Source organism: Streptomyces sp. NRRL F-5135 (genome assembly GCF_000719775.1).
In the GTDB taxonomy this organism is placed as follows: Bacteria; Actinomycetota; Actinomycetes; order Streptomycetales; family Streptomycetaceae; genus Streptomyces; species Streptomyces hebeiensis.
This window is the reverse complement of record NZ_JOHR01000001.1, coordinates 513324-865122: the sequence shown is the minus strand read 5'-3', so window position 1 is coordinate 865122 and position 351799 is coordinate 513324. Positions and strand designations below refer to the sequence as shown.

The window sequence follows — 351799 nt, the reverse complement described above, 5'->3', positions numbered from 1 at the left end:
CGCCCCGCTCGCCGCCCCTGCCCCCGCCCCCGCCGGGTACGGAGGACCCTGTGCGAGGCTGGGCCGGGTCCGGGCAGGTGCCCGGGCACGAGTGAGGTGGAAGTTCTGTGCTCAAGGGGCGGTGGCGTACCTCCGGGGGAGCCCTGTTGCGGGTGATCACCGTCTGGGCGGTGTCCTCCCTGACGATGCTGGCACTCGCCGGGATCCTGCCGGACTTCCGGCTCCAGTCCGGCCCCGAGGACAGCATCACCGACACCGCCCTGACCGCGGCCTGGGGCGCGGGGGCGTTCGGTCTGCTCAGCGCGCTGGTCTGGCCGCTGCTCGTCCGGGCGCTGCTGCTGGTCCCCGCGCTGGTCCTCGGACTCCTGGTGTTCTTCCTCAACGGCTCGCTCCTGCTGGTCGCGCTCCGGCTGATACCCGCCGGCGGGGGCTCGGCCAACCCCGAGACCGCGGTGGTCGTCGCCGCCGTGATGTCGGCGGTCGCCTCCGCGACCTCCACCGCGCTCGCGGTCGGCGACGACAACGCGTACGGCCGCAGGTTCTCCCGCCTCGCCGGCCGGCGGCGCGGGAACGGCCGGGGCGGCCGCCGGGACGGTACGCCCGGCACCGTCTTCCTCCAGCTCGACGGCGTGGGCCACGACGTCCTGCTGGCGGCCGTCCGCGACGGCGTGATGCCCCATGTCGCCGCCTGGCTCGGTGAACACCCCACCCACCGGCTCACCCCCTGGCGCACCGACTGGTCGAGCCAGACCGGTGCCAGCCAGCTCGGCATCCTGCACGGTTCCAGCCACGACGTCCCCGCCTTCCGCTGGTACGAGAAGGACACCGGCCGGATCATGGTCAGCAACCGGCCCGGCAGCGCCGCCGAACTCCAGCGCCGGGCCGTCGAACGCACCGGTGACGGCGGCCTCCTCACGCTCGACGGCGCCAGCCGCGGCAACCTCTTCAGCGGCGGCGCCGACCAGCTCGCGCTGGTGCTGTCGATGGCCGCCCGGCGCGGGCGGGCCAACCGCTCCCGCGCCGGTTACTTCGCCTACTTCTCCGATCCCGCCAACGCCGTCCGTACGGTCGTCTCCTTCGTCGCCGACGTCGGACGCGAGATCGGCCAGTCCGTGCGGGCGCGGCTGCGCGGCGACCGGCCGCGGGTGGGGCGCGGCGGGCTCTACCCGTTCATCCGGGCCTTCGCGACCGTCGTGGAGCGCGATGTCGTGGTCGCCGCCGTCCTCGGCGACATGCTGGCCGGCCGTACCACCGTCTACGCCGACCTCGTCGCGTATGACGAGGTCGCCCACCACTCGGGGCCGCACAGCGGGGACGCCGCGCAGGTCCTCGCGCGCCTCGACCGCTCGGTCGGGCTGATCGCGCGGGTCGCGGAACTCGCTCCCCGCGGGTACCGGATCGTGCTGCTCTCCGACCACGGCCAGAGCCCCGGCGAGACCTTCGAGAGCGCCTACGGGCTCACGCTCAGGGACCTGGTCAGGGCGGGCTGCGGGCTGCCCGTACCGCGCCGGGCCGGGCGCACCAAGAGCGGTGCCGAAGCGCGCGACGCCGCCCGGCACGCGGTCCTCGGCGCGCTGCACCGGCCCGAGTCGGAGGGGCCCGGCGAGCGGCCCGCGCCGGGCTCGGACCCGATCGTGCTCGCCTCGGGGAACCTCGGCCTGGTCTCGTTCCCCGACGTGCCTGGCCGGATGAGCCGGGAGCGGATCGACCGGCGGTACCCCGCGCTGCTGCGGACCCTCGCCGACCACCCGGGGATCGGATTCCTGCTGGTGGCCAGTGAGGAGCACGGTTCCGTGGTGCTCGGCCCCGGCGGCTCGGAGGTCCCGGTCGCGCTGCTGGAGGACGGCGGTCCGCTGGCCGGGATGGGGCCGGGCGCGGCCGACGCCGTACGGCGCGCGGACGCGTTCCCGCATGTCGCGGACATCATGGTCAACTCGATGTACGACCCGGAGACGGGGGAGGTGCACGCCTTCGAGGAGCAGATCGGTTCGCACGGCGGACTGGGCGGCGCCCAGTCCCACCCGTTCCTGCTGTCCCCGCTGGTGCTCTCCGCGCCGGCCCCGGACGGTGGCGAACTCGTCGGCGCCGAGCGGGTGCACGGGGTGCTCAGGCGCTGGCTGAGGGAGGGCAGCGGGCCGCAGGTGCCGGTGCGGAACGGGGCACGTGAGGGCGAACGACCGCCCACGTATGCCGCCGACGGGGTCTCACCAGGGGCGTGTCCCGCCGGGAACGAGGCGGAGTCGTCCTGACGCGCGCCCCTGGCGTGCGCGTCCCTCGTGCGAGCGATTTCCGGCGGTAGCAGGACGAAACGCCGTTCCTCATGGGCAGAGGTGGCTTGTCCAGGAGGTCGTGCCCATGCGCCGTGTCGCACCTGTCGTCCCCCGCCCCGACGTGGTACGTGCTGCCGCCGAGCGCCGGACCCTGATCGTGGCGCTGGTGCTGGCCGCGTTCCTCGCCATGACGCTCGCCTCCCTCCTGTCCTCCGTGGCGTCGGCGCAGGAGGCGGAGCCTCCGCCGCCCGCCTCGGCGCCCCGGGATCCGGCCGGCGAGGGACAGCAGCAGGACCCGGCCGAGAGCGAGCAGACCGCTCCCGCCAGGACCGAGCGATCCTGTGTGACGCGGGTGCGACTCGTGTGCCGACACCGGCCGTACGGACCGGACCGGGCTCGGCGGGCCGGACGGTGCGCGCCGTCCGGGGCCCCGGTCGTGCCGGGGCCCACGCGCTGTGTGGTGCTGCGCTGCTGACAGTCGGGGCATCGAGTGCGTTTCGCACTGAAGTGCCCTTCCTGCCACAGCAGTTGATCAGCACCGGCTCACCGACTCACCGTGAGGAACACAGCCATGCCCATCGACACGTTCGCCGCACTCAACGCCATGCTGCGCGCCGAGGTCGCCCGCGCCGACTTGGCGGAGACCCGTCGCCGGTCCTCCGCCGTCGCGAACCGGGACGTGGAGGCCGTCGTCGGCGTCGAAGGACCGACCGCCGAGACGGAACCGAACCGGGGCGGGACAACCCAGTAGCCGAGGGCCGGCCGGTTCCGTACGGTCCGGTCGGCCTCACGACCGACGGCTCCGCGCCGTCCGCCCTCATCCGCTCCCGACCGACGGGGGGCGGCGGAGAGCGCATGCGTACAGGCCGCCGCCCGCCGTGGGACGGGCGGCGGCCGGCACACGGCCGACCGGGCGTCCGGGCGAGCGGCGGGTGACCGGCCCGACCGCCTCGTCGCGGCAGGGGCCGAGCGCCCCGCGGCGGCGGTTCGCTCCCCGCCCCCTCAAAGCCCCCTCAAACGTCGTCGGACCGGGACTCCTGAGGTACGGGACGGGCCCTCTCCGTGCTCTCCCGTTCGATCAGGCGGGGGAGCGGCACCTGCACGGTACGGGCCGGGCCGCCGTCCAGGAGCGCGGCCAGTTCCCCCGCCGCGAGCCGGCCGAAGGCGATCGTGTCGCGGGACAGCGCCGTCAGCCAGGGGCGTACCAGTCGGCACAGCGCCGAGTCCTCCCAGGAGACGACCGAGACGTCCCCCGGCACCGCTCTGCCCAGGCCCGCCGCGACCGCCGCTCCGGCGGCGGCCATCACGTCGTTGTCGTAGATCAGCGCGGTCGGCGGGGCGCCCCGGTCCAGCAGCCGGCGGGTCACGGCCGCGCCTTCGGTGTCGGAGTAGTCCGTGGTGAACGAGTGGACGTCCGACAGACCGCGCCGGCCGGCCTCGACGCGCAACGACCGGATCCGCCGCTCGGTGTGGGCGAGCGACGGCAGGCCGGCGACGTGCGCGATGCGCCGGTGCCCCAGCGCGTACAGCCGGTCGACGATCACGGCCATGCCGCCCGCGTCGTCGGCCCGTACCTGGGACAGGCCCGCTCCCGTACGTCCCCTCTCATCCGTCAGCGCGCCGATGACCACGGCGGGCAGCCCCAACTCGTCCAGCAGGGCGGGGCGGGGGTCGTCGGTCCTCGGATCCACCACCAGCACCCCGTCCACCCGGTGCTCCGCCCACCACCGCCGGTAGACCGCGCACTCGGCGGTCACGTCCTCCACCACCTGGAAGAGCAGGCCGAGTCCACGGTCTGACAGGATCTCCTGGATGCCGGAGATCAGTTGGAGAAAGAACGAGTCGACGCCGAGGGTCGCCGCGGGCCGCGCGAGCACCAGCCCGACGGTGGCCGCTCCCTCGCCCGACAGGGCGCGCGCGGCGGTGCTCGGTCGCCAGCCCAGTTGTTCGGCGACCCGGCGGACCCGGGCGCGGGTCACCTCGGAGACCCCCGGCCGGTCGTTGAGCGCGAAGGACACGGCGCTCTCGGAGACCCCGGCGCGCTGGGCGATGTCCTTCATGGTCGGACGGCGCGCGCGACCGCGCCGGGCCGCCGCGGTGTCCTTGGCCGACGGCCCGTTGGCTGTCACCTGTGCCCCTTTTCTCCGCTGTCCTTCTCGGCCGACCCCCATCGGCGTCCCCGGGCTTTCCCGCCGTACCGGACAAGCCTTGCACATCGGGCACTAAAGCGCTTGAGTGCCACCATCCTAAAGCGCATTAGTGGGTGCCTGCAAGAAAGGCAAAATATGGCGGCTGGCCTGGTCTGATATCGGACAGTGATGACTTTGTCGTCAGTATGTGTTGACTTCCGCCCGGGGGCACTGCGAATCTCTGCTGGAAATTGGGCAACAGCCGGTGCAGCGCCGCTCCGGCTGGCCGTTTCGCACGCCTGGTCCGAGCAAAGGAGCCGTTCACCGTGCGCATCTCCCGAAGAGCAGTCGCCCTCGCCGCTGTTCTCGCCACCGTCCTGCCGCTCAGCGCCTGTGGGGGAGGCTCCGACGACGGGTCCTCCGAGGCCTCCGACGCTGTCAAGGGCAAGATCACCTTCCAGACCTGGAACCTTCAGGCGAACTTCAAGGACTACTTCAACGGAGTCATCAAGGACTTCGAGAAGGAGTACCCGGGTACGGAGGTGCAGTGGATCGACCGGCCGGCCGAGGGATACGCCGACAAGCTCAGCGCGGACGCCGCCGGTGGCACGCTGCCCGACGTCGTGAACGTCTCGCCCGACCTGGTCACCCCGCTGGCGAAGGCCGGGCTGGCCATGGACCTCGACAAGGACGAGACGGCCGCCGCGTACGGCAAGGAGTACCTGCCGGGCGCCTGGCGGAGCCACCAGATACCGGGTCTGCAGGGCACCTACGCCTTCCCCTGGTACCTGAACACCGGCCCGATGTTCTACAACAAGCGTCTCTTCGAGGAGGCCGGGCTCAACCCCGAGAAGCCGCCGACGACCTACGACGAGGTCTTCGAGAGCGGCCTGCGGCTGGCCGAGCAGAGCAACGGCAAGATCGCCACCCTGGCGCAGGTGCCCACCATCGAGGACTTCGGCCGCTACGGCGCCTCGCTGATGAACAAGGACGGCACGGGCTTCACCTTCAACGACGCCAAGGGCGTCGAGATGCTCACCCGCTACAAGGAGCTGTTCGACAAGAAGGCGCTGGACTCGCAGGCGCTGACCGCGACTCCCGAGAGCTCCGGGACCAAGTTCCTGACCGAGTCCGTGGCCATGAACCCGGGCAGCGCCCTCGACCTGGAGAAGTTCAAGAAGGAGGCCCCGCGCCTCTACAAGAACATCGGCATCACCGACCAGGTCACCAGCACCGGCAAGGTCAACATGTACGTCATGGGCGTGATGGTGAACGCCCGGACGAAGCAGAAGGCGACGTCCGTGGCGTTCGCCCACTTCGTGACCGACAAGACCCGGCAGATGTCCTTCGCCAAGCAGGTCGCGATCTTCCCGAGCACCAAGGGGAGCCTGGACGACCCGTACTTCACCAAGGAGGACGGCACCGACGAGACGCGCGTGCGGATCGCCGCGGCCAAGTCGCTGGACTCCGCGGTCAATTACACGCCGGTGCTGTTCAGTGAGCAGATGAAGACCGAGCTGCGCAACCAGGTCGCCAAGGCGCTCCAGGGCAAGGTGAGCCCGCAGGAGGCGCTCGACCGCGCCGTCGAGGCCTGCGACAAGCTGCTCAAGCAGAGCTGACCCCCGGGGCCGGGCCCGAGCCGGCGCCCCTCCCGGCGACGTTCGTCCCGTCGCGACGGGCGCCCGCCGCCCGTCGCGGCCCGGAGCGTGGGCCGGAGTCAGAGCCACAGCCAAGAGTCGAGCGAAAGCGACGATGAAAAGCACCACCGCCCCTCGGGCGACCTCCTCCGACCCCGCCGTGGCGGGGCCCGCGCCCCGGAGCTCCGGCTTCGGACGGCGCGGGCCCCGTCACGGGCCCGCCGATCGCGCCGGCGGCGGGATCAGACGGCAACTACCCACCAGCCCCTGGCTGTTCGCGGCACCGGGACTGCTGATCGTGGGCGCGTTCAGCCTGTACCCGTTCCTCAGTACGCTGATCAACTCCTTCACCGACCGGCGGACCCTGGTCGCCGGCGAGTTCGTCGGGCTCGCCAACTTCGCGGAACTGCTCGACGACGAGATGTTCTGGATCGGGCTGCGCAACAGCACGCTGTACGTCGTCGGGGTCGTACCGGCCCTGGTCCTCCTGCCGCTGCTGCTGGCCCTGCTCGTCCAGCGGCAGATCCCCGGCATCACCTTCTTCCGCTCCGCGTTCTACACCCCGGTCGTCGCCTCGATCGTCGTGGTCGGACTGATCTGGGTGTGGATGCTGGACGACCGGGGACTCGTCAACTCCCTGCTTGAAATCGTCGGCGTGGGGAAGATCGGCTTCCTCAGCGACCAGTGGCTGCTGCTGATGAGCGCCATGGCCGTCACGGTCTGGAAGGGCCTCGGCTACTACATGATCATTTATCTGGCCGCGCTCGCCAACGTCCCGCGCGAGCTGCACGAGGCCGCCGCCGTGGACGGCGCGGGGGCCGTGCGCCGGTTCGTCACCGTCACCATGCCGGCCGTCCGCTCCACCATGGTCCTCGTCGGCGCGCTCTCCTCGGTCGCCGCCTTCAAGGTCTTCTCCGAGGTCTACCTGATGGCCGGCCCGACCGGCGGCCCGGCGGGGGAGGACACCACGCTCGTGATGCTCGTCCAGCGCGTGGGCACCGGACTGTCCGGCCGGGTCGGGTACGCCTCCGCCATCTCGGTCGTGGTCTTCGTCGTCACGGTCGCCCTGATGCTCCTGGTGCTCCGCGCCGACCGCAAGGAGGACGCGTGAGTGCCCCGAAAGCCCCCCACCGGCCGGACCCGACAGCCGCGTCCGGCTCCGCGAGCACGGACCGCGCCGTGACCGCCACCGGCGGCCGGTCCTTCCGTACGGCGGGTGTGTCCCGCGGGACCGGAGGGCCGCGCACCGCCGGAGGGCCGCGCACCGCCTTCACCGACGGCGAGGGCCGGCGCATCGGGCTCGGACAACTCGTCCTGCGCTACGCCCTGCTCGTCGCCGTCCTCGCCCTGATGGTCGGTCCGTTCCTGTGGCAGCTGTCCACTTCGCTCAAGGGCCCCACCGAGAACATCTTCAGCTCCCCGCCCTCCTTCCTCCCGAGCGACCCCACGCTCGCCAACTACGGAAGGGTCGCGGAGACCATCCCCGTGTGGGAGTACGCGTTCAACTCCCTCAAGGTCGCCTGTGCCAACGTTGTCACCAACTGTGTCGGCGCCGCGCTGGCCGGTTACGCGCTGGCCAGGCTGCGCTACCGGGGCCGCAAGGCGGCGACCCTCGCGTTCATCCTGGCCATGCTGGTACCGGTGGAGGGCATCATCATCGCCCAGTTCACCACCATGCGGGAGCTGGGCCTGAACAACACCCTGCTCGGCGTACTGCTGCCCGGGTCGATCGGCGCGCTGAACGTGCTGCTGATGCGCAACGCCTTCCTGGGGCTTCCGGCGGAGGTCGAGGAGGCGGCGTACGTGGACGGGGCGAACGCCTGGCAGCGCTTCCTGCGCATCGCGCTGCCCGGCGTCAAGGGCACCCTCGCCGTCGTGGCCATCTTCGCCTTCATGGGCGCCTGGGACGACTTCCTCTGGCCGCTGATCGTCCTGAGCGACCCGCAGAACTACACCCTGACCATCGGACTCAACTACCTGCACGGCACGTTCGCCAACGACGAACGGCTGGTCGCGGCCGGCACGATCATCGCCGTGCTGCCGCTCATCGTGCTCTTCGCCTGCCTCCAGCGCTACTTCTTCCGGGGCGTCGGCGAAGGCGCCGTCAAGGGCTGACCCGCGAGCCGGGCGGGACGGACCGCCGACTCCCCACAGAACCAGGACAGGACGACATCGCCCGTATGAGCTCTCCCGTGCCGCGCTTCGGCGTCAACTACACGCCCAGCCAGGGCTGGTTCCACCACTGGCTGGACTTCGACCTCGACGCCGTACGCGCCGACCTCGACTCGGTCGCGGCCCTGGGCCTCGACCACATCCGGGTCTTCCCGCTCTGGCCCCTCTTCCAGCCCAACCGCACCCTGATCCGCCCGCGCGCGGTCGACCAGCTCGTCCAGCTCGCCGACGCCGCGGCGGAACGCGGCCTGGACGTCCAGGTCGACGGACTCCAGGGCCATCTGTCGAGCTTCGACTTCCTGCCCGCCTGGACCCGGACCTGGCACCGGCGCAACATCTTCACGGACAACGATGTCGTCGACGCGCAGGCGGTCTACCTGCGCACGCTCGCCACGGCCCTCGCCGACCGGCCCAACTTCCTCGGGATGACCCTCGGCAACGAGGCCAACCAGTTCTCCGGGCCACCGCACCCCGACCCCGACCCCGTCACCCCCGAGCAGGCCGCCGGCTGGCTCCGGCGGCTGCTGGCCGCCTGCGAGGAGGGCGCGCCGGGCCGGCTCCACCTGCACGCCGCGTACGACGCCGCCTGGTACCAGGACGACCACGCCTTCACCCCCGCGCACGCGGCCCGCATCGGAGCGGTCACCGCCGTGCACTCCTGGGTGTTCAACGGCACCGCCCAGCGCCACGGCCGTACCGGCGTCGCCACCGAGCACCACGCCGCGTACCTGATCGAGCTGTCGAAGGCGTGGGCCGCGGAGCCGGACCGGCCGGTCTGGCTCCAGGAGGTCGGCGCCCCCGCACCGCTGATCCCGCCCGAGCACGCCGCGGAGTTCACCGAGGCGACCGTCGCGAACGCGCTGGACTGCCGCGACGTGTGGGGGGTGACCTGGTGGTGCTCCCACGACGTCTCCCGGGACCTCGCGGACTTCCCCGAACTGGAGTACGGTCTCGGCCTGTTGGCCAACGACCGGCGGATCAAGCCCGCGGGGGAGGCCCTCGCGCGGATCGTCCGGGACCGGCGCGGCCGGGCGTACGATCCGGCGCCCCGGACGACCGCCCTCGCCGTCGACACGGGCGACACGGGCGAGGGCACCGGGGACGGCGACACGGCGCCGGCCCGCTCGGTCTGCGCGCCGGGCGGTGCCTTCTTCGAGGCGTTCGCCCGGCTCACCGAGGACGGTGTCCGGCCCGCCGCCGTCCTCGCGAGCCGTGCCGAGGACAGGGCGCACCTGGCGGCTCGCGGTATCACCGAGGTCGTCCACCCGGAGGAGGTGCTGGGCGCCTGAGGCGGGGGCGGCGACCGCCACCGCACGCCCCGCCCCCACCACGCCCGTCCTCTCTCACACCTCACGCCCCGGCCGCGCCACGACGCGACCCGAGGTCCGCCACAAGCCCGCACCACCACCGCCGCCGCCGGCACCACCGCGCGGCCCGTACCACCACGCGACCCGAACCGCCCGACGAGCCGCAACCCACGCGATCCAGGAGCAGCCCCTCATGCACGACGACCGCCGCCTGATCGAAGGCCGCCTCAAGCGGGTCCTCGACGAACGCATCCGGCCCGCCGTATACCCCGAGGCCGTCCCCCTCGACATCGCCGTCTGGACCGCGCCGGGGGAGCCCGTACCCGTCGCGGAGGGCCTCGCGGGCCCCACCCGGCCGATCGCCGTCGGGGACCGGTGGGGCGCCCCCTGGGGGACCAGCTGGTTCCGGGTGTCCGGCACCGTCCCCGAGACGTGGGCGGGCCGGACCGTGGAAGCGATCCTCGACCTCGGCTTCGACGAGAACATGCCCGGATTCCAGTGCGAGGGCCTCGTCTACCGGCCCGACGGCTCGCCGGTCAAGGGACTCAACCCGCGTAACCAGTGGGTACGGATCGCGGCGCCCGCCGAGGGCGGCGAGGAGGTGCTGCTGCACGTCGAGGCGGCGTCCAACCCGGTCATCCTCGACTACCACCCCTTCCTGCCGACGAAGCTGGGGGACAAGGAGACGGCCGGCGCCGAGCCGCAGTACACGCTGGCCCGGATGGACCTCGCGGTCTTCGACGAGAACGTCTGGCAGCTCGTCCAGGACCTGGAGGTGCTCGGCGAGCTGATGGCGGAGCTGCCCGTCGAGGGCGCCCGCCGCTGGGAGATCCTGCGGGCCGTCGGCCGTGCGCTGGACGCCGTGGACCTCCAGGACGTGCCCGGTACGGCGGCCGCCGCCCGGGAACGGCTCGCCGGCGTACTGGCCAGTCCCGCGCCGCCCACCGCGCACCGGATCAGCGCGGTCGGCCACGCGCACATCGACTCCGCCTGGCTGTGGCCGCTGCGCGAGACGGTGCGCAAGGTCGCCCGCACGGCGGCGAACATGACCGCTCTGCTGGACGACGAGCCCGAGTTCGTCTACGCCATGTCGCAGGCGCAGCAGTACGCCTGGATCAAGGAGCACCGCCCCGAGGTCTACGCGAAGGTCAAGAAGGCCGTCGCGGAGGGCCGGTTCGTCCCGGCCGGCGGCATGTGGGTGGAGTCCGACACCAACATGCCCGGGTCCGAGGCCATGGCCCGCCAGTTCGTCCACGGCAAGCGCTTCTTCCTGGACGAGTTCGGCATCGAGAACGACGAGGCGTGGCTGCCCGACACCTTCGGCTTCGCCGCCGGACTCCCGCAGATCATCAAGGCCGCCGGGTCCAAGTGGCTGCTCACCCAGAAGATCTCCTGGTCGGCCGTCAACACCTTCCCGCACCACACCTTCACCTGGGAGGGCATCGACGGCACGCGCATCTTCACCCACTTCCCGCCCGTCGACACCTACAACTGCTCCATGACCGGCGAGCAGATCGCGCACGCCGCACGGAACTTCAAGGAGAAGGGCCGCGCCCGGCACTCGCTCGCGCCGACGGGCTGGGGCGACGGAGGCGGCGGCACGACCCGCGAGATGATCGCCAAGGCCGCCCGGATGCGCAGCCTGGAGGGGTCCGCCACCGTCGAGTGGGAGGCCCCCGCGGCGTTCTTCGCCAAGGCCGAGGCGGAGTACCCCGATCCGCCGGTGTGGGTCGGCGAGCTGTACCTGGAGCTGCACAGGGCCACGCTCACCAGCCAGGCCAGGACCAAGCAGGGCAACCGGCGCAGCGAGCACCTGCTGCGGGAGGCCGAGCTGTGGGCCGCCACCGCCGCCGTACGGACCGGCTTCCCCTATCCGTACGAGCAGCTCGACCGGATCTGGAAGACGGTCCTGCTGCACCAGTTCCATGACATCCTGCCCGGTTCGTCCATCGCCTGGGTCCACCGCGAGGCCGAGAAGACCTACGCCGGCGTCGCTGCCGAACTGGGCGCGATCATCGACGGCGCCCAGCGCGCGCTGGCCGGGGACGCCTCCGCGGGGACCACCCTGCTGTTCAACTCCGCGCCGCACACCCGGGCCGGGGTACCCGCCGGGGGCGCGGCACCCGTCATCGGCGGTGGCAGCGCCCAGCTGCTGCCGCGCGAGGGCGGCGGCTACCTCCTCAGCAACGGACTGCTGGAGGTGGAGATCGACGGCCGCGGCCTGGTGGTGTCGGTGTACGACGTCAGCGCCGAGCGCGAGACCGTCCCGCCGGGCGAGGCGGCCAACCTGCTCCAGATCCACCCCGACTTCCCGAACCAGTGGGACGCCTGGGACGTGGACGAGTTCTACCGGAACACCGTCACCGACCTCACGGACCTGGACGAACTGACGCCCATCGGCGGCAAGGGCACCGACTGCGCGGGCGTACGCGTCGTGCGCGGTTTCGGCTCCTCCAAGGTCACCCAGACGGTGACGCTCTCGCCGGGCACCAAGCGGCTCGACATCGAGACCGAGGTGGACTGGCACGAGACGGAGAAATTCCTGAAGGCCGCCTTCCCGCTGGACGTGCACGCCGAGCGGTACGCCTCCGAGACCCAGTTCGGCCATGTGCACCGGGCCACGCACACCAACACCAGCTGGGACGCGGCCAAGTTCGAGGCGTGCAACCACCGGTTCATCCACCTGGAGGAGCCGGGCTGGGGCGTCGCACTGGTCAACGACTCGACGTACGGACACGACGTGACCCGTACCGTCCGGGCCGCCGACGCGGGCACCACCACCACGGTCCGGCTCTCCCTCCTGCGCGCCCCCCGCTTCCCCGACCCGGAGACCGACCAGGGCGTGCACCGCTTCCGGTACGCGCTCGTGCCGGGCGCGGGGATCGGGGACGCCGTCAGGGAGGGCTACCGGATCAATCTGCCGGAGCGCCGGGTCGCCGGGCAGGCGGCGGTGGCACCGCTGGTGACCGTCGACAACGACGCCGTCGTGGTCAGCGCGGTCAAACTCGCCGACGACGGCAGCGGCGACCTGGTCGTCCGCCTCTACGAGTCGAACGGCGGGCGGGCCAGGGTCCGGATCGGGCTGGGGCTGGAGGCCGACGCGGTCGCCAGGACCGACCTGCTGGAGCGTCCGCTGGCGGACGCGGAGCGGCCGGAACTCACGGACGGCGGGATCCAGCTGGCGCTGCGCCCGTTCGAACTGGTCACCCTGCGGCTCGCGCGGAGCTGACCGGGCATCGGCGAGCCTCCGGCCCACCGCTCACGGTGCACGCCGACCCGCTCACGCTCACCCGCTCACCCGCCGCGCGATCCGCGTGCGCGGCGGGTGAGCGCCGGGGCGCGCGCCCCGGCCCCCTGGGGTGAGGTCCCTCTTCCGGTCGACGGACGCTCCTCAGGAGTGTTCCGGCGACCGGCTCGGAGCTCAGGGTCTTGGACCGGGTGTGGCCCATGGGTCCGACACCGTCCCCGCGGTCGTCCGCCGCCCGTCACTCCTCGACGAGCATCCCGGCCCGCAGCTGCGTGATGATGCGGTTCAGCAGCCGCGAGACGTGCATCTGCGACACGCCCAGCCGCGCGCCGATCTGGGACTGTGTCATCTCCTGGCCGAACCGCATCCGCACGATGTCGCGTTCGCGCTCGTCGAGCTGGGCCAGCAGCGGGGCCAGCGCGTGCAGGTTCTCGACCTTCTCGATCGCGGGGTCCGCGTCGCCCAGCACGTCGGCGAACGTCCGTCCGCCACCGTGCGGGTCGTCCTCGCCGGCCGGCATGTCGAGCGAGCCGGCCGTGTAGCCGTTGGTCGCGACCAGGCCCTCCACGACCTCCTCCTCGCTGATCCCGAGCAGCTCCGAGAGCTCCTTGACCGTCGGCTCCCGGTCCAGGTGGGTGGCCAGCCGTTCCTTGGCCTTGGCCAGCTCCACCCGCAGTTCCTGGAGGCGGCGCGGGACATGGACGGCCCAGGTGGTGTCCCGGAAGAAGCGCTTGATCTCGCCGACGATGTACGGGACCGCGAAGGAGGTGAACTCCACCTCGCGGGACAGGTCGAACCGGTCGATCGCCTTGATCAGGCCGATGGTGCCGACCTGGAGGATGTCCTCCATGTCACCACCGCCCCGGTTGCGGAACCGGCTCGCGGCGAACCGGACCAGCGACTGGTTCATCTCGATGAGCGTGTTGCGCGCGTACTGGTACTCGTGCGTGCCCTCTTCCAGCACCGCCAGCCGGTCGAAGAAGAGCTTGGAGAGTTCCCGCGCGTCCTTCGGCGCGACGCTGCCCGGATCCTCGATGTACGGCAGCTCGTCCGACGGTGACGGTGACGCCGGCCACGGCGCGTCGGCCGGCACGTCGGTGTTCGCCGCCACGCCGGAAGCCAGGACGTCCTCCGCCCGCTCCGTCCCAGCGGCCCCAGCAGCATGGACAGTTCCGGTCGTCATGACATCACCTTTCAGTGCGGCGGATCCTTGACGGGGCTGCGCCTGCCCCTGATGCGCGCCGTCATGTCCCCTCCGCACCAACTATTTTTTCGGCTGAAAAAGTCGCCATGGGGAAACGTTTCGGACGGACACCTCTCGCCGCCACGCCGACGGCCACCGGGCGGAGGGTGTGAACGGGGCGTTCAGCACGGCGGAACCGCGGGGGCGGGCCGGGAGACGTAGGGTCGGGCCGTGTCATCGCCCGTTCGACGGAAGGAGTCCCGGCCATGGCCACCGGAGCGCTGTCCCAGCAGGAGACCGAGGACCGGCTGCGGGAGCTGCCCGGCTGGTCCGTGACGGACGGCCGGCTCGCTCGGACGTACCGCCTCGGCACGCACTTCGCGGCGACCGCCCTCGTCGTCCATGTCGCCCGGATCCAGGACGAGTCGAACCACCACTCGGAACTGACGCTGGGGTACAACACCGTGGCAGTCGCCGTGCGGACGCACGACGCGGGCGGCGCCCTGACCGAGAAGGACTTCGCTCTCGCGCGCCGCGTAGAGGAGATCGCTCCGTCCCACGGCGCAAGCTGACCGGTCGCGGCGGGCCGCGCTCGCGCCTGCGCGCACGCCCCGCCACACGACGAAAGCGGCGCGAGCCCTCGTCGGCGCACGCCGCTTTCGTCGTCCCGTACGGGACTCAGCGAGCGCCGGCGGTGAAGTCCGTCGGGTCGGGGCCCAGGCGCTTGCCCTCGTCCAGCGCGGCGAGCGCCGCCAGGTCGTCCGCGTCCAGCTCGAAGTCGAACACGTCGATGTTCTCCCGGATCCGGGACGGGGTCACGGACTTGGGGATCACCACGTTGCCCAGCTGGAGGTGCCAGCGCAGCACCGCCTGCGCCGGGGTCCTGCCGTGCTTCCGCGCGATCGCGACCACCGTCGGGACCTCCAGCAGCCCCTTGCCCTGGCCCAGCGGGGACCACGCCTCGGTGAGGATGGAGCGCTCCGCGTGGAAGGCGCGCGACTCGGCCTGCTGGAGCTGCGGGTGCAGCTCGATCTGGTTGAGCACCGGGACCACCGCGGCCTCGTCGGCCAGCCGGTCAAGGTGCTCCGGGAGGAAGTTCGACACGCCGATGGCCTTGGCCCGGCCGTCCGAGTAGATCTTCTCGAACGCCTTGTACGTGTCCACGTACCTGCCGACGGAGGGCATCGGCCAGTGGATCAGGTACAGGTCCACGTAATCGAGACCGAGCCTGTCCAGCGAGGCGTCGAAGGCGCGCAGCGTGGAGTCGTACCCCTGATCGCTGTTCTGCAGCTTCGTGGTGACGAACAGTTCCTCGCGGGCTATCCCGGAGGCGGCGAGGGCCCTGCCCGTGCCCTCCTCGTTGCCGTAGACCGCCGCGGTGTCGATGCTGCGGTATCCGGCCTCCAGCGCGGTGGCGACCGCCGGTGTCGCCTCGTCGTCCGGCACCTGCCAGACGCCGAAGCCGAGCTGGGGAATCTTCACGCCGTTGTTGAGGGTGAGTGCGGGCACCTGGCTCACGAGCTGTCGGTCCTTACGTCGTAGGGGGTGTCTCCTGGGGCAACGATCACAAGGTCCACCGGATTCCCGCGGCGGGCGTCCGGCCTCTTGCCCCCGGTCCCTGCCCGGCCGAGGCCCCGCCCATTCACCGGTAGAGCGCCTCGACCTCCCGCGCGTACGCGGCCTCTATCGCCTTCCGCTTGAGCTTCAGCGACGGTGTCAGCAACCCCTGTTCCTCGCTGAACGGGTGCGCCAGGATGCGGAAGGTACGGATCGACTCCGCCTGGGACACCGAGGTGTTGGCGGCCACCACCGCACGGCGGATCTCCGTCTCCAGGTCCGTGTCCCGCACCAGCGCGGCGGGTTCGAGCGGCGGCCGGCCCTGGATGGACAGCCAGTGATCGACGCCTTCCTTGTCCAGCGTGACCAGGGCGGCGACGTACGGCCGGTCGTCGCCGACCACGAGGCACTGCGCGACCAGGGGATGCGCCCGTACCCGCTCCTCCAGCCAGGCGGGCGACAGGCTCTTGCCGCCCGAGGTGACCAGGATCTCCTTCTTCCGCCCGGTGATGGTGAGATAGCCGTCATCGTCGAGCGCGCCCAGGTCCCCGGTCGCCAGCCAGCCGTCGCGCAGGGTCCGGTCGGTGGCCTCCTTGTCGGTCAGATAGCCCGCGAAGACGTGGCCGCCGCGCAGCCAGACCTCGCCGTCCTCGGCGATCCGCACCGATCCGCCCGGTATGGGCAGGCCGACCGTGCCGAAGCGGGTACGCCCCGGAGGGTTCGCGGTCGCCGCCGCGCTGGACTCCGTGAGCCCGTACCCCTCGTAGATGGTGATGCCCGCGCCGGCGAAGAAGAGGCCGAGCCGCCGGTCCATCGCGGAACCGCCCGACATGGCGTGCCGCACCCGCCCGCCCATCGCCGCACGCACCTTGGCGTACACCGCCTTCTCGAAGAACTGGTGCTGTACGCGCAGCGCGGCGGAGGGCCCCGGGCCGAGGCCGAAGGCCCGCCGCTCCCTGGCCTCCGCGTAGCGCACCGCCACCTCCACGGCCTTGTCGAACGGAGCGGCCTTCCCCTCCGACTCCGCCCTGCGGCGGGCCGCGTGGTAGACCTTCTCGAAGATGTACGGCACCGCCAGGACGAAGGACGGCGCGAACGCGGCCAGATCCGGCAGCAGGGCGCTCGCCTTGAGGACCGGCTGATGGCCCAGCTTCACCCGGCCGCGTACCGCCGCTATCTCGATCATGCGCCCGAAGACGTGCGAGAGGGGCAGGAACAGCAGGGTCGAGGCCTCGTCGCCCGGGCGGGAGTGGAAGACCGGTTCCCAGCGGCCCAGGACGGTGTCCGCCTCGAACATGAAGTTGGCGTGGGTGAGGACGCAGCCCTTGGGCCGGCCGGTGGTGCCCGAGGTGTAGATGACCGTGGCCGTCGAGTCCGGGGTCACCGCCATCCGGTGCCGGTGCACGACGTCGTCGTCCACGGCCTCACCCGCGGCGAACAGCTCCGCCACCGCGCCCCCGTCCAGCTGCCAGAGCCGCTTGAGGCGGGGCAGCCGGTCGATCACCGAGGCGACGGTCATCGCGTGGTCCTCGTGCTCGACCACACAGGCGGACACCTCCGCGTCGTGCAGCATCCAGTGGACCTGCTCGGCGGAGGACGTGGGGTAGACCGGGACGGGCAGGGCGCCGACGGCCCAGAGCGCGAAGTCGAAGAGCGTCCACTCGTAGCGGGTACGGGACATGATCGCGACCCGGTCGCCGAACCGTACGCCCTGTGCGAGCAGCCCCTTGGCCAGGGCCAGCACCTCGTCACGGAACTCCGCCGCGCTCATGTCCCGCCACCGGCCCGTCGCGTCCTTGACGCCGAGCGCGGCCCGTTCCGGATCCTCCAGAGCGTGCTCGAACACGATGTCCGCGAGCCCACCGACATGGGGGGCGGCCGGCAAAGGGGGGACGGTGATCTCGCGCAATGGCATGGCTCCTCGTGGCGCTCCGTACGGCGCCGGTGACGGTACCCCACCCTCCGGAGCCTGGACAGAGCCCGCAGGGAGCCGGTTACCAGCGGTATTCGCACAGGTCGACGACCCGAAACGGGCCGGGAGAACGAGGGTTGGGCCACTTCGCGGGCCCGCGACGGGTGCGGCGGCCCGGAATCTCCACCGAATCCGTACGGAGGAGTCACGTCCGCTCTACCGCGCAGGGGGCTTGGTCCGTACCTGATGAGTTGCTGACGGGCTCTCACCTGCGAACTTTCCGCCGGAAGCGGCGCCGGGCGGTTCGAGGGACGGCCGACGGCGCGAGCGTACCGAACGTCGGGTCCCGGAAGGGGGCTGCCGGCGAGCCGCCACGGCTCGGCCCCGACCGGGCACGCGTCGGGCGGCGAACGGGCAGCGGCCCGGACGGGCGTCACGAGGCGGCCGGACGGCGGCCGGGGCGTGCGACACAAGGGCGCCGCGCGTGGGCCGTCGAGGGCCTCAGCCCTCGACGGCCGGGCGGCGCAGCCGGTCACCGGCCGCCAGGATCGCCGCGGCCAGCGCGTCCGCCGCCTCCTGGGCGGCCCCGCCCTCGCGCCCCGTACTCCTGGCGCCGTGCAGGAGGACGAAGTCCACCTCGCCCAGTTCCGGCAGCCCCGCCCGGGCCGGGACCGGGACCAGCCCCGGCGGTATCAGCCCGCGCGTGTGCGCCATCACCCCGAGCCCCGCCCTGGCCGCCGCGATCAGCGCGCTCAGGCTCGCGCTCGTACAGGCGACGCGCCAACGCCGGCCGTGCGCCTCCAGCACCGTCAGGGCGCGGGCCCGGGTGATCCCCGGTGGTGGATACACGATCAGCGGGACCGGACGGTCGGGGTCCAGCCGCAGCCGGGGGGCGCCGATCCAGGTCAGGGCGGACCGCCAGACCAGCTCGCCGTGCGTGTCGCCGCCGGGGCGCTTGGCCAGCACCAGATCGAGGAGGCCGGCGGCGAGCTGTTCGTGCAGCGTGCCGGAGAGCTCGACGGTCAGCTCCAGGTCCACCTCGGGATGGTCGCGCCGGAACGACTCCAGGATCTCGGGGAGCCGGGTGAGGACGAAGTCCTCCGACGCCCCGAACCGCAGCCGGCCGCGCGGCCGGCCGCCGGTGAAGAAGGCCGCCGCCCGTTCGTGCGCGGCCAGGATCGTCGAGGCGAATCCGAGCATCGCCTCGCCGTCCTCGGTCAGCTCCACGCTGTGGGTGTCACGGCTGAACAACGGCCGGCCCGTCGCGTCCTCCAGCCGCCGCACGTGCTGGCTCACCGTCGACTGGCGCACCCCCAGCCGGCGGGCGGCCCGCGTGAAGCTCAGGGTCTGGGCCACGGCCAGGAAGGTACGCAGCTGTGCGGGATCGTACATACCGCCACGCGGATCACCGGGCATGTCACCAGGCTACGGGGTCATCGCGAAGCGTGATGACAGTCAGAGCGGTATGCGGGATTCCCGATCGGCCCGAACGGGTGGAGCATGGGGAGGCACGATCTGTACCGACCGCACGTAGTAGTGGAGCACATGAACCGCCGCCGTTCCCTTCGCCCGCCCTCCTGGTTGCCCCTCGACCCGTACCTCCTGGCGCTGATCGGAACGGTGGCCCTCGCCGCGCTGCTCCCGGTCTCCGGTACGCCCGCCACCGTGGCGGGCGGCGCGTCGACCGGCGCGGTGGCGCTGTTGTTCTTCCTCTACGGGGCCAGGCTGTCGACGCGCGAGGTGCTCGACGGGCTGCGCCACTGGCGGCTGCACGTGACCGTCCTGGCCGGTACGTTCGTGCTCTTCCCGCTGCTCGGGCTGGCCGCGCGGGGCCTCGTGCCGTTCGTGCTGACACCCCCGCTGTACAGCGGGCTCCTCTTCCTGTGCCTGGTGCCCTCCACGGTCCAGTCGTCCATAGCCTTCACGTCCATGGCCCGGGGCAACGTGGCCGCCGCGATCTGCGCCGGATCGTTCTCCAGCCTCGTCGGGATCGTGGCCACCCCACTGCTCGTGGCGCTGCTGATGGGCGGCGGCACGGGCGGCTTCTCGGCGGACTCGCTCCTCAAGATCGTGGCGCAGCTGCTGCTGCCGTTCCTGGCGGGGCAGGCGCTGCGCCGCTGGGTCGCGGGCTTCCTGACCCGGCACAAGAAGGTGCTCGGCCTGGTCGACCGGGGCTCGGTGCTGCTGGTCGTCTACACCGCCTTCAGCCAGGGCATGGTCGAGGGCATCTGGCACCAGGTGACCCCGGCCAGGCTGGGCGCGCTGCTGGGTGTCGAGGCCGTGCTGCTGGCCGCGATGCTGGCGGCGAGCTGGTACGGCGCCAAGGCGCTGGGGTTCGGCCGGGCGGACCGGGTGGCGATCCAGTTCGCGGGCTCGAAGAAGAGCCTGGCGGCGGGGCTGCCGATGGCGAGCGTCCTGTTCGGGGCGCAGGCGAGCCTGGCCGTCCTGCCGCTGATGCTGTTCCACCAGATGCAGCTGATGGTGTGCGCGGTGATCGCCAAGCGCCGGGCCCGGGATCCGCTGCCGGAGCCGGACGCGAGCCCCGTCGTGGCACGTTCCGCCGCCCGGCCACCGGAGGACCGGGCCGCCATGGCGGACGGACGCGCCGGCCGCTGACGTCCCCGGCGGTCCGTGGCTGCCGACGGCTCGGCGACGCCGGCCCTTCGGGGCGCCCGGGCGTCCGCGCCCCAACGGGTCGCCTCCCGGGCGAGACGGGGTGCCTGATACGTCCGGGCCGGGCACGTCCGCCGGCGAGTGAGCCGAAGGGGCGCGCCGCTGTCGAAAGGGAGGCTGTGCTTGATACGCGGCTCCGCCGCGTGGGCGGAGGTTTGTGAGGCAGTGTCGATGTGCGGCTCCGCCGCGTGGGCAAACCGAGCACGGTCGACCGTCGACAGGGCCCGCGGCCGGAGGCCGCTGATGGATACAGCAAGCGCCCCCGGAGGCGAACCGAGCCCCAAAAAAAGGGGGGGCCGAGCGTCACACCTGGCTGTGCAAGGCGATCCGCTCCTCGCCCGCGTACACGTTCATCGACGCGCCGCGCAGGAAGCCGACCAGCGTCAGCCCCGTCTCCGCCGCGAGGTCGACGGCGAGGGACGACGGCGCGGACACCGCCGCGAGCACGGGTATGCCCGCCATCACCGCCTTCTGGGCCAGCTCGAACGACGCGCGCCCGGAGACCAGCAGGATCGCCCGGGACAACGGCAGCAGGTCCTGGCGCAGTGCGCGGCCGACGAGCTTGTCGACCGCGTTGTGCCGGCCGACGTCCTCCCGGATGTCCAGCAGCTCTCCGGCCTCGGAGAACAGCGCCGCCGCGTGCAGCCCACCGGTCCGGTCGAAGACCTGCTGGGCCGCCCGCAGCCGGTCGGGGAGGGCCGAGAGCAGCGTGGGCTCGACGCGGACCGGGGGAGTGTCCGCGATCGGGAACCGGGCCGTGGTCCGCACGGCATCCAGGCTGGCCTTGCCGCACAGCCCGCACGACGACGTCGTGTAGACGTTCCGCTCCAGTGTGATGTCCGGTACCGGCACGCCGGGGGTGAGCTGCACGTCCACCACGTTGTACGTGTTCGATCCGTCGTCCTGGGCCCCGGCGCAGTACACGACGGACCGGACCTCGGAGGCCGAGCCGATCACGCCCTCGCTGACGAGGAACCCGGTGGCGAGGGCGAAATCGTCTCCCGGGGTGCGCATCGTGATGGCGAGGGGTTTGCCGTTCAGCCGGATCTCCAGCGGTTCTTCGGCCACCAGGGTGTCGGGCCTGCTGCTGACGGCTCCGTTCCTGATGCGGATGGTGCGGCGGCGCTCGGTGACCCGTCCCATGGTGATCAGCCCTTGTTGCAGAGGTTGCGAGGTTACGAGGTTGCAGAGGTTGCGAGTTGCAGGGGTTGCGGAGTTGAGAGATTACGGAGTTGCCGGTGTCACCGGATCGTTCGCGCGGTGACGTGATCTCTCACGATCTCATTGTCCCGGACACAAAGCCTTGTGCATACAGTATGCGGATACGCCTGCAGGTGACAGGGCCACGCGATCCGAGCCCCCGGTAACGGCGCCGCCACTCCCGGTGGATCACGGCGTCCCAGTCCTGGCGCATGGCCGGTGAACTGCGTGGAAGACCTTCCCAAGCGCGCTGAGGGTTCCTAGAGTTCGCGACCATGACCCCACCAATCGCACCCGCAGGCTGGAGCCGCTGGCTGGTGCCGCCCGCCGCGCTGTCGGTGCACCTGTCGATCGGCCAGGCGTACGCCTGGAGCGTGTTCAAGCCATCGCTCGAATCCGCCCTCGGTCTCTCCGGCACCGAGAGCGCCCTGCCCTTCCAACTCGGCATCGTGATGCTCGGCCTGTCCGCCGCCTTCGGCGGCACGCTCGTCGAGCGCAACGGCCCGCGCTGGGCCATGACCGTCGCCCTGTGCTGCTTCTCCTCCGGCTTCCTGCTCGCCGCGCTCGGCGCCGCCACCCGTCAGTACTGGCTGATCGTCCTCGGCTATGGATTCGTCGGCGGCATCGGTCTCGGCATCGGTTACATCTCGCCGGTCTCCACGCTGATCAAGTGGTTCCCCGACCGGCCGGGCATGGCCACCGGCATCGCCATCATGGGCTTCGGCGGCGGCGCGCTCATCGCCTCGCCGTGGTCCGCGCAGATGCTCGACACGTACGGCAACGACAGCGACGGCATCGCCCTCGCCTTCCTGACGCACGGGCTGGTCTACGCGGCCTTCATGACGCTCGGCGTGCTGCTCGTCCGCGTACCGCCGCCGGGGTACGGGCGGTCGAAGGCCGCCGACCCCGCCGCCACGGGCCGGGCCGCGGACGCCGCGTCCGTGGCCACACCCCAGGTCTCGGCCCGCTCGGCCATCCGCACCCCGCAGTTCTGGTTCCTGTGGCTCGTCCTGTGCATGAACGTCACCGCGGGTATCGGGATCCTGGAGAAGGCCGCCCCGATGATCAGCGACTTCTTCGCCACGAGCGACACCCCCGTCACGGTCTCGGCCGCGGCCGGTTTCGTGGCGCTGCTCTCCGCCGCCAACATGGCGGGGCGCATCGGCTGGTCGTCCACCTCCGACCTGATCGGCCGCAAGAACATCTACCGCGTCTACCTGGGCGTCGGCGCAGTGATGTATCTGCTGATCGCCTTGTTCGGGGACGCCTCCAAGCCGCTCTTCGTGATCTGCGCGCTGGTGATCCTCTCCTTCTACGGGGGCGGCTTCGCCACCATTCCCGCCTACCTCAAAGACCTCTTCGGCACCTACCAGGTCGGCGCGATCCACGGTCGGCTGCTCACCGCCTGGTCCACCGCCGGTGTGCTGGGCCCGCTCATCGTCAACTGGGTGGCGGACAGCCAGGAGGAGGCCGGCCGGAGCGGAGCCGGTCTCTACGGGCTCTCGTTCACGATCATGATCGGCCTGCTGGTCGTCGGTTTCGTCGCCAACGAACTGGTCCGGCCCGTCCATGCCCGCCACCATGTCCCCGCGACGGACATCGCAGCCGCGACCGCGACGGCGACCGCAGCCGCGACCGCATCCGCCCCCGCCGCCACATCCACCTCCGCCTCCGGCACAACCCCCGCACCGAAGGAGGCCGCCGATGGCCGGTAGCCCGTCTCCGAGCAGTTCGTCCCCCGGCGGCACCGCGCCCGAGGCCCCAGCGCGGCCCGGTGCGCCCGAAGCGTCACGCCGTACCGGTCTGATCGTTTTCGCGTGGCTCTGGGTGGGGATCCCGCTGGCGTACGGGGTCTACGAGCTGGTGCTCAAGGCCGCCCAGTTGTTCACCGGTTGACGATCATGATGTGGTGGAGTCTCCAACCGGAGGGGTTGAATCCTGTCGGATCCCCTGCACGGTTACTCATGAGTCCTTGACAACACTTGAGGATTCCTGACGACCGACAACAAAGGGGGTCCCGGGCATGACGGGCACTCGTATCGCCGCGCTCGGGCACTATCAGCCCGCCAAGGTGCTCACCAACGACGATCTCGCGGTCATGGTGGACACCAACGACGAGTGGATCAGCAGCAGGGTCGGCATCAAGACCCGGCATGTCTCGGGCCCCGACGAGCCCGTGGACGAGCTGGCCGCCCACGCGGCGGCCAAGGCGCTCGCCTCGGCCGGGCTCACCCCGGCGGACATCGACCTCGTCCTGGTCGCCACCTCCACCGCGACCGACCGGTCACCGAACACGGCCGCCCGGGTCGCCGCGCGGCTGTCGATGGAGTCGCCGGCGGTGATGGACCTCAACGTCGTGTGCGCGGGGTTCACCCACGCGCTCGCCACCGCCGACCACGCGATACGCGCGGGCTCGGCGGCCCGGGCCCTGGTCATCGGCGCGGACAGCATGTCCGCCGTCGCAGACTGGACCGACCGTACGTCCTGCGTCCTGGTCGGCGACGGCGCGGGCGCGGCGGTCGTCGTGGCGGCCGGGGAGGGCGAGGGGCCGGGGATCAGTCCCGTGCTCTGGGGATCCGTTCCCCAGATGGGGCGCGCGGTGCGGATCGAGGGCACCCCGCCGCGGTTCGCGCAGGAGGGGCAGACGGTCTACCGCTGGGCCACCACCCAGCTGCCGCCGATCGCACGCCAGGTCTGCGAGCGGGCCGGCGTCGCCCCCGAAGATCTGGCGGCGGTCGTGCTGCACCAGGCCAATCTGCGGATCATCGAGCCCGTCGCCCAGAAGATCGGCGCCGTCAACGCGGTGATCGCCCGCGACGTGGTGGAGTCCGGCAACACGTCCGCGGCCTCGATACCGATGGCCCTGTCCAAGCTGGTGGCCAGGGGAGAGGTCGAGTCGGGGGCCCCGGCCCTGCTGTTCGGCTTCGGAGGGAACCTCTCCTACGCGGGACAGGTCGTGCGCTGCCCCTGACCGGCCGCGCGTCCCCCGGGCGCCGGACCGTGCCGCACCGTGCGTGCCACGCCGCACCGTGCGTGCCACGCCGCACCGTGCGTGCCACGCCGCACCGTGCGTGCCACGCCGCACCGTGCGTGCCACGCACGTGCCGGTCCGCGGTGCCCGGGGAACCGTCTCCGCCTGATCCCCGTCTTCCCAAGACCGTCAGGAAGGCAACGGTTCTCGGTAGACTGTAGACGATAGCCAATCGCTGGTGCGGGTCGCGCGACGCGGCCCCGCACCGGTCTTTCGACACCGTCGTCAGGAGGGGGACCGCGCATGCTGTCCGCGAAGTTGGCGCAGGGAGCCGTGCCCAAGCTCGAACGGCCGGGGCCGCTGCGTGAGCGTGTGTACGAGGCCCTGCTCGAACTGATCACGACCCGCGCCCTCCAGCCGGGGCAGCACCTGGTCGAGAGCGAACTGGCGGGCCACCTCGGCGTTTCCCGGCAGCCGGTGCGCGAGGCGCTCCAGCGCCTGAACACGGAGGGCTGGGTCGATCTGCGCCCGGCCCAGGGCGCGTTCGTCCATGAACCGACCGAGGAGGAGGCGGACCAACTGCTCTCGGTCCGTACCCTCCTGGAGGCCGAGGCGGCCCGGCTGGCCGCCGCGACCTCCGGCTCCGCCGGGATCCGCGAGCTGGAGGCGCTGTGCGCCGTGGGCGAGCAGGCCGTGGCGGACGACGACGTGGATCTCGCGGTCGCCACGAACGCGGCCTTCCATGCCAAGGTCATGGAACTGGCGGGCAATGTCGTCCTGGCGGAGCTGGCCGGGCAGGTGGACCGCCGGGTGCGCTGGTACTACACGCCGGTCGCACGGCAGCGGGGCAAGCAGTCATGGATCGAGCACCGTGATCTGATCGACGCGATCTCGGCCCGGGACGAAGCGCGCGCGACGGAGGTCATGAGGGCGCACACGGAACACACGCGTACGACGTACCACCAGCGCGAGCGCGGCTGACCGCGCCCCTCGGCCGCTCACCTCCTCGGCGGCCGGCGGCCGGCGCCCGCGACTCGTACCCCGTGGGCGTCAGCCCCGCCTCACGTCCTTGACGAACACCATCCCGTCGATCCCGGCCAGGTGGGCCGGGTCGAGTGGGGCGTAGCCGTACCAAGGGGAAACGCGGGGCGCGGGCAGTGTGTCACCGAGGGCGGTGGCCAGCCGGGAGGAGTCGACGACGTAGCGGTCCTCCGGGAGCGCGTACAGGAGGCCTTCGATGGTGTCCGGCGGCGGGGTGTCCACCCCCTGGTGCCGGATCGTGCCGAGGGCCGTGGCCACGAAGGCGTACTCCTCGCCGAGCCGGGCACTCACCAGCGCACCGGCGCTCCACCACTCCACCGGCCCCTGCCACATCCGCATCGTGCTCTTCTCCCGCTGGAGATGGCTGTTGTGGGCGTGGACCAGTGCCGGGCCCCGTTCGGCGACGGCGAGGAGGTTGTGGGCCATCATCACGTCCCGCAGCGCGCACAGCCGCGTCATGCGGGCGGGGGACGCGTCGGCCATCCAGAAGTGGTAGCGCAGCAGTCCGGTGGCGGTGCGCCCGTACAGACGTGCCCGGTCCCAGGCGTCCCGCGAGGCCGCCGTGATCAGGTGCGGGGTCTGCGCGTCCAGCAGTGCCACCAGGTCGTCGGCGAACAGCCGCAGCTCCCTGGCCTCGGCCGACTGCCCCACGGACCGGGCCGGGTCCGTCATGGCCGCGGGATCGGTCCACCGGTCGTCGGCGCCGAGCAGGCGGTCGAGCGTTTCCGCGGTGCAGGGCAGCAGGTCCGCGTCCACCAGGGCCGAGAGGTGGTCGTGGAGTGCGGTGAGCGCCCGCCGGGGGCTCGCGGCGTGGGTGATCTCCAGCGGGCCGTCGAAGCCGGCGAAGCGGACCCGCTCGGACGCGGGCCGGCCTTCGTTGTAAGCGCGCATCCAGCGCACGAGTTCGCGGTTGGCCGCGGACGCGCCCCACCCGTGACTGAACCCGCGCTCCATGACCTCGTCGAGGGTGCCCGTGCCCGAGGTGACGTAGTCGTCCACGACCAGGCCCATCAGGCAGTCGCTCTCGATCGCGATCGTCCGGCGGCCCTCCTGCTCGACAAGCTGCCGGAAAAGCTCGTTGCGCAGGTCGAGCAGAGTGTCCTCGCCGTGAGTGGGCTCCCCCAGGGCGAGCAGCCGCGGCCGGGCCGGGAGCAGCCTCGTGACGGCGGCCGCCTCGACGGCACGGGCGGTTTCCTTGATGTCGGCGTCCATGCCTTCAACGGTATCGTTGAAGTTTCGGTTGAAACTTTCTCGCGATATCGGCAGGACCATGGGGCGAAACCTTCAAAACAGTGAGCGTGGCGAGCGGCTCAGGCCGGTTGATCTGGCACGCGTGCACGGTCTGTCCACGCAGGCGGTCAGGAACTACGAGGAGGCGGGCATCCTTCCGGCCGCGCGTCGCACCCCCCACGGCTACCGCGCCTATACCTCGCTGCACGCGCGGGCCCTGCGCGCGTTCCTCGCCCTGGTGCCCGGCCACGGCCGTCCGACGGCGACGTCGATCATGCGGGCGGTGAACGAGGGGGCGGCCGAGGAGGCGTTCCGCCTCATCGACGAGAGCCACGCCCAGCTCCTGGACGACCGCCGGACCCTCCAGGCCGTGGAGAGCGCCCTGCGTGACCTGGAGCCCACCGCGGCGTCCGCGCCCGGCCCGGGGGCCGGGCAGGTCACGGTGCGCGAGCCGGGCGCGGGGTCCGGGGCCGGTGGCACGTTCATCGGGCCGCTCGCGGACGAGCTCGGCGTCCGGCCCGCGACGCTGCGCACATGGGAGCGCGCCGGACTGGTCCGCCCGCGCCGCGACCCGCTGACCGGGTACCGCGTCTACGACGAGGCCGACGTACGGGACGCCCGGCTGGCCCACCAGCTCAGGCGGGGCGGCTACCCGCTGGAGCGGATCGCCCCGCTGATCGCCCAGGTGCGGGCGGCCGGCGGGCTGAAGCCGCTGGAGGCCGCACTGCGCGACTGGCACGGCCGGCTGTCCACGCGCGGGCGGGCGATGCTGACCGGGGCCGCCGAGCTGGAGGCGTACCTCCGCGAGCGCGGATGAGACGCCCCGGGCGAGGCAGCGGTCGCCGGCCGACGAGAGCGCGCCGTCGATGAGAACACCGGCCGGCGAGAACACCGGTCGGCGCGAACACCGGCCGACGAGACTCAGGAGTCGCCGACGGTTCCGCCGACGGCCGTCCCCGGGCGGCTCCACCGACCTTTGTCCTCGGTGTGGAGAAAGTTGGGACTGATTCGCGCGCAACTTCTTCCCCCTGCGGGCAAGCGCTGCTACGTTCCCTCAAAAGCCCGATAATCACAGCCGAGAGGCGGGGAGGGGCGCGTGAGACGTATGACCGCACGGCCCGCGAACGCGCACCAGGCGCGACTGCTCCGACTGTTGCGCGACGGTGGCCCCAATTCCCGTGCGCAACTCGGCGACCAGGTCGACCTCTCCCGCTCCAAGCTCGCCGTCGAGGTGGACCGGCTGCTGGAGACCGGTCTGGTGGTCGCCGACGGACTCGCCGCCTCGCGCGGAGGCCGCCGCTCCCACAACATCCGGCTCGCGCCGGGCATGCGCTTCCTCGGCGTCGACATCGGCGCCACCTCCATCGACGTGGCCGTGACCAACGCGGAGCTGGAGGTGCTGGGACATCTCACTCACCCCATGGACGTCCGGGAGGGGCCGGTCGCGGTCTTCGAGCAGGTGCTCGTCATGGCCGCCAAGCTCAAGGTCTCCGGTCTCGCCGAGGAGTTCGACGGGGCGGGGATAGGCGTCCCGGGCCCGGTGCGCTTCCCCGAAGGCGTCCCGGTCGCGCCGCCGATCATGCCGGGCTGGGACGGCTTCCCCGTGCGGGAGGCGCTCAGCCAGGAACTCGGCTGCCCGGTCATGGTCGACAACGATGTGAACCTGATGGCGATGGGGGAGCAGCACGCGGGCGTGGCCCGCTCCGTGGACGACTTCCTCTGCGTCAAGATCGGCACCGGCATCGGCTGCGGGATCGTGGTCGGCGGCGATGTCTACCGGGGGACGACCGGCAGCGCCGGAGACATCGGCCACATCCAGGCCGTACCCGAAGGCCGGGCCTGCGCCTGTGGCAACAAGGGCTGCCTGGAGGCGTACTTCAGCGGGGCCGCGCTCGCCCGGGACGCCGAGGAGGCGGCCCGTAGCGGAGCCTCGCCCGAGCTGGCCGCCCGGCTGGAGACGTCGGGCCGGCTGACCGCCGTGGACGTCGCCGCCGCGGCGGCGGCCGGTGACGCCACCGCCCTCGACCTGATCCGCGCCGGCGGAAACCACGTCGGACAGGTCATCGCCGGGCTCGTCAGCTTCTTCAACCCGGGTCTCGTGGTGATCGGCGGTGGCGTGACCGGCCTCGGACACACGCTGCTCGCCAGCATCCGCACCCAGGTCTACAAGCAGTCCCTGCCGCTGGCCACCGGCAACCTCCCCATCGTCCTGGGCGAGTTGGGACCGGTCGCCGGGGTCACCGGCGCCGCCCGGCTCATCAGCGACCACCTGTTCTCGCCGGTCTGACCCCGGCGCGCACCACCCGGCGGTCCGGCGTAAACCGCCGGCAGCCCGGCCGCACCACACGCACAACGCGCACCACCCCGCACAACGCACCACCCCGCACAACGCGCTCCGAACCGGAGCGTGACCGCACCATCAGTCCGGTCAGTATCAGACGCACCATCCGATCGTCCGTACAGAGCCGCACTTCTCACACCGCGCCACCCACACCGCGTCACCCACGACGCACGACTCGCAAACACAACACAGAACACGCCACACCAACAACACACGACACACAACAGCACCGCATTCGTAGCCGCAGCCAGTACCTCTGCCCGTGCCCGTACACCGCGCGTCCGCATCCGCCGCGCGCCCGTACGGCGTACGACACACCACTCCGCACCTGGCTCCGCCCTGCCCTGCCCGCGTTCAGCCCTGCCCGCGGGGCAGGCCGTATCCGCCGAGGAGACAACACGTCATGGCACCAGCATCAGCACCGGCACCACCCCAGACCCCGCTGCTCACCATGTCCGGCATCACCAAGACCTTCCCGGGCGTGCGCGCCCTCGACGGCGTCGACCTGGAGGTCCAGGCGGGCGAGGTGCACTGCCTGCTGGGCCAGAACGGCGCGGGCAAGTCCACCCTCATCAAGGTGCTCGCCGGGGCCCACCAGCCCGACGACGGTGTCATCACCTGGCAGGGCGAGGCGATCACACTCAAGTCGCCCATCGCCGCGATGCGGCACGGCATCGCCACCATCTACCAGGAACTCGACCTGGTCGAGGGCCTGTCGGTGGCCGAGAACATCTTCCTCGGCCACGAACCCACCTCCGCCGGCTTCGTGGTCAAGGGCCGGGAGGCCAGGGCCCGGGCGACCGACCTGCTGGCCCGCCTCGGCCACCCGGAGATCCAGGCGCACCGCCCCGTCGGATCGCTCTCCGCCGCCCAGCAGCAGATCGTGTCGATGGCACGGGCCCTGTCCCACGACGTGCGGCTCATCGTGATGGACGAGCCGTCCGCGGCGCTCGACCCCGACGAGGTCGACAACCTCTTCCGTACCGTCGCCACCCTCACCGCCGACGGGGTGGCGGTCATCTACATCTCCCACCGGCTGGAGGAGATCCGCCGCATCGGCGACCGGGTCACGGTCATCAAGGACGGCCGCACGGTGGCCGTCGGGCTGCCGGCCGACCGGACCCCGACCCATGAGGTCGTCGCGCTGATGACCGGGCGCAACGTCGAGTACGTCTTCCCCGAGCGGCCGGCACCCGCCACCGCGGCGGCCCGGCCCGAGCCGGTCCTCCGGGTCGAAGGGCTCGCCAGGGAGGGTGAGTTCGAGCCGGTGGACCTGGAACTGCGTCCGGGCGAGATCGTCGGGCTGGCGGGGCTGGTCGGTTCCGGACGGTCCGAGATCCTGGAGACGATCTACGGCGCGCGCAAGCCCACCGCGGGCCGCGTCCTGGTCGACGGAGTGGCGCTGCGCCCCGGCAGCGTACGGTCCGCCGTCCGCGCGGGGCTGGGCCTCGCCCCCGAGGAGCGCAAGGCCCAGGGCCTGCTGATGCTCGAATCGGTCACCCGCAACGTGTCGGTGTCGACCCTCTCGCGCTTCTCCCGGGCCGGCTGGCTCGACCACGGCGCCGAGCGGTCCGCCGCCCACAGGGCCATCCGGGAGCTGTCCCTGCGGCCCGACAACCCCGACGCCCGGATCCGTACCCTCTCCGGCGGCAACCAGCAGAAGGCGGTCCTCGCCCGCTGGCTGCTGCGCGGCTGCCGGGTGCTGCTGCTGGACGAACCGACCCGCGGCGTCGACGTCGGCGCCCGCGCGGAGCTGTACGCCGTGATCCGCAGGCTGGCCGACGACGGACTGGCCGTCCTGCTCGTCTCCAGCGAGGTACCCGAAGTCCTGGGCCTCGCCGACCGGGTGCTGGTGCTCAGGGAGGGCCGGGTGGTCCACCGGGCACCGGCCCAGGAGCTCGACGAGCACCGTGTCCTCGACCTTGTGATGGAAGGGAGCCCGACGCGATGACACCGCCTGCCTCCGAGGCGCAACAGGGCGGGACCGGCGCCGCAGCCGCGTCCGGTCCGCCCACGCCGAACACAACGGAAACACCGAACACACCGAACGCGACGAACGCAGCGAACACAACGAACATGACAAAGACTTCGAGCACACCGAACGCATCGACCGCGTCCCCCGCGTCCGGGGGCAGGCCCGGCCTCGGGCTGCGCCTCGACGTCCGTAACCTCTCGCTCCTCGGCGTGCTTCTCGCCCTCGTGATCGTCGGCGGTTTCACCCGGCCCGAGCAGTTCCTGTCGACCAGCAACCTCCAACTGGTCCTCACCCAGGCGTCCGTGATCGGTGTGGTCACGGTGGGCATGACCTTCGTGATCACCAGCGGGGGCATCGACCTGTCGGTGGGCGCGATTCTCGCGCTCGCCTCGGTCTGGGCCACGACGGTGGCCACCCAGGAGTACGGGTTCGGCGGCATCCTCTTCACCGCGGTGGCCGTGGGGCTGGCCTGCGGCCTGGTGAACGGACTGCTCATCGCCTACGGCGGGATGGTGCCGTTCATCGCCACGCTCGCGATGCTCGCCTCGGCCCGGGGGCTCGCTCTCCAGATCACCGAGGGCAAGACCCAGATCGTGACCGTCCAGTCGGTCCTCGACCTCGGCGTCCCCGACTCCTACGTCCTGGGTATCCCGCCGCTCGTCCTGGTCTTCGCCGCCGTCACCGTCATCGGCTGGCTGGTGCTGAACCGTACGACCTTCGGCCGGCGCACCGTCGCCGTCGGCGGCAACGCGGAGGCCGCGCGCCTCGCCGGGATCGACGTCCGCAGGCAGCGGCTGTACCTGTACCTGCTCTCCGGGCTCTGCTGCGGCATCGCCGCGTTCCTGCTGATCATCCTGGCCGGCTCGGGACAGAACACCAACGGAAACCTCTACGAGCTGGACGCCATCGCCGCGGCGATCATCGGCGGCACGCTGCTCACCGGCGGCCGCGGCACGATCGTCGGCTCCGTCCTCGGTGTCCTCGTCTTCACCACGATCACCAACATCTTCGCCCTCAACAACCTGCAGAGCGATGTCCAGCAGATCGCCAAGGGGGCGATCATCGTCGCCGCCGTCCTGATCCAGCGCCGCACCCTACGGGGCGGCGAGTCGTAACCGAGTCCCGCCCGCCCCCCACCACACCTCTCACCCGTACCCGGCCTACCGCGAAGGGTTCCATCCCATGCCAGAAACGAGCCGCAGAGGACTGCTCTTCGGCACCGCCGCCGTCTCGGCGGGTGCCTTCCTCACCGCCTGCACCAGCAACGAGCCCGCGAAGAAGGAACCGGCGGCCGACAGCCGGCCGGCCGCCGACGACAAGCCGGGCAAGCACGTCACCATCGGCTTCGCGGGTCCGCAGGCCGACCACGGATGGCTCAACGCCATCAACGAGCAGGCCAGGTCGCGCGCGGAGACCTACTCCGACGTGACGCTGGACGCCACCGAGGGCTCCAACGACACGGCCGCGCAGATCGGTCAGGTCGAAACCCTGATCAACAAGAAGGTCGACGTCCTGGTGATCCTGCCGGCCGACGGCAAGGCACTCACCCAGGTCGGGCTCAAGGCCATGCGGGCCGGCATCCCGGTGATCAACCTGGACCGGGTCTTCGCCGATCCCCAGGCCTATCGCTGCTGGGTGGGCGGCGACAACTACGGCATGGGCCTCAACGCCGGCAAGTACATCGGCGAGAAGCTCAAGGACAAGCCGAACGCCAAGGTCGTCGAGCTCTCGGGCCCCGACAGCCTGGAGCTGACCCAGCAGCGCACGAAGGGCTTCGACGACGCCCTGAAGAACTACCCGAACATCCGGAAGGTCGCGCGCCAGGCCGCCGACTTCACCGTCGAGTCGGGCCAGGCCAAGATGGCCCAGCTGCTGCAGGCCCAGTCCTCCTTCGACGCCCTGTGGAACCACGACGACGACCAGGGCGTCGGTGCGCTGCGCGCCGTCCAGCAGGCGGGCCGCGAGGGCTTCCTGATGGTCGGCGGGGCGGGCGCGAAGTCCGCGATGGACGCGATCAAGGCCGACAACAGCGTGCTCAAGGCCACCGTTCTCTACCCGCCGACCATGGCCGCGTCCGCCATCGACCTGGCCCGCGCGCTGGGCCAGTCGAAGGGCATCAGCGGCATGTCGGAGCTGGAGATCCCGGCCTCGGTCACGCTCTTCTCCGCCGTGGTCGACAAGCAGAACGTCGACCAGTACCTGCCCACCGGGTTCAACTGACCGTCGGCACCGCCCCCGGCCCGCGACGAGGCGGCCGGGGGCCGCGCCACCCCACCGGTCGGTTCACAAGACGAGGAGTACTCCGTATGACCCCCAGCGAAGCGTCGGAGACGGCAGCGGGCGCCCCACCGGCACCGCCGTCCGCACTCGGTGTCGGCATGGTCGGATACGCGTTCATGGGCGCCGCCCACTCCCAGGGATGGCGCACCGTTGGTCACGTGTTCGATCTGCCGGTACGGCCCACGCTGGCCGCGATCTGCGGGCGGGACACGACGGCCGTCCGGGCGGCGGCCGACCGGCACGGCTGGGCCGCGGCCGAGACCGACTGGCGGGCGCTCATCGCGCGCGACGACGTCCAGATCGTGGACATCTGCACACCGGGGGACAGCCACGCGGAGATCGCCGTCGCCGCGCTGGCGGCGGGCAAACACGTGCTGTGCGAGAAACCCCTCGCCAACTCGGTGGCCGAGGCGGAGGAGATGGTGCGGGCCGCCGAGGAGGCCGCCGGACGCGGCCAGGTCGCGATGGTCGGCTTCAACTACCGCAGGGTGCCGGCCATCTCCTACGCCAGGAAGCTGATCGAATCGGGCCGGCTCGGTGAGCTGCGGCACGTCCGGGTCACCTACCTTCAGGACTGGCTGGTCGACCCGGAGGCTCCGCTCACCTGGCGGCTCCGCAAGGAGCACGCCGGATCGGGGGCGCTGGGCGACCTGGGCGCGCACATCGTGGACCTCGCGCAGTTCCTGGCGGGGGAGCCACTGGTGGGCGTCTCGGCGCTCGTCGATACCTTCGTCAAGGAGCGGCCGCTGCCGGGCGGCGCGGCGGCGGGCCTCTCGGCGGGCACGCGGGCCGACGGCGGCCGAGGGGCGGTGACCGTGGACGACGCGGCGGTGTTCACCGGCCGTCTCGCGTCGGGCGCGCTGGCCACCTTCGAGGCCACCCGGATGGCCGCCGGGCGCAAGAACGCGCTGCGCCTGGAGATCAACGGGGAACGTGGTTCGCTCGCCTTCGACCTGGAACGGCTGAACGAGCTGTCGTTCCACGACCACACCGAGCCCGCGCCCTCCTCGGGCTTCCGCCGCATCCTGGTGACCGAGCCGGAACACCCCTACCTGGAGGCGTGGTGGCCGGCGGGGCACGCCCTCGGGTACGAGCACACCTTCGTCCACCAGGCCCGTGATCTGGTCGAGGCCATCGCGACCGGAACCGGCCCGCTGCCGTCGTTCGCCGACGGGCTCCAGGTCCAGCGCGTGCTGGCCGCGGTGGAGGACAGCGCCGCGAAGAACGCCGTCTACACGCCCGTACCGCAGCCCGCGGACTGAACAGGGCGTACCACCCGCGGCGCACCGCCGCGCCGGTCTGTCGCCGCACCACCCTGTCGCCGTACCGCCGTATCAAGGAGGCACGAATGCCCCGCCCGTTCACACTGTTCACCGGCCAGTGGGCCGATCTGCCCCTGGAGGAGGTGTGCCGGCTCGCCCGTGACTTCGGTTACGACGGCCTGGAACTCGCCTGCTGGGGGGACCATTTCGAGGTCGACAAGGCGCTCGCCGACCCCGGTTACCTGGCGGGCCGCCACGAACTGCTCGACAAGTACGGACTGAAGTGCTGGGCCATCTCCAACCACCTGGTGGGCCAGGCCGTCTGCGACCACCCCATCGACGAGCGGCACCAGAACATCCTGCCCGCCCGGATCTGGGGCGACGGGGAGCCCGAGGGCGTGCGGCAGCGCGCCGCCGCCGAGATCAAGGACACCGCGCGGGCCGCGGCGGCCTTCGGCGTCGACACCGTCATCGGCTTCACCGGATCCTCGATCTGGCACCTGGTGGCGATGTTCCCGCCCGTCCCGCCCGGCATGATCGAGCGGGGGTACGAGGACTTCGCCGAGCGGTGGAACCCGATCCTGGACGTCTTCGACGCCGAGGGGGTCCGCTTCGCCCACGAGGTCCACCCCAGCGAGATCGCGTACGACTACTGGACCACGCACCGCGCCCTGGAGGCGGTCGGTCACCGGCCCGCGTTCGGGCTGAACTTCGACCCCAGCCACTTCGTGTGGCAGGACCTGGACCCGCTCGGCTTCCTCTACGACTTCAAGGACCGGATCTACCACGTCGACTGCAAGGAGGCCCGCAAGCGCCTGGACGGCCGCAACGGCCGTCTCGGCTCGCACCTGCCCTGGGGCGACCCGCGGCGCGGCTGGGACTTCGTCTCCGCGGGGCACGGGAACGTGCCGTGGGAGGACGTGTTCCGGATGCTCCGGTCGATCGGGTACGAGGGGCCGGTCTCCGTGGAGTGGGAGGACGCGGGGATGGACCGGCTCGCGGGCGCGCCGGAGGCACTGGCGCATTTGAAGCGGTTCGACTTCGAGCCGCCGCAGAGTTCGTTCGACGCGGCTTTCGGTTCGTAGTGTCGTAGCCGGCGGCGTCCGCCCGCGGCGGCGCGCTCCTCCTCTCTCGCGGTTTCCCGCCATTCCCGCGGTTTCTCACCGTTCTCGCGGTTTCCGGGGTTTTCTGTGAGGGAAAGGTGTCCGCCGCGGGCGCTTCCGGCGTCCCCTTTGTCTTTCCGCTGGGGAAAGTTCAACTTCACCCCTGCGCAAGGTCTTTTCGTGCAGGACGAACACAGCTACCGTCCCTGATGTGTACAGGACATAGGTGGTCCCCGATGTGACGGCGCACGTCGGTGACGAAGCCACCTCCGCCCCGCCCGGTACAGGACGAGCACCGGGGCCGGGGAACGGAGGCGGGCACGGCGGGTGACCGCCGCGCCCGTAACGGCATCCGCGCGTACGTACAGCCCCATTGTGGAGGATCCGTGCACCGTAAACGCACCCGAGCCAGAACCCTCCTCGCGCTCCTGACGGGCGCCATGCTCGCGGCAGCGAGCCTCAGCGCCGTGCCCGCCACAGCCGCCGATTCCGGCGCGGCGGCCGTCGCCCACGACCCCGGGCACGACGACCCCGGCCATGACGATCCCGCCGCCGCCGAGGACTTCCAGCAGGTGACCCTCGCCAAGGGCGCCGACGAGACCGGTGAGCCCATGTCGCTCGCCGTGCTCCCGGACCGCAGTGTGCTGCACACCTCGCGGGACGGCACACTCCGGATCACCGACGCCGGCGGCGACACCACGATCGCCGGCAAGCTGGACGTCTACAGCCATGACGAGGAAGGGCTCCAGGGCGTCGGTGTCGACCCCGGGTTCGCCGAGAACCGCGCCATCTACCTCTACTACGCGCCCAAGCTCGACACACCCGCCGGCGACGCCCCCGAGAACGGCACGGCCGCCGACTTCGCCCCCTTCGACGGCATCAACCGCCTCTCGCGCTTCACGCTCAACGAGGACGGCACGCTGAACGCGGCGAGCGAGAAGAAGGTCCTCGACGTCGCCGCGTCGCGCGGCACCTGCTGCCACGTCGGCGGCGACATCGACTTCGACGCGGACGGCAACCTGTACCTGTCGACCGGTGACGACACCAACCCGTTCGCCTCCGACGGCTACACCCCGATCGACGAACGGACCGACCGCAACCCCGCGTTCGACGCCCAGCGCAGCGCCGGCAACACCAACGACCTGCGCGGCAAGCTCCTGCGGATCAAGGTCGCGGAGGACGGTTCGTACACCATCCCGGAGGGCAACCTCTTCGCTCCGGGCACGGAGAAGACCCGGCCCGAGATCTACGCGATGGGTTTCCGCAACCCGTTCCGCATCTCGGTCGACGAGAAGACCGGCATCGTGTACGTCGGTGACTACGGGCCCGACGCGGGCGCCGCGTCGCCGACCCGCGGGCCGTCCGGAACGGTCGAGTTCGCGCGGGTCACCGAGGCGGGCAACTTCGGCTGGCCGTACTGCGTCGGCAACAACGAGCCGTTCATCGACTACGACTTCGCGACCAAGCAGTCCGGCGAGGCCTTCGACTGCTCGGCTCCCAAGAACACCTCCCGGAACAACACCGGCCTGACCGACCTCCCGGCCGCGAAGCCCGCGTGGATCCCCTACGACGGCGGCAGCGTGCCCGAGTTCGGCACCGGCTCGGAGTCCCCGATGGCCGGGCCCGTCTACCGCTACGACGCGGACCTCGACTCGCCGGTGAAGTTCCCCGAGGCCTACGACGGCGACTTCTTCGCCGGGGAGTTCGGCCGCAAGTGGATCAAGCGGATCGAGCAGGGCGAGGACGGAACGGTCGAGAAGATCAACCCGTTCCCGTGGACTGGCACCCAGATCATGGACATGGACTTCGGCCCCGACGGCGCGCTCTACGTCCTGGACTACGGCCTCTCCTGGTTCGGCGGCGACGAGTTCTCCGCGCTCTACCGCATCGAGAACGCCACCGGCGGCAAGTCACCGATCGCCGAGGCCACCGCGAGCAAGACCTCCGGCAAGGCTCCGCTGAAGGTGGCCTTCTCCTCCGCCGGCACCCAGGACCCGGACGGCGACGAGCTGTCGTACCAGTGGGACTTCGGCGACGGCTCCACCTCCACCGGGGCCAACCCCACGCACACGTACAAGAAGAACGGCACCTACAGCGCACGGCTCACGGTCACCGACCCCACCGAACGCACCGGCACGGCGTCCGTCCGGGTGGTCGTCGGCAACACCGCGCCCACGGTGACACTGGAGCTCCCCGCCGACGGAACCCTGTTCGACTTCGGTGACACACTGCCCTTCAAAGTGAAGGTCAGCGACCCCGAGGACGGCACGATCGACTGCTCCAAGGTGACGGTCCGCTACGTCCTCGGCCATGACAACCACGGCCACCCGATCACCTCGGCGAACGGCTGCGAGGGCACCATCACCGCCCCCGCGGACGCCGAGCACGACCCCAACGCCAACATCTTCGGTGTGATCGACGCCGAGTACACCGACGGCGGGGGCGGCGGCCAGGCCGCGCTCACCAGCCACGACCAGGCGCAGCTCCAGCCCCGCCACCGGCAGGCCGAGCACTTCACCGGGTCCTCCGGCGTCAATGTGATCGAGAAGGAGGCCGCCAACGGCGGCAAGACCGTCGGTGACATCGACAACGGCGACTGGATCTCCTTCAAGCCGTACAACCTGACCGGTTCGAAGACGCTCACGGCCCGGGTCTCGTCCGGCGGCTCCGGCGGCTTCCTGGAGGTACGGACCGGCTCCGCCAAGGGCACCCTGCTGGGTTCGGCGCCGATCCCGGTCACCGGCGGCTGGGAGACCTTCCAGGACGTGGACGTGCCTCTGCGGTCCGTGCCGAAGAAGACCACCGAGCTGTTCCTGGTCTTCAAGGGCGGCTCCGGAGCGCTGTTCGACCTGGACGACTTCGAGATATCGACGAAGGCCCCCGGCAAGACCGAGAAGCGGGTCCTGGTCTTCTCCAAGACCGCGGGATTCCGCCACGACTCGATCTCCGCGGGCGTCGCCGCCCTGAAGGAGCTGGGCAAGACCACGGGGATCACCGTCGACGCCACGGAGACGGCGGCCCAGTTCACCACCAACAACCTGGCCCGCTACGACGCGGTGGTCTTCCTCTCCACCACCGGTGACGTCCTCGACGCGGAGCAGCAGAAGGCGTTCGAGAACTACGTCGCCACCGGCGGCGGCTACATGGGGGTGCACGCGGCGGCCGACACCGAGTACGACTGGGCCTTCTACGGCGGGCTCGTCGGCGCGTACTTCGACTCCCACCCGGCGATCCAGCAGGCCACCGTGCGGGTCGAGGACAAGGACCACCCGTCGACCGCCCACCTGGACGACGAGTGGCAGCGCACCGACGAGTGGTACAACTACCGCACCAACCCGCGCGAGAAGGCCCGTGTCCTCGCCACCCTGGACGAGACCACCTACCAGGGCGGCACCATGAAGGGCGACCACCCGATCGCCTGGTGCCAGACCTACGGGGGCGGCCGGTCGTTCTACACCGGCGGCGGCCACACGAAGGAATCGTACGAGGACGCGGCCTTCCGCCGGCACCTGCTGGGCGGGCTGCGCTACGCGGCCGGCCAGGTGAAGGCCGACTGCGAGCCGCGGACCGGCTACCGGGACATCTTCAACGGCAAGACGCTGGAGGGCTGGAAGCAGGCCGGACCGGGCAAGTTCAACGTCGTGGACGGCGAACTGCGCTCCGAGGGCGGGATGGGACTCCTCTGGTACCAGGCCAAGGAACTGAAGTCCTACTCGCTCAAGCTCGACTGGAAGATGGAGGGCGACGACAACTCGGGCGTGTTCGTGGGCTTCCCGGCCTCCGACGACCCGTGGTCGGCGGTGAACAAGGGGTACGAGGTACAGATCGACGCGACCGACGCCCCGGACCGTACGACGGGCGCCGTCTACGGCTTCAAGTCCGCCGACGTGAAGGCCAGGGACCGGGTGCTCCGGCCGCCCGGGCAGTGGAACGCGTACGAGATCAAGGTCCAGGGCGAGCGGCTCCAGGTCTTCCTCAACGGTGTGAAGATCAATGACTTCACCAACACGGACCCGGCGCGCAGCCTGAAGGACGGCTACATCGGCCTCCAGAACCACGGGGCCGACGACCAGGTGTCCTTCCGTGACATCCAGCTCAAGGAACTGCCCTCCTCCTAGAACCGGCCGCCCGCCAGGACCCTTCGGGGCCCGGGCGGGCGGCCCGTCGGACGGGCGGCGGGCGGGGGAGGCGCCGAACCCCTCGCCCGCCGTCCACCTCAGCCCCTTTCCCGACCGGCCGGCCCTCGGCCACCGCCCGATGCCCGGCCACCACTCGGCAATACGCACCGCCCGGCAATACGCACTACTCCGCATTCCGTACCACCCCGCAAGGAGGCACCCCGTGACGACGGCCAGTACAGAATCGACGGCAGCACGCACCGGAGTCTGGTTCGTCGGAGCGCGTGGCTCCGTCGCCACCACCGCCGTCGCGGGCTGCGCGGCGATCACCGCGGGTCTGCACCCCCCGACGGGCATGGTCACCGAGACCGCGCCCTTCGCCGAGTCCGGCCTGCCGGGCCTGGCCTCGCTCGTCTTCGGCGGCCATGACACGGCGAGCTGTCCGCTGCCGAAACGGGCCGAGGAGCTGACGGCCGCGGGCGTGCTGCCGCACGGCCTGTCCTCCGCCGTACGCGCCGAACTCGCCGCCGCCGACCGGGAGATCAGACCGGGCGGACCGCAGGCGGGGGACACGCGCGACGACGAGGAGATCATCGCCGCGTTCGCCGCCGACCTCGCCGACTTCGGCCGCCGCACCGGCGTCGCACGGACCGTCGTCGTCAACGTCTCCTCCACGGAACCCGCCCCGTCGCCGGACGACCCCCGGCTGCCCGCCAGCGCGCTGTACGCGACGGCGGCCGTGCGGGCGGGCTGCCCGTACGTCAACTTCACCCCGTCGACCGGCATCCGGACCCCCGGACTGCCGGCCGCCGCCGAGGCCGGCGGGCTTCCCCACGCCGGCCGCGACGGCAAGACCGGCCAGACGCTGCTCCGTTCCGTGCTCGCCCCCATGTTCGTCCAGCGCGCCCTGACGGTACGGGCCTGGTCGGGCACGAACCTGCTGGGCGGCGGGGACGGGGCGGCGCTGGCCGACCCGGCCGCGGCTGCGGCCAAGAACGCGGGCAAGGAACGCGTCCTCGCCGACACGCTGGGGACGGCCCCCGAGGGCGAGGTGCACATCGACGACGTACCGGCGCTCGGCGACTGGAAGACGGCGTGGGACCACATCGCCTTCGACGGGTTCCTGGGCTCCCGGATGGTGCTCCAGACGATCTGGCAGGGCTGTGACTCGGCGCTCGCCGCGCCGCTGGTGCTCGATCTCGTCCGGCTGGTGGCGCGGGCGCACGAGGCCGGGCTGAGCGGGCCGCTGCCCGAGCTGGGCTTCTACTTCAAGGACCCGGACGGGGGCCCGGCCGCGCTGGCCGCGCAGTTCGAGGCGCTGCTGGGCTTCGCGGAGCGGCTGAAGGCGGCCCGGTGAGCCCGCGCGGACGGGGCCGGCTGCGGGCCTGGGCGGAGCTGCTGCGGGTGTCCGCGCTGTTCACCGTCCCGGGGGACGCCCTGGCGGGCGCCTCGGCCCTGGGCGTACGGCCGCACCGCGGCACCGCGCTGGCCGTGGGCGCGTCGCTGTGCCTGTACGAGGCCGGCATGGCCCTCAACGACTGGGCGGACCGGGACGAGGACGCCGTCGACCGCCCCCACCGGCCGATCCCCTCGGGCCGTGTCTCCGCCCCGGCCGCCCTGGCGGCCGCGGGCGCCCTGACGGCGGCCGGGCTCGCCCTGGCCGCCCGCGCCGGCCGGGTCCCGCTCGCGGTGGGCACGGCGCTGGCGGCGACGGTGTGGGCGTACGACCTGAAGCTCAAGCACACGGCGGCGGGCCCGGCGGCGATGGGGGCGGCGCGGGCGCTGGACCTCCTGCTGGGCGCGACGGCGACCGCCGCGCCGGCGGGCGGGCACACCGCCACGCCGGGGGCCGGGCGTCCGGCGCCCCGGCCGGGCGGCGCGGCCACCGAGCGCGGGACCCGGCCCTCCGGGAGCCGCCCCCGGCCGGGACCGACCGGTGCGACCGGCACGGGGCGGGGCCCCCGTGGAGCCGGGAGCGCGGTGCCCGCGCCGCCCGGCCCGCGTGGGCGCGGCGCGCGGCTCTCCCCGGACGTACGGTCCCCCGGAGCCTGGGCGGGCGCACGGGCGGCACTGCCGTCCGCGGCCCTCCTCGGCGCGCACACGGTGGCGGTCACCACCGTCTCCCGTCACGAGACCCAGGGCGGCTCGACGAAAGCCCCGCTGGCCGCACTCGCGGCGACAGCCGCCCTGGCCCTTTTCACGGCGCGGCCCGGCACGCCGCCGGCGCCCCGGACCACGGGGCCCTCGCCGGACAGGACCCCGGCGCCCTCGCCGTACGGGCCCCCGGCGTCGCGAAGTCCCGCACCGGCGGGGCCGGGGACCGCTGGTTCCGGCGGCTCCGGTTCCGGCGGCCGGGTCGGACCCGGCCGGTTCGCCGTCGGCCGTACGGCCTCCCACCGCGCCCTCACCGCGGGCCTCGCCGCCTCCTACCTCGCCACCGCCGCACCACCCCTCCTGCACGCCGTCCTCAATCCCTCCCCGCCGCTCACCCAGCGCGCCGTCGGGCGCGGGATCCGGGCCATGATCCCGTTCCAGGCCGCCCTCGCCGCGCGGGGCGGGGTGGCCGGGGCGGCCGTGGGCGTCATGGGGCTCGTTCCCCTCGCCCGTACCGTCGCACGGAAAGTGAGCCCCACATGAGTCTGCGATTCGGCTACGGCACCAACGGGCTCACCGACCTGCGGCTGGACGACGCGCTCGCGCTGCTCGCCGACCTCGGCTACGACGGGGTCGGGCTCACGCTCGACCACATGCACCTCGACCCCATGACACCGGGCCTCGCCGGCCGCACCCGGCGGGTCGCTCGCACCCTGGAGCGGCTGGGGCTGGCGGTCACCGTCGAGACGGGCGCGCGCTACGTGCTCGACCCGCGCCGCAAGCACGGACCGTCCCTGCTCGACCCCGATCCGGCCGGCCGTGCCGCGCGCGGCGAACTGCTCGTCACCGCGGTCGAGGTCGCCGCCGACCTCGGCGCGCACGCCGTGCACTGCTTCAGCGGCGTCACCCCGGACGGCACCGACCCGGACACCGCCTGGAAACGCCTCGAAGAAGCCATCGCACCCGCCCTGGAGGCCGCCCGGGCCGCGGGCGTGCCGCTCGCCGTGGAACCGGAGCCCGGCCACCTCGTCGGACGCCTCGCCGACTTCCATACGCTCAGGCACCGCCTCGGCGACCCCGACGGTCTCGGTCTCACGCTGGACCTCGGCCACTGCCAGTGCCTGGAACCCGCCTCACCCGCCGACTGCGTGCGGGAAGCCGCGCCCTGGCTCCGCCACGTCCAGATCGAGGACATGCGCCGCGGCGTCCACGAGCACCTGCCCTTCGGGGAGGGCGAGATGGACTTCCCGCCCCTGCTCGACGCGCTCGACGCGACCGGCTACCAGGGCCTGACGGTGGTCGAACTGCCCCGCCACTCCCACGCCGGGCCGGAACTCGCCCGTACCTCACTGGACTTCCTCCGGGCCGCCCGCGCGAAAGGGGTACGCGCATGACACCCGCCCCCGACCAGCCGCTGCCCGGCCTCGACCCGGCCGCCCGCGCCTGGCTCGACACCGCCCTGGCCGAGGCGGACCGGGCCGCCGAAGCCGCCGAGGACACCGGAACACCGGGCCCCGCCGAAGCGGTGGGAACCGCCGCGCCCACCGGGAGCGGGACCGCGAGCGACAACGTTGCCCCCGCCCCCTGGGAGCTTCGCTTCGCCGCCGCCGGCCGCCACGCGGGCCGTACGCACGCCGACGCCGTACGCACGCTCCTGCTGCAGCGGGCCCGCGCGCCGCTCGCCACCCTCACCCGGCTCTACCGGCACGGCACCGCGGCCGAACGCCGCGCCGTCCTGCTCGCCCTGCCCGACCGCGTCGCGGGCCCCGGCGCCCTGCCGCTCGTCGAGGACGCCCTGCGCACCAACGACACCAGCCTGGTCGCCGCCGCGGTCGGCCCGTACGCCGCCGCCCACCTCGACCCCCACGCCTGGCGGCACGCCGTCCTCAAGTGCCTCTTCACGGGCGTCCCCCTCGACGCCGTCCACGACCTGGAGCGCCGCGCCCACAAGGACACCGAACTGGCCCGTATGCTCGCCGACTTCGCGGCCGAGCGCACCGCCGCCGGCCGCCCCGTGCCCGCCGACCTGACCCGCGCGCTGAACCTGACCGGCGAGGAGTCCTGATGCGCATCTTCGACCCCCACATCCACATGACCTCCCGTACCACGGACGACTACCGGGCGATGTACGCCGCCGGCGTCCGCGCGCTGGTCGAACCGTCCTTCTGGCTCGGCCAGCCCCGCACCTCACCCGCCAGCTTCCACGACTACTTCGACGCGCTGCTCGGCTGGGAGCCGTTCCGCGCCGCCCAGTACGGCATCGCCCACCACTGCACCCTCGCCCTCAACCCGAAGGAGGCCAACGACCCGCGCTGCGTCCCCGTCCTGGACGACCTGCCCCGCTATCTCGTCAAGGACTCCGTCGTCGCCGTCGGCGAGATCGGCTACGACTCCATGACCCCGGCCGAGGACCACGCGCTGGCCGCCCAGTTGCAGCTCGCCGCCGACCACGGCCTGCCCGCGCTCGTCCACACCCCGCACCGCGACAAGCTCGCCGGACTTCGCCGCACCATCGACGTCGTACGCGAATCCGCCCTCGACCCCGAGCACGTCCTGCTGGACCACCTCAACGAGACCACCGTCAAGGAGGCGGCCGGCAGCGGCGGCTGGCTCGGCTTCTCCATCTACCCCGACACCAAGATGGACGAGGACCGGATGGTGGCCGTCCTCAAGGCCCACGGCACCGACAAGGTCCTGGTGAACTCGGCCGCCGACTGGGGCAGGAGCGACCCCCTGAAGACGCGCAAGGTGGGGGACGCCATGCTCGCCGCCGGGTTCGGCGAGGACGACGTCGACAAGGTGCTCTGGCGCAACCCCGTCGCCTTCTACGGCCTGAGCGGCAGACTCCAGCTCGACGTCCCGCCACCGGCGGACCTGCACGAGGGCAACTCCATCCTGCGCGGCGGGGAGTGAGCGCCCGATGCGCTTCCGCCACCCCGACGGCTCCACCGTCCACCTCTCCTACTGCACCAACGTCCACCCCGCCGAGACGCTCGACGGCGTCCTCGCCCAGCTCCGCGACCACTGCGAGCCGGTGCGCAGACGCCTGGGCCGGGACCGGCTCGGCATCGGCCTGTGGCTCGCCAGGGGCGCCGCACGGACCCTCGCGGCCGACCCGGCCGCGCTGCGCGGCCTGCGCGCCGAACTGGACCGGCGCGGCCTGGAGGTCGTCACCCTCAACGGCTTCCCGTACGAGGGATTCGGCGCCGAAGAGGTCAAGTACCGTGTGTACAAGCCGGACTGGGCCGACCCCGAACGGCTCTCCCACACCGTCGACCTGGCCCGGCTGCTGGCCGCGCTGCTGCCCGACGACGTCACCGAGGGCTCCGTCTCCACCCTTCCGCTCGCCTGGCGCACCGCGTACGACACCGCCGCCGCGCGCGCCGCGCACACCGCGCTGACCGTCCTCGCCGAACGACTCGAAGCCCTGGAGGAGCTGACCGGCAAGACCGTACGGATCGCCCTGGAACCGGAACCCGGCTGCACCGTCGAGACCACCGCCGACGCCATCCGCCCGCTCACCGGCGTCGGCAGCGACCGGATCGGCATCTGCGTCGACACCTGCCACCTCGCCACCTCCTTCGAGGACCCGGGGACCGCCTTCGACGCCCTGGACGCCGCCCGCGTCACCATCCCCAAGGCCCAGCTCTCCGCCGCCCTGCACGCGCAGTCGCCGCACCTGCCCGAGGTACGGGCCGCGCTCGGCGCGTTCGCCGAACCCCGCTTCCTGCACCAGACCCGCACCCTCACCCCCGACGGCCTGCTCGGCACCGACGACCTGGACGAAGCCCTCGGCGGCGACGCCCTGCCCGACACCGCCCCCTGGCGCGCCCACTTCCACGTCCCGCTGCACGCCCCGCCCGCCCCGCCGCTCACCTCCACCCTCCCCGTGCTCCAGGACGCCCTCGCCCGGCTCGTCGGCGGCCCCGCCCCGCGCACCCGGCACCTGGAGGTCGAGACGTACACCTGGCAGGCCCTCCCGCCGGAGCTGCGCCCCCGCTCGCGCGGCCGGCTCGCCGACGGGATCGCCGCCGAACTCACCCTGGCCCGCGACCTGCTGGTCGACCTCGGCCTGAAGGAGCTGCCGTGACGGACGCACCCCAGTCCACCCCCCGGGCCGCCGACCGGCCCGCCGACCAGGCCGCGCCCGGGTCCGCCACCCGGCCCACCCCCCTCCTCGTGCTCGACGTCGTCGGCCTCACCCCCCGGCTCCTCGAACACATGCCGCACCTGAAACGGCTGGCGCGGGCCGGCTCCCAGGCCCCGCTCACCACCGTCCTGCCCGCCGTGACGTGCAGCGCGCAGTCCACCTTCCTCACCGGCACCCTCCCGGCCGAGCACGGCATCGTCGGCAACGGGTGGTATTTCCGCGAGCTGGGCGACGTCCTCCTGTGGCGCCAGCACAACGGCCTGGTCGCCGGCGACAAGCTCTGGGACGCCGCCCGCCGCGCCCACCCCGGCTACACGGTCGCCAACATCTGCTGGTGGTACGCCATGGGCGCCGACACCGACTACACCGTCACCCCCCGGCCGGTCTACTACGCGGACGGCCGCAAGGAACCGGACTGCTACACCCGCCCGCCCGCGCTGCACGACGAACTGACCGAGAAGCTCGGTACGTTCCCCCTCTTCCACTTCTGGGGGCCGGGCGCCGACATCGTCTCCTCCCGCTGGATCGTGGACGCCACCCGCCACATCATCCGCACCCGCACGCCCGACCTGGCGCTGTGCTACCTCCCGCACCTCGACTACGACCTCCAGCGCTACGGCCCCGACGACCCCCGCGCGCACCGCGCGGCGGCCGAACTCGACACGGTCATGGCCCCGCTGCTCGACGAGGCCGCGGCCGAGGGCCGGACCGTGGTCGCCCTGTCCGAGTACGGCATCACCCGGGTGTCCCGGTCGGTCGACATCAACCGCGCCCTGCGCCGCGCCGGACTGCTGGAGGTCCACACCCAGGACGGCATGGAGTACCTGGACCCCATGGCCTCCCGGGCGTTCGCCGTCGCGGACCACCAGCTCGCCCACGTCTACGTCCGCCGTCCCGAGGACCTCGACGCCACCCGCGCCGCCCTCGCGGACCTGCCCGGCATCGACGAACTCCTGGACGACGAGGGCAAGAAGCGACACGGACTCGACCACCCGCGGTCGGGTGAACTGGTGGCCGTCGCCGAACCGGACGCCTGGTTCACGTACTACTACTGGCTCGACGACGACCGGGCGCCCGACTTCGCCCAGCTGGTCGAGATCCACCGCAAACCCGGCTACGACCCGGTCGAGCTGTTCATGGACCCGCTCGATCCGTACGTCCGCCTCAAGGCGGCCAAGGCGATCGCCCGCAAGAAGCTCGGCATGCGCTACCGGCTCGCGGTCGTGCCCCTCGACCCGTCACCTATTCGCGGCAGCCACGGCCGCCTTCCGCCGAGCGACGACGAAGGTCCGCTCATCCTGTGCTCCATCCCCCGAGCCGTCGGTGGCCGCGTCGCGGCCACCGATGTGAAGTCCCTGCTCCTCCAGCTTGCCGCACGGCACTGACAACCGGCCCCGTGCCGTGACCGGCTCCGTACCGCGACCGGCACCGGCCGCCGGGTCGGCCCGGTCACACCCTCGACAAGGAGTTCCCTCATGAGCCGCAAGAAGCCCGCAGACGCCGAACTCGCCCACAAGCTCAGCAGACGGGGCATGCTCGGCGTCGCCGCCGGTGCCACCGCCGCCGCCGTCCTCGGTGCCTCGGCCGCCCAGGCCGCCGCCCTCGACAAGACGCCCGCCCCCGATCTCGGCCACGGCCACGGCGGACACGGCAAGGGGGCGCCCGTCCTGCCGCCCGGCCGCCTCGGCATCCAGCTCTACTCGCTGCGCGACAAGGTTTCCACGATCGGCTTCGCCAAGGTCTTCGACGAACTGGAGCGCTTCGGCTACGACGAGATCGAGTTCGCCGGCTACACCCAGGGCACCGCGGGCGCCATCACCCTGCCCCAGCTCAAGCGGCTCGCCAGGGACCACGGACTGAAGCCCATCGGCAGTCATGTCAACTACTACGACAACAACAATCCCAACGCCTACAGCTTCGCCCAGAACCTGGAGAAGGTCCTGGACGACGCCCAGACCCTCGGCCTGGAGCACATAGGGACCGCCGCGGGCCCGTTCCGTTACGGCTCCACCGTCGACGCCTGGAAGCGGGCCGCCGAGGACTTCAACACCTACGGCGCGGCGGCCAGGCGGCGCGGGATGAAGTTCTACCAGCACAACCACGCGGAGGAGTTCTCCTTCGCCACGGACGATCCGAACGTCCGGCTCTACGACGTGCTGCTCGCCGAGACCGACCCCGACCTGGTCTACCTGGAGATGGACATCTACTGGGCGCACGCCGCCAAGTTCCGTTTCAGCAAGACCCCGGAGGGCAGGCCCGCGCCGCTGGACCCGCTGCGCTACGTCCTGAAGCAGCCGCACCGCTACCCGCTCTTCCACGTCAAGGACGGCATCGAGGACACCACCACTCGCGACGGCTACCGGATGGTGGACGTCGGTGACGGCGACATCGACTACCGGCGCTTCATGTCGGCGGTGAACAAGACGCACGGCGGCCGGCGCGGCCACCACTGGCAGGTGGAGCACGACCAGCCCGTGGACTCCATGGCCTTCGCCCGCAAGTCGTCCGCGCACCTGCACTCGCTGCGCGAACGCCGCTGACCCGCGGCCGGGCCGGCCGGGTCCCACCAGGTCCCGGCCGCGTGACGACGGCCCTCCGCACGGCTCGACAGGAGCCGTGCGGAGGGCCGTCCGTCCGTCGCGGACCGGGCCGCGGCCCCACCGGGACGCGTGCCCGCCGTCAGGTCAGGCCATCTCCCGTCCTATCGGATGCGGATTGGGTTCGACCCGGCCGGCCCGCGGCCGCCCGGGCGCCCGCAGGAACAGCGCCAGCACGGCCGACGCGATGCCCACGCTGCCGGCGAGGATGAACGCCCCCTCGTAGTCCCACGCGGCCACCACGACGGCTCCCATGCCCGAGCCGACCAGCCCGGAGATGAGCTTGGAGCTGTAGACCACGCCGTAGTTCGAGGCGTTGTGGTTCTCCCCGAAGTAGTCCGCCGTCATCGCCGCGAACAGCGGGAAGATCGCGCCGCCGCCGAACCCGGAGACCATCGAGCAGAGCAGGAAGAACGGCATGCTGCCGAGGGATCCCGAGGCCAGTACGCCGTACTGCGCCAGGCCCAGGACCCCACAGACGAAGACCAGGGTGTTGCGGCGGCCGTACCGGTCGGAGATCCAGCCGATGACACCGCGTCCGGTGCCGTTGACGATCGCCTTGAGGGACATCGCCGTTGCCACGATCCCGCCCGCGAAGCCCATGTCCTTGCCGAAGGGCACCTGGAAGGCGATCCCGAAGATGTTGATCCCCGCCGTGCACAGCAGGCAGAACCACATCATCCACAGCACCGGCGTGCGCACGGCCTCCCTCGGTGTGTACTGCTTGACCGCCGGCGGGTTCTTCTCCAGCGCCCGCCGCACCCGGGGGTCGTCCGACTTCTTCAGCGGGTCGGCGTGGACCGGCCACCAGTGCTTCGGCGGGTCCTTGAAGAACCAGCCGGCGACGGCGACGACCACGCAGCAGATCACGCCGACCGACACCAGCACGCCCTGGTAGTTGCTGAGGTCCATGTACGAGGTGAAGAGGAAGACGAACGGCACCGAGCCATAGGCGAAACCGCCGTTGACCAGGCCGGTCTTGCCTCCCTTCCGCTCCGGGTACCACTTGCCGACCATGTTCACGCACGTCGCGTAGATCAGGCCGGCGCCGATGCCGCTGAACATCCCGTAGCCGAGGTACGCCACGATCACATGCGGCGCGTAGGCGAGGGAGAGGTAGCCGAGGAAGGTGCCGAGAGCACCCAGGAACATCGCGTGCCGTGCCGGTAACCGGCCGCTCTCGCGGAGCTGGCCGGCCGGGAAGCCGACAGCCGCCTGGAAGAAGATCCAGACGCCCATCAGCCAGAATATGTGCCCGCTGCTCCAGAGATGGGCCTCGTGCAGAGTGTCCTCCGCCGAGGTGAACGCGTACTCCGACGAACTGATGCCGAGCATCCCCATCCAGGGGAAGAGCACCATCGTCCATCGCGGCCGCCCCATGATGTCCCGGTCGGTCTCGCCGATCCGGTACACGCGGCCGTTGCGGTCCGTCACCTCCTTGACGGGGACGGAAGTGGGGAGTTCGGTGGTTGTCATGTGGGTTCCCTTGCGTCGAAAGAGCTGGCCAGCGCCCCCTGTCCAATACCTTTCGGTGTCGCTCGGGTGTCATCAGGTCATGCGCCTCCTCCTCCCCGGGCCGCCCGCCTCCGCGTGACGGCCCGTCGTGCTCCCGCGCCGGCCCGTCACAGCAGGCCCGCCGCCCGCGCCCACGCGTACTTCGCCCCGAGGGCGGCCACCGGCTTCTCGGTGGTGTACGGGTAGGCCACCACCCCGCGTTCGAACAGGTACCGGCAGGCCTCCTCGACCTCCACGTCGCCCGCCAGCGAGGCGACCACCGGCTTGGTGACGCCCCGCTCCCGGAACTCCGCGACGACCCGCGCCGTCAGCTCGGCGAACACCATGGGCGGAGTGACGATCGTGTGCCAGTAGCCCAGCACCAGCGCGTGCACGCGCGGGTCCTCCAGGCCCAGCCGGATCGTCGCCTCGTACGTGGCCGGGGGCTCGCCGCCGGTGATGTCCACCGGATTGCCCGCCGCCCCGAAGGGCGGGATGAACGCCCGGAACGCCCGGTCCAGGTCCGGCGGGATCTCCATCAGCCGCAGCCCGTTGTCCACCACGGCGTCCGAGAGCAGCACGCCCGAGCCGCCGGCGCCCGTGATGATGACTACGTTGTCACCCTGCGGCGTGGGAAGGACGGGCAGTGCCCGCGCGTACTCCAGCATCTCGTTCAGCCCCGGCGCCCGGATCACCCCCGCCTGCCGCAGCACGTCGTCGTACACCGCGTCGTCCCCGGCCAGCGCCCCGGTGTGCGATCCCGCGGCCTTCGCGCCGGCCGCCGTACGCCCGGCCTTGAGGACCACCACCGGTTTCTTGGGCACGGTCTCCCGCGCCGCCGCCACGAAGGCCCGGCCGTCCTTGAGGTCCTCCAGGTGCATGGCGATGCACTCGGTGTGCGGGTCCTCGCCGAACCAGGTCAGCAGGTCGTCCTCGTCCAGGTCCGACTTGTTGCCGAGCCCCACGATGGCCGACACCCCGGTCCCGGTGGTGCGCGCGAAGCCGAGGATCGCCATGCCGATGCCGCCGGACTGCGAGGTCAGCGCCACCCCGCCCTTGACGTCGTACGGCGTGCAGAAGGTGGCGCACAGGTCCTGCCAGGTGGAGTAGTAGCCGTAGATGTTCGGCCCCAGCAGCCGTACGCCGTACTCCTCGGCGATGGCCACGATCTCCGCCTGGAGCTCGTGCTCGCCCGTCTCCGCGAAGCCCGAGGGGATCAGCACCGCGTTGGGGATGCCCTTGCGGCCGACCTCGTCCAGCGCCGCCGCGACGAACTTCGCGGGGATCGCGAAGACCGCCACATCGGGTTCGCCGGGCACGTCCATCACGCTCTTGTACGCCTTGCGGCCGAGGATGTCATCGGCTTTCGGGTTCACCGGGTGGATCTCGCCCGGAAATCCACCGTCGATCAGGTTCCGCATGACCGAATTGCCGATCTTGCCCTGCTCGTTGGAGGCACCGATCACGGTGACCGAGCGGGGGCGCATCAGCCTGCGCATCGACGCGAGGATCTCCTCGCGCCCGTAACGCCGCCGTGCGGCGGGCTGCTCGTCGGTCAGCAGGATCCGTACGTCCGCGGCCATCACGCCGCTCTCGGAGGCGAACACCGGATTGAGGTCGACCTCCACGATCTCGGGGAAGTCCGCGGCCAGCCGGGAGACCGTGACCACCAACTCCGCCAGCGCGTCCCGGTCGACGCCCGCCGAACCGCGTACACCGCGCAGGACGTCCGCGGCCCGGATCCCGTCGAGCATCGACAGCGCGTCGTCCCGCGTCGTCGGGGCGAGACGGAAGGTGACGTCCTTGAGGACCTCCACCAGCACCCCGCCGAGGCCGAACGCCACGATCTTGCCGAAGGTCGGGTCGGTGACGGTGCCGACCAGCACCTCCGTGCCGGCGGGCACCATCTGCTGGATCTGCACGCCCAGGATCCGTGCCTCGGGGTCGTACGCGCGGGCGTTGGTGACGATGGCGCTGAACGCGGAGCGCACCTCGGCGGCCGAGTTCAGCCCGATCCGCACACCGCCGGCGTCCGTCTTGTGCAGGATCTGCGGGGAGACGATCTTCATCGCCACGGGGAAGCCGATCCGGTCGGCCAGTGCCACGGCCTCGTCGGCGCACTCGGCCAGTCCCTCGGCGGGGGTGGGGATGGCGTACGCGTCGGCCACGGCCTTGCCCTCGGGGCCGGTCAGTGCCGTGCGCCCCTCGGCGAGTGCGGTGTCCAGGACGGCGCGTACCGTCCGCCGCCGCTCGTCGGCGGCCGTCTCGGCGGCCGCTCCGCCGGTCGTTCCGTCGGTCGTCGCGTTGTGGGTGGTGCTGACGCTGGTGCTGTTCACCGCTAGATGACTCCGTTCGTCTTGAGCAGGCTCAGTTCCGTCTCGTCCAGGCCGAGTTCGCCGGCGTACACCTCGTGGTTGTGCTCGCCGAGCAGGGGCGAGGTGACGACGTCCACGGGGGAGTCGGAGAGCTTGAGCGGGCTGCCGACCGTGGTGAACGAGCCGCGCTCGGGGTGCGGGACCTCGACCACCATCTCGTTGGCCGCCAGCGAGGCGTCCTCGATGATCTCCTTGGTGGAGAGGATCGGGCCGCACGGGATGTTGTGCGCGTTCAGCTTCTCCAGCACCTCCCACTTGGGGAGGGTGGCCGACCACTCCTCGATGAGCTGGAACATCTTGCCGAGCTTGGGCAGCCGGGCCTCCGGCGTCGCCCACTCCGGGTCCTCCGCCAGTTCGGGCCGGCCGATCAGCTCGGTGACCGGCCGCCAGCCGACCGGCTGCACGATCACGTACACGTAGTCGTTGGGGCCGCCGGGCGCGCACTTGACCGCCCAGCCGGGCTGCCCGCCACCGCTCGCGTTGCCGCTGCGCGGCACCTCGTCGCCGAAGTCCTCGTTCGGGTACTCGGCCAGCCGGCCGTGCGCCAGGCGCTGCTGATCCCGCAGCTTCACCCGGCAGAGGTTGAGCACCGCGTGCTGCATCGCCACATTGACGCGCTGGCCCCGGCCGGTGTGTTCGCGCTGGTAGAGCGCGGCGAGAATGCCGGCGACGGCGTGGATGCCGGTGCCCGAGTCGCCGATCTGCGCGCCGGTCGCCAGCGGCGGGCCGTCCTCGAAGCCGGTCGTGGCCATGGAGCCGCCCATGGCCTGGGCGACGACCTCGTACGCCTTGAAGTTGGTGTACGGGCCCTCTCCGAAGCCCTTGATGGAGGCGTAAACGATCTGCGGGTTGATCTCCCGGATGCGCTCCCAGGTGAAACCCATCCGGTCCACGGCCCCGGGGCCGAAGTTCTCGACCATCACGTCCGAGCGCCGGATCAGCTCCGTGAGGAGTTCCTTGCCGCGCTCCGTCTTGGTGTTGAGGGTGATGCTCCGCTTGTTGCAGTTGAGCATCGTGAAGTACAGCGAGTCGACGTCGGGCAGGTCCCGCAGCTGTTTGCGGGTGATGTCGCCGGACGGTGCCTCCAGTTTCACCACGTCCGCGCCCAGCCAGCCGAGCAGCTGGGTCGCCGAGGGGCCGGACTGGACATGGGTCATGTCCAGGACGCGTATGCCCGTCAGGGCCTTCGGCGCGTCGCTCGCGCGCGGGGTCTCAAGAGCCTGGGTCATCGAAGGGCCCCCTTACTTGTACATGGTCTGGTTCATGGTTCCGGGCGCGTACGCGTCGGGGTCGACCCACACGTTGATCAGCGACGGCAGCCCGGACTCCCGGGCGCGCCGCAGCGCGGGCGCGATCTCGGCCGGGTCGCGCACCTCCTCGCCGTAACCGCCCAGCATCTGGGCGAACTTGTCGTAGTGGACATCGCCGAGGGTGTTGCCGACGCGCTCGCGCTCCTCGCCGTACTTGGCCTTCTGGCCGTACCTGATCTGGTTCATCGAGGAGTTGTTGCCGACGATCCCGACGAACGGCAGGTTGTAGCGGACCAGCGTCTCGAAGTCCCAGCCCGTCAGGGAGAAGGCGCCGTCGCCGAAGAGGGCCACGACCTCCTTCTCCGGCCGGGCCTGCTTGGCGGCGAGGACGAAGGGGATGCCCACGCCGAGGGTGCCGAGCGGGCCCGGGTCCATCCAGTGGCCGGGCGACTTGGGCTGGACGACCTGGCCGGAGAAGGTGACGATGTCGCCGCCGTCGCCGATGTAGACCGAGTCCTCGGTGAGGAAGTCGTTGATCTCGCTGACCAGCCGGTACGGGTGGATGGGCGAGGCGTCCGAGCGCAGCTGCGGCAGCCGCTTCTCCACCGCCGCCTGCTCGACCGCGCGCAGTTCGTCCAGCCACGCCTTGCGCCCCGCCGAGCCGCCGTTCACGTTCCCGCTCGCGGCCTGGGTGACCTGCGACAGGATCAGGCCCGCGTCGCCGACGACGCCGAGGTCGATGTCCCGGTTCTTGCCGACCGTACGGTAGTCGAGGTCGATCTGGACGACCGTCGCGTCCGGCGAGAGCCGCTTGCCGTAGCCCATCCGGAAGTCGAAGGGCGTGCCGACGATGACGATGAGATCGGCGTTGGAGAAGGCGTAGCGCCGGGACAGCTGGAAGTGGTGCGGGTCGCCGGGCGGCAGGGTGCCGCGCCCCGCGCCGTTCATGTACGCCGGGACGTTGAGCGTCCGTACGAGCTCGATCGCGGCGTCCGTGCCCCGGGTCGTCCAGACCTGGCTGCCGAGCAGGATGGCCGGCTTCTCGGCCCGTACCAGCAGGTCGGCCAGTCGCTGTACGGCCTCGGGGTCACCGGCGGCGCGGGTCGAGGCGCGGTAGCGGCCGGTCTGGGGGACGCGGGCCTTGGCGGCCGGCACCTTCGCGTCCAGTACGTCGCGCGGAATCTCCAGGAACGACGGCCCGGGAGCGCCGTGGTAGCACTCGCGGAAGGCCATCGACACCATGTCGGCGGCGCGCGCGGTGTCCGGCACGGTCGCTGCGAACTTGGTGATGGGCGTCATCATGTCGACGTGCGGCAGGTCCTGGAGGGAGCCCATCTTGTGCTGCGTGAGGGCGCCCTGACCGCCGATGAGCACCATGGGGGACTCGGCGCGGAAGGCGTTGGCGACGCCGGTGACGGCGTCGGTCGTGCCCGGTCCGGCGGTGACCACGGCGCAGCCGGGCTTGCCGGTGATCCGGGCGTAGCCGTCGGCGGCGTGGGCGGCGACCTGCTCATGGCGTACGTCTATGACGTCGATGCCCTCGTCCACGCAGCCGTCGTAGATGTCGATGATGTGGCCGCCGCAGAGGGTGTAGATGACCTCGACGCCTTCGGCCTTGAGGGCCTTGGCGACCAGATGCCCACCGGAGACGAGGTCCTGGCCGGCGTCCGAGGTGTCAGGCGTGTCGGGCATGAGGAAGTCACTGTCCCTTCGTAGGGGAGGGACGGGCGCGGGCGCACGCCCTCCCGGTACCGTGCATCGCACATTGCATACAGTCGACGAATACTGTATGAAGCTTGTTATCTCGCATCCAGTGGACGGTGTCCAGGGGGCGTGCGGCACTTTCCGTCAAAAGGGAGCCGGCATGGATCTGTTCGAGCACCAGGCAAGGGAGCTCTTCGCGGAGCACGGCATCGCGGTACCGGACGCCGAGGTGGTGCGCCGGCCGGCCGACGCCAGGGGCGCCGCCGAACGGCTCGGCGGACGCGTGGTCGTGAAGGCGCAGGTGAGGACCGGGGGCCGGGGCAAGGCGGGCGGGGTGAGGCTCGCGGCCGACCCGGTGGCGGCCGAACTGACCGCACGCCAGATCCTCGGCATGGACATCAAGGGGCATCGGGTGCGGGCGGTGATGCTCGCCCGGCCCGTGGACATTGAGGCCGAGTTCTACGTGAGTTACGTCCTCGACCGGGCGGCCGGGACCTTCCTCGCCATCGCCTCGGCAGAGGGCGGCATGGAGATCGAGGAGGTCGCGGCCACGCGTCCGGAGGCGGTGGCGCGGATCCCCGTCGACCCGGCGGAGGGAGTCACCGAGGCCAAGGCGGCCGAGATCGCGGCGGCGGCCGGGCTGCCGCCCGCCGTCGTACCCGTACTGCGCGCGCTGTGGCGGGTGTTGGTGCGGGAGGACGCGCTGCTGGTCGAGGTGAACCCGTTGGTTCGCACAACGAACGGGCTGATTGTCGCCCTCGACGGCAAAGTCACCCTTGACGGCAACGCCCGTTTCCGGCATGAGCGGTGGGCCGGTGGAGAGGGGGAGGCCGGCGGCGAGCGCCAGGGGGGCGGTGAGGGCGGCGTCGACCCGGACATGGACCCGCTGGAGGCCGCGGCGGCGGCCAAGCGCCTCAACTACGTCAAGCTGGACGGCGAGGTCGGTGTCATCGGCAACGGCGCGGGCCTGGTGATGTCCACCCTCGACGTCGTGGCCGGCTGCGGCGCCCGGCCCGCCAACTTCCTCGACATCGGGGGCGGCGCGTCGGCCCAGGTGATGGCCGACGGGCTGGGCGTCATCCTCTCCGACCCGGCCGTCCGGTCGGTCTTCGTCAATGTCTTCGGCGGGATCACCGCGTGCGACGCCGTGGCCGACGGCATCGTCCGGGCGCTGGAGTCCGTGACGCTGACCAGGCCGCTGGTCGTACGCCTGGACGGGAACAACGCGGCGCGCGGCCGGGCGATCCTCGCGGAGCGCGCGCATCCGCTCGTCGAGCAGGCGGACACGATGGACGGCGCGGCGCGGCGGGCGGCGGCGCTCGCACACGCGGGCTGACCGGGCGTGACGAGACCGGCCGGCGCGAAAACGACCGTGACGCGACCGGGCGAGGCGAGACGAGACCTGCCGAGACGAAGGGATAAGAGATCGTGGCCATCTTCCTGACCAAGGAGAGCAAGATCCTCGTCCAGGGCCTGACCGGCGCCGAGGGCATGAAGCACACCCGGCGGATGCTCGCCGCCGGCACGGACGTCGTCGGCGGTGTCAACCCGCGCAAGGCGGGCCGCGACGTCGACTTCGACCAGCGGACCGTCCCCGTCTTCGGCTCCGTACGGGCGGGCATCGAGGCGACCGGGGCGGACGTCACCGTCGTCTTCGTGCCGCCGCCGTTCGCCAAGGCGGCGGTGATCGAGGCGGTGGACGCGGGGATCGGCCTGGCGGTCGTCATCACCGAGGGCATCCCCGTCCACGACGCCGTCGCCTTCCACGCGTACGCCAAGAAGCGCGACACCCGGATCATCGGCCCCAATTGCCCCGGCCTGATCAGTCCGGGCCAGTCGAACGCGGGCATCATCCCGGCGGACATCGCCGCCAAGCCCGGCCGGATCGGGCTCGTGTCCAAGTCGGGCACGCTCACCTACCAACTCATGTACGAGCTGCGGGAGACCCGCTTCTCCACGGCGGTCGGCATCGGCGGCGACCCCGTCGTCGGCACCACCCACATCGACTGCCTCGCCGCCTTCGAGGCGGACCCCGACACCGGACTGATCGTGTTGATCGGGGAGATCGGCGGCGACGCGGAGGAACGGGCGGCCGCCTATGTGGCCGAACACGTCACCAAGCCGGTCGTCGGTTACGTGGCCGGGTTCACGGCGCCCGAGGGGAAGACCATGGGGCACGCGGGCGCGATCGTCTCCGGCTCCTCCGGCACCGCGGAGGCCAAGAAGAAGGCCCTGGAGGCGGCCGGGGTACGGGTCGGCTCGACGCCCTCGGAGACCGCGCGGCTGGTGCTCGACCGCCTGGGGAAGGCGGGCGGCACGGCGTGACACCCCTCGATCGCCACGTACCGTGTTCATCTAGGAGCAATGTGTGCGCGCCCGCCCCTGCCTGGGCCCCGTCGTGCCGCCCATGGCCGCTGACCACCGGATATGCGGGAGAAGAGCACTCCGATCCCCTGGTATCGTTGTGTCTGTCGCCGCGATCGCAGCACCGCGGTTCGACCACTCGTCCGGGTGGCGGAATGGCAGACGCGCTAGCTTGAGGTGCTAGTGCCCTTTATCGGGCGTGGGGGTTCAAGTCCCCCCTCGGACACCAGATCAATCGGTGGCCAAGGTCATTTCACAGAAATGCCCAGGTCGACTTCGCGATGACTCCCAGTTCGGATCGGTCCGGGCTGGGAGTTTTTCTTGTTTCGAGGTCTTGCCGGGTGCGGGTCGTGGGATTCCCGTGAAAGGGCGATCGGCCGAGGTCCGGCCCCGCGCACGGGCGACTCGGCTGTGGTCGTACCGGGACATTCTTCGCGTGGGGCGGCGGGCAGGAATGGTGGTGACCACGGCTCTGACGGTGGACACCCGCAGAGCCATCGAGCCAGGCAAGGAGTGTTCATGATGCGTACGAACCGGAGGATCGCCGTCGCCCTCGCCGCCACTGTGCTGGCGGGCGCAGCCGGTGCGGGAGCCGCGCAGGCCTCACCGGCGACGAGGGGGAACGCGGTCCCCTCCGCCTGCCGTCCGGCCAACCACACCGCGGAGATCACCGAGGCGCCCGGCAGCGCGGGGCACCGTCACTACCGCGTCACCCTGACCGCGCCGCGCGGCTACGAGCCGTGCGAGCTGGCCGGTTCGCCCACCGACGTACGGTTCTCCGCCCACGGCTCGGACAGCGGAATCACCGCCGGCCGCTACGGCAACCAGACGACCGTGGTGACCTTCGGCCCGGGCCACCCGGTGCACTTCGACATCCAGGTCCCGAGCAGCCGCCGGGGCATCCCCGCGGACGAGGCGTCGTTCACGCTCCGGGCTCCGGACGGGCAGATTCCCGGTACGTCGTTCGCCGAGGGCAGCCTCAAGGTGGCCACCGGCACCCTCGTCGGCCCGGTCAGGCGGGGCGCCTGACCCTCTTCGCGCTCCGGTGGCGTTCCAGTGGTGTTCCGGCGGCGGTGTCTTCGCCGGAACACCACCGGCCGTGCGCGGCGGTCAGTACTGGTTGCAGTACGCGCCCTTGCGCATGGACTCGAAGTTGGCCTTGTAGCTGTCGTACACCGCCGCATTGTCGATCTTCAGCAGGGTCTCGTCGTTCGCCCGGAGGTTGGGGAACGTGTAGTTGTGGCTCCCGGTGAAGACGAGCTTGCGTTTCGTTCCTCCGAGGTAAGTTCCCTCGATCAGCATGTACTTGGAGTGGATCCCGATCGCCTGCGCGGCTCCGTCGGAGTCGACGAAGGTCCCCGCGCACCTGCTGAGCGTCGTGATCTTTCCCGTGAGGGCGGACTGCACCTTGGTGCCGATGTTGCCCGACTCACCGTTGTGGACGACGTCCACCCGGCAGCCGGCCTTCTTCAGCTCCACCAGTTTGTCGGCCACCTGGACCCGGGTGAAGGCGTACATCCCGATCCGGATCTGGGTGGCGCCGTCGGCGCAGTCCACGTTCTTCAGCAGGGAGACGACCGTGTCCGTGCCCGGGTTCGTGTCGTACGTTCCCGAGGTCTCCTTGCGGGGGAAGAAGTACGTCTTGTACGGGCCGCTCTGTTGCGTCAGGTAGTAGTTGTCGGTGCCGGAGCCGGCGGAGCCCCTGTCCCTCAGGTCGCCCCAGTAGGCGCGGTAGGCCGCGTACAGGCCCGATCCGGCGTCCGGGACGGTGACGGCGTTGTTGTAGTAGCGCTTGCGCTGCGTGGTGGTGAGGTTGGCCGAGGTCTGGAAAACGACCTTCTCGGTGGCGCCGGCCTTCGAGAAGAGGAAGAACTTGTTGTGGTTGATGGATCCCGTGTGGGTGCCGTGGAGCGTGCGACCGGCGACGCAGCCACGGGACGCCGGACAGGCCAGCACCCACGAGTCGGCCGACAGGTCCGTTCCGAGCGCCGCCTTGAGTACGCCGTACTGCGTGCCGTCGTTGCTGAGTGCGTCGCCGTCGACGATGACCTTGACCTTGACACCCCGGTCCTTGGCGGCCGTCAGCGCGGTGGCCACGGAGCTGTCCGTGAACAGATAGACGGATCCGTTGATCTCGGAGGCGGCCGGGGCCCGGTCGATCAGGGACCGCAGCTCGTCGCGGACCGCGTCCCGCTCCGCCACCGTCCCGACCGGATTGTTGAACGTCGCCTTCAGCTCCACGGTGTCGTCGGCGGCGACCGCCGGACTGGGTGCCGCCAGCACCGAGGTGCCCATCGCGGCGGCCAGCACCACCGGTGCGATACGTCTGATTCTCATGTGTCGCCTCCCCCGTTCCTTCACATGAGTGGACAAGCACCATACGCGAAGTTTCGGCCGAATCCCAGGAGTTGGGGCGTGGCATGCCGTCACCGGCCGGAGCCGCTCACGGACACGCGTGAGCCGCTCCGGCCGATGACGGCCTGGGGGTGCCGTGCGTGGAACAGTCAGCGGGACTGGTCGAAGAGCCAGTCGACGACGACGTCGTTCTCGTACGTCTGCGCCCACGCGAGGTGCGGGTTCACCGGCGTGGTCCCCGTCGAGTAGCTCGTGAACAGCACATGGCTGCCCGCCCGGCGGGCCTCCTTCAGCAGCGCGCGGGACTTCGCCTCGAACTCGGCCTTCGGCAGGTCGTTTGCCCACTCCCCGCGGGTGACCCGGCCGCCGGCGCTCTCCAGCGCGTTCATCAGGCCCCAGGTGCCGGGCTTGCCGAACCGGCCCTCCCGGTAGGGCACGACCGGGTCGTCCATGGAGTGGTCGGCCCAGAGCGGGATGTGGGTGATCTTCTCCATCGTGGCGGTGTCGCCCCAGCCGGCGGTGGCCACGGCCGCGGCGAACCGGTCGGGCCGCTTCGGCAACAGGCCGAAGATTCCCCGCGCGCCCGACGACAGGCCGACGAGGTAGAGCCGTCGCTCGTCGATGGGGTGCCCGCCGGCGAAGGCGTCGACGAGTTCGGCCAGCGCGCCCTGGACCCGCGCGTCGGTCCAGTCGGTGGCGTCGGGGCCGTCCATGGGGCGGGGCAGCGGGACCTGCGGGGCCAGTACGAACGACGGGTGGGCACGCTGGCGTTCCGGCGTGGCGAACGTGACGGCGATGCGGTTGCCGGTGAGCTGGGTCATGTTGTTGTCCGCGACCTCGCCGCCGCCGTGCAGGGTGACGACGAGCGGATACCGGGTGCTCGCCGCGGGGCGCTCCACGAATCCCCGGGGCCGGTGCAGGCGGAAGTCCAGTTCGAAGCCCGTCGAGTCGGTGAACGACCCCGCGACGAAGTCGTCGACCACGGGGGTGATGACACCGTCGTTCCGGACCGCGAACGGGGACGCGGCGAGTACGGTGGCGCCGCCCGGGGCCCGCACGTCGGCCACCTGCCGGACCGCGTAGGCACGATCGAGGGGGAACGGGTCGCTCCCGGCGGCAGGGGAGTTGGTGTCGGCCGGGTCGAGCTCGATGATCAGGAAGTTCCCGGGGCGCCCCGAGCCGGCCCGTTCGTCCACCTCGGCCGCGGTGTGCGGATAGACACGGGTCACCGTGCGGGGCGCGGTCCGCCCGCTCACGGTGGCGGTGACCTGGAAGGCGGACGGCGGGATCACACCGCCGCGCGGGTCGATGCGGTGCGCGTACCGGAGTGCCACCGCCACCACCCGCCAGTTGTCCCTCGGGGTCACCCGCGTGACGAGGTCGGCCCGCAGGACGGGCGAGAGTCCGGCCGTCCCCGGCCCTCCCGGTGCGGCCTCGGTGGTCGCCGCGGCGGGTGTGGGCACGGCGGTCGCGGTGGCGGCGCCCGCCGCGACGGTGAGCAGTGTGCGTCTCGTGACGCCGGTCATCGAGCCTCCTCGGGACGTTCGGTCGGGTCGGTACGCGAACGGGACGCGCGGACGCGCCCTGCGGGCGAAGGGAACTCGTCCTCGCGCCGGGCCGGAGGCAGGGGGCTTCTTCCCGTACCGACGCGTCAGGAGAGAGTTTCCGCGCGTCGCCACGGGGCGTCCAGCGGCCGGTCGACCATCTGTCCATGCGGTATCGGCATCAATGCCGGCCGGATGCGAGGTGCCGTACCGCCGTCGTGGCTTCGCGAGCTCGTCGACCTGGGCGCGGCGCCCGGGGCCCGGGGACGAGCCCGGGACTCACGCCTCCTGGCGCGTCAGTTCGCGTGGCGCCGGGTCCGTCGGGCGGGGCCTGGTGCGGTGGAGCCATCCGACGTCACGGGCGAACGACCAGGTCAACAGGGCCAGTGCCAGTACGACCGCCGCCAGGGACAGAAGGTGGGGGAGGAGGTGCGAGGACGCCACGAGGAGCAGGATCCCCTGGAGCGCCGCCACCGTCTTACGGGCCGTGCTCGGCGGCAGCGGGGCGTTCAGCCACGGCTGGAAGCGCGCCGCCGCCACGAAGGCGTACCGCATCGCGCCGATCAGCAGCACCCACGCGCCCAACGAAAGGGAGACATGGACACTGAGGACCAGGATGAGGAAGGCGTCCACCTCCATGTCGAAGCGCGCGCCGAGCGGGGACGACGTGCCCGTACGGCGGGCCACCTGGCCGTCGACGGCGTCCAGGACCAGGGCCACCGAAGTGAGGCCGACCAGCAGGGCGACCGGTACCGGATGCGCGAAGGAGTCCGCCACCAGCGCGGTCACACCGCCGACGAGTGTGGCCCGGGCCAGGGTGACGCAGTTGGCCGGTCCGAACGGCCGCTGCCACGAACGGGACAGGGCGCGCGTGAGCATGGCCCACGTACCGAGCGCGAACGCCAGGCCGGTCAGCCAGCCCGCCGTTCCCAGGTCGACCGCCGTACCGAGCAGGGCCAGCAGCACTACTTGCGCGCCCGCTCCCGCGGCTGTCTCGTGACGCAACAGCCTGATGTCGTAAGTGTGGTTCAGGGCCACAGTGCACCTTCCGCCCGTGTGGCAGAGTCGTTGACCGCCGCGTACCGTGTGCGCGGCTCCGTGCCCATCAGAACGTGAACCGTCGCCGGAATGTTCAGCGCGGTTTTCCGAACCCCTCGCTCAGGAGGACGCCCATGACGCGTTCCGCCCGCGCCTTTTGGCTCCGCGCCCCCGGCCACGGTGAGATACGGGACACCCCGTTGCCGGCCCCCGGCGACGGCGAGGTGCTCGTGCGCACACTCTTCTCCGGGGTGAGCCGCGGCACCGAGACGCTCGTCTTCCGCGGTGGTGTGCCCGAGAGCCAGTACGCCGCGATGCGGGCGCCGTTCCAGGACGGTGAGTTCCCGGGCCCCGTCAAGTACGGCTACCTCAACGTCGGCCGGGTCGAGGAAGGCCCGGCGCGACTGCTCGGCCGTACGGTGTTCTGCCTCTACCCGCACCAGACCCGGTACGTCGTCCCGGCCGACGCCGTCACCCCCGTACCGGACGACGTCCCCGCCGCCCGGGCCGTGCTCGCCGGGACGGTGGAGACCGCGGTGAACGCGCTGTGGGACGCGGCCCCGCTGGTCGGCGACCGGATCGCCGTCGTCGGCGCCGGCATGGTCGGCTGCTCGGTCGCCGCGCTGCTCGGCCGGTTTCCCGGCGTCCGTGTCCAGCTGGTCGACCCGGAGCCGGCGCGCGCGGAGGTGGCGGCGGCCCTCGGGGTCGGATTCGCCCACCCGGAGGAGGCCGCGGGCGAGTGCGACCTGGTGGTGCACGCCAGCGCCACCGAGGCGGGGCTGGCACGCTCCCTGGAACTCCTCGCGCCCGAGGGGACCGTCCTGGAACTGAGCTGGTACGGCGACCGGCGGATCAGCCTGCCGCTCGGGGAGGCCTTCCACTCCCGCCGGCTGGTCGTCCGCAGCAGCCAGGTCGGCGCGGTCTCCCCGGCCAGGCGCTCCCGCCGCACCTACGCCGACCGGCTCGCGCTCGCCCTCGAACTCCTCGCGGACCCCGCCCTCGACGCCTTGATCAGCGGCGAATGCGCCTTCGAGGAACTGCCCCGGACACTGCCCGCGATCGCGGCCGGCGCTCCGCCGGGTCTGTGCCACCGGGTGCGCTACGACTCCGGCGAGGCGTAGGACGCATCCGGGGCCCGGGTCCCGGGGCCCGGGTCGACCACCGATCGGATCCGGCCTGAACAACGAGGCCGGAGCGGACGTACTACACGGCATGCCTGCCCCGGCGCGGGGCCGCCACGCCGGAGCGGGCACACCTGTCGTACGTGCCGTACCTGGAGGGTCGTCCGTTGTTCAGCATCACCGTCCGCGATCACCTCATGGTTGCCCACAGCTTCCGCGGCGAGGTCTTCGGACCCGCACAGCGCCTGCACGGAGCGACGTTCCTCGTGGACGCCACCTTCCGCCGCCCCGAACTGGACGACGACAACATCGTGGTCGACATCGGCCTCGCCACCCGTGAGCTGGGGGAGGTGGTCGGCGCGCTCAACTACCGCAATCTCGACGACGAGCCCGACTTCGCCGGGCGCAACACCAGTACGGAGTTCCTGGCCCGGGTCATCGCGGACCGCCTCGCCGAGCGGGTGAGCGCCGGGGCGCTGGGCGAGGGGGCGCGGGGGCTGGCCGGCATCACGGTCACGCTGCACGAATCGCATGTCGCCTGGGCGAGTTACGAGCGCACGCTGTGAACGGCCGCCCGCCGACGGGGGACGGCGTCGCCGACCACGGTCCCGCGGACCGTGACCCCGCGGACCCGGACCCGGCCCACAGCTCCGAACCCGCCGAGGGGGCCGAGCCCGCCCACGGGCCCGAGCCCGCCCACCGCGCCGGATCCGCCCACCGCGCCGACCCCCTTGCGCCCCCGCCCCGCTCCGTACGCGTCGTGATGCCCGGTGACGTCGCCGACCCCACCGCGCCGAGCGGCGGCAACACCTACGACCGCCGGATCTGCCAGGAGCTGCCCGGCATCGGCTGGCAGGTCCACGAACACCTCGTGACCGGCGGCTGGCCCGATCCCGGGGCCGCCGCCCGCGCCGAACTCACGCGGCTGCTGGCCGAGTCGGCGGACGGCAGCGTCGTCCTCCTCGACGGACTCGTCGCCTGCGGCGTGCCCGAGATCGTCGTGCCCGAGGCGGAACGGCTGCGCCTGGCGGTCCTCGTGCACCTCCCGCTCGCGGACGAGACGGGCCTGCCCGCCGCCCGCGCGGCGGACCTGGACGACCGCGAGCGCCGGACGCTCCGTGCCGTGCCGTCGGTCATCGCGACCAGCTCCTGGGCGGCCCGCAGGCTGGTGTCCCACCACGGCCTCGCCCCCGGCACGGTCCGCGTGGCCGCCCCGGGCGCCGATCCCGCCCCGCCGGCGCCCGGCACCGACGGCGCCTCCCGGCTGCTGTGCGTGGCGACGGTGAGCCCGCGCAAGGGGCAGCGGCGGCTGGTGCGGGCGCTGGCGGAGGCGACGGAGACCGGGGAAGCCGCCGGGACACACTGGAGTTGTGTGTGCGCCGGCGGGCTGACCCGGCATCCCGACTACGTCACCGGGCTGCGTGAACTCATCTCCGCGCACGGCCTCGACGACCGGGTGCACCTCGCCGGTCCGCTGGCCGGGGCCGACCTGGAGGCGTCCTATGCCGCCGCGGACCTGCTCGTACTCGCCTCGTACGCCGAGACGTACGGCATGGCCGTGACAGAGGCGCTCGCCCGGGGAATCCCCGTCCTGGCCACGGACGTGGGCGGGGTCTCCGAAGCGCTCGGGCGCGCTCCGGACGGCACCGTACCGGGCCTGCTCGTCCCTCCGGACGACCCGTCGGCGCTCGCGGCGGCGCTGCGCCGCTGGTTCACCGAGCCGGCCCTGCGGCAACGGCTGAAGGCCGCCGCGCGTGGCCGCCGCGCCGCACTGGACGGGTGGGAGGCGACAACGCGCGCGCTGGCCGGCGCGCTGGAACAGCTGCACCACGGACCTCGGAGGGCCGCATGAACAACACCGTCGACACACCGGGGCCCGGCGTGCCGGGGCCCAACGCGCCGGGACCGGACACTCCGTCAGGGGCCGACAGTTCACGGGAGCCGGACGCGCCGCTCACGTCGAACACACCGAACGCGCCGGACACACCCGGGTCCGAGGCGTCTCACACCGACACCCCGCACACCGAGGCGCCCGGCTACTCACCTCAGTGGCTGGAACTGCGCGAAGGCGCCGACGCCGCCGCCCGTGCCCCCGGCCTCCTGCGACCGCTGCGCGCCTTTCTGGCGGACCGGCCGCCCAAGGACCTCGGCCTGGTCATCAGCGATCTCGGGTGCGGCACCGGTTCGATGACCCGCTGGCTCGCACCCCGGCTGGACGGTCCGCAGCACTGGATCCTGTACGACCACGATCCCCGTCTCCTCGACCGGGCCGCCGCGCTCGCGCCGCCCACCGCCGCCGACGGCGGCCGTGTCACGGTCTCGACGGAACAGGGCGACATCGGCCGGCTGACCGTGGACCGCCTGGCCGGTACCTCGCTGGTGACGGGCTCGGCACTGCTGGACGTGCTCACCGCCGACGAGGTGGAGGCGCTTGTCGACGCCTGCACCGGCGCCGGATGCCCGGTGCTGCTCGCGCTCTCCGTGGTGGGACGGGTGGAATTCACCCCGGCCGACCCACTGGACGCCGAACTCACCGACGCCTTCAACGCCCACCAGCGCAGGCACCGGGACGGCCGGCGGCTCCTCGGCCCCGATGCCGTCACCGCCGCGACCGAAGCCTTCGAGCGCCGGGGTGCCACGGTGCACACCCAGGCCAGCCCCTGGCGGCTGGACCCGTCCCGGGGCGCGGAGGAGTCCGTACTGACGGAGTGGTGGCTACGGGGCTGGGTCGAGGCGGCCCGCGAACAGCGGCCGGACCTCGCGCCGCGTGCCGAGACCTACCTGCGGCGACGCCTGAACGCCTGCGCGGAGGGCGAGTTGAGCGTGGTGGTGCACCACGTGGACCTGCTGGCGCTGCCGGGGCCGACGGAGCAGGCGTCATGACCGGGCGTACTCCGACGGCCCTCCCGGACGCCCCCGGGCCGACCGTTCCGGCACTGCCCCGCCCCGTTGTCGTGCGGCCCGCGGGCACGGTTGTGTTCCTCGACGCGGGGCGCTCCGCCATGGCCCCCGGTCCGGGGCCGGACGCGTCGGCGCACCGGGACACGACGCCGCGTGAGGACACACCGTCGGACGGGGTCCCGGCTCCGCGCCGGGAACGGGCGGGGCACCCGGAGCCCGCTCCGCGCCGGAAGCGGACAACGCGCCGTCCCACCGGCAAGACCCTCGGCACGCTCGCCGGCGTCGGCATCCTCGCCGTCCTGATCTGGCGGCTCGGTTCCGGTCCCCTCCTGGCGGGGCTGCGCGGCATCGACGGCGTGACCCTGCTGGCCACGCTCGGCCTCGGCCTGTTCACCACCGTGCTCAGCGCCTGGCGCTGGCGGCTGGTGGCGCGTGGCCTGGGGATCCGGCTGCCGCTGGGGCCCGCCGTCGCCGACTACTACCGGGCCCTCTTCCTGAACGCGGCGTTGCCCGGGGGCATCCTCGGTGACGTACACCGCGCGGTGCGGCACGGTCGCGAGACCGGCGATCTCGGCCGAGGCGTCCGCGCGGTCGTCCTCGAACGGACCGCCGGCCAACTGGTCCTCGTCCTGGCAGGGGTGGGCGTGCTGCTCGTCCAGCCGGTACCGGCCCTGACGTCGGCCGCTCACCGCCTCGCCCGGGCGGCGACCGGGTCGGCCCCCACCGCCACCTCCTTCCTGATCGCCCTGCTCCTTATCGCCGTGGCCGTGCCGGCCGGGGTTCTCCTGCGGCGGCGTGGCACGACGGGCGGCCGGGGTGCCGGCCGCCCGTCCTCGCCCCGGCGTCGCGCGCTGGGCGCGGCCCTCGCCGAGGCCCGCCGCGGCCTGCTCGCGCGCCGGACCTGGCCGGGAGTGGTGCTCTGCTCCGTCGCCGTGCTGGCCGGATATCTCGCCACGTTCCTGCTCGCCGCCCGCGCCGCGGGCTCAACCGCGCCGGCCGGCCGGCTGCTGCCCCTGATGGTGCTGGCCCTGCTCGCCATGGCGTTGCCCCTGAACGTCGCGGGCTGGGGTCCCAGGGAAGGCGTCACCGCGTGGGCCTTCGGCACCGCGGGCCTGGGCGCCGCCCAGGGGCTGACCGTCGCCGTGGTCTACGGCGTGCTCGCCTTCGTCGCCGCCCTGCCCGGCCTCGGCGTGCTCATCGCCCAGTGGATCGCCCGCCCGGCCCGCACGCAGGTCCAGCTCGAAGAGCGTGTCCTCGCCGAGGGCGACGCGTCGCACCGGGGGTCGCAGCGCGTCACGCAGCACCGGGGTGCCGTCGAAGCGCAGCCCGGGCACACCGTCGCCGATCAGGAGGGGCGCCACGGTGACGTAGAGCCGGTCCAGCGCTCCCTCGTGGAGGAAGCGCGACACGGTGACACCGCCGCCCTCGACCAGCAGCCGGCCCAGACCGCGCCGCTCGAGGGTCCGTACCAGACGCCGGGGGGCGAACGCGCCACCGTCCGGCAGGACCAGCATCTCGACCCCGTCGCCATACGGAACGGTCACGGCCTCCCCGCTGTCGCGGCCGGAGCCGGAGCCGGAGCGGTGGCGGGACTCGCGTCCTCGGTCGCTGTCGGCGCCCACCACCCACACGGTAGGTGCTGAGCCATCGGTGAACACCCGGCTTCGCGACGGCACCCGGCCGTGCGGATCGACGACGACGCGCACCGGATTGGGCCCCGCGCAGGCGCGTACGGTCAGTTGGGGATCGTCGGCGGCGGCGGTGCCGGCCCCGACGAGCACCGCGTCCGCCAGTGCGCGCAGGCGGTGCAGATGACAGCGGTCCTCCTCCCCGGTGACATAGTCGGCGTCGCCCGTACGGGTGGCGATGAAGCCGTCCAGACTCTGTCCGAGCTGCGCGAACGCCAGGCGCGGACCGGCCAGGCAGAGCGGCAGGTACAGGGCGGCGAGCCGGTCCGCCGCGTCGGCGGCCCCGTCCGCCCACCGCGGGACGCCGTCCGCGTCCCGCACCAGCCCCGCGGCCGTGGCGTCCGCCTCGGACCGGATGGAGCGCAGCCGCTCCCAGGCCGCGTCCGTGTCGATCACGGTACCGATCACCGCGTACCCCCGCCCGCGCGCGGCGCCCCACTCGTATGGCGATCCCCACCCGTACGGCGGTCCGCCTCGCCGCGGCCGTCCCCGTCCTCCCCGGCGAGGAGGGAGAAATAATCACCGAAAGACTCGACGAGTCCGGCCAGCAATTCCTTGCCCTTGGCGGCGGACCCGAGTGACGGGCGGCCTATGACACCGGACTCGGTGTAGGCGGGCATGCCGAGCGTGAGGAGGTGCTTGCGTTCGTCGGCCAGGAAATCGGAGTTCTCATATCCGGGCCGGACGAGTTCCGGCTGGGCATGCAGCAGGATGGCGGTCTCCACTTCCCCCGCGTGCATATCGCTCTGCGACGAGGTCTGTACGCCCGCCCGGTCCCTGGCGTCCGCCCAGTCCGCCGAGCCGGGGAAAAGCGCCATGCGTATGTCGACCCCGGCGGATTCCTGGACCACGTTCCGCAGGACGTAATTACCGCCGTGGCCATTGACCAGAATCAGCGCGCGGACACCGGACCGGCGCAGCGAGTCGGCGATGTCCCGCACGACCGCGTAGAGCGTCGGGGCCGAGATGCTGACCGTCCCCGGCCAGGCGGCGTGTTCGTGCGAGCACGAGACGGTCACCGGTGGCAGCAGCCGCACCGGATACGCCGCCGCGATCTCCCGGGCGATCGCGCAGGCGACGACCGTATCGGTCACCAGCGGGAGAAACGCCCCGTGTTGCTCGAAACTGCCGATGGGCAGGACGGCGACCGGGGCCGCGCCCGCCCGCACGTCCTCCGTGGTCTCCGTCGGCCACGGACCGGCCGCCGGGCCGGCGGCCCGCGCCGCCCCGGCCGTTGCCGCCGGTCCGTGCCGTCCCGTTCCCGAACCGCTCATGTTCTTCCGGCCTTTCCTCTGCCTTCGCGCCCGCGCCCGCGCGCACGTCCGAGAGCAGGTTACGCGCCGGCCGTTCAAACCGCCGGTCGAATGTGATGAATCGAGCAACTCCCGGATTCCCGCACGCCATCGGGGGTTTGCCGGATAGCATCTGCGCATGACAGAAAGCAACGGCGTGTTCGTCGGAAGTGATGGCCCGTCGCGGGGCGGAGCTGATGCCCCGTCATATGTCGAACGGGTGGTGGATGTCCGGTTGTCCACCGCATACGGTGAATTTCTCGCCGTGGGCTACCTGGACCACGAGCGCGGGGACGAACAAATAGCCCTGGTATACGGTGACGTGGCGGAAGAGGGAGTGCTCGCCCGCCTGCATTCCGAGTGCCTGACAGGAGATTCTTTCGGTTCCCGCCATTGCGAGTGCGGCGACCAACTGGCCGCGGCGCTGGACGCCATCGTGTCCGAGGGCAGCGGCATCCTCCTCTACCTCCGGGGCCACGAGGGCCGCGGCATCGGCCTGCTGGCCAAGCTCCGGGCGATGAAGCTCCAGTCGGAAGGCATGGACACGGTCGAGGCCAACCTCGCCCTCGGACTCCCCGCCGACGCCCGGGACTACCGGGTCGCCGCGGAGATCCTGCGCGACCTCGGGGTGCGCTCCGTCCGCCTGCTGTCGAACAACCCGCGCAAGAGCGAGGCGCTCCAGCGCCATGGCATCAAGCTCGCCGAACAGGTCCCGCTGCTGATCCCGCCCTGCGAGGAGAACATCTCCTACCTGCGTACCAAACGGGAGCGCATGGACCACGTCCTGCCGCACCTCGACGGCCTGACGCACATGGACGGCATGACGCACCTGAACGTCATGGCCGATTCATCCTGAGACGCCGTTCCCGTGCCGGCTCACCCGCGTCTCAGGCCGCGGCTGTCGCATCACTCGGTGTCCTGGCCGCGGTCAGCGCTCCGTCGGCCGCCTCCTCGGGCAGGAATCGGCTGGCCTTGCCGTTCCAGGTCACGACGAGCTCGTCCCGTGCGCGCGTGGCTGCGACGAACACCAGGGAGCGCGAGCGCCGCAGCTCTCGTTCGTAGCGTTGTGGATCCGTGCGGCGGAAGACCTCGATGCGCTGGTGGGGGAGCTGCCCCTCGCTGACGCCGGTGAGGAAGACGCGCTGGAACTCAAGCCCCTTGAAACGGTACATGGTGCCGATGCGCACCCCCTCGGGGCTGCGGGGGCCTTCCTTGCCCAGTTCCGAGGAGGGGATCGCGAAGGGTTCTCGCGCGAGGGTCAGGGCCATACGAGTGGCGGCGGCGCCGTCGGGCACGCTGATGGCCATGGCCGAGTACGGCGTGCCGAAGCGGTCATGGCGCTCCTTGACGAGAGCGGCGACCGTGCGCATCTCGGTCTCGGGATCGGGCGCACGGTAGTACTGCGGCTCGAGCCCGGAGAGCACGGACCGGTAGCCGTCCAACGTGTCGGTGTCGTCGTCGAGATCGTCGAACGTCACACCGGTGATGAGCCCCTGGGCGCTGCCGAGGATCTCACGCGTGGTGCGGTAGTTGAGGGTGAGGCGCCGAGAAGCACGGCCGGGGGTCTTGATGCCGAGGCGGCCGAGGACCACCTGGTGCGCGTAGATCCGCTGGTGGGCGTCGCCGACGAGGAAGATGTCGTTCGGGCCGGGGCGGACCATCGCCCGGAGCATCCGCCAGTGGGAGGCCGACAGGTCCTGTGCCTCGTCCACGACGATGTGCTGGTAGCGGGGGCGCAGCCACATGCCGCTGCCCGCCTCGCGGTGGACGAGATCGACTCCGCCGTGCTCGGCCTTGTAACGGGCCTGGGCGTCGGCACGGCTCATGCGTTCTTCCTCGAGGCGCGCGGCCCGGTCCGCGATCTGCGCGTACGTGACCCGTCGCGGCGGTCCGGCAAGCCTGGCCAGGAACGCCTCCACCGCCTGCCATACACGAATGCGCTGGGCTCGCTGGAGCGTGCCGCGGCCTTTTCGTTCCGCGCGGAGGTACTGACCGGCGGTGCCGCAGCCCTGGGCGAGGATGACGTGCTTCCACTCGGAGTCGAGGAACTCCGCGTCGAACTCGTACTCTCCTCGCTCGGTGCACACAGCGTGCCAGAGATTGAGTGCCGTGTCGTCGTCGAGGGGACGGCCGAGGTCGACGCCGGGCTGCTGTTCGACCACTTCGCGGGCCAGCCGGTCGACGGATTTCACGTCGACGCGCCGCAGCAGCTCGGCGCCGCCGAGCTGCTCCAGGCGGTCGCTCAGGTCGGCGGCGAGATTGGTGTTGTACGTGGTGAGCAGAACCGGCCGGGTGTGGCCGGGCGGGAGCCGCTCGACGAGGTGACGGACGCGGTGCAGGGCCACCACCGTCTTGCCCGTGCCGGGCCCGCCGGTGACTTTGGCCGAGCCCTTGAAGTCAGCGACGGCCAGGCGCTGTTGCTCGGGGTGGAGGAAGAGGCGCCAGGCGTCGAAGCCCTCACCGAGGGCGTCGAGGACGGCGGCGTCCTCGGTGGAGACGTGGGAGACCGGCCGGCGGGCGGCCCGCGCCAGGTCCCGGGTGTCGACGTCGTCGTCGGCCCGCCACTGGCTGGTGATGTGCCGCCGTACGTCCTCGGTCTCCATGCCGTCGTGCAGGGCGAGCAGGACGTCCCTGGTCAGTTCGGGGATGTTCTGCCCCGTGACCGCGTGGAGCTGGCCGGCGTCCGTGATCCGGCGGACCGGGGGGAGCAGAGACGCGATCACGCCGAGGCCGAGCAGTGTCGCGTCGTCGTACCGCTGGAAGAGAGGCCGGCGAAGGTCGCGGGGAGCCTTGGCGGGGCCGTCCTCCGCGGGGACGGCCGCCGGATCCTCCGACGGGACCGGTGGACGGTCGGGCAGGGCCACGACGTTGGCACTGACCTCGGACTGATCGACCAGCTCGACACCGCCGGAGACACGGTTGACCTCCACCGTGAGGCGGGCCAGCGCCCCGTACGCGTGCGGGCCCTCGCGCACGGCGAGAACGGTGAAGCGGTTCACCTCCGTTTCCAGCAGCAGCGCCATGCGGCGGCCGTCGACTGCCGCGGTGCACAGACGCCCGTTGTCTCCCGCCGTGCGCAGCTCGGTCACGCGCAGAGCGCCGTTGGTGCGATCGGCGCGGAGCCTGCGCACGAAGTCCCCCACCGCGTCCTTGACGGCCCTGCCCATGCGCTTGATGTCCTGAGCGGCCTGCGGGGACACCGAGACCTGTGCGCCGACCGTTGTGCTCATCGTCTGTCGCCCCCCGTGTTCAGCAGTTCCGCGAGTTCGTCGGGTGCCCAGGAATCAGCGGCGCGTACCTGCCAGCCGGCCCGCCGGCACTGCTCGACGAAGGCGATGTCCTGGGCGTCCTCGCCGAGCACCACGCCGATCTTCGCGTCCGGCCAGGCCAGTTCGATGGGCCGGGGGACGCCTTCGGCGTCGTATCCGGCCTTCGCCGCCGGCACGCCGCCGCGCGCCGCGAGCTTGTGCGCGAGGTCCTCGACCCCGGGGTCGCCCACGTAGGCGAGCTGTTCGAAGACGGCCTGCCAGGCGCGTTCCAGCTCCGTCGGGGACGCGCCCGCTCCCCTCACCTCCGGACCGGCGGCGACCTCCGGGCGGTGCGCGGCGAGGGCCCCGGACGCACCATTCGCGTCGGCACGGAGCGTGGACAGCACCCCGCCGGTCGCACTGCCCGCGGCGGCCAGCAGACCCGCGTCGAAGGCGTCGAGAGCCGAGCGGGCGAGCTGGAGACCGTCGGCCCGGCCGGTGCCGGTCGGGTCGAGGAACTGAATCAGGTTTCCCCAGCACAGCCAGGACTTCCAGCGACGGCGGTGGACCGGCCGGTCCTCGCTCACCGCGTCCTCGCGGTCGTCGAGCACGGCCAGGGCGCTCCAGCGCGCGCTGCCCGGACCGTGCGTCTGGTCCACGGCGACCACGAGCGGCAGCCCGGCGGTGTCACGGGTGCTGATCAGCGTCAGCCCCGTCCCCGTGGGCCGGGGGAGCGCAGCGTCGTTCAGCGCGGCCTCGACCCACGGCACCACGTCGGCGCGACCGGCCTTCACGTGCTTCGTGTGCGGGTTTCCCGTCAGCAGTCCGCCCACGGTGTACTGGGCCACCTCGCGCCAGCCGGCCAGGTCGGGCACGCGCAGGAAACTCAGCAACGAGGGGATGGCGCCTGCGAAGGCCATCGCGTCCAGGTCACGGGGATCGCGGCCTTTCGCCTGCCACTGACGGCGGACCTTCTCGCCGGGCGTGACAGGGCCGCCCGGCACCTGACCGCCGGGGGCGGCGCCGGCCGCGACCGCGTACGGCGGCCACGCCGCGTCGGAGGCCGGCCCGGCGATGACTCCCGCCAGCGGTTCGGCGGGCACGTCCGGACGGTCCCCGCCGGGTGCCGCCCCGCCCGCCAGGCTCTTCTCCCAGGCGATGACGTCGTCCCAGGTGATCTGCCACACCAGAGTGCCGTCGGCGCGCAGCCGGGCCCGCTTCGCGGCGTCCGAGGCGATCCGGTTGGTGTGCGACGACGCGTGCCAGCGGTACCCGTCGAGGTACACGGCCACCGGCAGCGGCGGGGCACCCACACTCGTGGTGTCGCCCGCCACCGTCCGGAACAGCAGATCGGGACGGGTGCCCTGCTCGGGCAGGTACTTCTGCGCGACGAGCTCCCACCGCGTGACGCCGCCGTCACCGCGACGCAGGGTGAACTGCTTGCCGGGCCGGCCGGTCGGCGTCTCCTCGTGGTCGAACGAAGCGTGCTGCGCGGGGTCGGCGAGCCACCGGTCGAAGGCGTCGAGGAAGCGGCGCTCCAGATCGCTCTCGGCCTGGTCCGCGAAACGCACGGGCGTGCCCGCCACCTGCCCGCGGACGTCCCAGCGTTCGTGGCCGTCCTGACCGAGCAGCGCGTCGAGCATCCACAGCGCTTCCTGGCGGTCCAGCAGGTGGTAGTCGCGCTGAGGGGCGTAGCCCAGCAGGCAGAGGTGGCAGGCGCGGCGCGGTCCCGACGCGCAGGCGCAGGTGCGCAAAGCGGCCTGGGCCTCGGCGAGTACGGCCCGGAACTCCTCGCCCTTCTTCTTCCCCGTGTCCTCCTTGTCCGCCAGCCGCCGCAGATAGCCGGTGCCACCCGCGAGGGCGTCGTACAGCACCAGATAGTGGCGGGTCAGGCCGGTCTCCCGGTCCGGTTCAGTGCTGGTCGTGGAGCGGATGTGGGCGGGGTCGCCGCCGTACCGCGCGGCGAGGCCGAGATGGAGGGCGGCCGAGAAGGACGCCAGGCGCTCGTCGACCTGGAGGGTGGCGGCGGGCAGCAGGATCCGCAGCGCCTCGGTCCGGTGTTCCGTGGCGGTGACGACCTGCCGGTCGTCGGGCTGCCGCGGCCGCTCGCGCCGCCGGGTGGGGCACCACGGCCGGTGGTGATGCAGTTCGGGCCGACGCCCCAGGGAGGATTCGGTGAGGGACTCCTGCGCCGGCCCGTTGCCCGGCTCCCGGTCGGTCGCCCCGCCGCAGAACGGGCACACCGTGAACGAGGTGACCGCCACCGCCTGCCCGGCGAACGCCGTGTCGGCCTGCCGGCCGAACTTGGCGGGGCCGAGGTTGAAGCGCCTGATCACGGCCTCCCGCACATGCTCCACACCGAAGGTCTCCCGGGTGTGCCGCCAGGTGCTCTCGATGGCGGCGGGATCGATGTCCACGGCGGTGGCAACGGTGTAGTGGCCCATGTGCCGGCTGTCCCGGTCGTCCACGATCCGCGCGTCGGCGCGCTTGTCGCGAGAGGTCACCTTGCGCGGGACGATCACGGTGCGCAGCGCGGACCGACCGCCGATACCGGGACCCTGGCAGCGGGGGCAGGGCGACGTGTCCGACTCCGCGTCGGTGGTGCGCACATGCCCGCACTCCTGGCAGACCCGCCAGGTCCGCAGCGCCGCCGGGACGCCGTCGGCGCCGCGCTCGGAGCGGGCGCCGAGGTCGAAGCCGTCGATCTCGTGCCGGTAGCCCTTGACGTAGTAGGAGTTCCCGGGGGCGAACTCGGTGAGCGCCTGCTCGGCCTGCCGGTCGTATGTGCGCAGCTCGGTGTGGTAACGCACCCTGGCGGGCGCCGAGTCCGTCTTCCCCCTCCTGGGCGGCTCCTTGCGTGTGAGGGACGCCTCCAGCCGCACTCCGTCCTCGACCAGGCTGTAGTTGGGGAGCAGCCCGTTCTCGACGAGGAACGCCTGGGCGCCGGTCTGGCTCAGCTCACCGAGCCGCCGGCTCACACCGGCCGCCTCGCGCTCCAGGACCCGCTTGTCGCGCGCCTGGTCCTCGATCTCCTCCCGCAGCGCGTCGGCCGCCTCGGTGATCATGCTGCGGCGGTCCAGCAGCTCGGACCGTTCGGCCTCCCACGCCTTCTCCGCCCGGATGAGCCGCTCGTCGAGCACGGACGCGGCATACCTGCGCAGCGCCTTCCTCGCGTCCCGCGAGACACCGGAGTCGGGGACACCCGGAACATCGGGGAAGAGCCGCAGGAACCCGTCCACCAGGTCCGTACGGCCGCGGACCGCGGCGCCGAAGGTCTTCAGCCAGCCGGTGCGCCCGAACAGCGCGGTCACCCGGTCGGGCAGCGGGAGTACCCCCTCCAGCCGTCCCCGGGCCGCCAGGTCGACCAGGTGCGCCGTGTACTGCCGGCGCAGCAGCTCGACGGCGGACAGGAAGCTGCCGGGGGGCAGGACGGGCCCCGCGATCAGGTCGCGGGGCTCGGCCAGATGGTAGAGCGCGCGCGGACTGGTGTCGGCGATGGTCACCATGAACGCGTTGCCCGTGGTGCGCCCGGCCCGGCCGACCCGCTGCACGTAACCGGCCGTCGACGGTGGCACCGAGGCGAGGACGACAGCCTCCAGCTCCCCGATGTCGATGCCCAGTTCGAGCGTGGGCGTGCAGGACAGCACATTGGCGTCCGTGTGGTCGCCCCGCCGGAAGCTCTTCTCCAGGGCCTCGCGCTCCTTGCGCTTGAGCACACCCGTGTGCTCGGCCGCGATGACGCTGTACGTACCGCCCTCCCGGTACAGGCGGCGGTAGTAGTCGTAGCGGTGGTCCCGGCCGGCGCGCCCGTCGGCCGTCCTGGACGGCACGGTGAGCGTGCCGTCGCACCGCTTGAGCGGGCACGGCAGACCCACCCACACCTCCACCCGGTCCGGGTGGACGGTCTGGGTCCAGCCGCACACGGGGCAGGTCACGGCCGCCGCCGACGTCTCCTCGTCGGCCAGTGCCCGGACTCGCACATGGCCCGGCAGCAGGCCGTACACTCCGTGCTCCCGCGGCCCGTCGCCGGTGCGCCGGTGGGCGAGCGCGCCGATGTCAGGATCGGCCAGCCGCGGCACCAGCTCGGCCAGGTACGCCGCGGACGCCGCGTGGTCGAGACCGAGACACCGATGCGTCCAGTCCGCGTACCAACTGTCCTTGGAATCGGCACGGTCGAAGTCCGTACGCCCCGAACGGGCCCCGACCAGAAGGAACGCCGGGGCCTCGGTGTGCCGGCCGAAGGCGGGCATACCCTCGGGCCGGGCGGCCCCCAGGGTGTACCTGCTGCGGCCCTCGTCGTCCATGTAACGGTCCAGCCAGCGGTGCTGGACGCCGCCGCCCTGCCGCAGGTGTTCCAGCAGGCCGCGCAGATACCCGGCGAACCGCCGGTGCCGCTCCGGCCCGGAGGCGGGCGGCGGCTGCGGCAGCCCCGCCGCGGCCAGATCCGCGGGGGAGGTCAGCAACTGCCCGCGCGCCGCCCGCTCGTACAGCGCCGCGGCCGTCTCGACCGCGCCGTCCGGGTTCTCGATCCACGCCTCGGCCGACACTGTACGGGTCAGCTCCAGGGTGCGGCCCAGCCGCGAGTGCAGACCGAACTCCAGCACCGTGTTCAACGCCAGCCGCTCCCCGACCAGCGCCCACGTGGGCTGGGTGACGCGTTTGCCCCCGCTCAGCAGCCGGGCCACCCGGTCCACGTCGCGCAGGTCGGGCGGCACCACGGAGGCCAGCAGCCCGGCCTCGCGTACGGCGGCGCTCGCGGCCATCGAGGCGATCAGCTCGTTGAGCGGAACGCCGCTCTCGCGGTACTCCGCCTTCTCGGCGGTCAGCCGGGCCAGCTCGGAGTGGACCAGCGACCGCAGGGAGAACTTCCAGGCCCGGCTCGCCACGAAGCCCGCCCGGTGCGCGGCGTCCTGCACCGAGTCGTTGAACATGAGCGTGCGCCTGCGGTCCTTGCCGTGGGCGTCACGCCTGGGCAGCTCGCCCCCGGTGAACAACTGGGTGACGACCACGGACGCCAGCGGGGCCACGCCCGCGCCGAGGAAGCTCACGCCCTGCGATTGCCCGCACGCCGGACAACGGTCGTCCTGCGTGTACGCGTCCGCCTCCGCGTTGTCGTACCACGCCTTGACGTACACGCCGTTCTCCGGAGCGGGCGCCACCCCGCCGCCCGCGAGCAGCACCTCGCGCGGGTCCAGCCGGCGCAGCCGCTCACCGTCCGACTCCAGGACGAGCACGGTCGCCTCATGGCCCACGGAGCGGCGTCCCCGCCGCTCCCGCTGGCGCAGGATCGCCCGTGCCTGCTCGGCCGCCTCGGCCGGAGTGGCGGAGATGAACGCCCGGACCCGCGCCTTGGACGCCCCGCCCGCCACGCTGCGGCGGTAGATCTCGTCCGGTGCGGTCACCAGCGAGGTGGGATTGCGCTCGGGGCAGATCGCCGTCCAGCCCGAGCGTCCGCAATGCCGGCAGTACACGGACGGCAGCCGCCCGGCCCCGCCCACGGACCTGCGGCGTTCCTCCTGGGCGGCGATCACCGCGCTGTCCCGCGCGGGCCCGCCGGGCCGGGCGACCTGCTCCCCCTCCGGCCACGAGAACACCGGCCGGGGCGCCACGAACCGCAGCACCCGCGACATGGCCCGCAGCCACATGTGTGTCTCGACCAGGAGCAACGGCCGCTCGGAGCCCGCCGGCGCGTCCGGGGCCCTGGCCTCCGAGATCAGGGCGACGAACCGGGCGAGCGCGTCGGCGGCCGTCGCCGGGTCCCGGGCGGCCCCTTCGCGCCAGGCGGGCACCTCGGCGAACGCGCGGAGCACCTCGTCGGCGGTGAGCGGCCTGTCCCGGTCCGAGGCGAGCAGGGCCCGGGTGAGCGGATGAGCCAGCAGCCTGCGGCCGAGACGGGCCCGGTCGGAGGCGTCGCAGCCGAGGACGGCCCGGGCCACGGCGTCGATGGTGGCCCGGGAGGGGAAACGGGAGGGGTCGGGCAGGGCGGCCAGCGCCTCGGGGGAGGGGCAGGGCAGGGTGGGGTCGACGGGGGCGAGGAAGGCGTCGAGGTCCATCCGGTCCTCGCCGATCACCGCGTCGTCCGGGAACCGCACCCCGAAGACCCGCGAGGCCACGTCGAGCATGGTCCGTGCTGCCGCGGTGTCGGTACCGGAGCCCGTCGTTCCTTGGGCGCGGGCACCCGCGTCGGCCCGTTCTTCCGCCTCCGCTTTCGTCCTCGGGGTGTCCGGCCCGGAGCTGCCTGTCGGTTGCGTCTCCGGCTCCCGGGCGGGCGCCGAGCCCAGCGTGGCCGACGTGGCGACGGGACAGATGGATCCCAGCGGGCGCCCCTCCTCGGCGGCGCCGACGACGGCGGCCAGGCGGCGCAGCAGCATCGCCACGTCCGTCCCCTGCGCGCCGTCATATGTGTGGAACTCGTCGATGACGACATACGCGAGCTCCGCGTCCTGCCACAGCGGAGCGTCGTGCTGCCGCTGGAGCAGCAGGTCCAGCATCTTGTAGTTGGTGATCAGGATGTCCGGCGGATTGCGCCGAATCTCCGCGCGGTCCACCATCACCCGCCCGTACGGCGACGCGGCCCGCCGCGCGCTCGCCTCCCCGATGTAGAGGCCGGCGGTCACCTCGCGCAGCCGCTCGTCCTCCAGTAGCGCCCCGAGACGGTCCGCCTGGTCCCCCGCGAGCGCGTTCATCGGATAGAGCAGCACGGCCTTGACGCCATGCCGCCCGGCCGCCTTCTGCCTGCGGCAGTGATCCAGGACGGGCACGAGGAACGATTCCGTCTTGCCCGAGCCCGTGCCCGTGGTCACCAGCGTCGGAGCCGGAACATGCCCGTCCTTCGACGTCAACCGCCCGAACGCCGCCGCCTGGTGCGCGTACGGCCACCAGCCCTCACGGAACCAGTCCAGATGCCGCTGCCACCCGTCGGCGGCCGGCCGGAACGGCCGCCTGACACGGAGATACGGCCCCCGGAAGAGCCCGTCCTCGGAATCGGTGAGGAAGTCCGTCAACGCGTCCTGGGTGTCCGGCTCCGCCAGCGCGAACGTCGTCGTCAGATACTCGACGGTCGTCTCGCGCAGGGCCTGCGCGGCCAAGGTGGGCCTCATGACGCGTTTCTCCCCCCGGGTGGTGCGGTGTCGGCGACGTCACGGCTGCTCTCCGTGATCGCTTCGAATCCTAACCCCGGGGTCGGACAACTCAGCCGGGCGGCAGAACGCCCCGCTTCACGGCGGTGAGGAAGGGGGCCCAGGCGGCGGGCGAGAAGAGGAAGACGGGGCCGTCGGGGGACTTGCTGTCACGGACGGGGACGAGGGCGGGTATGCCGGCGGCGATCTCGATGCAATTCCCATCGCCACCATCGCTGTAGCTCGACTTGCGCCAGGTGAGCGTGTGGGTGTTGCTCATCGTTGGTACTCCTCCAGGACGCCCTCGATGAACTGCACTGACTCGGGCGGCGACAGTGCCAAGTCTCGCACCTGATCGTAGGCCAGACGGTACTTTTCCATGTCTTCCGCCTCTTCGATCAGCTGCCCTGACGCGTTGCCCTCCAGGTAAGCAACCGAGCTGCCGTCTGCTTGCCACAGAAGAGAGAGCGAGCCTCCTCGGAGGGAGTGCAGCCCGGCCCTCAACGGGAGCACCTGGAGAGTAATCCTTGGCAGGGCGGCGGAGAAGAGGAGATGGGCCAACTGCTCCTCCCAGGTTTCCGGCTCGGCGACGGGGCACCGCAGTACGGACTCATCAAGGATCACGCGAATGCTCGGCGGGGGCTTGCGTTGAAGCACCTCCTGACGCCCCAGACGGGCGGTCACCTGCTCCTCCAGCGCTTCCTCTTCGTGCAACGTCGGTGACATTGACAGGACCGCCCTCGCGTACCCCTCTGTCTGCAAGAGGCCAGGCATCACCAGCATGTACTTCTGCATGACGGTCGCGGTGGACTCGCGACGTACGAAAGCTCGGTATTGATCTTTGAAGACTTCCATCCGCGCCAGTTTCCACAGACGGACGAGTAAATCGCCGGAGCTGTAGTACCGGTCCAGGTCTTCCATGACGGGGCGCTTGGAGATGCGGTTCCCGGTCTCCAAGCGGTACAGGTAGCTCTTGTCGTACCGCGTCTCCTCCGCCAACTGGCCGAGCGACTTACCGGCCTTGTCGCGCAAGAAGCGCAACGTGCTGCCGAGAGCGGCCCGCGCGGAGTCCTCGTCCTCGATCTGATCTTCGTTCATCGGCTGGTCCCTGGATGTGCTGTGTATGTCCTGTCGGCGGGCAACGGCCCGGCTCTGGCGTGCCCTGTTTCCGCTCGGTGAGGGTGTGAGTACATCACGTCACCAAGGAACGGAGTATGCGAATGACGGACGGTCAACCCATCGAGTGCGATCCCGAAGCCTTACGCCAGGCTCTCGCCGATGCGCTGAGGAATGTTGATGTCACGTTGCCCTCGCTGAGTGTCGAGTACGCCCCGGCGTGGGTCGGGGTCAACGTGGCGCCCCTGATCGACCTGGGCCGGTGCAACCTCGAAACCGCCCGCAAGCTCATCGCGGCGATGCGAGCGGAGGCCGGGCGGTGAGCGACGGTGTCGAGCCGGTGCACGACTACCCGGCGGATCTCGTCACGGCCGTTGTCCGGCCGTATGTGATGACGCCCGAAGAGTGGGCGGAGGCGATGCTGTGTTCGTCACGCCAGGAAAGTCTGCTGCTTCGCGTTCTCGTCGGCTTGCGAAGGCTGCCGGATGAATGACGAAGAGCAGGGCGTGCAGGACGTGGTGCAGGCTGCGGAAGGCGACGAAGAGGCGGTCGCGGCGGGCCGCGAGCTGCCTGGGCGGCTCGGTGACCGGTTGCCACAGTACCGGCAGTTGAGCGACCGGCTGCGCGAGATCAACCACCGGAGCCGCTATGGCCGTGTCTGACGCGGCAGGGCCCGGTTGGCTGAGGCCACCGCGCGGTACGGAGTCCGTCCCGCGAGGCACGGTCGTCCGGGATCTTGCTACCGGCCGCGTGGGCGTCCTCCAGGACGTCACGCTCTACACGGACATAAGGCAGCAGCAGGGGGCCACGCGCCCCCGCTTGCTGGCGTTCATCCGGCCCGTCGGCGGAGGCTGTGAGTGGACCACAGCCCCTGACCATGTTCGTCCCGTCGGCGACACCGAAGGATGACGGAAGCCGCGCGCCTACTCCGTCGGCTCCACCTTCCCCGGCTCCCAGCCTACCGCGCGCATCCGCCGCGTGAACTCGGCGTGCGCGGCACGCATTTCCGCCTCGCGGTCGGCGCGGCGGACGGGGCCGGTGTAGCCGTCGGGCACCTTCGCGGCCTCGGGGAAGTCCTCATGCGCGCTCAGTTGCGCCCATGCGTCCTTGGGCTGTCCGTAGCCGTGCACTTGGTGTGCCTTGGCGATCCGGCGGCCGGCCGCGTCGAACCACATGTTCTCCTCGTACTGCTGGAGCACGGGGAAGCGAGACCGGTACATGGCGATCAGCTCATCAGCGCCGATGCCGAGCCAGACCGCGACCAGGGCGTCCAGCTCAACCAGCGCCGCCCTGCGGGCCCGCTCGGCTCGCAGGGGCGTGTCCGCCGACCACTGCGGGCCCAGCTTTTCGGTCAGTGGCACGAGGCCGGGCCATTCGGCGGCCCAGGAGTCCGCGAGCCAGTCGGATGTGTAGAGCTCGGCCCAGAGCGGGGCGTAGGCGTTGGTCTGGCAGTTGAGACGGAGAGTGCGCAGGAGGAGGGTGTCGGTGAGGGGGTGGCCGGGTATCGGGGCGGGCATTACCTTCGCTTCGCCGATACGCAGGTCGCTCCTGCCAGTGGCCCTGAGCAAGTAGTCCAGAGGGAGGGAGGCCCAAAAACCCGCCACCACTGCGGTTTCTCGCATGCTGGAAAGAGCCATGCTATTGACTGCATCGATGTGGGCAGGGCCCGGCGGCACGAGGCAAGCGAACAGGCTGCGCTCGGTGTTCGACGCGATCTGGCGGCGCCAAGCGACCCTGAAGAAGCGAGAGTACGGTCGAGTTGCCCACTCGCCAAGCAGTACCTCCTGCTCGGCCTTATCGGACGTCACGGCCTCCAACTCGGCGATGACATCGGGGTCGGTCTTTAGATCACGGAGTAGATCGTGGTCGCACCATGACTTCTTCCCTGTTGCGGCGCTGTATTTTGCTGGTGAACAGGTCTTCGCTCGGCGGTAGTTGGTGCGCGGCACCTCGTCCTCCGCCAGTTCTAGATGGTTCCAATGCTCAAGGTGAACTGATGTCCGCGCGCCATCGATCGGCCGCTTTGCGAAGGGTGTGGCAATCCCGAAAAACGGCCCCTGGAGAATGACATCATGCCAATTCTCTGCGGGTCCGGAATCCCAGGTGAAGTAGCCCGCAGTGCGATCGTTCTTTTCATCAAAGCCACGGGCGATACGAGGTCCCAGAGAATCGAGTCGACGGGGCCAGGAAGCGAGGGACGCGATCGCGGATTCTTCGGCAATGGTGACAGGGAAGAGCAACTTGGTCTGCTCTACGGGGGGTGGCTTTTCCTCGCTGGTCAAGTCGCGCCAAGCCGAGAGTGTCTTCTGTTCCACGGTGAGGGCGCGGTCCCGATGGGGACGCAAGTCCCAGGTGCCGTCCTTCTTAATGCCCGGGAGTGGCCCCTCGCCACTGTGTCGGAGCGAACGCACCAGAACCTGAGGGTGGAGCAACCAGCTCATGTGTAGGAAGCGGATATCCCGGGTGCCGCCGTAGATATGCACGCTAAAATGTGTGCTGTGGTCGACGGGTTTGGCGAATAGGTACAACTCATTGACGAAGTCCGCGTGTAGCCTCAAATGTCGGTACGCGGCCTTCCTCAGTACTCCTTCCTTCGTTCCCGTGAGGTGTGTCGACGGATGAATCAACCCCGCGACGCCACGCTTGCCCACCGCCCGCCACGACAGCAGCATGAACGCCCGGTACAGGTCCGGCTGCGTACCCACCAGCAACGGATACGCGTCGACGGACGACAAGAAGCCGGACACCGCCGCAGACCCGGCGAGTTCACCAAGGAAGGCCGACCGGGCGTCGGACCGCGTCAGGACTTCTGCCTTGCGCTCCGCCCATTCCTCGTTGCTGGGCTTGTCCGCCAGCTCGAACCACGGCTCGAACTCGGCGAGAACCTCACCCTCCTTCCACTCCTGCTTGACCCACGGCGGATTCCCCACCATCAGGTCGAACCCGCCGTCCTCGAAGACGTGCGCGAACTCCAACTCCCAGTGGAAGAACCCCCGATCCCTGGCGATCTGGACCGCGACCCTCCCGTACCACGGGAACCGGTCACCGAGGTTGAGGGACTCCTCCCAGGCCGTGGCCTTGATCATCTGCTGGTCCAGGGCCTCTTCGAGCCGGTCCAGCTCATCGAGGTCCTCGACATCCTCCACCTCGAAGAACGTCACCTGGCCCTTCCCCGAGTCGACGTTCACCCGGCCGACGACGGCCTCCGCGAACTCGATCCAGTCGTCCAGGTTCTTCAGCGCGGTGAGCCGGCGCTTGTCGAAGCCCTTCTTGAGCTTCGTCAGGTCGGTGCCGTCATCCCAGAAGTACACGTCGGCCGTGCCGTCCAGCAGGCCGATTTCATCCAGCGGCCAGAACCACAGCGCGCACCAGGCGTCCATCAGCTGCTTCAGCCGCCAGTACGGGCTGCCGTCGGACGTCAGCGCCGCGACCACCGCGTCCCGGTCCATGACCTTGCCGTCCCCGGTGGTCCTGCGCTTGGCCATCGTCTCGTTGTCCGCGCCCCAGACATCGACCGTCCGCGCGATTTCCTGCTCCGACAGCCGCAGTCGCCTGACGACCAGCTTCCACAGGTACTCGACGCGCTGGGCGAGGGCCATCAGGCGGCCGACCTGCGCCTCGCGCTCGTCGTCCTCGCGCTTGTTCTCGGAGCGTGTGACCCGTCGTACGGCTTTCATTCCGCGCTTTTCGCGCCGGCTGCCCCCGGAACCGGCCCCGTCCCCGGAACCGACCCCGCTCCCGCCGGTAAGGCTCAGCTTGCCCTGCTGCCAGAAGTTCAGGCCCAGGTCGAACGCGACCTGCCCGCTCTCCTCCGCCTCCTCCTCGACCTGGACATCGACCCTGGGCGCGGACTCCACCGACGCCGCCGCCCCGAGCTCCACCACGGTCGCCGCGACCGCCCCGCGAGCCCCGCCGTCGGTCTTCTTGCCCTTGCCCTTGCCCGCGCTCTTCGGCGCCCGCCGGATCGACGCGCGCCACGCCTTCATCGCCTCGATGAGTGCCGGATCGAGCCAGTCGGCCTCCGCGCCCGCGACCACGGCCTTCGGAGGGGCGTCAGCCGGAGAGCCGGCGCCCTTCCTCGGCTTGCGCAGCGAGACCTCCTCCGCGACCGAGCCCCAGCCGAGCGCGGGCAGCAGGAACTGGTGCACAGCCTGACCCGGAAGGGCCCGTCCCAGGGGGACCGCCTCCGGGGCCCGCTGGTCCTTGGTGCGCAGCCAGCCGCCCTCGTGCAGCGCGTTGCCCGGGTAGACCTTCCGCGACGCCCCGATCAGCGAGTTGCCCCGGTGCAGGTGGAGCCCGTACCACGGAGCCTTCATCCCCCGGTACATGGTGTTGAGCCACAGGGAGACCTCGGCCAGCTCCACGGCTGTGCTGTTGAGGTCGACTCCGTACGCGTTGTGCAGGGCGATGTACGCCTTGACCTTCTGCTCCTCCCGCGTTTTTCGCTCGGTGTCGATCTCCTCGCCCGTGTCGCGCTGGGCGAGCCGCAGGTACAGCTCGGCTAGCTGGTTGATCGCCTCGTTGAGGAACGCGCCGGAGCCGAGCGCGGGTTCGCAGATCCGCCAGGTCAGGACGTCGGCGGCGGTGACCTCGGCGTCATCGGGCGCCCGGGGATCGATGGCCCCGTCCGGGTGGAGCCGGAAGCGGAGCGCCTGCTCGACGGTCGCGCGGGTGAGGGACTCGGGGGTGTAGTACGAGGCGCTGGTCTGGCGGTCGCGGCCGGCGAGCCGGTAGACGTAGGAGCCCACGGGGTGGACGCGCGAGATGAGTTCGCCGGACTCGCGGTCGGGCCTGTCCTTGACGAAGACGCCCCGGCTTCCCCCGTCGGGGTAACGGCCGGAGGCGACCTGCCCGCCCGTGATGAGCCAGGAACCGTTCGTGGGGTCGCCGCCCTTGGCGACCTCGTACAGCGGTTCGTCGGCGATGAAGCCGGTGTACGACATGAGGCCCTCGTACACGGCGCCGAGCTGGTTGATGCCCAGCTGGGCGTACGAGATGAAGCCGCCCCGGCCGTTCCTGCCCTTGCCCTCGACGACGGTGAGGTGGCGCAGCACCTGGTGCAGGACATGGTTGCGCAGCCGCAGGTCGAGCGTTCGTGGCGCGGAGGCGAGGCCCGGATCGCCGCCCGGGGTGTCGCAGTCGCGGATGCGGCCGACGAGTTCTATGGAGTCGGGTTTGAAGAGCCGGGAGCGGAGGGCTTCGATACGGACGCGGACGTGGCCGTCGTCGGCCGGCGCGGGGGCGTCCTCGTCGGTGACCGTGGTCGCCGCGTCGCGGGTGGAGACGGTGTCGGCGACCGGGTGACCGGTGTAGACCTTCTCGAAGAGCAGCGCCAGGGAGTCGTTGAAGTGGTGGCCGGTGCGGGCGTGGGACCCGGTGAGCCGTTCGCCGGCCACGAGTTCGCGCAGCCGGGCGACGCTGTACCCGGCGACGTACTCGTCGCTCTTCATCGGCAGGATGTCCAGGCCGGGCCGCGCCTCCGCGTACAGCAGGAAGAGGATGCGGTAGAGGTAGCGCAGTGACTCGTCGGTGAGGACCTTGGGCAGGTCGTTCTCCTTGACGACGCCGGGCAGCAGCCGGCCGATGTCGGCGGGGTCGACGCCCTGTTCACGCAGACGGGTCAGGACCTCGTTGGCGATCAGATGGACCGACTTCTTCAGCCCCTCGCGCAGTTCGCCCGTGACCCCGACGGAGTGGTCGCGGGACTCGGTGAGGAAGCGTGCGACCTCGTCCTCGGAGCCGTCGTCACGGGGGCGCAGCGACCCGGCGGCGAACAGCGCGGCGATGACGTCGAGTTCACCGGCGGTGGTTCCCTTGGCGCCCTTGCGGGGCAGGGCCACGTCGAGGCTGACGGCGAGGTACCGGCCACGGGGGAATCCCTCACGGTCGGCGAGGATCATGACGCCGCCGAAGAGGAGCAGGGCGTAGCGCGGCGGGTTGTCGGCGTTGAACAGCCAGGACGCGAGATCGCCGACCGTCTCCAGCCGCTTGCCCGAGGCGACCCGGACGGGCGCGGGCAGGCGGCCCGCGCCGTCGGCCGCGAGGGCCGCGTCCACCGTGGTCGCGAAACCGCCGGTGAGGACGACGATCTGGTCCTCGGCGTGGGCGACGGGCACGGCGTACAGCCCGCCGGTGGCGCCGCGCACGGTCAGGACCCCGGGGGAGGGAGTGTAACCGAGGGCACGCAGCAGGCAGGTGTGCCAGGTGTGCAGGGTGGTACGCCACCGGCCCTCGGTTCCGCCGTCCTCGGCCCAGATCTCCGGGCCCGGCACGGGCTTTTGCACGGCAGGTGCCTTCGCGCCGTCGCTACCCAGCGCCTTCAGGGCGCGTTCGGCGGCCTCCTGGGCGGCGACCGCGTACGTGTCGACCGTTCCGTTGAAACGTCCGGCCGTGTCGAGGAGCGTCGCGCGGGCGTTCAGGTACGGGCCGGACAGGTCGCGCAGGCCCTGCCGGGGGGTGGCCTCGCCCTGGCGTTCCTTGGCGGACCACTCCTTGAGCAGCCCGCCCCGGAGCTGTTTGGGCAGGATCTCGTCGAGATAGAAGGCGGGGAAGTACTCGCGCTCGTTCGTGAGGGAGTCGAAGGTCACGCCACTGTCTCCTGCATTTCTCGTCCGATTCCCGTGTGCCGCGCCTGCCTCGCGCGCCCCGTCCGATGGTCCGGTCTCACGCCCCGGGCTCCAGTACCGCCAGGACACGCACCATCGGAGCGCCGACGGTCTTCAGCCGCCGGGCCAGGTCGGCGAGCCGCCGGGCGTTCTCGTCCACCGCGTCCTTGCCGCCGGCCCGCATACCGGGCAGGGTCTCGTGCTTCCACCGTTCGACCCGCTCCTCGACCGCGGTGAGCGGGGCGTTGAGTTCCGCCTCGTTCTCCTCCCTCAGCCGGTCGAGTTCGCGCAGGGCGGCGTCGACGGCCGACGGGACGAGGGTCTGGAGGGCCGAGACGTCGCCGCCGCGGCCTTCGTCCGTCATGCCGGGCCCGACCCCGAGCTCGGCCAGCAGGTCGCGGGTCAGCCGCCGGACCCGGGGGACGCCGCCGGGGCCGAGGCGGTCGACGGCCAGCCAGGCCACGATGGTCGGCCGGCCTTCTGCGTTGGACCACACACCCTGGACGAGGAAGACCGGGTCCGGGACGTTGTCGCCGTCCACCTGGAGCACGGGGGCGTTCTGGCGGCCGAGCTGCACCAGTACCTTGTCGGTGATCCACTCCACGACCGGGTGCAGTTCCCCGACGTAGTGGGCGTCGGGCCAGAGCGAACCGGAGTCGGCGTCCTCACGGGCCCGGCGCAGCGCGTCGGCGCCGTCGGTGCGGCTGAACGTCAGGTTCAGCCGCCGGTCGATGCCCTGTTCACGGCGGTACGAGGCGGGCAGGACGGCGAGGCGGGCCTTGAGGTCGGCGGGGGTGTCGAAGCTCAGGTCGGTGCCGTCGACCACGGTGTCGAGGCGGAAGGACTCCAGGTCCCGCAGCTCCCGGAGGGCCGTCAGCACGTATTCCCGGGTGGAGGAGAACAGCCGGAGTTCGTCCGCGAGGAGCGGCGGGGGCGGCAGGGCCGGGTCCTCGGCCGGCCCCGGTGCCACCGCCTCGGGCTCGGGCGCCTCGTCGAGGAACGCGAGAAGATCCAGGCCGTCGTCCGCGCCGTCGCCGTCGGCCCCGGTGCGGTCCGGTCCGCCGGGCCCGGGGCCGGCCGCTCCGAAACCGTACGTGCCGAACTCGCCCATCAGGGCCTGTTCGACGGGCACTTCGGCGGTTCCTCCGGCGGCCGGCGAGGCGGGCACGGTCTCCAGAGCGCGTACCGCCTCCTCCGGAGGTGTGCCGGTGAGGAGTGCCTTCATCAGGCGCTCCTCCTCCTGGTCCGCGTCGTGGCTGACGGTCGTGGCCTCCACCGTGCCGAGAATCTCGTGGACCACCGATTCGCGCTCCAGAACGCGCTGGGCGACGTCCGTGTCGTCCATCGCTCCCTCGGCCGCGGACGTGAGGATCAACGCACGGAACTCAGGCGGGTTCCGCTGCCCGTACCGGTCGATACGGCCGTTGCGCTGCTCGACGCGGATGAGGCTCCACGGCAGGTCCCAGTGGATCAGGTGATGGCACTGGCGGTGCAGGTTCACGCCCTCCGACGCGCCGTCGCCGGTCAGCAGCAGCCGTACCGAACCGCCACGGCGCGCGAACTCGTCCACGTAGTCCATCTGCACGGTGTCCGAGACGTCGCTGTGCAGCACCTTCACGGCGTCTTCGGCGGCGTCGGACGTCCGCCAGCCGAGCAGCGGCGGGAGGACGACGGCCAGCCAGTTGAGCGTCTCGCGGCGTTCGGAGAACACCACGGCCCGGGTGTCCTTGCCCGCGCCGACGCCGATCCGCTCCAGCTCGGCGACCAGCCCGGCCAGCTTGGACGCGGCGCCGGGGCCGTGAGCGGCGACGGCTCGCTCGAGCCGGGCGGCCAGACCCGCGAGACGCAGCAGCGAGGCGGTCTCGGGGGAGACCGTCCCGGGCGTCGTCGCGGCGGCCGGGAGCGCCGCGCCGGGGTGAGTCGTGCGAGGGAGCGCCGGGGCAGGACTCGCCGTGCCGGGGGTCGCCGGAGCCGCCGCCGGCGCCGGGAAGGCGTCGGTGTACTCGGCGATGTCCTGCGGCAGCGCGTGGCCCCGCTTCCTCAGACGCTGGCGCACCGTCGCGTACAGCGCCCGGTGCGAGGAGAGGAACGACTTCAGCAGCACGTACGGGAAGAGCCGGTCGTCGCCGACCGACGCGGCGGGCCTGACACCTCCCGCATCGCCGGGGCGGCGCAGCCAGAAGGAGGCGAACTCCTCGAAGACCCTCTCCTCCAGCTCCGTGGCCGCGCAGGGCAGCGGATAGGAGTCGCCACGCGGCGCCCACTCCCCGTGCAGCGCCCCGGCCACCTCACGGCTCGTCTTCGTGCGGCGGATGCACAGGGGCTCCAGCTCCTCGGCGCGCGGACGGTCCATGTCCTTGATCGCCGTCGGGTCGAGCAGGCTCACCAGACCCGCGAAGGAACGCATCTTCCCGTTGTGCGGTGTGGCACTGGCGAGGATCAGCGCGTCCGTACGCTCCGCGAGCAGGTTGGCCAGTGCGCGCCGGTCGCTGCTCTCGCCGATGAGGCTGTGCGACTCGTCGATGACGACGGCGTCCCAGCGCACCCCGTCCAGCCACGCCTTGTAGCGCTTCGGATTCTTGATCGTGTCCATCGAGACGATCACGCGCTTGTAGTACGTGAACGGGTTGCGGCCCACCGGGATGTTCCGCTCGATCCGGGAGATGCCGATGCTGTCGAGGCGGACCAGCGGAAGCGAGAACCGGGTCCACAGCTCGTGCTGGAACTGCTCCAGCACCGGAGCGGGAGTGACCACGAGGATCCGCTCCCCACGGCCTCGCCTGATCAGCTCGCCGAGGAGTATGCCGATCTCCAGGGTCTTGCCCAGTCCCACCACGTCACCGATCAGCAGCCGGGGCCGCAGCGGGTTGGCCAGGGCCTTCTCCGCCGGGCGCAGCTGGTAGTCCATGCGGTCCAGCAGGAAGCCGTCGGTGAGCGCGAGACCCCGCTCGGCCTGGGGCAGCGGGGTCTTGCGCAGGACCGCTTCCAGGAACAGCCGGCCCTGGCGGAACTCGTGGGAGGTGTCGGGCACCAGCCGGGTGTGCTCCGGGCTCAGCACCGTGTACTGGTCGAGGGAGGTGAGGAAACACGCCTCCTGGTCGCGGACCAGCTCGGAGACGCCGGTCGCCTCGATGATGTAGTCGTCGCTGTCCCCGACCCGTGCGCAGTTCCGTACCAGCCACTCCTCGTCGCGCACCTCGATCTGGGTCCCCGGGGCCAGACCGAGCTGCCGATCCGCGGTGGCGGTGCGGGTGCCTGCGGGCTCGGGCATGGGATCGGAGCCTTTCGTCATGGGGTGAGCCCGGACGGGTCTGAGCGAGTCGTTCATCTTAGACATGTGGGGCCCTCCGGCTCACATCCGGTCTCGGCGGGCATACGCCCTGCGCAGCGCCTCGGCGGCCTTCAACGCCGCCGTGGGGGCGGCGGGCGTCGGCGGGGTCCCCCCGGGGACCTCCTGGGGCTCGGCGGCTCCGACCGCCGGCGGCCTGGGGGGCGCGGCCGCGGCGGCGGGTGGGGCCGGAGGGGACGGGGCGGGCGGCGACGGGGCGGGCGGAGGCGGCGCGGCGGGCAGGGGCGACGGGTCCGGCGGAGGTGTCCCGGCGCCGAGAAGCTCCTCGAACAGGTCGTCGTCCTCGTCACCGGTCCCGTCGTCGGCCGACGCGTGGTCCGCACGGGCCCGCCAGGGGCTGTCGGGCGCCGCACCGGCGTTCACGGCCGCCTGGGCCCTCTGGCGCACCTCGGCGTTGGCATGATCCTCCGCGGCCTCGGGCGGAAGCGCCGGGGTCAGTCCCGAGGCGGCGACGGCCGCGCGCAACTGTCCCTCCGCCTGCTCCTCGGTCAGCCCGTTCGCGACGAGGAGTTCCTCCAGGCCCCGCTGGACGTCGTCGAGCGACGGACGCTGCCGCTCATGGTGCGTGATGATCCGGGCCAGCAGCGGCCGGAACTCGGCGTCGACGCCGGCCCAGGACGGCGAGCCCATCATCGGGCCGCGGCTGAACGGCGGCCGGCCGGCCGAGGCGAAGAACAGCGTGGCGCCCAGCGAGTAGACATCGCCGGGTTCCTTGACCCGCTTGAAGTCCAGGGCTTGTTCGTACGGCATGTAGTTGGCGGTGCCGAAGCCGATCCCGGTCTTGGTCAACGCCTCGTGCGAGCCGCGCTCGGCCGCCACGACGAGCCCGAAGTCCAGGACCACGGGCCCCGAGGGGCCGAGGACGACGTTCAACGGCTTCAGGTCGCGGTGCAGCAGGCCTGCCCCGTGGATGGACCGCAGCGCGTCGACCAGGGCCAGGCCGAGAGCGGCGAAGGGACCGACGGAGAAGGTGCCGCACCCCTGCACCATCGTGGACAGATCGGGACCCGGAATGTAGTCGACCGCGAACCAGGGCCGTGCCGCCCTGGGGTCCGCGCCGAGAAGCGAGGGCACCCGGTCACCGACGACAGCCTGCACCGCGCTGATCTCCCGGGCGAACCGGGCGCGCTTCTGGTCCTCGCCCATGGTGTCGTCCCGAGAGAGGAAATCGGGCCTGATGACCTTGACCGCGGCCAGACCGCTCTCCCGCGCCTCGCCGCGTTCGGTGAGGAAGTACGCCACCTCCATCTCCGGGGTGAGGCCCTCCAACGGCAGGCGGCGTGCCAGGTACACCTTGCCCATGCCGCCCTTGCCCAACACCGCGAGCAGTTCGAACGGACCGAGTACCGGGGGGTCGTCCACCGCGTCCAACGGATCCATCGGCGCCTCGTACCCCCCGAACCTCGAGCCGGCGCTGACTCCGGCACAGACTTCTGTCAGCGCGATCAGTCTACGGACCTACGCACCGTGGTCGGTCGGTTGCGGTCCCCGGGCGGGTCCTGACACGATCTCCCGGTGCGGGAGGGGATGTTGGGCACGAATTCTGGAGGACGGGTGCGAGCCTGGGTGGTGCGTGCGGGCCGTGACGGGGAACGCGAACAGGCGGCTCTCGAAGAGGGACTGGTCATCACGGGCTGGCAGGAGGTGGGCGACCTCGGCGGCGCTGCCGACCGGGAGACGATCAGGACCCGGTTGCAGGCCGTCTATCCGCACGAGAGCGACCGGGTCGTCGCGAACTGGACCGGGCAACTGCTGCGGTTCCGACAGGAGATGGCGATCGGCGATCTCGTGGTGCTGCCGCTGCGCACCTCGCGGATCGCCATCGGCCGGATCACCGGTGGCTATGAGTTCCGTGAGGTGCGGGAGGATCGCGAGTCCGGACTCCGGCACGTCCGCCCGGTCGAGTGGCTCGTCCAGGACCTCGAGCGGACAGCGTTCCGGCAGGACTTGCTGGACAGCATGGGCTCCTTGCTCACCGTCTTCGAACTGAGCCGCTTCGAGGCCGCCGAGCGGGTGGCCGCCGCCGCCCGAACCCGCGTGGACCCCGGCCGTCCGGACGCTGGTCCGTCCGCTGTCGGGCCCGTCAACCCCGACACGCTCGCGGAAGAGGTGGCCCGCCGCTCCGCCGCCGATCCGCTGCGGCTCACCATCCGCGACTTCCTGGCGGTCTGGGACGCGGTCAGGCGTCTGCCGGCGACGGTCGACCAGATCCAACGGGACCTCGCCAGGCTGGGGCTGGTGACTAGCCCGCCGTTCACGGAGGGGGTCATCGACACCACGATCGCCGTGTTGCCGGACGGGGACGAACCCGACGACCAGGGCGCCAGCACGCTGACACGGTCGGGGGTCCAGGTGGTCGGCGATCCCGATCCCGCCCCGGTCACCTACCGGGTCAGCAATCTGGGGGCCGCCAACCGGCGGCCCGTGTCCGTACGCGTGGGCGACACCCTGCGGTCCGCGATGACCAAGATGATCCTGCACAGTTACTCCCAACTGGCCGTCCTCGACGAGGACGGCCGGCTGCGCGGGGTCGTCAGCTGGGAGTCGATCGGCCGGGCCCGGTTGGCCGACCCCGCGGCGGAACTCGCCTCCGCCACGGCGACGGCGCGCGAGGCGGACGGCAACGACGACCTCCTTCAGTGGATCGACGAGATCCACCAGACCGGCTATGTCTTCGTACGTGATCAGGACCTGAAGGTCACCGGTCTGATCACCGCCGCCGACCTCACCGTGCAGTTCGGTACCCGGGTACGCCCGTTCGTCCTGATCGAAGAGATCGAGCAACGGCTGCGCCGCACCGCGGACGTTCATTTCACGCTTGCGGAGCTGCGTGCCGCCGCTCCGCCCCGGCAACGTAACAACGGTTCCGTCCAGTCGGCGGCCGACCTCTCCTTCGGCGCCTACAAGCACCTGCTGAAGGAACCGGCGGACTGGGCGCGCCTGCGCTGGGACGTGGACCACGAACTTTTCCTGGACTGGCTGGAGCAGTGCCGGAACTTCCGCAACGATCTGATGCACTTCAGCCCCGACGAGCTGACCGGCGAACAACTCGCCCCCGTGGAAGGGCTGCTGGCGCTGCTCCGGTCCCTCGATCCGCGCGCTTGACACGGCAGCGGCGCGGGCAGCGAACGGGCCCGGTCGTCGCACCTCGCACAGGAGGCGGGCCGGCCGGGCAGTCGCTACTGGCCGGCCAGGCCCGTCTGGGCCACCCCGCGCACGATCTGCCGCTGGAACAGCGTGAACACCACCAGCAGCGGCAGCCCCGCGATCACCACGGACGCCATCATCTGCTCGTACCGCAGCCCGTACGACGTCTGGACGTTGACCAGCCCGACCGGCAGTGTCATCCCGTTCGGGTCGGTCGTGACCAGGAACGGCCACAGGAAGTTGTTCCACGTCGAGATGAAGGTGAAGATCGCCACAGCGGCGAGCACCGGGCGCGACAGCGGCATCACGATCGTCCAGAAGACCCGCCAGCGCCCCGCGCCGTCGACGAACGCCGCCTCCTCCAGCTCGCGCGGCACCCCGTCGAAGAACTTCACCAGGATGAACACCATCGCGGGCACGGCCACCTGCGGCAGGATCACACCCCAGTACGTGTCGACCAGCCCCAGTCGCACCATCTGCGCGAACAGCGGGGCCATCAGCACCTGCGGCGGCACCATGATCCCGGCCAGGACCACCCCGTACAGGACCCTGCGCCCGCGGAACTCGGTGCGGGCGAAGCCGTACGCCGCCATCGAGCACAGCACCACGGTCAGCAGTGTCGTCATCACCGAGATGTACGCGGTGTTGAACATCCACCGGCCCAGGTCGCCCGACTCCCACACCTGCTGGTAGGCGTGGAAGGTGATCCTCGAACCGATCCAGCGCAACGGTGTCCTCGTCGCCTCGCCCTCCGGTTTGAGGGAGGTGGCCAGCGCCCAGGCCAGCGGCGCCACCCACACCGCGGCGAGCAGCAGCGCCAGGGCCAGCAGGGCGAAGCGGCCGGCGGTCCAGCGGGGCGCGCGGCCCTCGTCCTCCCTCGCCCGCGTGACGGTTCTCCTGCGGAAGCCGACGGCACTCACGCGGTCTCCTCACCACTTCGGCGGGACAGCCGCAGCTGCACCAGCGAGACGAGCACGATCAGGGCGAAGAAGAGGTACGAGACGGCCGACGCGTACCCGACGCGGTAGCCGGTGAACCCCGCCTGGAACACGTACTGGAGGATCGGCCGGGTCGAGTCGTCCGGTCCGCCGCCGGTCAGGATGTACACCTGGTCGAAGATCTTCAGCGAGGCCAGGACCTGCAACACGACCACCACCCCCGTCGTGCGCCTGAGCAGGGGCAGCGTGATGTGCCACAGCCGGTGCGCCGGGCCCGCGCCGTCCAGTTCGGCGGCCTCGTACACGTACGGGGGGATGGCCTGGAGCGCGGCCAGGTACAGCAGGAAGTTGAAGCCGACCGTCCACCACACGGTGGCCAGGACGATCGACAGCATGGCGTACCGCTCGTCGGTGAGCCAGCCGATGCCCGGGCGCAGTCCGAAGGACGCCAGCACCTGGTCGGCGAAGCCGAAGTCCGACGGGTAGATCACCCAGAGGAAGAGCAGCCCGATCACACCGGACGGCAGCAGGAAGGGCGCGAACCACGACAGCCGCCACAGCCACCGCACGACCCGCACATGGTGTGCGAGCAGCGCGAAGACCAGCCCGACGAGGACCAGTGGAACGGTGGACAGGACCGTGAACCACACGGTGTTCCACAGCGACGACCAGACCTCCGGGTCCCCCAGCGCCTCCGCGTAGTTGTCGAGCCCGACGAACTCCCCGCCCGCTCCCGTGATGTTGTCGCTGCGCAGGCTCATGGCGAGGCCCGACAGCAGCGGCCATATCAGGAAGAGCGCGTAGACGAGGAGGAAGGGCGCGACGAACATCAGCCCGTGATCGGTCCACCGGTGGCGCACTCCGGCCGGCCCCGCCCCGTTCGCCCGCGTCGAGCCGGGCCCCCCGCCCGCCGTCCGGGCGCCGCCGGAGCGGTCCGCCCGTACCGCGTCCCCTGGTGTGCCCACCGGCGTCATACGGCATCACCTCCCGTGCCACCGAGCGGGGCCGGCGTGTCCAGCAGCTCCCGCAGCCGCGCCTTCGCCTCGCGCAGCGCGTCACGGGGCGTACGGGAACCGGTCAGCACCCCGGAGAACACCGACCCCAGCCGGATCCACAGCACGGACGCGGAGCCCGCGAACCACGCCGGCTGGTCGAGTACGACGTCGTCGATGACGGAGCGGTACGCGGACTGCGGTGTGAGCCGCAGATACGCCGGGTTCCGCAGCGTCGGCAGGTACGCGGGCACGTGCCCGCCCTTCGCCCATTCGACCGAGTGCCTGACCATCCAGGCGACGAAAACGTGGGCGGCCTCGTTGTTCGCGCCCGTCGGTCCCGAGCCCCGTCCCTGCTGGTGGGGGAGGACGAAGGTGTGGCAGTCGGCCTGGGCGGTGGGGCGCCCGAAGAGGGCCGGGACACGCGTCATGGAGAACGGCAGCCCGGAGGTGGTGAACGTGGTCACCTCCCACTCGCCGTTGAGGAAGAAGGCGGTCTTGCCGGCGTTGAACACACCGACCGTCCCCGGGTAGTCGGTACGGCGGACCAGCAGCCCCTCGGCGGAGAGCATCGCCATGTAGTCGAGCACCTTCAGCGCCTTGGCGTCGTCCAGAGTGAGCCGTTTGCCGTCGGCGGACAGGACCGTGCCGCCCGTCTGGGAGTAGAAAGTGGCGAACAGACGCCAAGGGCCCGCCGAGTCGGGGCCCAGGGTCTCGGTCGTCAGGGCGGGGGTTCCGGTGACCTTCTTCGCGGCCCGGAGCGCCGCCGTGAAGTCGTCGGCGCCGTGGATGGGGCGCAGCGTTCCGCCGCCGCCCGAGCCGCCGCCCGGGCCGGCGTCGTCGAGCAGCCCGGCCTTTTCACAGATCTCGGTGTTGTAGTAGAGGACCATGGGATGGGTGTCCAGCGGGATCGCGTAGCGCCGCCCGCCGACCTCCCCGCGCCGCCAGATGTCCTCGGGGAACTGGGCGGCGGCGACCCCGTGGTCCGCCAGCAGGTCCAGGTCGAACGGGTCGAGCAGGCGCCCGGGTGCGAAACCCGGGAGCCGCGCCAGGTGCAGCACGGCGACCTCGGGTGCCCGCCCGCCGGCCCCGGCCATGCCGAGCTTGGTGTAGTACGGGCTGCCCCACTGGAGCTGGGTCGCCTCCAGGTCGACGGACGGGTGTTCGGCACGGAAGGCATCGACCAAGGACGCCATGTTGACGCCGTCGCCACCGCCGAAGAGGTGCCAGTAGCGCAGCCGGGTCTTCCCGGCGGCGGCACCGGAGGGCGCGGCACAGCCGGCCGTACCGAGGAGGCCGAGGGCCGCCCCGCCCGCCATGGCCGCTCCGCCCAGTCCCGCGAGCGCGCTTCGCCGGCTCAGGGAAGGTTCTCCCACGGTCGCTCACCCCCTGTTCCGTTGCCCGTGCCATCGTTCGGCATTTCGAATGACGTACGTAACCGCGAACGGTGAACGCATGGGACCGTAGAGTCGAAGCGCTTGCGCGTCAATGATTCGCGCACACACTCGATGAAGTCGAACCCCGGTCGGTGGCAGGCGGCTTCACCCGCACGAGCGAAGCTGGGATCACCGGGCGCGGTGGGGAAAGCCCGCGCGCGGCGCGGTGGGGAAAGCTCGCGCATGGCGCGGTAGGGAAAGCCCGCGCGCGGTAAGCATCCTCCGTGGTTCTGACGGACGGCCGACCTCGGGAGTGACGACGAGTCATGTTGAGAAGAACGTTTCTGCGCGTGGGAACCGGCGGGGCGGCCTCGCTGGGCGGGCTGCGCGCCGTACCCGCGTCGGCGGTGCCCCTCGGGGCAGGCCCGCTGCCGTCGGTCAACGATCCGCAGTACAAATCGCCTGTCGCGGACGTGAAGGCGATCCCACGTTTCGTCAATCCGCTGCCGAGGCCGCCGAGGATCGACCTGCTGGAGGGCGGCGGGGCGCGCGTGGTCATGGCGCAGACCACTCAGGACATCATCGGCGCCGGCCTCGGACTGAGGACACCGGTATGGGGCTACGGGCCGGCCGACGGGCCCGGCGACGGACCCGCGCGCCGGGGCGGCGCGCCGCGCACCGGGACGCGCGTCACGTATCCCGGCCCGACGGTCGTGGCGCGCGCCGACCGGCCCGTACGGCTGGACTGGGCCAACGAACTGCCGTTCCGTCACCTGCTGCCGGTGGACACGGCCATCCACTGGGCCTACCACGGCACCCGTTACACCATCGAGAAGCAGGGCGTACCGACCGTGACGCACCTGCACGGCGGGCACAGCGAACCGGCCGGCGACGGACATCCGGACTCCTGGTACGCGCCCGCCGGGGCCAGAGGACAGCGCTTCACCGGGCCGGAGTGCGAGTACGAGAACACCCAGGAGGCCGCCACCCTCTGGTACCACGACCACGCGATGGGCCTCACCCGGGTCAATGTCTACGCGGGGCTGGCCGGGTTCTACCTGCTCCGGGACGACCGGGAACTGGCGCTGATCGAGGACAACCGGCTCCCCGGCGGCCCCTACGAGCGCGAAGTGATCATCCAGGACCGGATGTTCTACCCGGACGGCCGCCTGGCCTACCCGGACGCCCCGGGCGCGTCGCCGCACGTCCCGGGTGTCTGGGCGGACGAAGGCTCCGAGTACTTCGGCCGGGTCATCGTCGTCAACGGCAAGGCGTGGCCGTACTTCTCGGTGGAGCCGCGCCAGTACCGGCTGCGGCTGCTCAACGGCTCGAACGCGCGTTTCTACCGGCTGTCGGTCGGGGGCAAGTGGCCGTTCCCCGTCACGCAGATCGGCACGGACGGCGGCTTCCTGCACCGGCCCCACCGGCTCGATACATCGCTCGTGATCGCGCCCGCCGAGCGGGTGGATCTGGTCGTCGACTTCAGGGACGTCGCTGGAAAAACGTTCACTCTCACCAATGACGCCCCGTCGCCGTACCCGAACGGAACCCCTGTCACCTCGCCCACCGACTCCGTGCTCCAGATCCGGGTGGACAGGAAGTACAAGAGGGACACACCCGAACCGCGTCTGCCGCGCGCCCTGCGCGAAGCCCCCTTCAAGGTGGGCCGGCCGAAGACCCGTACGCGCCGGCTGCTGCTGTTCAAGACCACGGACCACGCGGGCCGGAAGATGCCCATGCTCGGCACGGTGGAGAAGGGAAAGCTGGCATGGCTGGACCCGGTGACGGAGAAGCCGAGGCTGAACAGCACGGAGGTCTGGGAGTTCTACAACACCACCGCGGACACGCACGCCGTCCATCTCCACCTGGTGCAGTTCCAGGTCGTGGACCGTGCGCCGTTCACGGCGACCCAGGACAGGACCACCGGCGCGCTGACGAACATCGCGGTCGGCAAGTCCGTGCCGCCGGGAGCCGGCGAGCTGGGCCCGAAGGACACGGTGCAGGCACCGCCGGGCCAGGTCACCCGGGTGAAGGCGTTCTTCGACAAGCGCGGCGTGTACGTCTGGCACTGCCACATGCTGGAGCACGAGGACCACGAGATGATGCGCAACTACGAGGTCACCTGACCCGGTGCCCCGGGGGAGCGGAGCCCGCCTCAGGTGCCGGCGGGCTCCGTTTCCCCGGGGAACCACGCGACCATCTCGTGGTAGGTGTCCGGTGACCGGCCCGTGGCGGAGAGCCAGTCCGTCTCGCCCTGACGCCACTCGTACGCGCGGTGGCGGGCACCGATCTCCTCCACCAACTCCGCCGCCAGGCGCGAGGCTTCGTACAGATCCTGGTCGGGGGACTGGGAACTGGCCGCGACGATCAGGCCCCGTACCTCGGCGGAGTGGCCGTACCGGAAGGCACCGGTGCCCAGGAGGTGCGGATCGGTGTGCACCGACAGGCCGTTGTTCCCGCCCAGGCGCCGGTGTGCGGCGGCCTTCGCGGCGGCGTTCGGGAGGAACCGGCGTGCCCGCTCCCCGACCGTGAGGGCACCGAGCACCGCGTCGGCGGGGGCGGCGCCCGCGTCCGCCGTCGGGTCGAGGATCACGAACCCCATGGCCGGGCGCGGATAAGGGCCGCGCGGCGCCTTGCCCGGCGCCGCGGTGTGATTCCGCAGGACGCTCTCCGCCCTGCGCCGGCCCAACGCGCACAACAGCTCGGTGAGTTCCGCGTCGCTGAGCATGTAGGCGTACGGGTTGCGGTGCACCGCCGCCCGTACGGGCGGCAGGTCGGCCAAGTCGGGCACTTCTGTCTCCCCCGAGTTCCTCTCCTGGACATGGGCCGCGCCGGTCGCGAACGGTGACGCCGCGATCGCCTTCGGTGGCGCGACATGCCGCACCGTAACCGCTGGGACGACAGTCCGCCAGGCCCCCCGATCTTCGGGCCGTACCCACGGCGGGCGCAAAAGGTTCTGACCAGCGATTTTACCCTCGACTGGGGACAGGTATCGGCCGGATGGCCGGTTTTTGCTGTTGAAGTCGTTCGTGGCCCTCTCGTAAGTTCCTGTCTCGCTTCGCCGGCAGGTCTAGACCTATAGGGCGCCTGCCTGTCGACGTATCCATTCGGCGACGGCTTCTCTCCCCGCGCCGCGTCGCGCGGAACAGAGGCGAGGGAAGCCAAGGGGGAAATGATTGTGGTCGCGCAAGTGGTTTCAGAAGTCGCACAGAAGTTCGCCGACGACGGGTTCGCAGCCGTCGGCGCGCTCATCGCTCCCGGCGATCTCGCGATCTACCGGGACATCTACGAGCGTTTCCTGAGCGGGGACATCGAGGCGGGCGACAAGAGGTCCGACCTCGGGTCGCACGTGCCGCGCAAAGAGGGAACGCGGGAGAACATCACGCAGATCATGTGGCCGTCGGCCCTTCACCCGCCTTTGCGGGAACTGCCTCTGCACGACCGTGCGTTGGCCGTCGCCCGGGAACTGATCGGTCCCGACGCGGAACTCGACTTCGACATGATGATCCACAAGGATCCGCACACCGGCGTCCCCACCCCGTGGCACCAGGACGCCGCGTACTGGGTCGACATGCCCGACAAGCGCGCCGTCTCGATCTGGATCGCGCTCGACGACGCGGACGTCGACAACGGGTGCATGTGGTACGTCCGGGGCTCCCACCGGCAGCCTCTCAGGCCGCACCGCCCCACGAGCGACGGCAGGAACATCCAGTGCGACTGCTCCGAGGAGGAGCCGGGCGCCACACCCGTACCCGTGCGCGCGGGCGAGGCCGTGGCGCATTCGGGCACCACCCTGCACTACTCGCGCGGTAACACCACCGACGGCACCCGCCGGGCGTACATCCTCAACTACCGTCCCGCCGCCATGATCCGGCACGAGCGGGCGCAGGGCGCCGACCACGGGCTCAACGAGAACGTACGTCAGGTCCGCAATTCGGACGCGGCCGAGAACTGAGCCGTCCGCGGGCGAGGGCGTGGCGCGACGGCGGTGCCGTCCGCCGACGGCGGCCGGGACGGGCCTCCGCGACACGTCCCGGGGACGGCCGCGGCACCAGGCCGTGCTCGAACACGGCCACACCGCCACCGCGGCCGGCCCGCCCCCGCTCAACCCACCCCACAGCGACACCCCCGCCCGGCGGCCTTCCGCAGCCGGACGGCGGTGCCCGCTGCCCAGGTACCGGACGGCCGGAAAGGGAAGCCGTGAACACCATCGTTTTGACGGGTGCGGTGATGACCCACCCCAGAAGAATCGCCGCAGCCGAGGCCATCGCCGCGAAGGACCCGAAGGGCCGCGTCCGCGTGGTCACCGACCCGGATCCGTCCGGCCCGCCCACCGCACTGCGCACCGCCAACCCCTCCTGGAGCTGCGTCGGGGACGACTCCACGCACCACCTGGTCTTCCAGGACGACGTCCTGATCGCCGACGGGTTCTTCCCCTACGCGGAGAAGGCGGCCGCCGCCTTCCCCGGGGAGGCCGTCGCCTTCTACGAGGGATGGGAAGGAAGGAACAGCGGTGTGGTGCGCCTGGCCGCGCTCACCGGAGCGTCCTGGGCCCGCGCTCTCGACGAACACGTCCCGTCGCTGGCCCTGATGCTTCCCGCCGAAGCGGCTCGCGGATACGAGCGGTTCGCCGCGGAACACGGAAACGGCTGGCCGTACGACGTCGTCGTCCAGCGCTTTCTGAAGGCGTCCGGCATTCCCGTGCGGCTCGCCGTGCCCAGTACCGTCGACCACGACGACGTCCCGAGCCTCGCGGGCAACAGCACGCACGGATGGCGTCGCGCCACCTTCTTCTCCGACCGCGCCGAGGACACGTTCTCCGACGACTGCGTCTCGTTCCCGGTCGTGCCCTACTACCAGTACGGCGAGGCCAAGTGCGCCGTACGCCACGGCGACCGCTGGGAACACCTGGACACCGACCGCTACCTGAAACGCGTCGGCATGGCCGCGCCGTGCGACGCCGGTCTCGTGGCGGCGGCCGACGACGGACTGCCCGAACCGGTGCGCCGGCACGTGTGGCTCACGGCCTTCGCCACAGGAATGGTCGTCCGGGGCCTGACGACGCGGGACCCGGATCCGGCGGTGGCCGACGCGGTGATGGACGCCCTGGGACCGGGCGGCCTGTGCGAGGAATACACCGGGGCCGAGCTCGTGGAGATGATGCCACGGATCAGGGCCCTGGCCCTGGCCGCCTTCGCCGCGGGCGGCGACGCCCGACGGGACCCCGCCGCGGTCCCGGGCCCGCCCGACGGCGCCGGGATCGCGGTGACCGGTGGCGACCCCGCCTTCGCCGCGCAGCTCGCGCGCCTGCTCACCGACGCGGGCCACCCCGCCACCCACCACCCGCGGCTGGAGCGGAACCGTGCCCCCCACCGTGTCCCGCACACGGTGGTCCACCTCGGCCGGCCGTACGACGACGGCTACCGCGTCTCCGAGATGCTCGCCGACGCCGAGAAGGCCGGTGTCGAACGACTGGTCTACGCCGGCTCGGCGGAGATCTATCGGGGCGCGGACCAGGACGAATGCGCGGAGGAGACCCTCTTCGCGCCCCCGCGCCACGCCGAGGCGCGCGCCTGGTGGGACGAGGAGGAGGAGTGCCGGAGCTGGGGCGCCGCCACGGGCACTCCGGTGCAGGTGCTGCGCTTCGCCGAGATCGTCGGGCCGCACGCCCCCACGCGCGGAGTGCTCGCCACCTGGATGCTCCGGGCGTGGACACGCCGCACCGCACTGGTCGTCGCGGGGCGCCACCACCAGATCGTCGACTACCGCGACATGGCCGACGCCCTCGCCGCGGTTCTCGCCGCCCCCGCGCGGCCGGCGGTCTACAACGTGGCGTCCGCACGCTTCGAGGAGGCCGAGTTCGCCGAGCTGGCCGCCGAGACGGCGCGCCGGACCCCGTACGAGCAGGCCCCCGTCACCGGCGCGCCGCACACCCCGCTGATGTCCACCGGCCTGATCACGGCCGAGACCGGCTGGCGGCCCTCCGCCCAGGTGCGCAACGGCGCTCGTGCGCAGGCCCAGTGGCTGGCCTGCGACACCCACGACGTCGTCGGCGCCGCACGGTCGGACAGCGATGCCTGAGAAGCAGAGCACGCTGCCCCCGCCGGCCGCCGCGGAGCCGGGCATCTTCTCCCGGCCGTACGTGGCCGCCACCACGACGTTCGCCGTGGTGATGTTCCTGACCGGCTTCGCCGCCCTGGCCGTGGTGCCCACCCTGCCGACCGCTGCCCGGGACCTGGACGGGGTGCCTCTCTTCCCCGTGGTCGCCGGCTCCTTCGTGGCGGCCAGCCTGCTCGGTGGCGTACTCGGCGGCCACTGGGCGGACCGGGCCGGGGCACGGCGTCCGCTGGCCCTCGGCATGATCCTGTCGGTCCTGACCCTGCTGGTGTCGGCGTCCAGTGTGTCGGTGTGGCAACTCGCGATCGGCCGGTTCGTGGACGGCATGGCCGCCGGGATGGTCTCCGTGTCGGTGATCACGGCCATCGGGCAGTCCTATCCGGACCGGCTGCGGCCCCGGATGCTGGCCCTGATGAGCGCCACCTGGGTCGTCCCTTCCCTCGTCGGCCCGCCGCTGGCCGGTGTCGTCTCCGAACAGTGGTCCTGGCGTGTGGTCTTCTACGGCCTGGCCGCGCTGACCACCCTGCCCGCCCTCGCCCTCGTGGCCGTCCTGCGCAGGGCGGCCCACGAGGCCCCCGGACACTCCGACATGCCGCCCGAGGAGGAACGGGCGGCCCGCCCGCCGCTGTTCGCGGCGGCGATGCTCAGCCTCGGAGCGGCGCTCGGGCAGTACGGGGTGTCGGGCCGGGACGCGCGCCATCTGCTGTTCGCCGTCGCCGGGATCGTCCTGCTGGTCGTGTTCGCCCCGCGGCTGCTGCCGGCGGGCACCTGGCGCAGCGCGCGCGGTCTGCCCACCACGGTGCTGCTGCGCGGCCTGACCTCGGGCACGTACTTCACCGTCGAGGCCCTGGTCCCGCTGATGCTGATCACCGAGCGGAACGTCGCCGCCGTGACGGTCGGTGCCTCGTTCACCGCCGCCGCCGTGCTGTGGGCGGGCGCCTCCTGGCTCCAGGGCAAGGCACTCCAGAACGTCGCCCGGCACCGCATCATCACCGTCGGCGCGCTGATCATGGCAGCGTCCGTGGCCCTCGCGGTCGCCGGCTGCCTCGACGGTGTGTCCCCGCTCGTCGCGGTCGCGGCCATGCCGCTGGCCGCCATCGGCATGGGCATGCTCGACCCCTGTGTCACCGTGCTGTCCCTCACGCACAGCGCCCCGGGCCGGCAGGGCCACACCACCAGCGCCCTCCAGACCAATATGAACCTGGGGCAGGTCGTCGTCCTCGCGCTGGCCTCCGCCGTCCTCAACGCCTGGCCGGCCGCACCCTCCGGCACGCTCGACGGCTACGCGACCGCCTTCGCGCTCCTGCTCGCGCCGCCTCTCCTGGTCGCCGTTCTGGCCGGGCGCGCGCGGGCCGTGTGAGCCTCACCGCACCGGCGTCGCCACCCCACCGTCACCATCTTCCCGCAGCACCTCCCACCGAAGGGGGACATTCGTGCGCAGCCAGCTTGTCATCGTAGGACTCGGGTACGTGGGTCTGCCGCTCGCCGTCGAAGCCGGCGCGGCCGGCATGCGCGTCACCGGCCTGGACCGCGACGCCACCACCGTCGACCGGCTCAACTCCGGCCTGTCGCACGTGGACGACATAGACGACGCCACCGTCGCCGCCCTGTGCTCCCGGGGTTTCACCGCGACGACCGACGAGAGCGTCGTCGCGGACGCGGACACCGTCGTGATCTGCGTACCCACCCCGCTCTCCCCGCACGGAGGACCCGACCTGGCCATGGTCGAGAGCGCCTGCGAGGCGATCGGCCGTCACCTGCGGCCCGGAACCCTCGTGGTCCTGGAGTCGACCACCTATCCGGGGACGACCGACGAGGTGGTGCGGCCGCTCCTGGAGAAGTCGGGCCTGACCGCCGGCCTCGACTTCCACCTGGCGTTCTCCCCGGAGCGCGTCGACCCCGGCAACAAGACCTACGGGATCCGCAACACGCCCAAGGTGGTCGGCGGACTCACCCCCGCCTGCACCGCCGCGGCCTCCGCCTTCTACCGGCAGGTCGTCGACCAGGTGGTACAGGCCGCGGGCACCCGCGAGGCCGAGATGGCCAAACTGATCGAGAACACCTACCGGCACGTCAACATCGCACTGGTCAACGAGATGGCCGTCTTCTCCCACGAACTCGGCATCGACCTGTGGGACGCCATCTCGTGCGCCGCCACCAAGCCGTTCGGCTACCAGGCGTTCCGGCCCGGTCCCGGAGTCGGCGGGCACTGCATCCCGATCGACCCCAACTACCTGGCCCACAAGGTCCGTACCCTCGGCTACCCCTTCCGGATGGTGGAGCTGGCCCAGGAGATCAACACCCGGATGCCCCGCTATGTCGTCGAGCGCGCGCAGCAGCTCCTGGACCGGGCCGGGATGACGCTCCGGGGGGCCCGCGTTCTGCTGCTCGGCGTGACCTACAAGGCGGACATCTCCGACCAGCGGGAGACCTCCGCCCGCGACGTCGTCAGACGGCTGCGCGCGCTGGGCGCCTCCGTCTCGTACCACGACCCCTACGTACCCGCTTGGGACGTCGAGGGCGAGCCCGTGGCGACCGCCGACCCGGACCTGTGCACCGCGCTGGGCCGGGCGGACCTCGCGATTCTCCTCCAGCAGCACAAGGTGTTCGACATCGACCTGATCGAAAGGCACGCCCCGCTGCTCCTCGACACCCGCGGCACCGCTCGGCCCCAGCCCCACGTCGAGCTCCTGTAGCCGACACCGTCGACGCAACACCCCGCCTCACCTTCAACGCGCCGCCCGCCGGGGCCGACGGGCGGCGCGACGACCTGACGTCCCTCGACCGGCCGGGGCACACACGCCCCCGTAACTTCAGGAGCTCGAACATGTGCGGTATCGCCGGATGGGTCGACTTCGCACGCCCCATCGACCACGACGTCGCGCGGGCCATGACCGCCACAATGGCCCGCCGCGGCCCGGACGCCGACGGACTCTGGACCGGCGACCACGTGGCCCTGGGGCACCGCCGCCTGTCCGTCATCGACATCGAGGGCGGCTGCCAGCCCATGGTGGCCGAGGAACGCCCCGGCGCCCGCGCCGCACTCACCTACAGCGGCGAGACGTACAACTTCCAGGAGCTGCGCGCCCAGCTCACCTCCCTGGGACACCACTTCGCCACCCGCAGCGACACGGAGGTCGTCCTCCGCGCCTATCTGCAATGGGGCGCCGGCTTCGCCACCCGCCTGGAAGGCATCTACGCGTTCGCGATCTGGGACATGGACCGGGAGGAACTCCTCCTCGTCCGGGACCGCATGGGCGTCAAGCCCCTCTATTACGCGGAGACCTCCCGCGGGGTCCTCTTCGGATCGGAACCCAAGGCGATCCTGGCCCACCCCGCCTTCGAACCGGTCCTCGACGCCGAGGGACTGCGAGACATCCTGTCCGTCGCCAAGGTCCCCGGAAACGCCGTCTTCCGCGGGATGCGCGAGGTCCCCGCGGGCTGCGCCGTACGGGTCGGCCGGGCGGGCGTCAGCGAGCACCGCTACTGGCAGCTCGAGGCCGGCGAACACACCGACTCCCTGGACACCACGATCCGTACCGTCCGGGACCTGCTGGAGCACATCGTCGAACAGCAGATGGTCTCGGACGTGCCGCTGTGCACACTCCTGTCCGGCGGCCTCGACTCCAGCTCCCTGACCGCGCTGGCGGCCCACGCCACCCGCGAGAAGGGCCTCGGCCGGATCCGCTCGTGCTCCGTCAGCGACCCCGACCTGGACGGTACGGCGGGTGAGGGGGCCAACGAGGACCACGTCTACGCCCGGCTGCTCGCGGAACACGTCGGCTCCGACCACAGCGAACTTCCGCTCAGGGCACCGGATCTGCTCGACCCCGCGCTGCGGGACTCCGTCCTCCGGGCGTACGACCTGCCGATCGCCAAGGGGGACGAACACGCCTCACTGCACCTGCTCTTCAGCATCGTGCGGCAGCACTCGACCGTCGCGCTGTCCGGGGAGTGCGGCGACGAGGTGTTCGGCGGATACCGGTGGCAGCGTGACCCTGACGCGGTGTTCTCCACCACGTTCCCCTGGGTCCACGAGGGCCGGGCCAACTACCGGGGCAACGAGGTCGTCTTCACCCCCGACCTGCTCGCCAAGCTCGACCTGGCCGCCTACGAGCAGGACTGCCACAGCACGGCCGTCGCGGAGATCGCCGCCCACCGGGCCCTCGACGACCCGGCCGAGGCCCGCTACCGCGAGGTCACCTACCTCGCTCTGACCCGCCACGCGCAGGTCCTCTTCGACCGCAAGGACCGGATGAGCATGGCCTGCGGCCTGGAGGTCAGGGTCCCCTTCGCCGACCACCGCCTGGTCGAGTACACCTTCAACGTCCCCTGGGCCATGAAGAGCTTCGACGGCCGGGAGAAGAGCCTGCTCCGCGCCGCGATGCGGGACCTGCTCCCCGAGGCCGTGGCCCAGCGCGTCAAGACCCCGTACCCGTCCATCAGGGCCGAGGCGTACAACCGGACGCTCCGCGAACGGCTGGCGCTGCTGGTCCGCGGGTCGTCGAGCCCGCTCGACCCGTTCTTCGCGCCCGCCCTCAAGGCGGCGGTGCGCACGGAGGGCCCGGCGGCCCTGGAACGGGGGATGAGTCGGGCGGCCCTGGAGACGACCCTGCAACTCGACGCGTGGTTGCGCGCGTACGACGTGGACATCGTGCTCTGAGAGTACGCCGGTGGCCGGGGCACGGACCGTACCCCCGCCACCGGCGTACGGTCCGCTCCCCGCGCGGGGCCCCGCCGACCGGACCCCGGTCAGCGGGCCGTTACGGCGTCCGCGTCGTTCGAGTCGGTCGCGTCCGCCGCACCGTCCGCGTTCTTCGTGTCGCGTGTGTCCACCGCCCGGAGGGCGAGGAAGCTCGAAGCCGCGACGAAGACCAGGGGTACGACAAGCGCGCCACGCAGCCCGTACTCCTCGCCGAGGAAGCCGAGCACCGGCGGTCCGACGAGGAACGCGACATAGCCGACGGTCGCGACCAGGGAGACCCGGGCGGCGGAGTCCGGACCGGAGTCGCCCGCCGCGGACAACGCGACAGGGAACCCGAGAGACGCGCCGAGGCCCCAGAAAACGACCGCCGCCGCGGCCACGACCTGGTTGTCGACGAACGCCACCAGCGCCAGACCGACGGCACCGAACACCGCGCTCCCGGCGAGCACCTTGGCGCGCCCGACCCGCTCGATGATCCTCCCGCCCACGAACCTGCCGACGGTCATCGACGCGGCGAAGGCGGCGTACACCGTCGAGCCCAGCGCGGGATCGAACCCGTGCCCGTCGACCATGACGAGCGGCAGCCAGTCGTTCGCGGTGCCCTCGGCGAGCGCCATCGCCAGCACGATCACGCCGATGAGCAGCAGACGCGAGTCCTTCCACAGCGCCGGGCCGCTCCGCGCGACCTCGCCCCGGCGCTCCCGCCGGGGAACACGTCCGGTGCCGTCAGGTATGGCGCGCATGGCGAGCAGGAAGAGGAAGAGGGTCAGGACACCGATGATCACGAGGTGCCAGACCACGGAGAATTCCGTCGCGGTGAAGACGATGCCCGCCACGGCGCCCACGACCGTACCGAGGCTGAAATAGCCGTGGAGGGCCGGCAGGAAGGGCCGTCCGATCGCCTTCTCGACGTCGGCGCCCTCGACGTTCATCGCGATCTCGCCTCCGCCCATGCCCGCGCCGAAGAGGAACAGCCCCGCCGCGACGAGCAGCTTGAGCGAGAGGGCGCCACCCAGCCCGATGGTGGGCAGGCTGGTGATCAACGCCAACGTGCCGACGGCGATGACGGGCCGCGCGCCGAACCGCGCGACGAGCGCGCCGGAACAGAGAATGCCGAGCATCGACCCCACCGAGAGCCCGAACAGGACCAGGCCCATCTCCGCGGTGGACGCCTCCAGCAGATTGCGGACCGCGGGTGTGCGAGTCACCCAGGAGGCGATTCCCACACCGGGGATGAAGAACAACGCGTAGAGCGCCAGACGGCGCCGCGCGATCGTGGTGGCCACGGAACTCCTTGCACAGCCGTCGGTGATGTACAGACGTACACACTTTTGTACAAGCGTACACACTCATGGATCTGTGAGAAGGTCGTCGCAGGCACGTGGACGCGTGCCCGTGGGAGGAAAGACCGATGGCTGGGCGCAGGCAGGTCGCGAACGATCCGGACCGCAAGGACCGCATCGTCGCCGCCGCTCTGGAGGTCATCGTCGACCACGGCGTGCACAAGACGACCCACCGGCTCATCGCCGAGCGGGCCGACGTCCCGCTCGGCTCGCTGACGTACTACTTCGACGGCCTGGCCGCGATCCTCGAAGCGGCGTTCCGGCGGCTCTCGTCAACCATGTCGGTCCACTACCGGCAGGTCCTGAGCGCCGCCACGACCCGGGCCGAGGCGTGCGAGGCGGTCGCGGAACTGATCTGCGGCACCGGCTACGCCACGCCGAGGGAGATGACCGCGCTGTTCGAGATGTACGCGTACGGCAACCACGACGACGCCGTACGCGCGCTCGGACGGGACTGGCTGCTCGTCAGCCGCGAGAGCCTCGCCGTGCACTTCTCCGAGGCCACCTGCCGCGCGCTCGACGCCCTCATCGAGGGCTGGCCCATGCACCGCAACTTCGAGGGCGCGCCGCTGGACCGCGAACTCGTGCTGGCGACGGTGCGCGCGGTGGTGGACCGCCTTGAGGGGGAGGAGTGACGGGGAGAGCCGGGGGTGCGGGGGCTCAGGACGCGGCCCGCGCCGGGCCGCGGTGTGCGGCCCGGCGCGGTCTGTGCGGTCGGGTGGGTTACGGGACCGGCGGGAACGGGACGAAGGACAGGCCCGCCGTGACCGAGGACGGTGTGAAGCAGGCTGCTCCGGCGAACGACGCCGTGTAGCTGGACGCCGTCACGATGGTGCCGGGAACGGTGACGGTGGGCGGGGCGAGGGTCGCCACGCCGCTGGCGTCGGTGACGGCCGTGCCGATCAGGATCGGCCCGCTCACCGCGTTGGCGGTGAAGGTCACCGTCATGCCCGGGATCGGTGCGTTGGTCGCGGCGTTCCTCAGCGTCGCGTTCATGGTCTGGATGACGAAGGTGCCATTGAGCCGCAGCCGGACCTGCCGGGGTGCGGCCGTCAGAGTGGTGGCCACGGTCGTCGCGTTGATGACCACGGAACCCGTCGACTCCTTGAAGCACGGCGCTCCGTTGTAGTGGGCGGTGATGGTGCCGGAGGACAGGCTGGTGGAGCTGAAGCAGGCCTGGCCGGCGGCGTTGAGCGCGACCGTCGCGTTCAGCCCGCCGGGGCCGGTGAACGTCACCGTGCCGGTGGGCGTGCCCGAACCGGGCGCGTTGGTGCTGACCGCGGCACAGACCGTCACCGTCTGGCCGCAGTTCGACGGGTTCGGTGTCGCCGTGACCGTCACGGTGGTCGCCGCCGGGTTGACCGTGACGGCGGCCGTGCCGGTGGAGGCGGTGAAGCACGGCGCGCCGTTGTAGACGGCGGTGATGGTGCCGGTGGCCAGCGACGTCGTGGTGAAGCATGCCTGACCACTCGCGTTCAGGGCCACCGTCTGGTTGAGCCCGCCTGGACCGGTGAACGTCACCGTTCCCGTCGGCGTGCCCGAACCGGGTGCGTTGGTGGTCACCAACGCGCACACCGTCACCGGCTGCCCGCACACCGACGGGTTCGGCACGAGCGTGACCGCGGTGGTGGTGGCGGCGGGGTTGACCGTGACGGCGACGGTACCGGACGAGCCGGCGAAGCAGGGGCCCTCGCCGTTGTACGTGGCGGTGATCGTGCCGGTGGCCAGGGAGGTCGAGGTGATGCAGGCCTGGCCGGCGGCGTTCAGCGGCACCGTCTGGTTGAGCCCGCCTGGACCGGTGAACGTCACCGTTCCCGTCGGCGTGCCCGAACCGGGCGCGTTGGTGGTGACCTTGGCGCAGACCGTCACCGACTGACCGCAGACGGACGTGCCCGGGGTCGCCGTGACGGTCGTCGTGGTCGCCGCCTCGTTCACGGTGACGGCGACGGAGCCGCTGGAGCCGCCGGCGCAGCCGCTGCCGTTGTACGTGGCGGTGACGGTGCCGGTGGCCAGCGACGTCGTGGTGAAGCATGCCTGACCACTCGCGTTCAGGGCCACCGTCTGGTTGAGCCCGCCGGGACCCGTGAACGTCACCGTCCCGGTCGGGGTGCCCGAACCCGGTGGGGCGAGGGTGACCGTCGCGCAGAGTGTGACCGACTGGCCGCACACCGATGTCGACGGTGTCGCCGTCACCGTCGTGGTGCTGGCGGCCGGATTGACCGTCAGGGAGGCCGCGCCGGTGGACGGCAGGAAGCAACTGGCGCCGTTGTAGACGGCCGTGACGGTGCCGGTGATCAGCGAGGTGCTGGTGAAGCATGCCTGCCCGCCGGCGTTCAGCGGCACCGTCACGTTCAGCCCGCCGGGCGCGGTGAAGGTGACGGAGCCGGTCGGCGTGCCGGAGCCCGGCGCGTTGGCGGTGACGGTTGCGCAGAGCGTGACCGACTGGCCGCAGACGGACGGGTTCGGCGTGGCCGTCACGGTCGTGGTGGTGGCGGCCGGATTGACGACGAGGGTGGCGGAGCCCGAGGAGGCCGCGAAGCAGGGGCCCTCACCGTTGTACGTGGCCGTGATCGTGCCGGAGGTGAGGGACGTGCTGCTCAGACAGGCCTGGCCGGCGGCGTCGAGCGGCACCGTCACGTTCAGGCCGCCGGGGCCGGTGAACGTCACCGTGCCGGTGGGCGTGCCCGAACCGGGCGCGTTCGTCGTCACCTTCGCGCACGCCGTCACCGACTGACCGCACACTGACGGATTCGGCGTCGCCGTCACCGTCGTGGTGGTCGCCGCCTCGTTCACCGTGGCGGTGGCCGTGCCGCTCGATGTGGTGAAGCAGGCTGCGCCGTTGTACGTGGCGGTGATGGTGCCGGTGGCCAGCGACGTCGTGGTGAAGCACGCCAGGCCGGCGGCGTTCAGCGGCACCGTCTGGTTGAGCCCGCCGGGTCCGGTGAAGGTGACGGTGCCGGTCGGGGTGCCCGAACCGGGCGCGTTGGTGGTGACCTTGGCGCATACCGTCACCGTCTGCCCGCACACCGACGGGTTCGGCGTGAGCGAGACCGTGGTGCTGGTCGAGGCCGGGTTGACCGTGACGGAGGCGGTACCGCTCGACGCGGTGAAGCAGGGCGCGCCGTTGTACGTGGCGGTGACCGTGCCGGTGGCCGGCGACGTCGTGGTGAAGCACGCCTGACCACTCGCGTTCAGTGGCACCGTCTGGTTCAGCCCGCCGGGGCCGGTGAACGTCACCGTGCCGGTGGGCGTGCCCGAACCGGGCGCGTTCGTCGTCACCTTCGCGCACACCGTCACCGTCTGCCCGCACACCGACGGGTTCGGCGTGAGCGAGACCGTGGTGCTGGTCGAGGCCGGGTTGACCGTGACCGTGACGGTGTCGCTGGACGCGGCGAAGCACGGGCCCTCGCCGTTGTAGACGGCGGTGACGGTGCCCGAGGCCAGGGTGGTGGTGGTCAGGCAGGCCTTGCCGTTCGGATCCAGGGCCACCGTCTGGTTGAGGCCGCCGGGGCCGGTGAACGTCACCGTGCCCGTGGGCGTCCCCGAACCGGGCGCGTTGGTGGTCACCGTCGCGCACAGCGTCACCGTCTGACCGCACACCGACGGGTCGGGGGTCGCGGTGATCACCGTGGTCGTCGACGCCTCGTTCACCGTCACGTCGACCGTGCCGGTGGAGGGCGCGGCGCAGTCGTCGCCGTCGTAGGTGGCCGTGACGGTGCCGGAGAGCGTGGCGGGGGCGGTGAAGCAGGCCTCGCCGGTGGCGTCCAGGGTGACCGTCTGGTTCAGCCCGCCCGGGCCGGTGAAGGTCACCGTCCCCGTCGGCGTCCCCGAGCCGGGCGGGTCGATGGTGACGGTCGCGCAGAATGTGACCGTCTGGCCGCACACCGCCGGGTCCGGGATCGCGGTCACGGTCGTGGTGGTCGCCGCCTGGTTGACCGTGACGTCGGCGGTGCCGGTGGACGGGTTGGCGCAGGAGCTGCCGTTGTAGGTGGCCGCGATCGTGCCGGTCTCCAGCGAGGTGGTGGTCAGGCAGGCCTCGCCGGTGGCGTCCAGGGTGACCGTCTGGTTGAGCCCGCCGGGACCGGTGAAGGTGACGGTGCCGGTCGGGGTGCCCGAGCCGGGTGGGTCGACGGTGACGCTCGCGCACACCGTCACCGGCTCACCGCAGACCGAGGGGTCGGGCACTGCCGTCACCGTGGTGGTGGTGTCGGCGGGGCCGACCGTGACGGCGACGGTGCCGGAGGAGCCGGCGAAGCAGGGGCCCTCGCCGTTGTAGACGGCGGTGACGGTGCCGGTGGCCGACGAGGTCGTCGTGAGGCAGGCCTGGCCTGCGGTGTTCAGGGCCACCGTCTGGTTGAGGCCGCCGGGACCGGTGAAGGTGACGGTGCCGGTCGGGGTGCCCGAGCCGGGCGGGTCGGTCGTCACCGTGGCGCACAGGCTCACCGTCTGGCCGCAGACGGACGGGTCGGGGGAGGCGGTGACCACCGTGGTCGTCGACGCCTCGTTCACCGTCACGTCTGCCGTGCCGGTGGACGGGTTGAAGCACGCCGCGCCGTTGTAGACGGCGGTGACCGTCCCGGTGGTAAGCGTGGTGGTGGTCACGCACGCCTGTCCGGCGGGGCCCAGCACGGCGGTCTGGCTGAAACCGCCCGGGGCCGTGAACGTGACCGTGCCCGTCGGAACGCCGGAACCGGGGGCGTCGGTGGTGACCGTCGCGCAGAAGGTGACCGCCTGGCCGCACACCGACGGGTCCGGGGTGACGGCGATGGTGGTCGTGGTGTCCGCCGGGTTGACTGTCACGTCCGTGCTGCCGGTCGAACTCAGTGCGCAGCTGTCGCCGTTGTAGGTGGCCGTGATCGTGCCGGCGGCGAGCGCGGTGGTCGTGAGACACGCCTCGCCGGTGGCGTCCAGGGTGACCGTCTGGTTCAGCCCGCCGGGGCCGGTGAAGGTCACCGTCCCTGTCGGCGTACCTGAGCCGGGCGGGTCGATGGTGACCGTCGCGCAGACCGTCACCAGCTCGCCGCAGACCGACGGATCGGGGGTGGCGGTGACCGAGGTGGTGGTCGCGGCCTGGCCGACCGTGACCGCGACCGCTTCGGCGGAGCCCGCGAAGCACGGGCCCTCGCCGTTGTAGACGGCGGAGACCTCCCCGGTGACCAGCGTGGTGGTGGTGACACAGGCCTGGCCACCGGCGTCGAGGGGGACGGTGTGGTTGAGACCGCCGTCGGCCGTGAAGGTCACCGTGCCCGTCGGTGTACCCGAACCCGGTGGCTGGGTGGTGACCGTCGCGCAGATGGTGACGCTCTGTCCGCACACGGACGGGTCGGGGTTGACCGTGACGTCGATGTCCGTCAGTGCCTCGTTCACCGTCACGTCGACCGTGCCGGTGGACGGCGCGGCACAGGAGTCGCCGTTGTACGTGGCGGTGACCGTGCCGGTGGCCAGCGAGCCGGTCGTCACGCAGACCTGGCCGGCGGGGTCCAGCACGGCGGTCTGGCCGAAGCCGCCGGGCCCGGTGAAGGTCACCGTGCCCGTGGGGACGCCGCCGCCGGGCGGCTCGATGGCGACCGTCGCACAAAGGGTGACCGGCTGGCCACAGACCGACGAGTCGGGGCTTGCCGTCACCACTGTCGTCGTGTCCGCCTGGTTGACCGTGACGTCGACGGTGCCCGTGGAGCTCGCGGCGCAGTCGTCGCCGCTGTAGGTGACCGTGACAGTGCCGGTGCTCAGCACCGCCGTCGTCACGCAGGCATCGCCGCTGCCGTCGAGCACGGCGGTCTGGTTCAGCCCGCCGGGACCGGTGAAGGTGACGGTGCCGGTCGGGGTGCCCGTGCCGGGCGGGTCGATGGTGACGGTTGCGCAGAGGGTGACGGTCTCGCCGCAGACCGAGGGGTTCGGGCCGGCCGTCACGACGGTGGTGGTGTCCGCGGCGTTCACGACCTGGTTCACGAGGCCGGACGACGACGGGTCGAAGGTGCTGTCGCCGCTGTAGGCGGCGATCGCCTGGTGGGTGCCGACGCTCAGGTCGTCGATGGTGACCTGGGCCTGGCCGGCGGCGTCCAGGGTGCCGACGAGCGTGGGCCCGTCGTCGCTGATGATGACGCTGACGGTGCCGGTCGGGGTGGTGGTCTCCGGCGGTACCGGGGAGACCTGGACGGTGAAGGTGACCGACTCCCCGCAGACCGAGGGATTGGGAGACGATGTCAGCGTGGTGATGGAACTGGCCAAGGTGCAGCCTCCGTTGGGAGTGTACGGGGCCAGAGCGACCCGACGCCCTTTCGGATGACGGGGGAAATGGCACGCCGGAATGAATGGAGCTGTGTCGGCGCATTACTCGCCCGGCCGCACAAGTGGGCGCCGGGGATTCACTTGCAGTGCCTCCCAGTAGGTGCCCTGGGCCCGTTCATCCGCCAGACGGGTGCACGTAACGGCACCCGTACGGCGGAGCGCTCAAAGGGGGCCGGGGGCGTAATTCAGATATTATCCGCTACCCACACCCCATAGGCCGTCGGCCCCGCTCACGGAAAGGGCGCCGGCGGTTCGGCGATTACTGGTTGACCACGATGACGGTGCCGCCGCCGCGCCGACGCGCGGCCTCGGCCTCCTGGCGGGTGGGGTAGTCGCGCATGACGCCGTTCGGCAGGACCAGCCGGTAGATGGTCGCTCGCCCGCGGGCACGTGCACCGCAGTTGCATCCCATGGGAACTCCTCCTCCGTACTCCGTCGCACTTCGTTCAGTCGAGCCAGGCGGACGCCAGGCCCGCCAGGTAGGACAGCGTCAGGACCATGGCGACCGCCCGGAAGGCGGTGGTGTCGCCGGCCAGGAAGGCGAGCGGCACGACCGATGCGGCGGCCCAGATCCCCGTGCACCAACCGCAGGTGACCAGATAGGCGGGACCGGATTCCTCCCCGAAGCGATCGGCCACCCACGTGCGCAACCCGGCAGCCAGTACGTCCTTGGTTATAAATCTGGTGATACGACAAATCGCGCCGAGGGACAAAAGAAACACCACCGGGTCCATGCAATTCATCGTAAGACGAGCCCTATTCTCGCGGTAGGCCCCTTGCGCGAGCATTTCCATGACAGGAATACGCAAGGAAATCATGTGCTGTTGTGGTGCTTGTGGGGCGGCGCTCCTCTCAGGGTCCTTTCCCCGGCCCTCCGGGCCGAGAGGGAGCGGGAGGCCATGGGCGCCCCGGCAGACGGGCGTCGGCGGACGTGGCCGCCCGGGACGTATCAGACGCACCGGCGGGCGCGAGGGTGTTGACTCGCTCACCATCCGTGACGGAGCATCACCTATGCCTCGCGGACCGGCGATGTCGCCGGAGCCCGGGGCGTCGAGACGCCGTAGTGCAGTCGAACGGGGGCCGTCGTGCCAGGGGGCTATCTCACGGTGGACGAACTGACCGCCCGGGCCACGACGCTGGCCGCCGCTCATCCCGGCCGGGCCGTCCTGCGGTCGATCGGGACGTCGAGGGCCGGCGAGCCGATACGGGTGCTCTCCGTGGGGCACGGCAGCCGGGACGTGCTCGTCGTCGCGGGGCCGCACGCCAATGAACCGATCGGCGGGGTCACCGCGTTGCGGCTGGCCCACTACCTGGTCCGGGCCGGCCGCCCGGGCGGGCCGTCGGCGAGGGTGCCGTACGGGCCCTGGATCTCCGACACCACCTGGCACTTCGTCCTCTGCCTCGACCCCGACGGGGCCCGCCGCAACGAGCGGTGGCTCAAGGGCCCGATGACCTTCGTCCACCACTACCGCCACTTCTTCCGCCCCGGTTTCGCCCGGCAGCCGGAGTGGCTGCCCACCGAACCGGCCGCGGCGCCCATGCCCGAGACCCGGGCCCTGCTCCGGCTCCAGGACGAGCTGCGGCCGTACCTCCAGTGCTCCCTGCACGGGGTGGACGTCGGCGGCAGCTTCGTCCAGCTGACCCGGGAGCTTCCCGGGCTCGCCGATCATCTGAACCGGTCCGCGGCCGAGTTCCGGATTCCCGTCGAACGCGGGCCCTACGACGCGTTCTTCTGGCCGAGCCCCGGTCCGGGCGTCTACGACATGCCGCGGCCCCAGGAGGCCGATCAGTTCCTTTCCCTGCCCGCGGCCACCGCGACGTCCACGTGGTTGCGTCCGCACCGCTACGGCACCCTCACCGCCGTGGTCGAGGCGCCGATGTGGGCCGCCGAGGAGGTCGGCGACACGGCGCCCCACCCGGACCCGCACGGCGCCCTGGAGGGCATCAGCCGCCGACTGCGCGAGGACGCCCGGCTGCTGGCCGGGCTCCTGGAACGCGTGCGTCCGGCCCTCACCGCCGCCACGGCGCCGCTGCTCGCACCGGTCGAGGAGTATCTGGCCGTGTGCCCCGGCCTGGCGGACGAGTGGGCTCCCGAAGGCCCTCTCGGCGGGACGGGCGGCCCGGAGGACGGTGGCCTGCCGTTGAACCGGGCGCGGATCATGGCCCTGCGGATCGCCGCACAGCGGCTCGTCGTCCGTACGGCGGGCCTGCTGGGGCAGATGTTCGCCGTTGCGTACGGGGCTTCGTCCGCACCGGCCGCCGACGGCCCGGCCGCCCCGGAGCCGGAGGACGTACGGACCACCCTCGACCGCTTCCTCACCCGGCGCTGCGCCGCCTTCGAGGTGGACTGCGGGGCGCGCTGGATACCCGTGCACGACCAGGTCGAGCACCAGTTCAGGACGGTCCTCGCCGTGGCCGAACTCGCCGCCCGCTCCAGTGAGCCGAAAGCCGTACGAACATGAGGTCCGCCTCCGCCTCCGCCTCCGTCGGCTCCGCGGCGGCCGCCGGCGCCGCGACTCGCGCGCACGCGACGACGCCTTCTACGCCCAAACTCGTCGATGCGCAGTGGAACGGCCGAAATAGTCGCTATCCAGGCTCGCCCGGTCCGCCGCGGAGTACCCTCACCACGGTGACCCGAGCACCGCTCACCTGCGCGATCCGATGACAGCCGAGAAGACGATGCGTGAAGACCAAGCCCGTGAACGGGGAGGTAGGCCGGTGCACCGCCCGGAGTCCGAAGGCACCCTCCCGCTGCTGGAGCGCGAGCCCGAACTCGCCGCGGCGGCACACGCCGTGGACGAGCTCTGCGGGGAATCGCGTACCGGGGGACTGCTCGTCTACCGGGGTGCCGCCGGACTCGGCAAGACGGCGCTGCTCTCCGAGGTGCGCCGGCTGGCGGACGGCCGCTGCGCCGTGTGGTCCGCGCGGGGCGGCGAGACCGTCACCCCCGTACCGTTCCACGTCGTACGGCAGTTACTGCTGCCTGCCTTCTCGACCGCGGGACCGGCCGGGGAGCCCCTGGACGCGCGGGACCTGCTCGGCGGCCGGTACGAGATCGCGGGCCCCGCGCTCGGCATAGCGCCGCCCGGTGAGCAGCACGCCGACCCGCAGGGCGTCCGGGACGCGCTGGACGAGCTGGTCCTACGTCTGGCCGAGGTGCACGGGCCGTTCGTCCTCGTCGTCGACGACGCGCAGTGGGCCGACCTGGAGACCCTCGCCTGGCTCGCCTCCTTCGCGCAGCGCCCGCCCGGCGCGCAGCCCGTGCTGGTCGTCGTCGCGTACCGCACGGAAGAGGCCGTAGGGGAGGCCGTACGGCATCTGCACACGCTCGGGATGGCGGCCAAACTGCTGGTCAGCCTGCGTGCCCTGACCGCCGACGCCACCGCCGGGCTCACCCGGGCCGCCCTCGGCGAGGAGGCGGACGACCCGTTCTGCCGCGAGGTGTGGGCGGTGACCGGCGGCAACGCGTACGAGACGGTCGAACTGCTCGCCAAGGTGCGGGACGCCGGGCTCGCCCCGGTCGAGGAGTCCGCCGGCCGGCTGCGGGCGCTGGGCGCCTCGGCGCGCGGCCAGGGACTCATCGCCCGGCTGGAGGAACTGGGCACGGCGACCACCCGGTTCGCCTGGGCCGCCGCGATCCTGGGCACGGACATCTCGCTCGACCTCGCGGTCTCGCTGGCGGGGATGAGCCATGAGGAGGCCGACGAGTGCGCGGAGCGGCTGCGGGCCGCGCGCATTCTCGTCGGCACGGACCCGCTCGAATTCGTCCATCCGCTGATCGCGGGGGCCATCTACCGCGCCATTCCCTCCGGTGTCCGCACCGCGATGCACGGCCTGGCCGCCTGGGCGGTGACCCGCAGCGGCCGGGGCGCGGCGGCCGCCGCACCGCACCTGCTCGAAGTGCATCCGGACGGCGACGCGGAACTGGTCGAGCAGCTGCGCGAGGCCGCCGCCGAGCACCTCGCCGTCGGGGCGCCCGACGCCGCGCGGCGCTGCCTCGAACGCGCCCTGACCGAACCGCCGTTGGATCATGTCCGCCCCCTCGTGCAGTACGAACTGGGCTGCGCCACCCTGCTCACCTCGCCCGCCACCACCGTCGCCCATCTGCGGGCGGCGCTGCACACCGAGCACCTGGACGACTCGCTCCGCGTGGACGTCGTCTTCCGGCTCTCCCAGGCCCTCATCCACAACAACCAGGCCGGGGACGCCGCGCACGTGGTCGCCACCGAAGCGGCCCGCGCCGAGCCCGGACCCGACCGGATGCGGCTCCAGGCCGCGCACTTCCTGTGGGAGGGAGTGCAGGCGGTCGAGGAGGACGGGCCGGGGCGTTCGCGCAGGCTGGCCCGTACGGCGGAGGGGATCACCGGGCGCGACAACACCGAGCGCGTCCTGCTGATGCTGCGCGCCTTCGACGGCACGGCCCGGGGCGAGAACGCCGAGGAGGTCGTCCAGATCGCGGACCGCGCGCTGGTGGACGGCGGTCTTCCGGCCGGCATCGGCTGGACCGACGCCGCGTGGGGCTTCGAACCACCGGCCCTGCTGGGCCTCTCGTACGCCTTCGCCGACCGGCTCGACCGCGCGGAGAGCCTGTTCACGGAGGCGCTGCGGGCGTTCGAGATCTCCGGCTGGAGCGGCGGCCACCTCGCCTTCGCGCACGCGCTCGTCGGATACGTGCACCGCAGGCGCGGCCGGCTCGCGGACGCCGAGACGTATCTGCGCGAGAGCCTGCGGCTGGCCGACCGGGTGGGCGACGGGCTGCCCATGCACTGGGACGCCGCCTGCATGCTCATCGACACCCTGCTCGCGCGCGGCCGGGTCGACGAGGCGCACGAGGCCGCCGAACGCTACGCGTTCACCACGCCCTACTCGTCCTCGATCGTCATCCCCGACGCGCCCTCCGTGCGCGGCCGGCTGCTGCTCGCGCTCGGCCGCAAGCGGGAGGCCGTGGCCGAACTCGAAGCGGCCGGACGGGCGTTGACGTCCCGGGGCCGGCACAGCGTCGTCATGGCCCCCTGGGCGTGCGACCTGGCACGGGCCCTCGCGGACGAGGACCCGGACCGGGCCGCCCAGCTCGCCTCGTACGCCCGCGACCGCGCCGAGCGCTTCGGCACGCACACGGCCATCGGTATCGCCCTGTGCTGCGCGGCGTCCCTGAAGGAGGACCGCGAGTCGCGGATCGAACTGCTGGGACAGGCGGTGGCGCACCTGGAGTCCTCGCCGTGCGCGTACGAACGCGCCGCCGCGCGGGTCGAGTACGGGATCGCGGCCGGCTTCCCGGCGGAGCTGTCCTGCGGGCTGGAACTGGCGGAGAGCTGCGGCGCGGACGGGCTGGTGCGGCGGGCGAGGACGGCGCTGGAGGCCCGGCACGCGCAGCGCTGACCGGGCGGGGGCCCGTGGAGGTGCGGGGCGCTGACCGGGCGGGGCGCCCGGCACGCGTGGCTCAGGCGCGCGCGAGCAGTTCCAGCGTGTCGACGACCCGGTTCGAGAAGCCCCACTCGTTGTCGTACCAGGCCACCACCTTGACGTGCCTGCCGTCGACGCGGGTCAGGGCCGAGTCGAAGATCGACGACGCCGGGTGGCCGGTGATGTCGCTGGAGACCAGCGGCTCGTCGGCGTATTCGAGGATGCCCTTGAGCTCGCCGTCCGCGGCGGCGCGGTAGGCCGCGAGCACCTCGTCGCGCGTGACCTCGCGGGAGACCGTCGTGTTCAGCTCCACGATCGAACCGACCGGGACCGGCACGCGGATCGAGTCGCCCGACAGCTTGCCGTCGAGGTTGGGCAGCACCAGGCCGATGGCCTTGGCGGCTCCGGTGGTGGTGGGCACGATGTTCACCCCGGCGGCGCGGGCACGGCGGGGATCGCGGTGGGGACCGTCCTGGAGGTTCTGTTCCTGGGTGTAGGCGTGCACCGTCGTCATGAAGCCGTGCTCGATGCCCGCCAGGTCGTCCAGGACGGATGCCAGGGGGGCCAGCGCGTTCGTGGTGCACGAGGCGTTCGAGACGATCACGTGCTCGGCGGGGTCGTAGGTGTCCGTGTTGACGCCGTAGGCCAGTGTGACGTCGGCTCCGTCGGAAGGAGCGCTCACCAGGACCCGGCCGGCGCCCGCGCGGAGGTGCGCCCGGGCGGCGGTGGCCGCGGTGAAGCGGCCGGTGGACTCGAGCACGATGTCGACGCCGAGCTCCGCCCACGGCAGGTCGGCGGGCTCGCGTTCGGCGAGCACCTTGACGCGGCGGCCGTCGACCACGAGTTCGGCTCCGTCGACCTCGACGGAGCGGCCGAAGCGGCCGAGCGCGCTGTCGTACTTGAGCAGGTGCGCGAGGTCGGCGGGGGCGGTGAGGTCGTTGACGGCGACCACGTCGAGGTCGCTGTCGCGCTCGGTCAGGGCGCGGAGGGTGTTGCGTCCGATGCGGCCGAATCCGTTGATGGCGACGCGGGTCATGGCGGCTCTGCCTTCCAGATCGTGGGTCTGCGCCGGGCGTGTGTCGATGCCCTGCTCATGCGCTGGTCATGAACGCACTGGTGAGGAATGCGCTGGTCACGCGGCACGATCGTGGAGCCGGGGGTGCTGAGGGCGGCTCCACTCGTTCCGCCTCTCCAGCGTCGCCATCCGGATCCCGGACGGGCAGTGGCCTGAACGCCACGACGCGCAAGGATCCCGCCAGGCTGCCGCGCCGCCCCATGGGCAGGGGGGAGGGCCGCCGGGCTCAGGGCGAGAAGGTGTGTCGGTACTCCGTGGGGGAGATGCCGAGAATGCGGTGGAAGTGCAGACGCAGATTCGCACCGGTGCCGAGCCCCACCCGGGCGGCGATCCGCTCCACCCCCAGATCGGTGCGTTCGAGCAGTTCGCGCGCCAGGTCCACGCGCGCCCGGAGCACCCACTGCATCGGCGTGTAGCCGGTGTCCTCCACGAACCTCCGAGAGAAGGTGCGGGCCGACACCCGCGCGTTGCGGGCCAGGGTCTCCAGGGTCAGTGGTTCGGAGAGGTGCGCCAGGGCCCACTCACGCGTGCTCGCGAACAGGTCGCCGAGCGGCTCCGGCACGCTCCGGGGCACGTACTGCGCCTGCCCTCCGCTGCGATAGGGCGCCGCCACCAGCCGCCTCGCCACATGGTTGGAGAGTCCCACTCCGTGGTCGCGCCGCAGCAGGTGCAGGCACAGGTCGATGCCGGACGCCGCGCCCGCCGACGTCAGCACGTCGCCCTCGTCCGCGAACAGCACGTTCTCGTCCACCAGCACGAGCGGATGCCTTTCGGCCAGAGCCTTCGTGTAGTGCCAGTGGGTCGTCGCCCGTTTGCCGTCGAGCAGGCCCGTGGCCGCCAGTGCGAACGCCCCCGTCGAGATGGCCGCGAGCCGGGTCCCCCGCGCGTGGGCGGCCAGGAGGGCGCCGACGACCGAGGCCGGCGGCTCCGTCGTCGCCGGCTCCCGATAGCCGGGGATGAAGACGGTGTCCGCGTGCTCCAAGCCTTCGAGGCCCTCGGCCACGTGATACGAGAGGCCGTCGCCGCCGGTCACCGGTCCGGGCGCGGGGCCGCACACGCGTACCTCGTACGGCATGCTCGGCCGGTTGGAGAAGACCTGCGCCGGGATGCCGACGTCGAGCGGCTTCGCGCCTTCGAGCACGAGTACGGCTACGCGATGGTTCTCGTGACCCAATGGGCCTCCTCCGACTTTCCTCCCGCGGTCGCACGGCCGCACGGGCCCGCGGTTCCGGTCATGACCGTGCGCCCGCGACCGTGCGCGCATGACCGTGATGACGTCTACCGCAAGCATCCTGCCACGGCCCGACGACACGGATCCCGTCCTCCGGGCGGACGGCGCCGCTCGGACGGCACGTTCTAGACTCGGGCTCGTCCGGGTGGCAGGGCAGGCCCCGGCCGCCCCCGTACCGCCCAGCCCCTCGCGACAGGAATCCGGATCCCCTTGTCCCACGAAACCGACCGCTCCGATCTGCGGGCCGACTGTGGACGCTGCGCCGGGCTGTGCTGCGTCGCGCTGGCCTTCTCGGCCTCGGCCGACTTCCCGGTCGACAAGGCCGCCGGCGACGCCTGCGGCCACCTGGCCGCGGACTTCCGGTGCGGTGTCCACCCGGAGCTGCGGGAGCGCGGCTACCGGGGATGCACCGTGTACGACTGCTTCGGCGCGGGCCAGAAGGTCTCGCGCGTCACCTTCGAAGGAGCGGACTGGCGGCGTGATCCGGCCGCCGCCCGGCGGATGTTCGCCGTGCTGCCGGTGATGCGGCAGCTGCACGAGGTGCTGTGGTACCTCACCGAGGCCCTCACGCTGGAGCCCGCGCGTCCCCTGTACGGCGAGCTGCGCCGCGAGCTGGAGGAGACCGAGCGCCTGACGCGCACCACCGACGCCGAAGCTCTGCTGGCCCTGGACCCGGCCGCCCGGCGGGCCGCCGTCAATCCGCTGTTGCTTCGCACGAGCGAGCTGGTGCGGGCGCAGGTCCGGGGCAGGAAGAAGAACCACAGGGGGGCCGACCTGTTCGGGGCCCGGCTGAGGGGCGCGGACCTCAGGGGCGCCGATCTGCGCGGGGCGTATCTGATCGCCGCCGACCTGCGGGGCGCCGACCTGCGGCTGGCCGACCTGATCGGGGCGGACCTCAGGGACGCCGATCTGCGGGGCGCCGACCTGACGGGCAGCATCTTCCTCACCCAGTCCCAGACCAACGCGGCCAGGGGCGATGCCGCCACCCGGCTGCCGGACCCGCTCAGCCGCCCGGGCCACTGGCGGGCGCCCGACGGCCCCGCCACCGTCGCCGTACGAGGAAGAGGGAGGCCGCCGCGGCACAGGCCGCGCCGGTGAGGGCGGCGGGCACCGGGACGCCGGACAGCGCGCCGTCGCCGCCCTCGTCGCCCTCGTCCCCGGAGGCGAGGGCGTGCGTCGGCGGGGAGGCGGACGCGGTACCGGGGGGCGAGCCGGGCGTCGAGGACGCCGGGGGAGCGGTACGCACCGCCTGCGCGACCGGCCCCGGCTCCGGGCCCGCCTTCGCCGGCCGCGGCGGGAGCGGGGGCGGCGGGGGCTGGAGCGAGCCGACCGGCGCCACCTTGCCGTCGGCCTTGAAGCCCCAGTCCAGCAGCTCCCTCGCCTCCTCGTACACCGCGCCCGACCAGCCCGACTGCGGGTTCATCACCGAGACCACCAGCGTGCGCTCACCGTGCCGGGCGGCCGCGATCAGGGTGTAGCCGGCGCTGGAGGTGTACCCGTTCTTGACGCCGATCAGGCCGGGATACGGTTCGATGCCGTCCTCGCCGCTCAGCAGCCGGTTCGTGTTGTGGATGCCGTACATGTAACCGTCGCCGGGGAACAGCGCGTCGCGGGTGGAGCTGTACCGGACGAACGCGGGAGAGGCCAGACCCGTACGCCCGAACACCGCCAGGTCGAACGCCGAGGACACCTGCCCGGGCGCGTCGTAGCCGTCCGGCGAGACGACGTGCGTGTCCAGCGCCCCCAGGAGCTTCGCCTTCTCCCGCATCTGGGCGACGGTGGCGTCGACGCCACCGTTCATCGCGGCGAGTGCCCGCACCGCGTCGTTGCCGGAGCTGAGGAACACGCCGCGCCACAGGTCCGCCACCTCGTACTCCAGCCCGGGGGCGATACCGACCGTGCTGCTGTTGGGGCCGATGTCGTCCAGCTCGGCGTCGGTCACGGTGTGCCGGCCGTGTTCCGGCAGCCGGGGCAGGGCGGTGAGGGCGAACAGGGTCTTGAGCGTGCTGGCGGGAGGCAGTTCGAGATGGGCGTTGTGCGCGGCCAGCACGTCACCCGTACGGGCGTCGGCGACCAGCCAGGACAGGGCGGACAGCCGCGGCGGCCGGGGCGCGCCCCGCGCGGGCCGCACATGGGTGCCGGGACGGTGGAGCAGCCTGCGGTCGACGAGGGTCCCCCGGGCCACCGAAGGAGAGGCGGCCGGGGCCCCCGGGCCGGCGGACGTCGGGGCGCCGGGGGAGGGCCGCGCCCCGAGTGGGAGCGGGACCCCCGAGGTGCGGGAGACGGCGGTGCCGTGCGGGCCCGCCGAGCCGGGGAAGACGAAGAAGCTCGCGCCGCGCGTGGCCGGATCGGTACGGGGATCCGCGGCGGCCGGCGCGGACGCGGGCAGGAGGACGAGCAGGCCGGTGGCGAGGAACACCGCCGTCGCGAGGAGCGCGGAGGGCGCGGAGCGCGTGGTGCGGGCGGAGGGCCTGCTACGGACGAGGCGCCCGCTACGGACGAGGTGTGCGGTGCGGACGGAGCGCGCGGTGCGGACGAGGCGCGCGGGGCACGGACGCGGCACGGATCTGAAGCACATTCAGCCACCGTAGGAACGGTCCGCGCCGCGCGCACCGCCGCCTGAGCCGTCCGGACGTATACGCCACCCGCCCCGGCGCGCCGGGTTGAGCGGGCGGCGGTCGAGCCCTCCGCGTACGGTGCGTGACCGCGGTGACTCCGCACCCGAACGGGTGATGGAAGGTGCTGGGCGCGTCATCGACCACGTGGTGGGCCAGGGGGCGGTGTCGTGAGCGGGTACGTGGGGCGGGCGCGTCCCGTCAGAGAGGCGCGGTCTTCGGAGCCGCTCCCGGAGCCGCCGTCAGGCCCGCGTCGTGGCCGAGCGCGTCGAGCAGCTTGAGCCGGTCGGCGGCCGCGGTACCGGGCGCGGCGGAGTACGCGGTGATCCTGAGGTCGCACCCCGGTACGGTCAGCGTGTCGCACTCCAGGGTCAGGGAGCCGGCCTCCGGGTGCCGGACGGTCCTGACGGTGGTGTCGTGGAGGCCGGTGATACGGGAGTTCCACAGCACCGCGAACCGGCCGCTGACCCGGCGCAGTTCCCCGATCAGGAAGCGGAGCCGGACGTCGGTGGGGTAATGGACCGTCGCCGCCCGGAGGTCGGCGACCAGCGCCGCCTCGAAGCGGGCCTCCTGCTCCGGGGTGTACGTGATCCGGCCGGGCACGCCGGTGAAGTGGCGCCAGGCGGCGTTCCGGTCCCGCCCGGGGGCCGCGGCCGGGTCGCCGAGGAGCGCCGCCCAGAGCGGGTTCCAGGTGATCAGGTTCCAGGCCGCGTCGTGCACTCCGAGCGGGGTGCCCGGCAGCCTGCCGAGCAGCCGCCGCACGCTGGCGGGGACGCGGTCCGGCACGCGCCCGGTGCCGGGCGGTGACTGCCCGGCGAGCAGGAAAAGGTGTCCGCGCTCGTCGTCGGACAGGCACAGGGCGCGCGCCAGCGCGGTGAGGACCTGGACGGACGGGGAGGTCGCCCGGCCTTCCTCCAGCCTGGCCAGGTAGTCCTCGGACAGGCCGGTCAGCCGGGCCAGCTCCGCGAGCCGCAGCCCGGTCCCGGAACCGGTCTCGGACCCGGACCCGGAACCGGTCTCGGACCCGGACCCGGAACCGGCTTTGGACCCGGACCCGGGAACGGCGCCGGGCCGCGGGTGCGGCTCGGCCCGGGGAAGCCCGGCCTCGGCCGGTGTCATCCGCTCACGCCAGCGGTGCAGGGCGATGCCCAGCTCTCCGTGTCGGGTCATGCAGTCAGTATCGGGTCGGTCGCCGGGACCTGCCTGATACCGCTCGGTACCTTCCGGATGTCCCCCTCCGGCACCAGCCCGTAACCCGCGCCCCATACCCGAACCCGGCCCGGGACAAAAGGCGTTGCGAGTACGCGCCAACCTTTCCCAACCTGCCATGATGCCGACTACGGTTGATCCTGAAAGATTGAACCGGGGGACAGCCGGGGGGAGCTGGGCATGCTGGATCCGTTGTCGGTGGCGGCGATCACCGCTGTGGTGGGTGCCGTCGGCGCGGGGATGGGCAACGAGGCCGGGAAATGGGCCTGGGAATCCCTCGGCGGCCTGTGCCGGCGCGCGCTGGGACGGGAGGTGACCGCGCCCACGAGCGGGGCCGAGGTGGCGGCCGTGGCGGAGCAGATCCATCAGGCGCTCAGGACCGACCCGGCGCTCGCCCGGGCCTGGGAGGACTTCGCCCGGGCCGCTCCCGGCCCCGCGTCCGTCGGTACCGCCCGGGCGGTACCGACCCTGCCGCCCTCCATACGTTTCTTCACCGACCGTGAGGGCCCGATGAGGGTTCTTCGGCGGGAGGCCGGCCGCAAGGCCGACGGCCGGCCACGGGTCGCGCTGGTCCATGGCCCCGAGGGCATCGGGACGAGCGAGCTGGCCGTCCACTGGGGCTGCCGGGAAGCCGCCCGTTATCCGGGCGGGCAGCTGTACGCGGACCTGCGCGGTGCCTCGTCCGGCACCGCCGTCGGCTCGGCCGAGGTGCTGCGGAGCCTGCTCCGGCAGCTGGGCATGGACCAGGAGGAGATTCCGCCGGGCGCGGCGGACCGGCGGGAGGCGTTCCGCCGTTGCCTGGCCGGCCGACGGGCTCTCGTCGTCCTCGACCACGCCTACTCGGCCGCGCAGGTCAGACCGCTGCTGACCTCGGCTCCCGAGGTGTTCACCGTGGTGGTCGCCCGCCACCTCCTGCCGGGACTGGACGCCGTGCCGGTCCCCGTCGGCCCGCTGTCCGAAAGCGATGCCCGGCGGTTGCTGACCACGCTTGTGGGCAAGGAGACCCTGGCCGGGGCCAGGGCCGTACTGCCCCGGGTCCTGGAGCGGTGCGGAGGCTCGCCGTTCGCGCTGCGGGCGGCCGTGCCCGACCTGTCCGACCCGCACCGGCTGGAGGAGGTACCGACCGTGCCAGAGAGTGGTCCCCCGACCGGGAGCGGCCCCGTTCGCGCCGCGGCCGAGCGCGCGTACCGCACGCTGGAGCCGACCGCCGCCAGGGTGTACCGGCTGATGGCGCAGCGCGAGTGGCCGGCCTTCGCCGCCCCGGTCGTCGCGCACACCGTGGGCATGTCGGAGGGCGAGGCGGCCCGGCACCTCGGTGAGCTGGCCGACCGGCAGCTGCTGGAGCCGGTGGAGGCGGACCCGGCCACGGACCCGGTGACGACCGGCCCGGACGGCAAGGACGGGGAGCAGGCCCGTTACCGCTACCGGCCCTCGATACGTGGTCATGCCGTGGAGGCGGCCTTCCACGAGGACGGCATCGCGGGCTGCTCGGCGGCCGTGGCGGGATCGGTGCGGTGGTATCTGGACTTCGCCGTTCGGGCCCGGCTCGCCGCCCTGCCGGGCTCCTGGGGGCTCGGGCCCCGCTTCGAGGCATCGGCGCGCGACGCGTCCCCGTACGGATCGGAGGGCGAGGCGCTGACAGCGCTGCGGGCCGAGCGCGGCAACCTGATCGAAGCGGTCCACGCGGCGGAGGAGTTCGGCGACGCCGACTCCGTCTACCAGCTGTGCCAGGCGCTCTGGCCGCTCCAGCTCAAGGCGGGGCACCACGACGAGCTGCTGCCCGCCCTCCGGGCGGGCGTGCGCGTGGCCGAGGCGCGGCACCCGGGCAGCCGCATGGCCGGCCGGATGCACTCGCTGCTGGGCCTGGACCTGATGGAGCTGCGGCGGTACGAGGAGGCGGAGGCGGAGCTGTCCGCCGCCGCCGAGGCCGAGAAGGACGCCGGGCACGCGCGCGGCCATGCCTCCGCCGTCGAGTCCCTGGGGCTCCTGCGGCTGCGGCAGTGGCGCTTCCGGGAGGCGTACGGCTGCTTCGACGAGGCGTCCGGGATTCTCGCCGGAATCGGGCCGGGCGACGAGGGGGAGCGGGACCTGCCGCGCGCTCATGCCCTGCTGGAGCGGCACCGCGGCCGGGCGCTGCGCGGCCTGGGCCGGTTCACCGAGGCCCGCGAGCGGCTGGAGAACGCGCTGCGGTACTTCTGCGGCTGCGGTGACGCCTACAACGCGGCCCGGAGCCTCACCGATCTCGCCGAGGTCGCTCTGGACGCGGGGGACGCGAGCGGCGCCCTGCCGCTGATCGACCGGGCGACGGAGATGCTGGACGAGGAGAAGGCGGCATACCACCTCATTCATCTGAGGTCGCTGCGCGCGCGGTGCGTGAACTCGCTGGACTGACCCGGAACGAGGCCGCCCGGCCGCCGCCCGACGCGGGCCCGGACTCGGGCGCGGCTCACGGAACGTCGGTCGGTGTCGCCGGGGTGATGGGGGTGACAGAGACCCGATGCGCGCACGCGCCGTCGGCCCTCGTGCCGTCGGCCGTCGTTTCGGTCTCCGTTCCTGTGCCGGTCCCGGTCCATACGGTCATCCCGTTCGAGGCCAGGTCCCGAAGGCTCTTGCCCGCCGCCAGCCAGGCGTAGAGGGCCGAGGCGAACAGGGCGGGATCCGCGGACCGGGGAACCTCGGCCCCGGGAGCGCCGTCGAGAAGGACCAACGGGCCGCCCCGGGCCCGGGCGACGCAGCGGCCGTCATCGGTGACGAAGGCCGCCAGGCCGCACTCCGGCATCCGGTCCAGCACCTCGGCCGTCCACCGGCCCGGGCCGCCGAACCGTACGTCGTCAGCCGCTCCGTAGCGGTAGATCACATCCGCCAGGGCGAGCACGCCCGGGTCCAGGGTGTCCTCGTGCACGGCCAGGTGCGCCTCGCCCTCGCCCGGCGGTGGCGACACCGGGTCAGCGTACCGGCTCACCTCGATCTCGCCGGCTCCCGGCAGCCGCGTCGTCACCCGCGTCGGAGCGGTCCGTTCCACGCGCTCGTACGCGGGGAGCGGCAGCGGATCCAGCAGCGCGGGCTCCGGCGGCTCGGGGATGCCGATCAGTTCGTAGAAGTGCCGTCGCAGCAGCGCCGCCGCTCGGCCCGGGACCGAGGAGACGAGTTCGGCGGGACCCCGTGGCGGCCCCGATCCGTCCAGCACGCTCTCCAGTTGGGTCCTGAGCGGCACATGGGGCACGAGACGCGGCGCCTGCCGCACGAACGAGGCCACGGGGGAGCCGGCGTCGAGCAGGCCGGCCGAGGGCGCGCCCATCAGGACGGGGATGCCGAGCGCCGCCGCGTAGTAACTGACCGATCCGGCGTCCCCGATGACCACATCCGCCGCGATCAGCGCCTGGCGCCAGCTCGTCACCGGATCGACCAGCGTGAGACCACCGCGCCGCGCCCGGTCCAGCCAGGCACGGATCTGGCCGGGGCCGTGGCCGTACCAGATGTTGGGGTGCAGGACGGCCGCCGAGCGGTACTCGTCCGCGGGCAGTTCGGACGTCAGTCGCGGCAGCAGGGACGGCAGCACGTCCGCGCCGCCGCCGTCCCCGAACAGGGACGAGGGGTTCCAGGTCGAGTTCAGGAGGACGAGACGCTGGCCGGGGCGCAGGTCCAGGGCCCGGCGGAAGCGTTCGCGGTGGCGGCGGGCGGCCTCCATCCGGTCGAAGCACGGATCGCCCGCGAGTACGGCGGTGTGCGCCGCGTCGGGACACGCGGCACGCAGCCGGTCGAGCTGTTCGGGATGGGAGAGGACCATCGCGTCGGCGACGGGGGAGCCGTCCACGAGCAGCCACTCGGGGGAGAGCCCGAAGACGGGCGGCGCGGCATCGGGACGCGCATCGGGACCGGGACGCGCACCGGGATCAGGGCCGGCCTCGGTCTCGGTCTCGGGCGAGAGGCGCCCGGTGTCCGGTGTCCGGTGTCCGGTGTCGCCAGCCTCTTATTGTAGCCAACACCGTGCGAGAGAACGGTCAACCTCCCCTGTATCCGGTGGAGTTCGCCGCCGAGGCTCGCGGAGATCGCCAGGTCCACCGGGAGCCCGAGTGCCTGCTCCCACGGCAGTACCGGAAGGCCGGTCTCCGCCAGCAGTTCCCGCACCCCCGCCTGGAACGGTGACGAACCCGTGCAGGTGGCCAGCGCCTGTATCCGGAAGTCGTCCCGGAACAGCGGCAGGACGTCCAGCAGCCGGGTCGCGGAAGTGACGTTGTGTACGACGAAGAGCACGCGCTTGCAGCGTCCCCGGGTCGTCCACCGTGTCGAGTCGGCCCCCACCGGCACCCGTATCCAGCCGGTCCCTCCCTCGCTCAACCGCTCTCTCCCCGTGTCGCCATCGGCTCGTCGTCACGTCACCGCTCCGGGTGCCCGGACACGATAGCCGTGTCACCGCACCCACCGCGCTCGCCGGGTACGAGGCCGCCGCGGCAATCACTGCGGGTGCCGATTCGAAAGCACAGCGTGCAAACGCGCGAGTCTATGCCCGATGGTGTGGCCTGCGCGCGAGGTTCCGGGAATATGCCGATGTGGCGATCCGATCGGACTAAGCTCTCGCGAAGTGCGCAGAGTTGATACGTAATCAGGCACTTGTTCCCATGTGTCTCGATCGTTTGTATATGACCGATCAGCATTGACCGCCAGAAGGCTTACATGGTTCGTGACGAAATCCCCCCGAAAGATCAAGAGTCCGCAGTTGCCCGCGTGTTGGTCATCCCCGTCCTCCTGACGGCGGCCGTCACGGTCGGCACCGCGTCCCTGGTCACCGAATCCGCCCGGATACCTCTGATCTGCTACGGCGTGGCCGCCACTGTCGTCGTCGCCTGGTACGCCCGGGCGCTGCACCGGCGCGCCGCGGCCGCACGCGCGGTCCACGAGGGCTACGCGCGCCGGATCGCCCGACTGGAACGGCGCCTGACCGAACAGGACGAGGCGACGGTCCGGCTCGGCAAGGAGCTGATGCCGGTCGCGGTCCACCGGCTGCGCCAGGGCGAATCACCGGCCGAGGTGATGCGCGCCGTCGTGGACGGTGACGAGCGGTACCGCGGACTGCCCGACGCCCAGCGCTCCCTGCTGCTGTCCGTCCTGGACCTCGCCGACGACGAGGACGCCATGCGCGAGTCCGCGCAGCGCGCCTTCGTCAACATCGCCCGGCGCGTGCAGGCGATCGTCCACCAGCAGGCCAGCGAACTGCGGGCGATGGAGGAGGCGCACGGCCGTAACCCCGAGGTCTTCGACGACCTGCTGCGCATCGACCACGGTACGGCGCTCATCGGCCGCCTCGCCGACAGCATCACCGTACTCGGCAAGGCGCGTCCCAGCCGCCAATGGCCCAAGCCCGTACCGCTGTTCAGCGTGTTGCGCGGGGCGATGTCCCGGATCCTGGAGTACCAGCGCGTCGACCTGCACTCGATCGCCAAGGTCGCCGTCGTCGGCACGGCGGTCGAACCGCTCATCCACGCCTGCGCCGAACTCCTCGACAACGCCACCCGCTACTCACCGCCGCAGACCCGGGTCCACGTCACCGCCGTCGAGGTGCAGACGGGCATCGCCATCGAGATCGAGGACGGCGGTGTCAGCCTCAGCGAGGAGGCGCGGCGCCGGGCCGAGCGGATGCTCGCCCAGGCCCAGCTCGGACTCGGCCTCAAGGACCTCGGCGACACGCCCAGGCTCGGCATGGCCGTGGTCGGCCGGCTCTGCCAGATGCACAACCTCCAGGTCTCCCTGCGGCAGTCGGCGTACGGCGGAGTCCGGGCCGTCCTCATCGTGCCGCACGACATCATCACCACCGGGCCCGCGCCGGGCATCGCCCACGGCATCGGCGCCGCCGCCCTGCCCCGGGCCGCCGACGACCTGCCCACCAAGGACGTGCTGCGCCCCGCCAACCGGAAGCCCCGGCCGGTCACCGGCCCGCGGCGCACGGTGCCGCTCCCGGCCGGAATGGACGATGACGTACCAGTGGTGACGGAGTGGACCGAGAATGGCCTGCCCCAGCGCCGCAGCCGTGGCCGTGCCCCGCTCGGCTCCCACAACCTGGGTGCCGCGCGCTACGGAGCGGGCTCCTCGTCCTCCGAATGGCAGGGAGGCTCCTCGGACGTCGGCCACCGCGGCGACACCCGCGGCCCCACCGCGGCGGGCGGGCCGGCCGCCGGCTCCGTCAACGGTCACGCGTCGGCCGGTCCGGACCGGCTGAACGGTAACGAGACCGGCCGAGTACGGGGCCCGGACCACGGCGACGGCACGGCCGCAGGGACCACCGGGCCCGTACCCCCCGGGGCCGGGTCCATGACAGGGGCCGGGTTCCAGGCGCCGGACGGCAGACCGGGCCCCGGCATCTGGCTCGAAGCGTTCACCAAGGCGGTCAACGGCACCCCCCACGAGCCGTCCACCGGTACACCGTCCACCGGTACGGGGGAGGTCGCGGGGCAGCCCGGTGACCAAGGCGATTCCGATGACACGTGGGGCAAGGGAGATCTGAAGTGATCCAGCAGCGGGCGAACTTGGACTGGATGCTGAAGGAACTGGCCGACGGAGTGCCACAGATCCAGCAGATCGTGGTGCTCTCGGCGGACGGACTCCGGATCGCCCGGCACGGTGGCGACCCGGACGTCGCCGACCGGCTCGCCGCGGCCTGCGCCGGGCTGCAGAGCCTGGCCGCCGCCGTCGCCGTCGAGATCCCGCACAGCGACGGACGGATGCGGATGGTCGTCATCGAGATCGACGGCGGCTTCTTCTATCTGATGGAGGCCGGGACCGGCGCGTATCTCGCCGTCCTCACCGACGACACGGTGGACGCCGGCCTGGTCGGCGCCCGGATGCGGGACATGGTCGTCCGGATCGGTGCCCACCTGACGAGTCCGCCCCGCCACGACGGGCAGGCCGGATGACGCCGCCCCCACATCCCCGGAGGGAACGACGGAGCCCGGAGATCCCGGATACGGAGGCGGCGGACCCGGAGCGGCTGTACGTGATCACCGGTGGCCCGGACGGGACCGAGCGGGCACCGCTCGACCTGGTCACCATGATCGTGGCACGGGAGCCGGCGTCACCGACGGTGCCCCCGGAGCAGGCCGCGATCGTGCGCCTGTGCCGCGCCCCGCTCTCCGTGGCCGAGATCTCCGCCTACCTCAGCCTCCCGTTCAGCGTGGTGACCGCGCTGCTGACCGAACTCCTCGCGACCGAACTGGTCGAGTCGCGCGCGCCCATCGTGCGCGCCGCACTGCCCGACCGGTCCCTTCTCGAAGCGGTGATGCATGGACTTCAGAAACTCTGACACGATCACAGGACCCCGGACCGAGGACGTCCTGCCCACCACGGCGACCTCCGCCGTCAAAGTGGTGATCGTGGGCGGCTTCGGCGTCGGCAAGACGACGATGGTGGGATCGGTCAGCGAGATCCGCCCCCTCACCACCGAAGAGACCATGACCCAGGCCGGCGTCGGCGTGGACGACAACTCCGGTGTGGAGAGCAAGACGGCGACCACCGTCGCCATGGACTTCGGCCGCATCAGCATCACCGAGCAACTGGTCCTCTACCTCTTCGGCACGCCCGGCCAGGAGCGCTTCTGGTTCCTGTGGAACGGGTTGTTCGAGGGCGCTCTCGGGGCCGTCGTCCTGGTCGACACACGGCGGCTCGAAGTCAGCTTCGACGTGATCGGCCGCCTGGAGGAGCGGGGCGTGCCGTTCGTCGTCGCCGTCAACACGTTCCCCGACGCGCCGCATCACCCCGTGGAGGCGCTGCGGGCGGCCCTGGACCTGCCCGACGAGGTCCCGATGGTCGACTGTGACGCGCGGCTGCGGGCGTCGAGCCGTGATGTCCTGCTGACCCTCATGCGCTACCTGCACTCGCTGGCGCTACCGCTGGGCTGACCGACGCACGCCGACGCCGCGGCGGGGCCGCCGGACACGCGTGCCCACGCCGCGGCCGGGCCGACCGGCCATGCCGCCGTTGCCGTGCACGCCCGACGCCCGCACGCCGGCGCCGCCCCACCACACCCCACCTCTCCCTGCTCGATTTTTGGAGCGACCGACCGTGACCACCCCCTTTTCCCACCGACCCGGATCGGACGACCGCGCGGCGCCGCCGCCCGGCTGCCCGGCCCATGGCCTGGACATCAGCGGCATGGGCCTCGGCCCGAACGGTGTGCGACGGCTGTACGGGCCCGAGGCCGAGAAGGACCCCATGGGCCTGTACGAGAAGCTGCGCGCCGAGCACGGTGCCGTCGCCCCCGTACTGCTCCAGGGCGACGTACCCGCCTGGCTGGTCCTCGGGCACAGCGAGAACCTGCACATGACGCGCACGCCCTCGCAGTTCTCCCGTGACTCCCGGCGCTGGCGGGCCCTGCACGACGGCACCGCGCCGCCCGACCATCCGCTCGCGCCCATCTTCACCTGGCAGCCCATCTGCGTCTTCGCGGACGGCGCCGAGCACGAGCGGCTGCGCGGAGCGGTCACCGACTCGATCGGGCGCATCGACCACCGGGGCGTCCGGCGCTACATCAACCGTCACAGCAACCGGCTCGTCAACGACTTCTGCCGGGACGGCAGGGCCGATCTCGTCAGCCGTTTCGCCGAGCACCTGCCGATGATGGTCATGGCACAGATCATCGGCATGCCCGAGGAGTACAGCGAGCGCCTGGTGCAGGCGGCCCGCGACATGATCAAGGGCACCGAGACGGCCAACGAGTCCAACGAGTACGTGATGTCGGTGCTGCGCCGGCTGGTGACGCGCCGCCGGGCCGTGCCCGAGGACGACTTCGCCACCTGGCTGACCGAGCACCCGGCCGGGCTGAGTGACGACGAGGTCAGCCAGCACCTGCGGCTGGTGCTCATCGCCGCCTACGAGACCACCGCCAACCTCATCGCCAACGTCCTGCGGATGGTGCTCACCGACCCGAGGTTCCGCGCCCGGCTGAGCGGCGGCCATATGACGCTGCCGGAGGCGGTGGAGCAGACACTGTGGGACGAGCCCCCGTTCACCAGCATCTTCGGCCGGTGGGCGGTCGGGGACACCGAGCTCGGCGGACAGCGCATCAAGGCCGGCGACGCGCTGATCGTCGGCATCGCGGCGGCCAATGTGGACCCGGTGGTGCGGCCCGAGCTGAGCGCCTCGATGCGAGGCAACCGGGCCCATCTCGCCTTCAGCGGCGGCCCGCACGAGTGCCCGGGCCAGGACATCGGACGGGCCATCGCCGACACCGGCGTCGACGCCCTGCTGATGCGGCTGCCGGACGTCCAGCTCGCGGTGGAGGAGCACGAACTGCGCTACCGCGGCGCGCTGATGTCACGCCAGCTGCTGGAACTCCCCGTGACGTTCGTCCCGAGGCCGCCGCAGGACGTGACCGTACCGCCCAGCGAGGCGGTCGTCGTACCGCCCCCGCGGGAGTGGCGGGTTGCTTCGCCGCCCCCGGCGGCCGTACCGGGGGAGCGGCCGATGCCGGCACCCGCTGACACGGCCGGTGCCACCGAGGCCGCCTCGGTGCGTACGGCGACGAGCGCGGAGGCGGGTGCGGCACCGGCCGCCTCGGCAGTCGTGCCGACGGCCGTACCGACGGCTGTGGCCCCGGGGCCCGCCCCCGGGGCCGCCACCGACTCCGCGTCCGTCCCCGTGTCCGTTCCCGCGTCTTCGGCGATCCCTCAGCAGCACACCGACAGCGCGACCGTCCGAGCCTGGCGGATCGTCACCCGCTGGTGGAAGGGGTAGTGAGTCCCCGAGAGGCGGGCGGGGGCGTACGACCGTACGGCCCCCGCTCCCCCTCCCGGCTTCAGGAGAGCGCCGCCGCGACGTCCGCGCGCAGGACCGGGAGGTCCCCGTACATCACGGTGCCGGGGCACTCGGTGGCGAGCCAGTCACGGTGGCCACTGATCATCTGGACGTCCTTCGTCACGCCGTTGACCGGGTTGACGAAGGTGACGGCGGCCCGGGGGTCGAAACCGTGGTAGTCGGACAGGGACGCCAGCAGCGTGGTGAGCGACTGGCGGGCGGCGGCCGTCGGCCCCTGGCCCTCGAAGGTTCCCAGCAGGGCGATGCCGAGGTTGCCCGAGTTGTAGCCGACGGTGTGGAAGGCGGTGACCGCCTTCCCACCCGCGTCATGGGCCGGGATGCCGTCCGTGCCCGTGTAACGGCCCTCGTAGATACGGCCGGCCTCGTCGATCAGGAAGTGGTAGCCGATGTCGCCCCAGTCGTTCACGATCGCGTGCAGGTAGTAGTACGCCCGGATGGTGGCCGCCGGGTCCGCGTCACCGTTCGCGCCGGCCGTGTGATGCACGGTCAGCGTCTGCGCCGGGTAGTAGGTCTGCGGTGAGTTCTCGCTGCCGTCGGGCTTGAAGCGCAGGGACTCGTCGGCGCCCCACTCGGCCCGGGTGATGATGTCCAGGCCCGGGAACGGCCGCGCCCGCGCGGTCAGGGAGACGTCGACGGCCGGACCGTTCACGGTGTCGATCGCGGTGGTGCGAACGTCCGTGGCCCCGTCCGGCAGGCGGAGCTCGTACCCGGCGGCTCCGCCGACCGGCACCAGCGCGCAGACACTCCTCGCCGGGTCCCCGGCGCCACCGTCGGCCCCGGCCGCACAGACCGGCCGCAGCGCCGTCCACGCGCCGCGGCTGCCGTCCTGCTGGAGCAGCCTGATACCGGCGCCCCGCTGGGGCCCGCTCCAGTCGACCCCGACGTACTCGATGGGGAAGTCCGCCCGCACGGCGCGCGCCGCGGCGCCGGTGACGTGCTTCGCGCGCGTACGGGGAACGCGGGCCGTCCGCATCCGAGGGGCGGCCGCGGCCGGGGCCGCCGAGCCGAGCGCGGGTACAGCGGCTGCTCCGGCCGCGACACCGGCCGCTCGGAGAACGGAACGACGGGGCAAGGCAAGTTCGCGAAGCACGGTTGATCCCCTTCGGGTTGTTCGTGACACCGGGACTCTACACATGCGGTGATGCTCAGCTGTCCCTTCAGCCACACCAACACCTGGAAAAGTCAACGGTGTTGCCGCGAGCGGCGTCAGCGCACGTCGTCCAGCTGGTCCCACCACCACGCGATCGTGGGGAGCGGCAGCGGCTCCAGGCTGTCGTCGGCCGGCTGCCGCTTCCACCATCCGCCGGGGGGCGACTGCGGCCCCGTCGGCACGGCGTAGCGGGGGCAGTGGGTCGCCCAGTCGAGATGTCCGCGGACGAACTGCCCCAGTCCCTTCACATAGCGGCGCAGGCCGTCGTCCGCTTCCTCGAGCACCTGTGCGGTCAGCCGGCCGAAGAGCACCATCACCCGGTCCCGCATCGACACCGCCCGGACGAGGGCCTGGCGCGGCTCGCAGTCGTGTTCCTGGCACAGCACATCGATCAGGTTGAGGTCGTCACCGGCCCGCAGGAGTTCCTTGTTGCGGGAGTAGAGATCGTTGTCCCAGCTCACCAGAGTCCAGGTGATCTCGGTCAGGGCCCGTACCCGGGGATCCTGCATGTCCTTCTCCGCCACCGAGAAACCGCCGACCACTTCGATCATCGCCGTGGACGGAGCCATGCCGATGGCTCGCATCCACAGCGTGACGTAATCGTCCACGGAGGGCAGCCGCGGGTTGCGCCGCCAGGACGCCTCCCACACGAGTCCCGAGGTGTAGATCCGCATGGCGTCGGTCACCCGGCGCACCTGGAGCGGCGTGGCGAACCGTTCCAGTTCCCGCCGGAGCCCGCGCAGCGCCGTCGCGTGCGGCGAATCGCCGGCCGCGTAGGAGTCCGGCGCCTCGACGGCCCGCATGATGCGCGAGGTCTCCTGTGCCAACAGGTCCGCGGTGGCCTCGGATTCGTCACACACGCCGTCGTCCAGGGAGAACAGGACGGCGTGGAACTTCGACATCAGCGTGAGCGGCCCGAGTTCTCCGTAGGGCATGGTCGAGGCGGTCAGTCCGCCGAAGTCACACACTTCGAGCCGCTTGATCTGGCGTTCGTCGCTGTCCAGGCGCTGACGGAGCATCCACCGTACGGTCTGCTCGTTGAGCGCCCCGCGGGCCGGGTGCCGGGCGGGAGGCACGGGACAGTAGAAGGGCACGGCCGGAAGGCGTTCGATCGACCCTTGTGCCGAGACATCCGTGATATCCGTGACATCCGAGACGCAGGTCATGATCGGCCTCCTGGCGCGAGGTGAGGGGTGGACGGGGCGTGGGGCATCCGGTGACGGTGTCATGCGGGTGGAGCGAATATGGCCGAGTCGGATCGTCAAGAACAAGGCAACTAGCCATTAGCTGGCTGGAATTGACTGCTTATGAGCCGGGTTTATCACTTCCAGGGCCGGTGATGCGAGGGATCGGACGGACCGTACGTATGTGCCTGAAGGCGTCTGCCGACTGTTTACCGGTGCCGACTCCGGTGGGCGCGGCGAAAACGCCGTTGTCAGCCGGGCGATTTCGCTGCGATCCGCGTTCGAAACCTCACACTTTCGTCGGGCGTTCCCGTTCGGTCGCGCTACGTCGATCGGAGGAGGCGCGAGCGGTCCGGCGTACGGAAAGCCCCGCCACCCGCCCGGATCACGACCCCGGCCGGTCCTCGTGCCGTGCGGACGTGTCGTCCGGGTCCCCGGCCAGAGCGCGGGCGGCGGCCTCGTCCGTCTCGTCCCAGCCGATGGAGCCGGTACGGAGGTGTTGCCGGCGCTGCTCCTCGATCCAGCGGGTGTGCGCCTCCCAGGCCGCCTGCTTGCTGGTGCCGAGTGCCGCGCCGATCCGCGCCCAGGACGCGCCCGCGGCCCGTGCGGACCGTACGGAGAGCTGTCGCCCGTACGCCGCCTTGCGTGCGATCAGTTCGCTCAACGCCAGCAGTTCCAGGGTCTCCTCGCGCGTCAGCGCGGAGACGTCCTGGTCGAGCCGGAGGCCGTCCTCGTCGGGGGCGGTGAGGGCCTCGCGCGTACGCAACTCGTCATGGCGCGCGACGGCGGTCAGCAGGGTGAACCGTTCTTCCAGCTCGTCAGGAGTGGCCATCCGGCGAGTGTTGCGTCAAGTTTCCTTGACGTCAAGCCCACTTGACGCATGGGTGTGTCGGTGGTGGCGGCCTGGCACGAAAACGGACCGTCCCCTGGGCCCTTTCTGTGAGTTTCTGTGAGCCGTCGGCCAACCGGCAGCCGTGGCCAGCCGGTTTCCGTCCGACGGGGCTCCCGGTTCGCATGACACACCCAGAGTCGTACACGTCCGTCCCAGAACAGCGGGTCACCGTGAGGTGACGCGCTACTGGAAGGACGCCATGACCGACACTGACGCACACGACACCGAGGTCCTCGTCATCGGCGCCGGACCCACCGGCCTGACCCTGGCCTGCGACCTCGCCCGTCGCGGGGTCGCCCACCGCATCGTCGAGCGGGAGGTGGTGCCCAACCGCGCCACGCGGGCCAAGACCATCCAGCCCCGCTCCCTCGAAGTCCTCGACGACCTCGGCGCCGTCGATGAGGTACTGCGGCGTGGAGTCGCCGAGCTCCCTGTGCGGTTTCACGAACCGTCCGGAGCGGTCGTGGACAAGCCGTCGATCTCGGGCCGGGCGGACGACTCGTTCCACACGCCGTATCCCGACCCGATGTGGATCGGCCAGTTCGACGTCGAGCACGCGCTGCGACAGCGACTCGAAGAGCTCGGCGGACGCGTGGAGTTCGCGGTCGAAACGATCGGTGTCGACCAGGACGACGACATGGTCACCGTCACCCTGCGGACACCGGACGGTGAGCGGACCGCCCGCGCCCGCTATGTCGTGGGAGCGGACGGGGGCAGGAGCAGTACCCGCAAACACATCGGACTTCCCCTGACCGGCGAGACCTACGAGCGGCAACGCTGGTACCTCGGCGACGTCACGGGGCCGGACCTCGACCGCGGTCGTATGCATATCTGGCCGTCCGGGAACGGCATGCTCGGCCTGACCCCGCTCGGCAGCGACGTGTGGCAGTTCCAGAGCCCGATCCTGCCCGACGAGGAGCCGGTGACCCCGTCGAAGGAGTTCTACCAGCGACTGTTCGACGAACGCGCCGGCCAGGGGGCCGTGGTCCTGAAGGACCTGACCTGGCCGTCGGTGTACCGGGTGCAGGCCCGCATGGTGGAGGACTACCGCCGGGGCCGCGTCCTGCTCGCCGGCGACGCCGCGCATGTGCATTCCGCCGCCGGGGGCCAGGGCATGAACACCGGTATCCAGGACGCGTACAACCTCGGCTGGAAACTCGCCGCCGTCCTCGGCGGCGCCGCTCCGGCCCTGTTGGACACGTACGCCGCCGAACGTATCCCGGTCGCCCGGGCGGTCCTGGAGATGAGCACGGACAAAATGAGCCGGGTCATGGAACAGGCGGGCCGCGGCAGCGGGGACGGACTGGGCTCCGCACTCGCCGGCATCGGCGACGGCGTCATGAACAGCGGGCTGGGGATCCACTACCGCACCAGTCCGATCAGCTGTCGCGGCGGCCGGCCCACGCCCGGGCCGCGGGCCGGGGACCGGGCGCCGAACGCCGGCGGGCTTCAGGGCGCGGGGTTCGGCGTCGGCCTCTTCGGCCTCTTCGACCTCTTGCGCGGACCGCACTGGTCCCTGATCGCGTACGAGCACACCGGCCCGATCGCCCTCGACGACGTCGGGCCGGACCACCTGCGCGTGCACCGCGTCGGCTCGGCTCCGGGCGGCGGCATCACCGACACCCGGGGCGAGTTCCGGCGCGTCTACCAGCCCCACCCGGGTGAGCTCATCCTCATCAGGACCGACGGGTACATAGCCGCCCGCACCCCCGCAGCCCGCGAAGCGGACCTGATCGCCCACGTGGCCTCGTTCCGGCCCATCGGCGCCCAGGGCGTCCCCGGTATTCGCCGCCCCTGACAGTGGCGCGCCGCTCAGGCGCGCCCCTCAGACGGTCTCGTCAGACGGTCTCGTCGGGCGGTCTCGTCCGCGTACGGGTCCAGAAAGAAGGAAGAACGTTTCATGCACGACAGCAGTACGGGCGTCGGCACCGACACCGGACCGGAAGGCAGCGAACAGCACACGAGCTGGAACCGACGGCTCGTCGGCCAGGTGGCCGTCCTGATCCTGGTGAACGCCATGGTGGACACGGTCGTCACCGCGCCGCTCCTCGTCCTTCCCGAAATGCTCGACCACTTCGGCACCGATCAGTCGGCGTGGATCGACGCCAGCTCACTGCTGGCGGGAGCGATGTGGGCGCCGCTGCTCGGCAAGAGCGCCGACATCCACGGCAAGCGCGGAGTGCTGATGGTGACGTTGATCATCGCCTTCGCGGGCGCCCTCGTGTGCCTCGTCGCTCCCAGCCTCTGGGTGTTCGTCATCGGGCGCCTGTTGCAGGGAGCGGCCGTGGGAGCCGTCTTCCTCACGGTCGCCCTCATCCGTGACATGTGCGCGCCGGCCATGGCGATGATCGCGACGGGCATCGTGACCTCGGGCTCCGCGCTCCTCGGTATCGTCATGCCCTCTCTCTTCGAGATGACGGCCGCGGAGTTCGGCTGGCGGAGCGTATTCGTCGCATCCGCGATGTTCGCGGCCGTCGCGGCGATCCTCGTGCGCGGCCTCGTTCCCAGGTCCGCGGTCAGGACACCGGGCAAGGTCGACATCGCCGGGGCCCTCCTGCTCGGCGGAGGTCTGGCGGCGGTGCTCAGCTACGTCAGCCTCGGGTCGGAGTTCGGCTGGACCGCAGTGGGCCCGCTCGTCCTCCTCCTCGGCGGCGCAGGGGCCCTGACCAGGTGGTTCCTGGTGGCGAGCCGGATTCCCGAGCCTGTGATCGACATCAGGAACCTCGGCAGGCCACTGGTGCTCACGCTCCTCGTGGTCGTTTTCGGAACCGGCGCCTACCAGAGCATGCTGACGCTGTTCGGCCTGATCGCCAAGGTGTCGGCGGACCAGCAGCTCGGGTACGGAATCGCCGCCCCGGGAGCACTCGCCATGCTGTACGGCCTGCCGGCGATCGGGATCGTACTCGGCGGCACCTTGGCCGGGGTGATCGCAACACGTGTCGGGCCCGCCGCGGCGCTCGCCGGCGGAGTAGCGCTCGGAACGGTGGGGACCATCGGGATGTTCCTCGGCGACTCCCTGCTCCCTCTCGCGGTCGTCTGCTCCTTCCTGCTGAGCCTCACCGCGGGAACGCTGGTCACCTCCGGCTTCAACATGGCGGGCACGCTCGCGTCTCCGGAGCGACAGGGCGTCGTGTCCAGCATGGTCATGGTCATGATCGCAACGGGGGCGGTGATCCTGAAGTTCGTGGGTTCGGCCGTACTCAAGTCCACGAACACGGTCATCGACGGAGAGACAGTGAACTCGGCCACCGGGGTCCACAGCTACATCACCATGGCGGCCGGAGCGTTCCTGGCCGCCGCTGTGGTGGTGTTCATCCTCCTGCGCACGCACCGTCGCTCACGCGGAACGCCCTCGGCGGCCTCCTCCGCGTCCACCACTCCTGTCATGTAAGCATCAACGCCCCTGAGGTGGAGGGGAGTCCGGCGAGCGCCGCGATACCGTGATGCGGCACCGCCCGGACCCCGGTCCGGGCCCTGGTCCGCCACCTGGTCCGGGCCAGCCGTCGAAGTCGGATGATCGGCCGGCGACGGAACAGAACAGAACAGAACGTGACGGGACGGAACGGATGACGGCATCGGAACGGCTACTGGTCGTGGAGGACGAACCGACGCTGCGCGAACTGCTGTCCGCGAGCCTGCGGTTGGCCGGCTTCGCCGTGGTCCCGGTCGCGACGGGCGCGCAGGCGCTGGCCGAGGTACGGGAGCGGCGTCCCGACCTGATCGTGCTGGACGTGATGCTGCCCGACTTCGACGGCTTCGAAGTCGTCCACCGGCTGCGCGGGCAGCACCCCACCGCGGCGGCAGGGCATCCGCCCGTGCTGTTCCTCACCGCCCGCGACGCGGCCGAGGACCGGATCAGCGGACTCAGGGCGGGCGGTGACGACTACGTCACCAAGCCGTTCAACCTGGAGGAACTCGTCCTGCGCATCCGGGCCGTCCTGCGCCGCACCAGCGGCCGGCAGGCGGACGGCCGGCTGGTCGTCGGTGATCTGGAGCTGGACCCCGACAGCCACCAGGTGAGCCGGGGCGGACGGCCCGTGCAGCTCTCCCCGACCGAGTTCAGCCTGCTGCACGTGCTGATGGAGAACGCCGGGCAGGTGCTGTCGAAGTCCCGGCTCCTCGAACTGGTCTGGCAGTACGACTTCGGGGGAGACGACAGCATTGTCGCCTCCTACATCAGCTATCTGCGGCGCAAGGTGGACCTGGACGAACCGAAGCTGATCCATACGGTGCGCGGCACGGGCTACGTGCTGCGCAGGCCCCGGCGGTGAGCGAGCGCCCCGTGCGCGGGCCGCGCGGCCGGCTCTCGCTGCGCGGCCGGCTGCTGGCGATCTCCCTGCTGCTGCTCGTGGTCGCCCTGCTCGTCAGCAACGCCCTGGTCGTCGCCCTTCTCCAGCGCGACCTGGTGCGTCAATTGGACGACCGGCTCCGCGTCGCCGCCACGGTCAGCGCGCGCCTGACCGACGCGGCCGGCCTGACCGATCTGTCCGACGCGGCGGACGATCGGGCACAGCGGGCACGCGACGCCGTGGGGCAGCAGCTGATCGGTGATGTCCATGTCGTCGGCCTCGGTGCGGACGGCCGTGTGCTGCGGGTCGTCCGGCCGGCCGCGGGGAGTCCTCCCGCGCTGCCCCGGCTCGACGCGGCGGCGGTCGGCGGGCTCGACGGCCGGTCCTTCGAAGTCCCGGCCGTCGACGGCGAGGGGGCCTGGCGGGTGGTCGCCGTACCGCTCGACGTGCCCGAGGCACAGGGCGGGGGACCGGACGCGCGGGCCGCGGACGGCCGCAGCGTCGTCGTCGCGGGCTCACTCGCCCAGGTCGATGCGACGATCACACAGCTCGGTGTCCGGGTGTTGATGGTGGACTCGCTGGTGCTGGTCCTGCTGGGCGTGGCCGGATGGTTCGCCGTGCGCGCCGGGCTGCGTCCGTTGCGGCGGATCGAGACCACCGCGGCGGCCATCGCGGACGGCGACCTGTCCAGCCGGGTACCGGAGCCGGCCGCCTCCCGTACCGAACTCGGCCGGCTGGCCGCGGCGCTCAACGGCATGCTGGACCGGATCGAGGCGGGTGACGCCGCGCGGGCGGCCGCCGTGGACCTCATGCGCCGCTTCGTCGCGGACGCCGGCCACGAGTTGCGCACCCCCCTCTTCGGCATCAAGGGGTACACCGAGCTGTACCGCATGGGCGGCATGCCGGAGCGCGCCGATGTCGACGCCGCGATGAGCCGCATCGAGCGGGAAGCGGCACGGCTCGTCCGGCTGGTCGAGGACCTCCTGCTGCTCGCCCGCCTCGACGAGCACTCCGCCGCCGCGGACCTCCCCCTCCGTCCCACCCCCATGGACTTGCGCACCCTGGCCGCCGACGCCCTGCACGACCTCCGCGCACTCGACCCCGGCCGCCCCGTCACCCTCACCGGTCCCGGTGGCGGCCCGCCCGGTGGCGCGCCGGTGCTGGGCGACGAGGCGAGACTGCGGCAGGTGACCTCCAACCTCGTCGGCAACGCGGTGACCCACACCCCGCCCGGCACCCCGGTCCGGATCGGCGTCGGCACCGAGGACGGCCTGGCGGTTCTCGAACTCCACGACGAGGGGCCGGGAATGTCCCAGGAGCAGGCCGCCCGCGTCTTCGACCGCTTCTACCGCGCGGACGACGCCCGCGGCCGTACCGACAGCGGAGGCGCGGGCCTCGGCCTCGCGATCGTCGACTCGCTGGTGATGGCCCATCAGGGCCGGGTGGAGGTCCGCACGGCCCCGGACGAGGGCGCCACCTTCCGGGTCCTGCTTCCCCGGCACGGTTGAACGTCGGTGGGCCCGCTTCCTCCGGACCGCCGGACGCCCGTGGGCCCCGCCCCGGTCAGGGAACTGACCGGGGCGGGGCCCACGGGCCGGGACGCGCCGCCCCCGTCCCCACGGTGCGGCGCCGACGGGCCGTCGTCTCCGCTCGGACGACGGCCCGCCCGTCATGAGGGCGAGGCCGAGGCGGCTCGCGGGCCGGCGCACAGGCCCAGGGCGGGGAACACGGAGGACTCGAGGAAGCGGACCAGGTAGTCCTCGTCCGCTTGGCGGCCCTCCACCAGCATCCGGGCGCGCGTGAGGCCGATCAGCTGAGTGGCCACGAACTCGGCCGCGGGGTGATCGGCGGGGATCTCGCCGCGCGCCACGGCGCGGTCGATCATGGCCTGGATCGCCTCGGCCCCCGGCTGGAGGAGGGTCTCGCGCAGCACCTGGAGCAGTTCGGGGTTCTGCAGGGCCGCGTGGCCGAGCGCGTGCGTCAGGGCGGTGTCGCGGCCCGCCTCCGCGGCGGCCGAACGGGCGACGGCCCGCAGGTCCCCGGCCAGCGAACCGGTGTCGACGTCCGCCAGCCCGGCCCCGCGCGTGCCCCGCAGCGCGGCGGCGACGAGTTGGGGTTTCGTACGCCACTGGCGGTACAGCGTGGACTTGCCGCAGCGGGAGCGGGCGGCGACGCCCTCCATCGTCAGCGCGTCGTAGCCGGCCTCCCTGAGCAGGTCGAGGGCGGCCTCGTAGAGCTCCAGCTCCCGTTCCGGAGTGATCTTGGAGCGGCGCTGCGGGGGCGTCATCGTCTCTCCCGGTCGGTCTCTCCCCGCTCGGGGCGGGTGATCACGTTTGTCATGGCACGGGCGTGCGGGGTGCCGTACGCGTCGGCCAGTCTACCGAGCCGGCCGCGTACCGATACGCCAGTGTACCGATACGAGTCCGTATCGGTACACTGGCGTATCGATAGGGCGTGGTTCCGGCCGCGCCGCCGCGCCACCGCACCGTCACACCACGACGACGTGCCCGTCCCTGCCGAGGAGGCCGGGTGAGCCACGCCCCCCGCGCCTGCGGGCCTCCCCCCGTACCGCGAACCGCCACGTCAGCAGCCGCCCGATGAGCGGGGCGACGGCCGTCGCGGTCGCGCTCTCGCTCGTCTCCGCCGTCGCGTACGCCACCGCCGCCGTGGCCCAGGAACGGCTCGCCGCCCGAACCAGGGACCGGACGGCTTCCGGACCCGGGCTGCTCGCCCTGCTCAGCGGGGGCGCCTGGTGGTGGGCGGTCGCGCTCAACGCGGCCGGTGCGCTGCTGCACGTGGCGGCGCTGACGTACGGGCCGCTCACGGTGGTCCAGCCGCTGGGGGCGCTCACGCTGGTCGCGGCCGTGCCCCTCGGCGCCCGGCGCGCGGGACGGCGCGTCGGCCGGGACGAGTGGCGGGGGACCGCCTGCACGCTCGTCGGCCTCGCGGCCATCCTGCTGACGGCGGCGGGCGCGGCTCCGGACGAGGTGCTGAGCCTGCCGCGGGCGCTCGGTGTCGCGGGCGTGGCGATGGTGCTGGTGGGGGTGTTGTGCCGGCCGGGTGCCCGGCCCGGACTACGGCACGCGGCGGCCTCCGGCATCACCTCCGGCGTCGCCTCCGCGCTCACCCAGACGGTGACGGTGGCCGCGACGGCTCGCGGGACGAGCGCGTTGCCGCTGTGGCAGGCGGGGGCCGTGGCACTGGTGGTCGCGGCGTTCGCGTCGGGCGGTCTGCTGCTGTCCCAGCGGGCGTACCGCGGCGGACTGGGCGCGCCCCTCGCGGTCCTCACCCTGGCCAATCCGGTCGCGGCCGCGGTCATCGGGCTGTCGCTGCTGGGCGAACGGCTGCAGGGCGGCACGGCGGGTGCGGGAGCGGCCCTGATGGGGGCGGTCGTCGCGGCACGCGGGGTGGTGCTGCTGACGCGTGCGCCGGTGAACGCGGCCCCGGCTCCGGCCACGGTGCCCGGCCCGCGCCCGGGACCGGTCCCCGTGCGGGGTGAGGGAGGGGGCCCGGGACCGAGCGGGGACCGCGTACCGGCCTCCCCACTGGCGCGGCCGGCGGCACCGCCACGGAAACCTGTTCCGGCACCGCGGCGGGAGTCCGCACCGACGCCGTCGGCGGGGTCCGTATCGACGCCGCACGGGGAATCCGTACCGGGGCCGGGGACCGCCCGAGCGCCTGGGGCCGCGCGGGCCCGGCGGGTCACCAGGGCCCCGGCCCCCGGTGGCACCACCCGGTTGGCGGTGCCTCGCTTCCCCGTCCGGCGAGCGTCCGTACGGGTCCCGCCGCTCGCCGGGGACGATGCCGACGAGGTGCCGGAGGCCCCGGAAACCGTGCTGCCTCCGGCGCGTCGCCGCGTACGACGGCGCCGCGGGCGGCGGTTTCGCGCCGGGGCGTGAAGTTCCGCTGTGCGCCCGGTTAAGAAATCCTCGATGGACTGAACCGCCGGTACGGGTCAGATTGGTGATCGACCACCGAACAGCGATCACCGGCGGGCCATGCCATCACGGGCCGTACGGACCGCGGGCCGTCGCGCCCGCGCGCGTCGGAACAGCGCCAGCACCCCCGGGAGCCGCCCCATGAAGGCACTTGTCAAGCAGAAGGCCGAGCCCGGCCTCTGGCTCATGGACGTCCCGGAACCGGAGCCCGGCCCCGGGGACGTACTGATCAAGGTCCTGCGCACCGGCATCTGCGGCACCGATCTGCACATCCGTTCCTGGGACGGCTGGGCCCGGCAGGCCGTCACCGCGCCTCGCGTCCTCGGCCACGAGTTCGTCGGAGAGGTCGCCGCCGTGGGCGCGGGCGTCCCGGCGGACATCGCCGTGGGCGACCTCGTCAGCGGCGAAGGGCACCTGGTCTGCGGCGCGTGCCGCAACTGCCTGGCCGGCCGCCGCCACCTCTGCCGCCGCACTGTCGGCCTCGGCGTCGCCCGCGACGGCGCGTTCGCCGAGTATGTGGTGCTGCCCGCCACCAACGTGTGGGTGCACCGCGGTGAGGTGCCGCTGGACGTGGCGGCCATCTTCGACCCCTTCGGCAACGCCGTGCACACCGCGCTCACCTTCCCCCTCGTCGGCGAGGACGTCCTGATCACCGGTGCCGGTCCCATCGGGATCATGGCGGCGGCCGTGGCCCGGCACGCGGGCGCGCGCAATGTCGCGATCACCGACGTCAGCCCGTACCGCCTCGAACTCGCGCGCAAGGCGGGCGCGACCCTCGCCCTGGACGTCTCCGGCACCGGTATCGCCGAGGCCCAGCGCCTGCTCGGCCTGAAGGAGGGCTTCGACGTCGGCCTGGAGATGTCCGGCCGTCCCGAGGCCCTGCGTGACATGGTGGACAACATGACCCACGGCGGCCGGATCGCCATGCTCGGCCTGCCCGCCGAGGAGTTCGCCGTCGACTGGTCGAAGATCGTCACATCGATGATCACGATCAAGGGCATCTACGGGCGGGAGATGTTCGAGACCTGGTACGCCATGACCGTCCTCCTGGAAGGCGGCCTCGATCTGACACCGGTGATCACCGGGAGCTACGGGTACGAGGACTTCGACGCGGCGTTCGACGAAGCGGCCACGGCCCGCAGTGGCAAGATCATCCTCAACTGGGCCGCCTGAGCACGTCCCTCGCCCCCCGCCGCAGCCCTTCCGCACCCCCCCGGCGGCCGGCGGAACAGCCGACCGAGGCTGACCACGACCGCGAACGACCGTGAACGACCGAGAACGACCGCGAAACGACCGCAAAGGAGCCCCGGCCATGTATGGGTCCGTCCGGGACGAACTGTCCGCCACGCTCGAGGAGATCCGCGACGCCGGGCTCTTCAAGCCCGAACGGGTGATCTCCAGCCCCCAGCGCGCAGCGGTCGCCGTCACCTCCGGCGACGCCCCGGGCGACGTCCTCAACTTCTGCGCCAACAACTATCTCGGTCTCGCGGACCATCCGGAGGTCGTCGCCGCGGCCAAGGAGGCGCTGGACCGCTGGGGCTACGGCATGGCGTCCGTACGGTTCATCTGCGGCACCCAGGACGTGCACAAGGAGCTGGAGCGGCGGCTGTCCGCCTTCCTCGGGCAGGAGGACACGATCCTGTACTCCTCGTGCTTCGACGCCAACGGCGGGGTCTTCGAGACCCTGCTCGGCCCGGAGGACGCGGTGATCTCCGACGCCCTCAACCACGCCAGCATCATCGACGGCATCCGGCTCTCCAAGGCCCGCCGGCTGCGCTACGCCAACCGCGACCTCGCCGAGCTGGAGACCAGGCTCATGGAGTCGCGGAACGCCCGCCGCCGGCTGATCGTCACCGACGGCGTCTTCTCGATGGACGGGTATGTCGCGCCCCTGGACGAGATCTGCGACCTCGCCGACCGGTACGACGCCCTGGTCATGGTGGACGACTCGCACGCCGTCGGCTTCGTCGGCCCCGGTGGCCGGGGCACGCCCGAACTGCACGGGGTGCGCGACCGCGTCGACATCGTCACCGGCACCCTCGGCAAGGCGCTCGGCGGCGCCTCGGGCGGCTATGTCTCCGCGCGCGCCGAGATCGTCGCGCTCCTGCGGCAGCGCTCGCGCCCCTACCTGTTCTCCAACTCCCTCGCCCCCGTGATCGCCGCCGCGTCGATCAAGGTCCTGGACCTGCTGGAGAGCGCGGACGACCTGCGCGAGCGGCTGCGCGCCAACACCGCCCTGTTCCGCACGCGGATGGTCGAGGAGGAGGGCTTCGAGATCCTGCCCGGTGACCACCCCATCGCGCCGGTCATGATCGGTGACGCGGCGCGGGCGGGCCGGATGGCGGAACTCCTCCTGGAGCGTGGGGTGTACGTGATCGGCTTCTCCTACCCGGTCGTCCCGATGGACCGTGCCCGGATCAGGGTCCAGCTGTCGGCCGCGCACACCCGGAACGACGTGCTCCGCGCCGTCGAGGCGTTCGTCGACGCGAGGGAGGCGATGGACCGGGCTGACACGCCCGGGAGCGTCTTGGCAGGATGAGCGGGTGATCGATGCCCGGCGCCTGCGCGTGCTGCGGGCCGTGGCGGACCACCGTACGGTGACCGCCGCGGCCGCCGCGCTGTACCTCACCCCGTCCGCCGTCTCCCAGCAGCTGACCGTCCTGGAACAGGAGACCGGGCACGCGCTGCTGATCCGCAGCGGCCGGGGCGTACGGCTCACCGCGGCCGGCGAGATCCTGGTCGGCCACGCGCACACGGTCATCGCCCAACTGGAGCGCGCGGAGGCCGAACTCGCCGCCTACGCCGGCGGGACGGCCGGGGAGGTCACCGTCGCGGCGTTCGCCACCGGTATCGCGGAGGTCGTCGCCCCGGCCCTGCGACGGCTGTCGGGTCCGCACCCGGGCATCCGCGTACGGGTACGGGACGCCGAGGGCGACGAGAGCCTGCCCCTGGTCCTCGACGGGCGGGCGGACCTCGCGGTCGCCGTCGAGTACCGGGGCGCGCCGCACGAGGACGACCGCCGGCTGTCCCGGACTCCCCTGTACGCGGAGCCCTTCGACGCGGTCCTGCCCGCCGCGCACCCGCTCGCCCGGCTCCCCGACGTGGCGCTCGCCGAACTGGCCGGCAGCGACTGGGCCGGACCGTATCCCGGCAACCCCTGCCACGACGTCCTCCAGCTCGCCTGCGAGCGGGCGGGTTTCGAACCGCGTCTGGCGCACTCCTCCGACGACTTCCACGCCGTCGTCGCCCTCGCGGGCGCGGGCGCGGGAGTCGCTCTCGTTCCGCGTTCGGCGCTGCGCGGCATGGAGCTGAAGGACGTCGTCGTACGCCCCGTACGGGGCCCGGCCGCCACCCGCCGCGTCTTCGCCGCCGTCCGCCGGGGAGCCGAGGGGCATCCGCTGATCCGGCCGGTCCTGGACGCCCTGGCGTTCGTGGCGGCCGGACTTCCGGCGGACTGAACGGGCCCGGCGTCCCCGGGCGGGCCGGCCGTGGGGCGGACGGTCACGGCCCACGGGCCCGGCGGAGCGGCCGTCAGCTCAGCAGGCTCGGGGCCGCCCGGTCCAGGACCGAGCCCACCCGTTCCCAGGTCGCCAGGTCACGCTCCACCGGCTCCAGTTCCGGGCCCTCGCCCGCCCGCCAGGAACGCGCGATCGCCACCGGGTCCTCGCCCGTGGCCGCGCCCGCCGCCAGCGCCGCCGCGCCGAGGGCGACCAGCTCGCCGTTCTCCGGAACGATCAGCGGGCGCCCCGAGAGCCGTCGTACCGTCTCGACCCACGTCCGGCCCTGGGCGCCGCCGCCGACCAACCGCAGGGGCCGGGCCGCCACCGCCGGATCGGCCGGGTCCAGACCACAGGCGCGCAGCACCTCGTCCAGCGCGCGCAGCACCGTCACCGCCGCCCCCTCGTAGGCCGCGCCCAGCAGCTGCTGCGGGGTGGTGTCATGGCGCAGCCCGGTCAGCAGGCCGGACGCCGTCGGCAGATCGGGGGTGCGCTCGCCGTCCAGGTACGGCAGCAGTACGGCCTCGCCGCCCGGCAGCGCGTCCTCGCGGTCGAGCCGGAGCAGGGCGGCGACCTTGTCCACGGCCAGCGTGCAGTTGAGGGTGCAGGCGAGCGGCAGGTACGTGCCGTCGGCCGCGGCGAACCCGGACAGCGCGGGGGAGCCGGGGCGGGTGCGGGTCGCGGCGAAGACCGTGCCCGACGTGCCGAGGCTGAGCACCGGGTGGTCCAGCAGTCCGTCGCCCCCGAACCCCAGGCCGACCGCCGCGCTCATGTTGTCACCGGTGCCCGCGGCCACCGCGATGCCCGGCGGCAGGCCCAGCTCCGCCGCCGAGCCGGCGGTGAGCGTGCCGACGCGGGTGGCGCCGGTCCCGGCGACGGCCGGCAGCAGGTCGGCGTCCAGCCCGAGCAGCGCGAGCAGTTCCGCGTCGTACTCGCCGGTGGCCGTCGAGTACCAGCAGGTGCCCGAGGCGTCGCCCGGATCGGTGGCGGCGGTGCCCGCGAGCCGCTCGGTGAGGAAGTCGTGCGGCAGCCGGACGGCGGCGGTGGCCTCGGCGATCGCCGGGTCGTTCTCCCGCAGCCACTGCCACTTCGACGCCGTCATCGAGGCCACCGGCACCGAGCCGGTCCGCGCCGTCCAGGCGTCCGGGCCGCCGAGCGCCTCGGTGAGGGCGGCGGCCTGCGGGGCCGAACGCGTGTCGTTCCACAGCAGCGCCGGGCGCAGCGGCCGGCCCGTACGGTCCAGCACCACCAGCCCGTGCTGCTGGCCCGCGACCGCGATCCCCGTCACGGCCGAGGCGTCGGTCCCGGACTCCTTCAGCCCGGCGGCGACCGCCTCGCGCAGCGCGTGCCACCACACCTCCGGATCCGTCTCGCGAGCGCCCCCCTCACCGGTGACCCGGTGCGGGGCGCGGCCCACGCCGAGCAGCCGTCCGGTCGCGGCATCCGTGAAGGCGGCCTTCGTGGACTGCGTGGAGCTGTCGACGCCGATCACGACCGGGCTCTGTGTCATGGGGCCTACCTCTTCCTGACGGGCGTACCGGACTCACCGGACCCACCGGCTCCGCTGATGCCACGGCTCCGCCGCATGACGGGCCGCGAAGCGTGGGAGATTGCCTTTTGGACTGCCGGCAACAAATTACGCGATGGCCCGGCGCGCGGGAACGGGGGTGGCGGTCATCCGCCGTAGCCGTGCGGTGTACCGCGATGGGAGGAGTCTGCCCACCCGGTCGCATCAGGGGGTTTTCCGGACCGGCCCTCATGTGCATCATTAGTCATGTCAGGAAACAAAAGGCCGGGCGGGTGCCCTGGCCACGAGGCGTCGAAGGCGGCCAGCGAATGACGGAGCGTTTCATCCCCACCCCCGAGGACAAGTTCAGCTTCGGTCTGTGGACGGTGGGCTGGCAGGGCAGGGACCCGTTCGGCGACGCGACCCGGCCGGCCCTGGACCCCGTCGAGTCCGTCCGGCGCCTGGCCGAGCTGGGGGCGTACGGCGTGACCTTCCACGACGACGACCTGTTCCCGTTCGGCTCGTCCGACACGGAGCGCGAGTCGCACGTCAAGCGCTTCCGGCAGGCGCTGGACGCGACCGGGATGGTCACGTCCATGGTGACCACCAACCTCTTCACCCACCCGGTCTTCAAGGACGGCGCGTTCACCGCCAACGACCGCGACGTCCGCCGCTTCGCCCTGCGCAAGACCCTGCGCAACATCGACCTCGCGGCCGAACTGGGCGCGCGTACCTTCGTGGCCTGGGGCGGCCGGGAAGGCGCCGAGTCGGGTGCCGCGAAGGACGTACGGGTCGCGCTGGACCGGATGAAGGAGGCCTTCGACCTGTTCGGCGAGTACGTCACGGAACAGGGCTACGACCTCCGGTTCGCCATCGAGCCCAAGCCCAACGAGCCGCGCGGCGACATCCTGCTGCCCACCGTCGGGCACGCGCTGGCCTTCATCGACCGCCTGGAACGGCCGGAGCTGTACGGCGTCAACCCGGAGGTCGGCCACGAGCAGATGGCGGGCCTGAACTTCCCGCACTCCATCGCGCAGGCCCTGTGGTCCGGGAAGCTCTACCACATCGACCTCAACGGCCAGAACGGCATCAAGTACGACCAGGACCTCCGCTTCGGCGCGGGCGACCTGCGCGCCGCCTTCTGGCTGGTCGACCTGTTGGAGAGCGCGGGCTGGGACGGCTCGCGCCACTTCGACTTCAAGCCGCCGCGCACCGAGGACTTCGACGGGGTGTGGGCGTCCGCGGCGGGCTGCATGCGCAACTACCTGATCCTCAAGGAGCGCGCCGCCGCCTTCCGCGCCGACCCGGAGGTCCAGGAGGCGCTGCGAGCCTCCCGGGTGGACGAGCTGGCCCAGCCCACGGCCCCGGAGGGCCTGGCGGGCCTGCTGGCCGACCAGGCGGCGTACGAGGACTTCGATGTGACGGCGGCGGCGGAGCGGGGCATGGCCTTCGAACGGCTGGACCAACTGGCGATGGACCACCTGCTCGCAGCGCGCTGAGGGGCCCCCTTTTTTAGAGGCTCGGTTCGCCTCCGGGGCGCCCGTGACGTCTCGGGTGTGCACGTCCGCCTGGCCGGGGCGCCTGATACGTCCCGGTCAGGCACGTCCGCCGGCGAGTGAGCCGAAGGGGCGCGCCGCTGTCGAAAGGGAGGCTGTGCTCGATATGCGGCTCCGCCGCGCGGGCAAACCGAGCACGGTCGACCGTCGACAGTGCCCGCGGCCGGAGGCCGCTGATGGGTACAGCGAGCGCCTCGGAGGCGAACCGAGCCCTCAAAAAAGGGCCCGCGCGCGGCGGTCAGTGAACGTTCCGGCTTCCGTCGGGGGTTCCCGGCCCGGGCTCGCCGGATACACGTGACCCGTACGCCACCGGGTCCGCCAGAACCCCCCGCACCACCAGTCCCGCCGCCCCCCGCGCCGCGTCGCCCGCCGAGGAGGACGCGCGGAGCCGGCCGCCCGCGGGGGGCCAGAGGCCCGAGACCGTGCGGGAGGTCAGTTCCCGGTCGGCGGACGGGGACAGCCAGGGCATCAGCTCCCGGTAGATCCCGCCCAGCACGACCGCTTCCGGGTCGACGAGGTTCACCGCGCCCGAGACCACCCGGCCCAGCATCGTCCCGGCCCGCTCGACGGCCGCCACGGCGCGTGCCTCGCCCGCGCGGACCCGGCGTTCCAGCTCCGCCAGGCCCGGCGCGCCCGCGTCCTCGTCGATGCCCGCCGTGCGCAGCAGGGCCGACTGGCCCGCGTACTGCTCCAGGCAGCCGCGCGAACCGCACCGGCACCGCGGGCCCGACGCGTCGGCCACCACGTGGCCGATCTCCCCGGCGAACCCGTGCGCGCCGCGCAGCAGTTCACCGTCCAGCACCAGCGCGCCGCCCACCCCGATCTCGCCGGTCAGGTAGAGGAACGTACGGATCGGGCCGAGGCCGCCGAACCACAGCTCGGCCAGCGCCGCCAGGTTCGCCTCGTTGTCGGAGCTCACCGGCAGAGCGGGCGCGGCGGGCCGCAGCCGGGCGAGTGCCCGCGCGAACAGGTCCTCGGCCGGCACCCGGTTCCAGCCCAGATTCGGTGCCTGGCGGACCGTGCCGTCCGACACCAGCCCCGGCAGGGCCAGCTGGGCCCCCACCGGCCGCAGCCCCTGTTCGGCGGCCGACTCCAGGGTCCGCGCCGCGATGGTGGCGGCGCGGGCCAGTACGCGGTCCGGTGGGGCCCCGCGGTTGTCCAGGTGCTCGGTCAGCCGTACCCGGTCCGTACCGGCCAGGTCGACCACGCACACCGACACGTAGTCGATATTGATCTCGATCCCGATTCCCGCGGGACCGGAGCGGGTCACTTTCAGTACGGTGCCGGGCCGTCCGGCCTGTCCGCTGAACGTCTTGCCGGACTCGGACAGGAAGCCGCTGTCCAGCAACTGCTCGACCAGTGACGACACGGCGGCCCGGGTGAGCCCGACCCGGGCCGCCACGCCGGCCCTGGTCGCCTCGCCCTCGTCCCGTACCGCCCTCAGCACAAGGCTGAGGTTGTGCCGGCGGACGGTCTCCTTGTCGGCCTTGGGGCCGAGGGGGGCGTGGTTGGTGTTCATCGCGCGAAAAGCCTATGCGATCGGCCCGCAGGGCCCCGGGCCGGATCTCGGCCGAGGACCGCCCCCGGACCGCCCCGGACCGCGGTGCCGTTCCGCCGCGGTCCCGCGGTCCCGCGGTGCCGCGGTGCCTCGGACGCTCGGCCGCGGGACGCTCAGCCGCGCTGCGGCGCCGGGACCGGCGGCCGTGGCGACCAGGCCGGAGCCGTCCCCGAGAGCTGGCAGACCATCAGGTAGAAGGGGATCGGGGGGGTGTACGGGGTCGAGTCGTCGGGCCAGTGGATCAGCCGGGGGTGTGCCGCGGGCACCGTCGTCCCCGTCACGTACCGGGCCGGTGCCGGCCAGGCCAGGTCGAGGTCCGAGCCCGAGGGAACGATCCACCACCACCAGTCGGCGTCGGCGAACACGCAGCCCGTCCGGGGCAGCCGTGCCATCAGCCGGAAGCCGTGCCGCTCCGGGACGCCCACCGCGTCACAGCCCAGCGAGGCGGGCAGGGTGGGCGGCAGCGGGAGTTCGGCCCCGCGTGGCGCGGCCGGGGCGGCCGGGGTGGTCTCCCGTCGGCCGCGGCCGAGACGGTGCAGCGCGGTCCTCAGCACGGTGGCTCCGTCCGATGTGGGGTACGGGGGGCGCGGCGCGGCGGCTGCGTACCGTACGACGGCGCCGCCCGGTGTGTTTCCTTCCGAACCGTTTCGGCGCGGACGGCTTCCGCCCGGACCGATTCCGTGCGGACGGCTTCCGCCCGGACCGGTTCCTTCCGAACCGTTTCTGTACGGACCGTTTCCCCCCGAACCGGTTCCGTGCGGCGCCGGCTCTCCGTCCGGCCGGGTTCCGCCCCGCGCTGCTGCGGGAGTTGCGGCTGGACCTGTCGGCGTGGCTCGGCCTGCCGCTGCGGCTCGGCGGGCTGCCGGCGCGGCTCGGGCTGCTGGAGCGCCTCGCACGGCAGCTCGGCCCACACCACACGGCCGGGCCCGTATCCCGAGGTGTCGTGCGTCCCCCAGCCGCTGCACACCGCGTCCACCAGGAGCAGTCCCCGTCCCGATTCCCCCTCGCCCGCCGCGGGACGGTGCAGCTGCGGTCCCGTCGGCCCGTATCCCTGGTCCTCCACCGCGATCCGCAGCAGGCCCCCGCCGTCCCGCAGCTCGCAGATGACGTGGTCCCCGGCGGTGTGCACGACCGCGTTGGTCACCAGCTCGGACACCACGAGCACGGCCGTCTCGCAGATGTCCCCGGATATCTCCCAGCGGGTGAGCCGGTCGAGGGTGAGCTGTCTGGCACGGCCGACGGACTCCGCGTGCGCGGGCAGTTGGAACCCGTAGCGGCGGACAACGTTGCCGGGGCACAGGGCGGCGAGCTGGGGACTGAGTGCATTACCAGGTGCCACGACCGATTTCCTCACGGTGGGGGAGCGGTCACCGGACGGGGTGCTCGCGCAAGCGGAGCCGGGTAACCGCGTGAACTGGTTCACCCGATCACTCTCCACCCGCCGGAGACACTTGGCAAGTGGCACTCTGAAAAATTCAGAGTGACGTGTGCTTAGGCTTGGATGCATGGCAGACTGCTGCCAACCGTGCGTGGGGAGGTCCCGAAGTGAGCGAACCGCGGTCCGCCCCGACCGTCGGTCAGGTCGTGCTCGGCAAGCGTCTCCAGGACCTGCGCGAGCGGGCCGGCCTCCGCCGCGAGGAGGCGGCGAAGCTGCTGCGCGTGGCTCCCGCGACCATCCGCAGGATGGAGACGGCCGAGGTCGCTCTCAAGATCCCTTATGTGCAGGTGCTGCTCAGGGGCTACGGGATCACGGAATGCGAGGTCGACTCGTTCGTCGAGCTCACCGAGGAGGCCAACAAGCCCGGCTGGTGGCAGCGGTTCCACGACATCCTGCCGGACTGGTTCAGCATGTACGTCTCCCTGGAGGGCGCGGCTTCCCTCCTGCGGAGTTACGAGCCGCACTTCGTTCCCGGGCTGCTCCAGACCGAGGCGTACGCCCGCGCGGTGATGCGCGCGGGTGCCGTCGGGGAGAGCCGGCCGGAGGACATCGAGCGCCATGTGGCGCTCCGGATGGAACGCCAGTCGCTCCTGCTCCGCGAGGACGCGCCCCGGTTCTGGGCCGTCCTGGACGAGACCGTCCTGCGCCGGCCGGTGGGGGACGACCCGGACATCATGCGGGAGCAGATCGACCGCCTGCTCGACGCGTCGGCCCTGCCCAACGTGACCCTTCAGATCGCGGAGTTCTCCGCCGGGCACCACCCGGGCACCTACGGGCCGTTCGTCATCTTCCGCTTCGCGGTACCCGAACTGCCGGACATGGTCTACAGCGAGTACCTCACGGGCGCCGTCTACCTGGACGCGCGTCCCGAGGTGGCCACTCACCTGGAGGTCATGGACCGGATGGCGGCGCAAGCCGCGACTGCACAACGCACGAAGGAGATCCTCAGGGATGTCCGCAAGGAGCTGTGAATGGATCCCATATACAACGGCATGCCCGCCGCTGAACTCGGTGCCGAAGGCTGGCGCAAACCGTGGAGCGGTGGCAACGGCGGCAACTGCATCGAGGCCATGAAGCTGGCCGACGGCAGAGTCGCCGTGCGCCAGTCAGCCGACCCTGACGGCCCCGCTCTGATCTACACCACCGGTGAGATAGCCGCATTCATCCAAGGTGCGAAGTCGGGGCAGGCGGACTTCCTCCTCACCTGACCGTACGCACCTGACCGCTTGACCCAAGGGCCGGATCCGGTCCTCGGCGGGGGCCGGATCCGGCCCGAACCGCTCAGCCTGATCATCACTCACGGTCACAATACGGCCACTCGGCCCGGTGAATCTCGCACTATCGGCACTCTGAGTGACAGCTCCACCGCAGTAAGCCTGTTCAACTCCCGCGCACCGCAGCGCACCCTCGTCGCCCCCAGGCCCGGCTCCCAGCTCCGGCCCGGCCCCGGTCCGACGCGGGACCGCTCCGGGCCCGGCCCCGCTCCTGCCGCCACCTCCAGCTCCACCTCCAGCTCCCGCTCCCGCTCCAGACCCTGCTCCCGCTCCCGCTCTCAGCTCCAGTGCACGCACCACCCGCTCACCGATCCTGGGATTCCACACCTCATGGAGCGCACCATGACCGTGCATGAACCGATGCATGACTCGACGCGTGATCCGGCACACGACCCCGCGTATGACCTCGCGTACGACCTCGCGCGCGATCCGCTGGACCTCGTCAGCCGGGCGTTCCGGGACCGCGCCGTGCGCTGGCTGGGCGCCGAGGGCGGCGTGCGGCAGTACCTCGACATCGGTACCCGCGTCCCCACCGAGCCGGGCCTCCACCGCGTCGTCCAGGAAGCCGGGCCCGGCTCACGGGTCCTGCACACCGGCGGTGAGCCGCTCGCCCTCCGGTACGCCGAGGCGCTCCTGGGCGGCGGCTCCGCGGCCGTGACGGAGTACGCCCAGGCCGATGCCCGCGACCCGGAGGCCGTCGTCGAGGCGGCCGGCAAGGTGCTGGACCTCGGCCGGCCCGTCGCCCTCCTCCTGCTCGCGCGGCTGCACTTCATCTCCGACGAGGACGGCGCGTACGACCTCGTGCGCAGGCTGCTCGAGCCGCTGGCACCGGGCAGCTTCCTGGTGCTCTCCCACGCGACCGGCGACTTCGACAGGGCGGACAGGGCGGGCGCGGAGCCGGAGGGGGCACCGTACGAGCAGGCGGCGCACGAGCGCTGGCGGCCGGCGCCGGCCGCCCGGTCCCGGGAGGAGTTCGCCAGGTTCTTCAAGGGACTCGAACTGGTCGAGCCGGGCATCACCCTGGCCGCCGACTGGCGTCCGGACCCCGGTGGGCCCGTAGCGGCTCCCGGCCATGATCCCGTCGCGGGCTACGTGGGCGTGGCGCGCACGCTCTGAGCCGACGGGGCCGGACGGGGCCGGTCACGGACGCGGCGTCGCGACACCTTCAGGTGTGCCGCGGCGCCGCGTCCGTCGTACTCCGGAGCGCGGGACCGCCCCACAGGCCCACAGGCCGTGCGCCCTTTGGCGCGGGACCGTCAGGCGCCCACCCGGCGCTTGTTCCAGACGTCGAAGCCCACGGCGGCCAGCAGCACCAGCCCCTTGATGACCTGCTGGTAGTCCGTCCCGATGCCCACCAGCGACATACCGTTGTTGAGGACACCGAGGACCAGGCCGCCGATGATCGCCCCGAACACCGTTCCGACGCCGCCGCTCATCGACGCACCGCCGATGAACGCCGCCGCGATGGCCTCCAGTTCGAAGTTGATGCCGGCCTGCGGCACACCCGCGTTGAGCCGGGCCGCGTACACGACGCCGGCCAGCGCCGCGAGGACGCCCATGTTGACGAACACCAGGAACGTGACGCGCTTGTCCTTGACGCCGGACAGCTTCGCCGCGGCCTGGTTGCCGCCCAGCGCGTAGACATGACGGCCCACCACGGCGTTGCGCATCACATAGCCGAAGCCGAGAAGCAGCGCCGCGAGCAGCAGCAGGACCACCGGCACTCCCCGGTAGCTGGCCAGCGTCATCGTGAACGCGAGCACGGCCGCGGCCAGCGCCACGCACTTGGCCAGGAACAGGTTGCGCGGCAGCACCTCCAGGTCGTACGCCTTCTGCCTACGGCGGTCGCGGACCTCCTGGACCAGGGCGAACGCCAGCAGCGCCAGTCCCAGCAGCAGCGTGATGTTGTGGTAATTGGTGTTCGGCCCGACTTCCGGCAGATAGCCCGTGGCTATCTTCTGGAAGCCCTCGGGGAACGGGCCGAGCGAGCGCGACCCGAGGAAGATCTGCGTACCGCCCCGGAAGAGGAGCATCCCGGCGAGGGTGACGATGAACGACGGAATGCCCAGATACGCGATCCAGAAGCCCTGCCAGGCCCCCGCGATCGCCCCGATGACCAGTCCGATGGCCAGGGCAAGGACCCAGGGCATGTCGTGTTCGACCATCATCACCGCGCAGGCGGCGGAGACGAACGCGGCGAGCGAGCCCACCGAGAGGTCGATGTGGCCCGCGATGATGACGATCATCATGCCGATGGCCAGGACCAGGATGTAGCTGTTCTGGAGGACCAGGTTGGTGACGTTGTTCGGTTTGAGGAGGACCCCGTCGGTCCATATCTGGAACAGGATGACGATCAGGGCGAGCGCGACGAGCATCCCGTACTGCCGCATGTTGCGGCGCGCGGCGTCCAGCAGCAGTTCCGCCGTGCCGCGTCCCGCCGGGCGCGGTGTGGGCGGGGTGTCCTTCGGTGTGTCGCCCCTCGATGTGGCGGTGGTGACCGGAGCCATCTTCGACTACCTCGTAATCTTGGTCATATGGCGCATCAGGACTTCTTGAGTCGCGTCCGCCCGGGAGATCTCGCCGGTGAGCCGCCCGGCCGCCATCGTGTAGATGCGGTCGCACATGCCGAGCAACTCGGGGAGTTCGGATGAGATGAAGACAACGGCCTTGCCCTGCGCGGCGAGCTGGTCGATGACGGTGTAGATCTCGTACTTCGCGCCGACGTCGATCCCGCGCGTGGGCTCGTCCAGGATCAGCACCTCGGGACCCGCGAAGATCCATTTGCTGAGGACGACCTTCTGCTGGTTGCCGCCGGAGAGCCGGCCGACCTGCTCGAAGACGGTCGGCGCCTTGATGTTCATGCTCTTGCGGTACGACTCGGCGACCCGGGTCTCCTCGTGCTCGTCGACCACCCCGCGCCGGGCGACCTTGGACAGGGCGCCCAGGGTGATGTTCCGGCCGATGGTGTCGATGAGGTTGAGCCCGAACTGCTTGCGGTCCTCGGTGACATAGGCGATGCCGTGCTGGACGGCCTCCGGCACGGTCCTGGTCTGGATCCGCTCCCCGTCCTTGAAGACCGAACCGCTGATGTTCCGGCCGTAACTGCGCCCGAAGACACTCATCGCCAGTTCCGTGCGGCCGGCGCCCATCAGACCCGCGATACCGACGATCTCGCCCCTGCGCACCTCGAACGAGACGTTGTCCACGACCTTGCGCTGCTGGTCGATGGGGTGGTGCACGGTCCAGTCGACCACCTCGAGGGCGGGGCGCGCCCCTGCCTCGCCCTCGTAGGGGGTGCGGTCGGGGAAGCGGTTGTCCAGGTCGCGGCCGACCATGCCCCGGATGATCCGGTCCTCGGTGGTCGAGGCGGCCTTGACATCGAGGGTCTCGATGGTCCTTCCGTCGCGGATGATGGTGACCGAGTCGGCCACCTCCGCGATCTCGTTGAGCTTGTGCGAGATGATGATCGAGGTGATTCCCTGGTCCTTCAACTCGCCGATCAGGCGCAGCAGCTGGGCGCTGTCGGAGTCGTTGAGCGCCGCCGTCGGCTCGTCCAGGATCAGCAGCTTCACCTCCTTGGCCAGCGCCTTGGCGATCTCCACCAACTGCTGCTTGCCCACGCCGATGTCGGCGACCCGGGTCTGCGGGTGTTCGTCCAGACCCACCCGCTTGAGCAGCGCGGCGGCGTGCCGCAGTGTCTCGTTCCAGCTGATGAAGCCCCGGGTGGCGTGCTCGTTGCCGAGGAAGATGTTCTCGGCGATCGACAGGTAGGGCACCAGCGCGAGTTCCTGATGGATGATCACGATGCCCTGCGCCTCGCTGGCCCGGATGTCCCGGAAGGCGCAGGGGGTGCCCTCGAAGAGGATCTCCCCCTCGTAACTCCCGTGCGGGTGGACGCCGCTGAGCACCTTCATGAGGGTGGACTTGCCCGCGCCGTTCTCCCCGCAGATGGCGTGCACCTCCCCCGGGGCCACGGTCAGCGTGACGTCGGAGAGCGCCTTGACCCCGGGGAAGGTCTTGACGATGGAGCGCATCTCCAGGACAGGTGCGGTCACTTCAGGTCACTCGCCTTGATGTAGCCGGAGTCCACCAGTTCCTTCTGGTAGTTGCTCTTGTCGACGCTGACCGGCTTCAGCAGGTACGCCGGGACGACCTTGGCCTTGTTGTTGTACGACTTCTCGTCGTTGACCTCGGGCTTCTTGTCGTTCAGCAGGTCGTCGGTCATCGAAGCGGCCGTCTTGGCCAGCAGGCGGATGTCCTTGAAGACCGTCATGGTCTGCTGGCCCGCCGCGATCGACTTGATCGACTGGACCTCGGCGTCCTGCCCGGTGACCAGCGGGTAGGGCTTCGCGGCCGTGCCGTAGCCGTCGGACCTGAGCGCCGACAGGATGCCGATCGAGATGCCGTCGTACGGCGAGAGGACCGCGTCCAGCTTCTCGGACCCGTACGCCCTGGTCAGCAGGTCGTCCATGCGCTTCTGGGCGGTTCCGCCGTCCCAGCGCAGGGTGGTGATCTGGTTCAGCTTGTCCTGGCCGCTGCGGATGACGAGCTGCTTGCTGTCGATGTACGGCTTGAGCACCTTCATCGCGCCGTTGAAGAAGTAGCCCGTGTTGTTGTCGTCCGGGGAGCCGGCGAAGAGCTCGATGTTGAACGGGCCCTTCTCGCCGCTCTTCAGCCCCAGCTTCTCCACCAGGTACGTGGCCTGGAGGACACCGACCTTCTCATTGTCGAAGGACGCGTAGTAGTCGACGTTCTTGGTGCCGAGGATCAGCCGGTCGTACGAGATGACCTTGATGTCCTGGTCGGCGGCCTGCTGGAGGACGTCGCTGAGCGCGCTGCCGTCGATGGCGGCGACGATCAGCACGTCCACGCCCTTGGTGATCATGTTCTCGATCTGGGCGACCTGCTGGGCAACGTTGTCTTCCCCGTACTGGAGGTCGGTCTTGTAACCGAGCTTCTTGAGCTCCGTGACAACGTTGTTTCCGTCCGCGATCCACCGCTCGGACGACTTGGTCGGCATCGCGATGCCGACGGTGGATCCCTTCCCGCCCTTCTCCTCCTTGCCGCCGCCGTCGCTGTTCTGCCCGCAGGCGGCGAGGGAGAGGACGAGGGAGACTGCGGTGAGGGCGAGAGCGGCCCTGTTCCTGCGCATGAGGTTCATCAGTCCTTGATCAGTGGTCGATGGTCAGTGGTCAGTGGTCAGTGGCGTCGGTCACGGGAAAACGCCTGAGAGGGCCCGGCAGCCGGGAGCCGAGCGGCGACATGCCGCCGTCGGCGCCGTGCCGGGCCAGCAGATCGAGGACCAGCCGTCCCCGGCGCACCCGCTCGCGGGCGCTGCTCAGGGCAGTGTCGCGGAGTTGGGCGCCGTAGGGATAGATGCCGGGGGACTTCGACAGGCCGAACTTGAGATAGAGCGGGGAACCACGGCGGATCAGCTCGGCCGCCTCGTACATCCGCACGTAGCCGCCGAGGTCGTCCGGTGCCTCGATGTAGAGGTCCATGGGAGCGCCGCTGGTACGGCGGATCTCGGTGAGCTGAGCGAGCGTCAGGTCCGACGGGATGTTGATCGAGTCGGCGCCGAGCCGCTCGAAGACCGCGTACGACGCCGGGTTCACCGGGCCGATCAGCGCCGAGACCTTGAACGTGGTGTCGGCCGGGAGCACGCCCCGCTCGCGCAGCCGGTGCAGGGTCCACAGCACCCCCTCGTCCGCGACCAGGAGGCATTTCACCCCGAGTCCGGTGGCGCGCACGGCGTCCTCGACACAGCCGGCCAGCGCGCTGTGGCCGCGTGCCCGCAGGCCGGCGCCGCCGGAGTCCGTACGGGTCGAGGCGCCGGTGTCCCAGGTGCCGCGCGGCCCGGTGAACAGGCACAGCTCGATGTCGCGGGAGGCGCAGGCGTCGACCATCTCGGTGATGTCGGCGTCGGAGAGCATCCACACGCCGCTGCCCTGGCTGACACGGTGGATCGGCACGTCGAGACGGGAGGACTCCTTGAGCACCTCGGCGAGGCTCTCGGGGCCTTCCACGGACGGGATCTCGGTGCGCCATCCGCCGCCGTCGGGGAAGGCGTGCGGGGAGGTGTCCGCGGGGTTGTCGTCGGGTGCGGCCAGGCCGAGGGAGGCGAGCGCCTGGTCACCGGGGCGGCGCGGGTCGGGGGCTGATGCGTCGGTCACGGGCGAGTCCTTCGGTCGGGGTCCTGCGCGGAGGGATCGGGGGCCGGGGGGCCGGGAGGCGAGCCGTGCGGTACGGGTCGTACGGCGGTCGCGGGACCGGCCTGTTCGGCCGGTTCGGCCGTCGCACGGGCCGGGGTGGCGCCGCGGGGGCGGCCGCCGGCGGTGGGTCGTGGCGGGTGGCGGGTGGCGCGGGGTCGTGCGGGTCGGGTCGGTACGGAGCCGGGGAGCCGGTACGGAGTCGGCGCCGGGAAAGCGGGGCGGTCGGGGCGGGCCCGGTCCCGCTGGACCCGGCCGGTCCGGCCCGGGAGCGGCGCCCGGCGGGGCGGGGTCGCCCCGGCCGGCCGGTCAGGGGCGGAGCAGCACCTTGCCGGTGCCGGGATCACCCCCGCCCACCAGTGCCATCGCCTCCTCGAACCTCTCCAGCGGCAGTTCGTGCGTCACCAGCGGCCCCGGGTCGAGCAGCCCGCCGGTGAAGGCCCGTACGGCGTACGACCAGGCGGCGGACGGCGCGCCGAAGACGCTCCGCACCGTCAGCTGATGCACCGACAGGTGCACGGGATCGATACCGGTGGCTCCCGCGGCGAACATCCCGGTCAGCACCACCCGGCCGCCGCGCCGGGCCAGCAGGCACGACGAGGCGGCCGTCGTGGCCGCCCCGGCCGTCTCCACCACCAGGTCGTACGCGCCGCGCAGTCGCCCGGCCTCCTCCGGGTCGAGGGCGCCGGTGGCGCCGGACTCCCGGGCGACACGGCCCCGTTCGGCCCGTGGGTCGATCACGGTCAGCTCGCCGGGGGAGGAGGCCGCGAGCAGTTGAACGGCCAGCAGCCCGAGGGTGCCCGCGCCGACGACCGCGATCCGCTCGCCCGGCTCCGGGCGCCCGGACCGTACCGCGGCCGCCACCACGGCGGCCGGCTCCAGCAGGGCGGCGGCCCGCAGGTCGGCGTCGTCGGCGAGGAGGTGCAGCAGCCGGGCCGGGACGAGTACGTGGTCGGCGAACGCCCCCGGCCGGGTGAAGCCGGTCTCCTCGTACCCGGCGGTGCACAGCGAGGTCTCGCCCTCCCGGCAGCGCGCGCACCGGCCGCAGGCCCGGAATCCCTCGGCGACCGTCCGGCGGCCGATCAGCTCCGGGTCGACACCCTCGCCGACCGCCTCGACGGTTCCCGACCACTCGTGGCCGGGGGTGATCGGGTAGCGGACATAGCCGGGGGCACGGCGGCCGTCGTACAGCTCACGGTCGCTCATACAGACCCCGGCCGCGGCGACCCGTACCCGTACCTCGCCCGGGCCCGGCTCCGGCGTGTCGACGGCCACCAGGCGGTGCGCGCCGGGCCGGTCGACGACGACGGCCCGGCCGACGCCGCTCACGGCGCCGCCGGCCGTCCCGGCACGCGCCGTTCCGCCGCCGGCCGTCCCGCTCCGGACGGCGCCGCCGCCGGCCGTTCCGCCGCTCACCGGGAACCCTTCGGGTCCCGCTTCTCCCAGCCCTCGGCCCACAGGTCGAACCGCGCCTGCTGCTGCGGGAATTCGGCCGCGGCCTCGGCGTCGAACTCGACCCCGAGCCCCGGCGCGTGCGAGACCTCGAAGCAGCCCGTCGCGGGATCGACCTGGGGGGCGCCCTTCACCACCTTCTTGATGTCCGCGTCCGCGAAGTCGTTGAAGTGTTCGAGGATCTTGAAGTTCGGGGTGCAGGCGGCCACTTGCAGGCTCGCGGCCGTCAGCACCGAGCCGCCCACGTTGTGGGGCGCGATCAGCATGTAGTGCGTCTCCGCGGTCGCCGCCAGCTTCCGGGTCTCCAGGATGCCGCCGATGTGCCCCACGTCGGGCTGGATGATGTCGGCGGCCTGGGACTCGAACAGCTCGCGGAACTCGATCCGGTCATGGATGCGTTCACCGGTCGCGACCGGCAGGTCCACCCGCTCGGCGACCTTGGCGAGCGCCTTCAGGTTCTCCGGCGGTACGGGTTCCTCCAGCCAGGCCGGGGAGTACGGCGCCAGCTCGCGCGCCATCCGGATCGCGGTCGCCGGGCTGAACCGGCCGTGCATCTCCAGCATCAGCTCGGCCTCGGGCCCGATCGCGTCCCGCACGGCCTCGATCAGCGCGACCGCCTCGTTGCTCGCGGCCCGGTCCAGCTCGAAGTGCCCGGTCCCGAACGGGTCGATCTTCAGGGCCCGGTAGCCGCGCGCGATCACGGCTTCGGCCGCCTTGTGGTACGCCTCCGGGGTACGCTCCGTCGTGTACCAGCCGTTCGCGTACGCCTTGACCCTGTCCGTCACCTTGCCGCCGAGCAACTGCCACACCGGAACGCCCAGTGCCTTGCCCTTGATGTCCCAGCACGCCATCTCCACGACCGCGACACCCGACATCACGATCTCTCCGGCCCGCCCGTAGTCGCCGTACTTCATCCGGCGGACGAGGTCCTCGACCGCGAACGGGTCGGAGCCCTGGATGTGGTTGGCCTCGGCCTCCCGCAGATAGCCGACCAGCGCGTCGGTCCTGCCGAGCATGCGCGTCTCACCGACTCCGGTGAGACCCTCGTCGGTGTGGACCAGGACGTAGGTGAGGTTACGCCAGGGCGTACCGACCACATGTGTGCTGATTCCGGTGATGCGCACGGCAACTGCCCCTCGGTGTTCGGTATTTCGTCACACGTTCGAAATCGTGGCAGGACGGTATTCAGGCACGCCAGGGGGTGTCAATGGGTTGCGCGACGGTTAGCCTGTGTTCGTCATTCCGGCCGATGGCCGAAGTACCGAACGAGAAGGGGGGGCGGCCATGGGGCGACTGGTTCCCGCGGTGACGCGGGCCCTGGACATCCTCGAACTGTTCCTCGAGGGCGACGGCACGCTCACCGCGCCCGAGGTGATCCGCAGGCTCCAGCTGCCGCGCACCACGGTGCACGAGTTGCTCACCACACTCGCGGCCCGCTCCTACCTGGCGCCGGTCCCCGCGCAGCCCGGCCGCTACCGGCTCGGCGTGCGCGCGTACCAGCTCGGCAGCCGGTACGCGGAGCAGCTCGATCTGGCCGCCGAGGGGCGGCAGGTCGCCCGGGAGATCGCGCAGACCTGCGACGAGACCGTCCATGTCGCCATCCTGGAGGACACCGACGTCATCTACATCGCGAAGGTCGACTCCACGCACGCCGTCCGAATGGTCTCCGCCGCCGGGCGCAGGCTGCCCGCGCACTGCACCTCGGTCGGCAAGATGCTGCTCGCCTCGCTGCCCGAGGCCGAGCTGGAGGCACGGGTCGCGGAACACGACTTCGTTGCGATGACGCCCGCGAGCGTGACGGACCCGGTGGCGTTGCGGGCGGAGCTGGCGCGGATCCGGGAGCGCGGGATCGCGGTCGAGCACCGGGAGTCGAACCCGGACGTGAGCTGTGTGGCGGCGCCGGTCCGGGACAGCGCGGGCCGGGTCGTGGCGGCGCTGTCGATCTCGGTGCCGATGATCCGCTGGAGTGACGAGCGCGAGGAAGAGCTGGCTCAGCTGGCGGCGAAGGGCGCGGGCGCGCTCTCCGTACGCCTCGGATACAGGGGGCGGAAGTGAGCGCGAGCGCCGAGAGCCGCACCGGCACGACCACGGCCGTCCGGAGCGGACGGACCGGCCGGAGCGGCGGGTCCGGCTCCGCCGTTGTCGAGGTCGCCGTACGGGAAGAGGCCGTCCTGGGGGAGGGACCGGTGTGGGACGGCGCGGCCGGCCGCCTGCTGTGGGTGGACATCCTCTCCGCCCGTATCCACGGCTACGACCCCGCCTCCGGGCTCCGTACGGTCATGGCGACCGAACAGCACGTCGGCGCCGCCCTGCCGCGCGCCGGCGGGGGACTGGTGGTGAACCTCCGCGACGGCATCGGCCTCTACGGTCCCGACGGGGGCGCCTTCTCGTGGCTGGTCCACGACCCGGTGCCGGGGCGGCGCGGCAACGACGCGGCCGTCGCGCCCGACGGCGCGCTGTGGGCGGGGAGCATGCGCTACGACGAGGGCGCGGACGGCGGCGCGCTGGTCCGGGTGGCCCCCGGCGGCGCGGTCACCGAGGTGGCGAGCGCCACCATCAGCAACGGCACGGGGTGGAGCCCCGACGGCCGCACGATGTACTACATCGACACGCCCACCCGGCGCGTCGACCGGTTCACGGTCGACGGCGAACGGGTCACCGACCGGCGCCCCCTGGCGTCCGTGGAGGACGGCGCGGGTTCCCCCGACGGACTCACCGTCGACGCGGACGGCTGCGTCTGGGTGGCCCTCTGGGACGGCGGACAGCTGCGTCGCTACACGCCGCGCGGTGACCTGGACCGCACGGTCGACCTGCCCGTACGGCGCCCCACGTCGTGTGCGTTCGGCGGCCCGGATCTGCGCGATCTGTACATCACCACGGCCCGAACGGGCCTTCGCCGCCCGCACCCGTTGGCCGGCTCCCTGCTGGTGCTGCCGGGCGCGGGGCAGGGCCTGCCGGGCACCGCTTTCGCCGGCTGACCGGCACGGGGACGGGGACGGTGCCGGCGCCGGCCCGGGCACCGCCGTGCCTCGCGCCACGCGTCCGTGTGCGTCGCGGTGTCTCGTGCCGGGTGCCGGGCGTACTCCGTGCGGGGCGCGGGCCGGCGCGGCGTACCGGCACAATGGGCGCCATGTCCCGACGCTCCACCGGACCGGCGCGGTCCCGCCGTTCCCCGGTCACCGACACCTCGCCCTGCCCGTGCGGACCGCCGGGGAAGGACACGTACGGCGCCTGCTGCGGCCGGTTCCACCGGGGCGCCGCCGCGGCGCCCGACGCCGAGTCGCTGATGCGCTCCCGGTACAGCGCCTTCGTCGTACGCGACGAGTCGTACCTGCTCAGGACCTGGCACCCGGACAGCCGCCCGCCGGCCGTGGAGAGCGACCCCGCGACGCGGTGGACCGGGCTGGAGATCCTGGAGACCAGCGGCGGCAGCGCGTTCCACACCACCGCCACCGTCACCTTCCGCGCGCGCTTCACCCGTGACGGCGTACCGGACACCCTGCACGAGCGCAGCCGCTTCACCCGGCACGAGGGCGCCTGGGTCTACGTCGACGGCACGTACCCGGACTGAGAGGACCGGGCGGACGGAGCCCGCGCCTCCGGTGACACGTACGCGCATGACGGGTGCGTCGTGGTCACCGAGGGGCGTGGAGGTCACCCCGGCGGTGGTCTCAGCACCTCCGCCAGGTCGTAGCGCACCGGCTCCTCCAACTGCGCGTACGTACAGGACTCCGGCGTCCGGTCCGGGCGCCAGCGGCGGAACCGGGCCGTGTGCCGGAACCGGTCGCCCTCCATGTGGTCGTACGCCACCTCGCACACCCGTTCAGGCCGCAGCGGCAGCCACGACAGGTCCTTCGTCCCGGACCAGCGGCTCGGCGCGCCCGGCAGGCGCGCGGTCTCGTGCGCCGACTCCCGCGTCCACGCCGCCCACGGATGGCCCTCCGCCGACTCCATCCGCAGCGGTGCGAGTTCCTCGACCAGTTCAGCGCGGCGCTTCATGGGAAACGCGGCACAGACCCCGACGTGCTGCAGGACGCCGGCCGCGTCGTACAGGCCCAGCAGCAGCGAGCCCACCACCGGGCCGCTCTTGTGGTGCCGGTAGCCGGCCACGACGGTGTCCGCCGTGCGCTCGTGCTTCACCTTGTACATGGCCCGCACGTCCGGCCGGTACGGCAGGTCCAGGGGCTTGGCCACGATCCCGTCGAGCCCGGCGCCCTCGTAGCGCTCGAACCAGTCCCGGGCCAGCTCCGCGTCCGTGGTGGCCGGCGCCAGGTACACGGGCGGGCCGGCCACCGCCAGCGCGGCCTCCAGCGCCTCCCTGCGCGCCACGAGCGGCAGGTCGAGCAGCGCGGTGTCCCCGAGCGCCAGCAGATCGAACGCCACGAAGCTCGCCGGGGTGCGCTCGGCGAGCATCTCCACGCGGGACCTGGCCGGATGGATGCGCTCGGAGAGCCGGTCGAAGTCCAGCCGGTCGCCGTGCACGAGAACGATCTCGCCGTCCACCACACAGCGCTCGGGCAGCTCGGCCAGGAACGCCGCGACCAGTTCGGGGAAGTACCGCGTCAGGGACTTGCCGGTCCTGCTGCCGATCACCACCTCGTCGCCGTCACGGTGCACGATCGCGCGGAAGCCGTCCCACTTGCCCTCGTACTGCATCCCCGCCGGGATCCGCGCCACGGACGTGGCGAGCATGGGTTTCACTGGGGGCATCACCGGCAGGTCCATGCCCCGATTGTGCTCGGGAACGGAGGCGTCCGCCCGATGTGCGAACGTCCGGCGACCGGCCTAGCGTGACCCCCATGGGCGCGGCGGTGGAACTGGAGGCGGACGGCAGGACCGTACGGCTGTCCAGCCCCGACAAGGTCTACTTCCCGGAGCGCGGCTACACGAAGCTGGACGTCGCGCGGTACTACCTGGCCGTCGCCCCGGGCATCCTGCGCGCCCTGCGGGAGAGGCCCACCACCCTGGAGCGCTTCCCCGAGGGCGTCACGGGCGAGTCCTTCTTCCAGAAGCGCGCCCCCAAGAACCTGCCCGACTGGATCCCGACCGCCCGCATCGACTTCCCCAGCGGCCGCTCCGCCGACGAGATCTGCCCGACCGAGCCCGCCGCCGTGCTGTGGGCGGCCAACCTCGGCTGCCTCACCTTCCACCCGTGGCCGGTCCGCCGGGGCCGTACCGACCACCCCGACGAGCTGCGCATCGATCTCGACCCGCAGCCCGGCACGGACTTCGCGGACGCGGTCGTCGCCGCCCACGAACTCCACGCGTTCCTGACGGAGCAGGGCCTGGGCGGCTGGCTCAAGACCTCCGGCGGCCGGGGCCTGCACGTCTTCGTCCCCATCGAGCCGCGCTGGACCTTCACCGAGGTCCGCCGCTGCGCCATCGCCGTCGGCCACGAGCTGGAACGGCGGCTGCCCGGCCGGGTCACCACCGCCTGGTGGAAGGAGGAGCGCGGCGAGAAGATCTTCGTCGACTACAACCAGACCGCCCGGGACCGCACCATCGCCTCCGCCTATTCGGTGCGCCCTCGGCCGCACGCCCCGGTCTCCGCCCCGCTGCGCTGGTCGGAGCTGGACGACGTGGCACCCGAGGACTTCGACCTGTCCACCATGCCCGCGCGCTTCGCCCGGATGGGCGATGTCCACGCGGAGATGGACGACCGCCGGCACGGCCTGGAGGGGCTGCTGGAACTGGCGGACCGCTACGAACGCGACCACGGCCTCGGCGACAAGCCGTACCCGCCGGACTACCCGAAGATGCCGGGCGAGCCCAAGCGCGTCCAGCCGAGCCGCGCCCGCCGCGCGGACTCCTGACCGCGGACCCGGGCGCGGCGACAACGCGAGGTGCCCTTCCCGTACGTCACGTGACCGTACGGGAAGGGCACCTCGCTCACCGGGGAGCGTGGTCCGCGACGCTCCCCGAAACACGTGCTACAGCGCTCCTCACAGCTCCTGGATGCGGATGTTGCGGTACGAGATCACGTCCGACACGCCGTGGACCTGGAGCCCGACATAGCCGGAGGCGTACCGCCGGCCGTCCGTGCCCGGGTCGCCCGCGCGGGCCGGGTAGAAGCTCTGCCCGCCCACGTTGTCGAACTCGTTGATCACGACGCCGTTGCGCAGGATCGTGAAGTGCTGGCCGACCACGCGGACCTCGTAGTCGTTCCAGGTGCCCTTCGGGGTGACGCCGGCACCGCCGAGGCCCACCCGGTCGAAGCCGTAGACGGAGCCCGTCTTGTACATGTCGCCGTCGGGGCGGTCGAGGATCTGGATCTCGTGCCCGTAGTTGATGGCGACCCACTCGGGCCGGGACTCCTCCGGGTGGTCATGGACGTTCGGGAACCGGACGAAGACACCGCCGTTGGCGTTGCCGCTGCCCGGGGCGTCGTCGCGGAACTGGAGCTTGAGCGAGAAGTTCCCGTACTTGCGCTGCGGGAACCACAGCATCCCCATGCCGTCGACCTTCGTGCTGCTGGTGATGGCGCCGTCGGCGGAGAGATCGAACTTGCCGCCGCCCACGTGCTCCCACTTGGCCAGCGACTCGGCCGTGCCGTCGAACAGGTCACGGTAGCCCTCGGTCTGGCCGGGCTTGCCGATGCCGGACTCCCCGGCGGCCTCCGTGATCGCCGTGAACTCGCGCTCGTCGATCACGTTGTCCACGCGCAGCTTGTCCAGCACCGAGTCGACGTGCTTGAGGAAGAGGGCGTGCGAGGTCCACTCCTTCTCGTCCTCGATCAGCTCGTTGATGGTGCACCGGCTGCGGGTCAGCCGGTTCGGCACGCCGGAGTCGACCGTACCGACGATGACGGTCAGCCGCTCGTCGTACTCCGGGCAGTTGGGCGCCGGTACGCCGCCGCCCTGGGCGATGGTGAACGACGCCTTCCGGGCCTCGGCGGTGTTTCCCGCCTTGTCGGTGGCGCGGTAGGACAGCGCGTGGTAGCCGACCTTGTCCACGATCACGGGCGTGGTGTACGCGAGGTAGGGGCCGCCGTCGAGGGAGTACTCGATCTTCTCCACACCCGACTCGGTGTCGGTCGCGGACAGCGTCACCGTGGCGCTGGTGAGGTAGGCGCCGCTCGAGTTCTTCGTCCCGGACACCACCGCTCCGGTCACCGGCGGGGTCGTGTCCTTCACCGGCGGGGTCACCACCGTGAACGCCACGGACTTCGCCGCCGCCGCGTTGCCGGCCTTGTCGGTGGCCCGGTAACGGACCGTGTGCGTGCCGACGTCGTGCACCATCACCGGCGCGGTGTAGGGCTGCCACGGTCCGTCCGCCCCGAGCGCGTACTCGATGGTGTTGACGCCCGAACCCGTGTCGGAGGCGGTCACGGTGACCGTGGCCATCGACAGGTAGTTGCCCGCCTCGTCCTTCTCACCGCTCACGGTGGCCGAGGTCTCGGGCGGGTCCGTGTCGTCCGTCGGCGGGGGCACCACCGTGAAGTCGACGGACTTCTCGGCCGCCGCGTTGCCGGCCTTGTCGGTGGCGCGGTAACGGACGGTGTGCGTGCCGACCTGGTCGACCACCACCGGGGCGGTGTACGGCTGCCAGGGGCCGTCGGCCCCGACCGCGTACTCGGTGCTCGCCACCCCCGAGCCGTCGTCGGTCGCCGTCACCGTCACGGTGGCGGAGCCGACGTACGCGCCGTCGGCGTTCCGCTGGCCGTCGACCTTGGCCGAGGTCGTGGGAGCCTCGGTGTCCTCACCGGTGCCCTCGGTCACGGTCAGCACACCGGTCATCTGGCCATGACCCGGGATGGTGCAGCGGAAGCGGTACTTCCCGGGCGAGAGGTTGACCTCGAGGGTGTACTTGCCGCCGTTCGCGTCACCCGGGTTGGCCAGGATGTTCACCGCGACGTCGTTGTTGTACTCGGGGTCCGAGACGTCGAACGTCAGCGTGTGCGGCATCCCGGTGGTGTTGCCGGTGGCGGTGCTGTTCTCGAAGACGATCGTCGTCGGACCGGCCTGGGCGGTGGTGGGGAAGGACAGATAGCGGTCGATCGGGTCGCCCGCGGTCCAGGTGAGCACCTGGGCCGCGGCGGCCTTGCCGTCGTCCGTACGGTCGGCGGGCGCGGCGCCGGAGCGCCCGTACGCCGCCGTCGAGGTCAGCCCCAGCACCATCAGGAACGCGCCCAGCAGGGCCGTCCACAGGCGCACGGGCCGCCGCGTCGGCCCCGGGCGTGGCGGTCGGTGTCTCACTGCTCCACCTTTCTGACCAGGTCGGAGGCGGCCGGAGTCGAAGCGCCGCCCTTGTACGTCACACGCCACAGCGCGGACGCGCCGTCGGAGGTGAAGAAGCCGCGCCCGTAGTCCAGGACGTAGAGCGAGCCGTCCGGCGCGAACTTCCAGTCCATGAGGTTGCGGATGCCGCCCTGGCCCACCGGGATGATCTTCTTCAGGGATTCGGCGTGGACCGGCAGGCCGCCCTTGCCGACGGTCTTCGGGTCGGTCACCACCGCGTGGCGCGGGCTGCCGGCCGCGTCGTAGAAGTCACCGACGAACCACTTGCCGTCCCAGTACTGCGGCCACTTGTCGGCGCTCGCGCTCTGCGCGTCGTACCGGTAGACCGGACCGTTCATGGTCGCCTGGCCGCCGCCCTTGAGCCACGGCAGCAGGTACTTGGCCTCCTCCTGCTTGTAGCTGGGCACGCCGTTGGCGTCCCGCGGGTAGTCGGGGGCGCCGCCCTGCGGCGAGTACCAGATGGTGTTTCCGGTGACCGGCGGCAGGTTGACCAGTCCGTCGTTGTTCGGCGACTCGTTCTTCGGCGCGGCACAGTTGTACCAGCCCTGGGGCTTGGACGGGTCGGGCAGGCTGCGGTCCCGGTAGGGCTGGTTGTTGCCCATGCAGAACGGCCAGCCGTGGTTGCCCGCCTTGGTGATCGCGGCGAACGTGTCGTACTTGGCCGGGCCCCAGGTCGTGCTGGGCGCGCCCGCGTCGGGACCGACCCAGCCCGCGTACAGGGTGTCGGTCTGCTTGTCGACGAAGATCCGCGCGGGGTTGCGCACGCCCATCACGTAGATCTCGCCCCGCGTCTTGCCGCCGCCCTCGTCCTGCTCCTGGCCCGTGAACAGGTTGCCGGCGGGCAGGGTGTACGTGCCGTCCGGCTCCGGGTGGATCCGCAGGATCTTGCCGTTGAGGTTGTTGGTGTTGCCGGCGGTGCGGCGCGCGTCCGCGAAGGAGAGGCCCTTGTAGTTGGGCTGCGGGTTGTTGCCGGAGTAACCGTCGCTGAAACCGGAGGAGTTGTTGTCCCCGGTCGCGATGTAGAGGTTGTTCTTGGAGTCCCAGGCGAGGCCGCCGCCCGAGTGGCAGCAGCTGTGCACCTGCACCGGCCACTTGAGCAGGACCTTCTCGGAGGCGAGGTCCAGCTTGTTGGTCGCGAGGTCCAGGGTGAAGCGCGAGACGCGCCGCTCGGCGATCCGCGTGTCGCGGTTGAGCCCGGAGTGCGGGGTGTAGTGCAGGTACACCCAGCCGTTCGACTGGAAGGCGGGGTCCAGCTCGATACCGAGCAGCCCCTCCTCGACCTTGATCAGTTCCTCGCCGCCGCCCTTGTTGCCGAAGATCGTCAGCGCGCCCGCGAGCGTCACCTTCTTCGTCTTCGGGTCGTAGACGTGGATCTGGCCGAGGCCCTTGCCGATGTTCGGGTTGTTCCAGTCGGTCACCACGGGGGCGCTGTTGTCGCCGCCGCCGCGCCCGATGTAGAAGACCCGTCCGTCGGGCGCGGTGACCAGACCGTGCGGCTCGCCGATCTGGTCCTGCTGCCCCGGCTGGTTCGGCTGGGTGACGCGCTCCGCCTTGTAGTTGCCGTCGATCGTGGCCTTGCAGTCGGCCCGCGAGATCCGGCTGGTCCACAGCAGCGCGCCGCGCAGGTGGTCGCGGAAGTCGGTCTCGTCGTACGAGGCGGCCGTACCGCCCATCCCGGTGTAGAAGGACCGGCCGCCGTCGTAGTCACGGCACCACGAGACCGGGTGGTCGGCGCCGTTGGCCCCGGTGCCGGGCTGGTAGCTGCTCTCCCTGACGCGGGCGACGGTGTGCACCTTGCCGGTCGGGTTCGTCGCCCAGTTGAGCCACTTGTCCGGACGCTTCCACTCCAGGGGCAGGCTCTTGGTGGCCGGGTGGATCCGGTCACCGACCTCGACCGTGGCGCGCTGGACGTTCGTGGGGCTGGTCTTGGCGGGCCGGGCGCCGATCAGCTCGGTGAACCAGGCGGAGTACGGCTCGGTACGGGCGGCGTCGTGGACGCCGAGGAAGCCGCCGCCGGCCTCCATGTACGCCTCCAGGCCGGCCTCCTGCTCCGGGTCGAGCACGTCGCCGCCGCCCGTGAGGAAGACGACGGCGTTGTAGGAGCCGAGCCTCTTGGCATCGGTGAAGACCGAACCGTCGTCCGTGGCCTCGGTCTTGAAACGCTCGTTCCAGGGCCCCGAGAGGCCGATCGACTCGATCGCCTCGATGCCGGCGTTGACGACCGGTGACTCCTCGGTGGCCGACGCGTGGAAGACGAGGACCTTGACGTCGTCCCCGCCCGGAGGCGACGGCAGGGACAACGTTGTCGACGCCGGTTCCGGGTACGGTCTCGCCGTGGCGGCGTTACCGCCCAGCAGGGACGCCGCCATCGTGCCGGCCACCAGGGCCGCGGCCGCGGTACGCCTGGTTCTCGACCGGCGATGTGGTGCGCGCTGCATGTGTTCACCCACCCCTCTTTGGTCACAGCAACGCGCCTGAAAGTAGACCTCTTTCGGCGACTCGCCAATAGGTTGGACCGCGATCCCACCAACTTTGTCCTCAGTGTGGATAAACGAAGATCCTTGGTCTACCGTGTGGCCGTCCGGGGGCCTGGGTCATGCCCTGGTACATCTGTCAATCTCCGTACGGCGCTGGGGAGTTCGCTATGGCCATGGACAGACGGAGTTTCAATCGGCGGCTTTTCGCAGGTGGCGCGGTCGCCGCCACGGGTATGACATCGTTGTCGCTCGCCTCCGCCCCGAAGGCCACTTCGGCCGAATCGCCACCCAGGACGGCCCCGGCGGGCGGCACGGTCCGCCATCTCAAGATGTACGCGGAAACGCTGCCGGGCGGTCAGATGGGCTATGGCTTCGAAAAGGGGAAGGCGTCCATTCCCGGCCCCCTGATCGAGATGATCGAGGGCGACACCCTCCACATCGAGTTCGAGAACACCACGGACGTGGACGCCAGCCTCCATGTGCACGGCGTGGACTACGACGTCGCCAGCGACGGCACCCGGATGAGCGGCAGTCATGTGCCGCCGGGGGAGAGCCGTACCTACACCTGGCGCACCCACACCCCGGGCACCCGCGCGGACGGCACCTGGCAGCCGGGGAGCGCGGGCTACTGGCACTACCACGACCATGTGGTCGGCACGGACCACGGCACCGGCGGCATACGCAAGGGGCTCTACGGCCCGCTGGTCGTCCGCAGGAAGGGCGACATCCTGCCGGACAAACAGTTCACGATCGTCTTCAACGACATGACGATCAACAACAAACCGGGTGCCGAGTCCCCCAACTTCGAGGCCACGGTGGGCGACCGGGTGGAGATCATCATGATCACGCACGGTGAGTTCTACCACACCTTCCACATCCACGGTCATCGCTGGGCGGACAACAGGACCGGCCTGCTGACCGGCCCCGACGATCCGAGCCGGGTGATCGACAACAAGATCACGGGTCCCGCGGACTCCTTCGGCTTCCAGATCATCGCCGGCGAACGGGTGGGCGCGGGCGCCTGGATGTACCACTGCCACGTGCAGAGCCACTCGGACATGGGGATGGCGGGCCTGCTGCTGGTCAAGAAGCCGGACGGCACGATCCCCGGGTACGAGCCGCACCACCCGGCGGGCGCGGCGAAGAGCGAGGCGAAGGGCGCGGCGCCGGACGGGGTGAAGGGCGCGACGAAGGACGGCGGCGGGGCGGCGGGGAAGGAGCCGTCCGGTCCGGGGGAGCACTCCGGTCACTGACGGGAGTCCGGAGGTGATCGATGGTTACCAGGAGTGACCAGTCGGGGGTGGTGGGTGACGGCCGCCGATGATCCCGGTCGGATCTCGACCGGTCCGGACGGTCCGGTCGGTCCGGACAGATGCCCCTGGTCGCCGGTGGGGCGCGCGCCCGGCTGCCATGCTGGGGGCCATGGCGGAACTGAACGGACGGCCGGTCGACATGGCGGAGCTGAGCGCGCTCGCCCTCACCAACTACGGTCACTTCACGACGCTCCGTGTCGAGGACGGCCGGGTGCGGGGGCTGGCGCTCCACCTCGACCGGCTCGACCGCGACTGCCGGGCCCTCTTCGGCGCCGAGCTGGACCCCGATCGGGTACGCGCGCTGCTGCGCCGGCTCGCGCCGGCCGACGGGACGGCGACGATGCGGGTCACCGTGTTCGACCCCGCCCTGGACATCGGCCGCCCCGACCGGGCGGGGGACCCGCGGATCCTGGTCACCCGGCGCCCGGCGTCCTCCGGCCCGCTGCCGCCCCTGCGGGTGCGGAGCGTCCGGTACGAGCGCGAGGCCCCCGAGATCAAGAGCGTCGGGCTGTTCGGGGCGCTCCGGCAGCGACGGGCGGCCCGGCAGGCCGGATTCGACGACGCGCTCTTCGTCGGCGCCGACGGACTCGTCTCCGAGGGCGCCACCTGGAACATCGGTTTCCTCGGCGGTGAAGGCGACGGCGACGGGACGGTGGTGTGGCCGCAGGCCCCCTGCCTCCCGGGGGTGACGATGCGGCTCCTCATGGCGGCCCACGAACACCGCCTCGCCCCGGTCGCGGCGGCGGACGTCGGGTCGTCCCGTGCCGCGTTCGCCACCAACGCGGCCATCGGAGTACGAGCCGTCACGGCCGTCGACCGGACGGAGTTCCCGGCCCACCACCCTGCCGTCGAGCTGCTGCGCGAGACCTACGCGGCCCTGCCGGGCGACCTCCTTTAGGGCGCCATTCGGACTCCACGTACCGCGAGCGTCGCCGCCGCTCCCGCGCGGCACATGCGGCGCGGGACCATCCGGAGGAGACTCGGAGAGCAGAGAGACGGGATTCCACCAAGGAGCGCACCATGCTCACCTCCCCCTACCCCGAGGGGTCCCCCATCTGGGCCGACCTCGGTACGACCGATCTCGAAGGAGCGAACGCCTTCTACCACGGGGTGTTCGGCTGGGACTTCCTGTCGGCCGGTCCCGAGGCGGGCGGCTACGGCATGTTTCAGACGGACGGCAGGACCGCCGCGGGCGTCATGCCCCTCGAACCCGGTCACGGCTCGCCCTCCTGGACCCTCTACTTCGCCACCCCCGACGCCGACGCCACCGCCGCGGCGGTCAGGGACGCGGGCGGCTCCGTCGAGTTCGGCCCCATGGACGTCATGGACATCGGCAGGATGGCGGCCTTCACCGACCGCGCGGGCGCCCGCTTCGCGGTCTGGCAGCCGGGCCGGAACAAGGGCCTGGACATCGTCAACGAGCCGGGCAGCCTCTGCTGGGCCGAGTTGTACACCCCGGACGAGGACACCGCGTACGCCTTCTACAGCTCGGTCTTCGGCTGGGAGGCCCTCAGCATGCCCATGCCGGACGGCAGCGGCACCTACCGCATGGTGAATCCGGCGGGCAAGGGCTCGGACGCCATGTTCGGCGGCTTCGTTCCCCTGGGCAACGATCCGATCGAATCCGGCGGCGCGCCGTACTGGCTCCTGTACTTCGCGGTCACCGACTGCGACGCTGCGGTGGCCGCGGCGCGGAAGCTGGACGGTACGGTCCGGATGGAGCCGACCGACATCGAAGGCGTCGGCCGCTTCGCCAAGCTCGCCGACCCCCATGGGGCGCGGTTCGCGCTGATGCGCGGAGTGGAGCGCGCCGCCGCCTGACGGGCGGCCCGCGGGCCCGCCCCGGTCGGCGTCGATCATTCGTCCATCAGGTGTTTATCCCGACGGGGCAGCCTGTCGGCATGCCGACCGACATCATCGACAGCACCACCGACAGCACCATCGACACCATCAGCGGGCCGGCCGCGGCCGCCCGCGCGGAGGACGAACTCGCCTGGCAGGAGAACGCGTTGTGCGCCCAGACCGGGCCGGAGTTCTTCTTCCCGGCCCCCGGTTCCTCCACACGCGAGGCCAAGCGGCTGTGCCGCGCCTGCGAGGGCCGGGAAGCCTGCCTCCAGTACGCCCTCGCCAACGACGAGCGGTTCGGGGTGTGGGGCGGGCTCTCCGAGAAGGAGCGGCTGGATCTCCGGCGCAGGAGCGCCTGACCCGGCACCCACCGCCCGATGCCGATGCCGATGGCGAGTGCCGATGCCGGCACCGCACGGTGTCGGCGCGCTACGGTCCGTGACGCGTACCGGCGCGCGGTGCTGAGCCGGCGCGCCACGGCGGTGGAGCCGGGCCGGACGCCTCAGCTCTGGTCGATCCTGAAGGTCTCCCCGTACACCTGCCAGGTCAGCGGCGGTTCGAGCGCCATGTTGCCGTCCCGCAGGAAGACCCGCTGAGCGGTGTCGATACGCGACGAGTCGCGCTGCTCCGCGATGAGCTTGGTCTTCATCACGGCCCGGCTCGCGTCCATGAACGCGTTCAGGTACGCCTTCTCGTCGCCGCCCTCGGCGGCGGTCTTCCTCTTCTTCATGGCCGCCTCGCGGATGCCGTAGAAGCCCCGCGCGTCGAGACCCGGGCCGTGCAGGACCATGGCGTCGTAGTAGACGAACTGCCCCAAGGTGCCCAGACCGTCCATCTTGGCCAGCCGGACCGCCGGATCGAAGTAGAGCCGGTCGCGGGTGCTGTCCTGGGCGGAGCGGAAGTCGGCGGACTCGGCGGCCTTCGCCCAGGCTTCCCGGAAACCGGGGTCGAGCCCCTCGTGCGAATCGGTGCCGTCGACCTTGCGCAGCGCCGGCAGGAACGGGGCCAGCGGATTGTCCGGGTGCTTCTCCGTGTACGACTCGACCAGTTGGAGCATGTCGTTCGTGCCGGAACAGAAGCCGATGACGCCGGCCGTGTAGCCGTTGCCGTCCCCGAGGTCCTCGATCGCGGCGTACTGGCGGCGCCAGTCGAGCGTCGAGTTCTCGGCGCTGGCCACCAGTTGTGCCGCCAGCTCCTTCTTCTCGGGTGCGGCGAGACCGGGCGGCATCGCGTCGATGCGCCGCGCCAACTCCTCACGGTCGTCCGGGTCGCCGGAGCTGAGCGGATCGGGAGCGCCGCTGCGCTCCGGGCGAGCCGGCGGGTTGTCCGCGAGCACACCTGAATCGCCGCCGCTGCCGAAGATGACGGCGGCGGCGACGAGGACGGGGGCGCCTATGAGGAAGAGGCGCGTGGCAGGCTTCATCCGGCACAGCGTACGACTTCTCCCGCGCGGGCCCGAGCGGGATCCCCCCTGCGGGCCGGCCAAGACGGATGGGCCGGACAGGGGAACGGGGAGGGAACGGGCCGGCCGGCCGGCCGAGGAGCCGACCGGCCGAACGCGCGGACGGGGACAGCGGGCCCGGTCAGCCGGCGGCGCGCGCGGCCATCCGCGCCTTCCGGGCCGCGAGCTTCTCGTCGAACTTGGCGGCTTCGCCGTCCAGTCCGTTCATGTACAGGCCGAGTTCGTCCTGGGCCTTGAGCCCCTCCGGGCCCAGTCCCGACACGTCCATGACCTTCAGGTAGCGCAGCACCGGCTGGAGCACGTCGTCGTGGTGGATCCGGAGGTTGTAGATCTCGCCGATCGCCATCTGCGCGGCGGCGCGCTCGAAACCGGGCATGCCGTGCCCGGGCATCCGGAAGTTCACCACGACGTCGCGGACCGCCTGCATGGTCGGGTCCGGGGCGATCTCGAAGGCCGCGCCCAGCAGGTTCCGGTAGAAGACCATGTGCAGGTTCTCGTCGGTGGAGATCCGCGCCAGCATGCGGTCGCAGACCGGGTCGCCCGACTGATGGCCGGTGTTGCGGTGCGAGACGCGCGTCGCGAGTTCCTGGAAGGCGACGTACGCGACGGAGTGCAGCATCGAGTGGCGGTTGTCGGACTCGAACCCCTCCGCCATGTGCGTCATCCGGAACTGCTCCAGCTTGTCCGGGTCGACGGCCCGGGAGGTGAGCAGGTAGTCCCGCATCACGATCCCGTGCCGCCCCTCCTCGGCGGTCCAGCGGTGCACCCAGGTGCCCCAGGCGCCGTCGCGGCCGAAGAGCGTCGCTATCTCGTGGTGGTAGCTGGGGAGGTTGTCCTCGGTGAGGAGGTTGACCACGAGCGCGATCCTGCCGATGTCGCTGACCTTCGACTCGGCGGGGTCCCATGCCTCGCCGTCCTCGAAGAAGCCGGGGAAGTTGCGGCCGTCGGACCATGGCACGTACTCGTGCGGCATCCAGTCCTTGGCGGCCTTGAGGTGTCGGTTGAGTTCCTTCTCAACGACCTCTTCCAGCGCGTACAGCAGTTTGGCGTCGGTCCACGCCTCCGAACTGCTGAGGTGGGGAGAGGTGATCGGCACGGGTGCTCCTGGGGACGGGAGAATTACCTACGGGTTCGTAGGTTACGACACCGTAGGTTAAAGGCGGGGTAAGCCAAAGACCAAGCGGGGGCGTGCGGCGCCACCGAAGCGCCACCCGCCCCTCGCCGTGCGGACACCGGAGCGGACCGAGCGTGTCCGCCGTCCGTGGCCGGATCCGCGGTCCGTGCGTCGTCGGATCCGCGGTCCGTCGGCGGCCGGGCCCGCGGTCCGAGCGTGGTCAGTTCCCCGGCGCGTCCGGTCCCGTCCCGCGTACCTCCTCCAGGGTCGTGTCGCGCAGTTCCCCGTCGAGCAGCAGCCAGCGGGTGACACCGATCGATTCCAGGAACGGCAGGTCGTGGCTCGCCACGATCAGCGCACCCTCGTACGCCTCCAGCGCCGCCGTCAGCCGCCGGACACTCGCCATGTCCAGGTTGTTGGTGGGCTCGTCCAGCATCAGCAGCTTCGGCGCCGGTTCGGCGAGCAGCAGGGCGGCCAGCGAGGCGCGGAACCGCTCGCCGCCGGACAGGGTGCCGGTCGGCTGATCGGCCCGCGCCCCCCGGAACAGGAAGCGGGCCAGCCGCGCCCTGATCATGTTGTTCGTGGCCGTGGGGGCGAACCGCGCGACGTTCTCCACCACGCTCAGCGTGTCGTCGAGCACATCGAGCCGCTGGGGGAGGAAGCGCAGCGGCACATGGGCCGTCGCCTCGCCGGACTCCGGTCCCAGCTCGCCCGCGACCGTGCGCAGCAGCGTGGTCTTGCCCGCCCCGTTGCGGCCCACCAGGGCGACGCGCTCCGGGCCGTGGAGCGCGAACTCGCCCTTGACCTCGGCCCCGTAGCGCAGCCGCAGCTCGCGCAGCGTGAGCACGCTCCGGCCGGGGTGGACGACGGTGTGCGGCAGTTCGATACGGATCTCGTCGTCGTCCCGGACCGCCTCCACGGCCTCGTCGAGCCGCTCCCTGGCCTCCGCCAGCCGTTCGGTGTGCAGGATGCGGTGTTTGCCGGCGGACTCCTGGGCGGCGCGCTTGCGGGCACCCATCACGATCTTGGGTTCCCGCTTGCTGTCCTGCATTTTCTGCCCGTAGCGCTTGCGCTTCGCCAACTTCACCTGAGCGTCCGCGAGCTCCCGCTTCTGCCGCTGCACGTCGGCCTCCGCGACGCGCACCATCCGCTCGGCCGCCTCCTGCTCCTGGGCCAGGGCCTCCTCGTACGCGGAGTAGTTGCCGCCGTACCACCGCACCTGGCCGTCGCGCAGGTCGGCGATCTGGTCCACCCGCTCCAGCAGTTCCCGGTCGTGGCTGACCACGACCATCACCCCGGACCAGGAGGCGACCGCCGCGTACAGCCGTCGCCGCGCGTGCAGGTCGAGGTTGTTGGTCGGCTCGTCCAGCAGCAGGACGTCCGGCCGGGCCAGCAGCAGTGACGCCAGCCGGAGCAGGACGCACTCGCCCCCCGACATCTCGCCGACGGTCCGGTCGAGGCCGAGGTGCCCGAGGCCGAGCTGGTCCAGGGTGGCGCGGGCGCGTTCCTCGACGTCCCAGTCGTCACCGACGGCGGTGAAGTGGTGTTCGCTCGCGTCGCCCGCCTCGATGGCGTGCAGGGCGGCCCGCGTCGCGGCGATGCCGAGTGCCTGGTCCACCCGCAGGTCCGTGTCGAGCACCACGGTCTGGGGAAGATGGCCGGTCTCGCCGTTACGGCCGATCTTTCCGCCGGTCGGGGTGAGTTCGCCCGCGAACAGCCGCAGCAGGGTGGATTTCCCACAGCCGTTGAGTCCGACGATCCCGGTCCTGCCGGGGCCGACGGCCAGCTGGAAACCGTCGAAGACGCGGGTCCCGTCGGGCCAGGCGAACGAGAGGGAGGTGCAGGTGAGGTGAGGGGCGGATCGATCCATAAGGGTCTCCGGTCGCTGCGCGCGCGAGATCGCGCGGGCGGGATGTTCAGGGCAACGGATGGAGACGCCGTGACGCGGGCGACGACGGGCCGGACGACCGCCGTACCCGCGGGGAGCGGGATACGGGCGTGAGGATCAGCGCGGCCCCGGTGGGGGGCCCGGTCGGGCAGAGCGGGACGGCTCGGCGGCCGAGGTCGCACACGGGCGCACGGGTACGCGAATTCGCACTTGCGTTTCGCGGTGGAAAACCGTGCGGCACGGTGTCTCGGACCTCAGACGAGCAACGTCCTACTCCAATCGACGACAACAGGACCGTCGTAGACGCTACGAGGCGGTCCCGGGTCCGTCAACGGAATATCGGGCCGGGCCCCGGCGGGGGAGGGGCGCCGGTCGGTGAGGGCCCAGGCCGGGAGGGGGCGGGGCCGGCCGGACCGTCAGCAGGCGTCGCGCAGCAGCTCCGCCAGATCGTGGTCCAGATCCAGGTAGAGGTGCTCGTGCCCCACCGGCACGAGGTCCTGGGAGCGCTCCAGGAAGGCCCTCAGCTCGGCGGTGCGCAGATGGACCATGGCGGTGCCCTCGGGGGCGCGGAACTCCATGACCGTACGGCCGTACCCGAACGGGCGGACCCGCACGTCGCCGACACCGGCCGGTTCGCCCAGCCCCGTCGACAGCAGCTCGCGGGAGAACTCCCAGGTCACTTCCGTGCCCTCCAGCGTCGCCGGCGGCGGGAAGGCCATGCGCACGGTGAACGGGTCGGACCGGTCGTACCGCAGCGTCGCGTGCACGGTCTCCGCCCGGGGGACGGACGCGACCAGCCGGGCCTGAACAGCCTGTTCAATGACGGGCGCCATGGCCTGCTCCCCTTCGACGGACCGATCGGTCAACTTCTACTGGGTTAAGACGGCGGAGAGGCCTCGGACGTGCTCCGAAAACCGCGTGAGTTGTATCACCCGTCCGGCGGACGACAGGCGCCGCGCGCCGCTTTGCGGCGGTGGTCGGCGCTGTGCTACGGGCGGTCCCGGGGCAGTGGAGGCCCCTGTACGGTCCCGGGGGCCGACCGGCCCGGTCCGGGCCGCGGGCTGCCGGAGGCGGGGGCGCGATGCGCGGACCGCTTTGAGCTGGACCCCTCCGACGCGCAAGGCATGTCGCTGACGCCGAAGTACGGTGACGTGGAACTCCGGCTCTGGGAGCTCTGCCGTCCGCGGCCCGGTCTTGTACGTGGCCAAGGGGTCATATCGGCCCGAGAACTTTGCCAGGGTTGAGAATCCCGGCCGGGTCGAGAGCACGCTTCACCGCGCGATGCATCTCCAGGACGGCCGGGCCGAGTTCACGGGTGAGGCCGGGCCGCTTGAGCAGTCCCACACCGTGCTCACCAGTCACCGTCCCACCCAATTCAAGGGCGTCCGCGATGATGTCGTCGAACGCCGCGCGGGCCCGGACCTGAGCCGCCGCGTCACCGTGTTCCGTCACAAGCAGCGGATGCAAGTTGCCGTCACCGACGTGCGCGATGTTGGCGATGGTGATCCGGTGCCTCTCCGCGGTCCGGTCGATGCGGGCCAGCATCTCCGCCACCTCTCCGATGGGCACACAGACGTCCTCCGTCAGCACCGGCCCCAGCCGCTCGAGCGCGGGGAAGGCCAGCCGGCGGGCCGCGAAGAGCATCTCGGCCTCTTCCTCTGTCTCCGACCGGTCCGCCCAAGTGGAGCCGGCCCCGCGGAAGCAGTCGACCATCCGGCGGGCGCCCTCCTCGGCGGCGCGGCCATCATCGTCGAAACGGGCCAGGAGGACCACGTCCGCCTCGGCGGAGAGCCCCATGTTCTTCCAGGCGTCGACCGCGCGCAGACAGTGCCGGTCGACGAGTTCCAGCGCGGCCGGCCGCAGCCCGGCGGCAGCCGTCGCACGCACCGCGTCACCGGCCTGCCCGACGCTGTCGAAGTAGCCGACGGCGGTCACGCCGACCGGAGGCAGGCGTCGCAGCCGGACCGTGATCTCGGTGACGACACCAAGAGTGCCCTCGGCACCCACCATGAGGCCCACGAGGTCGTAGCCGGCGACCCCCTTCGACGTACGGCGCCCGAGCCGGACCACCTCGCCCGTGCCGGTCACGACCTCCAAACCGAGGACGTAGTCGCGAGTGACGCCGTACTTGACGCAGCACACTCCGCCGGCGTTCGTCGCGACATTTCCTCCCATGGTCGACCAGGGCGAACTAGCGGGGTCAGGCGGGTACCACAGGCCGAGCGCCGCTACATGGGCGCGCAGGTCGTCGTTGACCACACCGGGCTGCACGACGGCGAGGCGCTCCAGCTCGTCGACCTCCAGCACCCGATCCATGCCGTCCAGCGCGAGGATCACGCAGCCTTCGACGGCATTGGCGCCCCCCGACAATCCAGTACCGGCGCCGCGTGCGACCAACGGGACTTCTTGTTCCAGGCACGCACGAACCACGGTCCGGACCTCGTCGGTGCTCTTGGCGCGCACGACGGCCACCGCTCGGCCAACGGGCGCCCACACCGCCTGGTCGTGGGAGAGACCGGCGACGATGTCCGGATCAGTCACCACCCGGCCGGCGGGCAGCCGTCGCCCGAGTGCTTCGGCGATACCCCCGGCAGGGGGCGTCGTGCTGACGAAGTCCCGCTCGGCCACCCGCACACCTCCGGAGTAGTTGAATCAGGGCTTACTGGGCACGGCAGGTTCTGAGGTAGCTGAGGAACGACGCCTGCAGTCCCGTCACGTGCGTTTCGTGCGTGAGTGCGCTGGTGACGGATCCGCCGCGTGAGGTGAGGCGGTGAAGGAACGTGGCCGTGTTCTTGGCGAGATTCTGGTAGACCGCCAGGTCTCCGAGGAACTCTCGGTCGTTGAAGGTCACGTGAGTGTCGGCGAGGCAGCCCTGCCACATGGTGCTCATCTGAGGTCCTTCACGATTTCGCCGGCCTGGATGACGAGGACGGCGTTGGCGGGGTCGGAGAACAGTTCCGGGTCTTCGAGCGGGTTGCCGTTCCAGAGAACGAGGTCCGCCTGCGCGCCGGGAGTGATGACACCCACCTGGCCGGACAGGCCGAGGATCTCGGCGTTGGTCCGGGTCGCCGCCACGAGCGCCTCCATCGGCGTCTCGAGGGCCGCGCGCAGGGTGAGTTCTTTGCCGCGACGGTCCTGGGCCGGACCGATGAGATCGGAACCCAGCCCGATCCGTACTCCTGCGTGCTTGGCGGCAGCGAGCGCCTTCGTCATCTGCTCACGTACGCCTTTGGCGCGGTCGCGGGTCGACTCGGCGAGACCGGCTCCGGCGGTGTCGTGCAGCAGTTGCTCGACGACGGCGAACGTGGGCACGAGGGCAACCTCGCGAGCGGCCATCAGGGTCGCTGTGGATTCGTCGAGGCTGGTGCCGTGCTCGACACAGCGCACCCCGGCCTCGACCGCGTTTCGTATGCCCTCGTTGTTGTGGGCGTGAACTGTCACATAGGTGTTCCGTGCCGCGGCTTCTTGAACTGCGACAGCGATCTCCTCGACGGTGAACTGGGTGTCGGTCAGTCGATCATGCGCGCCCACCACTCCGCCGGTCACGCAGAGCTTCAGGAAGGAGGCTCCGCGACGGAAGGCTTCGCGGACGTTGTGTCGCAGCTCGTCCGCGTTGCCCGCCATCATGGAGAGGGCGCACAGGCCCGGGATGTGGTGGCTGCTCCACAGCTCGGTGGGTTCCCATTCGGCTCCGTAGTAGCCGTGCCCGCCGATCTGGCACTGAACAGGTCCGCACGACAGCACGCGCGGCCCTCTGACCTTGCCCTTCGCGATCGCGGTGACGACACCGCCGTCGATCCCGCCGGTGTCGCGAACGGTGGTGAAGCCGGCGTCGAGCGTCGCGCCGGCCGTGGCGAAGATGTCCGCCGCGATCTCGGCGGCGCTTATCCGAAACGAGAAGTGCGGCTGGATCGGGCTCGACAGGCCCAGGTGGACGTGAGCGTCGATCAGGCCGGGCGTCATCGTCAGTCCCTCGGCGTCGACACGCTCACCGTGCCCGCTGGAGGCGCCGAGTTGGGTGATGCGGCCGTTCTCGATGGTGATGTCGAGGTTGCTGGGATCGCGCCCCGATCCGTCGATGACCGCCGCGCCGACTACATGAGCAGGTCCCATAGTCGATCCTCCGCTGTTGCGAGCTGACCGCGGCCATGTGTGAAGCGACACGGAACCGGCAATCCTTCTTATCCAATGGATAAACTGTGGGGGTGGTCCTGTCAACCTCGGAACGCAAGGGCGGCGCGCGCGAGCGACTCCTGGCGCGGCTTCTCGACGCCTGTCGGCGCACACGCGCAGCGACAAGACAACTGTTGGGTACGACGACGGAAAGTGGCGACAACAGTCGCCGGAACATGGCCTCTGAGCTGAGTAAGGTGCGGACAACGGGCGGAGCGGCGACCCTCCGCGCCGCCGGCGGAACCGTCTGGTCCGGCAACGAGAAGGTGGTTGGAACATGGCTGAAAGCACAGACGCTGTCGTCGTCGGGGCCGGGGTAATCGGATCCTCTATCGCTCTCGAACTGGTGCGGAGCGGTCTGCGGGTCGTCGTGGTCGACAAGTTCGGCGGCGCGGGCAACGGCTCCACCAGCGCCTCGAGCGCCGTGATCCGCTTCACCTATCCCACGATCGCGGGCGTCAATGCCGCTTGGGAGTCCCGTCACTGCTGGGAAGCATGGCGCGACCATCTCCAAGCACCCGCCAGTGAACCCCTCGCAGCGTTCAGCCGCTGCGGTGTCACCATGCTGGACGTGGACTTCGCACCCTGCGGCATGTTCACGCGACACTTCGACAAGGTCGGTGTGCCGTACGAAATATGGGGTGCACGAGAGCTGTCCACGCGGTTGCCCGCCGTGGACACCGGCCGGTACTTCCCGCCCCGCCCCGTGGATGACGACGAGTTCTTCGCCGACGCGTCCGCTCGGCTCGGTGCTCTCCACACCCCCGACGGGGGCTTTGTCGACGACCCGCAACTCGCCGCGCACAACCTTGCCGCGGCGGCCCAGCGGCACGGAGCCGCCTTCCGATGGAATACCCCCGTCACCGCGGTGATGCGGCGCGGGGGACGCGTGCGCGGGGTGCGCCTCAAGGATGGAACCGAACTGTACGCCGGGGTGGTCGTCAACGCGGCCGGTCCATGGTCGGGACAGCTGAACCGGCTCGCCGAAGTGGGCGGCGACTTCACCGTCGGTCTGCGGCCGCTGCGCCAGGAGGTGCACCACGTAGCGGCGCCCGCCGGCTACCACGACGCCGGCGGCGACGGGCGCGCACCGGTGCTTGTCGATATGGACCTCGGCACGTATATACGGCCCGAGGGCAGGGAGTTCCTGCTCGTCGGCGGCACGGAACCCGAGTGCGACCCGCTGGAATGGCTCGACGATCCGGACGACGGGAGTCCCACTCCGACCGTGTCGCTGTTCAGGACGCAGGTGACGCGGGCGGCTCGCCGACTGCCCGGCCTGCGCGTTCCCAACAGGCCTCGTGGTGTGGCAGGCGTATACGACGTGACCGACGACTGGACCCCCGTATACGACCGAACCGAACTCGCCGGCTTCTACGTGGCCATAGGCACCAGCGGCAATCAGTTCAAGAACGCCCCTCTGGTGGGCCGCCTCATGACTACCCTGATCCACGGTGTCGAAGGCGGGCACGACCACGACCGGAGCGCGCTCACGCACACCTGTGAACACACTGGCAAAACCATCGACCTCGGTGCGTTCTCACGCCGACGTCGGCCGGCCCCGTCCACGGGCACAGTCCTCGGCTGACGCCAAGAGATGACGAATAGGGTGATCGTCACCATGCGGACCACGAGAACCACGAGGGCGACGAGGACACCGGCCGACGAGGCCGAGGCGCGTGCCATCCAGGACGAGCTGCGCGGGCACGTGGTGCTGGACGAGGCCGGTCCACCCCCCGGCACCGGCCTGGTGACCGGGGTGGACGTGGCGTACGACGACGAGCGTGACCTCGTCGCCGCGGCGGCCGTGGTGCTCGACGCGGCCACCCTCGCCGTGGTCGACCGGGCCACCGCCGTCGGCCGGGTCACCTTCCCCTACGTCCCCGGGCTGCTCGCCTTCCGGGAGGCCCCGACCGTCCTGGCCGCCCTCGACGCGTTGGACTCGGACCCCGGTCTCCTGGTCTGCGACGGCTACGGGCGCGCGCACCCGCGCCGCTTCGGGCTCGCCGCTCACCTCGGTGTCGTCACCGGCCTGCCCGCGATCGGCGTGGCGAAGAATCCGTTCACGTTCGGCTACGAGCAGCCGGGCAGCCGGCGTGGCGACTTCTCGCCGCTGGTCGCCGAGGACGGCGAGGAGGTGGGCCGTGCCGTGCGCACGAGGGACGGCGTCAAGCCCGTCTTCGTCTCGGTCGGTCATCGCGTCGACCTCGACACCGCCTGCGCGCACACCCTCCGGCTGGCCCGCGAACACCGTCTGCCGGAGACCACCCGCCGGGCCGACGCGCTCTGCCGCCGGGCGCTGCGCGAGGCCACCGCGGACTGACGAGCGGGCAGCGCGCCGTCCCCGGACACCCGACGGCCCGCCTCGTCCGTCATCGCCCGCCGTCCCGCCTCGGGCCGCGGCGAGGAGGAAGAATGAAGCCATGGCGAGGTGCGCCGGGGTGGTCCTGTGGCCGCACTGCCGTGAGGACGCGGCCGTGGCCGAGGCGCCGGCCTGGGTGGCGCCGAGACCGCGGCCGCCGCGGGACCGAGCTGAGTATGTGTACGGATACCGGTACCCCATACCGATGGGCAGGCTGGTCATATGACGAACTACCGCGCTGTTTCCAGGTCCGCCGGCTCACCTCAGGGGCGGGGCATGACGACCTTCCTCATGCTGTCCGGCGTCATCGGCCTGGCCTGGTGCGCCGCGATGGTCTGTACGATCGCGGTCTGGGCGTTCGGCTGACCGACCGGGCCGGTCGATCCGGCCCGACCGGCCGGCTCGGCCCGACCGGCCGACTGGGCGTAGGAGCCCGGCCCCGGCGTCCCGCCCGGGGGTGGGCCGACGTGGCGGCGCTCACCGCGTGTCCGCCACGCGGAAGCGCAGGCCCGCCGCCCTGAGCCGGTCGAGCAGCGCGTCGCCCATCGCCACCGCCGGGGTCACCTGGCCCGCCGTGGCCGGCAGGTCGTCGAAGGCCAGGCTCAGCACCGATTCGGCCAGCATCTTCGACGACTCGTCGTAGCCGGGATCACCGCCGGTGACCTCGGTGAGGACCCGGCGGCCGCCGCCCGTGCCCACGAACCGCGCCGAGAACCAGCTCGCGCGCCTGCGCGCCTCGTCCGGGCCGGTGCCGGAGGCATACCGCCTGAGCAGGTGGTTCCGCGCCGCCGGCACGTGGGCCAGTGCCACGCCGGCGCCCGCGCCCGCCCCGCCGGCCAGCGCGACGGGCAGCGACTTGACGCCCGCGAAGTGGCGGTAACGGAAGTCGGGGCCGTAGCGCGGCCGGACCGCCGCCGAGCGCGTCACGATCTGCGCGTCCAGCGTCGGCAGCGGCAGCGCCCACAGCCCCGTCTCCCGGCTGAAGTGGGGGGCGCCGAGCGCGGCCCGGGTCCGGCGCCCCGGCTGCCTCGGCTCGTGCAGCCGCCGCTCCCGCGCGGCCCGCACGAGCTGGGGCCCGCGGCTCAGGGCGGTCAGCGCGGACGCCAGCGTGCCGCCGGAGAAGAAGGCGTTGGTGCGGACGAAGCCGTCCACGCGCAGTGGCACGTCCTCGGGCAGCCGCTCCACGGTGAAGTACACCCCGAGGTCGGGGACGACCGCGTCGAAACCGCAGGAGTGCACCAGGCGCGCCCCTGTCTCCCGCGCCCGTACGTCGTACCGCAGGTAGACGCGGTCCGTGAACTCGGCCTCGCCGCACAGATCCGCGTAGTCCGTACCCGCTTCCGCGCAGGCGGCGACCAGCTCCTCACCGTGCCAGAGGTAGGGCCCGACGGTCGTCGCGATCACCCGCGCCGATTCGGCCAGGGTCCGCAGCGAGTCCGGGTCGGCCGCGTCCGCGTGCAGCAGCGGGAGCGTGGCGCAGCCCGGGGCGATCGCGGTCAGCCGTTCCCGGAGCCGCTCCAGCCGCGCGCGGTCGCGCCCCGCGACGGCCCAGCGACAGCTCCCGGGCGCGTGCACGGCGAGGTACTCCGCGGTCAGGGCGCCGACGAAACCCGTCGCCCCGAAGAGCACGATGTCGTACGGGCGTTCCGCCCCGTTCCCGCTGGTCCTGGCCATGGCGCCGTTCCCTCCGCCGTACGCTCCGCCCGGCACGCCGGCCCACCCGCCACCGCGCCCCTGCCGGGGCCGCCACCGGGGGCCGTGGGCCGGGACAGACCTTAGCCTGGCGGCACGGGCCGCGGGTACGAGCTGTGCGATGCGGTCCGTCGACGAGCCGGACCGTGACCGTCGCTCCCGTCGGGCATAGGCTCGTCGGAGGGCCGGTCGCGTGCTCGGCGGTCGCCTTGCGCCGCCCGCCGCACGTTCTTGACATCGCTGGTGTCACACCGGTTGTGTCACATCCGTCGGTCGTGGCGGCCGGCCCGTACCGGAAGGCACGGGCGACGCGTCGGCCACGGCGTAGGGAAGTCGAGGTCATGGGTACCACTGGGGGTCGAATGTCGGCGACGGGAAGCGGTCCGCTGACCGGTGTACGGGTGGTCGAGCTGGCCGGTATGGGGCCCGGCCCGTTCGCCGCCATGACCCTCGCCGACCTCGGGGCCGATGTCGTACGGGTCGACCGGCCGGGCGGCGCGGGGCTCGGCATCGACCCCTCGTACGACCTGACCAACCGCAACAAGCGGTCCCTCCTGGTCGACCTCAAGACCGAGGAGGGCGCGGCCCGGGTCCTCGACCTCGCGGAACGTGCCGACGTCCTCATCGAGGGCTACCGGCCCGGTGTCGCCGAGCGCCTCGGCGTCGGCCCGGAGGACTGCCTCGCCCGCAACCCGCGCCTGGTGTACGGGCGCATGACCGGCTGGGGCCAGGACGGCCCGCTCGCCGACCGGGCGGGACACGACATCGGCTACATCGCCGTCACCGGTGCCCTGTCCATGATCGGGAAGGCAGGCGAACCGCCCGCCCTGCCGGCGAACCTGCTCGGCGACTACGCGGGCGGCGCGCTCTACCTCGTCATCGGGGTGCTCGCCGCACTCCAGCACGCCCGCACGCCGAACGGCGCCGGACAGGTCGTGGACGCCGCGATCGTGGACGGCACGAGCCACCTCACCACCATGATCCACGCCATGATGGGTGCGGGCGGCTGGCAGGACCGGCGCGGGGCCAACCTGCTGGACGGCGGCAGTCCCTTCTACGGCTCGTACGAGACGGCCGACGGGCAGTACATGGCGGTCGGCGCGCTGGAGAAGCGGTTCTACGACGAATTCGTCCGGCTGCTCGGCATCGCCGACGAACTCCCCGCGCGAAACGACTTCGACCGCTGGGACGATCTGCGCGAGGCCGTCGCCGCCCGGTTCCTGACCAGGACCCGACAGGAGTGGACGGAGATCTTCGAAGGGTCCGACGCCTGTGTCGCGCCCGTCCTGTCGCTGCGCGAGGCGCCCGGACATCCGCACCTCGCCGCGCGCGCCACCTTCACCGACCACGCGGGCCTCACCCAGCCCGCGCCCGCGCCCCGGTTCTCCGCCACCCCCGCGTCGGTACGCCGTCCGCCCCCGCGACCGGGCGCCGACGCCGACGAGATCGCGCGGGACTGGGAGCTGCCGCCACGGGCCACGCGGTCCGCGCCGCCGGCGCGGCCCACGCCGTCCGCGCCGTCCGCGCCGTCCGAGCCGGCCGCGCCACCCACGCGGCCGGCACCCCCCGTACAGCAGCCCGCCCCTCCGTCCTCCCGGCCGCGTCCGTCCGACTGAGCCGCCGAGGCCCCCGCGTGCCCACCGATCCGTCGAAACGTCGAAAGGCAGCCGCGTTGAGTACCGAAGCATTCGTCTACGACGCGATCCGCACCCCGCGTGGGCGGGGCAAGGCGAACGGCGCCCTGCACGGCACCAAGCCCATCGATCTCGTCGTCGGCCTGATCCACGAGACGCTCCGCCGCTTCCCGGACCTCGACCCGGCGGCCGTCGACGACATCGTCCTCGGCGTCGTCAGCCCGCTCGGTGACCAGGGCTCCGACATCGCCCGGATCGCGGCCGTGGCGGCCGGGCTGCCCGACTCCGTCGCCGGCGTCCAGGAGAACCGCTTCTGCGCCTCCGGCCTGGAAGCCGTCAACCTGGCCGCCGCCAAGGTCCGTTCCGGCTGGGAGGACCTCGTCCTGGCGGGCGGCGTCGAGTCGATGTCCCGGGTGCCCATGGGATCCGACGGCGGTGCCTGGGCGATGGACCCGATGACCAACTTCGCCACGGGCTACGCCCCGCAGGGCATCGGGGCCGACCTGATCGCCACGCTGGGCGGCTTCGGCCGCCGCGACGTGGACGAGTTCGCCGCGCTCTCCCAGGAACGGGCCGCGACCGCCCGGAAGGAGGGCCGCTTCGCCCGTTCCGTCGTCCCCGTCCTCGACCGCAACGGCCTGACGGTCCTCGACCACGACGAGCACCCGCGTCCCGGCACGACCGCGGACTCGCTGGCCGCGCTCAAGCCGTCGTTCGCGGCCATCGGCGAGAAGGGCGGGTTCGACGCCGTCGTCCTCCAGAAGTACCACTGGGTCGAGAAGATCGACCACGTCCATCACGCGGGCAACTCCTCCGGCATCGTGGACGGTGCCGCGCTCGTCGCGATCGGCTCCCGCGAGACCGGCGAGCGCTACGGACTCACACCCCGGGCGCGGATCGTCTCCGCCGCCGTCTCCGGCTCCGAGCCGACCATCATGCTCACCGGCCCCGCGCCCGCCAGCCGCAAGGCCCTCGCCAAGGCCGGGCTGACCATCGACGACATCGACCTGGTGGAGATCAACGAGGCGTTCGCGGCGGTCGTCCTGCACTACGCGGCGGAGATGGACCTGTCCCTGGACAAGGTCAACGTCAACGGTGGCGCCATCGCGCTCGGCCATCCCCTGGGAGCCACCGGCGCGATGCTCCTCGGCACGCTGGTGGACGAGCTGGAACGCCAGGACAAGCGGTACGGCCTGGTCACGCTCTGCGTCGGCGGCGGGATGGGAGTCGCCACCGTCGTGGAACGCCTGTGACCGCCTCCGGCCGTTCCCGTCCCCTCTCTCCTCGTCCCCCTTCTCCTCCCTTCTCATCTCCTCTCACGCGGCCTTACGGAGCAGCAGCATGAGCGAGTCCACCACCCCGGTGCCCCCGGTGCCCCCGGTGCCCGCGGCATCCCCGGCCATCCGCTGGGAGCGGGACGGAACCGGCGTCGTCACCCTGGTCCTGGACGATCCGCGACGGTCCGCCAACACCATGAACCAGGAGTTCCGGGAGGCCCTCACGGCCGTCGCCGACCGTGCCGAGGCCGAGAAGGACGGTATCCGCGGGATCATCGTCACCTCCGCCAAGAAGACGTTCTTCGCCGGCGGCGACCTGAAGGACATGATCCGGCTCGGCCCCGAGGACGCCCGCGCGGTCTTCGACACCGGCATGGCCGTCAAACGGGCGCTGCGCCGGATCGAGACCCTGGGCAAGCCGGTCGTGGCGGCCATCAACGGGTCCGCCCTCGGCGGCGGTTACGAGATCGCCCTCGCCTGCCACCACCGCATCGCCCTCGACGCCCCCGGATCCACCGTCGGCCTGCCGGAGGTCACGCTCGGGCTGCTGCCCGCGGGCGGCGGGGTGACCCGTGCCGTACGGCTCCTGGGCATCGCCGACGCGCTGCTCACGGTGCTGCTCGACGGCACGCGGTACCCGCCGCGGCGCGCGCTGGAGCACGGCCTGGTCCACCAGGTCGCCGCCACCCGGGAGGAGATGCTCGACGCCGCCCGCGCGTTCATCGACGCCCATCCGGAGTCCTGGCAGCCGTGGGACGCCGAGGGCCACCGGATCCCCGGCGGTACGCCCGCCGCACCGCGCCTCGCCGCCGAACTCGCGGCCTTCCCCGCCCGGCTGGAGCAGCGGATCGCGGGCGCCCCCTACCCCGCTCCGCGGGCGATCCTGGCGGCGGCCGTCGAGGGCGCGCAGGTCGACTTCGAGACCGCGCAGACCATCGAGGCCCGGTACTTCACCGAGCTGGTCACCGGGCAGATCGCCAAGAACATGATGCAGGCCTTCTTCTTCGACCTCCAGGCCGTCGACTCCGGTGCGAGCAGGCCCCGGTCCGTCGCACCGCGCGAGGTGCGCAAGGTCGCGGTCCTCGGCGCGGGGACGATGGGCGCGGGCATCGCGTACGCCTGCGCCCGCGCCGGACTCGACGTCGTCCTCAAGGACGTCTCCCGGGAGGCCGCCGAGAACGGCAGGGCGTACTCCGCGCGGCTCCTGGCGAAGGCGATCGCCCGGGGCCGTACGACCGAGAGCGAGCGCGACGCGCTGCTCGCCCGGATCACGCCGGCCGACGGCACCGCCGAACTCGCCGGGTGCGACGTGGTGATCGAGGCGGTCTTCGAGGACGCGGCCCTCAAACGCGAGGTCTTCCAGGAGATCCAGGACACCGTCGCGCCGGACGCGCTGCTCTGCTCCAACACCTCGACGCTGCCCGTCACCGGACTCGCCGAGGGCGTCGACCGGCCCGCCGACTTCCTCGGGCTGCACTTCTTCTCGCCCGTCGACAAGATGCCGCTGGTCGAGATCGTCCGGGGCGGGCGGACCGGGGACGAGGCGGTGGCCCGCGCCTTCGACCTGGTGCGCGCCCTCGGGAAGACCCCCGTCGTCGTGGGCGACGCGCGCGGCTTCTTCACCTCCCGCGTGATCGGCCGGTTCCTCGACGAGGGTGTGGCGATGGTCGGGGAGGGCATCGAGCCGGCGTCGGTCGAACAGGCCGCGGCCCAGGCCGGCTATCCGGCCAAGGTCCTCGCCCTGATGGACGAGTTGACGCTCACGCTGCCGCGCCGGATCCGTCGGGAGGCGCGGCGGGCGGCCGAGGAGACCGGCGGGGCCCGGGCCGGCCATCCGGCGGACGCGGTCGTCGACCGGATGGTGGACGAGTTCGGACGCACGGGGCGGGCCGGCGGGGCGGGCTTCTACGAGTACGGCGAGGACGGCGCGCGCCTGCGGCTGTGGCCCGGCCTGCGCGAGCACTTCGGCCGGCCCGGGGGAGGGGCCCCGGCGGTGCCGTTCGCCGACATGAAGGAGCGGATGCTCTTCGCGGAGGCGCTGGAGGCCGTGCGCTGCCTGGAGGAGAACATCGTCTTCTCGGTCGCGGACGCCAACGTCGCCTCCCTCCTGGGGATCGGCTTCCCTGGCTGGACGGGGGGAGTGCTCCAGTACGTCAACGGCTACGAGGGCGGACCGTCCGGATTCGCCGCGCGCGCCCGGGAGCTGGCCGAGCGGTACGGGGAGCGGTTCACGCCGCCCGCCCTCCTGCTGGAGAAGGCGCGCCAAGGGGAGACGTTCGGGGACGGGTAGCGGCGGCGCGCGGCGGGGCGGGCCCGGGATCAGGCGGCGCGTGGCTCGCCACGCACCGGAGACGACGGTGTGACGGCGCTCGACGCCGGCCCGCCCGCCCGGCTGACAACGGTGCGCGACATCGGCGAAATGTGGACGTGTGTGCGGCTCGGGCCCGCTCATAGGATCATGGTCATGCGCGTACTCTTCGCCTCGACCGGCGGCTCAGGCCACTTCCAGCCCCTCGTCCCGTTCATCGACGCCTGCACCGCGCGGGGGGACGAGGTCCTCGTCGTCGGACCGCCGAAGCTCGAAGCGGCGCTGGCGGCCCGCGCGGAGCCCTACCGGATCGGCGGGGGGCCGTCCGACGAGGAGCTGGGCGCTGTCATCGCGGGGGTATCGACGATGGCGCCGAGGGAGCGGGAGAGCACGCTCATCCGGGAGTTGTTCGGCCGGCTGTGCGCCGGCGCGCTGCTGCCCGCGGTCGAGGAGGCGTGCGACGACTGGCGGCCCGACCTGGTCCTGCACGAGGTGGGCGAGTACGCGTCGGTGATCGCCGCCGACCGCCGGGGGATCCCGCACGCCCAGATCTCGGTATCGGCGGCGGAGATGCAGGACTTCGCGCTCGGCGCGGCCACGCCCGTGCTCGAGTCGTACGCGACGGGCCTCGTGGACCGGCTGCGCGCGTCGCCGTTCGTCTCCCGCTTCCCCGGCTCGCTGGACCCGTCCCCCTTCGCCGGGACCCGGCGCTACCACGACGCCGGGGCACCGAGCGGTGCCGGCTCGCTGCCGGACTGGTGGGAGGGGAACGACGACCCGCTGGTCTATCTGACGCTGGGCACCGAGGCCGGCGGGCTGCCGGACACCGCCGCCGTGTACCGGGCGGCGCTGGAGGCCGTGGGCGGGCTGCCGGTGCGCGTACTGCTCACGGCGGGGCGGGCCACCGACGTGTCCGCGCTCGGTCCGATTCCGGCCAATGTGCGCGTCGAGGCGTGGGTCCCCCAGGCGGACGTCCTGGCGGAGGCGTCCGTCGTCCTCTGCCACGGCGGTTCGGGCACCACCTTCGGCGCGGTGGCGGCCGGCCTGCCGCTCGTGATCCTTCCGCTCTTCGCCGACCAGCCGGTGAACGCCCGGCTGGTCGGCGAGGCCGGGGCAGGCCTGGCGGTGACGCCCGCGGGGCCGGAGGAGGGATGGGCCCTGTTCGGTCCGCAGGACGTGCCGAGGATCCGCGCGGCCGTCGAGTCGGTGCTGAAGGAGCCGTCGTACCGCGCGGAGGCCGAGCGCCTGGCGGCCGAGATGCGGGGTACACCCACGGTCGCGCGGGTCCTGGCCGATCTCACCGCCGAGCTGGTGCCGGACCGGCCGTAACCGCGCGGTCGGCGACCCCGCCCGGCCCTCGTACGCCGGGTCCGGCGGGGCCGCCCGGTGTTCCCGCCGTCCGGCGTCCGCGCCGCACCCGCGACTCAGGGCCGGGCGACGGCTCGGGGCCGGGCGATGCTCGGGGCCGGGCGACGGCTCAGGCCGAGGCCCGGCGCACCAGCGTGGTCGGGGTGATCACCGACTCCGGGGCGGGCCCGCCCTCCCGCTGCCGGTCCAGACCGCGCAGCAGCAGCCGGGCCATCAGGCGCCCCTGGCCCTCGACGTCCTGGCGGACGGTGGTCAGGGGCGGGTCGGTGGTGCGGGCGACCGGGTCGATGTCGTCGAAGCCGACCAGCGCCACATCGTCCGGCACCGACCGCCCGCGCGCCTTGAGCACGCCCAGCGCGCCCGACGCCATCAGGTCGTTGGCGGCGAACACCGCGTCCAGGTCCGGACACCGCAGCAGCAGCCGCTCCATCGCCCGCGCCCCGCTCTCCTCGGTGAAGGCGCCCTCGGCGACCAGCTCCGGATCCGCGTCGGGCAGCACGTCGCGGTAGCCGTCGAGCCGGTCGGTGGCCGAGGTCTGGTCCGGCGGGCCGCCGATGTGCGCGATCCGCCGGCGGCCCAGCCCGCACAGGTACCGCACGGCCGTCCGCGCGCCCCCGCGGTTGTCCGCGTCCACGTACGGCACGGCCTGACCGTCCGCGCCCGCGGTCCAGCCGGGCCGGCCCCCGAAGACCGTCGGCAGGCCGGCCCGGCGGACGAGCGCCGGGATCGGATCGTCCGTGTGGAGTGAGAACGCGAGCGCGCCGTCCACATGACCGCCCGCCAGATAACGGCCGATCCGGTCGTAATCGCCCGGCCCGTCGACCAGCAGCAGCACCAACTGCGTGTCCTGAGCGGTCAGTTCCCTGCTGATGCCGCGGATCTGCTGGGAGAAGAACGGGTCGGAGAAGATCCGCACCTCCGGCTCCGCGATGATCACGCCGACGGCGCCGGTGCGCCGTGTGACCAGGCTGCGGGCCGCGTGGTTCGGTACGTACCCCAGATCCTCGACCGCCCGCCGCACCCTTTCGGCCAGCGGCCGACGCACTCCCGCACCGCCGTTGACGACCCGGGAGACCGTGGCCCGGGAGACACCGGCGCGTTCGGCGACGGCCTCCAGGGTGGGGCGCGGGGCGGGGCGGGACCCAGGGGACGGCTCGGGCACGGCAGGCGCTCCTCGTCGGCGGTCATGGCGGGGACGGCACGGCGGATCCCCGCCGTACGGCGGATCCCCGTCGTACGGGGGCGGCCCGCCGGACCGGTACAGCCTACGCCGCGACCGCTCATCTGAGCGCACACCGGGGCGTGCGGACGGCCGCTCCACTCTCCCGACTGCCCTGTTTCGCACAGTAGTTGGACCGGGTACCGTCCGCCCCATGGAGATCAGAGGGCGGAACGCCCGCCGATGGAGCGCGACACCGGTCCTGGCACTCACCGCCGCGCTGCTGGTGTCGCTGCTGGGCCCGGCGGACGCCCGGGCCGCCCAGACCGCACCCGTCGGCCCCGAGCGGCCCGCCCGGGAGAGCGGAGCGGTCTACTCGTACGAGGACGCCATCCGGGAGTCCGTCTGGGTGGACACCGGAATCGACGGCGACGAGGACGGCCGGACCGACCGCGTCGCCGTCGACATCGTCCGGCCGCGGGAGGCCGCGCTCGCGGGCCGCGACATTCCCGTGATCATGGACGCCAGTCCGTACTACTCCTGCTGCGGCCGCGGGAACGAGAACCAGAAGAAGACCTACGACGCGGACGGCGACCCCCTCGGATTCCCCCTCTACTACGACAACTACTTCGTGCCGCGCGGCTACGCCTTCGTCGCCGTCGACCTCGCCGGCACCAACCGCTCCGACGGCTGCGTCGACGTCGGCGGCCGTTCCGACGTCCAGTCCGCCAAGGCCGTGATCGACTGGCTGAACGGCCGCGCCCGCGCCTACGGCAGCCGCGCCGGCACCCAGGGCGTGCGCGCCGACTGGACCACCGGCGCCACCGGCATGATCGGCAAGAGCTACGACGGCACCGTCGCCAACGGCGTGGCGGCCACCGGCGTCGAAGGGCTCCGCACGATCGTCCCCATCGGCGCGATCAGCTCCTGGTACGACTACTACTTCGCCCAGGGCGCGCCCCTGTACGACTCCGGCCCCGACTGGCTGTCCGACTACGTGGAGAGCCCCGAGGCCCGCTCCCGCTGCCAGGCCGTCCAACGACGGCTGGTCGAGGGCGCCCCGCGCACCGGCGACTGGACCGGACTGTGGACCGAACGCGACCACGTGAAGGACGCCCGCTCGGTACGCGCGAGTGTCTTCGCCGTCCACGGGATGCAGGACCTCAACGTCCGTACCAAGCACCTCGGCCAGTGGTGGGACGCCCTCGCGTCCGCCGGCGTGGAGCGCAAGATCTGGCTCTCGCAGACCGGGCACGTCGACCCGTTCGACTTCCGCCGCGCCGAGTGGGTCACCACGCTGCACCGCTGGTTCGACCACTACCTGCTCGGTTACGACAACGGCGTCGACCGCGAGCCCATGGCCGACGTCGAGCGCGCGCCGGGCCGCTGGTCCACCGACCGCGTCTGGCCGCCGAGCGGCACCGCCGCCACCACCCTGCGCCCCGGCACGGGCGACGTCCCCGGTGTGGGCACCCTGGGCACCGTCCCCGCGCGGCCCGGTGCGACGGAGACCTTCACGGACGACCCGCGGCGGGGGGAGACCGACTGGGCCACCGACATCGACCGGCCGACCCCCGCGAAGGCGGGCTTCACCACCCGCCCGCTCAGCCGCGACCTGCGGCTGTCCGGCTCCGCCACGGTGACCGTCACCGCCACCCCCTCCACCACGTCCGCCCACCTCTCCGCGGTCCTGGTCGACCTCGGCCCGGACACCATCCGCGACTACGGCGCCGCGGGCGAAGGCATCACCACCCTCACCGAGCGCACCTGCTGGGGCGCGAGCACGGCCTCCGACAGTTCCTGCTACCGCGAGACCGCTCCCCGCACGGCGGACGTCGGCCACACCGTCTTCAGCCGGGGCTGGGCCGACCTGGGAACCGCCGGCTCGCCCGGCCGGGGCCGCCCGCTCACCCCGGGCACCCCCTACACCCTCACGATCCGGCTGGCCGCGAGCGACCACGTCGTCCCCGCCGGACACCGGCTCGCCCTGATCATCGGAGGGACCGACCGGAACCTCATCGACCCGCCGTCCACCACCCCCGCCCTCGCCCTCGACCTGGCCCGCACGGCCGCCCGGCTGCCGCTCGTCGGCGGCCCCGACGCCCTCACTCGTGCCACCACCGGCCCCGCGCCGTCCCTGGGCACGGCACCCGAGTCCCGCCCGAGCGGCGTGGCCGTGCCGCACCGCATCCCACCGATCCCGGGAGACCGCACCTGATGCCGTTCCGCTCCGGCCCCGTACGAGCCGTACGCTCCATACGCCCCGTACGCGCCATACGTACCTCACGTGGCGCGCGTTCCGCGCGTGGCACGCGCCCCTTGCGCGCTCTCGCCCTGGCGACGGCCGTCGCCTCCCTCGCCACCCTCGCCGCGCCCGTGGCCACGGCCCCCGCCCACGCGGCCCCGGCCCCGCCGCGCACGGAATTCGAGACCAGCGACGGCGCGCGCTGGACCGGCCAGGCACAGGAACAGGACTTCCTGGCCGCCGTCGCCGGTGGCGGCGCACGCGTCTCGCTCACCACCATCGGCACGACGAAGCGGGACCGCCCGCTCCAACTGGTCGAACTCGGCGCGCGGCGCGCCCCCACGACCGTCCTGCTCGTCTGCAGCCAGCACGGTGACGAGCCGTCCGGCCGCGAGGCCTGCCTGACCACCGTGCGCGACCTCGCCTACACCCAGGACCGGGACACCCGCCGCTTCCTGGACCGGACGAAGGTCCTCATCGTCCCCACCGCCAACCCGGACGGCCGCGCCGCCGACACCCGGGGCAACTCCGACGGCGTCGACATCAACCGGGACCACATCGCACTGAGGACCGCGGAGGGCCGGGCCCTGGCCGCGGTCATCCGCGACCGCCGCCCCGACGTCGTCTACGACCTGCACGAGTACGGGGCGACCCCGCCGTACTACGACAAGGACCTGTTCGACCTCTGGCCGCGCAACCTCAACACGGCCGCCCGCGTGCACGACGAGTCCCGCACGCTCTCCGAACACCATGTCCGCCCCGCCGCGCGCGCCGCCGGCCACTCCATCGGCACCTACGGCATCTGGACCGACCCGGTCACCGGCGACCCCGTCAAGCAGACCGCGGGCGACGGGCAGGAACGCATCCTGCGCAACGCGGCCGGGGTCAAACACGCGGTCGGACTGCTCATCGAGAGCCGCGTCGATCCGCTGACCGATGCCGAGAAGGCCGACGGGGCCCTGAACAACCGGCGCCGGGTCACCAGCCAACTCGATTCACTGAAGGGCCTGTTCTCCTTCGCCGACGAGCGCCGGGGCGCGATCGCCGCCGCCACCGTCACCGCCCGGCTCGCCGGGCTGGCCGACCGCGGCCCGGTCTACCTCGGCGGCGCCGACAACGCGCCGGCGGCCCCGGAGGAGATCCTTCAGGACCCGCCGTGCGGCTACGCCCTCGACGCCGGCCAGTACGCGGACGTGAAGGACGAACTCGCCCTGCACGGCGTGGTGTCCGTGCCCGTCGGAACGGGGGCGTTCGTACCGCTGCGCCAGTCGCAGCGCGCGCTGGTCCCCCTGCTCCTCGACGCCCGCGCGGAGTACCACCTGACGGAGGGGACGCCCCGGCGGTCCTGCTGACGGCACGCGACGGCACGAGCCGCGGGCGGCGGCCCCGGACGCCCGCGGCTCGGCGACCCCGGACGCCCGGCTCATTCCAGCGCGAGCCGGGCGGCCTCCTCCGCGCATCCCCAGGCCACGGTGACCCCGGCGCCGCCGTGCCCGTAGTTGTGCACCAGCCGTGCGCCGCCGGGCCGGTTCACGGCCTCCAGCCGGACCCGGGCGCGCCCCGGCCGCAGCCCCACCCGGTGCTCCAGCACGCGCGCGCCCGCCAGCTCGGGACGGACCGTGGCGCAGCGCGCGACGATCACCTCCGCCTCGGCCGGGTCGATCCGCAGGTCCCAGGAGTGCTCGGTCGTCGTGCCGCCGAGCAGCAGCCCGTACGGGTGCGGCATCAAGTAGGTCGTGCCGGCCGAGCCGGGCAGGGCCGCCACGAACCACTCGTCGATCCCCGGGTTCTCCACGACCACCACCTGGCCGCGCACGGGATACAGCGACACGTCCGGCGCCAGCTCGCGGGCGCCCAGCCCCGTGCAGTTGACCACGACGGGCGCCAGGCTCGCCGGTTCGGCCAGATCCGTGACCGCGCGCCGCTCGACCGTGCCGCCCGCCGCCCGCAGCCGCGCCTTCAGGTACCGCAGATGAACGGGCATGTCGACGAGCGGCACCGCGGCCCGCACCCCCTGGGCGAACCCGTCGGGCAGCTCCTCGGGGCGTGCCTCGCGCAGCTCGCGCACCCGCGCGGCCCAGCCGCCGAGGCTGTCGAGCCGGGTGTTCGCCATCAGCCCGGGGACGATCCGCACCCCGGTCGTCCCGGGGCGCTCCGCGAGCCGCTCGTAGTGGTCCAGCGACCGCTCCAGCCAGGCCGAGACCCGGCGAGCGGGCTCGATGCGGTACGGCCAGACCAGCGCGCCCGCCACCGCCGAGGTGGTCCGGCCGACGGGATCACGTGTCCACAGGCTCACGCGGAGACCGCCCTCCGCGAGTACCACCGCCGTCGTCAGACCGATGACGCCACCACCGACCACGAGCACATCGCTCTTCCTGCCGTTCATGCCCGGGACCGTAGCGGAACGAGGCTTGTCAGGCCCATTCCACGACGCCAGCGGGCCACGGGCGCTCGCCCGGCGGACGCGCGGAGCGGCGCTTCGCGCGTCCCCGCGCCGTCAGTGGCCGGTCGGCGGCGGGGCGGCGGCGGCTCGGCCGCCGGTTAGTATCAGCACCCTGATGACTGCCACGCTCGTAGCCAAGGACCTCTCCGCGGGCCATGGCGACCGCACGCTCTTCTCCGGACTCGACCTGGTCGTGGCGCCCGGTGAGGTGATCGGACTCGTGGGCGCCAACGGGGCCGGAAAGTCCACCCTGCTCCGGCTGCTCGCCGGCCTCGACACCCCCGAGGGCGGGGCCCTCGCGCTCTCCCCGCCCACGGCCGCCGTCGGCCATCTGCCCCAGGAGCCCGAGCGCCGCGCGGGGGAGACCGTACGTGACTTCCTGGGCCGCCGTACCGGGGTGACGGCCGCCCAGGCCGCCCTGGACGAGGCCACCGAGGCGCTCGTGGCGAGCGCGCCGGGCGCCGACGACGCCTATGCCCTCGCCCTGGAACGCTGGCTCGGCCTCGGCGGCGCCGACCTGGACGAACGGGCCGAGGAGACGGTCACCTCGCTCGGCCTGACCGTCGGCCTCGACCAGCCGATGACCACCCTCTCCGGCGGCCAGGCCGCCCGCGCGGGCCTCGCCTCGCTGCTGCTCTCGCGGTACGACGTCTTCCTGCTGGACGAGCCCACCAACGACCTGGACCTGGACGGCCTGGCCCGGCTGGAGTCCTTCGTGACGGGACTGCGCGCGGCCACGGTCCTCGTCAGCCACGACCGCGAGTTCCTCGCCCGCACCGTCACCAAGGTGCTCGAACTCGACCTGGCGCAGCAGAAGATCACCCTCTACGGCGGTGGCTACGAGGCCTACCTGGAAGAGCGGGAGACCGCGCGCCGCCATGCCCGCGAGGAGTACGAGGAGTACGCGGACCGCAAGGCGGCCCTCCAGGAGCGGGCGCACATGCAGCGGTCCTGGATGGACAAGGGCGTGAAGAACGCCCGGCGCAAGACGACCGACCACGACAAGATGGGCCGCAAGGCCCGGACGGAGGCCAGCGAGAAGCAGGCCGCCAAGGCACGCCAGACGCAGCGGATGATCGAACGTCTGGACGTGGTCGAGGAGCCCCGCAAGGAGTGGGAACTCCGCATGGAGATCGCCGCCGCGGAGCGCTCGGGAGCCGTCGTGGCCACCCTGCGCGCGGCCGAGGCCCGGCGTGGCGACTTCCGCTTCGGACCCGTCTCGCTCCAGATCGACCGCGGCGACCGGGTCGCCATCACCGGAGCCAACGGTTCCGGCAAGTCCACGCTGCTGGCGGCGCTCCTCGGCCGCCTTCCCCTGGACGCGGGGCACGCGGCCCTGGGCTCCGGGGTGGTCGTCGGCGAGATCGACCAGGCCCGGGCCCTCTTCCATGGCCCGGAGACCCTCCTGGACGCCTTCCGGCGGGCCGTGCCCGACACCGAGCCCGCCGACGTCCGGACCCTCCTCGCCAAATTCGGCCTGAAATCAGCTCATCTGCTGCGCCCAGCGACCACGCTCTCGCCGGGCGAACGCACCCGCGCGGCGCTGGCCCTGCTCCAGGGCAGGGGCGTGAACCTCCTGGTCCTGGACGAGCCCACGAACCACCTGGACCTGCCCGCCATCGAGCAACTGGAGTCCGCGCTCGACTCCTACGCGGGCACGCTTCTGCTGGTCACCCACGACCGCCGCATGCTGCACGCGGTCCGCACGACGCGGAACCTGACGGTGGCGGCGGGCCGGGTGACGGAACGCTGAGGCCCGCCCGGCCCGCCGCCTCCAGTGCCGCGACCGGCACTGGACGACCTACCGATCCGTCAGCCCCGCCCGTCGCAACGCGTCCGCCATCGCGCTGTTCACCGGCGCCGGCGCCGGGGAACCCTGACGGCGTGCGCGGCCACCGCCCCCGCGGCCCCCGCCCCCGCCCGTCCGCGGCTGCGGCGTACGGCCGCCGTCACCGGACCGCTCCGATCGCTCCCCCCGGTCGGACCGCTCCGAACGCGCCGGGCGAGCCGGGCGCGATCCCCCGGACGAGCCAGGACCCGAGGCCGTGACCTCGTCGTCCAGCCGCAGCGTCAGCGAGATCCGCTTGCGCGGGATGTCGACGTCCAGCACCTTCGCCTTGACGACGTCACCCGGCTTCACGACCTCCCGGGGGTCCTTCACGTACGAGCGGGACATGGCCGACACGTGCACCAGCCCGTCCTGGTGCACCCCGACGTCCACGAACGCCCCGAACGCCGCCACGTTCGTCACGACGCCCTCCAGCACCATCCCGGGCGCCAGGTCGCCGATCTTCTCCACGCCTTCCTTGAACGTCGCGGTCTTGAAAGCCGGCCGCGGGTCGCGGCCCGGCTTCTCCAACTCGCGCAGGATGTCCGTCACGGTCGGCAGACCGAAGGACTCGTTCACGAAGTCGGCGGGCCGCAGCGACCGCAGCACCGGTCCGTTCCCGATCAGGGCCGCGACCTCGGTGCCCGTGGTCTTCACCATCGACCGGACCACCGGATACGCCTCGGGGTGCACGCTCGACGCGTCCAGCGGGTCGTCGCCGCCGCGGATCCGGAGGAAGCCCGCGCACTGCTCGTACGCCTTCGGGCCGAGCCGCGCCACGTCCTTGAGCGCGCGCCTGGAGCCGAACGGACCGTTCGCGTCGCGGTGGGCCACGATGTTCTCCGCGAGGCCCGCGCCGATGCCGGACACCCGGGAGAGCAGCGGCGCGGACGCAGTGTTGACGTCCACTCCCACACCGTTCACACAGTCCTCGACCACCGCGTCCAGCGAGCGCGACAGCTTCACCTCGGAGAGGTCGTGCTGGTACTGGCCGACCCCGATGGACTTGGGGTCGATCTTCACCAGCTCGGCGAGCGGGTCCTGCAGGCGCCGCGCGATGGACACCGCGCCGCGCAGCGACACGTCCAGCTCCGGCAGTTCCTGTGAGGCGAACGCGGAGGCCGAGTAGACCGAGGCGCCGGCCTCCGAGACCATCACCTTCGTCAGCTTCAGCTCGGGGCGCGCCGCGCACAGCTCCGCGGCGAGCTTGTCGGTCTCCCGGGACGCCGTGCCGTTGCCGATCGCGATCAGCTCGACCTTGTGCTCCTCGGCCAGCCGGGCCAGCGTGGCCAGGGACTCCTTCCACCGGTTCGCGGGGACGTGCGGATAGATCGTGTCGGTGGCGACGACCTTGCCCGTGGCGTCCACGACCGCGACCTTCACACCCGTACGGAACCCGGGGTCGAGGCCGAGCGTGGCGCGGGTGCCGGCGGGAGCGGCCAGCAGCAGGTCGCGCAGGTTCGCCGCGAAGACCCGGACCGCCTCGTCCTCCGCGGCCGTGCGCAGCCGCAGCCGCAGGTCGATGCCGAGGTGCACGAGGATACGGGTGCGCCACGCCCACCGGACCGTGTCCACCAGCCACTTGTCCGCCGGCCGGCCGCGGTCGGCGATGCCGAACCGGTGCGCCACCGAGACCTCGTACGAGCTGGGGCCGGGCTCGTCCGACGGCTCCTCGGGCTCCATCACCAGGTCGAGGGCCTCCTCCTTCTCGCCCCTGAGCATCGCCAGGATCCGGTGCGAGGGCAGCTCCGTGAACGGCTCGGCGAAGTCGAAGTAGTCGGCGAACTTGGCACCGGCCTCCTCCTTGCCCTCGCGCACCTTCGCGACCAGCCGGCCCCGGGTCCACATCCGCTCGCGCAACTCACCGATCAGGTCGGCGTCCTCGGAGAACCGCTCGGTGAGAATGGCCCGCGCGCCCTCCAGCGCGGCGGCGGGCTCCGCGATCCCCTTGTCCGCGTCCACGAACGCGGCCGCCGCCGCGAGCGGTTCGACCGACGGGTCGCCCAGCAGCCCGTCGGCCAGCGGCTCCAGACCAGCTTCCCGGGCGATCTGCGCCTTCGTCCGCCGCTTGGGCTTGAACGGGAGGTAGATGTCCTCCAGGCGCGCCTTCGTGTCGGCGGCCCGGATCCGCGCCTCCAGGGCGTCGTCGAGCTTGCCCTGCTCGCGCACGGACTCCAGGATCGTGGTCCGCCGCTCCTCCAACTCCCGCAGGTAGCGCAGCCGCTCCTCGAGGGCGCGCAACTGCGCGTCGTCGAGCATCTCGGTCGCTTCCTTGCGGTAGCGCGCGATGAACGGCACGGTCGACCCGCCGTCGAGCAACTCGACGGCCGCCTTCACCTGCCGCTCCCGTACGCCGAGTTCCTCGGCGATCCTGCCTTCGATGGACGTCGTCACGATCACGCTCCGCTGTTCTGGGGTCCGCCGACTGCATTGTGGCAGGTGGCACCGACAGCGGTGGGCGCGACCGGCTGCGGACCGCGCGGACGCCGTGTGCCGACGGGGGAGGGAGCGGGCACGGGCCGGTGCGGCGCGCGCGTACGGGCAGGCCGGAGGGCCCGGCCCCCTTCCCGAGGAAGGGGGCCGGGCCCTCCGGACGCTCGGCGCTTCGCGTGGGGATCAGCCGTGCGCGGCGCCGCCGAAGAGGCGGGCGAGCGCGCGGAAGGGAAGCGTCACCACGGACGCGAGCGTGGAACCGATGGCGCGCAGCACATCGGCGATGGCACGGAACACGTCGGCCTCCTTTCCAGGTGGCTCCGGGTCGGCCACGTGGACGCCCGCGCACACCGCGCACGGGCCGTCGCCTGCGTGCGGGGCACGCGCCGTGAGCGTCCTTCGTACGGTGGGTGGGACCGTGGCCTCACCACCTGTGGAGAAGCGGGTATCCGGTCGTACGGGTCGTAAACACCGCGCGGCCCGGTACCCGGCCCGGTCGGTCAGCGCTTGGCGAAGATCTGCGCGGGGAACGCCCCCGCCGCCCGCGCCGCCGCGGTGAGCCCGGCGGCCAGCTCGGTCAGCCGGGCCACTCCCGCCGCCCCCAGGTGCTCATAGGGCGCCGCGTCCAGCCGGTCGGTCTCGTCCTCCAGATCGGCGCGCAGCTTCTCGCCCGACGCCGTCAGCCCGCCCGCGTCGTCCAGCAGCCCGCGGTCCCGCAGCCGTCCCTGGGCCGCCGCCCACTCCTCCTCGCTCCAGCCCCGGCTGGAGCGGACCCACCCGGCCGCCGCCCCCTGACTGCTCGCCGTGTGGCTGACCAGCGCCTCCAGCGGGCCGAGCCCGGCCGTCGTCAACGCCATCAGGTGGCCGTCGCCCCGGTGCTCGCGCAGCAGCGTCGCGGCGTGCCAGAACGCCAGGTGCGGCTCCCGCGGGACCGGCAGGTCCGCGTTGGCGGCGTACAGCGGGCGGGCCGGGCGGGCGCACGCCTCGGCGGCCCGCAGCGCCAGCTCCGCCGCCTCGGCCAGTTCCTTGGAGCCCAGTACGTCCTCGCCGAGCAGCCGCCGCAGCAGCGAGTCGACCGCGCGCAGCCGTACGCCGAGGGCCTCCTCCGGTGAGAGGGTCTCCCATATCCGGGGGACGTGGAGCGCCACGAGGTCGTGCTTGAAGTTGTAGAAGGTCGCGGTGACGGCTCCCGCGCCGACCCGGCCCAGCGGTGCGGCACGGTTCGCGAAGTAGACGGCGGCCGGGGCGTCGAGTCCGGCGGCGGCGAACTCGCGGCCGATCTCGGGGGAGAAGTAGACGGTCGAGTGAATGGGGTTGACGACGGAGTAACAGCGTCGCACGGCGTGCTCGGGCAGAGTGGTCATGGCATTACGTTACCGACTGGTCGGTACGAACGAGCGGCGGATCCAGGCCATGAGTGGGCCCGGTTCATCGTTCGTCCCCCTCGTGGGCGGACCCGTCCGCGGCCCCCGGGGCGGTCCAGGTGAAGTGCGGCTCGCGGCGCTCCAGGAAGGCGGCGACTCCCTCCGCCGTCTCCCCGCTGTCGCGCGCCTGCCGGGCCCAGTGGGCGTCGCGGCCGGTGCGGCCCGACACGGACTCCTTGGCCGCGGCCTGGGTCAGCCCCGACCGGGCGACCAGGACGCGGGTGAACTCCGCGACACGCTCGCCGAGTCCGCCCGCGGGCAGTACCTCGTCGACCAGTCCGGTGCGCAGGGCGCGCTCCGTACCGATCAACTCGGCGGAGTACAGCAGGTAAGAGGCGCTCGACGGCCCCACCAGCGAGACCAGCCGGCGGGTGGACGACGCCGGGTAGGCGATGCCCAGGCGCGCCGGAGTGATGCCGAACCACGCTCCCTCCTCCGCGAACCGCAGGTCGCAGGCGACCGCCAACTGGCAGCCGCCGCCCACGCAGTAGCCGCGCACGGCGGCGAGCGTCGGCTTGGGGAAGGCGGCCAGTGCCTCTTCCGCCGCGACCACGGGCGCCCGCGTGTCCTCGTCCGGATCCCGCAGCGAGGAGATGTCGGCCCCGGCGCAGAAGGTGTCGCCCGCACCGGTCAGGACCAGGACCCGGACGGCGGGATCGGCCGCCAGACGCGCCAGCAGCGGGGGCAGTTGGCGCCACATCGACGGGGTCATCGCGTTGCGCTTGTCGGGACGGTGTATGACCACGGTCGCGACGCCGTCGGCCACGGTGTGCGGCAGCTGGGGCTCCATGCGCGGGATGCTATCCGCCGGAAGATGCGCTGGTATCCCGGAGGCATGTGCACCTGCTCCAAAACCATCATTAAAAGGTCAAGGTCGAACAACTTGTCATCATCTGCGTGCACTTCCGGTCGCACTCCACCAATAACCATTGACTTCTGTTCAGTAATTGAGTAGAGCCCGGCGGATCCCAAGACTCGGTCCCTGACGGACGAGGCGCGACATCGTCCGCACCGGCCGAACCGAGGGGATCGAGGGGATGAGGATGGGGCCGCAGAGGGAGAGCCGCGGGAGTGTTCCGGGCCCGGCGCCGCTGCCGTACGAAGGGGTCTGGCGGTTCACAGCGCCCGCCGTCGACGTCTCCGTACCGAGGACCAGACGCGCGGTGCGGGACCTGCTGGAGCGGCGGCGCGTGCCCGCCGGGGAGGCGGTCGTGGGGGCCCTGCTGCTGATCCTCTCCGAACTGGTCACCAACGCCGTCCGGCACGCCGCCGTGGTGTCACCGGAGATCGCCGTCGAAGTGGGGGTCGGCGCGGGGTGGTTACGGGTCTGTGTCGAGGACCGCCATCCCTACCGGCCCACGGTCCTGGAGGCCGACCCGGAGCGCACGGGCGGCCGCGGGCTGCTGCTCGTACGGGAGATCACCCAAGAGGCCGGCGGCGGCTTCGACATCGAGCGCACCGCGGACGGCGGAAAGGCCGTCCGGGCGATCCTGCCCTTCGAGCCGTCGGCCACGGTACCCGGGCCCGTCGGGACACCGTCGCGCACGACCGGAGCGCAGGCGCCGACCGGCGAGGCCCCGTCGGCCCGGCCCCGGGCCCGCGCCGCCGCGTCGCACGACGCGCCCCCTCGCGCCGTACCGCCGCCCCAGCCCGTACCGGCCCGTACCCCACGAGGTCTCCGCCCGCAGGAGCGTGACGCGCGGGACGACCTGCGAGAGCGTGACCCACGAGACCACGACGCGCCGTCGTGGGGCGGCGTCACCAGCCCCCGGCGGACCCCGTGAGCTCCCTGATCGCCGGGCGCGCCGCGTCCAGGACGGTCATGAACCACGCCGAGAACGGCGCCGCGGCATGCCGCTCGGCCAGTTCCGCCGGGCTCACGAACGCGGTCTCGCCGACCTCCTCCGGATCGGGCCGGGGCGCCGCCTGCGCCAGCCCGACGAACAGGTGGTTGTACTCCTGTTCGACCAGTCCGGAGTGCGGGTCGGGGTGGTTGTAGCGCACCGTGCCGGCCTCGGCGAGGAGCGTGGGCGAGACGCCCAGTTCCTCGTACGTCCGGCGGGCCGCCGCGGCGAACGGCGACTCGCCGGGGTACGGATGACCACAGCAGGTGTTCGACCACACCCCCGGAGAGTGGTACTTGCCCAGGGCGCGGCGCTGGATCAGCAGCCGCCCCTGCTCGTCGAAGAGGAACACGGAGAACGCCCGGTGCAGCTGTCCCGGCGCCTGGTGCGCCGCGAGCTTCTCGGCGGTGCCGACGGTGTTGCCGCTCTCGTCGACGAGCTCCAGCAGAATCGGTTCTCGGGTGCCGCTCGACGCGTCGCTCGCCGTGCTCGCCGTCGTGACTGGTGTGGTCGGCATAGCCATCCTTCGCTTCGGGCCTGGCACCCAAGTCTGCCCCACGGGGACCCGGTCCTCGCACCTCGGGCGGGTGGGCATGTCCGTTCTCGTCACCGCCCGTGGGTGTCGTCCGCGCCCGCTCCCGCCAGGTCAGGACGGGGGTGCGCCGGATCGGGACGGGGGTCGTCGGCGGGTCCCGTCCCGATCCGGTGGTCCGCCGGCGGCCGTCAGTGGCAGAGCTTCGCCTCGTGCGCCGCGTGGCCCCGGGGCTCCAGCTGGAAGGTGCAGTGTTCGACGTCGAAGTGGTGACCGAGACAGCCCTGGAGGTCGTGCAGCATCTTCTCGTGCCCCTCCGTGTCCAGCGCGTCCTGGTCCACCACCACGTGGGCCGAGAGCACCGGGAGCCCGGAGGTGATCGTCCAGGCGTGGAGGTCGTGGACGTCCGCGACGCCGGGCAGCGCGAGCATGTGGGCCCGTACCTCGCCCATGTCCACGCCCTTGGGCGCCGCCTCCAGCAGGACGTTCAACGTCTCCCGCAGCAGCTTGACCGTGCGCGGCACGATCATCAGGCCGATCAGCAGGCCCGCGATCGGGTCGGCCTGCTGCCAGCCCGTGAGCAGTACGATCCCGGACGAGACCAGGACGGTGAGCGAGCCGAGGGTGTCCGCGAGGACCTCCAGATACGCCCCGCGCACATTGAGGCTGTCCTTCTGGCCCCGTACGAGCAGCGAGAGGGAGACCAGGTTCGCGACCATGCCGACGAACGCCACGATGAGCGCCAGGCCGCCGCGGGTCTCGGACGGCGTGACGAAGCGCTCGAGGGCCTCGTACAACAGGAAGCCCCCGACGCCGAGCAGCAGCACACAGTTGGCCAGCGCGGCCAGGATCTCCGCGCGGGCATAACCGAAGGTGCGGTTGGCGGTCGCCGGGCGGTTCGCGAAGTGGATGGCGAGCAGGGCCATCCCGAGCCCCACGGCGTCCGTCGCCATGTGCGCCGCGTCCGCGAACAGTGCGAGGGAACCGGCGGCCACACTGCCGACGATCTCCACCACCATCACCGACAGTGTGATCGCGAGCGCGACGCGCAGCCGCCCCCGGTAGGCCGCGGTCGTGGTTCCCATCGGTGGTCCGCCGTGCGTGTGCCCGTGACTGTGGCCTGCCCCCATGTGGACGCCTCCCGGTCGTTCCGACGCTCTCGACGATCTGCCGACGACGTCAGTGAACTACGGGTGGGGGGTATCCGGCAACACGGCACTGAACACCGTTGTCATATGCTCTGACCTGCGGAAATGAAACGCAGGTCAGGCGCTTGGGGGGCAGCCGTACGGCCCTGCGACCGGTCGTACGGTCGTCGACGCGGCGGAGCCTCAGCGGCGCGCGGCCGCCGGGTGGGACAGCAGCCAGCCCTCCCAGGCGGACTCGACCATCTCGCGCAGGCCCCGGCTCGCGGTCCAGCCCAGCTCCCGTTCGATCAGGCCGACCGCGGCCACCGCCGTCGCGGCGTCGCCCGGCCGACGCCCCTCGACCACCGGCGGCGTGCGGTCACCGGTGACATCGGCCACCAGGTCCGCCAGCTCCCGGACCGAGACACCCTCACCGCGGCCGATGTTGACCGTGAGGTCTCCCGGGTCCCCGGCCGCGTCCCGGTCGGCCAGCCGGCGCGCGGCGGTCAGGTGGGCGTCGGCGAGATCCGCGACATGGATGTAGTCACGGACGCAGGTGCCGTCCGGGGTCGGGTAGTCGTCCCCGAAGATCCGTGGTGCCTCGCCCCGGGTGATCCGGTCGAAGTACATCGGGATGATGTTGAACACCCCGGTGTCGGAGAGCTCGGGCAGCGCGGTCCCCGCCACGTTGAAGTAGCGCAGACATCCGGTGGAGATCCCGTGTGCCCGGCCCGTGGCCCGTACCAGCCACTCGCCCGCGAGCTTCGTCTCGCCGTACGGATTGATCGGTACGGTCGGCGTCCCCTCCGTGATCAACGGCACATCGGGCACCCCGTACACGGCGGCGGAGGAGGAGAAGAGGAAGCGCCGCACCCCCGCCGCGACGACCGCGTCCAGCAGCACGGTGAGCCCGTGCACGTTCTCCCGGTAGTACCGCAGCGGCTGCTCGACGGACTCCCCGACCTGCTTTTTGCCCGCGAGGTGCACCACACCGGTGACCCCGTGGCCGGCGAGCGTACGGTCCACCAGCTCCCGGTCCGCCAGCGAGCCCCGGACCAGCGGAACGCTCCCGGGCAGCCGCTCGGCGAGTCCCGACGACAGGTCGTCGAGGACGACCACGCGCTCCCCGGCCCCGGTCATGGACCGCACCACATGTGCCCCGATGTACCCCGCACCGCCTGTGATCAGCCACGTCATCCCGCCACCCTAACGGCGCCCGCGCGTGGTCCCGGGCGCCACCGGTCACGACGACCTCGCCGCGAAGTCCCGGGCGCGACGTTCCGGCGGCCGGAACCTCGCCCGTGGTTTGTGGGGCGGGTCACCGATCGACGATGATGATCTCCGCGCGGACCACTCCCGCCCAGATCAGGGCGTCGGCCGCGTAAACGGGCGGTGAACTAGGCCTTCTGTTCATCCGATAGCCTCTGCCGACACGCCGCCGTCCGGATTCCCGGGCCACGTCTTCGCGCGCCCCGCCCTGTCAGTGCCAAGGAGTGAGTTCGTCTGTCGACCGCCATCCTCACCGGTTCCCCGGTACCCGGATCGCCGCTCGAAGGCCATCTGCGGTCGCTGGGTTTCGACGTACGTACCGCGCCGGGCGCCGACGAGGCCCGGAGCCTGCTCGCCTCGGCGCCCGCCGCCGAGCGCGTCGCCCTGGTCGACGCCGGCTTCGTCGGCCACCTGCACGCCCTGCGGCTGGCACTGACCGACCCCCGCTTCCCGGCCGCCGCCGTACCCGGGGCGCTCACCGCCAAGCCGGAGGCGCGCGCCGCGCTGCTGCGCGCCCTGGCGTCTGTCGCGGACGGCCCGGGCGAAACGGCGAGTATCCCGAGCGCACCGGGGACGGCGGGCGGGGCCCCGGCGGCCGGCGTCGCCGCGCCGGCCCGCACCGACGTTCCCTCCGCCGCCCCGGCCGCGGCCCCGGCCGAAGGACCGGCCGCCACCGCCGTCGCCCCGGCCGCCCCGCTCGCCGACCGGGTCGCCGCCGCCCTCGGCACCGGCGGCACCGCCGTGCACCGCCCCGAACTGGGCTCGCTCGTCGCCGCCGTACCGGCCGGCCCCGACGCCCGGGAACAGGCCGAGACGGCCGTGGCCGCCGTGGACGACGAGGCCGTACGCCTGCGCTCCGCCGTGAAGGCGCGCGACGGGTTCTTCACCACCTTCTGCATCAGCCCCTACTCCCGCTACCTCGCGCGCTGGTGCGCGCGCCGGGGCCTGACCCCCAACCAGGTCACCACCGCGTCGCTGTTCACCGCGCTGATAGCGGCGGGCTGCGCCGCCACCGGCACCCGGGGCGGCTATGTCGCCGCCGGGGTGCTGCTCCTCTTCTCGTTCGTGCTCGACTGCACCGACGGCCAGCTCGCCCGCTACTCGCTCCAGTACTCCACGATGGGCGCCTGGCTGGACGCGACCTTCGACCGCGCCAAGGAATACGCGTACTACGCGGGCCTCGCGCTCGGTGCCGCCCGGGGCGGGGACGACGTCTGGGCCCTCGCCCTGGCCGCGATGGTCCTCCAGACCTGCCGCCACGTCGTCGACTTCGCCTTCAACGAGGCACACGTCGACGCCACCGCCGCGACCTCCTCCGGCAAGGCCGTGACCGGCACCCCCACCACCGCGCTCTCCACCCGGCTCGACAGCGTCGGCTGGACGGTGTGGGTACGCCGGATGATCGTGCTCCCGATCGGCGAGCGCTGGGCGATGATCGCCGTGCTGACCGCCCTGACCACGCCCCGCGTCGTCTTCTACGCGCTGCTCGTCGGCTGCGCCTTCGCCGCCTGCTACACCACGGCCGGGCGGGTGCTGCGCTCGGTGACGCGCAAGGCCACCCGTACCGACCGCGCCGCGCGGGCGCTGGCCGACCTCGCCGACCCGGGACCGCTCGCCGAGGCCGTCGCACGGGTGCTGCGCCGCCCGGCCCGGAAGCTCCCCGGCCCGCTGCCCCTCCTGATCGCCGTCGCCGGCGCCGCCACGGTCCTCGCCACGGCCGCCCTCGCGCCGCTCACGGCCCCCTCGTCCGGGTACGCGCCCTTCGACAGCCCCGTGATCATCATCGGTGGCGTGGTGTACGTCCTGACCTCGGGGCTGGCCGTCGCCCGGCGGATGGGCGGCGCGCTCGACTGGCTGATCCCCCCGGTCTTCCGGGCGGCCGAGTACGGCACGATCCTGGTCCTCGCCGCCCGCGCCGACGTGCCCGGCGCTCTCCCGGCGGCGTTCGGGCTGGTGGCGGCGGTCGCCTACCATCACTACGACACGGTGTACCGCATCCGCGGCGGCGCCGGCGCCCCGCCCCGCCGGCTCGTCCGGGCCCTCGGCGGCCACGAGGGCCGCACGCTGCTGGTCATCGTGTTCGCCGCCCTCTCCACGCGCGCATTCGGCCTCCCGCTGGAGCTGACGCTGATCACCGCCGCCGTGGCGCTGGTCGCGCTGGTGGAGTCCATCCGGTTCTGGGTGTCCTCCGGAGCCCCAGCCGTACACGACGAAGGAGAACCCGCATGATCGGCCTCGTACTGGCCGCCGGTGCCGGACGGCGTCTGCGCCCCTACACCGACACGCTCCCGAAGGCCCTCGTGCCCGTGGACCCGGCGGGGGAGGGGACCACCACGGTCCTCGACCTCACCCTGGGCAACTTCGCCGAGGTCGGCCTGACCGAGGCCGCGATCGTCGTCGGCTACCGCAAGGAGGCCGTGTACGAGCGCAAGGCCGCGCTGGAGAAGACGTACGGCATCGAGCTCACCCTGATCGACAACGACAAGGCCGAGGAGTGGAACAACGCCTACTCCCTGTGGTGCGCGCGGGACGTGCTGCGCGAGGGCGTGATCCTCGCCAACGGCGACACCGTCCACCCGGTCTCCGTCGAGAGGACGCTGCTCGGCGCGCGCGGCGCGGGCCGGCGGATCATCCTCGCCCTGGACACGGTCAAGGAACTGGCCGAGGAGGAGATGAAGGTCGTCACGGACGGCCCCAAGGGCGTACGCAGGATCACCAAGCTGATGGACCCGGCCACCGCCACCGGCGAGTACATCGGGGTGACGCTGATCGAGCCCGAGGCCGCGGCGGATCTCGCCGACGCGCTGAAGACCACCTTCGAGCGCGACCCCGACCTCTACTACGAGGACGGCTACCAGGAACTGGTGAACCGCGGCTTCACCCTCGACGTCGCCCCCATCGGCGACGTCCCCTGGGTGGAGATCGACAACCACGACGACCTCGCGAAGGGCCGTGAGATCGCGTGCCTGTACTGACGCGGCTCATCCCGTCGCCCGTCGTCGTCGACATCAGGCCGGGCGCCCTGGACGACCTCGCCGGGCTCCTCGCCGACCAGCGGATCTCCGGCTCGGGCAGGCTGTCGATCGCCATCAGCGGCGGCTCGGGCCGAGCGCTGCGGGAGCGGTTCGCCCCGGTGCTGCCCGGTGCCGACTGGTTCCCGGTCGCGGACGGCACGATCGACTCGGCGGTCAGGCTCGCGGACGACATCAAGGGCAGCCGCCGCTACGACGCCGTCGTCGGACTCGGCGGCGGCAAGATCATCGATGTGGCGAAGTACGCGGCGGCCCGGGTCGGGCTGCCGATGGTGGCCGTGGCCACCAACCTCTCGCACGACGGCATCTGCTCACCGGTCTCCACCCTGGACAACGACAACGGCCGCGGCTCCTACGGCGTCCCCACCCCGATCGCCATGGTCGTGGACCTCGACGTCATCCGGGACGCCCCGGTCCGCTTCGTCCGCTCCGGCATCGGGGACGCCGTCTCCAACATCTCCGCCATCGCCGACTGGGAGCTCTCCCACCGGATCAACGGCGAGCCGGTCGACGGACTGGCCGCCGCCATGGCCCGGACGGCCGGCGAGGCGGTTCTGCGCCACCCCGGCGGGGTCGGCGAGGACGAGTTCCTCTCCGTCCTCGCCGAGGCGCTGGTCCTCTCCGGCATCGCCATGTCGATCAGCGGGGACACCCGCCCCTCGTCCGGCGCCTGCCACGAGATCAGCCACGCCTTCGACCTCCTCCACCCCAAGCGGGCCGCGCTGCACGGCGAGCAGGTCGGCCTCGGCGCCGCCTTCGCCATGCGGCTGCGCGGCGCCCACGAGGAGTCACAGCTGTTCACGGAGGTGCTGCGGCGCCACGGGCTGCCCGTGCTGCCCGAGGAGATCGGCTTCTCCGTGGACGAGTTCGTACGGGCCGTCGCCTACGCGCCGCAGACCCGTCCGGGCCGCTTCACCATCCTCGAGCACCTCGACCTGTCCACCGACCAGATCAGGGACGCGTACTCCGACTATGCCTCGACCATCAGTAGCTGAACTCCGCCCGGTCGTTCACCCGGAGGGAGTGAAGGACCGGCGCAGCGGAGAGCACTGGGCCGGGCGACTGTACATGCGGGAGATCTCGCTGCACGTCGACCCGTTCCTGGTGAACACCAGGATCACGCCGAACCAGCTCACGTACCTCATGGTGGTCGTGGGGATCGCCGGCGGGGCCGTCCTGCTCGTGCCCGGGCTGACCGGGGCGATCCTCGCGGCCGTCCTGTTCCAGATCTACCTGCTGCTCGACTGCGTCGACGGCGAGGTGGCCCGCTGGCGGAAGCAGACCTCCATCACGGGGGTCTACCTCGACCGCATCGGCCACTACCTGTGCGAGGCGGCCCTCCTGGTCGGCTTCGGTGTGCGCGGCGCGGACGTCTTCCACCAGGACGGCTCGTCGACCAACTGGCTGTGGGCCTTCCTCGGCACGGTCGCGGCCCTCGGCGCCATCCTGATCAAGGCGGAGACCGACCTGGTCGACGTGGCGCGCCAGCGCAGCGGGCTGCCCGCCGTCAAGGACGAGGCGTCCACGCCCCGGTCCTCCGGCCTGGCGCTGGCCCGCAGGGCCGCCGCCGCGCTCAAGTTCCACCGGCTCGTCGGGGGGATCGAGGCCAGCCTCTTCATCCTCGTCGTGGCGATCGCCGACATGGTCCGGGGGGACCTGTTCTTCACCCGGCTCGGCATCGCGGTACTGGCGGGCATCGCCGTTCTCCAGACGCTCCTGCACCTGGTCTCCATCCTGGCGTCCAGCAGGCTGAAGTGAGCGACCTGCGGCTCGGCGCGGTCATCATCACCATGGGTGACCGCCCCGCCGAGCTCCGGGCGCTGATCGACTCGGTCGCCCGGCAGGAGGGCGAGCCGGTCGAGGTCGTGGTGGTCGGCAACGGTGCCCCGGTGGGCGACGTGCCCGCCGGGGTGCGGACGGTGGAGCTGCCCGAGAACCTGGGCATCCCGGGCGGCCGGAACGTCGGTATCGAGGCGTTCGGGCCGGCCGGGCGGGACGTGGACGTGCTGCTCTTCCTCGACGACGACGGGTGCCTGCCGAACGCCGACACCGCGCGGCTGGTCCGCGAGGCGTTCACCGCGGACCCCCGCCTCGGCGTCGTCAGCTTCCGCATCGCGGACCCGGACACCGGCCGCACCCAGCGCCGGCACGTGCCCCGGCTGCGCGCCTCGGACCCGATGCGGTCCTCGCGGGTGACGACGTTCCTGGGCGGGGCCAGCGCCGTGCGCACGCGGGTGATCGCCGAGGTCGGTCCACTGCCCGGGGAGTTCTTCTACGCGCACGAGGAGACGGATCTCGCCTGGCGGGCCCTGGACGCGGGATGGATGATCGACTACCGGGCCGACCTGGTGCTCACCCACCCCACGACCCAGCCCTCCCGGCACGCCGTCTACCACCGCATGGTGGCCCGCAACCGGGTCTGGCTCGCCCGCCGCAACCTGCCCCTGCCCGTCGTCCCGTGCTACCTGGGCGTATGGCTGCTCCTCACGCTGTTCCGGAGTCCGTCCCGGGCCGCGCTCACGGCGTGGTTCGGCGGGTTCCGGGAGGGCTGGGCGACGCCGTGCGGTCCGCGCCGCCCGATGAAGTGGCGTACGGTATGGCGCCTGACCCGGCTGGGCCGACCGCCTGTCATCTGACAAGCTCGGCTCTGAGAGCATCGGGGGGAGACCGGTCGGTCTCGCCCCCGGGGCCTGGCCCTCTCGCGCCTGTGCCCGTCCGGCTGCGCATCTTGAAGACGAAAGTTTCAACTTGTGAGTGACACAACCCATGAGGGTGCGATCGCTGTGAGCGCCCCCCCGTCGCCCGACGACGGACTCTCCCCGGCCGAGCTCGCCGCCAAGCACGGCCTGTCGGTGAGCGGTGCCCGGCCTTCGCTGGCCGACTACGTACGCCAGCTGTGGGGCCGGCGCCACTTCATCCTGGCCTTCTCCCAGGCGAAGCTCACGGCCCAGTACAGCCAGGCGAAGCTCGGTCAGCTCTGGCAGGTGGCCACCCCCCTGCTGAACGCCTTCGTCTACTACCTGATCTTCGGCCTGATCCTGGGCACGAAGCGGGGCATCCCGCAGGACGTCTTCGTGCCGTTCCTGGTCACCGGCGTCTTCGTGTTCACCTTTACCCAGAGCTCGGTGATGGCCGGCGTGCGCGCGATCTCCGGCAATCTGGGGCTCGTACGGGCCCTGCACTTCCCCCGGGCGTCCCTGCCGGTCTCGTTCTCGCTCCAGCAGCTCCAGCAGCTGCTGTTCTCGATGATCGTGCTGATCGCCGTGGCGGTCGCCTTCGGCAGCTATCCGCGGCTGAGCTGGCTGCTGGTCCTGCCCGCGCTGGCGCTCCAGTTCGTCTTCAACACCGGCCTCGCGCTGATCATGGCGAGGCTCGGGTCCAAGACCCCCGACCTGGCCCAGCTGATGCCGTTCATCATGCGCACCTGGATGTACGCCTCGGGTGTGATGTTCTCCATCCCCCTCATGCTCAAGGACCGGCCGGGCTGGATCACCGACGTCCTCCAGTACAACCCGGCGGCCGTCTACATGGACCTCGTCCGCTTCGCGATGATCGACGGCTACGGCTCGGAGAACCTGCCCGCGCACGTCTGGCTCGTCGCGGTGGCCTGGGCCGTGCTCCTGGGCATCGCGGGCTTCGTGTATTTCTGGAAGGCGGAGGAGCGGTACGGCCGTGGCTGACGACATCAAGCAGGACCGCGTACCCACCGTCATCGCCGACGACGTCCACATCGTCTACCGCGTCAACGGCGGGGGCGGCGGCCGGGGCAGCGCCACCGCCGCGCTGAGCCGCATACTCCGCCGCGACAAGGGGGAGTCGCGGGGCGTCCGCAAGGTCCACGCCGTACGGGGGGTCAGCTTCACCGCGTACCGCGGCGAGGCGATCGGTCTGATCGGCACCAACGGCTCGGGCAAGTCGACCCTGCTGCGCGCCATCGCGGGTCTGCTGCCCGCCGAGAGCGGCAAGGTCTACACCGACGGCCAGCCCTCGCTGCTGGGTGTCAACGCCGCGCTGATGAACGACCTGACCGGTGAGCGCAACGTCATCCTCGGCGGACTGGCCATGGGGATGACACGGGAACAGATCCGCGACCGCTATCAGTCGATCGTCGACTTCTCCGGCATCAACGAGAAGGGCGACTTCATCACGCTCCCGATGCGGACGTACTCCTCCGGCATGGCCGCCCGGCTGCGCTTCTCCATCGCCGCGGCCAAGGACCACGACGTCCTGATGATCGACGAGGCGCTCGCCACCGGTGACCGGAAGTTCCAGATCCGCTCCGAGGAACGGATCCGTGAGCTGCGCAAGCAGGCCGGCACGGTGTTCCTGGTCAGCCACAGCAACAAGTCGATCCGGGACACCTGCGACCGGGTGCTGTGGCTGGAGAAGGGCGAGTTGCTGATGGACGGCCCGACCGACGAGGTCATCAAGGCCTACGAGAAGGAGACGGGCAAGTGACGCATCCGTAGGGCCGCCGCCCCGCGCCGGTACGCACGCCCGACGGGCCCTCGCCGGATCACCCCGCGAGGGCCTCGCCGTTCCCGTCGGCACGGCGGCCGCCCGGCACGGTGCCCGCCGGCCCGGCCGGCCTGGTCCGGCGGCGACGTAGAGTGATCATTGACCGTCAAGGGCCGGTCAAGTCCACGGGACCCGGGGATGGTTGGCGCGTCATGCGATGTTCTCGTGGAGGGCACCTCACCCAGCGGTGTTCCGCGCACCCGTACAACGTAAGCTGGACGGGTGCCGATTCGTGGCAAGTGGGGTCATACCCCCGGACGGCTTCAGCCGCCGGACAGGCTGCTGGACCGGGCCGACCGGGCGGCGTGTCCGAAATGAGTTGCATTGCGTCGGCAGTGTAGAACGGGAGATGTGACGGCAATGACAGGAAATCTCCGACTCTGCGAGGATTCCGCCGTCCCCGTGCCGGGCAGCACCCAGTGACGGGCCCCCCGCAGGTGCGATCCGTCGATTCCTCGCGTTCCTCGCGTACGACGCTGGACAAGGCCGCGGACGAGAACTTCCCCGTGGCCCCTTTCTTCGTGCCCCGCGCCTGGCGCGCCGACCTGATGGCCGTCTACGGCTACGCCCGGCTCGTGGACGACATCGGCGACGGCGATCTGGCCCCTGGCGGCGCCGACGCCCGCCACCTGGGAGTTCCCCCGGACCGCGGCGACGACCGCGCGGCCCTGCTCGACGCCTTGGAAGCCGACCTGCGGCGCGTCTTCGACCCCGCGGCGCAGGCCCCCGGCCACCCCCTGCTGCGTGCCCTGATCCCCACCGTACGGCGCCGCTCCCTCACCCCCGAGCCCTTCCTCGGGCTGATCGGGGCCAACCGCCAGGACCAGGTCGTGCGCCGCTACGAGACGTACGACGACCTCCTCGCCTACTGCGAGCTGTCCGCCAACCCCGTCGGCCGGCTCGTCCTCGGCATCACCGGCACCACGAGCCCCGAGCGCGTGCGCCGCTCCGACGCCGTCTGCACGGCGCTCCAGATCGTCGAACACCTCCAGGACGTGGCCGAGGACCTCGGCCGGGACCGCGTCTACCTGCCGGCCGAGGACATGAAGCGGTTCCGCGTCACCGAGGCCGACCTCGCCGCTCCCACCGCGAACGCGTCGGTCCGCTCACTGATCGCCTTCGAGGCCGAGCGCGCCGGGCAGCTGCTGGCCGAGGGAACCGCGCTGGTGGGCAGCGTCCACGGCAGGCTCCGGCTGCTGCTCGCCGGATTCGTCGGCGGCGGGCGCGCCGCCCTCGCCGCGATCGCGGCCGCCGGGCACGATGTGCTCCCCGGACCGCCCAGACCCGCCAAGGCACGCCTGCTGCGCGAAGTGGGAGCCGTCTTGCGAAGTGCGCACAGAGAGGGATGAGCCGGACCATGGAGGGAACGACGCCCATGTCCGCGCCGGTACTGGCGGCCTACAGCTACTGCGAGGCCGTCACCGGGCAGCAGGCCCGCAATTTCGCCTACGGCATCAGGCTGCTGCCGGCCGAGAAGCGGCAGGCCATGTCCGCGCTGTACGCCCTCTCGCGGCGGGTGGACGACATCGGCGACGGCACGCTCTCGGCCGAGGCCAAGCAGGTCCGCCTCAAGGAGACCAGGGCCCTGCTCGACCGGGTCAGGGACGGCCGGGTGGCCGAGGACGACACGGACCCGGTCGCCGTCGCCCTGGCCGACGCCGTGCGCCGCTTCCCCATTCCCGTCGGCGGACTGGACGAACTGATCGACGGCGTTCTGATGGACGTGCGGGGCGACACGTACGAGACCTGGGACGACCTGAAGGTGTACTGCCGGTGCGTCGCGGGGGCCATCGGGCGGGTCTCGCTCGGCGTGTTCGGCACGACGCCCGGCGCGCCCGGCGCGGAGCGTGCCCCGGAGTACGCCGACACCCTCGGCCTCGCCCTCCAGCTCACCAACATCCTCCGGGACGTCCGCGAGGACGCCGCCAACGGCCGTACCTACCTGCCCGCCGACGACCTGGCCAAGTTCGGCTGTTCGGCCGGCTTCCACGGCTCCACCCCGCCGCCCGGCGCCGACTTCCCCGGCCTGGTGCGGTTCGAGGTACGCCGCGCCCGCGCGCTGTTCGCCGAGGGACTGCGGCTGCTGCCCCTGCTCGACCGCCGCAGCGGCGCCTGCACCGCCGCCATGGCCGGGATCTACCGCCGGCTGCTGGACCGGATCGAGCGCGACCCCGCCGCCGTGCTGCGCGGCCGGGTCTCCCTGCCCGGCCACGAGAAGGCGTACGTCGCCGTGCGCGGCCTGTCCGGGCTCGACGCCCGGCAGATCTCCCGGCAGGCCGTCAGGAGGCGAGGCTGATGCGCCACCCGTCCCGCGCCTGCTCCCGCGACTCCCGTGCGGGCGGGCACGCGTCCGGCTCAACCCGGCGTCGTCCTGGCGCGTCCCTGACCGGGAAAGCCGGAGGGGGAGCCGCATGACCACTGCCCAGGGCCCGCGCCCGCGCCGGGCGGTCGTGGTCGGCGGCGGGCTCGCCGGGACCACCGCCGCGCTCCGGCTCGCCGACGCGGGAGTGGAGGTGACGCTCCTGGAAGGGCGCCCCCGGCTCGGCGGACTCGCCTTCTCCTTCCGCCGGGGCTCCCTCACCGTCGACAACGGCCAACACGTCTACCTGCGCTGCTGCACGGCGTACCGCTGGTTCCTGGACCGGGTCGACGGCGCCGCGCTCGCGCCCCTGCAGGACCGGCTGGACGTCCCCGTGCTCGACGTCGGCCGCCCCGGCGGACCGCGGCTGGGACGCATCCGCCGCACCGCGCTGCCCGTGCCCCTGCACCTGGCCCCCGGGCTGGCCGCGTACCCGCACCTCTCGCTCGCCGAGCGCGCCTCCGTCGGGCGGGCCGCGCTCGCCCTGAACCGGCTGGACCCCGCCGACCCCGCCCTGGACGGCATCGACTTCGCCACCTGGCTGGGCCGGCACGGACAGTCCCCACGGGCCGTCGAGGCGCTCTGGGACCTGGTCGGCGTGGCGACGCTCAACGCCACCGCGCCGCACGCCTCCATGGCGCTCGCCGCCATGGTCTTCAAGACCGGTCTGCTCTCCGGGCCGGGCGCCGCCGACATCGGCTGGGCCCGGGTCCCGCTCGGCGACCTGCACGACACGCTGGCCCGCAAGGCCCTGGACTCGGCGGGCGTACGGACCGAGCTGCGCACCAAGGTGTCGGCCCTCACCCGCGCCGAGGACGGCGGCTGGCACGTCGACACCGACGGCGAGCGCCTAGACGCCGACACCGTCGTCCTCGCCGTACCGCAGCGCGAAGCCCACGCGCTGCTGCCCGACGGCGCGCTCGACCGCCCCGACCGGCTGCTGGACATCGGCACCACGCCGATCCTCAACGTCCACGTCGTGTACGACAGGAAGGTGCTGCGCCGCCCCTTCTTCGCCGCGCTCGGCAGCCCGGTCCAATGGGTCTTCGACCGGACCGAGGCCTCCGGGCTGTCCGACGGGCAGTACCTGGCGCTCTCCCAGTCCGTCGCCGGGGACGAGATCGACACGCCCGTCGCCGAACTGCGCGCCCGCTACCTCCCCGAGCTGGAACGGCTGCTGCCGGCGGCCCGGGGCGCCGGGGTACGGGACTTCTTCGTCACCCGGGAGCGGACGGCGACCTTCGCCCCCGCGCCCGGCGTGGGCCGGCTGCGCCCCGCGGCCAGGACCCGCGCACCCGGCCTCTTCCTGGCCGGCGCATGGACCGCCACCGGCTGGCCCGCGACCATGGAGGGCGCGGTGAGAAGCGGCTTCACCGCCGCCGACTCCGCCCTCCGCACCGTCGGCCGCGGAGACGAACACCCCTTGCAGGAGGCGGCATGAGCCCGAGTACTGCACCGATGAGTACTGGAACAAGAGGAGAGACCGTGCCGACTGTGCCGCCGGTGAACCCGGCTGTCGACACCGTGGACGTGAACGCGTTGCTGGAGCGCGGCCGGACCCTGGCGACACCGGTGCTGCGCGCCGCCGTCGACCGGCTCGTCCCGCCCATGGACACCGTCGCCGCCTATCACTTCGGCTGGATCGACGCCGAGGGCCGGCCCTCCGACGCCGACGGGGGCAAGGCGGTGCGCCCGGCGCTCGCGCTGCTCTCCGCCGAGGCCGCCGGCGCGCCCGCCGAGACGGGGATCCCCGGCGCCGTCGCCGTGGAGCTCGTCCACAACTTCTCGTTGCTGCACGACGACCTGATGGACGGCGACGAACAGCGCCGGCACCGTGACACCGTCTGGAAGGTGCACGGCCCGGCCCAGGCCATCCTCGTGGGCGACGCGCTCTTCGCGCTCGCCAACGAACTGCTGCTGGAGATCGGCACCGTCGAGGCGGGCCGGGCGACCCGCAGGCTGACCACCGCCACCCGCAAGCTGATCGACGGTCAGGCGCAGGACATCTCCTACGAGCACCGGGAGCGGGTCACCGTCCAGGAGTGCCTGGAGATGGAGGGCAACAAGACCGGCGCGCTGCTCGCCTGCGCCGTCTCCATCGGGGCGGTCCTCGGCGGCGCGGACGACCGGCTGGCCGACACGCTGGAGTCGTACGGCCACCACCTCGGCCTCGCCTTCCAGGCCGTGGACGACCTGCTCGGCATCTGGGGCGACCCCGAGGCCACCGGCAAGCAGACCTGGAGCGACCTGCGCCAGCGCAAGAAGTCCCTGCCGGTCGTCGCCGCGCTGGACGCGGGCGGGCCGGCCTCGAAGCGGCTCGGCGAGCTGCTCGCCGCCGACGCCAAGAGCAGTGACTTCGAGAACTTCTCGGAGGAGGAATTCGCCGCCAGGGCGGAACTCATCGAAGAGGCGGGCGGCCGGGAGTGGACCTCGCAGGAGGCCCGCAGGCAGCACGCCGTCGCGATCGAGGCCCTGAACGGCGTGGAGTTGCCGGAACACGTCCGCGCCCAGCTGACCGCGCTCGCGGACTTCGTCGTCGTACGAAAGAGATGATCACCATTCCCATATGACCCGCAGTCGCCGTCCACGGCCCTCCTCCAGGGCGCCGGACGACGTCGGAACCCCAGGCACAGCAGGAAGTACACCACTGCACGAAGGGGAAACCATGACAGCGACGACCGGCGGAAGCACCGGGGCCCTCGACCCCCGGGCGGCCACGGCCAGCGGACCGACCGAAACCACACCCCCCGCCGGCGGCGGCCCGCGCGCCGCCGCCGAGCGGGCCACCGCACGATCCGTCGAGCACCTGCTCGGCCGGCAGGACGCCCAGGGCTGGTGGAAGGGCGATCTGGCCACCAACGTGACGATGGACGCCGAGGACCTGCTGCTCCGTCAGTTCCTCGGGATCCTGGACGCGGACACCGTCGGCGCGGCGGCTCTCTTCATCCGGGGCGAACAGCGCCCGGACGGCACCTGGGCCACCTTCCACGGCGGGCCCGGTGAACTCTCCGCCACCATCGAGGCGTACGTGGCCCTCCGGCTCGCCGGTGACGATCCGGGGGAGCCGCACATGGCGCGCGCCGCCCGGTGGGTGCGCGAGCAGGGCGGGATCGCGCGGAGCCGGGTCTTCACCCGGCTGTGGCTGGCCCTGTTCGGCTGGTGGAAGTGGGACGACCTGCCCGAGCTGCCGCCCGAACTGATCTTCCTGCCCTCCTGGGTGCCGCTCAACATCTACGACTTCGGCTGCTGGGCCCGGCAGACGATCGTGCCGCTCACCATCGTCTCCGCGAAGCGCCCGGTGCGCCCGGCGCCCTTCCCGCTGGACGAGTTGCACACCGACCCCGCGAACCCCGGCCCCGCCACCGCCCTGGCGCCCCTGGTCAGCTGGGATGGGGTCTTCCAGCGGATCGACAAGGCGCTGCACGTCTACCGCGGGATCGCGCCGCGAAGACTGCGCCGCCTCGCGGTCCAGACGGCGGCGCGCTGGATCATCGAGCGCCAGGAGAACGACGGCTGTTTCGGCGGCATCCAGCCCCCCGCCGTCTACTCCGTGATCGCGCTGCACCTGCTCGGCTACGACCTCGACCACCCGGTGATGCGCGCCGGGCTCGACTCGCTCGACCGCTTCACCGTGTGGCGCGAGGACGGCGCCCGGATGGTGGAGGCCTGCCAGTCCCCGGTCTGGGACACCTGCCTGGCCACCATCGCCCTCGCCGACGCCGGGCTCAGCCCCGACCATCCGGCCCTGGTCAAGGCGGCCGACTGGATGCTCGGGGAGCAGATCGTCCGCCCCGGCGACTGGGCCGTCCGCAGGCCGGGCCTGGTCCCGGGCGGCTGGGCGTTCGAATTCCACAATGACAACTACCCGGACATCGACGACACCGCCGAGGTCGTCCTCGCCCTGCGGCGGGTCGCCCACCCCGACCCGGAACGGGTCGAGGCCGCCGTGCGGCGCGGCGCCCGGTGGAGTGTGGGCATGCAGTCCAGGAACGGGGCCTGGGGCGCCTTCGACGCCGACAACACCAGCCCGTTCCCGAACCGGCTGCCCTTCTGCGACTTCGGTGAGGTCGTCGACCCGCCCTCGGCGGACGTCACCGCGCATGTCGTCGAGATGCTCGCCTACGAGGGCAAGGCCCACCATCCGGCCGCCCGGCGGGGCGTGGCCTGGCTGCTGTCCCAACAGGAGCCGAGCGGTGCCTGGTTCGGGCGCTGGGGCGTCAACTACATTTACGGCACGGGCGCGGTGGTGCCCGCGCTGACCGCCGCCGGGCTGCCCGTCTCCCACCCGGCGGTCCGCCGCGCGGTGGCCTGGCTCACGTCCGTGCAGAACAAGGACGGGGGCTGGGGCGAGGACCTGCGTTCCTACCGCGACCCTGCCTGGATCGGGCGCGGTGACAGCACCGCCTCCCAGACCGCCTGGGCCCTGCTGGCGCTCCTGGCGGCCGGGGAACGCGAGAGCGAGGCCGTCGCACAAGGCGTCGCCTGGCTCGCCGCGACTCAGCGGGAGGACGGCTCGTGGGACGAGCCGTACTTCACCGGCACCGGCTTCCCCTGGGACTTCTCCATCAACTACCACCTCTACCGGCAGGTCTTCCCGCTCACGGCGCTCGGCCGGTATCTCCACGGGGAGCCACGGGCCCTCGCCGCCCGCGCGGCCGGCCGCAAGGCGGGCTGATGACAGGGTCCGCGGGGCCGGCCGGCCCCGGTCGGGGGCGCGCGCCCGGCCGGGCGGCCGGACCGGGCCCCCGGCCGTCGGCCGGGCCCCCCGCCGGCCGGCCCGGGCCGCCGCTGCTGATCGCCTGCGCGCTCTCCATCGAACGGCTCGCCCTGCGCGGCGGCGACGACGAGCGGACGGCGGCGGGGCCGGTGACCGTACTCCGTACGGGCATGGGCCCCCGTAACGCCGCGCGCGCCGTCAGCCGCGCCCTCGCGCGGCCCGCCGCCCGGGACGCGGCCGTCATCGCCTCCGGCTTCTGCGCCGGACTGGAGCCGGGGATGAGTCCGGGCGATCTGATCGTCGCCGACGAGACGCGGGGTCCCGACGGCCGTACGGCGTGCACGGGCACCGCGACCCTGGTCGAGGCACTGGCCGCGATCCTGCCCGGCCGTACAGTCCACACCGGCCCGCTGACCGGTTCCGACCATGTCGTACGCGGTCGTGAACGGGTCGCACTGCGCGCCACGGGGGCGCTCGCGGCGGACATGGAGTCCGCCGCCACGCTCCACAGCGCGCTCAGCGCCGGGCCGCGTCCGGTTGCGGCCGTCCGGGTGGTCGTGGACGCTCCAGAGCATGAGCTGGTCCGTATTGGCACAGTGCGCGGTGGAATATCGGCCTTTCGAGTACTTCGCTCGGTTCTGCCAGCTTTTCATGAATGGCACCGTTCTTCGACGCTCCCCAGGAGGTGAGCCAGATGGCCATGCCGCTCCGCCAGACCATCAGGGTCGGGACATACCTCGTCGAACAGAAGCTCCGCAGGCGCGAGAAATTCCCGCTCATCGTCGAGCTGGAACCCCTTTTCGCCTGCAACCTGAAATGTGAGGGGTGCGGCAAGATCCAGCATCCGGCCGGCGTGCTGAAACAGCGCATGCCCGTCGCGCAGGCCGTCGGGGCCGTCCTGGAATCCGGTGCCCCCATGGTCTCCATCGCCGGCGGCGAACCGCTGATGCACCCGCAGATCGACGAGATCGTGCGGCAGTTGGTGGCCCGGAAGAAATACGTCTTCCTCTGCACCAACGCGATGCTGCTCCGCAAGAAGATCGAGAAATTCACCCCTTCCCCGTATTTCGCGTTCGCCGTGCACATCGACGGGCTGCGGGAGCGGCACGACGAGTCCGTCGCGAAGGAGGGGGTGTTCGACGAGGCCGTGGCGGCCATCAAGGAGGCCAAGCGGCGCGGCTTCCGGGTGACCACCAATTCCACCTTCTTCAACACCGACACCCCGCAGACCGTGATCGAGGTCCTCAATTACCTCAATGACGATCTGAAGGTGGACGAGATGATGATCTCGCCCGCCTTCGCCTATGAGAAGGCACCCGACCAGGAGCACTTCCTGGGCGTGGAACAGACCCGGGAGCTGTTCAAGAAGGCGTTCGCGGGCGGCAACCGGTCACGCTGGCGCCTGAACCACTCACCCCTCTTCCTGGACTTCCTGGAGGGCCGGGCCGACTTCCCGTGCACGGCGTGGGCCATTCCCAACTACTCGCTCTTCGGCTGGCAGCGCCCCTGCTACCTGATGAGCGACGGATACGTACCGACGTACCGGCAGCTCATCGAGGAGACCGACTGGGACAAGTACGGCCGGGGCAAGGACCCGCGCTGCGCCAACTGCATGGCGCACTGCGGTTACGAGCCCACCGCCGTCTTCGCCACCATGGGCTCCCTCAAGGAGTCGCTGCGGGCGGCCCGCGAGACGGTCGCCGGGAACTGAACGGCGGCGCGGGGGGCGCGGGCCGGATCGGTGCGGTGCCGGCCTGGCGGGAGGCGGTGTGGCGACACGGGAGGAGAACGTGGAATGAACAAGGCCGAAGAGCACGACGACACGCCGGAGACCGCTCGGCGCAAGCCGTTCGACCTGGGCCGGCTGCTCGCCGAGCGCGGCGCCGAGCGCTACGAGCTGTACACCCGGCACCTCAACCACCAACTGCCGCGCATGTTGCGCACGATCGGCTTCGACCGCGTCTACGAGCGGGCCGAGGGCGCCTATTTCTGGGACGAGGACGGCAACGACTACCTGGACATGCTCGCCGGCTTCGGCGTGATGGGCCTGGGCCGCCACCACCCCGTCGTGCGCGAGGCGCTCCACGACGTCCTCGACGCCTCGCTCGCCGACCTCACCCGGTTCGACTGCCCGCCGCTGCCGGGCCTGCTCGCCGAGAAACTGCTCGCCCACAGCCCGCACCTGGACCGGGTGTTCTTCGGCAACAGCGGTACGGAAGCGGTGGAGACGGCCCTGAAGTTCGCCCGGTACGCGACCGGCAGGCCCCGCGTCCTGTACTGCGCCCACGCCTTCCACGGCCTGACCGCCGGATCGCTGTCCGTCAACGGCGAGGCCGGCTTCCGGGACGGCTTCGCCCCGCTGCTGCCCGACACCGCCGTACCGCTCGGGGACCTCGGCGCCCTGGAGCGCGAGCTGGCGCGCGGTGACGTGGCCGCCTTCGTGGTGGAGCCGATCCAGGGCAAGGGCGTGCACGAGACGCCGCCCGGCTTCCTGCGCGCGGCCCAGGAACTGCTGCGGCGCAAGGGGGCGCTGCTCATCGTGGACGAGGTGCAGACCGGACTGGGCAGGACCGGTGACTTCTACGCGTACCAGCACGAGCCGGGGGTGGAGCCCGACCTCGTATGCGTGGCGAAGGCGCTGTCCGGCGGGTACGTGCCCGTGGGCGCGACCCTCGGCAAGGACTGGATCTTCAAGAAGGTCTACTCCTCGATGGACCGGGTGCTGGTCCACTCGGCGAGCTTCGGCTCCAACGCCCAGGCCATGGCGGCCGGCCTCGCGGTGCTGTCGGTGATGGAGGACGAGGGGATCGTCGCCCGGGCGCGCGCGACCGGGGACCTGCTCAGGAGCAGGCTGGCCGCGCTCGTGGACCGCTACGAGCTGCTGCACGAGGTCCGCGGCCGGGGCCTGATGATCGGCGTCGAGTTCGGCCGGCCGGAGTCGCTCAAGCTGCGCGGTCGCTGGGCCATGCTCCAGGCGGCCCGCAAAGGGCTGTTCGCGCAGATGGTGGTCGTACCCCTGCTCCAGAAGCACCGGATCCTCACCCAGGTCTCCGGTGACCATCTTGAAGTGATCAAACTGATTCCGCCGCTGATCATCGGGGAGCGGGAGGTCGACCGGTTCGTCGAGGCGTTCACGGCGGTCATGGACGACGCCCACGGGGGCGGCGGGCTGATGTGGGACTTCGGCAGGACGCTGGTGAAGCAGGCCGTCGCCAACAGGTGACACGGGGCGGGGGTCTCCGGGGCTTTTGCCTGTGAGGCAAGAAACTTGCCTCACAGGCAGGATGCTGGCGCAATGGGAGCATGAGCACACCGTCCGCGAGGCAGACCTCCGACGCGCTGCCCGATCAGCTTCCCGACGTGGCCCCACGCCTGCGCGACCTGCGCCGGGGCCGTCGGCTGACGCTGGAGGCCGCGGCCCGGCGGGCGGGACTCTCGCCCGCCCACCTCTCCCGGCTGGAGACGGGCCACCGACAGCCGTCCCTGCCGATGCTGCTGGGACTCGCCCGTATCTACGGTACGACCGTCTCCGACCTGCTCGGTGAAATCCCGCCGGAACGTGACCCCGTCATCCGGGCCGGGGGCGCGGAGCCCGTGGAGGCCGGCGGCTGGACCTACCACCAGGCGGGCGCCGCCGGACGGGCCATGCAACCGCTGCGGGTCAGCGTGCCGTACGGGGCCCAGGGCGATCTCGTCCGAGTGCACCCGGGGGAGGAGTGGCTCCATGTCCTCGAGGGACGGCTGCGGTTGAGCCTCGGAGACGCCACGCACGTGCTCGACCCCGGGGACAGCGCGCACTTCGACTCGCTGACACCGCACCGGATCGCGGCGGACGAGCCCGGCGGGACCGAGCTGCTGTTCGTCCACACGCTGGTGCAGAGCGCCGCCGCGGAGCTGTGTCTCGGCGGCGATGTCCCCCGGCGCTGACGGCTCGTCGTGGCACGACGCCGCGACGCGCCTGACGCACCCCCCGGTGCGCGCGATGTCCGCGCCACCCACGCAGTCCCGCCGATTCGCCCGAGAGAGGTCTGCCACGATGACGGAGCGCCCGGCCCAGGACCCCGCCGTGCCCGGGAGCGCGCCCGGGGGGCCCGTGCCCTCCGTACCGCCGCCTGCGGCCGGGGGCGAACAGGCCATGCAGGAAGAGAAGTCGTTCCCCCGCGGACTGGTCATCAGGCTGTTCGCCTATCTGATCGCCGGGCATCTCTTCGCCGGCTTCCTCTACCTGTTGTTCCACCTGGGGGCAGGGCAGTAGAGCGGGGCGTCGCCCTCCGCCCGCACCGGGGTGCGGGCGGGGTGCCGTCGGCTCAGGGGGAAACGAGTTCGAGCAGCCGCGCCACCGGCTCGTCGCCGTCCAGGAAATCGACGAGTTCGGCGAGGGTCGGGCCGGTGGCGGGACCGGGCCGGCCGACCGCGAAGGCGCCCGCGGCGTTGGCGCCCCTGGCGGCCGAGAGCGGGTCGAGACCGCTGCCGAGCAGGGCGAGGAAGGCGCCCGTGTGGGCGTCGCCCGCGCCGTTGCTGTCGACGGCGGTCACCGTGCGCCCGGGGACGTGCACGGCCTCCTCGCCGGGCGGCACCAGCAGGCACCCGGCCGCGTCGGCCCGTACGACCACGCCGGTGTCCGGTCCCAGCCGGGCGACGAGCGCCGCGGCGATCTGTGCGGCGTCCTCCAGACCGGTGAGCAGCGCTCCCTCGCGCCGGTTGCAGCTGACCCAGTCGCAGCGTTCCAGGACGGGATCCAGCACGTCCCGGGGGATGTCGGCGACCAGCGGCCCCGGATCGAGGAAGACCCGGACATCGCGGGGCAGCCGGGCGACGAGCGACGCCAGGACGGCACCGCCCGTCGGGTAGGCGAGACCGTACCCGGAGATCTGCACCAGGTCGTGCGGGCGCAGGGCGGCGAGCACCGCCGCCGCGTGGTCCTCGGTCAGCCGGGACTCGGCCCCGAGGCTGGTTGCGAAGGTCCGCTCGCCGTCGTCGTCGACGAGGGCGACACAGAAACCGGTGTCCACGTCCGGCAGCGGGGGCACCAGCACCTCGACGCCCTCACGGGCGAGGTCCGCGCGGACCCGGTCCGCGAACGGTCCCGAGCCATGGGCTCCGGCGTACAGGGCGGGCAGGCCCAGGCGGCGGGCGGCCGCGAGGACGTTGAAGCCGCCCCCGGTGGCGAACGTGGTGTCCGTGGCGATGGTGTCGCCCCCGCGTTCCGGCACCCCGGGCACCCGCATCACCAGGTCGACGATGGCGTTGCCGACGAGTACGAGCCGGCTGTCCTTCCGGCCGCCCATGGCGGCGTTCTCGCTGTTCACACGTGCTCCTGCGCCGTCGGCGCGGTCGAGGCGCGCTCTTCGGCGCGGCGCGCGCCGGCCTCCGTCCCGGCACCGCCGGCCAGCCGCCGCAGCAGGGCGTGCAGACCCGCGGCGAGCGTCAGGGTCACCACCCACCCCAGTCCGTTGCTGCCGATCCAGCTGTCCGCGAGCGGTCCGGAGAACCAGACGTCCGTCGCGCTGGTACTGGCCTCCGTGAAGAGCAGCCCCACCACGATGGCCGCCGCCCAGGCGGTCGTCGCAGGCCAGGAGAAGCCGCCCCGGTACCAGTAGCGGCTGGTGCGGCCGACATTCATCAGGGCGTCGGTGTCGTAGGACCTACGGAGCAGCATGTCGACGGCGAACACTCCCACCCAGGCGGTGATCGGCACGGCCAGCAGGGTGAGGAAGGTGATGAACGGCCCGTAGAAGTTCTCGGCGATCAGGATGAAGTAGACGCCGCCGACGAAGGTGACGACCATGTCCAGGGCGACGGCCACGGTGCGCCGGACCCGTATGCCCAGGGTGATCATGGTCAGGCCGGCCGAGTACACGGACAGGTGGTTGGAGAGCAGCAGGCCACCGAAGGCGGCGATCAGATACGGGATGGACATCCACGAGGGCAGCATGGTGTTGATCGCCGCCACCGGGTCGGCGGCGGAGGCGAGGCCCGGCTCGCCCGCCGCGAGCAGCGAACCGAGCGAGATGAGGACGATCAGCGGGATACCGGCGCCGAACGCGGAGGCGACGACGAGCCGGCCGCCGGGGATGTGACGGGGCAGGTAACGGGCGTAGTCCGCGCCCGCGTTGGCCCAGCCGATGCCCGTACCGGCGGCGATCATGCCGGTGCCCACGACCATGGCGCTCATCGGCCCCGCCGGGGCCTGCAGGACCCGGTGCCAGTCCACGGTGGCCGCCAGGAAGGCGATCACGACCAGGTTGAGCAGGCCGAAGGCGTACGTGGCCCACTTGTTGATCCACATGATGGTGGCGTGCCCCAGGCCGCTGATCAGAAGGGTGCAGCCGATGAAGACCAGCAGACAGACCACGGTGAGCACGGTGTTCCGGCGCAGGCCGAAAGCGACGTCGAGCAGCGCCAGCAGGGCGAAGGCCGCCGTGGTGGTGTTGATCGTCTCCCAGCCGAGCCGGCTCAGCCAGGTGACCAGCGTGGGGCCCGCGTTGCCCCGCACCCCGAAGACCGCGCGGGAGAGGGTGAGGGCCGGGGCGCCACCGCGCTTGCCGGCGATGCTGAGCGCTCCCACCAGGGCGAACGAGCCGACGGAGCCGAGTACCGCCACCACCACCGCCTGCCAGATGTTCAGCCCGCGGAAGCTGACCAGCGCGGCGCCGAGCGGCAGGCCGAGAATGCTGATGTTGGCCGCGAACCACGTCCAGAACATCTGTCCCGGATGGCCGTGGCGCTCGGCGTCGGGTACGGGTTCGATGCCCCGTGTCTCCACCGCGCCGACGCGGTCGTTGTCTGATCCGGCCATGGTCGTACCTGTCTCTCTGTTCGGGGAGGTCGAGCCGTCCGCGTGGCTCCCGGGGACGGGTGTGCGACGCGGAGGCGAGCGGGCGGTCACCCGGCCGCGGCGGCCCGCAGCGCGAGGAGGGAAGCGGCCAGCGGCTCGAGATCGAGGCCGTTGACCGAGCGGAGGGTGGCGAGGGCGTCGGCGGGCAGTCCTGACGCGCCGCCGAGGGAGCCGGCGACGGCGCCCGCGATGGCGCCGACGGTGTCGCAGTCGCCGCCGAGGTTCGCCGCCAGGAGGCACGCGCGCCACGGCTCGCCGTCGGCGAGGGCCAGCACGGCGAACGCCGCGGGAATCGACTCCTGGCTGGCGACGCTGGTGCCCACGAGGTCGCTGATAAGGTCCAGGGCCCGCTCCTCGGGGAGCCCGCGCACCAGCTCCACGGCCCACTCGATACGGGCCGCGATCGAGGGCCCGTAGACCCAGTGCCCGCGCTCGGCACCGGCCCGCGCCGCGGTGACCGCCGCCGCGAGCGCGTCCTCCAGGTTGCCGCCGGCGACCCCCCGGCTCACCGCCGCGGCCACGGCCGCGGCCGAGGAGATGCCGAGGGTGGTGTCGTGGGTGACCTGGCACGCCGCCGCGACCCGGTCGACGAAGGACTCCAGCGGCGTGTCCGGAAAGGCGATGCCGACGGGGGTGATCCGCATGGCGGCGCCGTTGGTGGCACCGGACTTGCCCGCTTCCTCGGGGGGCACGCCGCGGGAGACGGCCTCCAGCGCGGCCTTGGTGGAGGGACCGAGCAGGTCGAAGGAGCCCTTGGCCTTCATGACGCGCTCCCACTCCAGGAGTTCCTGGGCGAGCGTGAGCGGGTCGACGCGTCCGTTGCCCTCGGTCAGCAGCCGGCCCACGATGACGGCCTGGTCGGTGTCGTCGGTGACCGACCCGGCGGGCATTCCCGCGCTGACGGGATTGTCGGCGGGGCCCGGTTCGAAGCCGGTGACGGTGCCGAACCGGGCGACGATCGACCTCCGGGACATGATCTGGGTCGGCATGCCGAGGGCGTCGCCCATCGCCAGGCCGTACAGAGCTCCGAGCGCGCGGTCGTGCTGGTCGTTCATCAAGGCTTCCTGTCGGTGCGGGGGGTATCAGGGGGGTGCGGTGGGGGGTGGTGGGGATGCCGGGGGGCTTGGGGAGGCGGCGATTCAGCGGTGCGGTTCCCCCTCAGCGCGCCGGTCCGGCTGTCAGCGCGCCGGCTCTTCGAATCCGAGGTGGAGTTCGAAGCGGGCGGGGTCCAGCAGACTGGTCACGTGCTCCACGACGTCGCCCTCCGGTCCCCGGCTGACCCGGCGCGTACGGAGGAATACGTCCCCTTCGTCGCGGCGCAGCAGCGCCGCCTCGTCGGCGTCCAGCCTGGTGACGGACGCCCACTCGTCCCCGTGCGTGGCACGGATGCCCGCGGCGGCCAGGGTCCTGGTCAATGAGCCGTCCACCAGGCCGCGCGCCGGTACCTCGGCGAGGGCCGGCAGCAGGGGGACCCTGCTGCGCTCCAGGGCGACGGGGGCCCCGCCGGGCAGGATGCGCAGCCGGTCCAGGGCCATGAAGTCGTGGCCCTCCAGGCCGAGTTCCCCGGCCAGTCCGGGGTCCCGCACCGCCTCCAGGCGCAGCACCTCGGTGGTGATCCGGGCGCCCTGGTCGGCCAGGGCCCTGGTCCAGCCCAGCTGGTTGTCCAGCAGATGGCCGTCGAAGGTGACGAACGAGCCGACACCCGCGTGCGTGGAGATCAGCCCCTGCTTGCTGAGCTCGTCCAGGGCCTGGCGGACGGTGGTCCTGCTGACCGCGAAGCGCCGGGTGAGCGCGTGTTCGCCGGGCAGCTTGCTGCCCGGTTTCAGAGCGCCGCTGTGGATCTCACGGGCCAGAACGCGGGCGATGCGCTGATGCTTGAGCACCCCTTCAGTCATGGCTGGAAACTAGCCATACATGTCCAGTCCTGTCTAGTGGCGGGGTGCGTCTTTCTCCTGGCCGGTTCTTCGGGTGGCGGCGGAGGCGGCCCCGCCGAACCCGCCACCCGTCACGGGAGGCGGGTTCGGCGGGGCCGGGGGATCTAGCTGTTCTCGTCGAGAAGGCGGGAGCGCAGTCGCTCCCGGGTCCGGGGGGTCAGGCCGAGCCCCTCGGTGAGATAGCGGTCGGTTCCGCCCCAGGTTCTCTCGATGGTCTCGAACGCGGCGGCGAGGTATTCGGCGCGCGCGTCGAACAGCGGGCTCAGCAGTTCCATCACTTCCCGGGGCGTACCGGCGGGAGTGCTGTCGCTGCGTCGCACCGCATAGCGGCGGCCCGGGGCGTTCGACTTGAGGTAGTCCGCCTCGATCGCGTCGCGCTCGACACCGACCGCGAGCAGGCAGACGGCGACCGAGAGCCCCGCGCGGTCCTTGCCCGCCGCGCAGTGCACGAGCGCGGGGAGGCTCTCCTCGGCGAGTGCGTGCAGGACGCGGCTGTGCTCGGCGGTGCGGTCCTTGATGATCGACCGGTACGAATTGATCATTCGGGCCGCGGCCTTTCCGTCCGAGAGCAGGTCCCGCAGCTGATCGAGATCGCCGTCCCTGACCATGCGCCAGAAATCGGCTCCCTCCGCCGGGTCGGAGAGGGGAATGTTCACATTCCGCACGCCGGGCAGTTCCACGTCCGCGCCGTCCAGCTTCAGATCGGCCGCATTGCGGAAGTCGAAGACGGTATGCAGGCCGAGCGAGGAAAGGAAAGCCGCGTCGGCGGCTGTCGCATTGGCGAGATGGCCACTGCGGAAAAGCCTGCCGTACCCGACCCGGCGGCCGTCGGTGGTCGGTAGTCCGCCCACGTCGCGGAAGTTGCGCACGCCGGTCAGTTCCGGCTCCGTCCGCGCGGACTGCGGCATCTCTCGCGTCACGGCCTGCTCCTCCGTGTCAGCCGCCGACGCCCGCCGCCGACGGTACCGATTGCCGACCCTACGGCATCCATTCCGGCCGCAAAGGGGTCGGCGGCTCGATCCGGATGTGTACGATCCCGGGCAATCAACGCCATGGGAATTGACCGTAAATAGCTGTCTGTCCGTATTGCTGTATTGAGCCGCATTGGGTCCAACCTGCCCCGGTGCCGACCGAGATGGGTGGTGTCAGGTGAGCAGGATCATATTCGTGACGTTCCGTGCTGGTGATCTTCCGTCCTATCGCGATGCCGTCCGGAAATGAGCCGTGTGAAATCCACGCAGGGTGACGAGCGGGCCCGGCCGATAACCGGGCGGCCGACCCCGTCGGTCAAAGACCTGCTTGTTCCGCCCGGGCGACTCGCTTACGTTCAGCCTCAATCCGGACGGAACGCCGAATCCTGCCGCCGCCCGGAATTCGCATCCATCGATCCACGCGTGGCAGGAGCGGGGGACCCAGGTAGTACGCCGGGCGGGTCTACGGACCCGGACGGCTCGGGGTGAAGTCACGCGCACGCGTGGCCGGGCAGCTCCAGCCCGAACCCGACAGCTCACCTCGTAGGCGCCGGAGAGGAATGCGCCATGCCCGGTAAGGGTAAGCACCGACGCCCCAAGACCCGTACGTTCTCGCGGGGGTTCGCCGCCGCCGGAACGGGCGGAGCCGCCATCGCCCTGCCGTTCATCGCCGCCACCGGCGCGCATGCCGCCCCGAAGGCCGCGCCCGCCACCGCGCCGCAGGCCGTCTCCGCCCACGCGGCCGAGGGCGTGTCCCGCACCGCCCAGGCGTCCGCGACGCAGACGTCCACCGCGCCGCGTCAGGCCGCGGCCGCGGCGACCACGACGTACGCCGTGGTCGCGGGCGATTACCTGTCGAAGATCGCGGACGAGCACAAGGTCCGGGGCGGCTGGCAGAAGCTGTACGCGGACAACCGCTCGGTCGTGGGTGACGACCCGTCGCTGATCCACCCCGGTCTCGAACTGACCATCGGCGGGAAGTCCGCCGGGGGCGACGGCGCGAAAAAGCCGTCGACGGCGCGCTCCGAGGCACCCCGGGCCTCCTCGGGCTCCGCCGCCTCCGCGGCCGAGGGCGCGGGGAAGGCCACCGGCGGCACGGCCGCGAAGTCCGCCGCCGACACGGCCGCGAAGAGCGACGCCGGCGGCTTCACCAAGCCGGTCGACGCGCCCGTGAGCACGCCGTACCGCGCCTCCGGCGGCATGTGGTCCAGCGGCTACCACACCGGTGTGGACTTCACGGCGTCCTCCGGCACCCCGGTCAAGGCGGTCGGCGCCGGTACGGTCGTGACCGCGGGCTGGGGCGGCTCGTACGGCAACGAGGTCGTCATCAAGCACGACGACGGCCGGTACTCCCAGTACGGCCACCTGTCGTCCCTGGCGGTCTCCGCCGGCCAGTCCGTCGGCGCGGGTCAGCAGATAGGCCTCTCCGGAGCCACCGGCAACGTCACGGGCCCGCACCTGCACTTCGAGATCCGCACCGGTCCCGAGTACGGCTCGGACGTCGACCCGATCGCCTACCTCCGTCAGAACGGCGTCAGCCTCTGATCCGAGGGTACGGCCCGGCAGGTCTTCCGGGAGCCGCTCCGGAGACGTCCCCGTCGCCCCCGCCCGGCACCTCGTGTGCCGGGCGCCGGGTGGCGGGGACGAGCCATGCCCGGGCTATTCCCGCTTGGGCGAAAATTGACCGATGGCATATATCACGCGTCGTCAACCCCTCCTTACGGTCGCGTAGGTCACATCCGCGGGTGAAGGATGAACGGCTGTGGGAGACGACGATTCGAGAACAAGTAAGAGTGGCGTATTCGGGTCGTACGCAGCGCTCGGGGACAGCTTCACGGAAGGCGTGGGCGACCCCGGACCCGACGGGCTGTTCGTCGGCTGGGCGGACCGGCTGGCGGTCCTGCTCGCCGACCAGCTGCCGGCCTCGGGCGACACGCCCGACACCGCGCACGGCGACTTCCGGTACGCCAACCTCGCGGTACGCGGCAAGCTCCTCGACCAGATCGTGGCGGACCAGCTGCCCAGGGCGCGAGAACTGGCCCCGGACCTGGTGACGTTCTGCGCCGGCGGCAACGACATCATCCGGCCGGGCAGTGACCCGGACGATGTCGCCGAGCGGTTCGAGCGGGCCGTCGCGGACCTGACGGGCGTGGTCGGCACGGTCATGGTGACCACCGGCTTCGACACCCGTGGCATACCCGTCCTGCGCCATCTGCGCGGCAAGGTCGCCACGTACACCGCGCACGTGCGCGCCATCGCCGACCGGTACGGCTGCCCGGTGCTCGACCTGTGGTCCCTCAGGTCCGTCCAGGACCGGCGGGCCTGGGACGGCGACCGGCTCCATCTCTCGCCCGAGGGCCACACCCGGGTCGCGCTGCGCGCCGCGCAGGTGCTGGGCGTACCGGTGCCCGCCGACCCGGACCAGGCGTGGCCGCCGCAGGCTCCCCGGGGCGCGCTGGAGACACGCCGGGACGACCTCCACTGGGCACGTGAGTACCTGGTGCCCTGGATCGGCCGCCGCCTGCGGGGCGAATCGTCAGGTGATCACGTGGCGGCAAAACGGCCCGACCTCCTGCCCCTGGAACGCTGAGCGCCTCCCGGCGGGCCCTTCGGACGCCGGGAGAACGGGACCCGGGGCCCTGCCGGGGCTTGTCCGCGCCCGTACGGCCCGCGGGGGCTCCCGCGCCGCCCCGGCAGGTCCGTCAGGCTTTCGCCGGGATCCTCTCCAGCACGCCGCCCGCGAAGACGTCGTACAGCGGCAGCGTCTCCAGGTGCACGTAGCCGATGTGGCAGTCGCACACCGCCAGCGGGCACGCGCGGGGCGCCAGTGCCCGGCGGTACGAACCGTCGTACAGGTTGCCCAGCTCGGACGGCACGAAGTGGCAGCGCCGTACGGTCCCTTCGCCGTCCACCGAGATCACGGACTCGCCCGTGCGGCACGGCAGGCCGGCCGAGCGGTGGGGGTGCCGGCTGTAGGGGAAGAGGGGGTCGAGGTCCGTCCAGCGGGCGGCCTCCTCGTCCGTGTAGGTGTGCCCCTCGGCCGCGTTGATCCACAGGTAGACATGGCCGGGCAGCGCGGCACGCAGCCTGCGGGCGTGCTCCAGGTGCTCGGGCAGGCCGACGACGCCCACGCTGAACCGGGCCCCGCGGTCCGCGAGGTCATGGCATTTGGCGAGGAAACGGTCGTACGGCGTCTGCCCCGGGTGGTACGTGCACCACAGGGCCAGCGTCCCGAGGTCGGCGTCCGCCAGCCAGTCCGTACGAGAGCTGAGGTTGGTCTGGATGGCCACCCGGCGCAGATGCGGCAGGTGGGAGAGCTCGGCGAGGGTCCGCCGGTACCAGGAGCGCACCAGACCCTCGCCCCAGGGGGTGAACAGCACGGACAGCCGGTCCCGCGACTGCTGTGCCGCCCAGTCGGCGAAACGTTCCAGCGCGGCCCGGTCGGCACGCAGCCGCTCCGGGCTGTCCCGCCGCTTGGCGAAGGGACAGTAGGGACAGTCGTAGTCGCAGGAGGCGAGCGGGCCGCGGTACAGGATCGTCAGGTCCACGCCGGGCTCACTTCCACGCGTACGCGGCCATCGCGGCCCGTACGGCGGGTGAGAAGAGCGCGGGTCCCAGCGCGTCCGAGTACGCCAGCCCCTCGGGCGACAGCCGGAGCAGGCCCGGGTCCACGTCCTCGGCCAGCCAGCCGAGCGCGGCGAACCGCGCCAGTTCGGCGGGGAAGTCCTCGGCGGGGGTGGTGCCGAACCGCCCTCGGTAGTCCGCCACCTCCATGCCCCGCGCCTGGAGCAGCGACTGGAGCAGATGACGGCGGCGTGCCTCGTCACCGTCGACGCGCCGGCCGACCTCGGCCCGGGAGAAGTCCTCGGTGGTGGTGTAGGTGTCGATGATGCGGCGGATCTCGCGCATGTCGACGGCGTAGTCCAGGGAGTAGTGCAGCGTGGACGTGTACGAGCGGGCCCCGCAGCCGAGGCCGATCATGCCGTCGGTCTGGCAGGCGTAGTCGTCCGCCCCCTGGGGCGGGGCGTCCGCCCGGCGGAACATCCGCATGGAGACCTGCTCGTATCCCTGGGCGAGCAAGTGGTCGCGGCCCTGCCGGTACAGGCGCAGCCGCTGGTCGTCCCAGGCGGCGTCGCCGTGCGCGCCGAGCCTGCCGAGGCCGGTGAGGGGCCGGACGTAGAGCGGGTACAGGTACAGCTCCTCGGGCCGCCAGGCGAGCGCGGCGTCCAGGGAACGGCGCCAGGTGTGTTCCGTCTGGCCGTCGATGCCGTAGATGAGGTCGATGTTGAGGACCGGGATCCGCGCCTCGCGTATCCGCCCGAGCGCCGCCTCCACGTCGGCGCGCCGCTGCGGCCGCACGGCGGCCCTCGCCTCGGCGTCGTCGAAGCTCTGGACTCCGATGCTCAGGCGGGTGGCGCCCCGGTCGGCGAGCACGGCCAGCCGGTCGGCGGTGGCCGTGGCGGGGGAGGTCTCCACGGAGAGCGGGACGTCCGTCAGCCGCACCCCCATGCGTCCCTCCGCGATGTCGCAGAGCCGCGTCAGCTCGGCGGCGTCGAGGAAGGTGGGGGTGCCCCCGCCGAAGGCGGCGGTGGCGAACCGTACGGCGGCGGCACCGGCCCGGGACGCTGCCTCGTCGAGCGCCTCCCGCACCGCTGTCGCCTGTCGGTCCAGGGCGTCCAGGTAGCGCGTCGTCAGCTCGTCCGGGGCGCCGATCCGGGTGAAGAGGTTGCAGAAGCCGCAGCGGACCTCGCAGAAGGGGATGTGCAGGTAGAGCGAGAGCGCGTCCAGACGCTCGCCCGCCCACAGGTCGCGCAGCGCGGGACGGTCCGGCAGGGGACGGTAGGCCGTCTTGTGCGGATAGGCGTAGACGTAATTCTCGTACGGGCGTGGTGTGGTGGCGCTCGCCGTGACCGGCTCCGCACCGGGATCGGTGGCCGCGTCCTCATTGGCGCGGAGGGTGTCAGTGGTGCTCATGAAGGGCCCCGTTTTCCAGGAAGAAATGGGCGTACGGCACGGTCCAGACGGACTCGTGGGCCAGGCGGTGACCGGTCCAGCCGTCGTCGCCGTAGGCGGTGCCGTGGTCGGAACAGACGATGGTGAAGCAGCGCCGCCGGCTGCTCGCGGCGGCGAAGAGCCGGCCGATGTGCCGGTCGACGTAGGTGAGCGCGGCGGCGTGCGTGGCGCGGGAGTCGCCCGCCTCGCGGGTGGCGCCGGGCAGATGGAACCAGTTGGGCTGGTGCAGGGCGGCCACATTGACGAAGAGGAACAGCCGCTGCTCGGGCGGCAGGCCGGCCACGACCTGTTCCGCGCGGGTGACCTGTGCCTCGAACGAGGTGGGGGAGGCCACGCCGAACTCCGGTTCCCAGTGGCTCTCCTGGAACATGCCGGGCAGGACCGAGCCCAGCGCGCCCCGCTTGTTGAAGAAGCCGACGCCGCCGACGCACACCGTGCGGTAGCCCGCCGCCGCGAGGGCCGAGGGCAGATCCGGGGCGTCGAAGACGTAGGTCCGGCCCGCCGTCGTCTCACTGCCGCCGAAACGCCCGGCGAACAGCCGGGGGTGCCGGCCCGGCGTCGCGGGGGTGGGCAGGAACCCGGCGAACATCGCCTGGTGGGAGGCGTAGGTGAAGCTGCCGGGGGCGTGGCGTTCCTCCCAGCGCCCGCCCGGCAGATGCCGGGCGAGGTGGGGGATGCGGCCGTCGGCGGCGAGTTCGCTCGCCACGTCGTGGCGCAGGGTGTCGAGGGTGACGAGCAGGAGATCGTCCCGGCCGACGACCTCGTTCATGTCAGGAATCACGTCGGGCGTTGTGCCGGCAGGCGGGTGTGCCGGTGTCAGCTCGGGCGGGTGCACTGCCGCACCTCCTTCTCCGGACGGCGGGGCATGCTCCGGGGCAGCGTGGCGAGCTGCGCTCCGTAGGTGTCCAGACCCTCGCCGGCGCTGCCGGGCAGGCCGGTCAGCCGGGGCAGCAGGTCACCGAAGGCGTTGACCTCGCAGACCGCGAACCGCCGCCAGTTCGGGGCCGCCAGCAGATCGACGCCCACGCAGTGCGTGCCCGGAAAACACTCGGCCGCCCGCTCGCACACGGCCATGGCCGCCGCCCAACCGGCTCCGGACGCGTCCATCGCCGCCCGCGCCGCGCCGAGGTCCCCACGGGACCCGCCCAGATGGAGATTGGTCATCGGGGAGCCGCTGATGCGCACCACCGCGTGGGTGGCACGCCCGGCGACGACCACGACGCGCAGATCGGCCGACCGGCCGCCCTGCGTCGCCTTCGGCAGCCACTTCTCGATGTGCAGCCCGTCGGGGGCGAGTGTGTCCACGATCGCGGCCACCTCCGCCTCCGTGGTGTAGCGACGTACCCGCAGCGAGTTGAACAGACGGCCCTCCGGGTCACGTTCGACGGAGGTCGTGGCCCGCACCCGGCCGGGCCCCGCCGTCTCCAGCGCGATCACCCCGGACGCGGAGGACCCGTGGGCCAACTTGACGAACGCCCGGGACAGCCCGGCGTCCGCCATCAGGGTCCGTACGTCCTCCCAGCCGGACACGGCGGGCGCGCCGGGGCCCGAGGTGGGCGAGAGGGGCACCTTGACGCCCGCCTCGTCCAGCACGCCGTGGCAGAGCCTCTTGTCGAACAGCACCGCGATCTCCCCGGGGTCGTCGAGCAGCAGCGCCCCGGCGTCCGCCGCCGCGCGTCCCACCTCCCGCGCCGCGGCGGTGAAGTGCTCGTACCAGCGGCCGGTGCCCTCCACCCGGGTCGGATCGTCCGCGTCGCGCAGCAGCCGGTCCACCTCGGCGTCCTCGCCCGGGGAGTCGATCCGCACCGTCTCACCGGCCCCGAACGCGGCCCGGCCGCGCAGCACGTCGAGCCAGGGGACCTCCCTGGCGGCGGGCAGGCCGGCGGCCCGTACGGCGTCCTGGAAGAGGGTGACGCGGCGGTTGGCCGGATTTCCGACCACGGCCAGGGCGGGTCGCGAAAGCCCCGCCTGGCCGGCGGGCGTGTTCGGGGACGGTGCCATGGCTTACTCCGACACCGCTGTGTAGCGGCCCTCGACACCGTCGGAATCGCCGTCCGCCGTCTCGGCCTCCGAGATGTCGACCTCCACCCCGGCCGCGCCGAGCGTGGTCGTCAGCCGCTCCCGCATCGTCTCGCTCAGGAAGTGGTGGTGCAGATCAAGCTTCTTGAGGTGGGTGAGCGGCTGTCCGCTCAGGAGCGCCTCGGCACCCTCGTCGCCGAGCGTGCCCATGGAGAGGTCCAGCACCTCCAGACCGGCCACGACCGGGGCGCCGGCCAGCGCGTTCGCGATCCGGTCCTGTATCTCGCTGTTGCGCAGCGCCAGATGCCGCAGCCGGGGGAAGCGCTCCCCGGACAGGAACGGCGCCAGATCGGCCACTTCCGTGGTCCCGCCGTACCAGGAGACACCCAGCCAGAGGTCCAGGTGCTCCAGCGAGGGCAGGTCGCAGGCACCGACCGACCGTACGACCTCCGCGTCCAGACCGCCCGTCTCGATGGTGAGCGAGCGCAGTCGTTCGTGCCGGACGGGGGAGAACTCCAGGTCCTGGCCGCCGCGCACGCCGAACTCGGTCAGCTCGGGGAAGGCTTCGAGCAGGGGGGCGACCTGCGTCTGATGCATCCAGGAGATCTCACACTCGTCGAAGGTGACGTCCCCGAGAAAGACCGCGCGCAGCGCCGGCAGCCGGTCGCGTGCCGCGACGAGCGTTTCGATGACGTCGTCGGGGCCCGAGTCGTAGACGTCGCTCCAGGCTCCGACGATCAGCGCGCGCACCCGCGTCGGATCCACGGCCTCGGTGAAGCGGGCGAACGCCTCGTCCCACTGCTCGTCGCTCTCGTACGCCTCGACGGCGATGCGCCAGGCCACGGAGGCCGGGTCGGGAAGGGAGTCCTCCGATCCCGCTTCGGGGAAGTCGAACGCGGGCAGGCCGTACAGCTCGTTCAGATGGTCCGAGACGGTCATGGCGGGATCGCTCCAGTGCACCGGTGTGACGTTGGTCGGTTGATGTGGAGAAGTTCTACCAAGGCCCACTGACAAGGCCCTCGCCGGGACTGAACGACGCCCTCGCCGGGGCCGGACCGCGCCCTCGCCGGGGCCGGTTGTCAGACCCTCGCCGTAGCGTTCGTCTCAGGTCGGCGCGCTCGGGCGCCACCGGATCGAGGGGAGAGCCATGTTCCGGCAGGGAGACGTACTGATCACGCCCGTCGCACAGGAGACCGTGCCCGCGCGGCTGCTGGACGAGACGGGCGTGCGGGGCGAGCCTAGGGACGCGCGGGGCCGCCTGGTGCTCGCGCTCGGCGAGGTCACCGGACACGCCCACGCCGTGCCCGGACCCGGGCGCCTGATCCGCGAGTCCGGTGACACGTCGGCACCGATGTACCTCCACCTCCCGGACGGCGGGCGCGTGGTGCACGAGGAGCACGCGGCGATAGCGCTGCCCAAGGGATGGTTCCGGGTGGTGCGCCAGCGCGAGTACGTGCCGGGGGCGTTCCGGGTCGTGGCGGACTGACCGGGGCGACCGCGGATCAGGACGCGACGGGACAACGGCGTACGAGTACTGCAGGGGACGGGTAGCGAGGCATGGGTGCGGAAATGAGCGGTGTGGACATGTGGCGGGCCGTCGCGGCGGCGACGGGGGCGGCGGACCGGGCCGCGGCCGAGCGGGGCGTGCGCCTCGCCTACCGCAAAGCGGGGCTGACGGAGCCGGAGCGGATCGTCTGGGCGGCGTCACCGGCGGCCGGTGTGCGGGCCGTACGAGAGCTGGGCGACGCGGGTGCGTCGGTGCGCGACGACGTGCGCACCTACCCCTGGGCCGGCGAACGGCGGCGACTCCACCAGGAGTTGGGGGTTGCCCGCTGGGCGGAGCACTGGAGCGCCACCGGGGCCCGCCTGTGGGACACCACCCGGGCCCTCGCCGACCGGATACGCGCCGGCGTCGTGGAGGCGCTCGCGAAGGAGTCCGTCGAGGCGGCCGATGTCCGCGCGGTGCTGCTCGACGCGGTCCTCGGGCAGCACGACGCGGCCTGGCTCGCCGCGTTCGACGGGCACGGCGATCGGCTCGAAGGACTCGCCGAGGTCGCGCGGCACGCAGGCTGGTGGTGGCCGTACGAACGCGCCGTGGTGATCTGCGAACGCCCCACCGAACTGCACCGCGACGAGGCGGGCCGGCTCGACCGCGGGGACGGGCCCGCGCTGGCCTACGCCGACGGCTTCGCCCTGTACGCGTGGCGCGGCATGCCGGTCCCGGCCGAGTTCCTCGACGAGTTGGCGTCGCTGACGCCCGAGCGGATACGGACCGAGGGCAACGCGGAGCTGCGCCGCGTGATGCTGGAGTACTACGGCTACGACCGCTATCTGAGCGGGTCGGACGCCCAGCCCGTGCACAAGGACGAGACCGGCGTCCTGTGGCGGATCCGGCTGGACGACGACGAGGACGTCGTGATGGTCGAGGTCGTCAACTCCAGCCCGGAGCCGGACGGTTCGTACCGCACCTACTGGTTGCGGGTGCCGCCCGCCACCCGGACGGCCAAGGAGGGCGTCGCCTGGACGTTCGGGCTCGACGAGGAGGCGTACGACCCCCTGCGGCAGACCTGAGCCGACGCCGTGGTTCGGCGCCCGGGCCCGGGATCGGGCCCGGATCACCGTGGCCCGATGTCCGGGACGGGGCACCGGGCCCGCACCGGGGGCCGGTACCCGGCGTGCCCGGCGCCGCTCAGGCCGAGGCCGCGAGCAGGGCGTCCCGTCCGATGAGCGCGGTACCGCCCTCGCCCGTACAGGCGTGGGCGCCCGCCACGGCACCGAGCCTGGCACACGCCTCCAGGTCCCGCCCGGCCAGCCGGCCGTAGAGGAAGCCGCAGACGTACGCGTCGCCCGCGCCGTTGGAGTCCACCACCGGTGCGGGGGGCATCGTCGCGGGAACGGGCCGCGGGGTACGGCTGCCGTCGCGGCTCATCACGTACGACCCGCCCGCGCCCGCCGTCGCGACCACCGCCTCCGCCCGCCCCTCGCGCAGGATCTCCCGCATCACGGAGGCGATCCGCTCGCCCGCCCCCACCGCGCTGAGGAACACCAGATCGGAGCGGAGGGCGAAGTCCCGGTGGTAGTCGCTCAGCCCGTCCCAGTCGTGCAGATCGGTCGAGACCGGGACTCCGAGGGCCTCGATGTCGTCGTACAGGAACCGCGTGAAGTTGGTGATCGAGAGATGGACATGATGGGCACGTTCGAGGTGGGGCAGATAGAACTCGCGCGGCATCCGCAGGTGCTCCGGGTCACGGGCGTCGTGGAAGGACATCCGGCGGCCGGTCTTCTCGACGAGGTTGACCGCGCGCCGGGTCCCCGTCTCCGAGATCAGCGTCTCGAAGTCCACACCGCCGGCCGTGAGCCGGTCGCGGACCAGGCCGCCGATCCAGTCGTCCCCTATGTAGTCGAGGAACTTCACCTTCAGACCGAGCGCCCGGCAGCCCAGGGCCACGTTCCCGCCGGTGTGCCCCGGCCACTCGTGGATCGGCCCCACACCGACCGAGTCGGCCAGCGGCACCGGCAGGGAGTCGACCCGGACGACGGTGTCCACTCCGCTGCCGCCGACGACGAGTACGTCGTGGGCGGCGTCGACGGTGCTGCCCGTTTCGGCCGCCTCGGTCGTGTCTGTCTGCTGATGGCTCACGAGATCCCTTTCGGTTCTGCGTCCCTGTCCGTGCCCGGGGGCCCAGTATGGCCGCCGCGGGACGGCGGCGACGTCGGCCCGCGGAGACAGCCGATGACCGGCCGGTCGGCGAAGCGATCGTCCCGTTTCCCCCGGATTCCACCGGTTGATTCCTCCGGCCTGATTCCTCGCACGCATGCGTGCCCGGGAATCCTCGGGGCAATGACCACGTTGGACGAACGGCTGGACGGAACGTACCGAGGGGCGGCGGCGTGATCGCTCGACCCGCACCGCGGGACGCCGCTGGCGATAATGAGGACGACACTGAACCCCAGGAGGTGCTGTGACAGGCGCTGGTTCCTCCCTCTCGTTGCGCTCACGGCTGCGCTCGATGCGACCCGCGGCCTTCGGGGCCGACTCCGCGGGGGAGCGGTTGGAGCGGATCCACCGCTCACCCAACTTCGCGGACGGGGCATTCCAGAACCCGGTGGGAGCCAGGATCAGACCGTCCGGCGGCTCCGGCCTGGAGCTCGCGAAGGTCTACTTCCAGAAGGAGGCGCGGGCACGGCGCGCTCCCGCGGGCACCATCCCCGTGTACCCCACCACCCTCACCGACCTCGCGGCGCCGCCCCCCTCGGGGCTCCGGCTCACCTGGATGGGGCATTCGACCGTACTCGCCGAGATCGACGGCCGACGTGTGCTCTTCGATCCGGTCTGGGGCGAACGCTGTTCCCCGTTCGCCTTCGCCGGCCCGAAGCGGCTGCACCCGGTGCCCGTCCCGCTGCGCGCCCTGGGACCCGTCGATGTCGTGGTGATCTCCCACGATCATTACGACCACTTGGACCTGCCCACCATCCGCGACCTGGCCTCGACGGACACGGTCTTCGCCGTGCCGCTCGGGGTCGGCGCGCATCTGGAGCGCTGGGGCGTGCCCGCGTCCCGGCTGCGCGAGCTCGACTGGAACGAGTCCGCCGAGGTCAGCGGCATCCGGCTGACCGCCACGCCCGCGCGGCACTTCTGCGGCCGGGGACTGCGCAACCAGCAGCACACGCTGTGGGCCTCCTGGGCGGTGGCCGGGCCCGAGCACCGGATCTACCACAGCGGGGACACCGGCTACTTCTCCGGTTTCCGGGACATCGGCACCGAGCACGGCCCGTTTGACGCGACCATGATCCAGATCGGCGCCTACAGCGAGTACTGGCCCGAGAACCACACGGATTCCACCCCGCTGCCCGGCGCGTGGCCGGACATTCACATGAACCCCTCGCAAGGCGTCCAGAGCCACCTTGACCTGCAGCAAGGCCGGCCCAGCGGTGTCATGCTGCCGATCCACTGGGGGACGTTCAATCTCTCGTTGCATCCCTGGGCCGAGCCTGGCGAGTGGACGCTGGCCGCCGCCGGCGCGGTCGGACAGGCAGTCGCCGTCCCGGTCCCGGGCCAGCCCTTCGAACCCGCTGGGGACCTCCCCGCGCGCCCCTGGTGGCGGGACGCGTCGCTGCCGCTGAACCGTAAGTGGCCCGTTCCCGAGATCACACCGGCGGCGTCCGCTGACGGCCTCGATCTTGTGGGTGAGGGCTGACCACGGATGAGCTGACGTGCGTGACGGAAGTCCTCGCAGCCATGTCGGAGGAACGAGCGGGAGCAGGTCCTGCGGCTCATTGATGGGCCGCCGCGTCGGCAGATAGGAACAGGCGTCGGAGTTCCGGCCGTTGCCCTCCGGCAGCCGTAGAGACGTGCGTGTGCGAGTGCTGTGAATGGTCCGTAGCACCGCGGCGGAGGAGGAATACTTCCGGCTCGTGAAAGCGGGCTACAGCCATGCCCGGACGGGTCGTAAACGCCCTCGTCCAGGCCGCCAGTGGTGCTACACGCGACGACCTGCGGCAGGTGGCCGACATGGCGCTGCGGACCTGGCCGCCCGCCTGACCGGCCGCCGTCTCCGCCCGCGCCGTCCGCCTGCGCGGCCCCGCCACCACCACGGCACCGCGGACCGCGTCCGGCCGGGACATCAGCACTGTGCCGTCCCGGAACGGGTGAGCGGATCAGGAACCGGCCGGGGGACGCGGCAGGACCCCGTGGTCGTGGTGGCGGGCGCGTGCACGACGAGCAGGGTCAGCGAGTGCGCGACCACGTCGTGCATCCCACCGGCGATCCGTGCCCGCTCGCGTTGCGTGGCCTGCGCCGCCTCCAAGGCCTGCGCCCGGCGCGCGTCGTCGACGGTCGGTGCGTCGGCCGGCCTCGGGCTCGCCACGCGCGGAGCCTCCTCTGCACGAGTCCTGTCTGCCGGCGGGGAGTCCCGCCATCGCCACGGACCTGGCCACGCTGGCGCGCATTCGGCACCTACTGGGTGACCACGAGGCGGCGGTGCCGCTGGCCGAGCGGGCACTGCGGATCGACGAGGCGGCGTACGGGCCGGACGACCCGTACGTGAGCTTCGACCTGATCGCCCTGGCCAGTGTCCACCTCGACCTCGACGACCACGCGACGGCCGTGCCGCTGATCTCTCGGGCGCTGCGGATCCGCGAGGCCAGTTACGCGCCGGACCACCTGTACATCGGGTACGCCCTGCTGCTCAAGGCCCGGGCCGTGCACGCGTCGAACGACCCGGCCGCGGCCCATCTCGCGCGCCGGGGCGCGCTGATCCTCAACGCCCGGCTGGGCAGCACCCACCCCAAGACCGAGGACGCCTTCGCGCTCGTCGACTCCCTGCGGAAACGCGACAGCTGCCCGGGGCCCGCCGAGGCCGGGGCGCGGTCGGCGAGCGGGCCTGGCCGGCACGGAGACGCTCGCCGACCTGGAGCTGAATGAGGCGATCGCCCGGGAGTCAGCACCCCGCCTGCCCTGCCACGAGGGCACAGGACTACTGCTGGGTCAGTACACGAGCATCCAGCACACGCTTGTTCCGCACGCTCAGGAGACCGAGCCGTTCGGTGTCCCCAGCGCACACCACTGCGCTTCCTGAGTGGCTCACGAGCGCAGGAAGGCGAGATTGAGTGGTGGGGCGCCGGCGACGGAGGAGTTGAGGTCGAACGGGATCCTCTCCCAGCCGTGCCCCAGCGAGTCGGCGGCCTTGATGACGTTGATGTCGATGATCTCGCTGTCTCCCTCTTCGGCCGCCTTGGCGTACGCGAGGTAGAAGGGAACGGCGTGGCCACCGCCCACTCCCGGGGCGCCCTCGTTGAGATTCACGTCGGGCTGCTCGGACTGGTAGACGCGTGATGGTTCCGCCCAGGCCACGTGGAGGACCAGATTTGTCAGCGCGGCCCCCTCTCCCCGCATGTAGGCGAGATACCTGCCCGCGCCCTTCTCGTTCATGTTCAGGCCGCTTTGAACGAGGGTGTAGCCCGCGGGGACATGGGGGGATTCGAAGATCCAAAGATCGGTGATTCCTTTTTGCGTGTCCGCGGCCATGTGCTCCTCCTTGGTTTCACGAACGGGGCTGGACGGTGAGATGGATGTCTTTGCGCACGTCAGCACGTACGGGCGAGGTAACCGTGACGGTGAAACTTCCCTGCTTGTCCCCGGCATACAGCGTCGTCGCAGCTGCCACACCGTTGTCATCGGTTCGGGATGGGTACGTGGTCGCGCCGGTGCCGAACTCGGATCCGGTGGATCCATTGATGGTGAAGGTGATGGGCAGCATGCGTACATCGTCGTTGTTCTCGGTGATGTGCACGTCGAGCTTATGCGTGAATGCGTAGTCGACCGGAATTGCCTGATGGTCGGCAAGTGGGTCCATCAGATCCACCGACACCGTTGAAGAAGATGTCCGCACGGAGAAGTCGCGGGGAGCGGAGGGTGGTGAGTCCAGACCGCTTCTGTGGGCGGTGGCGGTGATGGTGTGCGGGCCCGGGGTCCAGTCGGTGGTGGGGGTGTAGGTCCAGGTAGTACCGGTCACGTGTGCCTCGCCCGGCAGTGGGTTGTTCCCCTTGTCGATGAGGGTGACCGTGTCCACCCCGGGATCGGCCGTACCGGTGACCTGTTGCCGTAGCTCGGTCACCGTCGCACCCTCCAGCGGAGAAGAGATAACCGGAGCGGCCGGCGGTGGTAGGGGCACGTCGAAGGTCACGTAACGTGGTTCCGAATCGACGTGGCCGTAGCCCTCGTCGAAAGGGGCTTTATACCAAGCGGTGGCGGAGACGGTGTGGGAGCCTCCCGTCCAGTCCTTCGTCGGAACGCACGTCCAAGTACCGCCGGATACCGAATAGTCGCCCAGTAGGTGGTCCCCGTCCATGACGGTGACCCCCTCGGTCGAGGAATCGGCCGTGCCGCTGATCGGCTGCCGCGGATCGGTCACCGTCGAATTCTCTCGCGGGGAATCGATCACCGGGGGAGAAGGTGGTGGCCACTTCGGAGAAGGCGGTGTCCACGTCTCTTTCATGAGTGGTTTCCCTGGTCCAATCTCCTGCGCGGGGAATGCGGCGGCGTTGGCGGGCTGAGGGGCCTTCGAATTTATTCGGAGAGGCGGGGGTGGTCGGCGGGGTGGGTGAGGAAGCGGTGGCGGGTGGCGGAGAGCGCGGAGCGTCCCGGAGCGACGTGCGTGCGGGTGACCGCCGGGCCGAGGGTGGTCCTCATCCCTGCGGGACCTGGCGGGCCGCCTCGGTGAACGAGGCTCGCGGGCAGACCGGTGGCCGAGTACCTGGCCGGGCAGTTGGAGATTGCGGACGCCTCGGGTCTGAAGCTGTACGGCGAGCGGGATGTCTCAAAATCTCCTGAATGACGAGCAAGCCCAGGCCAATCTCCTCGAGTTGGGGTGCGCAGCGAGAATCAACCACGGCCGCGCCCTCGTCCGGTCCGACACCATCGCCGGGCGGCGGCCGGCCACGGCCTGGCAGCGGCGCAGCGGGGCCGGTCTCTCCCCCCCCCGGGACGGCGGACCTTGTCAGGCTCGGGGATCCCGATCGACGAGGTGAACCGTCCGCGCGGCGCCAAGGACGCCCAGCTGTGGATCCCGCCGACCGAGCCGGAGGCCGGGGCGCCGTTCACCGGCTGGGGCGGTGAGCCGGCCACCTGCCGCAAGTCCGCCCCGACCTGGAGCGGCTGCTCGCCCGAACCCAACCTGGCCTCCCACGTTTGGCAGGGCTACGTCGGCGCCCCGCTCGCGATGTTCGGCGCACCCGCGCGAGCCGTCCGTGAGGATCGGCCCCACCAGTGCGGAGCGGGTAGGGGCAAGGCGGCCGACCACGCGCCCGGGCCCGGACGACCCACACTCGCGCGGCGCCCGGCATCGCCCTCGCTCGAACCATCGCCGACACGGCCCCAGTGAACATGCCCGGCGCCCGCAGGCGAAAGGACGGATCCGGCCGACGCGGTCCGCGCCCGGCTGTCGGAACGCCGTTTCCGTGTCCGGTCCGTGTGTTGTCGTCGTGGATCGCCTCACGCTCGCAACTCCGGCCGACGCACGGCTCGTTCCCGGATATTCGGGGCCGGAGGGTGGATCGCGCCACTTCCGTGGCGGATCGGCCGATCTCGACATCCGCCGCCGGGAGGCCGCCGTTCCCCTGTCAGTGGCTGTGAACCTCGGTCTGCCGTCGTGCGGATGCCCGCAGGAAACGGCGGCCCTGCGGTCATTACGGAGGAAGGGCGCATTTCCTGGCATTGGCGCGGGACGGTGTGTATGCGGTGCGTATGCGGTGTGTATGGGGTTGCACCTTCCGTAGCGGCATGTGGTCCGCTGGACTTACGTCCCGATCCCCTGAGGAATGGTCCCTGCTCATGCATTCGTCTTTCATGCCACCCCGCCAGGTCAAGATCGGTGACGCGGCGGCCTTCGCCGGCAGCACGCCACGAGCGATCCGCCATTACCACGAGATCGGCCTGCTCCCCGAGCCCGAGCGGGGCGGCGATGACCGCCGCCGCTACGGGTACGAGGACATGATCCGCCTGCTGTGGATCCGCAAGATGGCCGAAGCCGGGATCGCCCTGGGCGACATCCGTGACGCCTTTACCACCGGGATGGCTTCCGTCGGTGGGGACAGCGGAGACGGTATCGCGGGCACCCTGGAGCGGTTGGAGGAAACCCTCGCCGAGCAGGAGGCGGGGCGGGAGGCCGGCTCCATGAGCGCGTTCGAAGCCATTGGCAAGATGCCCTACGACTTCTCCCCGGCCCGCCTGCGCTGCATGGAACTGGCCGAAGAGCTGTCCGCCCAAGACTCACCCGCCACATAGAACACGGCCTGGCGGGGGCTTCCTCAGTCCTGCCGGCAGAGGAGTCCAGGAGGAGGTCCAGCAGACGGGGACATGTCCCGCGCCCGAGGCCCGGGCGTGCTCACTGCCAGGCGGCACCGCCGCGGTAGACCCGGTGGTCGGAGATGCGCCGCTCGCCGCCGTAGAGGCTGTCGCCTTCGACGGCTCTGAAGTCGGCGCCGCTGAGGAAGATGTAGTCGATCTTCTTCAGCGTCGGGGGACTGGTCGCCTCGGAGCTGAAGGTGATTTCCCCGCTGCGGCCCCGGACGGCCCCCGCGGGCCAGGAGGCGGAGTAGTCCGCGTCCGACTCGTCGGCCTCGTGGAAGATCCCCTCGCCACCGCTGTGGCTGTAGAACTTGCCATGACGGGGTCCAGTGGCTCCGCGTTGAAGTCACCCATCAGTACCTCCGGCTTCGTGGCGTGCCACCCGGAGGCCAGGGCCGCCAGGTTCGTCGCCTGGAACGCCCGCTGCTCCGCGGAGGCGGCGGTGAGATGCACGGAACAGGCCTTCACGGGGCGGGAGCCGAGGGCGGTGTCGGCGCAGAGCAGGAGGTTGGGATTCGCCGCGGTGCCGAGGTTGTGGGTCTCCCGGGGGGTGGCGATGGGCTGCTTGGAGAAGAGCGCCATGCCGAACCCGTTGCCCTCGGAGGCGTCGTAGTCGTCGCACTGCCCGCCGGTGCCGCTGCTGGCGTACGTCGCGTGGTATCCCTGGGCGACCAGGGCCGCGCGGATGCCGCGGTACTGGCTGTAGCAGGCCTCGTTCAGGGTGACGATGTCCGGGCTGTAGTTGCCGACCGATTCCACGATCTGGGCCGCCCGCACGGTGACTTCCCCGCGGGAGTCGGTGCCGGGCAGGTAGTTGTGCGGAGCGTCGGGCTGCCAGCAGACGTTGCCGCACATGTTGAAGTGCCAGAACCTCAGGTCCGTGCCGGCCTCGGCCTCCGGGCTGTTGATCCCCAGCTGCGCGGTGAGTGCCAGCGCGCCGAAGGCGGCGACCAGATAGCGGAGACGGCGTCTTGCACGTGTCATGGTGAAGATTCCTCCGAAGCGTGCGGTTTCGACATCCCGTGGAGCTCTCTGGCCCTACGACGAAGTCGCCGCCCCCGTGGTGACACCTGTCGCCGGAATGCGACCTGGCTCTCCCCGCCCGGCCGCCCAACGGACGGCGTTCGCGGTGGCGCTTCCGGCACGTGGAGGCCGGGGCCGCCGGTCGAGGAGATGCCCGCCGCTCCGCCGGCCGGGCCCGTCCGGCGACCACTGCCGGCCGGCCCCTTCCTCTGCGGGGCCGTCAGCCGGGGCAGCACCACAGACCAGCAGGAAGGAGTCTGGCCCGGCTGGGAGAACGCCCGGGTGATACGCAACCGCCTGCGCAACCGCCTGATCTCGTCCGCCGCCGCCGCTGCCGACGGGCCGGCCGCGTCCGGCGTCAACCTGGCCCGGGTCGCGCTGCGGGCCGCGATGGAGCAGGCTCGGGAGAACGGCGGCGGCCGGAAGGCGAAGCCGCAGCCGCGCACGGTCCCTACGATGTGCCGGGATGGGGACGGGCGCGAGCCGATGGGCCCCGGGGCCGCGATCGGCGCGCTGATCACCGAGGGCGAGTGGTGGGCGGCCATCGCCCAACAGCCTGGCCGGGCAAGGCGATCGGATACGGCGCGGGCCGGATCACCGGCCGCCCGAGCCTGCCGCGTGAGCAGCTGCCGATCGTCGAGATCCGGCGGGACGCCGACCATGGCCGGTGATACGACCGCGGGTGCCTGATCATCGGGTTCTACCGGCGCACGTGGGAACACTCGGACGCGACGATCAACGACCTTCCCCTCGACGCGCCCGGCCACGTGCCGTGGTGGCCGGAGCCTTATGCCGACACGAACCTGTTCGCCGTCATGGTCCATGTCCTCGGCGAGTCCATCCGGCATGCCGGGCATGCCGATATCCTGCGCGAGGGCCTCGACGGCCGGACCGGGTTGCGCGCCGAACTTGAGAAGCAGATCGACGAGGAAGCCCGTGCGGCCTACTGCGCGAAGATCGAGCAGGCCGCCAGGTCGGGGGCGCCTGTTGCTCCGTTTCCGTTCCTCCCCTGGGTGGCGCGCTTCCCGGCGCGACCGGCTCGGGCTCGAAACGCGTATCGGTCGGGTGCGGCGAGTGGTGCCGGGCACTCGGGGCGGCGGCACTGGCCGGGAGCGCCGCCGCCCGGCGCGGCGGTCGGGCAGAGCCGCGGCGTCCGGGCTTTAGCGAGGAGCGGTATCGCCCGGAGGCTCTGCTCCCAGGAGGGCGAGCAGCCCGGGGAATCTCTTCTCGATGTCCGCGCGTCGTAGACGGATGCCCTTGCGGTTGCCGTAGTCGATCTCGTCAATGAGACCTGCCTCGCGCAGGACGCGGAAGTGGTGGGTCTGGGTCTGCTTCGAGATCGGAAGAGCGAACGAGTTGCAGCCCCGCTCGTTGTCGCTGCGGTCGGCGGCCAACTGCGTCAACACCGAACGACGGTGCTCGTCGGCGAGGGCGCGAAACACCGCACCCAGATCGAGCGCGTCGGCCTCCGGGCCGACCAGGTTCTTTCCGGTCACGTGGCACCCCTCTTAGGTATGACTTGAATCGTACCTGAAGGGTGTGCTCCACTGAGGTACGAAATTTTTCGTACCTTGGTCCCGGTTGCGCTGCCCCGTGCCGCCGCGCCCCGAGACCCGGCCCCGGCACTCGCCGGGGACCTGGTCATCGACACTCCGAGAGGTCATCGTCATGAAGAAGCCCGAGGTGCTGATAGTCGGTGCCGGAATCGCAGGACCCGCACTCGCATACTGGCTTTCCCGGAATGGCTACCGGCCGACGGTCATCGAACATGCCCGGCAGCTGCGCTCCGGTGGCAGCGCGATCGTCGTGAAGGGGCCCGCGATCCCGGTCGCCGACCGCATGGGCATCCTCCCGCAGCTCCGCGGGCTCGCCACCCGCAATCGGTCACTGACCCTGCTCGACCCCGACGGCAGGCGAATCCTGCAACTCCCGCTCACCTCGGACGAGGCGCCGACGGTCGAGGTGACCCGAGCCGACCTGTCCGAGGTGCTCCACCGGTCGGCGCAGACCGAGGCCGAGTTCTTGTTCGACGACACGGTCACCGCTCTCGACCAGGACGGAGGTGGGGTCGACGTCACCTTCCGGCGGTCCGCGCCACGGCGCTTCGACTTGGTAGTCGGTGCCGATGGGATGCACTCCACCGTACGGCGCCTGGTATTCGGACCCGAGCGGCAGTTCGCGAGCGACCTGGGCCTGTACGGCGCGACCGTGCCGCTGGAACCCGACGCCATCGACGACCCGAGCGAGATGACGATGCTGACTGTGCCGAACCGGATGCTGGTCGTCCACCCCTCGCGGACCACTCCGCTCGCGATCTTCACCTTCCGGGGAGCACAGCCGGCGCCCCACGACCGCAAGAACATCGCCCTTCACAAGCAGACCGTGGCCGACGCCTACGCCGACGTGCGGTGGCGGGCGCCGGAACTCGTGGCGGCGTTTCTCGACCACCCGGCTCCGTTCTTCGACCCCCTGACCACCATCCGGGTGCCCTCGTGGTCCCGCGGACGGGTCGTACTGCTCGGGGACGCGGCGGCGGCGACAGCCCTGCTGGGTGACGGGTCCAGCATGGCGATGGCGGGCGCGTACGCCCTCGCAGAAGAGCTCGCCGCCCATCCCGGTGATCACGCCCGCGCCTTCGCCGCCTACGAGTCGCGGCTCCGCCGTGAGGTAGGTCCGCGGCAGCGACGCGTCGGTCTGCTCTCCAGGCTCATGGTGCCCCGCACCCGGCCGGGCCTCGCGGTGCGCAACGCGGTGGGCCGCGCGGTCGAGCGCACGAACCGGATCGCCTCTCGCGAAGCCGTGAACCGGTAGACCGAGTCCGCGTGTTGGCCCTGTTCTCCCGAAACTACGGCGAAGTGACAAGTAGCTCTCTGTAATCAGAGTGACGCTCGGTCGGGGAGAGCAAGGCGGGGTCCGGAGACTTCGCCGGCCGGAGGGCTGCGAAGTCGGCGTGGGCCCGCTCGACGGCCTCGGGGTATGCCTCGCGCTTGGCTTGTTCGGCGAGCGCCCGGTAGATGCTGGCGACGGACGGGCTCCGTCCCTTGCGCTTGCCGGTAGGGATGATCAGGTCCGGCTGGATCTGCTCGACGGACTCGCCGTTCGCCCGCCTGCGGAGCACGGTGTGCGGCATACAAGGCGGACTCCAGGCGTGCCGCGAGGTCGGCAGGGAGGCGCGGCGCGCTCGAACGCGGCATGGGCGGCGCACAGTCTCGCCACCGTAGGCAGGTCGGCCGGGATGGCTGGGCGGACCGTGCCGCCCAGCCGTGCGGTGTCCGTCAGCACGCGCAGGTGATGGAGCCGATCGGAGCGGTCAATGGGTCCGCCTCGCGCTGCTCGGTACCGGCCAGCGATTCGACCGGGAAGCCCTCGCGGATCCCAGTATTCGATACCACCGATCATCTCCTTCACCCGGTAGCCGAGCTGGGCAAGGGCGAGCCTGTGCGCCGGTCAACGATCCAGCCGGCCGCCGGCGACGGCGGGATGCGGGTCTTCAGGATGCCACCCCGGCCGCACCCTCCGCCGCCGGTTCCGGAGCCTGCGCATCCGGCGCGATGCGGGGCCCGCGCACCATGGCCACCACGGAGGCGAGGCCGAGGTGGGCGTTCATGCCGACGCGGCTCGTCCTGACGTTGATCTCGCGGGCGAGCGCTGACGCGCGGAGAGTGGCTCACGAGCCGGCCACGCCGGGTCTCGTCCTCAAGCGCCGGACGCGGCTGTTGTGGCGGACCCGGGCTCGTGCGAGGTACGGCCGACGAGCGTCCCCGCACGGCCCGGGCGCGACGCGGTCAGCGCACCGTCAGGCGCCGCAGGCGTGACACCGCCGCCCGCGCCCCGTCGACCTCGAGGCTGACGTAGCGGGCCGTCCCCGAAACGGTCAGCCGGCGCAGTCGGCCCCGCCCGGTGAGTGACCCGGCGTTCTGGTAAGTGATGCCGTCCGTGCTGAAGCCGGCCTGCGCGCCCGGCACCGTGCCGGCCGTCCACTCGGTCTCCACCAGGCGGACCGGAAGGGCCGCGCCGAGGTCCACCACCATGCGGCCGCGCGCGCCCGGCTGCCACGCTGTGCGGACGTCGCCGTCCACGGCCGCCGCGGGGTCGGACATGCCCTCCGGCAGGGGGCTCGTGGGGAAGACGGTCCTGCCGAGGGCCAGGTCGTCGTGCGGGTGGGCGGTCGCGCCGTCCAGGACGACGGTGATCGTCCGGCCCGCTGTGACCGAGGCGACCCTCGCACGCCCCTGGGCCTGGACGCGCAGGGCGCAAGAGACCCCGGACAGGCGCACGGTCGCACCGTCGACGACCTGCGCCCGCAGGCCCGGCGGCAGTCGCCTGCCCGTGAGGGGGGTGAGCGTGAAGCGCGGGGCCAGCACGACCGCCGAGGCGGCGGGCAGCGCGGTCTCCAAAGAGGTGCCGTCGGCGGTCAGCGTCTGCGTGCCCTCGAAGACCACCGTGTCCGTGCCGGTGCGCGGGATCGCGATCCTCGTCCTGACGGGCTCGCCGGAGAGGTTGAACAGGGTCAGGTGCCCGTCCGTCAGCGTCGTGCGCACCTCGGTGGTCTCCGCCGCGGGCGCGGGCTGCCGGGCGATCGTGCGCAGATTCCCGGCCGACGTGCCGGGGAAACCCTCGACGAGGAGAGGTGCCGCCGGGCCGTCGCCGAGGACGATCATGTCGTCGTAGACGCCGATCGGGTTCCGGCCGTCACGCACCACGAGCCCCGCGCGTCCCTCGACGTCGAGCCAGCCGCCGCGGCTGCTCACCGCCGGCCTCGGCCCGGTCGCCAGGTCCTTCCAGTCCCGGCCGTCCGCGGACCCCTGGACGCGGTAGGCGCGGCCGGCGGCCGATTCCCAGCGCAGGGTCACGCGGTCGATCCTGCGCTCGACGCCGAGGTCGACGGCCAGCCAGCTGTCGGCGCGCGGACGGTCGGCCCTGGACACCGCCCAACGCGTGGTCCCGTCGCCGTCCACCGCGAGGGGCGCGCCCCTCCCGGCGTCGGCCGACGAGGCGGTGGCGGACCCGCCGCGCGCGAGGTCCTCGCCCTGGGTGCCGTCGCGCACCTCGAAGGCGTACAGGGAGTAGCCGTAGGACGGATCCGGCCGCACCCCGAGCATGCGGACGTGGCGCACCGTCGTGGGCGTGAAGCCGAGGTCGTCCACCCGCCCCGCGGGGGTGCCGGTGGAGGTGTCGCGGGCGCGGACGGTCGCCTCGCCCTCCTCGAAGCGGTAGGTGCGTGAGCCGTCGAGTCCCGGCATGCCGGGCATCGTCAGGTTGTGCACGTCGAGGCGGCCCTCCGCGTCGGCGGTGCCGCTGCTCGCGTAGACGACGGCGCCCGTCGGCAGCGTCGCGAAGCCGGCCCAGCCGCCGTCCAGGCGCAGCAGCGTCGCGCTGCCGTCGAAGCCGTCGCGCAGGGACTCGTACACGCGCACCGTACGGCCCCGGACCTTCGCGCCGGTGGCGGGCAGGAACATCGGGGTCGCGCCGCCGAGCCGGAACAGCCAGTCGTCGTGCCCCGGCTGCCAGGCGAACTTCACGAACCCCGGCTTGGTCACGGCACCGGCCCACGCGGCACGCGACTGGTGCGACACCAGCCCGGGGCCGGTTCCGAAGTCCGTGACACCGGAGGCCCGTGCGAACAGTTCCTCGCGCGACAGTGCCGTCACGGGCCGGCCGGAGGCCGCCGCCCACACGTGCAGCAGGTAGCTGATCGCGATCTCGGCACGTGCCTCCGGTTCGTACTTCGGCTCCCCCGAGAACTTCACCATCCGGTGTGCGGGCGGGTACTGCTGATAGGCCTCCAGCCGCGACGCCAGCTCCTGCTCCGCGCGCGCCGCGGCCCGGTCGCCCATCACCTGGGAGAGGAAGGCGAGCGGAATGACGTCCCGGCCGTAGAGGTGCTCACGGTCGTTGACCATCGGCATCAGCGGCTCGCCCGCGTCGCTCATGACGCCGAGCAGCGTGCGCCACAGCTCCTGGGCGTTCGGCTGTCGCACGAGGACCTGCGGCATAGGGCGTCCGGCGGCGAGGAAGTGTGCGGAGTTGCGGCCGGAGGTGCGCCACAACTCCTCCTGGTAGTGCGGGCCGAAGGAGCCGTGGTTCTCGACGATGAAGGTGTCGTACAGATTCCGGGCGGTGTTCTCGGAGACGGCGACGCCGTCCACGCGGGCCGGGTTGGCGAGGTCGGCGGGCGGCAGCCCCGCCTCGTTGCGCGACCAGATGCCGTACCACCTGGCCCAGTCGGCGGCGCGACGGTCGTCGTGGGCCCACGCGAGCGCCGGCGCGAGCGTCTGCGCGTACAGGCCCATCTCTTCCAGCTTGGTGTCGCCGACGTGTCCGCCGAGCAGGCCGTTCGGTGTCCAGTCGCCCGAGGCGGGGTCGTCGCCGCTGCCCAACGACACGGTATAGGCGGCCTGTTCGCGGACGATGGTGTCGACGTTCGTCCGCGTCGTGGTGTCGAGGTCCTGCCACAGAAGCCGGGCGGCGAGGATGAAGTACGACTGGAACGTGGTGTCGAAGAACAGCTTGCGGCCCCACTCGTCGCCGCCCGTGAGCCGGCTGGACGCGGCGAAGTGGCGGATCGTGGCGAGTGTGCGCCGCTTGAGCGTCTCCGGGTCCGTACCCGTGCGCGCCGCGTCGTAGGCGCCGTGGGTGAGCAGGACCGCGTTGCCGAGAACCACGGCGAACCCGAAGTCCTTGGCCCTGTAGTGGCCCCGCGCCTCGTCCCACTGGGTCTCGGACCACCGGGTGTGGTCCTGGAGCACACGCAGGTAGGTCGCTGCGACGGCGTCGGGGGGCGTGTCCGTGCGGCCGTCAGCCGCGTGCGGGCTCGCGGTTGCGCTGAGCGGGGGCAGGGCGGCCAGCGCTCCCGTGAGACCGGCGAGATGCAGGAAGCGGCGGCGGTCGAGGGGCAGGGAATGCGGCACGGGCGACACCTCGTAGGCTGGACAACGTTGTCAAAGGGGCTCGCACATTGTTCGGCGGTCCCGGTGTGCGCGTCAACGGGTGTGACGTCAGCAATTCACCGGTCGGCGTCTCACCGGACCGGTCGGCGCCGGCGACCGGTGAGGCGCCGACCGTTCAGTCCGGCAGCCCCCACGGTTTCGAGTCTCCGACGGCCGGTACGTCACGCGGGCCGAGGTCCGCGTGGGTGCCACGGCGGAGAACGACGGCCGTTTCTCCCGGGCCGAGGGGAACCTCGATGCGGCCTGCCGCTGTCTCCCGGTGGCGCAGGCGCCGCCCGTGCTCGTCCCGTACGTCGATGGCGCCGTCGATGCCGTGCTGCAGCACGAGCGGCGCACCCGCCCGGCTGTGCACCCGGACCCACCGGGTCCGGCCGCCCGAGCGGTCCGCGTCCACCAGGAACGCGCCCTGGGTGCGCAGCCCCTGGACGGAGGCGTCCGGCCAGCGCCGGGAGACGGAGGGGAAGACCCATACGACCTCCGCCGAGATGGACGTGGTGTTCACGATGACCCCGCCTCCTTGCGCCAGCATCTGCGGGATCTCGTACTTCATGCCGAGGAAGACACCGCCGGCGTTGGCGCGCCAGACGTCTTCCATGTCCGTGAGGGACTGTTCGTGCAGCCGCGCCGCCCGAGGACTTTCGACGCCGGCGTTGTTGCCCGCGACGTCGAGTCTCCCGTAGCGGCTGACGCAGGCGCGGACGAGGTCCCGCACCTCGCTCTCACGGCGCACGTCGGCGCGGAGGAACGTCGCCTCACCGCCGGCCGCCCGGATGCCCGCGGCCACGTGCCGGCCGAGCTGCTCGCGCCGACCGCAGAAGAACACCCTGGGGGAAGGCCGCCCCGGCGCTCGGGCGGCGCTCGGGCGGCGCCGTGTGCCGCCGGATCCCGGTGCGCCTCGCGCGTTACCGGGGCTCCGCCGCGGGCACCATAATTGATCATTTGTGAGGGTCATGCCGGCATAGTGAAAGCACCCCTAAATGTCGTCCACCGGCTCGCCCTCCGCCTGGGACGGCTCGGTTCTGGGGACGTCCGGATGCTGTTCCACGGCCGCGTTCTCGGCCGGTTCGTCGCGCTCGCCCTCGGCCTGCGAGGGAGTGCGCGAGTACAGCCAGCGGTCGTCGTACGAGGCTCCGGTCTTCATGGCGGGCCTCCCTCGGTCGCTCATCTCCATACTCCTCCCGGGGGCGCCGCGAGGCGAGTGTGCTCCGTGGCGCGTACGCCGTCGGCGCCGTGCCGCTCCGGCCGGAAATCGTCCCGGCGCCGGAATTCACGCGCCCCCAAAAGTGACGATCAATTCCCGATACCAGATATTCGTAGCGCACCGGAACCGGCGTTTTGAGGTGAACCCGGAGGGATTGAATCGCGCCAATGGGAAGTCGTGCGCATCCCCGCGGCCGAAAAAACGCTTGGACGTCCTGGGTGCCGTCACGGGAAACTGCCGTTCTCGCGGCGCTTTCGACGTGCGAGTAGCGGAAGGCAGGGGGATGGGATCTCCTGATACGCACGACGCAATGCCGGGCAAGGGCTCGGTGCTCCTCGCACTTCGTTACTACCGACGGGAACTGGTCCGTCTCCGGTGGCTGACGGTTCCCGGGATGCTGCTTCCGGCGCTGGGCAACATCGGCATCTACTACATCGCTCCGTTGCTCGTCGCGAAGCTCGTCGGCGGCATCGCGGGCGACACCGGCGCCGACGTCGGCGCGGCACTGCCCTACGTCCTCGGCTTCGCCGGTGCCCTGTTCTTCGCGGAGGCGGTGTGGCGCGTCGGCCTGCACTGTCTGAACCGGCTCGATGCCCGCGGCATCGAGCACTTGTACGTGATCGGAATGGACGAGCTGTTCGCCAAGGACGCGGCGTTCTTCCACGACCACTTCGCCGGCTCGCTGACCAAGCGGGTCCTGAGCTTCGCCGCCCGCTTCGAGCAGTTCGTCGACACGCTGACGTTCTCGGTCGTGGGCAACTTCGTGCCGCTGCTGTTCGGAGCGGTGGTGCTGTGGCGCTACGAGCCGCTGCTCGTCGTCGGGCTGCTGGTGATGATCGCGGTGACGGGGCTGTGCGTGGTGCCCCTCATCCGCCGTCGCCAGGCCCTTGTCGCCCAGCGCGAGCGGGCGGTCGCCCGGGTCTCGGGCCATGTCGCCGACAGCCTGATGAACATGGACACGGTCCGGGCGTTCGCCGCCGAGGACCGTGAGGCCGCGGAGCACCGGTCCCGCGTGGCGGAGTCGCGGCGGCTCACGCTGAGGTCGTGGGACTACGGCAACCTGCGTATCGACACCCTGGTCGCGCCGATGTCCGTGATGACCAACGTACTGGGCCTGCTGCTGGCGGTCACGCTCGGCGGGGGCGGGCACGGAGTGGAGGCGGTCGTGGTCGCTTTCACGTACTACACCAACGCGACGCGGATCATGTTCGAGTTCAACCAGATCTACCGTCGTCTGGAGAGCTCGATGACGGAGGCCGCGCAGTTCACCGAACTCCTGCTCGAGCCGCCTACCGTGCTCGACCCCGCCTCGCCCGAGCCCCTGCGGCCCCGGGCCGCGGACATCAGCTTCGAGAAGGTGACCTTCGCCCACGCGGGCGCGGAGCCGCTCTTCGAGGGCCTCGACCTGGCCGTGCCGAGCGGGGCGAAGATCGGTCTCGTCGGCCGGTCCGGCGGAGGCAAGACCACACTCTCCCGGCTGCTGCTGCGGATGACGGACATCGACGCCGGCCGGATCCTGATCGGCGGCCAGGACATCAGCAGGCTGCGCCAGGCCGACCTGCGCGGCCTGATCGCGTACGTGCCCCAGGAACCGGCGATGTTCCACCGCACACTTCGGGACAACATCGCGTTCGCCCGGCCGGGGGCCACCGAGGCCGAGATCCGCCGCGCGGCCGAGGCGGCGCACGTCACCGAGTTCGCCGACGCGCTGCCGGACGGTTTCGACACCATGGTGGGGGAGCGGGGCGTCAAGCTGTCCGGCGGGCAGCGTCAGCGGGTCGCCCTCGCCAGGGCGATCCTTCGCGACGCGCCGATCCTGCTGCTCGACGAGGCCACCAGCGCCCTGGACTCCGAGAGCGAACTCCTCGTCCAGGAGGCGCTGTGGCGGCTCATGGAGGGGCGGACGGCCCTGGTCGTGGCGCACCGGCTGAGCACGGTCGCCACCATGGACCACCTCGTCGTCCTCGACCGGGGACGGATCGTCGAGCAGGGCACGCACCACGAACTGCTCGCGTCGGACGGCGCCTACGCGAGGCTGTGGCAGCACCAGTCGGGTGGCTTCCTCGACGGCAGTCCCGTCGGCGACAGCCCTGTCGGTGGTATGGCTGTCGACGGCACCCCCGCGCCGGCCGACCTGCACTGAACGCGCACTGCCCGCCGCTGCCGCCCCGGACCGGGGCGGGCGCCGCCGGAACGCGGTGCCGTGGTCAGGACGGCGAACCCGGCTCCGGCGCGGATGCCGGCCGCGTGCTCCGAGGGGATGCCGTACCCGAGGTGACGGCGGCGCGGTCCCAGGTTCGGGAGGTCACGCCGCGCTCGCGCAGGACGGCCTTGCGGACCTTGCCGGTCTCGGTGAGCGGCAGCTCCGGAACCGTCTCCACGAAGCGGGGCACGGCGAAGGCGGGCAGTTCACGGGCACAGTGCCGGGCCAGGTCCGCCGGGTCCAGCACACCGCCCGGCCGGACGACCACCGCGACCATGACCTCGTCCTCGGCCAGCTCGGACCTCACGGGGAAGGCCGCCGCCCCGGCCACCGCCGGGTGGGCGCGGACCACCGACTCCACCTCGGACGACGAGATGTTCTCGCCACGGCGCCGGATGACGTCCTTGACGCGGTCGACGAAGCGGAACCAGCCGTCGGGTTCGCGGACCACACGGTCGCCCGTGCGGCGCCAGGAACCGGGCGGCGGCTCCGGATCCCCCAGGTAGCCGGTGGAGAAGGCGTACGGGTGGTGACTGCGGACGAGCAGCTCGCCCGGTGTTCCGTCCGCGACGGGGCCGAGCGTCTCGTCGACCACCCGCGCGGAGAAGCCCTCGCGTACCGTGCCCATGCGGCCGGGCCGGTACGCGTCGGGCGTGGCGCCGATCACGAGGTTCGTCTCCGTCGAGCCGAACCCGTCGAGGAGGGTGACGCCGAAGCGGTCGAGGAAGGGCCCGCACAGGGGACCCGGGGTGGCCGGGGAGAGACCGCGCCACGCCCGGTGCGCCCGGTCGTCCGGCCCCGGTGGCCGCGCGAGCAGCATGGGCACCATCGCACCGAGCAGATAGACGGCCGTGGCACGGGCCTCCGCCACCTGCGACCAGTAACGCGAGGCGGAGAAACGCCCGCCGACGACGCAGCTCGCGCCCACGGTCATGGCGTGCGCCAGGGTGTTGAGGGCGTTGGTGTGGAACAACGGCAGACAGGTGAACAGGACATCGTCGGACGTGAGCCGCAGCGCCTCCGAGACAGTGCGGCCCCACCACACGAACTGGGCCTGGGGGCAGCGGACACCGCGCGAACTCCCCGTCGTGCCCGAGGTGAAGAGAAGTGCGGCGGTGTCCTCCGGACGCGACCGCCCGGGCGGGATCGCCTCGGCCACACCCGGCCGGGGGACGTCCTCGCCGCCCACCGGCCAGACGACGCCACGATGCCCGGCCGCCGCGGCGTGCGCCACCGACTCCGCCTCGGCGTAGAGGAACCGGGGCCGGGCCGCGTCCAGCGCCAGGCGCAGCGACCGGCCGCGCAACCCGGTGTTCAGCGGCACCACGACCGCGCCCAGCCACGCACACCCGAGGACCAGGTCGACGAGTTCGATCCGGTTGGACAGCAGCGCCGCGATCCGGTCGCCCGGCCGGCAGCCCCGGGCGGCGAGCGCGCCCGCCATGGTGGCCGCGGCCTCGCGGGCCTCGGTGTACGTGCGCGTCACATCCCCCACACGCAGGAAGACGCGGTCACCGAACATCTCGGCCGCCGACTCGACGAGCCCCGGCACGGTCATCTCGCGCACCCGCGCGCCGGGTGTGCCCGTGCCGTACGCCGTCGAGTCACTCACCGCAGCACACCCTCCTCGTGCAGCCGCCGGAGCCGCTCCGGGGAGATGCCCGCGACATCGCGCAGTACCTCGTCGGTGTCGGCGCCCAGCACGGGCGCGGCCCGCCGGACTCCGCCCGGCGTGCGGGTGAGACGGATGGGCACGCCCTCGTGCAGAAAGGCGCCCGCGACCGGGTGCTCGGCGCGGACGTAGAAGCCGCGCGCCCTCAACTGTGGGTCGTGTTCGACGAGTTCACGGCCGTCCTGCACCGCCCCGGCAGGGATCCCCCGCTCCTGGAGCAGCTCCGCCGCCAGATCGGCGGACAGACCGCGCGCCCACTCGCCGAGCACGCCGTCGACCAGGGCGCTCTCGCGCCTGCGGCCCTCCGCCGTCGACAGCCGGGCGTCGGCGGAGACTTCGGGTCGCCCCAGGACATCGCACAGCGCCGCCCACTCCTCGTCCGAGCGGACGCTCACGGCCAGCCAGCGGTCCGCGCCGAGGCAGCGGTACACCCCCTGAGGGCTCCACTCCGGGTGCGCGTTGCCGATCGGGGTCCGGGACGAGGTGAGCAGGCTCGTCCCCATGTGCGCGGCGATCGCCTCCAGCTGGGACAGGTCGATGTGCTGGCCGCGCCCGGTCTCCGCCCGGTGCTCCAGCGCGGCGACCGTCGCCAGCGCCGCCTGCAGACCCGCGACGATGTCACCGTGGCCGTAGATCACGCCCACCACGTCGTCGGGCGCCCAGCCGGTCAGCCCGGTCAGCCCCGAACCGGCCGAGACGGTGTCGGCGTACGACACCCAGCCTGCCCGCGGACCGGTGTGGCCCATGCCCGACATGCTCACGTACACGATGCCCGGGTTGATCTCGCGCAGCGCGTCGTAGCCGAGACCGAGCCGGGTCATGACCGTGGCGCTGAAGTTCTCCACGAGGACGTCACAGGAGGCGATGAGGTCCCGGAGTACGGCGACGCCCTCCTCGGTCCGCGTGTCGAGGGCGATGCCGCGCTTGTTGCGGTTGACCTCGTTGAAGTACCCGTTGGTGTTCGGGTCCGTGTGGTCGCCCCGCGACAGATGCATGAAGGGGGCGAACCGGGTGGGGTCGGGGCGTGAGACGGACTCCACCTTGATGACGTCCGCGCCGTGGTCGGCCAGGACCTTCGTGCAGTACGGGCCCGCGAGGACCCAGGTCAGGTCGAGGACGCGGACGCCGTCCAGGGCGGGCCGGTCGGAGAAGGCGCCCTCGGCCCGTCGCACCGTGCGTCGCTCGTCGAGGAGCGCCTGGTCGTCGCCGGGGCCGGGCACGCCGAGTCGCGTGACCCTGCGGCCCTCCGGGAACGCGAACGGGAAGCCCACGTCGGTCCGGCCCTCGACCCGGGTGAAGAAGTTCCGTGCGGACAGCTGGGGATTGTCCGGCAGCTCGTGCGGCAGGTCCACGGCCGCCCAGGGCAGTTTCCTGGCCTGCGCCCGCTCCGCGAACTCGGCCTTGGGCCAGGTGCCGACGAAGTCCTGGACGACCTCGAAGACGTACTCCTGGTGTTTCTTGCGCTCGACGGGGTCCTGCCACCGGGGCTCCGCGAGACCGGCGTCCGCGCCCTCCTCGCGCAACCACGCGAGCAGCGCGTCCCACATGCGGGGGCTGCCCCCGAGCCCACCGCCCAGGTGGCCGTCGGCGGCCCGGAACAGCCCGTGCGGGACCAGGGGATGCACGCGCCCCGGCCGCGGCGGTACCCGGTCCTCGTGCAGGTAGGCGAGGGCTCCCGCCTCCAGGGCCGCCGCGACACACGCCTGCGCGGAGACGTCGACGAGCTGACCCGGTCCCCGGCGCCGTGCCCGCAGGCCGAGCAGGACGGCGATCGCCGCGTTGACGCCCGCGAGCTGCTCCGCCTGGTTCTCCGGCAGCCGCAGCGGCGGCCCGTCGGGATCGCCCACCTGCGCGAGCATCCCGCCCAGCGCCGCCACGACCAGGTCGGTCCCCTGCCAACCGCTGCGGGGACCGACCAGCCCGAACGGGGTGACGCGCACATGGACCAGGTGGCCGAGGCCCTCGGCGGCCGGGCCCGCGCCGTCCGGCGCTCCGTCGAGCAGGACGTCGGCACCCGCCAGCAGGCGCCGCAGCCCGGCGGCGCCCTCGGCGGTGAACCGGTCCAGCGTCACCGAGCGCTTCCCGGCGTGCCAGTGGACGAAGGCGTCACCGCCGAGTTCGCGCCGCGTCTCGTCGCCCTCCGGGGGCTCGACGAGGACGACCTCGTGACCGAGCCCGACCAGCAGCCTGCCCGCGAACCGGGCGAAGGGGCCGGACAGTTCGACGACGCGGGGGATCGACGCGCTCATGTGTCCTCCGCTCGCCGTCAGCCGCGGTGCTGGTTCAGGAAACCGCTGACCACGCTGTAGTACTCGTACGGACGTTCTTCCTGAGGGTGGTGGGACGCCTGGTCCATCACATACAGACTGCCCCGCGGCACCATGCGGGCAAGCATCAGGGGATAGTCCGGGGTCAGGAAGGCGTCGTACATCCCCCACAGGAAGAGCGCGGGGGCGTCGATACGGCCGAGTTCGGCGGAGAGGTCCTGCCAGTCACCGCGCGGGTTGTCCGAGGCGCCCGCGAGCGCGGTCTCCTCCGGGTCGAGGCTCTGCTCGTAGCGCAGCGTCACGGTGCCTTCGGGGACGGCGGCCGGGTCGTACCACTCCAGACGCGCCATCAGGGCCCGCATTTTCTCCCAGGACGGGCCGTCACCGCCGTAGTACACGTCGCGGGCGTTGCGGCCGCGCCGGCCGCCCTCCGGCAGCGGGGCCAGCGGGCCGTGGAAGACCGGCATACTGCCGGTGACGACCAGCGACCGGACACGATCCGGGTACCTGGCGGCCAGGTCGATCGCGATCGTCCCGCCCCACGAGTTGCAGACGAAGTCGGCGCGGTCCACGCCCAGGGTGTCCAGCAACGCCACCGTCTTCGCGGCGTGGTAGTCCCACATGGGCCCCTCGATGACGGGTTTCGCGGACTTCCCGTACTGCAGGATGTCGACGAGGAGGCACCGGCGGTCCGCCGCGAACAGCGGCGCCACCTGCCCGAAGTCCGACCAGCCCGTACAGCCGGGGCCGCCGCCGTGCAGAAAGACGGTGGGGGTGCCCCCGCCCACCTCGATGTAGTGGTAGTCGACGCCGTCCGCGTCCGCGTAGGTGCCCGGCGGGGGCGGCTGAATGTCCATGAGGTCCATGCCCCGCATCGTGTCCGGCGGCAGGGGCGCGCCCAAGCGGAGCGGTCCGCTGAGCGGGCCGGACCCGTGGTGACGGACGGGCGGCGGCGGTTAGCGTCGTGTCACCCGAGGACGAAAGGCGGCGCATGGCGACGGAGCTGGATCGTGCGGAGGAACGGGCCCGGGACTCGATCGGCCGGCGGGAACGGCGCTCCCTGGGGGCCGTACGGGCCGAGGACGCGGCGGAGTTCGCGCGGGCCTCGGGAGAGACCGCGCCGCACCTGATCGACCCCCGGCACTCCCGGTTCACCGTGCACCCCCTGTACGTCGTCAGTCTGCTGCGCCCGGTGCCCGGCCCCGGCCCGGACGAGGTCCGGCCGGACGGCATGTACCGCGACGAGGTCCCCGGCACGGACGGGCTCGACGTGCGGCTGATGGCGGGCGGTCAGGAGGTGCGCTGGAAGGACGAGGTACGGGCCGGTGACACGATCGATGTGTTCCGGGCCCTCACGGCGGTCGAGCGCAAGGGCTCCGGGGACGGGTTCCTGCTGATCACGGTGGAGAAGACGTACCGCGCGGCGCGCGGAGTGCTCGTCGAGGTCACGGAAAGGTTCATCGTCAGGTGAGTCAGGTGAGTCAGTCGAGTCAGGTGAAGAGTCAGGTGCGTGAAGTGAGCCAGGTGAGCACGCCCATGGATTCCGTCAGTGTCGGTCAGCCGGTACCACCCGTCTCGTTCACCCCCGACGAGGTCACCCTGCTGCGCTTCGGCGCCGTCACCCGCAACACCCACCGCATCCACTACGACACCGCCTTCGCCCGCTCCGAGGGCCTGGCCGGGCCGGTCGTCATGGCGCAGTTGCACGGCTGTCTCTTCCACCGGGCCGCGGCGGATTTCGCCGGCGGGACCGGGCGGGTGCGGGAGATCGCGTGGCAGAACCGGGCGCCCGCCCACGCGGGAGACCGACTCGAAGTCACCGGCACCGTACGCGCGGTCGATCCCGTGCGCGGCGAGGCCACGCTCGACCTCGTGGAGCACTGCGGACCCGCGGACGGCGAAGGCCCCGGCGGCGTCTGCTGCCGGGGCCACGCCGTCGTCGTCCTTGCCAGTGCCGCGTCAGTCCACTGAGCGGCCCCGGTCCAGGTCGAGCACCACCCTCCCGACCGCCTCCCCACTGCGCAACCGGTCCACCGCCTGCCCCAGCCCCTCGATCCCGTGCCGCTCGATCGGCAACGTCAGCTCTCCCGAGGCCAGTTCGGTGAGCAGCCGCTCGGTGTCCGCGGCGACCTCCTTGCCGCGGGACATCAGATTGACGGGCAACAGCGCCACGTCCGCCAGCAGGAAGTCGGCGAGGTCCACGCTGAACTCGCGTCCGGCGGTGTAGCCGACCAGCGCCGCGCGCCCGCGCGGACGGACCAGCGCGAGGGCGTCGCGCAGCACCGGTCCGCCGACGGTGTCGACGATCGCGTCCACCGGCCCGCCGACCGCCTCCGGCGACAACTCCGCCGCCAGGAGCGGCTTCGCCGGCGCCGGGACATGGCTCAGCTTGGCCGGGCGGCCCACCACCCCGATCACCTCGGCCCCGGCGCGCGCGGCGAGCTGCGCGGCCAGCGCGCCGACCGCGCCCGAAGCGCCGGTCACCAGGACCCGTTCCCCGGACCGCACGCCCGCCACCGAGTGCACCGCCAGCCACGCGGTACCCGCGGGGGAGAAATAGCCGCACGCCAGCGCGGGATCCGTGCCCTCGGGCACGGGGAGCACGGCGGCGTCGGGCACCACGGCATGCTCGGCCCAGCCGCCGTCCCGGCGCAGCCCCAGTCCCTTGCCGTTGATCCTCACCAGACCGCCCTCGGCATGGGTGTCCGAGGCCAGGACCACCCCGCACGCCGAGGTGCCCGGCACCGAGGGCAGATCCGGGAGGATGCCGAACTTCCCGTCCACGACGTTCAGATCGAGATGCGCCACCTGCGCCGCCCGCACCCGGACGAGGGTCTGGCCGGGGCCCCGTACCGGCACCGGACGCTCCACGAGCCGGGGAAGCGTGCCGAACCGTTCGAGGACCAGCGCACGGGACGTCCGTCCCCGCACACGACTGCTCACAGTTTCACTCCGTAATGTCGTAGGACCCGCGAGGCCACGATGCGCAGCACGCGGTCGAAGACGAACCCGAGAACGCCCAGGGTGATGATGCCGACGAAGACCCAGTCGATGCGCCCGTAGTTGCGGGAGGTCCAGATCAGCGAGCCGAGGCCGACCTGGGCGGCGACGATCTCGGCGGACACGATGGTCAGGAAGCTGTTGCCCATGGCGAGCCGCGCCCCCGTGACGATGTACGGCACGGTCGAGGGCAGTACGACCTGCTGGAGGATCTGCCGGCGGCCCGCGCCCAGGCTGGCGGCGGCCCGCAGCTTCGACTCGCTCACCGCCATCACCCCGGCGCTGGTGTTCAGCGTGACGATGAAGACCGCCGTGTAGAAGATCAGCACGACCTTGGACGACTCGCCGATGCCGAGCCACACCACGGCCAGCGTCACGAAGGCGACCGGCGGGATGAAGCGGAAGAACTCGATGTACGGGTCGAGGAGCCGGCGTACCAGCGGGATCTGCCCGATGAGCAGGCCGACCGGCACGCCCACCAGCAGGCCGAGACCCCAGCCGATCAGGATGCGGCGACCGGAGGCGATGACCGAGTTGGTGAGCGTGCCGTCGCGGGCGAGAGCGACGGCGGCGGACAGGGTCGCCTGCGGGGAGGCGACCAGGGAGGCGCCGTACGACATCGCCAGCAACTGCCAGATCCCGATGCCGACGAGGACGGACACCACGGACAGGCCGGCCGTGCGCAGTCCCCGTACGGCGCCGCGCACCGGGCGCCGGTCGGTCCGCGGTCGCGCGGTGGGCTTCGCCGTGACGAGCGTCATCGCTCCTCCTCCTGGTCGAGCCCCTGGGCCAGCAGGGACTTGCGGACCTCTTCGCCGATGTCGTCCCGCAGGGCGTGCCGCAGTTCGAGGACGGCGGGGGCGGACTCGTCGCGCGGCCGGGGCAGGTCCACCGGGTAGACGGACTTGACCGAGGCGGCCGGGCCGGCGGTCATGACGGCGACCCGGTCGGCCAGCAGGATCGCCTCGTCGATGTCATGGGTGACGAAGACGACGGTGCAGCCCGAGGTCTGCCAGATGCGGGCCATCTCCTCCTGCATCACCTGCCGGGTCTGCGCGTCGAGCGCGCCGAACGGCTCGTCCATCAGCACCACGCGCGGTTCGTTCGCCAGGACGCGCGCGATCTGCACGCGCTGGCGCATTCCGCCGGAGAGCTGGCTCGGGAACCGGTCGGCGCAGTGCCGCAGGCCGACCAGGGCGAGGTACTCGTCGGCCAGCTTGTGCTGGGCGGCACGGGACCTGCCGCGCATTCGGGGGCCGAACGCCACGTTCTGGCGGACGGTGAGCCAGTCGAAGAGGGCCTCGCTGCTCTGGAAGACCATGCCGAGTTCGGGATCGGGACCGGTGACGGGCACTCCGTCGACGGTGAGGCTGCCCGAGTGCGGGGGCACGAACCCGGCGAGCGCCGACAGCAGGGTGGACTTGCCGCAGCCGCTCGGGCCGAGCAGACAGAGGAACTCACCCGCGGCGATGTCCAGCGAGATGTCGCGCACGGCGTGGAAGGAGCCGAACCGGATGTCCACCCCGTCGACGGCCACGGCCGCACCGTGGGCGTCGTTCTCCGGCGCCGGACCGGCCGGCGGCCGGTCGGCCTCGATGGCCTTGGTCATCAGGATCCCTTCGTCTGCTGGGTGAACCATCCGGGCAGCACGGCCCCGGTCACGTCCGGCTGGGACGCGGCCTTCCCGGTCTCCGCGTAGAACCGGGCGGTCGCGGTGTACCCCCCGAGGTCGGCCGCGGTGATGTCGCGGACGCCGAAGTCGATGTCCTGGATGGCTCGCACGGTCTGGGTGGCGGGGACCTTCGCGGCCTTCCGTGTGGCGGCCGCCGCCGCGTCGGGGTCGGCCTCGGTGGCCTCCGCCGCTTCCCGCAGGGCCTGCGCTATCTTGACCGCCGTGCCCTCGTCGCCGCTCAGCCATTCGTCGTCGGTGATGAGCCAGTGGGCGTACGACAGGCCGTAGTCGCCGGTGGTCTCCAGGACTCGTCCGCCCAGTTCCGCGCCTTTGGCGGGCCACGGCTCCCAGAGAACGTAGGCGTCGACGTCGCCCTTCTGCAAGAGTGCGGGGATCTCCGGCGGATCCGCGGTGACGAAGTCGACCGACCTCTCGTCGATGCCCTTGGACTGGAGGAACCGGGTCGCCGCGAGCTCGGAGAGCCCCGGTACGACGGCCATCTTCCTGATCTCCGAGGGGCTCTTGACACCGGGGCCGACGACCACCTTGAGGTAGCGGCCGGACTCCTCGTAGACGAGCAGCGACCGCAGGCCGGTGTGCTGCTGGAGCATGCCGATGGTGGTGGTGTCGGAGTTGCCGGCGAACTGCACCTGACCGGCGGCCAGAGCGTCGACGCCCTCGCCGCCCCGCCCGAACTGGACGAGCTCGACGTTCACCCCGTGCTCGGCCCACAGACCCCGGGCGTCGGCGAGGAAGAAGGGGGCGAACGAGGGGTCGATTCCGACGGCGATCCGGACCGTGGGGCCGGGCGCCGTGTTCCCGCCGGAACCGCCGGCGGAGTCGGTGGTGGCCGCGCTGCACGCGGTCAGGGTTGTCGCGGCGATGAGAGCGAGGAGGGCGACGATACCCGCGAGGGGGTGTCTCCTGCTGCCCCGTGTCTCCATGGACTCCTCCGTGGGTTGACGGGAGACCGCCGGTTTCGGCCGGTCGTACGGGGTGCGGCCCGTGGGCTGGCGCGAACCGTAGCCCCCGGTGACGGCGGTTGGCACGGTGCGCGGTCCGCTGAACGGGATGGACGCGGAACCGGCCGCGTGGTGAGCCGCCCAGTGACCGGTGCGACCGGTGCGACCGGGGTGGGGCGTGTCGCCCGGTGGGCTCGCGCCGGGCCCGGCGGGCGGGGCCGGTCCGTCCACGGACCCGTTCCGGTGCGGTCTGCTCAGTGGAACGGGTCCGTAGCCGGATCGGACCGCTCCCCCGAAGCTCGGGGCATGTTCCGACGGCAGCAGGAGGTCACGCACCATGACGACGAGTGAGGGCCCGCCCGCCTCCACGAGCACCGGTCGCCCCGGCCGCGGACCGGCCGGGCAGCCCGGCCGGCAGGACTGGTCGTCGTGGCCCCACTACGACGGTGCGGCGGCCGGCTTCCGCGGCTACTGGTACCCGGTCACCTGGTCCAGCCACATCACCGGCAAACCCCTCCCGTTCACGATCTGCGGTGAGAAGATCACTCTGATCCGGGACGGCGGCACGGCGTACGCGCTGCACAACCGGTGCCCGCACCGCGGGGTGCCGCTCTCCGAAGGCGACCAGCAGTTTCCCGGCACGGTCAGCTGCCCCTACCACGGCTGGACGTTCGACCTGCCCACCGGAAAGCTGTGCGCGGTCATCACCGACGGCCCCGGATGCCGGCTCACCGGCAAGGTCGGAGTGAGGACGTACGCCGTCGAGGAGCGCCTCGGCATGGTGTGGGTCTACGTCCCCGTCGCCGACGAGGACCCCCACCCGATCGACGAACAACTCCCCGAAGAACTCGTCTCGCACGGCTTCGTCATGGGCGGCCGGATCGAACCTCGCGGCGGCAACTGGCGGTTCGCCTGCGAGAACGGTTTCGACGAGGGGCACGCCAAGTACCTGCACCGCACCGCGCTGTGGCGGCTGTTCAAGCCGATGCCGACCTGGAACATCACCCGGATCGTCCCCCGGGGACGCTGGATCTACCGGGTCCAGGACGAGGTCCACTGGGAGGCCGAGTTCCCCGGTGTGGGCCGCTGGTCCAACAAGCGCTGGTGGAAACTCCAGCCGCCCAAGGAGACCTTCAACCTCGGCAACACGGGCAAGTCGGACAAGATCGATCCGACGATCGAGGCCCAGGAGTTCCCCGGCTTCGCCTCCCTCGCGATGCCGGGCGTGCTGCGCATCGCCTATCCCAAGTTCATCCACTACGAGTTCTACGTCCCGGTCGACGCGGACAACCACCGCTACGTGGGTGTGATGGTCAACTTCACCGAGGGCTGGGAGACGCTCAGGTTCTACGCCAAGTACCTGGGTGCCGTCCGCTGGCTGTTCCACGGCCAGTTCTCCGGCCAGGACGCCTGGATGGTCGACGTCACCGACGCCCCTCCGGAGAAGCTCTACCGCCCCGACATCTCGCTGACCGCGTGGCGGAACCTCAGCGAGGAGGAGTACGCGAAGAAGCTGGCCGCGGCCGGGGCCCCGCCCGCTCCTTCCGCTCCTTCCGCCGATTCCGCCGATGCCACCGGTCCCGCCGACGCCGGTAACGCGAAGAAGGGCTGATCATGGGCCGCACACTGCTCACCCTGCTGGCCGGGGCCGCCATCGCCGTGGCGCTCCCCCTGGCCAAGAAGCGCTTCGCGCGCACGACGATGACCCAGGTCCACAGGATCAACCCGTGAACGACCACACGGCGGCCGGTCTGGCCGGGCTTGACGGCCGGCGCAGGGCCTGGGCGGAGGAGGCCTGGAGGCACGTCAGCGGCGACCGGCTGCGAGAGCTGATCATCGGGCTGGTCGGCATCCCGAGCCCGACCGGCGACGAGGGGCCCCTCGCGGCCCATATCGCCGGCACGCTCGCCGCCTCCGGATGCTCCGCCGCCGTGCAGCCGCTCGACGACCGGCAGGCCAACGCCTGGGCCCGGCTCGACGGCGACGGAACCGGCCCTGACCTCATGCTCTACGCGCCCATCGACACCCTGACCGTGGGCGAGGAGAGCGAGGACCTTCCGTGGATCGGGCCGGAGTTGCGGGACGACATGCGGCCGCGGGCCACCGTCTACGACGATCTGGTCACCGGGCTGGGCGCCTCCAACCCCAAGGGCCACGCGGCGTGCGTGATGATGGCCGCCGAGGCCATCGCCCTCGCGGGCATCCCGCTCACCGGCGATCTCGTCGCCGCGTTCGGCGCGGGCGGCATGCCCACCAACGCCAGGCCGGGCTCCACCCGGTACAACACCGGCCAGGGCGTGGGCTGTTCGTTCCTGCTGGAGCAGGGCGTGTGGACCGACTACGCGGTGATCGCCAAACCCGGCTGGACGGTCTCCCACGACGAGGTCGGCCTCGTCTGGTTCGAGATCACCGTCCACGGCACCCACACCTACGTCGGATCCCGGCACCGGCTCCCGTACGACAACGCCATCGCCCGGGCCGGAGAGGTGGCCCGGCACCTGGAGGAGTGGTTCGCCGAGTACGCCGACCGCCACACCGGCGGCACGGTCGCACCCCAGGGCATCGTCTCCTCCGTACGCGGCGGCTGGCCCCGCATGGCGGCCGTCACTCCGGCCGTGTGCACCCTGATGGTGGACCTGCGCATCGCGCCCGAGACCACACCGACGCAAGCCAGGCGGGAGTTCTCGGCCGCGCTGGACGCCCTGCGCGCCAAGGTGCCGGGGCTCGACGTCACCGCCCGTATGGTGCTGGCCGTCCCCGGGACGCGCACCGACCCGCGCAACTGGGTCTGCCGCAGCGCGACAGCGGGCTGGGAGGCCTTCGAAGGGCGCGGACACGAGGCGATCCGCGGCAACAGCGGCGCCACCGACGCCAACATCCTGCGCGGCCGTGGCATCCCCACCGTGCGGGTCGGGATGCCCAAGGTCGCCGACGCGGAGGCACCGTTCGAGATCGACTTCGCCCGAGGCATGAACACCGTCTCCGTACGGGCCATGGAGAAGCTGACGCGCCATCTGATCCGCACGGCCGTCGACACGGTCACCCGCACGCGCGCCGAGGTGGAAGGAGAGCCGTCATGACCGAGATCGTCCTGGGCGTGGGTGCCTCGCACAGCACCCTGATGAACACCCACTGGGAACAGACCCTCCACAAGGACCGCGCCGAGCGGTTCCGCGACGCGCTGGGGGAGGCGCGCGACGCACTCGCCGCGGCCCGCCCCGACACCGTGCTCCTCGTCGGCTCCAACCACTTCCGCGGCTTCTGGCTGGACCTCGTCCCCGCTTTCACCCTCGGCGTCGGCGAGTGCCTCGCGAGCGGCGAGTCCGGCACCCCGAAGGGACCGCAGCCGGTGGACGTGCCGCTCGCCCGGCACATCGCGGCCGCCCTCGTGGAGGGCGGCCGTTTCGACCCCGCGTACTCGGCCAGGCTGCAGATCGACCACGGCCAGTCGCACGCCATCCAGTACCTCCTCGACGGCCTCGACGTGGAGCTCGTCCCCCTCGTCGTCAACGTGTTCGCCCCTCCGCTGCCCACGCTCGCACGCTGCGAGGAACTGGGCCGCGCGATCCGGGAGGCGGTCCTGGCGTTTCCCGGGGACCGCCGCGTCGCGGTGATCGGCTCCGGCGGGCTCTCGCACCGGCTGCCCTGGCCGGACTGGCGCGATCCGCACGGCGACGACGAGGAGTTCATGGTCGGCGCCTGGCTCAACGGCCGGGACAACTGGCAGGACTACGACGCCCGCCGCCGCCAGATCATCCGCGCCGCCGAGGCCGCGCTCAACCCCGGCTTCGACGACGAGTTCCTCTCCCTCGTCGAGAAGGGCGAGACCCACCGCGTCACCCGGCTCACCACCGAGGAACTGGAGAGGACGGCCGGCAACGGCGCACAGGAAGTACGCGCCTGGCTGCTCATGGCGGCCCTGCTCGACCACGCCCCCGGCCGGCGCCTCGCCTACGAGCCGATGCCCGAGTGGCTCACCGGGATGGCCGTCGCCGTCCTGAACCCCGCACAGACGAACACCGGAAGCTGAAAGGCAGCCATGAGCATCTGGACCGAACTGATCGGCGTCGACTACCGGCACACCTACGTGGAGACCGGGGGCTTCAGGACCCGTGCCCTGCAGGCCGGACCCGAGGACGGCGAGCACGTGGTGTTCCTGCACGGCACGACCGGCCACCTGGAGGCCTTCGTACGGAACATCCCGGCGCACGCCGGGCGCTACCGCTGCCACGCCATCGACATGCTGGGCCACGGCTACACCGGCAAGCCGGACCGCCCCGGTGAGATCCCCGCGTACGTCGAGCACCTGATGTCCTATCTGGACGCCGTCGGCGCCGAGCGCGTCCACCTGGTCGGCGAGTCGCTGGGCGGCTGGGTCTCGTCCTGGGCGGCGAGCGAGTACCCGGACCGCGTCGCCTCGCTGCAACTGCTGTGCATGGGCGGCACGAAGATCAACCCGAAGGTGATGGAACGGCTGAAGACCTCGACGCGGGCCGCCGCGCTGGAAGGTGACGTCTCCTTCACCCGCGAGCGGCTCGAACTGCTCTGGGCACACTGGGACGAAGATCTCGGCGAGGAGCTGACACAGGTCCGCTACGGCATCTACCACCACCCCGACTTCCAGGCCAACCTGGGCAATCTGCTGGCCCTCCAGGAAGCCGGGGCCCGCGAGCGCAATCTGCTCCGGCCGGACCGGATGGCGCGGATCAAGGCGCCGACGCTGGTGGTCTGGGGCAACAAGAACCCGCTCGGCGACGTACCGGAGGCCGAGGCCATCGCCGCCGCCATCCCCGGCGCCCGCCTGGAGGTCTTCAACGAGTGCGGGCACTGGCCGCAGCACGAGAAGGCCGGCCTGTACAACCCGCTGAGCCTGGCGTTCCTGGCCGAGGCACGGTAACGGCTGTCCCGTGGCCCGGGCCGGGTTCCGGCCCGGCTCACCCCGAATTAACACCCCGAGGCATGGCCTGATCGAGCTGTGCGTGGTTCTGTGGAGGGCCAGATTCAGCCAAATACCGCGTTCTGAGGAAGGCAACGGATTGATCGGGAGGTTCTTCATATGAGCGTCACCTCGGTTGGCCGCGCCGACGCCCCATCCCTCGCACCCGACCCACCCGACGAATCCGTCCCCGGCATCGTGTCCGGTGTCCCGGCCCAGGCGGCCCGTGCTGGTGCGCCGGCCCGGGGCTCACGCCCGGCCCCGGCACAGGCCCCGGCCCCGGCTCCGGCACAGGCCCCGGCTCCGGCACAGGCCCCGGTTCCGCGTGCGGTACCGGCATCGATTCCGCGATCGGCCCCTCCCGCTCCGTACCCCGACCCGATGAACTCGGTACTCGGCAAGGTCAGGCCCATTCTGGAGGCGTTCACCCCCGAGGACGACGTCCTCTCCCTCGCCGAACTGGTGCGCCGTACCGGGGTCGCCAAGGCCACCGTGCACCGGCTCGCGCAGGAACTGGTGGTGTGGGGCCTGCTGGAGCGGTCGGGCTGTGACTACCGGCTCGGGCTGCGCCTGTTCGAGATGGGCCAGCGGGTCCACCGGCAACGCATCCTGCGCGAGGTCGCCCAGCCGTACATGGAGGACCTCCTGCTCGCCACCCAGGAGACCATCCACTTCGCCATCCACGACAGCCTGGACGTGGTGTACCTGGAGAAGATCTTCCCGCACCGCGGACTGAACGAGGAGTCCCGGGTGGCGGGCCGGCTGCCGCTGTACTGCACGGCCACCGGCAAGGCGATCCTCGCCTTCTCTCCGAGCGCGCTCTTCGTCGACGTGGTCAGGAACGGCCTGAAACCGTTCACCCGGCACACGGTCACCTCACCGGGCCGGCTGCGGGCCCAGCTGGAACGGATCCGGTCGGAGGGCGTCGCCACCGAGGCCGAGGAGATCCGGCTCGGGTACACGAGCATGGCGGTGCCGGTCTTCGCCGGCCGTTCCGCACTCGTCGGCTCGCTCTCCATCACGGCCCCGACCTATCGCATGGATCCCACCGGGCACGCCGGCGCGCTGCGCGCGGCCGCCCTGGGGATCAGCCGGTCGCTGCGGTGAGCGCGGTCCTCCAGGAGGTGCTCACCCGGGCCCGGACACTGATCGGGCAGTGGGAGAGCGAGGACTGCGGCGTCCTCGCCGTGAAGGACTTCTGCCGCTACGCGGCGGCCCTCGACGACCTCGACTACATCCACACGGCCCGCGCACAGGAGGCGGCCGGGGAACCCGTCGTCGCTCCCGCGCTGTTCCTCGCCGGGACGATGAGCTGGGAGGACGGCCCGGCGGAGGACGAGCTGCGCCCGGACGGGCTGGCCGCGCGCGAGTCGCCCTGCACGGACGGCCTGCCGGTGCGGCAGGTGCACGGAGGACAGTCGGTCCGGCTGGGCCGGTCCCCGGTCGCCGGGATGCCGGTCACCGCGGCCCGGTCGCTCGTCTCGGCCGACCACCGGCACGGCCGGTCCGGCGAGTTCGTGCTGCTCGGCGTCACCACCCGATTCACCTCGCGGGACGGAGCCGAACTGATGACGGTGGACGAGACGATCATCGTCCTGGACGGCGTCCCGGACGACACGGATCAGAAGGGAGCGGGCGTATGACGGCGGCCGTCCCTGTCGCCGGGCAGCCCTGCGCGCCGCGCACCCACTCCCACAGCAGGGTGCGGCTCTTCCGGTTCAGCGCCGTTTCCTGGAACTCCCACCGCATCCACTACGACGCCGAGTACGCGGCCCTGGAGGGCTTCCCGGACGTGGTGGTGCAGTCCACGCTGCACGGCGAGACTCTCGTCCGGTACGCGCTGGAGTGGGCCGGGCCCGGCGCCGCCCTGGAGTCGGTGAGCTGGCGCAACCGGGCCACCGCCGTGGCCGGTGAGCGGCTCACCTGGTCCGCGACGGTGCGCACGGTCGAGCCCTGCGACGAGGGCGTCCGGGTGACGCTGGACGTCGCCGTCCACAAGGAGGACGGCGTCCCCTGCGTCACCGGGCACGTCGGACTCACCTGGCGTGCCGCTCGTACCAGCCCTTCAGCAGGGTCGTCCCCAGCTCCGGCGACTTCTCGATCAGCTTCTGCCCGACCAGGAAGGCGGCGATCCTCCGGGACTCGGTGACATCCGTGTCGTCGATGCCGCGGGCGGCGAAGGTGATCTCCGGCAGCACCTTCGCCGTCTGGTCCGCAGGCAGCGCGACCTGCCGCTCGGAGGCCTCCGCCGCGGCGGCGGGATCGTCGGTGACGAGCTTGTCCGCCTCGGCGACCACCTTGAAGACCTTTCCCGCGACGTCTTCGTTGTCCTTGAGCCAGCTCTGGTCGGCCAGCAGCCACTGCACGTACGTCACCCCGAAGTCACCGGTGCGCCCCGCGATGTGACCGCCCGCCGCGTCACCCCGGGCCGCCCACGGCTCGAAGAGGATGTAGGCGTCGATCGAGCCCTGCTCCAGCATGCCCGGGATCTCCGGCGGCGAACTCTCCAGGATGTCCACGGACTCCGGGTCGACGCCGTTGTGCTTCAGGTACTGGTGCGTCGCGTAGAGACCGAGGCCGCCGATCGACGCCATCTTCCTGATCTGCTCCGGGGAGTCGACGCCGTCGCGCAGGACGACCTTGAGGTAGCGGTCGGAGGACTGGAAGACGCCCAGGGCCCGCAGACCGGGATCGGCGACCATCAGCGGCAGCGCGGTGGAGTCGGCGTTGGCCGCCATCTGCGCCGTGCCCGCGGTGACCGCCTGGGAGGCCGCGGGACCGCCCTCGGTCTTCACGAGTTCCACGTTGACGCCCGCCTTCTCGAACATGCCACGCTCCACGGCGAGATAGAGGGGCGCGTAGGAGGCGTCCACCCCGAGGGCGAGCCGGACCGTCGGCGCTCCCGCGGACGACACCCCCGTCGAGTCGGTGCTGCCGGCCGTACAGGCCGTGGTGAGGACCAGTGCCGTGCAGGCGGCGGTGAGCGCGGAACCCCTGGTGCCGCGGCGGGACCTGTCGTTCGTGTGCATCTTCATCCTCCCAGGGCGGGGAATGGCGAGCGTGGGGTGCTGGTCCTCCGACCCTTCCAGGGCCGGCCCGTCGGCATAAGCGCGGCGTCCTGCTCACCGGAACGAACTCATTGGGCGGTACCGGGGCCCTCCCTAGCCTCCGGGCATGAGCGTTCTTTCCGACGTGCCGGTGACCCAGGACGAGTCGTCGCGCCGCATCGAGACCGACGTCCTGATCATCGGCGCCGGGCCCGCGGGCCTCTACGGCACCTACTACGCGGGCTTCCGCGGGCTTCGGGTCGCGGTCATGGACGTACTGCCCCAGTGCGGCGGCCAGATCAGCGCGATGTACCCCGAGAAACCCATCTTCGACATCGCCGGGTTCCCCTCGGTGCGCGGCCGTGACCTGGTGGACAACCTGGTCGCGCAGGCCGAGCCGTACGGGCCGGTCCACCTCCTCGGCCAGCGTGCGGCCGAACTGTCCCACGACGCGGACGGCCGGCCCGTCGTCCGCAGCGACCAGGGGACCGAGGTCCGCGCCGGGGCCGTGGTGATCACCGGGGGAGTGGGCACGTTCACCCCCCGGCCACTGCCGGCGGGGGAGGCTTTCCTCGGCCGCGGCCAGCTCTACTTCGTGGCGCGCCCCGCCGACCACACCGACCGGGACGTGGTGATCGTCGGCGGCGGCGACAGCGCCTTCGACTGGGCGGTGACCCTCGCCCCCGTGGCCCGGTCCGTCACGCTCGTGCACCGCACCGACCGCTTCCGCGCCCACCGCGCCACCGTGGAGAAGGCGCGCGGCCTCGGCATCGATATCCTCACCGACTCCGAGGTGAGCGCCCTGCACGGCACCGCGCACGTCGAACACGTGGAGATCCGGCACCGGCTCGACCGGACCACCCGCCTGCTGTCCGCACAGACCGTGGTCGCGGCCCTCGGCTTCAAGGCCGACCTCGGCCCGCTCCAACACTGGGGCCTGACGCTGCGGGCACGCCGTATCGCCGTCGACACCCGGATGGCCACCAACATCCCCCGCGTCTACGCGGCGGGCGACATCACCGACTACCCGGGCAAGGTGCGCCTCATCTCCGTCGGCTTCGGCGAGGTCGCCACCGCGGTCAACAACGCCGCCACCGTCATCGACCCGGAGGCCCAGCTGTTCCCCGGGCACTCCACCGAGAAGGAGAACTGAGATGGCCTACGTCATCGGGTCGGCCTGCGTCGACATCATGGACCGGTCCTGTGTCGAGGAGTGCCCGGTCGACTGCATCTACGAGGGTGCCCGCAAGCTGTACATCAACCCCACCGAGTGCATCGACTGCGGCGCCTGCGAGATCGCCTGCCCCGAGCAGGCCATCACGGTCGACCGGAAGGCGGACCCCGGACACCGCGAGGACAACCAGCGGTTCTTCGACGTGGTGCTGCCCGGCCGGAGCGAGCCGCTCGGGACACCGGGCGGCGCGAGCGGAGTCGGCCGCGTCGACGCCGACTCCCCGCTGATCGCGAAGGTGGACGCATGACGGCCCGCGAGGTGCTCGAGACCCCGCCCGGCGTGGCCGAGGCCGCCGACACCCTGGCCGAAGCCGCCCGCACGGGCAGGGCCTGCCCTCCCGTACGCTCCCTGCTCCCCGAGGGCGACATCGACACCGCGTACGCCGTGCAGCGGGTGAACGTCGAGCGAGGGCTCGCCGCCGGACGGCGGATCGTCGGCCGCAAGATCGGCCTGACCTCTCCGGCCGTGCAGCGCCAACTCGGTGTGGACCAGCCCGACTTCGGAGCGCTCTTCGCCGACATGGCGGTCCCCGAGGCGGGAGTGGTGGCCGCCGGACGGCTGCTCCAGCCCAAGGTGGAGGCGGAGGTCGCGCTCGTCCTCGGCGCCGGTCTGCCACACACCGAGTGCACGGTGGCCGACGTCCTGCGGGCGGTCGACTTCGCGCTGCCCGCGCTGGAGATCGTGGACAGCCGGATCGACGGCTGGGACATACGCCTCGTCGACACCGTCGCAGACAACGCCTCCAGCGGACTGTTCGTGCTCGGCTCCACGCCCGTACCCCTGTCGGGCCTGGACCTGCGCGGCGTCCGGATGACGATGACCCGGGGCGGCGAGGCCGTCTCCGAGGGCACCGGCGCCGACTGCCTCGGCAGCCCGCTCAACGCCGCGGCCTGGCTCGCCGCCACGCTGGCCGGCATGGGCGATCCCCTGCGGGCCGGAGACGTGGTGCTCACGGGAGCGCTCGGGCCCATGGCGGTCGCCGCCCCCGGCGACCGGTTCGAGGCACGGATCAGCCAACTCGGCCGGGTGGCGGTCGAATTCGCGGCAGAGGGAGAGGGACTGTGAGTACCCGTACCAAGGTGGCCGTCATCGGCTCCGGCAACATCGGCACCGACCTCATGATCAAGGTGCTGCGGCTGTCGGACAGCCTGGAGATGGCGGCGATGGCCGGGATCGACCCGGACTCCGACGGCCTGGCGCGCGCACGGCGTCTGAAGGTCGCCACCACCCACGGGGGCGTCGAAGGGCTCGTCGGGCTGGACGAGTTCGCCGACGTCGGCATCGTCTTCGACGCGACCTCGGCGGGCGCCCACCGTCACCACGAGCAGGTGCTGCGCCCGCTGGGCCGCACCCTCGTCGACCTGACCCCGGCCGCCATCGGCCCCTATGTCGTCCCCCCGGTCAACGGCGACGCCCGCCTGGACGCCCCGAACGTCAACATGGTCACCTGCGGCGGGCAGGCCACGATCCCGGTCGTCGCGGCCGTCTCGGCGGTGACCCCGGTGCACTACGGCGAGATCGTCGCCTCCATCGCCTCGCGCTCCGCCGGCCCCGGCACCCGGGCGAACATCGACGAGTTCACCGAGACCACCGCCCGCGCCATCGAGCGGGTCGGCGGCGCCTCCCGGGGCAAGGCGATCACCGTCCTCAACCCGGCGGAACCCCCGCTGATCATGCGGGACACCGTGCACTGCCTGGTCTCGGAGTGCGACGAGGCGGCCGTCACCGCCTCCGTCGAGACCATGGTCGACCGGGTCCGGGCCTACGTGCCGGGCTACCGGCTCAAGCAGCGGGTGCAGTTCGACCGGATCGCCGCCGACGACCCGCTGCGCGCGCTGGTCCCCGCCGGCAACGACGCGTCGAGGGTGTCGGTGTTCCTCGAGGTCGAGGGAGCCGCCCACTACCTGCCCGCCTACGCCGGAAACCTCGACATCATGACCTCGGCCGCGCTGCGCACCGCGGAACGCATGGCCGCCCACCACGCCCGACAGGGGGCCACCGCATGACAGCCGAACTGTACGTCCAGGACGTCACCCTGCGCGACGGCATGCACGCCGTCCGGCACCGCTACACCGTCGAGCAGGCCCGCACCATCGCCGCCGCCCTCGACGCCGCCGGCGTGCGCGCCATCGAGATCGCCCACGGTGACGGCCTGTCCGGCTCCAGCATCACCTACGGCGTCGGCGCCCACACCGACTGGGAGTGGATCGAGGCCGTCGCCGACGCCGTGCACCGGGCCGTCCCCACCACCCTGCTGCTGCCCGGCATCGGCACCCTGCGCGACCTCGAGCAGGCCCACACCCTCGGCATCCGCTCCGTACGCATAGCCACCCACTGCACCGAGGCGGACATCGCCGCCCAGCACATCGCCGCCGCACGGGAACTGGGCATGGACGTCGCCGGGTTCCTGATGATGTCCCATCTGGCCGAACCCGCCGAACTGGCCCGCCAGGCCCGCCTGATGGAGTCCTACGGCGCCCACTGCGTGTACGTCACCGACTCCGGTGGCCGGCTCACCATGGACGGCGTACGCGACCGCTTCCGCGCCTACCGCGACGTCCTGTCCCCCGACACGGAGCTGGGCATCCACGCCCACCACAACCTCGGCCTCGGCGTGGCCAACAGCGTCGTCGCCGTCGAGGAGGGCGTCACCCGTGTCGACGCCTCGCTGGCCGGTCAGGGCGCGGGTGCCGGGAACTGCCCGCTGGAGGCGTTCGTCGCGGTCGCCGACCTGATGGGTTGGACGCACGGCTGCGACCTGTTCCCGCTCATGGACGCGGCGGACGACCTCGTACGCCCCCTCCAGGACCGCCCCGTACGCGTCGACCGCGAAACCCTCACCCTCGGCTACGCGGGCGTGTACTCCAGCTTCCTGCGCCACGCCGAGACCGCCGCCGCCCGCTACGGCCTCGACACCCGCACCATCCTCGTCGAGGTGGGCCGGCGCGGCATGGTCGGCGGCCAGGAGGACATGATCACCGACATCGCCCTCGACCTGGTGGGGGAGGGGCGGGCATGACGGCGCCGGGCATCCCCCTCCGGGTCGGCGTCCGCGTCCCGCCCTGCGACCGCGCGGACCGGGTGGCCGAGACCGTACGGCGAGCGGAGCGGCTCGGCTTCGACGACGTCTGGTTCCCCGATTCCCAACTGCTGTGGCGGGACGTGTTCACCACCCTGACCGCCGCCGCCCTGGGCACCGAGCGGATCGGTCTCGGCACCGCGGTCACCAACCTGGCGACCCGGCACCCGGCCGTCGTCGCCTCGGCCGCCCGCAGTGTCGCGGAACTCGCCCCCGGCCGTTTCACTCTCGGCCTCGGCGTGGGCAACAGCTCCGTCGGACCGATCGGCCTGCGCCGGACCACCCGTGCGGCGATGCGGGACGGGCTCGGCATGCTGCGCGCCCTGCTCGACGGCCGCGAGTGGGAATTCCCGGCCGCCGAGCGCACGGTCCGTTCCCGGCTGCGCGATCCACGCCCCGAGGTTCCGCTGCACCTGGCCGCGAGCGGGCCGAAGAACCTGCGGCTCGCCGGGGAGATCGCCGACGGTGTGATCCTCCTCAGCGGGGTCTCACCGAGAACCCTGGAAGGAGCGACCGCGCGGGTGTGCGAGGGCGCCGAGGCGGCGGGCCGGAACGCCGCCACCATCCCCCTGACCGTCTCCGCGTTCTGCGCGGTGACCGACGACATCGAGACCGAGGCCCGGCTGCTCAAGCCCATCTGCGCGTCGATCGCCCAGAACGGCGGCGCGCCCTTTCTCGCCCTCGCCGGAATCGACGTCCAGGTGCCCGCCACGGTCGGCGGGGTCTACCCGGACCTCGTGCACGCGGAGGACTGGGACGCCGCCGTCGACATCTGCTCGGCATGGATCAGCGATGAGGCGGCCCTCCGGTTCGCCGAGGAGTTCTGCCTGTTCGGTACCGCCGAGCAGATCACGGAACGCCTCCGCGCCCTGCGCACCACCGGCGTCACCGGGGTGTTCCTCCAGCACGTCGGCTCCTACGACCCTCCCACGTGCCTGATCGAGGCGGTCTGCACCTCCGTGCTGCCGGCGTTGTCCCGGACCACTGAAGCGAAGGCGGAACACCGATGACCGCACCGATGAAGGCACCGATGACGGACACCGTGCGCAAGGGCTATGTCCCCAGCCCCTTCGGGCAGTTGCACTACGCGGAATGCGGCGGCGCGGGAGACGAGCCCGTGCTCATGCTCCACCAGACCCCGCGCTCGTGGACCGAGTACCTCCATGTGCTGCCGCGCGTCGGCACCGCACGCCGCGCCGTCGCCATGGACACCCTGGGCTTCGGCGCCTCCGCGAAGCCCGACGGACCCCACTCGATCGAGCGTTTCGCCGACGCCGCCGAGGCCTTGGCCGACGCACTCGGACTGGAACGCTTCCACCTCGTCGGCCACCACACGGGCGGCGTGATCGCCGTCGAACTCGCCGCGCGCCTGGGGGAGCGGGTGGCGAGCCTCCTGCTCTCCGCCACACCGTTCATCGACGAGGAGAAGCGCCGCACGGCGGCGGAGCGCAAGCAGGTCGACCACGTCGACCCCAGGCCCGACGGCTCGCACCTGCTGGAGCTGTGGAACCGGCGCCGCGACTTCTACGCGAGCGGGGAAGAGGCCGCCCTCACCCGGTTCATGGTCGACGCGCTGACCGTTCTGGACCGGGTGGAGGAAGGCCATGTGGCGGTCCGGAGTTACGCGATGGACCAGCGGCTGCCCGGCGTCACCGCCCGCACCCTCGCCGTCTGCGCCCCCGGCGACCACTACTCCCTGCCCGCCCTGGAGAGGTTCGCCGCGGCTCTCGGCTGCGAGACCCGCGTCCTGTCCGGCGGCCACGTCCCCGTCCCCGAGCAGCTGCCCGCGGAGTTCGCCGAGATCGTGCTGGAATGGTCCGCCCGAGCCTGAACCGGGCCCGGGCGGACCGACTCCCGTCGCATCGGGTGCCGTCACTCCAGGCCGATGCGAGCACCGGGCCCGAGCGGCAGATCGAACCCGTAGAAGATCCCCAGGATCGTCAGCCACACCACCAGGAACGGCACCGTGAAGATCGACAGCCGGGCGATGAGCGTGCCCAGCCGCGCCTCCGGCTCGTACCGGCGCAACAGCGCCAGGAGCAGGAAGACGTACGGGTTCATCGGCGTGATGATGCCGGTGGCCGAGTCGCCGATACGGAAGGCGGCCTGGCTGAGGGCCGGGCTCATACCGAGGAGCATGAACGCCGGGACGAACACGGGCCCGACCAGCGACCACAGCGCGGACCCGGACACGACGAACAGGTTCAGACAGGCCGCCAGGAGGACGAACGCCACCAGCGCCCAGAAACCGGTCAGGCCGATGGAGTCCAGGCCCGCCGCGGCCTTCACGGCGAGCAGGATGCCCACGTTGGACCAGTTGAACAGGGCGATGACCTGCGCGGCGACAAACATGAGGACGATGTAGCCGGCCATGTTCCGCACGGAGTCGGACATGGCCGCGACCACGCTCTCCGAGCCGGACAGCGCCTTCACGGCGAATCCGTAGGTGAGCCCGGCCAGCAGGAACGCGCCGAACAGCACCGGAACGATTCCGGTGAGCAGCGGCGAGGGCACGAGCGCCCCGCCCTCGCCGCGCAGCGGGGCGCCCTCGGGCAGCCACAGGGACAGGACCGCGCCCGCGTAGAGGACGACGACGAGGGCGGTGAGCAGCAGCCCGCGGCGCTGGACCGGGGTGAGGGAGAGGTCCTGCTCGGGCTCGTCCTCGGCGGCCGTGGACGCGTCGTACGTGCCCAGGCGCGGTTCGAGGACGCGGCTGATGAGGAAGCCGCCGAGCAGTCCGAGGACGAGGCTGCTGGCCGCGGTGAAGTAGTAGTTGACGAGCAGGTGCAGGTCGAGGCCCTGGGCGGCCGGGAGGACCGCGGCCGCCTGCTGGGTGATGCCGATGTACAGGGCGTCCAGCGAACCGATGGTGAACCCTGCCGCGTAGCCCGCGCCGACACACGCGAAACCGCCGATCAGCCCGGCCACGGGGTGCCGTCCGGCGCTCTTGAAGACCACGGCGGCCAGCGGCGGCAGCACGATCGCGGCGACGTCGCTGATCATGTGCGCCTGGCAGGCGGTCAGCGCCACCAGGTACGGCAGCACCGCACGCGGCGCACGGGCCAGCGTGGCCCGCATGACGGTCTCGAGGAGCCCCGCCTTCTCCGCGACGCCCACCGCCATGATCATGAGAAGCACGGCGGCGATGGGCGGGAACGTGGCGAAGTTGGTGACCAGGTTCTCCGTCAGCCAGCGCATGCCCTCGCCGGTGAACAGCCCGGTGACGGCCTTCGTCTCGTCGGTGCCGGGCACGGTGACGGTCACGTCGGCCAGCGCGAGCGCGGTGGAGATGACGGCCAGGATCACGAACAGGCCGGTGAACAGGATGATCGGGTTGGGCAGCGCGTTGCCCAACCGCTCGATCACCGCGAGCACCCGGTCGATGCCGGTCGGCCGTTCGGAGCCGGGGGACGGGGACTGTTTGCCGGGCGCCGGGAGGTCGGTGGTTGAGGACATCAGGGCTGCCTTCCGGCCGGCGCCGCCGGCAGCAGAAGATCCTTCCGGACCACGCCGTCCTGGACGACACAGACGATGTTCGCCGGATCGCCGAGGACGCCGATGTCCGCCAGCGGATCGCCGTCGCAGATGACGAGGTCCGCGGTGCGGCCGGCGGTGAGGGTGCCCAACCGGTCGGCGACTCCGAGGAGCTCGGCGGAGGTGCGGGTTCCGGCGACGATGGCGGCCATGGGGTCCATGCCCAGGTCGACGAGATAGCCCAGTTCCATCAGGTTCACACCGTGCGGGCCGACGGCGGCGTCGGTGCCGAGCGCGATCCGGGCACCGTACTCGATGGCCCGGCTGATGTTCTCCTTGGTGACACCGGACCAGCGGGTCTTCTTCTGGTAGTGGTAGTCCGGCATCGTGTCCTTGTTGATGCCCGCGTACACGGTGGACAGCGTCGGCACGACGAACGTGCCCCGCTCACCCGCCATGTCCAGGGCCCGCTCGTCGAGCCCGTAGCCGTGCTCGATGCTGGTGACGCCGGCGCGGAGGGCGTTGAGGATGCCGGCGTTGCCCTGCGCGTGGGCGGCGACCGGCTTGCCGCCGTGGCGGCGCGCCTCGTCCACGACGGCCCGGATCTCCTCCTCCAGCAGGCCCTCGTCGTCGGGATCGTCGTAGGGGCTGCCCATGCCACCGGTGGCGCAGACCTTCACCAGGTCGGCGCCGTCGCGCAGCACCCGGCGCACGGCCAGCCGGGCCGTGTCGGTGCTGTCGGCGATCTCCGACATCCCGGCACTGAGATCGGTGCCGTCGGGCAGCCGTACGTCCGCGTGCCCGCCGGTGTGACTGATGATCCGCACGGCCGTGTGCAGCCTCGGCCCCACGACCCGGCCGCTCTCGACGGCCGTACGGAAGCCCGCCGACAGACCGCCCAGGTCACGGGCGGTGGTAACTCCCGCGTCCAGGGTCTGGCGCAGCCGGGCGGCCGTGTCCAGAGTGACCAGGACGGGATCGAGCTCCGCACGCCGGCTGGGCGGCGAGCCCTGAGCGTAGGCGAGGTGGACGTGGCAGTCGAAGAAACCGGGCAGGACGGTGCGGCCGCCCGCGTCGACCACGCGCGTGCCGGCCGCGTCCTCGTCCGCCGCGGGCGCCGTCGCGGCGGGGCCCGCGTAGGTGATGGTTCCCCGGGCATCGACGGTGACGACGGCGTCCTCGACGGGCGCGGTGCCCGAGCCGTCGACGAGCCGGGCGTGGTGGACCCGCAGGGCGGTCCGGGGGGCCTCCCGCGTCGTGACATGCGTGGTCATGGGGGTCCTGGGCGTCATAGGGTGCGCTCACTCCTCCGTGTCGGGAAACTCGGTGTCGGCAGCAGAGGAAGGGAGTGTGGAATGCGGAAGAAAACCTGGTGTGACAGTGCAGCTTTCTCGCCGGATTCTCTCGACGCGCGCAGAGAAGCGCCATCCATGGGAGTGCAGGAATATGCCACCGGTGGCCGGGTCACGGCGGCAGCCGACGACGAAGCCCCCGTGGATCTCGACGAACTCGACCGGGGGATCGTCCACGCTCTGCAGATCCACCCCCGCGCCCCGTGGACGCTCGTGGGCGAGGTGCTCGGCGTCAACCCGGTCACCGCCGCGCGCCGTTGGCACCGGCTCCAGGAGGCGGGCCTGGCGTGGGTGACCGCCTACCCCCGGCTGTCCAACACACGGATCGTGGTGACCGGGGTGCTCGAGGTGGACACCGAGCCCGGCCTCGCCGAGGATGTGGCCGACGCCCTCGCGGCGAACCCGTCGGTGGCGAACATCAAGCTCACCGCGGGCGGCCGGGACCTGGTCGTCGCCGTACAGGCCCGCAGCCTGGACGAGCTGGCGCGCTTCTCCACCCTGCTGTTCCAGCGGACGCCGGGAGTACGGGCGACGCGTACGCACGTGTCGACCGGCGTCCCGGCCGAGGGCAGCCGATGGCGGCTGCGCAGCCTGGACGAGGCCCAGAGCGCGGCCATCGAGGCGGCGGTCCCACCGGCCCACGAGCCCGCGCACGCGGCGGAGGCCCGCGGGGACACCCTGGACGCGCACCTGCTGGCACTGCTGAGCATGGACGGGCGCATGTCGCTGCGCGACCTGTCGGCGGTGACCGGAGCGAGCCTGACCACGGTGCGCCGCCGACTGCAGTCGATGCTCGGGTCCCGGCTCGTCCTGCGCTGTGACCTGGCCCGCCCGCTCTCGGGCTGGCCGCTGTCCGCCGTGTACTTCGCCTCCGTACCGGGCCAGTACGTGGAGGAGACGAGCCGGGCGCTCTCCGGGGTCCGTGAGGTCCGCTCGTGCGCGATCACGGCGGGCCCGCACAACCTGGTCATCGACGTCTGGCTGCGCGACCTGCGCGATGTGCACGCCTTCGAGGCCCATCTGTCGCGCAAGCTGCCGCACCTCACCGTCGCCGACCGCTCGGTGGTGCTGCGCACCGTCAAGCACATGGGGCGCCTGCTCGACCACGACGGCCGTTGCGTCGGGGCCGTACCGCTCCGGTATCCGGAGGGACCGTGGCCCGCCGTCGCACCCGTCACCTGAGCGATCCGGCGCTCAGAGCAGCCCGTCCTCCAGCCGCTGGATGTGCGTCATCAGTTCCGCCGCGGACGCCTTGATGGTGTCCAGTCCCGCCCGACCCCAGCGCCGGGGCTCGGTGTCGACCACACAGACGGTGCCCAGGGCCAGCCCCGTACGGTCGATGAGCGGCGCTCCCAGATAGGAACGGACACCGGTCTCGTCCACCAGCGCGTTCGTGGCGAAGCGCGGGAAGTCCCGCACGTCCTCCAGGACCAGGGCCTTCCGCCGTACCACCACGTGCGGGCAGTAGCCCAGGTCGCGCCCCAGCGACCTGGCGTCCCCCGCGCCGCGCGGCGTATGGAGTCCGGCGAAGAACTGCAGTTCCTCACCGATGAAGTTGACCATCGCGTACGGCGCGCCGGTCAGCTCCGCCAGCCGCCGGGCGAAGGCGTCGAAGGCGGGCTCGGGCCGCTCCCCGAGCCCGAGCCGGCGCAGCCGCGCCACGCGGTCCGGCGCCTCCCGGTCGACGGGGGTGAGCAGCAGACGGCCGATCGGATCGTATTTCATGCGCGGGCTCCGTTACGCCGGGCCGGCCGGCTCGTTGGCCGGCTCCATGGCCGGTGCCGAGGTAATCAGATGCTGGACGAGAGTGACCAGGGTGTGGATGCCGGAACTGGCGATGCGGGCGTCGCAGAGCACGATCGGTACCCCGGGATCCAGGTCCATGGCGGCCCGGACCTCCTCGGGACCGTATCGGTACGCCCCGTCGAACTCGTTGACGGCGACGATGAACCCGATGCCGCGCTGCTCGAAGAAGTCGACCGCGGAGAAGGAGTACTCCAGCCGCCGGGTGTCGGCCAGCACGACCGCGCCGAGCGCGCCCCGGGACAGCTCGTCCCACATGAACCAGAAGCGTTCCTGACCGGGGGTGCCGAAGAGGTAGAGCACGTGCCGGTCGTCCAGGGTGATCCGGCCGAAGTCCATGGCGACCGTGGTCGACGTCTTCGCCTCGACACCCGTCAGGTCGTCCGTGGCGGCGCTGACCTGGGTCAGCAGCTCCTCCGTGTTGAGCGGCGCGATCTCACTGACGGCCCCCACGAAGGTGGTCTTGCCGACCCCGAAGCCGCCCGCCACCAGGATCTTCAACGCGGTGGGAAAGGGCCGGCCGACGGCACCGGCGGCGCCGTCGGAGGACTCAGAGCTGTCGTCGTAGGCCATCGAGCACTGCCTCCAGCAGGAAACGGTCGGTGGGGTTGTCGAAGCTGTCGGGCGGCCGTGTGGTGATCGCGCCGCAGGCCATCAGGTCGGAGAGCAGGACCTTGGTGACCGTCACCGGCAGTTCCAGGTGCGCCGCGACCTCCGCGACCGAGAGGGGCCCCCGGCACAGGTCGACGGCCTCGGCGTGTTCGGGCCCGAGGTGCGGCGGCGGCGCGGTGCCGGTGGCCCGCACCAGCGTCAGCAGGTCCAGGGCGGTGGCCGGCCGGGTCCGGCCGCCGCTCACGGTGTACGGGCGGATGAGCCGGCCGGCCGCTTCGTCCAGCCAAGGCCCCTCCGTGGGGACCGGCACGCTCACCGCCTCGGGAGACCCGGTGCGGCGCCGGGCCCGCCCGGCGCGCTTCCCACGCCCTGCCGCAGCGGTGTGGCCAGGTACGGTCGTACGCTCTTGACCAGCATCGCCATCTCGTAGCCGAGCACCGCCGCGTCCGCCTCGCTGTCCGCCAGCACGGCGAGACAGGTGCCGGAGCCGGCGCTGGAGACAAACAACAGCGTGGAGTCGAGCTCCACCACGACCTGGCGGACCTCGCCGCCGCCGCCAAAGCGGACGCCGGCGCTGCGGCCCAGGGAGTGGAGTCCGGAGGCGAGGGCGGCCAGGTGGTCGGCGCTGTCCGGGGCCAGCCCGTGCAGGGACCTGACGAGCCCGTCGGCGGAGAGCAGCACGGCGCTGCGGGTGTACGGGACGCGCTGGACGAGGCCGCTCAGCAGCCAGTCGAGGTCGGAGACGTGGCCGGTCGGCAGTTCGCTCGCCATCGTGTGTCTACTCCTTGGGGGTGGTGGGGTGGCGCTGCGGTTCCGGCGGTTCCGGGAGCGGCTGTGGCAGGGCGGGCGCGGGGGCGTCCAGGGCCCGCGCGGTGTGCCCCGCCGCGGGCCGCAGCCCGTAGGCGCGGGCGTACTCGGACGCCGACTCGGAGTCCGACGCGCACGTGTACGTGGACGTCGATGTGGCCTCGCCCGGCGCGGATTCGGAGAGGGACGGGGACGGCGACCGGCCTCCCGGCTCCGGCCCGGCCCCTGACTCGGACCGGGACTCGGCGAGGCCGATTCCGCGCCGGAAGGCGGCCATCAGACCGGGATTGTGCAGCACGTGTTCCTGCCCCCGGACAGGCGGTGGCACGGGCCCGCCGCGCAGTTGCGGTACGAGGTGCTCCTGCCCGCGGCGCCGGGGCAGCGGGGGTCTGCCCGGACGCGCGGCCGGCACACCGTCCGAGCCGGGGGCGTCCAAGTCGGGACCCGTGGGAGCCCCTTGGGGGAGGCGGGCCGGGGCGACGGGGGCGTGCGACGGCCGCGGGGGCGCCTGCCGGGGCACGGGCAGGGGAGCGGCCGGTGCCGTGGCCCCGCCCGTGCCGGTGACCGGTGCGGGAACGTGCGGCGTGACCGGGACCGGGACCGGGACCGTGGAGGGGGCGGGAGCGGGGGGCGGCACGGCCCAGGGGGCGGGAGCGGTGGTCGTGGCCGGGACCGGAGCCGCTTCGGGCCGACCGCCGCTGCCTCGCTCCTCGCCCTGCTCGGGCCGCTCGGCGTGGTCGGTTCGAAGGCCGTGGTCGGGCCGATGGCCGTGGTCGGGCCGATGGCTGGGGTCGGGCCGGCCGGCGTGGTCGGCCGCGCCGGTCCCGTCGGCCCGGTCGGATCCGAGCAGACCGGGCGGCAGGACGAGAACGGCCTGGATCCCGCCGTAGATGTTGGACTGGAGGCGGACCGCGATCCCGTGTCTGCGCGCCAGGGCGGCGACGACGAACAGTCCGATCCGGCCGTCCTGGAGGAGCCGTGCGACGTTGACCTGGTCGGGGTCGGCGAGCAGGTCGTTCATCCTCTGCTGCTCGGCCGGTGGCATGCCGAGTCCCCGGTCCTCCACCTCGACCGCCAGACCGGCGGTCACCTGCTGGGCCCGGAGCAGCACCTGGGTGTGCGGGGAGGAGAACAGCGTGGCGTTCTCCACCAGTTCGGCCAGCAGATGGATGACGTCGGCGACGGCGTGCCCGCGCAGCGCGCCGTCGACCGGTGGCACGAGTCTGACCCGCGGGTACTGCTCGACCTCCGCGACGGCGGAGCGCAGGACCTCGGTCATGCTGACGGGCCTGCTCCACTGGCGCCGGGAGACCGCCCCGCCGAGGACGGCGAGGTTCTCGGCGTGCCGGCGGATCCGGGTGGCCAGATGGTCGACGTGGAACAGGCCCTTGAGCAGTTCGGGGTCCTCGACCTCGTTCTCCAGCTCGTCCAGCAACTGGATCTCCCGGTGCACCAGGGACTGGAGCCGGCGGGCCAGATTGACGAAGACCTCGACCTTCTGCTCGTCGCCCACGCTGCTGGAGAGCCGGGACGCCTGTACGACCGCGCCGACGGCCGCCTCGTGCGACCGGCCCAGCTCGTGCGTCAGGTGGTCGAACTCGTCCGCGTGTGCCCCGGCGGACGAGGGCGGCGTACGGGGTTCCGGCACCCGCTCACCGCGCCGCAGGCGCTCCACGACCGCGTCCAGGTCCGCCTGCCGGCGGGCGGTCGCGCGGCGCAGCGCGTTGCACCGGCCGAGGACGGACCTGGCCGTGCGTTCCGCTCCCAGCGCGGCCGTGGCGATCGCGGCGAAGGCCATGAGGGCGGTCCCGCCGAGGGCCGCCCAGGTCCGGCCGGACGGTTCCGCGGCGGAAGCGCGCAGGACGAGGATCACGGCGGTGGCGCCGCTGAGCGCCGCGACTGTCGCCGGGAGGACGGCGGTGCGCAGAAGCCGGGGCCGTATGCGGGAGTCCGGCGCAGCCGCGGGGTTGGCCCTTCCCGTGGCCACCGGCGGACGGGGGCCGTGCGGCCGGCCGTGCCGCCCGCCCTCTCGGCGTTCCGCCCGCGCGGCGGGTGCGCGAAGTTGAGACATCAGTGTCCTCGGTATGTGGGGCCCGCGATATCGGCAGCGCTCGTGTTTCGGTCCTGGTGCGCAGTGGCGGGGCCGACGCACGTCGCGTCAGCCCTCCGTTGATCACCGGGTACACACCGTAGTCGGCAATTCGTCGCGCAAGGTGGGTAGTTGACAATCTCATCCCAGAGCATCCCGCTTCCGTATGAGTGATCGCACATCAGCGCGAAATGGAGCATTCGGGGGAGAGGGGGCGTCGTCGCCCGTTCCGGAGGGGTGAACCTCGTGGGCCTCGGAAGGGCTGTGTCTCCCCGTACCTCAAGAAGGCTCCCCGCCGGATCATCCGCGATGACGAGGCGTCATAAACCGCGTGGAGGGTGCCTGCCTCGTCCCGTCGGACGAGGCAGGCACCCTCGGGCGCCGGAAGAATCGAACGCGTCACGGTCCGACCGGCCGTGACCGATTCATGGGGAGGGCGATTCATGAGAAAAGCCGGGTTCGTCGGCGCTGCCATCAGTACCGTCCTGGTGATGACCACGCTCGCACCGGCCGCCGCCGCCACCGTGCGCGGTCCCGCCGCACCCGCCGCCGGCGCATCGGTCTCCGGGACCCGGGGCCCGGGGGCCCCGGCGTCGAGGGCCCTGGACCCGAAGGCCTTGCGCACCACCCTCGACGCCGTCACGGCCGCGGGCATGTACGGCACGTACTCCTCCGTGCGCGACGGGGGCCGGAGCTGGACCGGCGCGTCAGGGCTGGCCGACGTGGACACCGGACGCCCGGTCGAGCCGGGCATGCGCCACCGCGTGGGCAGCATCTCCAAGACGTTCACCGCCGTCGCGCTCCTCCAGCAGGTGGAACGCGGCAGGATCGATCTCGACGCGCCCGTCGCCGACCATCTGCCGGACCTGCTGCCGCCCGGACTCGGCTCCACCGTCACCGTGCGCATGCTCCTCAACCACACCAGCGGCATCGGGGACTACGTCCTGGGCGCGTTCCCCTCGCTGGCCGAGAACTCGACGGCCAGCCTGGACGAGGAGCGCTTCCGCTCCATCGAACCGGAGGAGCTCGTACGGCTGGGCCTGAAGGCCCCGGCCACCGGCGCGCCCGGCGAGCGCTTCTCGTACTCCAACGTCAACTACGTGATCGCCGGACTGCTCCTGGAGAAGGTGACCGGCCAGGACGCCCGGACGTACATCACCCGCGACGTCATCCGCCGGGCCGGGCTGCGCGACACCACCTACCCGCGCACCCCGTACATCTCCGGCCCGCACGCCCGGATGTACGAGTCCTTCTACGGGCTGATCGACCCGCCGCGCGACTACAGCGTCTACGACATGTCCTGGGCGAGCACGGCCGGTTCGATCGTCTCCACCACCGACGACCTGAACCGGTTCTACCGCGCGCTGCTCGGAGGCGAGCTGATCGGCCCCGCCACACTGACCGAGATGCTGCGGACCGTACCGGCGGGCGGCATACGGTACGGGCTCGGCATCTACGCCATGGACCTGCCCTGCGGCCGTTTCTGGGGCCACGACGGAGCGGTGTTCGGCGCCGGAACGATCGCGCTGTCCAGCCGGGACGGGGCCGAGCAGCTCGCGCTGGGCTGGAACCTGATGAAGTACCAGCGCCTCAATCCCGACGGCACGCTGGAGCCGAGCCCGATCGACCAGGCCCTGAACGGCCACATCTTCCAAGCGCTCTGTCCCGCCGGCGGGGACGGCGGCGCGGCGTCGGCCACGCCGGCGGAGTCCGCGGCGGCGGCCCGTGAGGCCATGCCCGACGGCCTGCCCGGCGTCGACCTCTCCCCGGGCGCCTGGCGGCCCGCGTCCCGCTGACCGTCCCGCGCGGACGGTTCCGAGGCTCGCTCCCGGTGCGGCCGTGCCCTGGGCCGGACCGGGAGCGGCGCGGTGACGGAGCGGCCGCGGGTGCGGAGCCCGGTCAGGGGCGTTCCAGCCAGCCCCGGACGAAGGCCGCCTGCCCGACGTGCTGGAGGTCGTCGGAGACGACGCTGACCAGGCGTACGCCGAGGGTGACGGGGGGCGACCAGGTCTCGTCGATGACCCGCTCGTAGTCCGCGTCACGGAGGGTGCCCAGATATCCGACCGTGCTGTCGTGCACGGCGTCGTGGTAGCCCGTGAGGAGCTCGGCCGAGACGCCCCCGAGCGCGGCCACGTTCTTGGGGGAGTGGCCGTAGCCGGTGGCACCGCGCGAGAAGGGCAGGCCGAACCGGCTCACCCAGTCCTGGCCGGTCCACGCCTGCTCCGTGCCGGCCAGGTCGCTGACATGGTCGTCCTGCACCCGGGTGAGGTGCCAGACGAGCCAGGCGACCGAGTTCGCCCCGTGGTCGATCCTGACCGCCAGCTCGTCGGGGGAGAGGCCGTCGACCACCTCGTGCACGGTCTCCCGGATGCGCCCGAAGGCGTCGATGAGCAGATCTCCGCTCGCGGTCATGGCGGGCTCCCTTCCTGTGACTGCGGTGGTCCGGTACGGACCGTCCGTACCGCCGCCCCCGTTCAGGTTCCCCCGGCTCCCCGGGCGACGCGCCCCGGGGTCCGGCCGGATGGCGGCGCCGGCGTGGCGGCCCGGGGCCGCGGAAAGCGATTCGTGACCACGGGGCCGAGTGCGGTATTGTTCTCATGCGCGTTCGGCACGGGGAAACCCCAGGTCAGACGGGCAACGGGACGTGGCGCAGCTTGGTAGCGCACTTGACTGGGGGTCAAGGGGTCGCAGGTTCAAATCCTGTCGTCCCGACTTGTGAGAGTCGCAGGTCAGGGCCGGTTTCGGAGAAATCCGAAACCGGCCCTTGGTCATTCCCGGGGACCAGTCGGGGACCGGCGTCCTTGACCCGGGTCGGCGGGTGGCGCCGGACGTACCCGAGATCACGGCCGCCGGAGCAACGCTCTCCGCACACCTCGGCGTGCTCACGGTCCAGATCTCCTGCGGAGCGCGGTTCGCGAGTGCGCGCCCGTCACATGGGCCGCCGAGTGGGATCGCGTGGCGACAGGTTCCTGCGGTGCTTCCGCTTCAGGAGGCGGCCGGGTCTTGCTCCTTCCGCGCTCTGTGTGCGATCTTTGAGGCATTCGGGCCATGGAAACGTTTCCACAAGGGGGTGGAGCCGGTGACCACGATCAAGGATGTCGCGGCACGGGCCGGGGTCTCGCTGGGTACCGCGTCCCGGGTACTCAGCGGCAGCAGCCAGACCTCGGCCGACTCCCGGTCCCGCGTTCTCGCCGCCGCGGCCGAGCTGGGCTACATCGCCAACGGCCCCGCCCGTTCCCTGCGGCGCTCCCGTACCGACGTGCTGGGACTGCTCGTCTCGGACATCCGCAACCCGTTCTTCTCCGAGCTCGCCCACGCCGCGGAGCAAGAAGCGCGTCACCACGGCTACACCGTGCTGCTGGCCAACGCGAACGAGGACGCCGAACAAGCCGACGCGTACCTGCGGACCTTCGCCTCGCAACGCATCGACGGCCTGTTGTTCTCCCCGCAGGGCACGGTCTCGCCGCAGCTCGCGGCCACGCTGGCCTCCGGGCTGCCGCTCGTCTTCCTCAACCGTACGATCGAGGGCGTTGACGCCCCGTTGTACGGCACCGACAACGCGCAGGGAGTCGAGCAGGTCCTGGCCTGGCTGCGGCAGCGTGGACACCGCGACGTGGCGTTCATCGGCGGCCCCGACACGATCTCCACCGGCGCGGAGCGCCGCGCCGCCTACCTCGCCGGGCGTGAGAAGTACGGGATCAGCACCGACGAGAGGCTGCTCGACGCCGGTGACTTCCTGGCCGGCGGCGCGGCCGAGGCGATGTGCCGCGTCATCGACCGGGGCGCCCCCTTCACGGCCGTTTTCGGCGCGAACGGCCTGACCACCCTCGGGGCCGTCCGCGCGCTGCGCGAGCGGCTCGGCGCGGAGCGGGCCGCCCGCATCGAGGTCGTCTCCTTCGACGACCTCGACTGGTTCGAGTTCGCGTCACCGCCCATCAGCGCGGTCCGCAACGAAGCGTCGTCGATCGGCCGCCTCGGCGTGCGCGGACTGGTCGACCTGCTCGCCGGCCGCGCGGCGACCGGGCGACGCGTCGCCACCTCCTTTGTCGACCGGTCCCCGAAGGGCGTCCGATGAGCACGCGCGTCACCGTTGTGGGCAGTATCAACATCGACGATGCCATCCGGCTCAGCCGGCTGCCCGGCCCCGGCGAGACGGTCGGAGCACACTCGTCGATGACGGCCCTGGGCGGTAAGGGCGCCAATCAGGCCGTCGCCGCCGTCCGCGCCGGTGCCTCCGTGCGTATGGCGGGTGCCGTGGGGGCCGCGGACGGCGCCGTCCTGCTTGATTTCCTCGCTCGCGACGGCATCGACATCGGCGCTGTCGCGCGGCTGGAGAACACCTCCTCGGGCCGGGCCGTCGTCCTCATCGATGACGCGGCGGAGAACTGCATCGTGGTGGTGCCCGGCGCCAACCACGCGATTCCCGCCGCGGATGTCGACCGCGCCTGCGCGGCGCTGCGGTCAGGTGAAGTCCTGCTGTTGCAGAACGAGGTTCCCACCCGCATCTCGGCCCGCGCGGCCCGCCGGGCACGGGAAGCCGGGGCCCACGTGATCTGGAATGCCGCACCGGCGCCTGTTTCACGCGGTGACATCGTCACCGACCTCGACCTGCTCGTCGTCAACGAGCACGAACTCGTGGTCGTCGCCACGTTGCTGGACATCCCCGGCCAGGACCTCCGGGCCCGCCTCGCCGGTCTCTCGGAAGCGCTCGGCACCGACGTCGTCTGCACGCTCGGCTCCGACGGCGCGGCCTACCACCTCCGTGGCGGCGAGAGCGGGCACGCGCCCGCACCCCGCGTCAGTGCCGTCGACACCACAGCCGCGGGCGACACCTTCACCGGTTACCTCGCGGCGCTGCACACACTGCCCTTCGAACAGCGGCTGCGCGCGGCGCTCGCTGCCGCCTCGCTCGCCGTCACGCGGCCGGGCGCCGCACCCTCCATCCCGCACCGGGCCGAACTCGAGCCCGCCCTCTTCGAACGGACCAGCCGATGAAAGTCGCCCTCGGAGCCGACCATGCCGGGTACCCGCTGAAAGACGCCGTGCGCCGGGCCATCGAGGACCTCGGCCACGAGGTCCTCGACTGCGGCACCCACAACTCCGACCCTGTCGACTTCCCCGACATCACCCGGGCCACCTGTGACCCCGTGCTCTCCGGAACCGCGGATCGGGCCGTGCTCGTCTGCGGCACCGGTCAGGGCGCCGTCATGGCCGCGAACAAACTGCCCGGCATTCGCTGCGGGCTGACGCACGAGCCCTACTCCGCCCACCAGGCCGTCGAGCACGACGACGCCAACGCCATCGCCATGGGCGCGTGGCTCGTCCCGCACGCACTCGTGCCCGACATCGTCCGTGAGTTCCTCGCCGCCACGTTCGACGACAGCGAGGACACCCGCCGCAGAGTCACCAAGCTCAACGCGCTCGACACACTGTCCTCACCGGCCCCCTGACCTCACCGGCCTGCCCCCACCGGCCTGACCTCACCGTCCTGACACCGCCGGCGGGCAGTCCGCCCGCGGGCGATGCCCCGCCGCGCCCCCTTCGTACGACGCCGCCGACCACCGCCGCGCGTCACCCCGGCATACCCGGAACCACCGGACAGGAACCCCGGCCATGCCGTGCGGTCCGCGGGCCTCCCGCGTCACGCACCCGCGATCCGGAGCCCACCTGCAAGGAGAACACTCATGTCCACCAGCACCGTTGCCGGACGGCGGAGCGTGCTCGGCTCGAAGGACCGCGTCAAGACCGCGGTCGCCGCGGCCGTCGGCACCAGTGTCGAGAACTACGACTTCATCGCCTACGGAACCGCGTCCGCGCTCTACTTCGGAGCCGTCTTCTTCCCCGAGAGCGACCGGTTCGTCGGCACACTCCTGTCGTTCGCCACCCTCGCGGTCGGCTTCGTCATGCGCCCGCTCGGCGGCGCGATCGGCGGCTACTTCGCCGACAAGCTCGGCCGCAAGCCCGTCCTGGTCGCCGCCATGATCGTCATGGGCGCCGCCACCTTCCTCATCGGCGTGCTGCCGACCTACGAGCAGGTCGGTGTGCTCGCGCCGATCCTGCTCGTAGCGATCCGCATGGTCCAGGGCCTGGCCTTCGGCGCCGAATGGGGCGGGGCGATCACCATGGCCTACGAACACGCCCCGTGGCACCGCCGCGGTATGTTCGCCGCCATCCCCCAGTCCGGCAACCCGCTGGGCATCGCCCTCGCCGGCGGCGTATTCGCCTGGAGCGCCACACTCGACGGCGACTGGCAGTGGCGAACCCCCTTCCTGCTCAGCGCCGTCCTCGTCATCGTCGCGCTCATCGTGCGCTCCCGGCTCTCGGAATCCCCCGAGTTCCAGGAAGCGCGGGCCAGCGGAACGACCGAGAAGAACCCCCTCCTCGCGACCCTCCGCGACGACTGGCGGAGCATCCTGCGTGTGATCGCCCTGCGCGTCGTCGAATCCTTCGCCTACTACTCCACCGCGACCTACCTGCTCAACTACATCACCGAACGCAACCCCGGCCTGCGCCCCGTCGCTCTCGGCGCCATCACGGCCGCCAGCATCCTGGCCATCGCCGTCACCTTCCTCGCCGGCGCGCTCACCGACCGCATCGGACGCCGTCCCGTCTACATCACGGGCTGCACGGCAGCGATCCTCTTCGCCTTCCCGATGTACCTGCTCACCAACACCGCCCATCCAGCACTGATCGTGGCCGTGTTCATCATCGGTATCGGGCTCATCCACGCCTCGCTCACCGGGACGCAGGGGTCTCTGCTCACCGAGCAGTTCCGCACCGCCACACGCACCTCGGGAGCCTCGCTCGGCTACCAGGTCGCCGCGGCCATAGGCGGCTTCGCACCGCTGCTCGCCGCCGCCCTGGTGGGCGCCTTCGGCTGGCCCGGCGCGGCACTGCTCTACCTCGGCGCCGCCGTTGTCGGCCTCGTCGGTATCCTCGCCACCAGGGAAACCTGGGGCCGCCACGAGCGCGAGCGGGTACTCGCCCTCGTCGCCGAGGAACGCCGGCCCTGACACCGGGGCTCAGTGGCCGACGCGGAAGGTCGCGTCCTCCCGCTCGGTCGCCGTGGAGATCGGGTCGATGCGCAGGACGTAGTCGGAGTGGCGGACGTAGCGGGTGGGGTTGTTGTACGAGCGGTACGAGGCCCAGGTCGAGTCGGCCAGGCCGGCCGTGCGGTAGAAGGTGGCGTCCGCGGCGAACGTCGATGTCTCGTCGTCGACGTCAAGCCGGAGTTGGTAGTTGTAGTGGCGCAGGTGACGGGTGGGGTAATTGACCGACTGGAAGGAGACCCCTGCGCCGTCGGTGAGGCCCGGCACCAGTTTCCACAGCGAGTCGGTGTACGGGTCGAAGGGGTACGTGTCGATGCGGCCGACGTAGTCGGAGTGGCGGACGTAGCGGGCCGGGTGGTTGTACGACTTCAGCCGGTTCCAGGCCGGGGTGCCCCACCTGGCGATCAGGTTGTCGTACTCGGTCGCGCTGATCGTCGTGATGCCGCAGTGCTTGGAGTTCATGGGCTGGGTGTAGGTCCTCTGGTCGAGCGCGGTCCAGGTTCCTGAGGCGAGGTCGGTGCTCCGCCAGGCGTAGAAGTCACCGTTGGGGGTGTAGGTGTCGCCCCACAGGTACCAGGTGTTCGAGGTCAGGGACTTGTGGACGGTCGGGGCCTCGGTGCCGCCGTGCGCGACGCCGGTGCCGAACTCCGAGAAGCTGCCCGGGCTCAGGGAGGTGGAGCGGGCCGCCGCCAGTGTCTGGTTCTTCTTGAAGAACAAGTAGTTGTAGCCGTTGACACCGACGGCCATGTCCCCGTCGATCACGTCGTAGCCGGGGTCGAAGAAGACCTGCGGGGCGGAGGCGGTGGCGAAGTCGCGGGTGTAGTTGACCATGATCACGTTGTGGCCGCTGGAGTCGACCGAGGAGTAGATGACCGCGTACTGCCCTCTGCCCGCGTCCCAGAACGCCTCGGGCGCCCAGCTGTGGGTGGTCATGTCGTGCAGCTTCAGACGTCGGTAGCCGGTGAAGGAGCGCAAGTCCGTGGAGTCCCAGACATGGATGTACCGGCTGTTGTAACTCCAGTCGGTACCCTTGAGGTCGGTGGCGAGGACGACGAACGTGCCGTCCTGTTTGCGCAGCAGGAACGGGTCGCGCAGGCCGAGGGCGCCCGCGGTGGGGGTGACCAGGGGGTTGTTCTGGTTCAGGGGCGTCCAGTCGAGGGCGTCCGTGCTGACGGCGAGGTGGAGGCCGTAGTCGGTTCCCTCGCCGAGGCTGGTCGACTCGGTGAAGTAGCACATCACGTAGGCCGAGTCGGCGGCCTGGGCTGTTCCGGCGCCGAGGGCCAGTGTGCCGGACACCGCCAGGGGAGTGGCGGCGGCCATGCCGAGGAAGCGGCGGCGGGACGGCCGGGGGCCGGGGAAGGGTGTCGCACTCATCGTGGTCTCCATGGGGGGTGCATGAGCCGGCTGAGCGGATCCGGCTCGTGAGGGCGTGGGGGAACGGGGACATCAGATGTGCGGCCGAACGCCGATGGTCGATATTTCGAACGGAGTTCGGTAAATCGATCAGAAGCTAGAGCGTGACAGCTCATGCGTCAATCGTTCCGCCGAGTCCGTGTCCGTTCACGCCGCGCGGAGCCGCTCGCACGGCTCGGCGCCGTCTCGGATACGGCCCGCGGCAGGACCCGGACGTGCTGGCCGCTCGGCGACGGCGCGGATCCTCCGTGTGCTCGACCCTGCCGCCCGGAGAAGCAGGCGGGTTCGCCGATTTCTGGAGTGATCTTGGCTCACAGGGCCCCGGATCCGGTTAAGGCCGAACAGGCGTTCCTTCCAGCGCCCCGACCTCCCTGACGGCCTACGGCCCCTCCGGGACAAGCGCGCGGCCGACGACCAGTGAGGCCCTTGGCTCAGAGGGCGGTATGCGGGGCGAGGAGGCTCGTGCCGCACCAGTTCTGCTGATGGAGATGGTCGAGCACGGCTGCCTCCGCCGAACCTGGGTGGCGGCGTGCACCGACGATGACGGGTTCGGTCAGGGAAGGCAGGAACGGGCGGGCCAGCTGTTCGAAGCCTTCGGGCACGGCCGATGCCGGAACCACGGTGACGCCCAACCCTTGGGCTGCCAGTCGCACGGCGGTGGAGATCTGTGACGCTCGGGCCACCGTGGGCGGGCTGATGCCCGCGTCGGCGAGCAGGCGGGCGAGGTATTCGTCGAGCAGGCTGGCGCGGCGGAAGCGCACCCATCCCTGTGTCGCGAGGTCTGCCATGCGCAGGGCCTTGTTGCCGGCGAGGAGCGGGTGTCCCTCGGGCAGGACGGCGACGTAGGTCTCCTCGCCCAGGGGGTGGATGTCGAATGTGCAGCCGGTGGGGATGCGGTGGACGAGGACCATGTCGAGCGTTCCCTGGCGGGCCAGCCGTTCCATATCCGCTGGATCGGGCTCCTCGTGGAGAATGACCTGGAGTTTCGGGTGCCGGTGGCGGAGCCGGCCCAGTGCCAGAGGGAGCTGTCGTGCTCCCAGGCCCATGTGGACGGCGATGACGAGTTCACCGGACAGTTCCCCGGAGGCGGCACGGGCAGCCAGGACGGCTCTGCGGGACGCGGTGGTCGCGATCTCTGCCTCGGCGAGGAAGGCGCGTCCGGCCACGGTCACTGTGACCCCGCCCGATGTCCGCGTGAACAGTTGCACACCGAGGTGCTTTTCCAGAGCGCCGATCTGCTGCGACAAGGACGGCTGCGTGACGCGCAGACGCTCAGCGGCCGCTGTCATGGAGCCTTCTTCGGCCACAGCCAGAGCGTATTCGTATTGCCGCAGGCTCATCCGTTTCCACTTCCGGTGGCATAGGAGATGTCAATCTCAAGTATGCGCTGACACTATTTGTTTCTATGCCTCGCGGATCCTACCGTGGTGCATGTCCGGTGGATCGCCGCCGCAGAAAGCGGTGGCCCATCAGGGCGGGAGTCGGTACGGGTGTGCCTGTGAGGGGCCCGTGGCGGCGAGGGCGCCCGGCGGGTTCTGTTCGACAACGCATCGTCTGGATTCCGGGCGGTTGCCCCGGAGGCCCGCGTCACTTGGACACCCACCAACATGGACGGGAGTGGCAATCATGGCAAATCAGGCAGGCGTTGGCCGCGGCGACGGAGTATCGCCGAAGAACGCCGATTCGAGACTGGCGGGAAAGGTCGCGCTCGTGACGGGTGCTTCCAAGGGCATCGGGGCGGGCATCGCGCGGGAGTTCGCTGCGGCCGGAGCGTCGGTCGTGGTCAACTACGCCTCCAGTGCCGCCGGCGCCGAGCGGGTGGTGCGGGACATCCAGGCGCGAGGGGGGACCGCGATCGCCGTGCAGGGCGACGTGTCGGTGCCTGCGGATGTTGAGCGCCTCTTCGCCAGGACCGTGGACGCGTACGGCCGGCTCGACATCCTCGTCAACAATGCCGGTGTCTATCACCCACAGCCGCTGGAGACCGTCACGCAGCAGGAGATCGACCGTCAGCTTTCCGTCAACGTGACCGGACCGATCCGTACGATCCAGGAAGCCCTCAAGTACTTCGGGTCCGACGGCGGATCGGTCATCAACATCGGATCGCTGGACAGTGCCCGCGCTGTGCCGGGGATGTCGGTGTACGCCGCGACGAAGGGCGCCGTCGATGCCTTGACGCGAGTCCTGGCCGCCGAGCTCGGCCCGCGCGGGATCCGAGTGAACACGCTGGCCCCGGGCGGTGTGGAGACGGAAGGTATCCACGCGGCCGGCTTCATCGGCAGTGACGCCGAGACGGACATGATCGGGCGCACCCCCCTGGGCCGTATCGGCCAGCCCAAGGATCTGGCGCGGGCGGCGGTCTTCTTCGCCTCCGACGACGCCGCGTGGGTCACCGGAGAGCGCCTCACCGCCTCTGGCGGCCTGCGAACCTGACACACCCCCTGGCTGTCAGGTCACTGACGCGCTCAGTCGTCCCGAGCGGCAACGCACAGGGCTCCGTGGTGCAGGTCGAGGCGGCTTGCCGAGGTGGCGCTCTCGTATCCCGCCGCTGCTGCCTCCTCGGCCATCCCCCCGCGCCGTCGCTCGCTGTGACCGGCCATCCACTCCAGTACGGTCAGCGCCCGGCGTTCCCGCTCTTCGGTGTCCGCCGTGCCGGCAGCCCAGAACAGCGGGAGGGTGTTGTTGTCCCACACGTCCGAGACCGCGCGGATCGTCTCCCGGTCGAAGCGACGGGCATCCGCGGACGCCTTGCCGATGCGCACCACCGATCGGTCCAACAGCGCCCCCAGTACCGACCCGGCGTCACCGGGGCTCGTGCGCGTCCTGCGCGGAAGGGCGGGGGCGACGGGCCCATGCCGCGGCCGCCGCCACGCTTGTCGGCAGCACGGCGAGGAGAGCCCAGGAGAGCCGGGTGTTCTGTTTGCCCGAGCAGACATTGAGCACCTGGTGGCCCCAGTCGGCATCGTCGGACACGCTCGCCTTGCTGTCTTCGAACGCTTCCCTGCCCTCCTCGCCGAATCCGAGGCTCAAGGCGGGACGGCACTCCCCGCCGCTCACTCCCGAGTCGGGTGGGCTCAACAACAGCCAGAGGACCAGTGCGAGGCCGGCCAAGGCGAAGCCCAGGAACGGCAGTTGTTGACGGCTTCTCATATGTTCATGCTATCGACGCCTCGCGTCCTTGGCCTTTCCTGGCTATCGTCGGCGGGCAGCGGGACTTTGCCTCGTCTTTGCCATGGGGGAACCCGGTGACTCCCGGGGGCGTTCCCCTGGGGGACCGCGAAGAAGCGCGACCGACGACCAAGGCCGGACAGACAGCAGCAGAAGTCGAGGTGGCACCAGTGGCTATGTGGGACCGGATCAAGGACCAGGCCAAGAACCTCCAGCAGTCCCAGAGCGCTCGGGGATCGGGCGGGCACGGGCAGGGGCAGGGCCCCTTCGGGCAGGGGCAGCCGAGCGGCCACGGGCCGGGTCACGGCTCGGGGTCGTCCTCCGGCGGCTCCAAGGCGCAGCTGATCGGCGTGCTGAAATCTCAGCTCGCGTCGGTCAAGACCGAACTCAAGAGCGGCGCTTACCGGGACGCCAGCATGGCGATGTGCGCGCTGGTGGCCGCGGCCGACGGGCATGTGGAGCCAGCGGAGCGGCAGCGCGTGGAGGAGCTGATCGTCTCCAACGAGGTCCTGCAGAACTTCCCGGCGGACCAGCTCCGCCAGCGGTTCAACAAGCACGTGGACCGGCTCGTCGCCAACTTCCAGGCGGGCAAGGCGGAGGCGTTGCAGGAGATCGCCAAAGCCGCCAAGAAGCCGGCGGAGGCCCGCGCGGTCATCCAGACGGGCATCGTCATCGCCGGTGCCGACGGGTACTTCGAGGCGTCCGAGCAGTACGCCATCCGCGAAGCCTGCGGCGCGCTCGGCGTGTCGCCCACGGAGTTCGGTATCTGACGGTGCCGTGCCGCTCGATGACGTCATCGGGGGAGGAGGGTGGGCACGTGCGCGGTCCCGGGCGCTGAGGCCGCCGCACGCCGCCGTGGCGGGGCCTCCTCGGGGTGCCGGCCGCCGCGTCAGGCGGCCGGGCGCCGGCCGAGGGCCGGGCCGAGTCCGGTGACGATGTCGGTAAGGATCTGCACATAGTCCTCGTGGTCGAAGGTGAACGGCAACGCGAAAGCCACCTCGTCGACTTCACGGAACGCCGCATGGGCGAAGAGCCGTTCGGCGATCTCGGCGGAGGGCCCGACGAGGTCGGGCGCGAACAACAGGCGTCCCGGTCCCTGGGGCGTGGCGGTGCGCGGCAACCGCTGCCGGGCGTAGGCCTCGTACTTCGCGCGCTGTGCGGGCGAGGCGGTGTCGGTGGGGAGGACGACGAGCCCCTGGGAGACCCGGGCTTGGTCGCCGTCCGGGTGGTGGGCGCGGAAGGTCCGTATGTGTGACAGCTGGATCTCGGCGAAGTCCTCCGACTCCTCCGCCTTCACGACACTGCTGGTCAAGAGGTTCATCCCGTGCTCGCCCGCCCACCGCGCCGACCGCAGGCTCCCGCCCCCGTACCACATGCGGCGCCCCAGGCCGCGGGCGTGGGGCTGGACGCGGTCGGAGAACACCTCGAAGCCCTCCGTGCCGCTGAAGTCGGTGGCGGGTTCGCCGCGTACGAAGTCCAGCAGCCGTCGCACGCGTGCGTAGCCGAAGTCCTCCGTCTCCGCGGTGTCGGGGTACAGCGCGCTCTTGACCCGGTCGTAGTGCATGGGTGGCCCGACGCTGACCCCCGGGTTGAGGCGGCCACCGGAGAGGATGTCCACCGTCGCCAGGTCCTCCGCCAGCCGCAGTGGGTTCTCCCACCCCAGCGGGATGACCGCGGTGCCCAGTTCGATACGGCTGGTGCGCTGGGAGGCCGCCGCCAGGACGGTGAGCGGGGAGGAGATGCCGTACTGGAGATGACGGTGCCGCACCCAGGCGCTGTCGAAGCCCAGCCGCTCACCGAGCTCGATGATCTCCAGGGTCGACTCGTGGCCCCGGCGGGGATCCGCGCCGTCGAACAGGCCGATGGTCAGGAAGCCCAGTTTCCGCAAGGGGCGTGGGGTCGTCGGCACGGGAAGCCGTCCTCGTCCGTAGGTGCTCTTTCCGCCGCACCTACAGTACGTGGGGCCCGCGGGTTCCGGGCTCGGATCAGGGGCCGGGGCACGGAGGCGGCCGGCGGACCGCCTCCGTGCCCCGGCGGGCCGCCGGGGCCGCCTCCCCGGCGGGCCGACCGGCCGCGGGCGGCGTACCGGCCCCGACCGGAGGTCAGCCCGCCACCGTCTCGGCCACCTTCCCGATCGCCTCCGTCAACTCGTCCTCGCCGATGGTCAGCGGCGGCGCCAGCCGGATGGTCGAGCCGTGTGTGTCCTTGACCAGCAGACCGCGTGCCATGAGCCGTTCGCTGATCTCCCGGCCGGTGCCGACCGCGGGGTCGATGTCCAGCCCCGCCCACAGGCCACGGGCCCGGTAGCGCAGGAGGCCCCGGCCCACCAGCGGACGCAGGTTCGCCTCCAGCACGGCGCCCAGACGCGTGGCGCGCTCCTGGAACTCACCGGTGCGCAGCAGGCCGATCACCGCCTGTCCGACGGCCGCGGCCAGGGGGTTCCCGCCGAAGGTGGAGCCGTGCTCACCGGGGCGCAGGACGCGCATCACGTCCCGGCGGCCCACGACGGCGGAGACGGGCACGATGCCGCCGCCGAGCGCCTTGCCGAGCAGCACCAGATCGGGCGTCACGTTCTCGTGCTCGACGGCCAGCGTGCGGCCCGTGCGGCCCAGCCCCGACTGGATCTCGTCCGCGACGAACAGCGTGTTGGCGGCCCGCGTCACCTCCCGTACGCCGGCCAGATAGCCGTCGTCGGGGATCAGGACGCCCGCCTCGCCCTGGATCGGCTCCACCAGCACGGCGGCGGTGGTCTCGTCGACGGCCGCCTCGAGGGCCCCGAGGTCGTTGTACGGCACCACCCGGAACCCCGGCGTGAACGGGCCGAATCCGTCGCGCGCGACAGGGTCGGTCGAGAAGGAGACGATCGTCGTCGTACGGCCGTGGAAGTTGCCGTCCGCGACGACGACCGTCGCCCGGTCGGCCGGCACGCCCTTGACCTCGTAGGCCCACTTGCGGGCGATCTTGATGGCGCTCTCCACCGCTTCCGCGCCCGTGTTCATCGGGAGCGTGACATCCAGGCCGGTCAGCTCGGCGAGCCCTTCCGCGAATCCGGCGAGCCGGTCGTTGTGGAAGGCGCGCGAGGTCAGCGTGAGCCGGTCGAGCTGGTCACGGGCCGCCTGGACGAGTGCGGGGTGGCGGTGGCCGAAGTTGAGGGCCGAGTAGCCGGAGAGCAGGTCGAGGTAGCGCCTTCCCTCGACGTCCTCGACCCAGCATCCCTCGGCGCGCGCGATCACGACGGGCAGCGGGTGGTAGTTGTGCGCGAGGCCGGCTTCCTCCGCCCGGATCACCTCGGCGGAGGGGCGCGCGCCGGCGCCGAGTCCGACGGCGGACGTGGGCCCGGTCGGCGTGGGCGTGTGCTCGGCGGGCGCGGCGGTTGCGGGCGCGGCGGACTCGGCGCCGGTCCGGCCGTCCGTGGTGGTGGTGACGCTCATGAGATGCGGATCTCCTGGGTGCAGCATTTGATCCCGCCGCCTGCCTTGTGGAGTTCGGACAGGTCGACGGGTACGGGCGTGTAACCGCGGTCCGCGACGCGCGCGGCGAGCGCGGTGGCCGCCGGGGCGATGAAGACATGACGGCCGTCGGACACGGAGTTGAGGCCGAAGGCCAGGGCGTCCGCGCGCGTCGCGAGCACGGCGTCGGGGAACAGCGTCCGCAGCACTTCCTGGCTGCCGGCGGAGAACGCCCCCGGGTAGTAGGCCACGTTCGTGTCGTCGAGCGCGAACAGCGCTGTGTCGAGGTGGTAGAAGTACGGGTCGACCAGACGCAGGCTCACGGTCGGCCGGCCGAAGTGCTCCTGTGCCTCGTGGTGCGCCGCGATGGTGGTACGGAAGCCGGTGCCCGCGAGGACGAGATCCCCGACCGGGATGAGGTCGCCCTCCCCCTCGCACACGGACTCCGGCTCCCGCACGTCGAACCCCGCCTCCTTGAACCAGAGGTGGAACAGGGCCGATTCCGCCTGCCGCTGGGGCGCGTGGAACCGCGAGCCGAGCACCCGGCCGCCGACCACCGCCGCCCCGTTGGCGGCGAACACCATGTCGGGGAGGCCGGGAGCGGGTGCCAGTTCCTCGACCGTGTGTCCGTACGCCCGGTAGGCGTCGGCGAGCGCCCGCCACTGGGCCATCGCCCGGCCGCGGTCGACGGTGACGTTCTGCCTCATCCAGGGGTTGATCACGTACGACACGTCGAAGTACGTGGGCGCGCACAGCAGATAACGGCGTGGCCGGCCGGGTGCGCCGGACGTGACGACAGACGGGGCGACGGACGGTGCGGACGGCGCGACGGACGGTGCGGACGTCGGCGGGTCCGCGAACGGCGACGGGGGTGCGACGGGGGATGAAGCCATGACGGACGTGTTCCTCTCGCCAAGGACGACTCCGGTGCCGTCCGGCGCGTGCTCGGTGCGCCGGGCGGCTCGATGTCTCCACGGTAGGAATTCCGGGAAATCGCCGACAAGCCGTCATGATTGCGCGCCCACGCAGCGTTCTTGCGTGAGACGGCGCCTCAGCCACCGTTCGTTGCGTCGCTCAGTCCGGCGGGGCTGCCGGCGTCCGGGCTGCCGGGCAGCAGATGGGTCAGGACGATGGTGCTGTCCGTTCGGCGGATGAACGGCTCGTTCCTGATCTGCTCCAGGACGTTCTCGAAATGTTCGATGTCGGCGGCCCGGATGTGCAGCAGCGCGTCAGCGGCTCCGGTGACGGTCACGGCGGCCACGATCTCCGGGTACTTGCGGGCGACCTCGGCGATGCGGCGGGGCGGCGCGGCACTGTCGCAGTACACCTCCACGTAGGCCTCCGTACGCCAGCCGAGTGCTCCCGGGCGCACGATGGTGGTGAAGCCGGTGATGACCTCGGCCTCGCGCATCCGGTCCACCCGTCGCTTGACGGCGGGCGCGGAGAGCCCGATGCAGGCGCCGATCTCGACGAAACTCGCGCGGGCGTTGGCCACCAGCGCCGAGAGGATCTTGCGGTCCAGCTCGTCGAGCGGGAGCGAGGAGCGGCGCTGGGTCACGGGTGCACCTGTCTTTCCGGAGACGTACGTGTGTTCTGCGTCCGGTGGGCCGCGGCTTCGGTCATGACCTGTCGCTCATGGCCTGTCGCGTTGTGCGGGGCGGAGTTGTCGTGCGGTGTGGCTTCCGGCGGGCGTCCGCGCGCCGGTCCGGACGGTCCCGGCCCGGCCGGTACGGTGCCGCGCGTCCGCCTATGATCGCCGGACCGCGCGGGGCCACGCTCCCGGCCGGACGTGCCTCGCCCCCGGTCACGGTGCCATGTGGCCGGGGGAACGGGGCACTCGATGCCGGAACCCGGAACCCGGAACCCGGAACCCGGACGAGTCGGAGCCGAAGAGGAGGCGGATGCGGTGGCGGGGCGTCGGCCGTGGGCATCGCTGTGGTGGTGGCTGAGCTGGGAGGTGTCGGCCGTCGGCCGGTCCTCGGCCGCGGCGCTGCGGGCCCCGGGGCCCGAGCGGGACACGATGGTGCAGGCTCTCAAGGCCGCGGGCGCGGCCGTCGCCGCGTGGGCGCTGACGGGGTGGTGGCTGGCGGCGCCGCTCGCGCTGATGGCGCCGTGGACGGCGCTCGTGCTGATCGACGCGACGGTCTACCGGTCGCTGCTGGCCGGGATGCAGCAGCTCGCGGTGATCGTCGCGGGCACGTTGTGGGCGTCGGCGGCGATGGCGATGACGGACGGTGACACGCTGGGGGCGATGCTGATCGCGCTGCCGGTGATGGCGCTGGCCGGTACGTACCGCAGACTCGGCGCGCAGGGCGTCTACGGTGCGACGACGGCGCTGTTCGTCATCACCTACGGCGCCTACTCCCTGTCCGAGATCGGCCACCGGCTGCTGGAGACGCTGATCGGGGCCACGATCGGGGTCTGCGTCAACGCCTTCGTCCTGCCGCCCGTACACCTGCGGGACGTACGCGAGCAGCTACGACGGCTGGCGCGGGACAGCGCGGGGCTGCTGCGCGCCATGGCCGACGGACTGCGCGCGGAGTGGGACGCCTCGGACGCGGCGGGCTGGCACGACCGGGCCCGGCGGCTGGACCAGGTGCTGCGCGCGCTGACGGAAGCGCGGGGATGGAGCGCGGAGAGCGCCCGGTTCAACCCCGGCCTGCGGATGCGCCGACGGCCACTCCCCCAGCCGCCGGCGGAGGCCGACGCGCTGTGGGACGGCGTCGTCGGCCACCTGACGGCCCTCACCCGCACCCTTGCCGGCACGGCGGGCGAACGGGCCGGGCTGACCGCACCCGACGCGGCGTTCCTCGCCCGTTTCGCCGACCTGGCGGAGGAGATGGCCGGGTTGTGCGACGCGGAGGAGGAGGCCCTCGCGGCGGCGTCGGTACGTCCGGGGGGTACGCAGCGGGCCGACGCCTCCGCCGGGGAGCGGGCCTGGTCGCTGTACGAGGACCTGGCCGCTGGCTTCCGGGACCAGACCGGGGCGACGGCACAGGTCAGTGGCGGCCTGCTGCTGGAGGCCGAACAGTTGCTGTCACGCCTCGGCCCTCGACGCGAGGAGCCGGAGCCGGACGGCTGAGAGCCCGGGCACGCGAGCGGGACGGCACGGGGCGGGAGGTGTGCGCCTGCGGGACGAGGCGTCGGCCGCGGGTGGCGACCGCCTCGCCCCTGTCGGCACTCGACAGGGGCGCGCCACCGCGCGTCGGCCGCCGACTCGCCACCGGCGGAAGGCCGTTACTCCCATTCGCCCCGCACGCCCCACGGAGCCGGGGTAGCGTCCGGTGTCGTACGGACAGGCAGGAAGGAGGCCGCCGTGAGTGCATCGCCCGAACGCCCTCAGCAGCCCGCGCGGCGTACGGTGCTCGAACCCACCCGGATCATGCGCCGTCGCCGGCCCCGGGAGCTGAAGGACTTCGACGACCTCTTCAGGCCCGACCACACCGGCACCACCGACCCGGCGGCCGACCGGGGCGGGGTGTGGGAGCAGGTGCCGGTGGCCGACCGTGCCGCCGGGGGCACCGATGCGCCGGCGCCGGACGGCCGCTCGGACGGCCGCCGGGCCGGGGACGCGAAGGACGAGGAGTACGACACCGAGGAGATCCCGTCCGTACGGGGACGGGAGCGGACCTATGGCCATCGGCCATGGAGCGGCAGGGGCGTCCTGGTCACGTCCGTGGCCGCGGCGGGCGTCTCCGGACTCGCCGTGGCGCTGCTCCTGACCTGGCACGGCATGGAGGACCGGTCCCAGGCCGCGACACCACCCCCGGGGGCCGCGCCCACGGCCGCCGCGCCCACCGCCTCCGCCCCGAGCCTCCCCGCGCCCCAGGCACCGCCGGCCGCCGACCCCGACGGGCCCGGCGTACTGAGGGAGGGCGACAGCGGGCCGGAGGTGGCCGACCTCCAGGAACGGCTGCTGCGCATTCCCAACGTGTACGACGGCGGCAGCGTCAGCGGTACGTACGACACCACGCTGACCGAGGCCGTCGGCCGCTTCCAGCTCTGGTACGGCATACGGGGCGACGAGACCGGCGTGTACGGCGACGACACCCGCCGCGACCTGGAGTCCCGTACCTCCACCTGAACCTGGACCCGGGCCCCGGCCCGGTCCCGCGCCTCCGGCGGGCGGCGTGGCCGTCAGGGCGACGGCCGGCGCGACCCGGCCCGGCCCCCGCCGTCCTCCCCCTCGTTCTGCCCGCCGGCGGCCGCCTCCTCCCGGCCCAGCCGGCCGAGGGTTCCGGTGATCTCCAGCAGCCGGTCCAGCGCGGGCCGGCACTCCGACAGGACCAGCCGTACGCCGTCGCCCTCGGTGAGACGTCTGATCAGCAGCAGGGCCGACAGCCCGGCCGAGTCGCACAGGGTGAGACCGCCGCAGTGCAGCTCCAGGGTGCGCACACCGCGGTGGGAGCGCAGCAACTGCCGTACGGTGTCGACCACTTCGTACGCCGTCTCGAAATCCATCGCGCCGTCGAGCCGCACCACGACGGTGTCGGCCCGGGGCGTGGTGACCACCACGGCCAGGGGATCGGGCAGCGGTCTCGGCAGTGACTCGGTCATCGGTGACCGAGTGCGCTGTCGAGACCGGCGTCGCTCCTCATGGGATCCCAGGATGCCACGGGTTTCGGGCAGTTGACGCGGCGGGCCGGAGCGTGGGTACCGGGCGTCCCGGCCCCGGGCGCCCCGGGCACCGGCCACCGCCCGCGCCGCTCGGACGGTTTGCCGCGCCGGTCCCCCCGGCGTGTGTTTTCCCCACCGTGCGCCGATCGGCGGAGGCAGGGTCGCATATGCTTTTCCGCCGGAAGACATAGGCGGGCCGTGCCGCCATGCGAGAGGGGTGCACATGGTCGAGTCGCCCGTCGGCCTCTCCTCCCGGCCGGTGCCGGAGCGCCGTCCCCTGGGAGCTTTGGGTTCACCGGCCCCCGCCGGTGACACCGCGCCCGTACGGGACGGCGGCGTACCGGACTCGCTCCGGTCCGGGGACGCGGCGCTGGTGCTGGTCGAGGACGACGCCGGTGACGCGCTGCTCGTCGAGGAACTGCTCGCCGACAGCGATCTGGACTCCCCGCTGACGTGGTGCAAGACGCTCGCGGAGGCCGAGCGGTTCCTCTCGGGCCGCACCACGCCGGTCTGCGTGCTCCTCGATCTCCACCTGCCCGACGCCCAGGGACTCGACGCCGTCACCCGTATCGTCCGCAGTGCCCCCGAGGCGGCCGTGGTGGTGCTCACCGGTATGGCCGGGGGCGACACGGGGCTGTCCGCCGTGGCGACCGGCGCGCAGGACTACCTCGTCAAGGGACGGTTCGACCCCGAGACGCTGAGCCGGTCGCTGCGCTACGCGCTCCAGCGCAAGCAGGTCGAACAGGCCGCCGCCGCGCTCCGCGCCAATGAGCGGATCGCGCAGGAGAACGCCCGGCTGGAGCGGGGGCTGCTGCCCGTGCCGCTGCTGCGCGGCGAGGACTTCGAAGCGGTCGCGCGGTACGAGCCGGGACGCGTCCACGGCCTGCTCAGCGGTGACTTCTACGATGTCGTGCAGACCGTGGACGGCACGGTCCACGCGGTCATAGGCGACGTGTCGGGGCACGGAGCGGCGGAAGCGGCACTCGGGGTCTGTCTGCGGGTGGCCTGGCGCACGGCGGTGCTCTGCGGCACGCCGCAGCTGGAGCAGGTACGCCTGCTGGAGGAGATCCTCGTCGCCGAGCGGGCCGACCCCCATGTGTTCGCGACCGTCACCTCCGTGGTCTTCCCGCCCGACCGCCGGGACGTGCGGGTCCTGCGCGCCGGCCACCCCGGACTGCTGGTCCGCCACGGCGGCGCGGTCGCCTGGGAGGAGCCGCCCGTCGGCATGGCCCTCGGGCTGCTGCCCGGGACGGGCCACTGGACGGAGACGGCGCTGCCGCTGCCGCCCGGGGGGCATGTGGTGCTGTTCACGGACGGGCTGTTCGAGGGGCGTACGGGACCGGCCACCCGGCTGGGGGAGAGCGGGCTGCTCGGGCTGGCCAGGAAGCACGGCGCACTGCCTCCGGACGCCTTCGTGGACGCGCTGGTCGACGAGGCCGAAGAGGGGGCCGCGCCGTACGGAGGTCTCGCCGACGACGTCGCCGTGCTGCACCTCGGCTGGGGCGGCGGGCGATGACGGCGGCACCGGAGGGAGCGGAGCCGGGCCGGCCGCGAGCCGCCGTACCCGGGGGCGAGCAGCCACCGCCGGGGCGCTTCGCGCGCTCCCGGCTCTCCGTGCAGGGCTGGGTCCGGTTGATCCTCGCGCTGCTGGTGCTGGTGGTCTGCGGCTGCGCCCTGGTCGCCGGGGCGTTCATGGTGCGGGCCAACGACCGCACCGACGACCTGGTGGACCGCATCCAGCCCGCCCGGTCGGGCGCGTTCCAGCTCCAACGGGCCCTGCTCGACCAGGAGACCGGCGTCCGCGGCTACGCCCTGACCGCCGACCCGTCCTTCCTCGCACCGTACGACCAGGGCCGCGCGGAAGAGCGCCGGTTCCTCCGGGGCATGCGCGCCGTCGTCGCCGAGGACTCCGTCCTCGCCACGGACCTCGACCGGATCGCGCGGGCCGCCGAGCGGTGGCGGCGCGAGGACGTGGCTCCGCTGATCGGGGCCGTACGGGCCAGGGGGGCCGAGTCGGCCTCCGCACAGCGGCTGGCCCGGAGCAAGGCGGGCTTCGACGAACTGCGCACCCTCTTCGCCGTACAACAACGCCATCTGGACATCGCCAGGGACCGGGCACGCGCCGAGCTGGACGACGCCCGGGCGCAGCGGGACGCCGCGTCCGTCGCCGCCCTCGGCGTCTTCGTGACGGCCGTGGTGGTGCTCGCTCTCGTGCTGCACCGGATGGTCGGCCGGCCGCTGAACGCGCTGCGCGCCGCGTCCGACGACGTGCGCGCCGGGGCGTTCGACCGGCGCATCGAGACGGGCGGGCCGTCCGATCTGCGCGCGGTCGGCGCCGCCGTCGAGGACATGCGCCGGCGTCTCGTCGCGGAGATCTCCGCGACGCAGTCGCGCGAGGCCCTCCTCGCGGAACAGGCCGACGAGCTGCGTCGCTCGAACTCGGAGCTGGAGCAGTTCGCGTACGTCGCCTCGCACGACCTCCAGGAGCCGCTGCGCAAGGTCGCCTCGTTCTGCCAACTGCTGGAGAAGCGTTACGGCGACCAGCTGGACGCCCGCGGCAAGCAGTACATCGACTTCGCGGTCGACGGCGCCAAGCGCATGCAGGTCCTCATCAACGACCTGCTCACCTTCTCCCGGGTGGGCCGGGTGCACGACGCCTGGCAGGACGTCGACATGGGCGCCGCGCTGGACCGGGCGCTGGGCAATCTCGCCCTGGTCGTCGAGGAGGCCGGGGCCACCGTCGTACGGGAGTCGGAGCTGCCGAGGATCACCGGCGATCCCACCACCCTGGCCATGCTCTGGCAGAACCTCGTCGGCAACGCGGTCAAGTTCCGCCGGCCCGAGGTGCCGAGCCGGATCACCGTCGGCTGCGTCCGGGAACGCGCCGAGGGTGACGGGGCCGACGTGTGGCATGTCACCGTCTCGGACAACGGCATCGGGGTGGCGCCGGAGTTCGCGGAGAAGGTCTTCGTCATCTTCCAGCGGCTGCACGGGCGGGACGAGTACGAGGGCACGGGCATCGGGCTGGCGCTCTGCCGCAAGATCGTGGAGTTCCACGGCGGCAGGATCTGGCTCGAGTCGCCGCCGGAGGGCGGCACCCGGGTGCATTTCACGCTGCCCGCGCTCCTCGTGCCCGAGGAGCCGGGGGAGGCCGGGGAGGCCGGGGAGGCCGCCGGGACCGATGCGGAGGCCGCGGGGACCCTCGCTGCGGAGAAGGCGCCCGGCCCTGCGGGTACGGTGCCCCTGCCGCCCGCCGACGGCCCGGCCGCGCCTTCCGCGACCGTCCCCGACCCGTCGGACGAACGACCGCCGACCAGCCCACCGGGAGCCGCTCCGTGACCAATGTGAACCCGCCCGCGCAACCCATCGAGGTCCTGCTCGTCGAGGACGACGCGGGGGACGAGTTGATGACGCGCGAGGCGTTCGAGGACAACAAGATCCGCAACACCCTCCATGTGGTGCGCGACGGCGAGGAGGCGCTGGACTTCCTCTACCGGCGCGGCGCCCACCCGGAGGCCCCTCGCCCGGATCTCGTCCTGCTCGACCTCAACCTGCCGAAGTACGACGGACGTCAGGTGCTGGAGCAGATCAAGACGGACCCGGAACTCGCGGCGATCCCCGTCGTCGTGCTGACCACCTCCTCCGCCGAGGAGGACATCCTGCGCAGCTACAGGCTGCACGCCAACGCGTACGTGACCAAGCCGGTCGACCTGGACCAGTTCATCGCGGCCGTCCGCCAGATCGACGAGTTCTTCGTGACCGTGGTCCGGCTGCCCGGGCGCAACTGACGGCCGTCGCTCGTGCCACCCGTACATGGCAGACGTACGTGACGCCCTTCACGAAACCGGTCGGCATACCGTGCGCGTGGTGGGGCATAAGGGAACCCGAGAAGGGGTCCCCCGATCGCCTTCACCGGTGCCCGGGCAGGAGAGTATGAACGAACAGACCATCGGCGGCAGGACCTTCGCGTCCCTGGCGGATTCCGGGCAGCCGCTGCGCCGGGCCGCCGAGTACAGCGGCGAACCCGGGTGCATAGCCGAGGCCCGGGCGCTCGCCGTCAGGTTCCTGCAGCAGCTCGAAGCCGAGTGGTTCGCCGATCTCGGCGGCCGCACGGGCGACGATCTGCTGCTGGTCGTCAGCGAGTTGGTCACGAACGCGGAGCGGCACAGCCACGGACCGTATCTGCTGGAGCTGGAGGGGACGGCCCGGCAGGTGATCGTGACCGTGTACGACAGCAGTACGGCCCTCCCGCGCCGCTTCCCGAGGGACCCGGCCAGGCTGGGCGGCCACGGCATCGAGATCGTGCACGCGCTCAGCGACCGGCTCACCGCCGAGCGGGTCCCCGTCGGCAAGCGCGTCCAGGCCGTGTTCGACCTGGAGCGCCGGAAGGCGACCGCGGGGACGACCGCCTGACGCGGGGTCCGGGCGCGGCGCCCGGGGCCGCCGGACGTGGAGCCGGGGCGCCGCCCCTGGAGCCCGCCGCCGAGCCGTGGGCGCCGCCGCCCGCGGGACCGTGGAGCCCGCCGCCGGGCGCCCTTACGCGACCGGTTCGTCCGCTCTGCCGAACCAGTCCAGGCACAGCACCAGCGCGTCGTCCGTCGACTCGGCGTCGCGGTAGGCCGCCAGCTCGCCCAGCATCGCGCGCGGCACCATGGCGGCCGGCAGCAGGCTCGTCGAGCCGATCGCGCGCGCCAGCGCCCGGTCGCCGAACGCCTCGCCCTGCGGCGAGACCGCCGCGTACACGCCGTCGCTGACGAAGACCAGTCGGTCACCGGGCAGTACCTGGAACGTCTGTGCGGTGTAGTCCGACTCCTCGAACATGCCGAGGGGCAGCTGTGGGTCGAGCGCGACGCGTTCGACCGTCTTGCCCCGCCTGCGCCACAGCTGGGGCGACCCGGCGTCCACCGCCTCGACGCGGCCCGTCGCCAGCTCGAACCGCAGCAGCAGCGTCGAGACGTACGCCGCGCCCCGGTGCTGCTCGTACAGCGCCTGGTCCGCCAGCGCCGCCTGGTCCGCGAGGGCGATACCGGCCCGGCGGGCGTTGCGCAGCGCGTTGACGGCGAGATTGGTCAGCAGCGAGGCGTGGATGCCCTCGCCCATGCCGTTGGTCACCGCCAGCGTCAGCTCCTCGGCGTCGGCCGCCCAGTCGAAGTTGTCGCCGTGGATGGCGTAGGCGGGCTCCAGCTGGGCGCCGATGGCGTACTCCCGCGCGGCGCAGGCCCGCGCGGGCAGCAGGTCCCACTGCATCTCGGCCGCCAGGGTCAGCCGGCTCGCCCGGCGTACCCGCTGGTAGAGGTCGGTGTCCCGTTCGGCCACCAGAATCTCGTGCCCGAGCAGCTCGGCCACCTGGGTCAGGTCCGCCACGGCGGCCGGGGTGGAGCGGTCACCGGGCAGCCGGACCGTGAGGATCCCGAGCCGCTCCCCGCGCACGGTGACCGGCAGGTGGTGGTCGACCGCGTCCCCGTGCCGCACCTGGTGTTCGCGCGGCTCCTGGCTGCCGAAGGCGCGGCCCTCGGGGCTGTTGTGCAGGGACAGTGCCTCGCCGGGGTGGGTGACGGTGTCGACCGGCCGGAGTACCGTGAGGCCGTAGTCGGCGAGATGGAGCCGTACGGATGCCGCCCCGTACGCATCGGTCAATGCTGTACGAAGCGTGTCGACGAGGGCGTGCGGCGCCGCCGCACGGACCGCTCTTTCCACATCCGCGAGTAGAGTCACTGTCGCTCAGCCTTCTTCTTCCATGGGTGGATCCGTGGGTGGATCCGTCTGGGCTGACAAAGGTCCGAGCCGGATGAAAGGGTGGATCGATGTCCCGCTTCACCGGTCAGCCGAGCCAGCGCGAACAGGTCGCCGAGGCCGCCTGTGCCGCCTCGGAACTGCTTGAGGTGCTGTGGGGGCGTGGCCAGGAGGCGGCGCCGTCCGGTCCGGTCTCACCCTCCCAGCTACGTGCCCTTCTCGTCATCGAGAAGCATGAGGGCGCGAATCTGCGGACGCTCGGCGAGGTCCTCGGCTCGCGCGCGTCCTCGGTGAGCAGGCTCTGTGACCGGATGGAGGCCATGGGGCTCGTGGTGCGCTCGCCCAGTCCGACGAGCCGCCGGGAGGTCGAGCTGCGGCTGAGCAGACGCGGCCACAACGTGCTCGACGAGTACCGGGCCTTCCGCACCCGTGAGGTACGCATCGTGCTGGAGTTGATGGACCCCTCGGACGTCATCGCGCTCGCGAAGGGGCTGACCGCTTTCCGCGCCGCGGCGATCGGGCGGTTCGGAGCCCTCGACAACGTCGCGCCCGCGGGCTCGGAGCCGGGCACCGTGGCGGACAGCGCTTAGCTTCATTCGAGCCCACTTCCTGGCGATCGGCCGGATTGCTGTCCGTGTGCTGTCCGCGCCGAACCGTCGTGCGGAAGCGGGTGACAGATTGTTGCCTAGATTGTTGCCCACCAGCGAATGTTGTCAAATGGCAACTATTGCTTCTATCGTGGGGTCGCCCCGTCCCCGGCCCAGAAGGATCTACGTGCACCCTCCCTACAGCGCAGGCAAGGCCATGGGGGTGGCCAGGAGGCAGGACGGCGACGGGATGGTCCTCGCCGTCAGCGGCGATCTCGACCTGGAGAGCGTCGCCCCCCTCACCGCCGCACTGACCGAAGCGGGAGAGGCCGTCCCCGGCGCGGTCGTCGTGGATCTGTCCGGTGTGTCCTTCGCCGATTCGAGCACGGTGAACATCCTCCTCCAGGCGCACGGCGTGCTCGGTGCCCGGCTGCGCCTGGCCCGGCCGTCCGCGTTCGTCCGGCGGCTGTTCGGGGTCATCGGCCTCGAACGGGCCCTGCCGGTGTACGACACGGTCGAGGAAGCGCTGGCGGTGGGGCAGGCGTCCTGACGCCTGCCGGGTGTACGGCGTCCCACCTGCGCAATCGCCCCGCGCGCCGGGCCGGATCACCGGGACCCTTGGATTCGCTTCGCGGGGGTAAACGCCGGGCAAGACGGTCGAACGTGATGACCAGCCGACGGGGTGAGTGCCGATGAATCATCCGCTGATGCGGGACGACGAGTCCGACCGGTATGCGGAATGGACCTGCCGGCCGGAGCGGGCGGCCGATGCCCGGGAAGCGAGTTACGGGTTTCTGGCGGCCCTCCGCCCGACGCCCGGCACGGCCACCGCGCAGGACCTGGTGCTCGTGGTGTCCGAGCTGGTGACCAACGCCCTGCGGCATGCGGGCGCGGTCACCTCTTTGCAGTTGCGGGCCGACGCGCACAGCCTGCGGATCGTGGTGTCCGACCCCAGCCCGGTGTGGCCGAGCGACCGTACCCCCGACCTCACCGGGCAGAGCGGCGGCTTCGGCTGGCCCATGGTCCAGCGGCTGGCCCAGCGGGTCGCTGTCCGGCCCGGGGCGGGCGGCGGCAAGGTGGTCCTGGCCGTCCTCGCGCGCTAGGCCTGGGCCGCGGCGGGGCGAACCTTGTCGGGAGGGTCACTGGCCTTTCGCACGTCAGTACGGGGTGTGTGCGGCGTTTCCGCCGGTCCGGGCCCGCGCATCCTTCCGCCAGGAGGACGCCGGGAAACCCGGCTCGGGCAGGACGACGAGGGGGCCGTACCGAATGCGCGCACACCGCCGCAGGCCCGCACCAGGGCCGGACGTGGTCCGTGGCGCCGCCGCCGTGGCCGGACCGCTGCTCGTGTCGCTGACGGGGGCGCTGCTGACGGGCTGCACCGGCGGAGCCGGGACGGAGCCGGCACCGGGGGCCGGGCCCTCCGGAAGCCGGACCGCGACCGCCCCGGCCACCGCCGCCGCTCGCCCCGGGACGAGCGGCAAGCCGGGCGGGACGCCGGACGCCTGCGCGGACGCCGACTGCGAGGTGCGGCTCGTCGCCGGGGACGGAATCCGTTTCACGGGTCCGGCCGGCGCGGCCCGCTTCGAGATCGGCGCGGTGGACGACGGGGCCGTGACCTGGAGCCTGCCGGGAGCGCGGCGGTGCGGGACGTCGGGACCGGGGAGCATCCGGGTGACGAGCGACGGCGCGGGCTGCCGGGGGACGGTCGGACCGGGTACGACGCTCCGGGCGGAGGGCGTCACCGTGACCTTTCTCGACGTGGGCGCGGACACCGTGCTCGTACGGCTGCGGCCCCGGCTCTAGGGCGTGCCCCAGGGTCTGTCGTCCGGCACCGGGACGCGTGCCGACCGGCTCCGACGCCGGATGCGCCCCTGGGCCGGTGCCGGATCAACCCGTTGACATCGCCATACGTCCACCATACGTTTCTGTCGCGGAAAGCGCTTGCTAGAACCCCGTCCGAGATCCCTGTCCGCACGAGCAACTCGAAGCCCGAAGGGGAGTGTTCGCGACGTCTCCGCGCAACCTGACAGACCGGCGGATCCGCGCCGCCGTCATCGGCACCGGACAGATCGCCAAGGGCGCGCATCTCCCGGCCCTGCGTACCCTCGGCGGCGAGATCGACATCGTCGCCGCCTTCGACATCGACGAGGAGGCCGTCCGCGCGTTCTGCGCCGGCGGGGACATCCCGCACCCGTACACCGACCTGGCCCGCATGCTCGACGAGCAGCGCCCGGACCTGGTGTCCGTCTGCACCCCGCCCGTCTTCCACCGTGAGCAGACGGTGGCCGCGCTGCGCTCCGGGGCCTGGGTGTGGTGCGAGAAACCGCCCTGCCCCTCCCTCGCCGAATTCGACGCCATCGAGGCGGCGGAGGGCACGGAGGCGGACGGCGGCCCGTTCGCGGCGATCGTCTTCCAGCACCGGTTCGGCTCGGGCGCGGACCACGTCCGCTCCCTGCTCGCCGACGGGTCGCTGGGCCGCCCCCTGGTCGCCCACTGCCAGACCACCTGGTACCGCGACACCGACTACTACGCCGTGCCCTGGCGCGGCAGGTGGGCCAGCGAGGGCGGTGGTCCCGCGATGGGCCACGGCATCCACCAGATGGACCTCCTGCTGGACCTGCTCGGACCATGGTCCGAAGTGCGCGCCATGACGGGCCGCCTGGTGCACGACGTCGAGACCGAGGACGTCTCCACCGCGCTCGTCCGGTTCGACGGCGGCGCGCTGGCCACCGTCGTCAACAGTGTGCTCAGCCCCGACGAGGTGAGCCGTATCCGGATCGACTGCGAGCGCGCCACGGTCGAACTGACCCATCTGTACGGCTACGGCAACGACGACTGGCGGATCACCCCCGCGCCCGGGACCGCGACCGCGGAAGCTGCCCGCTGGCAGGACATGGGGGAGAACGTCCCCAGTTCCCACCTGGCCCAACTGCGCGCACTCGTCACCGACATGAGGGCGGGGCGCCGACCGCGCAGCAGCGGCGCCGACGGCCGCAAGAGCCTGGAGCTGATCACCGCGCTCTACAAGTCCGCGTTCACCGACACCACCGTGCGCGCCGGGGAGATCGGCCCGGGTGATCCGTTCCACACCGTCCTGCACGGTGGCGCGCCCGGCTGGGCGCCGGAGGCCGAGGCCGGGGACGCCCCCGTACCCGCGCAGGCTCCGACCGCCACGCCTGACCCGACCGCCGAACCCGCCGCACCCGCCACGGAGATCCCCGCATGACGACGTTCGACACCGCCCCCGACGCCGCCTCGGATTCCGCCGCCGCGACCGCCGCCGGCACCGCGACCGACAGCGACACCGCGGCCGGCCCAGCGGACCCGGCGCCCGCTGCGGCCGGGCTGCTGCTGACCCACGCGCACGGCGACCGGATCGAACTGCGCGCCGGGGACGTCACCCTGCTCAGCTACGTCTACCGTCCCGAGGCGGCCTGGGAGGCGCCCAAGCCGTACGTGCACCCGCTGCGCACGCTCTCCGGAGGCGTGGTCACCGACTACCGTCCCAACGACCACCGCTGGCACAAGGGCCTCCAGCTCACCGCGTCCCACCTGTCGGGGCAGAACCTGTGGGGCGGCAACTCGTACGTGCACGGCCAGGGATACCTCCGGCTTCCCGAGCGCGTCGGCTCGATGAGCCACGAGGACTTCGACGAGGTGTCGGCCGGGGACGGCCGGGCCGTCATCGCCGAACGGCTTCTCTGGCGCCACCACGACGGCACCCCCTGGGCCGAGGAGACCCGCCGGATCGAGATCCACGGCATCGACCACACCGCGGGCGCCTGGACCCTGACCTGGTCCAGCGCCGTCACCAACCGTCGCGACGAGGAACTGCGCTTCGGCAGCCCCACCACGGCGGGCCGCGAGATGGCCGGTTACACCGGCCTGTTCTGGCGCGGGCCGCGCGCCTTCCGGGACGGACAACTGCTCGGGCCCGAGCTGACGGGGCAGGAACTGATGGGCACTCAGGCTCCCTGGGTCGCCTACAGCGGTGAGTTCGACGGACGGGACGGCCACGCCACACTCGTCTTCGCGCACGCCCCGGAGAACGACCACACCGGCGCCGGGGGGCAGCACCCCGCCCACTGGTTCGTACGCAGCGACCCGTTCGCCGCCGTGGCCCCCTCGTGGGCCTTCCACGAGGAACTGGTCCTGCCGCCCGGGGACACGCTGGCCCGGCGCTGGCGCGTGGTGATCGCCGACGGGAGCTGGGACCGCGAGAAGATCACGGACTACCTGGCAGGGCTGCCGTGGTGAGCCCGGACGCCGGGTTCCCCGGACTGCCGGGGGCCGTCGCCGTCTCGCACCTGAGTGTGTACGACTGGGAGAGCTCCGACGGAGTGCGCGGCGGCACCCCGCACCTGCACCTGACCTGCTCCGAGGCGTACGTGGTGACCGAGGGCCGGGGCGCGGTCCAGACGCTCAGCGCCGGGAGTTGTGAGACGACACCGCTGGAGCCGGGAGCCCTCGTGTGGTTCACGCCCGGCACGATCCACCGGCTGGTGAACGAGGACGGGCTGCGCATCGTCGTCCTCATGCAGAACAACGGACTCCCGGAGGCCGGGGACGCCGTGCTCACACTGCCGCCGGAGTATCTGACCGACCCCGGGACCTACGCCCGGGCCGTACGGATCCCGGCCGCGGGCGACGCGACGGAGGCCGAACGCGCCGCCGTGGCGCGCCGACGACGGGATCTCGCCATCGAGGGCTTCACCGCGCTGCGCACGGCGTGGCAGGCGGGCGACCCCGAGCCGCTGCTCGGCTTCCAGCGGGCCGCCGCCGAGCTCGTACGGCCCAAGGCGGCGGACTGGCGGGCGCGCTGGGAGGCGGGGGCCGCCGAGGCGGCCCGGCAGACCGGCGCCCAGCTCGACCGGCTGGCGGCGGGTGACGTCTCCTACCTGGCGGAGGCGGGTGTCCGCGCACGGCAGCCGGCGGCTCGGGGCGGATTCGGCATGTGCGGCCTGCTGGACACGTACGACATCCTGCGGGCCGACGCTTCGTAGCTTCGTGGCGGTGTCGGTGCCCCGGTCGCGCTGTCACGCGTCGGCGGACAGCGCGACCGGGGATCGGCCGACGCCCGCGGCTCCGGCGGCCGTGCGGCCGGGCCCGGGCGTCCGAGCACCGATTCACGACCGGCGTTGCGGAGTGCTGCCGGCTGTCCGATTCTTCGGACCCGCGCGACGTCGTCTCCGGTACAGGCGAGCGAGCAGCCAGAGGACCGAACCGGTGAACAGCAGGGCGGTGACGAACAGCCACCGGGAGAGGAAGACGTCGGCGGGCAGCCCTGTGCCGCGTTCGTAGTGCTCCACGCGCCGGGTGATCAGCGGGAACCACACCAGGAGCAGCAGACCGCTGAGGGCGGCCGGTACGCGGACGAAGTTCATCCATTCCCGGCCCCGAACCCCGGGCAGGCTCCGCAACGCGCGGTCGGCGAGCGCGTACAGCGGCAGCAGCACCAGGTCGTGTACGAGAGCCGAGCCGACGAACCACAGAGCGACGGCGAACCAGTCGCCGTTCAGCAGGCGCAGCCCCGCGTAGCCGGTCACGGCGAACGAGGCGGCCAGTAGCAGCAGGTGCGGCGGCCCTTCTCCGTACCGGGGCCGGAGCCGGGCCGGCCGGTGGTTCCTCATCCCGGTTCACCGAAGGTCATCCGGGCCACCCATTTCGTGTTGAGCACGCCGGGCGCGGCGGGAACGATGATCCTCGCCGGGTAACCGTGGTCGGGTGAGAGGCTTTCGCCGTTGACGCTCAGGGCGAGCAGCGACCGGGGGTCGCGTACCTGGTTGTGGCGCAGCGCGGCGCTGCGGAACGCCCCGCGGCGTTGGAGGGACTCCACGAGTACGTCCGGCGGTTCGTCCGCATCCTCGTACCCGGCCAGGGCGGCAAGGTCGCGGAGCCGCACTCCGCTCCACCATTGGTCCCCGGTTGACCAGCCTTCCACGCAGGCGATGGGCAGCGCGGCGCTGTGCTGGGGGAGGGCCAGCAGCTCGTCCCTGGACAGGTGGAGGTCCGCTCGGCGGCCGGAGAGGGCCAGCCGCCACGCCTTCCCGGTGTCGGTCCGGTGGATGCCCGCGGCCGCGATCGTCTTGTTGATCTGGAAGCCGTTGGGCCCGTTCCCCGGGTCGCCGCCACCGTGCGGGGCGAGGAGCGCGGTCCGGCGCAGGGGGCCGTCGAAGTTCTGGCCCGCCGTGGTGGCCAGCAGCAGGAGCGAACCTCCGCCGGCCAGACTCAGCGCGCCGCGCCGCGAGAGTGTCGGTTCCGCGGGCCGGGGGGAGACGAGCCCGGCACCGTCGTCGGGCTCCGGGTGGCCCGCCGGCCGCACGTGGCCGCCAGGCCGCGGAGGGCCCGCGCGCCGTAGGTGTGCCCGCACTCCCTGTTCCCGCAGCGTGCGGACGGTCCGGGGGAGGCGCAGAGCCACATGGACGACGAAAGCCGCCATGAACACCCATGCTCCGTAGAAGTGCAGGGGGTAGAAGGAGCCGGGGAAGAGGTAATCCAGCTGGATGTTGAGCATTCCGGTGACGAACTCGAACAGTGCCCCACCGACCAGCAGCAGCAGTGACAGCCGCTCCAGCGCGTGCCCGGGAGATCGTGCCGGGGGCAGCGCGAACAGCTTGGGAATGACGGACCACAGCTTCGCGAGCAGTACCGGGAACAGGGCGATGCCGACGGTGACGTGCAGGCCCTGATTGAGGCGGTAGAGCCAGTGCGGATCAGTTGGCCAGTCGAACAGGTAGAAGCCCAGTATGCCCTTGTCCGGCGTCTTGTCGTTCACGGGCGACAGGTTCGGGTTGTACGCGGCGTACGACAGCAGACCGGTCACGAACAGCAGCGTGATGCCGGCGAGCAGGACGACACCGAGCACGGACGTCAGCCAGGGCCCGCGCAGTGGGCTGCGCCAGAACGCGGGGGAGGCCGACGGGCGGTCTGATCCGAAGAACCCCTTGCGCATGATGCGGCCATCCTCTGCGGTCTACGCGACGTCCGGCCGTCGCACTGCCTCGACGGTAGGCCCGGCGGGTGGTCTTGGTGGGGCGGCGACCGATGACGAAACGCTGACGTCCTCCGCCCGTACGCCAGGCCCTCCCAGGATCTGACGGTTGTGTGACGTCCCCCCGCAATGCGGCCCGGACTTGGTGGTTCCCTCCTACCGTGCAGGCGTGGAACACCATGACACCCTCACCCGTCACTCACGCCCCGGTGTGCGAAGCGATGTCGCGGCGGCCGGCGCGGCGGCCCTTCTGGTCGTGCTGGCGGTGATCGTCGGCAGCGCCGTCCAGCGCGGCGACGGGAGCCTCCGCGTCGGCTGGCCGCCACTGCTCGCCTCCTGGTCCCCTCATGCCGGTCCCGGGACCCCGGCCGCGCTCGTGGTGGCCGTCGCCGTGATCGTGTACGGGCCGGTGCTCGCCGGCAAGCTGCCCTGGCGGGGGCTACTCCTCGGCTCGTGGCTGACGTCGATGGCCTGGACCTGGTCCCTGGCGCTCATCGACGGTTGGCACCGCGGCATCGCGCGGCGGCTCACCACCCGGAACGAGTACCTCCAGGTGATCGACCGGTTCGACGACATCCCGGCCGCTCTGCGCGACTTCACCCGGCACATCCTGATCGGCTCGCCCGACAACTGGCCCGCCCACGTCGCCGGACACCCCCCGGCCGCCACTCTCACCTTCGTCGGCCTGGACCGGATCGGGCTCGGCGGCGGCGCCTGGGCCGGGACGTGGTGCATCACGGTCGGGTGTACCGCGGCGGCGGCGGTGCTCGTCACCGTCCGTGCCCTGGCCGACGAGCCGCTCGCACGCCGGGCCGCGCCGTTCCTCGTGCTGGCCCCGGCCGCGATCTGGGTCGGCGCCTCGGCCGACGGCTACTTCGCCGCCGTCACCGCCTGGGCGATCGCCCTGCTGACCCTGGCGGCCACCCGTGCCCCCCGCTTCCCGGCCGCCGCCCTGGGCTCCGGGCTGCTGCTCGGCCTCACCTGCTACCTGTCGTACGGGCTCACGCTGTTCGCGATCGTCGCCCTCGGCGTACTGCTCGCCGCCCGCACGACGCGCCCACTGCCGCTGGTGCTGTCAGGGGCGGCCGCCGTACCGCTGGTGTTCACCGTGCTGGGATTCGACTGGTGGGAGGCGTACCGGCTGCTGACGGAGCGCTACTACCAGGGGGCGGGAGGTGTCCGACCGTACGGGTACTGGGTGTGGGCCAACCTCGCCTGTACGGTGATCGTGCTGGGCCCGGCCACCATCGCGGGTCTGCGGCGGGCGGCGGTGGCCTCACCCGGTGCGGTGCGGGCGGCCCGTCTCCGTCAATCCGTGCCCCGGCCCGTGAGGGGGACAACGGGGGCGCAACGACTGGTGATTCTCGTGCTGGCGGCTCTCCTCGCCCTTGTCGTCGCCGATCTGTCCGGAATGAGCAAAGCCGAGACCGAGCGCATCTGGCTGCCGTTCGCCACGTGGCTTCTGGCCGCCGCCGCCCTGCTGCCTGCCCGTGGCCGCCGAGCCTGGCTGACCAGCCAGGCGGTTCTGGCGCTGGCGGTCAACCATCTGCTGTTCACCGGCTGGTGAACAGCGGGGCCGGGGCCCGGCCGCCGCTCGAGCCCGAAGGCTGAGCAGCGGCCGGGCCGATGAGCCGGGACCGGTTCGGTCAGGACGGTTGAGCCGGGGCAACCCTGCCCGCCGCCACACGCCGCAACTCCGCGAAGCGGCGCTCTTCCGCCCGCCACTGTCCGGTGACCCTCCACCCCGCCGCTTCGGCGGCGGAACGCAGCGCCCGGGCACCGACCCGGGCCCAGGGGAACGCGTCCCCCCGGGCTCCGCGCCCGTCGTCGACCCTGACCCGTACCCGTTCGTCGACATCGGGCAGGGCGGTTTCGACGAGCGCCACCCCGTCATCGGCGGCGAGTTCGGCCACCCTTGTCAGCAGCGCGGCCGGGTCACCGCCGATGCCGATGTTCCCGTCCATCAGCAGCACCGTGTCCCAGCGGCCCTCGCCGGGCAGCCGCTGGAAGACCGAGCGGCACAGCGCCCGGCCGCCCGAGCGGACGGTGCGCCGCACCGCCTCGGGGTGCACATCTATGCCAAGCACGGGACGGCCCCGGGCAGTGAGTGCCGCCACCAGCCGACCGGGCCCGCAGCCGATGTCGAGCACGGAACCCCGGCATCGCTCCAGCACCGCCAGGTCGGCCGCGTCCGGCGCGGCGCACCAGCGCTCCACCTCCAGCGGCAGCAACCAGCCGTCCCCGCGCCGCAGGAAGAGCGGGCCGCGACCGGTGCGCAGGGCGGCGGCATACAGATCGTCTCGCCATGCCGCCCGTATTGGTTCCGGGGCGCGGGCGGCCGATACCTCGGCCACGTTTCCCGCGCTCACCGGGCCCCGGTCCGGTCGAGTTCCGAGTGGAGAGCACCGAACCGGGTGCCGGGTGCCCCGGCCGCGACCGCCGACGCGTCGGCCGCCGTGTCGACATCCCGCAGCATCGGCAGATCCCGCACAGCCAGGCGGGCATGCGTCAGTCTGCGCCGCTGCGCCGCGCCCGTCCCGGGCACGGACATGGGCACGCCACGCAGCAGGGCCGGGTCCGGTTCGGCGAACCCCAGCGCCCAGAAACCGCCGTCGGCGGCCGGTCCGAACCTCGCCTGCGCGTAGCCGAAATCGAGCCCTTCGGCCAGGAGCGACGGGGTGACCTGCGGGGTGTCCATGCCGATCAGGAGCGTCGGCCCGGTGCTGAGCGCGAAGGCGGCGGCGAGCCGTTCGTCCAATGTGCCGTCGCACTGGGGTACGACCTCGAAGCCGGGCGGCAGCCACGGTCCCGGTCGCCCGTCGAGTACCAGCACCCGGCGCTCGGCCGGAGTGGCACGCACCGCCTCCAGCGTGTCCGCGAGCGCCGCCGCCGCGAGCCGGGCCGCCTCCTCGGGGCTGAAGGGCGGGCTGAGCCGTGTCTTCACCCGGCCCGGCACAGGTTCCTTGGCGATGACGAGCAGTGTGGTCATCGGACGCTCCCCGCTCCGGTCGTACTGGTCGTCGACGGCGCGGCGAGTACCCCGCGCATATCGTGGACCGTTTGCCAGGTGCCCCGCCATGTCCCGGTGACCTTGGACTTTCCGGTACGGGGTAGATACGGCACGTCCATCTCATGTACTCGCCACCCCGCGTCGGCGGCACGCACCACCATTTCCAGCGGATAACCGCTGCGACGGTCGGTCAGCCCGAGCCCGAGCAGTTCCGCACGCCGCGCGGCCCGCATCGGCCCGAGGTCGTGCAGGCGCAGCCCGGTACGGCGGCGCAGCATCCGGGTCAGCGCCAGATTCCCCGCACGGGCGTGCACAGGCCAGGACCCGGGAGTCCGCGGGCGCCGGCGCCCGAGCACCAAGTCCGCTGTGCCGGCGGCCACTCGGGCGACGAAGGGAACGAGCAGCGCCGGATCGAGCGAGGCGTCGCAGTCGCAGAAGCAGACGACATCCGCCTCCGCGGCCAGCAGCCCCGCGTGGCAGGCGGCGCCGAAGCCACGTTTCGGCTCGTGCACCACGGTCGCCCCCAACGCGTGGGCGATGCGAGGGGAACCGTCGGTGGAACCGTTGTCGACGACGATCGCCCGCCACGCGGCGGGTATACGCTCCAGGACCCAGGGCAGGGCCGCCGCCTCGTCGAGGCAGGGCAGGACGACGTCGACCGTCAATGAGATCGTGGGAAGGGAATCGGTCACGGTTTCACCGTACGGAGCTAAAGCAGACATTTGGGATCTCGGGGTCTTACGAAACGCGAACGTCGTCCCGTGACACCGGCAATGGCCGGGAACGGCGGCAACCGCGGTGCGAGTCTGGAGACATGGAGAGCGACAAGAGCATCCTGGTCGTGGACGACGATCCCACCGTGGCCGAGGTCGTCACCGGCTATCTGGAGCGGGCCGGGTTCGCCGTGCACCAGGCTCCCGACGGGCCCGCAGCCTTGCGGGCGACCGAACTGCGGTGGCCCGACCTGGTCGTCCTCGATCTGATGCTGCCCGGTATGGACGGCCTGGAGGTCTGCCGCCTCCTGCGCTCCCGCGGCCCCGTCCCCGTCATCATGCTCACCGCGCGCGGCGATGAGGACGACCGGATCCTCGGCCTGGAGATCGGCGCCGACGACTACGTCACCAAGCCCTTCAGTCCTCGCGAGCTGGTGCTGCGCGTCGAGTCCGTACTGCGCCGTGGCTCATCGTCCCAGCCACCCGGGGCGACATTGAGCGCGGCAGGCCTGGAACTAGACCCCGCGGCCCGCCGCGCCACCAAGCACGGGCACGACCTCTCCCTGACACTGCGAGAGTTCGACCTCCTGGCCTACTTCCTGCGTCACCCGGGGCAGGTCTGCGACCGCGACCGGCTGATGCGTGAGGTGTGGGGCTGGGAGTTCGGGGACCTGTCCACCGTCACCGTCCACGTACGGCGACTGCGCGGAAAGATCGAAGACGACCCGGCCCGGCCCCGGCTCATCCACACCGTCTGGGGTGCGGGGTACCGCTTCGACCTCCCAACGGGTCCCGCACCGCACCCGGCGGGGAATCAGGTCTGACAGCCAATGCGCGATCTTCTGCTCATCGCCCTGTACGCCTTCCTCGGCGCGGCCGCCGCCGGGCTGCTCGGGGCTCTCGCACTGCGTCTGCTGCGCCGCCGTTCGATCGCGGTCTCCCTCGCGGTGGTCGCCGCCGTCGCGGTCGGCGCGATGCTCGCCGGAACTCTCGCGGTCGCCAGGGCGATGTTCCTCTCCTCCCACGACCTGACCGTCGTCACCACCGTGGTCGCCATGGCCGCCGCCGTCTCGCTCGCCACCGCCCTGCTGCTGGGCCGCCAAGTCGTCGTCATCTGCCGCGATCTGGCCCGGGCCGCACGCCGCTTCGGCGAGGGCGGCACCTTCACCGCCCCCGGCGCCACGGCGCCCGCCGAACTCAGGGCACTCAGCCGCGAACTGACCGCCACCAGCGAACTCCTCACCGCGGCCCAGGAGCGGGAACGCGCGCTGGAGACATCCCGGCGCGAACTCGTCGCCTGGATCTCACACGATCTGCGCACCCCACTCGCGGGGCTGCGTGCCATGTCCGAAGCTCTGGAGGACGGCGTCGTCACCGACCCCGCCCGCTACCACCGTCAGATCCGTACCGAGGTCGACCGACTCAACTCCATGGTCGGCGACCTCTTCGAACTCTCCCGTATCCACGCCGGCGCCCTCGCCCTCACCACCGCCCGCGTCTCCATGTACGACCTGGTGGGCGACGCCCTGGCCGGTGCCGACCCGCTCGCCCGCGAACACGGGGTCCGTCTCGTCGGCGATCGCGTCGCCGCGGTGCCCGTCGAGGTCGACGGCAAAGAGATGACCCGCGTCCTCGCCAACCTCCTCGTCAACGCGATCCGGCACACCCCCGCCGACGGCACGGTCGCCGTCGCCGCCGAACTCCGCGCCGACTCCGTCGTGCTCTCCGTCACAGACGGGTGCGGAGGCATCCCTGAGAGCGATCTGCCGAACGTCTTCGACACCGGCTGGCGCGGCACCGCCGCCCGCACGCCGAGTCCGGCGGGCGCCGGACTCGGTCTGGCCATCGTGCGCGGCATCGTCGAAGCGCACGCCGGCCGCGCCGCCGTGCACAACGTCACCGGCGGCTGCCGCTTCGAAGTCACTCTCCCCGCAGCCCGCTCCTAGCGAATTCCGCCATACCCTCCGCGAAACCGGTCTCCGGCTTCCACCCTGTCTCGGCGATCAGCCGTCGCGAGTCGGCCGTGATGTGCCGGACATCACCGAGCCTGAAGTCGCCGGTGACCGTCGGCCGGGGCCCGTCGTGCGCGGCGGCCAGCGCCCGCGCCATCTCGCCGACCGTGTGCGGCTCGCCGCTACCGGTGTTGTACGCGGTGAACGCGCCCGGCGGCCGCCCGGCGATCGTCTCGGCCACCAGTGTGTTGGCCGTGGCCACATCGTGCACATGGACGAAGTCACGGCGCTGGCCGCCGTCCTCGAAGACCACGGGAGCCTCACCACGCGCCAGCGCCGATCGGAACAGGGAGGCCACACCCGCGTAGGGAGTATCGCGGGGCATGCGCGGACCGTACACGTTGTGATAGCGCAGCGACACGGCCCGGCCGCCCACCGCGCGCGCCCAGGAGGCGGCCAGGAGTTCCTGGGCCAGCTTGGTCGCCGCGTAGACATTCCGGGGATCGGCCGGGGCGTCCTCACCCACCAGCCCAGGCTCCAGCTCGGCTCCGCAGCGCGGGCAGAGCGGCTCGAAGCGACCGGCCTCAAGATCCGACACGGCGCGGGGTCCCGGCCTGACCTGGCCGTGCCGGACGCAGTCGTAGCGCCCCTCCCCGTACACCACCATCGACCCGGCGAGAACCAGGTCCCGTACCCCGGCCTCGGCCATCGCGGCGAGCAGAACCGCCGTCCCGAGGTCGTTGCAGGCCACATACGCGGGCGCGTCCGCGAAATCCTTACCGAGCCCCACCATCGCCGCCTGATGGCACACCACGTCCACCCCGGCCAGAGCCCGTGTCACCGTGTCCGGGTCCCGCACATCGCAGGGAACCCACTCCGCTCCGTCAGGAACTGCCGGGGCCTGCTGGTGAGCGGTGGGAAGCAGGGCGTCCAGGACGACCGGCTCATGCCCGCGTGCCCCAAGTTCCTCGACGATGTGCGAGCCGATGAAGCCCGCCCCTCCGGTGACAAGTACTCGCATGATGCCAACGCTACGGAACCCGGCCGCCAACGGAACGGACGTGGCCGCCGATGTCACGAAGGCGTAAGAACCCGCGAAACCATCCGAAGCCGTCGCGCCGGGCGTATGTCCCGGAGAATGCGACGACGTGAGGGTCGGCGGGGCGGAAGAAGCCCCTTCCTCTTGCCGTGGCGGCCCGGCGACCGTACGGTGATCCGAGGGGTGAAACGTTTCATGTCCGGCGTGGCAGGGAGGGTGAGGGGATGGCGCGAGGCCGCGCCGCGATCGCGGTCGCAGTCGGGTCGGCGAGCGCGGACCCCATGGAGCTACCGGTCCCGTCCCGGCTCCCCGTCGCGCCGCAGCAGATACGTGTCCATGATCCAGCCCTTGCGGGCGCGTGCCGCCGCCCGCAGTTCCTCGATCCGGCCGGCGGCCTCGGACAGTCGCCCGGAGACCAGGATCTGGTCCTCCGTCCCCACGTAGGCACCCCAGTGGATGACCGGATCCGCCGCGAGATGGTGCCGGTAGGACTGCTGGGAGTCCAGCATCACCACGACGTCGTCCACGCCCTCGGGCCAGCCGTCGGCCAGCCGGCGGCCCGTGGTGATCTGTACGGGGCCGCCCACGCGGTTCAGCCCGATCCGGTGCGCGGCGGCGAGCGCGGAGACACTGCTGATGCCGGGGATCACCTCGTGGTCGAAGCGGACCGTGCCGCGCGCCAGGATGTCCTCCAGGATGGCGAGCGTCCCGTCGTACAGGGCCGGATCGCCCCAGACGAGGAAGGCTCCGGTCCGGTCGTCGGCGGGTCCCTCGCCCAGTTCCTCGGTGATCAGGCGTTCGTAGAGGTCCGTCCGGCGAGCGCGCCACTCGGCCACGGTCGCGGAGTACGCTGCGGTGTCCGGCGCGGGCGCCCGCACCGGATCGCGCGCCTCGACCACCCGGTGCGCGTGACCGCCGATGTGCCGGCGCAGAATCTCGTGCCGCAGCCGCCCGGGACCGGACCTCTCCTCGCCCTTGTCGAGGAAGAAGAAGACGTCCACCTGATGGAGCGCCTTGACCGCCTGCACGGTCAGCTGGTCCGGGTCGCCCGCGCCGATACCGATGACATAGATCTTTCGCACCCGGTCGAGTCTGCCGTACGGGCCGCTCGGTGCCACCGCCGCGGTGGCCGGATCCGGTCCGCCGGGCCCCTCGGGCCCGGATCCCCCCGGCTCCGACCCATCCCCGCCGAGAAAGGCGACGATCCCTCCGATGTCTGATGTCTGATCTCCCGTCATCCGCGTCGCGTGACGGGCTTACGTACGTCCCTGACGCGACATATGCTCCGCCCATGCGTGCCGCCCTCTTCGTGACCTGCGTCAATGACGCCCTCTATCCCTCCACCGGGATCGCGACCGTACGGCTGCTCGAACGGCTCGGTGTCGCCGTGGACTTCCCCGACGCGCAGAGCTGCTGCGGCCAGCCGCAGTTCAACACCGGCTACCGCCGGGAGACCGAGCCGCTGGTGCGCCGCATGGTGCGGGCGTTCGAGGAGTACGAGTACGTCGTGACACCGTCCGGGTCCTGCGCCGCGATGATCCGTCACCACTACCCGAAGTTCGGAAACCGGGCCGCCGCCTCGCTCGCCGCGCGGACCTACGAGCTGACGGAGTTCCTGGCCGACGTCCTCGGGGTGACGGACGTCGGGGCGTACTTCCCGCACACCGTCACCTACCACCCCTCCTGCCACGGCCTGCGCGTGCTGGGCCTCGGGGACCGGCCGCGGAGACTGCTGGACGCGGTGCGCGGACTCCGGTTGCGCGAGCTGCCGGGCGCGGAGGAATGCTGTGGCTTCGGCGGCACCTTCGCGGTGAAGAACTCCGATGTCTCGGTGGCGATGGGCCGGGACAAGGTGGACAACGCCGTCTCCACCGGAGCCGGAGTGCTGTGCGGCGCGGACAACTCGTGCCTGATGCACATCGGCGCGATCGCGAGCCGCGCGGACGCCCCGCTGCGCCCCGTCCACCTCGCGGAGATCCTGGCGTCGACGGAAGAGGAGCCCTGGTCATGAGCGGCACGTTTCTGGGCATGCCGGCCTTTCCCGCGGCTGCGCGCGACGCGGTGGCCGATCCGACGCTGCGCGCCAATCTGCGGCACGCCACCCACACGATCCGCGACAAGCGGGCCAAGGCCGTCGCGGAACTGGACGACTGGGCGCGGCTGCGGGAGGCCGGCAAGCGGATCAAGGACCACACCCTGCGCCATCTGGACCGCTACCTCGTCCAGTTGGAGGAGGCGGTCACGGCGGCGGGCGGTGTGGTGCACTGGGCCGCCGACGCGGCCGAGGCGAACCGCGTCGTGGCCGACCTGGTCAAGGCCACCGGCGAGCGCGAGGTCGTCAAGGTCAAGTCGATGGCCACCCAGGAGATCGGCCTCAACGAGGCGTTGGCGGCCGAGGGCATCACCGCGTACGAGACGGACCTGGCCGAGCTGATCGTGCAGCTCGGCGACGACCGGCCGTCCCACATCCTGGTGCCGGCGATCCACCGCAACCGGGGCGAGATCCGGGACATCTTCCGCGACCGCATGGCCGCGTGGGGCCGGGCGGCGCCGGAGGGTCTGTCCGACACGCCCGGCGAGCTGGCGGAGGCGGCCAGACTGCACCTGCGGGAGAAGTTCCTGCGCGCCAAGGTCGGTGTCTCGGGCGCCAACTTCATGGTCGCCGAGACCGGTACCTGCGTGGTCTTCGAGTCGGAGGGCAACGGGCGGATGTGCCTGACCCTGCCGGAGACACTGATCTCGGTGGTGGGGATCGAGAAGGTGGTGCCCACCTGGCGGGATCTGGAGGTCTTCCTCCAGACACTGCCCCGTTCCTCGACCGCCGAGCGGATGAATCCGTACACCAGCACATGGACCGGCACGCACGACGGCGACGGGCCGCGCGTCTTCCACCTGGTGCTGCTGGACAACGGCCGCACGGACACCCTCGCCGACGAGGTGGGCCGGCAGGCGCTGCGCTGCATCCGCTGCTCGGCCTGCCTGAACGTCTGCCCGGTGTACGAGCGCGCCGGCGGGCACGCGTACGGCTCCGTCTATCCCGGCCCGATCGGCGCGATCCTCACCCCCCAGCTGCGCGGGACGGAGAGCGAGATCGACGCCTCGCTGCCGTACGCCTCCTCGCTGTGCGGGGCCTGCTACGACGTGTGCCCGGTCGCCATCGACATCCCCGAGGTCCTGGTGCACCTGCGGGAGCGGGTCGCGGACCGGGGCGGCAAGGGGCACCGGCTGGAGAAGGCGGCGATCAAGGCGGCCGGCTGGGTCTTCGACCACCCGCGGGCGCTGGCGGCGGGGGAGCGGATCGCGTCGAGGACCCGCGCGGTCCATCCGTCGAGGATCCCGGGCGCGGGGGCGTGGACGGAGGGGCGCGATCTGCCGCGACTGCCGAGCGAGCCGTTCCGCGACTGGTGGCGGAAGAACCGGAGGAACGGCGCGGGCCCCGCCGGCCCCGGCGTGCGCGGGCCGGTGCGGGCGAGCCCGGACGCCGACGCCGGCCGGTCGGACGATCGATCCGGCGACCGTCCGGACGGCCGGTCCGCGGCCCGCTCGGATGATCGGGTCGGCGACCGGCCGGGCGACCGCGCAGCGGACCGGGCCGGGGAACGGACCTCGGAGAAGCCTGCCGAGCGGAAGGACGGCGACGTATGAGCGGGGACAGCGGTACGGGCCCGGACCCGTCGGGCCCGGGCCGGGAGCCCGGCGCGGGGGCGGCGGCCGGCGGCGGTTCGGGCGCGGTCACGGGCCGGGACGCGGGGCCGGGCGCCTCGGTCGGTTCCGTACCCGGCGCGGCGGGAGGCCCCGGGACCGGTTCGGGCGGCGGCGCTCCGGGTGCCGCCGGCGCCACCACGGCCTCGCGGGCGCGGATCCTCGACCGGATCCGCAGGGCCGTGGCCGACGCGCCGGAGGCGCCCGTACCGGACCGTGACTACCTGGACACGCACACCCCCGGCAGCCGTGCCGTCGACCTGCTCGCCGAGAACCTCGCCGACTACCGCGCGATCGTGCACCGCACGGACGCCGAGGGCCTGCCGGCGCTGATCGCCAGGCTGCTGTCGCGGCGCGGGGCCCGCACCGTCCTGGTGCCCCCGCTCCTGCCGTCCTCCTGGCTCTCCGCGACACCTGCCGAGGTGGCGCGGGTCCAGGACGGGGCCGGGGACACGGCGCGGGAGCTGGACGTGCTGGACAGCGTGGTCACCGGCTGCGCGCTGGCCGTCGCCGAGACCGGCACGATCGTCCTCGACGCGGCACCCGACCAGGGGCGGCGCCGGATCACGCTGGTCCCCGACCACCACGTCTGCGTGGTGAGCGTCCCCGACCAGGTGGTCACCTCCGTGCCGCGGGCCATGCCCCGGCTCGACCCGACGCGCCCGCTGACCTGGATCTCCGGCCCCTCGGCCACGAGCGACATCGAGCTGGACCGGGTGGAAGGCGTGCACGGGCCGCGCACGCTGGAGGTGGTGCTCGTGACGGAGGGCCCCGCGGGGTGACGGGCGGGGGCGCCCCGCGTCCGTAGGCGTCAGGCGGTTCTCGTCAGGCGGGGTGCCTCCTCCGCCGCGTCCACGGTCGTGCCGTCGGCCACCCGTGCGGCCAGCTCCCGGGCCCAGACCAGCAGCCCCGCGATGTCGATGCCGTGAGGGGCGGGAGGCGTCCCGTACGCGGCGATCCCGTCGGCACCGCGCAGCAGCAGCCGCGCCCCGCCCGTCGTATTGCCCCGGGCGGCGTGCGTCAGGCCGACCGCCAGCTGCGCCATTCCACGCCACAGCGCTTCCTCGTCGGCGGGACCCGTTTTCCACGCGTCCTCGAACACCTCGTGCGCGTGAAAGGGCTTGCCCGCCGCCAGCAGCCGCTGGGCCTCACTCAGCGTCTGCTCGGGGCCACGGACGATTCCCTCCGGCTGCCGAGCCACTCCGGGTGCCCCGTACGGCAGCGGACGCCCCAGTCCGTCCCGCGGCCGAGCGCTCCGCGCCCGCCCCTCACTGTCCCGGTCCCGTCGGTTCTCCGTCATACGGTCGATTGTCACCCGGGGCGGGGGCGTCTTCCCGCCACGTGGAGTGAGGTAAACTCTCTTTCGCACGGCCGGACGGGGGCGGTTTCCCAAGCGGGCCGGGCACCGGGACGTGGCGCAGCTTGGTAGCGCACTTGACTGGGGGTCAAGGGGTCGCAGGTTCAAATCCTGTCGTCCCGACCAGCGTTTTCGCAGGTCGTAGGCGGTATCGGAGAAATCCGGTGCCGCCTTTCCGTATTTCTCGGGGACCGGTTGGGGACCGATTGGGGACCACGGGGATCCGGTGTGGCGAGCCGCTCGGCGGGACGGGGAGCGGTGCTCGTGCCGGCGTCGGCGGAGCGCGCTGCCGAGTTCGGCGAGTGCGGCCGGATCGTGAGCACGAGCCGGGGGAGCGAAATCGGGGTCCACGACTGCGGCTTGATGTCACCTACGCCGGACAGCCGGCATGTCGCACACTGGTCGCCATAGCCCCAGTTGTCATGTTCACACATCAATGGGGAGGATGCCCGGTGGAAGGATGCGCGTTCACACGGCGCTCGGTGCTGGCCGCGGCGGCCGGGGGGATCGCGGCGCTTGGTTCCGGGCCGTTCGCCGACACCGCCCGCGCGGCGACGGGGCCGGCGGAGAGGAAGGTCGCCGACCCGCCGACCGGGACGGTGCGAGTGTTCTGGCTCAGGCCGTCGGACGTGGCGAACGACGCGCGGTACCCCAACGGCATCACCGGCGTGATGCGGGAGTCACAGCGCTTCTACCGCCAGGAACTCGGCGTGACGTTCAAACTGAACAACCCGGTGGTGGAGGTGGTCCAGGGCAACCACGGGCGGGCCTGGTACGAGAACACGCCGAACGGCGGCGAAGAGTACTGGTGGGTGGTCTTCAACATGCAGCAGGAGCTGATGGCCAGGTTCGGTCTCAGGTCCCCGGACCCGCGCTGGCTGTGCGTCGGCGAAGTCAGCGCCGAGAAGGCGGGTGTCTCCGGCGGTGGTGGGGGCGGCGGCTGGGTGATCCTCAGCGGCCACGACGCCGACGGCGCCGCCGGGACCAACGGCGCGATGAACCGGTGGTACGGCGGCATGGTGCACGAGTTGGGCCACGCCTTGGGCCTGCCCGACTCCTCCCGCACCGACGGCACACCGATGTCGGCCTCGTTCTATGACTACCCGAACTGCCACTTCATCGACGACGCCGATCCTCCGCCTTGCGATCGCACGCACCAGACGCCGCGAGCCCCGCCCTGCGGGCGGACGGCGCTACTTTCGAAACACGCCCTAGGGTCCGAACTGGCGACCTGCGCACCATCGGAAGCGGGCACGGAGCCGGCCCTCGGACCAGTGGGCCGCCCCGGGTGCGGCCGGGGTGCGCTCCCCCTGCGTTGTCAGACCCATGCGGAAGGATGATCCGCATGACGACTTCTCCCGCCGTTGAGGCGTTGACCACCCCTGCCCAGTACCGGCACGCGATCGCCCGCGTACGCGAGGCCGCCCAGGCGTACTACGGCGGCGACGGGGACTTCGCGACCGAGAGCGTGATGGACGACGCCACCTATGACCTGTGGCTGCTCGCGATCGCCGCGTACGAGCAGGCCCACCCGGCCGAGGTCGCGCCGAACTCCCCGACCGACCAGGTCGCGGCCGGGGCCGCGCCGATCGGTGATGTCGCGCACACCGTGCCGATGTTGTCGCTGGACAACGTTTTCTCCGCCGAGCAGCTGGTGTCGTGGGGCGAGGGGCTTCAGCGGCGCCTGGGCCGTCCGGTCGAGGGCGGCTTCACCGTGGAGCCCAAGCTGGACGGAGCGGCGATCGCCGCCCGCTACCGCGACGGGCGCCTGGTCCAGATCGTCACCCGGGGCGACGGCCGGTTCGGCGAGGACGTCAGCCACGTGATCGGCACCATCATCGGCCTGCCGGAGGAGCTCGAGGCGGCGGACACGGTCGAGGTGCGCGGCGAGGCGCTGTTCACCCAGGACCAGTTCGAGCGCGCCAACGAGATCCGCGTCCTGCATGGCGCGACGGTGTTCCGTAATCCGCGCAACGGCACGTCCGGCACACTGCGCGCCAAGGACCGGCCCTACAGGCTCCCCATGACGTTCTGGGCGTACGGCGCCGTCAACCTCGACGGTGGCACGTTCCTGCCCGACGGGGCGTCGCACGCCGAGGTGCTGGCCCTGCTCTCGAAGGCCGGAGTGCGGACCACGCGTGAGAACCAGGCCGCGATGCGGCACGTGCGCACGGTCGAGCAGGCGCGGCAGCGGATCGAGGAGATCCAGGCGATGCGGCCCGAGCTGCCGTTCGGGATCGACGGCGTGGTCATCAAGGCGAACAGCGCCGCCGAGCAGCAGGCGGTCGGGTTCGGCTCACGCTTCCCGCACTGGGCGATCGCCTACAAGCTGCCCGCGGTCGAGCGGACCACAGTGCTGCTGGAGGTCGAGTGGAACGTGGGCCGGACCGGAGTGATCGCGCCCCGCGCGCGGCTGGCGCCCGTGGAGGTCGACGGCAGCACCGTCGAGTACGCCACCCTCCACAACCCGGCCGACATCGCGCGCCGCGACCTGCACATCGGCGACACGGTCACCGTGTACAAGGCGGGCGACATCATCCCCCGCGTCCAGGCGGCGGTTGTTCAGCTGCGCCCGGCCGGAGCCGTTGAGGTTCCGTTGCCCGAGGTGTGCCCGAACTGCGGCGGCGACATCGACAAGAGCCAGGAGCGGTGGCGCTGCGTCAAGGGCGCCGCCTGCCGGCTGCCCGCGCTCATCGCATACGCGGCGCAGCGCGACTGCCTCGACATCGACGGCCTGGGCAAGACGTACGTCAACGCGCTCGTCGACTCCGGCGCCGTCACCGACATCGCCGACCTGTACACCCTCGACCTGGCGACCCTGTCCGAGGCGGCCGGGAGCGACAAGCGGGGCGCCAAACTCGTCGAGCAGATCCGGGCCGCGAAGGCCAAGCCGCTCAGCCGTCAGTTGTGCGCGCTCGGCATCCGCAACACCGGGCGCCGTCTCTCCCAGCGGATCGCCGCGCACTTCCTCACCATGGATGCCGTCCGGGCGGCGGACGCGGAGGCGATGCGGGAGGTCGAGGGTATCGGCGCGGAGAAGGCCCCGGGCATCGTCGCGCAGATCGCGGAACTCGCGCCGGTCATCGAGAAGATGGTCGCGGCCGGAGCCGCCATGACCGAGCCGGTCGACGAGTCGACGGGCGAGGGCCCTCTGGTCGGCGCGGACGGCCGGCCGATGAAGGTCGTGGTCACGGGCAGGATGACCGGCCCGCTCGCCGACCTTGGTCGCACGGGTGTGAAGGACCTCATCGAGCGCGCGGGCGGGAAGGCCGGCGACGGCGTCACCGCCGGGACCGCGTACCTCGTCGCCGCGCCCGCAGCGGGGGGCCAGCTGAGCAGCAAGGCGGCCAAGGCGGAAAAGCTCGGCGTGAAGGTCCTCACGCCCGAGGAGTTCGCCGAGCTCGTCACCGAATACCGTCTTTCCCCTGGGGCATAGGGGCACGAGACCGTGGGCGGGATCGAGGCCCTCGGAGAAGGGGTGAGCGGGCTGAGAGCGGGCGGGGGCGGTCAGCGTGGCGCCCCCGTTCACCTCGGCCCGGCGGCCGACCCGCGCGGGGGGAGCTGACCGGCGGCGCGGGTGCCCGGACGACCGGCGCCGGGCCGACGCGGTCGCGTTCGCCGGCGACGGCCTCACCATGAGCTGACCCGGGCAGGGCAGCCGGCCTCGGCGACGGCGAAAGACGTGGCCCTTCCTCATATTGACGGCCGCTCACCGCATGGACATGCTCTGAGAGCGCTTTCAGATGCAGACACGACCAGGAGGAAAACCTGATGTCCCCCATTCGCTGGCTCGCCGGCCTCGTTCCGCTCGGACTCGTCGGCACGCTTGCCCTCGGGCAGGCTGTGACCACGGCCGGCCCCGCCGAAGCCGTCGCCGCGGCGGCGGACGACCAGGCGTCCGTGCTCGGCCGCGCCCTCGTCGGCGGCGCGGACCCGAGTGTCATCAAGGTCGGTGACCTCTATGTCTCCGCCAAGTCCGTGGACGGCGGCATCGCGGTGCGGACGGCGTCCACCCTGGAGGGTGTCGCCACCGCGCCCAAGCACCAGGTGTGGCGGGACACCGGCGGACTCGGCGAGGTCTGGGCCCCGGAGATCGTCTATCACGACGGCCACTACCGCATCTACTTCGCGGCCGGCCGCGGTGCGGCCCACCGGATGTACCACATCAGCTCGACCAGTGCGGACACCGGCTATTCCGCCGCCACCAAGGTCGCCCTGCCCGATGACAAGTGGGCCATCGACGGGGTGCCGTTCACGTTCGGCGGTCAGCGCTGGTTCGTCTGGTCCGGCTGGTCCGGCGACACCAACGTCGAGCAGAACCTGTACATCGCCCGGATGAGCGGTCCCACCACGACCACCGGCGGCCGTTACGTCATCTCGCAGCCGCGCGAGTCGTGGGAACGGGTCGTGGGAAACCCGTACATCAACGAGGCGCCCCAGCCGATCGTCGACCCCAAGGGGCAGTTGCACGTCGTGTACTCCGCGAACGGCAGCTGGAGCAGCAAATACTGCCTCGCCGACCTGCGGTTGCGGGCCGGTGGCGATCCGACGTACGTATGGGACTGGTACAAGAGCAACGGCTGTCTGTTCGGCTCGTACGCCCCGTCCATGATGTCGGGCTGGGACCCCACACTGAACGTCGACGGCCCCGGCCACCACACGTTCGTCCTGCGGAACGGCGACGTGGCCGCCGGCCCACCGTCCGGCAACCGGTTCCCGACCATGTTCCACGCGGTCGCCAAGGGCACACCGTACTCGTGGTCCAACCGCTACTGGTACACCGGCACGGCCGTCTGGTGGGGCGACACCACCTACCGCCGGGCCAATGTTCCCGGCGCCACCACCAACGTCGGGTACGGCCTCAAGTTCTTCGAGTGAGAACCGTGCCCCGGACGGCCGGCCGCGACCGTCTCCGCGGTAGCGTTCACCGTATGTCCGCCGCTTCGTGGCGGCCGCTTGCGCCGCAGTGACCAGGACGTCCCGCCAGCGGCGGGACGTTCTGCGTGAGCGCTGGGCGCCCGCGTCGGCTGAGGGCGGGAAAAGCGGGGACGGCACGCTGCGGCTGATCGTCTTCATGGGGGCGGCCACCACCGGCCGCACGAGGAGGAAGGAGAAGCCGGCATGGCGATTCAGCGGATGGACAACGTCGGCATCGTCGTCGACGACATGGATGCCGCCATCGCGTTCTTCGTGGAACTCGGCATGGAGCTGGAGGGCAGGGCGGAGGTGCAGGGCCTCTTCGCCGACCAGTGCACCGGACTCGACGGCGTCCGCTGTGACATCGCGATGGTCCGGACCCCGGACGGTCACGGCCGGCTCGAGCTGGCGAAGTACCGCAGCCCCGCGGTGATCAGCGCCGGGCCGCGCAACCGGCCGCACAACATTCTGGGCACGCACCGCGTCATGTTCGCCGTCGACGACATCGAGGACACCGTTTCCCGCCTGCGCCCTCACGGCGCCGAACTCGTCGGCGAGATCGCCCGGTTCGAGGACAGCTATCTGCTCTGCTATGTCCGCGGCCCGGAGGGCATCATCGTCGGACTGGCCGAGCAACTGCGCTGAGAGGGAGCCGCGTGCGTCTGCGGGCCTGACGGGCGACGGGTCGATGCGCAACCACCGATGAGCGGGTCGATCTGCCCGCTCAGCCCAGCGATGCACTCACCGTACGCAACTCGTCCAGGGCCGCCAGGACATACCCGGTGCGCTCGTTCTTGCCGTGCCCGGATCAGCGCCGCC

285 protein-coding genes, 3 tRNA genes, 7 pseudogenes and 1 riboswitch are annotated in these 351799 nt (G+C 72.1%); of the genes and pseudogenes, 168 read left to right on the top strand and 127 right to left on the bottom strand.

Annotated elements, in window-relative coordinates:
• Positions 1-107 precede the first annotated feature (107 nt).
• The 3 genes from IG02_RS0103785 (at position 108) to IG02_RS0103775 (ending at position 3021) form a co-directional block, all read left to right on the top strand.
• Positions 108-2249 (top strand): phage holin family protein, encoded by a 2142-nt coding sequence (locus tag IG02_RS0103785; protein WP_030741760.1) that lies wholly within the window; start codon positions 108-110, stop codon positions 2247-2249.
• A 106-nt stretch (positions 2250-2355) separates the two neighbouring features.
• A complete protein-coding gene (locus tag IG02_RS37615; protein WP_051764363.1) occupies positions 2356-2745 on the top strand; it encodes a hypothetical protein in 390 nt (129 codons plus the stop codon).
• Positions 2746-2841: 96 nt separating this feature from the next.
• On the top strand, positions 2842-3021 hold the full coding sequence (locus IG02_RS0103775; protein ID WP_030741755.1) for a hypothetical protein: 180 nt from the start codon (positions 2842-2844) through the stop codon (positions 3019-3021).
• Positions 3022-3283: 262 nt separating this feature from the next.
• Here IG02_RS0103775 and IG02_RS0103770 read toward each other — a convergent pair whose 3' ends face one another.
• A complete protein-coding gene (locus IG02_RS0103770; protein ID WP_030741753.1) occupies positions 3284-4330 on the bottom strand; it encodes a LacI family DNA-binding transcriptional regulator in 1047 nt (348 codons plus the stop codon).
• Positions 4331-4725: 395 nt separating this feature from the next.
• Between IG02_RS0103770 and IG02_RS0103765 the strand changes: the two genes are divergently transcribed.
• The 5 genes from IG02_RS0103765 to IG02_RS0103745 all read left to right on the top strand — a co-directional run bounded on the left by IG02_RS0103765 (position 4726) and on the right by IG02_RS0103745 (position 12744).
• The gene (locus IG02_RS0103765; RefSeq protein ID WP_030741750.1) at positions 4726-6018 is read left to right on the top strand and encodes an ABC transporter substrate-binding protein; all 1293 of its coding nucleotides are present in this window, start codon (positions 4726-4728) and stop codon (positions 6016-6018) included.
• A 133-nt stretch (positions 6019-6151) separates the two neighbouring features.
• Positions 6152-7147: a carbohydrate ABC transporter permease gene (locus IG02_RS0103760; protein ID WP_030741747.1), complete on the top strand. Its 996-nt coding sequence runs from the start codon at positions 6152-6154 to the stop codon at positions 7145-7147.
• A gap of 107 nt (positions 7148-7254) precedes the next feature.
• Positions 7255-8151, top strand: a complete 897-nt coding sequence (locus tag IG02_RS0103755; RefSeq protein WP_037802185.1) for a carbohydrate ABC transporter permease — start codon at positions 7255-7257, stop codon at positions 8149-8151.
• Positions 8152-8216: 65 nt separating this feature from the next.
• Complete coding sequence (locus tag IG02_RS0103750; RefSeq protein WP_030741741.1) at positions 8217-9497, top strand: glycoside hydrolase 5 family protein; 1281 nt, start codon at positions 8217-8219, stop codon at positions 9495-9497.
• A gap of 211 nt (positions 9498-9708) precedes the next feature.
• Complete coding sequence (locus IG02_RS0103745) at positions 9709-12744, top strand: alpha-mannosidase (protein ID WP_030741739.1); 3036 nt, start codon at positions 9709-9711, stop codon at positions 12742-12744.
• Between the two features lie 256 nt (positions 12745-13000).
• Here the strand turns inward: IG02_RS0103745 and IG02_RS0103740 are convergent, their stop codons facing one another.
• A complete protein-coding gene (locus IG02_RS0103740; protein ID WP_078854149.1) occupies positions 13001-13945 on the bottom strand; it encodes an RNA polymerase sigma factor SigF in 945 nt (314 codons plus the stop codon).
• A 266-nt stretch (positions 13946-14211) separates the two neighbouring features.
• On the opposite strand from IG02_RS0103740, the gene IG02_RS0103735 reads away from it, so the two are divergent.
• A complete protein-coding gene (locus tag IG02_RS0103735) occupies positions 14212-14517 on the top strand; it encodes a 4a-hydroxytetrahydrobiopterin dehydratase (protein ID WP_030741735.1) in 306 nt (101 codons plus the stop codon).
• 106 nt (positions 14518-14623) lie between these two features.
• Here IG02_RS0103735 and IG02_RS0103730 read toward each other — a convergent pair whose 3' ends face one another.
• The 3 genes from IG02_RS0103730 to IG02_RS0103720 form a co-directional block, all read right to left on the bottom strand.
• Positions 14624-15463, bottom strand: a complete 840-nt coding sequence (locus tag IG02_RS0103730) for an aldo/keto reductase (RefSeq protein WP_030741733.1) — start codon at positions 15461-15463, stop codon at positions 14624-14626.
• A gap of 124 nt (positions 15464-15587) precedes the next feature.
• Positions 15588-17387 carry an AMP-dependent synthetase/ligase gene (locus tag IG02_RS0103725; protein ID WP_030741729.1) on the bottom strand — a complete coding sequence of 600 codons (1800 nt, stop codon included), beginning with the start codon at positions 17385-17387 and terminating at the stop codon, positions 15588-15590.
• 528 nt (positions 17388-17915) lie between these two features.
• Complete coding sequence (locus IG02_RS0103720) at positions 17916-18830, bottom strand: LysR substrate-binding domain-containing protein (protein ID WP_030741727.1); 915 nt, start codon at positions 18828-18830, stop codon at positions 17916-17918.
• A gap of 129 nt (positions 18831-18959) precedes the next feature.
• On the opposite strand from IG02_RS0103720, the gene IG02_RS0103715 reads away from it, so the two are divergent.
• Positions 18960-20030, top strand: coding sequence for a bile acid:sodium symporter family protein (locus tag IG02_RS0103715; RefSeq protein ID WP_030741726.1), 1071 nt, complete (start codon positions 18960-18962; stop codon positions 20028-20030).
• 360 nt (positions 20031-20390) lie between these two features.
• On the opposite strand, the gene fdhD is transcribed toward IG02_RS0103715, so the two are convergent.
• The gene (gene fdhD, locus IG02_RS0103710) at positions 20391-21230 is read right to left on the bottom strand and encodes a formate dehydrogenase accessory sulfurtransferase FdhD (protein ID WP_030741722.1); all 840 of its coding nucleotides are present in this window, start codon (positions 21228-21230) and stop codon (positions 20391-20393) included.
• A gap of 332 nt (positions 21231-21562) precedes the next feature.
• Here fdhD and IG02_RS0103705 point away from each other — a divergent pair, with 332 nt between their 5' ends.
• From IG02_RS0103705 to IG02_RS0103690, 4 genes are all read left to right on the top strand, one after another.
• Complete coding sequence (locus IG02_RS0103705) at positions 21563-23002, top strand: OFA family MFS transporter (protein WP_078854148.1); 1440 nt, start codon at positions 21563-21565, stop codon at positions 23000-23002.
• Between the two features lie 88 nt (positions 23003-23090).
• Positions 23091-23183 (top strand): MFS transporter small subunit, encoded by a 93-nt coding sequence (locus IG02_RS43790; RefSeq protein ID WP_420707713.1) that lies wholly within the window; start codon positions 23091-23093, stop codon positions 23181-23183.
• A 127-nt stretch (positions 23184-23310) separates the two neighbouring features.
• Positions 23311-24258: a beta-ketoacyl-ACP synthase 3 gene (locus IG02_RS0103695; protein ID WP_030741715.1), complete on the top strand. Its 948-nt coding sequence runs from the start codon at positions 23311-23313 to the stop codon at positions 24256-24258.
• Positions 24259-24561: 303 nt separating this feature from the next.
• Positions 24562-25239 carry a GntR family transcriptional regulator gene (locus tag IG02_RS0103690; RefSeq protein ID WP_030741713.1) on the top strand — a complete coding sequence of 226 codons (678 nt, stop codon included), beginning with the start codon at positions 24562-24564 and terminating at the stop codon, positions 25237-25239.
• 69 nt (positions 25240-25308) lie between these two features.
• On the opposite strand, the gene IG02_RS0103685 is transcribed toward IG02_RS0103690, so the two are convergent.
• Positions 25309-26511 (bottom strand): erythromycin esterase family protein, encoded by a 1203-nt coding sequence (locus tag IG02_RS0103685; RefSeq protein ID WP_030741711.1) that lies wholly within the window; start codon positions 26509-26511, stop codon positions 25309-25311.
• Positions 26512-26569: 58 nt separating this feature from the next.
• On the opposite strand from IG02_RS0103685, the gene IG02_RS0103680 reads away from it, so the two are divergent.
• The 16 genes from IG02_RS0103680 (at position 26570) to IG02_RS0103605 (ending at position 48392) form a co-directional block, all read left to right on the top strand.
• Positions 26570-27346: a TioE family transcriptional regulator gene (locus tag IG02_RS0103680; protein WP_030741709.1), complete on the top strand. Its 777-nt coding sequence runs from the start codon at positions 26570-26572 to the stop codon at positions 27344-27346.
• Positions 27347-27634: 288 nt separating this feature from the next.
• A complete protein-coding gene (locus tag IG02_RS0103675) occupies positions 27635-28816 on the top strand; it encodes an ROK family transcriptional regulator (RefSeq protein WP_030741708.1) in 1182 nt (393 codons plus the stop codon).
• 457 nt (positions 28817-29273) lie between these two features.
• Positions 29274-30821: a sugar ABC transporter ATP-binding protein gene (locus IG02_RS0103670; protein WP_234314584.1), complete on the top strand. Its 1548-nt coding sequence runs from the start codon at positions 29274-29276 to the stop codon at positions 30819-30821.
• A gap of 125 nt (positions 30822-30946) precedes the next feature.
• On the top strand, positions 30947-31960 hold the full coding sequence (locus IG02_RS0103665; protein ID WP_030741706.1) for an ABC transporter permease: 1014 nt from the start codon (positions 30947-30949) through the stop codon (positions 31958-31960).
• A 67-nt stretch (positions 31961-32027) separates the two neighbouring features.
• On the top strand, positions 32028-33065 hold the full coding sequence (locus IG02_RS0103660) for a substrate-binding domain-containing protein (protein WP_030741705.1): 1038 nt from the start codon (positions 32028-32030) through the stop codon (positions 33063-33065).
• A gap of 86 nt (positions 33066-33151) precedes the next feature.
• Positions 33152-34387 carry a Gfo/Idh/MocA family protein gene (locus IG02_RS0103655; RefSeq protein ID WP_030741703.1) on the top strand — a complete coding sequence of 412 codons (1236 nt, stop codon included), beginning with the start codon at positions 33152-33154 and terminating at the stop codon, positions 34385-34387.
• Positions 34388-34473: 86 nt separating this feature from the next.
• Positions 34474-35472: a sugar phosphate isomerase/epimerase family protein gene (locus tag IG02_RS0103650; protein ID WP_030741700.1), complete on the top strand. Its 999-nt coding sequence runs from the start codon at positions 34474-34476 to the stop codon at positions 35470-35472.
• Between the two features lie 458 nt (positions 35473-35930).
• Positions 35931-39608, top strand: coding sequence for a ThuA domain-containing protein (locus tag IG02_RS0103645; RefSeq protein WP_078854147.1), 3678 nt, complete (start codon positions 35931-35933; stop codon positions 39606-39608).
• Positions 39609-39831: 223 nt separating this feature from the next.
• Entirely contained in the window at positions 39832-40965 is a 1134-nt protein-coding gene (locus tag IG02_RS0103640; RefSeq protein WP_030741694.1) for an inositol-3-phosphate synthase, read from the top strand.
• Positions 40962-42245 carry a UbiA family prenyltransferase gene (locus IG02_RS0103635; RefSeq protein ID WP_234314583.1) on the top strand — a complete coding sequence of 428 codons (1284 nt, stop codon included), beginning with the start codon at positions 40962-40964 and terminating at the stop codon, positions 42243-42245. Before IG02_RS0103640 ends, IG02_RS0103635 begins: the two co-directional genes overlap by 4 nt.
• Entirely contained in the window at positions 42242-43096 is an 855-nt protein-coding gene (locus IG02_RS0103630; protein WP_030741689.1) for a sugar phosphate isomerase/epimerase family protein, read from the top strand. The genes IG02_RS0103635 and IG02_RS0103630 overlap by 4 nt, the downstream gene beginning before the upstream one ends.
• A complete protein-coding gene (locus IG02_RS0103625; protein ID WP_030741687.1) occupies positions 43093-43767 on the top strand; it encodes an EboA domain-containing protein in 675 nt (224 codons plus the stop codon). The genes IG02_RS0103630 and IG02_RS0103625 overlap by 4 nt, the downstream gene beginning before the upstream one ends.
• Positions 43767-44615 (top strand): TatD family hydrolase, encoded by an 849-nt coding sequence (locus IG02_RS0103620; RefSeq protein ID WP_030741684.1) that lies wholly within the window; start codon positions 43767-43769, stop codon positions 44613-44615. Before IG02_RS0103625 ends, IG02_RS0103620 begins: the two co-directional genes overlap by 1 nt.
• A gap of 7 nt (positions 44616-44622) precedes the next feature.
• Positions 44623-45792 carry a metabolite traffic protein EboE gene (gene eboE, locus IG02_RS0103615; protein ID WP_030741682.1) on the top strand — a complete coding sequence of 390 codons (1170 nt, stop codon included), beginning with the start codon at positions 44623-44625 and terminating at the stop codon, positions 45790-45792.
• Positions 45789-47237 carry a nucleotide pyrophosphatase/phosphodiesterase family protein gene (locus IG02_RS0103610; protein WP_051764361.1) on the top strand — a complete coding sequence of 483 codons (1449 nt, stop codon included), beginning with the start codon at positions 45789-45791 and terminating at the stop codon, positions 47235-47237. Before eboE ends, IG02_RS0103610 begins: the two co-directional genes overlap by 4 nt.
• Before the next feature lie 90 nt (positions 47238-47327).
• Complete coding sequence (locus IG02_RS0103605; RefSeq protein ID WP_030741676.1) at positions 47328-48392, top strand: sugar phosphate isomerase/epimerase family protein; 1065 nt, start codon at positions 47328-47330, stop codon at positions 48390-48392.
• A 144-nt stretch (positions 48393-48536) separates the two neighbouring features.
• Here IG02_RS0103605 and IG02_RS0103600 read toward each other — a convergent pair whose 3' ends face one another.
• The 4 genes from IG02_RS0103600 to IG02_RS0103585 form a co-directional block, all read right to left on the bottom strand.
• Positions 48537-49925, bottom strand: coding sequence for an OFA family MFS transporter (locus IG02_RS0103600; RefSeq protein ID WP_030741673.1), 1389 nt, complete (start codon positions 49923-49925; stop codon positions 48537-48539).
• 146 nt (positions 49926-50071) lie between these two features.
• Positions 50072-52168, bottom strand: a complete 2097-nt coding sequence (locus tag IG02_RS0103595; protein ID WP_030741671.1) for an acetate--CoA ligase family protein — start codon at positions 52166-52168, stop codon at positions 50072-50074.
• A gap of 113 nt (positions 52169-52281) precedes the next feature.
• Positions 52282-53547 (bottom strand): formyl-CoA transferase, encoded by a 1266-nt coding sequence (gene frc / locus IG02_RS0103590; protein WP_051764358.1) that lies wholly within the window; start codon positions 53545-53547, stop codon positions 52282-52284.
• 12 nt (positions 53548-53559) lie between these two features.
• Positions 53560-55260, bottom strand: a complete 1701-nt coding sequence (locus tag IG02_RS0103585) for a thiamine pyrophosphate-binding protein (RefSeq protein WP_030741665.1) — start codon at positions 55258-55260, stop codon at positions 53560-53562.
• 172 nt (positions 55261-55432) lie between these two features.
• Here IG02_RS0103585 and sucC point away from each other — a divergent pair, with 172 nt between their 5' ends.
• From sucC to IG02_RS0103565, 4 genes are all read left to right on the top strand, one after another.
• Positions 55433-56608, top strand: a complete 1176-nt coding sequence (gene sucC, locus IG02_RS0103580; protein WP_030741662.1) for an ADP-forming succinate--CoA ligase subunit beta — start codon at positions 55433-55435, stop codon at positions 56606-56608.
• A 92-nt stretch (positions 56609-56700) separates the two neighbouring features.
• Complete coding sequence (gene sucD / locus IG02_RS0103575; protein ID WP_030741659.1) at positions 56701-57597, top strand: succinate--CoA ligase subunit alpha; 897 nt, start codon at positions 56701-56703, stop codon at positions 57595-57597.
• 180 nt (positions 57598-57777) lie between these two features.
• Positions 57778-57865 (top strand) — tRNA-Leu (locus IG02_RS0103570).
• A gap of 290 nt (positions 57866-58155) precedes the next feature.
• Positions 58156-58665 carry a DUF4232 domain-containing protein gene (locus IG02_RS0103565; RefSeq protein WP_037801857.1) on the top strand — a complete coding sequence of 170 codons (510 nt, stop codon included), beginning with the start codon at positions 58156-58158 and terminating at the stop codon, positions 58663-58665.
• An 81-nt stretch (positions 58666-58746) separates the two neighbouring features.
• Here IG02_RS0103565 and IG02_RS0103560 read toward each other — a convergent pair whose 3' ends face one another.
• From IG02_RS0103560 to IG02_RS0103550, 3 genes are all read right to left on the bottom strand, one after another.
• Positions 58747-59973 (bottom strand): phospholipase D-like domain-containing protein, encoded by a 1227-nt coding sequence (locus tag IG02_RS0103560; RefSeq protein ID WP_030741653.1) that lies wholly within the window; start codon positions 59971-59973, stop codon positions 58747-58749.
• A 167-nt stretch (positions 59974-60140) separates the two neighbouring features.
• Entirely contained in the window at positions 60141-61517 is a 1377-nt protein-coding gene (locus tag IG02_RS0103555; RefSeq protein WP_030741651.1) for a prolyl oligopeptidase family serine peptidase, read from the bottom strand.
• Positions 61518-61814: 297 nt separating this feature from the next.
• Positions 61815-62573, bottom strand: coding sequence for a CDP-alcohol phosphatidyltransferase family protein (locus tag IG02_RS0103550; protein ID WP_030741649.1), 759 nt, complete (start codon positions 62571-62573; stop codon positions 61815-61817).
• A 134-nt stretch (positions 62574-62707) separates the two neighbouring features.
• Here IG02_RS0103550 and IG02_RS0103545 point away from each other — a divergent pair, with 134 nt between their 5' ends.
• The 5 genes and pseudogenes from IG02_RS0103545 to IG02_RS42040 form a co-directional block, all read left to right on the top strand.
• Entirely contained in the window at positions 62708-63694 is a 987-nt protein-coding gene (locus IG02_RS0103545) for a zinc-dependent alcohol dehydrogenase (RefSeq protein WP_030741647.1), read from the top strand.
• Between the two features lie 167 nt (positions 63695-63861).
• Positions 63862-64260, top strand: a complete 399-nt coding sequence (locus tag IG02_RS0103540) for a 6-pyruvoyl trahydropterin synthase family protein (RefSeq protein ID WP_030741644.1) — start codon at positions 63862-63864, stop codon at positions 64258-64260.
• Between the two features lie 197 nt (positions 64261-64457).
• A complete protein-coding gene (locus IG02_RS0103535) occupies positions 64458-65546 on the top strand; it encodes a glycosyltransferase family 4 protein (RefSeq protein WP_051764438.1) in 1089 nt (362 codons plus the stop codon).
• Positions 65543-66577, top strand: a complete 1035-nt coding sequence (locus IG02_RS35890) for a class I SAM-dependent methyltransferase (protein ID WP_107055511.1) — start codon at positions 65543-65545, stop codon at positions 66575-66577. Before IG02_RS0103535 ends, IG02_RS35890 begins: the two co-directional genes overlap by 4 nt.
• Positions 66574-67809, top strand: a pseudogene (locus tag IG02_RS42040) (lysylphosphatidylglycerol synthase transmembrane domain-containing protein); the annotation flags it as partial. The gene IG02_RS35890 and the pseudogene IG02_RS42040, both read left to right, overlap by 4 nt.
• A 156-nt stretch (positions 67810-67965) precedes the next feature.
• Here the strand turns inward: IG02_RS42040 and IG02_RS42505 are convergent.
• Positions 67966-68604: pseudogene (locus IG02_RS42505) on the bottom strand (RibD family protein); the annotation flags it as partial.
• Between the two features lie 83 nt (positions 68605-68687).
• Complete coding sequence (locus tag IG02_RS0103520) at positions 68688-69557, bottom strand: creatininase family protein (RefSeq protein WP_078854143.1); 870 nt, start codon at positions 69555-69557, stop codon at positions 68688-68690.
• Positions 69558-69714: 157 nt separating this feature from the next.
• Between IG02_RS0103520 and ribA the strand changes: the two genes are divergently transcribed.
• Positions 69715-70431 (top strand): GTP cyclohydrolase II, encoded by a 717-nt coding sequence (ribA, locus tag IG02_RS0103515; protein WP_051764356.1) that lies wholly within the window; start codon positions 69715-69717, stop codon positions 70429-70431.
• Between the two features lie 31 nt (positions 70432-70462).
• Here the strand turns inward: ribA and IG02_RS0103510 are convergent, their stop codons facing one another.
• The 4 genes from IG02_RS0103510 to IG02_RS0103495 all read right to left on the bottom strand — a co-directional run bounded on the left by IG02_RS0103510 (position 70463) and on the right by IG02_RS0103495 (position 81039).
• Positions 70463-72805 carry a UvrD-helicase domain-containing protein gene (locus tag IG02_RS0103510; protein WP_037801854.1) on the bottom strand — a complete coding sequence of 781 codons (2343 nt, stop codon included), beginning with the start codon at positions 72803-72805 and terminating at the stop codon, positions 70463-70465.
• Positions 72802-79923, bottom strand: a complete 7122-nt coding sequence (locus IG02_RS0103505) for a DEAD/DEAH box helicase (protein WP_037801852.1) — start codon at positions 79921-79923, stop codon at positions 72802-72804. The genes IG02_RS0103510 and IG02_RS0103505 overlap by 4 nt, the downstream gene beginning before the upstream one ends.
• 91 nt (positions 79924-80014) lie before the next feature.
• The gene (locus IG02_RS0103500; protein WP_030741621.1) at positions 80015-80221 is read right to left on the bottom strand and encodes a DUF397 domain-containing protein; all 207 of its coding nucleotides are present in this window, start codon (positions 80219-80221) and stop codon (positions 80015-80017) included.
• Positions 80218-81039, bottom strand: a complete 822-nt coding sequence (locus tag IG02_RS0103495) for a helix-turn-helix domain-containing protein (RefSeq protein ID WP_030741617.1) — start codon at positions 81037-81039, stop codon at positions 80218-80220. The genes IG02_RS0103500 and IG02_RS0103495 overlap by 4 nt, the downstream gene beginning before the upstream one ends.
• A gap of 116 nt (positions 81040-81155) precedes the next feature.
• On the opposite strand from IG02_RS0103495, the gene IG02_RS35880 reads away from it, so the two are divergent.
• Genes IG02_RS35880 through IG02_RS41340 form a run of 3 tightly spaced genes read left to right on the top strand, consistent with a single transcriptional unit; the run spans position 81156 to position 81719 of the window.
• Complete coding sequence (locus tag IG02_RS35880; RefSeq protein WP_234314582.1) at positions 81156-81380, top strand: hypothetical protein; 225 nt, start codon at positions 81156-81158, stop codon at positions 81378-81380.
• A complete protein-coding gene (locus IG02_RS41345; RefSeq protein WP_158712230.1) occupies positions 81377-81550 on the top strand; it encodes a hypothetical protein in 174 nt (57 codons plus the stop codon). The genes IG02_RS35880 and IG02_RS41345 overlap by 4 nt, the downstream gene beginning before the upstream one ends.
• The gene (locus IG02_RS41340) at positions 81543-81719 is read left to right on the top strand and encodes a hypothetical protein (RefSeq protein ID WP_158712229.1); all 177 of its coding nucleotides are present in this window, start codon (positions 81543-81545) and stop codon (positions 81717-81719) included. The genes IG02_RS41345 and IG02_RS41340 overlap by 8 nt, the downstream gene beginning before the upstream one ends.
• Positions 81720-81980: 261 nt before the next feature.
• Here IG02_RS41340 and IG02_RS37610 read toward each other — a convergent pair whose 3' ends face one another.
• The 3 genes from IG02_RS37610 to IG02_RS0103450 form a co-directional block, all read right to left on the bottom strand.
• Complete coding sequence (locus IG02_RS37610) at positions 81981-87644, bottom strand: Eco57I restriction-modification methylase domain-containing protein (RefSeq protein ID WP_051764355.1); 5664 nt, start codon at positions 87642-87644, stop codon at positions 81981-81983.
• A 76-nt stretch (positions 87645-87720) separates the two neighbouring features.
• On the bottom strand, positions 87721-90933 hold the full coding sequence (locus tag IG02_RS41335) for a DEAD/DEAH box helicase (RefSeq protein WP_158712228.1): 3213 nt from the start codon (positions 90931-90933) through the stop codon (positions 87721-87723).
• A gap of 81 nt (positions 90934-91014) precedes the next feature.
• Positions 91015-92391 carry a serine/threonine-protein kinase gene (locus IG02_RS0103450; RefSeq protein WP_030741614.1) on the bottom strand — a complete coding sequence of 459 codons (1377 nt, stop codon included), beginning with the start codon at positions 92389-92391 and terminating at the stop codon, positions 91015-91017.
• A gap of 174 nt (positions 92392-92565) precedes the next feature.
• On the opposite strand from IG02_RS0103450, the gene IG02_RS0103445 reads away from it, so the two are divergent.
• The gene (locus tag IG02_RS0103445) at positions 92566-94116 is read left to right on the top strand and encodes a CBS domain-containing protein (protein ID WP_158712227.1); all 1551 of its coding nucleotides are present in this window, start codon (positions 92566-92568) and stop codon (positions 94114-94116) included.
• 74 nt (positions 94117-94190) lie between these two features.
• Here IG02_RS0103445 and IG02_RS0103440 read toward each other — a convergent pair whose 3' ends face one another.
• From IG02_RS0103440 to IG02_RS0103430, 3 genes are read right to left on the bottom strand one after another with little or no spacing between them, the layout of a single operon-like run.
• Complete coding sequence (locus tag IG02_RS0103440) at positions 94191-95078, bottom strand: carbohydrate ABC transporter permease (protein WP_030741602.1); 888 nt, start codon at positions 95076-95078, stop codon at positions 94191-94193.
• Positions 95075-96070, bottom strand: a complete 996-nt coding sequence (locus IG02_RS0103435) for a carbohydrate ABC transporter permease (RefSeq protein ID WP_078854141.1) — start codon at positions 96068-96070, stop codon at positions 95075-95077. Before IG02_RS0103435 ends, IG02_RS0103440 begins: the two co-directional genes overlap by 4 nt.
• The gene (locus IG02_RS0103430) at positions 96067-97464 is read right to left on the bottom strand and encodes an extracellular solute-binding protein (RefSeq protein ID WP_030741596.1); all 1398 of its coding nucleotides are present in this window, start codon (positions 97462-97464) and stop codon (positions 96067-96069) included. The genes IG02_RS0103435 and IG02_RS0103430 overlap by 4 nt, the downstream gene beginning before the upstream one ends.
• Before the next feature lie 350 nt (positions 97465-97814).
• Here IG02_RS0103430 and IG02_RS0103425 point away from each other — a divergent pair, with 350 nt between their 5' ends.
• Positions 97815-99590: a multicopper oxidase family protein gene (locus IG02_RS0103425; protein WP_234314581.1), complete on the top strand. Its 1776-nt coding sequence runs from the start codon at positions 97815-97817 to the stop codon at positions 99588-99590.
• Positions 99591-99619: 29 nt separating this feature from the next.
• On the opposite strand, the gene IG02_RS0103420 is transcribed toward IG02_RS0103425, so the two are convergent.
• Positions 99620-100255 carry a hypothetical protein gene (locus IG02_RS0103420; protein WP_037801841.1) on the bottom strand — a complete coding sequence of 212 codons (636 nt, stop codon included), beginning with the start codon at positions 100253-100255 and terminating at the stop codon, positions 99620-99622.
• 399 nt (positions 100256-100654) lie between these two features.
• On the opposite strand from IG02_RS0103420, the gene IG02_RS35860 reads away from it, so the two are divergent.
• The 5 genes from IG02_RS35860 (at position 100655) to asnB (ending at position 108244) form a co-directional block, all read left to right on the top strand.
• Entirely contained in the window at positions 100655-101419 is a 765-nt protein-coding gene (locus IG02_RS35860; protein ID WP_234314580.1) for a phytanoyl-CoA dioxygenase family protein, read from the top strand.
• A 245-nt stretch (positions 101420-101664) separates the two neighbouring features.
• Positions 101665-103545, top strand: a complete 1881-nt coding sequence (locus IG02_RS0103410) for an NAD-dependent epimerase/dehydratase family protein (RefSeq protein WP_234314579.1) — start codon at positions 101665-101667, stop codon at positions 103543-103545.
• The gene (locus IG02_RS0103405) at positions 103538-104941 is read left to right on the top strand and encodes an MFS transporter (protein WP_030741581.1); all 1404 of its coding nucleotides are present in this window, start codon (positions 103538-103540) and stop codon (positions 104939-104941) included. Before IG02_RS0103410 ends, IG02_RS0103405 begins: the two co-directional genes overlap by 8 nt.
• A 73-nt stretch (positions 104942-105014) precedes the next feature.
• Positions 105015-106277, top strand: a complete 1263-nt coding sequence (locus IG02_RS0103400; RefSeq protein WP_030741578.1) for a nucleotide sugar dehydrogenase — start codon at positions 105015-105017, stop codon at positions 106275-106277.
• Positions 106278-106408: 131 nt separating this feature from the next.
• Entirely contained in the window at positions 106409-108244 is a 1836-nt protein-coding gene (asnB, locus tag IG02_RS0103395) for an asparagine synthase (glutamine-hydrolyzing) (RefSeq protein ID WP_030741576.1), read from the top strand.
• An 89-nt stretch (positions 108245-108333) separates the two neighbouring features.
• On the opposite strand, the gene IG02_RS0103390 is transcribed toward asnB, so the two are convergent.
• Entirely contained in the window at positions 108334-109572 is a 1239-nt protein-coding gene (locus tag IG02_RS0103390; RefSeq protein WP_063756715.1) for an MFS transporter, read from the bottom strand.
• A gap of 125 nt (positions 109573-109697) precedes the next feature.
• Here IG02_RS0103390 and IG02_RS0103385 point away from each other — a divergent pair, with 125 nt between their 5' ends.
• A complete protein-coding gene (locus tag IG02_RS0103385) occupies positions 109698-110264 on the top strand; it encodes a TetR/AcrR family transcriptional regulator (RefSeq protein ID WP_030741570.1) in 567 nt (188 codons plus the stop codon).
• 88 nt (positions 110265-110352) lie between these two features.
• Here the strand turns inward: IG02_RS0103385 and IG02_RS38670 are convergent, their stop codons facing one another.
• The 3 genes from IG02_RS38670 to IG02_RS0103365 all read right to left on the bottom strand — a co-directional run bounded on the left by IG02_RS38670 (position 110353) and on the right by IG02_RS0103365 (position 116651).
• Positions 110353-115857 carry a beta strand repeat-containing protein gene (locus tag IG02_RS38670; protein ID WP_078854140.1) on the bottom strand — a complete coding sequence of 1835 codons (5505 nt, stop codon included), beginning with the start codon at positions 115855-115857 and terminating at the stop codon, positions 110353-110355.
• Between the two features lie 319 nt (positions 115858-116176).
• Complete coding sequence (locus IG02_RS42035) at positions 116177-116329, bottom strand: DUF7196 family protein (RefSeq protein ID WP_199813941.1); 153 nt, start codon at positions 116327-116329, stop codon at positions 116177-116179.
• Between the two features lie 34 nt (positions 116330-116363).
• Positions 116364-116651, bottom strand: coding sequence for a DUF1360 domain-containing protein (locus IG02_RS0103365; RefSeq protein ID WP_037802151.1), 288 nt, complete (start codon positions 116649-116651; stop codon positions 116364-116366).
• 351 nt (positions 116652-117002) lie between these two features.
• Between IG02_RS0103365 and IG02_RS0103360 the strand changes: the two genes are divergently transcribed.
• Both IG02_RS0103360 and IG02_RS0103355 read left to right on the top strand, forming a co-directional pair.
• Positions 117003-118379 carry a M14 family zinc carboxypeptidase gene (locus tag IG02_RS0103360; protein ID WP_037802149.1) on the top strand — a complete coding sequence of 459 codons (1377 nt, stop codon included), beginning with the start codon at positions 117003-117005 and terminating at the stop codon, positions 118377-118379.
• Positions 118380-118635: 256 nt separating this feature from the next.
• Positions 118636-121296, top strand: a complete 2661-nt coding sequence (locus IG02_RS0103355) for an ATP-binding protein (protein WP_030741563.1) — start codon at positions 118636-118638, stop codon at positions 121294-121296.
• 61 nt (positions 121297-121357) lie between these two features.
• Here the strand turns inward: IG02_RS0103355 and gap are convergent, their stop codons facing one another.
• Both gap and IG02_RS0103345 read right to left on the bottom strand, forming a co-directional pair.
• Positions 121358-122356, bottom strand: coding sequence for a type I glyceraldehyde-3-phosphate dehydrogenase (gene gap / locus IG02_RS0103350; protein ID WP_030741560.1), 999 nt, complete (start codon positions 122354-122356; stop codon positions 121358-121360).
• Between the two features lie 265 nt (positions 122357-122621).
• Positions 122622-123569, bottom strand: a complete 948-nt coding sequence (locus IG02_RS0103345) for a GlxA family transcriptional regulator (protein WP_030741558.1) — start codon at positions 123567-123569, stop codon at positions 122622-122624.
• Between the two features lie 267 nt (positions 123570-123836).
• Between IG02_RS0103345 and IG02_RS0103340 the strand changes: the two genes are divergently transcribed.
• Positions 123837-124724: a pentapeptide repeat-containing protein gene (locus IG02_RS0103340; protein WP_078854139.1), complete on the top strand. Its 888-nt coding sequence runs from the start codon at positions 123837-123839 to the stop codon at positions 124722-124724.
• On the opposite strand, the gene IG02_RS35855 is transcribed toward IG02_RS0103340, so the two are convergent.
• Both IG02_RS35855 and IG02_RS0103330 read right to left on the bottom strand, forming a co-directional pair.
• Entirely contained in the window at positions 124630-126204 is a 1575-nt protein-coding gene (locus tag IG02_RS35855) for a D-alanyl-D-alanine carboxypeptidase family protein (protein WP_078854138.1), read from the bottom strand. The genes IG02_RS0103340 and IG02_RS35855 overlap by 95 nt on opposite strands.
• 238 nt (positions 126205-126442) lie before the next feature.
• Positions 126443-127411: a helix-turn-helix transcriptional regulator gene (locus IG02_RS0103330; RefSeq protein WP_037801838.1), complete on the bottom strand. Its 969-nt coding sequence runs from the start codon at positions 127409-127411 to the stop codon at positions 126443-126445.
• Positions 127412-127630: 219 nt separating this feature from the next.
• Here IG02_RS0103330 and IG02_RS0103325 point away from each other — a divergent pair, with 219 nt between their 5' ends.
• The gene (locus IG02_RS0103325; RefSeq protein WP_030741546.1) at positions 127631-129841 is read left to right on the top strand and encodes a tetratricopeptide repeat protein; all 2211 of its coding nucleotides are present in this window, start codon (positions 127631-127633) and stop codon (positions 129839-129841) included.
• Positions 129842-129896: 55 nt separating this feature from the next.
• Here the strand turns inward: IG02_RS0103325 and IG02_RS42500 are convergent, their stop codons facing one another.
• Positions 129897-131264 (bottom strand): hypothetical protein, encoded by a 1368-nt coding sequence (locus IG02_RS42500; RefSeq protein WP_063756714.1) that lies wholly within the window; start codon positions 131262-131264, stop codon positions 129897-129899.
• A gap of 860 nt (positions 131265-132124) precedes the next feature.
• On the opposite strand from IG02_RS42500, the gene IG02_RS0103315 reads away from it, so the two are divergent.
• The 5 genes from IG02_RS0103315 to IG02_RS0103295 all read left to right on the top strand — a co-directional run bounded on the left by IG02_RS0103315 (position 132125) and on the right by IG02_RS0103295 (position 137173).
• Entirely contained in the window at positions 132125-133954 is a 1830-nt protein-coding gene (locus IG02_RS0103315) for a sensor histidine kinase (protein ID WP_234314578.1), read from the top strand.
• On the top strand, positions 133951-134358 hold the full coding sequence (locus IG02_RS0103310) for a roadblock/LC7 domain-containing protein (RefSeq protein WP_030741536.1): 408 nt from the start codon (positions 133951-133953) through the stop codon (positions 134356-134358). The genes IG02_RS0103315 and IG02_RS0103310 overlap by 4 nt, the downstream gene beginning before the upstream one ends.
• The gene (locus IG02_RS0103305; RefSeq protein ID WP_030741534.1) at positions 134355-134744 is read left to right on the top strand and encodes a DUF742 domain-containing protein; all 390 of its coding nucleotides are present in this window, start codon (positions 134355-134357) and stop codon (positions 134742-134744) included. Before IG02_RS0103310 ends, IG02_RS0103305 begins: the two co-directional genes overlap by 4 nt.
• Positions 134725-135339, top strand: coding sequence for a GTP-binding protein (locus IG02_RS0103300; RefSeq protein ID WP_030741532.1), 615 nt, complete (start codon positions 134725-134727; stop codon positions 135337-135339). The genes IG02_RS0103305 and IG02_RS0103300 overlap by 20 nt, the downstream gene beginning before the upstream one ends.
• Positions 135340-135502: 163 nt before the next feature.
• Positions 135503-137173, top strand: coding sequence for a cytochrome P450 (locus IG02_RS0103295; protein ID WP_030741530.1), 1671 nt, complete (start codon positions 135503-135505; stop codon positions 137171-137173).
• Positions 137174-137234: 61 nt separating this feature from the next.
• On the opposite strand, the gene IG02_RS0103290 is transcribed toward IG02_RS0103295, so the two are convergent.
• The 3 genes from IG02_RS0103290 to IG02_RS0103280 all read right to left on the bottom strand — a co-directional run bounded on the left by IG02_RS0103290 (position 137235) and on the right by IG02_RS0103280 (position 140420).
• Positions 137235-138344: a peptidoglycan recognition family protein gene (locus IG02_RS0103290; protein WP_030741528.1), complete on the bottom strand. Its 1110-nt coding sequence runs from the start codon at positions 138342-138344 to the stop codon at positions 137235-137237.
• A gap of 116 nt (positions 138345-138460) precedes the next feature.
• Positions 138461-139570 (bottom strand): terpene synthase family protein, encoded by a 1110-nt coding sequence (locus tag IG02_RS0103285; RefSeq protein ID WP_030741526.1) that lies wholly within the window; start codon positions 139568-139570, stop codon positions 138461-138463.
• 403 nt (positions 139571-139973) lie between these two features.
• A complete protein-coding gene (locus tag IG02_RS0103280) occupies positions 139974-140420 on the bottom strand; it encodes a hypothetical protein (RefSeq protein WP_051764346.1) in 447 nt (148 codons plus the stop codon).
• 259 nt (positions 140421-140679) lie between these two features.
• Here IG02_RS0103280 and IG02_RS0103275 point away from each other — a divergent pair, with 259 nt between their 5' ends.
• The 4 genes from IG02_RS0103275 to IG02_RS0103260 all read left to right on the top strand — a co-directional run bounded on the left by IG02_RS0103275 (position 140680) and on the right by IG02_RS0103260 (position 146277).
• Complete coding sequence (locus IG02_RS0103275; RefSeq protein ID WP_030741522.1) at positions 140680-142278, top strand: FAD-dependent monooxygenase; 1599 nt, start codon at positions 140680-140682, stop codon at positions 142276-142278.
• Positions 142279-142380: 102 nt separating this feature from the next.
• Positions 142381-143871 (top strand): MFS transporter, encoded by a 1491-nt coding sequence (locus IG02_RS0103270; protein WP_030741519.1) that lies wholly within the window; start codon positions 142381-142383, stop codon positions 143869-143871.
• Between the two features lie 175 nt (positions 143872-144046).
• Complete coding sequence (locus tag IG02_RS0103265; protein ID WP_030741516.1) at positions 144047-144751, top strand: response regulator transcription factor; 705 nt, start codon at positions 144047-144049, stop codon at positions 144749-144751.
• The gene (locus IG02_RS0103260; RefSeq protein WP_030741513.1) at positions 144748-146277 is read left to right on the top strand and encodes a sensor histidine kinase; all 1530 of its coding nucleotides are present in this window, start codon (positions 144748-144750) and stop codon (positions 146275-146277) included. Before IG02_RS0103265 ends, IG02_RS0103260 begins: the two co-directional genes overlap by 4 nt.
• A gap of 161 nt (positions 146278-146438) precedes the next feature.
• Here IG02_RS0103260 and IG02_RS0103255 read toward each other — a convergent pair whose 3' ends face one another.
• On the bottom strand, positions 146439-147056 hold the full coding sequence (locus IG02_RS0103255; protein ID WP_030741510.1) for a TetR/AcrR family transcriptional regulator: 618 nt from the start codon (positions 147054-147056) through the stop codon (positions 146439-146441).
• Between the two features lie 310 nt (positions 147057-147366).
• Between IG02_RS0103255 and IG02_RS42030 the strand changes: the two are divergent.
• The 4 genes and pseudogenes from IG02_RS42030 to IG02_RS0103235 form a co-directional block, all read left to right on the top strand.
• A pseudogene (locus IG02_RS42030) lies at positions 147367-148356 on the top strand (DMT family transporter); the annotation flags it as partial.
• Between the two features lie 492 nt (positions 148357-148848).
• Positions 148849-149880: an L-threonine 3-dehydrogenase gene (tdh, locus tag IG02_RS0103245; RefSeq protein ID WP_030741504.1), complete on the top strand. Its 1032-nt coding sequence runs from the start codon at positions 148849-148851 to the stop codon at positions 149878-149880.
• Between the two features lie 139 nt (positions 149881-150019).
• The gene (locus IG02_RS0103240; RefSeq protein ID WP_051764344.1) at positions 150020-151246 is read left to right on the top strand and encodes a glycine C-acetyltransferase; all 1227 of its coding nucleotides are present in this window, start codon (positions 150020-150022) and stop codon (positions 151244-151246) included.
• 4 nt (positions 151247-151250) lie between these two features.
• Positions 151251-152165: a LysR family transcriptional regulator gene (locus tag IG02_RS0103235; RefSeq protein WP_030741498.1), complete on the top strand. Its 915-nt coding sequence runs from the start codon at positions 151251-151253 to the stop codon at positions 152163-152165.
• A 73-nt stretch (positions 152166-152238) separates the two neighbouring features.
• On the opposite strand, the gene xylB is transcribed toward IG02_RS0103235, so the two are convergent.
• Positions 152239-153714, bottom strand: coding sequence for a xylulokinase (xylB, locus tag IG02_RS0103230; protein ID WP_030741495.1), 1476 nt, complete (start codon positions 153712-153714; stop codon positions 152239-152241).
• Between the two features lie 326 nt (positions 153715-154040).
• On the opposite strand from xylB, the gene xylA reads away from it, so the two are divergent.
• Complete coding sequence (gene xylA, locus IG02_RS0103225; RefSeq protein WP_030741492.1) at positions 154041-155210, top strand: xylose isomerase; 1170 nt, start codon at positions 154041-154043, stop codon at positions 155208-155210.
• A 295-nt stretch (positions 155211-155505) separates the two neighbouring features.
• On the opposite strand, the gene IG02_RS0103220 is transcribed toward xylA, so the two are convergent.
• From IG02_RS0103220 to IG02_RS42495, 3 genes and pseudogenes are all read right to left on the bottom strand, one after another.
• A complete protein-coding gene (locus IG02_RS0103220) occupies positions 155506-156786 on the bottom strand; it encodes an ROK family protein (RefSeq protein ID WP_078854137.1) in 1281 nt (426 codons plus the stop codon).
• 152 nt (positions 156787-156938) lie between these two features.
• Complete coding sequence (locus IG02_RS0103215; RefSeq protein ID WP_030741486.1) at positions 156939-157379, bottom strand: hypothetical protein; 441 nt, start codon at positions 157377-157379, stop codon at positions 156939-156941.
• 326 nt (positions 157380-157705) lie between these two features.
• Positions 157706-158164: pseudogene (locus IG02_RS42495) on the bottom strand (ATP-binding protein); the annotation flags it as partial.
• A 206-nt stretch (positions 158165-158370) separates the two neighbouring features.
• Here IG02_RS42495 and IG02_RS0103205 point away from each other — a divergent pair.
• From IG02_RS0103205 to IG02_RS0103195, 3 genes are all read left to right on the top strand, one after another.
• Positions 158371-159234 (top strand): helix-turn-helix domain-containing protein, encoded by an 864-nt coding sequence (locus IG02_RS0103205; protein WP_030741481.1) that lies wholly within the window; start codon positions 158371-158373, stop codon positions 159232-159234.
• Complete coding sequence (locus tag IG02_RS0103200; RefSeq protein ID WP_030741478.1) at positions 159235-159471, top strand: DUF397 domain-containing protein; 237 nt, start codon at positions 159235-159237, stop codon at positions 159469-159471.
• Between the two features lie 408 nt (positions 159472-159879).
• Complete coding sequence (locus tag IG02_RS0103195; RefSeq protein ID WP_051764342.1) at positions 159880-160653, top strand: SAM-dependent methyltransferase; 774 nt, start codon at positions 159880-159882, stop codon at positions 160651-160653.
• Between the two features lie 140 nt (positions 160654-160793).
• Here IG02_RS0103195 and mmsB read toward each other — a convergent pair whose 3' ends face one another.
• From mmsB to IG02_RS0103165, 6 genes are all read right to left on the bottom strand, one after another.
• Positions 160794-162044 carry a multiple monosaccharide ABC transporter permease gene (gene mmsB / locus IG02_RS0103190; protein WP_030741471.1) on the bottom strand — a complete coding sequence of 417 codons (1251 nt, stop codon included), beginning with the start codon at positions 162042-162044 and terminating at the stop codon, positions 160794-160796.
• Positions 162045-162050: 6 nt separating this feature from the next.
• Complete coding sequence (gene mmsA / locus IG02_RS0103185; protein ID WP_107055508.1) at positions 162051-163592, bottom strand: multiple monosaccharide ABC transporter ATP-binding protein; 1542 nt, start codon at positions 163590-163592, stop codon at positions 162051-162053.
• Positions 163589-164689: a multiple monosaccharide ABC transporter substrate-binding protein gene (gene chvE, locus IG02_RS0103180; protein WP_030741468.1), complete on the bottom strand. Its 1101-nt coding sequence runs from the start codon at positions 164687-164689 to the stop codon at positions 163589-163591. The genes mmsA and chvE overlap by 4 nt, the downstream gene beginning before the upstream one ends.
• 40 nt (positions 164690-164729) lie before the next feature.
• Complete coding sequence (locus tag IG02_RS0103175; protein ID WP_030741466.1) at positions 164730-165710, bottom strand: hypothetical protein; 981 nt, start codon at positions 165708-165710, stop codon at positions 164730-164732.
• Positions 165711-166055: 345 nt separating this feature from the next.
• Positions 166056-167075: a zinc-dependent alcohol dehydrogenase gene (locus IG02_RS0103170; protein WP_030741463.1), complete on the bottom strand. Its 1020-nt coding sequence runs from the start codon at positions 167073-167075 to the stop codon at positions 166056-166058.
• A gap of 83 nt (positions 167076-167158) precedes the next feature.
• A complete protein-coding gene (locus tag IG02_RS0103165; RefSeq protein ID WP_030741460.1) occupies positions 167159-168322 on the bottom strand; it encodes a mandelate racemase/muconate lactonizing enzyme family protein in 1164 nt (387 codons plus the stop codon).
• Positions 168323-168482: 160 nt separating this feature from the next.
• Here IG02_RS0103165 and IG02_RS0103160 point away from each other — a divergent pair, with 160 nt between their 5' ends.
• The 3 genes from IG02_RS0103160 (at position 168483) to IG02_RS0103150 (ending at position 170769) form a co-directional block, all read left to right on the top strand.
• Positions 168483-169253, top strand: a complete 771-nt coding sequence (locus tag IG02_RS0103160) for an IclR family transcriptional regulator (protein ID WP_030741455.1) — start codon at positions 168483-168485, stop codon at positions 169251-169253.
• Positions 169254-169369: 116 nt separating this feature from the next.
• Positions 169370-170176 (top strand): SMP-30/gluconolactonase/LRE family protein, encoded by an 807-nt coding sequence (locus IG02_RS0103155; protein WP_030741452.1) that lies wholly within the window; start codon positions 169370-169372, stop codon positions 170174-170176.
• 152 nt (positions 170177-170328) lie between these two features.
• Positions 170329-170769: a YchJ family protein gene (locus tag IG02_RS0103150; RefSeq protein WP_030741450.1), complete on the top strand. Its 441-nt coding sequence runs from the start codon at positions 170329-170331 to the stop codon at positions 170767-170769.
• Between the two features lie 83 nt (positions 170770-170852).
• Here the strand turns inward: IG02_RS0103150 and IG02_RS0103145 are convergent, their stop codons facing one another.
• On the bottom strand, positions 170853-171923 hold the full coding sequence (locus IG02_RS0103145) for an ATP-dependent DNA ligase (protein WP_030741448.1): 1071 nt from the start codon (positions 171921-171923) through the stop codon (positions 170853-170855).
• 74 nt (positions 171924-171997) lie between these two features.
• Here IG02_RS0103145 and ligD point away from each other — a divergent pair, with 74 nt between their 5' ends.
• A complete protein-coding gene (ligD, locus tag IG02_RS0103140; RefSeq protein ID WP_030741445.1) occupies positions 171998-173011 on the top strand; it encodes a non-homologous end-joining DNA ligase in 1014 nt (337 codons plus the stop codon).
• 129 nt (positions 173012-173140) lie between these two features.
• Here the strand turns inward: ligD and IG02_RS0103135 are convergent, their stop codons facing one another.
• Positions 173141-175315, bottom strand: a complete 2175-nt coding sequence (locus IG02_RS0103135) for an OmpL47-type beta-barrel domain-containing protein (RefSeq protein WP_030741442.1) — start codon at positions 175313-175315, stop codon at positions 173141-173143.
• 74 nt (positions 175316-175389) lie between these two features.
• Entirely contained in the window at positions 175390-177873 is a 2484-nt protein-coding gene (locus tag IG02_RS0103130; RefSeq protein WP_078854178.1) for a ThuA domain-containing protein, read from the bottom strand.
• 212 nt (positions 177874-178085) lie between these two features.
• Between IG02_RS0103130 and IG02_RS0103125 the strand changes: the two genes are divergently transcribed.
• The 4 genes from IG02_RS0103125 to IG02_RS0103110 all read left to right on the top strand — a co-directional run bounded on the left by IG02_RS0103125 (position 178086) and on the right by IG02_RS0103110 (position 181429).
• Positions 178086-179165, top strand: a complete 1080-nt coding sequence (locus IG02_RS0103125; RefSeq protein WP_051764428.1) for a multicopper oxidase domain-containing protein — start codon at positions 178086-178088, stop codon at positions 179163-179165.
• 169 nt (positions 179166-179334) lie between these two features.
• Positions 179335-180123, top strand: coding sequence for an aminotransferase class IV family protein (locus tag IG02_RS0103120; RefSeq protein ID WP_030741433.1), 789 nt, complete (start codon positions 179335-179337; stop codon positions 180121-180123).
• 122 nt (positions 180124-180245) lie between these two features.
• Positions 180246-181046 carry a VOC family protein gene (locus tag IG02_RS0103115; protein WP_030741430.1) on the top strand — a complete coding sequence of 267 codons (801 nt, stop codon included), beginning with the start codon at positions 180246-180248 and terminating at the stop codon, positions 181044-181046.
• 80 nt (positions 181047-181126) lie between these two features.
• Complete coding sequence (locus tag IG02_RS0103110; RefSeq protein ID WP_078854132.1) at positions 181127-181429, top strand: WhiB family transcriptional regulator; 303 nt, start codon at positions 181127-181129, stop codon at positions 181427-181429.
• 143 nt (positions 181430-181572) lie between these two features.
• Here IG02_RS0103110 and IG02_RS0103105 read toward each other — a convergent pair whose 3' ends face one another.
• From IG02_RS0103105 to IG02_RS0103075, 7 genes are all read right to left on the bottom strand, one after another.
• Positions 181573-182493, bottom strand: coding sequence for a chitosanase (locus IG02_RS0103105; RefSeq protein ID WP_030741426.1), 921 nt, complete (start codon positions 182491-182493; stop codon positions 181573-181575).
• A gap of 160 nt (positions 182494-182653) precedes the next feature.
• The gene (locus IG02_RS0103100; protein WP_030741424.1) at positions 182654-183628 is read right to left on the bottom strand and encodes an acyl-ACP desaturase; all 975 of its coding nucleotides are present in this window, start codon (positions 183626-183628) and stop codon (positions 182654-182656) included.
• Positions 183629-183866: 238 nt separating this feature from the next.
• Complete coding sequence (locus IG02_RS0103095) at positions 183867-185516, bottom strand: ABC-F family ATP-binding cassette domain-containing protein (protein WP_030741421.1); 1650 nt, start codon at positions 185514-185516, stop codon at positions 183867-183869.
• Between the two features lie 434 nt (positions 185517-185950).
• Entirely contained in the window at positions 185951-186367 is a 417-nt protein-coding gene (locus tag IG02_RS0103090; protein WP_030741418.1) for an SsgA family sporulation/cell division regulator, read from the bottom strand.
• 379 nt (positions 186368-186746) lie between these two features.
• Positions 186747-188117: an FAD-binding oxidoreductase gene (locus IG02_RS0103085; RefSeq protein WP_037802127.1), complete on the bottom strand. Its 1371-nt coding sequence runs from the start codon at positions 188115-188117 to the stop codon at positions 186747-186749.
• 76 nt (positions 188118-188193) lie between these two features.
• The gene (locus IG02_RS0103080; protein ID WP_030741413.1) at positions 188194-188424 is read right to left on the bottom strand and encodes a hypothetical protein; all 231 of its coding nucleotides are present in this window, start codon (positions 188422-188424) and stop codon (positions 188194-188196) included.
• Positions 188421-189647, bottom strand: coding sequence for a metal-dependent hydrolase family protein (locus IG02_RS0103075; RefSeq protein ID WP_030741411.1), 1227 nt, complete (start codon positions 189645-189647; stop codon positions 188421-188423). Before IG02_RS0103075 ends, IG02_RS0103080 begins: the two co-directional genes overlap by 4 nt.
• 337 nt (positions 189648-189984) lie before the next feature.
• Here IG02_RS0103075 and IG02_RS0103070 point away from each other — a divergent pair, with 337 nt between their 5' ends.
• The 3 genes from IG02_RS0103070 to mmpA all read left to right on the top strand — a co-directional run bounded on the left by IG02_RS0103070 (position 189985) and on the right by mmpA (position 192435).
• Positions 189985-191295 carry an NAD(P)/FAD-dependent oxidoreductase gene (locus IG02_RS0103070; RefSeq protein ID WP_030741408.1) on the top strand — a complete coding sequence of 437 codons (1311 nt, stop codon included), beginning with the start codon at positions 189985-189987 and terminating at the stop codon, positions 191293-191295.
• A 33-nt stretch (positions 191296-191328) separates the two neighbouring features.
• On the top strand, positions 191329-192030 hold the full coding sequence (locus IG02_RS0103065) for an endonuclease V (RefSeq protein WP_030741405.1): 702 nt from the start codon (positions 191329-191331) through the stop codon (positions 192028-192030).
• A gap of 261 nt (positions 192031-192291) precedes the next feature.
• Positions 192292-192435 carry a morphogenic membrane protein MmpA gene (gene mmpA, locus IG02_RS43785; RefSeq protein WP_420707707.1) on the top strand — a complete coding sequence of 48 codons (144 nt, stop codon included), beginning with the start codon at positions 192292-192294 and terminating at the stop codon, positions 192433-192435.
• A 111-nt stretch (positions 192436-192546) separates the two neighbouring features.
• On the opposite strand, the gene IG02_RS0103055 is transcribed toward mmpA, so the two are convergent.
• Positions 192547-193743 (bottom strand): saccharopine dehydrogenase family protein, encoded by a 1197-nt coding sequence (locus IG02_RS0103055; protein WP_030741403.1) that lies wholly within the window; start codon positions 193741-193743, stop codon positions 192547-192549.
• A 380-nt stretch (positions 193744-194123) separates the two neighbouring features.
• Here IG02_RS0103055 and IG02_RS0103050 point away from each other — a divergent pair, with 380 nt between their 5' ends.
• The 4 genes from IG02_RS0103050 (at position 194124) to IG02_RS0103035 (ending at position 200309) form a co-directional block, all read left to right on the top strand.
• Entirely contained in the window at positions 194124-195377 is a 1254-nt protein-coding gene (locus tag IG02_RS0103050; protein ID WP_078854131.1) for a CaiB/BaiF CoA transferase family protein, read from the top strand.
• 56 nt (positions 195378-195433) lie between these two features.
• Positions 195434-196648 (top strand): acetyl-CoA C-acetyltransferase, encoded by a 1215-nt coding sequence (locus IG02_RS0103045; protein ID WP_030741396.1) that lies wholly within the window; start codon positions 195434-195436, stop codon positions 196646-196648.
• Positions 196649-196736: 88 nt separating this feature from the next.
• Positions 196737-198962, top strand: a complete 2226-nt coding sequence (locus tag IG02_RS0103040) for a 3-hydroxyacyl-CoA dehydrogenase NAD-binding domain-containing protein (RefSeq protein ID WP_037801826.1) — start codon at positions 196737-196739, stop codon at positions 198960-198962.
• Between the two features lie 174 nt (positions 198963-199136).
• Entirely contained in the window at positions 199137-200309 is a 1173-nt protein-coding gene (locus IG02_RS0103035) for a glycosyltransferase (RefSeq protein ID WP_030741390.1), read from the top strand.
• Between the two features lie 148 nt (positions 200310-200457).
• Here the strand turns inward: IG02_RS0103035 and IG02_RS0103030 are convergent, their stop codons facing one another.
• On the bottom strand, positions 200458-201510 hold the full coding sequence (locus IG02_RS0103030) for a LacI family DNA-binding transcriptional regulator (RefSeq protein WP_030741387.1): 1053 nt from the start codon (positions 201508-201510) through the stop codon (positions 200458-200460).
• Between the two features lie 211 nt (positions 201511-201721).
• Between IG02_RS0103030 and IG02_RS0103025 the strand changes: the two genes are divergently transcribed.
• Together IG02_RS0103025 and IG02_RS0103020 are read left to right on the top strand one after the other, a co-directional pair.
• Positions 201722-203725, top strand: a complete 2004-nt coding sequence (locus IG02_RS0103025) for a Xaa-Pro dipeptidyl-peptidase (protein WP_037801822.1) — start codon at positions 201722-201724, stop codon at positions 203723-203725.
• Positions 203725-205104, top strand: a complete 1380-nt coding sequence (locus IG02_RS0103020) for a M14 family metallopeptidase (RefSeq protein WP_078854130.1) — start codon at positions 203725-203727, stop codon at positions 205102-205104. The genes IG02_RS0103025 and IG02_RS0103020 overlap by 1 nt, the downstream gene beginning before the upstream one ends.
• A 71-nt stretch (positions 205105-205175) precedes the next feature.
• Here the strand turns inward: IG02_RS0103020 and IG02_RS0103015 are convergent, their stop codons facing one another.
• Complete coding sequence (locus IG02_RS0103015) at positions 205176-206138, bottom strand: FAD-dependent oxidoreductase (protein ID WP_030741379.1); 963 nt, start codon at positions 206136-206138, stop codon at positions 205176-205178.
• Positions 206139-206310: 172 nt separating this feature from the next.
• On the opposite strand from IG02_RS0103015, the gene abc-f reads away from it, so the two are divergent.
• A complete protein-coding gene (gene abc-f / locus IG02_RS0103010) occupies positions 206311-207948 on the top strand; it encodes a ribosomal protection-like ABC-F family protein (protein ID WP_030741377.1) in 1638 nt (545 codons plus the stop codon).
• A 48-nt stretch (positions 207949-207996) separates the two neighbouring features.
• Here abc-f and IG02_RS0103005 read toward each other — a convergent pair whose 3' ends face one another.
• From IG02_RS0103005 to IG02_RS0102990, 4 genes are all read right to left on the bottom strand, one after another.
• Entirely contained in the window at positions 207997-210417 is a 2421-nt protein-coding gene (locus IG02_RS0103005) for a Tex family protein (RefSeq protein ID WP_030741374.1), read from the bottom strand.
• 222 nt (positions 210418-210639) lie between these two features.
• The gene (locus tag IG02_RS43395; RefSeq protein ID WP_267958483.1) at positions 210640-210753 is read right to left on the bottom strand and encodes an LPFR motif small protein; all 114 of its coding nucleotides are present in this window, start codon (positions 210751-210753) and stop codon (positions 210640-210642) included.
• 203 nt (positions 210754-210956) lie between these two features.
• On the bottom strand, positions 210957-211820 hold the full coding sequence (locus IG02_RS0102995; RefSeq protein ID WP_030741371.1) for an SCO6745 family protein: 864 nt from the start codon (positions 211818-211820) through the stop codon (positions 210957-210959).
• 64 nt (positions 211821-211884) lie between these two features.
• Entirely contained in the window at positions 211885-212670 is a 786-nt protein-coding gene (locus tag IG02_RS0102990) for an enoyl-CoA hydratase/isomerase family protein (protein WP_030741368.1), read from the bottom strand.
• Positions 212671-212923: 253 nt separating this feature from the next.
• Between IG02_RS0102990 and IG02_RS42490 the strand changes: the two are divergent.
• Positions 212924-213388: pseudogene (locus tag IG02_RS42490) on the top strand (ATP-binding protein); the annotation flags it as partial.
• A 250-nt stretch (positions 213389-213638) separates the two neighbouring features.
• On the opposite strand, the gene idi reads toward IG02_RS42490, so the two are convergent.
• From idi to IG02_RS42485, 4 genes are all read right to left on the bottom strand, one after another.
• Positions 213639-214241 carry an isopentenyl-diphosphate Delta-isomerase gene (idi, locus tag IG02_RS0102980; RefSeq protein WP_030741361.1) on the bottom strand — a complete coding sequence of 201 codons (603 nt, stop codon included), beginning with the start codon at positions 214239-214241 and terminating at the stop codon, positions 213639-213641.
• 206 nt (positions 214242-214447) lie between these two features.
• Positions 214448-215386 carry a cation diffusion facilitator family transporter gene (locus IG02_RS0102975; RefSeq protein ID WP_030741358.1) on the bottom strand — a complete coding sequence of 313 codons (939 nt, stop codon included), beginning with the start codon at positions 215384-215386 and terminating at the stop codon, positions 214448-214450.
• Positions 215387-215587: 201 nt separating this feature from the next.
• The gene (galE, locus tag IG02_RS0102970) at positions 215588-216580 is read right to left on the bottom strand and encodes a UDP-glucose 4-epimerase GalE (RefSeq protein ID WP_030741355.1); all 993 of its coding nucleotides are present in this window, start codon (positions 216578-216580) and stop codon (positions 215588-215590) included.
• 213 nt (positions 216581-216793) lie between these two features.
• Positions 216794-217063, bottom strand: coding sequence for a hypothetical protein (locus tag IG02_RS42485; RefSeq protein WP_234314577.1), 270 nt, complete (start codon positions 217061-217063; stop codon positions 216794-216796).
• Here IG02_RS42485 and IG02_RS0102960 point away from each other — a divergent pair.
• The 17 genes from IG02_RS0102960 to IG02_RS42480 all read left to right on the top strand — a co-directional run bounded on the left by IG02_RS0102960 (position 216944) and on the right by IG02_RS42480 (position 235533).
• Positions 216944-218881, top strand: a complete 1938-nt coding sequence (locus IG02_RS0102960) for a DUF5941 domain-containing protein (RefSeq protein WP_234314596.1) — start codon at positions 216944-216946, stop codon at positions 218879-218881. The two genes, IG02_RS42485 and IG02_RS0102960, sit on opposite strands and share 120 nt — an antisense overlap.
• Complete coding sequence (locus tag IG02_RS0102955; protein WP_030741346.1) at positions 218878-219627, top strand: sugar phosphate nucleotidyltransferase; 750 nt, start codon at positions 218878-218880, stop codon at positions 219625-219627. Before IG02_RS0102960 ends, IG02_RS0102955 begins: the two co-directional genes overlap by 4 nt.
• A complete protein-coding gene (locus IG02_RS0102950) occupies positions 219615-220679 on the top strand; it encodes an iron-containing alcohol dehydrogenase family protein (RefSeq protein WP_030741343.1) in 1065 nt (354 codons plus the stop codon). The genes IG02_RS0102955 and IG02_RS0102950 overlap by 13 nt, the downstream gene beginning before the upstream one ends.
• Positions 220657-221442, top strand: coding sequence for a CDP-alcohol phosphatidyltransferase family protein (locus tag IG02_RS0102945; protein WP_199813938.1), 786 nt, complete (start codon positions 220657-220659; stop codon positions 221440-221442). The genes IG02_RS0102950 and IG02_RS0102945 overlap by 23 nt, the downstream gene beginning before the upstream one ends.
• Positions 221443-221447: 5 nt before the next feature.
• Positions 221448-222320: a glycosyltransferase family 2 protein gene (locus IG02_RS0102940; RefSeq protein WP_030741338.1), complete on the top strand. Its 873-nt coding sequence runs from the start codon at positions 221448-221450 to the stop codon at positions 222318-222320.
• 114 nt (positions 222321-222434) lie between these two features.
• Positions 222435-223364 carry an ABC transporter permease gene (locus tag IG02_RS0102935; RefSeq protein ID WP_030741336.1) on the top strand — a complete coding sequence of 310 codons (930 nt, stop codon included), beginning with the start codon at positions 222435-222437 and terminating at the stop codon, positions 223362-223364.
• Positions 223357-224142, top strand: coding sequence for an ABC transporter ATP-binding protein (locus IG02_RS0102930; protein WP_030741334.1), 786 nt, complete (start codon positions 223357-223359; stop codon positions 224140-224142). The genes IG02_RS0102935 and IG02_RS0102930 overlap by 8 nt, the downstream gene beginning before the upstream one ends.
• Positions 224143-224639: 497 nt before the next feature.
• A complete protein-coding gene (gene hpnC, locus IG02_RS0102925; RefSeq protein WP_420707705.1) occupies positions 224640-225551 on the top strand; it encodes a squalene synthase HpnC in 912 nt (303 codons plus the stop codon).
• The gene (hpnD, locus tag IG02_RS0102920) at positions 225548-226498 is read left to right on the top strand and encodes a presqualene diphosphate synthase HpnD (protein ID WP_030741328.1); all 951 of its coding nucleotides are present in this window, start codon (positions 225548-225550) and stop codon (positions 226496-226498) included. Before hpnC ends, hpnD begins: the two co-directional genes overlap by 4 nt.
• Before the next feature lie 115 nt (positions 226499-226613).
• The gene (gene hpnE / locus IG02_RS0102915; RefSeq protein WP_030741325.1) at positions 226614-228002 is read left to right on the top strand and encodes a hydroxysqualene dehydroxylase HpnE; all 1389 of its coding nucleotides are present in this window, start codon (positions 226614-226616) and stop codon (positions 228000-228002) included.
• A gap of 53 nt (positions 228003-228055) precedes the next feature.
• Entirely contained in the window at positions 228056-229114 is a 1059-nt protein-coding gene (locus IG02_RS0102910; RefSeq protein WP_030741323.1) for a polyprenyl synthetase family protein, read from the top strand.
• A gap of 112 nt (positions 229115-229226) precedes the next feature.
• Positions 229227-231236 (top strand): squalene--hopene cyclase, encoded by a 2010-nt coding sequence (gene shc / locus IG02_RS0102905; protein ID WP_030741320.1) that lies wholly within the window; start codon positions 229227-229229, stop codon positions 231234-231236.
• On the top strand, positions 231236-231967 hold the full coding sequence (locus IG02_RS0102900; protein ID WP_078854128.1) for a 1-hydroxy-2-methyl-2-butenyl 4-diphosphate reductase: 732 nt from the start codon (positions 231236-231238) through the stop codon (positions 231965-231967). Before shc ends, IG02_RS0102900 begins: the two co-directional genes overlap by 1 nt.
• Positions 231968-231972: 5 nt before the next feature.
• Positions 231973-232989, top strand: coding sequence for an adenosyl-hopene transferase HpnH (gene hpnH / locus IG02_RS0102895; protein ID WP_030741313.1), 1017 nt, complete (start codon positions 231973-231975; stop codon positions 232987-232989).
• 84 nt (positions 232990-233073) lie between these two features.
• Positions 233074-234501: an aspartate aminotransferase family protein gene (locus IG02_RS0102890; protein ID WP_051764341.1), complete on the top strand. Its 1428-nt coding sequence runs from the start codon at positions 233074-233076 to the stop codon at positions 234499-234501.
• A gap of 80 nt (positions 234502-234581) precedes the next feature.
• A complete protein-coding gene (locus IG02_RS0102885) occupies positions 234582-235205 on the top strand; it encodes a helix-turn-helix domain-containing protein (RefSeq protein WP_030741309.1) in 624 nt (207 codons plus the stop codon).
• A 208-nt stretch (positions 235206-235413) separates the two neighbouring features.
• The gene (locus tag IG02_RS42480; RefSeq protein ID WP_234314595.1) at positions 235414-235533 is read left to right on the top strand and encodes a DUF6126 family protein; all 120 of its coding nucleotides are present in this window, start codon (positions 235414-235416) and stop codon (positions 235531-235533) included.
• A gap of 52 nt (positions 235534-235585) precedes the next feature.
• On the opposite strand, the gene IG02_RS0102875 is transcribed toward IG02_RS42480, so the two are convergent.
• The 5 genes from IG02_RS0102875 to IG02_RS0102855 all read right to left on the bottom strand — a co-directional run bounded on the left by IG02_RS0102875 (position 235586) and on the right by IG02_RS0102855 (position 240958).
• Positions 235586-236566: a PfkB family carbohydrate kinase gene (locus IG02_RS0102875; RefSeq protein ID WP_030741307.1), complete on the bottom strand. Its 981-nt coding sequence runs from the start codon at positions 236564-236566 to the stop codon at positions 235586-235588.
• A 17-nt stretch (positions 236567-236583) separates the two neighbouring features.
• Entirely contained in the window at positions 236584-238077 is a 1494-nt protein-coding gene (locus IG02_RS0102870) for a purine-cytosine permease family protein (RefSeq protein ID WP_030741304.1), read from the bottom strand.
• 86 nt (positions 238078-238163) lie between these two features.
• On the bottom strand, positions 238164-239171 hold the full coding sequence (locus tag IG02_RS0102865) for an ADP-ribosylglycohydrolase family protein (RefSeq protein WP_030741301.1): 1008 nt from the start codon (positions 239169-239171) through the stop codon (positions 238164-238166).
• 123 nt (positions 239172-239294) lie between these two features.
• A complete protein-coding gene (locus IG02_RS0102860; RefSeq protein WP_030741298.1) occupies positions 239295-240011 on the bottom strand; it encodes a GntR family transcriptional regulator in 717 nt (238 codons plus the stop codon).
• A 143-nt stretch (positions 240012-240154) separates the two neighbouring features.
• Positions 240155-240958, bottom strand: coding sequence for a tyrosine-protein phosphatase (locus IG02_RS0102855; RefSeq protein ID WP_107055507.1), 804 nt, complete (start codon positions 240956-240958; stop codon positions 240155-240157).
• 463 nt (positions 240959-241421) lie between these two features.
• Positions 241422-241584, top strand: a riboswitch (cyclic di-AMP (ydaO/yuaA leader).
• Between the two features lie 4 nt (positions 241585-241588).
• On the opposite strand from IG02_RS0102855, the gene IG02_RS0102850 reads away from it, so the two are divergent.
• Positions 241589-242566: a LysM peptidoglycan-binding domain-containing M23 family metallopeptidase gene (locus IG02_RS0102850; RefSeq protein ID WP_030741292.1), complete on the top strand. Its 978-nt coding sequence runs from the start codon at positions 241589-241591 to the stop codon at positions 242564-242566.
• Positions 242567-242783: 217 nt separating this feature from the next.
• A complete protein-coding gene (locus tag IG02_RS0102845; RefSeq protein WP_030741289.1) occupies positions 242784-243611 on the top strand; it encodes an SGNH/GDSL hydrolase family protein in 828 nt (275 codons plus the stop codon).
• A gap of 112 nt (positions 243612-243723) precedes the next feature.
• Here IG02_RS0102845 and IG02_RS0102840 read toward each other — a convergent pair whose 3' ends face one another.
• Genes IG02_RS0102840 through IG02_RS0102820 form a run of 5 tightly spaced genes read right to left on the bottom strand, consistent with a single transcriptional unit; the run spans position 243724 to position 248992 of the window.
• Entirely contained in the window at positions 243724-244569 is an 846-nt protein-coding gene (locus IG02_RS0102840) for an STM4011 family radical SAM protein (RefSeq protein WP_030741286.1), read from the bottom strand.
• Positions 244570-244576: 7 nt separating this feature from the next.
• Positions 244577-245995, bottom strand: coding sequence for an STM4012 family radical SAM protein (locus IG02_RS0102835; protein WP_051764339.1), 1419 nt, complete (start codon positions 245993-245995; stop codon positions 244577-244579).
• Entirely contained in the window at positions 245982-246803 is an 822-nt protein-coding gene (locus tag IG02_RS0102830) for an STM4013/SEN3800 family hydrolase (RefSeq protein WP_030741281.1), read from the bottom strand. Before IG02_RS0102830 ends, IG02_RS0102835 begins: the two co-directional genes overlap by 14 nt.
• 47 nt (positions 246804-246850) lie before the next feature.
• Positions 246851-248035, bottom strand: coding sequence for an STM4014 family protein (locus IG02_RS0102825; protein ID WP_051764338.1), 1185 nt, complete (start codon positions 248033-248035; stop codon positions 246851-246853).
• A 3-nt stretch (positions 248036-248038) separates the two neighbouring features.
• Complete coding sequence (locus tag IG02_RS0102820) at positions 248039-248992, bottom strand: STM4015 family protein (protein WP_030741275.1); 954 nt, start codon at positions 248990-248992, stop codon at positions 248039-248041.
• A 208-nt stretch (positions 248993-249200) separates the two neighbouring features.
• On the opposite strand from IG02_RS0102820, the gene IG02_RS0102815 reads away from it, so the two are divergent.
• On the top strand, positions 249201-249539 hold the full coding sequence (locus tag IG02_RS0102815) for a hypothetical protein (protein WP_030741274.1): 339 nt from the start codon (positions 249201-249203) through the stop codon (positions 249537-249539).
• An 83-nt stretch (positions 249540-249622) separates the two neighbouring features.
• Positions 249623-250624 carry a DUF6745 domain-containing protein gene (locus IG02_RS0102810; protein WP_030741272.1) on the top strand — a complete coding sequence of 334 codons (1002 nt, stop codon included), beginning with the start codon at positions 249623-249625 and terminating at the stop codon, positions 250622-250624.
• A gap of 118 nt (positions 250625-250742) precedes the next feature.
• Here the strand turns inward: IG02_RS0102810 and IG02_RS0102805 are convergent, their stop codons facing one another.
• Positions 250743-251600 carry a carbohydrate kinase family protein gene (locus IG02_RS0102805; protein WP_030741270.1) on the bottom strand — a complete coding sequence of 286 codons (858 nt, stop codon included), beginning with the start codon at positions 251598-251600 and terminating at the stop codon, positions 250743-250745.
• 415 nt (positions 251601-252015) lie between these two features.
• Here IG02_RS0102805 and IG02_RS0102800 point away from each other — a divergent pair, with 415 nt between their 5' ends.
• A complete protein-coding gene (locus IG02_RS0102800) occupies positions 252016-253251 on the top strand; it encodes an MBL fold metallo-hydrolase (RefSeq protein ID WP_030741267.1) in 1236 nt (411 codons plus the stop codon).
• A 426-nt stretch (positions 253252-253677) separates the two neighbouring features.
• Here IG02_RS0102800 and IG02_RS42475 read toward each other — a convergent pair whose 3' ends face one another.
• On the bottom strand, positions 253678-253920 hold the full coding sequence (locus tag IG02_RS42475) for a histidine kinase (protein WP_030741261.1): 243 nt from the start codon (positions 253918-253920) through the stop codon (positions 253678-253680).
• Between IG02_RS42475 and IG02_RS0102785 the strand changes: the two genes are divergently transcribed.
• A complete protein-coding gene (locus IG02_RS0102785) occupies positions 253824-254477 on the top strand; it encodes a tetratricopeptide repeat protein (protein WP_078854126.1) in 654 nt (217 codons plus the stop codon). The two genes, IG02_RS42475 and IG02_RS0102785, sit on opposite strands and share 97 nt — an antisense overlap.
• A gap of 159 nt (positions 254478-254636) precedes the next feature.
• Here the strand turns inward: IG02_RS0102785 and IG02_RS0102780 are convergent, their stop codons facing one another.
• The 3 genes from IG02_RS0102780 to IG02_RS43390 all read right to left on the bottom strand — a co-directional run bounded on the left by IG02_RS0102780 (position 254637) and on the right by IG02_RS43390 (position 256244).
• A complete protein-coding gene (locus IG02_RS0102780; protein WP_030741257.1) occupies positions 254637-255080 on the bottom strand; it encodes a hypothetical protein in 444 nt (147 codons plus the stop codon).
• 16 nt (positions 255081-255096) lie between these two features.
• On the bottom strand, positions 255097-255966 hold the full coding sequence (locus tag IG02_RS0102775; protein WP_158712225.1) for a hypothetical protein: 870 nt from the start codon (positions 255964-255966) through the stop codon (positions 255097-255099).
• Between the two features lie 155 nt (positions 255967-256121).
• Entirely contained in the window at positions 256122-256244 is a 123-nt protein-coding gene (locus IG02_RS43390; RefSeq protein WP_267958482.1) for a hypothetical protein, read from the bottom strand.
• Between the two features lie 1155 nt (positions 256245-257399).
• On the opposite strand from IG02_RS43390, the gene IG02_RS0102760 reads away from it, so the two are divergent.
• Complete coding sequence (locus IG02_RS0102760; protein WP_420707703.1) at positions 257400-257837, top strand: MerR family transcriptional regulator; 438 nt, start codon at positions 257400-257402, stop codon at positions 257835-257837.
• Between the two features lie 225 nt (positions 257838-258062).
• Here the strand turns inward: IG02_RS0102760 and IG02_RS0102755 are convergent, their stop codons facing one another.
• Positions 258063-258884 carry an endonuclease/exonuclease/phosphatase family protein gene (locus tag IG02_RS0102755; protein WP_030741247.1) on the bottom strand — a complete coding sequence of 274 codons (822 nt, stop codon included), beginning with the start codon at positions 258882-258884 and terminating at the stop codon, positions 258063-258065.
• A gap of 189 nt (positions 258885-259073) precedes the next feature.
• On the opposite strand from IG02_RS0102755, the gene IG02_RS42025 reads away from it, so the two are divergent.
• Complete coding sequence (locus IG02_RS42025; protein ID WP_051764336.1) at positions 259074-259613, top strand: hypothetical protein; 540 nt, start codon at positions 259074-259076, stop codon at positions 259611-259613.
• Positions 259613-259909, top strand: a pseudogene (locus IG02_RS38645) (DUF664 domain-containing protein); the annotation flags it as partial. The gene IG02_RS42025 and the pseudogene IG02_RS38645, both read left to right, overlap by 1 nt.
• A gap of 174 nt (positions 259910-260083) precedes the next feature.
• On the opposite strand, the gene IG02_RS0102745 reads toward IG02_RS38645, so the two are convergent.
• On the bottom strand, positions 260084-260419 hold the full coding sequence (locus IG02_RS0102745) for an ArsR/SmtB family transcription factor (protein ID WP_030741245.1): 336 nt from the start codon (positions 260417-260419) through the stop codon (positions 260084-260086).
• Positions 260420-260591: 172 nt separating this feature from the next.
• On the opposite strand from IG02_RS0102745, the gene IG02_RS0102740 reads away from it, so the two are divergent.
• Positions 260592-261734, top strand: a complete 1143-nt coding sequence (locus IG02_RS0102740; protein ID WP_030741243.1) for an FAD-dependent monooxygenase — start codon at positions 260592-260594, stop codon at positions 261732-261734.
• Positions 261735-261768: 34 nt separating this feature from the next.
• Here the strand turns inward: IG02_RS0102740 and IG02_RS0102735 are convergent, their stop codons facing one another.
• From IG02_RS0102735 to IG02_RS41320, 5 genes and pseudogenes are all read right to left on the bottom strand, one after another.
• Complete coding sequence (locus tag IG02_RS0102735) at positions 261769-262053, bottom strand: hypothetical protein (protein WP_030741241.1); 285 nt, start codon at positions 262051-262053, stop codon at positions 261769-261771.
• A 145-nt stretch (positions 262054-262198) separates the two neighbouring features.
• A pseudogene (locus tag IG02_RS38640) lies at positions 262199-262358 on the bottom strand (rhodanese-like domain-containing protein); the annotation flags it as partial.
• A gap of 350 nt (positions 262359-262708) precedes the next feature.
• Entirely contained in the window at positions 262709-265834 is a 3126-nt protein-coding gene (locus IG02_RS0102725) for a discoidin domain-containing protein (protein WP_107055505.1), read from the bottom strand.
• Positions 265835-265988: 154 nt separating this feature from the next.
• Complete coding sequence (locus IG02_RS43590) at positions 265989-266696, bottom strand: SDR family NAD(P)-dependent oxidoreductase (protein WP_199813937.1); 708 nt, start codon at positions 266694-266696, stop codon at positions 265989-265991.
• A 150-nt stretch (positions 266697-266846) separates the two neighbouring features.
• Positions 266847-267038, bottom strand: coding sequence for a hypothetical protein (locus tag IG02_RS41320; protein WP_158712224.1), 192 nt, complete (start codon positions 267036-267038; stop codon positions 266847-266849).
• 319 nt (positions 267039-267357) lie between these two features.
• On the opposite strand from IG02_RS41320, the gene IG02_RS0102710 reads away from it, so the two are divergent.
• Positions 267358-269217 carry an ABC transporter ATP-binding protein gene (locus tag IG02_RS0102710; RefSeq protein ID WP_051764334.1) on the top strand — a complete coding sequence of 620 codons (1860 nt, stop codon included), beginning with the start codon at positions 267358-267360 and terminating at the stop codon, positions 269215-269217.
• A 64-nt stretch (positions 269218-269281) separates the two neighbouring features.
• Here the strand turns inward: IG02_RS0102710 and IG02_RS0102705 are convergent, their stop codons facing one another.
• Genes IG02_RS0102705 through IG02_RS0102695 form a run of 3 tightly spaced genes read right to left on the bottom strand, consistent with a single transcriptional unit; the run spans position 269282 to position 274082 of the window.
• Positions 269282-270889 carry an AMP-binding protein gene (locus IG02_RS0102705; RefSeq protein WP_234314575.1) on the bottom strand — a complete coding sequence of 536 codons (1608 nt, stop codon included), beginning with the start codon at positions 270887-270889 and terminating at the stop codon, positions 269282-269284.
• Positions 270886-273198, bottom strand: a complete 2313-nt coding sequence (locus IG02_RS0102700) for a CaiB/BaiF CoA-transferase family protein (protein WP_030741224.1) — start codon at positions 273196-273198, stop codon at positions 270886-270888. The genes IG02_RS0102705 and IG02_RS0102700 overlap by 4 nt, the downstream gene beginning before the upstream one ends.
• A 17-nt stretch (positions 273199-273215) precedes the next feature.
• Complete coding sequence (locus tag IG02_RS0102695) at positions 273216-274082, bottom strand: alpha/beta fold hydrolase (RefSeq protein WP_107055524.1); 867 nt, start codon at positions 274080-274082, stop codon at positions 273216-273218.
• A 125-nt stretch (positions 274083-274207) separates the two neighbouring features.
• Between IG02_RS0102695 and IG02_RS0102690 the strand changes: the two genes are divergently transcribed.
• Both IG02_RS0102690 and IG02_RS0102685 read left to right on the top strand, forming a co-directional pair.
• Positions 274208-274687, top strand: a complete 480-nt coding sequence (locus tag IG02_RS0102690) for an FAS1-like dehydratase domain-containing protein (protein ID WP_030741218.1) — start codon at positions 274208-274210, stop codon at positions 274685-274687.
• A gap of 65 nt (positions 274688-274752) precedes the next feature.
• The gene (locus tag IG02_RS0102685; protein ID WP_030741215.1) at positions 274753-275187 is read left to right on the top strand and encodes a MaoC/PaaZ C-terminal domain-containing protein; all 435 of its coding nucleotides are present in this window, start codon (positions 274753-274755) and stop codon (positions 275185-275187) included.
• On the opposite strand, the gene IG02_RS0102680 is transcribed toward IG02_RS0102685, so the two are convergent.
• The 4 genes from IG02_RS0102680 to IG02_RS0102665 are packed head-to-tail and all read right to left on the bottom strand — an operon-like array spanning position 275176 to position 278832.
• On the bottom strand, positions 275176-276159 hold the full coding sequence (locus tag IG02_RS0102680; RefSeq protein ID WP_234314574.1) for a quinone oxidoreductase family protein: 984 nt from the start codon (positions 276157-276159) through the stop codon (positions 275176-275178). The genes IG02_RS0102685 and IG02_RS0102680 overlap by 12 nt on opposite strands.
• Entirely contained in the window at positions 276156-276977 is an 822-nt protein-coding gene (locus IG02_RS0102675) for an ABC transporter permease (RefSeq protein ID WP_030741210.1), read from the bottom strand. Before IG02_RS0102675 ends, IG02_RS0102680 begins: the two co-directional genes overlap by 4 nt.
• On the bottom strand, positions 276974-277825 hold the full coding sequence (locus tag IG02_RS0102670) for an ABC transporter ATP-binding protein (RefSeq protein WP_078854124.1): 852 nt from the start codon (positions 277823-277825) through the stop codon (positions 276974-276976). The genes IG02_RS0102675 and IG02_RS0102670 overlap by 4 nt, the downstream gene beginning before the upstream one ends.
• Positions 277825-278832 carry an ABC transporter substrate-binding protein gene (locus IG02_RS0102665; protein ID WP_030741205.1) on the bottom strand — a complete coding sequence of 336 codons (1008 nt, stop codon included), beginning with the start codon at positions 278830-278832 and terminating at the stop codon, positions 277825-277827. The genes IG02_RS0102670 and IG02_RS0102665 overlap by 1 nt, the downstream gene beginning before the upstream one ends.
• Before the next feature lie 355 nt (positions 278833-279187).
• Between IG02_RS0102665 and IG02_RS0102660 the strand changes: the two genes are divergently transcribed.
• From IG02_RS0102660 to IG02_RS38630, 7 genes are all read left to right on the top strand, one after another.
• Positions 279188-280462, top strand: a complete 1275-nt coding sequence (locus IG02_RS0102660) for an aromatic ring-hydroxylating oxygenase subunit alpha (RefSeq protein ID WP_030741202.1) — start codon at positions 279188-279190, stop codon at positions 280460-280462.
• A 115-nt stretch (positions 280463-280577) separates the two neighbouring features.
• Entirely contained in the window at positions 280578-281930 is a 1353-nt protein-coding gene (locus IG02_RS0102650; RefSeq protein ID WP_030741199.1) for a M20 family metallopeptidase, read from the top strand.
• On the top strand, positions 281927-282880 hold the full coding sequence (locus tag IG02_RS0102645; RefSeq protein ID WP_030741196.1) for a catechol 1,2-dioxygenase: 954 nt from the start codon (positions 281927-281929) through the stop codon (positions 282878-282880). Before IG02_RS0102650 ends, IG02_RS0102645 begins: the two co-directional genes overlap by 4 nt.
• Positions 282881-282889: 9 nt before the next feature.
• Positions 282890-283747: an alpha/beta fold hydrolase gene (locus IG02_RS0102640; RefSeq protein ID WP_030741193.1), complete on the top strand. Its 858-nt coding sequence runs from the start codon at positions 282890-282892 to the stop codon at positions 283745-283747.
• 420 nt (positions 283748-284167) lie between these two features.
• Positions 284168-284893 (top strand): IclR family transcriptional regulator, encoded by a 726-nt coding sequence (locus tag IG02_RS0102635; RefSeq protein ID WP_078854122.1) that lies wholly within the window; start codon positions 284168-284170, stop codon positions 284891-284893.
• On the top strand, positions 284890-285429 hold the full coding sequence (locus IG02_RS0102630) for an FAS1-like dehydratase domain-containing protein (protein ID WP_030741189.1): 540 nt from the start codon (positions 284890-284892) through the stop codon (positions 285427-285429). Before IG02_RS0102635 ends, IG02_RS0102630 begins: the two co-directional genes overlap by 4 nt.
• Positions 285426-285935 (top strand): MaoC/PaaZ C-terminal domain-containing protein, encoded by a 510-nt coding sequence (locus tag IG02_RS38630; RefSeq protein WP_234314573.1) that lies wholly within the window; start codon positions 285426-285428, stop codon positions 285933-285935. The genes IG02_RS0102630 and IG02_RS38630 overlap by 4 nt, the downstream gene beginning before the upstream one ends.
• Here the strand turns inward: IG02_RS38630 and IG02_RS0102620 are convergent.
• Positions 285823-286815 carry an ABC transporter substrate-binding protein gene (locus IG02_RS0102620; RefSeq protein WP_030741184.1) on the bottom strand — a complete coding sequence of 331 codons (993 nt, stop codon included), beginning with the start codon at positions 286813-286815 and terminating at the stop codon, positions 285823-285825. The genes IG02_RS38630 and IG02_RS0102620 overlap by 113 nt on opposite strands.
• 145 nt (positions 286816-286960) lie before the next feature.
• On the opposite strand from IG02_RS0102620, the gene IG02_RS0102615 reads away from it, so the two are divergent.
• Genes IG02_RS0102615 through IG02_RS0102585 form a run of 7 tightly spaced genes read left to right on the top strand, consistent with a single transcriptional unit; the run spans position 286961 to position 292977 of the window.
• Complete coding sequence (locus IG02_RS0102615; protein ID WP_030741182.1) at positions 286961-287986, top strand: NAD(P)/FAD-dependent oxidoreductase; 1026 nt, start codon at positions 286961-286963, stop codon at positions 287984-287986.
• Position 287987: 1 nt separating this feature from the next.
• A complete protein-coding gene (gene fdxA, locus IG02_RS0102610; RefSeq protein ID WP_030741180.1) occupies positions 287988-288314 on the top strand; it encodes a ferredoxin in 327 nt (108 codons plus the stop codon).
• Positions 288311-289132 carry a 2-keto-4-pentenoate hydratase gene (gene mhpD / locus IG02_RS0102605; protein WP_030741177.1) on the top strand — a complete coding sequence of 274 codons (822 nt, stop codon included), beginning with the start codon at positions 288311-288313 and terminating at the stop codon, positions 289130-289132. Before fdxA ends, mhpD begins: the two co-directional genes overlap by 4 nt.
• Entirely contained in the window at positions 289129-290073 is a 945-nt protein-coding gene (locus IG02_RS0102600; RefSeq protein WP_030741175.1) for an acetaldehyde dehydrogenase (acetylating), read from the top strand. The genes mhpD and IG02_RS0102600 overlap by 4 nt, the downstream gene beginning before the upstream one ends.
• On the top strand, positions 290070-291086 hold the full coding sequence (gene dmpG / locus IG02_RS0102595; protein ID WP_030741173.1) for a 4-hydroxy-2-oxovalerate aldolase: 1017 nt from the start codon (positions 290070-290072) through the stop codon (positions 291084-291086). The genes IG02_RS0102600 and dmpG overlap by 4 nt, the downstream gene beginning before the upstream one ends.
• Positions 291083-292156 (top strand): LLM class flavin-dependent oxidoreductase, encoded by a 1074-nt coding sequence (locus IG02_RS0102590; RefSeq protein ID WP_030741171.1) that lies wholly within the window; start codon positions 291083-291085, stop codon positions 292154-292156. The genes dmpG and IG02_RS0102590 overlap by 4 nt, the downstream gene beginning before the upstream one ends.
• Before the next feature lie 20 nt (positions 292157-292176).
• Positions 292177-292977: an alpha/beta fold hydrolase gene (locus IG02_RS0102585; protein WP_030741169.1), complete on the top strand. Its 801-nt coding sequence runs from the start codon at positions 292177-292179 to the stop codon at positions 292975-292977.
• A 41-nt stretch (positions 292978-293018) separates the two neighbouring features.
• Here IG02_RS0102585 and IG02_RS0102580 read toward each other — a convergent pair whose 3' ends face one another.
• Together IG02_RS0102580 and IG02_RS0102575 are read right to left on the bottom strand one after the other, a co-directional pair.
• The gene (locus IG02_RS0102580) at positions 293019-294602 is read right to left on the bottom strand and encodes an AbgT family transporter (protein ID WP_030741159.1); all 1584 of its coding nucleotides are present in this window, start codon (positions 294600-294602) and stop codon (positions 293019-293021) included.
• On the bottom strand, positions 294602-295894 hold the full coding sequence (locus tag IG02_RS0102575) for a metal-dependent hydrolase family protein (protein WP_051764330.1): 1293 nt from the start codon (positions 295892-295894) through the stop codon (positions 294602-294604). Before IG02_RS0102575 ends, IG02_RS0102580 begins: the two co-directional genes overlap by 1 nt.
• 156 nt (positions 295895-296050) lie before the next feature.
• Here IG02_RS0102575 and IG02_RS0102570 point away from each other — a divergent pair, with 156 nt between their 5' ends.
• Positions 296051-297154, top strand: a complete 1104-nt coding sequence (locus IG02_RS0102570; RefSeq protein WP_051764328.1) for an Lrp/AsnC family transcriptional regulator — start codon at positions 296051-296053, stop codon at positions 297152-297154.
• Between the two features lie 12 nt (positions 297155-297166).
• Here IG02_RS0102570 and IG02_RS0102565 read toward each other — a convergent pair whose 3' ends face one another.
• Genes IG02_RS0102565 through IG02_RS0102545 form a run of 5 tightly spaced genes read right to left on the bottom strand, consistent with a single transcriptional unit; the run spans position 297167 to position 301265 of the window.
• Positions 297167-297697, bottom strand: a complete 531-nt coding sequence (locus IG02_RS0102565) for a GAF domain-containing protein (protein WP_030741153.1) — start codon at positions 297695-297697, stop codon at positions 297167-297169.
• Between the two features lie 12 nt (positions 297698-297709).
• Positions 297710-298348: a GTP-binding protein gene (locus IG02_RS0102560; protein ID WP_030741151.1), complete on the bottom strand. Its 639-nt coding sequence runs from the start codon at positions 298346-298348 to the stop codon at positions 297710-297712.
• Positions 298326-298697 carry a DUF742 domain-containing protein gene (locus IG02_RS0102555; RefSeq protein WP_030741148.1) on the bottom strand — a complete coding sequence of 124 codons (372 nt, stop codon included), beginning with the start codon at positions 298695-298697 and terminating at the stop codon, positions 298326-298328. The genes IG02_RS0102560 and IG02_RS0102555 overlap by 23 nt, the downstream gene beginning before the upstream one ends.
• Before the next feature lie 2 nt (positions 298698-298699).
• Positions 298700-299158: a roadblock/LC7 domain-containing protein gene (locus IG02_RS0102550; RefSeq protein WP_030741145.1), complete on the bottom strand. Its 459-nt coding sequence runs from the start codon at positions 299156-299158 to the stop codon at positions 298700-298702.
• 7 nt (positions 299159-299165) lie between these two features.
• On the bottom strand, positions 299166-301265 hold the full coding sequence (locus IG02_RS0102545) for a sensor histidine kinase (protein ID WP_078854121.1): 2100 nt from the start codon (positions 301263-301265) through the stop codon (positions 299166-299168).
• 461 nt (positions 301266-301726) lie between these two features.
• Here IG02_RS0102545 and IG02_RS0102540 point away from each other — a divergent pair, with 461 nt between their 5' ends.
• A complete protein-coding gene (locus IG02_RS0102540; protein ID WP_030741139.1) occupies positions 301727-303079 on the top strand; it encodes a serine hydrolase domain-containing protein in 1353 nt (450 codons plus the stop codon).
• A gap of 103 nt (positions 303080-303182) precedes the next feature.
• Here IG02_RS0102540 and IG02_RS0102535 read toward each other — a convergent pair whose 3' ends face one another.
• Entirely contained in the window at positions 303183-303695 is a 513-nt protein-coding gene (locus tag IG02_RS0102535) for a mycothiol transferase (RefSeq protein WP_030741130.1), read from the bottom strand.
• Positions 303696-303921: 226 nt separating this feature from the next.
• Between IG02_RS0102535 and IG02_RS0102530 the strand changes: the two genes are divergently transcribed.
• From IG02_RS0102530 to IG02_RS0102510, 5 genes are all read left to right on the top strand, one after another.
• Positions 303922-303995, top strand: a tRNA-Pro gene (locus tag IG02_RS0102530).
• A 367-nt stretch (positions 303996-304362) separates the two neighbouring features.
• On the top strand, positions 304363-305358 hold the full coding sequence (locus IG02_RS0102525; RefSeq protein ID WP_030741128.1) for a LacI family DNA-binding transcriptional regulator: 996 nt from the start codon (positions 304363-304365) through the stop codon (positions 305356-305358).
• Entirely contained in the window at positions 305355-306278 is a 924-nt protein-coding gene (locus tag IG02_RS0102520) for a ribokinase (protein ID WP_030741126.1), read from the top strand. Before IG02_RS0102525 ends, IG02_RS0102520 begins: the two co-directional genes overlap by 4 nt.
• Complete coding sequence (locus IG02_RS0102515) at positions 306275-306733, top strand: RpiB/LacA/LacB family sugar-phosphate isomerase (RefSeq protein WP_030741124.1); 459 nt, start codon at positions 306275-306277, stop codon at positions 306731-306733. Before IG02_RS0102520 ends, IG02_RS0102515 begins: the two co-directional genes overlap by 4 nt.
• 234 nt (positions 306734-306967) lie before the next feature.
• The gene (locus IG02_RS0102510) at positions 306968-308296 is read left to right on the top strand and encodes an MFS transporter (protein WP_030741122.1); all 1329 of its coding nucleotides are present in this window, start codon (positions 306968-306970) and stop codon (positions 308294-308296) included.
• A 9-nt stretch (positions 308297-308305) separates the two neighbouring features.
• Here the strand turns inward: IG02_RS0102510 and IG02_RS0102505 are convergent, their stop codons facing one another.
• The gene (locus tag IG02_RS0102505) at positions 308306-309718 is read right to left on the bottom strand and encodes a glycoside hydrolase family 43 protein (protein WP_107055503.1); all 1413 of its coding nucleotides are present in this window, start codon (positions 309716-309718) and stop codon (positions 308306-308308) included.
• Positions 309719-310176: 458 nt separating this feature from the next.
• Complete coding sequence (locus tag IG02_RS0102500) at positions 310177-311085, bottom strand: LysR family transcriptional regulator (protein WP_030741118.1); 909 nt, start codon at positions 311083-311085, stop codon at positions 310177-310179.
• A gap of 286 nt (positions 311086-311371) precedes the next feature.
• Here IG02_RS0102500 and IG02_RS0102495 point away from each other — a divergent pair, with 286 nt between their 5' ends.
• Positions 311372-312178: an SDR family NAD(P)-dependent oxidoreductase gene (locus tag IG02_RS0102495; protein ID WP_051764327.1), complete on the top strand. Its 807-nt coding sequence runs from the start codon at positions 311372-311374 to the stop codon at positions 312176-312178.
• A gap of 32 nt (positions 312179-312210) precedes the next feature.
• Here the strand turns inward: IG02_RS0102495 and IG02_RS0102490 are convergent, their stop codons facing one another.
• Together IG02_RS0102490 and IG02_RS0102485 are read right to left on the bottom strand one after the other, a co-directional pair.
• Positions 312211-312522 (bottom strand): hypothetical protein, encoded by a 312-nt coding sequence (locus IG02_RS0102490; protein WP_030741112.1) that lies wholly within the window; start codon positions 312520-312522, stop codon positions 312211-312213.
• Positions 312523-312547: 25 nt separating this feature from the next.
• Positions 312548-312895 (bottom strand): hypothetical protein, encoded by a 348-nt coding sequence (locus tag IG02_RS0102485; protein ID WP_030741109.1) that lies wholly within the window; start codon positions 312893-312895, stop codon positions 312548-312550.
• A 188-nt stretch (positions 312896-313083) separates the two neighbouring features.
• Between IG02_RS0102485 and IG02_RS0102480 the strand changes: the two genes are divergently transcribed.
• Positions 313084-313683, top strand: coding sequence for a tellurite resistance TerB family protein (locus tag IG02_RS0102480; RefSeq protein WP_030741107.1), 600 nt, complete (start codon positions 313084-313086; stop codon positions 313681-313683).
• Positions 313684-313802: 119 nt separating this feature from the next.
• Here the strand turns inward: IG02_RS0102480 and IG02_RS0102475 are convergent, their stop codons facing one another.
• From IG02_RS0102475 to IG02_RS0102460, 4 genes are all read right to left on the bottom strand, one after another.
• Complete coding sequence (locus IG02_RS0102475) at positions 313803-314822, bottom strand: LLM class flavin-dependent oxidoreductase (RefSeq protein WP_030741104.1); 1020 nt, start codon at positions 314820-314822, stop codon at positions 313803-313805.
• 193 nt (positions 314823-315015) lie between these two features.
• Positions 315016-316344, bottom strand: coding sequence for an ornithine--oxo-acid transaminase (gene rocD / locus IG02_RS0102470; protein ID WP_078854119.1), 1329 nt, complete (start codon positions 316342-316344; stop codon positions 315016-315018).
• Positions 316341-317255, bottom strand: a complete 915-nt coding sequence (gene ddaH, locus IG02_RS0102465; RefSeq protein ID WP_078854118.1) for a dimethylargininase — start codon at positions 317253-317255, stop codon at positions 316341-316343. Before ddaH ends, rocD begins: the two co-directional genes overlap by 4 nt.
• Before the next feature lie 158 nt (positions 317256-317413).
• Entirely contained in the window at positions 317414-317920 is a 507-nt protein-coding gene (locus IG02_RS0102460; protein ID WP_030741094.1) for an Lrp/AsnC family transcriptional regulator, read from the bottom strand.
• 348 nt (positions 317921-318268) lie between these two features.
• Here IG02_RS0102460 and IG02_RS0102455 point away from each other — a divergent pair, with 348 nt between their 5' ends.
• Positions 318269-319444: an FUSC family protein gene (locus IG02_RS0102455; RefSeq protein ID WP_063756725.1), complete on the top strand. Its 1176-nt coding sequence runs from the start codon at positions 318269-318271 to the stop codon at positions 319442-319444.
• Positions 319445-319678: 234 nt separating this feature from the next.
• The gene (locus IG02_RS0102450) at positions 319679-320446 is read left to right on the top strand and encodes a peptidoglycan-binding domain-containing protein (RefSeq protein ID WP_030741088.1); all 768 of its coding nucleotides are present in this window, start codon (positions 319679-319681) and stop codon (positions 320444-320446) included.
• 53 nt (positions 320447-320499) lie between these two features.
• On the opposite strand, the gene IG02_RS0102445 is transcribed toward IG02_RS0102450, so the two are convergent.
• Positions 320500-320919: an STAS domain-containing protein gene (locus IG02_RS0102445; RefSeq protein WP_051764323.1), complete on the bottom strand. Its 420-nt coding sequence runs from the start codon at positions 320917-320919 to the stop codon at positions 320500-320502.
• Positions 320920-321202: 283 nt separating this feature from the next.
• Between IG02_RS0102445 and IG02_RS0102440 the strand changes: the two genes are divergently transcribed.
• The 4 genes from IG02_RS0102440 (at position 321203) to IG02_RS0102425 (ending at position 325392) form a co-directional block, all read left to right on the top strand.
• On the top strand, positions 321203-322495 hold the full coding sequence (locus IG02_RS0102440) for a PP2C family protein-serine/threonine phosphatase (protein WP_037802109.1): 1293 nt from the start codon (positions 321203-321205) through the stop codon (positions 322493-322495).
• Positions 322492-324318 carry a sensor histidine kinase gene (locus IG02_RS0102435; protein ID WP_063756711.1) on the top strand — a complete coding sequence of 609 codons (1827 nt, stop codon included), beginning with the start codon at positions 322492-322494 and terminating at the stop codon, positions 324316-324318. The genes IG02_RS0102440 and IG02_RS0102435 overlap by 4 nt, the downstream gene beginning before the upstream one ends.
• Before the next feature lie 5 nt (positions 324319-324323).
• Positions 324324-324767, top strand: a complete 444-nt coding sequence (locus tag IG02_RS0102430; protein WP_030741072.1) for a response regulator — start codon at positions 324324-324326, stop codon at positions 324765-324767.
• Between the two features lie 145 nt (positions 324768-324912).
• Positions 324913-325392 carry an ATP-binding protein gene (locus IG02_RS0102425; RefSeq protein WP_030741070.1) on the top strand — a complete coding sequence of 160 codons (480 nt, stop codon included), beginning with the start codon at positions 324913-324915 and terminating at the stop codon, positions 325390-325392.
• Positions 325393-325515: 123 nt separating this feature from the next.
• Here IG02_RS0102425 and IG02_RS0102420 read toward each other — a convergent pair whose 3' ends face one another.
• A complete protein-coding gene (locus IG02_RS0102420) occupies positions 325516-326694 on the bottom strand; it encodes a PP2C family protein-serine/threonine phosphatase (protein ID WP_030741069.1) in 1179 nt (392 codons plus the stop codon).
• An 89-nt stretch (positions 326695-326783) separates the two neighbouring features.
• Here IG02_RS0102420 and IG02_RS0102415 point away from each other — a divergent pair, with 89 nt between their 5' ends.
• From IG02_RS0102415 to IG02_RS0102380, 7 genes are all read left to right on the top strand, one after another.
• Positions 326784-327302, top strand: a complete 519-nt coding sequence (locus IG02_RS0102415) for a MarR family winged helix-turn-helix transcriptional regulator (protein WP_030741067.1) — start codon at positions 326784-326786, stop codon at positions 327300-327302.
• Between the two features lie 214 nt (positions 327303-327516).
• Positions 327517-327849 (top strand): STAS domain-containing protein, encoded by a 333-nt coding sequence (locus tag IG02_RS0102410; RefSeq protein ID WP_030741065.1) that lies wholly within the window; start codon positions 327517-327519, stop codon positions 327847-327849.
• Positions 327850-327991: 142 nt separating this feature from the next.
• Positions 327992-328402, top strand: coding sequence for an ATP-binding protein (locus tag IG02_RS0102405; protein ID WP_051764321.1), 411 nt, complete (start codon positions 327992-327994; stop codon positions 328400-328402).
• Between the two features lie 163 nt (positions 328403-328565).
• Positions 328566-329102: a hypothetical protein gene (locus IG02_RS37600; RefSeq protein WP_158712223.1), complete on the top strand. Its 537-nt coding sequence runs from the start codon at positions 328566-328568 to the stop codon at positions 329100-329102.
• A 196-nt stretch (positions 329103-329298) separates the two neighbouring features.
• Positions 329299-330525, top strand: coding sequence for a Gfo/Idh/MocA family protein (locus IG02_RS0102390; protein ID WP_078854117.1), 1227 nt, complete (start codon positions 329299-329301; stop codon positions 330523-330525).
• Complete coding sequence (locus tag IG02_RS0102385; RefSeq protein WP_078854116.1) at positions 330522-331556, top strand: PmoA family protein; 1035 nt, start codon at positions 330522-330524, stop codon at positions 331554-331556. Before IG02_RS0102390 ends, IG02_RS0102385 begins: the two co-directional genes overlap by 4 nt.
• Entirely contained in the window at positions 331553-332302 is a 750-nt protein-coding gene (locus IG02_RS0102380) for a cupin domain-containing protein (RefSeq protein ID WP_420707702.1), read from the top strand. The genes IG02_RS0102385 and IG02_RS0102380 overlap by 4 nt, the downstream gene beginning before the upstream one ends.
• A gap of 123 nt (positions 332303-332425) precedes the next feature.
• Here the strand turns inward: IG02_RS0102380 and IG02_RS0102375 are convergent, their stop codons facing one another.
• Together IG02_RS0102375 and IG02_RS0102370 are read right to left on the bottom strand one after the other, a co-directional pair.
• Positions 332426-332929, bottom strand: coding sequence for a hypothetical protein (locus IG02_RS0102375; RefSeq protein WP_030741051.1), 504 nt, complete (start codon positions 332927-332929; stop codon positions 332426-332428).
• Positions 332926-334251 carry a molybdopterin-dependent oxidoreductase gene (locus IG02_RS0102370; RefSeq protein ID WP_037801813.1) on the bottom strand — a complete coding sequence of 442 codons (1326 nt, stop codon included), beginning with the start codon at positions 334249-334251 and terminating at the stop codon, positions 332926-332928. Before IG02_RS0102370 ends, IG02_RS0102375 begins: the two co-directional genes overlap by 4 nt.
• Positions 334252-334459: 208 nt before the next feature.
• On the opposite strand from IG02_RS0102370, the gene IG02_RS0102365 reads away from it, so the two are divergent.
• The gene (locus tag IG02_RS0102365; protein WP_051764316.1) at positions 334460-335857 is read left to right on the top strand and encodes a hypothetical protein; all 1398 of its coding nucleotides are present in this window, start codon (positions 334460-334462) and stop codon (positions 335855-335857) included.
• A 79-nt stretch (positions 335858-335936) separates the two neighbouring features.
• Here the strand turns inward: IG02_RS0102365 and IG02_RS42460 are convergent, their stop codons facing one another.
• From IG02_RS42460 to IG02_RS0102350, 3 genes are read right to left on the bottom strand one after another with little or no spacing between them, the layout of a single operon-like run.
• Positions 335937-336659: a methyltransferase domain-containing protein gene (locus tag IG02_RS42460; protein WP_078854115.1), complete on the bottom strand. Its 723-nt coding sequence runs from the start codon at positions 336657-336659 to the stop codon at positions 335937-335939.
• Positions 336656-337279 carry a TIGR04282 family arsenosugar biosynthesis glycosyltransferase gene (locus IG02_RS42455; protein ID WP_030741045.1) on the bottom strand — a complete coding sequence of 208 codons (624 nt, stop codon included), beginning with the start codon at positions 337277-337279 and terminating at the stop codon, positions 336656-336658. Before IG02_RS42455 ends, IG02_RS42460 begins: the two co-directional genes overlap by 4 nt.
• A complete protein-coding gene (locus IG02_RS0102350) occupies positions 337276-338022 on the bottom strand; it encodes a glycosyltransferase family 2 protein (RefSeq protein WP_078854114.1) in 747 nt (248 codons plus the stop codon). The genes IG02_RS42455 and IG02_RS0102350 overlap by 4 nt, the downstream gene beginning before the upstream one ends.
• A gap of 92 nt (positions 338023-338114) precedes the next feature.
• Between IG02_RS0102350 and IG02_RS0102345 the strand changes: the two genes are divergently transcribed.
• On the top strand, positions 338115-338837 hold the full coding sequence (locus IG02_RS0102345) for a response regulator transcription factor (RefSeq protein ID WP_030741043.1): 723 nt from the start codon (positions 338115-338117) through the stop codon (positions 338835-338837).
• A 6-nt stretch (positions 338838-338843) separates the two neighbouring features.
• Positions 338844-339959 (top strand): sensor histidine kinase, encoded by a 1116-nt coding sequence (locus tag IG02_RS0102340; RefSeq protein ID WP_030741042.1) that lies wholly within the window; start codon positions 338844-338846, stop codon positions 339957-339959.
• Here the strand turns inward: IG02_RS0102340 and IG02_RS0102335 are convergent.
• Both IG02_RS0102335 and cobF read right to left on the bottom strand, forming a co-directional pair.
• Positions 339934-340986 carry an NAD-dependent epimerase/dehydratase family protein gene (locus IG02_RS0102335; protein ID WP_030741040.1) on the bottom strand — a complete coding sequence of 351 codons (1053 nt, stop codon included), beginning with the start codon at positions 340984-340986 and terminating at the stop codon, positions 339934-339936. The two genes, IG02_RS0102340 and IG02_RS0102335, sit on opposite strands and share 26 nt — an antisense overlap.
• Before the next feature lie 305 nt (positions 340987-341291).
• Entirely contained in the window at positions 341292-342086 is a 795-nt protein-coding gene (gene cobF, locus IG02_RS0102330; RefSeq protein WP_030741037.1) for a precorrin-6A synthase (deacetylating), read from the bottom strand.
• A gap of 209 nt (positions 342087-342295) precedes the next feature.
• On the opposite strand from cobF, the gene IG02_RS0102325 reads away from it, so the two are divergent.
• The 3 genes from IG02_RS0102325 to IG02_RS0102315 all read left to right on the top strand — a co-directional run bounded on the left by IG02_RS0102325 (position 342296) and on the right by IG02_RS0102315 (position 345488).
• The gene (locus tag IG02_RS0102325) at positions 342296-343015 is read left to right on the top strand and encodes a (Fe-S)-binding protein (protein ID WP_030741034.1); all 720 of its coding nucleotides are present in this window, start codon (positions 342296-342298) and stop codon (positions 343013-343015) included.
• Positions 343012-344649 carry a lactate utilization protein B gene (locus IG02_RS0102320; RefSeq protein ID WP_078854113.1) on the top strand — a complete coding sequence of 546 codons (1638 nt, stop codon included), beginning with the start codon at positions 343012-343014 and terminating at the stop codon, positions 344647-344649. The genes IG02_RS0102325 and IG02_RS0102320 overlap by 4 nt, the downstream gene beginning before the upstream one ends.
• Positions 344650-344864: 215 nt before the next feature.
• Entirely contained in the window at positions 344865-345488 is a 624-nt protein-coding gene (locus IG02_RS0102315; RefSeq protein WP_030741028.1) for a LutC/YkgG family protein, read from the top strand.
• A 29-nt stretch (positions 345489-345517) separates the two neighbouring features.
• On the opposite strand, the gene IG02_RS0102310 is transcribed toward IG02_RS0102315, so the two are convergent.
• Complete coding sequence (locus tag IG02_RS0102310; RefSeq protein ID WP_030741025.1) at positions 345518-346006, bottom strand: DUF309 domain-containing protein; 489 nt, start codon at positions 346004-346006, stop codon at positions 345518-345520.
• Between the two features lie 106 nt (positions 346007-346112).
• On the opposite strand from IG02_RS0102310, the gene IG02_RS0102305 reads away from it, so the two are divergent.
• From IG02_RS0102305 to IG02_RS0102280, 5 genes are all read left to right on the top strand, one after another.
• Positions 346113-346189: transfer RNA gene (locus IG02_RS0102305), tRNA-Pro, on the top strand.
• Between the two features lie 326 nt (positions 346190-346515).
• Positions 346516-347403 carry a hypothetical protein gene (locus tag IG02_RS0102300; RefSeq protein WP_078854111.1) on the top strand — a complete coding sequence of 296 codons (888 nt, stop codon included), beginning with the start codon at positions 346516-346518 and terminating at the stop codon, positions 347401-347403.
• Between the two features lie 5 nt (positions 347404-347408).
• A complete protein-coding gene (gene ligA, locus IG02_RS0102295) occupies positions 347409-349499 on the top strand; it encodes an NAD-dependent DNA ligase LigA (protein WP_030741021.1) in 2091 nt (696 codons plus the stop codon).
• Between the two features lie 335 nt (positions 349500-349834).
• Entirely contained in the window at positions 349835-350941 is a 1107-nt protein-coding gene (locus tag IG02_RS0102285) for a glycoside hydrolase family 43 protein (protein WP_030741019.1), read from the top strand.
• A gap of 243 nt (positions 350942-351184) precedes the next feature.
• Entirely contained in the window at positions 351185-351625 is a 441-nt protein-coding gene (locus tag IG02_RS0102280) for a VOC family protein (RefSeq protein ID WP_030741017.1), read from the top strand.
• The last annotated feature ends 174 nt before the right edge of the window (positions 351626-351799 follow it).

Excerpts from the sequence above, each read along its gene's own strand:
- IG02_RS0103025 (WP_037801822.1), top strand. The coding sequence starts at position 201,722 with ATGGAGATCAGAGGGCGGAACGCCCGCCGATGGAGCGCGACACCGGTC.
- IG02_RS0103095 (WP_030741421.1), bottom strand. The coding sequence starts at position 185,516 with ATGGATCGATCCGCCCCTCACCTCACCTGCACCTCCCTCTCGTTCGCC.
- IG02_RS0103495 (WP_030741617.1), bottom strand. The coding sequence starts at position 81,039 with ATGAACGAAGATCAGATCGAGGACGAGGACTCCGCGCGGGCCGCTCTC.
- tdh (WP_030741504.1), top strand. The coding sequence starts at position 148,849 with ATGAAGGCACTTGTCAAGCAGAAGGCCGAGCCCGGCCTCTGGCTCATG.
- IG02_RS0102425 (WP_030741070.1), top strand. The coding sequence starts at position 324,913 with ATGAACGAACAGACCATCGGCGGCAGGACCTTCGCGTCCCTGGCGGAT.
- IG02_RS0103130 (WP_078854178.1), bottom strand. The coding sequence starts at position 177,873 with ATGCAGCGCGCACCACATCGCCGGTCGAGAACCAGGCGTACCGCGGCC.
- IG02_RS0102710 (WP_051764334.1), top strand. The coding sequence starts at position 267,358 with ATGGGATCTCCTGATACGCACGACGCAATGCCGGGCAAGGGCTCGGTG.
- IG02_RS0103735 (WP_030741735.1), top strand. The coding sequence starts at position 14,212 with ATGGCCACCGGAGCGCTGTCCCAGCAGGAGACCGAGGACCGGCTGCGG.
- IG02_RS0103145 (WP_030741448.1), bottom strand. The coding sequence starts at position 171,923 with ATGGACCTGCCGGTGATGCCCCCAGTGAAACCCATGCTCGCCACGTCC.
- IG02_RS0102325 (WP_030741034.1), top strand. The coding sequence starts at position 342,296 with ATGCGTGCCGCCCTCTTCGTGACCTGCGTCAATGACGCCCTCTATCCC.
- IG02_RS0102405 (WP_051764321.1), top strand. The coding sequence starts at position 327,992 with ATGAATCATCCGCTGATGCGGGACGACGAGTCCGACCGGTATGCGGAA.
- IG02_RS0102560 (WP_030741151.1), bottom strand. The coding sequence starts at position 298,348 with ATGGCCTACGACGACAGCTCTGAGTCCTCCGACGGCGCCGCCGGTGCC.
- IG02_RS0103275 (WP_030741522.1), top strand. The coding sequence starts at position 140,680 with ATGACCGACACTGACGCACACGACACCGAGGTCCTCGTCATCGGCGCC.
- IG02_RS35855 (WP_078854138.1), bottom strand. The coding sequence starts at position 126,204 with ATGTGCTTCAGATCCGTGCCGCGTCCGTGCCCCGCGCGCCTCGTCCGC.
- IG02_RS0103090 (WP_030741418.1), bottom strand. The coding sequence starts at position 186,367 with ATGGCGCCCGTCATTGAACAGGCTGTTCAGGCCCGGCTGGTCGCGTCC.
- IG02_RS0102575 (WP_051764330.1), bottom strand. The coding sequence starts at position 295,894 with ATGACCACGCATGTCACGACGCGGGAGGCCCCCCGGACCGCCCTGCGG.
- IG02_RS37600 (WP_158712223.1), top strand. The coding sequence starts at position 328,566 with ATGCGCGCACACCGCCGCAGGCCCGCACCAGGGCCGGACGTGGTCCGT.
- IG02_RS0103620 (WP_030741684.1), top strand. The coding sequence starts at position 43,767 with ATGCGCATCTTCGACCCCCACATCCACATGACCTCCCGTACCACGGAC.
- IG02_RS0103040 (WP_037801826.1), top strand. The coding sequence starts at position 196,737 with ATGAGCGAGTCCACCACCCCGGTGCCCCCGGTGCCCCCGGTGCCCGCG.
- fdxA (WP_030741180.1), top strand. The coding sequence starts at position 287,988 with ATGGCCTACGTCATCGGGTCGGCCTGCGTCGACATCATGGACCGGTCC.
- IG02_RS0103585 (WP_030741665.1), bottom strand. The coding sequence starts at position 55,260 with ATGCCCGACACGCCTGACACCTCGGACGCCGGCCAGGACCTCGTCTCC.
- IG02_RS0102280 (WP_030741017.1), top strand. The coding sequence starts at position 351,185 with ATGGCGATTCAGCGGATGGACAACGTCGGCATCGTCGTCGACGACATG.
- IG02_RS41340 (WP_158712229.1), top strand. The coding sequence starts at position 81,543 with ATGAATGACGAAGAGCAGGGCGTGCAGGACGTGGTGCAGGCTGCGGAA.
- IG02_RS37615 (WP_051764363.1), top strand. The coding sequence starts at position 2,356 with ATGCGCCGTGTCGCACCTGTCGTCCCCCGCCCCGACGTGGTACGTGCT.
- IG02_RS0102835 (WP_051764339.1), bottom strand. The coding sequence starts at position 245,995 with ATGAGCACCACTGACACCCTCCGCGCCAATGAGGACGCGGCCACCGAT.
- IG02_RS0103125 (WP_051764428.1), top strand. The coding sequence starts at position 178,086 with ATGGACAGACGGAGTTTCAATCGGCGGCTTTTCGCAGGTGGCGCGGTC.
- IG02_RS0103505 (WP_037801852.1), bottom strand. The coding sequence starts at position 79,923 with ATGAGGCCCACCTTGGCCGCGCAGGCCCTGCGCGAGACGACCGTCGAG.
- IG02_RS0102955 (WP_030741346.1), top strand. The coding sequence starts at position 218,878 with ATGATCGGCCTCGTACTGGCCGCCGGTGCCGGACGGCGTCTGCGCCCC.
- IG02_RS0103690 (WP_030741713.1), top strand. The coding sequence starts at position 24,562 with ATGCTGTCCGCGAAGTTGGCGCAGGGAGCCGTGCCCAAGCTCGAACGG.
- IG02_RS0102435 (WP_063756711.1), top strand. The coding sequence starts at position 322,492 with ATGACGGCGGCACCGGAGGGAGCGGAGCCGGGCCGGCCGCGAGCCGCC.
- IG02_RS0102740 (WP_030741243.1), top strand. The coding sequence starts at position 260,592 with ATGAAGAAGCCCGAGGTGCTGATAGTCGGTGCCGGAATCGCAGGACCC.
- IG02_RS0103685 (WP_030741711.1), bottom strand. The coding sequence starts at position 26,511 with ATGGACGCCGACATCAAGGAAACCGCCCGTGCCGTCGAGGCGGCCGCC.
- IG02_RS0103695 (WP_030741715.1), top strand. The coding sequence starts at position 23,311 with ATGACGGGCACTCGTATCGCCGCGCTCGGGCACTATCAGCCCGCCAAG.
- fdhD (WP_030741722.1), bottom strand. The coding sequence starts at position 21,230 with ATGGGACGGGTCACCGAGCGCCGCCGCACCATCCGCATCAGGAACGGA.
- IG02_RS0102550 (WP_030741145.1), bottom strand. The coding sequence starts at position 299,158 with ATGGCGAGCGAACTGCCGACCGGCCACGTCTCCGACCTCGACTGGCTG.
- IG02_RS0102370 (WP_037801813.1), bottom strand. The coding sequence starts at position 334,251 with ATGCGCAAGGGGTTCTTCGGATCAGACCGCCCGTCGGCCTCCCCCGCG.
- IG02_RS41320 (WP_158712224.1), bottom strand. The coding sequence starts at position 267,038 with ATGAGCGACCGAGGGAGGCCCGCCATGAAGACCGGAGCCTCGTACGAC.
- IG02_RS0103160 (WP_030741455.1), top strand. The coding sequence starts at position 168,483 with ATGGGGCGACTGGTTCCCGCGGTGACGCGGGCCCTGGACATCCTCGAA.
- IG02_RS0103555 (WP_030741651.1), bottom strand. The coding sequence starts at position 61,517 with ATGACCGGCGTCACGAGACGCACACTGCTCACCGTCGCGGCGGGCGCC.
- IG02_RS0102285 (WP_030741019.1), top strand. The coding sequence starts at position 349,835 with ATGTCCCCCATTCGCTGGCTCGCCGGCCTCGTTCCGCTCGGACTCGTC.
- IG02_RS0102445 (WP_051764323.1), bottom strand. The coding sequence starts at position 320,919 with ATGACCGAGTCACTGCCGAGACCGCTGCCCGATCCCCTGGCCGTGGTG.
- IG02_RS0103105 (WP_030741426.1), bottom strand. The coding sequence starts at position 182,493 with ATGAAGCCTGCCACGCGCCTCTTCCTCATAGGCGCCCCCGTCCTCGTC.
- IG02_RS0102890 (WP_051764341.1), top strand. The coding sequence starts at position 233,074 with ATGAACAAGGCCGAAGAGCACGACGACACGCCGGAGACCGCTCGGCGC.
- eboE (WP_030741682.1), top strand. The coding sequence starts at position 44,623 with ATGCGCTTCCGCCACCCCGACGGCTCCACCGTCCACCTCTCCTACTGC.
- IG02_RS0103775 (WP_030741755.1), top strand. The coding sequence starts at position 2,842 with ATGCCCATCGACACGTTCGCCGCACTCAACGCCATGCTGCGCGCCGAG.
- IG02_RS0102485 (WP_030741109.1), bottom strand. The coding sequence starts at position 312,895 with ATGAGAAGCCGTCAACAACTGCCGTTCCTGGGCTTCGCCTTGGCCGGC.
- IG02_RS0103080 (WP_030741413.1), bottom strand. The coding sequence starts at position 188,424 with ATGAGCACCATGTGGCAGGGCTGCCTCGCCGACACTCACGTGACCTTC.
- IG02_RS0103660 (WP_030741705.1), top strand. The coding sequence starts at position 32,028 with ATGCCAGAAACGAGCCGCAGAGGACTGCTCTTCGGCACCGCCGCCGTC.
- gap (WP_030741560.1), bottom strand. The coding sequence starts at position 122,356 with ATGACCCGCGTCGCCATCAACGGATTCGGCCGCATCGGACGCAACACC.
- IG02_RS0103055 (WP_030741403.1), bottom strand. The coding sequence starts at position 193,743 with ATGGCCAGGACCAGCGGGAACGGGGCGGAACGCCCGTACGACATCGTG.
- IG02_RS0102520 (WP_030741126.1), top strand. The coding sequence starts at position 305,355 with ATGAGCACGCGCGTCACCGTTGTGGGCAGTATCAACATCGACGATGCC.
- IG02_RS0103705 (WP_078854148.1), top strand. The coding sequence starts at position 21,563 with ATGACCCCACCAATCGCACCCGCAGGCTGGAGCCGCTGGCTGGTGCCG.
- IG02_RS0102755 (WP_030741247.1), bottom strand. The coding sequence starts at position 258,884 with ATGACACGTGCAAGACGCCGTCTCCGCTATCTGGTCGCCGCCTTCGGC.
- IG02_RS0103450 (WP_030741614.1), bottom strand. The coding sequence starts at position 92,391 with ATGGATCCGTTGGACGCGGTGGACGACCCCCCGGTACTCGGTCCGTTC.
- IG02_RS0102345 (WP_030741043.1), top strand. The coding sequence starts at position 338,115 with ATGGAGAGCGACAAGAGCATCCTGGTCGTGGACGACGATCCCACCGTG.
- IG02_RS0102860 (WP_030741298.1), bottom strand. The coding sequence starts at position 240,011 with ATGACTGAAGGGGTGCTCAAGCATCAGCGCATCGCCCGCGTTCTGGCC.
- IG02_RS0102685 (WP_030741215.1), top strand. The coding sequence starts at position 274,753 with ATGGATTCCGTCAGTGTCGGTCAGCCGGTACCACCCGTCTCGTTCACC.
- ribA (WP_051764356.1), top strand. The coding sequence starts at position 69,715 with ATGACAGAAAGCAACGGCGTGTTCGTCGGAAGTGATGGCCCGTCGCGG.
- IG02_RS0103745 (WP_030741739.1), top strand. The coding sequence starts at position 9,709 with ATGCACGACGACCGCCGCCTGATCGAAGGCCGCCTCAAGCGGGTCCTC.
- IG02_RS0103020 (WP_078854130.1), top strand. The coding sequence starts at position 203,725 with ATGCCGTTCCGCTCCGGCCCCGTACGAGCCGTACGCTCCATACGCCCC.
- IG02_RS0102780 (WP_030741257.1), bottom strand. The coding sequence starts at position 255,080 with ATGGCCGCGGACACGCAAAAAGGAATCACCGATCTTTGGATCTTCGAA.
- IG02_RS0102565 (WP_030741153.1), bottom strand. The coding sequence starts at position 297,697 with ATGAAATACGATCCGATCGGCCGTCTGCTGCTCACCCCCGTCGACCGG.
- ligA (WP_030741021.1), top strand. The coding sequence starts at position 347,409 with ATGACGACTTCTCCCGCCGTTGAGGCGTTGACCACCCCTGCCCAGTAC.
- IG02_RS0103050 (WP_078854131.1), top strand. The coding sequence starts at position 194,124 with ATGTCGGCGACGGGAAGCGGTCCGCTGACCGGTGTACGGGTGGTCGAG.
- IG02_RS0103115 (WP_030741430.1), top strand. The coding sequence starts at position 180,246 with ATGCTCACCTCCCCCTACCCCGAGGGGTCCCCCATCTGGGCCGACCTC.
- IG02_RS0103075 (WP_030741411.1), bottom strand. The coding sequence starts at position 189,647 with ATGGGACCTGCTCATGTAGTCGGCGCGGCGGTCATCGACGGATCGGGG.
- IG02_RS0103605 (WP_030741676.1), top strand. The coding sequence starts at position 47,328 with ATGAGCCGCAAGAAGCCCGCAGACGCCGAACTCGCCCACAAGCTCAGC.
- IG02_RS0103670 (WP_234314584.1), top strand. The coding sequence starts at position 29,274 with ATGGCACCAGCATCAGCACCGGCACCACCCCAGACCCCGCTGCTCACC.
- IG02_RS0103330 (WP_037801838.1), bottom strand. The coding sequence starts at position 127,411 with ATGACCCGACACGGAGAGCTGGGCATCGCCCTGCACCGCTGGCGTGAG.
- IG02_RS0102700 (WP_030741224.1), bottom strand. The coding sequence starts at position 273,198 with ATGAGCGCGTCGATCCCCCGCGTCGTCGAACTGTCCGGCCCCTTCGCC.
- IG02_RS0102760 (WP_420707703.1), top strand. The coding sequence starts at position 257,400 with ATGCCACCCCGCCAGGTCAAGATCGGTGACGCGGCGGCCTTCGCCGGC.
- IG02_RS0102410 (WP_030741065.1), top strand. The coding sequence starts at position 327,517 with ATGGGGGTGGCCAGGAGGCAGGACGGCGACGGGATGGTCCTCGCCGTC.
- IG02_RS0102670 (WP_078854124.1), bottom strand. The coding sequence starts at position 277,825 with ATGACCAAGGCCATCGAGGCCGACCGGCCGCCGGCCGGTCCGGCGCCG.
- idi (WP_030741361.1), bottom strand. The coding sequence starts at position 214,241 with ATGCCGACCACACCAGTCACGACGGCGAGCACGGCGAGCGACGCGTCG.
- IG02_RS0103110 (WP_078854132.1), top strand. The coding sequence starts at position 181,127 with ATGCCGACCGACATCATCGACAGCACCACCGACAGCACCATCGACACC.
- xylB (WP_030741495.1), bottom strand. The coding sequence starts at position 153,714 with ATGACACAGAGCCCGGTCGTGATCGGCGTCGACAGCTCCACGCAGTCC.
- IG02_RS0103645 (WP_078854147.1), top strand. The coding sequence starts at position 35,931 with ATGCTCGCGGCAGCGAGCCTCAGCGCCGTGCCCGCCACAGCCGCCGAT.
- IG02_RS0102510 (WP_030741122.1), top strand. The coding sequence starts at position 306,968 with ATGTCCACCAGCACCGTTGCCGGACGGCGGAGCGTGCTCGGCTCGAAG.
- IG02_RS0103300 (WP_030741532.1), top strand. The coding sequence starts at position 134,725 with ATGGACTTCAGAAACTCTGACACGATCACAGGACCCCGGACCGAGGAC.
- IG02_RS0103270 (WP_030741519.1), top strand. The coding sequence starts at position 142,381 with ATGCACGACAGCAGTACGGGCGTCGGCACCGACACCGGACCGGAAGGC.
- IG02_RS0102635 (WP_078854122.1), top strand. The coding sequence starts at position 284,168 with ATGAACTCGGTACTCGGCAAGGTCAGGCCCATTCTGGAGGCGTTCACC.
- IG02_RS0103385 (WP_030741570.1), top strand. The coding sequence starts at position 109,698 with ATGGCTGGGCGCAGGCAGGTCGCGAACGATCCGGACCGCAAGGACCGC.
- IG02_RS0102690 (WP_030741218.1), top strand. The coding sequence starts at position 274,208 with ATGGCGACGGAGCTGGATCGTGCGGAGGAACGGGCCCGGGACTCGATC.
- IG02_RS0102500 (WP_030741118.1), bottom strand. The coding sequence starts at position 311,085 with ATGAGCCTGCGGCAATACGAATACGCTCTGGCTGTGGCCGAAGAAGGC.
- IG02_RS41335 (WP_158712228.1), bottom strand. The coding sequence starts at position 90,933 with ATGCCCGAGCCCGCAGGCACCCGCACCGCCACCGCGGATCGGCAGCTC.
- IG02_RS0102850 (WP_030741292.1), top strand. The coding sequence starts at position 241,589 with ATGCCCGGTAAGGGTAAGCACCGACGCCCCAAGACCCGTACGTTCTCG.
- mmpA (WP_420707707.1), top strand. The coding sequence starts at position 192,292 with ATGACGAACTACCGCGCTGTTTCCAGGTCCGCCGGCTCACCTCAGGGG.
- IG02_RS0103035 (WP_030741390.1), top strand. The coding sequence starts at position 199,137 with ATGCGCGTACTCTTCGCCTCGACCGGCGGCTCAGGCCACTTCCAGCCC.
- IG02_RS0102820 (WP_030741275.1), bottom strand. The coding sequence starts at position 248,992 with ATGACCGTCTCGGACCATCTGAACGAGCTGTACGGCCTGCCCGCGTTC.
- IG02_RS0102810 (WP_030741272.1), top strand. The coding sequence starts at position 249,623 with ATGAGCGGTGTGGACATGTGGCGGGCCGTCGCGGCGGCGACGGGGGCG.
- IG02_RS0102320 (WP_078854113.1), top strand. The coding sequence starts at position 343,012 with ATGAGCGGCACGTTTCTGGGCATGCCGGCCTTTCCCGCGGCTGCGCGC.
- IG02_RS0102695 (WP_107055524.1), bottom strand. The coding sequence starts at position 274,082 with ATGGACCTCATGGACATTCAGCCGCCCCCGCCGGGCACCTACGCGGAC.
- mhpD (WP_030741177.1), top strand. The coding sequence starts at position 288,311 with ATGACGGCCCGCGAGGTGCTCGAGACCCCGCCCGGCGTGGCCGAGGCC.
- IG02_RS0103520 (WP_078854143.1), bottom strand. The coding sequence starts at position 69,557 with ATGAGCGGTTCGGGAACGGGACGGCACGGACCGGCGGCAACGGCCGGG.
- IG02_RS0102415 (WP_030741067.1), top strand. The coding sequence starts at position 326,784 with ATGTCCCGCTTCACCGGTCAGCCGAGCCAGCGCGAACAGGTCGCCGAG.
- IG02_RS0103070 (WP_030741408.1), top strand. The coding sequence starts at position 189,985 with ATGGCTGAAAGCACAGACGCTGTCGTCGTCGGGGCCGGGGTAATCGGA.
- IG02_RS0103195 (WP_051764342.1), top strand. The coding sequence starts at position 159,880 with ATGACCGTGCATGAACCGATGCATGACTCGACGCGTGATCCGGCACAC.
- IG02_RS0103600 (WP_030741673.1), bottom strand. The coding sequence starts at position 49,925 with ATGACAACCACCGAACTCCCCACTTCCGTCCCCGTCAAGGAGGTGACG.
- xylA (WP_030741492.1), top strand. The coding sequence starts at position 154,041 with ATGACGGAGCGTTTCATCCCCACCCCCGAGGACAAGTTCAGCTTCGGT.
- mmsB (WP_030741471.1), bottom strand. The coding sequence starts at position 162,044 with ATGGCTCCGGTCACCACCGCCACATCGAGGGGCGACACACCGAAGGAC.
- IG02_RS0103720 (WP_030741727.1), bottom strand. The coding sequence starts at position 18,830 with ATGCCCGGTGATCCGCGTGGCGGTATGTACGATCCCGCACAGCTGCGT.
- IG02_RS0103625 (WP_030741687.1), top strand. The coding sequence starts at position 43,093 with ATGACACCCGCCCCCGACCAGCCGCTGCCCGGCCTCGACCCGGCCGCC.
- IG02_RS0102385 (WP_078854116.1), top strand. The coding sequence starts at position 330,522 with ATGACGACGTTCGACACCGCCCCCGACGCCGCCTCGGATTCCGCCGCC.
- IG02_RS0102865 (WP_030741301.1), bottom strand. The coding sequence starts at position 239,171 with ATGAACGACCAGCACGACCGCGCGCTCGGAGCTCTGTACGGCCTGGCG.
- IG02_RS0102495 (WP_051764327.1), top strand. The coding sequence starts at position 311,372 with ATGGCAAATCAGGCAGGCGTTGGCCGCGGCGACGGAGTATCGCCGAAG.
- IG02_RS0103325 (WP_030741546.1), top strand. The coding sequence starts at position 127,631 with ATGCTGGATCCGTTGTCGGTGGCGGCGATCACCGCTGTGGTGGGTGCC.
- IG02_RS38630 (WP_234314573.1), top strand. The coding sequence starts at position 285,426 with ATGACGGCGGCCGTCCCTGTCGCCGGGCAGCCCTGCGCGCCGCGCACC.
- IG02_RS0103200 (WP_030741478.1), top strand. The coding sequence starts at position 159,235 with ATGGATCCCATATACAACGGCATGCCCGCCGCTGAACTCGGTGCCGAA.
- IG02_RS0103770 (WP_030741753.1), bottom strand. The coding sequence starts at position 4,330 with ATGAAGGACATCGCCCAGCGCGCCGGGGTCTCCGAGAGCGCCGTGTCC.
- IG02_RS0102975 (WP_030741358.1), bottom strand. The coding sequence starts at position 215,386 with ATGGGGGCAGGCCACAGTCACGGGCACACGCACGGCGGACCACCGATG.
- IG02_RS0103665 (WP_030741706.1), top strand. The coding sequence starts at position 30,947 with ATGACAAAGACTTCGAGCACACCGAACGCATCGACCGCGTCCCCCGCG.
- IG02_RS0102570 (WP_051764328.1), top strand. The coding sequence starts at position 296,051 with ATGGGAGTGCAGGAATATGCCACCGGTGGCCGGGTCACGGCGGCAGCC.
- IG02_RS0102515 (WP_030741124.1), top strand. The coding sequence starts at position 306,275 with ATGAAAGTCGCCCTCGGAGCCGACCATGCCGGGTACCCGCTGAAAGAC.
- IG02_RS0103405 (WP_030741581.1), top strand. The coding sequence starts at position 103,538 with ATGCCTGAGAAGCAGAGCACGCTGCCCCCGCCGGCCGCCGCGGAGCCG.
- hpnE (WP_030741325.1), top strand. The coding sequence starts at position 226,614 with ATGACCACTGCCCAGGGCCCGCGCCCGCGCCGGGCGGTCGTGGTCGGC.
- chvE (WP_030741468.1), bottom strand. The coding sequence starts at position 164,689 with ATGCGCAGGAACAGGGCCGCTCTCGCCCTCACCGCAGTCTCCCTCGTC.
- hpnD (WP_030741328.1), top strand. The coding sequence starts at position 225,548 with ATGAGCCGGACCATGGAGGGAACGACGCCCATGTCCGCGCCGGTACTG.
- IG02_RS0102665 (WP_030741205.1), bottom strand. The coding sequence starts at position 278,832 with ATGGAGACACGGGGCAGCAGGAGACACCCCCTCGCGGGTATCGTCGCC.
- IG02_RS0103220 (WP_078854137.1), bottom strand. The coding sequence starts at position 156,786 with ATGAACACCAACCACGCCCCCCTCGGCCCCAAGGCCGACAAGGAGACC.
- abc-f (WP_030741377.1), top strand. The coding sequence starts at position 206,311 with ATGACTGCCACGCTCGTAGCCAAGGACCTCTCCGCGGGCCATGGCGAC.
- IG02_RS0103240 (WP_051764344.1), top strand. The coding sequence starts at position 150,020 with ATGTATGGGTCCGTCCGGGACGAACTGTCCGCCACGCTCGAGGAGATC.
- IG02_RS0103065 (WP_030741405.1), top strand. The coding sequence starts at position 191,329 with ATGCGGACCACGAGAACCACGAGGGCGACGAGGACACCGGCCGACGAG.
- IG02_RS0102660 (WP_030741202.1), top strand. The coding sequence starts at position 279,188 with ATGACGACGAGTGAGGGCCCGCCCGCCTCCACGAGCACCGGTCGCCCC.
- IG02_RS0102675 (WP_030741210.1), bottom strand. The coding sequence starts at position 276,977 with ATGACGCTCGTCACGGCGAAGCCCACCGCGCGACCGCGGACCGACCGG.
- IG02_RS0102830 (WP_030741281.1), bottom strand. The coding sequence starts at position 246,803 with ATGAACGAGGTCGTCGGCCGGGACGATCTCCTGCTCGTCACCCTCGAC.
- IG02_RS0102640 (WP_030741193.1), top strand. The coding sequence starts at position 282,890 with ATGAGCATCTGGACCGAACTGATCGGCGTCGACTACCGGCACACCTAC.
- IG02_RS0103545 (WP_030741647.1), top strand. The coding sequence starts at position 62,708 with ATGACGCGTTCCGCCCGCGCCTTTTGGCTCCGCGCCCCCGGCCACGGT.
- IG02_RS0102505 (WP_107055503.1), bottom strand. The coding sequence starts at position 309,718 with ATGGAGACCACGATGAGTGCGACACCCTTCCCCGGCCCCCGGCCGTCC.
- IG02_RS0103120 (WP_030741433.1), top strand. The coding sequence starts at position 179,335 with ATGGCGGAACTGAACGGACGGCCGGTCGACATGGCGGAGCTGAGCGCG.
- galE (WP_030741355.1), bottom strand. The coding sequence starts at position 216,580 with ATGACGTGGCTGATCACAGGCGGTGCGGGGTACATCGGGGCACATGTG.
- IG02_RS42025 (WP_051764336.1), top strand. The coding sequence starts at position 259,074 with ATGCCCGCCGCTCCGCCGGCCGGGCCCGTCCGGCGACCACTGCCGGCC.
- IG02_RS0103750 (WP_030741741.1), top strand. The coding sequence starts at position 8,217 with ATGAGCTCTCCCGTGCCGCGCTTCGGCGTCAACTACACGCCCAGCCAG.
- IG02_RS0102310 (WP_030741025.1), bottom strand. The coding sequence starts at position 346,006 with ATGACGGAGAACCGACGGGACCGGGACAGTGAGGGGCGGGCGCGGAGC.
- IG02_RS43390 (WP_267958482.1), bottom strand. The coding sequence starts at position 256,244 with ATGAGGACCACCCTCGGCCCGGCGGTCACCCGCACGCACGTCGCTCCG.
- IG02_RS0103680 (WP_030741709.1), top strand. The coding sequence starts at position 26,570 with ATGGGGCGAAACCTTCAAAACAGTGAGCGTGGCGAGCGGCTCAGGCCG.
- IG02_RS0102590 (WP_030741171.1), top strand. The coding sequence starts at position 291,083 with ATGACGGCGCCGGGCATCCCCCTCCGGGTCGGCGTCCGCGTCCCGCCC.
- IG02_RS0103510 (WP_037801854.1), bottom strand. The coding sequence starts at position 72,805 with ATGAGCACAACGGTCGGCGCACAGGTCTCGGTGTCCCCGCAGGCCGCT.
- rocD (WP_078854119.1), bottom strand. The coding sequence starts at position 316,344 with ATGAGCGTCACCACCACCACGGACGGCCGGACCGGCGCCGAGTCCGCC.
- IG02_RS0103565 (WP_037801857.1), top strand. The coding sequence starts at position 58,156 with ATGATGCGTACGAACCGGAGGATCGCCGTCGCCCTCGCCGCCACTGTG.
- IG02_RS0103760 (WP_030741747.1), top strand. The coding sequence starts at position 6,152 with ATGAAAAGCACCACCGCCCCTCGGGCGACCTCCTCCGACCCCGCCGTG.
- IG02_RS0103285 (WP_030741526.1), bottom strand. The coding sequence starts at position 139,570 with ATGACCTGCGTCTCGGATGTCACGGATATCACGGATGTCTCGGCACAA.
- IG02_RS0103015 (WP_030741379.1), bottom strand. The coding sequence starts at position 206,138 with ATGAACGGCAGGAAGAGCGATGTGCTCGTGGTCGGTGGTGGCGTCATC.
- IG02_RS0102815 (WP_030741274.1), top strand. The coding sequence starts at position 249,201 with ATGTTCCGGCAGGGAGACGTACTGATCACGCCCGTCGCACAGGAGACC.
- IG02_RS0102855 (WP_107055507.1), bottom strand. The coding sequence starts at position 240,958 with ATGCCGCAGTCCGCGCGGACGGAGCCGGAACTGACCGGCGTGCGCAAC.
- IG02_RS0102870 (WP_030741304.1), bottom strand. The coding sequence starts at position 238,077 with ATGGCCGGATCAGACAACGACCGCGTCGGCGCGGTGGAGACACGGGGC.
- shc (WP_030741320.1), top strand. The coding sequence starts at position 229,227 with ATGACAGCGACGACCGGCGGAAGCACCGGGGCCCTCGACCCCCGGGCG.
- IG02_RS0102645 (WP_030741196.1), top strand. The coding sequence starts at position 281,927 with ATGACCGAGATCGTCCTGGGCGTGGGTGCCTCGCACAGCACCCTGATG.
- IG02_RS0102885 (WP_030741309.1), top strand. The coding sequence starts at position 234,582 with ATGAGCACACCGTCCGCGAGGCAGACCTCCGACGCGCTGCCCGATCAG.
- IG02_RS0102545 (WP_078854121.1), bottom strand. The coding sequence starts at position 301,265 with ATGTCTCAACTTCGCGCACCCGCCGCGCGGGCGGAACGCCGAGAGGGC.
- IG02_RS0102580 (WP_030741159.1), bottom strand. The coding sequence starts at position 294,602 with ATGTCCTCAACCACCGACCTCCCGGCGCCCGGCAAACAGTCCCCGTCC.
- IG02_RS0103255 (WP_030741510.1), bottom strand. The coding sequence starts at position 147,056 with ATGACGCCCCCGCAGCGCCGCTCCAAGATCACTCCGGAACGGGAGCTG.
- IG02_RS0103435 (WP_078854141.1), bottom strand. The coding sequence starts at position 96,070 with ATGACGCCGGTGGGCACACCAGGGGACGCGGTACGGGCGGACCGCTCC.
- IG02_RS42455 (WP_030741045.1), bottom strand. The coding sequence starts at position 337,279 with ATGACCACACTGCTCGTCATCGCCAAGGAACCTGTGCCGGGCCGGGTG.
- IG02_RS0103135 (WP_030741442.1), bottom strand. The coding sequence starts at position 175,315 with ATGGTGCTGGGGCTGACCTCGACGGCGGCGTACGGGCGCTCCGGCGCC.
- IG02_RS0103560 (WP_030741653.1), bottom strand. The coding sequence starts at position 59,973 with ATGAGAATCAGACGTATCGCACCGGTGGTGCTGGCCGCCGCGATGGGC.
- IG02_RS0102825 (WP_051764338.1), bottom strand. The coding sequence starts at position 248,035 with ATGGCACCGTCCCCGAACACGCCCGCCGGCCAGGCGGGGCTTTCGCGA.
- IG02_RS0102615 (WP_030741182.1), top strand. The coding sequence starts at position 286,961 with ATGAGCGTTCTTTCCGACGTGCCGGTGACCCAGGACGAGTCGTCGCGC.
- IG02_RS0102540 (WP_030741139.1), top strand. The coding sequence starts at position 301,727 with ATGAGAAAAGCCGGGTTCGTCGGCGCTGCCATCAGTACCGTCCTGGTG.
- frc (WP_051764358.1), bottom strand. The coding sequence starts at position 53,547 with ATGACCCAGGCTCTTGAGACCCCGCGCGCGAGCGACGCGCCGAAGGCC.
- IG02_RS35880 (WP_234314582.1), top strand. The coding sequence starts at position 81,156 with ATGCGAATGACGGACGGTCAACCCATCGAGTGCGATCCCGAAGCCTTA.
- IG02_RS0103150 (WP_030741450.1), top strand. The coding sequence starts at position 170,329 with ATGTCCCGACGCTCCACCGGACCGGCGCGGTCCCGCCGTTCCCCGGTC.
- IG02_RS0102535 (WP_030741130.1), bottom strand. The coding sequence starts at position 303,695 with ATGACCGCGAGCGGAGATCTGCTCATCGACGCCTTCGGGCGCATCCGG.
- IG02_RS0103740 (WP_078854149.1), bottom strand. The coding sequence starts at position 13,945 with ATGACGACCGGAACTGTCCATGCTGCTGGGGCCGCTGGGACGGAGCGG.
- IG02_RS0102735 (WP_030741241.1), bottom strand. The coding sequence starts at position 262,053 with ATGCCGCACACCGTGCTCCGCAGGCGGGCGAACGGCGAGTCCGTCGAG.
- IG02_RS0102900 (WP_078854128.1), top strand. The coding sequence starts at position 231,236 with ATGACAGGGTCCGCGGGGCCGGCCGGCCCCGGTCGGGGGCGCGCGCCC.
- IG02_RS0102375 (WP_030741051.1), bottom strand. The coding sequence starts at position 332,929 with ATGAGGAACCACCGGCCGGCCCGGCTCCGGCCCCGGTACGGAGAAGGG.
- IG02_RS0103265 (WP_030741516.1), top strand. The coding sequence starts at position 144,047 with ATGACGGCATCGGAACGGCTACTGGTCGTGGAGGACGAACCGACGCTG.
- ligD (WP_030741445.1), top strand. The coding sequence starts at position 171,998 with ATGGGCGCGGCGGTGGAACTGGAGGCGGACGGCAGGACCGTACGGCTG.
- hpnH (WP_030741313.1), top strand. The coding sequence starts at position 231,973 with ATGGCCATGCCGCTCCGCCAGACCATCAGGGTCGGGACATACCTCGTC.
- IG02_RS0102340 (WP_030741042.1), top strand. The coding sequence starts at position 338,844 with ATGCGCGATCTTCTGCTCATCGCCCTGTACGCCTTCCTCGGCGCGGCC.
- IG02_RS0102945 (WP_199813938.1), top strand. The coding sequence starts at position 220,657 with ATGCCTCGACCATCAGTAGCTGAACTCCGCCCGGTCGTTCACCCGGAG.
- IG02_RS42480 (WP_234314595.1), top strand. The coding sequence starts at position 235,414 with ATGCAGGAAGAGAAGTCGTTCCCCCGCGGACTGGTCATCAGGCTGTTC.
- IG02_RS0103715 (WP_030741726.1), top strand. The coding sequence starts at position 18,960 with ATGAACCGCCGCCGTTCCCTTCGCCCGCCCTCCTGGTTGCCCCTCGAC.
- IG02_RS0102990 (WP_030741368.1), bottom strand. The coding sequence starts at position 212,670 with ATGGAGCCCCAGCTGCCGCACACCGTGGCCGACGGCGTCGCGACCGTG.
- ddaH (WP_078854118.1), bottom strand. The coding sequence starts at position 317,255 with ATGGCTTCATCCCCCGTCGCACCCCCGTCGCCGTTCGCGGACCCGCCG.
- IG02_RS0103655 (WP_030741703.1), top strand. The coding sequence starts at position 33,152 with ATGACCCCCAGCGAAGCGTCGGAGACGGCAGCGGGCGCCCCACCGGCA.
- IG02_RS0102620 (WP_030741184.1), bottom strand. The coding sequence starts at position 286,815 with ATGCACACGAACGACAGGTCCCGCCGCGGCACCAGGGGTTCCGCGCTC.
- IG02_RS0103675 (WP_030741708.1), top strand. The coding sequence starts at position 27,635 with ATGACCGCACGGCCCGCGAACGCGCACCAGGCGCGACTGCTCCGACTG.
- IG02_RS0103315 (WP_234314578.1), top strand. The coding sequence starts at position 132,125 with ATGGTTCGTGACGAAATCCCCCCGAAAGATCAAGAGTCCGCAGTTGCC.
- IG02_RS0103365 (WP_037802151.1), bottom strand. The coding sequence starts at position 116,651 with ATGGACCCGGTGGTGTTTCTTTTGTCCCTCGGCGCGATTTGTCGTATC.
- IG02_RS0103500 (WP_030741621.1), bottom strand. The coding sequence starts at position 80,221 with ATGAGCAACACCCACACGCTCACCTGGCGCAAGTCGAGCTACAGCGAT.
- IG02_RS0102875 (WP_030741307.1), bottom strand. The coding sequence starts at position 236,566 with ATGGGCGGCCGGAAGGACAGCCGGCTCGTACTCGTCGGCAACGCCATC.
- asnB (WP_030741576.1), top strand. The coding sequence starts at position 106,409 with ATGTGCGGTATCGCCGGATGGGTCGACTTCGCACGCCCCATCGACCAC.
- IG02_RS0102335 (WP_030741040.1), bottom strand. The coding sequence starts at position 340,986 with ATGCGAGTACTTGTCACCGGAGGGGCGGGCTTCATCGGCTCGCACATC.
- IG02_RS0102995 (WP_030741371.1), bottom strand. The coding sequence starts at position 211,820 with ATGACCACTCTGCCCGAGCACGCCGTGCGACGCTGTTACTCCGTCGTC.
- IG02_RS42035 (WP_199813941.1), bottom strand. The coding sequence starts at position 116,329 with ATGGGATGCAACTGCGGTGCACGTGCCCGCGGGCGAGCGACCATCTAC.
- IG02_RS0102350 (WP_078854114.1), bottom strand. The coding sequence starts at position 338,022 with ATGTCTGCTTTAGCTCCGTACGGTGAAACCGTGACCGATTCCCTTCCC.
- IG02_RS0102585 (WP_030741169.1), top strand. The coding sequence starts at position 292,177 with ATGACGGACACCGTGCGCAAGGGCTATGTCCCCAGCCCCTTCGGGCAG.
- IG02_RS0103535 (WP_051764438.1), top strand. The coding sequence starts at position 64,458 with ATGCCCGGTGACGTCGCCGACCCCACCGCGCCGAGCGGCGGCAACACC.
- IG02_RS0103305 (WP_030741534.1), top strand. The coding sequence starts at position 134,355 with ATGACGCCGCCCCCACATCCCCGGAGGGAACGACGGAGCCCGGAGATC.
- IG02_RS0103280 (WP_051764346.1), bottom strand. The coding sequence starts at position 140,420 with ATGGCCACTCCTGACGAGCTGGAAGAACGGTTCACCCTGCTGACCGCC.
- IG02_RS35890 (WP_107055511.1), top strand. The coding sequence starts at position 65,543 with ATGAACAACACCGTCGACACACCGGGGCCCGGCGTGCCGGGGCCCAAC.
- IG02_RS0102440 (WP_037802109.1), top strand. The coding sequence starts at position 321,203 with ATGGTCGAGTCGCCCGTCGGCCTCTCCTCCCGGCCGGTGCCGGAGCGC.
- sucC (WP_030741662.1), top strand. The coding sequence starts at position 55,433 with ATGGATCTGTTCGAGCACCAGGCAAGGGAGCTCTTCGCGGAGCACGGC.
- IG02_RS0103630 (WP_030741689.1), top strand. The coding sequence starts at position 42,242 with ATGAGTCTGCGATTCGGCTACGGCACCAACGGGCTCACCGACCTGCGG.
- dmpG (WP_030741173.1), top strand. The coding sequence starts at position 290,070 with ATGACAGCCGAACTGTACGTCCAGGACGTCACCCTGCGCGACGGCATG.
- IG02_RS0103650 (WP_030741700.1), top strand. The coding sequence starts at position 34,474 with ATGCCCCGCCCGTTCACACTGTTCACCGGCCAGTGGGCCGATCTGCCC.